Raw genomic sequence first — 440,209 nt, 5'->3', positions numbered from 1 at the left:
GCGGGATGGTGAGTGGTGGCGTGGGGGGCATGTCCATCGGTGGCGCTATCGCTTACCGACGGCTACCATCTGACATCCCTACCGGGATGAATACTTGCGCAAACACATGGCCGCCACAAACCCAAACATTTCGCAGCCCAGCGTTCGCCACGGTTTTCACGCACAACCGGGGCTAACGCCCAAACGGTTCACAGGGTGAAAACCAATCGTTCCTGCCTGATCAGTCTTTATCGGTGCGGAGCACGGAGATGAAGGCTTTTTGCGGGATGTTGACGCTGCCAAACTGTTTCATCTTGGCTTTGCCTTTCTTCTGCTTTTCCAGCAGTTTCTTCTTCCGACTCACGTCACCACCGTAAAGCTTCGCGGTCACGTCTTTGCGGTACGGGGCAATTGTGGTTCGCGCGATCACGGTGCCGCCAATCGCACCTTGGATCGGAATCTTGAACTGGTGACGTGGAATCGCTTCGGCCAGTTGCTCACAGTAGTGCATCGCACGCGCCCGTGATTTGTCGCGGTGCACGAGGTAGGCCAACGCGTCGACAGGTTCTTTGTTGACCAAGATGTCAACTTTGACGATGTCCGTTTTGCGGTACTCGATCGGCACATAGTCGAACGATCCGTAGCCACGCGTGATCATCTTCAGCTTGCCATAGAAGTCGAACAAGACTTCTCCGAGAGGCATTTCGCTGGTGACTTCCAATCGTCCGGCCGACAAGTAGTTCATCGTTTGGCTCTCGCTGCGATGCTCGCGGCAAAGTTCCATGACCGGGCCGACGTACTCTTCCGGAATCAAAATCTGAGCTTTGATGTAGGGCTCGCTGACCGAGTCAATGGTTGAGGGATCGGGCCAGTAAGTCGGGTTGTCGACGTCCTGCGTCGAGCCATCTTTGAGTTTGATTTTGTACTGCACCGAAGGAGCCGAGATGACCAGTCCGATGTCGAACTCGCGTTGCAAGCGTTCTTGCACGACATCGAGGTGCAGCAGTCCGAGGAAGCCACAGCGGTAGCCAAATCCCAAGGCCGCTGAGCTGTCTTTTTCAAACGTCAGTGCGGCGTCGTTGATCGAGAGTTTTTCAAGTGCCTTGGTGAGGTCTTGGTATTCGTCGGTGCTCATCGGATAAACCGACGAGAACACGACTTGGCGAGCGGGTTGATAGCCTGGGATCGGTTCGTCGGCGGGTTGGTTGGCCAGTGTGATGGTGTCGCCGATTTCGATGTCTTGCACCGATTTGACACCGGCCACGATGTAGCCCACTTCCCCGGCGGTCAGTTCCTTTTTGGGAACCAGTTTGAATTGGTTGTAGCCGAGTTCGTCGACGGTGAAGTCGCGATCGGCGTGCATGAAGTGGATCTCGTCTTTGGGTTTCAGAGTTCCGTCCATGACGCGGCATTGCAGGATCACACCGCGATACTTGTCGAAGAAAGCGTCAAACACCAAAGCCTTCAGCGGCGCTTTCGGGTCGCCTTGTGGAGCGGGCAGATTCTTGACGATTCCTTCGAGCACGTCTTCGATGCCCTGGCCGGTTTTGGCAGAGACCGGAATCGCGACGAAGGGATCGAGTCCCAGGTCCTCGTCGATTTCTCCGCGAACGCGGTCCACATCGGCGGCGGGCAAGTCGATTTTGTTGATGACCGGCAGCAGTTCCAGGTCGTATTCAAGCGCCAGGTACAGGTTGGCGACGGTTTGGGCTTCGACCCCCTGGGAGGCATCGACGACCATCAGAGCGCCTTCGCAGGCCATCAGCGACCGGCGGACTTCGTGCGAGAAATCGACGTGGCCGGGTGTGTCGATCAGATTCAATTGGTACGCCTCCCCGTCGTTCGCGGTGTAATTCAGCGTGACCGTGTTGCTTTTGATCGTGATGCCGCGTTCTCGCTCGATGTCCATCGAGTCGAGCATTTGGTCGTGAAACTCACGTTGAGTCACACCGCCACAGGATTGGATCAGTCGGTCCGCCAAGGTGGACTTGCCGTGATCGATGTGGGCGATGATGCAAAAATTGCGAATGTGTTTCATGGTTTCGTTTCGTGCGACGCGGCGGGGACGTCCCATCGTAGTGAATCAGGTGTCGATTCAACAGGGATTTGCAGTTGCGGCCGATTGCAATGATTTGGAAAGAAATCAGGGTTCGACTGGATTTTCCGGTTGGGGAATGCCGATACGGCTTGATGAATTGATCTTCCGCCGAAACTCGATCTTCGAGATGATCGAACGTTCGGAGGACCGTTTCGTCTTTTCTGTTTTTCAAGGATGTGTCATGCGAACAATACTATTTCTCGGCTTGGCCATCGGTGGAGCTTTCATGGCGGGATGGTTCACCATCGAGCGTGATGGCGACAAAACTCGCATTGAAATCAACAAAACGGAGATCCGCAGCGACACGCGGTCCGCAATTGATCGAGGGCGAGACATTCTGGACGAGCGGCAACGCGAGCAAGCGGCTCAACAGCAGGGTGCTCAACAACCCGGCGGTTACCCTGATCAAGGTGGCTACTATCCGGGCGGTGCGTCTGCCAATCCAAATGCGTGGCCGCCACAAGGAGGCCAGCCTGTGCAGGGGGCGGGATACAGCGCCCCGAATTACGGTGCGCCCAACTACAACGTGCCCAATTCCAATCAAGTGCCCGGGTACAACAACTACCCCACCGGTCAGCCCAATGCGGGTTACGGTGAGCAAGGGGCGTACAATCCCAACGCGTATCCGCAGCAAAACTACAACGGGCAACCCCAAACAGGTGCCCAGAATGGCTGGGACGCGGCTTCGGCACCTTGGGCGACTCAGAACCGCTGAGCCAGGATGACGTGCATTTGCCGTGACTCCCGTTGCTCGGCACGGCTTTGGGATTTCAAGATCCTCGCTCACGCGTCGCGTTTCCTGGTCCCTCGCTCACGCGTCGGGTTGTGTAATCGAATCAATCAACAAGCCGTTCGGCTTCGGGTTTCCAGTTTGCTGGGTGCCCGGCTTTTCGATTTTGCTGTTGGTTGGCCGCTCTTGGCCGACATCCGCAACTTGGACGGGCAAGAGTGCCATCCTACATGCGTTCAAACCTCGTTGACGTCTCAATCAATCGGCTGTTACACGTCGGGCTGTCCGTAGCAAGCGAACTCGAGACGCTGGCGTTGGGTGACCGCTAGGCGGCCCGTTGAAGGCGGGCGTTTTTGCTCGGGACCAACATCTCCAGCGTCTTTTGATACGCACCCCGGTGTTGGTTGACCAACTCGCGAGCGGCTTGGCCGAGCGAATCGGCGGCGGGGATGTCGGTCAAGCAGCGCGAAACGAACTGTTCGAGTTCGGCTTCATCCGCCACGCGAATCGCGGCCTCGGCGGCGATCAACTGCTTGGCGATCGTGTCGAAGTTTTTCGTGTTGGGGCCGAAGGACACGGCACAGCCATAACCGGCAGGTTCCAGCATGTTTTGGCCGCCTCGATCGCCAAAGCTGCCGCCGACGGTGGCGATCTGACCGACGCCCCACCAGTGACGAAGTTCGCCAATGGTGTCAATCAAGATGACTTCGTCGGAGTCCCATTGATCCGCGTATTGGCTGTCATTGCGACTGCGACGAATCGGCGACAAACCGTGGGATTGAATCAGTTCGGCGACCTCTTCGAAGCGTTCGACGTGACGCGGCACCAAGATCAGGCGGAGTTCGGGGTGCTGGGATCGAAGGCGATCGTAGACCCGCAGAGCCATCGCTTCTTCGCCAGTTTGGGTGCTGCCAAAGCACCACGCTCGGTGCCAAGGGTCGATCCCAGACCAATTGATTCGTGCGTTGACTTCGGTGGTGTCCCGCGTGCGAGGTGCGTTGTCGAACTTCAGGGAACCCGTGACGGTGACATTCGCGGGGGAGACTCCACAAGCCATGAAACGTTCCGCTGCCGATGTGTCTTGGCAGCCAACGGCATCCAAACGCGCGAACGTAGGACGCAAGATTTTGGCAAACTGTTGATAGCGTCCCGCACTGGTTTCGCTGAGTCGGCCATTGATGACATGGACCGAACAGTTCGCTTCTTGGGCACAGCGAATCAGGTTGGGCCACAGTTCCAGTTCCGCCAGCACCAACTGCTCGCAGCGAAGATTCTTCAGCGTGCGACGAACGGCCCAGGTGAAATCCAGTGGGCAGAAGAAAACGCGATCGTCACCGAAGTGCTTGCACGCGAGGTCGTAACCGGTGTCCGTCGAGGAACTGATCGCCAGTGCGATTTCGGGATGCTGTTTCTCGAATCGGCGAACCAACTCGGGAAGCAAATTGACTTCGCCAACACTGACGGCGTGCAACCAAATGGTTCGTTCGGCATCACCACGGATTTCCGCGGCTCGTTCGGACGACAGCCCCAGCAATTTTTGACCCACACCGCGGCGATAACGACCGTGGCGAATCATCCGGTGCAGCACCAACGGCGAGACCGCGGTCAAGGCAGCAGCGTAGGCGAGGTTGAGCCACATGGTTGCCTTCCTTGGCAGGAGTGGAACGTTGTTGTCGGGGAACGAACTCTTTGTTTGAGCGAAACCATGCGGGGCGCCCCGAGTTTGCGTGGTTCACATCAAAAGAGCATGGGAATCATAACCCGACGCGTGAGCGAGGGACCACATCGAATTCCTTTCTACTCTTTTTCACAGGCTAAGCAGGTCGGCAGGAGTGATCAAGCACAACCATGTGAGCCGTTTGGGCGTTCGCCCCGGTTGTGCGTGAAAACCGTGGCTAACGCCAGCGGCTCACATACCCGATGACACCTGCGTACCTGCTTAGACGCCTATGCCACTTGTTTGATCATCCGTCGCGACGCATGCAGCAACTTTTGTACTTCTTGCCGCTGCCACAGGGGCAAGGCGAGTTGCGACCGATGCGAGGCTCTTCGACTCGAACGGTGTCGACGCTGCCCTCGGCTCGGCCTTCGCTTCCCGCGGCGGCTCGTTGAGCGGCGGTGTTGGACTCCATTTGGGCGGCTTGTTGAGCCGAACGGCCAGCTTCGTGAGCGTCGTCGTGACGTGTTCTCGCGTCGACCCAGGTGCTGCGAATGAAGTCATCATTGAAAGACTCCATGCGGAAGATCAGGTCCGTCACACGTTCGCCAATCGAATCCCACATGGATTCGAACAGACGCATGCCCTCGCGTTTGTATTCGACCTTGGGGTCCATTTGGGCGTAGCCCTTCAGGCCAACGCTGCTTCGCAAGTGGTCCATCGTCAGCAAGTGGTTTTTCCACGAGTCGTCGACGATGTTCAGCAAAATCTGACGTTCCATCCGACGCATTTCGGGGTGGAACTTGTCGTCGACAGCACCGTTGACGGCCAAAGTCAGCTCCGCACGATTCATCCGCGAGAGGTCTTCGGGGGTGTTGCGATTGCCAAGTTCTTCTTGCAACCAAGTTGCCAAGGATTCCAACTTGCCGGACTGGCCGCTGGCGAGTGTCGCGGTCACGTCATCATCGGCTTTGCCGAACAAATCTTGGACTTTGGCAGCCGCTTGTTCGAGCATTGCACCCGAGGCACTGGCGGTTTGTTTGCTGTACTGAATCAGCTGAACCTTCAGGTCGTCACGATTGAGTTTGACCTCATCGACGCTGAGTTCGTGGTTGAAACGACCGTGAACCCAGTCGACCAGACCTTCGCGGTCGAGCGAGACTTGGGCGCCCTGTTTGTCGGTGAATCGCGAGATGCCGGTCAGGACCGGGTACTCGGCTTCCTTCTCGGTGTAGGCGGCTTCGGCGCGACGGTTGAGTTCTTCGGTGACCTGGCGACGATCTTCGACATCGCGGAATTCTTCCGGAGTGGTTTCGATGCCAAATTTGTGTCGCATCCAAGCGCACAGCACACGGAGGCCGTAGTCGGCTTCCAGCAAGGGTTCACCTTCGGACAGATCCGTCTCTTCGATTTGTTTGTGCGAGTGAGCGATCAATTCGTCGATCATCTCTTCGCGGTCTTTGTTCTTCAGCTGATGGTCTTGGTAGTTCGTGTTCAGGCGCGTGTTGGCCCAGGTGGCCATCGCCTTCCAGTTCCACTCGTCTTCCATCGTTTCGGGAAGGTTCTCTTCCACCGCTTCCCCGACCGTGACTTCGGAAGCACGTTCGGCTTGATCCTTTGCGTAGGTGTCCGCCATCTCGAAATCCATGTTCTGGAAATCGCGTGCGTCCAGTTGGCAACCCAACTTTCCGCCGGCGAACGAGGCAAAGGTGTCCACGCCGTAATTGGGATCCAGGAACGTGTCGACGTGCGATTGAATCTCGTTGTGAATCAACGTCAACAACATTTCGCGAGAGCTGTGTCCGTCGAGCAGGTTTTGGCGATAGCGATAGACGCGTTTGCGTTGTTCGTCCATCACTTCGTCGTACTCAAGCAAGCTCTTTCGAATTTCGAAGTTGCGTTCTTCGACCTTCTTTTGAGGCGCAGCGATCCGGCGGGTGACCAGCGATGATTCGATCGCTTCGCCCTCTTTCATGCCCATGCGTTCCATCATGCTTTTGACGAAGTCGCCAGCAAAGATCCGCATCAGGTCGTCTTCGAGAGACAAGAAGAATCGGCTGCCACCGGGGTCGCCTTGACGACCACAACGACCGCGAAGCTGCAAGTCAATTCGGCGTGATTCGTGACGTTCGGTGCCGAGCACGTACAAGCCACCGATTTCGCGAACGATCTTGCCCTCGGCACTCATGTTTTCGCGTTCGTCAATTTCGTCCACCAGCGCTTTCCACTCGGCGTCTGGCACTTCCAGTCGAGTCGCGTACTGGTGTTGCAATTGCGACCAGGCGAGAGTTTCTGGATTACCACCGAGAATAATGTCGGTACCGCGACCGGCCATGTTCGTGGCGATGGTGACGGCGCCGATGCGACCGGCTTGCGAGACAATGTCCGCTTCCCGGCCGTGTTGCTTGGCGTTCAACACGTCGTGTTTGATGCCGCGGCGCTCGAGCAGTGCTGACAGGCGTTCGCTCTTTTCGATGCTGACGGTACCGACCAGGACGGGCCGACCAGCCCGCTCGATCGCAACCACTTTTTCGCGTGGGAACGACTCGGTTTGCTTCTCGCCTTTGGGGAGCAATTCGACAGCCGAATCCGTCTCAGATTTGATGTGTCCCCAAATTTCCGTGCCGTCTTTCAGAACCAGAACGTCCCACTTGTGGGTGCGTTCGACGTCGTCAGCGATGGCATTGAACTTGTCCTTTTCGGTCAAGTAAATCAGGTCAGGGTGTTCGATCCGTTGCATTCCGCGGTGCGTGGGAATCGCGACCACATCGAGTTTGTAGATTTTCCAGAACTCGTCCGCTTCCGTCATCGCCGTCCCGGTCATCCCGGACAGCTTCTTGTACATCTTGAAGATGTTCTGAAGGGAAGCGGTGGCGAAGGTTTGCGTTTCCTGTTTGATCGGCACGCCTTCTTTGGCTTCGACGGCTTGGTGCAAGCCATCGCTCCATTGGCGACCGTCCATCAAACGACCGGTGAATTCATCGACGATGACAACCTGTTTGTCTTTGACGACGTAATTGACGTCCAATTTGTACAGGAAGTGTGCTTTCAGAGCGTTGTCGATCAGGTGCGGCCATTCCATGTTGCCCGCGGTGTAGAAACTCTCGACACCGGCCAATTCTTCGGCCGCGCGAACGCCTTCGTCGGTCAGGGTGACGTTGTGTTGTTTTTCGTCGACGGTGAAGTGCTCTTCTTTTTTCAGTTGCCGAGCGACCCGGTCGGCTTCGCCATAACGTCCCAGATCCAAGTCGGCGGGACCGCTGATGATCAGTGGTGTCCGAGCTTCATCGATCAGAATATTGTCCACTTCGTCGATGATGGCGTAGTTCAGCGGGCCTTGGCATTGTTGCACTTCGCTGGGGAAGCGGTCATCGCCCTTGGCGGCTGGACGCATGTTGTCACGCAGGTAATCGAAACCAAATTCGTTGTTGGTTCCGTACGTGATGTCGCACTGGTAAGCGGCTTGTTTTTCGCTGGTCGACATTCCGGATTGGATGGCGTCGACGGTCAGGCCGAGATTCATGTACAGCGGCGCCATCCACTCCATGTCACGGCGGGCCAAGTAATCGTTGACCGTGATGACGTGAACGCCCTTGGCTTCGAGCGCGTTGAGGTAAGCGGGCAAGGTGGCGACCAGGGTTTTGCCTTCCCCGGTGACCATTTCACCGATCGCGCCGGAGTGCAGCACCATGCCGCCGATCAACTGGACGTCGTAGTGACGCATGCCCAGGAATCGTTTGCCGCCTTCGCGACAGACGGCGAAGGCTTCTTCCATGATGTCGTCGAGGGTTTCGCCTTCGCGGAGGCGTTTGCGAAACAATTTGGTTTGTTCACGAAGCTCGTCGTCCGACAGCGCCGCGTACTTGGATTCCATCGCCGTGATTCGGTCGGCGGATTCTTGTAGTTTCGCGACTTGCCGGGCATTGGCGGACCCAAACACACTGGTGGCCAGGCTGCCGACACGCTCAAACGTGCTACCGAAGACGAGGCCAAGGAGGTCCCAAAGACGTTCCAGGATGGACATAAAAGATCAAATCAGTGCGATTGGGGGGTGAAAGCGTGCGGCTTACGTAAACCATGCCAACTTCCAACGTTACGGGTTCAGGGAAATTGGGTCAACTGCGATCGGATCTTGTTCGCGTTGGCTACTACGGACCCAATTGCCCGTGGGATCCGGAGTCGACGGGTCTTGATTGCCGGCAAAGGTTTCGTGCAGCGGCTGGATCTCTCGCAGAAGCTGTTCGGCCAGCGTTTCCATGGCGAAGCGTTCGCTGGCGTGATGACCGACCAAAGCCATCGTTAATCCCGTGTTTTTCGCCTCCAAACACGTGTGCAGCGTGGCTTCCCCGGTGAGCAGAACATCGCATCCGCGTCGCCGAGCGGCACCGACGAACGAACCTCCGCTGCCGCAGCCGATCGCAACTCGTCGGAGAGGACGTTCAAAATCACCCACCAAACGAGGCCGGGTGGAGCCACATGATTTTGCGGCAAAGGCCAAAAACTCTCTCGCCGTCATCGGCTCAGGGAGCTCGCCGTAGCGGCCCGTACCGACCGTGTGGTCTTCGATGGACGGCGTCAGGGGGGTGATCGAGGTCAGCCCGAGGCGGTTTGCCCACTGCTCATTGATGCCTTTGTGCGCTGAATCGTAGGCGGTGTGAGCACTGTAGACCGCGATTCCGGCTCGACACAGATTCCAGACCATCGCTGACGCGGCGGAATCGGTTGTGATCCGGCTCATCGGTTTGAACGGCAGCGGATGGTGGGCGACGATCAAGTTCGCCGCCAATTCGGTTGCTTCTTCGACCACCGCGGGAGTGATCGTCAAACAGGTCAGGATCCGGTGGGCTTCCGCGGAGCGGTCTCCCAGCAGCAGACCCACGTTGTCCCATTCCTCCGCCAGCTTCAACGGAGCGATGGAGGACAGGGATTGGCAAATTGATTCGATGGTGGGAGACACAGGATTCGCGACCGTTGGGAGGAAAGGTGCTCGAAGGAACACACTTTAAGGTCACCGAATCGCTGTGGGAACAACGAATCTGGGGGAGGAAAGGCTCACGTTCCAGACGCGAACGCTTTCAAAATCAAAATCCGCTGAACGGATCGTCCCCACCACCAGCGGGAGCAAACGGGTCGTCGTTTCCGGCGGGGGCGAATGGATCGTCAGGAGCTGCCCCACCTTCAAACGGGCTGGCACCACCATCGGCGGGAGCAGCGGGGGCGTCGGCGGGAGCCGCTTCAGTAGCCAATGGGTTGTCCATCGCGCCTTCGAGGGCGTCGTTGGATTCCACCACGGGAGCTTCGCCTGCCAGATCGTCGGCGAAGGGATTGTCATCGGAGGCGGGGGCCGGTGGTGGCGTGGCACCACGTTGCATCGCAGGGGCTCCGGAAGCAGCTGCGGGCTGACCGCCCTGGGCTGACAATTCATTGGCACGGATGGTCGAACGAGCGGCTCCGGTCGCGAGTGCTTGCAAACGAGCTTTTTCGCGAATGTCTTCGAGTTTCAGACGCTGAGAGCCTTGAATGCGAGACAGGGCGCGGCCGATCGAGCGAGCGTCGCCGCCGCGTGCTTCCAGTTCCGCACCCATTTGCCAATCGCCTTCGGCGTAGCCCATTCCGTTGGCGCTGGCGGCCAGTCCGCGGAAGTAATACGCCCGCGGGTCACGGATGTTGTTGTCGATCGCCATCGAAAGCAGTTCGTAGGCTTTGCTGTAGTTTCCAGCGTTGTAGGCATGAACACCTCGGCCATAAATTTCCGCCAGCACAGCAGATTGGGCGGAAGCGGTGCTGGTCTGGGTGGTGCTCAAAAAGCCAATCGCCAAGGCGAAAAGGAAAAGTGGCGAGGCAAGGCGAATCTTCATCGCGACGGGGACCCTGTGACAGAAGAGCGGATGGTTCAACAACAGACCGTTTCAGCTTAGTTGTCTGCACCGGGGGAATCAAACAAAACGTTGACGCCTTGGATTCGAAGTCGGGCGTTCGCTGGGGAAAGTCACCGGTGAGAATCACGTGTGGTCGTCCCAGGTTGCTACAATTCGGAGTGCAATTTTTTTGGACCGGTTCTCTCGTTCATACGAAGTCCTAACGATGCGAATCCAAAATCTCTTCTCCCAGCCCGCGAAAAAGGCGTTTGGCTGCTTGGTTCTGAGCGTTCTTCTTGGCCCGTTGGCTGGGATATCGCTCCCGGGCGGGGGGGCGTTGATGAGCCCTGCTGCGATGGCGGACAGCGAATGGCTTCGCACCCTGCCGGTCGTCGACGATGACGAAATTGCAGCGTTGATCGAAGGGCTGGGATCACAGAGTTACGCCACGCGAGTTCGCTGTCGTCAACGTTTGTCACGAATTGGTTTGGCCGCGTTCGACGCGTTGCGAGAAGCCCGCAAGCATCCCGACAGCGAAATTGCGATTGTGGCTCGCAAACTGACCAGCGGTGTCGAGGTGCCTTGGTCGGTCAACACGGACTCGCCAGTCGTGCAGGAGATCTTGCATGAGTACGGGTCGCGTTCCGTGATGTCTCGTCGGCAACGCATTGGCGAACTGGCTTCGCTGCCCACGATGGAATCGTTCCCGGCGCTCGTTCGTTTGACGCGTTACGAAGCGGAGCCCACGCTCAGCCGTTTCGCCGCAATGGCGTTGCTCGCACAACCGGTCCGGGCCACGTTGGAGTTGCGTTCCGAATGGGCCCCTGAAAACGCCATCGAAGATGCCGCTTCGGATGCCCCCAATTCAGAAGACGTACCGAACTCGGAAAACGAGAATTGGTTGGGGCTGAGTTCTCACGATCGATCGCTGATGGTGACGCATCTGCAGCAGGTGTTTGCCAAGGACACTCAGTTCAGCGGATTGTGGATGAGGCAATACGCCAATGAGTTGGAATCGGGACGCTTTGAAGCCGATGGCTGGAACAAGCTGATTGAGGAGATGGAATCCAGCTGGGACATCGATGACGGTGCGTCGCCGCAGGACGTGGCTCGGGGGAGGATTGCTCCCGGAGCGATGATCAGCGGCAACGAAATGTTTCGGCTGACATGGTTGAACGCGGAACGAGCTCGGGTGCTGGGCCAAGTCGACGATGCGTCACGATTTCTCTCGCGACACATCGATGTCATTCCGCCACGCACACGGGAGTTGACCGACGCGGCGTTGTGGGCAATCGATCACAAATTGTTTGACGTCATCACCGCGGCTCACGCCAAGCACCAATCCTTGTTCGAAAAGTCGCCTTCTTTGATGTATGCCTCAGCGGAGGCTTTGTTGGAATCGGGGCAACCGGCGTTGGCGGCTGAGCGAGCCCAACAGGCGTTGGAGCTGAATCCGGTTGCGAACTCGGAAGGATCCGGGCAGCCTCCGCTGCACCCCGTTTTGTTGGAGAGCCATGCGGAAGCTCATCTTCGCATCGCAGCGGACCTGATCGATCGCGGGTTGTCCGATTGGGCGGAAGATGAGTATCGCAAACTGATCGATGAGTTGCCGCTGCACGATGTGTCTTCCGCGACGGCGCGGTGGGAGCTCGCGGAACACTTGGCCGAGCTGCAGCAGCCGGGCGAAGTGGTCGCTTTGTTGCAGCCGCTGGTAGAACGAATGGAGAAGGACGACGACTTTCGGCACAAGCTGATGGCTCATGACTTTGATTACTCCTCGCTCCGCAGCCACCTGGATTTTCAAGCCGGTTTGGACCTCGCCAACCGCGAGGACCATGCGGCAGCGAGCGAACGAATGCAGTCCGCCTTCTCAATGAATCCCGAGAACATCGACATTCTGATCGCGATGTATCGGATGGACTGGAACGAGGCGTGGAAGGACGACGTGATCAGCCAGATCGAATCTGTGTTGACGGAAATCGACGACGACATCGAAGAAACGCGGCAGACGTTTCGCGAGACCGGCAACGGTCGTCCCGGGCGGCAAACCGCGATTCGCGATTTGTTGCTGGCAAATTTTTACAACCAATACGCTTGGTTGGTCAGCAACACCGAAGGCGACTACGACAAAGCTCTCCAGCGCAGCATCGAGTCGCTGGAGATGAGTCCTGGCAGTGAGGCTTTGTTGGACACGTGCGGCCGTTGTTACTACGCGGTGGGCGATCTGCCCTCCGCGATTGTGACGCAGCGGAAAGCGGTCGAGTTGACACCCAATTCACCGCCACTGCGCCGACAGTTGAAGTTGTTCGAGAACGCTTGGTTGGATGCCAATCCCGGCAAAACGTTGGGAGAACTGCCCCAGGTGGTTCTTCCGATCACCAAAGCGTCGCCCTCTGAACTGACCGATCGGCAACGCCGGTTGGGCGTGGTGCCGCCCGATGGGCCCCTGAGTTTTCTCGACAATTGAGTCTCCTCGATCATTGGGTTTCCTCCGTCGTTGGAGGTCGTGCAGTTTTCTGGTGCTGGGTTTTGGCGGGTTTCTGCAGCAACTACCAATCACAACCCGACGCGTGAGCGAGGGACGCCCCCAACTCCCACGACGGCCCCATCCGGGGCGACCGTTTGTTTTTCGGCATCGGTCTCTCGGGGCTTCCGCCCCGAGCTAAGCACGACGGCCCCATCCGGGGCGAAACCCAGACGCCAGCCACCATTTATTTTTCGAACGTCCCCCGGAGTCCTGCACGCAGTTTCGCCCCGGAGGGGCCGACATCGGTAGCTCGGGGCGGAAGCCCCGAGACCGCGGGAGGGCATCCAACGGTCGCCCCGGAGGGGCCGTCGTGGAGGATGCGGCGCGAAGAGACAGGCACATCCCAAGCGTGTGTTTCCACGCCCAGGCGTTGCCTGTGCCTTCAGGCAGAGGCCATCTGGTGCGAGAGCACGGGCAGTTGGTCGTCCTGGCCGCTTTGTCGTGCCGCCAATCCAGCGATCGCACAAGCTTGTTTCAAGGACTTTTCGTACGCCGACATCGAGTTGACCGAAGAAGCGATCTGCAGGATACCGATCGACAACTTTTCTCCGTTCGTCGACTTTTCAGCCGCGGCCAGAGACATGCCGATGGAACCTGCGGCACCGCAGATTTGTTGAGCTCGATCCATTGCATCCTCGGCATCCAATTGAGGCATGCAGATCACCAACGTGGATTGATCCAAGCAACCAATGTGATCTTGGTTTCGGGTTGCGGCACGGACCAGTTGCAGCAGCGATCGCATGGTCGCTCCGCTCGGGGTGCCCGAGAGCCGAACGCTCATCAATTGATTGGGAGCCTTGGAGCGGTGGGGTGACGTTTGCATTTCTTCCACGTAGTCGACCATCGTCGCTAAATCGGGAAGGTAGCTGAGTGCCTTGGGACGCTCGCCAAACGGTTGGTCGTCCACCAGCGAGACGTCCTCCAGCGGATTGGAGGGAGCCTGGTTGATTAGGGTTTCTTTCGCCGCACGGGGTGCAGGAGTCGGTTCCGCTTGGACGGTCGACCGGGTTTCTCGTGCCAACGCTTCCACTTCCGTTGCCAGGTCTTCTTCCTGAGCGCGAGGGCTGACGGCGGGAGCCTGGAGCAAGTCCGAGCTGGAAGAGATCGGTTGGCCAGCGACGTTGGCTGCGGTGGACGAGTCCTTCGCGATGGTTTCGGTGGGAACTTCACCTGCTCGAATGAAACGCTCTTGATCGATGTAGTGGGCGCAGTTGCGACCCATTTCTTTGGACCGATAGAGCGCTTCGTCGGTGCGTTGCAACCATTCCTCAGCAGATTGTTGGGGCTCGAGCGCTCCGATGCCAACGCTGGCGTTGACTTTCAAGCACTTGCCCTCGAAGCGAACTTCGCGGGTCCCGATGGCAATCCGAGTTTGCTCGATCAGGTCCACGGCTTCGGCCAAGCTCTTGTCATGCAGCAGCATCACGAACTCTTCACCACCAAATCGAGCGACCATCCCGTGCGGCTGCAAACGTGCATCGAGCAATTGCGAGACCACTCGCAACACTTCGTCCCCGGCCCGGTGACCATGCGTGTCGTTGAACTTTTTGAAATGGTCGACGTCGAGGACTGCCAACACGCCAGCTCGGGACGGACCGAGTGCATGACGTCGCAACAAGTGCTCGTCGAACGCCCCTCGGTTGTAGATTTGAGTCAGGGCATCGGTCTGAGCTCTTTGCTCGGCCGATTGCAGTTGTTGGGATTGTTCGCGGATTCGTGCTTGGGCGTCAGCCAATTGATTTCGCATGATCTCATTGGCTCCCAACATCTGTTCCACCGCATCCACAATCGCGGGAGGTGAATTGCTCAGGTCGCTTTCATGCAGCGTCATGCTCAAGTTTTCGACGCGACTTTGGTGGGCGTCCACGTCCGCAGCAATCGAATGAGTGAATTGGCGAACGCGATCTGCGACGGCCATCACCTTTTCGCTGTCGGGAACGTCTTCAGTGGCCGCTGGAATCGAGGTGTCGGCGTCGGTCGAGAGTGCCTTTTCGGCGGCTGACGATGCCTTCGATGTGGCTGGTGTCTGGGGCGATGGCTGGGGGCCATCCGATGCCAAGCCTTGATTGTAAAGGGCGTGCATCACCCAACCGCATGTCATTCCGGCGCCACCGCTACTGGCTGCAATGATGATATCAAGAAGCACGTTTTTGTTCCCGCAGAGGATCTCTAAGTTCGTTCAGTGGAAGAGTGGGCAGCAAGGAGACATGCCATTCGAAATTCCAATCGATGGGGCCTCATCCCGTCCGGTCTTCTCGCTCGCTTCGCGGTGGACATGTGTTGGACCGACCCACCCGAATGAAGCTTGCGAGATACAAACCTACGTCACCGTTTGTGCCGAATGGAAAAATGTTCACGTTCGAACCGCTGCTTTTCCAGTTGACTGAACTACTTCCTCTGGGGAATAGCAACGCTGTTGGGCCACGCCGCGGTCTCACCAAGCGAAATCAACTTGAGGAAAAAGGAGAGTCTGCGATCGATTTCGTTAGGAAAACGGCCCAATGCCCCGGGCTTTCCTGGTTTGACACGCTCCCGGCGGCTGATCGTCACAAAATATCCAAATTGACGTGGCCTGAATCGCAAACATCGGCAAAATTAGAGGGACAGCGTTTCCGCGGTGCAAATTTTGCGCATTGCAAAGCTGTCCGGGCCACTCATGACCACCTAAAAGGAATTGGGACTTTTATGCATTCGACCACGCAGACCACCCACGTTGCTCCGTCACTCTCAGCCGCATCGACCGGTTTTGCCGATTCCGCGAGCAATCGCGTTTCGGGAATCCAAGTCACCGCCGCCATCAAAGCCTTGGCTGACAGCAGTGTCGCTGAGTTGCGATTTTTGCGGGTGGACGAAAGTGAAAACGAGATCTGCCTGACTGGCCGAGTTCGCAGCTTCTATCACAAGCAATTGGCTCAAGAAACGATTCGCCCTGTCGCTGCGGGACGCCAAGTCGTCAACCGCGTCGATGTCTGCATGGGCTCCTGATCAGCCTTCGTGCTGGTTTTCCACCGCGCAGTTTCTCTGCGCTGGGCTCGGTCTGAACACTGGGCTTGGTCTGAACACTGGGCTTGGTCTGAACACTGGGCTTGGTCTGAACACTGGGCTTGGTCTGAACACTGGGCTTGGTCTGAACACTGGGCTTCCAAACCAAGCCCTGCATCACGCAATCAGTGCGTCCGTTGGGCTTCCAAGCCCGGCGAATCAAATCTCTGCCATCGAGCCGATCTTCTCGCTCGACGTCATTCAGCGGAAAGTCGTTCCGCCAGCTTGCCGGTTGAGAAGGCATCGCTGAAGTACTGGCGGTATTCGAGTTCTTCCATCGGGAACAACGCCTCGAACGTTGCTTTGCCTCCCGCACCATGTTGGAAACGTCGCTTGGGATTGATCGGCATCGGGATCCCCGTGACCGCCTGCACCCCCGCGCCCACGATCTGACCCTTCAAGGCGTACAGCTTTTCGTGGTCCCAGTCGGTCATCTCGATGAACGGTGTGCCTTCGGCAACCTCAATCACTTCGGGCAATGCCATCGGGCTGAATCCGTGAAAGCCCAGTCGCCGCGCCGGCGCGCTTGTTCGGACGTGACCGCGGCTTTGCCCACCGCTGTAGACCAGGGAATGCTTCACCGCGTCGACGCCCCATCCTTCCTGGTACAGCATCTGATTGTTCAGAACACTTCGGATGGTCAGCTCTGGGTTCTCTTCAATCGGATAGTCCTTGAAGTTCTCGTCGCCGCCGTCGCCATCGGCCAAGTGCTTCCAGTCGGGATAGCGATCGCGAATGCCCTGGCAAAGAGCCAATCCCATCGTGGCGCTTTGGATGTCCAGGGGTTTGTAGTCTTCGGTGACTTCGATCGCGGAACGCCAGTCGATGCGAGAGGTCTCGACCGTGATGACTTCCAGCAGCATCGGCATCCCGATCGCTTCCAGGAATGCGCTGGCCTGTGCAAAGTCCGTTTCGTTGGAACCGGTGTTGTCTTGCACTGAAAGCACAAACGCTTTCAAACGTTGAGGCGTCTGACCACGTTGCTTCAGGGCATGAATCATCGCGATCAAAATGGCGCCGCTGTCGATGCCGCCGCTGAACATCACCCCGACCGGCGCGTCGTTCTCGATCGTGTCCAGCCAGTCCGAGCACGCCTTCACGATTCGTTCGATGTACCGAGTCCCGATCGCTTCGATGCTGGCCGGAAGCGTGTTGGATCGCGGGTCAAAGAAACGATGCAACGTTGGATTGGGGTCGGGGCAACCGGTCAGTTGCAACTTCATCACATGGTGTGCCGGAACCATTCGCGTGTACGAAGGATGGAATTGATCCTCCAAGCCTTCGGCACGCAGTTGTTGATAGATTTCGTCGATCCGCTCCGCGACAATCAAGCAGGGGCCAGCGGCCCGCTTGGCCAAGAAGTATCGCATCGGCCTTCCGATCGAACGAGCCATGTGAACGGTCTTGCCTTCCGCTTGCAGAATCGCGAATTGACCGCGGATTTTTCCAACCGCTTCGGCGTCCCCACTCCGCACGGCTGCTTCGGCCGCCTCGCGAGTGGTGCCCAACAGGATGTCGCCGCTGGGATCCAACAGGTTCACGATGCGTTCAATGACAGGAGGCGCGTTCATGGCAGTGTTCCCGACGAAAAATGTTGGAAGGAAGAAAGCGATTCTGAAAGGATCGAAGCGACGATGTGGGATCGAAACGCCGCGATCAAGCGAACGCTTGGCCGGTCAATCGCTCGTAGCCCTCACGGTAACGATCCGCGGTCTGGCGGGCGATGGATTCCGGCAGCGGTGGCGGAGGGCTGTTGCGGTCCCAGTCCGACGCCTGCAGGTATTCGCGAACGAACTGTTTGTCGAACGAACGTTGCGAGTGGCCCGGTTCGTATTCGTCCGCGGCCCAGAACCGTGAACTGTCCGGCGTCAAAACTTCGTCGATCAAGATCAGTTGGTCATCGACGATGCCGAACTCGAACTTGGTGTCCGCGATCAACAAACCTCGTTCGGCCGCGATCTTCAAGGCATCCTGGTAGATCGCCAAACTCATCCGCCGCAGTTGGCTGGATTGTTCCTCGCCCAGCGATTCGCACATGACCTCAAACGAGACGTTTTCGTCGTGCCCTTCTTCCGCTTTGGTCGCCGGGGTGAAGATCGGTTCGCTGAGTTGGTCGCACTGCTTCAGTCCGGCCGGCAAAGCCACACCGCAGACTTCGCCCGTGGACTGGTACTCTTTCCAACCGCTGCCTTCGAGGTAGCCTCGGACGACACATTCAAAGGGCACAACCGACGCTTTCCGAGTCACCATGATGCGACCTTCCAGCGGCTTCGGATCGACTTGGTCGGCGACCTCTTCCGGGACATCGGTGCTGATCAAGTGATGTGAAATCGATTGCTCGGCGTTTGGTCCGCCGGCATTTTGCCCGATGCGGCCGGCATCCATTTGCTCGAACCAAAACCGGCTCATCGCGGTCAGCAAGCGGCCTTTGTCGGGGATGCCTGTGGGCAAAATGTAGTCGAATGCGCTGATCCGATCGCTGCTGACGATCAGCAACCGATCGCCCAGGTCGTACACGTCCCGAACCTTGCCTTGTCGGCGAGGGAATGGCAGTTCGGTGCTGAGCAAGGCACCTGCGGCATCGAATTGATAGTGGTCGTTCATGCCGCAGATGTTCGCACACCGACCGGACGTCGACAAGCATCAGCCGCTGCCAGTTTCGCTCTCGCGTTCCATCCGGAACGGAAGTCGCCAAGCTGTAGCGGAAGTCGCCAAGGCTTTCGGCAAGTCCAAACGTGTTTCCCGGGACTGCGCCAGCACCATCCAACGCCGATCAGAATCGGCGTGGCGAGAGGAGGGAAGAACCAGACCCGCGTCCGAAATTACTTCGGAGCGATCATGCAGATCATTCGACGACCGTGCTGTTGGGGCTTGGTTTCGACCTTGCCCACTTCGCTCAGGATCTCGATGACCTGTTCCATGACTTTGCGGCCTTCTTCGATGTGGGCCATTTCACGACCGCGGAACAGCACGCTGACTTGGACCTTGTCCTTGTGTTCCAAGAACTTCTCGGCTTGGCGAACCTTGGTGCGAATGTCTTCGTCACCGGTTTTGGGTCGCAAGCGGATTTCTTTGGTCTTGGTGTGAGACGAGCCGCTGTTCTTTTTCTTGTTTTTGTCGTACTTGAATTTGCCGTAATCCATGATTCGACAAACCGGTGGGCGCTCTCCGGGGGCCACTTCAACCAAATCCAGCCCCGCGTCGCGAGCGCGTTCGAGCGCTTGTTCGGTGGGAATGATTCCAAGCTGTTCCCCCTCTTCGCTGACGACTCGCACTGGAGTGATGCGGATTTGGGAGTTGATGCGAGTTGAATCGCGATTTTCCGGTTGTACGTTTCTGCGTGCCAATGCCACTAAAGCAATCTTCTCCGGCCGGGAGGCGTTCCGGCGCAAGTGGAAATCAAGTCGATGAGAACGAATGTGTGCTCACCGCAGCGGGCGGACGTGCCGTCCGATCAAAGCCGCTGCCCAAACATAGGTTAGTCAGCCTGACCAGTGGGGGAGGGATTCCTGAAAATCGCTCCAACCGCGTCAACCCCAATTTCCCCAAAGTATCCAGGGGTGGGTCGGCAGCCGTCAACAGCGAAATGGCGAAATCTTTGTGTTTTCGCCAATCCGTTGCGGTCTGGAAGGCATTTCGGCTCCGAGGGTGGGTCGAAATCAGTCCGAGTGCGGGCAAACGGCCAGGGATCGGATTTTGCGTGATGGGGGAGGCTTGACGAACCGTCAGGGTCGACGCAAACTGTGCGACCGCTTGGGGAACACCGGGACTGGATTTTGTCCGCCAGACAGCCGATTTCCTAGCAAAGTGCCCGCGAGACAGGCGGGACCCCCTCGGGTCAAACGTCCGGAGATCATCCGAACCAGACCCCGACGGGCGATTAGCTCAGTTGGTTAGAGCGCCACGTTGACATCGTGGAGGTCACAGATTCGAGTTCTGTATCGCCCATCATCAAAAACCCCGCAAAGCCCCGTGTTTTGCGGGGTTTTTTCGTGTTCTGACTGCTCCGTTCGGCCGTCACCCGTTTGGTCAGGAAGGGACAGAAACGGCATGTTTTGACCCTCTTGGACTGCATCAGGTGCAACCAGTGGTGCAACCGTTCGCGGAGGTGTTTCCGCTTTCGTTTCCCCTGTTTTGCCGGATCGGTCGGCACCGGAAGCGTTCACGCTTTTCGGTTCTTCGGCCGTATCGGTGTCGTCATCGGCGATCGGCAGTGATGGCAACGCTTCAACTGCAGTCGCGGTGTCGAGCAATTTGGCGTCGGTGTAGGTGCCCATCGTCAGGCTAATATTGCTGTGTCGCATCGCAGCTTGGGCAACGCGGGGTGCCACGCCCGCAAGCGACAGGTGGGTCCCAAAACTGTGTCGCAACGCATGAACGTGGACGACGCGATCGTCCACCGTCTTTTCGATGCCTGCGGCTTCCAAGTCGCGATTGAGAATCTTCAGGATTCCATCGGGCACCGTGAACACCCGTTCGGATCGGTCGCGGCCTTGGGTCCATTTTCGCAGGTCGGCGGCCAAATCCAAACGCAGCGCGATTTCGGATCCTGCCCGGTTCTTTTCGTTGTCGTGCTTCAACTTGATGCTGGGCACTTCATTGAACAGCAAGTCGCCAACCGTCAGCGTCCGGAGTTCGTTGGCTCGCAACCCAGTCAGGACCAGTGTCTTGTAGATCAACGCTCGTTCTCGCCCGAGGCGTTTCAATTCTCGCCGGCGTCCATCGGAAACCTTGGCGAGCAACTTGCCTTTGTTCTTGCCTCGGTAGATTGTCTGAGCGTGAATGAGCGGGCGTGTCCGTGCAGCTTCCAGCAATTTAACCAACTCGGCTTCGGTCAGCGCTCGAGCTTCCCGGCGGCGATCAGCCCTGTCGTTGAGCTTGGTCATGCCTTCGAACGGGTTTGCGATCAAACGCTTGTCACCGTTGAAGTGGGTTTGCTTTCGGTTTTGACGCTTGCCGATGCACCAGTTTCCGAACGCCAACCACGCTTCGCGATAGCTGTTGTAGAGAGATGCCGACATATCGCGATCACCATTGCATTGTTCCGACAACCAACGTTCGAGTCGATCGACCGACAATTCCGGGAGCGTTCGGAAGTTGCAGTCGCCGGCCGTTTCATAGAGTTTGGTTTTGTAGCCCTTCACCCGATCAGGGTGGGTCCCCTTTTGTCGCTGGTATTCCAAGAACGCTTCGATGTGTTCGCCAATCGGTGTGCCAGCGTGATCGGCGATCCGGTCTTGGTCCGGCGACAGAATCTTCGACTTGACGTGTTCAGCCCGCGTCGTCAGTTCGTTGAGCACCGCCATTGCGGCTTGCTTGTCGCTGCATCCGGTCGTGATCTCTTGGACGCATCCCTCACCGTCGCGGTACTTGGCAATCCACTTGCCCGCTTCGGTCTTGATTCGTGGCTTGCCATCCTTGCCGTTTGTCACTTCCGCCGACCGCTTCTTGCCACGTCGGTCGGTCCATTGGGCAACCGGTTTACCCTTGCGGGTGACCAGCGTTGCGCCCGCCGGCATCGGACGCGTAACGACCTTTTTAAATAGAAATCCCATTGTGTTTCACCTTTTCACATTCACCATTGAATTAAAGAGCGACGGCAGATCGGTGGTGATGCCAACTTTTCGGGAGCTACCCTAGCCGTCGCAATATGCATCATACCGTTTCTATTTGTTTGGACGCGACCGATGCTATCGGCCTGCGATTGGGCGGTATCCGATGAAGCAACCGCAAACGCGGCATGTCGATCGAATCCAGCCCGGCCGGCCTTGTGCCGGCGTGTCGATGTAGTTGTCGGGATTGTTGTGCGGCCGACAGTTGGGACGCAGGTGTTCGAGCAATTCGGGCTTGTGATTGCTGGCAATCGCCTTTGCTTCGTCCGGCACTTCGCCGGAGTCCACGATCAAACGAAGCTTGCCTGGACCCGAATAAGCCACCCTAACGCCTATCGAGGATAATTCCGCGATGACAGTGGCGGCGGTCAAAATTCCCACTCCGATTCGGTTCCGGAGGAAGTCTCTTGCTCAAAAAGGCCGCCCGTCGACGATGTAGAATCATTGTCGGGTGGGTCTGGTGGGTTAGAGGGGTTTGTTTCGGGTTGGTTGCGGTTTATTTGTTGGTTGTCGCAAGGAAGATCAGCGGCACCGCTGTGCGACAACTCGGATTCCAATTCCGAGCGAGTCGAGTTAGACCCACCAAACCCACCGAACCCACTTTCGGCACTGCGAACTCGCCAACGCTTCACGCCACCGCCGGCCGAATCGTCGTCGATGAACTTTCCGTTGTGAACACGACCCTTCATGCCGCGAATCCGGCGACCAAGTTTGTGGGCGTTGAAGTGTTCGCCGCAAATCTCGAACACCGCCTCAGCCAACACTTCGTGTTGTTGGTAGTCTGCTTGGCTTCCGAACGTCTTGACTTGAATCTCCTTCACCGTCAAACCAATTCCCGAAGGCTCGGCAGTTTCAATGCCGGCGATCAATTTGCCGAGCAACGCAGCCGTATCATCTGAGGCAAGAGCAGTCGCCCGAGTCGGCAAAGGATCCGCCCCACCGGCCCAAACAATTGCCCCGCGAATCGTTGCTGACCAGTTTTCGAACGAACCCCAGTCCCCGTTGGGTTGCATAGGACAACCGGCGACGAAATAGGCCCGCAGGATCGTCAACGCAGCGACCGCCAATCGCGGGCGATCGGCTTCAATCCACGAAAGCAGATCAGGGTGCGCGAACCCGGTTCGGTCCTCCGGTGTTTCCAACGGCGATTGCAACCGGATAGGAAGAACCCGTCGGCCAACATCCGATCCGAAAGCCATGTTGTTACCGGTCGCGGCCCAAACCGTCCGCATTGGCAGGTCACCCGTCATGCGAGATTGCCCCAGCACGCGATCCGACCACGTTGACGACGTGATCGCGGCATCGAGCGACGCACCACCCAACTGAATATCCAGGTTGTCGAACAGCACCGACGGCACAGCACCAATAGCAACCGCCGTGATCGTCTTCCGCATTTCATCGTCATCGCGGGTGAAGGCCTTACGAGCCGCACGGTGGCCATAGGCAATCAGCGTTGCAGCGTCGACCAGCAGTGACTTGCCCGCACCGCGAGTGTTGGCAGTCACAGCGAACAACGGAACATAACCAGCGACGCAGGCACGACCGATCATCGACAGCACCATCGAAACCCAAGCCGAGCGGTCGGCATCCTCGAACATCGGGAAGTCTGCCAGCACGTCCAGCAGAGCCGTCATCGCCTTCGCTGCATCAGCCTTCGTTGGATTCTCCGGCACCGCAGGGAAGTTAGCTGACGGGTGAAAGAGCAAGCCGGTTTGCTGATCGTAACCCGGTGTTTGCAGGATCGAGCCGTCGACGCGAATCGTGGGCGATTCGATGATGCCCGACAACGGACGCACCGCACCGCCAAAGCTTCCGCGTCGCACGATCGCGTCGACCAACCAGCCAGGCGGGCGTGTCGGTTTGAGTTCTGCTTCGTCTCCGATCTCTTTCTCCGTCACCAATTGAACCGCCTGCGTGATTCGTTCACGAACCAAGCACGGCGGCAGATCACGGATAGTCAAACACCCTTGCAGATTCACGTCGTCGGATTTGACGAGTTGAACCAACATGCCCCCACGAACGAAAACCGAAATCGCTTGAGAGTCTTTTGGTTCGATCCAAGGTGTTTCCAAGCCGAGCTTTCCGAGACGGCAAATCACTTCATCGGTGACTTCGGCTTCATTCATTGTGACGATGACTTTCGGCCGTTGATCATCGGCTTCGTCGGCATCGCTGGGGCTCCACGGCTTTGCCGCTTCAATCGCTTCACGAACTTGCTTTTCACCATCTGGTTTCTGAAGGACGTCACGAACATCCTCCCCGGCTTTGTCCTTCACTGTGCCCGGCAAGCGAGCGACAGCGACAGATGTCGCAATGCCCAGTAGATTGCCGGCTGTGAGATCGGCTCCTGTGATACCGGCGGTGTCCAAATCGGGAACGACAATCACATCCACACCCTCGAACAATCGAGCGTATTTCGGGTCCATGCGATTGCCGACGTAACCGAAGGCATTGAAACCCATGCTAACCAACGCAGCGGCATCTTTCACGCCTTCGACTGCCAACCATTTTTCACCGGGTTTGGGCAAGCGACCGGGAAAGAACAAACCGCTTGAGCCCTTGCCCTTCTTGACCCAGCCTTTTTCGCCCGGGCGCAGGTCAAAATACGAATGAACTTGGCCGGTTTCGTCGTACACGTCGATCCGGCAAACTTCGATGCAACCGCGGCCCCGTTTGGCTTTCTTCACGCCGAATTGCTTGAACGCTTCGACTGGCATCCGTTTGTCACGAGCCGTCGCGGTGATGATGTCAACTTGTTGGATCGGTCCTTCAATGGTCATCCCAAGCTGAGTTGCCACCCATTTCTTCGCGTCCAGATACTCGATTCCTTGCAACCACGCGACGGTTGCAATTCCGTTGCCTGGGCGGATCGGTTTGGTTGACTTGTCCTTGAAACAATGGCGACAGAACACGGCGCCCGTGACGTTCACGTCTTTGGAAGCATTGAATCGATCTTCACCGCCGCACTTTGGGCAGGGTTGTTGACGACCATTGAGGCATTCAGCAGGCATCCCCGCTTTTTGAAGCAAGGAGACCCATTGGCCACTACCGGCGGACACGATGTCTCGGGACAACGGCAAGCGAGACTTCGGTTTGTTGACAGCCTGCTTCCGGCGAGGCTTCGAACCGTTTGGTGGAATGATCATTAGCGAGCACTCCATTTTTTGCGACGGACATCGGGACATCCATCTTCGATCCACTTTTCGATCACTGAGCGTTGAAAGCGACTAAGTGCCCCAAGCTTGATTGGGCGGGGCATGCGGCCTGAATCAACGAGGCGACGGATGTGTCGCGGAGAGCAATTCAAGTAGTTTTCGGCGACATCTGTAACGGACAGCAGCGAACGCCCATGTCCATCTTCGATTGATTCGCCCAGGCTGGTTTTTTCGACCATCTGATGAATTCCTGGTTGTTGGTCAGGCGAACACTATCGCGGACTGCGATTGCCAATGTTCGCCTCTACAACCCAGGAACCGGACAGCGAAATTCTCCGGTCTACGTCGGTGAATGCCTGGGAAAGACGCCTAAACAGCTACAGGATAAATTTTTCATTTCTCCGGTTCTCTCCGGTTCGAACATCAGCTTATTTACGAGAGCGAGAGGTGTACTTTTGCTCGTGTAGTGCTTTCCGAGCAACTCTCAGTTGCCTCGACCAAGTTTCAAAGTCGTCCGGAATTTCGTAGCCATCGAGAGGGCCAGTGAAGTCTTCCGACCAGTCGTTTTCCCTCAGTGCTTCCCAAGCATCGCGGTCTTCTAATGGGCGGCCTTTCTTGGCTATAGCCAGCCTGTAGGAGAGATAGGCTTTTTGTTCTGAGGGGTAGCACGCGTCGAACGCAACCTTGCGATCCGCATCTACACCGTTTTCCGAAGTGCCACACTGGTGTTGCGTCTGGGTGTTTGATAGAGATCCGCTTTCGGCTCCAGGGTCTATATCAACAGCGGAATAGGTTGGATCCGCCTTCCAACGTTCCATCCAGTCTTTCAAGGCTTCTTGCTTGGCCTCATCCATGCTCTGGCCGGAATCAGTTGGGATTTCGAGATACTGTTCGGCATAGATTCGCAAAACGCTCGCTGAAATGGCGACCTCATCGAGTGGATCTCCTTGAACAAGTTTGTTCGCACCACCTTCCTGGGGACCTAGCTTGCCGGCGACATAATCGGGTCGGTGTGCTTGCCAGAAGGCCACCGTCCAAGCCGCCGCACGCTCCTCCGTCGTGATCGCCGCGTCGGCCAATGCGTTTTCAATTGAAATGGGAACCAATTTGGATGAGGCATCCTCCGCACCTTCAAGCCCTTCTTTTGCACTCTCAGGTAGAGCAGGCTCAATCGGTCGGTAGATGAGCGGTGTACGGTGTGCCTTCTCGGCAAGCTCCAGGATGTGTGCCCTCAGCGGTTCGTTCTTGAACAACTGGTACAGGTCATTTGCCAACGAAGCCATGGGCGAGTCAGGGCGGGTCATGGGGGGCTTTCCAACCGATTGGTCTGCAGCGTTGATAGAAGCGAAATCAATTATCAAGCCAGGCTCCGCTACCCCGTTGCGAGAGCGAACCGTCTACCAACACTGCGAGATGAAACACTCGAATTTAAGATTGCGAATCGATCTCACCAGGCAGGGTTGAGAGTAAATGACCCATCTCTCGCTCGGATTTCGAGAATTAACTAGCGCTCAGCTACGATAGGTGAACGTTTGTCACGTTCTTTCCGGCATCACTTAGCCATAAAACGCAGTGCTTCAAGCAGTTTCGGATTCCAACAACACGGTCACGGAGGTGTTTGTTGCTTCACTCGTTGTGGACATGTGTTTAGTAGTTGTGTCCCCGTCCCTTTTTTTTGGTGTCGGATCCCTTCATATTGCGGGGGGCCGAAGTTTGATAGGCTCTCGCCCCTTCGCCGCGTTTTGGGTACCTCTGCGTCCAGGTTGGGGGGATCCGCTACGGTGCGGGACCGTCGAAGAGACAACAACCAGTTCCGCATGGAGAAGCGAATTGATCACGGGTGAAATCAAGAGCAAGGTCGACAGGCTCTGGGACGCGTTTTGGACGGGTGGAATCTCGAATCCACTGGAGGTGATGGAGCAGATCACGTATCTGCTGTTCATCAAACGACTGGACGATCTGCACACGCTGGAAGAGAACAAAGCGAACCGCACCAAGAAGCCGATGGCGAATCGGATCTTCCCCGAGGGCAAGGACGAAAAGAAACGCTCGTACGACGATCTGCGTTGGTCGCGGTTCAAGCATTTCGAGCCCAAGGAAATGTTTGACGTCGTCAACGAACACGTCTTTCCGTTTCTTCGGAACCTCGGCGGTGACGGATCGACGTACACCAAGCACATGAAAGACGCTCGGTTCACGATTCCGACACCCGCGCTACTGGCCCGAGTCGTGGACATGATCGACCAAGTGCCGATGGAGGATCGGGACACCAAGGGCGATCTGTACGAATACATGCTCGGCAAGATCGCTTCAGCGGGACAGAACGGGCAATTCCGAACGCCGCGTCACATCATCGAATTGATGGTGGAACTGACCGTGCCGACGCCGAAGGACGTGATCTGCGATCCGGCTTGCGGAACGGCTGGGTTCTTGGTCGTGGCGGGTGAGTACCTGCGGGAAAAACATCCCGAAGTCCTCCGCGATGCCAAGCTGAAAAAGCACTTCCATGGCGACATGTTCCACGGCTTCGACTTCGACAGCACGATGCTGCGGATCGGCAGCATGAACATGCTGCTGCACGGCGTGGAGAATCCCGACATCGTCTACCGCGACTCGTTGGCTCAGGAACACGGAGCGGAGGAAGAACGCTACTCGCTGGTGCTGGCCAATCCTCCGTTCGCTGGCTCGCTGGATTACGAGAGCTGTGCCAAGGACTTGTTGCAAATCGTCAAGACGAAGAAGACCGAGTTGCTGTTTCTGACGCTGTTCCTGCGGTTGCTCAAGCCCGGTGGCCGCGCGGCGATCATCGTCCCCGACGGCGTGTTGTTCGGTTCGTCGAAGGCCCACAAGACGCTGCGGAAGATGTTGGTCGAGGATCAGAAGCTGGACGGGATCATCTCGATGCCCGGCGGCGTGTTCAAGCCGTACGCGGGCGTCTCGACGGCGATCGTGTTGTTCACCAAAACCAACTCGGGCGGCACCGAGCACGTTTGGTTCTACGACATGCAGGCTGATGGCAAGTCGCTGGACGACAAGCGTACCGAGTTGTTACCACCGGAGAAGCAAGGCCCAGCGCCGACGGCGAAGCTGACCGGGGACGAGCACGCCAAGAACAACTTGCCCGATATTTTGCAGCGATGGAGCAAGCGGGACAAATCCGAGAGAAAGAACGAGCGGACGGCGCAGAGCTTTTGCGTGCCGAAGTCGGACATTGTCGAGCAAGGTTACGACTTGTCGATCAACCGTTACAAGGAAGTCGTCCACGAAGAAGTCGACCATCGCCCACCGCAAGTGATTCTGGATGAGTTGGAAAGCATCGAGAAAGAGATCACCCAAGGCATGAAGCAACTGCGGGGGATGCTGAAGTGACGATCACTAAAGTCCCACTCGATGACATTGTCACGATTAGCGGTGGCGGTACCCCAAGCAAAGCGAAACCGGAATACTTCACAGGAAAGATTCCGTGGGTTTCTCCGAAGGACATGAAATTTTGGGACATTGTTGATTCCCAAGATCACATTACCGAGGAAGCAATCAAAAACAGCACCGCGAAACTTATTGCACCGGGAGCTATTCTCGTCGTAATTCGTTCTGGGGTTTTGAAGCATTCATTCCCAATTGGAATCAACAAGGTTCCTGTTGCAATCAATCAGGATTTGAAAGCCCTGACTTGCAGTGACCAAGTAGATGCAACGTATCTTGCTCGGTTTCTTCAATCGAACGCCCGGAACTTGCTTACAAACGTTCGCGGAACAACGGCGGACAACATTCCAACTGAATCGCTTCGTCAGATTCAAGTTCCCCTTCCGCCGCTTTCGGAGCAGAAGCGGATCGCGGAGATCTTGGATCGGGCGGAGGCGTTGCGAGCCAAGCGTCGCGCCGCCCTCGCCCTCCTCGACGAACTCACCCAATCCATCTTCCTCGACATGTTCGGCGATCCGATTCACAACGAAAAGGGTTGGCAGTGCGCAACATTGGCTGAGATTGCGCAGTTCGAGAACGGCGATCGTTCCAGCAATTACCCCAGCGGCGATGACATCAAGACGGAAGGAGTGCTTTTTCTAAGCACCAAAAACATTGTTGATAGGCAACTCGAATTGCGTGATGCAGTGTTCATAACTCATGAGAAATTCAAGTCACTTTCGCGTGGGAAGCTGAAGCCGATGGACTTGATAATAACGTTGCGAGGAACGCTGGGAAGTTGTTGCCTTTTTGATTCCGACTACGACACTGGCTTTATCAACGCGCAAATGATGATTATCCGCCCTCGTGAATCTGCGCTCCCAAGGTTTCTCCATGCGATGTTGACCACAAAGCAAGCCAAAGATCAGTTCAAGCGAATTGGGCATGGCGGAGCAGTGCCGCAGCTAACTGCAACACAGCTTTCTAAGCTGGTGTTCGCGTTGCCACCTGTTGATTTGCAAAAGGCATTCTGCGAGCGACTGCATTCATCGGAAGAGCTAATTGCGAAGCACGAGACTTCACTTGGTGAGCTCGACCAACTCTTCGCTTCCCTCCAACACCGGGCGTTTCGAGGGGAACTGTCATGACGGAAAACGAGGGCACGCGATGAGCAACTTTGACTTCCTCACCTCCGAATGGAAGGACATCCACGAAGCGGCCAGCAAAGCCGAGTCGGCGGCGATCCCCGATCCACGCACCTCCTGCTTCTACGCTCGCCGTACGTTGGAGCTTGCCGCACGGTGGGCTTACAAGTTCGACCGCGCTTTGAAACTGCCGTACCAAGACAACTTGTCGGCACTGATCCACGAACCCACGTTCAAGCACACCGCTGGCGATGCGGTCTTCAACAAAGCGAAGCTGATCAACAAGCGGGGCAATGATGCGGTTCACAGTCACCGAGACGTTTCCCAAGCGGACGCGGTTTCGACGGTCCAGGAACTGTTCCACTTTTGCTACTGGTTCGCCCGACTTTACGCCCGACGCAATCGGCCTGACCCCTCGCTGACGTTCGATCCGGCACTCTTGCCGACGACCGCGATCCCCAAGCAAACGCTCAACCAACTGAAATTGCTTGAGTCCCAACTGAAGGAAAAGGACGAGAAACTCTCCGTCTTGTTGGCCGATAAGGACAAGCTGGATGCCGAGATCAAGCTGCTTCGCACGGAAGTGGCCAAGGCGAAAAAGGCTGCCGAGAAGATTCAGGACGATCACGATTACAACGAAGACGAAACCAGAGATCGCTGGATCGACGAACTGCTGAAAGAATCCGGCTGGCCGCTGGATCAAAAGCGTGATCGCGAGTTCCCCGTGACGGGGATGCCCAACACCAAGGGCGAAGGCAAAGTCGACTACGTGCTGTGGGGCGACGATGGCAAGCCGCTGGCGGTGGTCGAGGCCAAACGGACACGACGCGACCCACGAGTCGGGGAACAGCAGGCAAAGCTGTATGCCGATTGTCTGGAAGCGATCTATGGACAGCGACCGATCATTTTCTACTCCAACGGGTACGAACATTGGATCTGGGATGATGCAATGTACGCTCCGCGCCGAGTTCAGGGCTTCTACAAGAAAGCGGAGTTGGAACTGCTGATCCTCAGGCGGAGTAGTCGCCGGGATTTGGCTTCGGCGACGATCGACGAGGAGATCGCCGGTCGCTACTACCAGACCCGAGCGATCCGCCGAATCGGCGAGTCGTTTGAAAAGGACAACGAACGGAAGTCGCTGCTGGTGATGGCGACGGGCAGCGGAAAGACCCGAACGGTAATCGCTCTGTGCGATTTGCTGATCCGTTGCAATTGGGCGAAGCGTGTCCTGTTTCTGGCCGACCGCGTGGCGCTGGTCAATCAAGCGACCAATGCGTTCAAGGCGTTCTTGCCGGATTCGTCACCGGTGAATCTGGTGACGGAAAAGGATTCCGAGGGACGGGTCTACCTTTCGACTTACCCGACCATGATGGGCTTGATCGACACAGCGAAACAGGATGGGGGCAAGGACGGTCAAAAGCGGTTCGGCGTCGGGCACTTTGATTTGGTCGTGATCGACGAAGCCCACCGAAGCGTGTACCAGAAGTACGGGGCGATCTTCGATTACTTCGATTCGCTGCTGGTTGGACTGACCGCTACCCCGAAAGACGAGATCGACAAGAACACGTACGGGTTGTTCGATCTGGAAACCGGCGTGCCCACCGATGCCTACGATCTGGACGAAGCGGTCGACGATAAGTTTCTGGTGCCTCCGAAAGCGGTTTCGGTGCCGCTGAAGTTTGAGCGCGAGGGAATCAAGTACGACGACTTGTCGGAAGAAGACAAGGACGAGTGGGATGCGAAGGAGTGGGACGAAGAAGGAAACATCCCCGACAAGGTCGAAGCGGCAGCGGTCAACAAGTGGCTGTTCAACATCGACACGGTCGACAAGGTGCTGGAACACCTGATGACACGCGGCCAGTACGTGGCTGGCGGAGATTTGCTGGGCAAGACGATCATCTTCGCCAAAAATCAGGATCACGCCGATTTCATCAAAGAACGCTTCGACATCAACTACCCACACTACAAGGGCGAGTTCGCGCGGATCATCACGTTCAAGACCGAGTACGCCCAAAACGTAATCAACAGTTTCTCGAACAAGGACAAGCTGCCGCAAATTGCGATCTCGGTGGACATGCTGGACACGGGCATCGACGTTCCCGAGGTTGTGAATCTGGTGTTCTTCAAGCTGGTCCGGTCCAAGACCAAGTTCTGGCAGATGGTCGGTCGGGGAACGCGGTTGTGTCCCGATCTGTTCGGACCGGGGCAGCACAAAGAGTTCTTCTACATCTTCGACTACTGCCAAAACCTCGAATACTTCAGCCAGAATCCGGCCGGCTCGGCTGGCTCAACCGCGGAATCGCTGTCGACGCGGTTGTTCAAGCGGCGATTGGAGTTGATCCGTTTTCTGGACGGAAAAGAGTTACCTGTAACTACCGAAGCGATCAGCGAAGCGGATGCCGGATACGAAGTCGATCCGACTTCAGAGACTCAGGTGCGGGCATTGGCGGCACGATTCCTGCATAGGCAGGTCGCATCGATGAACCTCGAAAACTTCCTCGTTCGCGCTCATCGCCGTTCGGTTGAGAAGTTTGCCCAGAAGGAAGCATGGGAACAGCTCAAGGAAGCCGAAATCCAGGAACTTGCCGACGAGGTCGCCCCGCTTCCAACACAGATGGAGCGAGAATCGGAAGAGGCGAAGCGTTTTGATCTGTTGTTGCTGAATTTGCAGCTGTCGCTTCTCAACAAAGAGCCTGCCTACGAACGGCTTCGTCAGCAAGTCGTCGCCATCGCCGGACTGCTGGAAGAGAAGCACACCATACCCATGGTGAATCAGCAAATGATCCACATCGAGGCAGTCCAAACGGAGGAGTGGTGGGCAGATGTCACCCTTCCAATGCTGGAGGTCATTCGTCGTCGATTGCGTGATTTGGTGCAGTTCATCGAGAAGGCAAAACGCAAGCCGGTGTACACCAACTTTGACGACATGCTTGGGGACGAGGTCGAGGTCGGCCTGGATGAGTTTGTTGGCGCCGACACGTTTGAGCGTTTCCGAAGCAAGGCTCAAGCGTTCCTGCGCGAGCATCTGGGCATCGACGCGGTTCGCAAACTACGCACGAACGAAACGCTGACAAAAGCCGATCTCGACGATCTGGAGCGAATCCTCCTCGACAACGAAATTGGCAATCACGAATACATTGAACAGGCAAAGCAAGAAAGCGAAGGCTTCGGAGTCTTCGTGCGCTCGCTGGTTGGAATCGATCGCGAGGTAGCCAAGCGGTTGTTCGGCGAGTTTTTGCAGGGCAGCGTCTACAACGCGAACCAAATCGAATTCATCAACTTGATTGTGAATCAATTGGTGGATCACGGGATCGTCGATGCGTCGCTCTTGTACGAATCACCTTTCACCGACATCTCGCCCCAGGGACCGGATGCAATCTTCACCAGCGAAGAGGTCGACAAGATCATGCAACTGCTAGACGACATTCGCGCAACTGCGATCGCTGCCTAACACGCATGGGAACTGTGCTAGCGTCGGCTAGTTCCTGAAACAATCAGCCAGTGACACCAAACCGATTGTATTCGCCTACCAAAGGACAATCGGGGCATCCGCCGTCGGCCACCGGAGTGCAATGGCGGCAGACCGAAACCCACTTGCGCTCGGGAACGCGAAAGATCGGGCATACCCCAGAAGAACAACGAACGTCTTGACGTTTTCGTGGGACAAGTAAACGATTTCCTATCTGAATCGACACCGACCCTAAATGTACGCTCGCCGCCCGGTTGTACTGTTTGGCTGGTCACTACGGTCTACTGTTCGCACCCGCACCAAGAGTTGAACCGGTGGTGAGCGTTGCACGAGTTACAGCGATTGGCCGGTCGTGCTAGTTGTGTGCGTTGCAGTGATCGAGACGACGGCACCGGTGGTGCGGGCGGAAGGGGATGTGACGATCGCGGAGATTACAACGGTCGTCTCGGTCATACGGGCGGCCCCTCTCACTGACAGAATCGGGCTCAGCCATTCTCAACCATTAGGACAACCGTCGTCAAAATTTCCTCGTACGAGACTCCGAGTTGCTCGCCTGTTTCGTAGGTTCGGCAAGACTCATCCATGAACCGTAGCAGGCTGATCGAATCCCCGGCTTTCTTAACTAGGTCGTGGTGACCGTAGGTTGTCTCGGCGATTCTCTTATCAGAGAGTCCTGATTTCTTCGCGATACGATCCAACAGCCCCCGAAACCGACGTACCGTCGGATCGTTGGGCGACACGTATTCACCCTTGTTCAGCAACGCCAGTTTGTATTCCCACGTATCCTCAGCCGTCGAATGTGAGGTACGGGTGACGCCGCTTGGGCGATACGAGCTACTTCCATTTGGCGAACAACCGACCGACAGCACAACCAAAGAAACCGATACAACCGACTTAATGTTCATTGCAATTCCTGGGGAACGAAGTGAAAACGTTTCCCAAACTAGTAGCTTGCGATTTGATGCGTGCGAGTGACATAGGGTTTGGAGACCAACTCCCCGCACCGAGGTACTCCATGAAATACTTTTTGACCCTGATCTTGTTGTCTGTTGTTCTCACCTCATCGGCATCCGGGCAATCTGCAATTCAGGATCTCATCGCGTCGGACAAGGAAGCAAAGGCACCGCCACCGGTTCCCGCTGACGTTCTCGCCAAGATTAAGAAGCAAGCCAAGACCGATCACCCCGACAATTTCTCAACGCAGTTGTACGTCATCAGGAATCAGTCTAAGGCGTGGCAGTCGCTTCAAATCCACGAAAGACCAAATGACATTCCACAGAAGATTCACAATGGCATCCGAAAAGATGCCAAGGAAGATCACCGCGACGACTACTCAACTCAGCTTTACGTGATCGGCAACCAGATCAAAGCGTACAGAGAACTCGATTCGTTCGATTGGCCAACGGATGTTCCCAATTCGGCGTTACGGGCTATCGCTGGCAAAGCGTATCAGGACCACCGAACGGAATACAGCACGCAGCTTTACGTCATCAAGAATGAGATCAAGTCGTACCGTCGGCTACACTCACAGTAAAGCCCATGATCGAAACGCTTTTCTAAATTCTGTTTGTCATGACGTTGGTGCTTCACCTCTGCTTCCTTCTAGACAACGTGCCGCCGGTGTGGGACTTTGAGAAGATCAGGCAGCAGAGGAGCTCGTTTACGTGTGACCAGCCGCGCTTTCGGATTGGCGTCGCAGACGCTTGGCATTTTGAGAGAGGTGGGCGTAGTTGGATAGATGCCGTATTTCGCGGATGTCTCGCCACGGAGGCTGGACGTAAACTCTGCGACAAGATCATGAAGCTGTTGGACCACACCAGCGCTTCGGAATTTTCTGCCTAACATCAATGGGAACGATGCCATCATTGACGGCGAATGGATGAAGTGGAGGCTGATGTAACGAGTTCCTGGTTCCGCAACCAATGTTGCAATTGGCGGCAAATCTGCACATGCGAGACAACTAGGTACCTGGAGGAGGGATGACCGGGGTCCGGGGCAAGAATTTTTGAGACCGGAATCCCCTTTGTCGCGGTGGTCACGGCAAGGAGTGGCCGTCACTGGTATTGGTGACTGTTCAGCGTTGAGTCCACCTGCCTGAAGGAGGTGCACCCGCAATCTGTCCGCGACACCGGCAAGGCGAACGCCGCCAATCATCCGATCGCAAGCGTGCCGCTGCCATCGTCTCAACAAAAACGGTCAATCCACCGGCCCGGATGGTTTCAATGGATGGTTGCCGCTCGCAGGTCGGGTTGTCGCCAGCGAGCAATCTGGGCAGCACGTCTGGGCGCGTGGGGCACTCCATCGCCAGACAAGTCCCGCGGTTTCGAACCGCCGACCCAAGTACTCATTCGTTCAAGGCGTTTGTTCAGGTGCGATGCCGTGCTCCTGGTTATCAGCAAGACGAGTTCGTGCAGCCTCGTTCCGGCCGGCTACTAAGTCCGTTGCTGTTTCGAGACGGATGCCGTCGAAATCGCATTGATCAAGTCATCGACAGCTGCGTTTCCGAGAGTCCTCGCCAGCAACTTGAGCAAGGTCGCGACCACCGTCGATTCATCCAATTCTTGAATCTGGTGCAACCAGTGGTGCAACCGTTCGGCATCGACCTGTTTCGCCCCGTAATTTGCGGTGTTTTTATCAGGTGCCAGGACGTTGACATCGTGGAGGTCACAGATTCGAGTTCTGTATCGCCCACTCCCAAGAACCCCGCAAAACCCAGTGTTTTGCGGGGTTTTTTCGTGTCCGCACCGTTTTCAGCGTCGTCGTCGGTTGGGTCAGAAAGGGACTCAGAAGGACTCAATTTGCTGTCCTGGACTGAATTTGGTGCAAGCATTGGTGCAACCGAAGAGTCGCGGAACATCGAAAGCGTCTCGGTGCTGCGGTTGTGTTGAGCGGGCTCGCGTCGGTCGACGCCCATCTTCAGTCGAGTGCTGCCGTGTCGCATCGCTGCTTGGGCGACTCTGAAGAGTCAAGGTTTGGTGGGTGGCACCATCTGGCTCGGGCCCCAGATCAAAGCCGCCGTCGCAATCAATTGCGCGATGCTGGAGCTTTATTGGTTCTTGGGCGAGCAGATCATCGAGAGGCAGGAAACGGCCAAGTGGGGCGACGGTTTTTTGAAACAGATGAGCAAGGATTTAATCAGCCAATTTCCGGAAATAAAGGGTTTTTCACACCGTAATTTGAAGTCGATTCGTCAGTGGTATCGATTCTGGGCGTCCGAGCAAGCAATTGGGAAACAAGCTGTTGCCCCATTTGCCCCAATTGGGAAACAAGTTGTTTCCCAAACGGAACTGCCAAATACGCCACAACTTGTGTCGCAAATTCCTTGGGGGCATAACATCTTGCTGATGCAGAGGTTAGACGACCCCGCCGACGCCCTGTTTTACGTCCAAAAGACGATCGAAAATAACTGGTCGCGAGCCGTGCTGACCCATCAGATCGAATCCGGCCTGCACCTGCGAGAAGGCAAGGCAATCGACAACTTCGAAGCCACGTTGCCGCAGCCCGAAAGCGACCTCGCCCAGCAATTGCTCCGCGACCCGTACAACTTCGACTTCCTGACGCTCACCGAGCGGCACAACGAACGGGAACTCGAAGACGGCTTGCTAGAACATCTGACCAAGTTCCTGCTCGAACTCGGCGCGGGTTTCGCTTTCGTGAGTCGGCAGTACAAGATCAACGTTGACGGCGATGACTACAGCATCGATTTGCTGTTTTATCACCTGCAGTTGCATTGCTATGTCGTGATCGACTTGAAGGTCGTCAAGTTCCAGCCCGAGTTCGCGGGCAAAATGAATTTCTACATCTCGGCCGTCGACAGCCAGATCCGCACCGAAGCCGACGGCCCCACACTTGGGATCCTGATCTGCAAAAGCAAGAGTGACATCAAAGTCGAATACTCACTCCGCGACCTCACGAAACCAATCGGCGTCAGCGAATACCAAATCACCGAACACCTACCGGCCGATCTACAGACATCGCTGCCAACGATCGAGCAAATCGAAGCAGAATTCGGCAACGCTAACGACTGACGCCGATTTAACCAGGTTTGCCCGAGTAGAACGTAGCACCAGGCAAGACCACGATCCTCAAGCGACCGGCCGGCACACTGGGGCACCAAAATCAAATATTGGAAGATCGCATGGTCGGAATCGCAGTGAGCGGCTTCTCCAAGAATGAACCCAGTGTGATAATGTATCTTACGGAAAATCAGGACGATTCTGCCTTCGTCCGGATCTAGCTGTGAGCGAAGAACCGAACTAAGTTTGCTCGTCGTGCTCCATCGCCTGGAGGAAAATGCCCCGGCGTCGGCCACCGGAGCAGTGTCGGTGGTCGGGACCGACGCGAATAAAGAGCTTCGGCGATCAGCTGCGGTTTGTCCAACCTCACTCAGTTCTGAGGGGCTGTAAGCCGCATCGGTGCCTTCGTTTGAACCACTAGCGGTTCGCTATGAATTCATTGCACTCGAATTGTCAGCCCCGGCGGATTCCGACGTGTTCCTTCGCTTGTTCGACTCGATGAGTCCGGCGTAGCGAGTAATCAGGAGCGTCCTCTGTGATCCTGCATGCTGCAACATCGTGAACCGGATCGCCGGTAGCGTCTATGCAACGCTGCTTTTCGCTAGATCACGGATCCAAGATCTTATCTGTCCAGACTCAACAGCACTCAATCGGTATTTCCTTGCATTGCAATATTTCTTTGCCCCCGCAGCAAGGCGACTTGTTGTAGCGATCAGACCTCGCGTGGCGTAGTCGTCATTCATGGTCGTCCAAAACGCTTTGACCGTATCTATATCGACTTCATAATCATGATTTAGACGCTTGCATTGCACGTAAACAAGATCGGGCCCCACGACCTTGCCGTCTTTCGTCGCAACCACGTCTTTGCCCCCATCGTTGCGACCTGGCCCTAGTTTAACCGTATACCCGTGACGCCGAAAATATTCGGCGCAAAGTCGCTCGAATTGACGCCAATGCATTTTCGAAATGTCACCCGACTGCGCATTCAAATAATCAATAAAACGTTGGTCCAAATACGATTCGCAGTTCTTCGGTGAATCCTCGCAGTTGAACAGGTCAGACAGCTGTACTAGTCCGTCCCACGCCCGACCCTCAGGAATGTTGTTGTCGAAAATATTTCTTCGCCGATACTGTTCGACTAGCTGGCCGAAACCTGGAAGCGAGTTCAGAGAGTCAGGTAGCTCAATCTTGTTCAAGCAGAAGTCACTCAACACCGTCCGTAAGAACATCATTCGTTGGAGCTGAGGCGGGAAATCAGAATCCAGTTGCATATTTGATTCTTCATCTTCATCTTCGATACCGTAGATATCTTTCCAAATTATGGGGACCTCAGTTTGCTTGCAGTAGTCACCTACAAGCTGCACGGTACAGCGTGGATCTGGAGTTGCTCCGATACAGAAGAGAAGCCAAGTGTGCGCAAACTCTAAGTCTTCAGCATGAAGTCTCAGCCCCTCGGATGAATCGCCACGCCACCAGCATTCAATTGATTCTGAGGTGCTAAGCAAATCGATGACCGCTGAATCAGCTATCGCCAGACCGCTCTTGATCCCGACAAGTTCAGTGGTTGTATCGATAAAATACTGGCGTGAATTGATGATCGCCATCTCTGACAAGTCTTTTGTTCAGAACGGAAAACGGAAACTGAGTTCTTTCTTTGAAAGCATTCGTTGAACGCATTCGGCTCGCTCGAGAGTCGCTTCGGCCAGGTTACCGTTGCGGCCTGTTGCCTGATTCGCTTCGGTTCTTGGGACCGACCATGATTGTAGCATTTCGTTAGAATCGGAGGCTTGTCCAACCTCGATCAGCAGGCCAGCTCTCCAGATCGCATCGGTCTACATAACGTGCGAGTGGCCAAAGGTACCTATCCCGCCAACTAATCATGACGACGGAGAGGGCGTAGATCTACTCCGGTGGCCGACGCCGGAAGCACTGAACGTCGATAGGACGGGAATGACTAGCGCCATGGAAACGTTTTCAGCTTATTGGTCTGAATTCGATAGGATTTTCCGATCAAGCTCACTCTCGATCAGCGTCCGAAGCAAGTCTGCGATCTGGATGTCCCGTTTCACGCAGTTCATTTTGAGTTTTTTGTGCAATGCTGGATCGATATCGATAGTTAGTCGCTTCGGTTTGACGGCTGGCTTTACCGCGTCGACCGGCTCTCGCGTCTCGACCCACTTGTCGAGTTCGGCTTTTGGTTTGGGGCGAGCTGTCATCGTGATTTTCTTGTTCATTGGATCCTTCTCAATTCATTGACAAATTTCGTGATTTCCTTCGCGGCTTTCGATCGTTTTTGATGCAGAACCGCTGTTCCGCTTGCGGCACTCTCGGCAAAGGCCACCCGTTGCCCGATGTCGCTTTTGAGAATTGGCACTTCAAATTCCTTTAACGCCTCCCGTACATCCCTTCCAATTGCCGTGTTGGCGGTCTTTCGATTCAAAGCCAAGCAACATTTGATCTCGGAATTGAACATCTGTGCTTCGCGAACCAGGTCAACCGTTTCAGCTGCAGCCCAAACATCCATCGGTGATGGTTGGAGCGGAATGATCACGATATCTGCAGCGAGAATGATCGATCTGACCAGCTCGGTGACTCGAGGTGGACCGTCGATGACAACGTCGTCGTAGTCTTGAGCCAGACTCTCGATCTCTTTGTGGATGGTTGCTTTGGCCATCCCGACGACAGTGAAGTCGGGCGTCTCGCGGTGGTGCGACCCTAGCGAGCTGCCCTGCGGACCTCACCAAACCCATCGGCGTCAGCGAGTATCAAGTCACCGAACACCTGCCTGACGACCTGCGATCGTCATTGCCAACGATCGAGCAAATTGAAGCGGAGTTGGGGGATGTGAATGATGAGTGAGTGGCAAACAGTAGTTTTGGGAGACATCGCGACGCTCCGAAATGGATACGCATTCAAAAGCAGTGATTTTGTTGAGCATGGTGTGCCAATTATCAAGATCAAGAATGTGAAGCCCAATCGGATTAATCTCGACAATTTGAGCTATGTTTCGGAGGAGGTTGCGGAATCCACTGCAAAGCACGAGATACAGAGCGATGAAATACTACTCACCATGTCAGGGAACCGTGCTGACGGCTCACCTGAGAGTTGGGTTGGCAAAGCCGCCAAGTTTCGAGTTCCAGGCAGATTCCTTCTCAATCAGCGAGTGAGTGCACTTAGAGCGAAAGAAGAAATCGTCGATGTCGATTTTCTCGCCTACCACCTGTCGTCCTGGGACACACAGCTTGCGTTGATTACTCAAGCTAACAGCTCCGGCGGGCAAGCAAACATATCGCCGGATACCGTATTCATGTTTGAACGCTTGTAGGACGGGCACTCTTGCCTTTTTATACCCCACAACTCGAAACACCAAAGATTAGTGTCCGATCAGAGTGGATTAGTGTTCCGCCAGAGCGGCCAAGGGAACACTAATCTCCGCTGATCGAACACGAAGCAGGTCGGCAGGAATGATCAAGCACAATCATGTGAGCCGTTTGGGCGTTAGCCCCGGTTGTGCGTGAAAACCGTGGCTAACGCCAACGGCTCACATACCCGATGACACCTGCGTGCCTGCTTCGTCGGTCGGGAGTTGGTCAGGATACGAAACAAGCCGCATGCGAAACGCATGCGGCTTGAGTCGTTTGTTTTCGAGCAACGTCAACGCTCACCATTTAATCGTGAGCAGGATGTTGGGCGAATGAATGTGCAGCTGGAACGCTGGTTCACTCACCACCGCGACCGCCACGTCCACCTCGGCCGCCACGCTCACCGCGTTCGCCGCCACCTTCTCCACCGCGGCCGCCACGAGCACCGCGTTCACCGCGTTCACCGCCAGCTCCACCGCGTCCGCCACCACGCAGGGCTTCCAGGTCGAATGGGTCGCCCTTCATTTCTTCGAACTTCGTTTTCTGTTCGGAGGTCAGGACAGCCATCACTTCTTTTTCCATGTCCTCACGCATGGATTCCATTGCGGTCTGCATTTTTTCGCGATCGCGGCTCTGCATGATCTCACGCATTTCTTCCCGCATTTTGGTTTCCATGCCCGAACGGATTTCGGTGAGCTTCTTCTTTTGGTCTTCCGTCATGGTCAATTCGGTTTGAACTTCAGGAGATGACAGTGCCATCAGGCCTTGAGCTTGGATACCGATTTCATCCAGGCGTTCCATTTGCTCCAGCGTCAGAACGGTCTCCAGTTGCATGCGGGTTTCTTTGGCCTGCTCTTCTCGTTGTGCTTGCATTTTTTCAAAGAACGTGCTGCGTTCTTCTTCCGACGCGTTGCGGAAGTCGAAGTCAGGACGAGCTTGCTCGCGGGCTTGTTCTTCCAGCTTCTTGAGAGCTTCTGCCTGTGGTTCGTCGATGGCAAGTTCTTCGCGAACTTTTTCGGCACGGAGCAAACCGAGGAGGGAGCCACCGCCTCCGCCGCGGCCACCCATCATGGCGCCACCGCCGCCAGCGCCACCGCCTCCTTGGAATCCACCCCGGCCACCACGACCTTGGGCGTTCGCGATGGAGATTGACTGAAGCGTCAGGCCAGCGACCATCGTCAGCATGGCAAACAAACGCAGACTTGGAGCGAATTGGGCTCGGGACAAACGGCTCATTTTTAGACAACCCTTTGAAATGGTCAGATGAGGGGAGGGGATTCAGTCAACGCAGCGGCGGAAATGCCGAGCCGTACAAACTGAAACCAAAGTTGTTTCATCCGTTCTAACCCTTCATTTCCTTGGAGGTTTCGCGGCAATTGCAATTTGGTTTCAAAGTTACTTTGGCTCCCCAGCGGCGGCGGCAGGAGGTTTTTTGGGAGGTTCCGCTTGTCTGGGTTGTACAGTCCAGCGATTCGCGAATCAGCCGATCGAGTGAGGCAGTCCGGTAGCGGCCGCTGCAGGACAGCCTCTTTCAAGCTCGAGTTCATCTCCACACGTTTCAGACCCACGGAATCAACGATGAAGAAAATCATTTTGGCTGCATTGGCACTGTTCGTTTTGCCCGCCACCGTCCAAGCGGATCACCACAACGAAGCCGCGAAAAAGAACATTGTCGAAACCGCGGTGGCGGCAAAGTTCAACACCTTGGTGGCCGCCGTCAAGGCCGGCGGTTTGGTGGAAACTCTCAGCGGTGAAGGCCCCTTCACGGTCTTCGCACCAACGGATGAGGCGTTCGAGAAGTTGCCCGAAGGCACCCTGCAAAGTCTTCTGAAGCCCGAGAACAAGGATCAATTGGTCGCGATTTTGAAGTACCACGTCGTTGCCGGGAAAGTGCCCGCCAAGACCGTTGTCACTTTGGACTCCGCGAAGACCTTGGGTGGCGAAGTCAGCATCGAAGTGCAGGACGGAACCGTGATGTTGAACGACAAGGTGAAGGTCGTGAAGACCGATGTGATGGCCAGCAACGGCATCATTCACGTGATCGATTCGGTTCTGCTGCCACCGAGCAAGTAAGCAAAAGACGATCCTCGCAGTCGTTGGCTGCAACCTGAACTACGAAATAGCTCGTCCGAAATGGCGGGCTATTTTAGTTTCTTGATCCCCGCGGAAGGCTTGATCGTTCGGATCGCACGCTTGACGGCTTCCTTCATCGGCACCCGTTTGAGTGCCTGGACCATGCGGGCTTCCGCTGCGAATGCCATCCGGTGCCAACGGGAGTCGGTGATGGTGCCGTGGACCACTTGTGTCGTCGTGCCCGTCTGCTTCTTTTTGTACGGTTGCTCGCCGTATCCCATGTCGACGCACTGGATTCCGTGTGACGTTGCCGCACGGATGATCTCAGTGAACAGGGCGGTCCCCGGCGAATAGCGTGAGTAAGCCGGGTCATAGGCAGGGAACCAGTAGTGCAAACGTCCTTGTTCAATCATGCCGATGTGGGTGGCGACTGGCTGGTCGCCAGCCCAGAGCACCGAGCAAATTCCACGCAGTGAGTCGTTTGAGAACCCCTCGTGTGCAAAGGGAAGATCGGCTTGCCGTCCAGGTTGCTCCAGGGAGTTGGCATGCAGTGTCTCGATCAGATCCCGGGTCCAGTCCGGAAGGAACAGGTCCAAGATGTGCGTGCGCTGGTACTGTGCCCGTTTCCACGCAATCGTTTGCTTCAGGATCTCAGGGCAGCGGCAGTCCATTTCCAGTCGAACCGGTCCAATTTCTCGCCCTAACTTTCGAGTCTTTTGCCCTTGTTTTCCGATCGTGCGATGTTCATGTTCGAGCCGGTCGAGGTAGTCCTCGGAATCATGGCCCAGGTCCGCACGAAACGCTTGGACGGATTGCAGGTGATACCTTGTGACCCAGGTGGGGTCACATCCGACGATGGCGTGCAGGTTGAATGCTCGAACCTTGGCTGCGCGAGCCAGTTCGGTCCAGTCGATGTTGAGTCCTGGAACAGCGATGACGTTTTGTGCGTCGTTGAGAAAACGCCCGGCCGGCACACCGACACCGCCCACGCGGTGAAAGGGAAAGAAACCCTGTGGCGTACCGTCTTTGGCTCGCAAGACTGCTGTGAGCACGTCTTTTCGGACGGCGTCAACGGCGGCCGCAAAACGAGCCGCGAAAAAGGGCGGCCTGAAATCATCCGTCAGTGCTCGAATCTGTTCCCAACGATCGAGGTCGTCGGCGGTCAGTTCGGAGAATGCAACGACGTCGATTCGGTGCACGTCAGGCCTGTTCGCCCTGGTGATGGCTGAATCTCCGTCCAGAATGCGACCCGCTGTTTGCACCGGCAATTGGCGTCGCCAAGCGGGGTCGGAATCACCATTTGATCGCTCACCCGAACCATTTGCCAGTGAATCACTGGGCGTTGAAGGCGGGGGAGTCATAGGAGATACAGGGGGTGACAATGCCGGTCTCATCGAAAGGGGACCCCAAGTCAGATCACCCTGTCTTCGACAAGACGGATTGATCTAACGCCGGGCTTTCTTGCTCTTTGCACCGCCCTGACGGACCTTGAATTTTGGATTGCTTTTGCAAATCACGTAAATACGGCCTCGGCGTTTGACCACCTGGCAATCTGGGTGGCGGTACTTCAACGCCCCAATGCTACTAACGACCTTCATCCGATGCTACTCGCGGGTTAAATGATGATGCCAAAAACCAACTTTGTTCGTCGGCAAACGGCAGAGAATAGCGTAAAATTAGCGCTCGACAACTCCAATCGTCACGCTCATGCCATTTTGGCAAAGGATTCTTGAAGGAATTCCAAGGGAAACAGGCAAAACGAAAGTTCGCGGCTGCAGAGAATCTTTTCCGTTGCCGCTTCCCGTTCCAGATGAGCAAGCTGTTGCTGAGTTTCACGCCGCTGGTCGGTGAGTTGCAGTGCGATCAGCGAGTTCAAGCGTGACACTTCATGGTGCCAACTGCGGCGGCTTCCCGAGGTGGGCATTTTGTCGAGCAGGTCCAGCTTTTGAGCTTGGAGATCTCGCTGGGTGGAGTTGCCATCGTCCAGCCATTTTTCGCCTTGGAATTGAAGTTCTCGTTCTTTTCGTTGGAGGTCGCGCCGACGTCCCTCGCGGGATTCATCGATTTCTTGGCCCGGTAAACGAATCGTTCCGGAGACGACTTGCAGCCCTGGCGGGGTGACCCCCAAAAATTGGGAGATGATTCGGTCGGCCAGTTGATCGTATTTGCCGCCACCGATTCCGTGCAGAAACAGGTCGCTGAGAACCAGTCTGGCGAACATGGTCGTCATCAAGGCTCGCGGCCGAAGTTTGAATTCGGGCGAGGCGGCTTCCATCAGTTGAGTGGCCGCCAAATCGCGGTCGTTTGCTGAGACGGTCAGGGAGATCGCCCCTCCTCCGCCGGACCCTGATTGGGAGGAACCGGATGGAGCGTCGCTGATCCGCCACTGGTCGCCTTCTCGCCTCACCCAGATGCCACGGCGCTGCGGGTGGCTGTTGCCATAGACCCACAGAGGCATTTCAAACCATCCATTTTGGAGCCCGAGATTGGGGACGGGATGAGCTGAGCTGCGGATCCCGTGCCAGGCTCGGTAGTGGTCGGCGGAGTCGTTGTAGACCGTTCGGAAGCGTTCAATTTGGTCGATGATCTCCATCACAAATCGAGCGAAGGGTCGGCCGCGAACGGCGACGCCGAGAGGGATTTCCAGGGTTTGCCAGTTCATCTCCGCTTCGAGCGCGTGGCGGGCTTGAGCCAATGCACAGCCTGCGATGCCGCAACGGGCGATTGCTTCCCGGGCGTGTTTCCATAGCTCTGTGACGCAGGGGTTTTTCACCAGTGGAGCGATCAAGCGACGAACGCCCGCGTCAAAGTGGTTGAAGAGTTCGGTGTCGCGGATTTGTGCTTGTTCGAACGGAAGGGTCTCACCACCTGCATCGTAGGGAATGGATTGCCAGGAGCCCTGCCGCTGCTCGTGCGAATCATCGCCGGCAAGGTTTGCGAGTGGTTGCAACTGTGGCACACGAATCGATCGCGTGGTGGCGACGTCGTTGTCGATCACCAGGTTGATTGGAAGCGCACAGCAGTCATTCGCGATTTTCTGCAGGGTGTGGTTCTTGAACCACACCCCCGGATGAAACAGGGTGGGTTGGTGCCCGGCCATCACGATGGGGCGGGAATTGTTCTCGCCTGTGTGGTTGGGTTGCTCGGCACAGAAGGACGCGACATCGCGGTAAGACGACGTGTAGCGACGAGCGTCGTTGACCAGTTGCTCCCTCGCCTCGTTTCGCAAGTCGGCCCAAAATGCTCCGGCAGGCATCTCAGCGTGAGCCGTCGCGAGGTTGTTTTTTAGCAGCAATTCCGCATCGCACAGTGGCGGGTCGATCAGGGTTCCCAGCGATTGCGTGGGAGCCCTCAGTTCGCGGTATTCACTCACGAGTGGTTCTCGGGCTTCTGTTGGTTCGGCTTCTGTCTTCCGTGAGTTCGCGGTCAACGAAGTGGCGGTTTGAACAGACGGGGCGAGGTTGGATTGGGAGGAGCTCAACGGTGTTCTTTCGTGGGTCGATGACTCGGAAGCGATTCCGGCAGTCGGCCCGGGAGAACTGGATGCTCAGGGCCACTGCGGATCGGTGATTTTTCGGTTCAGGGTCGCCAGTCGCGATTGGACGTCGAGCAGGCGTTGCCAGGCGGCTTGTTGCAGCAGAACCTGTTCCGATTCTTCCTGCGTGGTCGCCGATTCGATCAATCTTTCCAGTCGTGATTGTAGGTAATCCAAAATCTCACAGAGCTGGGCTTTCTGGCCAGGGGTCAAATCGTCCGGGATTGCCGGCAGATCTTCCACATGCAACGCATCGACCGGAAGCGGTGACTTTGGGTCCTGGCGAAGATCCACCGCCATGGATTCGTCGGACGACTTCACGTCGCGCTGGATCGCACCCTTGCTTCCTCCGCCGATCGCCTGCAGTCGCGCCGCGATCTGCTCCTCGGATCCCAGCAACAGCAGGCTGCGGCCGACCGCAACCAAATCGCCGTGCCGCAGAATCTTCAGCTGGCATTCCGCTCCGTTGACCTTGGTACCGTTGGTACTATCCAAATCGGTCAACACCAACCGTTCGTTGTCCCTTTGAATCTTGAGATGGCAGCGACTGACCCGCTCGTCATTGAGCTGGATGTCGTTGCCCTCCTCTCGTCCAATGGTCAGGGGAGGCTCGATCCCCTCGAAGACCTTTCCACGGTCGGCACCGTGCAGGACTTTGATCGTTACGCTGGACACCGCGGGCCTCGATCTGGAGTGATGCTTACGATTGATGGGCGTTGAAGAAAAACAAGCCAAACGCAGAGTAGAAAAGCTGACTTCCAAGCCGTCACAAGTACACGTCCGTTATAGTTCAAATGCGTGAACCGCGATCCTACCCCGCAGCAAAAAACCGCAACTTTCCTTCAGGAAAGATTGCGAATTCGCAATCGTATCACATCACCTGAACAATGATGCACTTTAGGTAATCACTCTCGGGGCACGAGACAGCGAAGACGTGGTCGGGGGAGGGGCCGCGACTTTCTAGCACCACGAGGTCACGACCACGCTTGCGTCCCACATCAACGAGCATGTTGAGAAAGTCGGCTCGAGACACACGTCCTGAGCAGCTGCAGGTCACCAAAATTCCGCCCGGGGGCAGCAGGTCAACCGCCGACGCATTCAGCCGCGTGTAAGCCCGCAACGCCGCATTGGTTTGATTGCGAGAACCAGCGAACCTCGGGGGGTCCAGGATGATCGCGTCAAACTTCTCACCCCGTTCGCGGCGTTCTTTCAAGTCGTCGAAGCAATCGCCTTGATCGAATTGAATGTTGCCGAGCTGGTTGCGTTCGGCATTCCGCTTGGCGATCTCAAGTGCCCGTTCGCTGCTGTCGAGCGCAACGACTTGTTGGGCGCCGGCACGGGCAGCCGCCAACGCAAAGCCGCCGGTGTAGGTGCAAACATCCAGCACGCGGCGGTTGGTCATGTAACTCGCCGCAGCGGCATGGTTGAGTTGTTGGTCAAGGTAGCCGCCGGTCTTCTGGCCGTCCTGCAAATCGATGGCCATCTCCAGGCCGTTGTGTTGGTACCAAACGGTCGGGTCGGCTTGACTGTCCAGCGTCGTGAGCGCTTGCAGGTCAGCCAACGTTTCGGCGGAGACGCCTTCGTGTTTGACGGTGGCGTCGTCCATGCGAACCAAGATTCTTTGGCACGGCGTCTGATGACGGGCCGCCGCCGCGGTGACTTCGCGGATCAGCATCGCGGCACGAGGGATCAGCACGCCGCCAGTGATTTGGACGCTCAAGCAATCCGCGTAACGATCGACGATCAGCCCGCTCATTCGGTCGGATTCACTGAAAATCAAACGCTCGCCGCCCTGTGGGTTGGGGGAGCCGGCCAATCGTCGCCGTGCAACCGCCTGTTCGATTCGCTCCGCCCACAATGCGTCGTCGATTTGTTCTTCGGATGAAAAGGCATACAGCCGAATCCGAAGCCGACTGCCTGGATTGATCAAGCCGCGAGCGACCCAGTTGCCGTCGTGATCGAGCAAATCGATCACGTCGCCGCAAGCCGGAAGCCGTCGTTGGTGGTCACCCGGCCCGGAATCCACCGATTCTTCCGAGGGGGCATCCGAGACGGAGTCGGGATCCGCAGGCACCGATTCATTGGGCAAAGAATCCACGGACGAAGAATCCACCGGCAGCGGGGCAATTTCATTGAAATTGCCCTCGGAGGGCACTTCCCGGAGCGTGTTGTGCGCCAGTGCATTGGCCATGACCCAAGGGTGCCGCGAGAGAAATGGGTAGTGGCGATTGGGGCGAGTGCGAATTTGCCAACGGGTGGAAGAAGCTTGCATCAGGTTGAAAGTGACCAAATTGTCGATGGAGGCGGGTTTGCCGGAGACGGCGGAAGTGGCAAAATAGGGGAACTGCGAGGATAGTCGATCAGAGCAGGTTTGTTTTGATCGAAGTTACGGCCTTGCTTGAACCGATATAGTGCGAGAACGATCTGGTTGGGTCGTTCCATTTCTCAATCAAACTGGAAGGTTAGACCATGCACGTCGTTGCTGAACCCTGCTCGGGATGCAAGTACACCGATTGCGTCGTCGTTTGCCCTGTGGAGTGTTTCTACGAAGGCGAACAGATGTTGTATATCCACCCGGAAGAGTGCATCGACTGCGAAGCCTGTGTGCCGGAATGTCCCGTGGAAGCGATTTTCCATGAAGACAATCTGCCGGAAGAATGGAACAGCTACATCGAATTGAACGCCGAAATGTCGGAAAAGACCGAAGTGATCACCGAGAAAAAAGAACCTCTCGCTGACAACTGATCGGCCGATGGCACAACGATCCGAGCTGACATTCTGTGGTTGACACCACCGAATCCGAAACGCGGGAGCCTGCTCCCGCGCGGCGGAAGGCTGGCTGGATGCGCTGGGCCAAACGAGTCATCGCTGTCTTGGTCGTGCTGGGTTTGGCCCTCGCGGCCAAGGATGCGGTCGAACGTTGGCGCGCCGAAGTCGCTGACGTTCAGGCTCGTGTCCAAGTCATTGACCAGGAACTCGAGGTCCTTGACGGGCAGATCCAGGCGTCTGCGGAGGGCACTGCCGGTGATCCGCAGGGCCACGTCTCGACCGGCGAACGACAATCGCTGATCGAAGAACGGACTCGATTGCTGGGGTCCCTGCCGACTTGGCAAAACGTTTCGCTCGGATCGATCCTGCTCGCGGCGATGTTTTACGCGGCCGGCCTGCTGCCGCCCGCTTGTGTGTTGCATGGAGCCCTGCGTGGATTCCATGTTCCGTGCTCATTGCCTCGAGCCACCGCGGCGCAGTTGCTTGGCCATGCAGGGAAATACATCCCTGGCAAAGCGATGGTGGTGGTGCTTCGTGTTTCTGCGGTGGTGTCCACGTCTCGGGCGGGCAGTTTGCCTGCCGTGATGCGAGACGTTCCTTCCCGGCAACCTTTGATCGGTCGAGCGACCACGTGCGTGTTCTTTGAAACGTTGTTGATGATGTCCGTTGGCGGTGCTCTGGCGGGGTGTCTGATGTGGTCGACGCCGCTTCCTCCATGGGTCAAATGGGCTGCATCATTGATGGCGGTGGTCGCTTGCCTTCCCACGCTGCCGCCCGTCATGCGGCGTGTGATCGAACTGGTCAGCAAACGACGGGCTCGGACGCAGCCGGATGATTCCGCCAATCAGTCCACCGCGGTGGCGGAGGTTTCATCCGCGATCACGTGGCCGCGATTGATCTCAGGTTGGGGATGGTCGCTGTTGTCTTGGTGTTTGATCGGGCTGTCATTTGCCTGCGTGATGAAAGCGATTCCGGCTTACAATGGTTTGCCTGCCGGCCACGAGTTGTTGACGGTTGCCACCGCCGCGATCAGCCTCGGCATGGTGTTGGGGTTCGCTTCGTTGCTGCCCGGTGGGGCGGGCGTTCGCGAGTGGGTGACGTTGGTCGTTTTGGGCACCGTGACTGATCCGACCCATGCGCTGCTGTGCGTGATCACCGCCCGGTTGTTGTTCATCGTGGTCGAAAGCCTCTTGGCACTGATCAGTCATCTTTATTTGCGAACCATTTCGGTGTGACGGGTGACTCGGTGTGATGGGTGTGCCGCCAGATCGCTCCGAGGTTCTGTTGCGGGAAGGTGGTCGCTCCTTCATCCCCTTTTTTGTTTTCATTCCTTGAATGGACGTTTTTCCATGGACCCCAATGGTGAGCATTCCCCGCTTGGTTTTTTGCCTTGCTACAAACCGCCGGGGGCCACCTCTCGAGACCTGGTCAACCGTGCTCAGCGTCGGCTGCGCGCCGAATTCGGTCTTCGCAAATTGAAAGTCGGGCACACGGGAACGCTGGATCCGTTGGCGGAAGGGTTGGTGCTGCTGGCGATTGGATCGGCCACACGTTTGACCCCTTGGGTACTTCAACACGGCAAGCGATACCTTGCTGATTTTCAGCTGGGGGTGTCCAGCGAGTCCGGTGACTTGGAATCGGAATTGGTCACGCAAGCAGATGCAACGTTGCCAAGTGCCGTTGAAATCGAGCGAGTGCTGGAAGATTTCCATGGTGTGGTGGAGCAGACCCCGCCGGCTCATTCGGCCATCAAGGTCGATGGGGAACGGGCGCACAAGCGAGTTCGTCGCGGGGAAAACTTTGAAATGCCTAAGCGTCGGATCCTGATCGATTCGGTGAAGCTGGTCTCGTACGAACCGCCGATGATGCGTTTGGATGTTCGTTGTGGCTCGGGAACTTACCTGCGGACACTTGGGATGGATGTCGCGGCGGCCTGCGGATGTGCCGCGGTGATGACGAAGTTGGTTCGCACCGAGGTCGGGCGTTTCAGCTTGAGCGACACACTCGATTGCGAGTTCATGTTCGACGACACAGACCGCGAAAAAGCATCTCCCCAGCCCATGCTGGAGTTCATGCGTCCCTCTGTGGAAGGCCTGACCCACCTCCCAGCCATCGATTTGGACGCCCAGCAAATCGGAATGCTGCACGCAGGGATTCGGATCGCAGGCACCCCGCAGGCACCGGCCGAACCGTTGCCGGAGGAATGGACTCGCTGCATCGACCAGGTCGACACCTTCGATCGAAACACCAGCGTTTCCGATTGCATCGGAGTCGATCGCTCGTCCGATTCGTCCGGCCCATGGGGGGAATTGGTCGCGATTCTTCGGCCGCATGGAAAATTGTGGCACCCGTTGAGAGTGTTTCCGTCGGCAGAATCAATTACCCTACGTGGCTGAAAGCCCGCCTTGCCGGATTCCCTCCTCTCCGAGCAACCATTGCTCGGCGATTCCCTCCCTCTGTCATCGACCCGCCATGAACAAGATTCGTTTTGCTTTGCTGTCCCTTACCGCCGTTGCTGCTTTGGGGCTGGCGGGTTGGAAATTGGCCGCCTCGCCCGCTGAACAAATGCAGACGTTCGCTGTCGCGTTCGTGGAAACGCTGACGCCGGATCAAAAAGCAAATGCTGTGATGGCGTTTGATTCGCCCAAGCGAGTTGGCTGGCACTTCATTCCGATGAAGGAACGCAAGGGGCTGATGCTCGAGCAGATGAACGATGCACAGCGAACCGCCGCGCTGCGTCTTCTCCGTTCGGCACTCAGTGAAGCTGGCTACAGCAAAGCCAACCGGATCATGTTGCTGGAAGAAGTCCTCAACGAAATGGAAGCCGGCAAAGGGGCTTGGGAACGCAACCCGCAACGTTACTACGTGACGTTGTTCGGTGACGTCACAGAAAAAGGCGAAGACGCGAGTTGGGGCTTGTCCTTTGAAGGGCACCACCTGTCGCTGAACTTCGTTTGTCGGGGCGGGAAGGTCGTTGATTCCACGCCTCAGTTCATGGCGACCAATCCAGCCGTGGTGAAGAACGAAACCAGTGTGACGTTGGGCAAGGGAACTGCCGTTCTGAACCAAGAGGAACAGCTCGCGTTCAAACTGGTCAAGTCACTGGATTCCAAGCAGCTCAAAGTCGCACTCATCGCAGAAGAAGCTCTCGCTGAGATTCGCTTTGCCGGTGAACCACAACCGACGGTGGGAGAACCGGAAGGGATCGCCTATTCCAGTTTGAATCCTGACCAACAAAAACAACTGCGTGACGTGGTGGATTTGTATGTCAGTGTCGCACCGGAAAAAGTCGCTGCTGAACGAACGCAGCAAATCGAAACGGACGGTTGGAACAACGTTCACTTCGCCTGGGCGGGTGCTCTCGAACCTGGCATCGGCCACTACTACCGAGTGCGCGGCAAGCGGTTCTTGATCGAATTCGTGAACACGCAAGCCGACCCGGCTGGCAACCCCGCCAACCACATCCACTGTGTTTACCGAGACTTGTCGGGCGACTTTGATCTGCCCATCGCTCCCTGAGCGAACTCAGGCACCCAGAGAGCTCGTTCCGTCAATGGGCTCGCTAGGATCCTGTCTGGGTCAGCGAATCAACTCAAGCCGTTCTGGCGTCAGCGCTCACCGCTCACGCCGGAGCGGCTTTTTTCGTAGAAGTTTGAGCCGGGCCCATCTCCGACTGAACGCTGCCAAACAGAGCGTCTCACAATCGGTTCCGCGACGTCGCAGAGAAGTACCCAGGGCGGGACTCGAACCCGCAAGGACTAAACGTCCGGGGGATTTTAAGTCCCCTGTGTCTGCCAATTCCACCACCTGGGCAGGTGCTGTTCTTCAGTGCCTTCGTGCTTGGGCCGGTTGTCACTGTGCTTTTCCCACTCAACGAGGCTGACGCGGGATGCATTGATCGCGTGACAGTGCCGGCCAATCTCGCGGCGATTGTAGCCGGAACATCTGGGATCTGACCAGGGAACAGGTGCAGGAAGTGCTAGTGGTCTCTCACAGCTAAAAGTGAGGGTTGATCGTAGTGGACGAGGCCACGAGTCCTTGGATTTGACGCCAGTTCAGGACTCGTGGCCTCGTCCACTACCCTAAAAACAAGTCCTGACAGACCACTAGCTGCCAAAGCTGGTTTCAGGCGCCTTGTGATGCTGGGACAGGCCACTCATTCGTTTGCGGTGGGCTCCGCGAATGCCCAGAGTGCTTTGTCGGTGCGGATGAGCACTTCGCGATCGGTGATGACCACGGAAGCGTTGCTGGGTTCGTCCAGTTCGTTTTCCGCTACCAGTTGCAAACGCTCGCGGTCAGGGCGGAAGACGGTGGTGGTGCCCGATTTGGTGAGCAAGTACATCAACCCGTCTTCCGTTTGAGTGATGCTGGACCAAGTCCCCCCGCTGCCAACGCGAGCTTTCCAAAGTTCTTCGCCGGTCGCACTGTCCAAGCAACTCAGCACGCCGCCTAGCCCACAGACGTAGATCAGCCCGTCGTGCGCAACGCCGGTGCCGAGCCACCCGCTGTCTTTGGGCTTGTGCCAGAGCCGATGCGTCGGGGTGACATCGCCTCGGCCGCCGGTCGTGACGGCGAGGGACGCGCCGCCGTATCCGCCCAATGCCACAATGGCTCCTTCGGAGAGCACAGGCGACGCGTAGGCAAGGGGGGCCGCATCACCGCAGGTCCACAGCAACTGGCCGGTCTCGGGATCATATCCACTGACACGTCTCGGCAGCACTGCGACCAGTTCCCAGTGGCCGTTTGCTTGCACCATGATGGGCGTGTTCCAGGAACCGCGGAGGCGTTCGCTGCGTGCTTTGTCGCTTTGGAAGTCGTTGGCATTGCCATCATTCTCTGGGCCGCTGAGTTGGCGTTCGGATTCATCGTCGAGCGAGTCACGCTGCCAGCGAGTTTCCCCCGTGCGCTTGTCAACGGCGACCAGGAATTCACGATTGCCGGGGCCGAAGTTCAGGATGCATAAGTCTTCATGCAGAATCGGAGAGGAACCGTATCCCCACATGTGCTCTTGTCGTCCCAGGTCACGATGCCATAGCTGATTGCCATCGAGGTCCCAGCAGACCAGCCCAGCGGAACCGAACCAAGCGATCACGCGCTCGCCATCGGTGACAGGAGAAGCGGAGCAATACGGATTGGTTTGATGGCTGGCTTCGCTCTCGGTGTAGGTGACGCCGCGTCGCCACTTTTCCTTTCCAGTCTCTCGATCGAAGCAAAGGATGGCGCGCTGATTCGATTCCGTGAGTGGTTGGGTGACGAACACCAGGTCTTCCCACAAGATCGGTGTTGAGTTGCCGGGCTCGGGCAATTCGGTTCGCCACTTCACGTTGGTGTCAGGGCCCCACTGCGCCACGCTTTGGGTGGCGGACGTTTTTCCGGACCCGTCCGGGCCTCGCCATTGCGGCCAATTGAGATCGCCACTGTTCCCCGTCGAGGCAATGGCAAGGCCGATCGTGATGGTCGTGAATATTCGCAGGATTTTCATGTCACTGGTGGTCAGGTGGTCACATGTGAATGGGGGCGGAGGCACTATAACTTACCCGGAGGGCGAGGCCATGCGTTCCCTTGCTCCGTTCACCGGGGGGCGAATTGGTTGCCTTCCTCTCTCACTGTCTTGCAGAATCACCTCATGATTTCTCCAACGATCTCAAACCGTTTGTTTTTCTCGGCAATTGTTTTCAATTGCTGCATCACTTCGTTCCTTTCGGCGGACACCAAGGGGGCCGAGCAACCGGTGCTGACGGCGGTTGTGATTGAGGTTGCGGATCCTTGGACCGGACAAGTTGGGCTGCAGGCTGGTTTGGAAGCGGCAGGGTTTGAAGTTGCGACGATCGACTTGCAACAGGACACCTTGCCGGTGGCTGATTTGATCGCCGTCGGGTCGTTCGCCAGCGAGGAAGCCGCGGTCCGAAAGTGGCTGGAAAACAACCGCAAGTTGTTGGGCGAACGTGTCGCGGCGGGAGCTGTCTTGTTGGAGCTAACGCAGGCTGACCAAACCGAATCATCGATCGCTTTCTTGCCAGATTCCCTTTCCGCTTCACGCACTGATCGGGATGGCAACCCTGTGATCGTGCATGCTCCGCAGCATCCGCTGCTGCAGCGATTGCCTCGCGATTCATCGGCGGAGGATCGTCTGTTGTTGCCGAACCATCATCGGGCTGGATCGTGGGAAACGCTTCGTAATCAGCAAGGTTTTGCGGTGTTGGCGGCGATTGGGAAATCCACTCGCGACCCCGTGCTGTTGGAAGCGTCTCATGGTGAGGGACGCATTGTTTTGACATCCCTGTTTTTCGATAAATGGCAATCGCCCGACGGAACGACCGTTGCACCAGCCCGTTTTGTGGATGCCTCGAAGAGCTTCTTCCGTGGACTGCAGGACTACGTTCGGATGGTTCAGGATCAACGTGCTCCCGCGGTGGACCCCAGCCCTTCGTACCAAGTGCCGGAACCGTTGCCGTTCGTGGAGGGGTCCGCAACCATTGTTGCTCTGCCCGACACCCAGATTTACAGCCAACACTATCCGCAGCACTTTCTGGCTCAAACCCGTTGGATTCGCCAGCACCTGAAAGACCGCAACATCGTCGCGGTTTTTCATGAGGGTGACATCACCAACCGCAACACGCCCGACCAATGGGAAAACGCACAGCAAGCGATGGACGAGTTGTTCGGCCATGTTCCGGTGATCGCAGCCCCTGGCAACCATGACATGGGTCCAGGCGGAAACGGAGCGACGCACGAATCCTTGATGAGTGATTACTTGGACGAGCCACGGTTTGCACTTCATCCTTCCTTCCAGGGCACCATGGACCCGGGGAAGACGGAGAACAACTACAGCTTGTTTGAAACGGACCATGCCAAGTGGATTGGGATTGCGTTGGAATGGGCACCTCGTGATCGCGCTGTGAAATGGGCCGATCAGTTGTTGAATGAACACCCTGATCGATTGGCCGTGATCGTGACGCATGCTTACATGTACTACGACGAAACCAAGTACGACTGGAAACGCACGCAGTCGCAAACCTGGAGTCCGTACAAGTACGGCGTTGCTGACAGTCCAGAAGGAATCAATGACGCAGGCGATCTTTGGACGAAGCTGATCAGCGACCATCCCAATGTCATGATGGTGCTTTCAGGTCATGTGCTCAACGACGGCGCGGGGTTGCTGAGTGAGAAGGCGCCACAGGGCAACCTCGTTCACCAGATGCTGGCGAATTATCAAATGCTGCACGAAGGTGGTGACGGTTGGATGCGACTGATCGAACTGCTTCCCGATGGCAAGTCCATCCAAGTCCGCACTTACTCGCCAGTGTTTGACCAGTACAACACCGACCCTGAGCACCAGTTCACGCTTCCCTTGGTCGTCGGTTCGCCAACCGTGGATTGAGTGCGATCGCATCGCTGGTCAATGAATCATCACAAGATATTTTGTTCCAGCGGATTGCTCTGCGAAAACAGTTCGTCGACCGCTCGCCAGTTTTCGTCGGAGACCGATTCTTCGACCGAAGAATCGGATGGAGTTGTTGTCGAGAGTCGTTGGCGAATGACAAGATCCGTGCTCAGCAGGTCGGCGGCAGCAAATCGCGGCTTCTGTTTCCATGCGTCGAACGCGAGCATCGGCTCCTCTGGAGGAATGGAAGCGAGGGGAAGTTGTTCGGCAGGTCCCATCGGGACTGCGAGTTGAGATCCCTGGCTGGCATTCTCAAGGGGCTCTCCACCGGCTGAGACCGCGTTGAGTTCGTTGATGACTCGCAGAGCATCGAGTGCGGATACAACGCCATCGCCGCTGGTGTCATAGTAAGAGACCATGCTTTCTGACAAGGAAGCCGGATCAATCAATCGTCCGTCGGAACTGGAGAAGTCCTGTGAGTTCAACTCGTTGATGATTCGCAATGCGTCGGACGCACGCACGACTCCGTCGTTTGTCACGTCGTTGAGGCGAATGAAATTCTGCCAAGGCCGCGCCGAACTGACAACGATGGATGCGTTTCCACTCTGGTTTGCTGCTGTCAGTTGGAAGACGCCACTCGTCATGACTGGATCGGTCATCCGCCACTCATCCGCGTCGGCGAACAGCACTCGATCCTCCACGCCAATCATGACTTGCATTGGCAATGAGTCCATGGACCACTTTCGTGCCAAGATCGCATCAATGGTCGCGGAACTGGGGTCGCCGTGGGTCAGGTCCAGCGTCACGCGGCCCTGGGCGGCCTGCGTGGCCACGTTGGTCAGGTCGATCGATCCACCAATACCGCTGACGTTCACACTGGAACCATCCGCGAAGACGCCAAACTGAATCTGATTGGCAGCCACTGTATGTTCCGCTGCCAACATCAAATTGATTGCTTCGGGCGTCACGAGTGGGCGGTAGTCGATCGTCCCCACTTGGTCGCTTGGAGCCTCGAACACGGTCAGTGCTCCGGAAACCAATCTGACAAGATCCGGATCCAGGAACAGCGAAGTGTCTGACGCACCGGGTTGCACCACGACTGTCGGAGAGGTCGCACCGCTGATCAACTCGACGGAATAGTCTTCGACTTCCCCATCCGCGGCGGCACCGGTGGGCAGTTCACTGCCGAGGGACGAGAGGCGGAACCGAGCATAGGAAGTCCCCGATGAAGCTCCGGCTGGAACCTGATAGCTGAGCAGCGTGTCACCCGAATCAACGGCAGCACCACTGATGATTCTCTCGCCAGGATCATTCCAGTCACCGTCGCGATTGAAATCCAACCAGGCATCCACGATCCCCCCCCCCGAGCTATGCACGCGAACACTGGAAACGCTTAGCCTGTCCATCGTTGCGACGGGATCGACCAAGAAATCGACGCCATCGTCGTCCGTGTCGCCTTCCGCATTCGGACTTGGGACGCCATCAGTTTCAACATCGACGGATGTCCCCAAGAACAGGCTGCCCACGGAATGGCTCGCTCCATCCTGAGCTTTGGTGACCGGGTAGTCCGACGCAAATCCAGACTGCGTTAGCGAAGGAGCATCACCGAAATCCATTGAACGGCCGAGCACGTTGACTGTTGCGGAGGCAGTGCTGGTGTTGCCCGCTTTGTCCGTTGCCGAGAACAGGATGGTCGTCATCCCGGTGGGCAGCACCGATGGTGCGTCGTTGGTGATGGTAGGAAGCTCGTCGACCAAGTCGGTGGCTTGCGGATTGATAATCGCCAAGGCGTCACTGAGTGTTTGGCCAGCAGCAAGTGTGACAGTGTCAGTGGTCAATGTGATCGTCGGTGTGTTGGTATCGACAGATAACAACGCGAAATCCTCGGCATCAAAGATGAACCCATTGGAGGACAGTCCGGTCAGCCGGATGTCCGTGATTCCGGTCGCGTCTCCGCCTTGAAACTCAATTGTGGCAAGCTTGGTGGATTGGGTTGCTTCCGCTGGCCAAGCACCCAGGAAATCGGTGAACGAAAAGATCAGCGTTCGATTCGTTCGCACATTGCCGTCGTCGACAGTTTCGAATTCGGGGCTTTCCGAATCGATGTCATTGACCAAGCCGTTGGCAAGCAGGAAAGGCAGGTCTGAAAACGCAATTTTTGTCGAATCATAGTGAACTTCCACCAAGATCGCTGGCGGGATCAATCCGCTTGCATCATCAATGTTGTACAGCACGTCAATCGTGAACCTCTCGCCCGCCATCAAGTTTGCATCGGAGGGAGGAACCAAGACGATCTGCCCAGGGACTTCCAATTCGTTGGTCAACTCGGCTGAAAGTGTCGACTGAGGGAAATCGAAATCGGGGCCTTCGGCCGGAGCCGTGGGAGGCAGGGTCGCTGACGGGGCAGACACCCAAAGCACCGCCGCCCCACTTTGGTAAACATCGAAGTTCAAACCCGAAGTGGGATCGAGTTGACGAGCAGGAAGTTTTATCCAAGCGGTGTCGCCCGCGCGGATCACGGTATCGTCGGCCTCCGCAATCACAATCAACGGATGCAATCCGGGATCATTGTTGAACAATGCATCGGCGGTCACGATCAACGTGTTTGGCCCTGATCCACGAAGATCGATGCGGCCGATGCCTTGGATTTCTGATTCACGAAGGTCAATCTGAACGCCCTCGCCTTGAATGACGATCTCGTCCGTCCAGCCGGTGGCGGGCGCAACTTCACCTGGCTCTGCGTGAAACCGGAATGGCTGATAGAGTGGCCCGGTCCGCGCATCCAAGATCAGAGTGTCTTCCGCGTCTGGCTTGCCCGTCACCACCACAGCTCGATCGGGCCCCAATTGGTCGGGTAGCGGCCCAGAGTTCCCTGCATCGAGCGAGGAATAGGTGACGAACTCGCGATCGCTATACCGAGTACTGAAATCGGTCACGGACGCCAACTTGAACGGATCAATCAGCCCGTCACGGACTTGAAGGTTGTCCACCCATCCGCTTCCGGCCTCCCATGAACCTGTTGACTGGTCATCTTGAAACAGACGAATCGTATTGTTTGGGCCGCTGAAAATAGCGATTCCTGAATCATCGATGAACTTGATTACTTCTTCGTTTGCTATTGAGACGGTGACTTGGGAAGTTTCAGCATCGCGTGTGATTTGAAGGCGATACCGTCCTCCCGTGGTGAGACCGTACGGGAGGTTGAACGTTGAATCGGCGATCGGATAGAACGCGAGTTGATGCCCATTGGTGTAGAGTCCGTTGTCACTGGTGAGGCCCTTGAAGTCGATGATCTTTTGGAATCCAAAATACTCATCAAATGCAAAGTCGAACTCGATTCTGTATTCACCTGGGTCGGAGAGCACCGATGAAAGATTGAGGCCTTCGTTTTCACCAAACCTGTATCCGAAATCGCTGAACGCCCCCCCCACCGCCACGAGTGAAGGGCCGCCTGAATCTTCATTGAGCGACTCGTCGTTAAACCGATATCGATAAACGGCGGGCAGCGTCACCGGAACAATTTTGTCTGAAATAGGATCCAGAACGGTCGTCCGACGGACACTTGAATCTCCGGTTGAAATCACGAATGTGTCGGTCCCCATCAACATGCCGGAAGCATTTTGGGCTGTCAGGAAGACCTTTGCGGATGCGTTTTCAGTGAACCCAATGCTTAAGTTGTCGCCGTCGATCGCCACGGTCACCAACGAGTTGTTTGACTCAACCGAAAGAATCAGATCCGGCGCATCAAAGACACTAGAAAGATCGATCATGTGTTGAGTCGTTCCCAGTGGCACAATCTGATCGGCGATGCCGTGAGTGGGAACCGAACCAAACGGTTGATCCGTCAGTGTCACGCTGTAGGTATCCGTCATCGGCTTGAAACCTGCAGCGGTCGCCGTGACCGAGACCGCTGAGCGGCCAGGAAACTCCTGTGCGTACGATGGAGCGAGAGCAAGGGGAATGCCGCTGGAGGGATTCTGAGTCACATCAACGTTTACGGTATCATCAATGCGTTGGACATAGATGTCTCGCCTGATTCGGTTCAAATCGATAGCACCGATGCTGAGTGCGTTTCCACCCACACGAATATCAAACAATTCCTGATAGACGAGTCCGTTGACAACCAAATCTTGGTTTGGAAACCGCCGTGGATCCACTTCGAATTTCTTGACAGTGGATAGCCCATCCTCACTCGTGGAAGCGGTGTATTCAATCCCTCCAAAATAGGTCCCCACATTGGGGTCGGCTGCCCAATTCGCCCAAACGCGATAGAGGCCTGACGGCAAGTCTTCGAGCGTACCTCTGCTAAACTTCACCAACATTCTTGGGTAGTCATTGGAAACATCGACATCAAGATCAATGCGTTGGCTCGACAGGCTCGACTGAACCTCATTCGTGCTAATTGCCACGTAGGCACCGTCACGCGCGATCCGGGTTTCGAAAGCGGCTGAATCCGATCCGACTCCAACTTGGATTTCATACAGGTTGATGAGCTCTTGTCGATCAGCGAGCACGTTGACCGTCAGTGCGGGTGAGGACGTTTGATTCCCCTCAAGAACCAAACCTACCGTCAAATCCAAGTTCACGTCGCCATCATCGTTCGGGTCTAGCAGTCGCGAAGTCACGATCGGTCTCGGATAGAGTTCGAAAGTGGAAACTCCCGCCGGCAAAGTAAACGGGGTGCTCATTGACACTTCTCGCCACTCCCCGGTCGACGCAATGAACAGGTCAAAGTCAATGTTTGTTCCCGAATTTGCTTCGGTGTGTTGCAAGAACAGGTTCCCACCAACATTCGGATCAAAATGAATTTCCTTCGCGGTCAGGCCCGCTGGCAAAGTGAATTCGTATCCCGATGCATCCGGGACCCGCACAAAGATCGGTTCCTCGAGACCCAGTATCTGTGTTCGAGCCGGGGTCGGTGTTTCAAACCGGCCGAGCAAAGTATCGATCTCAGGTGACAGCGGATCGCCGAGGTACTTTTGAAACTCTTCGGGAAGATCGATCGTGCGAGCTGGAGTGCCCTCGGCGCGGCTGCGTACGAGTGTGCGGGTACTCGGATCATTTGCATCGACCAAGTAGGTCTCGTCAAACGTCACGGTGCTGCCCAACGTGTCAAGTGTGAAAATGCCTGTGCCGCTAACAAACGGTGTTAGGACGGGGGCAAAAGGCGACGAACCCGTTACGGCGCTGCTGGAAACACGAAACCGAGGAATACCGGATCGGTCTGACAGCGACAGCACATCGTCGGCAAAGGTTTGATTTAGCGGAGGGCTTTCCCCTCCCTCCATGAACGCTCGAATGTCCGCGGGCAGTGTTCGCCGTCCACCCAGGGCATTCAAATCCAAACCATCGGTCAAGGCCTGCTGAGTCGTCGATGAGCCACCGATGGCCGACATGTACCGTAGGATCAGCACGCCATCGATCTTCGGATCCACCGTGTCATTGTCGTCCACATCCAAACGACCTTGCATCAACAGGTTTTGCAAAACCATTTCGATCTCCGCAGCATCCGTTCGGGTTGCTGCATCAGAAACAACGTCGTCCGATGTGATTCCGGCAATCAAGGTTGCCCCACGCTGCCCATCCATGAAGCGGGCAATCAACGTCCCGTCGGTGGTGGGGGACAGGCGACCATCACCATCGATGTCCAGCGCAAGATCCGAGTTGCGCACGAATAGGGTCGATGCCCGGTTGAGTGCTTCCTGCTTCTCCGCCGTTAACAATCGATCGGTATGGACACCGGGCAGCGACAGAGCAGATCCACCCTCGACCGTGACGGTGACCTCGCGAGTCGCATCGCCACTGAACTGGACGCCGAACAAAGCTTGGCTGCCGAGCAGGTTCTCAAAACCCTTTAAACGCCAGGTCTCGGGACCGTTGCCGCTGGTGAACGTTGTTCCTTTCACGTCCAGTTCAAAACTACTTCGAACTTGACCGGAACTATCGAGCAATTCCAGCGTCAAGCCGCCATACGGCGGCCGAATCAGCACCGTGTCTTGGCTTTGGGTTTCAAACAGCACGTCGTTGTGCAGCACATTGTCAGGTCCCAACAACGGCACTGATAAGTAGGTGGTCTGTCCATTGACCGGATCGATTTGAGTCGGCACACCGGATTGCAACAGGAATGCGGCGCCGGGACTTTTCCCATCACGAGCGGCGCCCTCTTCCGCCGAGTTGAGCGAGAAGGATTCGATTTGCGTTGTGGATGCGGGCAAGTTGAACGTGGAAGCAAAGATCGAGCCAAAATCGAGCGCATCGACGCCGATCGCATCGAGCAGCGAATGCGAGGTTTCATACAGCGGCCCAATGTCAAACAGCTGCTCTCCAAACGCGTTCAGTTTCAGCCTCAAGACTTCCAGCACGCCGAGAACATCAAACTCCAATCCGATGTCATTGGAGAATCGATTGCCAACCGTGATGGACGGATTGACCTGAATGTCGCTGTTACCATTTGCATCGATGCGAACTTCACTGCCCGGCATGAAGCTGATGCTGCCACCGGAAGAAAGTGCGACAGGCGAAGCGTCCCCAATGGAAACGTTGATCGTGCCACCACCAGTAAAAACAAAATCAAAACCGGCTTGATGTGACTCATCAAAAAACGGTTCGACGGAAACATCTTGAGAGATTGCCAGTCGCGGCGAGATCACGTAGGAGACGGTGGTGGCTTCAATATCAATCGGCCCCGCCGAAAGGTTGTAGACACCGAACGGCCCCAAGGCACCGACGTCGACCGATAGTGCAGCGATTTGTCGTTTGGCATCCACATTGGATCCGATCGCAAAATCGTCGGTTGTCGCGGATAGCTTGCCCTGCGGGGTGTCGAAGGTGGTGTCCGAAAGATCAATTTCGGGAACCGTCAAGGCAATTTTCCCAAGGTTCTTCGTTATCTCTGCACTCACTGGCCCCGCTTTGGCACTGGCACCCACACTCAAACCAACTTCGACACCAAGCAAGTCCTCCGCTTGCCCGAACGACAAAGTGAAGGCGGGGCTAGAAACCTCCACACTCCCCTTCTTTTTCTGCGTCGCACTTTTTTCGGCGGCAACCGCGTTGCGAATGATGGCGTCATGGTCGCCTGGTTTGCCGGCAGCCTTGTCAATCTCTGCTTGGCGTCGCTCCGTTCGGATGCTCCCCAGTTTGTCGGTTTGGCTGTCATCCCCATCGGACAAGTCGATGTCCAGCGCCGATTGCAAATCCAAACCGGCGACCACAATGTCACCATCAAAGGCAGGCGGGTTCGTGCCACCAGCGCTATCGGTCGTGAGACCGTTCGCGCCGAGAAAGAGTTTGTTGCCGTTGTCGTCTTCCTCTTGACGGTTGATGGAAAACAGCGGCACCTTGGTGTCAATACCGATCGGAACCGATCCGCTCACGCATGAAATCACACATGCGGTACCCGCAATGGAGGCGTTGAACTGAAGCACCAAGTCCGCGTACGCGCTGACCCGTGGTGACGTCGTGAACAGCTTGCCATCGGTCAGCGTCGAACTGGTGTTGATGACGAAGTCATCCGTGTTGGGCAGTTGGTCCACTCGGTAAGCGAATTGACCATCGTAAAACGTATCGACGCTGCCTGAGTTGATAAAATAACCGTATTCCAATCCCAACTTGCCTTGGACATTGGCGTTGGCATTGGCACCCCACTCGGAACCGAAGAGCGGATCCTCGTAGATGCCGGGGCCAACATTGAAAGTCTTGTTGAATTCGATCCCCAGGAAACCAGGATCCTTCGGGATGGTGCTGTTCGGTTTCCCGTCGTCAATTCCCAGTCCAAAACTGACGGCCTCAGCGGTTCCATATTGACTTGCGTTGCGTGTTTCGGATGTGAAGTCGACGATATGAACTTGGCTCGATTCATAGGCGCCGATGTCACCAACTTCACCATCATCATCCCGTAAATCAAAGAACGGATCCAATTGATCGGTGACCGGGTATCCGCGTTGATCGAGCAGTCCTTGGCGTTGTCCATTGTCGATTGCGACGCTGGTCGGTCCAATCGCGTTCGTTTCCGCTCGACCGCCGTTGTCGGCGAGCGACTGCAAGTTCGGGTCGACGGTGATCGTTGTTGCGCCTGAAAATCTACTTAGATCGTTGACGCCAGAGATTGTCGAGTTGTAGTTGGGAATGATATTTGGAAGTGGTGCATGGATGCTACCAGTCTCTCTGATAAAGACTTGAGGGCCGATACCATTGTCTTGGAAGTTGCCACTGACGATGCTGTTGGTGAGTGTGATTTGATCGTTCGTCCAAAGTCCAGAACCCAATGCATTGAGTCCCAAGGCGGAAATGACTTGGTTCCCGGAAATGGTGCTGTCATTGATCTGTTGAGACTGTGACGTCGGTTGATAAATGGTTGCGCTTTCTCTGGCGTTCTTCTGAATGGAAATGCCACCGCCGTAACCGGGGACAACTCCTTGAACACGATTTCCTGAAATCGTACTGCTGTTGATCGTGAAGATCCCCTGGCCAAAAAACGCGAGTCCACCCCCACTCACCGTTGCAACATTTCGCGAAACGGTGGTGCGTTCTAGTTCGAGGTATCCGACTGCTTCGATTCCCCCACCGTATGATGAGTTGTTTTGATCAACGATTGAGTCGACGACTCGAACGGATGCTTTGTCATTGACTGTGATTGCTCCGCCGTAATTGGCTGCCTGGTTGTTGCGGAATTCGGATCGTTGAACCAGGTCTTGCCCCGGCGAGTCGTACACGTAAAGACCCACCCCTCGGTACTCGATGCCAAAAGCGATGGCACCACCATCGCGACCTGCCGAGTTACCGGTGAATGTCGAATCGACAATGGAAATGGGTTGCCATGTCTGAATCGCACCGCCATCGGTGTCGGCATGATTGTTCTCAAATTGAACATTGGGGCCAATTGCAAGTGTGGGGCTGTTCGTCAACCCAATTTGAAGGTCAAACGCCCCGAAAGGTAGTGCGTGATTGGTAATTGCGCCCCCGTTGGACTCGGAGGAATTGTCACGAAAGACCGTGTCTTTGATCGTCATGACACCCGCGTTGGAGATCGCGCCGCCGCCATCGGCGGCTGCCGCCTCGAATCCAACTTTTTCTGTTGCCAGGCTCGTGTTTCTCGCAAACAGTGCATCCTCGATCGTCGTTTTTCCGGCGTTGAAGATCGCGCCACCCTGTGCTGTGATGGACGCCCCGTCAAATTGAGTTTGATCAAAGCGGGGGCTTTCGCCGAGACCATCGACAAACGCCAATCCAGAAATCGATGTTGTAGCGAGTGGTCCGATTTCAAGCATTCGTGTTCCATGACCGCCGCTGATCTGCAAGAGATCGCTGCCCGGTCCTGAAACCGTCACGTTGAACAGAATTTCAATCGGACTGGTCAGATAGATCGTCGAAATCTCGCCTGCGTCGGTTTCGATCAGCGAGGGAGCGAATCGGATTCCGTTGTCATCCGGAGAAAGATTTGCAATTGCAACCGCTTCGCGAAGCGAGAGCTCACCATATGAATAGTCGCCATCATTTTCGTCATCCAATGTCGAGACGACCAGTTCGCTACCCGTGAAGATCGGTCTGATTTGATTTTCGTAGGCTCCGATATCCACGGCCCCGGCGACGATTCCACCACCGCCTAGAAAACTGTCTCGGCGCAAGAACGGATAGCCACGCCCATCGGCGTGCAAGGCATCGGAATAGGGAGCGTCGACCGGGACGATTGGATCGCCATTGTCGTCAAAGCGAATCCCGTCCACAGCCGACGGCAGGAAAGGAGTCCCTGCATCCATGGCCGGGCTATCCAGTTTCAGCGAGTGCATCGCCGGACGTTGAATTTGTCTTCCGGTTCCAAATAGCGGCGGCAACGCTGGTCCGCCCAGATTGTCGGCTAAGTTTCGAAACAGAATCGCGTCGAGATTCAGAGGTTGTCCAAGCAGATCGCCAACGATGTTTCCGTTTCCCGTTGCTTCATTGCGATCATCGACAAGACCGCCCGCCGTGGCGGGATCACCAATCAGATTGAACCGACTCTGGGCCACTAAAATGGGTGCTGACGACACCAGATGGATATCGCTCGCAGTGGAATCTCCAGCCAGCGTGTTTCCAGCGACGATCGTATTGACCAGCTTGGAGGTCGGAAGCCCATCGGCTTCGTTGATCGCGAGACCGCCACCCGTTCCCGCCTGGTTCAGCGTGATCGTCGTGTTGATCAAAGTGAGTTTTGCATCGTCCGCAGATTCGGGTCGGGGGTCGTAAAAGATTCCGCCGCCAACGCCCGAGGATCGGTTCCCGGAGATCGTTGAATTACTGATAGTCGCTGTGGGATGATCGGACGCGAGTGGAGTGTCGGATTGCCGTGAAGCAATCGCGCCTCCGTTCTCGGAGGCTTCATTGTCGGTGAAACTGCTGCCAGTGATTTCAAGTACGCCACCGACGTTGTCAACTCCGCCACCGATCGGAGCCGAATTCAGAGTGACAGAGCTGTTGCTAAGCACCAATTTGGGAGACTCGCTAGCGTTGCTTCCAGCGAACACCGAAACACCTCCGCCTGATACGGTTGCCTGATTGCCGATGATGTTGCTGTCGCGAACACGGACGACAGACTCTTTGGAACTACCCCGCGTACTTCCGTCGCTCAAGTAGATTCCTCCGCCCTGCGACGCGGTGTTGGAACGAATTTCCGACTCGTAGATTGAGACATCGGCTTGCTTGCTGACGGGATCAAGGTAGATCCCTCCGCCACTGGATTGCTGGTCGGAATTGCCGATAGCGGAGTTCATCTCAATGGTGCTTCGAGAGACAACCACGCTCCCTTCGTCAACGCCAATGCCACCACCATTGAGAGCCTGGTTCCCTCGGATCACAGAATCTTCCACGATGAGCGACGAAACCTCTTGGTATCCCAAGGAGGTCACGAACAGGGCACCACCACTTTCGACCCTGGTCATCTCGTCCGCGAAGCCATTGTTCTCAATCACGCTATTTCGAATCGTGATCACGCCTCTTGACAACGCAGCGGCCCCGCCGGGGTTGCCACGAACGATCATGTCATTGATTTCAAGATCAATGGTAGCGGTCTCGACAGCGCTGGTAGCTGCGTTGGTGTAAGTTGCATTGGTGATGGCTCTGCCGGAGCTTCCAGTCAATTGCATCCCGCTCAGTTTGACCTGATCATCAATGACGAAGATACTTTGGCTACCATTTGCGTCGATCGACAGCAGGTCTGCACCAGGCCCAATGATGGTGATGGTTCCTTCCACGAACGCGGGGAAAACCGCCTGAGTATCCGCTGCCGTGTCGGCGAATACGTGCATCGCACCAGGCACAAAGTAGCTTGCTCGTGGGTAGGGTTTCGTCGTATACAACTCGGGCCGCATCGTCAGTGTCGCTGGCCCATCGAAGAAGAGGGAATCAGCAAAGCGGATGACGTCGCTGCTTTCACCCGCTGGCAAACCGTGACGGGCTTCATTGAAGGACGCCGCTTCGACTGCTTCACGCAGCGTCGTACCGCCCGAGCCATCGTCAGTGAGGCTGTCGACGATGTAAGTCGCGAGCAGGTTGCGTTTTTCGAGTTGTTCCAGCCGAAACGAGCGGCGCCTGCCTGGGTTGGGGCGGGCTGGTTTGCGGCGCAGAAATCGGTCGCGGAAGGTCCGTGTGGACATGGTGTGGTTCGCCTCGTTCCCTTGGTATTGCGACTGTTTCTGCCGTCTCAGATTTCGAAAACGATGTTTTGAAGCATCGATCACTCCCCGTCTGAAAAGTCTTTCGAAAAGGCGCCACAAGAAAATTTGCGAACCGACTTCGCTGGAGGGAACGCAAGTTCACTCCTGGAGCGTCGGTTCCGTATGGCGAGGTTCGATGAACTGGAGGTGATCCAGCTTGATTCGACACGCCGGAACAGCTTCCGCAAAATGTTGAATGGCTTCAGGGCTTAGGTTTGCGGCTCCTGAAACATTGAGCACCTTCAAACCCTTGTTCTGTTCCAATCCTTTCAGAGCCTCATCTGAAAGGCCGGTTCGGAAGGCGTTGAGGCTGGTGAATGTGGGATGCCCTGCAACCGCTGTTGCCCACGCATCCGTGCCTTCGTGGGGGAGATACAAATGCTCCAGGTGTAGTTTTCGGAGAATCTCTTGACCGCCCACCTCCGGCACAGCGTGAACGTTCAGCACCTGCAGGTGTTGTAGCCTTGCCAGCTCAAGGATACCCCGGTCGCTTCCTATGTACTTCGCTCCCTCACTATCCCGATAACCAAAGGAGAGAGATTCTAAGTGGCTGAAGCTTGCCACGCGGCGAAGATCGTTATCCGTTGCGACCGTCCGTTCTGAAAATTCGATCGCGACCACCATGCTGGGAAGTTTTGGGAGTGGTTGACCGAGGATGACGGTGGCGATTGTGCCGATCTCAGAACGCAGGGTAACCACCGCCTTGAGTTCATGGATTGCCCAATGAATGTCCTCGCCAGGGGTTGGGCTGAAGCCGCCCGTTTCACCTTCATCGTTTTGAACTGGCGTCGCTCCATCTGTCGAACCCTCTCGGGGCGCGAGACCGGCCCACATTCGTTCGCGAGCTTCCAGAGAGTCATAGTCCGGCAACTGAATCTGGCATCCCGGTAAGGCAGCAGCAAAATGGTTGACCGCAGCGCGAGTCAGTTTTGGATTGTATCGGAGATCGATATGCTTCAACGCCGAGTTCTGTTCTAAGTTCATGAGCGACGTGTCCGTGAGATGCGTCACGAAGGCGCTGAGACTGGTAATCGTGGGATGTCCCACTGCCGCAGCCGCCCATTCATTGACGCGATCGGAAGGGAGACGCAAACTGCTGATTTGCAAATTCTCCAGAAGCTCCTTGCCACCCAGTCCAGTCCAGGAATGTAGGTCAAGCGTTCGCAAATTTGGAAGGCGTCCCAGTTCGAGGATCCCTTGAGCGGTCCCCTGAATCGTGGGAGCTCCCGTCAGCGCTTTACCGGTTGAAAAGGACTCCAGATCGGTGAATGATCCGATCCGTTGCAGGTCGGAATCGGTCGCTGTGCGAAGTGGTGTTAGTTTGATACCAACCAGTGTCCCGGGATCCTCAGGGAGCGGTTCATCCGCAGTGATGGTGGACATGCTACCGGTATCACGACGCAGGGTAATGATTGCTTTTAAAACGTCATGAGCCCAACGAATGTCTTCCTCGGGGGTTGGGCTTTTGCCGCTGTCTTTGACTGCGGTTGGCAATGCAGGACTCATCCGCGGTTCTCCACCGATCGTTTCAGTCGACGACACGTTGCGATTCACGGCACCTGACTCTTTTTCACGCGGTTCGATGAATTCCGATTTCGACAATCTGATGCGGCATCCGGGGACGGAGTCCGCGAAATGTTGAATCGCTTCGGGGCTTAGACTTCCAGCTCCAGAGAGATCGAGCAACTTCAGTCCTTTATTCTCATCCAGACCCTTCAGTGCCGCATCGGAAAGTTGTGTCCCGTAGGCGCTGATCGTGGTAAGTGTTGGATGCCCTGCCGCTGCGGCCGCCCACTCGTTGACGTCGGCCCAAGGCAGGCTTAAAGAATCAAGACGCAGGTCCTTGAGTACTTCTTCTCCACCTACTCCCGGCAGATAGTGGACGGAAAGCGACCGCAACTTGGGAAGCCTCGCTAGCTCAAGGATTCCTTGATGGCTGCCTACAAAGTTGGGGCTGGAATTAGGCGAATGGGCAAAAACAAGTGTTTCCAAATCGGCGAAGCCTGCCACGCGTTGCAGATCCAAATCGGTTGCTGATTTTTGTCCCGCCAAGGTGATGCCTACCAGTGTCCCTGGATTTTCTGGCAGCGGCTGCTCCGGGGTGACTGTGGACTCCTTTCCTGTATCACTGCGGAGGGTGATGCCTGCTTTCAAGACTTCATGAGCCCAGCGAATGTCTTCCTCGGGGGTTGGGCTTTTGCCGCTGTCTGTGACTGCGGTTGGCAATGGAGGACTCATCCGCGGTTCTCCACCGATCGCTTGTTTCCATGACACATTTCGCCGCACGCTGCCAAACTGATTTCCGCGAGGGTCAATGACCTCAAAATTTGGTAGTCGGATGCTGCATCCCGGCACGGCAGCGGTGAAGTGCTCAATCGCTGCAGGGCTTGCGACTGGGGAGTCTCCAAGATCGAGCATCTTCAACCTCTGGCCCTGTTCCAGCCCCTTCAATGCCGCGTCGGAGATGTGCGCACGGTAACAGCTTAAGCGGGTGATGGTCGGGTGTCCCGCGGCCGCTGCTGCCCATTCATTGACGCCGGCGTAAGGAAGATGCAGATACTCAAGGGCCAAATTTGCAAGCACCTTCTCACCGCCCGCTCCCTCCCGCAAAACCCCCAGATCGAGAGACCGCAACTTCGAAAGTCGCCCCAGTTCAAGCATCCCCTGAGCGGTCCCAATGAACGTCGGGGAAGATTTCGTCGTGCTGCCAAAATGGAATGACTCCAGATCGGTGAGGGAGCCCACTCGTCGCATATCCAAATCGGTTGCTGGTCTCTGTTTCGTCAAAGTGAGCCCGATCAGCTTTCCTGGAGGTTCCGGAAGCGGCTGACCGGGACCGATCGTTGAATCATGGCCTGTCTCACTACGTAACGTGATGACTGCTCTCAACTCTTCATGCGCCCATCGAATGTCTTCATTGAGGGGGGAGGTGGTGGGCTGTTCAGTGCCGCTCGCTAACGCTGGCGATGTTGACTTCGGCAGTGGCTTGCGAGCTGGCGTAGGAACACGAGTTTGTTTTTGACCAAGCATCGATCCATCTGACGTTGTGGCTTGCAGCACGCCGTCCATCAGCTCGACTTTGACGGTCGTCGTCTCACCTCTTTTCAACGTGAATTGCTTCGTGTCAAAGCTGAGATCTCCCTGGGTGACCGTGAGTGTGTGCTCACCCGCTGCCATGGAAATCGGATCTTTGTCATCCCTGTGCAAGACAATGCGATCACCTTTGACGCGGACCTCGATGTCGGGATCGTTGATTTCAACTCGCAACATTCCCTGGGGCGTCAGGAGGAAAAAAACGCCGGCGGCAAACAGCATCATTGCGGCACCGCCGAGTCCAGCGACCAGCGGCCAGACACGGCGGCCACCGCTCATGGATGAACCGGTTTGCAAGACTGGCTTCGCGACAGTCTTGCTGGCGCTCGGTTCGTTGGTATTCGGTTGCCCCGCCAACGATACGAAACTCGTCGTCGCAGTTTCTGCATCGGCTGCGCCTGCGAAGAAACTCGGTGACGCAGCATCCGCAGATGGATCGACCAATAGGCTTTGCAAGTCATGGCCTGCGGTCAGCGGTGCCAATGCCGCAGCCAATTCGTCGGGGGTTTGGAAACGGTCGTCGGGACTTTTGGCCAGCATCTTGTCGACGATCGCAATCAGGCCGGCGGGCAAGCCCGCGCGTTGCTTTGCAAGCGGGGGCGGCGTGGTATCCACATGTGCCATCGCCTTGTAGATTGCATTTTGGTACTTGGCATCTTGAAATGGGGCATGACCGCAGAGCAACCGATACAGCGTGCATCCCAGCGAATAGATATCCGCTCGAATATCCACGGCGTGACTGTTGGTGACTTGCTCGGGAGCAATGTAGTCGAGCGTCCCCATGACTTGCCCCGCCGAAGTCAGGCCGTCGTCAGCATCCAGTGGTGTCTCCAGAAGAGCGAGTCCCATGTCCAGGAGTTTGACTTGCCCTGATTGGGTCAGCATCAGATTGGATGGCTTGATATCTCGATGAACCAATCCATTGTCGTTGGCATGGGACAGCCCCACCGCTGCTTGCCGAATGATTTCACAAGCGTCGGCCGTTGGGAGCGGGCCATGGCGACTTGCAATCACGGCGACGTCATCGCCGTCGACCAATTCCATGACGAGGTAGTGGATGCCCTCGAATTCACCCGCGTCGCTGGCGCGGACAATGTTGGGGTGATCCAGTTGCCCCACGGCGTGCATCTCTCGATCGAAGCGTGCAACCGCCGATGCATTCTTGAGCAAATTCGGCGGCAAAACTTTCAGAGCCACCATTCTCCGTAGCCGCGTGTGCTTCGCTCGATAGACAGCTCCCATGCCGCCCTGACCCAATTTCTCCAGCAAAACATATTGTGCCAATCGCCCCGTCATTTGGGCAGGGATCTCCGCATTGGGCTCTGACTGCACCGTCGCGGTGTCAGGCGGGAAAGTGGCGTCTTCGTCGCTGGGGCTCTCCAAACGAATCGCTTGAACGAGTTCGATCGCTCGTTCATGCCCGGCTTCCTTGGCGTACGAATCCTCGGGTTGCGGGAGCCGAATTTTGCCGATCAGTGTGTCCGCATTCGATTCCAAACTGATGAGTGTGTCTTCACACTCGGGGCAGGCCTCGACGTGGTTGGAGATGTCGAGCGACAAGTCTTCGCTGAGTGTCCCACTCGCGTAGTCGCTCAGTTTTTCTGCGGGTGGACAATCATCGGAGGCCATCACTTCACCTCAAGGGGCTGCACTGAATACTTGATACATCGATGACATTGATTTCCGACGACCAAGATGTCTCTGCTAAACATTCGTGAGGGCGCCACACAGAAATGGAAGGTTAACCGCTTTCGAGAGGGAACTCGTCACGCAGCTCTGTGCGGAGTTGTTTCAGCACTCGATACTTGGCCTGACGAACCGCCTTTTTGTTCATCCCCAACTCATCAGCAACTTCCTGGGCTGAGCGGTTGTCGACAGTCATCCTCCAAAAAGCTTGCCAAGTGCGCTCTTCAAAATCAGACTTCATCAAGCCCAGGGCTCGGTGAATGATCCAGGTGTCCGCATCAAACGAAGAATCAATGCTCGATTCATCGGAGCAAGAATCGAGAACCTGTTTCATTTTCTCGTGGGCACCCGATCCACCCTCGGCTCGGGGATTGGCTGTCAATCGACGAAAGTGATCCATCAACTTGTGGTGGGTGATTCCCCACAACCAGCGACGAAAACTCCCTGTCTCGATGCTCTCACGATAGGAATCAATGCTGGTCGAGACGCTACGGAATACTTCTTGAACCAAGTCGTCGGCGTCAACTTGCTGCAACTTCGATCGGCGTGCCCAACGGTAAACCAAAGGGCAATAGATCATCGAAAATCGAGACCAAGCATCCGATTCGCGGTTGCGAAGTCGAACGATCAAGCTGCGGGAAGTGTCTTCGTGAGTTGACATAGAATTCGACGCAGAAGCAAACTCCGCAACAGGGATATCGCGGCCGTAAAATGTGCGGGGGGTGCAGTCTGAGCCGTTGGGATGCCGTGTCAAGTCCCTGTGTGGTCACATGGAAGACGTTTGGGACCACCAGCCGAGCGTGATTGCCCCTGAAAGCCAGTGTTTTCAAAGGAGCAATTCATGGAGGCGAGGGAGGTTCAGATGGCACAGGAACCATTTCCGTCGCTGGAGAGTTTGGTTGCCACCTGATCGACGCCGGTCTGCCCGAATGAAATGATCTCGCGGCCCCAGAACACTGACACCGATTCATGGCGCGTTGTTGAATCGTTGAACGGAACGATTCACTTGATCGTCACCTGGTGCAGCATCCAGTGCAGACGTCCAACAGTCACCAGAATGGAGCTAAGTGGAGAGTGATGTTGGGCAACCGAGCCGCCGAGCTCGGTTAAACGGTTGAAGAGGATGCTTCTGTGTTCACTGGCAACAAGTCAGGCGTGCAATCGTGCGGTTTTCTGACGGCGTCAAAGCGTTGCAACGGCAGGTGTTCCGGACGAAGGCCCGCTTGGGCAACCAACCGCGTGAGTTGTGAGATCGATGAGACACCAAGCTTGTGACCAATCTCCGTTTTGTGCCGCTCGATCGTCCGGGGACTGCGGTACAGGAGTCGCGAGACTTCGGGAACGCTGTTGCCTTGTCCCAGCAACACGAGCACCTCCAATTCGCGAGGGCTGAGGACCGAGAGCGGTCCTAAGTCGATGAACTGACTTTGCGTTTCCTTGATGTTCCCTTCTGGGATCACGCCATCCAGCCGGGTCAGAATCACTGCAAAATGCTGATCGTCATCATGGTGAGGGTAGAACGACGAAACCAGCATCCGACCGCAGTAGATGTGTGTGGCTCGAAGTGGCTTGTTCGTGTCGATGACCTCTTGGACCCAGGACATTCGTTCACGGACGTATTCCTCCGAAAAGACATCGTGAAGGTTTTTGTCGAGCAAGTCCTCGTCGTCGACTCCGAACAAACGGAGGGCGGCGTGATTGTAATGAATGATCTGGCCATTCTCCCCGACGACCGTCAGGCCAACGTCCGGTTCTTGGTCAAACACTTTCAACCAATCGATCGATTTTAGTTCGGTGCGCATGGCTTCCTCGGATGGATTCACGTTGTTGGGAACGACAAACGCGAACGTTCGCGGTGCCGCCTCAAGGACACCAGAGGCAAGTGCTGTGCCAATTGAGCGAATTCGCTCATGGAGTGACGGCCACGTGACGTCGATATGACTTATGGGGCGAGGCCGCTCCTGGCGACCTGCGGTTTTTGAACCCAGGTCGCCGGAGCGGCCGAGTTTAAGACGACCAGTTCAATAAAATCATTCCGGGGCGGGCTTGGATTCCGTGCCAGTCGGTTGAGCGAGCTTGATCAGCGACGAATCGCTGCGAAGGAACAGCGAACCATCCGAGACCGCGGGGGTGGCAAGCATTGGACCGGTGAATTCCGCAATGCCGAGGACTTCTACTTTGGTGGTGCCGGAATCTCCCTCGTTCTCACTGGCGTCGACTTCGCCGACCACCGTGATGGTTCCGGATTGGTCGACCACATAAATCCCCGAGGCAGTGGCGATGGGGGTGGCCCAGACGGATTTGACATCTCGCATGCGAGTCTTCCAGGTCGATTCGCCGGTCGAAAAGTCCGCGGCAGCGAGGACTGATCCTTGGTTCACGATCACCTGCCCATGGTGGACGACGGGCGAAGCACTCCTGCAATTCAGACGAGTGTTTTCCCACGCGATTGGGAACGACGGTTCGCGAAGGTTGAAAGCGGTGATGCCGTTGCCTGGGACCAGCAACAGGGGAGGAGCCCAGGTGGGGGACGATGTGATGCTGCCGGAGATCGCGAGCGTTGCGATGAGTTCACCGGAGCGAGCTGCCACGATTTCGATGCCATCGGAATTCTGAAACACGAACGCGGGATCGGGCAATCGAACTGCGACGGGAGTGGCCCAGCCAGAACGCCGTGGTCGCGACCGCGTCCAAAGAGTTTCGCCGGTTTCAAGATCGACGCCGCTGGAAAAGGAGTCGCCTTGGTTCTCCAACTGAACAGCAACCACGTCGTCCAGGATCACAGGGGAACTGCTCATGGAGACATCGTTGCCAGTGCGTGGGTGATCCACCGCGAGGGCTCGATACCAAAGCGGCGTGCCGTCCGTTTTCAAGCAAACCAAATCGCACGAACTGAACAGAGCGACGATCTTTTCGCCATCGCTGGCTGGAGATGGCGAGGCATTGGCGCTGGTTGGATGGGTGTAGGGTCGTCCCAAAGCATGCAGAGTGCGGAGCCATCGGCGTGATCCGTCTTCGGCGTCAAACGCTTCGATGTACAGGTCCCGTTCGTCTTCTCCTCCGCTGCTGGTGACCACGACGGAATCACCAATCACGATGGGGCTGCTGATGCCCCGGGCTGCCGTGGGGACTTCCCAAGTCGCCGGGAGGGAATTGTCGACCGGAAGAGGTGTGATCTCACTGGACGAGGATGTGGTGTCCGACCCGCGAAATTGCAGCCAATCCAGGGCCGATGCATGGGGAGAAAACACTCCAAGTCCGGCAATGCTCGCTGCGAACAGTCCGAGGCGGATGGAGCGAGAGGAGAGAGGCATGACAGTCAGGTCCTGAGGAAGTCGTTGGTGAGAAAAGACTCAGCGAGCGGCGTTGACCACGGTCACGGGAATCCCGCGGCCAGTTGAATCCGTCAACCGAAACTGAAAGTGCCAATCCTGAGCCCAGGGGTCGGTTTGGTTGTTCTGGCAAATTTTCAACAGGACCGAATTCAGCCCAGGGTGAAGTCGGCAGTTCGAGACATACTGATCGATGCTCGAACCGGAGTGGTACACCTCGTTGCTCAGGACTGGTTCCCCGTTGACCCAAACCTTGTTGGCGTTGATGGAACCCAGGCGTGCTTGGGCGTCCGTCGTTTCGTCCTCGGGCAATTCGAAATAACACACCGCGTAGGCGATTGCCTCTTTGGCGTTGTTGTAGGTTGGATTCAAATCCACCATCCCGGCGTTGTCGTCCGTGGCAAGCGGTTGCCAATCGAGCATTTCGTCTGCTGGCGTGGGATCGTTTCCCGACGACGGCTTTGCGGCAAACGATTGATCCAGCAGTTCGACGTCGAGCGGTGAGTCGACGTACTGGGTTTCCACATCGGTGACCTGGTCGAAACCCTCGCTGTCTTGGTTGTCGAAGGGAGCGATCACGTGCCAACGCATGATCATCGCAAGCTGTTTGGCGAGCTGAACCGGGCGGTCGAGTTTTTTCAGGGAACCGGTGATGTCTCGGAGGTGGTCTGGATGTCGGGCCAAGGGGAGCAGTTCAAGATAGGCCTCGATGGCGTTCTCCCCTTCCAAATCGTCCGCCAGCTTCAGTTTTCGTTGAATTGCCAAGTACCGAAGCGGGATGAACGGGTCGTCAACGGCTTGCTCGAGCAACGTTTCGAGTCGTTCGGGATCGCGGTCGATGAGGTGGCGATAAACCAGGTACCGGGCATCGCCATCGTGCGTCCGATCATTGAAGAACGTCAGCAAGTCAGCGTCAAAGGACCGCTCTGTTGAACCCGTTTTCGCTTTGGAATCGGCCAGCTCGATTTGTTGCGAGGCCAGCAAACGTAGCCAGTTCTTGGCTCGCGGGTTGGCCTCCGCCATCGAATTCAGCGTCGCGAAAAGTTGCGGCGTTGTGACAGGAGTCGCCTGCAGGGACTCTGACATCAACTCCATCGCGGCCGCGTGACCGACTCCTTCTGCTTCGACGCCGTTGAGTGTTTTCACCAAGCGGTTGGCGATGGTCTCAGTGGCGCTCGGCGGGGCTGCGAAGACGATGCCGTGGGCCGACGCCATTGCGGTTAGCCACACGCTGGCTACCAACCAAGAGAGGCACGGACGTGCGGTCCGTGGCGGGAATCGATGCAGCGGCATGGGAGCACTCGGAAGGGAAGCGGGACGAATCCCGCTCAGAAGTGAGCGAAGTTGACTTGGCTCATCCTACCGCACTTCCGAGAGTGCGGTTGTCGGCGACCGGCTCCGAGGACCTGCTCTCAGGTGTCAATCAAGTCATCAGGGGACAGCAATGGGATCTCATTTTCTTCGGTGTCCTGTTTCTCACGCCAGGGTTCGTTGGCGCGATAGGATTCCAGCTCTTCTTGAAGTTGTTCAAGTTGAACTGATTCTTCATCGGCGCCGTCTGCGATTTCTTTCTTGGCAGCTTCCACCGCCTTTTCGCTCCATTTGATCGCGTTTTCGAAGTCACCCGCTTCGGCGTATCCCGCTGCCAACGTGCTGAGGATGTGCCCTTCGGCTTCCTCCGTCATTTCGACGGCTCGCAGTCCAAGTTCGAGTGAACGCGCACCGTTTCGAACTTCATCTTTCGGCGAAGTCGCAAGCACCCAAGCCAGGTTGTTGAGAACACTGGGCAGAATGATCGAGTCGGCTTCTTTCTCGGCATCGAGGTTGGTCAGCGCTTTTTCGTAGTCCGCGATGGCTTCGGCATGATCGCCAACCGCCAAGTAGGCGTCGCCACGAGAACGCAGGACCGAAGCGTTTTTCGGATCGCGATCGAGCACACCGCTGAGCATCTCGATGGCTTGCCGAGGCCGGTCGTCTTGCAAGTACAAGGTCGCCAATTGCAATTGGCGATAAACATCGTCTGGGCTGCGGTCAATCAAGATTTTCATGTCGTTGATCGCGTCCGCCATGCGACCCTCTTCCACCGCGATGAAGCAACGAACCACGATCGCTTGATCAAGTTGTTCGACTTGCGGTGCCAGGTCGATGGCGGCGTCCAGGTCACGTTTGGCGTCCTTCACATCGTTGCGTCGCAGAGAAATCTCAGCTCGTTGCAGCAGGGCGATTGGGTCCTTGGGCTGCATCGCGAGGGCCTTGTTCAAATCGGCCAATGCATCGCCTTCACGATCCATGTTGGTGTACAGCAACGCCCGCAGACGATACAGCCCTTCGCTGGGGCGAGCCTGAATGGTCTTGCTCAGCAGTTCCAACGCGTCGTCGGTTCGATCGAGTTCGACCAGTTGCTGAACCGTGGCAGCGGCGATTTGTTCGTTGGTGGGGTCGAGTTCCAGCACCTTTTGCAAATCTTCGACGGCTTCGTTGATCTTGCCCGCTTGCATTCGCAGACCAGCCCGCTGACGAACGGCATCCGCGTTGGAGGGGTCCAGTTCAATGGCTTTGGAAAGGTCGGCCAGTTGATCCTCGGTTTTGTCTTGGGTCATCGCACGGAGCAAGTAAGCCGTGCTGAGTTCCTTGGGATCGTCTTGGAGCAATTCGATGGCGGCGGAGGTGGCTTTGGCGATCCGTTCTTCGTCCCCGTCGGGAAGCAAGTTCAAACGCGCGATCAGCATGTGGGCTTCGGCCAATTCCGGATCGTTTTCGATCGCTTGGTCGAGAACCCGCAGGGCTTCGTCACGCATTTGCAACGCGCGGCGACCTCTCATGCGAGTCATTGCGCCGGCCATGCCTTGGCCTCGCTGAAGTTGGATGCTGCCGAGCATCTTTTTCGCAAAGGACTGATTTTCGTCATCGAGGCCTTTGGCCAAGGCTGATTCGATCAACGAGGCGACCGCTTCCAGGTCTTCATTGGATTCGGCATCAATGCGTTTCAGCACCGCTTCGTCCAAATCCGCTTGGCCGGGATCCGTCGACTGCTTCATTTGCGAGGGCAGCAACGGGGGGGCGCCGGGGGGCACGGGCGTGACCGGAGGCGCCGGAGCCTGTTCGGTGACGGATTCTTGGCCCTGGACCGAGTCAACGGGCAACGCAGAGAAACAAAGGACCGCGACGCCCGCCAAGACGCGAGGGTGGCCGAGTGTGTCGGCGAAGGGACGGTAGAGGTTCATGAGTGAACGCTGGCCGCTGCGTCGATGATTCATCCAGAAGTCTCGTCGAAGGGGAAAGGGTCAAATTGGAAGGGTGGGGTCAGGGTCCGTCTTCGGAACCGGACTTGCTGGGGCTGTTCGGCTTGCAAATCTGTTCGCATCGCAAGGCACGCGGGTTCAGGAAAGGATCACTGTTTCCATTCGCTGATCCGGTACCCAATTGATCTGGAACCCAGATGCCATTTTGAATCCAGACGCGATTTTGAACCCCGTGTCTCGCAGGCGGACTCCATCGTATCATTTTTAGGTCACGAGAAGCCCTGGTCGCGGGACTAGGATCCATTATGCCGGTTTCGAAGAAAGCCGCGAAGGGGAATTGAGAAGATGGAGAGCCACGAAGCAGTCAAACGGCCCCGTGTTTTGGTCACGCGGCAGACCCCTGGTGAGTCTTTGCAGCGTTTGCGGGAGGTTTGTGAGGTCGAGGTTTGGCCGGAAACGATGCCGCCCAGTCGCGAGGAACTGTGCCGGTTGGTGAAAGGCCGCCACGGATTGCTGACGATGCTCAGCGACCGGATCGACGGGGAGATGATGGAGATCGCCGGGGACCAGTTGGCGGTGATCAGCAACTACGCCGTCGGATTCAATAACATTGACGTCGATGCGGCCAAGACGCGAGGCATTGCGGTCGGGAACACGCCAGACGTGTTGACCGATGCCACCGCTGATTTGGCCGTCGCGTTGTTGTTTGCCGCTTCACGGCACGTCCTGCCGGCGGGCAATCAAGTTCGTGAGGGCGAGTGGAAAACCTGGGAGCCAACGGGCTGGCTGGGTGTCGAACCGGCCGGCAAAACGCTGGGGATCGTCGGCATGGGACGCATTGGTCGGGCAACCGCACGGCGATTGGTCGGCGGATGGGGCATGAACCTGCTGTACACCTCACGCAGTGACCAAGCCGAGGTGGAAAAAGAATTGGGTGGCCGCCGCGTCGAACTCGACACTTTGTTGGCCGAAAGCGACTTCGTTTCGGTGCACGTCGCTCTGACCGACGAGACTCGCAACCTGATCGACGCGGAGGCGATTTCGAAAATGAAGTCCACCTCGGTGTTGGTGAACACGGCACGCGGTGAGATTGTGGATCAAGACGCGCTGGTCGAGGCTTTGGAAAACCGGTCGATTTTCGGGGCGGGATTGGATGTCACGACGCCTGAGCCTCTGTCGGCCGAGCACCCGTTGGTGAAGTCCGCTCATTGTGTGATTTTGCCGCACATCGGCAGCGCGACTCACACCAGTCGAAATGCGATGGCTGAGATTGCGGTCGACAACTTGATCGCGGGCTTGTCCGGTCGACCGCTTCGATGCTCGGTGACGTGATGCATTGGTGAGTGCCTGCCAAACCGATTGGATCGCAGCGTGCCAACTCACAACGCTTTCCCATTGAGACCCTCGTTTCGATTTCTCCTCCCACCGACCACCCTTCCAAGGAAAACACCGTGCGTCACTGGTGGAACTATCTCGTCGAAACGATTGAGCGACCCAGGGATGAGCTGTCCCGACGCCAGCATCAACTGCGCACCGCCTGGGACCTTGTCATTCACTGTGGCGAACAATTGCACCGCCATCGAGCCGAAGGAATGGCGGCGGAGTTGACCTATCGAACGATCTTCTCGTTGATCCCCGTCGTGGTGTTGGGGCTGGTGATGTTTCGCGTCTTCGGTGGGCTCGACGACGTGCAACTGCGAGTGGAGAACCAGTTGTATTCGTTCTTTGGCGTGCCGCAGATTCCCGCCGAATACATCCCGGTTCCAGAACCGGATCCGGGGGCGTTGCCGATCGAGCTCGCGGTGGATGCGTCGGAAGTGAACACGCCGGACTTCGGTGATCCGGACGACGCCGTGATTGAAACCGTCGTGGAGGCTGAACGGGAAGACCCAGACAAGTTGGCAGATGCTGCGATGGAAGCCGGAGGACTGGGGGGCGGATCGGATGGCCAGTTGCAAGGCAACGTGACAGTCCCAGCGATCGACGGTTATCCACCCACGGCGGAAGACGCGGCCGGGGAAGTTGTCGATGCAGAAGAACTGGTGGGAAAAGCGGAGGCCGACGATCAGGCACGCGAAATCATTCGCCAGACGTTGCATGGTGCGACGTCCAAGATTGCTTCGCTGGATTTTGCTTCGATTGGAGTTTTTGGATTGCTGCTGTTCATCTACGCGGCCGTTGCGTTGGCGGATGCGACGGAATATCTGTTCAATCGAATCTTCGACGCACCGACGCAGCGTCCGATTCATTTGCGAGTGGCGGTTCACTGGTCGATCATCACGCTGGGCAGCGGGCTGCTTGCACTCAGTCTTTACATGTCAGCGCAGGTCATCGATTGGTTTGGGGATTTGGGAGCAGGGTCGGGGCCGGTTTGGATTTTGCAGCATGCGTTGTCGCTGCTGGCCGCTTGGGTGTTGTTGTTCCTGTTGTACGCGTTGATGCCCAACACCCATGTTTCCGTGCGCGCCGCTGTGATGGGATCGGCGGTGAGTGCGGTGCTGTGGGAATTCGCCAAGTACGGTTTTCAAATCTACGTGACCACGGCGGTGCCTTACTTGGAACTGTACGGGTCGATCGGTGTGATCCCGTTGTTCCTGCTCTGGATCTATTTGACTTGGTTGATCGTGTTGTTCGGTTTGATTCTGACTTACACCCTGCAAACCGTCCGTGGCAAAGAGTTCCGCCGACGCAGCGAACAACAAGAGGATCTGCCGGCGGGCGATCCGGACTGGATGCTGCCGATCATGACGGAAGTTGCCATCGCTTTTGCCGGCGGAGAGGCGGTGGGGCGTCAGGAATTGTCTGATCGCTTGGGGCTTTCCAGTCGAGTGGTGCACGAGATGGAAACGCGACTCATTGAAGGCAACTTTCTGCGGCGTGTTGTGACGGGGCCGGGGCAGGAGAATCAGCTCACACTCGCTCGCCCCGCCAAGACGATTCTGTTGGCCGAAGTGATGCGACTGGCTCATCGGTTCCGCCCGGCGAGCAACCACCCGGCTTGGAAGACTTTGGCGGAGCTGAAGGAAGCCGAGTGTGTGGCCGCGGGAACGCGTTCGCTGGCGGAGTGGATGGGCGGGGATCCACCAGCCTCAGCGGGCGATCCTTCCGCCGTCCCGGTTGTTTCCGAGGCCGGCGAGAATGGCAACGTGTCTGGCTGAGTGAAGTTGCCTGAACGGAGGTTGTGGCGGGGTCGCTGCGCTTGACACTGGATGACGGGGCCAGGACGATGAGAGCGGCCTTCGAAAGCCTTTCCGAAGGAAAAATCGCCTTCCTCGCATCCTTTCAGGGCCTCTTCCGATCTGGCAGCTTCGCCTGGATTGAAATGTGCCGCCCTCTTGAGACGCCCCATGATCGCATCGTTGTTGCTGGACACCCTGCCGTTGGCTCAGATGCCCAAGGTCACCTCTGCACTGTTGATTGGTGCACTGGTGATTTTCGCCGGGATTGTTGTGGTTCTGTTTATCTTCACCAGCTATTTCGGGTTGTGGATTCAGTCGGTGTTGACGGGATCCAAGATCTCGTTTGGCAATCTGATTGGAATGACATTCCGAAAGGTCAACACCCGGGCGATCGTGCGCAGCAAGATCATGGCCACGCAGGCCGGGCTGGATGACCCCGAGTTGACGGTGGGGGCACTCGAGGCGCATTACTTGGCAGGGGGCAATGTCCAGCAAGTCATTCGGGCATTGATTGCCGCGAAAAAGGCCAAGACGATTTCGCTGACCTTCCGGGAAGCGACCGCGATCGATTTGGCGGGGCGGGATGTGTTGGAGTCGGTGCAAACCAGCGTCTATCCCAAGGTCATCGATTGTCCCCCGCGGGGTTCCGCGAAGCCGTCACTGGATGCGGTCGCGAAAGATGGGATTCAGTTGAAGGTTCGAGCGCGTGTGACCGTGCGTGCCAACTTGCAACAGTTGATTGGTGGTGCGACTGAGGAAACCATCATCGCTCGTGTCGGCGAAGGCATTGTCAGTGCGATTGGTTCGGCAGTCAGCCACAAAGCGGTGCTCGAAAATCCGGATGTGATCAGCAAAGCCGTGTTGGTGAAGAAGTTGGATTCCCAAACCGCGTTTGAGATCGTTTCGATTGATATCGCTGACATCGATGTGGGCGCCAACATTGGTGCTCGGTTGCAAGCCGATCAAGCGGAAGCCGACACCGCCGTCGCTCGTGCCAACGCGGAGGGCAAGCGTGCCGCAGCGGTTGCGGAAGAACAGGAGATGCAGGCGATGATCGCCAAGAGCCAGGCGGAAGTGGTGGAAGCTCAATCCGATGTGCCACGCGCAATGGCGGAAGCTTTCCGCAACGGGAAACTGTTGGTGATGGATTACTACCGCTTGCAGAACGTGAATGCGGACACCGATATGCGGCGTGCCTTGGCCGGGCATTCGCAAGAATCCGACAGGCCCGAAGAGAACCACTGACATGCCTCGCGAAGAAAACCCGAGTGAGCTCGAGACATTCCTGCGGAAGTCGGCTGAGATTCGTCAACGCAACGCGATTGAATTCCGTGCGTTGCAAGAGGAACAACGGCAGCAACGCAGCGGTTCTCGTCCTCGACAATATTCAGACCGCAATCGCGAACGAGTGACTCGGCAACTCGCCGAAGCAATCGATGCCTCGTTGACGGATGACCACGATGACGAGGACATTGTGATCGGTGAGGTGGTCGAGGATCGCCCGTCGCACAATGCGAAGCTTTCTGATGATGGACGATCGAGCGAAAGTGAGTCAGGTTCCTTTGACTCCATTCCACGAGGCCGGATGTTGATGCCGGCTGAAAAGTTTCGACGATTGCTGTCTCGACCTGATGGGGCTCAACAAGCGTTTTTGATGAGCGAAATTCTTAAACGCCGCGAAATATAGCGATGCAAGTTTTAGTGATGGGTGAATTGCCGGCATGGGGCTGAACGACCGCGACTACAGTCGCTCGGAACGAACACCGTGGGATCGAATTGAAAATCCCATCTCGATGATCAAAATCTTGATCGGAATCAACGTCGCGATTTTCGTGATGGATTGGATTTCGAAGGGGCAACTCAGCGATTGGTTCGGGGTCAGCGGTCAAACGTTGACACAGCCATGGTTGTGGTTCCGTGCATTGACCTACGGTTTTTTGCACAACACCAATGATATCCTGCACCTGGTCTTCAACATGTTCTTGCTGTTTGTCTTCGGGCGACCGGTGGAGCAACGGTTGGGGGGGCATGAATTCCTGCGGTTCTATCTGATCTCGCTGGTTTTCGGCGGCATTGTCGCGATGCTTTTCCCGTGGGTGATGTCGCTCGCTTCCACAGGCCAGATCGACCCAGGTTTTCTAGTCGGGAACACCATCGGAGCCAGTGGTGCGGTCGTGGCTGTGATGATTTTGTTTGCCTGCTACTTCCCTCATCAGGAAGTGCTGTTCATGTTCGTTTTCCCCATGAAGGCCTGGGTTTTGGCCAGTTTGTTGGTGGTGGGCGACTTGGCATCGGCATTGGGGATCTTTGGCGGGGCGAGTTCCACCGCCTTTGAAGTTCACCTGGCGGGGGCGGTGTTTGGGTTCATGTACGCCCAATTGAGGTGGTCGTTTGAGTGGCTGGATTTCTCTCGATTTGCTGAGATTCCAAACCAAATGCGGCAGAAATCGCGTCGAGCCAAACTGAAATTGCATGATCCCGACAAAAAAATCCGCGCCGAAGCAGAGGAAGCGGACCGAATTCTGGCTAAAATCCATGACTCGGGGGAATCCAGCCTGACTTCCTCGGAACGAAAAACCCTGGAGCGATACAGCCGGCGTCAGCGACAGAAACGCGACCTGGACTGATCGTTCCAAGTGGACTGGCAATTCGTGGGGACGCCTGCCTCTGGTTGAGTCGCCCGTCAGTTTCGCATCCACCTTGGCACCTCTCCACTTCGGTCCCAATGAAGACTCCATTGATTCATCGCCGCACAGCACTGCAAATGACCGCCACGTCCGCGTTGGCGGCTTGGTTGGCTCAACCTTTGAACTTGTTAGCCCAAGAGGCGGACAAAGCAGCCGACCAAGGTGGGACGCCTTTGCCATACATGGACCGCATTGGGTTGCAGCTGTACACACTTCGCCACGAGATGAAGGCTGATCCAGAAGGCACACTGAAAGCGGTCGCCGAAGCCGGCTATCGGCAAGTCGAGTTGCTGAATATTGACGAAGAGGCCGTTCACTTGGCGGCCATCGCTCGTGACAACGGGTTGATCGTCCACAGTGCTTTCATGGATTTCAACGTCATCGCGGAACCGCAAAAAGAGGGCGTCGGTTCCGTCGAGCAAACCTTGGAATTGGCGGAACGAATTGGGCTGCGACATGTCGTGTTCGGCTACATCGCAAAACATCAACGCGACACGGCGGACAAGTGCCGCGCGATTGCGGATCGAGCCAACAAGGCGGCTGATCAGACTCGCAACGCTGGGATGCGGATGTGTTACCACAACCACTCCTTTGAATTCGCCACGTTCAACAACCCGGAAGCGGCGAACGCGGACAACAATTCGAATGAAAGCGGCGACGCGAAAAATGCGGACAAGCTGACCGCGTTTGACATCTTCGTCGAGCGTTTTGACCCGCACAAAATGGAGTTCGAATTGGATGTGTTCTGGGCCAAAATTGGCGGCCGAGATCCCATTGAAATGATGCGTCGTTTGGCGGGGAGGATCAGTCAGGTGCACCTGAAGGATCTGAAGAAGGACACGCCAGTGATCACCGACGAGGGACAGGTTCCCAACGACGCCTTCCAAGAACTCGGCAACGGCATCATCGACATTCCCGCGGTGATGAATTTGGCTCGCGAAATTGGTGTGGATCAATGCCATGTCGAGCAAGATCAGTCACCCGCACCATTGGATAGCGTTCGAGAAAGCGTCGCGTTTCTCAAGAGCTTCCCCGCCTGATCGGCATCCTGCCCCACTCTTGTCTTGCTTCTTTTGTTGATTGGCTGCTGTTGTGAACTGTGTTGGTTTTAGAAAATGGCTTGCCCAGCCGTTGTTGCTGTTCTGCGTGGCATTCGTCGCAATCCCATCGGTCACTCACTCGCAGGACAAGCCTTCGTTTGAACTCAGCGAAGACGTTCGGGAGGCTTTGACGCCTCTGTTTTCGAGGATCTTGAAAGCGGATGTCTCTCGCGCGACGGTGGACCTGTCGGTGGAAACTGTGATGGGAGGGGAGGTCGTTGAAACGGCGGAGTCGGTCTACGAAATCGCGTCGAAGTACCCCGATCAATACACGATTTATTACAAGTCCGCTGACGATCGAAAACGGTTGTATTCAGATGGTGAAAAAGGCGTGGTGGCGTTGACACCCGAAGCCTTCTTCCGCTTGTCAGAGGTGGCGTCGTCCCAAGAACTCGCGACTCGTTCCGAGCTGAACCTGGGGCCTTACCCCGAGGCGGTCTTGGCCCTGACTTTGGCAGGCGTTGATCCGGCGGTCACATTTCTCGGTGGGATGAAGTCGGTCGAAGTCGCGGGGAAAATGAAGTACCGAGGCAGCATCGACTCCATCCATCTTCGTGGGCAGCAAAAGGATGGCGTCACTTGGGATCTTTGGATCAGTGACGACAGCAAACCGCGGCCGTTGCGTCTGCTCGTTGATCTGACGCCGATGTTGATCGCAACCGGACAAGTTGCGGTGCCTCAAGGGTACGCGTATTCGTTGCGATACGACTTCAAATCTTGGCGGGTGATCGGTGAGGTCGATGAAAAACTCTTCCAATACACTCCGCCGCCGGGGGCCGTGGAGTATGAGTCCCTGGAAGATTTTCAGCAGCAGTCCTCCGAAGAACTTGCCGAGCATCCCCTCCTGGGCGAATCCATTCCCGACTTTGAGTTGACGCTTCTGGATGGTTCCATCATTCGAAAAGACGACCTGAAGGGAAAGGTCTTCGTGCTGGATTTCTGGGCGACTTGGTGCGGTCCTTGCTTGCAAGCGATGCCAGTGCTCGCTGAGACGACCAAGGCATTCGCTGACAAGGGCGTTCAGTTTTATGCCGTGAACGTTGGCGAGAGTTCGGCTTTGGTCAAAGGGTTCGTCAGCGAGCAAGATTGGGATGTGGCGGTCGCCTCGGATCCCAAGGGGGATCTGATTGAATTGTTCTCCGCCAAGTCCATTCCTTTGACGCTTTTGATTGCACCTTCAGGAGTGGTCGAAGCGGTCCACCAAGGTTATCCAGGTGCAGAAGCTTTGAAGCAGCAGTTCACCGATGAACTGGAGGTCTTGGTTCAGGGAGGGCGAATTGCTTCTTCTGTTCCGACGGATGCCAAGCCGGAAAAATAGTCGGCCTTCGTTCGCCTGAGCCAAGTGCTCGCGTTGCGGCGGTTACTCTTGCCGTGTGTAGACCGCGGGATAGACAAACTCAGGTTCTGCTGGTGGCAAGAGATAGCAGAACGTTTCTGAAACCGGATGGTCTTCGCTGACGAGTTTGAGCGTCAACTCGACGGGACGGTCACCAGGGTTGTCATCCGACAAGGTCACGTCGAAGCGTAAGATCCAGTCACCCTCTTCGGTTCGCGTCAATTCTGTCTCGGTGATTTCTCCTGCGATGGAGTTGGACTGGATCGCAGGCGGATGATCAGCGGGCAAGCTTCGAAGGACGGGGCCGGCAAAACGAATCTCCATTTCAATTGGTTGGGAATCGTCTTTGGGGCGTTGGACGGTCAGGTTGGTGGCTCGACCGAGAACGTTGTGTTCGGGCGGATCACCGGCGAAAAAGCGAACTTCGTAGGCGAGTTGAAGTGGTGTCAGGGTTGGTTCCGTGGAAGCACTTGGCTCCACCAAAGCACTGACTGTCGCAGCATCCGCTTCGGCGTCGACGGTTGGTTTCGATGCGTTGAGCGTCTCACCAGTGGCTTGGGAGGCATTCGGTTTTGAATTGGGATCGTGCGTCGGTTCCAACATGGATTCAGGCGGCAACCAGTATGCCGCCAAGTTGTCGATGCCTTCGTGTGCTCCGGGCAGTTCCAGCAATTCAATTCGACCGTCAGGCCACGGGGAGTCGGGTTGGATCCAGACGCTCGGGCGTTTGTCGTAGCGAGCGTTGTGATCGTCGTAGTGATAGAAGGCCCGGTTCCGCTGGATCAATCCAAAGCCGTGAAGCGATTCCACCTCGGTGGAAGTCACCGACGGATAGCTCTGACGTGCAAACGCCCGCCAACGCCATGACTCGGGACCGGTTTGGATCAGCAGCCCATCGCTGTCATGCACCGACGGTCGGCTGTCTTTGGGAGGGCCTTTCAGTCCGTCACCCCACATCCACATGCTGGTCAGGGGAGCCAACGCGATTTTTTGCGGGCGATCGCGGAAGAAGATCTGGGCTTGGACCTTCACTCTTGTGACCTCGTTGCCAGGCAGCAGCCGAAAGCGGTAGGCACCGGTGACACTGGGGCTGTCGAGAAAGGCGAGGATTGAGATTTGGTCTGAATCGGCTGCTGGCATTTGAATCCAGAACGCGCGGAAGTCCGGGAATTCTTCCTCTTGCATCATCGCGATGTTGATCGCCAAACCACGAGTGGAGGCACCGTAGATCGTGTCCCCGCTGCGTCCGCGAAAGTAGCTGGACCCGATGAAGCTCAACATCTCTTGAGCGTCGGGGCGATTGGGGAACGGTCCCACGACTCGGAACCCTGCGTGGCCCGCTGGTGGGATCTCGTCGGCTTGCAACGGCGTTTCATAGAGAAAGTCGTCGGTGTTGAAAGCGATGCGTTGGCTGATGGTATCGCCGGTGGGCGACGGGTTGAGAGTGAACAGTTCGACCACGTCGGTTTGCACAAAACCGCGGTGGAATGTTTCCAACCAAAATGGCAGTCCTTGATCGAACCAAGTGGCTCGTTCAGGACGGTACTTCACCTTGATGTAGTCGTCGTACTGCCAAGAAGCCAAGGGCTCCGGCAGTGGCGGGGGCGGACCGTATTCTTGCTGGGAACGCTCGGCCGCCAATTCGCAGAGCGATTCAAAGTCGCGGACATCGATCAGATCCACCGCCTTGGCGGAGGAAGTGGTGAACGACAGGGCGAGAACACCTGCGAGGCCGGTCAAAGACAAGAGCCTCGCAACACATCGGTCAAAAAACATTCACTTGGTCCCGTTGAATTCACGCAGCAAGGGAAATTTGCACCGCTTGGGCATCACCGAAGCAGTCTAGCCTCCGTGACGCACTCAGCGTGCCCAAGTGAAAAGATGAAGCGTGCGTCTCCGGCTCATAACCCTTCCTAGCCAACCAAGGGACGGAAACCAGCCAGTCGGAAGGCTCGCTGGGAAGCGGGGTGCTGCATGAAGGGGTGCCAGACGCCTTCCTCCAGTAAGTTTGAAGCGGAGAGAAGCGTGATCCCTGTATCAATACCGATCACGTCGGACCCAACCCAACCACGGTGTGGGTTGAACGCGTTGACGAAGCCATATCGCCCGTAGATCGATTCGCCATACGTGTCCTTTTGGTGCCGCAGCGTCCGCATGGTTTGTTCGGGTGCGATCGCCAGACCTCCGCCCGCGGCACTGGGGACCACGGTCCCATCGATCCCGCGATCAGGTTGCGCCTCGCCGTCTTGGTAGGGACCGCCCCAATCGCGGTAACCGCTCGCTGAATCGCTGCTGGTCAGGCCCCACAAGTCTTCGCCGTAGTGACCGAATCGTTTGGGCGACTGATCGGCGAGGGATTGTTGAAACTCGATCTGTGCCAGGTGAGCCAATTGCGAATTCCGCCAGTAGTTACGACCGTCCGGTGAGACGACGCCGCGGAAGTCGAAGAACGCTTGCGGGTATTGGTGCACGAACAAAGGCGGGTAGCTGATGAAGGATTCGCCTTGATGATGCAAAAGAGTGTCTCGTCGCCAAGCCGTCCAGCAACTTGGTGGGATCGCGGAGTGGGGGGCCCCGATCGCGAGCAGAACCAGAATCGTCAATTCGCTGAAGCGGTCCCATTGGTAGGGCAGCCGACCGGTTTCGGGACGCCATCCCATGTGCAGGCACCCGTTGTCGCCAAGCATCCATCGCCAATCGACTCGCTCGTACAACGTGTCGGCCAGTTCGACCAATTCGCGATCCTCAGGGAATACCTGAGAGGCATGCATCGCGCCCGCAATCAGCAGGGCGGTGTCGATCGTGGACGCTTCACAGTCGAGGGCACGTTGGCCGGTGAGACGGTCAATGAAGTGATAGACCAACCCGCGTTCGTGTTCCGCATCGTTGACCAGGAAGGACAGCATTTTGCGAGCACGCGAGGCACCTTCCTCCTGGGTGATCCAGCCGTTGTTGGCTGCCACTCCATGAGCGGCCAAGCCAAATCCGGAGGCAGCCGTGCTGGCGTAAGTGCTGAACGATGTTCCATCGGTGTGACCACGGTCGGCGATCAGTCCGGATTGCGGGTCGGCTGCTTCCTCAAAGTACCGGTAGCATCGCCGGCGCAGGTCGTCCAAGAACGGGGCGGTGACTTCGTCCATCATCGGTTCATCCATTGCCGCGTGAGAATCGGCGGAGACCAACGAGAAGTCTCCATCGCCACGAAGACGATGCGCCGCGAGCAAGGGCGCGGCAGCGAAGGCAGAAAGGAGCAAGCGTCGCTTCATGCTGACGAATCCGTTTGGCGGGGCGGTGGGCGGGCGCGACGGGGAGTGGGTGGGGGAACCACCGCTGCGTGTTGCAGAGGCGGCCCGAGAGCGAAATGGGTTCACCAGCGGGCAGGGGTGAACTTCATTACGGATGGCAGGAGGTCTTTGTTTGTCTCTGAGGGATGTTAGTTTTGCCTTGATGGGATCGCAAGCTCATTGCTCGATTTTCAACCGGTCTCCGCAATGGATGCTCAAATCCGCGTGGATGCCGCCATTGGAAGCTGCCTGCGCTATTTTTTGGCAGCAAATCGGTCAGCTGGTCCAATTCTGAGCTCGCCGTTGTCAGCGCCGACACACCCAACAAATTCACAATGATTTCTCATTCTGGTGTGGGCGTTCTCGGGACTCTTTGCACCGGTCGTGAGCCGCTCGTGGCTCCCTTAGCGAACTTAAAAATGAATTTGCCGATTAGTCGGGAAGTTCTGGCGCGGGATTTGATAAACCCTCATGGTGGCAAACGTCGATGCTTTGACCGTTTGGTTTAGCGTCACGTGAAGCCCACGCGCCACTCGTTCGACTGGCCCCTTATCTTTTCAGGCTCTTCCGATGAACACTCTCAACGACCAATCTCTGTCTGTCATTGCGGATTATTTGCATCGCTGCGGGAACCACCATCCTGACAGCGTGCGAGATCAATCACACTACTTCGTTGGGCTCGCAAAACAAAGATTGCGAGTGGACACCGATTCCAACGAAGCGGTGCACGATTCTGGTGAAAGCAATGACCCACGTCTGCCGCAGGTGACTTTGGAAGCGGCGATCGACGAGTTGTTTTTTCAACCTAGCAAGAATGCATCGGAAGGGGCGACGAGCCAACGCCGGCGGGTGATCCCGCAATCGGGAGCTCGGACGTTGCGTCCAAACGCGACACCGCCGTTGATTGGTCCATTGCGGTCGCAATGGTGGATGGAGATGGCATCCCGTCACATCCAGGAGCCAGTGATGGCGCTGATTGGTACGGTCAGTGGAAAAGGTCGCGAACCACGACCAGAGGCCATGACCGATGGTCAGTAAGGAAATCAAGCGGATCCGTTGGGGGATCGTAACGCTGGTTCTCTTGATCACGATCGCAGGCACGACCGTGTACGTCACATCGATGTCAGCAAATGGCCGTGGATGGTTGGAATGGCTGACCGTTCCTCTGTTCGCGTTGTTGTTTGGTTGGATCGGATTTTCGTTCGTGGTCGCCACGTTGGGGTGGATTCGTTTGCTACGGCGTCGAACACCGAAACGCGAACCTACAACGGTGTCGGGCGAGAAGCCTCCAACGGCGGTCCTGGTGCCGGTTTACAACGAGTCACCTGAAGATGTTTTTGCACGGGTGGAAGCGATGGTTCGAGGCTTGGGGCCGAATCACCGATTTGATTTCTTTATCCTGAGTGACACGAATGATTCCGAAGTCTGGCTCGCCGAAGAGTTGGCTTGGTCTCAATTGACCGACCGCTTGGAAGAAGAAGTCCGAACGTCCTGCCACGTCTATTACCGGCATCGCCGAGAAAATGTGGCTCGCAAAGCGGGGAACATCGCTGACTTTTGTCGCCGCTGGTCCGATCCATATTCGTTCATGATCGTGTTGGATGCAGACAGTCTGCTCGAGCCCGACACGATGGTGGAAATGGTTCGACGAATGGAAGCGGATGATCGGCTGGGCATTTTACAAGTTCCACCCACACCGATCGGTCGTCACTCTTGGTTTGCTCGTCTGCAGCAGTTTGCCGCGGCGGCCTATGGCCCGGTGTTCTGTGAAGGGTTCGACGCTTGGGCAGCGGAGCAAGGCAACTATTGGGGACACAACGCGATCATTCGTGTGGAAGCGTTCTGCGATTGCTGTGACTTGCCAGTGTTGCCAGGACAGGCTCCCTTGGGGGGCGAAATCTTGTCTCACGATTTCGTGGAGGCATCTCTGCTGGTTCGCAATGGTTGGAAGGTTCGACTCGCCAATGACATTGGTGGCAGCTACGAGGAGTGTCCCACAACGTTGACCGACTACGCTCAGCGCGATCAACGTTGGTGCCAAGGCAACCTGCAACACAGTCGGTTGCTGCTCAGTGAAGGTTTTCACCCGGTCAGCCGCCTGCACTTCTTCAGTGGCGTGCTGGCGTATGCCAGTTCACCGCTTTGGATCTTGTTCACGTGCCTGTGTGTTGCCAGTTGGGCGTTGGAAAATGGTGTTCCGTCGGACTTCGTTGGGTTCCAATCGGTGGCGCCTAGCACGATGCAGTTCGGGTTGTTCATCGCGGCGATGGCGATGTTGTTGGTGCCGAAGTTGTATGGCTATGCCAGCGTGGTCGCCCACGGGCAAGCCTGGCGATTCGGAGGTGCCATTTCAATGTTGCTGAGTGTGCTGATGGAGATCGTGTTGTCGGTGTTGCTGTCGCCGATCATGGCTGTCATGCACACCCGATTTGTGGTCTCCACGCTGAGGGGGCGCAAGGTGACCTGGTCGTCGCAGCAACGTGGCGAGCATGGCGTGTCGATGTTGCAAGCCGTGCGGGATTTCGGAGGTCTGACCATTCTGGGTGTCGCGATCACCGCGGCGGTGTTCACGTTCGCCCCATCATGGGCGGTGTGGTTCCTGCCAATCACCGCAGGTTTGATTTTGGCCATTCCGTTGGCGATGGTGATGGCGAGCCGGGATCTCGGCAAGTCATTGGGGAAGCTGCGGTTGCTGGTCATCCCCGAGGAAACCAATCCGCCGGAGGTGTACCAGTTGTACGAACAGGCCATGTTGGATTCCCGACAACAATGGGCGGTTCTGCCGAAGTCGTCGATGTTGGAACAACTGATTGACAGCCCGACTTTTTTTCACACCCACCACGAGGTATTGAGAGCCAGTCATGCGGAGCATGCGATGACGGAAGACGAACGGGATGCAGTTCGAGATACCAGTCGGCGATTGCAAGCTGGGAAGGATGGATCCAGCGGCGTCGACGTGTCGAAGATTCCGATGGAATGGAGGCGTGCTTTGCTCAGCGACATTGAGCTGCTGCGAGAACTTCATGTTCAAACACACGCGCGTCCCAAGCGATTGGCCAACGCGGCCGGCTGAACACCGCTCTTCAGGTCCGAGGGGGCGCAGGACGTCGCCAAGCATGGACGGTTTTCAACGCAAAACGACGAAGGCCAAGGCCGCGACCAAGAGTACCAACATCAGCACCAACGCAACGGTCGCGGCAATTCGCTTTCGCGATCGTTTGCGTTTGCTGGATTCAAGCGGCCCGCCTCGATTGAGAATGGCAACCTTGTCCCGATTTGCGGGAGCGTCAACCAACTTGCCGTCGACGAGGTGCGCGTTGCCGGGCGTCGCCAGAATGGCTTTTTGAGGAGGGTTGCTCTCGATGGCGGGACCTTTTTGTTTCAGCTGACGCAGGATTTCGCCAGCGGGCTTCCAATCTGGCCAGCCGTCACGCCACAGCATGGCTGAATCAGCAATGCGACCTTCTGTGATCCACTGCTTCATGGTTGGGCCATCTGCAGGGCCGTACTGGCCGCCACTTGGCGGACGGACGTACCAGACCGCGGTCGAGTCACCGAGGATTGCATCGGGGCTGGAAGGGGCCGGTTCCGCGGGAATGACGCTCTTCTCGGAGGTGGTTGCTTTGGTCTGGGGGCGTTCGATCGTGGTTGATCCGCCAGCAGCCGACGCGGAGAAGGAGCCGTGGGCGGGGGATGAATCGGACGCTTCGACACCGGGATCCTGATCGGACGATTCCAAAACATCAGCCATCTGGTCGGAGTCCGACGTGGCTGGGGGATGACTTCCCGAGGAGTCTTCATCGACCGCGATCGATTGGGGCTGATCTTGTGTGGGGATGCGAAAACGCACCGAGCACGCGGGGCAAACGCCCTGACGTCCGGCAAGTTCTGTCTTGATGTTCAGTCGCTTCCCACAGGCATGGCAAGCAAAACGAACGCCCATAAAACCGTGGTCCGAATCGAGAAGAAGAAGAGCGAAGCTGAGATCCGAGGAACTCAACTGCCCCACTATAATTGAAACCCGATTGCCCGTGCGAACGGTCGGATCAGGGATCGCCCGCGTGAGAGTGTCCCCGCCCTTTTTGTTCCCCCCTCCAGAGGTCGAGCGGGTGTTCAATGCGGTGTTCGTAACATCTTGCGGACCCCGCTCGTGAAAGAGGTCGTGCAGTTTTCAAGTGCCGTGCTTGTAATGCCTAAAGAACCCCGCCCGTGCAGCGGGAGGGGTCGGAAAACGAGCGTTCAGCGAGATTTCCGGGGGAGGGCAATCCGCGCCGCTTCCCATACCCGGCCCTCACCCTCGCGTACGCCTGAACGGCGTCGCTCGACCTAGTATATCGCTGTTGCTCTCCCCAAACTTCGTTTCAGGAGAGGTGCAGCAGACGAAAACCCGCGGAAAAGCAGCACCAGAAAACCGCCCGACCTTTAAGAAAGGGGGGGCGTGGGCAGTTCGGTCACGACGGCGTAGGTTTTCTTGCCGTTTCGGCCGATCCATAGTGCCAAGGGAGTCTCGCCGCACTCGCGAAGTTTCTTTCCTAGTTTGGCGGGGTCGATGTCGACGCCCCGAACCTTGATGACCTCTGGATACGCTTTCGCTTTTCGGAAGTACCGTCGCAGTGCTCGGTCGTCGCAAGACAGTCGGTCGCGAATGGGGGCGACCACGGCCAGATGCTGGCAAGTTGTCTGCGGGTTGGAGGACTCACCTTCCATCGCCGTCCAAGCTGCGGTCAAAAATCCTGACGGTCCACCCAGCGTTTGAGCTTGGTGGGATCGAGCGAAGTGGTCCGTCAAGCCTGCCGCTCGGATGGCCCCGTCCGGATCGATCATCCAACTTTCAGCCGACGAAACCACCGAGGCAGGGACGGTCCAGTCACCCAATGCGGCAGAGTAGCAGTGGACCGTGTCATGCTTCAGGACGACGGCCGTTCGTCCGCCTGTCTTCCAGGTGGCACCGTCCATTGAAGCTGCGGGTGGCGTTGGGAGGGTGCCCCAAATTGCAGTTTGTTCGCGAACGCTTCCGCCGGAAGAAATCCACATCAGATGACAGGCTTCGGCGATGGACGATTCAAGTGTGGTTGCCGGGGCCATCTTCACCAAACCGCCTTGGACTTGATTGAGTAGTTCCACGGTGCGTTCCCAGGTTGGCAACCAGGCATCGGGTTGGACGTGGCGTTGATTGTCGACGCGCCGGTCAGGGTCGATGTGAAGCCATTTCGATCCGTTCACGACATCGGCCGGTTCCGATTCCATGACGTCCAGGCAACGCAGTTCAGCCTTCACATTTGCGGTGAACAAGTTGGCTGCAGTGAAGGACAGGATGGATTCGCTGGCGTCGATGCCGGTGGTGGGGCCGCGACGAGCCAAGGCGATCAGGTCGCCTCCGATTCCACAGCAGATGTCCGTCACCGGTAGATCGCCGAACCAGCTCGCTTTGAATTTCGCGACCTGCGACGTGGTGGATTGCTGGATCGCTCGTCGATTCACCCACCAAGATTCCTCTTTGCGGATCGGGGGGCCGAGGGTCGCCGTGGCTCGGGTTTGCAGTCCAGCGATATCCTTGAGAACCGCCTTGGTTCCGCTGGGCAGCGTTTGCATCACCGGCGAATGCATGCGATCGGCGATGCAGTCTCGCATTGCTTCACGCAATTTTTCCGTGACTTCGAGCTCAATGGGCGATGTGGTCACTGGGCGACTCCTGTCAGCAATTGTTTCAACGTTGCATCCGCAGCCTCCAGCGAGTTAGCCCGGCAAAGTCGCCGTGCGAGATCTTGTTGTCGCTGGCAGATCGGCACGGGCGAATGACGAGGCGGAAGTGTCGACAACAGATGGCGGGCCAACGTTTCCATCAGCTTTGCGACTCCAGGGTTGTCGTCATCGCTCGCGATGGTTTGATGCTCGATCGGTGCGGTGGCTGATGTTTCGTTTCCCGTCAGCAGGTCCGCCTTGTTCAGCACTTCCAAGACGTGTGTTCGATCCGAGATTGGGAGCTCGCTTCGAAATCTGGCCCGTTGATCCAAGGTCGAAGGTTGGCACACGATCAACAGCAGGTCAGCGGTCTCGATCGCGAGCGACGCGCGGCGAATACCTTCTCGCTCGATCGATGCCCCCGACTCGGTCAAGTGCGCCGTTTCACGAATGCCCGCGGTGTCACTTAGCCGAACAGGAACCCCGGCGATCACCGTGTCGCACTGCAAAACGTCTCGCGTTGTGCCAGCGGCGTCGTGCGTGATGCTGCGTCGAAAGCCGACGATCTGATTCATCAAACTGCTTTTGCCGACGTTGGGTGGACCCGCAAGAACCAACCGACGCGGTTCGATCAAACGAACCCCCTTTTCGCCGTGGGAGCACACGGTCTGTGCCGCTTGGCAAAGTTGATCGAGCAAGGCCGTTTGTTGTGTCGGTGACTCGTTCGAGAAGTTTGCGGATTCCAGGCAGTTGATCCAATGCTCGCACCACTGCCTCAGCGCTCCTCGAGTTTGATCCAGTGCAATCGCGGCTTGCTGCCCGGTCACGCATCTCTGCAAGACGCGTTCAGCTTCGGCCACGATGATGGATTCGTTTTGACGCCAACGCGAGTCATCCACCGTGGCAACACCTCGGTCGTTCAGTGAAGCCAGGATTGCGCTGACCGCGGCTTCACCGCCGTGCCCATGGATTTCAAACCCGCCGTCAGACATCGGGGTCAAAACAATTGACTCCCCCGGGACGCCGTCGCTGCTTTTCCAGGTTCCGTAGCGAACCTGACCGGCCAGCATTTGGGGATGAGCATTGGATGCGGGGACAAAGCAGTCGTTCACGCACTGAGCCGCGAGCGGGCCTCGCAGACCGATCACCGCGACGGCGGACCGACCGACGCCCGTCAGTCGAGTGGCTAGGGTGTCGCAGTTGGATGTCATGAATGTGCGTGGAGGTTGTCTGTCATTGGGAAACGCGGAGAGACCAATCACGCACGATGGGTTGAATGGCGATCAGGTCCGTGAGTTCAGCAACGGTCAAGCGGACGCCGAATCGCTGGAGAACCGAACGTTCTGCATCGGACCATTGACCTGCCGCGATGTAAAGGCGATGCCCGGCGTGCGCCGCGGGCGAGCCGAGCCATCGGGTCAATTCCAGGATGCCCTCTGGGACACCGGCCCAGAGGACAACTTCGGCGATCGGAGTCGGTTGCGTACGAAGATTCCGTTTGCGGAGTGGCAGTTCACGGAGCGAGGCAAAACGTTCGGGATGGAAATCGGCGGCCCACATCACTCGCACCGCATCGAACCAACGTTCGGACTCGGGACCGGTGATCCAAAGTTTCGTTTCCACGGCGATCATCCGTCGAGTTTCCGTAGCAACCGAGCCCGGCTGATTCCGAGTCGGCGAGCCGCCTCGGCTTTGTTGCCTTGGGCCGCGTTGATCGCCCGGTCGATCAACTCGCGTTCGTATTTCTGAACGGCTTCGTCCAGCGAATGGATTCGAAAGTTGCTGTCGTTGTTGTCAGGGTCCGATTTCTTTTCGGAGGTCACGTTGGGACCGACGCGATAGGATCGAATGACCAAGGGCAAATGTTCGCGACCGATGCGTTCTCCTACGACACGACCAAGGGCCGATGTCATGGCTTCGGCAAGTTCGTCAAAATCGTTGGGCCACGGGTACAGCGTCAACGCATCCAATGCATCGCGTCCCAGGCGTGGCATCTCCGTCTTTGTGCTTTGCTTCCGCGACTGATTCGATCGATGAGCCTCGTGAAGCAATGCCAACGCCAGGGCCGGGATGTCCTCGCGGCGATCCTGCAAGCGAGGGATCGTGATTGGCATTGCGCACATCAGATTCAGAAGTGGTTTGGCGATGCCCGTGACCGCCTGGGGCACGTGAGTCAGTTCGGCAATCTGTGCGTCCAGAGGATCGACGGTGGGATTGGTTTGCTTTTGAGTCTCCATGACTCGAGCTGGATCCAGCAAACCGATCAGGCGGAGGTGATCACCAAACACTTCCACCCACTGACTCAGTTTCAACTGAGCGTCGTCGGGCATTTCGTCCAAGCGTTCGATCAGCAACGTTGCGTCGCCGCGACCTGACTCGCTGCGGTTGATCGAATGGATCGCGGGTGCTGCATAGGCTTCCAGCAGTTCCGCATCCATCAAGGCACCGTCGACGATGGTCAGTGATTCCTCGGGGGTCGATGCGTCATGGAGCCACAATGCAAGCTCGCGACTGCTGGCGTTGGTGATCGTGAACAAACCCAAGTGACAACGCATGGAGGTCGCCGCCGTCACGCGCCGGCGGAGCAGTTCGGCTGCGTCTGATTCGCCTGCCAACAAGATGTCCGCCGTGCGGGCGTTGGACGAGCGGTGCTTCGCGATCAATTCGCGAAGCTGAGACTCCTGACGCAGGCCGCCTTCGCCAAGCCAATCCGCGAGCGGCACGTCGCTGTCGCGGAGGAATTCGCCGAGGCAGCCCAGGGTGTAGCCGCTGGTGCCGAGCGAGACCCAGTGAGCGACCGCGGTGAGGGCTTCATCGGAATGAGAGCCAGAACCTTGCCCCCGATTCGGAGCGTGGTTCCCCGCTTGGGTCAGCGTGATCCGTCGCGTCTGGTGACAGCGAAAACGGATCGATGGGTCGGGGCGGAGTGCGTCGACCCAATGTTCCGGCAATGTCTCGACTGCTTGTGAGTCGTCGGTCTCGTTGGAATTCCCGAGCCATTTCGCCATGGTGGGCGAAAGGTGTATCAGCTCACCGGCAGCGTCGATGATCCACACGCGAGCGGTGGATGCATCGAGCTGTTTGATGAGCGATTTGGGGCGGGACGGTCGACTAGAACGTGTCAAGAATGAAGTGGTGTCCTTTGTGGAACCGGCGATTGCTCGGGTAGTAGTTGTGCCAGCTCTTATTGTAGACGGGAATTCTCATTTCCGTGGGGTAACGATGGTACAAGCTATCGCTGCTTTTGTAGTAGTCTTGGCCCCAGAAGTTTTGGGGGTAGTAGACGTAGGGATAGTGGTACATCCGGTTCCAATCGGTGTTGGCGGCGGATGATCCCCAGCTTTGACCATAGGCACGTTGGCCTTGATAGCCCATTTGTCCCATCCCGTTGGGAAGGGTTCCACCGGCTCCCATCGCCACGGGGGCCCCATAGCCCTGGGCTGCAGCTTGAGGCGAATCGCAGGCAAAGCCTACAAAGAAAACAGCCGCTGCTGCGGCCAAAATGGTAGCTCGTTGGTACATTCCGACATTCCCCCCCGGGTATGAATCGCGTTTGGCGATGGATCTTTTGATCACGTGGTTTTCCCGCGTGGAGTGGTCCACACCGGTTTCATCGGAGTTATCGGCACAACCCACCGATCGGGATGAGTCGTTTCGTTTCCGATTGTCGGTCCAGATGTTAGAATTTTGATCCGGGACGGTTCGAACACCGTCCAATCTGGAGCGTAGACTCTGATTCGTCGCTGACACGCAACGTCCTCCGTTTCCCGCCCGTCACCCACCCACCTTTTGTGAATTCATGACCACTCTGAAAACTCGTGTCCTCGTTGGCGTGATGGTGCTCGGAACGCTGTTGACCGGTCCGCTCGCGTCCGCTTGCCCGTTTTGCAGTGCCGTGTCGCAGACGCTCCGGCAGGAGATGGAGGTGATGGACGCGGTGGTCATCGCAACGGCGTTGCAGAGCGATCTGACACGCAATGCCGACACCGGAGAGGTCAAGATGCGAATCGAGACCGTGCTCAAAGGCGGCGAGCACGTGGAAGTCGGCCAAACCGTCACCGCGGTTTATTTCGGTGACGTGGCCAAGGGCCGCCGATTCATGCTCAGCGGTGTCGATCCTCGGGACATGCAGTGGTCTTGCCTGCCACTGACCCCCAAAAGCGAAAAGTACCTGGAAAGCATCACCCAGTTGGCCGACAAGGAACCGTCCCAGCGACTGCTGTTCTATTACGACTACCTGCAAGACGAAGACTCGATGTTGTCCCGGGATGCGTACGACGAATTCGCGACCACACCATATGAAGAAATCAGAAAGATCGAATCGGCTTTGGATCACGACGCTTTGGTCAGTTGGATCCAAGATCCCGAGATGTCCCCCGAACGCAAACGCATGTACTTGACGTTGTTGGGAATCTGCGGCGGTGAAGAGGACCTGCCGATGTTGGAATCGATGTTGAGAAGCACGCAAAAGAGCTCACGCTCGGGGCTTGATGCTTTGATTGCCTGCTACCTGACCTTGGGGGGCGAGAAGGGGCTGGCTGTCATCGACGAGTTGTTCCTGGAGAACCAGCAAGCCTCCTACGCGGACACCTATGCCGCCATCATGGCGCTGCGGTTTCACGGCAGTGAAGGTGGGGTGATCGCTCGCAGTGCCTTGGTTCCGTCGCTGCACCACATTCTCGAACGACCCGATTTGGCGGACTTGGTGATTCCCGATTTGGCTCGCTGGAACGACTGGAGCCAAATCGCTCGGATCAAGCAATTGTTCCTCGACGCTGACGCTGAAAACAACTGGGTTCGAGTTCCCGCCGTGAATTACTTGCGGGCGTGCCCGAAACCCGAGGCCGCTGAGGCCATCAAGGAACTCGAGAAAGTGGATCCCGATAGCGTGCGTCGCGCCAACACTTTCTTCGCGGTTCCCAAGCCATCCGCGAACGTGAAACCCGTCGCGCAGTGAGTCGTTGACCTGGGCTCAGGCCGCTCTGCGACGGTTCGACGCTGAGTGCTCAGTGACGGTGTTGGCGTTGGCGTTGGCGTTGGAATGGGGCAAAGGCTGGAACGGGATCGTCGGTCCAGCCGTTTCATGATCGACACGTTCGTGCAATTGCCCGCGTTCCAAGAATCGAAGCGTCATCTCAATCGCCAGAGGATGCTGAACCAATCGCTGGTGCGACGTGGGGACCACGGCATGGTCCATTTGCCCCTCCAGGTGAGTTGCAGTCTGAGAAACGATCCAGTCGTTCTGGGCCGCGATCACGCCCACATCGAATCGATGAAGGCGAGGCAACTGATTGACCAGGCTGTCTTCTTTCTCCGACAGTTCGACGAGTTGCGGGAATTGACTCGCAAAGGGACCCAGGGGGAACCGCGTCAGCCAGGATCCCTTGTTCGGGGGCGCCAGCATCAGCAACCGTCCGCACTGATTTTTTGCGAGCGTTTCCATCCGGGACTGCGCGATTGCAGCACGCACTATGATGCCGCCCATGCTGTGCGCGACAAAGTGAATTCGGCGGATGTCCGGTCGGGCCATCGCTTCCTGAATCAACCCGGTCAATCGGCTGGCGTGTGACAGGATCGAGCCTCGCAAACTGGGGTATTCCCACACCGAACATTCATAGCCAGCCATCGTCAAAAGATCTGCGATGGGGTCCAGGCTTTGACCGTTGGAAAGAAAGCCATGCGTCGCGATCACCATGTCATGGCGGACGTGATTCTCGCGGTTTGCAATTTTGAGGGTGTGGCGATCCATAAGCGTGTTATCGGTCACGCCCTCGCCAAATTTTGCTCAAAATTCAGGGTAAACGACCCTGGGAGGTTTGGGGTGAATCGGTAGTTTCGTTGGCACCTGGTGCGTCTGTCTTGCGATCCCGGGGCTGACCGTCCTCGTCAATCAGGATTCGGACAGCGGGTGATTCCAGGTCGTCGTACTGACCGCCCCGGATGCACATGATGCACGCAAGCATTCCACCGGCGCCGAGCAGCAGTGCCAGTGGCAGAGCAATGAAGAGGACACTCATGTTTTTTTCTCGCGAAAAATGGGCCACGCCAGCGTGAGGGCAAGCACTGTGACCGAACTGATCGGCATCAAGACCGCCGCGACGAGTGGACTGATTCGCCCTGTCATCGCGAGGGCAACCGCAATCACATTGTAGCTGAGTGAGGCGGTGAACGCCGTGTAAATCAAAGCCTGTGTCCGTCGAGACGCGCGAATCAAATCGTCGATTGCGATCATGCTGTCGGAGGCAATGTAAATCGGTGCGGCCTGAAGGCTGACCTCCGCACCTCCGCGAACCGCAATTCCAACATCCGCCGCGGCCAACGCCGCAGCATCGTTCGCGCCATCGCCAACCATCACCGTCGATCCCTGCGAATGATCTCGGACGTGTTTCAGTTTGGCTTCCGGTGATAAACCTCCCAGTGCATAAGAGGCGTCGACTCCCAGTTGTTGAGCGACGTGGGCCACAATCTTGGGGTGATCACCCGAAAGAATCCCGACCTGCCAGCCTCGGTCTCGTAGCGATTCGAGAAAGCCAGCGACGTTGGGTTTAAGCGGGTCACTGATGGCGAGCACGCAGGTCGCGATGCCATCGATCGCAATCACACTGGGGCTGGACGATTGATTGGTGCAATGTTCGCACGCGGCCAAGACTGAATCGCTGATCGCAACATGGTGTTTTTGCATGAACGAAAGACTGCCCACCAAAACGGGATGCCCATCACTCTCGCCCGAGACCCCTCCCACATGCACTTGGTCAAGTTGTGCGTTGGTCGGGATGTCCAGATCACGTCGCTTGGCTTCGCGTTGAATGGCAATCGCGATCGGGTGCTCGCAACTGCGTTCAATCGCCGCGGCGTGAGCGATCGCAGACGCATCGCCTTCCACAAATTCCGCTCGCGGCTTGCCTTCGGTCAAGGTGCCGGTTTTATCAAACCAAATCGTTCCAACAGACGCCAGCGTTTGCAGTGAAGAACCATCTCGAATCAATATCTTTCGTTTCGCAGCTCTGCCCAGTGCAACTGCGATGGCAAGTGGCGTCGCCAGAGCCAACGCACAGGGGCAGGCAACGATGAGCAGCGAAGTTGCATGGGATGCCGCGGGGCCAAATCCATCACCCAGCCACACGCAGAACGTGATGCCAGCTAACAACGTGACGATGACCACGAAGTAGCCACCAATGGAATCGGCCAGTTGAACGATGGGCGTCTTTTGCGAGGCGGCTTCTTCGACCGATTGCATGACCTGGCCGATCCGACTTTCGCGGCCGACGGACGTGACCTGGATGTCCAGCGGACTTTGCAAGTTGACCGTTCCCGCAGAAACCGATTCACCGACTTGGACCGACACGGGCAGACTCTCGCCGGTCAGCAGCGATTGGTCGATCGATGATTGCCCGGCCAGAACGGTCCCGTCCACGGGAACGCTCTGACCTGCCATCACGCGAACAGAATCTTCGGGACGCAGGTTGTCGACGAGGACGAGTTCCGTTTGATCGTTCTGCAGGATGCGATGGGCGTGGCGAGGTGTGATCCGCAACAACAAATCGACTGCCTTGGCGGCCCGGTGCTGCTGGTGAAATTGAATCCAGCGTCCGATCAACAGCAGGAACACCAGCACTGCCAACGAATCAAAGTAGGACTCGCCCTGTCCTGTGACCGCAGCGATCACTCCCGCCAGGGTGCCCACGGACAGTCCGAGTGCGACGGGCAGGTCCATGTGCGGCGTTCGGGTTTTGACCGATGCCCAGGCACCTTGGAAAAAGGTGCGTCCGGGCAACAACACCGCTGCCAGTCCCAAGCCCGTTCCGGTCCACCTGAGGAACGACCAGTGGGAGGCTTCCACATCGGACGCCTCACCGGCGTACAGCGCGATGGCAATCCACATCGCATTGGCGGCGCAGAAGCCTGCGAAAGCGATCTGAATCAGCAGCCGATGATTTTCCTGGCGAAAGTGGTCTTCGCGATGTTCAGGCAGGGGCGACAGCTCGTAGCCCAGGCGATCAAGTGGTTGAGCGATCCGGCTGAGCGAAATGAGCTTGGGGTCAAACACGACCCGCATCGTGTGTTCGCTCATCTTGACCCGCGCGTCCAGCCAACCCGGCGTTCGCGTGGCAACGTTTTCAATCAGCCAGGCACAGGCAGCGCAGTGCAGCCCATGCACGGCGAGTTCGCATCGCATCGTCCCATCGGACTGCTCGATGGGTTGGGACGCACCCAGGTAATCGGCTCGATCAAAGACGGTGTATCGTTCGTGCAGGGTTTCCTCGGAGGAGGGCTGCCCGACGCGATCGATCGGTTGACCGCCGCCTGCCAACTGGTCTCGCAAGCCGTAGTAATTCTCAAGGCCCCAGCCGTGGATCAACTCGTACGCGCCGCGGCATCCATGGCAGCAGAAAACGGTCTGCGGATCTGTGTCGCGATGCACATCCGTCGGCTCACCGCAGTGGATGCAAGGCAGTGTCACGTCGATCGACGACGACGCGGCGTCGTTTGACGCGTCCAATTTCGAAGCCATGACGTGCGATCACTCTTCAGGCGATTCGCAGGGAATGCCTTCGGCGCAGCAACAGGGCAGCGGAGTTGCGGTCAACTCTGAGAGTGTTTGTTGCGAGTTGGATCCGTCCAAATCCAAGTCGACGTTGGCGCGGATGTCCGTCAACGATTGCAAGTCTGCAAAGCCTCGGCCTGATGCGGTGTACCCACCCGTGATGATCAACGTCGCGGCGGCCGCGGCGGGGATGAACTTGGTGAATCGACGCGACAACGATTGGGTGCCGGCGATCAGTGCGGTGAGGGCTGGGACCGTGCCCAACCAGAACGCTGCCATCACCAAACCACCGTTGAGCGTTTGGCCTGTTCCGGCTGCGACAAGAGCAAACAGATACAACCATCCACAGGGAAGCAAGGTGGTCAACATTCCAATGGCGAGGGCGCGGCCAGCAACAGGCAATTGAAAAATGAGGGGGCGTAAACGAACCAGGACACCGCCAATGCGGGAGGGCGTGATCGGTTTGGCGGTGGATCGATTGACGGAAACAATCTGCCACAGTTTCCAAATTCCGAGAGCCATCATGATCGTGCCCACGACACGTGCGGCAGCCAGTTGAACGCCAAGTGTTTCGCCACCGATTTCGACCAGGCTGCCGATGGTGCCGGCGATCAGTCCTGCCAGCACGTAAGTCAGCAAACGCCCCAGGTGGTACAGCGTGGTGGACCAGACGACGGTCGCTTTGGGTTGTTTCTCACCAGCACCGCTGGCCCAAATCGCGAGCGGGCCGCACATGCCAACGCAGTGCATGCTGCCTAACAAACTCGCCGTGACGACGGCACTGGCTAACATCCACATTTCAGTTTTCCAGTTCGAGTGTGCGTGACAGGGTCATCGGTTCTCCCGCTCCACCAATGCTCACTTCCACTTGCCAAAGTCCCTGTTGTGGCATGGATGCCATGCCCAGGTAGCGTCCGCCGCCTGTGCTTGGCAAGTCGATTGCTTGGAAAGCGGCCGCATCCGCATGTCGATAGATCATTGCCTCGACGTTCAAGTCGTCCAAGGCTTCGCCCTGTTGATTGTGAAGTTCCACTGAAATGGCTCGCTGGCCTTTCGCGTCGGAAATGTTTGAGACGATCACATCGACGTCCCAGCCCAAGCGATCGGACGCCAGGGATGCACGATGAGACGTGTCCCAGTTCAAAGCAGCTTGGTGATAGTCGGGAACCACCGCCAAGGCCGGGTCACCGATCGCCAACTTGAGCGCGGTGCCGAGGATGGTGGACTGAATCGCGAAGAGCAGCAGCACCAAAGAAATGTAGAATCGCTTGGCACGACGCTCATCTTTTTGTTGCGTTTCCACGGATGGGGTGGGATCGGTTTTCGATGACATGATTAGCGGCGTGGCCCCAGGACCTTCATTGAGATAGTGCGTTCGTTGCCGCTTTGATCCTTGACCGTCAGTTCAATGGATTCATTTCCATCGCCCATGGTCATCGACGAAGGAAAGTTCAATCGAATCGGCAGCAGTTTGGATTCAGCGGGTTCAAGTCGTTGAGCGTCTGTGTCAATGATCTCAACTTGAATACTCGAGTGATCCGTCGACAGTTCATAGGTCTGAGCAATCTCGGTTCGATTGACCAACCGCAAGTTGAAGGCGTTGGAGACTTCTTTGGCACCCAACAGCGAATACGGCGCCCCGCGACCGCGAAGGATTCTCGCGTCAAACCCGCTCTTGCTGGAGATCGCCATGGCCAAACCAGAGAAAACGCCGACCAAAACGATCGGGTAAATGATCGTTCGTGCACGCAACAATTTCTTGGGTTTGCGAGCGATGGCGTCTTGTGAACTGTAGCGAATCAAACCCTTCGGCTTGCCCACTTTGTGCATCACATCATCGCATGCGTCGATGCACTGAGTGCAGTTGATGCACTCCATTTGCAGGCCATCGCGAATGTCGATTCCGGTTGGGCAGACGACCACACATTGGTGACAGTCCACGCAGTCACCCGCCTCCTTCCCGCGGACAAGATCGATTCCGCGGTCATCATCGTGGGTTCGTTTTCCCTTGATGCGAGGTTCGCCGCGAGCGGGATCGTATGCGACGATCTTGGATTGCTCGTCGAGCATGACGGATTGAAAGCGTCCGTAGGGACACGCGATCAAACACATTTGCTCTCGGAAAAACAGAAAGTCAAACAGCATCAATCCGGTCGTGCCCGCCATCACAAGGAAAGCGGATGGATGATCGATCGGCGAACTTCGAACCCACTGGGCGAGTTTCTCGGTGCCAACAAAGTAGGCCAAGAACGTGTGAGCCAGGAACATGCAGAGGACAAGATAGACGGCGAAGCGTGCGATCTGCCAAACCGGACTGATTCCGCTTGCGGGTTTTCCACCTTTGCCCAAGGTGCCATCAAAAAAACGATCGATGGGACGGAACAAGAATTCCATGTAGACCGTTTGCGGGCAGGCCCATCCGCACCATGCTCGTCCAGTGATCGCCGTGATCAGGACAATGCTCACGAAAACGCTGAGCATGAACAGGGCCAGGACCAGCGTGTCGGTGGGATAGAAGGTTTTGCCCAGCACCGTGAATTCACGGGCGGCAATGTCTAGCAAAATCAGAGGCTTGCCACCGATCCGCAAATGCGGGATCGCAACAAACACCACCATCAAAATGTAGGCGGTGACCCGTCGACGTTTCCACCACTCGCCCATGGAGAGTTTGGGCCGGAGCCAACGGCGACTGCCATCGGCTTCCAGCGTGCTCAGCACATGTTCCTCGGGCTTGAGCAGCGATTCACTGCCTTGCGAAGGACCACCTCCACCAGATGTCCCATCGCGATCCGCTGCGTAACACACCTTGCAAGGTGAAGGCGAAAACAGAGGCAACGAGGTTCGCGTGGACATTGTACTAAGGCTTATTCTTCGGGGGTTTCGGGGGCGGCTTCAACGGGTTCGGGCCAAGGCGGGATGGTCTTGCCTTCTGGGCCGCGACTGCTTTCGATGTTCTTGCCACGCAGGGTGGCGACGTAGGCGGATACCAGCACAACCTCATTGGGATGCAATCGGTCCGCCCACTTCGGCATCGCTCCGCCACCGGCACCGTTGTTGATGACCTTGGCGATGTCTTCGATCTGCTTGATGTTCTTGAAATAATCGTCCGTCAGGTTGGGGCCAACTTGGCCTTCGCCCTCGCGACCATGGCAAGAGATGCAGTTGGCTTTGAAGACCGACTGACCAACTCGAACCCAGTTGGGTTTTTCCATGTAAGCGACCAGGGTCGCCTCGTCGGGCGTCAGGTCACCGATTTCTTCAAACTGCAAACGCGTGTTCTCTGCCAGCGCGACCCCGTACAGGTCTTCCACCGACCGGCCGGAAACACCGTTGTGGTAGTACAAGAAGTAGAACGGGCTGAAGACAATGGACGAGATGAACAACCACTTCCACCAACCCGGCAACGGGTTGTCAAACTCTTCGATCCCGTCGTAGGCGTGATCGGTCTTCGGAGCGTTGTCGTATTCTGGCACTTGGCTCATGGTCGTGGGTCCTCCACATCGTCGCTCAGCGGAATCGAAGCGAATCGATCAGATGCATTTTTTGAAAGTCGGAGTGTTCCGTACGTCATCGTGGCAAAGGCGACGACGAACAAAGCGAGTGCCAATTCGGCAAACATGGAATAGTCGAGAGCACTGACAAGATCTCGGATCATGACGTTCTCACTGGAGGGTGTTGGGGGAGCGTTGGTAACGCATTTTGATCAATCCTTCGGGCTACTTCGCGGCAGCGACTTCGGAACTTGCTTGCGGGGGCGAGTCCCCATTCGCAACTTCTTCGATGGTTTCCGCCTCTTCGCCTTCGACCGCTTCTGGAGCAACTGGCTCCTCCGGCGTCGCAGGTTCTTCCGTCGCGAACAAATCCACACCCACCCGTTGCAGGTAGGCGATCAAAGCAACCGCTTGTTTTTCGTAGGCCTTGGCAGGTCCACCTTGAGCGACGATGTCAGCGGCGATGTATTCCGCTTGCTTGTAAGCGACCTCGGCCGTGTTGTTCAGGTCCTCTTCCGTGTATTCAGCACCCAAGTAGGCGGCGACCTTCACGTGAGGAGCAATGGCGTCGTAGTTCATGTCTTCGGTCAACAAATGCCCATAGGCTGGCATCACGCTGCCCGGTGAAACATTTTCTGGATTCTCGAAGTGAGTCCAGTGCCAAAAACTGCTTTGTTTTCCACCTTCGCGAGCCAAGTCAGGACCGATGCGGCGGCTGCCCCACTGGAATGGTCGGTCATAAATGAACTCGCCCGGTTTGCTGTATTCGCCATAACGCTTCGTTTCTGAAACGATGGGGCGGATCATTTGTGAGTGGCAGTTGTAGCAACCTTCGGAGACAAAGATGTGTCGTCCGGCCAGCTCCAGCGGTGTGTAGGGTTTGACCGTCGCGATGGTCGGCACGTTGGAGCGAATCAGGAACGTTGGAATCACCTCGAACAAGGTTGCCACAACGACGGCAATGGTTGTGAACACCGTGAAGCGAACGGGCAAGCGTTCCCACCGGCGGTGCCATCCCATCTGACTCCAAATGCTGACCTTTTTACCCAGTTCCAAAACTGGGGCGTCATCAATGGAGCTGGTCGGTGTGGGCGTGTGATCCACGTAGCTCTTGGAAAGACGCGGCGCGGTGTGCACCGGGTTTTCGTATTCGGAGGGACGTCCCATCCAGGTCATCATCGAGTTGAGGCCCAGCATCAGCATGCCGCTGACGTACAGCACGCCGCCGACCACTCGCAGCCACCACAAGGGGACGATCGATTGAGTCGTTTCGATGAAGTCGGGGTACATCAAGTGGCCGGTGTCATCCATGGCTCGCCACATCCAGCCTTGCATCAGGCCAGCGGCGTAGATGGGGATGATGTAGAGCAGAATCCCAATGGTTCCCGTCCAAAAGTGAAGGCTGACCAGCTTTTCGCTCCACATCTTGGTTTGGAACAACCGTGGCAGCATCCAGTACAGCATCCCGAACACCATGAACCCGTTCCAGCCGAGAGCTCCGGCGTGCACGTGAGCGATGGTCCAGTCGGTGTAGTGAGTGAAGGCATTGATCGATTTGATCGACAGCATGGGGCCTTCAAACGTGCTCATCCCGTAAAACGTGACGCCCACGACGAAGAACTTCAGCACTGGGTCGGCCGCGACTTTGTGCCAGGCTCCACGCAGTGTCAGCAACCCGTTGATCATGCCGCCCCAACTGGGCATCCAGAGCATCAGGCTGAACAACATCCCAATTGTGCTGGCCCATTCAGGCAGCGCGGTGTAGTGCAGGTGGTGAGGACCGGCCCAGATGTAAATGAATACCAGCGACCAGAAGTGAATGATGCTGAGTTTGTAGCTGAAAACGGGGCGTTCCGCAGCCTTGGGCAAGAAGTAGTACATCAAGCCCAAGAACGGTGTCGTCAAGAAGAAGGCAACCGCGTTGTGACCGTACCACCACTGCATGAACGCATCTTGGACACCGGCGTAAACGCTGTAGCCTTTGAACCAGCCAGCGGGGATGACCAGGTTGTTGAACACGTGCAACAACGCGACCGTCACGATCGTGGCGATGTAGAACCACAACGCCACGTACATGTGCCGTTCGCGTCGTTTGATCAACGTCATCAGGAAGTTGCCACCAAAGATGAACAACCACACCACGGCGATCAGGATATCGATCGGCCATTCCAGTTCCGCGTACTCGCGGCTCTGAGTGATTCCCAGTGGTAGCGTGATCGCCGCCGAAACGATGACGAGTTGCCAGCCCCAGAAGTGCATGCGGCTGAGCACGTCGCTCCACATGCGAGCTTTGCAAAGTCGCTGGGTGCTGTAGTAAACCGCGGCAAAGATTCCGTTGCCGGCGAAAGCAAAGATGGCGGCGTTGGTGTGCAGGGGGCGCAGGCGAGCAAACGAGAACCAAGGCAAACCGCCCGTGATTGACGGAAGCACCAACAGCACCGCGACGATCAAGCCGACCAGGGTGGCGACGATGCCCCACACGATCGTGGCAGTCGCAAACAATCGGACAATGCCGTCGTCATATTGAAACTGTTCCAGCCGAACTTCTTCTGTGCCTGAGTCCGATGACAAGGCTGCGTCACCAGGACCGTTCGTCGGCGTACCAGTCGCCATTTCTATCCTCTGATTTCCTTAGTTGAACAGCATCCCAAAACGGATGCGGCAACACCCATCAGCCAATCGCCTAGGGCACCGGTGATCAGTGAAGTCACCTGCTACCATTAAAAACTTACTCGTCGAAAAAACCCATACCGCCACCTGTAGAATATCGTTTCCGCGACATTACGCCACGGAATTCACCATCCACTGGGGACGACGGTTCACAGGGCAAGGGAATGGGGCATGCAGCAGCTTTGTATCACAAAATTCCAAATCGGGGGTGTGAGATCCATTTGTCCGTCAGGTGATTCAAGCAAAAAAGCCTTTGGCTATTCGTCTTTTGCAAGACGTTTCGCCAAAGGCTTTCAAGGATGCATTTCACCCGCTTTGTGAAGAGCGGGAAAGCTGGGTTAAGCAGCGGGTTTGAGATAAGACGACAGGCGTTCGGCACGCGAAGGGCTCTGCATCTTCGCAACTGCCTTGGCTTCGATCTGACGCACACGTTCCCGGGTCACTTTGAAGATCCGGCCGCACTCTTCGAGGGTGTAGCTGTATCCGTCGACCAGGCCGTAGCGCAAGCGAATGATTTCGCGTTCGCGGAAGGTGAGTGTCTTCAGCAGTTCGTCGATCTTGTTGCGAAGCATGCCGCTGGCGGCGATCCGAACCGGGTTGTCCGTTTCGCTGTCTTGGACAAACTCACCGAAGCTGCTGTCTTCGCCTTCTCCGACCGGGCGGTCGAGGCTGACGGGGTGACGTCCGATGTCCATCACGCGGCGGACTTCTTCCAATGGCACGTCGGTCGCTTCGGCGATGTCTTCGTAGGTGGGTTCGCGACGCAGGGTTTGCGTCAGACGCTTTTGTGCTTGGCGAAGTTTGCTGAGCACGTCGATCATGTGAACTGGGATTCGAATCGTGCGAGCTTGGTCAGCGATGGCCCGCGTGATGGCTTGGCGAATCCACCAAGTCGCGTAGGTGCTGAACTTGAAGCCGCGGCGGTACTCGTATTTGTCGACCGCTCGCATCAAGCCGGTGTTTCCTTCTTGGATCAGGTCCAGGAAGGACAGTCCGCGGTTGCGGTACTTTTTCGCGATCGAAACGACCAAGCGAAGGTTGCCGGCGCTGAGTTCACGCTTGGTGGTTTCGTATTGATCGAAGTGGCGACGAACCTTGGTCATTCGGTTGTGCAAGCTGGTCGGGCTTTCTTGCGTGACCAGCATCAATTCGCGAAGTTCTTGACGCAGGTCAGCTGCTTCGTCGCGGCTCATCGCGTCGTTGCCCAGTTCGACCAAGCGCTCGCGGATGAACGTCATGCGGCCGGAGACCTTTTCGAGTTGGTGCAGCAGCGGGGTGACCCGGCGGCTTCGCAGCGACAGTTCTTCGACCAGTTCCAAGCATTTGCGGCGGCGACGCAGGAACTGCTTGCGGACTTCGGCTTTCAGTCGAGGCGAGGCACTGCGGCGGACCAAAATTTCGAAGTCGGTTTTGTTCTTGGCGATCAGGTCGTTCAGCGTTCGCAAGTTGTGCGGCATCCGCTGGGAGATTTGTTCTTTGGTCAATCGCTCGGTGAGGGAGACTTTGATCGTGCGGTCGAAGGGGAGTTCGCCGGAGTGGACCTTTTGCAGCGTGTCGACGGTGGCTCGCAAGGCGTAGTCTGTTTCCAGCAGCGAGCGACGGTATTGCTTGCGAGTGATTTCAATTTTCTTCGCCAGTGCGATCTCTTCTTCGCGAGACAGCAAGGGAATCTCGGCCATTTGGCTGAGGTACATGCGAATCGGGTCTTCGCTGGCTTTGGGCAGGTCAGCCGATGAGAAGCTTTGCGAAGCGACTTCGTTCGCCAAGGCTTGTTCGGGCGACTCTTCGTCGGCACCCATTTCAGTCGGACGCAAGCCGCGGACATTGGGAGTGGGACGGCGTGCGGCGGCGTCGCGGGCCTTCTTTTCCGAGGCTTCGATCAGTTGGATGCCGCGATTTTCCAGGGCCAACAGGAGTGAGTTGAGCTTCTCTGGATTGACGTCTTCGTCGGGCAGGTATGCGTTGACTTCATCGTAGGTGAGGAAACCATCCTTGGTTCCGCGGGCGATGAGTTGCGAAAGATCTTGGTCCATCAATTGCATCGGAAAAACCTCCTGTTATGGGTCACGTTCCTTCATGGAACGGTCAGTCACGCTGATGTTTGCGGGAACCTGAATCACGTGATTCAGTTCAGCAATGACTGGAGTGTCGTGTTTGAAATCTTTTCAAATGCGATTCATCATGAATCGCGAAACGCTTCCGTTGGGTCGGGTGTCTTGGCTCCTTTTCGTGGCGGATTGGGTGGGCGTGTCTTAGCGTGGCGTTTGCCGGATTCGCTCGGCGGCAAAGAGTTGTTCCAGCATCGCGAGCTCTTCGTCTTCGGGCAAGGATGCGGATTGTAATTTTGCAATCTGACGGGACTTCTCAGCGTCAAATTCACGTTCGCGAAATCGAGTCAAGATCGCGGTGTATCGTAGGTGGGGCTCGTCTAAAACGTGTCCTGCTCGCTGTTCGATTCGCTCTTGCAAAGTGATGATTTGATTTTTCAAAAAATCATTTTCGAGCAGGACAAGCACGGAGTCGACATCCAGGTCGCGGCCTTGCAGATCCAAGTCTTGGTAAGCTGACAGGAGCATCTTGGCGGTGTTGGAGTACAGCCAAGACGGGTCGATTGATTCGACTGCCATCGCGGCGACTTCGGGTGACTCGATCAGGGTCTCGAACAGTTCGCGGTCAACGCCCGTGATCGGGGTGCCTTGTTCTGGTTCGTGAGGTCGCTGTGGGGCTGGGCGATGCTGGTTGGGTCGCTGTGGGCCAGGTTGGGCGTTGGGACGCTGGTGATTGGATGCGCCAAAGTCGCTCGGGGCCGAGGAGCCGTAGTCGTCGAAGCCTTCGTCGATTCCAAACGCGGCGGCGTCTTCCATCGCTGCTTCCGCGAACGGGTCGAAGTCGTCCATGGGAGCCGCAGCGGCGGGTGGTCGGGCAGCAGGTCTCTGTGGCGCCGGGGCCCCGCTCGGTGCTGATTTCGGAGGGCCGCTGTTCGTGTTGGCTTTGCGGTAACGAGCTTGCTTGCGTTCGCGTTCAGCGGATTCTTCGCGAACCGTTTCGAGACGCCGTTGCAAACGTTCGACGGGCAGTCCAAACGTTTGGCTCATGCGAACCAACAGCTGGTCGATCTTCAGTTCGGTTTTGTCACTCTTGGCCGGTGTCTTGGTCAGCACGCCCAGCATCGTTTCGATTGCGGTCGTGACCCGGTGCGTGTCGCGAGTGACGTCGACGCCTTCGGTCAAGCGGTTCAGTTTGTGGTCCATCGCATCGGGAGCTTTCCCTGCCATGTCCAGCAAATTTGCAGCGGATTGTTGAGCCAGGAAGTCGGCCGGGTCCAGTCCATCGGGGAGCGTCAGGATTCTCAGGTCCGCATCGGCGGTGACGAACAGTTCCAGGACTTCTTCCGCCCGACGTTTGCCGGCCTCATCGCCATCAAGAACCAGCACGACTCGATTGACAAAGCGTTTGAGCACGCGGATGTGCGAGGCTGTCAGGGCGGTGCCCAGGACGGCGACACTGTGGTCGATTCCCGCCATGCGAGTGGCGACAACGTCGGTGTAACCTTCCATCACGAGGACTTCGTCAGCGGCCCGCATTGCATCGCGAGCAAGGTGCAGCCCGTAGAGTTCGTTGGATTTGCGGAACAGCATGGTCTCGGGACCATTGATGTACTTTGCACCGCCGTTGGACCCGTCGCCCTTGGCTTCCGCGATGCGGTTGGCAATCGCGGGAATGATTCGGCCACCCAGCGAGATGGCTTGGCCTTGAGGGTTGTCGATCGGGAACATCAGCCGACCACGAAAGCGGTCGTAGCAACCTGATTTGCCATCGCGGCCAATGGCCACGCCAGCGGCTTGAGCCACCGCTTCGGAGAACTTGTTTCGTTTCAGGACGTTGATCGCGAAGTCCCAGGAGTCGGGGGCGAAGCCGATCTTGAACAGTTCGCGATTGCTGTCATCAATGCCACGGCTGGCGAGGTAGTCGCGGGCCATTTTGGCGTCGTCGGATTTTCCGCTGGCCAGTTCGTCGAAGTAGGATCGGCAGACCAGGTCCACCGCTTTCATCAAGGTGGCTTTGTCGTCGGGGCTGCCCGGTTGTGTTTTGGGGCCGCGATTGAATTCGGGGATTTCGATCCCGGCTCGTTCGGCCAGGCTTCGCAGGGCGGTCGGGAAGTCCACGCCTTCACGTTGCATGATGAAGCTGAAGACGTCCCCGCCGATGTCACAGACCCAGCATTTCCAAGATTGCCGTTCTTGGTTGATCGTCATCGACGGACGTGAGTCGTTGTGGAATGGGCAGCGGGCAACGAAGTGACGGCCCTGCGGACGCAATTCCAGATCATGCCCGATGACATCGACGATGTCAGTCGCGGCGCGAACTCGTTCTTTGACGTCGAAGTCCGTTGAAGAGGACAAACGAACGCTCCTGTCAAAAGGCCGGATCAAGATGTCGTTGGCGACAAATTCAAACAGCACGAACGCGGGGAGCATCCACCTCAGAAACGACATGCGGCGGGCAAGTCGAGCAAGATCTTCCTTGCTGGCTTGTCAACGGCTGCCGACCCAAGTTGGATGCGGTCAGTGGAACGGTCAACCCGGCTCCGCGGCTGCGGAGTGATCGCCACTCTTCCTGAGTGACCGGCGATTCGACGTTCCCTTTGGCAAACTGGGAAGGACGAGGTGCCGAGGCAAATTTCGATCCGGTTACATCCCTGTAGCGTAGTGTGTCAGCCGCGGTGGGGGGAATTCCCCAATTGGCAGGCTGCCCGCTTCGTTACAAGCATGCGAGAAGTTTGCTGGGGTTTCACGGACACGTCAATACCAATCTGTGGCGAAAGTGCAGGCGGCAAATTCTTTTCAACTTTCTCGCCTCGGGGTCCATTGAACGCCTGGATCGAGCGTTCTCAGGCAGAGGGGGCATCGGAAGAACCTCGCTTCTCGGCTACTTTGGTTCGGGACGGCAAACGGGGTGACCATCCTGTTTGCCGTGCGTGTCCTGGGTGCTTGGTCGCCCGTATGACTCACTCCCAAGCCTCTCTGCAATTCTTCATGGCGACCGCAACTTCGTCTTATCACGATCCCAATCCGGACTCGCATCACGTCGCCGCAACGACGTGGAGCGGTCGTGTGCGGGTGTGGAAAAAGATCTTCAGCACCGCTCTGTCGGAGCGATTGGTTTATCGCGGGGATTTCGCGCTCGGGACATTGATGCGGTTCCTGCCGATCGTCACCCAGATCTTTTTGTGGTGGGCGATTTACGATTCAATCGCCGCCAGCCAAGCGGCCGAGAAGATGGTCGAGTCAGCAGTGGGGGGGGCTCAGCTTGATGCTGCCACCGATGCGGTGCAGATCGGCGGGTTCGGTTTTCGAGACATGGTGGCGTACTACTTGATCACCATGTTGGCCCGCGCCTTCTCCAGCATGCCAGGGTTGGCATCCGGCATCGCCCTTCAGATTCGCGAGGGTGAGATCAAACGGTATCTCATCCAGCCCATCGATTTGCTCAGCTTCCTGCTGATCAACCGGATCGCTCACAAGGTCGCTTATTACGCGATCGCGTTTGCACCGTTCGGGTTGGTGTTCTTTCTCTGCCGCGATTACTTCGTCGGCGGATTCCCGCCACCGCACCTGTTCATCGCGTTCTTGGGATCGCTGGTGATGGGGTTCCTGATTGGCTTTTTCCTCGAAGCGGCCATCGGGATGATTGGATTCTGGTTCCTAGAAGTCTCGTCCTTGCTGTTTCTCTACATGCTGTTCAGTTTCTTCTTGTCAGGGCACATGTTTCCGATTTCGTTGTTGCCCGACGGCATCGAATGGTTCGTCAACTTGCTGCCTCTGAAGTACTTGGCATATTTCCCCGCCGCTGTGTTCCTGGGGAAGATTCCTGACGAAGACCTGCCGATGGAAATGGCGATCGAAGCGGCCTGGTTGACGTTCTTCATCGTTCTTTGTCGTTGGTCTTATTCCCGCGGTGTGGCTCGCTACAGCGGGTACGGAGGTTGATCCGATGCAGTCCAAATCAACAACGAACGAGGCGAAGCAAGGCAACCCTTCGATGGACGACCCGTGGATGAACGATTCGGAAACCCCGGAACGAGAAACCGGCTCTGAATGGATGCGATACGTTCGAGTGTTTGGGACGTTTGCTCGCAACAGCTTGGTTCGCGACATGACATTCCGCGCGAACTTCGTGATTGAGTGTGTGAGCAGCATCGGTTGGACACTGATGAACGTCGGCTTCTACCTGATCATCTTTCAGTTCACCGGATCAATCGGAGCGGACACCGGCTGGGATCGTGAGCGATTCTTCCTGTTCCTGGCCACGACCTGGTTCATCAATTCGATCGTGCAAGCGTTCTTCATGCCCAACGCCGAAGAATTCAGTGAGCTGATACGGACGGGCGGGCTGGACTTTGCCTTGCTGAAGCCGATTGACACGCAGTTTCTGATTTCGTTTCGAAGGGTCAGTTGGTCGTCATTGGCAAACTTCCTGGCGGGGTTGGTGATCGCGGGGGTGGCTTTGTCGAGGTTGGCCACGCGAGAGGTCGACCCGCACATACCGAGCGTGTTGTCGTTGGTGCTCTACGTGCTGTTCTGTATGTGCGGCGTCGTGATCATGTACAGCCTGATGATTTGTTTGTCGGCGACCAGCATTTGGTTGGGCCGGAACCAAACGCTCTACAACTTCTGGTTTTACATCACCAACTTCAGCCGTTACCCGATGGAAATCTACAACCGTGGTTGGGGCACGCCGATGTACGGCTTCTTCACCTTTGTGGTGCCGGTGTTGGTGGTCGTCAACGTTCCGGCTCGTTTGCTGGCCAAGCCGATCGATCCACGGACCAATGAAGAGTGGATGTTGGTCGGTTGGGCTTTGATCGCAACGGTGCTGAGCGTCACGTTCAGTCGCTGGGTGTTCCGACGAGCCCTGGGCAGCTACCGCAGCGCCAGTTCGTAGGTTCGTCATCGGGACGAACCGTCGTGCCCCGGTCGCACCCCAGGCCCCAGTGCACCCACGTACCAGTGCACCCACGTACCAGTGCAGTGACAGAGCAGAGGCGTCTCACACCCCGGTGAGCCGAAGGCCGTTCGGCCCGGTTATCACCCCGGCATCCCCGCCCTCGCCAACCTTCCCGCCAACCAAGACCTCGCCCCCGGTACTGAAACGCAACCGCGGCTAACGCCGTGCGGCTCACAAACCAGCGTCCTGTGAGCCGAAGGCCGTTAGGCCCGGTTATCAAGGCTCAGTGTCCCCGATGGCCTCAACCTTCCAGCCAACCAAGACCTCGCCCTCAGTGCTGAAACGCAACCGCGGCTAACGCCGTGCGGCTCACAAGACCAGCGTCCTGTGAGCCAAAGGCCGTTAGGCCCGGTTACCAACCCGGCATCCCCGCCCGCGCCAACCTTTCCGCCAACCAAGACCTCGCCCCCAGTACTCAAACGCAACCGCGGCTAACGCCGTGCGGCTCACAAACCAGCGTCCTGTGAGCCGAAGGCCGTTCGGCCCGGTTATCAAGGCTCAGTGTCCCCGATGTCCTCAACCTTCCCGCCAACCAGGACCTCGCCCCCGGTACTGAAACGCAACCGCGGCTAACGCCGAGCGGCTTACAAAGCCAGCGTCCTGTGAGCCGAAGGCCGTTCGGCCCGGTTACCAAGCCTCAGTGTCCTCTGTTGCGGAGGCTCACTTCTTGGTCACTTTCACGGTGCCCGGGGAGCTCGGCTTGGTGCTGCGCGTTCATCTGCCCTGAACACGGACTGATGCACTGCGACAGTGGGTAACGAATGAACCTCCATCAGTGCAGTTCACGACCGATTCAGCACAACCAGGATCTGAGCACGTGGCCCAGCATCGAAGAACTGCACTTGGAGCAAACCAACAACTGCGCCGGAGAGTACGAATCCGAAGCAAAGTTCAAGGGCGAATGGGGGAACGACTCGGTTCTCTTCACCGGGGATCTTGAACAGAGGACTTGAGCTTCGGCTAGGCGACGCGTTTTGATCCGCGACCAAGGATGTTTTCGGTGAGCGATTCGAGGCCGGCGTAGATGGAACCTTCGAGTCCAGTTCCTTCGGCGGCTGTTGCGAGCGTGTGACGGGCGTCGCGGAGTGTGAAGTAGGCAACGGGTGCAAACCCACCTGTCGCCGCTCCGCGGCTTGGAACCATTGCGGGTTCAACTGGGACCTCGGGTTAAAACCCGAGGCTGCCGTATGCCACCGCTCCGCGGTTTGGATGGAGAACATCTTGCCGGTTTGCAACGGGCGGAGTGAAGGCGTAGGCCAGGTCTCACCTGGCACCGAGCCGATGCTTGGGGACGAAGCGAGGCGTCCAGAAAACCTTCCATGGCGAGGGCGGTGTTCCCCGGCAATGAACCAGCGCCAGGTGGGACCTGGCCTACAAGCGGCAACGCGTCCGCCGTGAACCGGCGCGGTCGCGAGACCGTCGCCTGATTCGCCAAGAATTCGGACGCTCATCAACTCGCACCTCTGAATTCTGGCGAATCCAGCTACCGACTTGATAGACAATCGCCTGCTTTAGGTTCGCCCTGCGGTTGCCGCTGCTCGTTCGATCTCGGCCCGGCAGCGATGGATCATGTTCTGCAGGATCACAAAGGAATGGTCTGCGTCGAGTCGCTCCTCAATCAATTCCTGGCACGTGGTCGATTCGATTGCTTCCAGGTCTCGCAACGCGTCGCCAAAATTTGAAAATCCTTGGCTGCCCAGCGAATCAAGGATTTGTTGAACTCGACCGTAGTACACATCCACTCGGTTCTTGCGTTTCTGATCAATCCATTTCTTGAGCCCATGCAAGCCACTGGCAAGCAACAGCGCCACGGTGATCAACACCCCAATCGATTCAGCGTTCTCCGCCAAGTACCCGGGTTCGTTTCTGCGGAAGTAAGCCTCCGCACCGCGATGAAGTGGAAACTGCAGTTGAGTCTGACTGGACTGTTCATCGAGTCCGCTGAGGAGTGAAATCTTCCGTCCCAGGACCGCACGATGAGCGAAAAGGGTCTGCACCAAATCACTGGCAAGCTCTTCCTCCCAGCTCGCACGGCATGCCAGAACGGCGCCGATGCCGACCGAAGGCGTCGGGCTGGTCGGACTGCCTTCGTACGACATCAATGGAATTTCAGCAAACTCCGCGTGCGGGTAGTGCGTGCGGAACCCGTCAATGAATGCCCGCTCTGAAACGAAGGTTCCCTCGCTGTCCACGGCGCGGATTTGGATCGGCACCAGCTCAAATTCGGGGTTCGCAATCAAGTCTTGGATGATTTCCGATCCCAGCCCCACCAGAAAGAATGCCGCGTCGACGTCTCCCGAACGCAATGCCTCGGCGGAGTCGGAGAAACCCAAGTTCAGCTGCTGGCTGGTTGGAATTTGGACCCGAGAAAACCGCAGCAACGCTTCCACCAACGAATGGGTCCCGCCTGATTGCGAACCCAAGTTGGTGGGGTGTCCTGCCAAGTCGTTCAAGCATTGGATGCCGGCATCCTTTCGGCAAACCAAGTGCAACACTTCGGTGTACAGCATTGCCAAGCTGCGAACGCGTTCATCGGCGACGGCATCATTCTGCAAGATCGCAACGTCTGCCGTTCCGTTTTGCAGTCGGGTGACGTTCTCGTGGCTCCCCTCGCTGGAGACCACTTCACAGCGGACCGCCGGATGACGAGTGGCGTACGAGTCGCCAATTTCCTTTCCGACTTGAAAGTAGATGCCTTGCTCAGAGCCCGTCGAGATCACCACCGTCTGGTGCTGCGTGCCACCAGCCAAAGCAATCCAAGCCACCCAGCAAATGAGCCCTCCGAAAAGAGCCAGCAAGAAATTTGTCCAACTCATTCAGTCAACACCCAGCTCAGCCCTTCGCACGGATCATGTCCAGTGCAGTGTAGCAGTGCATTCTCGCAACGTGTTGCTCACTGACCTCGTACGGGAAAAGGTGGCAATCCTGACCCGTTTAAGACTGGGGCAAACGTTTGTCGCGGGAAAACAAACTGCTACTGGGGGGGTGGGTTCTGGTTGGGCTGGAAGACGTCTGGGGCAGGCGAGATGCCTAGCAATCCATCTGCCCATTGCATGGGCAGTTGGGCCAACGCGTCTGACAAGGTGGAGGACCACCACGCGGTTGTCGTTGCCAGGTCGCTTTCGGAGTAACGGGAGAACGTCGGCACCGTGGACTGATTTGGTAGGACCGCGATATCAAGGGGGTAATCCACATCGGTGACGCTGGTGCGAGTGGCATCGAAGGCGAGAAGTGCTAGTCCGACCGCAGATCGCAACGAGGTTTCGTAGGTCAACAAGCGGTCCAAGATTGGCTTGCCGTAGTACGTTCGTCCGATCACGAAATAGGGAGCATCCTCCGCCGCTTCGATCCAGTTGCCCTCTGGATAGACGTAGAACAACTGCGGGCTGAAATCCCCGGTCAGCCTCCCGCCAATGATCGCATGGGAGTTGAATTTGTGATTGGTCGATTGCAATGCCGCACCATCCTCGGCCTTCACACGACGGAGTTGCTCGCCAAATCGATTGACGAGTTGGTAGAGACGCTGAACATCAGCGGAGTCATTGCGAAGTGACTCATCCAAGTACGTGATCGCCTTGTCGCGGACGGACCGCAGCCCACTCGTCATCGTGAATAGGCTTTGCCCGTTGTGCTGGAACTCAGCCAATTTCTGTTTGTTGGACTGCTCGCTACCGCGAACGATTCGCGTGTCTGCCAGCGCGACGATCCCCTCTCGGACCTTGATCCCGATGCAAAATGTCATGCGCTGCTGACCGCCGTTTCAACATTGGATGGGTCGAGTAGTCCATCGTCAGGCAGTAGATTCACTGCCGAAACTTCCATCTCAACACTCTTCGCACTGCCGCGAATGGTGCTGAACGCCACGTCGGCGGCGTCACGGCCGGTGCTGATTCGAACGAAGCCACCGACGGGTGCGAGTCGTGTTGCGTCGAACAAAAACCAACGGCCGTCAAGGTAGGCCTCGAAGAACCCGTGGAAGTCCGGCGGGTTCAAGTTGACGGCATAGCCGGCGACGTAGCGTGCCGGGATTCCCATGGCTCGGCACAGGCTGATCGCAACGTGGGAGAAGTCACGGCAAACCCCCTGTTTCAGCTGCAGCACATCGCAAGCCGTTGACGTTGGACCGGTGCTGCCCGGGGTGTATGACAATTCGTTGTAAGTCCAATTGCAGATCGCCGTCACACGCGAATAGCCCGGCAGCAAATTGCCAAACTCTTGCATGGCAAAGTCCAGGAGTTCGTCCGATTCGCAATAGCGACTTGGATTGAGGTAGGTCAGCACGTCGGCTGGCAATTGCTCATAAGGGGTTTCACCGACGTCAGTCGCTTCGACTTGCTCCGCGTTCAGGTTGACCGTGGCGTTGTAACGAATCGTCAAGTCGCCAGGTGGGACCGACAGTCGAACGAGACGGTTTCCCAGCTGACTGACAGCACACTCATGGATTTCATGAAACGGTTCGACGATGAACGCTTCGTCGACAATCGGTTGGTGCTCGTTTTGGGCAACCGAAATGTTGAATAGAAAGGTGGTGGGTGACTTGACTTGATAGACGATTCGGCTTCCGACTTTGATTTGATTCATGATGCGCTCGTTTCTCCTAAGAGGGATGTGATTTGATCGAATAGTTTGTTGAAGTCGACTGGTTTCGGATGAAAAGCATCGCAGCCGGCTGCTTTCGCTCGTTCTTCATCGTCGGGCAACGCATAGGCTGTCAACGCGATCACAGGAATGCGTTGCTCAGGGTCTGCAGCACGGATCTGGATGGTCGCTTCGATGCCATCCAGTTCGGGCATGTTGATGTCCATCAAGATTAACGCGGGGGCCGTTTGGGCACAGGCGAGGACCGCTTCCAATCCATTGTTGGCGGTGGCCACTGCAAATCCCTGTCCACGAAGCTTTCGGCTGACGAGATCGCGAATGTCGTGGTTGTCTTCCACCAGAAGGATGGTCGTCATGAGGTCGTCTGGGGTTGAGGGAAGGAGGTGCTTGTTTGACGGGCGTGTCGCTGAGTGATGGAGACCAATTTGCTGTGCGTTTGTGAATACGAAGTTGTCATCGCTGTCGCCCCCGCCTTGCGGAACTTGACGAAGAGTTTGTCGAAGTTTTTGAACTTACCGAGGCAGGCGATCACGACCGCTCCCGAGTAGCCTTCGCTGCGAATGGCTTTGCAGAGGTAGCGGGCTTGAACAAAGCCACCTTTGGGAAGGACTGCGATGACCACGGCAAGCGGTTTGGCGTCGGCAATCATGCGAGCAATCTCTTGCGGCATCATGTCGTCCTCCACCCCGTCGAGTTGATAATACGCTCGGCCGCCGAGTCGGAGTAGTTTCAGGACGAGCGTTTCGCTGTGGTGGTGGGAGTTGGTGCCGATGATTCGACTTTGGGGCTCCACGCTGGGCGTTTCGGTTGGTTCCTCTGCATCCAGTTGCGAACGGAGCGCGAGGGAGACGCGGTCGTCTAACTCCGGGATCATCCCAGCAACCATCTCAAAAAGTCGGTCGGCGTCGGAATCGCTCAGGTTTTCCGCGTCGTGGTCGGTTCGAATTCGTTTGAGTGCAGGCAGGACAACGTCATCGCAGGCTTCCTCCAAACCCTCCGCTTCGAAATGATCGAACAGGATTTCGTGGGCTCGGTGCTCGTCGAACGCGAGGAGTCGCTGGTAGAAACGAATCGACGGCTTGATTTCAACGTCTTCCCCCAGGAGTGTCGCAATGATCTTGAAACGAGGCACGTAGCGTCCCAGAACAACCAAGCAGACAGTCAACGGGGTGGAAAGCAGCAGGCCCACGGGGCCCCACAGCCAACCCCAAAAGACGGCCGCGACAATCACCGCGACAGCGGAAATGCCGGTGCTGGTTCCATACAACCATGGTTCAATGACATTGTTGCTGACCAGTTCCAGGGTGGTGATGAGCGCCACAACCGCCAGAAAGACGCTGTAACCAGGGAAGACCGAAAGGGCGATCGCGGAGGGGAAAATTGCGGCAGCGGTGGGGCCGAGGTACGGCACGAACCGCAAGCACGTCGCCAACACGCCCCACAAAATGGCATTGGGAAACGCTCCGTCTTCGGTCATGGTCAACCCGATGATGGAAAGCCCGATCGCCAACACGAATCCATAGCTGGTGTTGATGATCGTTTGGGCGACCAAGTATCGACTGATGCGGCCGGCAGCCTCATCGAGGGCTTCTGTCGTCGTGACATAATTGCCATGACTGACCACCGCTATCATTCGGTCCCGTAAGTCTTCACGATGGATCAGCATGAACAACGCGAACACCGTCACCAGGCCAGCGGTCGCGAGTGGTCCCAGCAAGGTCCCAGCGGTCGAAGCCCAGGACGCCAGCGGCAAGGCTTCTTCGACGGATTGAACGTAGAGGGGGCTCTTGGCTGTTGTCCCATCGTTGGGGAGATCGCTGGGAGCCACTTTGGTTGGCAGGAGCTTGTCAGTCCACTGCTGAAAAATGGTTTGGTCTTCAGCGATCTGGTCTGTGGCTTCCTGGCGGGGGTCGGCATCCTTGACCATGGCCTGAGTGACCTCATCGGCCAGATTGTCCAGTTCGCCTCCCATGCCGGTCGTCATGCCCGCGATGCTGCGAGCCTTCGAAACGAGCTCGTCTTTGTGGGTTGGAAGGTCGCCGACCAGGTTGGTTAATTCGCGGCCAAGTAGCGTGAACGTGCCAGCGAGCAAAACGAATGCAAAGGCCGCCGTGATCACAACGGCTGGGATGTTAGGAATGCCCCATCGCTGCAAGCGATCGACGATCGGGGTGAGCAGAAACGACAGCAATAACCCGAGTGCGAGTGGAATGAACACGTCGCGAGCAAAGAACAAAGCGGCAACGGTCAACACAACTGCTAGCAACTGAGCGACCGCCGCAATGGTGGCAAGATCGGATTTAGTTTTTGCCATTCATGCGTTCAGGTTGAAAGGGCGATCGTTCGGGAAAACAGGACCCTTTTCAACTACGCAAAGCATGTACCCATTTCTTCAGACATTGAGAAATGTCACTCCCAGGGCAGCGCGAGACGAAGCTGGGTCAGGGTTTTTCGGTGAGATGAGTGACAAACCAATCCACCATCGCGTCGGTCGCCTGCTTTGCGTCTTCGCCTCCAAACCCGTGACCTGCGTTTTCGAACTCGATCAATTTCGTCTCGACGTTTGCTTTTTCGAACGCCACCAGGATCTTGCGACTGTGCGAGATCGGAACCAATTCATCTTTGGCTCCTGCGAGCAACAGTGTCGGTGCGTCGTCGGGCGTGACGTGAACGATCGGTGAGTCAGGTTCCGCCGTGTTTGCATCGATCTCCAATGCCGGAAAACGCTCATAAGCAGCCAGCCGGTCCGGCGCGTCCATGGCCATGATTCGCAGGTCAGTGGGAGCCACGTAAGCAACCACGGCTTGGACACGATCGCTGACTTGGTCGACGGGGTCTTTGGAGTCGGCGTTTCCTTCATCGGATGCCGTTCCGAGCATCAGTGACAAATGCCCTCCCGCACTCATGCCGAACACGCCGATTCGATCCGGATCGACTTGGTAGGCCTCTGCATTCAGCCGAATGAAACGCACGCTGCGACGAACATCCGCAACCGCTTCGGCGATGGAAAACCTGGGACTACTGCCGTGTCGCACGGCGAAGACAGTGAACCCTTGGTCGGTCAACGGTTTGAACCGGGGTTGGATTTGTTCCGGTGGTGACCAGCTGGAGTACCAGCCGCCGCTGACCATGAACAGCACCGCCGCTCCGTTGGCGTTCTGAGCTGGTGTGAACACGTCAAAAGTCGTTGCCAAGCCAAACTTGTGTCCGTAGACAACATCCGGCTTGATCATCACCTCCTCGGCACGGATGAGAGACGGGGCCAAGAGTGAGAGCACAGCCAGCACAGTGGAAAAGACAGTCAATCGCATTGGGAAACCAGAATGGAGGGAACGGATGCCAAGTTGTAAAACGCCGTCGGGACCGCCCTGGATTGATGCCGGAAGGCTTTCTTTTAAATCCGCAATGCGGGCTATGCAGGTCGGCAGGAGTCGTTCGGCCTTTAGAATGTGATGGCAAACGTGGTTGCTTCCACGTCCAACCGGGGCTAACGCCCAAACGGCTCACCTGGTGATTTCCGATCATTCCTGCCGACCTGCTTCGTTCCCAATTGTCAGGTCATTGCTGGAGTGCTGCTGAGACGACTTCGGCGACGTGTTCGCCGAGCAATTTTGATCCCGCCTGTGTGTAGTGCACGTTGGCTTTGCGTTGCATGGAGGCATGCTTCATCGCAACCTCATAAAAGGGATCGGTTTGAATGCCTCCAATGGATTCCATGACCTGGGCGGCGGCTTCGTTGTAGCGTGGGCCATCTTCCGCCAGTCGACCCTGGGATCCTTCGGGGACCGGAGTGGTCTCGCGCCAAATCACGGTTGCGCCAGTTGCTTTTAACTTTTTCGCGATGGTTTCGAGGTTGGCGGAGTACTCTTCGAGTGGGACTTGTCGTTTGCTGGTCGGCAGTTTGGGATCGGCCAAACTCTTGCCATTGGGGCCCATGAATTTGAGATCGTGCAAGCCAAAGTTGAAGTGGATGACATCCCACTTACGATCACCCAACCAGCGGTCGAGTTGTTCCAGCCCGCGGGTGGTGGGGCCGCAGTTCGTGTTGGGGCGGAAGACGTTTGCTGTGCCTTCGAGGGCTCGTCGGGCGTCCAACATGTAGCCAATCGAAATGGAATCGCCGATCAACAGAACGTTGGGGAGGGCCGGATCGATTTGGGGTGGCGCAAACGGGTCGTTCGCACGTGCTTGACGTGGCGAAGACTTTTGGGTCGGTTGATCGGCGTGTCCGACGGCGAGGAAACCGAACGGTAGGAAAGCAGCGATCGAAATAATGGCTGCGGTGGAAAACCGGAGGCGGGAGATGGACATGGCGGGGCGGTCAGTGGGAAGGGGCGAAGGTGGGATCCATGTGGAATAAACAGAGCGAGCAACGAGACGAATGACGAATGCCGAATCCAGAACCGTGTTGCGAATCTTGGATGCCAATGCAAATCGCGCTGGCGAAGGGCTTCGGACGCTCGAGGAGTCCGCTCGCTTCATCTTAGACGATCTTTGTCTGACGGATTGCCTGAAGACGCACCGCCATGATTTGGCGGTCGCGATGGGGCGGTGGAACCGGTTGCAACTGATCGATTCTCGTGACACGCCGGGGGACGTTGGCACACAAGTGACAACCGCAAGTGAGCAGTCGCGAGCGGACCTTTCTGCGGTGATTGCGGCCGCGACGACTCGGACTCAGCAAGCTCTGCGGTGCCTGGAAGAGTATGGGAAAACCAGCGACCCTGCGTTTGCTGCGAGGATCGAATCGATTCGTTACCAGTGTTACGCCACGTTCCGGGAATTGGAACTGAAGATGGCTGGTTCGAACACGCGTTCGCGAAAGTTACGCGACGCGAGGTTGTATGCCTTGATCGCGTGCGAGCCCAATGCGGATCGTTTGGAAGCCCGGATTGCTGAGTTGGCCGATGCCCAAGTCGATGTGATTCAGCTCCGTGATCCAAGCGTCGACGATCGGACTTTGTTTGAACAAGCAAGGATTGGGGCGGCCATCGCCAAGCAGCGGGAAGTGCTGTGGATCATCAACGACCGGGCCGACATCGCTGTGGCGGCGGACGCGGATGGAGTGCATGTCGGGCAAGAAGAGGTGCCGGTGGATGCGCTTCGCGGCGTGATGGGCAGGGAACGCTTGATCGGGCTGTCAACGCACGACATCGAACAAGTTCACGCGGCCGCTCGCACCACGGCCGATTACATCGGCTGCGGACCAACGTTCCCCGGCAAGACGAAGTCGTTCGATCACTTTCCCGGCTGTGTGTTCTTGAAGCAGGTCAGTGATGCGGAGCAAACCGGAGAACTTGCCTTGCCCGCCTTCGCGATTGGTGGCATTGGGCTGGACAATGTGGAGCAAGTGTCGCAGGCCGGGATCGGGCGCGTTGCGGTCACAGGAGCTTTGGCATCTCATGAAGGGCTGCGTCAAACGGCATCGACGATGCGAGAAATCCTGGAACGGGTTCCGTTCCGTTTGACTGCCGACTCAGAAGCGGTCGGTTCCGTTCTGGAACGCTAACCACAGGGGAACGTCGAGGATGAGTCATCCATGTCTGTTTTTGCTGAAGTTGTCTGCGTGCGTGTTGGTTGCGATCGCATTGTCAAGTTGCGTTCCTGCGGAGGAACCCTCGTTCGTTTCGGTCGAGTTGGTTGACAAGGAACTGAACGAGAGCAGCGGGTTGGTGTTTTCGTTGAAGGACCCAAGTTGCATCTGGTCCCACAACGATTCCGGAGATCGTGCCCGGTTGTTTGCGTTCGATGCCAAGACTGGGCAAGCGACGGGGCAATGGCAGTTCCCGGGTGTCGTGGCGGTTGATTGGGAAGACCTCGCCATGCTGCCGCCGAGCCAACCCGGCGGACCGGCGAGATTGGTGATCGCGGATTGCGGGGACAACCAAGCCAAACGTGGCCAGATCGAGCTGCTGGTGGTCGATGAGATGGATCCCCGGCAGTCTGGCGAGATCCAGCGTGAACAGGTTCGCTTGGTTCGCGTCACCTATCCCGATGGGGCTCATGATTGCGAGGCGATATGGTTCGACGAACCCTCGCAAGAGTTGATGTTGCTGTGCAAACGATTCGTGCCATGGGTGGGGCTGTATCGAGTGCCCTTGTTCAACGAGACGACCGGCCAACTGAACCAAAAAGTCACCGCGGAGTTGGTGACTCAAGTGCCGATTGCGTTGGCGACGGCAGCGGATCGAGATGCCAGAACAGGCGACGTGTGGGTTGCGACGTATTGGCAAGCGATGAAGTTTTCCAAGGCCGATCACGCCTCGTTGGAAGACCAAATGGCACAAACGCCCACCGCAATTGATCTGCCCAAATTGAAACAGGTGGAAGCGATTTCGGTCGATTCACAATCAGGGGTGTGGGTGACCAGCGAAGGTGCTCCGGCACCATTGGTTCAGCTGAATGTTCCCTGACTGGACAACGCCACTTTGAAACAGCGACACGAATCCAATTGCAAATTCTTACAAGTGAAGGAACAGGAATGTTTGAAGTCGAATTGAAATTTCGCGTCGGCAATGTCGACGAACTCCGAGAGCGACTGGCGGAGAACGATGCGGTTCTGGTGTCGGAAAATGAAAACCAAGACACCTATTACAATCATCCGTCGCGTGACTTCGCCGAATCGGGGGAAGCGTTGCGAGTCCGGCGAATCGATGGCACGCCATTGGTGACCTACAAAGGTTCCAAGCGACCGGGGGCGGTGAAGGCTCGCGAGGAACTGGAATGGCGCTTGGATCCAGGCGATCCGACGGGGGAGTCCATGGAGACGTTGTTCGATCGACTTGGTTTTCAGAAGGTTGCAACGGTGACCAAGCAACGAGAAACGTTTCACCTGGGATCAACCGATCCGATGACCGTCACGATTGATCGTGTGGATGGGCTGGGCGAGTTTGCCGAAATTGAACGTGTGTTGCATGAACGTTCGCCCAGCGACGAGGCGGTGGAAACAGCTCGGTCGGAAGTCGTGGGCTTGGCCACAGCCTTGGGACTGGATGCACCGGAGTCGAGAAGCTACTTGCGAATGCAACTGGAATTATCGGGTGGCTGATTTGATGGAGCTCAGTCCGCCATCGACTGCGATGTCCTGGCCAGTGATCCAGGCGTTTTCGGGAGCCAGCAGCCACGCAATCATCGAGGCGATGTCCTCGGGTTGGCCGAGTCGCCCCAGCGGGTGCATGGATCGGCTGGCTTCCGCCGAACGTTCATTCTGCCAGACCCGGGCGGTCAATTCGGTCTCGACCAAACCGGGGGCAACCGTGTTGATGCGGACGTTGCCGGCCGCATAAGTCGCGGCTGCTGCGCGGGCCATGGCGGCAACTCCCGCCTTGGCAGCGGCGATGGCTTCGTGGCTGGTTAACCCGATTGCTGCGCCGCCGCTGGACATCAACACGATCGAACCACCGCCCTGTTTTTTTAAACGTGGGGCGATCGTCCGGACCAACCCAAAGGCGGTGATCAGATTGGCTTCGAGCACAGATTGAAGATCCTCTTTGCTGGTCAAGTGAGCTGGCTTGAGTAGGATCGAACCGGCCAAATTCGCTGCACCATCGAGTCCGCCAAAGTGTTCGATTGCGTAGTCAGCGACGCCAGCCAATCCGTCCCAATCGGTTGCATCACAAACCTGGAAAGGCTGTTGGAGTTCGTTTGCGAGCGTTTGCAGGTTGGATTCATTTCTGCCGACCAGCATCACTCGGTGACCATCCGAAACGAGCTGTTTGCAAAGCGCAGTTCCGATGCCGCCGCTGGCACCAACGATCATGTAGTTGGACGATGTCATTTGGATGGATTGCGTCTGTGGTTGGAATTGGTAGGACTGATTCACAATAGGAGAACGGCAAATGACGATTGACCGCCAGTCCGATGCGCTGGTCTGCGACGAATGTTCGGACGAAAGGTCTTTCACCGGTCACGCCTGTCAAAGCGGCGGTTCCGTGTGATCGTTGGATGTTCGGGTTCGGAACGTCTGCGGTCGATAACAAATTCATGGCACCGATGAAATCAGCTTCGCGGCGGTGACCTCCCCTGAATCGCCGCCATCGGATTGATTTGCTTTCACCTCTCCAACGGAATGATTCCGCCATGACGAAAAAAGACACCTTTCGCGTCGTTGCTCGCGGTAGTGACGGTTCGCTTCAAATTCGCGACTACGTTTCTCTGGATCCTTTGACGGATTTCCATGAGCAAGTCGGCGTGGACGACTGCAGCACCGACTTGGCTCTGCGGGGCATGCCTATCTTTCGTGGCCTGATCGGCCCCATGCCGGAAGGCAAGAACATCGTTCGCTACGAGACGCCAGAGGTGTTTGAAATGCTGACGAAGGAGTGGGGCATTACAAAGCCGAAGAAACGTCGTCGGCGTGCGAGCGATAAAAAGCCAGTCGAAGCGTCGAGTGAGTCAGGCGAACTGGTTTCTTAGTGGAAGCCGCCTCCACTGACGGCACCGTGGCAGCGCCGCTCGAAACATCGAGCGGCCGCTGGCAGTCGCAATTCCTGTTGCAGCAGGTTCGCTGAACGACTGAGCCTGCTGCCAGTCTTTTCGTCCACCGAAGAGTGTCCCTCGGGATGCTTCTCCGACGCTGCTCTCCCGCGCCGAACTTGTCTCGCGGTCGAAGCAAACTGGTTCCGCCGATCCAGTTGCTGCAGCGACATCTTGCCTGAGTGATTCCAGTCAGGCACACCCGTGGGAACGTTGAGGGACGCCTCAACATGAAAGTCTGTGCACCGGTTCCAGGTGCATTCACTTTCGGTTCTCACCGTCTCAGTGCGATATTGCGCACGGTAATGCGGGAAAAGAAGCCGTTACCGAACCGGGGGGCTGTGCTAGCCTCAGATGGCTGGCCCGAATCACCGCTTTTTTGAGTGGGGGGATAGCTCGTCATTTGACGGTTTTTGTATGTGATATCCCATCTGAATGGGAAGGGGCTTGAACTTGATTGATTCCACGAATGAGCGTGCGGGTGTGTGTTTGCTGGCCCGGAAGTCGATGGGGGAGGCGACGTCGGTCGACCTGAGAGCGCTGATCGAGTCCGACTCCGATTGGGGCTTGGTGCAGTGTTCTTCCAGCGATCAGCTGCTGGAATGGATCGCTGGCGATCGACTCCAGCGGCCGGGATGTTTGGTCGTGGATGTCGAATTGATCGGCGACGGTTTCCAGCGTGTGCAAAAGGCATTGTCAGATTCGAATTGCAGTGTGCCGCTGATTTTAGTCGCAGGTGAACTGCCGATTGAAACGGTGATTCACGCCTTTGAGAAAGGTGCATGGAGTGTCGTTCTAAAATCGGCGGACGGCGTTCAAAAGTTCAGTGGCTCACTCCGGGATCATATCCACCAAGCGATTGACTGGGATGGTTTTCAGGTTGGGTTGGAAAAGGCCCATCGCAAACGCAACCGAATTTTGGAAGGTTTGACGGAGCGGCAACGCAAGGTGCTCAACTGTGTGATGGACGGGATGCCAACCAAAGCCATCGCAGCCAACTACAAGGTTTCCAAACGTCTGATTGAGTTCGAACGCAGCCACTTGTTGTCAGCGTTTGGTGTGGCCGGAACCGCAGAGCTGACGGCAGTGGTGGGCGAGCATCGAATCATTGAGCAGCTCTTGGGGCGCTATCGACGGGTCGACTATGCCACTCAAGGGCGTACATTCCAACGGCCAATGGTCCTGCGCGGCTCCGTATCAAGAACTCCAGTCCAGGCAGACGACTAGTATTTTATCCTTCCAAAACTCGATCAGGGTTAACCGGGGCAGATCGAAGGGCCTGAGCTTGTCTTATCGCTCGACGATCGGGAGACCTTGGTCGAGTCTTTGGTTGGATGGTCGGTCGCGTTTCTGATTCGCAGTCGCGTTTTTGATTCGCAACTGTCCAGCTGCTCTCGGTGCAGAAGAGTGGTTTTCGCATCCACTCGATTTGCTATGACGACAGTTTCTTGCGTCGCGCTATCGGTTGACGTTCCCACCATCGGCGGTGGTCGAACGCACCATGCCTGGGAACCAATCCTCCATGGTTTGCGTGATCCCGCTGAGTGATTTCCGGCGGATCGTCGGCGCTTCGATTGGGCCATCGACTTCGATCGTCCACAGTGTGTAACGGTTGTCACGCAGCGGATTGACGACCTTGCTGAACAGGTTCTGCGGGCTGACGCGAGTGTTGAAGGACATGTCCAGGTGTTCGCGGCGGCTGAGCGTTCCACCGCCCTCCAAGGCGACCAGATCGCCCCAGAGCACCAGGCGATTGAAGTTCAAGTCTTCGCCGAAGATGGAGAATTCCGTTTCGCCGTTGGTGAAAGCAACGTCTTCCGTGGCTTTGATGCGTAGCAAGTTCAGGACCTGAACGAGATAGGGCAACTGATACAGGTTGGCGCCGCTGACACTGCCTCGACCATTTCCTTTGAGCAGATCCAAATCGCCCAAGCGACCTTCCAAGTGAGAGTCGCCGTCAAAGCGTCCCGTGATCCCGGTGCGGTGCTGGCCAATTTCAGACAGGCAGGTTGCGATCTGTGCGTTCGCGAGCGAGGCGTCAATTTCAAAGTCGCCGCTTGAGAGGAGCACGCCTCCGCTGAGGCTGAGTTTGCCGCCGAACAAGGCACCCACGATCGGGACGCCGCTGCCGTTGGGCTCCGGATTGGGGGAAGGCAGTCGAGCGTTTTCACCCAGTCGAAGTTGCTCGTTGGTGATCGAGAACGGGCCACGCAATGAGGTGATTTGCAGTCCGTAGGCGTGCATGGAATCCAGGGCGATGTTTCCAACCGCTTGCAGCACTTCTGCATCACGAACGCCTTGAACTTGGATTTCACCACGAAGCGAATGAACCGGGCCGACATCCGCAATTCGGTTGCCTTCGAGTTGCAGCAGCAGATCCCAGTCGATCAACGGCGTCGAAGTGTCGTCATTGGCCATCAACAGATTGGTTTTCCCTCGAAGGCTGATGGGACCGCGTAAATCGAGGGCTCGGAGTGCTTTGCCCACTTGTTCGGGCATCGCCGCAATCAATTCTTCATCGGGTACCAAACGGCAGCCACTGTGCAGGTCCATCGCGAGCAACCAGCGTCCCGATGGGTGCTGTGTGCAGGTGCCATCGGCAACCATCCGGGATCCATCGTGGCGGCCTTGAAGGTTGCTGATTCGGACTTGGTTGTCTCTGTATTCGACGTGGCCACCGACGATGTCGATGCGATAGGGAACCGCCACCGGGCGAAGGCTCAGTGAATCCGGCGTCACTTGCCCAGACGCAATTTGGTTGGCGACCAAAGTCAGGTCCAGTGGTTCGATTCCGGATTGATGGATGTGGGCATCCAGTTGGTCCAGTGTTCCACCAGGTGACAGGGAGTCCCAAATGTGGCGAGTCGACTCGGGGAGTGACACCCGAAGCGATTGGTCCATCGAGAGGTCGGCGACTTGGAAACGCAGGTTCAGCTCCGAATCGGAAAGCGTCCCTGGTTCTTGGTTGGGAATGTGGTACAGCCCTTCGCATTCCACTTTGGCTGATCCCGCGTTGTTGGCGGTGAAGCCAATGATGCGAACCAAGTCATCCTCGATTTTGACGCGGCCTTTGACGTTGTACAGCGGGTAAGGGAACTTGTCGTAGCGAAGCGTTCCACCCGAGACACCGAAATCAAACTGACGGGATGAGTTGCCTTGGGGATCGGTTTCGAGGGTGGCGGTAGCCCATTCGATCGCCCCCCGTGGTCGCAAGGAGCGAACAAATTGCTCCACTTTTGAGAAGGATCGCGACGTGCTGGTTTCGGTCAGCGGACCCGGAACGGTGGCCATCATGGGGGCCTTGGGATCGCTCTGGCGAGACTCACGCGGGGTCAAGGAAGAGATCAGGGCGTCATCGATCAGAACCGCGCCTTCGGTTTGGATTTTGATCTGTTTGGTATGAACCCGGGGCGAATCAGGATCAATGTGGACGGGAACACGAAAATCACAAATCAATCGCTGGCCACCGGCGCGGCCGGTGAGTTGTTCGGCGGTCGCGAACCCGTCTTCGATCCGGATCGTGCCGACCAGTTGCTCGACAGGGTACGGGAATTTGTCGAATTGAACGTCGACGCCACGCACATCCACCTTCGATTGCAACTCCCAAGCTTTGGATCGCAGGGGCGCGGGGTTGGTCGCGTGTGCTGTCAGGTTCAAGCGGCCGCGAGCCTGGAACTTTTGCCACAGCGCGTGCAGTTTGCTCGGCATCACTTCCGCGAAGGAGCGATCCAGGGTCAGGCCTTCTCCGGTGAAATGCAGGTCGGTGGCACCCAGATCAAAACTGGTTTGGGATTGGCGAACCAAGGCAGCGGATCCACGGAGGGTGCAAAACGCTTCCCCAAATTGGGCTTGGGTCGGAAACAGCTTGATTTCTTGGGGAGTGATCTGAATCCGTCCGCGAGCCTGACGGATTTTGGATGGCAAGCGAGGGTCGTCCAGGTTGCCATCGTGCAAGTTCAGATCGAGATGGAATTGGTCTTGGTCGTTTTGCCGGGTGTACTCGGCGGTCAAGTCGCCATGCAGACTGACACGCGCCTTGGCGGGCAACCACTGGGCGATTCGTGAGCGGACCCTGGCGATCACTGCGTCGTCGATGTGGCAGTCCTTGATGGCCGTCTTGATTCGCAATTGTCGGTTGGTTCCGTCGATCACATTGTCGAACGCCAGTTCAATGGGGCCACTGAAATTGCTGTCTCCGCGAGCGAAAACCAGTTTGCGTTCGGAGGCTTTTCCCGAGATCAAGGTGGTTTCGACGTCGGATGTCTCGGTGGAGATCGCGATGTCGGACCATCGAAGCTGGAGCGGTTGCATGGCAGCCGACATCTGAGCCGGATTCGCGTCGCCTCGATCGGTGTCCCCGGAAGAACTCGCGTCGAAGGTCACGTTTGTCACGACCCCATACAGATCAATTTGTGGGCAGGCCGGTCCCATTTGTGGCAGCGGAAAAAGCGATGCCAACGAGAGCGTGTTGTCGTGGGCGACATGCAGATTCGCGTTGACGCCCTCGACCGCGATGCGGCGGGTGGAAAGTGGGCTGTCGCCAGCCATCCATTTTTGTGGGTCGAGGTCCGCGAAAACGGTCAGGCGGTCGACCTTGACCGCCGGTTGCTGCGACCACCACTTGGAAACCAGGTTGGGACGACTGGTTTTCGGAGAGATTTCGATCGACTCAAAGACCAGGCCGGTGCCGGGTTGGAAGGTGCCACGCTGGATGGTGACATCCCAATCTTGGTAGTGGGCGTCCAGCTTCTTTTCGAGGTAGCGTCGGGCCTGTTCCCCAACGGTTTGCGGCAACAAGGATCGGACCAGGAAGACGGTCAACACGCATGTGATGATCAGCACCACTGCCGTTTTGAAACGGCCGGCTTTGCGGCGAGGCGGGTGTTCCTGACCAAGTTCGGCCAAAAGGTTGTCTCCTCCTTGAGACAATGATGAGCTAGCGACCCGATCCTACCGGGTCATTTCATCACCCAGCCACCCCAAAAAACTCGCAAAACGATAGATCCACGGACTCTGCCAGGGGGATGACAGGCTGGTTGAAACCGAAAAGGCACTGGCGGCAAGCAGCACGAGCGTGAAACACCGGCCTTGAATCTTTTCGCTCAGCGAACTCAGTTCCGGAACCAGGCTGTAAAGCCACAGGGGGGCAAACCACAACATCCAGCGGAAACAAACGCTGACCCCCCCGTAGTTGCGGTCAATCTCAGGACGAGCAATGTAAAACACGAGGCAAACCACGCTTGCCAACGCGATGGCGGCGGAAAGCCGCCGCATGTAGCTGGGGCCATGCCGGCATCCCGCGACCATGCCAACCGGCACCAGGAACCAGAGTGGCGTGATTGAGAAAATCCCGTAGTAACCAAGCGTGGCGTGAAACAGATAAGCAATGCGGCTGGGTTCCCCCAAATCGACTCCGCGTCGTTTGTCCGTTCGCCAGTAACTTCCTGGGTAGTCGTACCAATCGTCCCAAACGAACAACGCCCAGTTGGCGCCGGTTTGGGCCAGTTTGTATTGAGTCTGTTTGAGGGGGGCGGACGTTTTCGATTGTTCGGCGATGACTTCGTAGCCACCTTCGGTGAGCTTGCGGAGACTGATTTTGTCGGCTGCCTGAAGTGTGTTGCTATGTGACAACGCCACTTCGATCTGGTCGGTCCCCGCATCAGTGGACAAGTCGACGGTCTCAATTTGTTCTCCGACGCTTCGGTGGGCGTACGGTGTCCGCAAGCTTCCATGAGCCCATTGATTGGTCCCGACAATCCCCAGCAAGACAACGCCCGCTCCCAGCGCAAAGCCGGGAATCGATCGGGGGTTCATCCAGCCGAACAGCACCGCCCACAGGGCCAGCATGGACAGGGCGGGCAGTTCACAGGCAACTGCGAAGGCCGCGGAGGCTCCCGCAATCACCCACGGAGCGAACTTGGGATGATAGGTGATGCCCGAAAATGAATCGGCCATCTTTTCTGCTGCACGGAGATACAACCAAAGCGTGAGCGACGTGGCGGCCGCAGCGAACAGATGGTTGTTCAGTGAGATCGCAAAGGGCACCATCATGGTGCCGAAGCAAGCAGCCGCGACGCCCATCCGACGGGCGTAATCGGAGGCACCGATCAGCTCCACGATCAATGCCATTGTCACCAAGAACACGGCCAGAACCGGCAGGTTGATCAACAGCAGCAACAGCCGCGGGACATAGATCGGTTGTTCCGTCATCGTCAGCCCGGTGGTGTGGTGCACGACGCCGTACACACCGGCCACCATGGTCACCAACAGCGTGGGTTTGCTGCTGTAGTAGTGCAGTTGGCCATCGGCACCAACATGACGGACTTTGTCGATGGTGTTCCAGGGTCGGCGTTTGCCGTCTTCGGACCGGATCGAAATGGGCCGGTCGATGGCAAAGGTTCCCTCTTCCACCAGCGAAGCGACGGTGCACCAGCGACTGCGGTCATTGGCACTGAGGAATGCCGTGTCGCCTTCCTGACTGGAAACGACGGCAATGCGTCCGGCAACAATCGCCAAGGTCGCGACGATCATGATCGCGTAAGTATTGCGACGATGTTGTCGCGGGATTTCGTGTTTACGCATCGTGAATCGGCCCTGTCAAATTCGTGTCCTGTGCCGAGTTCGCACGGTCGTCTGGCTCGCCCAAGCCGGCCCAATCGGAAAGGCTGTATCCAGACGCATTGGGAAGCAAACGAGAGCCGCCCGCGGTGTTGGAAGTGGAGGGCATGGACTCGCCATGCATGTGCATCGTCTCGTGACGGTCCCGTGCCGCGGCAACCGAGATCACCAATTCAGCCAGCAAACCAGCCAAGACGCATTGAGCGCCCAGCAAGACCGCGAAAATGCAGTAGTAAAAGACGGCGGTCGAATGCAGATGCAATGGTTCCGCGTAGCCGAGTTCTGACAAAATTCGTTTGATGCTGAGGTAAATCATCCCAACCGAGCCCACCGCGAAGCACAGCAAACCAGCGGTGCCGATCAAGTGCAGCGGCCGGCGACCATAGCCGGTCACCAGATGGATACTGAGTAAGTCCAGGAAGCCTTTGACCAATCGCGAGACGCCATACTTTGACACGCCATGTTGCCGGGCGTGGTGCTGGACCACAATTTCGCCCACTCGAAAACCGCGAGCGGATGCGAGCACGGGAATGAAGCGATGCCGTTCCCCGTAGAGGTCGACTTCTGCCAAGACTTCCCGGCGATACGCTTTGAAGCCGCAATTGTGGTCGTGCAATTGAACGCCGGTCAGCGAACTGACCAAAGCGTTGAAGACTCGACTGGGCAGCACCTTGTGCCACGGGTCATGGCGAGTTTGTTTCCAGCCACTGACCACATCGAGACCGCCTTGGATTTTCTCAAGGAAGCGTGGGATCTCGGTGGGATCGTCTTGCAGATCCGCATCCATGGTGAACACGATCGCGCCGCGAGCGACTGAGAAACCAGCGCTCAAGGCGGCCGCTTTGCCGAAGTTGCGACGCAAACGCAAGGCACAGGTCGAATGCGAGTGATCGGCTGCGGCGCCGCAAAGCTCGACCATCTTCTCCCAGGTTCGGTCCGTCGAGCCATCGTCGACAAAAACGATTTGAACGCGGACATTTTGCTCCGCGCAGACATCGGTGATCCGTTCGTGGAGTTCCGCCAGCGAGGCTTCTTCGTTCATCGCGGGAATCACCACCGAAATTTCTTCGAGGCGATCCGGGCCGGATGATGACTGGCTTGGCTGAGACTCAGGTGTCTGAAATCCAGCCGATAATCCTGACGTGATCGACGCTGGCGAGGCGAGCGACGATGGGATCGGGGAGGAGTTGGTGTTCATTCGCGTATCATACTCAGGATGAAGCCACTCGCCACATTTGGGGGGACTGATCTGCGTTTTTGGGAGCAGTCGGCGTGGCGGCGCCGGAACATCCGCTGGTTTCGTTGCTGATCTCCCATCCGTTGCCTATCGTGACGTGAGGCCGGATGGTCGGTCTTGTTGTAGACAATCCAAGTTTCTTTCTGTCATGCGGGATCACGACCGCACTGGAGTCGATTCCCATGTCTGAACCCGAAGTGTTGTTACGCGGTAGTCGTTTTGATGTCATTGCGATCGATCTTCCCGGTCGAGACGGGCAGTCACATCGACGCGAATTCATCCAGCATCCTGGGGCGGTGGTGCTGCTTCCGCTCGTTGACGATGACACTGTGGTGATGATCGAAAACGAGCGTCCAGCCGTGGGGGAAAAACTGCTGGAGTTGCCAGCGGGGACCCGCGATCCGGGAGAAGAAGTGCTGGTCACGGCAGCTCGCGAATTGACCGAAGAAACCGGGTACCGAGCGGCGGATTTGAGTGTCGTCTGTGAGTTCTACTCGGCACCGGGGTTGGGCAACGAGTTGATGCACTTGGTCGTCGCCAAGGACCTCACCGCGGGCGAGCAGCAACTCGAGACGACCGAGCGAATTGAGACCAAGTTGATGCACCGTGACGAGTTATTGAAGCTCGTGCAGTCGTGTCAAATTCGCGACGCCAAAACGCTGATTGGGCTGCAGGCGTTTTTGTTTCAAAAAATTTGAAACAGATCGAAGAAAAAGTTCCCGGTGGGAGTCTCTCAGCGGGCCATTCGCCAAGAAAGGGCTCGTGCACTTTTCAAGTGCTGTGTTGGGAATGCCTTGCGAACCCCGCCCGTTGAAGACCAGGCTGTTGATTGAATCAGCCGGAACGGGATAGCGCCACCGATGGACATGCCCCCCACGCCGCCACTCTCCCTCCCGCCGTGGCCAATGGCCACGGCGGGATGGAGAGTGGCGGTGTGGGAGATTTTGCCTGGCCACTCTCCCTCCCGCCGTGGCCAATGGCCACGGCGGGAGGGAGAGTTTGATGGGAGCTCGTTTTCCGGGGGTACGCTGCTTCGCAGCAACCCCCGGCTACCATCTGAAATCCCTACCGGGATGAAGAAAGACAGAAGCCGGAAGAAAAATTGCATTCACTATCGGAACGGCAACAGGCGCCGCTTCCCATGCTCGGCCCCCTCCCTCGCGTACGCCTGAACGGCGTCGCTCGAGCTCCCCCAAAACTTCGTTTCGGGAGAAATGCACCATGTGGAGCCCCGTCGAAAAGCGGGCCATAAAACGGCACGCCCTCAGAGTGGAGAAAGGTTTTCTGTTCCGATCGGCTCACCACGCCAAGAAACGGCGAATCAGTTCAATTCCCGGTTCGGTTAAAAAACTTTCCGGGTGGAACTGCCAGCCTTCCAATTTGTGTTGCTGGTGGCGGACACCCATGATCTGACGATTGCCGCCGGTGTCCGTCCAGGCCCCGACCACCAGGTCATCGGGAACGGTGTTGGGGTCGATGACCAGCGAGTGGTACCGGGTGGCGGTGAATGGATTGGTCAGACCTGCAAACAAGCCTCGGTCGTCGTGATGGATGCCATCCGTTTTCCCGTGCATCAATTCGGGGGCTCGGATGATCGTCGCACCGAAGGCTTCCCCGATCGATTGGTGTCCCAAGCAAACCCCGAGAATTGGAAACTTCCCAGCAAAACGCCGGACGCATTCGACACTGACACCCGCTTCGGTCGGAGTGCAGGGGCCCGGCGAAATCAGCATGCGTTCGGGCGACAGGGCTTCGATCTCGTCGGGGGAAAGGTCATCGTTGCGATGAACGCGGATGTCCGCCGAGGGATCGATCTCGCCCATTCGCTGAACCAGGTTGTAAGTGAACGAGTCGTAGTTATCGATGACCAAAATCATGGCGGCAAATCCGAGGGGCAGCAAAGGGAGGCTGCAGGATAAGTGGCGGAGCGAGTTCTGTCGAAGTGACGAATCGGGCGGAACACGGATGTCAAGATGAATTCGTGACATTCAAAAGGAAAGGATATTCTTGGCGAGTCAAGACGTAAACGCTCTTTAGAAGGTTCAGCCAGACAGCGTATAATGATTGACTGACCGCGACGCGAAGCCTTCTTCGCGGCGAGACAGATACGAACTCTTCATTGGACTCTTCATCGTGCTTTCGGTTCGCCCCAAAGTTGCTGAGCTTGCGTTTCACTTGTTCAGCCGATCGCTGCACCCAGAGCTCATTCTGGTGCACCAGACGCGCAAAATTGAACGCGATGGATACGATGCCAAAATCGAAGTGACCAATTGCGGCCACGTCGTCACATTCAATTCCGCTCCCACGGCGGACGCCGCTGCGACCACGCTTTGTGAGGTCGCCACCAGCGCTCACCAGCCGTTGCCTTCGCGTCGATGCTTGATTCGACAGTCGCTCAAAGGCAGCCGGACGGAAGAAGCCACCTGTCGATCCGGTTTGACGTACCGATCGCATTTCCAGCTTGAAACGGTCGATCCAAAAATGTTCTGGATGGTTGGCCAGCAATTGGGGACGGGCCCCACCGAAGGTTTGCTTCATCGATTTGATTCGAGCGGCCGGATGGCGCTGGGGGCGATCAGCTACCTCAACATTGAAACGCGTCGTCGTTCGATGTTGATCCAAGCGATTCATACATTCCCGGATGACTACGCGATCGTCAAAGTGGAATCGTTGTTCACCTTGCCGGAACCCGGCGCTGCTTCGGCTTGAACGACGACCCAAGCCTTCGCCTTCCAAGCTCGCTTCAGCAACGACTTCATCAACAGTGGAAGCCTAAGCTGAATCGGCTGATTGGCGTCATGGATCTGATGAATGGCGTTGCGGTTCATGGGATCGCGGGCCAGCGAAGTCGTTACCGACCTGTCGCAGAGCTTCCCGCCGGCGAAAACGCTCTCTTGAGGTGGTATCGATCGATTGGTGTCCGGCGGTTCTATGTCGCCGACCTGGACGGATTGATGAGCAACGGTCGCCAGGACGATGCTTTGTTGAACCTTGCCGCTGAGCTGCGCGATGGTGAAACGCTTTGGATCGACAGCGGTTGGCGTGGATCGGTTTCGCAAGCGGATCGCGATTGGATGTCGCAGATGAGGTCATCGATCACGGCAGGATCTGACATTCGTTGGATCATTGCCAGCGAATCAGCCGACTCGATCGATGTGTTGGATCGAATGTTGGAATCAATCCCCGCGTCCCAGCTCACACTCAGCCTGGATTTTCGCGACGGGCAATTTGTCGGTCCCGATTCGGCGACGCATTGGATGCAGTCGGCCAGCGATCGGAACATTCGCGAGGCCATTTTATTGGACGTCGCCGCAGTGGGCGGTCAATCGGGACCCCGTGATTGCGAAACTTTTTCGCGATTGGTGCGGCAATTTCGCGGTGTGAATTGGATCACCGGGGGCGGGATCCGTTGTCCTGAGGACGTTCGGAAGCTTCTGTCGCAGGGGTATTCTGAAGTTTTGATTGCCTCGGCCTTGCTGCCTTCATCCGCTGCGGATGCGGCGTCGAAGACTTCCTGAAATCCACTGGATTGGCGATCTGCTGCCGCTTCGCTAGGCCGCAGTCAAACTGTTATCATTGAGAGGCCCGCCGGTGTCGATTTTGGACGGAACGGCGGGTTTCTGATTTGACTCACCAAGTGAAAACAACATGGCAATGATCGATTCGATTCACGATTGGAACTTGCTGGCGCAAAACCCGGGTGGCGGACTGGACTCCAGTTCCTTGTTGCTTCTGGTCGGCGTTTTTCTGGCGTTGTTCTTTGTCGCCGTGTTGGGATTCTTCTTTTTGCGGTATGGAAAGCTGTGGTTTCAGGCGTTCATGTCGGATGCCGACGTGCAGCTGTTGAATTTGATCCGCATGCACTTCACCAAGGTCAATCCGAATGTGATCGTGCAGGCCAAGGTGATGGCGGCGCAGGCGGGGTTGGACATCGGTCGCCGCGACGGAATCAGCACCCATCGCTTGGAAGCCCACTACTTGGCGGGTGGCAACGTGATGAATGTCATTCACGCCATCATCGCAGCTCATCGTGCTCAAATTCCATTGGAGTTTGACCAGGCGGCCGCGATCGATTTGGCTGGTCGTGATGTCTTGGACGCGGTTCAAACCAGCGTGTATCCCAAGGTGATTGATTGTCCTGATCCCAAACGCAGTGGCAAAACAACTTTGAGTGCGATCACCAAAAACGGTGTGGAACTGCGGGTCAGAACTCGCGTGACGGTTCGCACCAACATTGAGCAATTGATTGGTGGTGCCACGGAGGACACCGTGATCGCGCGTGTGGGCGAAGCAATCATCAGTTCCATTGGATCCGCGGAAACGCATTTCAGGGTGTTGGAAAACCCTGACATGATCACGCGAGTGGTCCTGTCGCGTGGCCTCGATGCTCAGACCGCCTTTGAGATTGTTTCGATCGACATTGCCGACATTGATGTCGGAGAAAACATCGGGGCTCGTTTGCAAAGTGATCAAGCGGAAGCCGACACGCGTGTTGCTCGTGCCCAAGCTGAACGGCGTCGGGCCGAAGCCATCGCCGCGGAGCAGTTGATGAAAGCTCGCGTTTCTGAGAACCGTGCTCGCTTGGTTTTGGCGGAAGCGGACGTTCCACGAGCCATGGCAGAAGCCTTCAAAGCCGGTCGGATCGGGAACGTTTCCAACGGGGCACCCGCAGAAGGCTCGGCGTGAGTTCTGGTATTCGAGCCACCCTCGGCGAACCGATGGAAGGGCCTTTTGAACGACATTCCTACCGTGTTCGATTTCCCGGGGGCAATGGGTTTGAGTTGGCTGGGATCGTCGACCGTCCTCGCGATCGTCTGACGAAGGAGGCACTCACCGACGTGCCGGTCGCCGTCTTCAGTCACTGCTTCACGTGCAGCAAGGACTTGAAGGCGATCGCCAGGGTTTCGCGACGTTTGGCGGAGCTGGGTGTCGCTGTTTTGCGGTACGACCTGACTGGGCTCGGCGGCAGCGACGGCGATTTCTCTCGCACTCACTTCACTTCCAACCAAGCGGACGTGCAAGCGGCGATTCAGTTTGCGGGATCCGAGGTGGGGGCCGTGACCGGCTTGATCGGGCACAGCTTTGGTGGTGCCGCGTCGCTTGCGATTGCCTCGGATGAAGCGGCGCGTCCATCAACCTTGCAAGCGGTTGTTGCCATCGCGGCTCCCAGTGACACCGTTCACCTCGCGAATTTGCTCGATCGAATGGATCCGAAGATTCAGGAAGAGGGAATCGGTGAAGTTGAGATTGGCGGCCGGCGTTGGAGCATCCGGCGAGAGATGCTGGAGGATTTTCGCTCACACCAACTCGCGGATCAATTGCCCAAGGTGGAGGCCCAGGTCATGGTCTTTCATTCACCCACGGACGAAACCGTGGGTTACGACCATGCGCTGCGAATTGCCAGTTTGATTGGCGGTGAGAACGAGCGGTCCAGTTGCAGCGTGGTGACTCTTTCCGGGGCCGACCACTTGCTGATCCGACACCCCGGCGATGCCATTTGGGTTGCGGACACGGCGGCCGCTTTTCTGAGCCGCTATCGCTAAGCAGGTACGCAGGTGTCATCGGGTATGTGAGCCGYTGGCGTTAGCCACGGTTTTCACGCACAACCGGGGCGAACGCCCAAACGGCTCACATGATTGTGCTTGATCACTCCTGCCGACCTGCTTAGAACGTCCGACACCGATCACCAGTCGCGGAGCGACGGCAGCCGATAGCCTTGGGTTTTCAACCCAAGGATATCCGCCCATCACACAGAAGTCCCCAAGTCGCGGAGCGACGACAGTTGTCCGCCGCCTGGCGCCCAATGCTCCCTAGTTTGGTCGCCATCCTCGCCGCAAACTCCCGCATTTTTCAATTTACAATTGTCAATTTCACTTTTTCAATCAATCCCCCATCTCATCACTCGCCACCTGTCGCCGCTCCGCGGCTTGTCGAGCAAGGGGGGTGACGCCCAAGACCTCGGGTTGAAAACCCGAGGCTGACAACTGTCACCGCTCCGCGGTTATTAGAACGTCCGGCACCGATCCCCAGTCGCGGAGCGACGACAGCCGATAGCCTTGGGTTTTCAACCCAAGGTCCTCCGCCCATCACACAGAAGTCCCCAAGTCGCGGAGCGACGGCAGTTGTTCGCCGCCCGGTCACCGAAGGATCCTCCGGTTCGCGTCCCGTACGATGGGCTTCCAAGCCAGCTGAAATGGAAACGCTTTTCCATTCGCGGCCTCCTCTACAGGTGCAGCGGCAGAAACCGCTTGACCTCATCGGGCAACTTCTCCGCCGGCGGATCCAACCACGGCACGTCCTCTTCACGTCCCATGTGCTCGCTGATCCGAGCTCGCACATCGCGAACGATCGTCGCCAGCACATCGCGCTCGCTGCCGCCTTCCGTTTCGATCCCCTCCAAGTTCGCAACGCGACCCCGCGTGCGACCACTGGCCGTTCGCTGGACATACACCACGCAACCAAAGGCGGGTTGATCCTTCTTGCTGGTCGTTGGCAAATCAGTCATGCCAAATCCCTCAAATCCACGCGTCTTCCTTCTCGTAAACTCGTTCGAGCCCCTTTCAGGATCGCCGCCGCGTTGAAGGCGTCTTCCAGCCCGCTCAAGTTGCGAACCAAACTGGTCACGGCACGATGAAACTGGCCCAGCATCTTTTCGCCCACGGGGGACTCCCCTTCTAAGAACTCTTGATGCCGACCCGCGTCGTCAAACCAAACCAACGTGCCTGGCAAATCGATAAAAGCCACGCCGTTTTCACAGCACACCTGCATCGCGGCGGGCGGCCGGAAACCAATCGCTTCTCGCCACTGAGCCGGGATGTAACTCCCGCAACTGACTTGAGCGGTGACGCCACCACTTCCACTGGATCGTCGGGGACTCTCCGACACCGCGGAAGAATCCATGGAACTTCCGTTGGTGGATGTCGCCCCATTCTCGCTCGAGACGTGCGTTCCGGTTGAAAATCGATCGCGAGAAGTGCGAGCCGAACTGGAATCTTCAAACAGCATGCTCAAAGCTTGGTAGTCCGCCGCTTCGTCCTCGGAATGGTTGGCCGACATCACGCTGACCGGCCGCTCCCCCACCACGTAGCAACACCAATCGATCAACTGCATCATTTCGGTCCGAGTCATCCGGGCACGGATCTCTTCTGGATCGACTCGCGAATCGTCGCCGAGATTGCCCTCCATCCCTCGCCGGGTGATTTGGTCACGACGTTTCAAAGGGGCGTCTTCCAAACTCAACCGCTTGTGACAAAAGATCAACCGCGGCGATCCCAAATTCGTCGCGATCAATTCTTTCAAACGCAGGGTTGCGGGAGAAAAGCGACGGGGCAATCCCGCCATGAACGCCACGCCAGAATCCTGCACGCAGGACTTGAAATCTTGGTCGCGAACCGGATCGAAGTCCAAATCGCTGGCCCAATAGACCGCCTTCCCCGCGCGACATGCCGCCGTGGCAGGAAGAAAACGCAGCCAGGAATTCTCAAGCACCAACACCGCGTCGATGTCATCCCGCGTCACCAGTGCTTGGTACCCGTCGACAGGGTCCGCCTGAAACTCCGAGACCGCCGATTCGGCTAACTTTGACACGTTGCAATAGATCGCACGAACATCGAATCGATCCCCCAGCATCCGCAGCGCCGGCCGGTGCATGGATTGCCATTGATCGCCCAATCCGATCAATCCGATTCGCAATTTCACTCGAGTTCCCTTCGCAGTTCGCCTTGGTTGTTGCTCGAGGGACAATCTAGCAGATTCGAAAGCCATGCGCAGGCAACCTCCCGTTGCTCCCATCGAGGAATGAACGAAAGCGAAGCTCCAACCCAAACGATCGATTCAAACCTGAGTTGGGGGCAGACAACGTCAGCGTTCCCAACCAACGGTCGCAGTGGCAGATTCCCAACCACCTGCTTGCTGCACAGCGAGTCGCCAGTCTTCCTCAGACAGCAGAATTCGCGTGATCTCATTCCTTCGAACGCCCCCCTGTTCGGTTTTACCACATTCGTCTTGATGCTCTGTGTCAACGAAAAGCAGCAGCCTGCGTCTGTCGAGTAAACTGCTCTTGGCATCCACCGCTCCGCTCATTCGGCATTCGACCAGTTCGTCCCGCGTGACAATCTCCCTTCCATCCATCCACTGCAATGCCATCCTCCCCGCCCATGCGTTTGCCCACATTTTCGCGACATTTGGCTTCGGTCGTCGTTCTCTGGACGTTTCCAGTGGCATGTTTGCTGCATCCGATTGACTTGCTCGCCCAGGCTCCAGTCACCGAAGGGCGGTCGACGACTCAGCAAGAAGCCATCGATGCCTTGCCGGAGATTCCCAGTGGGCTCAACCAAGGTTTCTCGATTGTTCGAACGCCCGGCAAACGAGTCACGGCAACGATCACGTTCGAAGTCGACACGCCGTCCCTGCAAGCCAAAGCATGGGTCTTCGCGATGCCGGAGCCACCGGATTTACCCGGCCAAAAACGAATTCACTCCACCACTGCACCGGCCAGTGAGATGATTGCAGACAAATCGGTTTTTCAACGCCCCATCCGTCGATGCCGGATTGAGGTCACGGATGAGTCTCAACATCGCAACGCGAAATTCCGCTGCGATGATGAACTGCAACTGTTCGCCCGTTCGTTGACTTTCAATAAACGAGCCACCTCGGTGAAGCCCCCAGTCGAACCGCTGTCCGAAAACGACCGCCAAAACTTCTTGCGTCCGACACCGGAATACGACTACCGATCCGCAGCCTTCCAGGAATGGAAAGTCAAGAATCGGTTCCGACGACTCCGGACCGAAGGCGAAGTCCGGTTCGCTCAACGAGTGTTTCAAAAATTGGCCAACTCGTACCAATATTCGTACGTCCCGAGCGAGGACAGAACCGCATCCCTGTTGTGCCAGTCCAATGCAACGGACTGTGGCGGTCTCTCGACGCTTTTTGCCACGGTGATGCGAAGCGAAGGTGTGCCGGCACGAATTTTGTCAGGTCGCTGGGCGATTTCGGCGACCCAAGGGGAAACCATCAATGATCAACCGTATTACCAGTACCACGTGATCGCGGAGTTCTACGCACAAGGCGTCGGCTGGATCCCTCTGGACACGTCATCCGCCATCATTCACGACCGCACCAAAACCAAACTGCAATACTTCGGACAATCCGATGGGAACTTCATCAGCTACCACGTCGATCCCGGCGTCGAGTTCGACACCGATTTGCACGGCGACTACCGTGCGGCTTACTTTCAGATCCCCTTGATGTGGGTGACTGGCCAGGGCACGCTCGACGGGTTTCAACACCAGGAATCCTGGACCGTCACTCCCTAGCCTGGCCGCGAGAAGTTCACGGACACGTTGTCCCTTTCGATGGCCAACAGCCAGGTTCTTCTTCACCGACAAACGGTTCACCTACCCGAAGTCTCCTGCCCGTCTGCTTATTTCAACGAAAAGAGGGCGATGGTGAATCAATCACCATCGCCCTCTTTGCAATCACAGTTAAAACGCGTTGCGACTCAATCAAGCCATGTCACTGGATCGAACCACGACGTGGATCAATAACGGAAGATCATGTCGACGGTCACTCGGTCTTCCAAAACGTCTTTGAAAGCAGTCAGGGGGAACTCGTACGCGACCCCCGCTTCGATGTTTCCGCTGGGTTTGAACTTCATGCCGACATTGTGCGTGACCAAGTCATTGCCTTCGACATCGGTCGCACCCAAGTTGAGCAGGTCTTGTCCTGAGACGCCCAGTGCCAAACCGTTCTCGGCTTCGTCCACCCAGTGCCACCACGAGTTTTCGGTGAACAGGTAAACCCGGTCAGTCACCTTCACGTCAAAGTGATTGTTCCAATGAACCGTGGTGCTTTGAACCGATTGATCAACCGGCAATTGCCAGCCAAATGAGCTCAGAATGTGAGCGTTGCCACCCAGCAATCGCTGACCACCGGTGGCGAAGAAGTGGAATTCACCATCGCCGACAGCCTGAGACGATTGTTTGCTGCCGAGTGGGATTTCGTAGGTGAAACCGCCGGACAGCAACGTTCCCGATTGCGTGTCGCGAATGAAGTTGTACTTCAAACCCGCCGTGACATCCGCCCATCCGGAATCCAACAACAGCGTGTCCAACGTCCCTTCGCTATTGTCCAAGATGTATCCATCTTTGACCGCAATCAAGCTGAGTCGTTCGGTCAAAGCCACGCGGAACTGCAACGCAAACAGTTGTACCGAACCGCCCGCAGGAATGTTCCCAGGACCGAGCGTCGCGGGGAATTGATGCGTCACAAAGATTGGACGCAGTTCCGTCAAGTTGCGAGGGTCTTCAAAGTGAACAAAGTCGATCATCGGGCTGATGAAATCATCGAAGCAATGATCGCTTGGACGCAGGTGTTGCTTCAATGAAGCCAGACACCCAGCCGCTTTGCAACCGCGGCATGCCACGGAATCACAAAACGAGTCACATCCATCGCCGTCGCAACCAAACTCGTCGCAACTCACTGCATCGCACCCGACCAGCCCCAATGGATCACAACCACTGGATTGCCCGGCTGAAGCAAACGACGTCAAACAACACCCCATGACGACGGCCAGAGCCGAGGCCTTCCAAACGCAATTCACGATCCATCTCCTGTGACGATGACACAACGGCTGACCGGTTCACGATGCCGGCCAACTCAAACATGTCCTTGTTTCCTTAATGATGCGAATCGGCCAGCCCCGCGTCACGCCTGCGATTCCGCGTCCACGATCGACACAAATTGCCAAGCCCCACTCAAACGCAAATCTGGCATCACCCGACGCCAAACCCATGTTGCCTCCAGCACAAATCGTGCGTTCCTGTCACACACTGAACTCTCAACACACTCGCCACCGTGCGAATGCGACGCGACACGCTCAAAATCCCCCGGCAGAAGCTCCCTCGCCCCCATGCAACAAATCCCAAAACAGATCACCACTTCCCAAACAACCCCTCCAACCGCCCCATCCTCCCACAAAGGTGTCAGGTACCTTTTTGGAGGACTGGGTAACTTCCCTCTTCACTCGTCCTGAATTTGCGAGGACGGCCTCGGGGTCGCATGGTCATCTCCAAATCAAACCGGCGGGCCGTCGTTTCCACCCAGTTCTCTTCTCCAAAGGGAGTCCCCCGCTTCACAGAAAAGTCCAATTTTCTTTGTTCTTTGGCGGACAGTTTGGTCGCAACATGGTCGCACCAACGCGTGCAGCGAGCGATCGGCCAAGATGCCAGCAACGACTTCTCCTTGACCGACCCGTGTTTCCAACGAGCCAGACTTCCCCAGCGCCAGTCTTCAGGACGCTCGCAATATCCGGCGGTCATGGCGTTGCGTTCGACGTAGCGGCACACCGTCAAAAAGTGCTCGTCGTCCTGAATCGGGAAACTCTTGTACCGGCCCTGGTACAGATGCCCTTCCCCCACCGTTTCGTAGTGCGCGTTGTATCGCTGAGTGTGGGTGAGCGTGAGCCAATGCACAAACCGGCTCATTCCACCATCTTGTTTGGGCCGCAAAACCAGGTGCCAATGGTTCGGCATCAAGCAGTAGGAGAACAATTCCACGTCGTCTTTTGACAATGCGTCCGCCAGAATGGACTCAAACGCCGCGTAATCCTGCTGCTTCTTGAAGATCGTCGCTCGGCGATTGGCGCGGTTCAGGACGTGATAGAGATGCCCGGCGGCATCGGCTCGTGGAGCACGTGGCATGGGAATGACTCAATTCGTGAGGGGCGAACGGTCGCTGTCATTCCTCACGCTATCGCTCAACCTTCCCCAGTCAACCAAAAAGGTACCTGACACCTTTTTCGTGACACGATGGCAGGGAAGCCTCCTCTCATACTGTGTGAATGGATAGAATGCAGGCACACGGCCAAATCCGATTTGATGAGCACCACGAATGAGTACTGAAACGAACCGACAAATGATTGCTCAAATGAAGCAGGAGCAATTGCCGGTTCCGGTGCACCGTCTTCATCGCTGGCCACACTTTGTGGGCTTGTATGCGGGAGAGCATGTTGCCGCGACTGAATTTGTGATCGGGGCCACGTTTGTTGCGATGGGAGCCTCCACGCGTGACATTTTGATCGGGCTGTTGATTGGCAACATTTTGGCGATCCTCAGTTGGACCCTGATCACGACGCCGATCGCCGTGCAGACTCGACTGAGTCTTTACACGTACCTGGAAAAGATCGCCGGCGAGTCAATGACTCGGCTCTACAACTGGGCCAACGTCCTGATTTTCACCGTGATCTCCGCGGCAATGATCACGGTGTCTTGCACCGCCGTCCGGTTGCTGTTCAACATTCCACCGCAATTGCAGTGGTACCCGACCGATTCACTTTTCGTTGCCGTGGTGGTCGCGGTCGGCATGATCGTGGTGCTGGTCGCGATGTACGGCTTCAACGCCGTCGCCGAATTCTCAGGTTTGTGTGGTCCCTGGCTGGTCGTGATGTTTGTCAGCGGCGCGTTGGTGTTGTTTCCCGCGTTGGCAGAATCGGTTTTGGGCCGAACCACACTCAATGGTTTCAGCGACTTCTTGTTGATTGGGGACGATTCGATCTGGACGGGAACCAATGCCGCTGGCAAACCTGGCATCGGTTTGTGGGAAGTCGCTGGTTTCGCTTGGGCCGCCAACACGATCACGCACTTTGGTCTGATTGACATGGCGTTGTTGCGTTACGCCAAAAAATCAATTTATGGATTGTGCACCAGCGCCGGCATGCTGTTCGGACACTACATCGCTTGGATAGCCTCGGGCATCATGGGCGCCGGTGCCGCCGTGCTGTTGAAATCCACCATTGTTGAACTGGATCCCGGCGACGTTGCTTTTCGTGCACTGGGCATGTCGGGATACGTCATCGTGATTGTCGCTGGCTGGACCACCGCCAACGCGAATCTCTACCGGGCGGGTTTGGCGGCGCAGGCAATCTTCCACAAACGATCGCGCAAGATGGTCACGTTCACGGTGGGCTGTGTGACGGTCGCGGTTGCTTGCTTCCCGTTCGTTTTCCGGCAAATTCTGCCGCTGCTGACTTACGCTGGCCTGTTGGTCGTTCCCGTGGGCGGCATCGTTTTCGCAGAACATGTCGTGTTCCCTCGCATCGGCTTCACTCGGTACTGGGCCCAGTATCGCAACCTGCCCCACAGCGTCCCGGCCATCGCCTCCTGGACCGCCGGGCTGATCTTCGGCTTTGGTTTGAACGCCTTCGAAGTGATGTCGTTTTACTACCTGTTTCTGCCCACCTGGCTGTTCACCATCCTGCTCTATACTTTCCTAGCCAAGCTTTACGGGGCGGCGGAGAAGTATCCCGAAGAGGAAGAAAAAGAGCGAATCCTGAACGAAGACATTCGCGAATTCCAACGTGAGCAAGCTTTGGTGGAAGGGGACCCTGTCGAAGATCCATCCCGGCAATCCCTTGTCCTGCGCTGGATCTCCCGTGTTTGCTTGGCTCTCATTTTGCTGCTGGCGTTGAAGGTGATGTTTCAAAGTCCCGACATGCGGACCTACACCTCCAACCGCGACCTATTTTACACTTGGGCATTTGTGTTGACGATTTCGTATTTCGCGACCGCCTACTGGGTTTTGCATCGCTTCAAAGCCCTCAATCCACAGCACGACAACTAGTCAACTCGGTTGAAACAACATGACCCGTCAAACGTCACCCATTGGCGCGAACGCCTCGCTGACACCACTGAACGAAGCCAACCTAGCGCAGCTGAATTCACAGGTTTCGGCGCCACAATACGACCGCAGTCGACTGAAACCGAGAATTGTGCACGTCGGCGTCGGAGGATTCCATCGTTCGCACGAGGCGTTTTACACAGATGAACTGTTGCGCAACGACAGGTCATCCGATTGGGGCATCTGCGGGGTCGGCCTGCGTGAAGCGGACGAAAAAATTGCCTCCGTGCTGAAGCGACAAGACTACCTCTACACGTTGATCATTCGACATCCCAACGGAACCGTCGAAAGCCGCGTGATCGGTTCGATCGTGGACTTCTTGCTGGGATGCCATGATCCCGAGTCGGTGATCGAGCAAATGGCCAGTCCCGACACGCAAATCGTTTCTCTCACGATCACCGAAGGTGGCTACAACATCGACGCTGCAACGGGCGAGTTCAACTGGAATCATCCCGATGCCCAGCATGACCTCCAAAACCCGACCACGCCCAAATTGGTGTTTGGCTTTCTGACCGAAGCGCTCAAGCGTCGTCGCGCTCGCAACCTACCCGCGTTCACGATCCAGTCCTGCGACAACATCCAACACAACGGAGACTTGACTCGCAAAACGGTGCTTGGTTTCGCACGCAAGCAGGATCCCGAATTGGCAACTTGGATTGAATCGAACGTTTGCTTTCCCAACGCGATGGTCGACCGCATCACTCCAGTCACCACTCAAGACGACATGGACTACTTGGTCCAGGAACATCAACTTTGCGACGAGTGGCCGGTGACATGCGAACCATTTTGCCAGTGGGTCGTGGAAGATCACTTTTCAGCCGGGCGTCCCGCCTGGGAATCCGTCGGTGCCCAGTTTGTTCCCGACGTCGGCCCCTACGAGAAGATGAAGCTTCGGTTGCTCAACGCGGGCCACTCGGTGCTCGGGATCCTCGGATCAATTCATGGCCACCGCACGATCGACGGATGCGTCGGCGACCCTCTGTTTGCAACTTACCTTCGGCAGTTCATGGACGCCGAAGTGACACCGGTGCTGGATGAAGTCGAGGGGATTGATCTCGAAACCTACAAAGACACACTGCTGGAACGCTTTGGCAATCCAAATATCAAAGATGCGCTCTCGCGAATTTGCTTGGAAAGCTCGAGCAAGCTACCGGTCTTTTTGATTCCCACGATCCAGGACAACCTGGCTCGCGGAGGCCGCATTGAACTCGCGACGTTGGTCATCGCCGCTTGGTGTTTCTACAGTGACAAACAGGTCGATCAACACGGCAACCCGCTCGAGATCATCGACGAGTTGAAACAGCCACTTCATCAGGCAGCCGCGGCGACGCGTAAGGATCCCCTTTCGTTCCTCGAAGTCACCGAGGTGTTTGGGGATTTGATTCAAAACGAACGCTTCACCAAGCAGTATGTCTCAATGGTCGAAACGCTATATGAGACGACCGACATCGCCTCAATCATGGAAGACCTTCTTCAGTCTGGAAACGACCCGAACTGATTGGATCGCGTCGTCGAAGCAGGCAGCCGCCTCCCGAAACAAGAGCTGTTTCGGCGTTCAACAAAAGTCCGACACGCAACCGGTGCAAAAGTCCGACACGCAAGCGGTGCAAACGGCTGATCAGGAGATGTCCGGTTGCGTCTGCGTACCTCGCTCGTTTCACACATTGCGTTTCAACGCATCCGTTAGATCAAACGGTTCTCTGCGAAGATATGATCGACCGCAGCGAGTCGCTGGTCCTCCTCGGACCGACGATTCAGTTCATCTCGCGAGGATCCATCTTCGAGAGGCAACTGGGTCGTTTTTGCAATCGTCGATTCAGGATTCCCCAAAGCAGTGCGGCCAGAGTCATCACGATTTGGCTGATTCTCTCGGTCCAACGTGGCAAGCTGTTCAACCTCAACGCCCTTGCCTGTGGAATCATCATCCGGTGTCGCCACGGTGAATTCCGATGCGACCGAGGCGGCAATCATCTGACCAACTTCCTGCCCGACCAAATCGTCGAAATCAAAGTGGATTCCCAAGTAGACGCGACTGCGTCCATTTTCTGCCATGGCCTCACTGAATGAATCGAATGTTCGCTCAGCATCGTCGAGATCCAATCCGTAGGCCGCCTGCAACTCGGGATCATCCAACAGAATCTCAAGTTCTTCCGACGCGACCGTGAAGGAAATGTCATCCGTTCCATAGAATTCTTGCAGTGTCCCGAACAAGGCTCCGCCAAAAGTCGCGTGACCGGAGATATAGGTTGGGAACTGAGGTGTGAAGCCAACGATGTCATCGCCCCCGTCGGGAGCCCCCAATGCGGTCCATTCGGGATCGCCCTCTGTCAAAGCGTTTCCATCGGCATCGCCGTCTTGGATAGCCGTGACAGGACGCCAAAACTCCTCTTCGAATTTGGTAGTCCACGCAACGACCGCCGCATCGGCCATCGCGACAGAAGCCTGAGCGAAGAGGGCGGCGTTCTCTTCCAACGAGTTGCCTTCTTGCACCGCGACCGTTTCGAGGATGTCGTTGAACAATGACAAGGGAGTGCCCAAACCTTCTCGGTCATAGGCCCAAAAAATTCCCGCTTCAGTTTGGTCGGCTGTTCGAGTGACACTGTCGACCGCTCCCAGTTCCTTCACTTCGTTGTAGGAAGCCGCGTATTCTTCGCTGGTCAAAGCCGGAGGTGATTCCGGTGTGTAGGCGTCCGCATCCGAGATCGCGAATGGATCGACCTCGCCCCATCCCGGTCCCCAAACCGGCACGTCTGGATTCAGTGGGTCCGATTGAAATGCTCCCGCTTCGTCGGTGTAGGTGTACTCCACGATCGCGTCGGCTCCATCATCCACACGATTCTCGATCACGGTGCTTCCAACTTCCGCACCAAGCACCAGCCCAGCTTCTGTTTCCGAATCTTGGCTGTAGGTCGCCAGCACATCCGCGTAAAACGAATCAATCGATTCTTGTTGCTCCGGATACAGCGAACTCAGAACGGAGTGTGCGGCACTGGATGCGGCCGCTTGCGACGAAACATCGCTGGATGACTTCGTCAACGAAGAATCATATTCATAAAAAGCGAGATCGGAATCTCCGGATGCAATCGCAACGGAGTCGTAGATAGCCACATTCAACATCGCCATTGCTCGAGAAGCGTACCCCGGGTTTTGATTGTCCGCGCTGTTGGCGGTCAGCTCGTTGAACAAGTTGTTCCAATCAAGAACCGCGTCACCCGTCAACTCAATCTCTGAATCCGCTTGATCGTCCGTCGTCGATTCATCCGTCGCCGAATCACCGCCGGTGGTGTCCTCGGCATCCGTTTGGTCTTTGGTTTCCGCCCCAGTGTCCCGCGATCCTGAATCGCGATCCTCAAGCTGCTCGCGATTCAAACGGTTGACCACCATCAAAGCATCTAGGGCACTGTTGCGACCGTCGTTGTTGACATCCGTCATTTGCCCGCGGCCGACATCGCCTGCGACTTCACCGGATTGCTCGCGGTTCATCCGATTGATGATCGTCAGTGCATCGATCGCCGTGACCTGATCGTCTTCGTTGACGTCTTCCGGCATCGCTTCGTTGTGAAAAAGATTGGCGGCCAGAAGATTCCGAGTTTCCAGATTCTCCGACCGCAATCTGCGACAAGTCGATTGTCGCCGCCGTTTCCGAATACGAGCTGATTTCGATGTTCCGATCCAACGATTCCAACGGAATGGCATGATATTCCTCGCGCGGCACTTGAGAAGAAGAGAAGTGGCGGGCGAGCCGGAGCTTCGCAAATCGTAGCGAAACAGGACTCGCCTACGATTATCAGGACGAACCCCGCGACCAAACGTCACACTCCCATCCGATTTGGGTTGAAGATCAAGCCACCCATCCCGTCACGATTGGGGATGCCTGGTCACGAAATCCTGGGGGCGAGGACACCCAGCAGGGTTTCAAGCCGGCATAATCGGCGTCACAAAAGGGCTGGACTAGGAAGTTGAGGCGAATTGGTTGACAATCACGACGTAGAATTTGTTCTCTGTCTTTTTCCACCTGTGTTTCCTGCGAGTCTCCCGTGTTGCCACTTTCGTCCATGGGCCAGCAAATCGCCCAAACACTTTCCAATCGCCACGGATTCTCCGTGGATGCCGTCAGCCACATGTTGACCGCTGTTTACAACGGCAACGGAAGCATGGCCCAGTTCTCCCATCCCGAGTTTGGCGGATCGGGCCAATGGATGGCGGGGGGAATGATGATGATTGGTGACATGTTCAATCAGAATCTGAAGTACCGCGTTTCGGCCCTCTGTGAAGATTGCGCTCGTTCGATCGCCGAGAATCAAACTGGAACGAGCAGTGGCGTGTTCCAATCGCAAAGCCAAAGCGGTGGCTCGAACTACCAAGATCAGCAGGCCGGTGGAGGGTCGGCTTCGAACAGCCTCTTCGCACCGGACCCACGACGCAATTGGTGGCCCCAAGAGTTGGGATCGCCTTCCGCCAGCGGATCACAGAACCAAATGCGATACGCGTACTTTGCCGATGCTCATCGATTGGCCGTGGCAACGGGCGACGACGTGTGGCTGTACGACACGCTGCAACACAACATCGGTGGCTTCAGCCAACAACAATCGGGCGACGGGTCGATCACCTTCACGAGCCAATTTGGAGTCGTTCCGCTTTCGTCGCTTCCGATTGTCAGTCGAAACGGAATCGTTGAAGCGCCGCAAGCTCCCCCAAGCCCAGCGCCGGCCCCACCCGCTGCCAATGTCCAGCCCGAGCCGACCCCTGCACCAAACGAAGCGTCGGCCAATCCAAATGGCACCTCCGCATCCTCGTCCCCGGATTCTGGCAACGTGTTCGACACACTCGATCGCTTGGGCGGATTGCTCGACAAAGGCTACATCACCCAAGAAGAATTCAATCGCAAGAAGTCCGACTTGCTCGACCGGATTTAATCCGGCGAACGTCAAGCGAGATCGACCGACGTCGCCCCGGACGGGGCCGACGTGGAACGTGTGGATGTCGTCGAGCAGCATGACGCGAACCGTGGGGAGTGGACACGGTCGCAATGAAGCTTGGGCATTGAGCGTTGCCCGACGGAACAGTTGGGGACAACTGTTCTACTCTGTTGCTCGTTCAGTGAAGCCCGTAGCGGTTCATTTTGTAGTGCAACGTTCGCACACTGATCCCCAGCGCTTTCGCGGTTCGCTCGCGGTGAAAATCTTTCGCTGTTAGAGCGGACTCGATCCCGGTTCGTTCCGCCATTTCAGTGATCTCGTTCAACGTGCGAATCGCGTTGCACGGCGAAACACTCTGACGTTGATGCTCTTCAGGGAGATCGTTTCGTCCGATGGTTTCGCCCCCCACCGTGACCACGATTCGCTCGATATGGTTGCGGAGTTGGCGAACGTTGCCCGGCCAATCCGAAGCCATCAACGCTTCCATCGCCTCAGGCGTCAGTGACTTCATCGAACGTCGATGCCGAGTGCAAAACCGAGTTAGGAAGTGTTCGACCAACAACGGAATGTCTTCGCGACGGCTCCTTAGCGGCGGCACCTCGATGGGAACGATGTTCAATCGGTAGAACAGATCATCGCGAAACGATCCGTCTTGGACCAACGTCATCGCATCGCGATTGGTTGCGGAAATAATTCTCGCGTTCGATTGCAGCATCTGCTCGCCGCCGACGCGAGCGAATTGTCCCGTTTCCAACACCCGCAGCAGGTCCACTTGGCTCTTGGCAGGGATTTCTGTGATCTCGTCTAGAAACAACGTCCCATTGCCGGCTTGTTCAAAGCAGCCGGGCTTCTGTCGGGACGCTCCCGTGAACGCGCCCTTCTCGTGCCCGAACATTTCACTTTCCAACAGACTTTCGGGAAGAGCCCCCAAGTTGACCGCAACAAAGGGGTCTTTCGAGCGCGCACTCAGATCATGGATCGCCCGAGCGATCAATTCCTTGCCCGTCCCGCTTTCACCTTGAATCAGAACGGTCGCATCCGTTGACGCCACCTGCCGCACTTGTTTGAGTAGATTCTGGAACTCGTCGCAATTGCCAACGATGCCTGACAACTCACCGGCTTCGGCTAACTTCTCCTTCAACTGGTGATTTTCGTGTTGCAGCCGGTGGTGTTCCGCTGCTTTCGTAACCTGCTGGCGGATAAGGTTGAGATCCACCGGTTTGGTGATGAAATCAAACGCTCCCCATTTCATTGCATCGACTGCCGTTTCCACTGTTCCATTGGCAGTGATGATGATGGACATGACGCTCGGATCGCGATGCTTGATCCATCGGAGAAGGTCGAGTCCATCACGATCGCCTGGCATTTTCACATCGGCGATGACCAATTGAAAACTTCCCGCGACAAACTTATCCAAAGCTTCGTTGACGGAAGCGGCCGTTTCGATGTGATCGCAGATCTTTTCAAGCCCACGAGCCAAGCCAGAGCGGATGTTCGGCTCGTCGTCGACGATCAAAAGATGAAGTTCGTTTTCCATTTCCAAGTTGGCTTCGACTTTTCAGGAGGTTCAGGTGTTTGCAGATGGAAGGCGGCGTGTTCCCCACACGCTCGATCGTTCGGCTGAGTTCAAACCAGGCTCGAAGTGACCGCGTTCTCTCCTAGGCAAACGTCAGACCAAAGAGATGAAATCTTCTTCATCTATCTCATCCACGAACAAAGACAAACAACAAATCTCAACGTGAAACGCATCGCCGCACGGCAAAGCGTGAGTTTCTTTTTTCTTTGAGTTGGCGACCTGTTCAGCCCGTCACACAGATGAATGCCCCATTCCAAAGGGCTATCCCTCGTTCCGATGCAATCCACTGCATCTTTCATGCAAAACCTTGCATGTTTGTTGACCTGATCTCGCCTACCAAACGAGCCCCGGGAAATCACTTCGCACCGGGAATGGCTGGATGAGGGCACCGACCGCGACCAAGAAATGTTGCCGTCGGTCCGTCAATTGCATTTTGGTCGAGCCCTCACAATTTCGATCCTCCAATCGATCAGGCCCACCTCCGATGAGTGTCCGAGTCCCAGCCATTGAACGCCGTGCCGACGAAAGAGTTTTGAAGTGGATCCATGCGGAACACAACCAAGACGAAGCGTCCCAAGCAGACACCAGCAAACGGTTAGGCCCCTTCATCACGATTTCGCGAGAAGCCGGTGCAGGCGGCAGCGAACTGGCTGGCTTGGTCGCTGAGAAATTGCACTGGGACCTGCTGGACAACGAGATTGTCGACTTCATGGAACAACACTACGGGACTCCGCGGTGCTTGATTCAACGCGTCGATGAGAAGCACGAAAACTGGCTCAGCGAAATCTTGACCTCTCGCATTGGTGGGTTGGGATTTTCAGAGTCCACCTACACGCACCGCGTTTCCAAACTGGTTTTGCTGGCGGCATCCCACGGGAACGTCGTCATTGTTGGTCGAGGCGCGAAGTACCTCCTCCCGCCCGAACAAGGGTTGTCCGTCCGCGTCGTCGCCCCGCTAAATTCCCGGATTCAACGGGTGATGTCGCAACACGATCTTTCCGAGAAAGAAGCACGCCACTGGGTCGCGAACAAAGACCGGCAAAGGCAGAACTACATTCGCGGACATTTCCATCAAGACGAATCGGACCCGCATCTTTACGATTTGGTTTTGAATGTCGGAATCGTTTCCCTGGAAGAAGCAGCTGAGATCGTCGTCGATTCCGCTCGCCGCTTGATAGAAAAGTTCGCCAAGCAGGGTGGTTGCTGAGATGAAGTACAGACTCATTTCAATCGACGATTCCATCGTCGAGGCCGAACAATCCGTCGTGACGGTTTGGTGTGAACCGTCTTGGTTGGACTCTCTGATGGGTGTTCGGCCCGAGTACGTAGCCTTCACTGGCAGGGCTGGGCAGTGGCAGAACTTGGAACGAGAGTCAGCAACGCCGCACGAATGTCGTTTTCTGCACCAAATGTGGAGCCAACATCGGACTTCCTCTCTCACCACCAACGCCGGATAGTCGCCGGCATCCTGGTGGCATCTTCCTCAACGCTGAGCGAATGTTTTCGCGTCTCTCACCCTCTTCGTTGGGCGGGATGGAAACTTGGAGCTGCCACTTCTGAGGAAGGATTCAGACCGTGGCGTTCAACCTCCCGGTCCTGGCACCCTTCGGCTGACCTCGACAGTTCATTCGGGGCACACATAGGCACCACCCCATGGCACTCTCAATGCCTGCAGTTTCCTGCAGACGTCATGAACCTGATTGCAGACAAATTTCGGCATGCTGAAACTCGGCATTCCGCCGAGAATTGTTTTCGCCCGTGAATCACGGGGTTTTCTCAATCTCAACTCCGCCGGCGGAAGGTCCCTTCGCGCTTCGGCACACCCCGTGCTTTGTCCGACCTCGCAGGCAGATCATCGATCTCACCTGCAGCACCTCACCTTCGACGCTCAACCGAAACCAGTGTTTCGCAAGCCTGTCTCAACGCCCCCCATCCACGACGGTGCATCACGCGAACGCCTTCCAGACATGAACAAATCCAACCGATCCATGCACACCAAATTGTTCCACTTGCTCCTCTTCGCCTCCTTCTCATGCTTCCTGGCGGGTTGCGGAGAATGGGCCCAAACGTCTTCCGTCCCACTCGCCAATGTGGTGACGGCCCCGTCCTCCGATGAGGGCCATGCCCACGCAGAACATTCCGATGGACACCATGAGGAGCAGCCTCACGCATCCGGCGAGCATCACGCTCAACACAAAATTGTCGTGACCAGCCCCGTGGCCCGCGATGTCACGCTGACTCGGCAATACGTTTGCCAGATTCATTCGCGTCGACACATCGAAGTGTGTGCCCTGGAAGGTGGCTATCTGAAGGACATCCACGTCAACGAAGGCCAAGCGGTGACCAAGGGGCAGTCACTCTTCCATATCCTGCCCACGATCTACGAAGCCAAACTGGACGCTGACAGGGCCGAAGCACAGCTTGCTCAAGTCGAGTTCGACAACACTCAAAAGTTGGTCCAACAAAACATCGTCTCCACCCAAGAACTCAAGTTGGCAGAAGCCAAACTGGCGAAAGCCGTCGCGAATGTCAAACTGGCTCAGGCAGAGGTGAACTTTGCCAACATCAAAGCCCCATTCGATGGCATCGTCGATCGACTGCACGAACAAGAAGGCAGTTTGGTCGAGGAAGGTGCGATGCTGACCACGATGTCCGACAACAGCCTGATGTGGGTCTATTTCAATGTTCCTGAATCTCGCTACTTGGAATATCAAGAGGCGATGAACGCCGGCCAAAATCCAGACGCATTGAACGTGCAACTCCGATTGGCCAATCACAAACTCTTCGACCAGCCCGGCAGGATTGGAGCGATCGAAGCGGACTTTGACAACGAAACAGGCAACATCGCATTTCGTGCCGATTTCCCCAATCCAACTGGACTGCTTCGCCACGGTCAAACCGGCACGGTGCTGATCAATCAGATTGCGAAGAACGCCGTCGTGATTCCTCAACGAGCGACGTTTGAAATTCTGGCCAAGAAGTACGCCTTCGTGCTCGACGCGGACAACGTTGTGCATCAACGCGAAATCGTGATTCAAAACGAAAAGGATGACATCTTCTTGATCGCCGAAGGATTGCAACCCGACGAAAAGATCGTGCTCGAAGGCATCTTGCAAGTTCGCGATGGCGAAACGGTGGAATACGAATTCCAAGATCCAGACACCGTGCTCGACAACCTCAAGTATCACGCCGAATAGCGGGCATCGCCTGCCACTGAGTCGGCCCCGTCGATCCGGGCCACATCTCGGCCAACAAGAATCGCCGGCCGCCATTGCCGAGCCATTGGGTCTCAACCGTTGACGGCGTCGGCAACCGCTCCCACCAATCACACCCCGCGAGCACCATGACGGTGCTCGTCATGCCAGCACCTTGTTCGCAACATGTTTGAAAAATTTCTTCACCGGCCCGCCCTCGCCATCGTCATCTCGCTGCTGATCCTGTTCATGGGTGGACTGGCGATCAACGTCCTGCCGATTTCGCAGTTCCCCTCCGTCGCGCCGCCGAGCGTCCGGGTCTCGGTGTCGTACCCCGGTGCGAGTGCCAAGATCCTGATCGACTCGACGATGGTGATTTTGGAACAAGCCATCAACGGCGTTCCCAACATGCGGTACATGCTCAGCGACGCGACCAGTGCGGGGGAGGGCACAATTCAGGTGATCTTCGAACCCGGCACCGATCCCGACGTCGCCGTGATGAACGTGAACAATCGCGTTCAGATGGTCAAGAACAACCTGCCACCTATCGTGGAACGCGAAGGCATCATCGTGATGCAAAACATGAGCAGCATGCTGATGTACGTGAACGTGTTCAGCACCGACGAAAGCGTGGATCAGAACTACCTCTACAACTACTCCACCGTCAACATCCTGAACGAAATCAAACGCATTCCTGGGGTGGGTTTCGCATCCATTCTGGGGAACCGTTCGTATGCAATGCGTGTCGAACTGGATCTCGACCGCATGCGTGCTTACCACGTTGATGCCGAAGACGTGATGGAGGCTTTGGCCGATCAAAGCATGATCGGCACGCCTGGACGACTTGGCCAAGCAACCGGCACGACATCCCAAACGCTGGAATACGTGCTGACTTGGGTCGGCCGCTACACGACACCCGAGGAATACGAGCAGATCATCCTCCGAGCCAGTCCCGAGGGCGAAATCCTGCGTTTAACAGACGTTGCCACGATCTCACTCGGCTCCTCGTTTTATGACTTGTACTCCGACATTGATGGACTGCCCGCCGCGGCCATCGTGTTGAAACAAACACCGGGATCCAACGCAGCGGACGTGATCGAACAGGTCAAGGCGAAGGTCGAAGACATCAAAGCAAAACAATTTCCCCCTGGGATGGACTACGCCGTCACCTACGATGTCTCGAACTTCCTGGACGCCTCGATCGAAAAGGTGCTGCACACGCTTTTCGAGGCGTTCATTCTGGTGTCGTTGGTCGTGTATCTGTTCCTCGGTGACTTCCGCAGCACGTTGATCCCCACACTGGCGGTTCCCGTGTCCTTGATTGGCACGTTCTTCTTCATGCTGATGTTTGGCATGTCGATCAACCTGATCACGCTGTTTGCACTCGTGCTCGCCATTGGGGTCGTGGTGGATGACGCCATCGTCGTGGTCGAAGCGGTCCACGAAAAGATGCACGCAAAGCACCTTGGTCCCTATCAAGCGACCCAAGAGGTGGTCCAGGAAATCAGCGGGGCAATCATCGCGATCACCTTGGTCATGACCGCTGTCTTCATTCCCGTCACGTTCATGACTGGTCCGGTCGGCGTGTTCTATCGTCAGTTCGCATTGACGATGGCGATGGCAATCGTGATCTCGGGGGTCGTCGCATTGTCGTTGACGCCGGTGTTGTGTGCGATGATTTTGAAACCGCTGGATGACAACGTCCAACGCGGCATCCTCGGTCTCTTGAATCGCGGGATTCAAAAAGTCGCCGGTCGATACGCGTTTGTTCTGCGGGCGTTGGTCAGCCTCTTGCTGGGCATCGCCGTCGGAACGGGAGTCCACTTCCTATTGCACATTGAATTGGTTCACGAAGTCCTCTCAGAACAGATGGAGTTGACGGACACGCGGATCGACATCATCGCGGGCGTCGTTGCTTTGCTAGCTGTGTTTTCGTTCCGTGCCGCATTCTCGGGTTTCGATGGGGGTGCGAAGAAGCGCAGCCCGATCGGTCTGTTTCTGCATGGTTTTGATCGTGGCGTCGAATCCGTCACGGGTGGCTACGCTCGTGTGCTCCGTCACATCATCAGTCGCCGAGTGGTGACGATCGCGGTGATCGCGGTATTCGGATATGGCATTTTGGTCGTCAACCAAGTCTTGCCAACGGGGTTCATTCCGCTGGAAGACCAAGGAATGATCTACGGCATTGTGCAAACACCACCTGGTTCGACACTTGAATACACCAACTCAAAGTGCCATGAACTGCAATCGATTTGCAAACAAATGGATGAAGTCACCTCGGTTTCCTCGATCGCCGGTTACGAGGTCCTGACCGAGGGCCGCGGTTCGAACGCTGGTACCTGCATCATCAACCTGAAACCGTGGGCGGACCGGGAACTGACATCGCGAGAGATCATTGAAGAATTAGAGGAACGCGGGACGGACATTGCCAACGTCAAACTCGAATTTTTCGAACCGCCTGCCGTTCCTGGTTTTGGTGCCGCCGGTGGGTTCTCGGTCAACTTGCTCGATAAAACCAACAGCGGCGACTACGCCGCGTTGGGCCAAGTCACCGACGAGTTCATGGCAGCCCTGAGCAAGCGGCCTGAGCTCAAAGGATTGTTCACGTTCTTCGCCGCCAACTACCCGCAATATGAAGTCATCATCGACAACGATGTCGCGATGCAGAAGGGCGTGTCCATCAAAGACGCGATGGCCAATCTGTCCATTGTGATCGGCAGCACCTGGGAACAAGGCTTCGTGCGTTTCGGGCAGTTCTACAAGGTCTACGTCCAAGCCCAACCCAAATTCCGTCGCTACCCGGAAGACCTCGACAACATGTTCGTGAAAAACGAGGATGGCGAGATGGTGCCTTACTCCGCGTTCATGCGAATTGAGAAGAAGCAGGGCCTGAACGAAATCAGCCGCTACAACCTCTACCCAACCGCTCCCATCCAAGGCGCACCAGCATCCGGATACAGCAGTGGCGAAGCGATCGCGGCGATCAAACAAGTCGCCGAAGAAACCCTCCCCAACGGGTTCGACATTGACTGGCAAGGCTTGTCATACGACGAAGCCAAATCGGGCAACACAGCGGTCTACATTTTCCTGATTGTGGTGATCTTCGTGTACATGGTGTTGGTGGGCCAATACGAAAGCTTCCTCATTCCGTTGGCCGTGTTGACGTCACTGCCCGTGGGCATTTTCGGTTCATTTGCCTTCCTTCAATCCATGGGACTGGCCAACGACGTGTACTGTCAAATCGGATTGGTGATGTTGGTCGGTCTGCTCGGAAAGAACGCCATCCTGATCATTGAATTCGCGGTCCAGCGACGGCAGGAAGGCTTGAGCATCATGGAAGCGGGCATCGAAGGCGGCAAACTGCGCTTTCGCCCCATTCTGATGACTTCGTTCGCCTTCATCGCAGGTCTGATCCCACTGGTGCGAGCCACCGGGCCTGGAGCCATCGGAAACCGCACGATCGGAACGACGGCAGTCGGTGGCATGTTGCTGGGCACGCTGGTTGGCGTCTTGGTGATCCCAGGACTCTACTACCTCTTCGCAAAAATGGCCGACGGTCGAACTCTGATTCGCGACGAACACGACCAACCTCTCAGCGAAATCTTCGAACGGGAACACTGATCAATCCGCCAAAACGCTGCATTGGGAATGTCTGCCACATGCCTCTCAACCGGACTCGCCGGCAAAGCCGCCGGAGTCCGAAGGACTGATCTGCAAATGTTGGCACAATTCGCTCAGAGGGACGAAAGCGTCGATCGCTCTCCCGATCAACGACGAAACTCCACCTACCGATCAAATTGACCCTGCTGCGTCATCGCTTCCCAGTGATGTGACAACGCGTCAGTCAACGCGGACTCTAGAACACGTTTCGGCAGGATGCCGATCCCCGCCAGTTCATCAAGGACGAACATGAACCATCCAACGACGCACGCTTCACGCAACCACTCTTCCAAACGTGCCTCCATCGCTGCCTTGATCTGCGGCTCATTGCTGGCGTTTCCCGGATGCGGCATCCCTGGCCTACGAGGTTCCAAACCAGGACCTTCCATGCCCCAGCATTACAACTGGAACAACGGCATGGACTCCACCAGCAATCCAACCGTGGCGAACGATTCTGGTGTCCCCAGCGAAATCACACCGCTGGTTGAGACGGCCTCCTTCGTGGAGACGGCTGAGCCTGACGAATCCCAAGAGGCTCGCAAGCTTTCGCCTACCAACACCCAATTGGTGTCCGCGAAAACCGACGAAGAGCCGAAAACGTTCGCGAGCTACATCCAATCCACGAATTTCGCCCCCGAACCGTCTTCGCTTGTCCAGGAAGCGGTCGACGCTGCAGAACGGCAATCGAATCAGCCAGCCAAGATCGAACTGGCAAATGCTCCCACGCAAACCGTTTCTTCCTCGGTGATCGACGAGTCTGGCGACCACTTGATTTACGATGAAGCGGACTTGAACTTCGGCATTTCAACGCTCCAGAACTCAGCTCAATTGCCGCAAAGCGTGTTCTACACTGACCCGTATTTGCTGGACCTGATCACTCAGGCAATGGTTGGAAACCAAGAACTGAGAATCCTGTCAGAGGAAATTCAAATTGCCTGCAATGAAACCTATGCCCGCAGCGGCGAGTATCGACCTTTCGTGACCGCGGGGGTCGGTGCTGGGGTCGAAAAGTCGGGCCGGCACACGCGAGACGGCGCTGTAGAAGAACAACTCGAGGTCGCCCCCGGACGAGGCTTTCCTGATCCGCTCCCGGACTTCTTGGTCGCCGCCAATGTGTCGTGGGAAGTGGACATCTGGAAACGATTGCGGAATGCCCAAAACGCGGCTGCCATGCGGTACTTGGCGACCCAAGAGGGACGAAACTACATCATCACCCGCTTGGTCGCCGAAGTCGCCGACAACTACTACGAGCTGCTGGCACTCGACAACCGGATGTTGACACTCGAAAAGACGATCGAGATTCAACAACGGAGCCTGGATATTTCCAATGCGATGAAGGAAGCCGGTCGCGGCAATCAACTGGCCGTTCAACGTTTCCAAGCCGAGGTGCATAAGAACGAGAGCGAACGAGCCGTCATCGCTCAAGAGATCGTTGAAGCTGAGAACCGAATCAACTTCTTGGTCGGTCGCTATCCACAACACGTGGACCGAACCGAAGTGAACTTCATTGATCTGAACATGCAAACGCTGAGTTCAGGCGTCCCATCGGAACTGTTGCAAAACCGAGCCGACATTCGCGAGGCAGAACGCCAGGTCGTCGCCGCAGGTTTGGACATCAAAGTTGCTCGCGCTCGCTTCTATCCCTCACTCACGCTGACCGGTGGCCTTGGCTGGAACGCGTTCGCGACAGGGTATTTGTTCCGAACACCGGAATCGCTCATCTACAGCGTCGCGGGAGACATTGTGGGCCCACTGATCAACAAACGCGCGATCCAGGCTGACTACCGGACGGCAAACGCGGTTCAGTTGCAGAGCATCTACAACTACCAACAAACGGTGCTGGAAGCGCACGTGGAAGTGGTCAACCTGGTCTCCAAAGTCGACAACTATCGCAGCAGCATCGAGATCAAGAAGCAACAACTTCAGTCGTTGGAAGAATCCGTCGACAGTGCCGGCAAACTGTTCCAAAATGCTCGCGTGGAGTACGTCGAAGTGCTGCTTGCCCAGCGAGAGTTGATGGAAGCCAAGATGTTGCTGATCGATACCAAGCAAGAAGAACTCAGTGCGATCATCAACGCCTACCAAGCACTCGGTGGTGGCGGTTTCTGAAACGCAGTTCAAGGATGACCGAGCTTCCTCACGGTTCGGTCGACAAGCCACGGCGTGGAAAGCGGCTGGATTGGCACAAGTGCCAACGGAACGCCATGCCTGGAGGGCCGAGACCACCCCTGGTTGGGGTCCTCGAACCGACTATCCTTGGGAGCCTTGATGGTGATTGTCCCGCGAATTCCTGGTTTGCAAGCTGGAAGGCGAGAGAATCACGCGCTCGACTTCTAACATTCCAAGCGTCCAAAGCCAACGGACGCAAGTTTTAGTGGGGAACAGACCATGTTGAAATGGATCATTGTCGCCATCCTGGGCGCCGGTTTTTTGTTGTTGGTTCTCTGTGGCGTTGGCCTCTATTTCGCAAACAGTTCCAGCCAGGCCTATCAACGCCCGGTTTTTGAATCGATTGTGGCAGAAGACGCCGACGCGTTCCTCGATCTTTGTGAACCGTCGCTTCGGGAGAAAGTCGATGCACCGGTGATGCTGGCCTGGATGAAAGAGATCAACGCCGTGATGGGCGAGTGCAAATTCGAAACAGGATCCAACTTCAAAATCAACTTTGAAGGCAGTCCCGGCCAAACCCTGGTGACCACGTCTGGCGACATGGTGTTTGCAAACGGCGTCGCAAATTCTGAATTCGTTTTCCAAAACGACCAATTGATCACGTTTAAAATCGAACCCGACAAACTCAACGATGACTGGTTCACGGGTCCAGCGAGCGACGCATTGTACCGCGAACGAACAGAGAGCTTCTTCAACAAGTTGCTCGAACAAGATTTCGAAGCATTGAAGCCACTCATGCATGATTCCTTCATCGAGATCGCGACCGACGACTTGTGGAGTCAGGCGGTCGACCGAACGGACACTTGGCTCGGCAAAAACGCGACCGTGACCATCACCGATGTCGACAACCGAATCAGCGAAGACGAAGGACTGATTGTCAACGCTTTGCTCGCAGGAGATGCGGGCCAAGCCAATGCGTCGACAACGATCAAATTCGAAGGAATGAGAGGCAGCATCCTGAGCTTCGCAATCAACCGCGTCAAAGAACCGTCCGAAGAAGCAGCAGACGAGCCAGAATCAGAATCAAACGAGGACGCAGCAGTTCCCAGCGAAAGCTAAGCGAACGCGTGAGAAACAAATGACGCACTGACCGAGGTGACGAACTGTTGATAGCACGCCGTTTTTTACGCCGGAGGCGTTGCCGCAAGTAGCCGCCGGTCGAGCGGAGCGAACACCGCCGGAGACGCGGGTAACGTTGGAAACTGCCTGAACAGCCTTCGGCTTGGTCCGGCTTGATTTGGTCGGCAATAAACTCGTGCGAGGATCTTCCAATGACGTCGAACAAGGTGGCCGGCGAGATCGAGCCCAGGCCTGCGAGCTACCAGGCTTTCGTTCGGTTCTTGTTGGGCTTTGGAATCCTGACGGGACTTGCCGGTCTTCTCTGGTTGGTTGCTGGCGCGGGAATTTACGGGTCCCCCATTTCCGCAAACGCCTTTCAAGCTGATCACAATGGGTACACCGATCACTGGTCGTTCTGGATGATCGTTGTCGTGATGGCGGGCCCAAACGCTCTCTTTCCCGCCGCTTTGCTGGAACGTTTTCGTCCTGGGGACGGAGCCATCGCGTTGTTGGTTGCGAGCATTGTGGTTGCGGAAGCGGGAATCCAGTCGAGCAAGGCTTTCTGGGGATTCGCAGACGACAACGCTCAAATCGTGATTGGCTGCATCGCGCTGCCCATCCTGCTCTTCGCGGCAACGCTGATGAAATTACGCCGGGGGAAACTTGCTCCGAAACAGCAACGGATCGGATGGGTGGGGCTGTGTTTGCTCGCAGCACTGGTGACCGCCCGTTACCAAGTGGTCCGTCAGCACTGGACCACGGTCTGTCCGGCAGCGACACAAACGCACCTGCGACCAACTTCCAAGATCCCAATGTGACAACTCCTCCCTGAAGAGTTGCCCTCGTCTGTCGCGGGACTCGTCTATTGGCTGGGGGTGAATTCACCGCCTGGAAACCGACCCAATTTAGGAGCTCGCAGGTGCTGCGGTTGAATCATTGGCTCAGCCCATCGCAGCAAGCGAACCTGCTAGACTCCCACTACCCCAAAGGTCCTCCAGCCCCCGTTCAACATCGCTACGGTCGCCCTGGGACCCGCTCTCCACACCATTTTCCCCAAGGCGTGAGTCGATGACAGGTAACAAAGGTGTTGTTTATCTTGGTGACGGGAAGGTCGATGTCCAATCCATCGACGATCCCAAATTGGAACTCAGCTATCGAGGGAAGACTCGGCAGTGCCACCACGGGGTGATCTTGAAAGTGATCTCCACGAACATCTGCGGCTCCGATCAACACATGGTCCGCGGACGCACAACTGCCCCGGCCGGCATGGTTCTCGGGCACGAGATCACTGGCGAGGTCGTTGAGGCCGGGCGCGACGTGGAGTTCATCAAAAAGGGTGATATCTGTAGCGTGCCGTTCAACATCGCTTGTGGTCGCTGCCGTTGCTGCAAGGAAGGTGACACGGGCGTTTGCGAAAACGTTAACCCTGACCGCCCTGGCGCAGCGTATGGTTACGTCGACATGGGCGGATGGATCGGCGGCCAATCCCGCTACGTGATGGTTCCCTACGCTGACTGGAACTTGCTCGCGTTTCCCGATCGCGATCAGGCACTCGCCAAGATCCGCGACCTGACGATGCTGTCTGACATTTTTCCGACCGGGTATCACGGCGCCTACACCGCGGGGGTGACGACAGGCAGTACCGTCTACGTTGCCGGGGCAGGGCCCGTGGGACTTGCATGTGCTCACGCGGCCCAGTTGCTCGGCGCAGCGGTGGTGATTGTCGGCGACATGATCGAGGAAAGACTCGCTCAAGCCCGATCGTTCGGCTGCGAAACGGTTGACCTGAAAACCGACGCCTCCCTGCCCGACATGATCGAGCCGATCTTGGGTGAGCGAGAAGTGGATTGTGCCGTCGACTGCGTCGGCTTTGAAGCCCGCGGCCACGGCGGAGATTCGGGCGTCGAGAAACCCGCCACGGTTCTCAACCAAGTGATGGAGGTCACCCGTGTGGCAGGCGGCGTCGGAATTCCTGGCTTGTACGTGACCGATGATCCAGGCGGGGTCGACGAAGCGGCCCGAACCGGCAATCTTTCCCTCCGCATCGGATTGGGCTGGGCCAAGTCCTTGCACTTCACCACCGGCCAGTGCCCGGTCATGAAGTACAACCGAGGGCTGATGATGGCGATCTTGCACGATCGTTGTCAAATCGCGAACGCCGTCAACGCGACGGTGATCCCACTGGAAGAAGCCGTGCAAGGCTACGCTGCTTTTGACCAAGGCGCCGCCAAAAAATTCGTGCTCGACCCACACGGCGTGCTGGCAGCTTCCAACTAGGCATCGCGAGGTTCCGAGGGAAACGGAAGCTCGTTCAACCTTGTCCCCGGGCTCTGCCTGGAGACACACTGCCTTGGAGGCTCCTGCCTCACATCCGCGAATCGGCAGGCGGAGCCTGCGAGCCATTGCGTTCCCAGGCGGGAGCCTGGGAACGAGCTCGTTCAACCTTGTCCCCGGGCTCTGCCTGGGGACACACTGCCTTGGAGGCTCCTGCCTCACATCCACGAGTCAGCAGGCGGGAGCCTGCGAGCCATTGCGTTCCCAGGCGGGAGCCTGGGAACGAGCTCGTTCAACCTTGTCCCCAGGCTCTGCCTGGGGACACACTGCCTTGGAGGCTCCTGCCTCATATCCGCGAAACGGCAGGCGGAGCCTGCGAGGCATCGCGATCCCAGGCGGGAGCCTGGGAACGAGCTCGTTCAACCTTGTCCCCGGGCTCTGCCTGGAGACACACTGCCTTGGAGGCTCCTGCCTCATATCCGCGAATCGGCAGGCGGAGCCTGCGACGCATTGCGTTCCCAGGCGGGAGCCTGGGAACGAGCTCGTTCAACCTTGTCCCCGGGCTCTGCCTGGGGACACACTGCCTTGGAGGCTCCTGCCTCATATCCGCGAAACGGCAGGCGGAGCCTGCGACGCATTGCGTTCCCAGGCGGGAGCCTGGGAACGAGTTGGGATCAGTGGCGAATGAGGGCTTGTCGGGTCCAAAACTGGCATTCAATCTCGTCAATGTGCGGTTCAAAGGACGCCAAAACCCGGAGTTTTTCAGCAACCGCCTCCGACTCAACGATGCCACTCAAGATCGCCCGGTTGCCTTGATACGAGATTTGAATCGCAGAGCCAGCGACGTGACTCAATCTGGCCGCCAGCTTTTCGTCACGTTTAAGAATGACCGCTGAGACGTACGCTTCATCGGCCATCTCAGAAACGGAGATCGACAATTGCGGGTAGTACATGGCTCCGGCGGCAAGCGGCGGAACAGGCTGATTGATCTGGGCCGAGCGATCGGGTGGTTCGCGAAGCGATTCGACCGATGTACGGACGCGGCCGACACCGATGGCTTGGTCACTGCCAATGAATCCCTGTTGAGTACCACGACTGGGCCCCACAAATTCGTCCCGCGAACGATTGCCACGCAGGAAGCGTTCACTGCCTTCAACCGACCCCGCCGATTCCATCGCTGGCGGCGCACCCTGGCTGACCGAGGGCCGTCTCGTGAGCGGTTGCCCGAGTGTCCTGGCGCCGAACAATTGGGCTTGAGCGGTTTCTGTGATCGACAGGCTGGTCAACACGATGATCGCAGAAATGGCGACAAGACGTGACATGGAGGGGGCGGGGGTGATCATGGTTGTTCCACTTCCTGGAGTGTTTCGACGGATGCGGGTGCCGGATGCCCCAAGACATCGCCCAGCGATTGTCCAAGCGAAAGCCAGCAATCAAATTCGTTGACGCTCAAAGCAACGCGGTCTTCCTCAAATGACTTGACCTGCACGGTGTGCAGCGGCAGGTCCAGCGATTCGTCTTGTCCGATGATTTGTGTTCGAGGTGGTGACCCAACCGAAAACCACCCTTCCGATTGACCGCCGCGGTTTTGCGTGATTGCGTTCAGACGGACTTGCCCGAGTGACTTGGAGAATCCCTTCGCAAACAAGTTGCGGCTGACAAATTGGTTGTAGTCTTCACGCGGTGGGTAGGTTTGCTCGCTACGAACCAAGGTTGAAAGATCCCCTTCTCGCTCGGTCGACTCCAGCGACAACGTCTCGATCGCCAGATTCAGTTCCAATTGGTTGCCATTGACCAGGGGAGTCACAGAGAAGCTACGAATCTTGTGGAGCTGCGCCGAACGGTGAAAGCCATGCAAGAAATCGGTCAGGTGATCCAGTGTGGTCCGAGCGCGAAGTGAGAATCCAATCCGATGGCCGATGAGGTTGGACTTTCGCTTGGCGGTGCGTGACCGGACTTCGATCGGACGCGGTGTGTCGGCGTCAACGGAGGCCGATTCCATTTGATGTTGTTCGACGAGTTTCAAGAGCCAATCTTGGTAGCTGGATCGAGCCAGCGCTGGATCATACGGGAGCGCCCGCGATGCGAATCCATCCAATTGGTTGGCCAATCGCCGGCCGGTGATCTGGGACCGGTTGGCGTCTTGCAATTTCGACTCGACGGATTTCAGTTGACCTTCATAGCGTTGGCTTGGTTGCTCGATCAGAGACTGGTAACTGGTGTCGATCGCGAACATCAAAATCACCGCGATTCCTCCGGCCGCCAGAAACATTGTTCGACGGTTGGCGTTCATGAGGAAACCTCTGACAAATCAGTTTTCGGATCGTCCGCGGGCGTGGACTGCTCGGACGCATCGGTTTGTTCAGGCACCGCAGATTGTTCTGGCAATGGACTGGCAACGGGGGACGCGGATTCCGCGGAGGACTCGACTTCCTGCGGGGGAATGATTCCAGCGGGTTGCGTGAAGATCTCTTCTTCTCGCTCGTCGACGGGTGTGATGGGAAACGCGATCCTGGCTTCGAACTGCCAAGGGTACTCTTCGTTGTTGGTTTGCTCGCTGACTCGTTTGCTTGTGATTGAGAACTTGGCATCGCGGAGTGCATTTTCCAATTCGGCAACGCGGTTGGGATCGTTCACTTGCACCGAGATATCAATCACGCCCGTGCTGCCATCGGCCGCGGCGGACAAACGCCGCACATTGGCAAGCTGGCCTTCGGGGAAACGGCTGGATAAACGCTGCAACTGGGCAAGCCAATCGACTTGGTCGCCAAGCCATTGCTGGACCAACCGAGTCTCGTCGGCCTTCTCTTGCATTTTGGCCGCGACCCGATCCGCTTCGACCAATTCCTGTTTTTTGTCGTCCACCAGGGTCTTCAACGCCTGGACATCGCTGAGCAACGTGTAAGCCCCGATTCCCAAACTAACCACAGCCAAGGTCGCGATTGCCATCCACCGACGCATCGGATTGGGTGGCACGGGCGGAACCTTGGGGTGGACCAAGTCAACCGCCAAATGATGTTCTTGAAACACCGATGCGGCGGCCGCCAGCACGGGGTCCGGAGCGAGGGCATCGTCATCAGGCGTCTGCTCGCTGCTCGCATCGACTGGGATCCCCAGTGTCACCGGGCGTGCATTGAGTGAGTCGCAAAGCGTGAGCAATGGGTCGGTGTCGGAGTCGCTGCCAAGTCGCTGGCCGGTGCCCTCAGGCAGCGCGTCACGCGGACCTCGAACCAACACCAGCATCTCTGGCATTTCGCCTGGAGCGACAAAATCCATCAATGAAATGCTGCGTTGCACTTCCAATTGAATTTGATCGGTCAACGCTCCCGCATCATGACTGCTGGCCCGGAAGGTTCGCAACGAAGCCAAGCGACTGCCGCGAAGAAAGGACAATTCAACCTCGCCCTCATACACCACAATCAGCACAGACAAGGACGAACGGAAGACGCGTTGCTGCCGAAGTTGATACAGGGGCGCGGTTTGTCGGGAAGTGAACGCGGCGAGTTGCAGTCCCGTTTGAGCGACTGAATCAGTCCAGGCGTTCAGCTGACTTTGTTCCAGCGAGAAGGCAGCCGCCGTTTGCGAGCGTTTGGGTTCGCCCACTTGTTTTTCATCGGCTTCACTGGCGTCGGAGGCTGTTTCCGCGACTGCGACCATCGGCGACGTCGCGCCATCAAGCAGTCGATAGTCAACGACCAACTCGTGATCTCCATCGCCAATCAATTGTTCCACTTCGGCTCGGATCAACGCCGCAACTTCAGATGCGTCGGCCGGCGGGATCTCAACCGTCGTCATCTCCAGATCCGTCCGCGGTAGCAACAACACCAAACGGGAGGCTGTGATTTTGCTGGCAGTGAGCTGTTGCTGAAGAACGGCCAGAGCAGGCTGCTCCGCCTCCCGGGCGAGGGTCCCCCAAGCAACCGCAGCCAACCCGTCTTTGCGTTCCCTCACCACGAGGAAATACACGTTCACCTGGTCCCACGAAGCGACCACGATCGGACCGCGTTTGGAGGGTGCGGCGAACGAGTGAAGGAAGGGCAAGCGGCTAAGGAAGGTGGGAACCGGCATGATCCAAGGGTGGGTTTGGCGAAAGCTCACCACGCAATTCGTCGAAAGTGAAACCCTTTCCCCACGCATCCCACTGGCGAAGACTTCGCAGGGCGACATGAGGGGCCGACCCGTCCAGCGTCACAGTGCAACGGAACGTCGGCGTGAAAGGGTCTCGAAAGGCAACGATCTGAGCGTGGTAGCAATCGCCTCCAACGGTGATCCAGGGCTGGAGTTTGATAAAGGTGGGTAAGTCGACGACGTTTTCAATCAATAGCCAAGCAATTGTGTCCCGCGAGACGTTCGTATCGGTCGGTGAAACCGAACCCGTTTGAGACGCACGTCGCTCGATGATTTGATCGACGATTTCAGGGGTGATCGTCGGAATGCCTAGCAAGACGGGGCGGGGAGCCTCCATCACGTCGACTTGGCCAACGATCACGCGACTGGGATGAACCGTCACATCGTCAACCAGACTCCTAATGTAGTTACTGCGGTCGCCAAAGTCATCCGAGAACGGGCTGCGGATTGAGAATGGTTTCTCATTGGCCTGGGAAACCTCGACCGTCGCATTTGCCAACTCCAAAGGACTCGCAATTCGCACGGACGCGGGGATCGAAAAGTCCGGTGTCCACTCAGCGGCGGTTACCGACGAGGTACCAGTCCGAGAGGACGATTGCCCGCGGACGCCAAACTGCCGCACGGCGATCACAAAGTTCGCCCAATCGGCCGGCCAAATCGCCAGCAAGTCCTGGTGAAGCTTTTGCAGGTTCGCCCCGTTCAAGAAAACCCTTGGTTGACCGGTGAGGCTTTCGTTCCGTTGTCCACTGTCAAATGTCAGATGGTCTCGCCAGGCAACCGGCCTCGCATTGGCCGTCCCCTCGATTGAGCCCGTTGCTCCCAAAGATGTTTGCTCCTCCAACAGGTTTTGCTCAAGCGAATCCAGCTGGTAGTTCATGTCCCAGTCGCCGCCGGTCCAGCGATTTGCCCACTGGCGAATCCGCTCGTCAGCGTCATCTCCACCGGATGATGAAACGCCATCGGATCCCTGCTCATCGGAGAACGCACCAATACGATCGCTCAGACTCATGGCACTCGCCGGTGCCGTGTCAACGATCCCATAGGCATTCATCAAGGCTTGCGCCATCGCCAGGTCCATCCCCGGCAAATTCATCAGGGTCTTTTTCGCCTGCCCGGGGACCGCCGCTTCCCACTGGTTGAGTGCCAACAAGTTGATCTTGGAGGATTCATTGGTGAGTCCGAACCGCCATGCCTTGGCGAGCTCCATGGAAGTTCCCACCGCAGCAGGATCCGCGGGCGACAACACGGAAAACATCCATTCCGGCTCGACGTCTTCTGTCTGGCTGGCATTTTCTCGCAGCGATACCCCTGTGAACAACGCCGCCGGTTCCCGATGCCAGGACAAACGGCTGCCACGAGGTTGTTCCAACGTGGATTGCAGTGCTTCGATTGCACTCATGACCGTCAACCGAGCTTGAGCCCGTTCGATTTGCAGCTTGCTGGATCGGTAGGCGTCGGCCATCTGCTGGTTGAATCCATACGCAGCCAACGCCACCATGGTCACGATCACCATGACCACCAACAGAGCCGTTCCGTTTCGCGGCCTATTCATGCGGATCACCTAGAAGACTGCCTGGGAGCCGGCTGCCTGCGATGAACACTACGATTCGAACGTCGCGGATGAGTGCGTCATCCTCGCCGCTGGAGGAACTCTCATCGATCGTTGCGACTGGTTCGGACGACATCACCATGTCCGCAAAGTCCTCCGCGACGAATTCATCCGCTTCGTCTTCTTCTGGGACGACCGTTTCGTAAGAGGTTGATGCGGATGGCAAATCGAAGCTCAGTTCAATCGCGCGTGGCAACCCACCTTTCAATTGGCTGTCCCATTGGCCCAGCCATTGGGCGCCATCGCTGTAGCGAAAACGGGGAGCAACGAGATTACGAATGCTGGTCGCCAACGTCGCGCCATCGGCAGCGGATTCAATTGGCCGTTCCTCATCGGGAACCCGGTACAGGTCAGCCATCGTCAACTCCTTTTCAGATGACGAAGCGGAGGCTTTCGACCAGCGATCAACCGGAACCAGTTCCCGCTGCACGTCAAAGAGTTCCTCCGCGGAATCCGTGGGTCCCGCGCCGCTGATCACATCCCTGGGGACGATCGTGTAACGCAGGTGATGGATGGTGAGCGGATCCAGTGCAATTGAGGTGCTTGAATTTTCGCGACTGCGTGCTTGCGTTGTCGTGGACAGGGGGGCCTCCGCTTGGGTGACCGCTTCCAACCACGGCAACGGATCGAATGACGGAATCAAGTCAACCTCAAAGCCCAGTTCGTTCCCTTGGAAGGGCCGCAATTGCGTGGGGTGTGACGAAAACGACGGTGTGGGAGTCGACGACGGACTCATGGAAACACGAGGTTCCATCAAACTGGCCGCGTCCGAGTCCAGCCAATCCCGGGCGATGCGAATCACCTGCATTTGATAGGCTTGATTCCATCCACGTTGCTCCGCGTCGCGATACGACCCCAGGATCGACCAAGCGACCATCATCAGCGCAGCCAGCAAGATCAGCGAGAGCATCAGTTCCAGGATCGTGTAGCCGCCGCGGCGAACTTCTTCGTTGTTCATGGCGTGATCGAATCCGCCTGCATCAAACTTGTCGGCGACAGTGTGTCAGGTAGGAATGCATCTGGTGGCAGTCCGTCTGAGGATTCTGGTGAAACCGAATCATTCGGCGATTGGCGGGGCGGCTTGGTTGCGCTTGTCCAGCGGACCAGACTCACGACTGCCGTGTCCGATGCCGTCCCACCTCGTTCGTTGGTGCGATCAATCGAAACGACAATTCGCTTCAGCTTGGATTCACTTTGATCCGTTGCCTCCACGTCCGAGAGTTCGATGCGATAGCGCCAACGCGGATCCGACGGAAAACTGCCCTCCATCTCCAACTCCGAGTTCGATCCGGTCGCAAGGAACTCGTCCATCGTTGACTGGGCCATTTGCAGTGCCACTGTTCGCTCCTCGGCCCTCCGCGCCAACTGGGTCGCTTGTCCCACCAAGGTGAACAGTGCGACACCGCTGCTGGCCAGCAACGCGGTGGCCAGCACCATTTCCATCAACGAGAGACCGCTGTGTGGTTTGCGCCGAAGATTCAGTCGAGGGTTCAATTGGAAAGCTCCCCATCGCGGGGCGGTAGCGGGGCGTTCGACGACGCATCGCCAGGTGTCGCGGGTGACAAACGAGCCGTTCGCATCATCCCCGTGACCGCTTCAATTTCGAGGGCCACGCGACTGTGAGTGGCAGTGTCACGCAGCACGATGATGGCCGCTCTCGTTTGGCCGCTTGGCAAGAACGGCAGGTACCAAGTCGACGTCTCAAGATCGATCGCGTCCGATGGCATCGACGTTTCATCGGCGACGACGTAGGCGCGTTGATCGAGCTGAACTTCGTCGATCACGATGTCGATGGGAAGTTCCCAAGTTTTGAGCTCTCGCTCTGTATCAGTGGCAGTGTCACTTTGCGAACGATCGCCGATCAATTGTTCGGCGACCAGGTCGGCCCAGTGCCCCGATGCAACGAGGGGCTGGTTGGCGCTGAATCGCATCAAACGAGGTTCCCCTTCAATCGCTGCGGTTTGTCTGCAATCGGAGATTTCAGCCCGCAAGAGATTGGCAGCTTGCTGCACACTGCTGTCCGCCATCGGCCTTCGCAAGCTCGGCCACGCGACAGCACCGACCCCAACCATGATCGTCAAGACGATCATGAGTTCCAACAGCGAGAACCCGGTCTTGCAGGGACATTTCAAAACGAGCGAGGCCTCAAGCGTCGCTCGAGTCGGACAATTCCGACTCCTCTTCGCCTTCAGCGGGTTGGTTTCCAATGTCATCATCGGTCCCCGCTTGGGCATCGGGACCAATTGAGAAGATACGCGGGAAAGCAGGTTGCGAGCTATCGCTGCCACCTTCGACGGCATCGAATTCATATTCGAAGTCGTTGCCCCAAGGATCAAGCGGAAGCTTGCTGCCGTCGATGTAAGGGCCCGCCCACTTGCGAGCGAGACGCTCATCATCAGGTGCTTTCAAAAGCGCTTCCAAGCCGTCTTCGGTTGCCGGAAAGACCTTCATATCAACCACGTACATTTTCAGTGCCGAGGCCAAGTTGCCGATTTGGACCTCCGCCGTTCGGATGTCCGCCTTCTGTTGCGACCCGAGCAGTCGGGGTCCCACCATGGCGATCAATCCGACCAAGATGATCAACACGATCATCAATTCCAACAGCGTGAAACCGCTGCGTTTGCGAGTGCTTCGACGTTTCATAAGAATTTCCCTTTTTAGTTAACCGTTGAATTTAAATCGAAGACTGGCAGCAACACGCCCACGATTACAAACATGACCATGCCACCAATCAACACCAGCATCAATGGTTCGATCATTCGAACCATCACTTCCAGTTGACGTTCCACTTTGCCGTCGATGCGGTCGGCAATTTTGACCAACACATCGTCGAGCGTGTTGGACTCTTCTGCGATGCGAATCATTGCCATGACTTGAGGCGGAATCAATCCACTCGCCGCCAATGGTTTGGCCAAGGTATCACCGGTGGTGATGTTCTCAGCCGACTTCAGCATGGCCTGCTGCAGCAGGCGGTTGCCGGTTGACTCACTGCTGATCTTCAATGATTTCAGTAGTGGCACGCCATTGCGAAGCAACGTCCCCAGCACACGGCACGCGCGTGAAACGGCGGCGTCATGAAAGATGTCACCCAGCACGGGGATCTTTAACTTCCACGTGTCCCAGGTCGTGCGTCCGCTGTCGGAGGCCAAGTATTTCTTGAGCCCAAACACAATTGCAATGACCGGAATCGGCAACAGCAAACCGTAGTTGAGCAACGTGTGACTGACCGCCAGCAACAACACCGTGATCAGTGGCAGACCAGATCCTGTGGCTTCCAAACGATCAAAGAACGGTTGGAACTTGGGTACCAAAAAGACCATCATCAAGGATGTGATCAAGGTGCCAACGACGCCCAGAATGATCGGGTAGGCCAAAGCACTGACAATTTTGGAACGCATCTCATCTTGCTTGCACAAGAACACACTGGTTCGTTGGAGTGACTCTTCTAAGAACGCACCCTCTTGCCCCGCCCGGACCATGCTGAGCGTCAGTTCAGAGAAGATGGCGGGTTCGGCTGCCATCGCTTGATCGAGGGTTGCCCCTTCGGCGACGGCGTCGTGGATCCGTTTGGCAGCGTCTTGCAATCGCGGGTTGATCGTGACTTCGCCAAGAATCGACAGGGCCTCCAACATGGGGACGCCGTTGTTCAGCAGGTCCGCCAACTGGGTACAGAGGTCCGCGATCTGTTCCTTCTTGATGCGTTGGGGCAGCTGGAACTGGGTGACGTCTCCCATCGCAGGCTTCACATCGGAAACACTGACGGGGTACAGCGTTTGCTGACGCAATCGTTGCATCGCTGCCCGGCGTGTTTGGGCGGCGATGGTGCCTTCCCGCCGTTCTCCCGTCGCCGTTTTTGCGACATATGCGAAGTCTGGCATCCTGTCAGTCCGCCTTGGTGACGCGAAGCACTTCGTCCACGGTCGTCAATCCACTGCAGACTTTTTCCCAACCATCGCTACGCAGCGTTTGCATGCCGGCTTCGATGGCGGCCTTCTTGATCAAATTGGATGCTGCGCGTTGGGTCGCCAGGTCACGAATTTTTTCGTTCGTGACCAGCAGTTCATAGATTCCCATCCGGCCTTTGTAGCCCGTGCCACGGCATTGCTCACAACCCTGTGGCTGGTACAGGGGACCGTTCAATTTTTCCAAAGGGAAATCGTCTGGCAGTTCCGCCACGTTGGGCGTGTACTCTTGGCGACAACTGGAGCACAGACGCCGGACCAACCGTTGTGCCATGACGCCCTCGACCGTGCTGGCGACCAAGAATGGTTCCACGCCCATGTCGCACAAACGCATGAACGATCCAGCGGCATCGTTGGTGTGCAAGGTGCTGAACACCATGTGACCGGTCAGCGAGGCTTGCGTTGCGTTCTCAGCTGTTTCCAGGTCGCGAATTTCACCGATCAGCACGACGTCCGGGTCGTGACGCAGAATCGCTCGCAAGCAGGCAGCAAACGTCAACCCAACCTTTTGTTGGACTTGGATTTGATTGATGCCTTCGAGTTGATACTCGATCGGATCTTCCGTCGTGATGATCTTCGTGTCTTCGGATTTGATCTCATTGAGCGAACTGTACAGCGTGGTCGTTTTCCCGCTGCCCGTCGGGCCGGTGACCAACACGATCCCGTGCGGCATTCGAATCAGCTTTTGATATTTCTGATACGTGTCTTCGGGCATTCCGATGTCACGCAACGACAAACTGAGGTTCGATTTATCGAGCACCCGCATCACGACGCCTTCGCCGTGCAACATCGGAATGATCGAGACCCGCAAATCGACCTCGCGTCCGGCCACTCGCAATTTGATGCGGCCGTCTTGCGGCACTCGTTTTTCCGCGATGTTCATCTTGGACATGATCTTCAAGCGACTGACGATCGCCGCCTGAAATTGATTCATCTCTTGCGGCACACTTTGCCGTTGCAGCACACCGTCGATCCGGTATCGCAGTTTCAGTCGATTCTCTTGGGCCTCGATGTGAATGTCACTGGCTCGCGTCTCGACGGCTTCACTGAGGATTTCGTTGACCAGCCGGACGACCGACGCTTGCGCGGCCGCTTCTGCGTCCTCGGACCCGTCGAGTTGCAACTCTTCGAGCATTTGGACATCGCCGCTCTGCTGTCGCTGCATCGCGATCAGGCCGTCGATCGTTTCGGCACCCACGCCCAGGTTTTGCTTGATCAATTGGCGGACGGTTTCGGGCGTCGCGACCACCGGGCGGACTTCCAGCGACAGCGCGGTGGCGATCGTGTCGAACGCTCCAAACGAAAATGGGTTGCTGACCGCCAAGCGGATCCAATTCTCATTGCGTTCCAGCGGAAACACCTCGTAGCGGTGAATCATCTTCAGCGGGAACCCATCCAAGGCCGCCGGGTCGACTTCCACTTCTTCGGCGTCCAGCCATTCCAAGCCCATCACGCGTGCGGTTTCCGCCAACAACGCGACGTCACTTTCAAAGTCCCACTGGATGGCCAGTGTGCCCAGTTCACTGCGGTCCCGGAGAGAATCGGCGACTTGCCGAAGTTGGAGGGCGCTCAGGGCGGGTGCGATTCCGTCGATTTGCGTAATCATGGTCAGCACGCTTGGGTGGGGCCAAACACTCGCATCGCCCGCGGTGAACTCGGCCGAGACAATCCGGTCGACTTCAACGAGAGCACTGCTCACGAAAGTGGCGACGGGAAGTCAGCGAGACTCATTCGCAGAGACGCAATGGCGACGCCTGACAACCGATCGTGAAATCACGCAATGTGCTTTCACGGCCTGCTGATTCGACGACAGTCTTTGGCTCTTGGGGTGGGATCGGGCGCCGGACGACAACCGTGTCTGCGGGCGTCCCGATTGATTTGGGGTGGGTGTTAACACTCAATGGTAGTGAAGTAGGTCCATTGAGTCAAAGTGTTCCTCAGCGGCCTCTGCCGCCGCGTCCGGTTCGCAGGAATTGCTGTAGAACCTGCTCCAATTGCTGCACATTGGTCGTTTGCAGGGGAATGATTCGCATTTTGCCCGCCCGATTGCTGACGGACTGCTGGTCGATTTGCTCGACAAAACGACGGATTTCTTGGGACAGTTCGGGTGGGGCTCGCATCACGAGCGAATTGCTGATGTCATCGGTGCTCAACGTCAACAGCGGGCCCGAATTCTCGGCATTGATCAATTCCAACATCGAGGCGACTTCCGCGGACACCCCTTCCGGGATCGAGATTTGCGGGCGATTTTGTCCGCGAGAAAGCTGGCTGGCGTACACCGTGCGAAGCATGTCTTCCACGCGTTGAGCGCTGGTGTGCAGGATCGGAACGATCTGCGGCGTCACCAGTTGCAGCGAGTCAATGAATTCAGGCGAATCCAGAACCGCCAACAAATCTTCGATCACACCGCGTGTCGCCCGAGAGCTTTGAACGATCAAGGCGTTGATTCGTGTGTCAGCCACGATCCGCGTTTGGGACATGTCGGTGGTCAGCCGAGCGCGAGAGCTGGCACGACTTTCTTGAAACAGGTCTGTCAGCAAATCTTCCAAGTCCTCCGCATTGCCGTGTTTCAGCACGTAAACCGACAGGTTGCCACTTTCCTTGACGGCAGTCATCGGCGGACTCATCGCAACCTCCATCAATTTTGTCAGCAGATCGAGCGCCGCGATGTCTTCGGAGGCAATCACCCACTGGCCGTCACCCGGCAGAATCAGGACGGCCGGGTTGTCCACTTCGCCCGCTTCAGAGGCGTCCGTCATTTCTTCGACGCTTTGGTTGGCGACCAACTGCACCGCAGGGTCACCGCGATGGTTGGTGCTTTGCAGATCCACCGCCGCGGGGTTTGGTTGTGGCTTCTGCTGTTCCAGCCCCTCCTGTGTCGCCTCGACCTCGCCTGCCTGGATGACCCGCAGTGGGTTCTTGCGAAGTTTGGGCCAGACCTGTTCCAACTGCTTCAAAAGAGATTCGGAATCGCGTCCGACTGAAACCGTTCGCACTCGAGCACCGGAACGGGGCACTCCTGCGGAATTTTGATCGGTCCCTGGCACCGACAACACGGTTTCGCCGAGCCGGACGAGCAAGGTTCGAATCTCACCGAGTTGCTGCGTGGTCGCACGAATCAACAATTGCTGGCGATCCTGGTCGACCGTGATCGCCGGAACCTCATTGGTCGGCAAGTCCGCAAACAGGGAATTCACCGCCTCGCGAACGGAGTTCGGATCGTTTTCCTGAAGCGGGAAGATCTCGAGTTCGCGTTCTGGCGGATCAAACTGCACCAACGTTTCTTCAACCAACTTCAATTGTTCTTCGTTGCCGATGACCACCAGTTGTTCATTGTAAAAGTCGTAGCGCACATCAACAGACGGACGGGCATCAGCGAACAAGGTCTGCACGGCCTCCGCCACATCGTCGCCATCAATCCCGGCGAGTGAAAACGCTTTCAAACGACGATCGCGTGCCAAGGAATCGATGCGGTCCATTTGCTCGATCACCTGCTTGGCAATTTCCTGCTCGCGCGGCAAGCCGACAACAAACACGGTTCCACTTTCGTCATCGGCACTGACTCCCACCGTCGACCGTCGCCCGAACGCTTGCTCCAGGGCGTCGACCACGCTCTGTGGGTTTGCCTTGGCCAACGGGTAAGCTTGCATCTCCGTCGATCGTGCAGGAGCATCGTTGATTTGCTGCACCAGCTTGGCGATTTCTTGCTGCTCTTTCTCGGGGGCGGAAACGATCAGGGTGTCGTTGACCGAGTCGGCGCCAATCGTGGCTTGTGGGTAAGTCGCTTGCAAAGCCAAACGCAGTGTCGCTGCGTTGCCATTTTCAAGTGCATGACTTTGCGTGGTTTGTTGCCCGCCCGCATTCAACTGTTCGACAAACGCCTCGATCATCAGATGGTCTTCTTCACTGGCCGAGACGATCAAGCTGTTGCTGGTTGTGTCGGCCGAGACGGTGGTCTTCGGAAAACTGGACTGCAGCGCCAACCGGATGGCCGCGGCACTGCCGTTTTGCAACACATAGCTTTTGGTGACCTGCTTCCCATCCGCGTTCATGTCCTGGATCACTTCGGCGATTTTCGCGTGATCCTCTTCGCTGGCAGAAACGATCAGGTGGTTGCTGACCGAATCCGCGGAGATGGTCGTCAGCGGAAAACTGGCCAGCAACGCCAAACGCGTCGTCGTGGCACGACCAGTCTCCAACGCATAGGTCTTGGTGAGCTTGGTTTGCCCCGTGTTCAACTGTTTGACAAACGCCTCGATCATCAGGTGGTCGACTTCGTTTGCCGAGACGATCAAGCTGTTGTTGACCGTGTCCGTGGAGACCGTTGTGCTCGGAAAACTGGACTGCAATGCCAACCGGATGGCCGCCGCACTGCCGTTTTCCAAGGCGTAATTCTTGGTGGTTTGTTTCCCATCGGCGTTCATGCCCTCAATCACCTCGGCGATCTTTGCATGGTCCTCCTCGCTGGCGGAAACGATCAAGTGGTTGGTCGTTGAGTCCGCTGAGATGGTGGTCTTTGGAAAACTGGACAGCAATGCCAGTCGGGTGGTCGTCGCACGGCCGTTTTCGAGGACGTAGCTCTTGATCACCTTCGATTCGGCGGAGTTCAACGAATCGAATAGTTTTTCGATTTCGAGATGCTCGGCCTCGGTCGCTGAAATGATCAGACGGTTGTTGGTTGTGTCGGCGGCAATCTTGGCACGCGGGAACGAGCCCTGGAGCGCAGGGGTCAGCGAGTAGGTCGTGCCTTCGTCCAACCCGTAACTCTTCGTTGTGCGTTGCTTGGCGGGATCAGATTCCATGCTGTCGATCGCCACCGAAATGCGTTCCAGAATCTCCTTGGGCGCAGTCACGATCAATCGATTGCTGATTCGGTCCGGGGTGACGCGAGCCGTCGGTGCCATCTGGGTGACCGCCAGCGAAAGTGACGTGGCATCGGCATCGCCCAGTTCAAACACCTTCGTTTCCGCGTTGTCCATTTGGCGGTCGTCGTACTGTTGGATGAACGCTTGGATCGTTTCGTGGTCCTCCGCTGTGCCAGTCGCCGCAACCGATTTCCCAACCGCGTCTGCCGCGAAGACAACCTTCGGCAACAGCGTCGTCAGGACTCGGACCGCACCTGTTGGGTCACCGAATTCCAACGGGTAGACCACCGACGTGGTCGGTTCCGGTGCTGGGACCTGTTCCTGCAACCGTTTCAACCACGCCGCAAACTTGGTGTGTTCCGTGGGTGACGCAAGCAACAGGATCCGCTCCGGGTCAACGCTCGGCAGCAGCCTCGCTCGTGGGACTTCGGTGGAAACCCCGGTGACGGCTTGTTGTGTCAGATCCTTGCGAATTGGGTACACCTGCAATTCCCGTTGGCCCGCTTCGGCAAACACTCTTTCCAGCTCTTCGATGATTTGCGAGATCCCAGCGTGGGCCTGCTCGGTGGCTGCAATCACCAAGCGGTTGGTCCCCGCGCCGCTCAGAATCTTCGCAGCGGGTTGGCGTTCGGCGAGGAAAGTTTGAAACGCCGTGGGATCGGCACGGTCCAGTTCGTAAGCCCGCACATTGGTTTCGGGGGCTGGCCCCGTTTCGTCGGAGAGCTTTTTGAGTAATGCGGCGACTCGCTCGTGATCCTCTGGCGAGGCCAAAATCATCATTTGGTTCGGGTTCGTCAAACCGGTCACGATGACGGTCGCACGAGGCACCGTGGTGGTCATGACACTGGTGAAGGCCGTGCGAATCTCGGCGTTGGTGTCGTACAGTCGAGGTTCCAGCTTCGAGCCTTCCTTGTCGGCTTGAGTGGTCTTTGCCAAGACTTCAGCGATCTTTTGTTGCAAGTCCTTGGACGCCAGGACCGTCAATTGCCCATTCGCCGCGTCGGCTCCGATGCTGGCGGTTGGAAACAGCGTCATCAGGACCAATCGTGTTGCCGCTGCCTTTTCCGGGGCGACTTGATGGACCTCGATCTCACGGCGATCTTCCGCCGCCATGGTCAGTTGTTCGATTGCCGTTGCGACTCGCTTGTGCTGGTCGTCGCTGGCCCAGACCACCACCGCGCGGTTGGTCGTGTCGGTGCTGATGATCGCTTGCGGGGCGATTTGATTGAGCACGGTCGGCAACGTTTTCAAGTCGCCAATCGGAAGGCTGTACGTTTCCACACGCATCGATTCGCCAGTGGCCGACGTGTTGAGTCGCTCAATCGACAGGTGAAACGATTCATGGTCCTCCGCATTGCCTGAGGCAACGATTCGGTTGCTGGTGGCATCGACGGAAAGCTTCATTCGCGGCCACATCGCTTGCAGCGTCGGCAGCATGGTTGCGGCCTGCAATTCATTCAATTCATAAGCCCGGATTTCCTCGCTGGCGAACTTGGATGCGGGCCGGTCGACTTCTTGGATCAGCGTTTTGATCCGCCCATGCTGTGCCAGCGTTGCCGTGACAACCAGTTGCTGGCGGCGATCGTCGGCGATCACCGTCGCACCATCGATCGCTTGATCAATCAGCAGCTTCACATCCGTCGCTTGGGCTTCCGCCAGGCTGTAGGCCAGTAAAATGAGTTCCTGCTCAGCCGGCATCGGCTTGTCGAGCTCGTTGACGAATTCACCGATCTTTTGATGTGCGTCTTCGGTTGCCATGACCAGCAATCGTCGGCCGGCCGTGTCGACCGTGATCGGTCCAATCGGTTGGAATGTGCCACGGCTTCCCGCGGCCGTGACGGACGCAATCACGGGTGCAAGCAAGGCCTGCAGTTCGGTCGGTGTGCGGTCGGCGGAACGATAACTCTGGAGGACCAACTCAGGATTCGACGGCAGTTCGTCAGAGATCTGCGTTAGCAGTTCAGCCACTTTCGCGTGCGTTTCTTGCTCGGCCCACACGGTCAGTTGGCCCGATGCGGCATCCGCAGTGACTCGCGCGCCGGGGAACCGGATCGAGAGCAACTCACTGAACAGGGCAGGGTCACGCTGGTCCAGATCGTAAATCTTCGGCCACTGCAGCGCCGTCTGCGAGGTCGCCTGCTTGACTTGTGCGATCGCTTCGCCCAGGCGGACGTGGTCTTGGTCGGTGGCCCACACCAACAACTCCGACGAACCGTCATCCCCCGCCGGACGCACGATCGGCTGGATGCCCGGGATTTGTGCGGTGAGAACGGGTGCCAACTGTTGCCAACGGGTCAATTCCGTCGCCGACAGTGCATACGTCTTGAGCGTGCGTTCGGGGGGTGCAGGCAAAGCGGTCAGCAATTGAGGCAGCATCGTTTCCAGGCGAGTCTTCTCTTCGGCCGTACCGAGCAAGACCAGTTTTTTCGCGTCCGGGTCCAACCAAATCTGTGCTCTTGGAATGACCTTGGCGACCGTGGCAAGCCAATCGGCGGTTCCTGGGAGTGGCAGATCAAATGCATGCAGAGTGGTACCGCTGTCCAAGTCCGCCCCACGCCAACGCTCGATCACCTGTTCGGCCAAGACGATGTCATCGGCACTGCCGCGAACGACCACAGTTCCCAACGAAGAGTTGCCCACGACCTGGGCCGTCGGGATCATGGACTGCAGGGCGGTGGAAATGACTGTGGACTGAACAGGGTCAACCTGAAACGCTTTGACTTTCATCTCGGATTTCATTGCCGAGATGCCCATCGCAGAAAAGGCTTCGGCGATTCGATCCTGTTCATCAGGCGATGCAGTGATCAGCACCCGAGCCGCAACCGCGTCAACACTGACGGTGGCACGCGGTGCGATCGCCGTGACTTGTTCGCGAATTTGTTCCTCGCTGCCGCTGCGGAGTGGGTAGGCGACGGAAACACTTGCTGGCGCGGTCTCGATTTCCTCACGCATCTTTTCAACGGCGGTTTGAATCGCGGTCTGTTGCGTGGGGATCACAAAGGCGGTCAGCAGTCGGGTTTTTTCGTCGACCGCGATCCGCTCGCTACCGACCAGTTCCTTCATCGCACTCAGCACGACAACGGGGTCCAGGTCCCCGAGTGCGTAGGCAGCAAACACGGGTGCGGGCGGCTTCTCTGGCTTTTCTGGTTTGGGGGTCGCCCGTGGTTCTGGGACCGTGTTGATCAAAACATTGATCGTGTCCATCTTGCCCGCCGTTTCAACGACCAACAACTGCTTGCTTTGCGGCAACGGGATCGCACGGCCAAAGGTGCCCAAGTATGGCTGGACCTCGTTGATCACCGCATCGACCGGGCGGTTGCCGAGCGAGAACAGCACACTGACCAATTCGAACCTGCCGCGACTGGGCAGTTTTTCCAACGGAACACGCGGTATCAGTTCAATCGGGATCGAATTGGATAGCTGCAACACCGTCAGCATCTTTTCGCGGCGAACCAGCGTGTAACCACGCGTCAACAAAACACTGTTGAGCAAATCGATTGCCTCGGACGCGTTGTAGGATCGCGTGTCGGTGTAGGTGAACGTGCCCGGCGGGACCTGGTTCATCACCAGCGTCAACCCTTCTTGGCGTGCGAACCAATCCAACACGTCGCCCCAAGCCTGCTCGCGAAATTGAAAACGAAGTGCACTGGTTGGGCCAGTCGTGCTCCATTGCTTCAGCTGGTCAGCGTTGAGTGTGTCACGAATTTGCTGGTCGATCGCGATCAAACGTGCCTTCTTGTCGGCAGCGTCAGGCGACGCGCTGACTTCCAGTCGCTCCGCAAGAAACGATTGAATCTTGGCACGCTGTTGATCGTCCAAGCCCAGTTCGGCGGCAATTTCCGGGTGGACCAATCGACTGACTTGGTCGGCAGGAAATGGCGATCGCAACGGAGCGGGGGGAGTGGCTTCAGATTCCGCTGTTGGATCGGCGGTCGCTGGCGTGGTTTGATCTGGAGGCTGGGCTGCGACCGGCTGCAGCGATGCACAAACCAACAGCAATGGAACGACGCGAAACAGGTGTCGGGGGGGGAGCATGGAGTTGAATCCGGCGGGAGCTTCGCAAATCGGAAGCTTGGGGGGGAGGGTTCTGGGGACACTTCGAACCAGTTTGTCACTCTAACTGGTGCCGTCAGTGGGTCAAGCAATCACCGCAACTTGACTTGACAGGCGAGCAATCGATTGCCTAGTTCGAGACGCTGACGAATCTCGGCGACTGTGCGCGCCGATCTTTTTTTTCTACGAAAGCCGGAAGCTAGGATGCCTCACGATCGGCACCGAACCATTCACATTCTGTTGTTGCTGATCATCTCGCTCGGTGTGACCCCCAGCATTGCGCAAACCGTGGAACCGCCGGAAACAATATCGTACGCGATGCGGTTTCGAACGGCCGCGGAAATCGAGCGCGTCTTCACACCTTTGGTGGCCAGTTCGCCCGATGTGCGACTGCAAACCGACACGCAGCACGATCGAATTTCGGTCGCGGGTCCACCGTGGGTTCACGATCTGTTCAAACAAGTGCTTCAGCGCGTTGACATTCCAAGAGTGGAACCCGCGCAGGCTCCGCAGGAGACTCCCGCACGGTGGAACGCAGCATCCAATCCCGTTGGTTCACCCGACCGCTCTGCTCAATTGCTGCCGCCGACTCAGTCCGCCCCAGCCAACATCGAAACGACCAGGCGGTTGATGCCGCTGCCGACAGGCCAGTCCAAGCTCATCCGTGACGAATTGTTGCGATTGTTTGAACAGCGTCTGACAGCCACCGCTGAACCCGGTGGCCTCTCGTCGTCAGGTCAATGGTCACTCGCGACTCCCTCTGGAACGTTGCAAATCCGTTTTGATCTGGAGCGAGAAGATGTTCTCGTCGATGGTCCCGTTTCGGTGGTCAACCAATTTGGACGCTTGCTCTCGGCACTCGTGGACCGTTATCAGCGGCGACCATCGAGTCTGACGGGGCAACCTCAGCAACGTGTCTTGATGCTGCAGCAAGACGTGCAAGCGGACGTGCAACAGATGCTGCGATCGACGAACCCATCCGGCATCGTCCAACCGCACACCCACGGTGCGAGTGCCAACGATCCGCGGTCCCAGCTGCTGTATCGACTCACGGGACTTCGACAAGTCTCAACACAGGTGCCCGAAGAATTGCCTGCCCTGACGGGTGAGCCGGAAGAAACGAACGGCGCCCCCAATCGTGCCGCTCCGCCGAGAACCGCGAGCCCCTCACTGCCCCAGTTGGAAGGTGTTGAGGTGCAAACGTTGCCGGACTTGGACGCAATCATTTTGAGGGGCCGCGACCAAGACCTGGACCAACTGGCGGAAATCATTCGTGAATTGGAGCAACTCAGTCGCCAGACGCAACCAGCCATTGAGGTCCTCCATCTCGAACACACCGATTCGCAAAGCATCGCCGACCTGATCGAACAAACCCAAGAAAGTCTGCTCGGGACTCGCCAGGGTCGTGCCACCGTGACCCCTTTGGGCAAACCGAATGCAATCCTGCTGCTGGGGTGGGGCGATGCCGTTGCCGCACTCAAGGACCTGATCCGCAAACTGGATCAACCCGTTCCACCGGAAAGTCAATTCAATCTGTTTCGATTGAAATATGCATCCGCCGCATCCGTGCAAGAAACGGTCCGAACCTTCTTTGCCAATCGCCCAGGTGGTCTCGCAACGACGATCCAATCCACCATTGATTCACGCACGAATTCGCTGATCATTCACGCGGCCCCGCGAGACATGTTGGAGGTGGCTCGGTTGGTCGAGCGTCTCGATACGCTGGAGGGCGGGACGGTCCAGCGAACGCGGGTTTTTGAGATTCAAAACAGCTTGGCAGCCGATGTTGCGGAGACGCTCCGCGAAACCATCTCCACCGCCGGTTCCAGTGCTCGCCCCAGTGCAATGGAGCTGATGCTGGATGACAGGGGGCGTGGCGAGGCGATCATGTCAGGCCTCTTGGACAACGTCCAAATCACCGTGGATGCTCGCAAGAACAATCTGATCGTTTCGTCTCCGGCTGAAAACTTCGAAGTCATCGAAGCGTTGATCGAGAAACTTGATTCTCCTGGTATGGTCGCCAAAATCAAGATCTTCCCCATTCAAAATGGTGACGCCGCGAGCCTGATCCTCACGCTTCGCTCATTGTTGCCAAGTCAGGTGGGAGCCGACCCGGTCACGAGCGCCCAGTTGTCGAGCTCGCCAGGCGAATCCTCGCTCGCACCGCTGCGATTCACGGTCGACGTGCGGAGCAATAGCATCATCGCCACCGGTTCCGATGGTGACCTAAAAATTGTGGATGCACTGCTGCTGCGACTTGATGAAGCGGATGCGATGCAACGACAGAACATCGTTTACCAGTTGAAGAATTCGCCTGCCGTTGATGTTGCCTTGGCAATCAACGAGTTCCTCCGCAACACGCGGCAGGTTGAAAACGCATCGCCCGCCACCTTGAATCCGTTCGCGCAACTTGAAAAGGAAGTGGTGGTCGTGCCCGAGCCGGTGTCGAACAAGCTGATCGTGAGTGCGACGCCTCGCTACTTCACCGAAATCAGAACGATGATCGAGAAGCTTGACGAACAACCCCCGCAGGTGATGATCCAAGTTTTGATCGCGGAAGTCGCACTCAACAACACCGATGAGTTTGGTGTCGAGCTTGGGATCCAGGATTCGGTCCTGTTTGATCGCAGTCTCTTGGGCGATCTGTTGACGGTCACAAGCACCACGAACGTGACATCGCCAGGCGGAGCGGTGACATCCACGACACAAGACAGTGTGGTGTCCGCCACAAATGACCCAGGGTTCAACTTCAACAGTGTCGATCCACTGGGCAACAGCGGTTCCGCACAAGCGGTTTCCAGTGCTGCCAATGTGGCTGGCCAAGGTCTCTCGAACTTTTCACTCGGTCGATCCAATGCTGAGCTTGGCTTTGGTGGGTTGGTGTTGTCGGCGAGCAGTCAAAACGTCAGCGCCCTGTTGCGAGCACTGGAAGAATCTCGTCGTTTGGAAGTGCTCAGCCGACCACAGATTCTGACGCTCGACAATCAATCGGCGTTCATTCAAGTGGGTCAACGCGTCCCACGGATCACAGGTTCAACGATCACTCAAATTGGCCAACAAAACACCATCACGATGGAAAACGTTGGTTTGATTCTTGGCGTGACGCCCAGGATCAGCCCCGAAGGCAATGTGACCATGGAAATTGACGCCGAGAAATCCGAGGTCGGACCAGAATCGGAGGGCATTCCAGTTTCGGCCACCGCCGATGGCACGGTCGTGCGGAGCCCACGAGTCAACGTGGCGAGTGCTCAAGCAACGGTCAGTGCCGCCGACGGAGAGACGATTGTCCTGGGCGGATTGATTTCCACCAAGAAAAAGGAACATCATCGCAAGGTTCCTTACCTGGGTGACATCCCACTGGTGAAACACCTCTTCCGTTATGATTCCGTCACAAACACTCGGGCTGAACTGCTGATCATCCTGACCCCGCATATCGTGCGTTCAGAAGCCGACATGGAACGCTTGAAGCAAACTGAAATGGCTCGCATGAGCTGGTGTGCTTGTGACGTGTTCAATCTGCATGGTGAAATCATCGGCGAGCCGGTGATGGATTCCTTGTTCTCGAACTCTCACCAAGATGAGGGCATCGAGGTGATCTACCCGCATGAAGATCCTCGGGGACAACGTGTGCTGGAAGCACCGGTCCTCGAATCCGAGTTCCCTTCCGACCCTGAATTGCTGCCTGAGCCCGAATCATTGGGGACACCCGATGGTTTCTCGCCAGGTCTTCCGAGTGAGTCCACCGGCTCTGGTTTCAGGGGGAGTCTATGATGGTCAAGTTCACTGCCCCGTTTCAGACGATAGCCATCGCGGTCTTGTTGGTCGCATTGATTCCAGCTGCGGGCTGCCAGTTTGTGCCTGACCGGCCGTCCTGGACCAAGAAACTGTTTGAGAAGGAAGTCGAAGCAGTTGTCCCCACTCGCATGATGGTGATGTGGGCGGACACTGTTTTGCATCAACCACAAAAACCTGGCGTCCGAGGTTTCGGGGCCAGAATCTACTTTTACAACGAAGAAGATCCAGATCCTGTGAAGGTGGACGGAGGATTGGCCGTTTATGCATTTGACGCGGACGACCTGAACCCAAATTCGGCGAAACCCAAACGCAAGTTTGTGTTCACCGCCGACCAGTTCGCCGAACACATGAGCAACACGTCGATGGGGATCTCGTACAGCGTGTGGTGTCCCTGGGACGAAGTCGGAGGCTTCAACGAGCAACTCAGCCTGATCGTCCGATTCGAAGGACGGTCCGGTGGCGTCGTGATCTCAGACTCGACCGTCAAACTTTTGCCAGGACTGAATCGGCCCATTGCCAGTCCAAAGCTGGCCAGTGAACAGGCTGCCGGCGGAACACAGGCTGGAAGTTCAACAGATCTGAAATCGTTGACGCAACTGGCGACGTTCCGAAGGCAAGCGGCGGAAGCAGCGACGACGCAACCACCGCGTCGTCAGACGCAAACCATTGACTTGCCACCAAGCTTCTATCGCCACCTGACCGGCCCATCGGAGTCGGTTGATTCGATGGCGATCCCCGCCGAGCAGATCCCAGCCACTCCTGATTCACCATCGGCCGCCACGAACGAGTCGCAACTCGACGACACCACCTCAACTTCGACACGGAATTCGTACCCGTTTCGAACCCTTGGAGACGAGCAGTTGGACGCCGCCCCGCACGGCACACGCCAGCATTCCATCCCGGCGGGATGGATACCCTCTTTGCCGAAAACCCCTCGCTACGGGTATTCGCGAGCGGCACGTGAGTCAGCAAGCGAAAGCTTGACCCCCACCCGCCTGCCGGACGCCATGGAGAAGTGACACGCTCCCCCATGGGCTGACGCCCACTGGCTAAATCACGCCCCCACTCCGTGGCTGAACTCCCGGACCGAGTCCCGAAAGGGACGACAGGCTGTCGTCACGGGTGAAAACCCGTGGATGACATAGCAATCCAACCCACCAAGCCCTGAAGGGGCGACACAAGTCGGTTGCACCATCGTTCCTGACAGCCCTGCGGGGCTCATCGCACGGGGCCGCCTTGCTCTCCATCAGCTGACGCCCAATGGCTAGATCACACCCCCACTTCGTGGCCGAACTCCCGGCCCTAGTCCCGAAAGGGACGACAGGTTGTCGCCACGGGTGAAAACCCGTGGATGACATGGCAAACCAACCCACCAAGCCCTGAAGGAGACACAAGTCGGTTGCCTCATCGTTCCTGACAGCCCTGCGGGGCTCATCGCACGGGGCCGCCTTGCTCTCCATCAGCTGACGCTCAATGGCTAGATCACGCCGCCACTTCGTGGCCGAACTACCAGCCCGAGTCCCGAAAGGGACGACAGGTTGTCGCCACGGGTGAAAACCCGTGGATGACATGGCAAACCAACCCACCAAGCCCTGAAGGGGCGACACAAGTCGGTTGCACCATCGTTCCTGACAGCCCTAGCACGCCCTGCCTGGGTCGTGTTTTGAGTCCTGAGCGGCTCAATAGCCCGCCAGGGTTTCAATCAAAATCTCGTGCAACTGGGTGCGCATCGTTGCATCAAGATGCGAGTATTCGTCTGCCACGGTCTCACCAGTCAGGATGGTTCGCAGTTGAGTCAAAATCTCTGTTCGCAGCGTTGGTTGCAACGCATCAAAGGCTTCTGTGTAGACCAGAAAACTGCACGGGTACTTGAACAACCTGGTTTGCAGATCGAACTGCCGAAGCGACCGCCCCTTCGAATCAATCGGACCACGTGCCTCGAACTCACGCACAAAATCTCCCGCGCTCTCAATCGGTGATTCCAATGGCTCCTCGTCACTGAACAAGATCGCATTCAGCACTTCGGTTGCAGCCTGAGCGATGTGCAGAGCTTGCTCTGCCTCCTCCGATTCGCTGATACTCTGACCTTCCGCCTGACGCTGTGTGCGATCGTATTCCAACTGTCGGATGGTGAAATCCGCTTTCACGAAAACATTGTGCACACTGGCTTGATGTCCCAGCACCATCAACGCGGCGATGTCACTGGTCGGCAACAGGTACCCGGACGTGTCAAAGCGATCTCCTAAGTCGGTCACATTGCCGCTGCGACGCAGGTCCAACATCTCACCCCGCAAGAAGGCATTGCCCATGTGCTGGATGGAACCATGGCTGCCGGTCACGTACCAACCGCCCCAACGCTCGGCAAAGGGGCTGGAATCACTGGTCACGTGCGACGGGAATTGGGCGTTGATGCTTCCGTCATGAAAAGGCGAAACGCTGCGGAGCATGTGCCCCGGCAACCCACCCGTCATGGATGTCGCATGGCACCCCAAACAGTCATAATTCGCTCGCTCAATCTTTGCTCGCCAGGGTTTCATATCGACGGTGTAGAACGCCGCCCCCAACTTCGAATCCGCGGTTGAAATTTCAATCAACGAACTGCCACGTACCCAACCGACATAGGTGTCGTCGTTGAAATAGAGGGCTCTTGGATTGGAACGCGAAATGTGCTGCACTTGCATGCTGGTCTTAGAAAACACCAGCGTTTGCGAAGAAACGGGGATATCCAAGGCCCGCAGGATCGATTCCAGGTGCCCACGTGGCTTGCTGTAATCCAGACGCAATTCCTTGTCTTGGATCTTCGCAATCAATCGACTGACTCGATTGTCCTCGACCGTTTCGGAGTAAGAAAACGGCGGCTCCTCAATGTCCATCAGACCTTGCGCGGACACCGCAGAGAGGCCGGTAAAGGACAACAACCAGCCAGACGCCAGAGCCATTCTCAGAAGGCGTTTGATCGATGGAGGGTTCGTCATTTGCTCGCCAAAGTCACGTGTTCGAATTCGGGTCATGTCTCTTTCGAAACGCCAAGAATCTCCGCATGCATGGATTCGTGCGCACCCCGGTGCATCCTCTGTTCGCAAGGAACCATCGCAGGACAAGCGTTGTCTGGTCCGCTTCCACTTGATTCAAGGTGCGGGACGTCAGGCCACGCAAGCCATTGTGCGGAAACCAACTCTTGGCCAAACCTCTATGTGCATGTCATTGTATAGAATAGTTGCAAACACTTTAATTGGAACAGTGACCGTGCGGCAACCCCGTGGTGTTCCCGGGCCTAGAAAATGCGCTGAGGAGCCCATCTTGTTCCCTGGCTCTGCCTGGGAACACACTGCCTCGCAGGCTCCCGCCTGCACCCGATGTGAAAGAAAAGACAAAGCCTCCGAAGCTGTGTCTTGCGAAACAGGAAACTGGCAGCAAGTCCGCACCCGCAAACTTCTCCACGGAATGAGCTCACTGAGCCCCGTGCACCCATGACGCAATCACGATCGCCCCCGTGACCAACCCTGCGATCATTTGAAATGAACTGTTGGCGAGCCATGTTTCCGGCAATCGGCATCCAACCCAGCCGAACACCATCCCGGCAATGAAACCGGTGACGTGTGCCAGAACATCGGTTCGTTCGCCTTCCATCCCCATGAACGACAACAACAGGACGCCGCCGATCAAGGGACTCCAGCGAACCAATGCCTTCGCCGATGACTTGTACCGAGGATGCATTGCGTGTGCGACGAGAATCCCCAACGCAGCGAACACGGCGGTCGATGCGCCGATCGAAGTGTGCGCCCCGTCCCGAATCACGGCATTCATCAAGTTCCCCAGTGCACCGGCCAGGACGATTGCCAGCCAGGCCAATCCACCACCCAAAAGACGCCCCGCTAGCACGCCGAAGACACAGCCAAAAACCAAATTCGAAAGCAGGTGGCCGGCATCCGCATGCAAGGTCAGCGCCGTGATCGTTCGCCACCCCTCACCATTCATCACCTGGCCGGCGTTCATCTGGCCGACCGCTTTCCAGTCGATCCCATAGGCGGAGGTCTCTGCCAGAACCGCGACCGAAACGATGAAAACCGCATAGTAAATCACCCCCGCAATCGCGCCACCGAACACGAGTGACTTCTGTGGCAGCGACGGACTGGTTTCGGCAAGACGATCGTTGCGATACGACTGCAACTCTGCGAAGGCGGCGCCAACTTGATCATCGGGCACGACCAAGCACCAGTCCCCTGATCGCTGAAGCTTTTCGTTCGAGATCCCCACCGATTCCAGCACCAACCGAGCATCCATGCAATCGCGGTGGGAGGGCGAACGAAAGACGATTTCGGGTTCCGGGCGTCTTTCGTTCATGGCATGGCGGAAAAGGTTGCCAACCACCTCGTTTTTGCGGCACGTTGGCTTGGCGAAGGGAAATAGGACGGTGCCAAACTAGGCGACACTCCTAGCACAAGGCAAGCGGTTTGGACGAAGCGTCCACTCAAAGACGCGTTGCATCAACGGACTCGCTTCGGAACGGTTTCCTCGTGAGTCGACACGCTTTCGACCTGCCGATGAACTTCCTGAACGATGTCCTTCTCGATGCTCGGCCCCCACGAAGTCGGCAGCCCGTAGTAAACCATCGCCCCGCCGCCTTCATACCCACCTTCGCCAAGGACTCGACGGGAGGGAACGTACGCCATCACGTCGTTGGCGTAACCGGCCACCCATGTTTGCACCCCTGTCAATTCGCTCTTCAGCCGAAGCGCGTAGTCGACAACCACTTCCCCGCCAAGCGTTGTGAGCAGCGGACCATCGCCAATCGCCCAGGCGCTCACCGGATACGGGTAGGTCGGCAGCAGTGGAGCCCCGCCATCGATTTGCTCCAACAGCATTTTCGCCCTCGCCACCTCGTAGCGATTCTCGGACCTTGAATTCAATTCGATTTCCTCCCTCGTCGGCAGTTCATCAAACGGCAGATCAATCTCTGCATACGAGGTCCGCAACGAACCCTGGACCGGGTGCATTTGCGTCGTCAGCAAAACCGTGTCCACCGCATCGGCTAGACGCCGCCCATAGTGCTGCGCCAATTCCACCGTGCGTCGGGGCAACGGGTTCTGGTCGGCGCCGCAACCGGCAAAGAACAATGCCACGCAACCAGGATGCTGGTTTTCCAAATTCACTTGAGCGTACCCCGGATAGTCACCGGACCATTGATAGCCACTCAAGGTCGTCGCGTGGCAGGCATACCCGAAGAGGACAGCGGTCAAGCTGCCGTCCACGTCTCGAACGGCGAGCACCGGAACGTCATGGTCGCTGGGACCTTGCAGTTGGCCTTCGGATCGTCGCTGGGGCACCGCTGCCTCGGGGTTCTCACGACGATTGACGGCAAACGTTGCCGTGCCGCTACCCCACGTGACCTCGCTGGGGGCAAGCTTGCCAATCGCTTCTTCTACCAACGCAATCACCTGATCCTGGAAGGCATCGACCCAATCATCGATCGCTTTTCGCTGGGGATCGGTGAGCAACCCGTGATGAAGTGGCGCCAGATTGAGACCGACGACCGGTCCACTGTGAGTGTGCGACGTGCAGATCACAATCTGGTTGCGTTGCAGACCGCACAGCTCTTTCAATCTGTCACAGATGGATTGCGAAAGTGCACGATCAATGCCAACAAGATCCAGAGTCAGGATCACGCCGCGATTTCCCTGTGGGTCCTCCAGCACCAGCGCTTTCGCCCACAACTCGGTCAACTTTCCATCCGCCGGACGAGTTCGCGAGGCATAGCCAGCCATCCAGACCGGTTCGCTAGGCGTGATCGCGACTTTCGCGGCTCCCGCCTGCCAAGTGGATTCGGGAACCAAATCGTCATCCGATTCAGCTCCCCATCCAGCGCCCGAGAAGAGCAGAAGCGTAGCGACGGCAAAAAACGATTGAGCTTTCATTCCACCATTCCCAATGGTTGCGCGGATCTCCACAACGGATACACCTCGCGAGCATTGTAGAGCAACTGCCCATGCCTTGGCTGGCGGAACGAGTGACAAGGCAATGCCGAACAGCCAAGCGATGGCTCAGCAACATTTCCACCGCAGCCCATTCGCCCCCCAGCAGCCTTGCGGCAACCACGTCCGCGGGCCTCCCTTGGCTGAGTAACCGTCAAAACCGTCAGACTCCCCCGCGTTCACGAATCCGCAATGCACGGTTCGCTGAAAGCACGCTCGTCCTCAGCCTCCGGACGCTACGTTTTCAATGCGCACGCGATCGCGGTCCCTTAGCGGAACACGCCCCTTCACGGAACATAAGCGGTCGTGCGACGCCGCCACGAGACAGGCAACATTGACTCGACTCAGAATCCCATCCTTGCTGTATTGAGGAAGTCGCCATTGCCTGTCGATCCATTGAACTCGACCAACCAGCAAAGCAGGCCATGAACAAAGTAGGAACCACATCGACTGGCAGCGTCATGGTCGAGATGACCGCCCAACAATACGAAGCCCTCCGCCAGCTCACCAAACCGAGCCCGTCTCCGGCTCCTGCCGTCACGCCATCCGCGAAAGTCACGGATGCCAAACCGATTTCGCGTGCAGAAAAAATTGAGCACGTCAAACAACACCTGAAAAAGCTCTCGCCGAAGAAACGCGAGTCGGTCGTGAATTCCATCAGGGCAATGTTTCAGAATTCAGGTGGAATCTCCCAGTCGGAAGTGGACGCAATGATCAAGGCATTGCAAAAGAGCGGCTACTTCACGATCGCAACCAGCGGCAAGGTTGCCTACCGCGTCTAACGCCCCCGAAACTCAAGCACCATCCTGGCCAACAAGACCTTCATCCGGTTGTTGAGGTGTGCTGCGGCAGACTTGTCCAGTGTGGGTGACAACGCCCCCGCTGAAGGCCACAATCTGCTTGTGATCTTTGAACATGCATGGGTCGCATACAGATCGCAGGACATGCGATGCCCATGCTTGGCCCCCTTTGGAACACGATGTTTCATGACCACGAACTTCTCACAAACCGCAGCTTACATCTGGTCCCTGGCAGATCTGCTCAGAGGTGATTTCAAGCAATCCCAGTACGGACGCATCATCCTCCCGTTCACCATCCTACGCCGCTTGGAATGTGTGCTGGAGGCGAACAAACCGAAGGTGCTCGCCCAGGTCGAAAAACTGAAGGCGATGACGGCGTTCGAAGAGGAAGCCCGTGAAAAATTCCTACTCAAGGCCGCCAAGCAGTCTTTCTACAACACGTCCCCGATGGATCTGTCCAAGCTCGGTAGTGCGGACATCAAAACGAACCTGCTGACCTACATCGAATGCTTCTCCAAAGACGCCCGCGAGATCTTCGAGCACTTCAAATTCGCTGAATTCATCGCCCAGCTTCAGGATGCCACACTTCGTACGGGAACGGATGGTGGCTGCTGACGATGGCGACCGAGTTTGTGATCTTTACCGATGAGTCCGTCAAAGACGGGGCCTACTTCTCGAATTTCTACGGGGGCGTGTTGGTCCGGTCTCGGGATCTGTTGCGTGTGACCGCCCAGCTTTCAGAATGCAAGGCGGAACAGAACCTGCACGGTGAATTGAAGTGGACGAAGGTGACCGAGAACTACCTGGACAAGTACAAGACAGTGATGGACGCTTTCTTCGATCTGGTGGCCGCTGACTTGGCCAAGGTCAGAATCATGTTCACCAATAACACCTACGTTCCACAGGGCCTGACATCGGAACAGCGGCAGTCGGAATATCACCGACTGTACTACCAATTCATCAAGCACGGGTTTGGGCTCGTGTTCTCAAATGAGGAGCACGATGAGCCGAAGCGTGTGCGGTTGAATATGGATCAAATGCCCACCAGTCGGGAAGAAACCGCGAAGTTCAAATCCTTCATCGAGGCGCTTTCACGTAATCCTGAGATGCGCCGTGCGAATGTCGATTTTGATAAGCGACAGATCGCGGAGGTCGATTCCAAGGACCACGATCTGTTGCAATGCCTGGACGTTGTGCTGGGGGCAATGACGTTCCGTCTGAATAATCAGCACCAGGTAAAGCCCGCAGGGCAAAGCAGGCGAGGCAAACGCACGGTCGCCAAAGAGAAGCTTTACAAGCATATCTCTGCGCGGGTACGGGTGATCTACCCGCACTTCAACATCGGTGAGTCGACCGGAACCCAGGGGGATCTGGTGAACCGCTGGCGACACCCCTATCGACACTGGAAGCTGGTGCCGCGAAACCACGACCGTGACATGACACGCACCAAGCCATGAGCCGCGTCGGTACACGAAAAAACCCCGTGCTCACTATGTCTTGCGACGTGCCCCAAGTGGAACTTGAGCCTTCGAGAGCGACAGGGTCTTTACAAATGATCGGTTAGAACCAACGGAAAGTCAAGCGAGACCTGAGATTAAGGCTCCAAGAAGCCCGCCGCCGGAAGGGAATGGCAACAAATTACGCGAGAAACCAACATGAACTCTGACTCCAAGGAAGCCGCCTTCCAGCAAGACATTATCGACCAAATGGTTGCTGGCGGTTGGAAGCTCGGCGATCCGTCGAAGTACGACCGCAACCTACCCAGGAAAGAAAGAGACCTACGTCCTGGATTTCTTCAACGAACCTGAGGACGTACTGGCGGCGTTTCAGGAGTATTACGAAGCGGCCACGCTGCTCGATGTCTCCGACCCCAACAAAATCTGGGAACTGTTCGACAAGCTGCGTTCAGCCAGCATCTTCCTGTGGACGGAGGTGAACCAGTTCAGCGAGGTCTTCTACACGAAGAGCAAAAGCAACGCCGCACTCAGCAACGTTTGTCGACCGGCACGTGATCGCTGGCAAACAAGGTACAAGGAAGCCAGAGAGAAATTCGAGAGCAACCGAAAGCTGTATCAGCACGCCAAAAAGCTGGGCGACGCGACGTTCATCGCCAACTCGGAAGGCGATATGAATGAGGCCAAGAAGGAGATGGACGCACTCGGCGTTTTTAAATCCGACTTGATCTCGTTCAGCCGATACTACGAGTTCATGTCGCAGATCGTCGACTACGACAGCACGGACCTGGAGAAGCTGAACCTAAATGCCCTTCATCTTGCGCCGTTGCTTCGCGAGGAAGCTCCCAAGGAGGATCCGATTGACCTGTCATCCATTGATCTGACGCACTACCGCCTTTCGAAGATCAAACAGCAGGACCTGCTACTCGTCAAAGAAGGGGCCGAGGGCCTGAGCGTCGGCGCGGATATCGGGACCGGCAAACCCAAATCAAAGCAGGAGATATTCCTGTCCCAGTTGATCGCACGCTTGAACGAGCTGTTCATCACTGACGGACCAGGACCTGATCAACTACGCGTACACCATCCGCGACTAGGTCCGAGAGAACGAGCGGGTGATGAATCAGATCGAGAACAACTCGCCCGAACAAGCTCTGCTGGGTGACTTCGCCGAAGCCCTCGACGACGCCGTGATGAACAGCGGCGAGGTGCACCAAAACCAAATGACTCAGTACCTCAACAACCCCGAACTCGCCGCCAAGTTCCAGCGAGTGATTTTTGACTTGCTGCTGGCGAAGGGTGCTTGAGCAAGGTTTCGCCCATCCACGAGACCGGTGCAAAAGCGGTCGCCGAAACGGTACCTTGAAAACACCACAAAACTCATTTCCGACGGTGCGGGGCAGGGCGGCTAACTCGGGACACGAAAAAAGCCGACTGAAGAGAAACCCGTGTATCACTGGGTCCGTCTTCAATCGGCTCTTGCTGACTGATCGTCAAGCTACCCCGCTAGGAAACGAACAACCGTCTGAAACGCAGGGAAATCGAGGGTGTTCGCAATCGGCGGTGTCACGGGCGGTGTCATTGGTGCAGGACGCGGCCGAATTGCTGCAGTTGTTCCGTGATCTTGAACCTCGCCAGCAAGCGGAACTGCTGAGCATTGCCAAGGGCATGACAGCCAGCCGCCAAAGTGTCCACCAATGCTGAGACAACATCGGGCAACTTCACCGGGGTATCATCGCGGCCAACATGCCAGCGCATCGAAGGGGGTAGGCGACCCGGTGGCCCGTCCCCAACCCTCGGCGATCCCCCTTATTATGTCCATCCCAAAGTATTTCATCCCTCGCAGGGCCAATTGGCGCAACTGAATCGCCAAAACGTTCGCGAGCAGCCTCCTCCTTCGAGCCACCGCGTGATGTGTGAGTTGCCGGAATGCATCCCCATTTCAGAAGACGGATACTTCGGACCGCATCCAATCGCCCAACAGCTTCACCAACCGAGCTCAATCGATGCCGTTTACACTTCGGGCAATAGAGAACTCAAGATAGCTGCATCTCAGCCAACCTTTGCCGAAGCAATCATCCCTGCTGTTCGATGCTTGAAAGAGAACCCTGATGTCGCCGATGTTCAGTTCCAGGCATCCAACCCCGGCAATGAGCTTGGCGAGTACACGTTGATTCTTGGCGTCCTGGAGCGGTCAGAGGATGCAACACAGCACCCGTACAGCCTGTTCGTCGATCCATCGGCATTGTCCAACGTCACGCGATCGAAGCCAATCACCGAGCCAGCAAGCGAGCCACCATCGCCGTTCTGCAAGGCGTCTCAACCAACCTCCGAAAACGAGCCAAAGCCTGATGGATGCGGATGCTGGTGGTGGATCGTTGCGTTATTCATTCTATGGGTTCTCGCAATCGTCAACTGCGAAGGTGGCAACTCTGGCGTTCCCGACATCACTCCATTTGATTCGCTCCCGTTCTAATGTCTGGCCGTGTCGTTGCCTCCTGTCTGCCGAGACACAGCCAGTGTCAACGATCAACCCCGTCGAGTAAATTTGCTTCCGCTACAGGATGAGCCGCAGCCACTTTGACCGCAGCCATCGTCCATCCTTCCACTGATCGCAGAAAGAAAATTGGCACATTCTGAATACGAAGGCAAACGAGTCTGGATTCTCGGCGCCGGTTTTAGCCGTCATCTTGGTGCCCCGCTGTTCCACGAACTTTTCTCCGGTGAAATGGGGCTGATCGTAAAAACCGCGTTTTCAGAAGCTGACGGTTTTGATCGGTTGCACGATCTTTTCGCTCGGGTCGGAATAGTGTATCGGAGCGGTGCCGGGAAAGTGCAGTTGGAAGAAGAACCATCGCCAATCGCGTGGAGCAACCCGGAGCAGTTCCTCGAGGTCATCAGCGGATGGGCGACAAATCCTGGCTTGGTGTACGAAGGCTACCATCAAGGAGAATCGACCGATTATTGGGAGACTATTCTCGTAGCTGCCCTCCGTCGACTCGCAGCAGAGGTTTCTTGCTGCTATGCGGACCCGAGTGTCTTTATGGGGGAGCGAGCTCTCGCTTACAAGCAATGGGCGAGCGGATTGAAGGCTGGTCAGGATGTGATTATCACATTCAACTACGACACCATCGTAGAATCGTTGGGCATCGTCGGGTTGCAACAGGTCTTTAATGATCCGTCCGACACTGAGGTCCGAATGTTCAACGGCAGGGTGCCACTACTGAAAATGCACGGAAGCGTCGACTGGAAACGTACCGAAAGCGGCAACGTAAAGTGTTCGCTTGAGGATACGATGAAAGAGTGTCGGAAGATCACCGAGTTCGCCATGGCCATTCCGGGAACCGGAAAACTAAGCTTCAATCGAGAGAACCAGTGGCTGTGGAATTGCGCTGAGCAATTCGTCCAGGGTGCAGAGACAATTAATTTTGTTGGGTATCGAATCCCGGAGACGGACGGACTGGCCCTCAACTCAATTTGCAAGTCAATTCGCCGACGTTGCGCAGCTTCAAAACGTGACTCCTACCCACGGATCAACATCGTGCTTGGTCCGATGCCGACACCGGAGCGAGGCAGAGCAGAGGGCCTGATGCGTTTGCTTCTCGGAGAGCCAGCATCAGCCAATCCCAGATCAAGAAAGGTTCATGTTCACGACATGTGGGCTCAAGACTACTTCCAAAAAAGCGGAACGCTTAGTTAGCTCACCGACAGGAGCAGCAAACAGTATTGCCCCTCACCGACATCCAATCACACTCACCGTGACAGACAAACAGACCCCCACACGGACAAACCTAGAACCAAGCTGTAGGCAGCGAGGTGTTGGGCGCCTGCCTCACCGGCTTGGCCGGAGGCGTTGCCGCTATTCTCCAGGATCAAGAGTACCTGGGAGGGGGCGTGCTGCTCACTGGATCCGCTTAGAGCTTCGGCCTTCTGCTGAATGCACTTCTGAGAGCTTAGAAACCGGCTCCCCGATGAACGCGAACTGTCGAGTTCGAGACAAACTCGAACTACCCTGGTGAGACACTAGCCGTCAGTCCTTTCAGGAAATGCGCAAAACGAATGAAACCGTACAGGATCAAATTCAAGGGGGGAACATGCTTCAAAAGCGACTGGGCGGGTTTCGATAGATTCGACCCAATCAACGTCATTGTCGGAAGAAATAACGCTGGTAAATCGCGGCTCCTAGACTTTGTCAAAGAACTTTGCGGAAAAAAAAATGATTGCCAATCGTTTGACTATCAATTTTCCGCCATCCTGGATGAGGAGTTTTTGCGACTGGTGTTCCCCGACGACACTCGCGCCAGCGACTTAGGCCGTGCCGAGCTATGGGAGCCCCATGGAAAACCTTTTTTGTCTAAGCACATTCACTGGGTTGTCAAGAACTCGCTCGTGCAAATCACCCATTTGGATCCGGTCGATGACCATCTAGCTAAAAGATACGAAAGCCCGAGGCTTCTTCGCATCCAACGCAGATTGCCAATTGTCGAGAGTCCCTTTCAAGGATACATGTTCAGGCAATTGTATGCCGATCGAGACATCCAACCCGAAAAGGCTAGTACATCGACCGACCTCCAATCTAATGGCCATGGCGCAACCAACCTGGTCAACCGATACCTCAACAGCACGTCTTTGCCACGAGAACTTGTCCAGGACGACTTGCTAGATGCTCTCAATCTTATCTTTGGCGAAGACGGAGAGTTTACTGAAATTGAAACTCAACACGACGATGAGTCGGAAGCGGGTTTGTGGGAAATCTACTTGGCTGAAAAATCTAAGGGCCTGATTCCGTTAAGCCAGTCTGGCAGCGGACTCAAGACCATTATCTTGGTTTTGCTGAACATCCTAGTTATCCCACAACAAAGCAAGGAGCCTATCAGTAAGTACGTTTTCGCTTTTGAGGAACTCGAAAACAATCTCCATCCTGCTTTACAGAGGCGCTTGATGCGATACTTGGCAGAGTTCGCAAGAAGGACTGATGCCACGTTCTTTCTGACAACTCATTCAAACGTGACGCTCGATGTTTTCAGCCGTGATCCAAATTCGCAAATTGTGCACGTTTCACATGATGGAAATTCTGCCCGAACCCAAACTGTTGAGGCCCACTTCGATCGAGCAGGGATAGTTTCCGAACTAGGAGCCAAACCTTCGGACCTGCTGCAGGCCAATGGAGTTCTATGGCTTGAAGGGCCATCTGACCGGATCTACCTCAATCGATGGATCCAATTGTTCAGCAGTGGGGAACTTGTGGAGGGACTGGACTACCAGTGTGCGTTTTATGGGGGAAGTGTCCTTGCCCGAACGCAATTTGCGAGCCCAGAAGATTCAAACGAAGAGTTGGCAAACCTTCTCCGGATCAACCCAAACATCGCTGTTGTTTGTGATGGTGACCGAACGGCTGAGAAGAAGAAAGGGAGCAGGGTTAAACAACGCGTTCAACGCATCCGTTCCGAATTGGAGCAGATCCCCGGGTCAACACTTTGGATCACTGAAGGCAAAGAGATCGAGAGCTATCTAACGGTCGCTTCACTTGAAAACTTTTCTTCCATCGAAGCGAGTCGAGCACCGTTGAGGTATGAAAGAATCTTTCCCTCGACCAGCAAGACGGAAGCAGGCAAGTCTTACTTTGAGAAGGTGCTCAAACGCAGATCCGTCGACAAAATTGCGATTGCGATGCATGCTGCACCGCTAATGACCAAGGCCGATTTGTCCGAACGCTTCGAACTGGCAGTCCAGGTAGAAGCGATCGTGCGAGCCATCCGAGGATGGGGGCAGTAACTTTGCCAATCACTGCATTCCAAACACGGTAGCCGTGCTAAGCCCGTCGTAGGCACTAGCGGGCTTTTGCTTGGTCTCGCTCTTAGGAGCGGGTCCACCGGGCCAGAACATGTCGAACAATGCGGGCTTGCGTTTGCCGAGTTCGGGATGGTTGATCCCGGCAGCTTTGAGGAACGTCTCGAGATCGCGAATCTCCTGGTTCTGTTTCGCCTCTTGAACCTCGTCCGCCCAAAGCAGGCTGTTCGGGTGATAGTGGTCTTCCTGATACGCCTGCAGCGCCGTTCCAGGTGAAGCGCCGACAGAATCCAAGATCGACTGAGCCTGATCGGGATTCTCGCGAATCGAACGTCCGGTAGCGGCAATGGTTTGGTGCTGTCCTTCGGGAGCCTGGGCGGCGGTCTGCATCGAGCGTAAACCGCTTGTTGGCAAAACATTCGACAGGCTTTCCTGATCCCCGAGAGTCGCACCAAAGTGCAAGCGAGTTTCGTCCCAGCCCTGTCCCACTCTGTGGGCCATACTGTCTATACTCCCGCACGGGAAGCCACTCCAGTTGGCCGCTGGACAGCTTGAAACAGAAGACCGGGGCATCGTCGCACATCCTACCTGAGCGACATGCCCCGGCCTTTGCCCGCCAAATCAGGTAGGAATCATGGACTCAATCGACAAGAAGTCGCTGAGTGAACGCGACATTTGCACACAATTCATCACCCCCAGCATCACGGCTGCGGGTTGGGATCTGCACGCGCAAGTGCGTGAAGAGGTCACGTTCACCGATGGTCGCGTCATCGTGAAAGGGCGATCCACGGCGCGGGGACCGAAAAAACGTGCCGACTATGTCCTCTACTACAAACCGGGCATCCCGCTCGCCATCGTCGAAGCCAAGGACAACAAGCACACCGTCGGGGCTGGGATGCAGCAGGCACTGTCCTACTCCCACGAAGATTGCCTCGACGTTCCGTTCGCGATCAGCAGCAACGGGGACGGCTTCCTCATTCACGACCGAACGGGGACCTATCCGGAAACCGAATTCCAAATCCCTCTCGATCAGTTCCCAACGCCGGACGATCTTTGGCAACGCTACCTTCGATGGCGTGGCATCAGCGATCAAGCCGAGCAAATCGTCGATCAGGATTTCCACGACGATGGATCGGGCAAGTCCCCCAGGTACTACCAAGCCAAGGCAATCAACCGCAGCGTCGAAGCGATCGCGTCCGGAAAAGATCGTGTCTTGCTGGTCATGGCAACCGGTACCGGCAAAACCTACACCGCTTTCCAAATCATCTGGCGATTATGGAAGTCTGGGGCCAAGAAACGCATCCTGTTCCTCGCCGACCGGAACATTCTGGTCGACCAAACCAAAACAAACGATTTCAAGCCGTTCGGCGGCGCGATGACCAAAATCCGCAATCGGAAGGCGGACAAGTCATTCGAGATCTTCCTGTCGCTCTACCAGGCCATCACCGGTCCCGAGGAGAGCGACAAGGTTTACAAAGAATTCTCCCCTGACTTCTTTGATCTCATCGTGGTCGACGAATGCCATCGCGGCAGCGCCAAGGACGATTCCGCATGGCGGGAGGTGCTCGATTACTTCAGCAGCGCGACGCATCTGGGGATGACTGCCACGCCCAAGGAGACCCAGTACATCTCCAACATTCATTACTTCGGCGACCCCATCTACACCTACTCGCTGCGACAGGGGATCGATGACGGATTCCTCGCTCCCTACAAAGTCATCCGGGTCGACATCGACAAAGACCTCCAAGGCTGGCGCCCCACCAAAGGACAATTGGATAAGCACGGAAATCTCATCGAAGATCGAATCTACAATCAAAAGGACTTCGACAAATCTCTAGTTCTGGAGCCACGCACCCAGCTCGTCGCCCAGCGGATCACCGAGTTTCTTCAAGCGACCAACCCCTACGACAAAACCATCGTGTTCTGCGATGACATCGACCATGCCGAACGGATGCGTCAAGCCTTGGTCAACTGCAACCCGGAATTGGTCGGCGAAGACGACCGCTACGTCGTCCGAATTACAGGGGACAACAAAGAAGGCAAAGAGCAACTGGACTTCTTCATCGATCCCGAGTCCCGTTACCCCGTCATCGCGACGACATCGAAGCTGATGACAACGGGCGTGGATGCCAAGACCTGCAAACTCGTCGTTCTCGACCAACGGATTCAGTCGATGACCGAGTTCAAGCAGATCATCGGCCGGGGAACCCGGATCGACGAAGACTACGACAAACTCTTCTTTACGATCATGGACTTCAAAAAGGCCACCGAGCTGTTCGCCGATCCCGACTTCGATGGGGATCCGATCCCAGACGAAGACTACGATCCGCTGTCCGGTGGCAAGGGCACCGATGGCGATCCAGGCGAGGGCGACACCAATGGAGATGATCCGCCACCACCGCAGCCGGGAGTCAAGAAATACTATGTCCTGGATACCGAGGTGAGCGTTGTCGCCGAGCGAATCCAGTACTACGGCCCGGACGGCAAACTCATCACCGAATCCCTTCGCGACTACACCAAGAAAAAGGTCATGTCGCGATTCGCCTCCATGGACGAGTTCCTTCAGACCTGGAATGCTGCCGACAAGAAAGCCGCGATCATGTCCGAGTTCGAGGAACAGGGCGTCTTGTTTGAAGCACTCGCGGACGACATCGGCAAAGACCTCGACCCCTTCGACCTGTTGTGTCACGTCGTGTACGGACAACCGCCCCTGACACGGCGGGAGAGAGCCGAGAACGTCAAGAAGCGAGACTACTTCACCAAATACGGAACGCAGGCAAGGGCAGTGCTAGAAGCCTTGCTGGAAAAATACGCCAATCAGGGCATCCTCGCGATCGAGAGCATGGATGTGCTCAAGGTCGACCCGCTCGACGACATGGGAACGCCCGTCGAAATCATCAAGCTATTCGGCGGCAAAGATGCCTATCTCGCGGCGCTCAAAGATTTAGAAACCCAACTCTACGCAAGTGCTTCCTGAACAAGATGACCATTTATCGGTACACCCAAGATGACATTGTGGCTCTCCCGAAAACCAGCTTTGCCGAGGTCCAAATCTCCGAACGGGCTGACCTGCAGCGTCTGCTGCAAGATCGGATAGAAATTCTCAATCCGGACTCACTCGTAGCATCGCCGGACCTCCTAGTAATCTCAGAGGAGTTCAGCGAATGGGACGATAGTAAGCGACGAATCGACCTGCTTGCCATCGACCGAGAAGCGAACGTCGTTGTTGTAGAGCTTAAGCGATCCGAAGATGGCGGGCACATGGAACTGCAGTCGCTCCGCTACGCGGCCATGGTCAGTGTTATGACGTTCACGGATGCGGAAAAGACTTTTACGACCTACCTAGCGAAACGCGGAGATAATCGAGCGGCGAGAGACGTGATTCTCAATTTCCTCGGTTGGGATGAACCCTGCGAAGATGACTTCGGAAACAAAGTACGGATTGTTTTGGCGTCCGCCGAATTTTCAAAGGAGATAACGACGTCAGTCCTTTGGCTGCGATCGCAGGGACTCGACATTACCTGCGTACGGATCAAGCCTTACGGGACCAAGGATGAACTGTTCCTGGATGTTCAGACCATCATTCCACTTCCGGAAGCGGAAGCGTATCAGATCAAAATACGGCAAAAACAAGCAGCACAGGGCGTTAGCGCCGCCTCTGCTTGGAACGGGCAGGACTTCTATGTGTCGCTAGGCGAATACGACGACGCCAACTGGGATGATTGCCTGAAATACGGGTTTGTTACTGGCAGCGGAGGACGATGGTACACCCGGACTTTAGATCACCTATTCGTGGGCTCGCGGGTGTTCGTGCTGATTCCGAAGCGAGGGTACGTGGGCGTAGGCATCGTCACAGAAAAAAACCAAACCATCGATAACTTTATGGTGCAGGACGGAACTGAGACAAAGCGCCTACTCGACGCGCCGTTGTCCGCCAAGGACATGAGTCAAAACACTGGGGATCCTGACATGTGCTCCAACGTGGTTCGTGTTGAGTGGATCAAAACCGTGGCTCGGGAAGATGCGTTTTGGGAGCCAGGTTTGTTCGCCATCACGCACACGGCTTGCAAGCTAAAAGATCAAAATACGATCGACAGAGTGTGCCAAAACTTCGGCATCGACAGCACCACAGGGAAGTAGTCCAACATGTCCATTTCTACCACAATCAAATCCATCCAAGACATCATGCGCAAGGACGCGGGCACCTACGGGGACGCCCAGCGGATCGAGCAGATCGCGTGGATGTTCTTCCTGAAAATCCTCGATGATCGCGAGACCGAAGAGGAACTGCTTGAAGACGACTTCAAATCGCCGATCCCCAACAAGTATCGATGGCGGAACTGGGCAACCGACGATGAAGGCATGACGGGAGAAACATTGCTCGATTTCGTTGACAACGGGCTGCTTCCCGCACTGAAAGCCTTGACGGTCTCAGCAGCCAATCCACGGGCCGCTGTGATCCGATCCGCCTTCGACGACGCCAACCAATACATGAAGAACGGCACGTTGATGCGGCAGGTCATCAACAAGATCAACGAGATTGACTTCAACAACAGCAAAGACCGGCACCTATTTGGCGATGTCTACGAGCAAATCCTCAAAGACCTCCAGTCAGCAGGCAATGCGGGCGAATTCTACACCCCGCGAGCCGTTACCCAGTTCATGGTCCAGCAAACCGCCCCGCAGCTAGGCGAGCGAATTCTCGACCCCGCCTGCGGCACCGGCGGCTTCCTGACCGCCGTCATCGACTACATCCGTGAAGAAACCGGCCAAGTCAAAAAGCCCGCCCACGAAGAGACCCTGCAAGCCAGCATCCACGGCGTCGAGAAAAAGCACCTGCCGCACATCCTCTGCACCACCAACCTGCTCCTGCACGGCATCGACGTACCCTCGCAAATCCGCCATGACAACACGCTCAGCCGACCGCTACGAGACTACGGCCCGAAAGACCGCGTGGACGTGATCGTCACCAACCCACCGTTCGGCGGCATGGAAGAAGACGGCATCGAACTGAACTTCCCCAAAGCGTTTCAAACCCGCGAAACCGCCGACCTGTTCCTGGTGCTGATCACGCATCTGCTCAAAGACGGCGGACGCGGAGCCATCGTCCTACCCGACGGCACGCTGTTTGGCGAAGGCGTGAAAACGCGGATCAAGGAGCGGCTGCTCGACGAGTGCAATCTGCACACCATCGTCCGCCTGCCCAACGGAGTCTTCAATCCCTACACCGGCATCAAGACCAACCTGCTGTTCTTCACCAAAGGCACGCCCACCAAAGACATCTGGTTCTACGAGCATCCGTACCCGCCTGGCGCAAAGAGCTACAACAAAACCAAGCCCATCCGCATCGAAGAGTTTGACGCGGAGAAGAAGTGGTGGGGCAAGCCGGACACGCGGGGCGGATTCAAAGGCCGCAAAGCGAGCGAGCTAGCATGGAAAGTCTCCGCCGCCGACATTAAAGAGAACGGCTACAACCTCGACATCAAGAACCCGCACAGCGCCGACACCGGCCCCGGCGATCCCGACGAGCTGCTGGCCGAACTCGCTTCGATCCGCACCGCCAGCCGCCAGACGCTCGACCAGCTCAAGAGTGAACTCGCCACCGCGCTCAGTTCATCGGAAGTGAGATCGGTATGAGCGTCGCCACCGAGCCAGCCCCGGCCTGGGAGTCGCCGCAGTGGCAGGAAGCGGTCAGCCAGAATCCCGGCTTAGCGCCCTTCTTCGACAACCTTGAGTCGTTTGTGGAGTTACCGGAGGGAGTCGAAAAGCTGCGCGACTTGGTTTTGGATTTGGCGGTTCGCGGGAAAGTCGTTGCGCAAGATGAAAGTGATGAACCAGCATTCACACTATTTGACGCCATACAACGAACTCGTAAACAGCTCGAAGCTGACAAAGTCATTCGCAAAACCAAGCCCCTAGCTGAGATCACAGGTTCCGACATTCCATTCACCATTCCAGAATCTTGGCGATGGACTCACCTTCAAGAAGTCTTCTACTCGATCTCGCCGGGGAAGAAGAAACTAAAGACAAAGGACTACCTTGAGAAAGGCGAGTTTCCCATCGTCGATCAAGGCCAAAAATTCATCGCTGGATACACTGACCAAAAAGAGATGGTCACGACGATTCCGGGACCGGTCATCGTGTTCGGAGATCACACATGCGAGTTGAAGTTGATTGACTTCAACTTTGTCGCAGGTGCCGACGGAATCAAAATACTCAGGCCGATTGAGTTGTTTGAGCCGTACTTCTATTTGGTACTCGATAGTCTTGAGCTACGTGACCGAGGGTACGGACGACACTTCAAAATTCTCGTGGACAACTATTTTCCCCTTCCTCCCTTAGCCGAACAGCGTCGGATCGTGTCGAAGGTGGAGGGTCTGATGTCGTTGTGCGATACGTTGGAATCGCAGCGGCGGTCGCGAGAGAGTGTGCGAGAGCGAGCCAGCCGCAGCGTGCTGGGTCGCCTGACCTCGGCATCCGCGCCTTTGGCAGCGGGCACATCACGGGCAACATCGACAGGGGAAACGCTCAAAAGTAGCTGGCAGCGTCTGAGCGATCACTTCGAGGTCCTGCTCGACCAGCCCTCTGGCCCCGCCCACCTCCGCCAGTCCATCATTGACTTGTCGTCATTGGGGATGCTCACAGAGCAACGCGGTGATGAAGACTCTATGAACTCGGTCATGCGTGAGCGTAGAGTCAAACGGCAGGAACAATGGGAACGCGCCCAACTCTCAAAGTTTGAGGAAAAGGGTAAGAAGCCGAGAACCGATAGTTGGAAAAAAAAGTACGACACGCCCGAGCCGATTGACATAAGTGAACTGCCTGGACTTCCAACAAACTGGGCATACGAAAGACTTGGCTTGCTGGGGGCCGACCCCTTTAACACCGTGCAAACCGGTCCATTCGGAGCACAGCTTCACAAGACCGAATTCGTGAAGGAAGGTGTCCCAGTAATCGCCGTTGGGAACTTGACGGGACTTGGGTTTACCAGAAAGGGTCTGTATCACATCACGGAAGAAAAGGCAGTTCAACTAAGTCGGTATGACGTTCAATCAGGCGATCTATTGTTCGCAAGATCCGGCGCGACGCTCGGCAAGGTGTGTGTTGCGCCTGATTTCATTGACAACTGGCGAATGACAGGCCACATCCTACGTGCTCGCTTAGATACCAATGTCGTTCTTCCAGAACTGGTGGTCCTTTTTCTCTGGGGATCGGAGTTTGTGAAGGAACAGGTGACCGGCGGAATACGTGGAATGACTCGTCCCGGTTACAACACGAGCTTGCTTGAACGGATCGTATTGCCTCTTCCCCCGTTAGCCGAACAAAAGCGGATCGTGTCGAAGGTGTCGGTCCTTTTGTCGCAGCTCGACGAGTTGTCCGCGCGATTGCGTTCCCGCCAGTCCACCACCGACGCCCTCCTCACCGCCCTCATCCATCAAATCCTGTAGGGCAGCAAGTGACGACAAAGCGAAACAACCAAATCACAGGCAACGTCGGCATGTACTACGCCTGTTATCAACTTTCAAAACTCGGCCTCAATGTCCTGCCAACGTCAAGAAACGCTAAGGGAGCGGACATCATTGCCTATACCGACGATCATTCAACGTTCTCGACGATTCAAGTCAAAGCGATGACAAAGCTGACCAACATCTCACTTGGGAAATCGCTGGAGAACGTCGACTGCGACTGGTGGGTCGTTGTTGCGAACGTCTATCACGAACCGGACGCATACATACTCACACGAGCCCAAGTCATCGACACGGCAAAGCTCTACAACGAGACACACTGGGCACAGGGAAAGGCACTCGCCAAACCAGAAACACTCAACGCTTGGGACCGAATCCTCGGAAAGTAAATGCTCATGTCTCACGAGTACTACAAAACCAAATGCCTCGAGCATCTTGACCGAGTCATGGTCTCGCATGCATGCGCCTTTGCTTTGCCCAATGAGGATTTGTCAGCAAAGTTGCGGGGCACAAATGAGGAGAAGCGGCAGCAATTCGTCAACGACATCCATTTCGTTGCGCTCAAAACCAATTTCGAATTGTTCCTTGCGCGAAGCTTGCGACAGGTTTGGCTGGAACATTTCGATGACATCCGAATCAGTGACTCAGAGAAGGTTACTTTGGCTGAAGTCGCAAATCTGGCGTCAGTCGAGGATCTACGAAACTTCGTTGTGGATCAACTCGTCCCTCGACACGGATTACAGCGTCTCGGCAAAGCAATTCAAGAAGTTACCGGCGTGTCGCTGCCTTCGATCGCTGGCCGTCATTGGCCGCAAGTTGCAATCACATTTGGTATCCGGCATCTGATTGAGCACGGAAACGGAAGAACCGACTCGAGGTTCTTTGACCAACAGAGCGGCAACTGGAACGGCAGTAGTTTTTCACGACGCGAGATACCTTCGGTCGGGGAAAAGATCGAAATACTCTGCACCGACATCCAGGCGTCCGACAACGCCATGAGGGAGGTGGTCCCACAGCTTTCTGAAAGACTCTCCAATTGGACGCCCAGGTGACAGCGGCACCGAGAGACGTGTCGAAAGACAGCCTCTTTCCACAGGGGCGACAAGTTGTCCGAGCGATTGAACGCCTCGTGATTTCAGGGCTCGCATCGACGAACTGTTGACGCCCCGTAGCCGCCAGCAACAATACCCGACGCGGCTTGATCACCGCGTTTCCATCCGCCAATTGATCCCGGTGGATTTCGCCCGTCGTCGCGCCGGATCCATGCCCGGCACGGCGGCGGGCCTTCTTTTGCATGGGAAAACACAAATGAACGAAGCACGACTCATTGCCGCGCTCGATCGGTTGGAAAATCCGGCAGCATTCCAAGTCGTAGCTAAAGACCTCGACGAACTAATTGAGTTCTTCACTTCAATCACAAGCATCCTGCGAGCGGCAGCCTTCTTTGGCTCGGAGAATCAAAGGCGGTTCCCCTCACTGCCAAGGTTAAATCATCGGACTCGCGAGATTGTCCAAGCGATGGGCGGGCCAATTTCTACGGGCGTTCAGGAACTGTCGTACTTAGGCCCCTACGATCCGACCAAAGCTGACAGGATTCACATGCTTGCGAATGCAGCTCTAAAAGCAACTGAAAGCCTGGTTGAGCTATTTGACCGAGCACCACCAAGTAGCTTTATTGAGGCCGCTAGCAAGCCAACTAGTGAATCATCTGCGACGGTCGAAAGAGCTGGGGGTCCACCTGAGACAATCTCTCGCAATTCTGCCAGCGACGAGGCTCAAGGAATTTCTTCCTCAACTGCAGAGGAGGACTCAGCGATTGAACCAAATGACGAGTTCCCCAAGCCTGAAAGCCCTTTCGAAGAAACCGACCCCGATCAGAAGAAACTCAAAGCAAAGCGATTCTTGGAGTTTCATGCCTTCGAATTAAACAAAGTTCAAGGACTCAAGAGACCGGCGGTCGCCAAAGAACTGAGGCAAAAGCACATCGACGTAATGAAGATTTTGCATAGCGGTGAGTTCGTTGACGGAGCCTACCCATCTCCACCCACCATCACAAAATGGTGTGACGCCGAAAAATCGAGGCGTGAATCACAAAATCTTGCCGTCAATAAAAAGTGACGGTGGGAAAATCTTTGATACATGAACCCCCTGAATCAGATACTTTTTCGGTTGAACTAAGGAGGGTCGTGACCGTCACTTTTTTTTGAATACTGGATCGCGATTGACCAAGCGGTCTAGCGTTGTGTGAAAGTCAAACGAGCTCGTGCTCGTCCGTCAGCCACACACTCAACGTTCAAAATGGTCGATCCAGCAATACCACCAGCGGCGCTCAACGCTGACAATTCCGCCAGGTACATCGGTGTGCCTCGCAAAACCTTCGATCGTCTCGCCAAACTTGACAACACGATCAATGGAATACGCATTGGGGGACGTTTAGTTTTCCGAGTCGCGAGCCTTGACGCCTATCTCATGGATCGAGAACGGCAGATAGCCGCCACCGCCGGGCACTCGGAGGTGAGCCAGTGACTCGTTCGGAACTAGCAAGCCGATTGGAGATCGCGAGCACCACGCCCGACGAATTGGCCGATCGCGTCACCAATTCGGTAGTCGAGCAACTGCGGCATTTGATCCAGGAATCATCGAATCCAATTCTGGTCGATTCCGATGAGATGGCACGACTCGCCTCAATCTCACGCCCAACTCTAGACAGGCTCCGCTCGGCTCAGGTCGTCCCGTCAGTTTTGGTGGGTCGGCGCCGACTCTACCGGCCCGATGCGGTTGTCGCCGCTTTGGAAGCACAAGCTGCGGGAGGTGCTGACCATGTCTGATCAACGCTCAGAAGGCACCCGACGTCCTCGTCGCAAGCCAGACAACGCGCCGGAGGCACTACCCTTGTTCGATTTCGGTGCTAACGCTCAGGCCACCCGTGCTGAGGCACATGCTGCAGCATTGCCACGGCAAGCTGACCGCCTTGCCCGCGCGGCTGGAATCTTGCTCGACAGTGGCGCCATTGGATGCACGCGACACGAATTGGCGGATCGGATGGGGCTGCAGTTGCAGAGCGTCTGTAGCATTGCTTTAAAGCTACTGCGGGACGGAACGGCAACCGAGACAAAAACGCGGCGACGGACTCCATCTGGGGCAACTGCGGCCGTCATCGTGCACGTGGAGAACGTCTCGTGATTCACTGGCTTAGCTTCGACACGCCCCATGAATCAGCTATGTCATTCCATCGCATGGGGATCTTGGTGGTGCCCCTGTGCGTCGGCAAGAAAAGCCTGTCCCTCCGAAAAGGTGAACTGGCGAGACTGGAGCCACGCTCAATCGATCAAGGATGGATCGCCTCTCAGTGGCCAGGTAGGTCCAAGCGAAACGTTGGTGTTCGGCTGGGCCGCGTCTCTCACGGATTGATTGCGAGAGATTTTGACGAGTCGGGGGAGTATTTCGCATGGGCGGAGCGATTCCCCGATCTTGCTTCCCGACTGCCAACCGTTCGGACTCGACGCGGTTTTCATGTCTACCTGATTGACTCAGGCGGGTTCACTGGATCGGCGGACCTGCGGGCGCATGGATGCGATGGGGAAATCAAGGGCGATGGGACACATGTCGTCGCACCGGGATCGACTGTCGCGTTCAGCAGATCAGACGAGCCGATTCAGCCGTTTACCTACCGATGGACCAATGAACCGGATGGCGACGGATTTCCAGAAGCACCGCTTGTTGAATCGGGCCTCGTTCCGTCCTCGTTCAGAAGTGCAACACAGGATACCCAGGAGACTCAGGATACCAAGGACACTCAGGATACCAAGGACACTCAGGACACTCAGGACACTCAGGACACTCAAGGAAGTGGCGGGCAGGCCCATTTTAGATCGGCAATCGATTATCAGTCATTGATCGATCGCAACCGTATCAGTGGAAGAGGTCAGCGACGGAACGCGTTGAAGGCTTTGTGTATGTCAATCATCCGTCACTGCGGCGAACGCCCCGAAGGTGAGCTGAGAGACCAGATCTTCAAGGCTTGGTGGCAAGCAAATTCGGAGCATTGCGGTACCGGCGAAGAAACAAGCTGGCTCGAGTTTGACCAGATGCTTGATGAACTTCGGGGCGACGGGTTCCTGATGGTCGTCCATTCGATCCTCCCGAACATTGAAGTGCCGTTCTGGGCAGATCATCTGAGGCTTCGCCAGATAGGCCGGGAAGTCGCACGGATAGTCGTTGCGTGCGACTCAGTATCGAAGTGCCAACCATTCCATTTAAGCCCCAGAACCATCCAGAAGATGATTGGATGCGCAGACCATACAACGCCGTACCGAAACCTTCGGACTTTGGAACGCAAAGGGATTATCGAGGCAATCCAACGCGGTGAAGCAAAACCCGGAGGCAAAGCCACAACTTACCGACTGCTCGTCAATCTCGACGGCAGTATGAGACCACACAAACAACCCGCGTCACCAAACAATCCCGGTCCAACGAGAGGTGGATCGTAAAGCGGACACAGAGGCAATCCCGTCACACTTGTTTGTGACATCGCCGTGACGGACTACCCAAACCCCATTCAATCCCATGGACGGGCCAACCCTATCCGATGAGAAACCAAACCAATCATGAAAAGCCCAAACTTTGAAGATCTGTTCGAAGAACCAGAGCGCCCCCGCAACCGCGAACTCAAGGAAGCACGCAAGCAGTGCACACCCAAACCAGTAGCGGTCCTGTGTTCGTCCTGCAGCGAAACCGCAAAGGTTCCGCGCAGTACTCTGCTCAACAGAACTCGCATGCGTTGCCAGCTTTGCGGGGGTGCGATGAATCGAGACAACGAGGTGTAGATGCCGAACGCATGCAGCGGCATTGCTACAGCATGACAGTGGCAGATGCTTGGCATGTGCTTAGTAGCTGCTTAGCAGATCGCGAACCACCAACCAAAGCTGCTTAGCAGCTGCTGCTGATGGCCCTGCAGAACGTACTGCAGAAGCCACTGCAGTATGGGTGGCGGCGGGTGGTCTGGGACGTGCACTCGACCACCGCCAATCAGGTTGCGTCCTGAGCCATCAGGCGCCTTCCAGCCACGTATTTGTAGCGTGGGCTGAGTGTTACTGATTTGTGCTGATTGCTCGTGATCGAGCATCGGCGTTTGTTTGACCGGTTGTGAGTGACCGGTATTGTTCGTTTGCGATGCGGCTAGGTTCGCTACCGAAACCCCGTACCCATGCGGGTTGCCGTGTTGCCTTCATTGTTCATGGGGTTGACTGAAATGGGAGTCTGTTTGGATGGCGAGTTTGCGGAAAGAGTCTGACCGAGGACGTGTTGGTTGGAGGTTGCAGTTTCGCTGTGAGGGCAAGCGGCGCTCGCTGTGGTTGTCGGATCCATCGAAGCGTAGGGCGGAAACCGTGATGCGTCACGTAGATGAATTGGTCTTGGCGAAGTCATCCGGTGGAAAGGTTGAAGCCGCAACAAAGTTGTGGGTGGAAAGCCTGACTGGGAAGCTGTTCAAGTCGCTTGTTCGCTGTGGATTAGTTGAACCGAGATCTGACAGCGAGACGAATGAAGCTCAGAAAGAGTTGAGGGGGTATTGCGATGCATACATCAGGAGCCGAACCGACGTAGCGCAATCAACGCGGGACAACTACGGGCACGCGAGGCGTTTGCTTGTGGAACGGTTTGGCGAGAAGCATCCTATCGAAGCGATCACCGAAGGAGACGCGGAGCGTTGGCGGCGATGGTTGCTGTCACGGCCCGTTGCCTGGGATGAGGACAAGAAGCCAACCAAGACGATGGCAGTGGCCACTGTGAGCAAGCATGTGAAGCGTGCCAAGACGATGTTTGACGAAGCCGTGAAAGATCGTCTACTGGATTCAAACCCTTTCAAGAACTTGAAAACCGGCTCGGAAGCAAACCGCGACCGCGATCACTTCATCACCCGGGAAGCTGCAGCGGCGGTGCTGCGAGGATGCCCTGACGAGCAATGGCGGTTGATCTTTGCTTTGGCCCGGTTCGGAGGCTTGCGGCGGTGTGAGATCCTCGTGATGAACTGGGCGGACGTTCTTTTGGACGAAAACAAGTTGCGGATTGATTCGCCAAAGACAGGCGTTCGGCATTGCCCGATCTTCCCGGAATTGATGCCGATGCTTCGAGAGTCGTTCGAGGAGGCACCCGAGGGCACGGCACGGCTGGCCCACCGATACCGGCGAGCGGCCAACCTTGGAACGCAGATGAATCGAATCATCGAGCGGGCAGGCGTGCCGATTTGGGCAAAGACATTCCAGAACCTGCGTTCAACACGACGAACTGAATTGCAGGAGAAATTCCAGGATCACGTCATCAATTCCTGGATGGGCCACGGATCCGAGACAGCCGCCAAGCACTATTTGCAGGTGACCGCCGATCACTTCGCGGCAGGTTCAACCGACCTGACAGGTGACCCGATCGACACCGCGACATCTGGCGGTGTCACAGGCGGTGTCATCAGTGCCAATCTCCAGGCATCAGGAGCAATCAGGGCACAAAAAAACCCAGTGAAACAGGCTGTTGATTGCTCTGGATCACTGGGGATTGTGTCAGTAGCTACCCCGCTAGGACTCGAACCTAGAATGGCTGGACCAAAACCAGCTGTGTTGCCAATTACACCACGGGGTAGTGGGTGCGACTGAGCGGGAAGTTTAGCACGCGTTGCTTGGTTGCTAAAGAGGAGTCTGGCAGTTTCCAGCGGGTTCGTTCCAGAATTTTTTTCGGGTGCTCGAAGACACCGATTTTGCCGAATTTGCCCTGCGTTTCGCCCTCTGCTTTCCCGCCTCAGAAGGGGTGAACGACTCCAAAGGTGATCCCGTGTGCCAGCAAATCGTTGTAGGTTCCCTCTGGATCTGGACGACGACTGCCCTCGAAACCGCCAATCGAAAGGTCACTCAAATTCAACAACGGGTCGATCTGTTCCGCTGCTCGCATCACCCGACTGAGATACAGAAACTGGTATCCAATCGTGACATCCCAGTCATTCCAAAAGTGACGGGTCACGGAAAGCTGGATCTCGGGGGCGACCGCCAACTCGTCGAACTCACGGACCCCTGAATTGGTGGATCGAACCAGCAACCCGGTGTTGGATTGGCTGGTGATCACGCCGCCGCCCGCCTGCGGTTCGCTGCGGAGGGACGACCCTGAGGCGGCAACGCTGCTGTGCATCACCCCAATCCCCAATTGGACTTGTGTGTTGAACGACCAAACATCACCGGAAGTGGTCGACCGGATCCCCATCGTCGCGCCGTGAAAACGGTTTTCAACCGAGAGGTTATCCGTCTGTTCCAGCAGTGTCCCTGCGTCCACCCCGCCACCGTCGACCAAGTAGCGCCGTTCGTCATGAATCGCCAAGCGATCGTCCAGTTGCAGAAAGCGGTAGCCCACAAAGGATTCCATTTTCCGACCACGTTGGTTGATCAACAAGGCTCGCACCAACGCATCGGCGCCACCAAATTCAGTCGACGAATCGACTGAGATGTTGCCTCTGATTTCATTGTTGAAGTGGATGAGGTCTGCCGTTTCTCCGTTGTCCGTGCCGCCTGGCGTCACGTCGACATATGGCCGCGCCAAAATCGAATATTGAGAACCGTCCGCCGAGAAACGCTGGGTGATCTCTTCCGAGAAGAGCACTGATCCAGAGATCGCCAAGCCCGTGTCCCCCAGATAACGCCCGATCTCGATTCGACCGGCTGAACGTCCTTCGTCACCCAGCATGCCACCGTAAATCGTTTCGGTGCCAAGCTGGCCGATCTCGCCCGCCACATCGCGAGCGGTTCCGGCTCGGCCGGTCGTGACCAGGGACGGAGCATTTTGTCCATCGACCCAAAGGTGCATGTAGTCCGCGCGAATCCAAAGATCGTGCAGCGGATCCGACAACGCATGAGCCAACACGCGAACGCGCGCGTCAATCCGATCGTCGCATGCGCCCACACAGTTCCCACCGCATTCATCGCACGCTGGTGAGTGTCCGTGTGGCTGCCCCTGAAAAGCTCCCTCCATCAACACGCTCTCGTCGCCAAGGTAGGTTTCCCCCATCTCGCCGGCGTAGGTTTCGTCTTCCCCGATCCACTCCCCTTCGACCACGCTTCCATCGAGAAGTTGGCCATCGACCGTGCGTGGCACAAAGTCATTCATCCGGGCTTGCGCGGTTCGAGCGGGAATGGAAAGCGTTCCTGGCAATGGTTGCCCAACCCTGACCGGGGCAGGCTGGGCACCGTAGTAGTACTCGCCTTCTTCCAATTCGCTGGGAATCGGATTGCCGTCAGCATCGAGGATCTCAACACTGGTGATTTCCCCTGGCGTTTCAAATTGCGGCAGCCCATTCGTACCTGGAATCACCACTCGCCCGTCGGCGGGCAACTTCGCACGAGCCGATTGGCTGACACGAGACTGAACGTGCTGGACCTGTGACACCGGTTGGTTGGTGGCGTCCCCCTCAGAATCATTGAATGCAGCGTGATTGGGTTTGCCAATGTTGCGTTCGACAGGAATTCGCCGCGTGGAAGCCCCCGAAGAGGTCGTGCTTGGCTTGGTCGCAGCAACCGAAACCGGAGGCGTTTTGACACCGCCCTTGATTTCGGCTTCCGACTTCATCCCGAACCGGATGGGAAACGGAAAGAAGTTGGTCTTTGATTTCTCAGCGGTTGCCTGAGCCCAGCCGAAGGTCGGCAGGATCGCGAAATGGATTGCCAGGCATGCGCCCAGCAACGTGCGATTGAATCCAAAGCGGCATCGAGTCCTGGTGTCGTTCATGTGCTTTCCAGCCTTCCGAGGTTCCGTGGGGAACCGTGAATTGCGAGACGATTGCGTCGTGTCAGCGGCAATCGCCGGTGCGTCGGCTTTCGGGGTAGCAAACTTGAGCCGAAAAGATCAAGCCGGAAAGAATTTTGCCTGCCGGTGTTTCACGCAAGAAGGCACGTCGTGGCGCGACATGACAGGGAGCGGTGTCGACGGGTGAGGCCAACCAGCCCAACAGACGATTCAGCTGTGACTCAGTTCGAGGGGCGAAGGAGTTGGTCGCGAACTTCTTCGGGAGGCAACAGGTCGAGCACTTCTCGTTCGTCAGCGGAGGCTTCTTGATAAGCTTGTTGCAGCGTTTTCGATTCCGAATCCGGCCGACCGCGACGCCGCAAGGCTTCTTCGGCCCAGTCGCGGATGACCATCGAACGGAACCAAGCGTTCGTGGAAACCGTTCGCAGCAGCTCCAAGTCTTCTTGCGGCAGCATGATTTCGATTTGATGCAGTTCGCTCAGCGTCAACGGTGGTGATTCAGGGCCACGTTTCCCATCCTTGGGACCGTGACGACGGCCCGAGTTTCCCACAATCGAATGAGCGATGAAATGATACCAGATCGATTCATCGACACCCTGACCATCCCGTCCCCGGCCACCACTCTCACGCTCTCTCCAGCGGCGAAACCCTTCCATCATTCGCGTGGCGGCTGGCTCTTGATCCGCGATCCGTTGTTGAACGATTTGCCGCATCGTGAATGCGATCCGTTCGATCGTCTCGTCACTCAATCCTTTTGCTGTCACACGTCCGATGACGCTCATCGTTTCATGCACGCCTTCTTCGATCGCACGTTCACGCAGTTCACCGGTTTGGTTTTCGATGGCGGCCAACGTGTCACGACTGAGCTGTTCCTTCCAACGTGAATAAGCTCGGAGCGTGGTCAGCAACTGTTGCGAATCCTCTGCCTCGGCCACGCGTTTGGCTCGATCTCGTGTGATGGAGCGAGCTTGGGGAGAAAGGTTGTTGAACGTGTCCCAACGTCGATACGCCGTCGCGCGTTGCTCCTCATCCAGTTCCGCAACGGCCTCAAGCAATTCATCGGTGCCTCCGTATTGATCCACCAAGGACTCCAAGTCTTCGGTCGCGGATCGGCTGGCAAGCGCAAACCACAACGGTGATTCCGCGAGGTCTCGGACGAGCTCCAAGTCATCGGTGCTGAAATACGCCAGGTGATCGATCGCAATTGGCAAATCCGCGATTTGACTCTGATGCGAGACGGTCTGCCAGCGCCAACTGACGAGCGACGAAACGACCAAAGCCAGCACGCCAAACGCGAACAAACGACGTGTCCATTTCTTCAGCCGACGACGGGGCAGGGTGCCTGAACCGGAAACGCCATTGCCCGTGCCCGCCGCCTCGATCCCCATCGAGGCTCGCGTGAGATCACGAACGACCATTTCCAAGGTGGTTTGGACCGAGTGCTCATCCACCATCGGAGTCGGCAAGACATCCAGCATGTCCCAACCACGCTGCAAACCTTGCAAACGCAGACGCAGGGATTCCTCACTGATCAACCGATCCTCGAGTTCCGCACGCTCCTTTCCGGAAAGCTCGCCGTCCAGGTAAGCGACCAATTGCTCGTCGTCAAGATCCAGCGGAACATCGCGAAGCGTGAGCTGATCCGGATCATTGCCCCGTGCCGAACCGTTTCCCGACACCGAACCACCGGGCCCCAGTTTGGGAATTGCCATCGAGACGGTTCTGTCGCCGGCGGTTTGACCTGTTTCGTTGGCGGATGCCTTGCCGGACGCGCTGGCATCGACGTCAAGCTCCGCGTTGGTTGGGTTGTCGAGAGGACGTTTGGGATCATTCATGAAGGTTCCTCCTCGGCAAACTCACCGGCCCGCTGATCGGCGGCTGGCTCCATTTTCAACGACGGCAATGACATCGCCGGATCAACCGTTCCGCCCAACTGCCCCGATTCGATGTAGGGCGTGAGAGCTTCTTTCAAACTGACGCGAGCGCGGCTGAGCAACGACTTCACCGCCTTGGTGCTCAGGCTCATCGTTTCCGCGATTTCGACGTAACTCATGTTTTCAAACCGAGACAGGATCAACGCCATGCGCTGGCGTTCATTCAACGAAGCGACTGCCGCTCGAACGATCGTGGCTCGTTCGTCGCCTTCGACTTGGCGTGTCGGCATCAACCCGCTGCTGTCGACCGCCGTCACCGCCAAAAAAGGTGAGTCATCCGAATCGTCGGCGCCCCGCGGCGAATCCACTTCGCTGGTCTCATGCCGGCGTGCCGCGGTGCGTTTGGAATTGCGAGCGACATTGCCTGCGATTGTGAACAACCACGTCGAAAACTTGGCTCCCGGCGTGTAACTCTGGCGAGCCCGGTAGACCCGCATGAAGGTTTCCTGTGCCAAATCCTCCGCCAGGTCGCCTCGAGGTGCCAAGTGTTGCATCAACCGAACCAACCTTGCTTGGTAACGCCGAACCAGCTCTTCGAACGCGCCCGCATCATCCTCTTTCACGCGCAGCATCAACCGCACGTCAGGATCAGATTGCGTGTAACGCAGGACGGTGGACTGGGTCGGCGATGTCAGGGCACTGTGGGGAGAGGGGGGAAAAAGGGACGGAAAAAACGGGAACAGGAGAGAACACAGCAGAGCAGGGCGGCGTCAAAAGTTTCTGAGCGAGTCTCCAACGAACCAAACGCAACCGCAGAGCCAGCTTCGCCGGGACCTCCACCACCGAGGCCCCGCTTCGCCGCTCACCCACCGCCGGCCGCGGCGTGCTGCAAGATGCCATAAATTTCGATCACGTTGTCATCCGCATCAAACACCGGATTCCCACGTGTGAACAACTTTCGATACTTGCCTTGGTCATCACGATACCGGAACTTCAACTGGTACGAGGTCCCCTGAGTCAGACTACGTTCCACGGCAACCTGAAGTTTCTCTCGGTCGTCCGGGTGAATCGACGCGATGAAGTCGTTGTAATCCGGAGCCCCACGGCTGACATCTCGTCCGGTCACTCGGAACGCTTCTTCGGACCAACGAATCGCCTGGGACTGCAAAGCGAACGACCAACTACCTAACCCCGCCAAACGCTGAAGGTCTCGCAACCGCCGCCGAGAATACTCCAAATCACGTTCCGCGGTCTTGCGAGCCGAGATATCCCGCACGGTCGACAACAGCATTTCTTCGCCGCCCAGGTGAACCGTACGCGAACTGATCAAAACATCGATCACGCCTGGGATTTGCACCTGGCCGGTCTTGTCATCGCAATTGAGTTCTTCCAATTGAGTTTGCTTGTGCAGGAACTGCGTTTCGAAGTTGTCGATCTGCCCTTCCCGAGCGAGTTGCTCGATGAACGTTTCGCGTTTCTCTGGGCAAGCCCAGATTGTCAACGACGTCATCTTTTGGCCGACGACCTCTTCTTTGGCATAGCCCAGCAATTCCAAGCAGGCAGTGTTGGCTTCCAGCACCACGCCATCGGACCAGCGGATCAGCATCCCGGCGTCGGGCGAATGTGTGAACAAGGTCGAGTACTTCGCTTGGCTTTCACGCACTCGTTCACGACGATCGCGTTGCTTGCGAACTCGCGCTGCCGCTTCGCTGTCAGTTTGCCCGGCGGATTCATACAGGACCAACGCCAAATCCAAGTCGCCTTGGGCGGTGGCGGTTCGGGCGAATTCCAACTGGGTGCTACGCAGCGTGTCGATCGCGCGACGGTTGTCGGGCCAAATTTCGATGGCTTCGCGAAGCAGAGCGTCGACGGCCGCAAAACGCTCGTACCGATCCGCTCGCAAGCCTGACGGAACACTTTCCTGGCAAACTTCTTCGGGAGCTCCCAGTTCACCGATCTCGGCCAAACGCCGTTTTGCACGACGGACCAAACGATCGCTGGCCTCATGAGAGCGGTGACCTTCAATCGCCTCGATCAATTCTTCCACCGAAGTGAACCGGTCCAGAGGATCGGTCGCCATCGCCTTCAGCGCGATCTGAATCAATTCCAACTCGGTGTCACCGAGTTGTTCTGGAACGGGCTCGATTTGATTGTTTGCTGCAGCTCGAATGCAGGCCAACAGACTCTTGCCATGGTGCGGCGGGAAACCCGCCACCACTCGAAACAAGATCGCGCCCAACAAATAGATGTCCGTGGCATAGGTGATGCCAAACAGATCACCGGCTGCCAGTTCCGGAGCCATGTAGGCTGGCGTTCCCCCAATCGCGTGATGCGAATCCGTGCTGGGAACAGCCGCCGTCGGCGTCAACGAACTCTTGCTGAGGGCCAATCCCCAGTCCGCCACCAGGACTTCGCCGAAGCGTCCCAGCATCACATTCTCGGGTTTTAAATCGCGATGCACGAGGCCTCGCGAATGCGCGTAACGAATAGCATCGGCAACTCGCAGCAAAATATTGAGGTTTTTCTCCAAAGAAAGCGTGTCAATTTGCTGGTCCCAACTCGCACCATCCACCCGCTTCATCGAGTAGAAGAGCTGACCTTCGTCGTCAATGCAGAGATCATGCAGCGCGATCACGTTGGGATGGTCGAGCGCACCGATCACACGAGCCTCGGCCAAGAAGCGTCCACGTGAGGAAGCATCCGTTGCCAACTCACGCCGCAACACTTTGATTGCCACTTCGCGATCGATCGCTCGCTGGTGGGCTTGGTACACGATCCCCGTCCCACCGCTGCCCAGCGTTCCCACCAACCGATACTCGACATCCTTCATGGAGGCACAATCCGCCTTGGTCGGATCAGAACTCAACATGGCAACGCGACGCGGCGGCAAGAACCCTTCGCAGCTGGAGGTCGCGGCCGGAGGGTTGAGAGCGGATGGCGATGAGTCGCCCGCACCAATCAGCAGATTCCCGGTTCGCGATGGATCCGCATCGACGCCCTCACCATCGACCGAACCAGTGGCCTCGATCGTTCGAGCCAAGTCCGCTGCATCGACCTTGCCTTCGGTGGTGACACGAGGCGTCGCAATGTGCGGAACGTATGCCCAACTGGGATGCTGCAACACACCCGCGCTCGATCCTCCCTCGGCAATCGCGTCCAGCGACAATGTGAGCGTCTGCGAATCAGCAGGCATCTCGGCCAATCGCTTGGACAGAGCGGCATCGACTTCAATCGTTTCAATCAGGCTGGACATCAACACGTCCGAAGAGGGCGAACATCCGCGAATGAGTTGGCCACACATGCCGAAATTCGCGCACCTCATTTTAGACGGCGGGCCACTGGCAACGTAGGCCCAAGAGCAGTTTTCACCCCTGCATCGCCCAGAATTCCGGCCCGCTGGCCCGGACAAGTCTACCTGGCCGGATCGACCAACCGGGGGAGCAGAAACCCACGCCACGCCTGCCCACCCCCGTCTGTTGGTCCCCCCAAACCCAGCGAGGCCCAACCGTCGCCTGGGCTCTTCGCCCGACAAAGCTTCGTTTGTAGGTTGGGCTCTCAGCCCGACAACTGACTGCATCACACCGGAGCGGCAAGCGTCCGAAATGAAAAGAAGACTGCTTGTCGGGCTGAGATCCCAACCTACGGAATCGAGACGCCACCCCAAATCACAACACGACGGGCGCACAAAAAAACCGACGTGGCCGCGGATCGAATCCGCTGCACCACGCCGGCCAGGTGAATCTTGGGTTGCCGAGCAAGCTCGCTCAGCCGATTTGGATCAGCCCGCGACGCGAAGCTGAGGCCGATTGACGCCGCCCAGCAGACCGCGAATGCGTTCGAACTCTTCGGCGTCACTGAAATGAATCGTGATCTTGCCGCGACTGCGAGCCGAGGCTTTGATCTCAACCTTGGTGCCGAACACCATCCGCATCTCTTGCTGCATCGCTTCGATGTGCGGAGGAACAGGCTTGCGTTTTTGGCGTGAGACGTTGGTGACCTTGAGGCCCGTCTCGCAGTCCTCTTCTGCACGAAGCAGTTCCGCCACACCGGTCTCGGTTTTGCGAACGCTCCATCCTTCTTCCAAGATCTTCTTGGCCGTGACAACTTGCACTTCGACTTCACCGATCGGCAGCAATGCTCGAGCGTGCCCCGCGGTCAACTCGCCGCTGGTGACCATCTCAACAATGGGCTGAGGCAGTTCCAGCAAACGCATCAAGTTGGCAATCGTGCTCCGGTCAATGCTCAACCGGCGAGCCAAGTCGTCCTGCTTGCATTTGTGTTCGTCGATGTAGCGTTTGAACGACATCGCTTTTTCGATCGCGTTCAAGTCCTTGCGTTGCAAGTTCTCGATGATGGCCAACTCAGCGACCAAGCGGTCGTCGGCTTCACGAACTTCAGCGCGGATCGTTTTCAAACCCGCGTGAATGGTCGCACGCAAACGACGTTCGCCACTGATCAGCTGATAGCGACCGTCCACGATGCGAACCAGGATTGGCTGCAATTGCTGGTGGTTCTTGATCGATTCGGCCAGCGAAGCGATCTCGTCGGGATTGAATTCGCGACGCGGTTGGAACGGGTTGGCTTCGACGGAGTCGATCGGCAACTCGAGCGACTGGATGCCTGGTTGAGGAGCATCGTTGGTTTCGCCCGGTGGAACGATGTCGTCCATCGGTTCACCCAACAAAGCGGCCAAGCCTTTTCCGAGGCGGCGGTCTTTGCCAGCGGGTGCTTTGCCGGGGTTGGGTCGATTGGTTGTCGCGTTAGTCACGTTGCAGTACCTCCATGCACAGTTGGGTATAAGCGAACGCGCCGCGACTTCGCGGGGCGTACTGGAAAACGGTTTGGCCGTGGCTGGGGGCTTCGCACAGTGCGACATCCCGGGGCACGACACTTTCAAAAACAATGTCGCCAAAGAAGTCACGGACCTCTTCGTCGACTTCTCGAGTCAGTTCAAGTGATTCGTCGTACATCGTCAGCAGGATCCCGCCGAATGTCAGTCGACCATCGGTGGCGGTGATGACCTTCTTGATCGTTCCAATCAGTTGCGTGACGCCGACCATCGCGAAGTACTCGCACTGGATCGGAATCAACACTTCGGTGCTGGCGGTCAGCGCCGTTTCCGTCATGGCACCCGCACTGGGCGGGCAATCGATCAAGATGTATTCGTAGTCGCTCATCACGCTATCGAGATGCTTTCGAACCCGAGCGGTCGAACGATCGCCGGTTTCTGCAAGCACGTCCGCGTCATGGAAAGAGCGACTGCCGGGCAACAACCCCAAATGCAGCACATCGGTTTCGACGATCGAATCAGGAAGCGATTCGGTTCCCGTCAATCCGTGATGCGCGGCAGGCGAATGCCCCAAGGCAGACGTGGCGTTGCACTGCGGGTCGATGTCGACCAACAAGGTTTTCTTGCCAGACATGGCCAGGGCGGCGGACAGGTTGACCGAAGTGGTGGTCTTCCCGACGCCTCCTTTCTGGTTCACGATTGACAAGATCTTCGCCACGTTCACTGCGTCCGAATGAGATGAATCACATTGCCGGCAAGTCCGTTTGCCGACTGACCAAGGAACACCTTGGACAAGCGGGAAACTAGGTGAAACAAAGCTCGCGAAACAAGACTGGTTTCATAAGAAACCGGGCTTGACTTGCTCAGCGTGTTTCTGCCTGCACGAGTTTCGTGTGAAATTGGGCAGATGACAAAGCCCAAGGAAGCAGAAAGAAGACGTAACCGCATCTCGCTTCTTTGCCGGAAAGCCCAATCGCCCTTCGACCTCGCGCGGCGTTGCCCGGATGAAGCCTGCCTAGTAACCCGACGCGTGAGCGAGGGCCCCACAGGCTTGTTGCCATGACACGCGATCCCTCGCGATCACTCGCTAACGCTTCGGGTTAGGATTCAATCAACAAGCCGTGACGTGTCGGGTCACCAGGTAACGAAAGAAACCAGCTCAGTCGGGTTGCCGGATCCAATGGCGTTGGCGTTCCATCACACTGGGTGCTGCCGGCATCGCAGGCATCGCGACTTCCGGGATCTGGAACGAACGTGAACGAGTCGAGCCCTGCGACGGAAGCTGACGCTGCAGATCCACCGTCGGCGGCCTCAGGACTTGCTGCCGGGCATCGGGCCTCACCTGAGAACCCGGCACCGAGCTGGCCAATTGCGCCGGCGTCGACTCTTCGCGAACGTCGGGATTCGAAGCCAAATTCGCAGGAGCGGACGTGGGAGGACGCGCCGCGACCTGGCCAGAACCCAATGACACGGGGCCTGACGCGACCGAGCCCGATGACACGGAACCTTGCACCCGAACTTCCGCCTTGCCAATCGGAGGCAGGGGATTGGATGGCGATCCTGCCAGAGCGTTGTACCGCTGGTCAGGGAAGTGTGGGCTACTCAGCGGCACGGCCAAATCGTCATACGTCAGCGGCAAACGCGAGTCGCGACGGGAACGAGCGGCCTGCTCCGTGGGAATGACTCCGGGACCAGTCGAGGCAAAGTCGTCGGCTCGCGACGGAGCCGCATGACCCTGGCGGGGTGGATCAGGCGCCCGATGATTCGGCCAGCCCGTTGTCTGAGCCTGAGCCGAAAAGGTCGCTGCCTGCCCGGCCCCCGAGGTTCCCGAATCCCAAGGCGGAGTCAACGGATCAGATGTGGCGATCGCGAAGGGGGCCGACGTCGGTCCCGTTGCCAAGGCATTGGGGTCGGAAGATTCGGGATGCACCGCGTCGCGACGAAATGGAATCGCGGCGAGCAAGCCACCGACAACAATGATCGTGCCGAGCGTGAGATTTCGCATGAGAAGGACTCGAAGGCTGGGGGAAAAGAACAATCCAGCTTCGTCCATGAAGGGGCACCGTCGATCGCTTCATGCGGATGCCTATGGAGTTGATCGGCAGCGGAAGTCACCCTGCCCGCAAGAATTTCTTCGGCGACGAATGACCGCTGCAAACGAAAAGGTCACGAGCGAATAGATTCAACGATCGGAACAAACGGGCGTGGAAACCCTGTCGCCCGATGGTTGTGCGGTTTTCAGAGACCGCTTTTCGGTGGGCTTCCGCATGTTGCACCTCTCCTGAAACGAAGTTTGGGGAGAGCTCGCTCAGTGCTCGCTTTCCGCCCCCTTCCGCTGCGTGGGCGGGGTTCTCAAGACGCTGCTGGCACAGCACTTAAGAACGGCACGACCTCGGGAGGGCAATGCAAAGCCGCTCGACCTCCAAACGCTGCGGGGTGGAGTCACGCCGCTCGCTGAGTGGCCTCGGGGGTCACATCGCGGATCGCTCTCGCCAACGACCGCAACACCTCCCCGCGCCGGCGAACCGGGCGAGCTGCCCAGGCTCGGTTCAAAACAAGCTCCACGCCCAAATAGTGCACGTCGTGGAAATGCTTTCTCATCGCCTTGGTCAACGAATCATTCGTGCCGCGGCCCGGATGATTGCGGCGGACACGCAAATCGGGCATCGCGAAATACAGCTCGTCGGACAGGTCCAGGCACCAATCCAGCTCGTCGCGGCGGCTGGGATCGTACAGCAACCCGACATCACCCCGCTGCCACTGGCCGGATGCGGCTCGTGCGGCAAACGTGCGAACCGACAGATGCACGACGTAGGGAGACTGCAGCATCATCTCGCTGATTTGCCGCCGCACTGCCTCTCGATAAGGCGTGCGGATTTCCGCCAAAATCGCTTTGCGAACCTGAACGGACAACTTCCGGATCGACGGGCGAAAGAGATGACGGTGATGGACCGATCGCCCCACATCGACCAAGTCCGCCCGATACGGATTTGCTATCAAATCACACCCGGCGTGCTCGGCGATCATCCGCGAGGCAAAACCAGCGTCACGATCAATCAATGGAGGAGACAATCGGGACCGGTCCTCGTCACTGAGAACGGAAGCTGTGCCAGGAAATGCCGCCGGCCACCCCGAGTGAACCAGCAGCTCGCGCAGTGATTCTGGGATCCGGTCGCCACCGATGTCGCAGGTCACTAAGAGCGCCATCCTTGTTCTCCCGCAACTATTCCGCGGTCCAGTGGTGAGCCCGACCGATCAACTGCTCCAGATCCGCCCAGTAATTGGGATAGGTCTTCCCTGTGCAGGCAGGGTTCTCGATTTCGATGCCGCCCAACCGCAGTCCCGCCAACGAAAAGCTCATCGCCATTCGGTGATCATGGTAGGTGTCCAGCCGCACGGGGCTGGACTCACTGACCACAGGCTCGCTCAGCGGATGAATGGTCATCCCGTCCTCGTGTTCATGGATCGTCGCTCCCAACTTGCGAAGCTCGCAGGCCAAGTCGCCGATCCGATCCGTCTCTTTGAAACGATTGTGAGCCACACCGCGAACACGAGTTGGCGAGCTAGCAAACAGTGCGACCATCGCCAGCGTTTGCACGGTGTCGCTGATTGCGTTCATGTCCACGTCCACGCCGCAAAGCTTTCCGCCGGGCAATTCCGTCGCGATGACGCGGATGGAATCGTCACTTTCTTCGATCTGGCACCCCATCATTTCCAGGACATCCACGAAGGCCACGTCCCCTTGGGTCGCTGCTCGGCTGAGCCCCTTGACCGTGACGTCGCCGCCCGAAATCGCCGCGGCGGCCCAGAAATAGCTGGCTGCGGAAGCATCCGGTTCGATGTCCCAACCGATCGAGTCGTAGTCGCCACCGATCTGAACCAGCACATCTCCCTCGGCGGAAGCTGGCCACTGCAAGTCCACCTCCGCACCGAAAACCTGCATCGCGTCGGCAGTCATCTCCACGTAGGGACGGGAGACCAATTCGCCGACGACTCGGATCGTCACGGTTTGCCCAGACTGACGACTGGCCAGCGGAGCCGCCATCATCAAACCACTGAGATACTGGCTGCTGACACTGCCCCCCACCTTCAGCTCGTGACTCTCCCAACCAGCGGTCTGAATGTGAACCGGGGGGCATCCGCCTTCAGAGACCGCTTCGATGCGGCCGTCCACGACTGGCGAAAGCGCGTCGATCAAGTCACCGATGGGACGCTCATGCATCCGCGGGACGCCCGACAAGATGTAGTTGCCGCCGAGAGCCGAGAGGGCGGCAGTCAAGAATCGAATCGTGGTTCCGCTGTTGGCAATGAACAATTCATGCGGACCCTCGGACTCAGGAGACGCGGTGATGCCGTTGACCACGAGAGTTCGCCCCGCATCGAGCGATTCAATCTCCACACCGATTTTGCGAAGCGAGTCCGTCATCACGTGCGTGTCTTCGCTGACCAACGCACCGCTGAGCTGGCTGGTGCCATTGCCAAACGCGGCCATCAACAGGGCTCGGTTGGTCAGGCTCTTGCTACCGGGAGGTCGAATTGAACCGTGAACGGGGCCACCGGGAATGACTCGGACGGTGGCGATGGCGTTGGACGGCAATTCGGTGATCGAGTTCATGAACCGGCTAAAGAGGTTTGTTCAGGAGAGGACGAGGTCCGGGGTGGATGCTGCCCGGGAATCCAAAGGGATCCAACAATCATGACCGCCAAGGTGACCGTGTGGATCAACCAAGTCGGCTCGCTGGTGGTCACGGTGCGAGCAGTGACCACACTCATGATAACCAATAATGCCAAAAAGCGACGCTCCGCACGACGCGCGGCCGCGCCCACCGACAATTTACTGACCATCAACATGATCAAGGCAATCAACGGCAATCCGATGGCACTGGTGGCGGTCGCCAAAAAAATCAACTGAGGCATCACTGGCATCCTGCGTGAAGCGGAACAAAAAGAAGAGACCGGAAAAGAGCGTTCCTTGCTCGCCGGGAAAGCTCTTGTCACATTTTTGCCCCGGTTCGCGGAAGAGCGAACTTGAGCGGAACTTCCAATTTTCGGACGGAAAAATCCATCGAATCGAAATAATCGGCAAAACCTCCCTAAATTACCTCACCCGAACTCGGAGGAATTCCGATAGAGGATGGCGGAGGGCTTTGTGCCTGGACGTTTTCGCAAATCACTTGCCAATCGTCGAGTTCAAGCCCTGGGAAATGGGCCTGGAACACGATTGTTCCTGGCCGCCCGCCTTCCCACCTGTCACAATCTCCCCCCTTTCACTTCCCGATCCCACATGTCTGCTCGAAGAATCGCCTCCGCCGCTTTTTCGCTGATCTTGCTGGTCACCCTGGTGGTCCCATCGATCGGCTGCCGCCTGTGCGCCGATTGCGACTTGGACGCCTACCCAGCCTACGGCGGCGCCTGGGAGAGAACTCTCCGCGACACCGGTCGCGTCGGCAGCGTGCTCGATCCCGCCGGCGTCCGGGCCGCTGACCTGGAAGCCAGAACGGATCCCGAAGCAGCCGATCGCCACATTCGCGGCCGATCCCGGTACGACAACGAAAGCACGGCTGATTCGGGGGAAGATCGTCAAAAGAAGTCCGCCGACGAGCAACGCAAGCTTGACGACGAGACTCGTGACAACGACAAAACGCAGGAACAGCAGGATGCTGACCTTCAAGAACTGGAAAAACGTCTGGAGGGCCTGGATTTGCAAGACATCCGTTACGTCGAACCTCGCGAAAACCAATCGAGTTGGAACTAGCGACCCTCGACCGTCCCCCCCAAAGAGCCAACCGGCGTGAAATTCGACCCCCGCAAGCTTGTCGGCCCGTTGATGGCTCTGTTGCTGTTCGGCTTGGCCGTGCGGCTTCTGATCGGCGAAGCTCACAAAGTTTCCTGGGATGACTTTGTCGCTGGCCTGACCGGTGTCCCGACTGCCTACTTGGTGATTGCCACCTTTTTGGTGGCCCTGAATTACGGCCTGCTGATTTGCTACGACATCTTGGCACTTCGGTATGTCTGCCGAGCGCTGCCGTTGCGACGAGTCTCTCTGGTCGCATTTTTGGGGTATGCCCTGGGAAACAATCTCGGCACGCTGCTAGCGGCGGCCCCGATCCGGTACCGCTTCTATCACCGCTGGGGCCTCACCCATCGCCAAATCGTGGCCTTGATGAGCGTGCTGGCGCTGACATTCTGGTCGGGCGTCTGCGTGCTCGGCGGAGTCGTTCTGGTCCTGCACCCGATCGAACTGCCAGCCAGATTTGACCTGCCCTTTGGGGTCCGAACGCTCGGAGCCATCCTGCTTTCAATCGCTGTTTTCTACGCTGGAATCTGCCTGGTTTGGCGAAAACCTTGGCCGATTGGCAAACTTCACCTGCGACCGCCAAGCCTGGGACTGGCGACCGCTCAGGCCTCCGTTGCGATCGTCGACCTGACGATTTCCGCGACAGCCCTGTACCTGGTGATGCCCGGTGACGCGGTGGTGCCATTTCCCACGGTCCTGGCAGCGTACCTGGTGGGAATCACGGTCTCCCTGATCACCCAGGTTCCCGGCGGACTCGGCGTTTTGGAATTGATCCTGTGGACGCTGCTCAAAGACACGGTCGGAAAACCCGTGCTCGCCTCTGTTTTGATTTTCCGTGTGATCTACTACATTTTGCCACTTCTAGTCGGTATGGTCGTCTTGGTGGCTCACGAGATCTACAGTGGCGCCATGGAAGCTCGCCACGACGCGGAAACGTTCGATTCCAAGACCACCTGAACGACCACTTCCATGGATCAATCCATTTAACGGTTTGCTGCGTCGAACGTTGCGGTAAAATGGATGCGGATGGGGAGCTTGCCTGAGCATTCCCAATGCACGAGCGAGCCCTGTTCTTCGCACTACCCTGCTTTTGCCCACCTCAATCGCCCTCCCCTGCCCCCAACCACAAGGCCGAACGATGCCGCTGCTCTCAAAGCCTCTTTGGAAACACCTCTTTGGATTCGCGATCGCGGGCGGATTCCTTTTCGCCTTCGCCGGATGCGGTGAGCCAATGGCGTCGACTCATGCTGACGATTCACCGGCGGCGGAATCAACTGACACAAAATCAGTTGACACCCAAAAAACGTCCGCCACGGACACGTCGTCGACCAGCCAGAAAACCAGGCCTCTTCTCACCCACAACCGATATGAGCTGAAGATGGATTCGAGCCCGTTCAACAAGCTAAGCGAAGCCGAAGCCTACGTGATCTTGCACAAGGGCACCGAACCACCCGGGGATGGTGGCTACACACTGACCAAAGATCCCGGCACGTACATTTGCAAACGCTGCAACACGCCGCTGTACCACGCCAAAGACAAGTTCATCAGCCACTGTGGCTGGCCCAGCTTTGATGATGAAATTGAGGGTGCGGTCAAACGACATCGAGACGCCGATGGACGTCGGATCGAAATTGTCTGTGCCAATTGTGGCGGCCACCTGGGACACGTCTTCCACGGCGAACGCCTGACGGCCAAAAACGAACGTCACTGCGTGAACTCCATTTCGATGAAGTTCATTCCGGAAGGCAAGGAAATGCCCAAGCCGATCAAAGCGACCGACGTGAAGAAAGAAGACAAGGCGACCAAGCCCAAAGAGACGAAGCCGAAAGCGACCGACGCCAAGCCTTCCGCCGAGTGAGCATTGGCAGAGTGGAACATTTGCCCCAAATGTTTGCGTGCCCGGTTCATTGTCGTCGAGCAGCGTGACACGAACGATTGAAAGGGAACTCGGTCGCAAGAAGGCCTGGCGGATCAAGACTGCCCGGCGGAACAGATAACGACAACGGTTCGACTCTGACGACTGGTCTGTCAGGACTTGTTTTTAGGGTAGTGGACGAGGCCACGAGTCCTGAACTGGCGTCGAATCCAAGGACTCGTGGCCTCGTCCACTACGATCAACCCTCACTTTTAACTTTGACGGACCACTGGCAACTGTCACGGCTCCGCGGTTGTTCGAACGCCCGACACCCACAACCAGTCGCGGAGCGACGGAAGTTGTTTGCCCGCATCGCCGAACAATCCCCCGGTTCGTATCCCGTATCGATGAACTTCCAAGCCCGTCGAAATGGAAACCCGCCGGGTTAGCAAGGCTCACGCGGCATGCCCAACGCCGGCCCCGTCCGGGGCGTGCCAGATCATTTTCGCCATCTGTCTCGGGGCTTCCGCCCCGAGCTAAGCACGCCGGCCCCATCCGGGGCGAGAATCGTCTCCGAATGCTCCGGCAGTTCATGTCCCGGCATGGCCTCAGCCGCCCAGATTTTGAAATTTACAATTTACAATTTCACTTTTTCAATCCGCCCCTTCTCCTCGCCACCTGTCGCCGCTCCGCGGCTTGCCGCGCATGAGGCCGACGCCCAAAACCTCGGGATGAAATCCCGAGGCTAGTGGTCTGTCAGGACTTGTTTTTTGGGGTAGTGGACGAGGCCACGAGTCCTGAACTGGCGTCGAATCCAAGGACTCGTGGCCTCGTCCACTACGATCAACCCTCACTTTTAACTTTGACGGACCACTAGCAGGTCGTCGTTCGCTGGCGTTGCTTGGCAAATGCTGAGCAGCTCCGCCGAGATCGTGTTCGGGTGTTCTCAAACCACAAAGTCGCATTTGTGTCTTTAGTCGCAAGGGGCTGGTACAATTCATCTGCGGCACCAGCTTCCGTCCGATGAGCTGCGTGGAAGAAGAGGCGCGAGTCCAACACAGGCTGGAAGCCAATGCCACTTTGGGGAACATTCAAAATCAACTGAATGTTCCGACATTCTCCAATGCATGGTGAACTCTTCGATGAACGCATCCAATCAGAATGACGAAATGGAAACGCCGCCGGTTGTTGTGGTCGTGCTGGATCACAACGCTTGCCGTGTCGGCACCGCGGTTCCCTACGATGCGGCACTGACCCTCTGGGCAACCATGTCCGAGGACCCTGCGAATTGGAACGAAGTCGCAGAATATTGGGGAAGATATCGTAGTCCAACGGTTTGCGAATTCGTCGACGGACTCCCCATCCAAACATCGGATCCCCAGGAAGCGTTCGCCGCGATTGACGGTCACGAGAATTGGCTCGCGATCGACTTGATTCAGAAGCGAATCATAGTCGGCGACAGTGTGCAAAAGCTCGGGGCCCGCGCCACGCTAGCGCTCGAAACCGACCTGGAAGGGCAAAAGTGTTGCCCGCTTCCATTCGTTCTTCCGCCATGGTGGGAGTTGCATGAGTCCGCCTCGGCTTCGCTGGTTCTCGACCAACGCGAAAGTGAGATTTCGATCCCGCGAACCAATCGAAGCTTTCTATTTGGTACGCCGCTGATCGAGACCTTTGCCGAGCAAATCCTCAAGGCTGTATCCGCTGGCAGATATCCTCCGAAGAACCTCGAAGAGCAAGAAGCATGGAACGCGCGGCATGCATTGACAGTGGAGGTACACGCGAGTTGGTTGATGACACCTCGAGAAGAAGTGTCGGGGCGTTGTCCACGCTCCCTGATGCACGGCGCACACGATTGGAGCGATGCCGTGATTTGGGGACAACGCCAACGGTTCGAAAATGGCATGCCCATGATCGCGACTCCGGATGATGTGCTCGGTTACGACGACGCACCGATGGGGACGGAAGAGATGATCATGTACTTTGACCTTTGTCGCCATTTGCTCGACGCCGGTTGGGACTGGTGTGATCTTCAACACGAATTGTCTGGCGAGACGCAAACGGAGATGAAACAGAAAGACCAACTATCCGCGTTCTTGTCCGACGCTCGGGATTCATGGATGGATCAACCTTTTGAGGGCGGCTCTCCAACTCGCTTCATCATGGAATGCAGCCGCCGACGCGTCCCACGCGGGAGTGAAGTTCCCATCGTGGGAATGGACGACACAGAATGCGAACAACACATGCCCGATTGCGACTGTCCCATTTGCGACATGATGGCGTCGGGGTTGTTTGGTGTCGGCTTCACCTCGCTTGCGGGAGATAGCCTTGAGTCGGACAACGAGTTCGCCTTTTCCATGCACGAGACCATCGAAGATTGGCAACGGGAGCAGGACGAATTCCGCGAATTCAATGAAAAGATGGAACGAGAATTTGCGGAGCGAAAGGCGATGGCCGCGACAGGTGAAAATCAGGACGACGTGTTCGCTTCGGCTTGGTCCAGCCCCATGAGCGAGGAAGCTCTGCCCGGCGATGCGTCGGGGTTCTTGAAGTTGTCTTTCCGTCTTGCTGAGATCATCAGCGATCTTGAAAACGCTGATACAGCGAAGGAAATCATCCAGCAATTGAATCGTTCCTTTCGCGAGTACCGAGAATGCAAAGACGGAGAGCATGCAACAGCGAAACACACGCTGCGTGAAAGGCTGGACGAGGTCGCGGCGAGGCACCCTGAATTGGTTCCCAAGGTCGCCGATTTTCATGCCCAAATCGATGAGCAAGCACGAGCGAGAGCGTCGAACACAGACTGAAACGAGAGCACACGCCCCCCATTGCAGCCGTTCTTAAAAGGCCATTCCCCAGTCTGGTCGCCCCCTCTCGGATGGCGGCACACGTGCGGAGTCCTCGGGAATTCTGCTCGTCATCCAATTTATTGTGGCCCTCGACTCCTTCAAATTTCGCATCAGGTAAATAGAGCCACGGTTCGCACTTAAAACGCGAACCGTGACGCTTTCAAATCCCGAATGGTGAAACAACAAGGAATCCGGAATGAAGTCCGCAGTGCGATGGGGAACGTGGGGCAAACGATTGCTGGTGGTCCCGCCAATCGTTTTGGCCGTCGTTGCCTACGCTTGGCTGGTCAAGCACTCGCCTCCGCTCACCGTGCAACCGGAGGACGAGGTCTCCCGGATGCTGGAGACGATGGTTGTTCAGCGGATGGACGTTTGCCCAAAGGTCAGCGGGTATGGCACGGCCAAATACGCTCGTTCTTGGCGAGCGGTCACGCAGGTGGAGGGGCGAATCGACAAGATTCACCCCGAGCTGCGTCCTGGATCGATGATCCAGGAAGGCGAGGTGCTGTTGGAAATCGACGATTCCGACTACCGTTCGCAAGTTGAACAACTGGAGGCCACAATCGACCAGCAAAACGCTGAAATCGAGCAACTGGAACAGTCGATCGAGAACGAGGAAAAGAGCTTGGCTCTCGAGAAAGAGGTCCTGGCCGTTCTGCAGCGGGAGTTCGATCGCGAGGAAACGCTTTTGACTCGGCAAGCGGGATCGAGCGCTTCGATCGATTCGAAACGCCGTGAACTGCTCATGCAGCAGAAGGCCGTTCAGGATCTCGAGAACAGCATCGCTCTGATCGGACCTCAAATCAAAGCCTTGCAAGCTGCGCGACGTCAGTCAGAAGTCCAGAAAACGCAGGCTCAGCGGGACATTGAACGCGCCACCCTCACCGCACCATTTCAAATGCGTGTGGGTGAGGTTCAATTGGAAGTTGGGCAGTACGTCACCGTGGGGGAAAACCTGTTCGAGGGTTACAGCGGCGCTGAGATGGAAGTCGAAGCGCAGTTGCCGCTGAGTGAGATTCACCGATTGTTCGTGGCGGAGAGGGACGAAAGCGAGTTCGAAGAGCAGCTCACTCAGGAGGCGTTCCGGCGATTGTTTGCGTTTGAGGCTGTGGTCAATGTCGCGGGCAACGAGGTGACAGAATCGTACAAGGGCCGCTTCTTACGAGTCCGAGAGATCGTTGACACTCAGACCAAGATGGTGGGGTTTGTGGTCGGTGTTGAAAACGTTCCGCCATCCAGACAAGAGCGTCCTCAGCCGCCTCTGCTAGAAGGTGCGTTTTGCGACGTCGACGTGTTTGGCACGACGCTCTCTGAACAAGTCGTGATTCCACGTCGAGCGATCCGCAATGGCTCGGTGTACTTGCTGGACGACCAAAGTCGATTGACCTCGCAAGTAGTGCAGTTGGCGTTCACTCAAGACGACTATGCCGTGGTTGCCTCGGGATTGGAGGGGGGCGAACGACTGGTCATCGCGAATCCGTCGCCGGCGATCATGGGGATGTTGGTCGATCCCATTGAGGCGGAGGAGGCCACTCAGAAATTGATTGATTCCGTCGCCGCGGACGATACCGAGCGGCCTTCCGGTCACGCCCCTTCGCAGTTTTTACGCACTCCTTGAGACGCCCACTTCGCGGATTCGGAAACACTTTTGTGCTAGAGAAATTTGTCAATCACCGAACGTTGGCTAACGTGCTGATGATGTCCTTCATTGGGCTGGGGCTCTACGCGGTTCCTCGTCTTCAGAAGGAAACGTTTCCGAACTTCGACAGTTCCGAAGTGCAGATCGTGATGACCTATCGCGGAGCATCGGCGGAAGACGTCGAGCAGGGAATCTGCTTGCCGATCGAAGACGCGTTGGATGGCATCCAAAACATCGAAGAGGTCACCAGTTCTGCGCAAGAGGGGTTTGCATCGATCGTGGTGGAGATCGACGAGAGTGCTGATCTATCGACGGCGCTCAACGACATCGAAACGGAAGTCGAAGCGATCTCGGATCTTCCTGATGGTGCCGAGGATCTGTTCATCACCGAACTGAACCGGACGGATTCGGTGATGACCATTGCAGTCAGTGGTCCCATCGACCCGGACTCGTTGAAGGATTACTGCGAGGGGTTCAAGCAACAACTCAAACGATTGCCCGGTGTGTCTTTGGTTGAGATCCAGGGATTCTCCGATCGTCAGCTTCGCATTGAATTGGATGTCGAAGCGTTGCGTCGATTGGGTTTGTCAGCGGAGACGGTTGCCGCATCGGTCCGCAGCCAGAATCTGGATTTGCCAGTGGGCACGATCGAGTCAGAGCACGAAGACATCCTGCTGCGTTTGGTGGAACAAAAACAGACGCCGCAAGACATCGAAGAAATCGTCGTTCACGGCGTGACGGGGCGATCCGAAGTTCGGATTCGCGACATCGGACGTGTGGTCGACGGATTCGCCGACGCAGAACAAGAGGCTTGGATCAAAGGTCAACGGGCGGGCATCATCCAGGTCAACAAGACCCGGTCGCAAGACACCACTAAGATTGCCGCGGTGGTCCGTGAATTCGTTGAGAAGGAACAGCAACGTCAACCGCAGTTGGACATCACGATCACCAATGATGAGTCGGAACTGATCGTTCAGCGTTTGACATTGTTGGCCAAGAACGCTTGGCAGGGCATCGTGTTGGTGTTCTTAGTGATGTGGGTGTTCTTCAACCTGCGACTTTCGTTTTGGGTGGTGATGAGCCTGCCGGTCTCGTTCATGGGAGCGTTCTTTTTCCTGCCGCTGATCGGCCAAAGTCTGAACATGATGTCCTCGGTGGCAATCTTGATGGCGACCGGGATCTTGATGGACGACGGGATCGTGATCGCCGAGAACATCGCCCGGCATGTTTCTTTGGGCAAACATCCCATGCGGGCTGCGGTGGACGGTGTCCGAGAAGTTGCTGGCGGCGTGATCTCGTCCTTCTTGACGACTTGCTGCGTGCTCTGCCCGCTGTTTGTGCTGGAAGGGCACATCGGGAAAGTGCTCCGTGTGATTCCGATGGTTCTGTTGACGACGCTGGCGATCAGTTTGATCGAGGCGTTCTTGATTCTTCCCGCGCACCTGGGGCATTCCTTGAAGGCGAAGGATGCAAACGCTCCCCGTGGGCTGCGAGCGAAAATTGACGGTGGCGTCGATTGGGTCCGCGAGAATGTGTTTGGCAAGGTGATCGATTGGGCGATTCGTTGGCGGTACCTGTCGATTGGATTGTCGATTGCCACCTTCATCATGGCCTTTGCGATGGTTGCCGGAGGGCTGGTGAATTTCGTGCCCTTTCCCGATTTGGAAGGGGAAATGGTGGAAGCTCGCGTGTTGATGCCTCAGGGGACGCCGTTGAGCAGGACGGAAGAGATTGTCCGAAATATCAATGACGCGGTCGCACGAGCAAATGATCGGTTCCCAGGTCAGCCAACGGGCGACGAGTTGGTGCGGTCGGTGATGTCCAAATTCAATGAGAACAGCGACGCAGGTGAATCAGGGCCCCATGTTGCGACCGTGTCGATTCGGATGCTCGAACCCGATGTGCGAAGCACGTCCACGGCGGAATTCATTCGAGCGTTGCGCGAGGAGGTCGGCCAGGTTCCCAACGCGATTTCGGTCACGATTGCCGAAGCGGTCCGTGGACCGGCGGGGCGAGCAGTGGAGGTGCTGTTTAAAAGTGACGACTTGCAGGTGGCACAATCCGCCGCTCAAGAGACTCAACAATGGTTGTCCGAGTACACCGGGGTCTACAACTTCAACACCGACCTTCGACCTGGCAAGCAAGAAATTCGATTGCACCTGAAGCCCGATGCGGTCGCACTCGGTTTGAATGTGCAAGCAATGGCCAGTCAACTGAGCACTGCGTTTCAAGGAGCGAAGATCAGCGACATCCAGGCGGGGCTGGATCAATACGAAATCAATGTGCAGTTGGAACCCGAAAGCCGGAACACGCTGGAAGCCTTCCTGGATTTCCAATTCATCCTGGCAGGTGGAATCCAGGTGCCATTGCAATCAGTTGCCGATTTAGAAATGACGTATGGCTGGTCAAAGATTTCTCGCGTGGACGGTTGGCGAACCGTGACCTTGACGGCGGACACCGACACGGACCTGGTCAACACGACCAAGTTGATGAGTGGTTTTCAATCCGAGTTGATGCCCCAGTTGGTTGCCAAACACCAGGGGCTGAAGATTTCGCTGGGTGGCGAGGCGGAGCGGTCCAGTGAAACGGGATCGTCGATGGCGTCACTCTTTTTGTTGGGATTGTTTGGCGTCTACGCGATTTTGAGTTTCCAGTTTGAGAGTTGGCTTGAACCGCTGATTGTGATGGCGGCGATTCCCATGTCGCTGATCGGAATGGTGTTTGGGCACATGTGGATGGGGATGGATATCTCCATGCCCAGCTTGGTGGGATTCGTTTCGCTGGCCGGGATTGTGGTCAACGATTCCATTCTGCTGGTGCTGTTCTTGAAGAAGGAACGCTCCGAAGGCAAACCGAGTCATGACTCCGCTCGCAGTGCCAGTCGCCTTCGTTTCCGAGCGATCATGTTGACCAGCATCACCACGATGGTTGGGCTGTTGCCGCTGACGTTGGAAAAGAGCACGCAAGCCCAGGTGTTGATTCCGACAGCGGTTTCCATCGTGTTCGGATTGTTGAGTTCAACGATCCTGGTTCTGATTGTTATCCCCTGCATCTACGTTGTCGCTTGCGATTTGGGGTTGATCCGATCGGATGAGCACGAATCGAGTTCACCGGCCTAACAGCCTGTGGATTTAGTCAGCCGGAACGCGATAGTGTCCGGTTCGTCTCTGGAAACCGTGGCCTAGCACCCGTCGGCTTATCCTTCAATCTGGGAATCGTTTTATATCAACCGTCTGCTAATCGATCGCTCTCCATCCGATGACGTCCGCTAAGCTCGATGTTGTCCTTCTCATCCCCCACTCCTTCGTTTTAGAGAAATTCAACCATGCCATTCAACGCTTCACATAACACAGTGCCTCTGCTTTCGCTAATCAGCCTGGCAATGTTTTGCTTGGGATGCGGGCCGAGAGGGGAAACGATCCCTCAAGCGGTCGTTCAGGCAGTGGATCCCGACCACTTTCTCGAAGAAAGCTTGGTGGAGCCGATTCGGAAAGAGATGCGGACACTGAGTGATGGCAGTGAAGCAGAATGCTACGTCATCACGACCAAGGCCGTTCCGCCGGATCATCCGCTTGGCCCATGGGCACCCAAGCACGTGACCGACGGCGAAGACAAAGGGGGCATTTGGATCAAAGACGGCCATGTCTACAACGTTTCCGGTGAATTCGTCGCTCACTTGGATGAACTTTACGATGACCCGGAATGGAATTTGGTGCGGGAAGATGGAAGCATCAAAGTCACCGATACGGAAGAAGCATTCAATTTAGCCGCGCGACCGAACGTTGATCCTCGCTACGAGAATCACGCCGTCGAGTGTCCTCCGGATGTGGTTGAGTGGAAGAGTTACCACAACGTCTACGTGATTCCCGTGAACCCGGTTTATCGATCGGTTGCCACGGATTTCCACCGAGTTGGTGACGGGCATTCCCCGGTTGGAGTCGCGTTCAACGGTGTCAAGTACGATCCACCGGCACCGATTCACATGATCATCAAGGCTCACACCATCGCGCCGTTTGATCACTCCGGCGGGCATGTCAACCCACACGCCGGGTACCACTACCATGCTGCCACGGGGAAAACCAAAGAGATCGACCAAGCCGACGGGCATGCCGCGTTGATCGGATACGCACTGGATGGTTTCGGCATCTACGCTCACTTGGACACCGACGCCAAGCAGCCGGAAGGTTTGGACGAGTGCAGCGGGCACTACGATGACGTTCGCGGCTACCACTATCACGCCGGGGCAGCGGGTGACAACCAAATCATTGGTGCGTTTCGGGGGATCGCCGGTTCAGCCAAAGTTGTCAAACCAGAGTGAACGGCTGGGGCGATCAAGGATGCATGCTGATCCATGTTCAGTCGGCGACGCTTCTCGTCAAGCAAGAGGTCGTGCAGCTTTACTTCACGCTCCCTTTGGGAGCGTGATGATAGATGCGTGGCATTGCAACAACTTAGAAAAATGCACGACCTCGAAGTTGGGAGGGGGGTTCGGCATTGGATTTGACATACCACTAAGCAGGTACGCAGGTGTCATCGGGTATGTGAGCCGCTGGCGTTAGCCACGGTTTTCACGCACAACCGGGGCTAACGCCCAAACGGCTCACATGGTTGTACTTGATCACTCCTGCCGACCTGCTTAGCAGCTCAGATGGTTCTGCCTGATCAGTCCAGCCTCCCTGTTTAGAAGCTCGCTCCCATCCACGCACCCATCACGGTGCTGTTGGGAATGTTGCCGGTGCCGCCCGGGTGCACGATGTACTGGATCGCTGGTTGCAGGTAGAACGCTGGACAAACTTGGATGCGGTGCCCCAGTTCATAGACCCATTCGGCGTCAACGTCTTCGCCGATTGAATCGCCGTAGTCGTCACTGAGTTCGCCATAGGTGGCGAAGAAGACAGTGTGGTCCTCTTCACGGCCAGGAAGCAGTCCTTTCTGGTTGATCCCCGCACTGATTTGCAGGGGCGTCTTGGCGACTTGGTCCTCGTCGGAATGACTCGCAAACGCAAAGGCGACGCAGTCAGGCGTGATCTCCATTTCGCCATGAGCGTACAAACGCAGAAACTCATCGGTGGTGCCAACGCCATCGAAGTTGTCAAACTCAAAGAACGAGTGAACCGCTCCCAAAAACAGACGAGCGGGCCGCCCATTGATTTCTGGCGTCCAATCATACTGGGTGATCAACGAGACTCCGTCACTGCCACGAATGCTGAAGTCGAGCCCGTGCTGGGTGAAGTCCCACATGCCATCCCCGATTTGATACACACCGAACTGAATTTGGTGTTGGTCGTTGGGAGCGTACTTCACTCGCCCGCCCCAAACCGGATAGGGGAAGGACGTGATGATGTTCTCTAACAACATCGCTCGGATCGGACCGTTGATGGCGGTGCTGAGTGAATAGCGATACAAACCGTTGTTTGCAAAATCCGTGTCGGCGGACACTCGGCCGAATTTCAAAGCCACGTCGTCGCAGACGGTTTTCTCAATCCACAACTGGTACAGATAGCCGACTTGCCCACCATAGATACACATTGGGTCGTAGATCCCACCGACCGCGGAACTGACACTGTCGCCGTGACGCTCGACCATGGAGATCTTCATTGTGGTCCCGTCCCAACCCCACATCTGTTCCAGGTCGAGGTCGGCACCGGCATAGATCTGCCCGGTGTACGCTTGGTCGGTGCCGATGCCACCGTTGATGTTGGCCGCAAAGATGGAGTCGTAGTAAAGGAACGGCGTGATGCCCGTTTCTTCCAGTCGGGGACGTGTTCCGCACCAGTCACCGAGTAAGAATTGATCCCATTCGGGAGTCGCGTCCACCAGCAACGAGTCGCATGCGGTGTCGGAGTAGCAATGGAACTCAAGTTCTTGGCCGCTTGCTGCGGGAAGGCCAAAGGCGGCCACCGCTGCGATCAATGCCTTGATATTCATCGCCACAGAAGCTTTTTGAGAAAGATCGAGTGCCAGCGAAGGCGGTTCGGATTGCGAAATGACTCGGGTCTTAGGTCGAGATCGGTTGGGGCAAGTTGGACGGTGAAGGAATCTCGTTGGGGGCGAGACAAACTGGAGTCGAGAATGCTGGTTTGCTGCGAACTTCTACCTGACCCGCATCGCTTTCCAATGATTGCGTTCGCTTTGCGCCCCAACGCAGGACGCCACGTTTCATGGACGCGATGTTGCTTGAGTCAAAGTTGCATTGTCCGCCTGGTGGGACTCTGAGGACTCTTTCGCGGTTGGGCAAAGTCTGTCGATGATATTCGACCGTTCTTTCTCTCCGGGTTCTGTCAGACGTGTAAGAGTTCGGGATCGTTCGCTATCGGACAAAAATTGAAATCTCATCTGGGGCACAAGATGAAACGTTGTTTGACGAAGAAGACTGACCGCCGATCGAACGGTCAACCAGAGGGTGGCAATGGAATCCGTCCAACACGAACCAGCGTGATGCGAAAGCGTTTGATTCTTTCCGCGATCCTGGCGGGCTGTTCGATGCCTGGATCACTGTTGGCTCAAGCTCCCGTTGGAGGCAACATCGTTGCGGGGGCGGGCACCATCGACAACAGCGTCAGCAATCTGACCAACATCACCACCTCGACCGACCGAGCGGTGATCAACTGGGAGGACTTCTCCGTCGGCAGTGGACACACGGTCAATTTCGATCAACTCAGTTCCAATTCCGCGGTCTTGAACCGTGTGATCGGTTCGGCACCTCAGTCGTTGATCAATGGAGCCATCACGTCGAACGGCAACGTGTTTGTTTCCAACGCCAGCGGTGTTGTCATTGGCAGCACCGGTGTCATCAACACCAACGGGTTCACCGCCACAACGTTGGACATCACCAACGATCGATTCATGAGTGGCGATCTGTCATTCAGCGGCAATTCGGATGCGGCGATCGTCAACAACGGTTTGATCTCCACCGGCGATGGCGGTGCCAATTTGATTGCGTCGCAAGTTTTCAACAATGGCACCATTGAGTCGTCCGGCACGATCAATCTGGCCACCGGCGGACAACTGAAGATGCCGGGAGGCAGCTACATCCAAGCCGACTTGGAAACGATCAGCAACGGCATCTCCAATGGTTCTTCGCTGATTCAAAACAGCGGTACGATTCGTGCGATCGGTGGTTTGAATGTCGGCGGCGAAGTGTACTTGGTCAATCCAAACGGCAACATCGTCAACGAAGCCACGATCATTGCGGCACTTTCCAGTCCAGACGGAACGCAATCCGGTGGGACCGTGGAGATGGTCGCGTCGGCCGACGCGGCGCTGACCAACGCGTCGATCGATGTCAGCGGAAGTGTGGGCGGCCGCGTCGTTGTCACGGGCGATCGAGTCGAAGTGACCTCGTCCAACGTCAATGCTTCCGGTGAGTTGGGCGGTGGCGATGTTCGAATCGGAGGCGGTTGGAAAGGAACCGATGCCACGGTTGCCAATGCGTCGACAACCAAGATCTCGGCCGACAGTCAAATCAGTGTCGACGCCACGGTCAATGGTGACGCGGGTTCCGTCGTTGTCTGGGCTGACACGGCAACGGACTTCGCTGGGCAAATCAACGCCCGAGCACTGGGGGATGGCGACGGCGGCCAGGCAGAAGTTTCTGGCAAGCAAGAGTTGGTGTTCACCGGCAACGCAGACCTGCGAGCGAGCCATCTCGACAAAGAACATGGCACCCTGCTGCTTGATCCAGCCTCATTCACGGTGGATTCTAGTAACCAAGACGCGATTCGTGCTCAATGGGGATCGGGAAACTTAGTGATCGAAGCCGCAGACACGATCGACATCGAAGTGGACGTCTTCCCCACCTTGTCATCGGGTGGTGATGAAAGCGGTTACAACGATGGCTCAAAAACGCAATTGACGCTACGTGAAGAAAGCGGTGGAAACGGAGCAGTTGACATCACGATCGCGGCAAACATCCGTGACAGTCGGCAAAACTCAGCCGCCGTTGAAATCAACGCGGGCACGGGCAGCGTCACCGTAACCGAAGACGGCTCGCTCAGTTCAAATCTTGGTGGCTACGAAGATGTCACCGTATCCGCAAATTCGTTCGATGCGGCGGGCAGCGTTTCGATCGACACTCTGATCGCGACCGGAAACGAAAGCGTCGGGATCGGTGACGCCGCCACAGGAACACTGAACCTCAGCGACGAAACGATGACGAACATACGGTCCGTTGAAATCCAAGGCAGTGACTTCGATGTGGACATGGGCGGCCCTGCGAGTTCCTACTCGACGCTGAAGTTGGTCGGTGAGACGGTCAATATCGATCGCTTCGAGGGATACACATTGAACATTGAGTCCAATGATCTGACCATCACAGGGCCTGTGATCGGAGGCGGGAATTTCCAATTCATCGGCCAAGCCAACCAGTCGATTGGGCTGGGAAGCGGCAGCGGCGACTTGCAGTTCTCCAAGGCGATTCTGGCGGGGATCACTGGGTTCAACACGTTCGAGATGGGGCACAACACCGCTTCGGGAAGTGATATCTCCATCGTGGATGCCGGGCTGAATTTCAACAATGTGATCCTGCGAGGTTCGGCGATCGAAATTGACCGCCTGTCTATCGGAAACAATCTCAGTTTGTTCACGGACGCGTTGAACGTGCTCAATGCAGTCACCCAGGTGGCAGACACAGGAGCGTTGTCGATCCAGTCGATGACGAGCAGTCGTACCGTCGGACTTGGTGATTCGACCGTCGGTTTGTTGAACATCACAGCAGACGAGTTCGATCATCTTGGTCTCTACAGTTCGCTGGACGTCACCGTTGGCAGTGGTGATGTGATGGTGGACATGGATTTCACTGAGAACTACAGCAGCCGAATAAGAATTGATAACGGCAGCGGGTTGATTCATCTGGGCAATGTCAGCCTCGACAGCAACTTGTTTCAACTCATCAGCAACGACCTGCAGGTTTCGAACTCCGTCACAGGCGATGTCGACAAGACGGCTTTGGACTTGAACGCTGGCGTATCCCGGATGGCCGTCGGTTCCGCAGCGTCGGGTGATTGGACACTGGACAACACCGAATTTGGTCGACTGAGCAGCTTCAAACAACTGACCCTACACAACACTCAGGTCAACGGAATGCTTGATGTCGCAGGCGTTGAATTGGGCAACGAATTGGACTTCAGTTCCATCACACCTGGCTCAGTTAGCCTCTTGAGTGATTCGATGGTATTGAGCGACGTGTCGGTTCCGGATGCGTTGAATCTGTCCGTCTACAGTGGTCTCGCATTCGATGGTGGCGTGAAGACGGATGATCCGACGAGTTCCCTGACCATCACCGCGGGCCGAGCTTCCGATGGCACAAGCGGTTCCACCACAGTTGGGATCGGAGATGGCACAACGGGCGCGGTGCACTTGGACAACGACGAGATCAATCGAATCAATCAGTTTGAGACGGTTCATGTCGGTCACGTCTATGCAAGTTCACCCGGCACCACGCAAGTGAATGCGACGTTCGACAAGAACCTGACGCTCAGCGGCGGAGGCCAGACGACCATCGACTCACTGACCATGACCGACGGCAGTGATCTGGATGTCTCCACGCATTACAAGTGGGGTGGCACTGGCAATCCAGGCACGGACAAGATCGTTGTGGGGAATATCACCTCGGACGGCGACATCAAAATCGACAGCAGTCGCGTCGAGGTGAATGGGGACGCTCACACGGTCAGCGGCGACGTGTTGGTCGAGGCAACGTTGACAACCATCGGTGATGGTTCTCAAACGGGTCACGTCAGCATTGGCAGTGCCAACGGAACGACAACGGTAGAAACCGAGGACTTGGACATCAATGCCAGCGGCACCGCAGGCGCCCAGATCGGGTACGCGTTCACCGGCACGGAATTGGAGAACGCGACGGGTGACATTGTTGTCGAAACCACGGGCGACGTGAACTTAACCGGGCAAGGTTCGCACTTCGCATCGATTGGGCATGGAGACTCGCTCGGTGGCGATGACACAGGCAAGACCGTTTCGGGCAACGTGACGCTCCACGGTGGCAAGAATGTGAATATCCAAACAGGGCACATCGGTCACCTCGTCGATGCCACTGGAACCTACGGTTCGGGGAGCACGTCGGTGTTCGCCGGCATGCAAGACTTCAATGAGGACAACGAAAACCGTGCGGGCGGTGATTACTATCAACCCTACACGCTGGAAGTCGATAGTCAGTCTGTGCTGGTCAGTGATGCGTATGCCGACGGAGGCAAACTCAGCCTGTTTGCTCCCTCACTCTCGTCCTACGACATTGATCCCTCTGCGTTGCTAAATGGCGGTCATGCAAGCGGCGATCCGCCAACCAATTTCGCTGGTCCCAGTGATCCCGCCAACGACTTCTATGGCGAATACATCGGCGATGCCTCTCACAACTGGTCGCTGTTTTCATCGCCCATTGGTTTGGACCTTCAGATTATCGATGCCACGTCGGTTTACGGGGATGTGATCAATTCACCTGCCACGCTCGACCTGCTCACGGACGCATCGGTCTTGTTTGGTTCACCGACGGTGACCGACCTTGGCTTGCAGGTCGACTACGAAAGCATCGATCACGAAACCGACGCGGGATCGTATGTGCTTCAAATCGACAGCGAAAATCTGAAGGGCGGGTACTACATTCGCAAGCTGTATCGAAACGGAGAAACCTACGGAACCGGACCTGGCACACTGATCACGAACGATGGTCGGCACATCATCACGCCTGCTGATCTGTCCATCGTGATCAACAACCAATCCAAGACCTACGGTGACCTGTTCAGCTGGGAAGGCACGGAATTCGACGCGACCGGGTTGGTGAACGGTCAAACAATCGAAGCCTTGGTGCTGGCCTCGGGTGGGGCTGCCGAAACAGCAAGCGTGCTCGGCGGTCCCTACTCCATCACGGGCAGCACCCCAACCGGAACCGGGTTCAAGGCATCCAACTACGGCATCTCGTATACACTTGGCACGTTGACCGTGAACCCTGCTCCATTGGATGTGATCTTGCTTCCGGCGTCCAAGTTGTTTGGAACGGAGGGTGTCTCTGAAACCACTCAGTTCACGACCAGCGGCCTGAAGGGGTTGGACGCGATCGAACACATCGTGGTTGTCAGTGCCGGCATACCCTCGTCGGCGACGCCCGGGGCGTATGCGTTGAACCACGACGTTCCGTTTGGGGTTCACTTTGATGCGTCGAATTACACGATCAGCTTCACCGATGCGATTCTGACTGTGTTTTCCCCTGATGGCGAAAACAGCCATGACGTCTGGACCAGACACAATTTGGTTTCCTCCTCACTGCCAATGAGTCTCAATGGCAGTGGCGGCGGCATGACCAGCAGTCGCACCGGTCGGTCAGCGGTCGAGATCACCACACCAGGGCAAGAGGGTGACATCAGTGGCACGGGTGCGGGGCAACCGGATTTGGATGACACGGTGATGCCGCTCGAGCAACCAAGCGATCAAAACGCGACTGAATCGAGTGTGTCATCCGTGCGAAGCAGTGATTCGCCGGGGAACACGACCATTTGAGAGTGTCAAATGATAGGCTGCACCGATTGTCCGGCTTGTTCGGCCTGTGCCTGTTGCGGGCACGGATGTACACGACGTCACGGCGTTGGTAAATCTTGCCGAATTTGATCGCTAGGGCAATCAAAAGCGTTTGTGAAGTCTTCGTTGCGAAGCTTTGCCAACACTAAAAGCTAGTCTGTCGTGACGTACTTCCTGTCGGTTTGGTGCCACAGGAATTCTCCGGCAGCAGCTTGGGCATGGACGAACTTGGGGCAAGTCGGGATGGCGTTACGACGTTTTGGGGTATTGGCTGGCTGGACCTGCGCCGCGAGCCTGCTGTTTGGCAGTTCCGCATTTGGACAGAACTTTGAACGCTATCGTCCGAAGGTGTTCCAACCTTGGGAAGTCGGCAAGTTCGATCTCGACCTGCAGACCGAGACCGATGCGGAGACGCCCAGCAGCGACGTGGTGTTGGTCGACGCATTGGAAGCCGTCATCCTGCTGCCCAGCCGCGACGAGGTCGATCCTCACGAAGCGTTTGCGGAGTTCGATGGCGTGCATTCACACATCCATCACTCAGGCTCGCTGGCCAATTCATCTCGCGTTCAATCGATCATTGATCGCCATCTCGGGCTCCCGATCACGCTCCGCAATCTGAACCAGTTGTCGCGTGAGATCATCGAAGTCTACGAACGATGTGGGCAACCGATCGTCGATGTGCAGATCCCCGAACAAAAGATCACGGGCGGAACCGTCCAAATCGTGATCGTCGAATCACGAATCGGTGCGATCAAGATCCAAGGTGGATGCTGGGTCGATCCCTGCTTGCTTCGCCAAGGCATCACGCGTTCTCGCGTTGGTGGCCGAATCCACGAATCGTGTGTCGCCGAAGATCTTTACTGGCTCAACCGCAGCCCGTTCCGATCCGTTGGACTGGACGTCGCACCAGGTTCACTCGATGGCACATCGGACCTCACGTTTGAGGTCGAGGACGTGTTCCCCATGCGAGCCTACGTGGGATACGAAGACACCGGCGTGGAAGCATTGCGGCTGGAGCGGTTGTATACCGGCCTGTTGATCGGCAACCCGTTTGGCTACGACGGGTTGCTCGGTTACCAATACACCGCCGACTCAGAGTTCAATCGTTTGCATGCTCACGCCGTCAGCTACACCGTCGACCCCAGTCGCGAACGCGGCTATCAAGTCTTTGGCAGTTGGGCATCCGCCGAACCCGCCCTGCCAGCTCCAATGAACCAGGATGGTGAAGCTTGGCAGGTTGGTTCACGTGCATTTCATTACACCACCCGGACCGCACGCGCCGAGCGAGCTTGGTTCGTCGGGTCCGATTTTAAGTCATCGAACACGTCGGTTGAGTTCGGTGCCTTGAACACCTCCAACACGGCGGCTGATTTGTTGCAGCTCTGCCTCGGATTCAACGCTTTGGTCCGCGAGGAAAACGGCGACTACGCACGGTTGAACACGATCCTCAACTATGGACCGGACGGCGGTTTCACCTCACAGAACAACGCCGCTGCGTTCAACAGCCTCCGTCAAGACACGGCGCCTGGTTACGCCTACTGGCGAACGTCGCTGGACATGCGTCGGCAACTTGGTCGCGATTACGAGGGAACCTTCCGAGGCACGGGGCAAATCTCGAGTGACCGGCTGCTGTTCAGTGAAACGCTCGGCTTCGGCGGATACGATTCCATTCGCGGTTACGACCAACGTGTGGCCAGTGGCGACAATGGTTGGCTGACCAGTTTTGAATTGGGGCCAAATGCCTGGACGTTTGGCAGCGGTGATTGCGAAAGCAATGTGAAAGCGTACACGTTCGCCGACCTTGGCCAAGCCTTCATCCTGGATAGCATTCCTGGGGAAGCCAAGGACCAGTTCCTTTCAAGTGTCGGAGTCGGCTGCCGCGTCGCAGTTGGTCAGAAAGGATCGCTTCGATTGGACTACGGGCACGGCTTCAACGACGTGCTTGGTGCCGATGCCGGTGACCGTATCCACGTCGGCTTCGTTTCGTTCTTTGGCCCCACTCCAAACTGACGAATCCCAAAGGTTCGAGATCGAAGCAGGTCGGCAGGAATGATCGGGCATCATCATGTGAGCCGCTTGGGCGTTAGCCCCGGTTGACCATGTGAGCCGTTTTGGCGCTTGCCTGGACTGCCAAATGTTTGCTGTTGGCGTTCTGATTGCGAATGCAATTATCCTTGTGGCTTCTGTCTTTCTTCATCCCGGTAGGGATGTCAGATGGTAGCTGGGGGGCGCTGCGTAGCAGCACACCCCCGGAAACCGTGTCTCCCAAAATACTGTCCCTCCCGCCGTGGCCATCGGCCACGGCGGGAGGGACAGTGACGACGTGGTTTTATGTCCGTCGGTGGCGCAGTCGCTTACCGACGGCTACACTCTGAAATCCCTACCGGGACGAAAACGTGCGCAACCACAGTGCGTCGCAGCAGCAAAGATTTAGCATTCCAGCGTTCGCCTCGGTTGACCATGTGAGCCGATTTGGCGTTCGCCACGGTTGCACGCGGAAAGCGTGCCGTTTGCCGACACAGTTCGAATGCCGAAAGACTCCTGCCGACCTGCTTCACAACCAGGAAGCAATTTCCCGAGCCATCCCTGCCTGCTCGGCATTCAAGCTTTCATCCCGACCCACTCGAATGTTTTTCGGTCACCCGCTAGATTTTGGGGCAGCGCCCAACAAATCTATCTGCCCCGCCGCTGGGGCGACCAAGACCGAGTGAACAATGATATTCAAATTCTTGCCAGCTTCTCCGTTGTGCATCGGTCTGTTGTTGGTTTTTGCAGCGGGGTGTTCCAAGGCAAAGCCGGCGGAAGACGCCTCCGCCCGTCCCACTCAGAAGGTATCCGTTGCGGTTGCCGTGCAGAATGACGTCACCGACTATGTCGAATTGGTCGGACGTCTCGCAGCGGACGAAAAGGTGGTGATCCAGTCACGTGTGTCTGGATTCCTTTTGAAGACACATTTCACCGATGGACAACGAGTCAAGGCAGGGGATCTGCTGTTCACGATCGAGCCTGACGAATACCAAGCGATTTACGAACAGGCCCAAGCACAGATTTCGGTGGCCGAAACGCAGTTGGAATTGGCTCGAAAGAAGTTTGCTCGGTCTCAGAAGTTGCTGACCAACGATGCGATTTCTCGCGAAGAATTCGATGAGGACCAAGCGGCGGTGGCGGAAGCTGCCGCCAGTGTGATCGCCAAGCAAGCGGATTCAGCTCGCGTCAAGCTGGATGTGGATTACACCAAAATCATTTCGCCCATCTCCGGGCGAGTCGATCGGGCACTGTTGGACGACGGCAACTTCGTTACCGGTGGACTGGTGGGTGGCACGGTGTTGACGACCGTTTTGAAGGATCGGCCCATCAAGGCGATTGCGAACATCAATGAGGGTGTGCGGTTAACGTTCATGCGTCGGCGACGCGAACTGGGTGGAGAAGAGTTCCAAGAAGCCGACAAGCTTCAGGAACTGAACATCCCGTGCTTTCTGCAGCTCCAAGATGAAACCGATTTCCCGCATGAAGGCAAATTGGAATACGCGGAAAGCCAAGTCAATGAGCAAACGGGCACCTCGCAGATTCGTGCGGTGTTTGATAATGCCAGTGGTTTGCTGACGACAGGGATGTTCGTGAGGTTGAAGGTGCCTGTTTCCGACGCCCATCCTGCGGTCCTCGTGCCGGACACTGCGATCGGGACCGATCAGGCGACCAAATTTGTCTACGTCGTGGATGATCAGAACGAAGTGCAGCATCGCACCGTGGAAGTCGGTGACCGCAAGGGCAAGCTGCGAGTGATTCTGTCTGGTGTCAAACCCAGCGAATCGGTGGTGGTCGCGGGCATCCAGTTGATTCAGCCAGGCATGAAGGTGGATCCGGTTTCGCAAACTCCCTGACCGCGAAGCTGCCTTCCTCTTTATGTTGCCCCCCCGTGTCGCCTTGAATCGCATTTCTTCTTAGTGGGCTCCGGCCTGTCCAACCACCATGTCTCAATTCTTTATCAAACGACCGATCTTCGCCTGTGTGATTTCAGTGCTGATCGTGTTGGCGGGCGGCATTTTTGTCTGGACGCTGCCGATCGCTCAGTACCCTGAAATCGCACCACCCTCGGTGTTGGTCACCGCCAAGTACCCCGGTGCCAGCAGCGAAGTGGTCGCCGAGACCGTCGCCGCGCCGATCGAACAACAGGTCACTGGCGTGGAGAACATGTTGTACATGTCCAGCCAGTCGACCAATGATGGTGGGTACTCTCTGACGGTGACCTTTGCCGTCGGAACCGACTTGGACATGGCACAAGTCTTGGTGCAAAATCGAGTCAACCTGGCCACACCGGTGTTGCCGGCGGAGGTAAAGAGCACGGGCGTGTCGGTGGTCAAGGCATCCTCCAGTTCGTTGCTGGCGGTGAACTTCTTTTCGCCAGACCAATCGCGTGACCAGTTGTACCTGAGCAACTACGCGACGATTCGAGTGAAGGATGAACTGGCTCGTATCAATGGCGTGGGCGACATCACCATCATTGGTGAGCGTGATTACAGCATGCGGGTTTGGTTGGATCCCAATCGCATGGCGACGCTCCAGTTGACTGCTTCGGACGTGATTGGGGCACTGCAGGAACAGAACATTCAAGTTGCGGCCGGTGCGCTCGGTCGACCGCCCGTCCCAAGCGGCCAAGACTTTCAGTACACACTGAAGACGCTCGGCCGTTTGTCCACGGTGGATGAGTTTTCCGAGATTGTGGTCAAGACGGGAAGCAATGGGCAGATCGTGAAGTTGGCCGATATTGTGACCGATCGGCGGACAGACGAGAGCGGTGCCTCGTTTGGCGGCATCGAGTTTGGTGCCAGTTTTTCAGACACGAAATGCAAACTCGACGGTGTCGCTGCTTCGGGGTTGATGGTCTTTCAATTGCCTGGTTCGAACGCACTGGACACCGCCAATCGAGTTCGTGACAAGATGGAAGAACTCAGCCAGAATTTCCCTCAGGGCGTGGAATATTCGGTGAGTTACGACACGACCCCGTTCATCAGCGAATCCATCGGTGAGGTGTTCAAGTCGCTGCGGGACGCGATCATCTTGGTCGCAATCGTCGTGTTGGTCTTCTTGCAGTCCTGGCGGGCAGCCATCATCCCGTTGATCGCGGTTCCCGTTGCCATCATCGGTACCTTCGCGGTGATGGCCGGGATTGGATTCAGTCTGAACAATCTGTCCCTGTTCGGTTTGGTGCTTGCCATTGGGATTGTCGTCGACGATGCGATCGTTGTGGTCGAAGCCATTGAACACAAACTCGAAAGCGGCATGTCGCCGGTGGAAGCATCTGAGAAAGCGATGCAGGAAGTGACCACACCGATCATTGCCATTTCGCTGGTTTTGATGTGCGTCTTCATTCCTTGTTTGTTCATCTCGGGGCTGACCGGACAATTTTTCAAGCAGTTCGCCGCGACCATTGCGGTGTCGACGTTCTTCAGCGCGTTGAATTCGCTCACCCTCAGTCCCGCACTGAGTGCCCTGTTGTTGCGTCCGAAGTCCGAACAGCACGACTGGTTGTCGCGGATTTTGAACTTCCTGTTTGGTTGGTTCTTCAACCTCTTCAACCGTTTCTTCGGAGCTGTCTCAGGGATCTACGCCAGCATCGCTGGTTGGCTGATTCGGTTCGCGTTGATCGTCCTTTTGGTCTATTGCGGTTTGTTGTGGGGAACCTACGAGGCCATGACGACTGTGCCCACCGGTTTTGTGCCCGCACAAGACAAGGGGTATTTGTTAGTCGACATTCAGTTGCCCGACTCGGCGTCGTTGGAACGATCGGAGAAAGTGGTCGCGAAACTGAGTCAAGCGTTGTTGGGTAAACGCAGTGGCGACAGCAACTATTTGGCAGGGACGGTGGAGGCCGAACGGTCCTCGGACCCTGGATCGCAACACCATGGCGAACATGACCCGGACAACGGTTTGAAGGGTGTGGATCACACGCTCGAGATTGTGGGGCAGTCGTTCATTCAGAACGCGGTTGGATCTAACTTTGCGTCGGTGTTTGTGATTTTGGAGCCGTTCCATGACCGCGAAGAAGCGGACCTTTATTCGGAGCGAATCGCGACCAGGGTGCGACAGGCGGCGAGCAAGGAGATTCTGGATGCGAAAGTGTCGGTGTTTGGTCCTCCGCCCGTGGACGGTTTGGGCAGTGGCGGTGGTTTCAAGATCATCGTTCGCGACGTCGGTCAAATTGGCCTGGCTGAACTGGAAAAGACAGCCGGTCAGCTCAGCAAGGCCGGCACATCCAAGCCAGAGATCATGGGAATGCAAAGCGGCTTTCGAGCCAACACGCCGCAGTTGTTTGTCGATGTGGATCGTGAAAAGTGCAAGACAATGAACGTTTCGCTCAATGAGGTCTTCTCGACCCTGCAAACGTTCCTGGGTGGCTACTACGTCAACGACTTCAACGCATTCGGCCGAACCTGGCAGGTCAACCTGCAAGCGGATCCGATGTTTCGTCTGTCGCCGGATCAGGTCACCCAACTGTACGTTCGTAGCAACACGAACGAAATGATTCCTCTGGGAAGTGTGGCGGTTGTTCGAGACACGACCGGTCCCGCCGCAGTGCAACGCTACAACGGATTCACCGCCGCTTCGATCAACGGCTTGGCGATGCCGGGCGTCAGTTCCGGAGAAACGATTCGTGCGGTGGAGGACGCCGTGGCCGAGACATTGCCCTTTGGATTCGACACGGAATGGACGGAGTTGACCTACTTGCAAATCGCAGCGGGAAACACCGCCTTGATTGTCTTTGCATTGGCAGTTGTGTTGGTTTTCTTGGTGCTTGCGGCCCAGTACGAGAGTTTGAAACTCCCGCTCGCCGTGGTTTTGGTGGTCCCCATGTGCTTGTTGTGCTCCGTCATCGGGGTCGCGCTCGCCGGGATGGATATCAATATCTTTGTGCAAATTGGATTCGTCGTGTTGGTCGGACTGGCCAGTAAGAACGCGATCCTGATTGTTGAATTTGCCAAAGAGCAACAAGAACAGGGGCTCAGTAAATTTGACGCCACGATTCAGGCGTGTCGTCTTCGCCTGCGTCCCATCATCATGACTTCGCTGGCATTCATCCTGGGTGTGGTCCCCTTGGTGTTGGGAACTGGCGCCGGGGCCGAGATGCGATCCACGCTTGGGGTGGCTGTCTTTTCAGGCATGCTGGGCGTGACGTTTTTCGGCATCTTCTTGACACCTGTTTTCTACTACGTCCTCGCCAATCGGACGCCTCCGTCCTGATCGCAACCGTGCTTGGGTGAGCTACGTGATCGTACTGGCACGTTTTTTCGTTATCGCAGGAGCCAACGAGTGATCCATCGCGCAGCTATCAAGGTCCAATCGTTGTCGCGGTCGTACCTGGACTCGTTTTCGTTCACCGGATTGGTGTTCGCAACGCTATTTTTCTGCGGATCGATCACGCCGTCGTTGTTGCCTCGACCCTACGTTGTCCAGGGAATCCTGTCTGGGTTTTCGCTTGCCATCGGTTACGTCGTGGGTGTGCTTGCGACGTGGGGCTGGTCGTTCCTGGAATTGCCCCAGCCTGGAAGTACGCTGGCACGTCGTTCCAAACAGATCTGCGTGACGCTGGTGTCGATCGTCTTCGCACTTTCGATTTGGTATGCAACTGAATGGCAGAACTCGATTCGTATGTTGATGGAGATGCCGCCGCTCCAGTCAACGGCTCCGATTCACTTCTTTTTGATCGCGCTTTTGGTCGCATTCATTTTGGTTTCGATTGCTCGTTGGATGATTCGTTTCGGGGCCTCCCTTTCCAATCTGCTGCAGAAATATTTGCCTCGCCGAATTGCCATTTCAATCAGCACGGTGTGCGTGTTGTTGCTCGGACTGATGGTCGGCAATGGCGTGATTGCACGAGGGTTGCTGAACGCTGCGGATCGTTTCTTTTTGCAAGCCGATTTGTTGATTGATGACGGCATCGAACAACCCACATTGGACCTCGCCTGCGGTAGCGAGCAGTCGCTGGTCGATTGGGAAGCAATCGGCCGTCGAGGAAAGGACTTCATCGGGGGCGGCCCCAGGGCGGAAGAGATTGAAAGGCTGAGTGGGCGACCTTCGAAGCGTCCGATTCGGGTCTATGTCGGGATGCGAACGGACGAAGACGAGCAAGCCAGAGCAACGCTCGCTTTGGAAGAGCTGAAACGCGAGGGCGCGTTTGATCGCAAGATTCTGGTTGTCGCAACGCCCACCGGCACCGGTTGGCTCGATGAAAGTGCGGTCGACACAGTCGAGTATTTGCATCGTGGCGATACAGCGATTGTCAGCATGCAGTACTCGTATTTGCCCAGCTGGATCACCATTTTGGTGGACCCGTCTCGGTCCAAACGATCCGCCTCCGCGTTGTTCGATCAAGTCTACGCGTACTGGACCACTTTGCCGAAAGAAGAGCGGCCTCGGTTGTACTTGTTCGGATTGAGTTTGGGTTCCTATGGATGCGAAGATGCAGCGGACTTGATGGAGACCTTTCAGGATCCGATCCAAGGTGCAGTCTGGAGCGGGCCTCCGTTTCCCAGTCGGCAATGGGCGTCCATTGTCAGCTCTCGCAATGCGGGAACGCCCATTTGGTTGCCAACTTTTCGCGACGAATCGATGGTCCGGTTCACGTCGCAACAGAACTCGCTCGAAACACAGAAACGCTGGGGGCCGATTCGAAATGTGTACATCCAGCATGCGAGTGATCCGATGGTTTGGTTTTCACCCTCATTGGCCTGGCACCAACCGCAATGGCTTTCCGAACCACGTGGACCGGATGTCTCTCCTGGTTTGCGCTGGTATCCCATCGTGACGTTTCTGCAGATCGCTTTTGATTTGCCGATGGCGACCAGTGTTCCACTTGGCTACGGGCACAACTATTCGCCGTCGAGCTACATCGACGCTTGGGTTGCCGTGACCCAACCGGAGGGCTGGTCGAAGTCTGATTTGGACAAGCTTCGCGAACGCTTTGCCACACCAACTGAAGACGTCCAGCCGCCCATCCCAGACTTTGACCCGAGTTCGATTCCTTCCGAGTTGGATTCGGAACCCACCGAACCCATGTATCGACTTCAAATCACCGCCGAGGGGGAGCTTTACCGCAACGGCGAACTCATCTCGCGGTCGGCTGTGATAGACGATCTGCGTGGTTTTCCAGATGTTTCTGAAGTTCATGTCGTGGTCGACGGAGATCCGACCGTCACGGTGAAAACTGTTGTTGGGCTGCAGAAGAACTTGGGCAAAGAAGTCCCAAACCACGGTCCATTCACGTACTCCGTTACTCGTGATTCAGACGAACTGTCGTCTGGTGGTGATGCCTCGATCATACGGTCGGAAGAAAATCGAAAGGAATGATCGGGGACAACCACGCGAGCCGTTTTGGGTTGGCGGGTTGTGTGCGGTAACCGTGGCGAACGCCGTGCGGCTGACATGTGTTGGATGCATTTGGGGAGAAGGGACGCTGGCGACGAGAAGACGTTTGAGCTATCGCCCCGGACGGGGCCGACGTTCTTAGCTCGGGGCGGAAGCCCCGAGATTGATTGCGAGAAACGGCAGGTCGCCCCGGATGGGGCCGTCGTGGGGATGGGATGCGGTTTCCCGCTGACGATTTGGCGGTCCGATTTGGGGTGCTGGTTGTGTGCGGTAACCGTGGTGAACGCTGTGCGGTTTACATGTGCTGATCGCGTGTTGGGCGAAGAGGCGAAGACGACGGGAAGACGTTGAGGTATCGCCCCGGACGGGGCCGACGTCCTTAGCTCGGGGCGGAAGCCCCGAGATTGATTGCGAGAAACGGCAGGTCGCCCCGGATGGGGCCGTCGTGGGGATGGGATGTGGTTTCCCGCTGACGGGTTGGCGGTCCGATTTGGGGTGCTGGTTGTGTGCGGCAACCGTAGCGAACGCCATGCGGCTCACATGTGCTGGATGCATGTTGGGCGAAGGGGCGAAGACGACGAGAAGACGTTTGAGTTATCGCCCCGGACGGGGCCGACGTTCTTAGCTTGGGGCGGAAGCGTTGAGACTTCCAACGAAAACCGTTCAAATCCCGAAAGACTCCTGCCGACCTGCTACGGTTTCAACGTCGAGTCGCGATGCAAACAACAGATGCACCTAGGAAAGGAAAAATCAATTGGATCTCAAGCAGATCGTCGAGAAAACGGACACCAAGGCGGGACTCGTCTTTGACCTGACCATGCAGGCCTTGATCGTCGTCTCGTTGGTTGACTTCTCGATTGAAACCCTACCCGGACTTTCGGACACGACGCGTGAGATACTGTGGTTTGTCGAACTTGGAACGGTGATCGTTTTTACTGCCGAGTATCTCATTCGATTGTTCGTGGCCGATCGGAGGATCGAATTCGCGACAAGCATCTTCGGAGTCATCGATCTGCTTGCGATTCTTCCATTTTATCTGTCGCTTGGGTTCGACCTGCGTTCGATGCGAGCGTTTCGGTTGTTGCGTCTGTTTCGAATTCTGAAACTGGCGAGATACAACGCGGCTGTGCGAAGGTTTCACCGAGCCTTGTTGATCGCTTGGGAAGAATTGGTTCTCTTCGGCGTGGTTGCCGTGATCGTGCTCTACCTCGCGGCGGTTGGCATCTACCATTTCGAGAACGAAGCTCAACCCGATGCTTTTGCCTCGGTGTTTCATTCGCTTTGGTGGGCGGTGGCGACGCTGACAACGGTTGGATACGGCGACGTCTACCCGTTGACCGTGGGTGGCCGCATCTTCACGTTTGTCGTGTTGATCGTCGGATTGGGCGTTGTGTCGATTCCCGCCGGATTGATCGCGTCAGCGCTTTCCAAGGCAAGAGAATCAGAGTGAGAGTGCCTTGAATATCAACTCAGTCGGCAAGTGTTCTTGCTCGATCCGAAGGTTGGTTTCGCACACGTGGTGATAGCACCGCAGTTCGCTCTCACAAAGATTCTCGACTGCATGAGCCTCGCTCGCGTTGCCTTTGGTCGCTAGATCGGCAAATTGCTCCACGATGGATCGGTCCATCAAACGGCTTTCCACGTGCGGAAGAATCACTCGGAGTCGATCGAGAATGCGAAACCCGTCGGCATCCAGATCGCCCCAGTAAATGACTTTGCACTTCGAAAGCCAGGAGATCTCAGACAGTTGCGTCACCCCGTTTCCCAGTCCGCCCAACGCAAGCGTTCGACGCATCAAGGGCAGCGACAACAGACTCACTTTATTCTCGACAATGATGACTCGCTGGTCCCTTGCCGGCAGCTTGTCAATGGATTCAGCGGGCAATGAAAGTTCGTCAAATGGTAGCCCCAGATCGTGTTGCAACGCTTCGTCGAGGACTCGAAGCAAGTAGTGCGGACGGGCGTAGCGCAGCCCGTATCGAGGTTCAAATTGGTCGTGGCCAAACCGGAAATCAATCGCGTCGGGCGGCAACAGCAGATCCAGCCAGATTGCCAGCCGACGACGATGTTGCTCGATCAGCTTGGTGGAAACGGCAACCGGCAACTCACGAGCGAAACAATCTGGACGCGGATGCAAAAGCATGTGATCGAGAATGCTGAGCAAATCAGGAAGCACGTCGGACAACTCCAAAATCAACTTCCAATTCGTCCCCGCTCGCAACCAGTCTTCGAGCCTCGGTTGACGATCACGAAGCGTGGCAACGGCCAACTGAAGCGACTTCCAGTCACCCACCCGGTCACTCAGTTCAACCAGGTCATCCATCGTGTCCACGAAAACTGCATCGGGAAAGTCATTCTGCCCATGCGTGCGACTTCGACGGGATTTCCATTCGATTCGGTACCCTGATCCGATCGTTCGTTTGCTGTGCTCACGCAGGGACTCGACTTCCGCGATCGCTTTTGACAAATCCTGCGAGGGTGTCAGGTTGGCGGGGATTCGGTGTGGGAAGAACGCCTCCAGCTCATGGTTCAACCAAGCCTTGATTGCCTTCCCAAACAGTCGCTTTGCTTTGTCTCGAATCTGTTTGGCAGTGATCATGCTTCCTGATCCGCGGCTCGATACTGCTCGGTCGTCAGGCTGATCAATTGGCTGCGGTGCGTGTCGGGATCTTTGATGATGTGACCATACGTGCCAACATAGCTCTCCGTGATCCGTGCCTTGGCGTCCAGTGGCGCGACGATGGCCAACTGCAATCCAAAACGTTCAAACAAATCGAGTGCGTACTTGGCACGCGTGTCATCGCTGCGTGAAAACATCTCGTCCACCATGACAAATTGAAATCGTTCGCGGGATGGATCATCCGGTTGGAGATCATATTGATAGGCGATCGCAGCGACCAACACCAAGAACGCCAGTTTGCCTTTCTCGCCACCGGATTGCCCGGTGCCTCCGTCGTAATAGCTGCCTGGTTCACCCGATACCGTATCGTATTCGCGAGCCGCGAATTTGAACCAATTCCGAACATCGATCACCTTTTCTCGCCAACGAAGGTTCGCGTCGTCTCGAAGTCGGTCGACCAGCTGTTCGATCTTCTTGAACGTTGCTTCATTGGCGTCGTCGGTGCCACCTAGCGTTCCTTCCAGGCAACCCGCAAGCTCCCGTCGAAAATCACGGATCTCCGCGTCGGACGTGTCGCTTGGTTCCAGGCGCATGAACGAGCCTGGATTCCAATCGAGTTGACGCAGGGCTTCGTTGAGCGTTTCGACCTTGCTGCGAATTTCTTCTCGTTCGTCTTCGAGTGATCCATGTAGCAAGCCGATCTCTTGAAGCACTTTTTCCTTGAGTCGCTGTTTGAACCGCCGCTCGTGACGAGGCAGGTCGTCCTTGTTGATTCGCTCGGCAAGTTGTTTGAAGCTGGGCAATGCTTGAGGCGTGGGATCGAGTTCCGACTCGAAGACTGGGAATCGATTCAACAATTTGCTCATTGCCTTGGTCAGGTTGTCACGGACCGGAACGATTCGCTCTTCCAACTCGCTGACACGGACGTTCAGTTCATCCGCAATATCCCGCGGTAACATCCCAAGATTCTCCAATGTCAGTTTACGCTCGCCCAGTTGATGGACGACCCCGTCGAAGAACGCTTGGGTGGAAGCGAATCGATCGTTCGAGCGAGCCTCCTCGACTTTCGCATCAACTTGTTTCAAGATTCCTTCGCTTTTCCCGATCTCTGTCTGCAGATTGGAGCGTTCCCCCACAAATCGATCTCGTTCGGATTCCAGCCCCTGGATCTCCGCATTGAGAGCCGCCAGCTTTGCCTTGAGCTGTCGAACTTGATCGCTCGACTCCTCCAGCTTTTGCTTTTCGAGCCTCAATTGAGAGGCTTCAAAATCGTGCCGGTGATCGTCGATGGTGTCGAACTGCGTCACCGCCGATAACTCGTCCAACAGGCTCAGCCTTCGCGTCGCCTGGTCGCTCCTACGACGGAGTGACTCAGCCGATGAAACTCTGCGATCAAGCAACGCCTTTTGTTCTCCGATCGATCGTTCCAGTGCCTCTCGCTTGGTGCGATTGTCCCAGCCCAAAACGAAGTGCTTTCGGTCCCCAATCGCTGTGCGGTCATCTTTGGCGTGTTGCCGGCGGTTCTGTTTGACGTGTCGATGGACCGTCATCGCCCGACGACCCGCCATTTGAAAGTCTCGGATGGATTCGCACGCCAGGTGGTCGAACCGTGACAGAATCTCGCCGCGGACATACGGGACCAGTGGATGGTTGTCGCGGTAGAGCAACATGTCGGGCAGGCCCAGGTCGGTCGATGGTTGCGATGGAGTGGACTGGCGAGCCCCGACACGATCGTAGGTCAATCGCAGACCTCGACCGCGTGAATCCGTCAGACGCTGCAAATCGACAAATCCTGAAACCTTGGCATAGAGGTCGTCTGGGACCAACAATGTTCTCGCAAAGGAATGAAGCACCTGTTCAATCGACGCTTCCCAGCGGCCATGATCCGGGTTGACGGCGATCAACTCGGCCGCGAACGGAAGATCGGTTGGCGAGAGTCGAAAGGCAGCGCACAGTTCACTGCGAACTTCAATGAACGCGTCGGGCAGATTGCCCTTTCGTTGGCGAAGTGATTCCAGTTCGCTTTCGTCGGTGGCGAGTTCCTGACGCAGCACACCGATTTCATAGTTGAGTGATTCGAGCTGGTCGGTGGCGGTTTGTTTTTCGATCGCGATTCGTTGTTGCTGATCGCCAATTTGCCGGTGAACCTTTTCAAGTTGCTCGGGACTGGAAATGGTTTCGTCGATACCAACTTGCTTCAGTTTCGACTCATACAAAAGGCGTTTCTCTTTTTTGGACGCCGCATGCTGTTCTTCCTTTTCGATCAAAAAGGGGAGTTGCTGCAGTCTGGCCCCACCACTGTGGCGAATCTCGTGATCAACGGACGCGGCTTCACCACGTTTGGATTTCAACGAGTGATCCAGCAGACTGATCTGTTCATCAAGATGTTCCATTCGCAGTTTCCATTGCTGACACAGCGGACGCAAAAGTTCGCCGGTTTGGATGTCAAAGAACAACCCCGATGCAGCGAGTTCTTTGCGAGCCGATTGCAGCTTGGCGTTTGTCTCTTGGAACCGCTTGCCTGTTCTTAAGATCGGGACCAGCAACTCCGACTGCTGACGCACCTGCACGAGTGCACGATGAGCCTCACTCAACTGGGCAAAGTGTTCGAGCAGTTTGCTGACCTTATCGTTCCACGACTTCTTTTCCAGCATGTGATCGCGAATGAACTGATCCAGTCGCTGGACATCTTTCACCGCGACGGTCTGGTTGAAGATATCCATTGCCTTGGAACGAAATTTGACCAACCGTTTCATCCACCCGTGATACGTTTTGAAGTTCTCGGTGACTTCAAATCCCCGGTCGATCAACGTGCTCTTGATGTCACCGGTGGAGGTCAGATCGCCCAGGTCACCTGCGATGCTGCGAGGTTTCCGATCAAACGCGTAGAAGATTTTCCGATCGCCGCTCGACGTCAAATACATCACCTGGCAAACCGTGAACGACTTGCCCGAACGAGCGCTGGCGAACGTGGCCAACAGCGCCGTGTAGAATCCGGTCCCTTCCCGGAGGTACTGAATCCTGGGCTTCTCATCGCTGCCGGCGGTCCGGTCGTACGCACCGCGAATGTACGTTCGTTCGTCGCGTTCTTTCTTGGATGCCCCAGCGGCGACGTTGTAGTTTCGAACCCCGGGACGAACCAGCAACGTCAACATCGCATCGACCAGTGTTGACTTGCCCGCTCCGTTTTCACCGACCAGCAAACAGGAAGTCCCTTGAGGCGAGATCGAGTGGACTTGGCCGTCAAAAGTTCCCCAATTGAAGACTTCGAACGTCGCCAGACGGAACCCGGGCTTCAAACGTTCCGACACTTCATCGTCGTCAGCGAATAATTCGAGTGGTTGAGAGGGCTTCATATTGGTTGGCGATAAAATTCGAGAGACTGAGAAACGCATCACGCGACAGGATATCAGACGTCAAGGTTCCCCTCTGCGTCCCTGCGCCTCCCCGCCTCTGCGTCAACTTCCTACCAACCGTTTCCAACGCGATGGAAGCCGTTCTTCACTTTGTGTTCACCGAATTGGACCGCTCCACATGATCCAGCCTGATGGATTCGATGCAGAGGCGCGAGAGACGGGGAGGCGCAGAGGTACAGGACCAAGCATCAGATGTTTTCGCTGCCCTCTGCGTCCTTGCGTCTCCCCGTCTCTGCGTCAAGTTCTTCTTCCTGGACCGATCCCGCGTCTCTGCGTTCCAACTCCGCCTCCAAATCCGCTCGCAACCGTTCCAGTTTCTGCAGCGGCAATCTCGCTTTCAAGATCCGACGGACTTCCCAACTGGGTGGATCCTTTTCGAACTGGCGAACGAATTTCAGCTCTTCGAGTTTTCGAAGTTGACCGCCCAGATTCCGATTCGCTCGCACGTCGTCAGTCTCCGTTGGGGCGAGCGATTGCCAAACTTCGAGTAACGCCGCTTGAGTCACCACACAACGACCATCGCGATGAATTTCTTCTTCGAATTGACGCAGTTCTTCTCGCAGCAAGACGCATAACAACGACGCCTCGAACGTCAGTCGCACGCTGCGAAACAACTTTGGAATCGACGGGTACTCCGGCGGCAGGGACTCGGGATCGATCTGACGCAGGTAGGCCATCCCGTCTTCTTCGTTGACAATCAATTGCAACCCGATCCGAGCGAAGTAGTCCGTCAGCGGCGTGACGCCCGACAGAATCCGTTCCCACGTGTCGCCCGCGTCGTCATGGTAGACAATGCCTTGCAACAATCGAACTGCCGCGGGGGCCCAGGGAACCGGAGGCGGCATCGTGTCGGAGAACGTGTTGTCGGGCGTAGGATCCGTTTGCGAAGAAGGTTCTGTCATCGTGGTTTTCCCTTCCGGACGGGTTCGTTTTCGATTTGATGCGTCTTTGAGAAAGTGACCAGCGGAACACGAACGTGAACCGTGCTTGATTCGCCGCTCAAAGGATCCTCCGTCGTCACTGTCACCTGTTCGGTCGCTTCGGCATCGATGGCGTGACCGTCCTCGTGAGCAATCTGCATCCATCCGACCAACTCGATCACGCCGACCGTGGGTGGGCGATGTTCCAGCAACTGTGACAACGTGATGTTGGTTTGCAGATCCGTGACCCGGTGCACCAAGTCTCGCATGCGATCCCATTGCAAGCGTTTCAGCCCGGATAGCTTGCGAGCATGCCGTTTCGCTGTTTCCCAGTCAATCTCGTTGGTTTCCACGGCGATGTCGAAGACTTGCGGGGGAGTCCAAAACGGTCGGGTCAATGGCGAACTGATGCCCAACGTCGTGTCGACTCGCAATCCGATTTCGCTCGGCACGGGGATTCCGGTTTGACTCGTGGATTGTTTCATCTTCGCCGCCAACGTTCGAATCTCTTGCAAAACTTCGGCGGTTCGCTTGCGATGGCTGGTCGATTGACTGTCCAGCAAGCGTCTGAGTGTTTGCGACAATCGTCCTGTTTGACGAAGCACATTTTCGGCTTCTGCCAACAAGGAAGGAACCATTGCCCGAACGTGTTCAATGGCGCCGCGTTGATCGGTGATGGCTTCCAAACGTGTCACTTCGGCGATCGTCTCTCGTAGTTTGGCTTGAGCCTGCGGCGAAAAGAGGAAGGCGACAAAGGCATCGAAGCTGACACCTTCGTCTTGTTGTTTGACCAAGTCCTCCGCATCGAGTGCACCGGCCAAAATGTCACCGCGACCGCGCTCGGTATCCAGAGCCCCGCGGGTCACATCGCGAGCGATTTCTTCAAAGCGATCTTCGACCGCCCGGAAATCACCTTGCAGGGTCTTCAGCAGGTCAACAGCGGTGTGGAAACGTTCGCGAACCTGCGCGGGATGGTAGGTCTCGATCTCAGCGCCCCCGCGAATTGAATCGATCTGACGGTTCAAGTCGTCACGCTGTTCGATCAGGGTTTGCAATCGCTGTTCACGATCCGAGGAAGCGCCTTGGACCAAATCGGTCAGCGTGTCGATGACCAGCCGCAATCGAGATTCAGTGCCGACCATTCGCGTTTCGCGAGAGATCGACTGTTCAAGAAACCCAATCGCGTCTTCGGCATAGCGAGTCAGTTGGTAGTGCGGGCTGGACGATTCAGCTGGCAGAAAGCGTCTCAGCCACCCCGCATCCGACCATTCGCGAAGGTAGCGATCCGCGGAACCTGAGAAGGCGTCGTATCCGTCCTCCCGAAGTTGTTCTTGAAAGACGGTCAGTCGGTGTTGCAGTTCGTTGTGCGACAACGAGATCGCTGAATCTTGCCCGGTCAACTTCAACGAATGGCGGAGAAAGCAAACCACAAACGCCGCCTGATCGGCTCGCAGCAAACGAACCGTTGGCGAGGATTCCAAAAACGCGACCAATCTCTCAATTTCCATCGCGGCATTCTAATCTCACTGGCACACATTTGCTGCACGCCACGCCTTCCCGCCATCAGAATCCCGCGGTTCGCATCAATGTTGCACGGCCATCTTTGTCATGCCTCGACAGGCAAAAAACGCCCTGCAAAGCAGGTCGGCAGGAGTCTTTCGGCATTTGAAATGTCTTGGCAAGCGTGGTTGCTTCCATGTCCAACCGGGGCTAACGCCCAAACGGCTCACATGGTGATGCCCGATCATTCCTGCCGACCTGCTTAAGCGGAGCGCACCAGACGACGAAAACACGTTGCGTCCCAGGGCCGTTGTATCCAATCGGTCTGCTGACTTGCGAGATTCTGCCAGCACTTTCTCAAGCAAGTGTGACATCCAGAACTGGGCTCGAAGGGCAACGCAAAGATCGGCCCGGACCGTCACAACGAACGGCCCCGACCGATCCGGTTGATGCGATCAAGTGGGATCACCAGCTCCCGCCGGACGAGCCATAGCTGCGGACGCGATAGTATCCCCCACTGCTGCCGCCGGACGAACCGCCGGACGAACCGTAGCTGCGGGCGCGGTAGGCGCCACCAGAACTGCCGTGGCTTGCTCGCTGGACGGTGATTCGATGTCGAACTCGAGCGACGATGCGTCCCGAACTTCCACCGCTGCTGCCATAGCTTCGGGAAACGTAGCCTCCGCTACTTCCGCCTGAGCTTCCGTAGTTGACCGCATAGCCGCCACTGCTTCCGCCGGAGCTACCACCACTGCTCCCCCAACCCGCGTCGACGGAGTTACCACAGGCCGCCATTGCGATGGACAGCGTCATCGTCAGTGCAATCTTCATCATGTCAGTACTCTTCCATTCGTTGGATCATGAATCGCAAAATGCAAACACACAAACGATCAGCGAAACCATTTCGCCGATTGAGGCCGCTGTGCTGCAAAGCGTCGATGCGTCGGATCGCACATCGCGTACCACATTGGGGGCACCGTCCTGAATGAGGTCCTAGCAGGTACGCAGGAATGATTGGGTTTCACCTTGTGAGCCGTTTGGGCGTTAGCCCCGGTTTTGCGTGGGAACCGTGGCTAACGCCAAACGGCTCACATACCCGATGACACCTGCGTACCTGCTTTGCGTTCTTGGCATCGTGAGTGGATCACCATCAGCGGAACCATGCGGAATTCCCTGACGCTTCGGCCGGACCCCTGTTCGTGTGCAGCGACCGGAGGTTCGCCGAGCGAAGCGGGACGCTATGGATGCGAGAGACAACAGAGAAAATCATGAAAGCGATGATCCTCCGCCAAACCGCTCCGTTGAGTGTGCAACTACGCCCACTGTCGCTGGTCGAGATGGGCACGGCTGAGCCAGTCGCCAACGACCTGCTCATTCAAGTTTCCGCCCGCGGGGTCTGTCAGACGGAGCTCGACGAGCACTGCCTCAGCACCAATCGTTCGAGTCGAATTGGCGGAAAGGGCATCCACGTCGTGGTGCGGCCGCCAAGTTTCGATTGCATCCTGGTTCAGAATGAATAGGGACCGTACGGCGTGGGTTCGTATGGTTTCACCGAGTAGTGCGATTCCAAAAATGTGACCAGGTCGATCAGTTGCTGCACGGTCATCACCTCGTTGTAGTTTCGCATTTTGGATTCCCCTTCACTTGCGATGTCCGCTTGGTCAAATCCCTTGGCGAATCGGTGCGAAGGGTTGATGATCGACGTGACCAGGTCACCGTAGGTTTGAACGGCCATTTTCTCGCCGCCCAAGGCGACAACCTTTAGATCCGTGGAGTCTGAGTTCGACGACTGTTCCGTGTCATCGAAAGTCACGCCAGCCACGGTGTGGCACGCTTGGCAATTCAACTGCTCGAACGTGGATTTCCCTCGCGTGATGTCTCCTTCGGGCAGCGTGAATCCCTTTCCTGATTTCGGGTCGGGAGTGCATCCGATCAGCCCCAAAAGCAACACTCCAAAAAGAATATGAATCGTCTTCATCACGAAACTCCCATTTTGGTTGGCGCGAAATCAATGACGTGTTGCACTACACAACCCGTCCCCGTTGTCGTTTTGAGGCGGAAGGGATCGCCCACATTGACCAAGGCCACCGCGTATGATTTCCCTTCGATTCATGCGGGTGTGGCCGCTAGACGCACGAAGTCAACGGATGACACCATCCCCACCAACTGCTTCCCTTCCGTTGTGATCGGAATGTGATGCACTTGATGATCGAGCATCAAATTGGCGACTCGCTGCAATGGATCATCGGGCTTGGCGGTGACTGGCTTGGAGGACATTGCCGTGGTGACTTCGTTGTTACCCAACGTGTCGCGAATCAACTCGGTCAGCCAGAAACAATTTTCATAAACCGTCATCCGATCCTCCAGCGATTGCTCGGCGTCCTGCACCAATCGCAGCAAATCCGTGACAGTCAGGATGCCCACCAATTGGTCGTCATCGTTGACCACCGGCAATGCTGACACATGATTCTCGTTCAGTTGGTCGACGGCGTCTTGGATCGAGTCGGTTTCATGCAACTTCACGACGGGATGCTGCATCACGCTGCTGACCCGAAGAGCTGATGGGGTGGTCGATGCGGTGCCCATGTCTTTTCACTTGGTGAGAGGGGGAACTGGCAGTGCACGAGGTCGCAAGTCCTTCACCTCGAAGTGAGCAACCTCGTTCACGACGGCAGAGTCGTTGACGCTGAAGCAGGTCGCAGTGCGTTGGCGTCGGGCCTCGGGCTGGCTTGAGCCAAGCTTGTTTTCATCTCCGATGCACGGTCCGTGCCAATCGTTGCCGTATCCTTCGTCGCGGGGAACGTCCAAACAAGCATTGGTTCCTGCTTGGCTCGCCAGCCCAGGAATCTGGCGTCGCTTGGCACCATTGACCAATGCCCTCAATGAATGCTCGACGCCCAACGGCTCGGCATTGCAGTGGATCAGCACAATGATCATGCCGCCATCCATCCAGTTGTATCAGCGGCTAGGAAATGTGACCGCCCCTTCACTTTTACTTGAGCTCCGTTGTGTTGGACCGATTCCGCTTCCGCGAGTGAGCCACCCACGATCATGTAACGTGGGCGGGTTCGCACGCCTTGCGCGGATGCGGACAAGATGCCAAACGTCGTTGCACAACCGAAAACTAAGGCATGAGGGTATTTCTTCCTCGACTAGCCGGGACGAACGCCCAAACGGTTCACATCGTCGATGTCAGATCATTCCTGTCCACCTGCTCAGCCAGCTTGCACTTGTGTGTTCCGCGGGATGAAACCAGAAACGGAATGGTGTTTGCGGCGAGAGAATCACGGTGCAAGTTCGATCGAAACGAGTGCTCTGACTTGCCCATTGGACAGATTCGTCAAATCTGTTTCCTTCTCGCTGGCCAACAGCATGTTCCCCCTGCAAGACTTCATTCGCACGTGTCGGTCGCGCCTCTTTCGCCGCCAAGCTGCCGATTCGACCGGCTTGGATTTGTCAGGGGGACGCTTGCTAGCGGCCGCCTTGGTCACGCGTCGAGTGTTGATGCGATCGGGAATCGTCAACGACAAAGACGTCATGATTGGCGTGCTCTTGCCGCCTTCCGTTGCCGCCGTGTTGGCGAACGTTAGCATCGGCTTGGCTGGCAAGGTGGTGGTGAATTTGAATTACACATTCACCAACGAACGAATTCAAAAGTGTCTCGACGAGTGCGCAATCACACACGTCCTTACCAGCCGTCAATTTCTAAAACGGCGTCCCTATGAGGTGGAGCCCCAACTCGTTTGCATGGAAGACCTGATGCAACAGGCGACTTGGTGGGACAAGTCCCTCTCCGGCCTGATGGCCTATTGCTTGCCCAGCACTTTGCTCGATCGAGTACTTGGACTTCATTGCACGAGTGCCAACGATTTGATGGCGGTCTTGTTCACGTCCGGAACAACCGCTGATCCCAAGGGCGTGATGCTGTCACACGGCAACATGGCCGCCAGCATCGACGCGATTCGCCAAAGGTATCGCGTTCGGCCGGATGATGTCGTGCTAGGAATCCTGCCGATCTTCCACGCATTCGGGTTCTCCGCCACGCTGTGGTTGCCGTTCGGGTTGAACATGACGGCGGTCTATCACTTTGATCCGTTCGGAACAAAGGCCATTGCCAAACTGGCCAAGAAATATCTCGCCACGGTTTTGTTCGCGACGCCCACATTTTTAAAGGTGTACCAGCGACGATGTCCAGCAAATGCTTTCCCCGCCTTGGACTTGGCCATCGTCGGTGGTGAACGACTCGAGCCAAGCACTGCGAATTCGTTTGCTGAAAAATTCGGCGTCACCCCTGCTGAGGGCTACGGGACAACCGAACTGTCTCCATGGGCGTCGGTCAATGTGCCGGTGCATCGCTCATTCGCACCGTCGCAGTTGTTCGACCGGAAAGGAACCGTCGGCCGCCCGGTGGCTGGTGTGCAAATACGGATGGTTGATCCCGAAACGCGCGCTGAAGTGCCCGTTGGCGAACAGGGGCTGCTGCTGGTTCGCGGTGCCAACGTGATGCTTGGCTACTTGAACCTGCCCGATAAAACCGCCGAGGAAATGTTGGACGGATGGTACAACACCGGCGATTTCGCGAGCGTTGACGAGGATGGCTTTGTCACGATCCGAGGACGCCAGCATCGCTTCTCAAAAATCGGCGGCGAGATCGTGCCTCATGCAGCAGTCGAAGAAGCGATCGAAGAGCTGCTTCGAACAAACAACGCCAATGAGGAACGTCAGGTCGCCATCACGGCCATTCCCGATCTCAACAGGGGCGAACGTTTGGTCGTTGTTCACACCCCTTGGAGAAACACGTCGGCAGCCGACATCACTCGAAAACTTTCGGAAGCGAACGATCTTCCTGCTGTCTGGATTCCCAAGCCCGTTGACTTCATCGAAGTGGAGACGATCCCGCTGACCAGCCTGGGGAAACTCGACCTCGGCGAACTCAGACGAATCGCCGTGCAACGAGATGTTGACATGAACTCCATTCACATCCATGCACCGGAGAATTCTTGAGACGTGGTTCGGCAGGTCTGCGACTGAAATGCAGTTCGATCATCGAAGCAGAAGACATCCATCACCGAATCGCCGAGTTCATCCATGCGTTGACGCACCGGAAGCAAGCAGAAGACAAGATGCAATGGTTCTTTGGAACACGACTTGCTTTTCATTTCAACTGTCGTTGTTTAGGACTGGCGAAACAGAAAGGTCCAACTCGCTGTGAAGTTGACTTCTCATGGTCAGTCCGATCTTTGGAAATCAAACTCAAGGAACCCAAAAGATGTTGAAGTACTTGGTCCCCTGGAAACACCAAAGCGACTCCGAATTGATGGAAGCCGCACCGCAAAACGATTTGGCGCAGTTTCGTGCCAACTTTGACCGCATGCTCAACAAAATGTGGAGTGCTGATTTGGATGACACCTGGAACAACGGTTGGGGCTGCGAAGTCCAGGACACCGAAGACGAAATCGTCGTCCGTGCCGAAGCACCGGGATTTGAACCGGACGAAATCGACGTGAAGTTGTCTCCGGGACGCTTGGTCTTGCAAGCGGAGCACAAGACCGAGCAAGACGCTTCCCAAAATGGCAATGGGCACTTCAGCAGCTACGGCAAGTTCTACCGAGCAATGAGTGTGCCGTCAGGTATCGAAGCCGACAACATCGAGGCCATCTATAAGAATGGCATCGTGGAAGTCCACTTGCCCAAAGGCGAAGAAGCCAAGGCCAAACGCATTGCGGTGAAAGCCAAATAGCACCACCGGCAGTTCACATGATCGGTTGGATCTGTCCGCTCGGACGGATCCAACCGATCTTTTTTTGTGATGTCATGGCGACTTGAATAGATCCAAGAACCGATCCTCGTAGTCTTCGAAAACTTGCAATCGGTCCAACTCCGCTTTCAACTCAAACGCGCGGCTACGGTCAGCAGCGGCGATCTCAAACAGCGATTCAATGCGTTGTTCGTCTTCGTCGGCTAGTTGCGAAGCGACCTTCCAATCTTCGCCTGCCGGTTCCTCCGCTTCCTCGGGCTGAGGTTCCAGTTTCCGCCGCACCTGGGCCACAATCTGCCCCAATCGATGCTCCGTTTGTTCGGCGTGCTGTGCCAATTCGGCCAAGTCCATTTCAATCTGGGACATCTGCAAGAACACCCGCAGCACAGCCAGGGATGCCTTGGGATACAGCAACTGGACAAACAAGTGCGGCATCTCGCCCAGCAAGCAAACGCCCGGCATCCCCTTTTCGGCGGCCGCTGCCAACAACACGCCATTGAGCCCACCGATGTGCCCGTCATCGAGAATCTTCACGCCGAAGGGCTCGATCTCGTCGAGCAACGACTGCTCAGTCGCGGCCGCGAAAACGCGAGCGTCGGTGCCCGGTTGCATGTCGGTGGCCATTGCCGCGAATGTGAACAATCGCTCGACACCGTGGTCCCGAGCGAAGTCGATTAGTCGTTCGCAAAACGGCAACTTGCCCATTTGCGGTTGAAACTCGCCAATGAACACGATGACGTCACGTCCACCCGGCGGTGCCTTCCATGCAAACACTCGGCTGCGCGGTCGATGGGGGCGCTGCACCAAGCCATCCTGCACGATCGCGGAGTCCACATCAAACAGTTCGTCCGCTGACATCTCCGCGAATTGACTCATGCCCAACTTGGACATCAGGTAGTAACCGGCACTCAAGGCCACGTGCCCCATACCAGGCCAAACGGCAATCAACCAAGGGTGATCGAGTTTTCTTGTTTCAGTCATTGTTGAACCTCCGCGTCCCATCGCAGCAAGATCCGCGCCACCTCTTCGGCCCGTGAATTGCAATCTCGCAAGGTAGAAAAATGCGTTTCATGCACCTCAGGGAGCAATCAAACATGAGCCACACGATGATCTATCAAAACGTTCACGGCGTCGAAGCATTTGTCATCGAGATGGAAGCTCACGACGCCGGAAATCACGATCATTCACCCCGATTCGAAGCAGATCGGCAGGAGTCTTTCGACATTGGAACCGTTTTGAGTCGCCTTGTTGCTCCTCGTGGTCTGTCAGGACTTGTCGTTAGGGTAGTGGACGAGGTCACGAGTCCTGAACTGGCGTCGAATCCAAGGACTCGTGGCCTCGTCCACTACGATCAACCCTAACTTTTAACTTTGACGGACCACTAGGTACAACCAGGATGAACGCCCAAACGGGTCACATGGTTGTGCCAGATCACTTCTGCCGATCTGCTTCGCGGGCAAAACGATGCTGTCTTGGTCGAGTTCGTGGCAGATCACCGAACCCCTGTGCGAGTGAGCCCCAGACCGGCGGGGCTTCCGCACGAGAACAGGAAATTGGAATGGCAACGCTGATCTTGCTTTTCGTCGCGTTCATCATGTTGTCGGGGCTGATGGCCGCGGTGGACGCGGCGGTGCTGAGCGTGACCCAACCAGAAGTCGAAGAACTCATCCAGCTTCAACGTTACGGTTCCAAGCGACTGAGCCAAGTCAAGCGTCGAATACGTGATTCCGTTGTCGTGATTGTGATTGCGACCAATACGATCAACGTTCTCGGCCCCGTGCTTGTGAGCCATTGGGCATTCACGCTCTATGACTCGCAGGCGGCAGGGGAGGTGCAAGACAGTGAGTTTTCTCGCTATCCCATTTTCGGCGCAACGATCGACGAAGTCCAAGGCATTCTCTTGGCTCGCGATTTGTTTCGGGCGATCATCCGTGGTGACTCCCAAGAATCCGTGTTGTCGCTGGCGGTCGAACCGTTGGTGGTTGATCCCGAATATCGCAGTGACGATTTGTTGACCATGTTTCGCGATCAGCACGTGCATCTGGCCGTGGTGCAGTCCGCCGGCAGGACCTTGGGAATTGTCACATTGGAAGACGTGCTGGAACAACTCGTCGGTGCAATTGACGACGAAAAAGACGTTTCGGCCGGATGACCGCGACTTCGCTGCTTCACGGGACCGATCAGCACCGCTTCTCAATCTCGCCGCCCCGCCTGCACAGCGGCCCTCAGGTTCATATCGATTTCGCTATGACACGAACTGGGCGATTTGTTGTGCATTGAGCACTCCCGACTGTCTCGCCACTTCCACGCCATGTTTGAACAGAATCAACGTTGGGATTCCTGAGATGCCAAACTTCGATGCGGTTTGCGGGGCCTCTTCGGTATTGAGCTTCGCCAGAATGACTTGCGGGGAGAGCGTCGTCGCCGCCTCGGCGAAGGCAGGGGCCATCATGCGACATGGACCACACCACGACGCCCAGAAATCGACGAGGACTGGCACTTCGGTTCGGCCAACGAACTTGGCGAACGTCGCTTCGGAAAGCTCGACGGGGCGATTGGGCAGAAGCGGGGTTTTGCACTTCCCGCACACGGGTTTGTCGTGCCGTTTGGCTTCCGGCACTCGATTCAATGCCGCACACTGGGAGCAGACAATATTCAATGGAGGGGACCTTGTTCGGAAAGGGAGACGGATCTGGCAATCATGTTGGCAGGAGCCATCCGACAAAGCAACTTGAGTGCCGATTCGCCATCCGCCCCATCTCTTCGCTCGACACCTGTCGCCGCTCCGCGGCTTGTCGAGCGAGAGGGCGAGCCCAAGACCTCGGGTTGAAAACCCGAGGCTGACAACTGTCACCGCTCCGCGGTTGTTCGATCACCCCGACATCCACCACCAGTCGCCGAGCGACAGAAGCCGAAAGCCTTGGGTTTTCAACCCAAGGTCACACGCCCACGACACAAAGTCCCCCAAGTCGCGGAGCGACGACAGTTGTTTCCCCGCCCCGTCGCAGAACAATCCCCCACGTCGAATCCCCGTACAATGGGCGTGCAAGCCCGCCGAAATGGAAACCCGACGCGTCAGTTTTGAAGTTGCGTTTTTGCAGTCGGTTTTGTTGGCCAACGGCCATCCTCCTCGAAGCCAGGGGCATCGCCCCTGGAATCGAGAACGAAGGGAAATTGGTTGGCCAACGGCCAACATCAACCCACACGTTTTGGATTGAACTTGGCCGTTGGCCAAAATGGAAGTGTGTTTTCCTGGTCCACGGGCGTTGCCCGCTGGCTAATGGTCTGTCAGGACTTGTTTTTAGGGTAGTGGACGAGGCCACGAGTCCTTGGATTCGACGCCAGTTCAGGACTCGTGGCCTCGTCCACTACCCTAAAAACAAGTCCTGACAGACCACTAGCCTCGGGTTTTCAACCCGAGGTTTTGGGCGCCGGCATCATGCGCGGCAAGTCGCGGAGCGGCGACAGGTGGTGAGGAGAAGGGGCGGATTGAAAAAGTGAAATTGTAAATTGTAAATTGTAAATTTCAAAATCTGGGCGGCTGAGGCCATGCCGGGGCACGCCCAGGATGGAGCTGACTTCCTCGGCAAACCAACGAACGACATCCCGATGCGGTCGAGATCGTGTTTTCGTCGAGTCGTTTGTTCTCGGGAAGATAGCTCGGCCGAGTTTCGATCAGGTGTTTCACCGCGTTTTCGAGTGAGGCATCGGGCTTGAGACGCTGGCAGACGAGCATCCAAAGGACAACGCAGGCGGTGAAGACGGTGTGAGCTCGCTGGGCAAAAAGCTCGTTCGCATCTTCGAAGTTGACAAGCTGCTGCAGCATTTCGAAGGAACGGTCAAACTGCTGGTCGGCTTCCATGCTTCGCTCGGAATCGTTCCTGCCCATATTCTTAACGTCGAAGGCAGCACTTTTTGTACTTCTTGTTGCTGCCACACGGACACGGGTCGTTCCGCCCCACCTTGGGTTCCGCGCTTCTCAGGGTGCCGCTAAGTTGCGGTTCCGGAGTCAAGTCCGAGGATCTCAACGCGGTGAACCCCCGTGCCTGCGTTATCGGGTTGCGATGGAGCGCGGTGACAGCGAATTTGCCACCTTCCGAAATCACGTCGACCAGGGAGTACGGTGGCAACACGTCAGAACGCACCACTTTCGCAGCGTTCTCTGGTTGCTCGCGACACACCTTTGCCGATTCGGCACTCAACCGATGATGGGAGACTCCCTCGCGGGCGGCCTGTTGCATCAGCGGGTCGCTCTCGGGCAACGAAAGCAAACAGGCTGCATCAAAGATGGCCGTCTTGGACATCATCGCGCCTTCGTCACCATCCGTTTCCTGTTGACTCAGAGTTGTCCAAAGCTGACGCAGGGTTTCGATGCACTCACCACGGTTCAGGTACTGGAAATAGACTGAAACAATGAAGTACGAAACCAAAGCGGCTCGATCGAACTCCTTTCGATTGCAATCCTGGATCCGTTCCACAATCGGCTCTGTCTTCCCCACCAGAGCATGAGCCAATCCCTCGACCAATCCCGGTTCGATCGATGCGCCGAACCATTCTTCCCGTTGGTGTTTGGGAAGATCCAGGAGTTCCAACAACAGATCCGCATCGTCAATCAAGACTTCGCGTGATTGGGAATTGTGCGTGAGCAGGATCGTCGCGAGGTAGGGGCCATTGTTGGAACTTGGTTCGTCACGCCGGGCTGATTCGATGCCGCGTCGAACTCGGGAGGTGAGCGGTCGAAAGACTTGGCCAATGAACCGGTTCAGATTCTCGACCGCTTCGAACGGATAGTTCTTGAAATTCGATTGATCCAGCTCCGCCAACCACCCGTCGATCTGATTGGGCTCAGCTCGATCAGAACGAATTGAAAAGGCCTCAGGCAGTCTTTTGCAATGTGCCCGATGCCGATCCAAATCATCGGTTGTCCATGCGAATGCATGCCAATCGGCCAAATATTCGATCGGATTGGAAACGATCTGCTGGTCGATCTCCAATTGCTCTCGCGAGAACGTTGTTTGGCGTTCGCTGGCCATCCCTTGGAAAGATTCCAGCCCCACATAGTCATCGTCGATTTGACCTCGTTTGAAACATTCCTCCGCCAACGATTTGAAATCGCTGCCGCCAACATCGATCAACGATGTCATCGCCATTGATGAAAACAAGTCAAATTTGTGCGTTTGTCGCTGTTCCATCCAAGTCCGCACCCACTGAACCGCCGTGGCATCGTCCAGTGCGTTGTCAGCGACGAGATTGAACAACACTTCAACCACTTGCAGCTTGATGTAGTCGCTGACCTGATCATCCTGGACCAGCGAGTCCAGCCATTGGCAAAATGCCGTGATATCTTCGCGATCGGCGATCGCGGTCAAGATTGCACGGGTGAACCGGCCCGTGATCTCGCCGCAGACCCTTTCCATCCTGTCATCATCACAGCGAAACAGCCGATCAAACCATGCTTGTAAACTCGGCTGTGGGTCGATGCCCAGCAAGTGGTAACAAAAAAAGGCTTCCGGGTACTCGCTGCCGAGCCCCAGTTCCTTCGACTCAATCGCTCGATCCATCCTCGCGATCAACGCAGGCATCACTTCCGAGCCCCGTTGCATCAGTTCACGCATCACCCCGGCAGGCAACACCGAACTTCGAAACCGACCGAGTGACTCGATGAGGTCCTCGGTTTCAATCTTGGCTGCAGAAAACGTCATCGAATATCGTCCTTAATTCGGAACGGCTGGTGGATTGTCTGTTCAACAACTTTGCCTGATCAAGCGACTATGGAAAGGGCAGGACCCTCTGTTCTGCTAACTCAAAACGGGATATCGTCGCCCTGGTTTCCCTCACGGCCTCCATTTTTAATTGTCACCCGTTCTGGAACCTCCACGTGCGAGAGAAAATTTGCTACTTTTCGCAATGATGGGCGTCTCATCGCGTCACTACTTTCAAGGAGGCCTGCGATGATCTTTCGCATCCATGCAAACCGCAGGCTGGAAGCCGATTCCACCCTTGGATTGTGCTTGGCCCGTCTCACTCCGAACGCAGACGCAACTCGCTGATCACAGGTCGGTGATCCGAGACCACGGACTCGGGAACCACTCGTGTTTCCCCAACGGACCATCGATTCGGGGGAGAAGCAAAGATGAAGTCGATTTCAATCTCTGGGTGATCTGCGGGCCAGGTCAAATTGGCTGACTCAGGTTTGTCCGCTTCGACAAAGTCCTGAAACAATTCCAAGGTTCTGGAGCCCGGCTGATCGTTGAAATCACCGAGCAGGACGATCGGCAACTCGACCGTCTTCAAGTGCTTCTGAAGCGTGCTCGCTTGTGAAAAACGGACCTCGTCGTCATCGATCCAATCGAAATGGACATGGACCACCAACACACGCTGGTCATTGGGCAACAGCACCTCGGCCAACAAGGCGATCCGCGGCTCACCGCCGGGTGGAAGGTCCAGCGATGTCACTTCGACAATGGGATGCTCGGACAGGATTCCCATTCCATACGCACCACCGTCATGTTCCATGAATTTCCCGAAAGCCGCGTGCATGTCGAGCGCTCGCCCCAACTCAGCCGCCTGATTTCGATTGCCACTGCGACGACAATTCTGATCGACTTCAGCCAACCCCACCAAATCAGGTTTCAGGTCATGCAGTCGCTTCGCAACTCGCATCAATGCCAACTCGTTGTCGACACCGACCCCGTGCCGAATGTTGTAGGCAACCGCTTTGAGCTTGATGTTTTCGAGTGCGTCGGACCCTGCCATGTCGCCGCGTTCAAACTCCGTCAAAACCGCCGCGTGATCGGAAGGAAACCAGTCTTCGTGCTCGTTTACCACCGACGAACTTTTGGCACGCCAGCGCTGGGATCGATAGTAAAGGAAATCGATCCGATCTTGCTCCTGCTCAATGAAGCGAGGACTCCAAGTCGAGTCCTTCACTCGACTGACCACCGGATTCACTTCCCGGTAGGAATCACGAAAACCGGCATGCTTCATGACCATGCTGGTCGGCCATTTGACCTGGTGCCCATATTGGTCGCGACTGATTTCGCCGTAATCCAAATGCGACATGGAATTGAAATCGCCGGCAATCAGCACGGTCGTGTCTGCGTACTGATCGTCTTTCAAACGCTCATCGATGAGGCCCAAGATCTTCTGCAAGTCATCTCGTGACACATCGCACTGGGTCGCCAAATGAGCCTCGTCCAAGCCATCTCGACCGTGAGACGCCCAAATGTCGGCTTTGTAGGGAAGCCACACACTGTAGAACGCCACTCGATCCCCGTCCGGCAGTTCCACCAACGCCCCGACGCACTTGAATTCTTCGAAAACGGAAATGTCTTCGATCACCGGATAGCGACTGTGGATCGAAACATTTGTTCCACGAGGATGAAAGTGGAACTCCAAGGCGTTCGAGATACGCTCGCCGGAACCGTACGTTTCCTGCATGGCGACCAAGTCCGCCCCCGAGTCTCGGATTACCTCCGCCACCCGCTGAGGACCAACGGTTTCGCCATCTTCACGGCCACCATGCCAGATGTTCCACGTCATCGCCTTCAGCGACGGGACCTTCTCGATTGGTTCCTGGGCCCACACGTCGCTAACAACACTCGCCAGTGAGAACAGCGCACACAAGGACACGTGGATCACGGGCCTCCAACGAGCGGCTATGCAGGTGGGTGTCAGGCAATGGCAAATGTTCATCACTGGATCCGGGGTGGTACTCGTGCAGCTAGTTCTTCGCCCGAAACGATACCACGTGACACATTGATCCTCCAAGAACGGAAGGCTCGGTCCCCTCGCGATCGGCATTCCACTCCAAACACGGAACCACTCCAGTCATCCGACAATCCCATGCCGAGCGATCAACTCGACGCATCAACGCGTCAATCGGTCTTGAAATTCCAACAGGCTGTCTGTGAAACGCAACGCATATTCAAACTTCTTGACAGACTCAAGCTTCGAGATTCGCAAGTAAGCCGAATAGGCGTCAAAATCGGCGCACTTTGCAAGCGAGTCCAGATCCACCTGCCCGGTCTCGTTGTATCGATCAACATACTCGAGCAGTCGATCCCGATGAATCGATTCCCAGAACGCAACGAATTCGGGGTCCGAAGTTCCACCGCTTTGATTTGATACGAGATTGACCCGATGACCTTCCTGGCTTTCCCGGGCCTCCATGTACTCAGGCATCCAAATCGCCAGGCACGCCAAAATGGCAACGCCGCCAACAAATCCAATCGCTTGTTTCATCATCTTGCTCGCATCGGGTCAAGTTTGTTCTGATTCAAAGTCGGTCAGCAGGAATGATCGGGCACAAGCATGTGAGCCGATTGGGCATTTGCCGCGGTTGTTCCGAAGAGCAACAACGATCGCCAAAACAGTTTCAATGCCGAAAGACTCCTGCCTCCTGCCGACCGGCCTAAAACAATAGGTCGCGTTTTCGGACCTGGCCATCCAATGGGGGCATTTCGCTCCACCCACCCTTGCGCTCTTCCCAGACGTTGCGACCTCTTATCGATCTCAACGGACAATTTGACGGCAGAACGCGAGCCAAAGGTCTGCTCCTTTGATTCTCGCGATAGTGTCCATCGGATTCCTCGACGATGGATGGAGGACTCAGAGGAATTTCATCAACAGATAGCCCGCGATGGAACGGGGGCGACGATCCAGGCGGACTTGGCCGGTCAAGCCGCTGGCGAGTTGGATCGATGCCTGTGGATCGAGCTTGACCACAGCCTCAAATCGGGGGGCAATCAAGCGTGTCTCGGTGGCGATCCTGTGTTCGGTCAACGGACCACCAGCCGATGCAGTGAGGCGAGGATCGGTTTGATCAGTTGCGGTGGGCTCGACTCGTTCGAGCCTTGCCGAAGTGACTGGCAGGGCCGAGTGAGGCACGAACTCGACGATCTCGTTGACGCATTCGGCAAATGTATTTCGATCGGATTGTCCGATGCTGACGAGCAGTTCTTTCCTCGCGGGATCAACGACCCTGGCCAGTTCCGTTCCTTCCCGAGCATATCGTCCCAGCCAATCATCTAACGACGCGGTTTGCGGCGGCAGCATGACTCGTCCGGAGGAACCGGCGCGGATGGTGAGCAATTCCAAACGTTCGCGACGGTTGTTCAATCGACTCTGCAGCGAGTCCGCAACCGCGACTTCGGCATGATGCGAGGCAATCTTTCCATCCGCCCATTCTCGCCGTGCACGAATGCGTGCGGCATCGACTTGGCTTTGCAACGATTCGATCTCGGTGACGAGAGCTTGGTTCTTCAGTTTGGCGATGGGTTGATTCGCATGAACGAATTGGCCTGGTTGCACCAAAATTTGATCGACAAAGCCAGTTGTCTGAGCCCGCACGATTTCCGCTTGATGGAACCGGACCACCGCGGGCGAGGAAACTCGCCCCGGCCATGGCGTGAGACACATCAAGACCACGATCCCGAGCAATGAGGGAACCGTGCGGCGCACGAGCGTCCGCCGAGCACTGGCACCTTCCACGGTATCGGCCACCAACGATTTTAGAATCCCCATCGCTGGACGGCCAAACCATGCCACCAAACTCGCGATTGCCAGAATCAAACCAAAGCCGTTGAACAGTTTCGATGCGGCTACGGCGAGTCCCATGCAAACGATCCATCGCCAAATCATCGCGGCGACACCGTAAGACATCAGCACCGTCTGATGTTGCATCATGTCAGCGGGAAGTTTGCTCGTTGATCCCAACAACAGTTGTTTCAACCTAGCCTGAACACATTGCCGAGAAAGGGCAGCGAGATTGGGGATTCCTATGGCGTCGGAGAGCAAAAAATAGCCGTCAAAACGCATCAGGAAATTCGCGTTGAAGAGAACCGTCGTGAGCGTTCCCATCAACATCCAATTTGTCAGATGAAACCGCACGACAGGATCGTGACTCAATGACCAAGCAATCGCAGCCAAGGACGCCACCATCATTTCGACCATCATCCCCGCAGCCGAAACGAGCATCCGTTGTTGCTTGGACGGAAAGTCCCACGCGGACGTGACGTCCACATAGGGAATGGGGACGAACAGAATGAACACGACTCCGGTTTCGCGAACGGTGCCGCCAAGCCGACGACAGGCGATGGCGTGCCCCAGTTCGTGAACGATCTTCAACCCGACGAAGGTCACCGCCAACCAAATCCCGGATGTCGGGGAGATGACTCCTTGCAGGCTGACGGCAAGTTCATCTGCGTTCTGCCACAATCTCGCCATCGCAATCAGGCCCAAGGCAATTGCGAAGACAATGCAGGCGGGCGCAAACAGCCATTGCGTCCACGGAACGATCGCGTTCAGCAGGCGTGTTGGATTGCCCAGCGGAAACTTCAGGAACAGCGGATTGGCATTCTCTTGTTTGCGTTGTTGTGCGGCGCGTTCCGATTGCCGCTGCAAACGATTCGTGGCATTGAGTGGTTCACCATTCGCATCGACTGCAAAGATGAGTTGATGATCGAGCAGGTACCGAGCGGTCTGTTCGGCTTGGCTGGCCGTCAGTGCCAATTTGGGAAGTTCACTGGCGATCCGCCCCGTCACTTCTTCCAGGCTAGTCTTGCCATCCAGGGCGGAGAGAAACGCATACTGTGCGCTCCCCAATTGATGGAAATTCGAGGACACCCCATCGCTTACCAAGTAGGTCGCTTCCCCTCGCGATTCATGCAAGCGGACGCTCAGTCCATCGCGTCGCTGCAAGTGAGCGTTGGCCAGTTCAAAAGATTGGGAATCGTATCCGTTCATCGCAGCATCCCGTAAGTTTTCTCGATCGCGCTGTGAAACAGCACCCAACCACTGGCTCGATAGCCGGCGTCGACCTTGGTCCGGCTCTTCATCCCAGGACGCAAGCGACCGTCGTGGTTGTCGATCGTGACAGTCGCCAGGAACACGTTGCGACCTTCCCGAACTTCCGACGCTTGGCGGATGGTATCAATCGTCCCTTGGACCCGGTGCAGTGGATTGCCGTCGGGGACCAAACTGACGGTTTGCCCCAGCTTGATATGGGCGAGATCTGCAGGGGCGATTTCGAGCTCAGCTCGCAATGTTTCCAGCGGTGCAACTTGCATCAGGACATCGCCAGTTCGGACAGGCACACCGCGGGCTTCGTCCAACTCGCTCCGCAACACAATCCCATCGATGCTGCTGACGATCTGTCGATGAGCTGCACGATGCTCAAGCAATGCCAACTGGGCGGCCAATTCATCGGTTTCCAATTCAGCCAACTGGGTCGATGCGGCATCACCGCTGGCTCGATGAAGATCGCGTTTCTTTTCTGCTCGTTCCTTTTGAGCCGTCACGTCCGCGATCTGCAATCGAAGATCGGTTGCATCCATTTCAGCCAGCAGTTGCCCGGTGTGAACCTGCTCACCCGCTCGCACCATGGCTTGTTCGAGGATCCCGTCATGGGGAGCGACGGCGAACCGTTGTTCGACCGGCTGCAGTACGGAAACACAGCCAACCCGATGCGGGATCGGAATCGTCATGGCCAAAGCAATCGCCAAGGAACCACCAAGCACCATTTTCTTGCGGGTCCAAGCGGAAGACTCGCTCACCACACGTCGAAGTCGGGCCAGTGGGCCTTCGCAGGCCCGTCCGGCGACTGCCAATGATTCGCCCAGCGGTTGTTGGCAGGCGTTGGCAAAATATTTCCAGCGATCCAGCTCCGTTGGACGTTGCCGGAAAAGGGCTGTCCAGACCGCGACGGGGTCGCTTTGCGTGGCACTGAGTTCTCGATGCTCAGGGTCGGACGGAGTCTGCTGCGGACCAAGTTGGGAGAACAGGGGGCACGAGACGGCGCACTGCGTCCCCGTCACGCTTAGCAACCGTTCGTGAGCCAATTGCATCAAAGCCACGTGTTCGGAGTCTGGATCGACCACCGTCGTGCGTGCAAGTTGTTCTCGAAAACGCACGATACTTTCCGACATTGCTTGCTCGAACTGTTGCGAAACTTGCGAACTTTCGTCGATCGATGACACATCGGAAACGCTACGGACACGCACCAGCGAAGAGCCTGGATTCACAGTCCCGACTGCCACCACATCGGCTCCCAAGAACTCTCGCAATGCATTCGCAACAATCAAATGGGCCTCGTCCAGACGGCGTGCCGATGCGATCTTCGACATCAATTCAGCGATCGCGGCGGTGGCGTCAATCTGCCACTGCAGTTCAGCGAATTCGGAGGCGGATTCCGTGCTACGAACCTGCGCCGAATCAATGCGGTGCTGCGGTGTGCCGGAATCTTGTGCAGTGAGACTCTCAGGTGGAATTGCTTGAAAAGCAGTTCCACTGGATGGTGTGATGACAGGCATATTGATCGAGCGGGGCAGAACTGTTTCAGAAGGAGCGGTGGCTTGGTGAAGCACTATGGTTTCCCAGGCAAATCGATTTTCGCGATGCGAAGGATTCAGCAGGAAAGGGTCATTGGGGAGAGCGTCGATGCAGGACAGTTGCCTGCATCGGTTCGGCATGGGATGCATCCGGCAACTTCAACTGACACCGAACTCCCGATCGATGCCGTCTGTTGGCATTGTCGATCAACAGTTCCACGCGAACCGTTCCGCTGCTGGGATCGGTGGTCGGGGCGATGAAGTCAACCGTTCCAATCGCGTGCGTGCCGAAGTCAGGAAAGGTCAGCGTTTGTTGCGATCCAACCGACAATTGAGCCGCTTGAACGGTGGTGAGGTGATACCGCACACGGAGTTTGTTCAACACGACCAATTGGGCGACGGGAGAGTCAGAGGTGCCGACTCGTTCGCCAACCCGCGCTGGCAATTGCAAAATAATGCCATCGGTGGGAGCGATGATTTGGCGGCGGGCGATCTGTGCCTCGATCTGTTCCAACTCGGCTCGCAACGTCGCTCGTTCATCGTCGACCGTTTGCAACTGTGCTTCCGCGATCTGAACGTTGAATTGGGCGTCGGCAACTTCCTGATCGTTGGCATGGTTCTTCGCAAGCAACGCTTGAAGTTGATTCAAATGGTTTTGGTGATGGGAAAGCGTTGCTGCCGCTGCCTCGCGTTTGCCGGTCGCATTGATCTTGGTCAGCGTGGCATGACGAGTCGCCTTGAGCACATCGCAGCGAAGTTGGCAAATCAAATCCCCCGTCTTGACCGCGTCGCCTTCGCGAACGGCCAACGTATCCACAACACCAGGTTCTGCTGCGGCCAAGTCAATCGTTTCCAAGGGTTCAGAAAACGACTCGGGGGATCGACCGGAAGGAATCTCGGCCTGGACGCAATTTGCGAACACTGACATTGCCAGCAGCAACGTTGCCGGCATCAGGACAGCAAACACCGATGGATTGAGTCGCATTCTGGGGGACAACGGCATTGGACGGGCATGTTTGCTCTCAGGCGACCTGTTGGCGAAGTTCATCGAGCCATTCCTCTTGTTGGGCGGTCTGTTTTCGAATGCGAAAGTTTTCTCGTTCCGCGATGGTTTGCAATTGTTGGATTCGGCGATCCCAGGCCTCGTTTGGGATTGGTGACTTCAATCGGCTTAGGATCGATTGCAATCCAGGGTCGTGTCGTTGAACCAATTCGTCGTCGGCGGACACATAGAACCGACCGCTGCCGGGTTGTCCTTGGCGTGCGGCCCGTCCTAGCAATTGGCGATCGATTCGAGCGGACAGGTTTCGTTCCAGCCCGATGACGTGCAGCCCCCCAGCGGCCAGTGCTCTTTCGTCAACCGAAATGTCGGTGCCACGACCTGCCATGTTGGTTGCCACCGTGATCGCGGAAGACGTTCCCGCCGCGGCGATCAGAGCCGCTTCGGTTTCGTCTTGCACGCCGTTCAGAAGGTGATGGTTCAAACCGGCTTGCATAAGAGCTTTGGAGACTTGCTTGGTTTGCAAAATATTTCGAGTGCCGATCAGAATGGGTTGCCCGATCTGGTGATGTTCTGAGACCTCATCCGCAAGGCGGGCGAGTTTCTGTGTGTGGTCAGCAAAATAGAGCGTGGGCTCGACGCGTCGTTTGCAGGGAAGACGCGTCGGGATGGCATGCACTTTCAAGGCATACGATTGTTTCCATTCCCGTTCGTGTCCCGACGCGGTGCCCGTCATCCCGCACAAGGTTTCGTAGCGAGCGAAGTAGCGTTGCCGGGACATGCGCGCCTGCGTGCGCCGTGATTCGCTCAATGGGACGTGCTCTTTTGTTTCCACCGCTTGGTGCAATCCTGACCTCCATTGCCGGTCGGGCACGATCCGGCCGGTGGAGGAATCGACGATCTGCACTTTTCCATCCCGCACGACGTAGTCGATGTCGCGGGTCAGCAGACACTCCGCTCGCAATGCGGTTTGAATGTAGTTCGGCCATGGCATGGACAATTTGATCCGGCGCGTCTGCAACCATTCAAAGGCTCGTTGAATTCCCAGTTCCGTAAGTTGAACGGTTTGCTGCAGCGAATCGACCTGAAAATTGGTGCCTGGAACCAGCGTCTGCATGCAAGCTCGCGCCGCATCGAAGACACTGGTCTGGTGGGACGATTCATTGTCAGGGGAAGACACGAGCGAATTGTCGCGGACCTGCGGGCGTTGCTGCGACAAAACCAACGGTGTCATGGCCTCGTCGATCAGAACACTATCGATTTCATCCACGATCGCAACTTGATGTCGCGTTTGGCAACGCAACTGCTGCGGATCGGATTGCCCACGCAGTGATTCGCGAATGGATTGTCCAAGTTGCTTGCGCGGTTGAGCGGCGAGCGTGATTTGATCGCGTAGGTAGTCAAATCCAAACTGATATCCCGTCGCGAAAACAATGTCGCACTGATAAGCGGCCCGCTTTTCACGGGGGGACTGATCGGCTGATGAATGCCCCGAACTCAGCGCCAGCCGATCAAAAACGGGGGCGAGCAATTCCCAGTCACGGCGGGCAAGGTAGGCATTGGACGTTGCAACATGAACCTGCTGGTGACGCATCGCATGAATGATCGTCGCGACCGCGCCGGTGATCGTTTTTCCTTCGCCGGTTTGCATTTCAGCGATCTGGCCGCTGGACATCACCAGAGCGGCTTGGAGTTGAACGTCGTAGACCGTGTAACCAAGTTGCCGCTGAATCGCAGCAACCGCAAAGGCCATCGCATGAGTTGTGAGTTGCGAATCTTGATTCCCCGAACGCTCACTCAAACATGCGGAATGGGGACCCGTTTGTTGATCTCGCAACAAATTCGCATGCCAACGCAGTTCACTGTCACTGAGTGAACTGATTGCACAGGCGAGTGTCTTCGCCGATGGAAGGATCTCATCACACGAAGCCTGCTTTCGCCTTTCAGCGAAGCCAAGCCATTGCGAGAGTGCAGGCAACCGGGGTGGGATCATAGGAGTTCGGTGGGCGTGAGTTTTTGGTGTCCCTGGTAACACAGAACAGCAAGAGTCCGTGTTACCGGAGACCAAAGGTGAGAGACAGTTAACAAGCAGGCGAATCATTCACCCAAACCATCATCGGACGCAGCGTTGGCACCGCTGTCGAAACTTGGTCACTCGAGAATTGGCTTGTCAAGAATCTTCGTCGGGAGACCACCGGTCTCTGCGACGCCTTCGGTGACTTGCTCGGTTTCCAGCAGGGTGCCACTGGCTCGTTTGACGTTCATGAGCGACAAGTTGTAGGTCGTCAGCGCACGTGTGAATTCAGATTCCGCGTCTGTCAGTTGAGATTGAGCGGCGAGCAGATCTTCCAGGTACAAGCCGATTGAACCATTCTGTCCTGGGACGTGCGACCAACGCTGCTGGATGCTGTCCAGGCGTGTTTCCGCGGCAACCATGGCGGCGAACTTGGCTTGGTATTCTCGTTCTGCCGTGCGAACTTCCCGGACGGCGACTTTGGCTTCCATCAACAGGGTTTCGGCGGTGGCATTGAACTGGTTTTGCAATTGCCGCACTTCCAATCGCCGGCGCTGCAATCGGGCCTTGGCCGCTCGGTTGCCAATCGGCATTTGATAGGACAGACCGATCGCATAGCTGGGTTCTCCGGTGCTGAACTGATCCGTCCACGCCCGACCGATGTCACTGTGCCCGCGAAGACCAGCGACATATGTTTCGCCAATGAAGTCGAACTGGGGCAACAGTTCGTTCTTGGACATGTTCAGACGCACACAAGCCGCTTTGATTTGCTTGATCGCTTGGTCGATCTCAGGCCGTTTTTGCATCGCTGTTGACAACACGTCACCCACGGCCAGGTGGGTTGATTCCAAACGAGGCAGATCGACGGGAACCATCTCTAAGTTCGTGGTCATGGCAAACTCAGGATCATTCACCAGAGCTTGAACTCGATCTTGAGCGTTCCGGACGGCCATTTCGGCACGCACCAGTTCTGATCGCCGGTTGGTAACGGCGGCATCGACTCGTGCGAGTTGACTGCCGACCACGTCGACGCTGGCACGAGCCCGCAGACTGTCTTGAACCTGCTGCGCGAGTTCGAGCGACCGTCGCTTTTGCACCAACGTGGCGCGTTCCAGGTACAACGCCCAGTAGGCTCGCGTGACCTCCAGCAAATGAGATTGCAATTGCCGCGAAAATTCGTCTTCGGCAATCGAAGTGTCAATTGCAGCCAACACAACCAACGAGTTGTTGTAAACCTTGCCACGACCTTGCATCAGCGGTTGAATGTAGCTGAGACGCAGTTTCGCTGTGCCTTGGTTGTTGGGCTGGAAGTAAGTGCTGTTCGTATTCTGGTGACCAAAGTCCTGAGCGACCTCGAAACGCCCACCGTAGTGATTGCGTCGAGCCAGGCCGGCACTCCCTGTCCATTGGTGGTTGTGGTAGCGATCGGATCCGCCCGTCGTCAGGACGTTGCCAACGGGATCGGAATTGTCGTCCCACCGAGTGTTCATGAACGCATTCCAGTCAAAGGCAGCACAAGCTTCCGTGATCGCAGTCTGGCGAATCAATGGCAGGTCGCTGAACACCTTGACCTGGGAAGAATTCTGAAGCGTTCGCACAAGCAAGTCTTCCACACCAATCAGGACGGTGTTGGAATCGGCCTGCATCGGGGTAGTCAGCACATCCTGCCACCATGGTCGATAGCCATCCTGCACGGGCGCGAGTTGTTGCAGCGAACTCAACTCGCTGGCGTCGGAATCGGCAGCGACTTGGATCTGAGGTGAATATGAATTCTCATAAGCGGCCAGCGATCCGGTTTGCGCCGAAGTGACACTCGGCAAGAGCGAGGCAATTGTGGCGACGCATCCCAATGAACACACCAAGTGTCGTCGGCGAACAGGTCGTCGAGCATCCGACAGATTTGAAAGCTGAAGCATCCGTCAATCCGAGTGGAGGGTGTCTGTGATCCACGCAATGAATCATCGCGGTGAACTTAACACTCGTCGCGCCACCGACCTTTTGTACAGGTGCGATGCAACATGACGCTTCATAGGAGTTTGGCCGATTGCGCAAACGCGCAAATGGAATTTTCACCAACACCTTTCGGCTGAACTGGACCGTCAAACAGGCCCAAAAACAGCGTGTTCAACCACGCCTCGAACGGGGCGTGATTGAACGTCTGAAGATTGACGGCGCGTCTCAAGCAGGCTCGACGCTACTTTGATGACACGTTGGTGGATGCCGTGTTCAATTGATAACGATGCGCTTTGCAACCAAGCTGCAATGGATCGTTGTGTGCGATATGTATCACTTCGAGTGTTTCATATGCCGTCTCTCGCATCACGCCGCTAACAGTCAACCGCTCGGTCATCATCAGAGACGAGTGGTTGGCCGGATGGAAGTATCGACGCAGGTTGAACCCAGCATCCTGGTTCGCGTTCTCGATGGAAGCGACCTGTTCAATTTCCATGCGATGTGGGTGCTTCCAAATCACACTGCCTGGGAACGTTGCCAACCAGTTTCCACCGGTGTCTGCGACCACTTGGCGGTCTCCGATCAAGCGTCCGCTCTCGTCATAGATCCGAATGCTGAGCGTTGTACCTGGCTCGGCCAACCCACTGAAGATTGGATCGACCGGGACGGGGCGCAGTTGTCGTTCGGTCGGATCTCCCGGGGCGTGCCACCACCCCTGTGGCAGATCGTCACGTGGATTGTCGTTGGCCCAATTGCCTTCGTTGGTAAAGGAATCAAACGTAAAGACGATCAGCTCATCAAGAGTTGAATCGGTGTTGTTGGACACCGTGATTTCCGGACCGTTCAGCGTGTCATCAGTGACGGTAGCGGTCGTGATGATCTGATCGGCAAGTGGATCGAGAGGAATTTGACGCACCTGCACGGTGACCGTGAGCGTTTCGGTTTGGCCAACGTCAAGGTCCCCCACGTTCCAAGTCAAAGTGCCATTTGCGAAATCCCAAGTGGCGTCGCCCGGTTGATCATGGGCCATGCCGTTTGCGTCCAGGATGTCCATCGGGAACTGATCCACCACCACGACACCGGTGCCGTCACGCTCGCCGAGGTTCGTGACAGTGACTTCATAAGTGAAGGTGTCACCCCCCTGCGCCGCATCCGTTAGCGAAGAGATGTTTGTAACCGCATAGTCAACGATTCCAGGATATCCAAAATCGGCCGTGTCGTTGTCGTTGCCGGGTGTCAGCGTGACCAACGTTTGATCGTCGTGGACCGCATCCAGATCGTATGTGCTGGTCGTTGCGATGTTGTCACCGAGTGTTGACGAGTCCACTCGCACTCGATAATCACCGGCAATGAGTGTGTTGAACTGATATTGGCCGTCCGCGTCGGTCGCGGTGATCAGTGTGTGGTCAAACGTCCCGTCTCCGTCGTAGTCGATGTCGAGCGAAACCGTGGCACCTGCGATTCCCCGGTCACCATCGCTGCTGTCAAAACCGCCTCCGTCGGCGTTGTGGTCGATGTAGACGCGGTCACCAATGACGAGCGAACCGGCGAACCCAAAGTCAATGTCGGACCGGGTTTCACCATCCGCAAGCGTGACTTCCGCGACGCCCGCGATGGAATCCACTCCAGGACTGGCGACCAGATCAGCGGGCAGGTCCGCATCATTGGTGTCGATTTCGACGCGGTAATCACCCACCGGCAAGTGATCGAACGAATACACGCCATTTGCGTCGGTGGTGGTTTCGATCGTGAAGTCATCGTCGTTGCCAAAGATCCCATCCAAACCCGCAAATTGCAGGTCAACGGTGACATCGGCGAGCCCGCGTTCTTGACCTTGTCGAATGCCGTCTCCGTTGATGTCCAACCACACGGAATCTCCAATCGAACCGGTGCTCGCGTATCCAAAGTCAACGTCGTTGCGGTGCCCGTCCAGGACAGTGACGTGCGACGTGCCATCAACGAGGACATTCACGTCATCGATTTCCGCGGTCCCCGAAAGTCCACCGGGTAGCGACGCGTCGGCGATGCTGATCCGATAATCGCCGTTGAACTGGTCGGTGAAGGAATACGCTCCGTTGGCATCGGTGGTGGTGAATTGCGTGGTATCGTCCGCGGATCCAAACGTGTTGTCCGCTCCCGCGTACGTCAAGGTCACGCCAACGTTGCCGATGCCGGGTTCGCCGGCGTCTTGGATACCGTCGCCGTCTTGATCGAAGTAAACCGTGTCACCGATCTCCCACAGCTGTTCCCCGAAATCCACGCCTGACATTCCCGCCAATGGAACGTTGATGGTCCGTTCATTGGCAGACGAGCTCGTGTACTGTGACGGTTGAACTTGGCGAACGATGTAGGTGTCTGATTTCCGATCGGCAAACAGGTAGGTTCCATCCGCGGCGGTCGTCGTCGTATCCAACAGCGTGGTTCCGTCGGCCGCATAAAGTTCGATCGTGATGCCTACCAAGCGACCAGTTTCGCCTCCGTCGAGAATGCCGTCCCGGTTGGCGTCCAAAAACACGGTGCCCTCGATTCCGACGCCCCGTTCGGCAAAGTTGTAACCGGTGCCGTCCTGATCTTGATTCAGATTGACACTGCCAATCACATTGGTGACGGTGGTATCACCATTGGCCAAAGAGCCATCCGAATGAACACCATCGTTGAAGTTCGCTGGCTGGATTTCCGTCAGCGTGTACCCCGATGCGTCAGCGGGGCGTAGGTTGTCGAACCGGTAAGTTCCATCCGCCTGAGTTTGCGTGGTTCGATGGACCACGTTTCCGAGATCATCGACCCCTGTCAGCGTGATCGTCACCGATTCAATGGCTTCGTCGTCATTGTTCAACACGCCATCGTGGTCTTTGTCGTTGAAGACCATCCCAGCGAGGCTAGACGGTAGGATTTCACCAAAGTTGTTCTCCGTTCCCGCGGTATCGGACACGATGATGCTGGTGATGGCGTCGTTGTTCAGCGTCCCGCCTTGACTACCGACGGAGTCTTTGCCGTCGAGGTAACCAGCTGGCGTGCTTTGTGTGATCACATACCCTGTACCATCACTGGGACGCAGGCCAGTGAACTCGTAGTACCCCAGTGTCCCCGGCGCCGAAGAGGTTGTGGTCGTCAAGTTCACCGTGTTGCCCAGGTCATCGGTTCCGGTCAACGTGACCGTGACTCCGCCCAATCCGGTGTTGCCAGCCCGACTGCCGTCGTTTTCGGTGTCGTGATAGACGTAGCCCGAAACAGTCGACTCGACGACTTCGGCGAAATTGTAGTTTGTACCAGTGTTGCCAGCGACCAAGTCGATCGACGAAATGACTTCGTTGACCGATGTATCACCATTGCCGTGGTTGCCATCGGTCTCTTTGCCGTCCATGTACGGACGTCCCGACGGTGCGTTGCCTGCCACCGGCGTTTGCGTCAGCGTGTACGTGCCGGGACGCAGTCCGTCGAAGGCATAGGAACCGTCCGCGTTGGTAACAATCGTTTGCGAAGCGATCACGCCGTTGTCGTCTACGCCGTCCAGCGTGATGGTGACACCGCCGATGCCCACTTCGCCCGCATCTTGGACACCATCGTTGTCAGCATCGTGATAGACGAAACCGCTGAGTTCGACTTCTTCCAATTCGCCAAAGTTGAAATGGGTTCCATCGACTTCACTCGACAGAGGCAATACCAGATTCGTGAAGGTATCGTTCAACGAATCGTCACTGCCAACCAAGCTTGGTGCACCGAGCGTGTCCTTGCCGTCGAGGTATGCCTTGCCATTGTCAGCGAACAAGGGTTGTGTCTGCGTGATCGAGTAAGTTCCAGGACGAAGATCGCCAAAGAAGTATGAACCGTCGGCATCGGTTTGGATCGTGATGTCCACATCCTGACCAAGATGGTCTGTGCCTTGAATCCGAACCTCCACGTTTTCGATCCCAGTTTCCCCTGCGTCTTTGACACCGTCATTGTCAGCATCGAAGTAGACGAACCCGGAGAGGCTGTGTTCGCGAATATGAACCGAGTCGCTGTCGGCATCGGTGTCGTTTCGCTCACCAACAACATCACCCTGAAGCGTGGTGGCTTGCCTGACCTGAGCCGTGTTCATCAGCACGGCGTCCGGTTGGACTGTGTTGAGCAACGTCGCGGTCACCTCAAAGGTCACACGGTCACCAGCGAGGATGGTTCCGCCGGAGTACTCGATTTCCCCGGTCATCGAGTTGTAATTTGCGGTGAAGTCGGCTGGGTACTCATTGCCCGCCACTCCCACGGAAACACTGCTGAGGTCGTAGTGGCTGCCGTTGAGAATGTCATCGACCACCACATCATAGGCATCGCCGAGCCCTGTGTTGGACACGGCCAACTGGATCGTCATGGTGTCGCCGGCGTTGGCATCACTATCAACGATGTCCTTGACGATGTTGATATTGGGTTCGGCCACATCGACGATGGCCGCGTTGGAAGTCACGATGTTGGTCCCCACACCATCATCAAGAGCGTCAATCGTGGCGGTGTTGGACAATTGGGTTTGGTTGGCACCTGCGGCAGTGCCGACGTTGGTATCGACATCCACCACGACCGTTTCGACCAAGATCAAGAACGAGTTGTTGGTGCCATCGTTGTCAACAGTCGTGTTGATCGCGTCAAACGTGAACGTGACATCGTCACCTGCTCCGGCGCCCCCCGCGACCGTGGGTGAATTGAGTGTGCCGTCATAGTCCGCCACCATCAGTCCGCCCGAAGAGGCCGCGTCGGTGACCAACGTGTAGCCGACATATTTCAGCCCATCGGGCATCAAATCGGTGACGACGATGCCGGAAGAGTTCCCTTCTGGCAAAGAAACCAGCAAGGCGAACGTGGCCTGTTCCCCAATGGTGACGTCACTGCCTGACGTTTCTGTTTCATTGGTCGAGAACAGTGACTTGTTGAAAGCCGGAGCATTGATCGTGATGGTGGCAGCGTTGCTGGCGAGATAGTCGTGGGTGTTGCTGCCTGAGGGGGTGCCGTCACGCTCACCGGTGTCCACAGTCGATTCCGTCGAGCGATTGCCGACGTCTCCGTCCAGGCTGGTCCAGCTCACCTCAGGGCGATTGACGAGTGATTGATTCGGTGTGACGGTGTGAGCGATCGTGCCGGTTACACTCAAGGTGACTTTGCGTCCGGCCTGTGATTGCAACATGTCAAAATCGGTGCCTGGCTTCAGTTGCAACGTGTAACCGGTCGCGTCGTCTCCGATGAGTTCAAAGTCACTGGCGTCGAGCAGGCCAGCGGTGTCGTTGATCGTGAAGGCCGCACCCAGGATGGCAGATGAACCATCGGAAACCGTGGGCAGTTCACTCGCAAAGTTCAAGTCAAACGCGTCGACGGTGCTGGTGTTGGTCAGTTCCACGGTGTACTCCACCGGGTCCCCAGCATCACCAGTCGTCTGGCTCGCGATGCCTCCCACTTCAACTGAGTTGCTGATCGTCACGGCCGGTTCCACCACGTTCACATCCTGGGCAGGAGTGACAGACGTGAGTTGGCTATCCTCGCTGTTGAAACCGGCGGTGTTGTCAAGTCGCGTGCCATATTGGTTTCCGGAAGTGTTGGCGACCACCGCTTGATACGAAATCGTGATGGTGCCGTCGGCGTTGTCACTGATGTCCGTGTCGGTTAGATCCCCCAGGTCCCATGTGACGCGCCGACCATCCAGGCTGACGGTGGGCGTGATCGGGTTTTCGATCGTCAAGTTGTTCGTGGTGACGCCGGTTTGCCCAACGAATCGGAGACCGCTGTCGAGCGTGTCGACGATGGTCACGTTCTCGGTGGTGCCTTCGGGAATGGTGAAGGTGATTTCGTAGTTGACCAGCTCGCCAATGACTGCGGCATATTGACCGTTGGCGCCCGACACGATTTCGGTGCCAACGAGTGTCTTCGTGCCAATGACGGCGTCGGTCGTCACATCAGCGGTGACGGTGATGCCATCCGGAATGTGGTTCGCACCGGATTCCTGGCCCGCAAAATTGGTGACGCTCGCCGTGTTTGGCAACGTCTCGCCGGGGCTCACTGCGACGGTGGCTTGCAAGTCATAGATCAACACGATCACGTTCTTGCCATGGTTCGCGTCGTAGCCTTCGATCGCACCTTGGGTCGGACTTGGATCAGTCAGTTCAATGCCGGTGGTGAACAGGTCGAGATCGCTGCCCGTGTAGGCAACCGCTGCTCCGGTACCATCGACAACTTGCAAGCTGCCCGCCACGTAGTTCATCCCGGCTGGCAACACATCTCGAATGGCAACATCAAACGCTCCACTGTGACTGGAACCGGTGTTTTCAACCACGATGGCGTAGCGGACAACGTCGCCCGCGTCGACACCACCGGTGATGTCCGCTTGAATCCCTTGAGTGGCAAAATTGGCGGAGTTGATCGTGCCTGTGAATGGTGATCCACCCGCTGCCGTTCCCGCCGCTTCGAATGTGACGCCAGCAGGACCGACTGGCCCCGAGTACGTCTCGTTGGCCGAATCCGCGTCGATGACTCCCTTGGTGACATTCAACACCGGCTGCGTGACTTCGATTTGCACGATGCGATCAATGATCGTCGGCGTCTGCTGGGTGGTACCTTCTTCCACGCGAACAATGTTGGTGAGGTGCAAACCATCCGCCGTCGGCGTGTCTTGAGCCGTGACGGTCAGGTACAGTTCGATCGTCCTGGAGGAACTGCTAGGATCATCATAGTTGCCAATTTCGATTTCCAAGCCGTTGCTGGAATTGACTGTCAACGTCGGAGTGATTCCGGAATCATCAAAGAACGTGTCGTTGGCTCCGACTTCGATGGTTCCGGAAACCGCATCAAAGTCATTGTCGGCATCGAAGGTCCACACATCGCCGGTGGTGCCGTCGGCGTTGTGGTCTCCGGCAACGAAGATGGGCAGTGGCAAGAAGTCCGTCAGCACGAGGTCTTCGAAATCGCTTGACGGCAAGGTGTAGGTGATTCGGTAGGTCACCCGGTCGCCTGCCACCAATTGCGGCAGCCCATCGGGGCCGTTGACCAGGGTGGTGTCGCCATTGATCGCATAGACTTCTTTTGCCAAAGTTCCACGCTGAATGTCGATGCTGGCCGACGAGTTGTCTTGTTCTTCGTGCAGAACTTTGGTGATGTCACCGGTGCCACCGTTTTCCTCTACGTTTTCGCGAACCTCACCGGTGATCTCCAGCGTGCTGTTGGTGATCGCGTCGCCTTGATCGACGCTCCGGTCACCCGACTCAAACGTGTCGGCGTAATCCTCTTGGATCACCGTGCGAAACCGGATCACGCCGGTCGCTGCCGTGCGGATGTCGCTGTCGTCATCGTTGAACGAGAGACCGCCTTGCAAAATGCCGTCTTCGCTTCCATCGGCGTCTTGCATCATTCCCGAAACATCGAACACCAACGTGGTCGAACCATCGGTGCCATCAGGGGTGACTCCGTCTTCATCATCAGCCGTTCCCGGAACCGCGTCAGGCCCGTCGTCGTCCGTGCGATCGATCTGTGTCCGATCCACCACCAAACGTTCACCGCCATCGGGATCCGTGATTTCACGAACGGTGAAATTGCCCGTCACGTGGCCTTGGCTGTCGATGATGTCGAATGTTGCACCATACGTGAAATCGAATTCCTGCCCGTCTTGGAATGTGTCGGTGATGACGATGTTGCCGAACGTGAAGTAGCCGCTGATCTGGAACGTCAGGGTGTACTCCAGCGTGTCACCAGGGGTCGCTCCCGCTGCTCCCGTGTCGGTCGCAATGGCGACCGTTTTCTGAATCGCGATGGCCTTGTCATCCAGGATATGTTCGCTTCCTGACGCGTCGGCGACCGCATTGTTTGCCGAGGCAGCGTCGCGGGTGTCGATTGGAGTCCAGTCACCGATCGCTCGCGCATCGTTGATCGATCGACTGTCAGGGTTCGCAATGGTGTCGTCTTCCCCCGTCGGGCCAATCACTTCGTCCCCAACGGCGTCCATCTCAGCGACATAGAAACTGAACGTCACCTCCACATCGCTGGTGCTGGTCGTACCAACCACTCCGCCACCCAAGGTGTCGTAGTCGTCGCTAATCGTGACCACCAATTCCTCGTTCGCACCCGGTCCGGTCAGCGAAGCCAAATTGTCCGTGTAGTCGGCTCCCGTGAGCGTCTGGCCACCGACCACGACGGAGTCGATGCCCGTCACGACGATGTTGTCGGGCAGGGAATCGATGATGTCCAACGACGTGATGATTTGGCCGGCGGCAATGTCTGCGATGGCACGGTATTGGCGTTGGTGGTTGGGGCCGGTCGCTGTTTCATTCTCAGGACCCACGTACTCGGTCCGTAACGACATCAACGTCGGGGTGATCGCCAGCTGTTCTGACCAGCTGGTTCCCGCATTGTCTGGGTCAGTGACATCCGAATCCGTGTCACTGAGAATCGAAGCAACGCCTCCAACAGGGCTGTCACCGAACCGGAAACCGCTACGTGCTTGGATTTTCAGAGGCGTTCCCATGTCAGCCAGTTCACTGACCGACGCATTGATCTGGACCGTGACTTCTGGCTGGTCTTGAGTGACACTGCCGAACGGCAATTCAACGACGACCAGTTGATCGCCGGGTGTCCCCGTCACCAACAACGGATCCCCCGCGGCATCAACGGCGTACGGGTGTTCCACCACGCCGCTTGGCGGGAACGTGATCTTGGTCACCGTCAATTGTTGTCCCAGGTACGTTGCATTTGAGAATGCAATGCCATCGGGAGCCTCCGTTCCCGCCGCGCCATCCGCGCCGTTGGCAGGGAAGACCAGATCAATGAAAGGACCGTATCCGGCGGTCGTGCCCGTGTTGTCAAAAGTCACGTCAAAGGAAAATTCTTGACCGATCATCACCTCTTGATCGGCACCGACCGACACGACGGGACCAACCGCCAGAATGCCTCGGTAGGACTGTTGCAATGCATCGGAAACAGCCACGCTGGTTTCAACATTGCCGTGGTGGTATTCCAGTTCCCAATCAGCATCGTGGTCAGTGGACCCCGTGTCGTCGTTGCTCGCAGCGACGTCGCCGCCGGTCAGGGCCGCGATGGAATCGGCAAGTTGTTGCCCCTCAGCGGAGTCCGCCAAATCACATCCGTAAATTAGAATGTCACCTTGCGAGGTCAACGCGTTTCCCCAGGAAGCGATGTCGCCTGCGTAAGCGTCGAGGTTGTCAGCCGTCAGCCAAGTGTCGCCAACCTGCAGCGCGGCGTCTTCGCCATGCGTGATCAAGTGGATTGCATCGAGGTCCTGTCGCGTTGTCAGAATGTCGGTGATCTGTTGGACGCCATCGCCATCCGTGCTGAGCAACGCGATTTCAAAGGTGCGGGAACCGTTTTCGTTCGCCAACAGATCGTCAACAATCACGACGTAGTCCTGCACGCTGGTATCGACCAGGATCAACTCACGTGTGGATTCGTCCGACTCGTCGGCCGCTGCGTCCGCGTTCTGATTGGTGGACAAGTCGTTCGACACTGACGCAGCGTCCTCGACATAACTTGCATTGGTATCCACTGCAGCTTGGGCAGCCGATGGGTCGTACTGGTCGGGGGTGACTCCACCGTCAACGGCGGCGTCAAAAAGAATGCGGTCTTCCAGACGACGCAAAATGAACGAGGACGCGGGGCGGCGTTCCTTCGAACGAAAAAACTTCATGATTCTCTCGCAGCTTCGTGCTTAGGCTAAGTCCATTGGGGGCCCTCCAAAGCTTGCCATCGCCAGGGGAATCGATGGTGTACAGCCAAGGGCCATTCAAACGTTCACCATATCTTCCGGCTCGGCAAATTGAACCGCTCGGGGAAGCCGCAGCTTTTGGATCCGCCACTACCGGCTAGAGAAGTGGTATCGATCGAACCGGCTCGTTGATTTTGGACAAAGCGAATGCATCCATGCGAGTGGAAAGATCCCCTTGCTCACAACTAAAACATCACGTGGTCGCCAGTCGTTTGTCCATCGCGAGAGAAGGTCGATTTGTCAGCCAGCACGCATCTCAACCCAAGGCCCGCTTCTCAACCAAACTCCCTTTTCCTCCAGACAACACCGGAACGCCGGGAGCACAAACGTGGCAGTCACGCAGTCAGAACTGCGACACCGATCGGTCGTCTGCTTTTGTCATCACCGACCTGTCACGAGTGTTTTCGTCCTGCCGACTTCATCAAACTTTCATCCTAGCATCCCACGATTCACGTTTCCCGAGTTCTCACCAGCGGGTTGAATAGGCTTCTGCATCCAAGCTAGATTCAAGGCTTGCTGTCATGCTTCCCTCCCTTGGATTGAGATTGCTCTTCAATGAATCGACTTCCCATGTTCCGTTGTGTTTTGATGTGCCAACTGCTCGCCAGCCTGATGTTGGGTTGGAACTGTCACGCCGAGGACACGGATCAGTTGCCGTTGATCCTGGCCCATCGCGGCGGCGCCCATGAGTACGAAGAAAACACCATGGAGGGCTTCCAAGCTTGTTACGAACGAGGCATTCGCGGATTCGAAACGGACATCCGCATGACCAAGGATGGCGTGTTGGTTCTGTTGCACGACGACAGCCTCGACCGAACTCATGATGCCAGCGGCCCCGTTGAAGAAATGCTGGCGTCTGAACTGAACAGCGTGCGAACCAAGAAGGGGCAATCGTTTCTGTTGCTTGAGGATTTTCTGCAGTACTTCCAGGACAAACCAGGCGTGTACTTGGAACTGGAGATGAAGACCAAGAACAAGGCGTTGTACCCCGACGCACGGGTCTCGGAGTATTGCCAGAAGCTGCATGCTTTGGCCAAGCAGTACAAACCGGCAGGGTCAGACTATCTCTTCACCTCCTTTGACGAGCGTCCCTTGGTCACGATGCGGCAACTCGATGCCGATTGGCCGACTGCAATCATCGCCAGTCAACCGCTTTCCGACGAATTCATCGAGCGAGCCAAACGACTGCAAGCAACGCACATCGCCTGCCGGATCACCGGCACCTCACGTGACATGGTGAAGAAGGCTCAAGAACTGGGCTACAAAATCAATGGCTGGCCCGGTCACCGAGTCGAGGATTACTACCTCGCCATCGGCTTGGGACTCGACGTCGCCTGCACCGACATCCCAACTGTGATCCAGAAAACGAAAGAATCCCTGCCAACGGAAACGAACCCGTAGCCACCGCCACGAAACGCATCACGCACGGGGATCGCATCGCCACCTGCGATGCTCCTCTGTCGGCCTTCTGAGGTCGAGCAGCTTTTTAAATCCCTTGCTCGCAAAATCTCGCGACCCCCGCCCGTTGGCGAGGTCGTGCAATTTATAGGTGCCGCTTTTCAGCGAGTTTCCGCATGTTGCACGTCCCCCGAAACGAAGTTTGGGGGGACGTCGAGCGACGCCGTTCAGGCGTTCGCAAGGGAGAGGGCCGGGCATGGGAGGCGGCGCGTGATGCCTCCCCCGGAAATCTTGCTGAACGCTTGCTTTCCGCCCCCTCCCAACTTCGTCGGGCGGGGTTCTCAAGACGCTACTGACACAGCATCTAAAAACTGCACGGCCTCAACAACGAGCGAGGTCCTACAAGTCACTGCTGGATCGGCACTTAAAAACTGCACGACCTCGGCAGAGGAGGGAGTGCATCAAAGACCGGGGCCTGACGGCCCCGGCAAAGATGAATCCATCAAAGAGCAACAACCCCGAATGGGGCAAGACTGTCTGCAAGAAAGGGTTCGCACCCCTTTCTTCTTCTCGCTCGAAAATGGCTTGAATGCAAATTTCTACTTTTGGTCTGCGTAGTCAGATTCCATGTCTTGTTGAGCCTTTGCTTGTTCCGCCTCGTACTGCGCCATGGCATCGGCGTCAGCGTTGTCGGTCGCGAGTCCGCCGTCAGATCCTCCGCATCCAACCGTGGTCAAGCAAGTCGCCAAAAAAGCAATTGTCAGAAATCGAGTCATTGAGTTTCTCTCAGTAGGGTGAATGAAGTAACAGAATCGTTAGTCAGTAAGGCAAATGGATGGAACGAGCTTGGAGGGCATTCGATTCAACGTGCACGTTTGGATCCAGAAACACAGGGATCGGACCTTCTCGAAAGCCGTTGTTCTTTACGTCATGCTTGATGTAGACAGAACGCCTCGGGACGAGTTGTTCCCGAGGCGTTTCATTTAAAAATCGATTGCGAACGGCCGTCGACCTAGAAGTCTGCTTCGAACGTTTCTTTGCCTGCTCGAGTTCCCAATGCACCCCACAAACCGTACGGGCTTTTTGCACCGGGCTGGTTGAAGTTCGCTGCGTTTCCACCTTGGCGAACCATTGGGTTGTCTAAGTTCCCGGCCTCAATGGATTCGGTGATGAACTTGATTGCCCCATCAGCCATCAACACGTGGACCCCACCTTGGTGGCGACTCGATGGAGGAAGGGTAACCTGCTCGGCATAGTTTTGCGTTGTGCAAAGTTCGCGGTTTGGCGGCAAATTGGTCGTGATCGCACTGTAAACCGTGTACGAACTGGCCCATCGGTAGCCACGTCCATTGCCAGCGCTACCATCCATTGGTGCCGTTCCGTTCCAGTATTGTGGTCGATCAGCCGCAACGTATTGCATGCACTCTTGGGGCGCGTCTTCCGGTTGAAGCGATGTGCCAGTCAACGGTCGGGTTCGGATGTCTTGGTCCCCCATATCGCTGGCAATTTCGCCCATGCAAATCGTGTTGGACAGGCCATCGAGAATGTCCCGGAATTGCAACTGGTCGCCGTTCACAAACACGCCGCGGTGGGCAGCGCGAGACCGTTGAAAATCGCCTGAGCCAGGCTTGTTGGCATAGTTGTAGGGACGAACACCGAGCCAAATGGAGCCAGCGCCGGAGTCACCCAAGCAAGCTGCGTAATTGGTACGTCCCAGCGATGGCAACCCGCTTCCTGGGTCGCTTGGGCATCGAAGCGATGGGAGTTGAGTGGCCCAAGGAATGTATTGCAACTGGTTGGGCGTCGGTCCCATCGCTGGCCATGGACATGCGTTGGAACCGCCGGGGCATCCGGTCCCTTCATCGGTTCGACCTACCATCGGGTTGGTGATCTGCTCCCAAATCGCTTGTTGCTCGAGAAAGGGAGTCAAACCGACCAAGATACTCAATCGATAGTGGTTCGCACCATCGCCATTTCGCCAGAACTCGGGAGTGGCAGTATGGGTGTCGAAAGTGCCGGTGGCCTGCATCGGCATCTTGTTGTAGGCAGCGTGATAGTTGTGAATTGCCAAACCAAGTTGCTTGAAGTTGTTGCTGCAACTCATTCTGCGGGCTGCCTCGCGCGCAGCTTGAACAGCAGGCAACAACAATCCGACGAGCACACCAATGATGGCAATAACGACCAACAATTCGACGAGAGTGAATCCACGTCGAGACATTCTGACTTTCATAAAAAAACCATTGATCAAAAAAGGAGGGGACCAAGAACTGGGCAGGATGCGGTCGCAGTGAGTTCTCTGACCAAATTTGCAATCTGTGGGATTGAAATTTCGATGGTCAGGATCGCCAAAATTAGATTCGTCAGTGCATCACTGAAACGACAGACTCGTTCCGTGACCATGAGGAAATGATTTGAGCAAAGCTTTCAAGAGCGTTCACGTTCGATCGGGAAATCAGTTTTTCCGAACGAAGGGAACCAACAGCGACTCAGTATTTCGGGGCAGGACAACAGGCAGGGGGTGTGTAAACTGAAACAACGTTACAGCATTACAGTACTCTGCCTGAGCATTCTGAGCATGTCAAGGGGGTTTATTCACCCGTTTGCGACAAAGACGGCTCGATTCCGGTCAGCATGAATGTCCCGGAAATCCCCAAGGCACGATGCCGGTGAGGGGACATCTGCTGGGTGTCGACGCCCACTCGGCAAGGCGAGACTGAAGTCAGTCTGCCAAGCATTCAACATGCTAACGAGCCAGATATTGACACTTTCGATTCGGCTTGGTCTTGAGAATGAATGTGTACTCAACTCGTCGACCATTGGGTGGCGGATTGGAGATGGGGGACTACACGCCTAAGCGTGCTGCGCACCAATTCGGCAAACCCGTTTCAATGCCTTCGTTCCTGTTGGTTACACCTCCAACGAAATCAGCAGGCTGAGCTTCTTGCAAGGTCAACCTCAACAACCTAGGTTTTTACCGGAAACGTGATCGAGAGTTGCAATCACAAACGGGGTATCGCCAGGAGACGATGGCTCCCTGGTCCGCCCCAAACGCGAATTTCATGCATGCGAGTTTTATGTTGGTCATGCCTTTCGGTTCGGCGATCCCACGGTTTGGATTGTGGCTCGTACTGACCCTGGTCACGTTGCCATGCACAGGGTGCCGCCGTCCAAGTGATGCGGGGGGGGACGATCAGCATCTGGCGGTTGAGCCTCATTCGACCATGGTTGATTTGCGAACGGCCATAAAATCTGGCGATCTGCAAACAGCCTGGGGAATCGCTCAAGACGTGCTGATCACACACCAAGACGACCCGCAAGTCCTGGAAGAGATCGCGTCGCTTGCCTTTGCTCTGGACAAGAAGCAACTGGCCGTCGACTTGATGATTGACGCTACTCGCAAAAATGCTTTTGCTTCGCCGGTTCAGGTACAACGCACCGTTGTGGGACTGATCTCGGTTGGTCGAGTGATGGACGCGATTGACCTGCTCACCATGGCTGTCCAGCAAGTGCCGGCTCAGCACGAATCGCGACGTTTGCTGTTTGACCTTTGGACAGGGTTGGGGGATCGGCACTCGGCTTTGCCTCACGGCGAAGCATTGGTGCGTCAACGACAAATCGACCAAGACTTACTGTTGGCGATTGGTAATACGCGTGGCCGAACCTTGGAAATTGATTCGATGGTCAAAATGGTTGACCGCAATGAATCAGACATTCGTCCGTTGCTGGCTCAGGCAGAATGGCAGTTTGATCGGGGCAAGCTTGTTGAAGCAGTGCGCGTTCTTCAAACCATTCTCAAGCAAGATTCCCAATTTGCGCCTGCCCAAATTTTGCTGGGCCGATCGCTGGCTCGTCAAGCAAAATGGGACCAATTGGAGTCGTGGCATCGTGGTCTCGACGACAGTTGCAGCGATCGATGGGAGTACTGGTCTGTCCTGGGCAACTGGGCATCGGAAACCGGTCAAATCCAAGCGGCGGCGAGATACTATTGGGAGGGCACCCGACGCAATGCAAACGTGATGCAGCTTTGGCAAAACTTGGCGAGGACAATTCGCGAAACATCCGCCCTCCATTCCAAAACACTAGCCTCTTCGCCGTGGCCACAGGACATTCTCGATTCCATTCAAACACGGATCACTCTGCTGGAACGCTTGCACCAAGCCGAACAGCGGATCGCGACGCCGAGTGGAAAGAACGTCAAAACGCTCGTTGAACTCGTGGAAACCCATGCGGCACTGGGGCGATTGTGGGAAGCAGAAGCGTGGGCCGCGCTCGGGATTCGTCAATTGCATCCAACTCCGGCAGCACTCACCCAAGCACGCCAACAGATTCTTGGGCAACTCCGCCGGCAAACTCCTTGGCAGAGCACTGAACGGCATCCTGCATTGCAACTGGATCTTGGTGAGTTGCCGGCGGCCGAATTTTCACTGTTCCGAAAGGATGCTGATCGCGACCGGGACTGGACAGCGACGCAGTGGACGACACCTCTGCTTCGCAACGAAGCGACTCAACGCGGCTTGGACTTTTTTGGGCGAACGTCCGATACGTTGGATCAACCGGGCATTCTATTGTCGAACACGCTCGGTTGCGGCGGCGGTGCACTGGATCTCGATTTAGATGGATGGAGTGATCTTGTTTTCGCAGCGGCAGGCGGGAATCCTGGCCAACGTGATTCCTCGTCCAATGCCTGGTTCCGCAATCTTGAAGGGCAGTTTGTCCCGATCACCAGGCATGCAGGGACGACCGATCAAGCGTTTGGACAGGGCGTTACCATCGGCGATGTCAATGCAGACGGCTTCCCGGACGTTTTGTCACTGAATTACGGGGGCAATCAGCTTTGGATCAACCAAGGTGACGGAACGTTTCAAGAGTGCTCCAATCGTTTCGCATCCGCCGATCAAAATTGGTCGACCAGTGGGGCGATCGCTGATTTAGATGGCGACGGCATCTCTGACATGGTGATCGTGAATTATTGCGATGGATTTGCCCCCAGCACCAACGCTTGCACGGCGGAGGGTGGAACAATCACACGATCGTGCGCGCCAACGCATTTCCCTGCAGGGGCAGATGAGTTTTGGAAAGGAACACCTGACGGTCGCTTTGTCGATGCGACGTCCCAGTGGTCGGTCACCGCTGACATCTTGGGCAGGGGCTTGGGGCTCATCATCGGTTCGGTCGACTCGCAAGTTGGTTTGGACATTTTCGTCGCCAATGACATGACCCCCAACCACTACTACAGCAGCCACTCGACAGGCGATGCCCCATTCATTTTGCGTGAATCCGCGATGATCTCCGGATTGGCAACCGACGCCAACTCCAATGCGCAAGGTTCCATGGGGATTGCCTGCTGGGATTGTGACGGGGACGAGCGACAGGATCTCTTGGTGACAAATTTCGAGCGAGAATACAATACGCTGCATTGCCAGTATCGGGACGGTCTTTGGAAAGATGCGACGCCGTCGAGCGGTTTTGCATCTTCAACGTGGCCGATGGTTGGCTTCGGTTGCCAAGCCATCGATTTCGACAACAATTCACATGCTGAAATTGTCGTCACCAATGGGCATACAGATTTCCCGGTCGATGACGAGGAAGTTTGGTACGCACAACCGTTTCAAATGATCCGACAAACCGGGCGTCGCAAATTTGAGATCGTGCAGGACGACTTCGGTGACGAATACTTCGCTGCCCCCCACGTTGGACGTGCCCTTTGGTTCCTTGATGTGAACCGCGACGGCAAACAAGACTTTGTCATGACTCATCAGACGGAACCAGTTGCACTGATGATCAACCGAACAGAAACAAACCACTCTTGGATCCGTTTCGAACTGCGAGGCACTCACTCAGCCACGGACGCCATCGGCGCACGAGTGAAAGCTCGGTACGGCGATCGTTCCACGGTTGCGACAATCACTGCAGGCGATGGCTATCTATGCAGCAACCAGCGAACTCTTCATCTCGGTTTGGCAGACTATGAAGGCAAGGTCGAGGTGACCATTGATTGGCCCGATGGATCGACGCAGTCCCATCAAGGCCTATCGACGGGGACCGAATGGCTGTGTGTCCAAAGCCAATCACCGTTTGCAAGAGAATTCCAACAAGCCCCCGAACCGAAGCACAGGTGATCTCGGATGTGATCGTGTGGGACGGAGGTCAATTTCAGGCGAAAAGACCGAGAGTGTTGAGCAGGGACACCGGAAGTCTCCGTGAGCGAACAGCATTGACACTTCGATCTTTCTCAGGCAGGCGTCTGATCTCAGCCACCATCGGAGCGGTTTTGGCGGTCCAGTTCGTCTTCGTAGGCGAGGTCGATCATTGTGATGACCGATTTGACGTCGGCGGACTTGGTGGAGAACTTGAATCGACCGGTGAGTTTGAAGTCGGGGTCCAGTTCGCTTTTCTCGTGCAACTCCCACATTTCTTCCGCGTAATGCGTCTCGGCGAGCTCGGGCGCGTACTGGGCGTAGTACTGGGTGATGTTTCGGACATCTCGCTGCAACATAGTTTTGGCGTTGTTATTGCCAGATGCGTTGATGACTTGCGGGAAATCGATGATGACGGGGCCGCTTTCCTCTTGCAGCACGTTGAATTCAGAGAGATCTCCGTGCACCAAACCAGCACATAGCATCCGCAACACGTACGTCATCATGACGGCGTGCTCTCGGACCGCTTGTTCCGCTGACATCGTGATGTCGTTCAACCGCGGGGCCACGCCGCCCTCCCCGTCGCCGATCAATTCCATCAACAGCACGCCGTCAAAAAAGCCGTAAGACTGGGGTACTCGGACGCCCGCCTGGGAGAGTTTGATCAAGGCGTCGACTTCGGCCCGCTGCCAGACGTCTTCCTGTTGATCCCGACCGAATTTGGAACGCTTGTCAATGGCTCGCTGACGACGACTGTTTCGAATCTTTCGGCCTTCCTGGTACTGCACCGCGTTCTTGAAACTACGCTTGGCAACGTCCTTGTACACCTTCGCGCAGCGAACCTCGTCACCGCAACGGACCAGGAAAACCTGGGCCTCTTTGCCGCTCATCAGGGATCCCAAGACTTGGTCCACAAGCCCGTCTTCGATCAGAGGCTGGATGCGTTTGGGGACTTTCAAAGGACGACCGATTCAGGAACGAAGTCGCTTCCGCTGGGAAGCAGGAGACGAAAGGGGAGCAAAATGCGTCCCTGATCCTAACATCGCCACCCCAGAACAGCCTCCCTGGTCGGCACAAATTTCTCCTGATGAGCCTGCGAGGGCCGGATTCAGCTGTGCAACCGCTATCATGGGACAACAATTGAAGCCGGGGGGATGTTGTGAAGATGTTCGTATTTTTGATGAGAACGAAACTCTTGACGAGTTTCGCTACGCTTTGAAGGGAACCGATGGGACAACTCAATGATGTGGGTGAGGCCGATGGCTGGCGCTGCTGGCTGTGCGACGAACCCGTCGACCCGGACATGTCGCCAAATGACCCTCGCGGTGCCAGCGTGGACACTCGGATCACCAAGGCCAAGGCCAAGAAGAAAAAGCAGGGCAAGAACTCGGTCCCGCCAGAACGCTTGGCTCACAAGAGCTGCAACACCGGCAAGGGGGGGAACGATCCCGTCGTGCCTTGGCCGGAGCACTTGATTGTCGTGGACCCGGCCCCAATCATCGCCGCGACAGAGCGGCTGGAACGCAAAGGTGGCCGCGAAGCGATGGCTCGCTGTCCTTCCCAGGACGACGCGGACTCCGTCGCGGCTTGGTTGATCGATCGGCTGTCTCGCCTGTCCCCAGAACTGAAGTTGCGTGCAGAAATCGCTTCCACCGGCGGCCAGTACTTGGTCAGTCTGCACACCGCGTAAAGGACAGACGGAACGCGGGGATTCGCTTGCGCAAGTTTCCATCCTGTTAAACAGGTCGGCAGGAGTCTTTCGGCATTTGAAATGTCTTGGCAAGCGTGGTTGCTTCCACGTCCAACCGGGGCGAACGCCCAAACGGCTCCCATGGTGATGCCCGATCATTCCTGCCGACCTGCTTAGGGATGAAGAAAGACAGAAGCCGGAAGAAAAATGGCATCCGCTATCAGAACGCCATTAGCAAACATTCCGCAGTCCAGGACAATTCCTGGCTGACGCGGCGGGTGGGATGCGAGCGAGACGGTTCCCTTTGTGGCCATTGAACTGGTTGCGGCAGTGAGGGGACGGATCCTGAGCTTGGGAAACTGCGTTTGTTGCAGCAGTCACTCGTTGACCAGCCGCACCCAGCGACCGTTCGATCATTTGGTTTCAGCGGGCATCTCACCTTGCCAGATCGAGACCTCGTCGATCCACCCGTCGAAGTTTCGACCGGCACCGACGCGATGCCCGCCAATGATCAGTCCTCCGAATTCGGAAGCCGGACCGGGAACTGGCAGCGGATGCTTGGCGATCTGTTTGTCGTTCAGAGTCAGCGTGAGCGAACTGGAATCGAAAGCCAGGACGACATGATTCCAACGGCCCAAGAGAGCTTCGCGATCAACCAAGGCGTCGAAACCGCCTTGCGCCTTGGCGGCCGGAGCCGCCCCGATTTCGGTAGCGGGCTGCAACGTGTGTGTGAACAATTGCAGGTTCACCTTGCTGGCGTCCTCCGAAGACCGCATTCCTAGCGAGAGATGCCAGGCTGATTTTGCGGACTCGGTTCCCTCCGCCGTGCTTTCCAACAAAAAGTGTCGTTCCGAGGTGCCGTGTGCTGGAAGGCTGGTTGGTTTGAACCACAGCGACACGGTGTGATGGTTCGAGTTGTCATCCAAGAAACTTCGTGGCACACGAGCAAACTGTTCACGAGAACGATCCAGCTTCAACGCACCACCGGAGACGCCTCCGTCAGTGACCACCAGGGCGTCGTTCACGGCAACCGCATCAACGCGGTCGCCGAGAACGGATTGGTTTTTCAAGTCGCCATCGAATGACCAGTGGGCTCTCAACCCAGAATCCGGTTTGGATGAATCAACTGCAGTCAATGATGCAAGCGGGAGTTTGACTTGGCGGTTCACGACGCCATCCGGTTGGCGGAACTCAGCCGTCAACGTTGGTTCTGCTTGTGTCCCGTCCGCGGTCAAGGTGAGAAACTGCCAACCTTCGACCAGCGACCATTCCAACGACGGGTGAAAGACATCCAACTCGGTGATCGTGCGTTTGTGCCCCGGCGAGATGACAAAGTCATGCAGGTCATACCCAACTCGCTGTGGATGGATCAAATGCCGGGCCACGTGGATGTCGCCTCCTAGCAGCACGACACCGCCAATGTTTTCGTTCTTGACCACGTCCAGCAACGCATCCCGTTCGTACCAGTAGGTGAACATGTCATCGGTTTCGAAGTTCTTCTTGTCCTCCCAAATCGCACCGAAGGCCAGCACTTTGAAGGGAGCCTTGGACTCACGCAAACCTGTTAGCAACCATTCCCATTGCTCGGCACCGAAACACGTTGGCTGCGTTGGATCGACGGGAGAAGGCTCGGTTTGCGAGAAGTAGCGTGGATCGAGAAAGAACACCTCGATCATGCCCAGGTCGACACGATGGTAAACGCCTTCCTTGCCATTGCCGAACTGCGAATGAGCCCGATAGTTGACGAACCCCCGGCGTGTGTCGACTTTGCCCTCCATCAAATTGTGGCCATTGCCATTGTTGAGTCCAAAGTCGTGATCGTCCCAAGTGCCCACGACCGGTGTGTTGGCAGCCAACTCCGCCAAATCAGGCATCTGCAAAAATTCGCGGTGTCTTGTTCGCACCTTTTTCAGATCAGTGCTGTCGATGTAGGGCGTGTCGCCCATCAGGCACACGGTGTCGAGATCCAGTCCCTGCATTTCTTTCCAAATGCCATTGGGTTCAATATCGACGCAGGAAACAAAGCCCACGGAAACGCGATTTCCATGGCGAGCCGGATTGGCAGTTCGAAAGGCATGCTGCTCATCCGCCTCAATCAATGTCTCTCCCGTTTTCGTGTTCGTGATTTGGTAGTGGTACCGAGTGTCTGGTCTTAGGTTGGAGATTGAAAACTTGGCCACAAAGTCATCTTCCTGGCGACCGATCGAATCCACTGCTTGAACCACATCGCCATCCAACAAAACCGACAATCGCAACGGTTGCTCGGACTCACCCACGCGATACAGAAAATTCGCAGAAGTGCTTTCGACAGCTCCGACGAGCGGCCCAACCACATCGTTGGCTTTCGCCGTGTCGCAAGTCGCGAGCGAAGCCAGGCAAAACGAACCGAGTAATAAGAATGGATGAAGTTTTGTGAGGTTCATGATGGTCAGAGGCGGGGAGCGTTTTTGGGAGGGGAACATGCCGAGGAGAGGCATTCGGTCGCACACGGATTGTATTCCAGACGATTGGCATCATTTCACTTGGAATTGACAAGGCAATTCATCGATCGAAGTGTTGGCTGCGAACGTTTAGAAGGTGCCGGTTCGACAATGGAAATGTTGACACACAGGACGACACGCGTCTATTGGTTGGGATCAGCTCGTGCCGCAAGAAGGAATTGAGCCCTGCGTGCCATCTCGACCCGCGTGCAAGCAACGAGTTGCGTCAGGTGCTCATGGAAGGCCTGCGTCTGAGTTTTGATATTGCGATTTTTCCTCCAATGGCCAACGGCCTTGTTCAACATAGCCAGGGGCGTCGCCCCTGGAGCAGAAAAACACGCCCCCATTTTGGCCAACGGCCAAACTCAATTTAAAATGTGTGGGTTGATGTTGGCCGTTGGCCAACCAATTTCGCTTCCTTCTCGATCCCTGGGGCGATGCCCCAGGCTACGATGACGAAGACCGTTGGCCAACAAACCGGAATGCAAAAGCGCAACTTCAGATCGCACGGGGGCGCGAACCAGATGGCTGCAAACAACTGTCGTCGCTCCGCGACTTGGTGACACGTGTGTCATCGGCGTATGTCCTTGGGTTGAAAACCCAAGGCTATCGGCTTCCGTCGCTCCGCGACTGGTTATGCACATTGCAAATTGATTCTTGCTGATCTCACCTCCAACGCGAGGCCACAAAGCACTATGCGATTTGCATTGTACAATTTGCGCTTTGCAATCGTCTTTGGGCGGGTGCATTCATGGAAACTCGACGCGTCACGGGCCTGTTGATTGAATCCTAACCCGAAGCGTGAGCGAGGGACTGCATGCCATTGCAACGCGCCGGTGGGTCCCTCGTTCACGCGTCGGGTTATGAAATCGAATCAATCAACGAGCCGGTGAGCGAGGAACAAACGCACTCCACCCCTGTCTCGGCAACGCTTCGTGCTTCAAAATCTTTCAAGCAACCTTGCTTGTTACGCCGCGGCACTGACTTTCCTACTTCGCCCTTGCCTGGACTGATCCTCTTTTTATGTCGACGCATTCACTTCACATCGTCACGGGTGCGGCCGGCGTTGGCAAAAGCACGTTTGGAAAAGCGTTGGCAACTAAGTTGGCGGCCTGTTTGCTGGACAGCGACACGGTGACGGAGCCCGTTGTACGCGCGGGATTGAAAGCGGCGGGGATGGATCACACTGACCGGGACAGTCCTGAGTACAAGCGGTTGTTTCGTGACGCGGTGTACGAATGCCTGTTCGATACCGCAGCGGAAAACCTCTCGCACGTGAGCGTGGTGATTGTTGGTCCGTTCACGCGAGAGCTGAGGAATGTTGATTGGCCGGAACAGCTTCGCGATCGCTTGGATGTCGCGCCAACCATTTGGTACCTGACGTGTGATGATGAAGTGCGACGTCAAAGGATCCAGCTTCGAGGCAACCCGAGAGACCAAGCCAAATTGGTCGATTGGAATCAACACGTTCGCGATGCACCGCCCGCCGTGCCCGCATTTGAGGTCAAACGCGTCGATACAAGCCAGTCGGGTGAAGAGGATTGCATTCCGTCAAATGGATCGTGATTTTGATGAGGGCGGAGATGGAAGCTGGGGGGCTGCGAAGAAGATTGCACTGTGGTTTCGGCTAGCAGGTCGGCAGGAGTGATCAAGCACAACCATGTGAGCCGTTTGGGCGTTAGCCCCGGTTGTGCGTGAAAACCGTGGCTAACGCCAGCGGCTCACATACCCGATGACACCTGCGTACCTGCTTAGCAGTGGAATACCGACGCGTGAGCGAGGAAGCACCCCAATTGATTTGTGCCTCGCTGACGATTCAGTTTCTCGTGAGCCGGAGGACAGTCACTCCACAATCATTTCTCCGTTCATCACCATCCAGTGGCCTGGGAATGTGCAGAGGAAGGGATAGCGGCCCGGTTGCGAGGGGGCTCGGAAGTGGACGGTTTGGGACTCGCCTGGGCCAACCACGTCGGTGGCAACCAGAACGTCTTCCGTGTCGGGGATGTAGTGGCGAGCGAAGGCCTCGGGATCGGCGATCAATTGGTTGGCCAGCTCACCAACCTCTTGCAGCGCCCCTGGACGCACCAACGCCCAGTTGTGCGGCACGACATCTGGATTCACCAAGGTGAACGCCAACGGCTCGCCGGCTTTCACTCGAATGATTTTGGTTTGGTAGGTCAGGTTCGTTCCCGTCTTCAGTTCGATGGCTTTGGCATTCGGAATCGGTTTTCTCCACGGGTTGGGAACACGAATCGCATTCAACGCCAAATCGCTCAGGATAGGATGCGCGGCAATGGTCTTTTCCACCGATCGGTAGCCGGGAAAGTCTTGAAACGCAGCGTCCAGGGAATGAACGGTGACAAACAAGTCGTGGCCAAATTCAGTGGGCCCACTGACCACGTGCTGGTCGTCCTCGTTGACGTGCAAACGCAGATGCAATTGATTGACGGGTTGCAGGTCAGGGATTTCCAAGAACACGGTCCGGGAATCGGACAAGACGTGCGCTGACGTGATCGCCACCGGATCATGCCCGGCAACGCCGGGGTGCATGGGAGAGTACTCCGGCGATCCATACGCTCCGCTGTAACGGTAATTCCAAGACTGTGCGAAATGGCTTTGCACGTTGGCGGCAATGCTTGGGTCAACCGGTTCCGCGAATGTGATTCGCACGCCATTTTCGTGAACGTGAAAACCGGTTGGAACTTGAAAAGTCTGCCCGGTCCAGCGGACTCGTTGAAAACTGCCCTCCTCCGGCACATAGGCTCCCCATCCTTGCGATCCGGACACATACAGTTGTTGGTCGGCGGGTGAGAACCGACCGCGGTGAGCTCCCGAGAGAAAATCACCGGCCATGGGAACCACGGCACCTTGCACTTGGCCGTCCACTTCGTCCTGCAACACGGTGAACCAGGTCCCCGTTCCAAACGAAAGGTGCAACAACTGTTCTTGCAGAGGCCCCCACACGCCCGGTGGCACAACCGCTTGCCCACCGCTGGAGTTGTCCATGCCACGTGGCAGATACACGAGCGGCAACGACGGCGGTTCGTTTCCTTGCGGACCGCGGTACCCGTAATGCGGTGGTGTCTGCCCCGCCGACTCATCGAATGAACTGGGCACGGCACAGATCATCGATGCGGGGGTCCATCCACCTTCACTGCAGGGGACCGTGACGGTTCCATCTGAAAAAATGCCCAGCCCATCGGGATTGCGAAAGCCAGTGGCAATGACATCTGCTTGGTCGCCATCCGGCGAAATCCGCAGCAGCCCTTGGTTGCCGGAGGCCGTGTAGAAATTCCCCTGGTCATCGCGTTGCAACCCACAAATGAAATCGTGCCCGGCGGGAGAGGTTTGAAAGGCGTTGCTGAAACACTCATAGAAATCCGCTTCGCCGTCCCCATTGAGGTCCGTCAAACGTGTCAACTGGTCGCGACACTGCACATAGATCCCATCGTTGGCAACCACCAGCCCCAACGGTTGATGCAATCCGGATGCAAAACGTCGCCAAGTTGCCACGGCCGGTTGATCCCCCGGGGCTTGCAGTCCGCTGACTTTCCACACGTCACCCTGCATTGTGCAGACCAGCGCACTGCCGTCGGGCAAAAAATCATGACCGCTACAAAACAGCAACGCCTTCCACGGGTTGTCATGAGGCAACTCAATCGTGTCGAGCGCAAAGGGCTGGCCCGAGCCCGGAACGATCTGCGTCCCGATTGTTTGTGGCCACTGTGCTGGGCCGCCTGCCAACGCGTCGCGCAACGGATGTTCGCTGGCGGGCATTCGGTCGATAACCAACTGCCCATTTTTCATCCGCGGTGAGTCCAGGTATTCGGTCTCGCCAATGCGGTACAAGAACACCACACGATTGCCATGTCGATAGAACCCGTGGTACTCAAAAGGCTCTTTCGGCGTCTCTGTCGATGGAACCGGAATTGGTTTGCCTTGCATCTTCAGTCCGCTGACAAATCCATGGCGGACGGACGAGGTCGTCACGAAGCCACCTTCCCAGGCCGCTGCATAGCTCAACGTGTCAGGGTCGAAGCAAACCGAGTGTTCACCGGGGCTGTCCAACTGCACACAAACACCTCGCGGAACGGTCTTTCCATCGCCACGAAACACGCCCGCCAACACCGATCCTTGGACCGTCTGCTGCCACCCGTCGCTGGCCCAGGTTTCCTCCGTTTGGTTTCCCCAGTGACCGTGTTGCCCACCATCGAGCCCTGGATAAGGCGACAGCAACATCGGCAAGGAATCCTGTTTCCGAAAATGCTCCGCTTGCTTGGTGTAAAAGTCGTAGATGCGGTCACGGTTCACCTGGTGTTTTGCATGTTGCCAACGTTCTGGGCTGACTGGTTCGAGGGTATACGGGAATGACACCGGACCATGAGATTGCGATTGAGCCAAAACGTGCATCAGTTCGCTGGGCAGTGGTCGCTTGTCGTTGGTGACTTCCGCCAAAAAGCGAATCAGATCCCGTTGTTGTTCACGCGTCATTGCCGCCGCCAAGCCCGCGGGCATCGGTGTGCCGCTTGCGATCTCATCGACGATGTTATCTGCGTCGATCACCGTTTCCTTGCCCGAGGCTGGATCTCGTAGTGTCACGGACTCCTCGTCCGACTGCGTCCTGTACCCCGTGAGAACCTGCCCTTCTTCTGTCAAAACCTTCCAGTTCACGTACTCCGGAGCGATCTCGCGATCGGGCCACAACACGGATTCAACCAAGTGTGACAGTTCGCGTGGCTTCTCCATCGCGGACAGTCTGGGCCCGACCGTTCCGCCATGGGAACCGACCTCGTGACACGACAGACACGCGGTTTGCGCACTGGCAAACACACGTGCTCCCCGCACCGCATCGCCCTGCTGCATCGCTTCGCTGACCAACGCCTCCACAAGCTTGGGATCATAGGGAAGCACTGCCGTCGGAGGCGTGCTGGCCTCGGAATCCGCTTCGGCAGCAGGCTGGTCGGCACGCATTGATTTACCAACAAAGCGAATTTTGCCGCTCTCCCCGTCGACCTTCCAAACTCCGAGCGTGTCATCCTCCACCGAAACCTTCTCAACGTCAGACGAAGAGATCGGGCGAACGCCGCGGGAGACACGTACCCAATCGATCACGCCGTTGAACTGGAAGGATCGCTGGACCAAACGACCAATCCCGAGCCCGCCATCGATGCCTCGGCCGCGCGGGGGGGAAATGCGTTGATCCGCCACCTGTTTGCCATCGACAAACAGACGCACCCGAGCAGGCTCATAGATCATCGAAAACGTGTGAGGTTTGCCATCGGTGACCACCGCTTCACTGCGAACATGGTCCGGTTGCCGGCCCGGCAGGTAAGCCGTCAGCGTGCCGCTGTTTGCCATGCTGAACAGTTCCCAGTGATTGGCCGACCGCTTGGCATCACTGCTGACCAGGATGTTGTAGCCATCCGCGGACTTCAATGTCGCCCGACATTCCACCGTGATTGGCGGTTGGCGATAGTTTGGCGAGCCCGGAAACAAACCGCTGGTGCCCGGCGTGATAGGTTGAGCCGACTCAGCACGGACGGACGCGGGCGGTACCGGTGTCTTCGGCTTTGCACCGCCGCTGCCCGGTTGCTTCATTTCATCACGAATCCATCGCAGCCCCTCAATGTTCTCCAGCAGAGATTCCTTGGCATCCAGTTCCGGGCGATGATCGAGGATGCCGATTGGTCCCTGGTATCCGCTCTCCGCCACGACGCGAATCATGTCCTGTTCATGCTTGCCTTTGCTGATGCCCAGAATCTTTGGATTCGCGCCGTCATTCATCCCGTTCAAATTCAAGCAATGCAGGTACGGCCGCATCAACGCAAATGATTTCGACCAATCATCAATGTGTTCGTGGCCGTGGTGCCAGTTGTACGTGATGCCGACGTGCTCAAATCCCCGATCCCGCAGTGCACGACAGATGCCGACCAGATTCTCAGGCTCGCCGGGCCAGCCGCCGTGATTGTAGAGCGACAACTTGCATCCCAGACGCTGGGTTTCCTGAGCCGCCGACACCATTTGCTCGGCAGCTTGTTGGATCTTTTCCTCCTGCGTGCCTTCGCGTGGATTGGGCGGCATCATCCAGATCTGCGGATGCAGATCGTGCTTCTCAAACAACCGATAGGCTTCGGGATGCCCGCCCCAAAAGGCAAAGAATTCGATGCCGTGTTTGCGGTACTCCAGAATCTCCTGCTCGAAGCTCGCCACATGTTCCGCTCGCCAATCGTAGGCGCAGCGACGGATGCCCAGATCGACCAGCATCTGAGCGCGTTCCGCGGGACTTCGCTTCGCCGCGTCGAAGGGGACGATGCACCACGCCACCAAGTTGTCCTGTTTTAGAACGCCGGGCGATGCGTTTTCAGACGATATCGCCTCAGGCGAGGTTGCATCAGGCGACTGGGCGAACAAGGGAACCGCTAGCGCAACGAACAACGCTAGCATCGAACGACAAATCAAGGCGGGCATGGAGAGTGCTTCAGGAGGGAGTGCGTTCAACACGATTCAAACCAGAACGTGGAACTATCGAGGCAGGAAGGGCCTAGTATATCAGCCGCTTCGCCGCATGCGTGGGCGGCCAATGGCTGTCTCCCACGCCACTTCGCGGCGGGACGAAGTCAGCAAAAATGGCAAGCACAAGAACGCAACAACCATCGCGTCGGATTCCACACCGCCCGCAAAGGTCGCCTGACAGCCCCCCGCAAAGACCAACCAAAAACACCTGTGTGCGATGAGCGAAGACATGTGATCCTCGAGAGCGTTGTTCAGGGAACACTGCTCATCGCACACGGACCGTGACTGCGTTCTCAGTTCGAAAGTCGGTCTTCCATTTCTGCGATTCTGACCGTCGTTTTCAACACGGCGTCGGGGTTCAGCGAGATGCTGTCGATGCCTTGCTCGACCAGGAACTCGGCAAACTCGGGGTAGTCACTGGGACCTTGCCCGCAAATGCCAATTTTGCGTCCCATTCGCTTCGCGGTTTCAATCGCCGATTGAATGGTCGCCATCACGGCAGGGTCGCGTTCATTGAAGATGTGAGCCACGATTTCGGAATCGCGATCGACCCCCAGTGTCAATTGAGTCAGGTCATTCGATCCGATGGAAAAGCCATCAAAGATTTCTGCGAAGGCCTCGGCCTGAATCACGTTGCTTGGAATTTCACACATCACGTAGATCTCCAACCCGTTTTTGCCACGTTCAAGTCCCTGCTCAGCCATCACTTCCTGAACGCGTTTGCCTTCCTCCACGGTGCGGCAAAACGGAATCATCAGTTTGACGTTCGTCAGCCCCATTTCATCGCGGACCTTTGTCATCGCTCGGCACTCCAGGGTGAATGCGTCACGGTACCGTTCGTTGTAGTAACGCGATGCACCACGGAAACCAAGCATCGGGTTTTCTTCGATCGGTTCAAACTGTCGCCCACCAACGAGATTGGCGTACTCGTTGGTTTTGAAATCGCTCATTCGAACGATCACGTCTTTGGGATAGAATGCCGCGGCGATCATCCCCACACCTTCGGCGAGCCGATCGACAAAGAATTGAGGTTTGTCGACATAGGCAGCTGTCAGGCGTTCGATTTCGGTGCGAGCCGCGGTGTCATCGAGTTGGTCAAATTTCAGCAGTGCCAGCGGGTGCACCTTGATGTGATTGTTGATGATGAATTCCATCCGTGCCAAGCCAACTCCATCGTTTGGAATGAAGGAGAGAGAGAACGCCTCGTCGGGATTTGCCAAGATCATCATGACCTTGGTTTGGGGGCGTTTGCGTTGATCCAGCTGAGTCTCTTCCACATCGAACGGAACCAAGCCGTCGTAAACAACGCCTGTGTCTCCTTCCGCACACGACACCGTGACCTCCTGCCCATCGTGCAGCAATTCGGTGCCGCGAAGGGTCCCAACAATGGCGGGCAAGCCAAGTTCCCGACTGACGATCGCAGCATGGCAGGTCCGGCCACCACGATTGGTCACGATCCCCGCCGCCTTCTTCATGATCGGCTCCCAATCGGGGTCCGTCTTTTCGGTCACCAGCACCTCGCCGTCTTGAAACTCAGCCAGGCCACTGGCATCCGCAATCACTCGAACCTTGCCCTGGCCGATGCGTGATCCCACCGCACCGCCGCTGACGATGGCAGTTCCATTGCCTCGCAATCGGTAGGTTTCCAACGTCAACTTCGACCGTTGCGACTGGACGGTTTCCGGTCTCGCCTGGACGATGAACAATTGGCCTGTGTTTCCGTCCTTGGCCCATTCCATGTCCATTGGACACGGCTGTCCCTTCTTCTCGCTGTAGTGGTCTTCGATTTGGCAGGCCCAGCGTGCCAACGTCAGGATATCGTCGTCGCTGACGGCGAATCGCGTGCGATCTTCGAGGGAAACCGGGACGTTCTTGGTGAGCTTGCTGCCGCCGATGTCATAGACCATCTTGATTTCTTTGGAGCCAACCGCCTTCTTCAAAATGGGCCGACTTCCCGTTCGCAGCGTCGGTTTGAAAACGTAATATTCGTCTGGGTTGACAGCACCCTGCACCACGTTTTCCCCCAGCCCGTAGGCGGCATTGATCAGCACTGCGTCGCGAAAACCGCTCTCGGTATCAAGCGAAAACATCACGCCGGACGTTCCAATGTCTGAGCGAACCATGACCTGCACACCCACCGACAAAGCGATTTGGTGATGGTCGAAACCTTTGTCGACTCGATAAGAGATCGCACGATCAGTGAACAGCGACGCAAAGCATCGCCGACAAGCGTCCAGGAGCGCCGTTTCACCTCGGACATTCAAGTAGGTTTCTTGCTGTCCAGCGAAACTGGCGTCTGGCAAGTCTTCCGCCGTGGCACTGCTTCGAACCGCAACATCCAGCGGTACGCCCCGTTCAGCGCTGAGCTGACGATAGGCTTCGCAAATCGCAGTCTTGAAGTCGTTGGGGAACTCGGTGCTCAAGATCAGCTCGCGGACTTGATGCCCACGTTGCCGAAGGTTTCCAATGTCACCGGAATCCAAATCCGCCAGAACCTGGGAGATTTTCTCGTCCAAACCGGACACACGCAGAAAATTTCGATAAGCCGCCGCCGTGGTTGCAAACCCATTCGGAATCTGAACACCATGCGGCGTCAGTTCTCTAAACATCTCTCCCAGCGAAGCGTTCTTGCCACCCACGCTCGGAACATCCTCGATCCCGATTTGGTCAAACCAACGGACAAGATCAACGGCAGATGCGATAGCGGACATCGAAGTCTCCTGGTGACAGATTGATTCAAGCGTTGATCCATCCCTAGGCAAAGGATGTACCAACGCTGGAATCTGCACCAAGCGAGCGAAAACTGAGCGAAGTCGCACAGCATCCGAGTTTTGTCACGGTCATTGTGACCACTTCTGCGATCCGACGTTGACCTCACTCCTCGATCGGTTCCAGCAGATCCAGTCCAAATCGTTTGCCCTTGTCGACGGCGGGCACACCGACCGCCATCCATTCAGGTTCGGGGGCATCTTTGAGATAGTGGTCAAAGAACTGCTGCATCCGAATCGCGAAGTCACGACGGTTGTGTTCGCCCATCACCCAGTGTGGGTCGCCGTTGTAATTCAGCATCCAGGCTGGTTTTTCCAAACGTCGCAGTGCGACAAACAATTCGATTCCCTGGTACCACGGCACTGCACCGTCCTCGTCGTTGTGCAGAATCAACAACGGGGTGTTGATTTTGTCGGCAAAGAAGATCGGCGAGTTCGCGATGTACTTCTCACGTGCTGACCACAGGTCTTCGCCGATCCGGCTTTGAGTCCGCTCGTACTGGAACATCCGACTCATGCCGCTGCTCCAGCGAATTCCGCCGTAGGCACTGGTCATGTTGCTGACCGGAGCCCCCGACTCGGCACAGGCAAAACGATCGGTTTGGGTGACCAAGTACGCTGTTTGGTAGCCTCCCCAACTGTGTCCCTGCATTCCGATTCGGTCTTCGTCCACGAAGCCTTTCGCGACCACGTGATCGACACCCGGAAGAATCGAATTGACAGCACTCTGCCCGGGCTCGCCTGTCTTGTAGGGAATGTCCGGAATGAAGACGAGGTAGCCGCGACTGACATAGAAGCTGAAACAGATGATCGAGCGACTCGGTGCCGGTTGGGAATAGCTGTGCAGACTGTCTGATTTGCGTTCATAAAAGTAGACCAGCATCGGGTACTTCTTGGACGGATCGAAATCGTCGGGCTTCATCAGAATCCCGTCGAGCTGTTGACCATCCTGGGCTTTCCAGTGCGTCAGTTCAGCGGTGCCCCAGGAGTACTCGTCTTGCTGTGGGTTGGCGTCGCTGACGCGCTCGATCTTTTCAAAGCCGAGCGTGCTGGTCCAAAGATCGGGGAATCGCCTGAACGTGCTGCGGGTGAATACAACCTGATCACTGTCCTTGGCCTTCCTCAGCCCCGACAAATTCTCGTCCAACATGATCAATGGACGCAGAGCGTCTTCCTTTGCATCTTGATTCTTGCCAGGCAGATCCAGCCTGTAGAAGCCGCTTGCTTTGGTATCGAGACGAAAGGCACTGAGTAGCATCGTTTGGGACGGATCGATCGCACGTTGCTTGGGATCGAGTCGGAGAGAACGCAGCCGAAGATCGCTTTTCCGACCCTCGCCCGACGTGATGCAGACAGGTTTTGTTTTGCCGGTTGGATCCAGTTGCCAAATGTCGTGCGAGTCATAAATCAGGAACGCTTGATCGTTGTCCAACCATCCAGCGGTTCCGTACGACGACGGCAACGTGGGCCGATCGTCCAGTTCGTTGTAAAGAGGGTGTTTGATCCCCTTGCTGATTTCAATCGGTTTGGCGTCCTTCCCCTTGGTCGCTTTCGCGAACCACTTGCCATTTTCGGCGTCGAACCAAACGATGAATTTTCCTTGAGGTGAGATTGCGGCATCCCATCGGACCTTTTCCAAAATCCGATCACGACGTCCCGAGTTCAGATGGACCAGGTAGACGTCCTGAAAACCGGGGACCTCCCATGAAAGAGTCTTCTGATAGCGAACGTTGGTGTTTGCCACCGCGATGTTGGAAGGCGATCGCAGGTCAACTCGAACGGACGGGAGCTCACTGTCCTCCAGTTGAACGACACGGTCTGTCTTCAGCACGTACGCCGCGCGGTAGCGACGATTGCGTTCCCGCTCTGCCTCAAGTAGTTGTTGCGGTTGCAGTTTTGGATCCTGCCAGTGCCAGACATCCAGCTTGGCTTTCTCGTCGGAATCTTTCTCGACTTCTCGCCCCTCTGCTTTCGCGATGCGTTGCTTCTCAACCGCTTCGGGAATCGGAGTGGTCGAGAAATACAATCGCCGGTCGTCCTCCGAAAAACTCAGACTGGACTGCGACGCGACCCACCATCCAACAGGAAGCCCGGCGTCGCCTTCGGCAACCAAACGTTTGGCCTTCTTAGAATCCGCCGTCCATTGGTAAACAGCCCAAGACGGCGACTTGGCGTCATAGTCTTCTTGGTTGCTGAGGAAGGCGAGTCGTGAACCGTCTTCATTGAATGCCAGATTCTTGTATTCGCCGACATCGCTGGCGATCGTTCGCTGTTTCAACGATTCCAACTCGATCACATGCACACCATCGATGGGGCGGCCGTCGTTCTTGTGCCCCTTTGCCTTGTGTTCTTTCTCTTGGGTGTCATCTTCCTTTTTCGAATCAGACGACTTGCCCGACTCCGGCGTGTCGACTGATGTCACGAATGCCAAACGCTTGCCGTCTTTCGAGAACCGAAACGAACGCACCAACGGAAACGTCCGCAGGACTTCCGAGTCGAGGTGGATCAACTTCAAGTCCGTTCCGAGCGGTTTGTCCTTTTTGTCGTTGGTGTCTTTTTCCTCGTCCGGTTCCTCTTTGGATTGGGAGCTCTTTTCGTCCGGTTTCGATTCACTCGCTTTGATCACGGACTCAATGCGTCCTCGTTGGCGAGCCACTTCTTCCCGGCTCTTCAGTTTCAACTTCTTTGCTGGACGCTGCAGACCTTCCGGTGTGACTTCGTAGACTTCGCGTTCACCGCTCTTCTTCTTGAGCTCATCGGGTGTGGATGCCTTTTCCATCAAGCAAGCCAGCCAGTCGCTGTTCTCTTCCGGCAATCCAAACGAGCGGACGCCTGTCAGTGTTCGCAGTTCACCGGAGTTCAGTTCGAGGATTTGCAGGACTGGCTGCGGCATCTCTTCAGGTGGCTTCTTTTGCTTCCGCAGTTCCTTCACCTTCTTCTTCGCTGGCGTGATGCGGTAAATCACGAAGCGGTCGTCTCGAGTGAAGCGTGCTCCCGTGCCTCGCTCGACGACATACTCTTGGCCCGTCTTGGCATGTTGAATGTGCAACGTGCCTTCGCCGTCGATTTCACCGCTTTGCACGGTGTACACGATCCACTCTCCATCGTTGGAAATGCTCGTCCCTGAGAGGGTGTTCCAGACGTCGTAGTCACTGTGTTCGAGCCCCCGCCGCGTGATGTCTTGCGAATGGAGGCTGTCACCGCCAACGAGAACGGCGACAGTCAGCGCCAGCGTTTGAATGCCAACACGGCGTCCAAAATCAAAAACAGAAATCATGAAAGGGGTCCCAGGAAGCAAAGTGAACCGAGAGCCCAAGGATAGTCGCGTTCTGAAAAGATGGAAACTTCCGCCCGCCGCGAGGGGGTGCCTGTGGGAAAACACATTCGGCAGCACACTTTCGCGTAGAATGCGAGGCGACAAGTGCCCCCGCGATGGCTCGGTGCAACGGCCGCTCGGTTCCGGTGCTCCTCTGGCGGGCTGGACTGAGCGACGAACATCCCCAATCTGAATCTCTTTCGTCTCGTCGCCCAAAAGGACACCCCATGCAAAATCGTCGCTCAATCATCGGTCTGGTGCTGACTCTCGCGTTCGTCGCATTGTCTTCCACCGCCCAAGCTCAAGGTCGCCGGCAAGCCAAACCAGGAAAAGAGCCACCTCACCCACCCAAGGTTGGTGAAGTCGCCCCTGACTTTGAGTTGATGAATCAGGATGGCGAGGCCATTTCGCTGAAGTCGCTGACAGCCAAGTCACCCGTTGTGATGCTGGTTTTGCGTGGTTGGACCGGCAAGCAATGCCCGTTGTGCAATCGCCAAGTGGGCGAGTTCTTGAGCAAGCAGTCCGCTCTGTCGGGTGCTCAAGTGGTGCTGATCTATCCTGGACCTGCTGAAATGCTCGGTGAGCACGCGAAAGAATTCCAAGGCAACAAGTCGTTCCCGTCGAACTATCACTTTGTGCTGGACCCTGACTTCAAGTTCACCAACGCTTGGGGACTTCGCTGGGACGCTCCACGCGAAACCGCCTACCCATCGACGTTCGTGGTGGGCCAAGACCAAAAGATTGTCTTTGGAAAGACGGTTGTCTCGCACGGTGACCGGGCGGATGTCGCCACGGTTGTCGCGAATCTCCCCTGAGTTCGATATCAGACAACGTTGGCCAATCCAACGCTAGCGAAGCCGAAGGAGCCTTCCGGTGACCCACCGAAAGGCTCCGCTCGTTTCGCTCCATCAATTTCTGTTCGAACAGTTGTTTCGCGGTGCACGGTCGATCAGAGTGGTCCACACAACCTCCAAAATCTTTTTGGCGATGATGGAACGCAATGGACCACATGAATGACGCCGGACGACGTGCATGCTGGATGTTTGGCTTCGCGTGCATGCTGTTCCCCGCCCACTCGGCCCTGGCTCAGCAACGCGAGTTTGTGACCAGCGACCGGCTGACGCTGGGAACGGAGCGTCTTCGATCGGCTTCCGTTCGCGTCGGTGATCTCGATCAAGATGGCGACCTGGACATCGTCGTCGCCAACGGGCGTCATTGGCCTCAACAGAACCAATTGCTCGTCAATCAAGGGCGAGCCAAGTTCTCGATCCTTCGTCCACTCGGCGCGGATCAACGCACCACGTACGCATGCGAGTTCGCTGACTTCGACGGCGACGGTGACTTGGACATCGCGACCGGCAATGACATGGCCCCTGGCGAGATCTATCTGAACGACGGCGATGGCCGCTTCACCTTTCACTGTGAATATGGCGACGTCAGCAGCCTCCGCAGTCTGCTGGCGGTCGACTTGGATCTTGACGGTGACATCGACCTGATCGCAACCTGCCGCGGACGTCCCAATCGAATCTATCTCAATGACGGCCAGGCCAACTTTGCTTCTGGGCCCACGTTTGGGAAAAAGACCGACTCGACAATTGACGTCGCCGCGGGAGATGTCAACGGCGATGGGCATCTCGACTTGGTCCTGGCCAACCGCGATCAGCAACCGAACGAAGTGCTGCTGGGCGACGGCAAGTTGCAATTCACCCGGAGCGTGCCGTTCGGATCCGGCGACGATCACTCACGGTCCGTTGCAGTTGCGGATCTGAACGCGGACGGCAATTTGGACTGGGTGGTCGCCAACATTGGGCGAAAGAATCAAATCTTCTTGGGGGACGGTTTCGGTGGCATCCTCAGCACCATGGATTTCGGATCTCATGACAGCCAATCTTATGCGTTGGCAATCTCCGACATGAACCAAGACGATATCCTGGACATCGTCGTCGGCAATTTGAATCAACCCAACGCTGTGTTTCTTCGCAGCGACAAAGATTTGCACTTCCACGAAGTCCCATTCGGCGATGCGTCCGCAACGTATGGCCTGGATGTCGGTGACCTGGACGGCGACGGCGACGCAGACATTGTCGTTGCAAACTCCGATGACCTGAACCGCATTTTTCTCAACCGCGTGAACAGACCATGATTCCAGCCATGCCAAAACCATTGACGAGTCTGTTGACCTTGCTGCTCATCGCAATGGCTCCCGCGGAGAAGTTGCGATCCGAAACCACGACCGATTGGCCGTCCTTCCGAGGACCGGGGGCTCGCGGGGTTGCTGAAGGATCAACGATTCCAACCACCTGGAACGCGGATCCGGAAAGCGAAACCAATGACGGGATGCTCTGGGAAACCAAGGTTCCCGGGTTGGGACACTCCAGCCCTGTGGTTGTAGGTGATCGAATCTTCTTGCTCACCGCGGTTCCCGATGAAGGGGAAACGGAACTGAACATCGCGGCAGGAGGAAACATCGACGCGGCAAAAGACAGCGGCGCCTACAAGTGGATGGTGCTTTGCTACGACGCTGATACGGGCAAGGAACTTTGGCGGCAGACAGCTCATCATGGCGAGCCCAAAGCGACTCGGCACAGCAAGGCGACTCATGCAAACACCAGCGTTTGTGTCGATGGCGATCGAGTGGTGGCCTGCTTCGGTTCGGAAGGCCTGTACTGCTACGACCTGGACGGAAAGCTGATTTGGGAGCGTGACCTCGGCGTGATCGATGTCAGCAAGTACGACATCGGTTGGGGCTACGCGAGTTCACCTGCGATTCACGATGGCAAGGTCGCCGTGATTGGTGACGATCCCGACCATCCCTTCGTGACAGTGTTGCAGTTGACCGACGGCGAAGAAGTTTGGAGGTCAGATCGGTCAGAAGTTTGCGAACGCAGTTGGGGATCCCCATTGATCCACGAAGTCGACGGCGTCACTCAAATGATCGTCAACGGTTTTCCCTGGATCGTGTCCTATGACTTCGCGACCGGAGAAGAACTGTGGCGACTCGAAGGTGGAGGTGACAACCCGATTCCGACTCCGTTTGTGTCCCATGGTTGGATCTACATCACGAACGCACACGGTGGAAAGGCACCGATCTATGTGGTCCGTCCCGACGCACGCGGAACCATCAAGCTCGATTCAGAGGAGGATTCCGATTCGCTCGTGTGGAGTGTTGAACGGGGTGGGTCTTACATGTCGACCCCGGTCGTCTCGGGCGACTACTTGTACCTGGGTAACTCCAACGGTGTGGTGAGATGCTTTCACGCCAAGACCGGTGAAAAGGTTTTCCAGAAAAGACTGGGCAAAGACGCCGGAGTGATCGCATCCTTGTTGGCGGTGAACGGCAACGTGATTTGCGCTTCGGAAAATGGCACGGTCTACGTTTTGAAGACAGGACCGGAGTTCGAAGTGTTGGCAGAAAACCCAATGGGTGAACCCTGCTTCGCAACACCGGCCGTCGCGGATGGAGTGTTGTTCATTCGCACCACGAAACGTTTGGTTGCGATCAGCGAACCAGAATGAACAGCATCCGAGCCGGTTTCACTGGATGGTGGTCTGTCGCGACTTATTCTCAGGGTAGTGGACGAGGCGACGAATCCTGAACTGGCGTCAAATCCAAGGACTCGTCGCCTCGTCCACTACGATCAACCCGAACTTTTAGCTGTGACAGACCGCTAAGCAGGTCGGCAGGAGTCTTTCGGCATTTGAAATATCGTGGCAAGCGTGGTTGTTTCTACATACAACCGGGGCGAACGCCGAATGGCACTTACTTTACAACTTCCCCTTCCCCCCTGGGGAGGTCGTGCAGTTTGTCGAGGCCGCGTTTCAGCGGAGTTCTTTATGATGCACCTCTCCCGAAACGAAGTTTGGGGGGAGGTCGAGCGACGCCGTTCAGGCGTACGCGAGGGAGGGGGCCGAGCATGGAAAACGGCGCGGATTGCCCTCCCCCGGAAATCTCGCTGAACGCTCGCTTTCCGACCCCTCCCGCTGCACGGGCGGGGTTCTCAAGGCGTTACTGGCGATGCACGTAAAAATTCACAACCTCCTTGAGGGGGTGTAAAGTAAGTGCCATTCGGCTAACGCCCAAACGGCTCACATGGTTCTACCCGATCATTCCTGCCGACCTGCTTAGCGTCTCGTTGGATGACGACTGTTTCGGTTGGCTTTGACAGCGACTGAATCTTTTGAATTGTCCCGTCGTGGCTCTCCAAGACATAGACCGAACCGATCCGTGCGTTGAGCGTGATCTTCCCGCCGGGTTGGATGCGTTTGGCTTTGCCACGTCGTCCGGCGGGCAGGATGGGATGCACCCGGACCAGCGTGTCGGTTGCGTTCTCAAAAGTGAGCTTGCCTTTCGAACCGTCTGACGCCCACTGAGCATGAATCGCTGGTGTCATCACCAATCCCTTGCGAGGGTGAGTTTCCAGCAACAACGCGGTTAACTCGTCGACGAGAGCTGGATCGGCGGAATCGATGATGCTTTCCGTTTCAGAATCATCCGTGCGGTGATCGTAGAGTTCTTGGGCGGTGACTTCTCCGGTGCTGAAATCTCGCCACTCGACCAACCGATAATCACGTGTCCGAACCGAATACCCCATGTACTGCTTTCCTTCATGTCGGCGGTAGTACTGGTTCACTGCTCCGTCGTGAACCGTCGCCTCGACATCTTTTAGAATCGGCACCAAACTCGAGCCGTCCACGAACTCAGGCACCTCAATCCCTGCCATCTCGCACAGCGTCGGAAACACATCGAGCAACTCTGCCAATTGATTGGTTTGTTGACCGGCACATTCGACGCCTGGACCAGCGATCAACAAGGGCACGCGAGCGTCGATTTCATAGTTGGTCATTTTGCCCCAACCTCGGTGTTCGCCGAGTTTCCAACCATGGTCGCTCCATAGCACCACGATCGTGTTGTCGGCCAAGCCTTCTTCTTCGAGTGTGGATAACAAGCGTCCGATCTGCGCGTCGATGTAGCTGACACAGGCGTAGTAAGCGTGCATCAGATGCCGAGCGTTTTCTGGTTCAACGACGCGGTCATCCCAGGGCTTCGGCAGTTGCATCAAATCGACATAGTGCGTCAGTTCGCTGTTGTTGTGCATCGCATAAGCGGGCGAGTTCTTCGGCAATTCTTGGTCCGTGAGCACCGGCAACTTCGCCGGGTCGTGCATGTCCCAGTACTTTTTGGGGGCGATCCAAGCAAGGTGCGGACGGATGTAGCCCATCGCTAAAAAGAACGGCTCATCAGACTTGCCAAGTCGGCGTAGATCTTCGATTGCCAGGTTCGTTCGAGCCCCATCCAAAACTTGGTCGTCCGGCAAATCGGGAGACGCCGTGCTGGGGCCACGCAGATTGTTCTTCCGCCAATCGCGATCTGGCAACGCTTCCTGAGCCGTCTGAATCCTCGCTTGGGTGCCTTCGGGGTAGAAAGCCGGCAGCCGAGGAAGATCCCGAATCGGTTCGCTCCACGATTGTGGATCCGGAGTCGGGTTGTGGTAGATCTTTCCGTGACTGACCGCGGTGTAGCCGAACTTCCGAAACCACTGCGGCAGTGTCACCGCGTCCGGCATGGATTCTCGAAAGTGAATTGGCAGCGTCCACACGCCCAGGTTGTCTGGACGCAAGCCCGTCATCAAACTGGCCCGAGATGGATTGCAGACCGCGACTTGGCAGTACGCTCGGTTGAACTGCACCGCCTGAGTTGCCAAGCGATCCATGTGCGGAGTGATCGCGTGAGGATCACCGTAGCACCCGATTGAGGGACGCAAATCATCGACGGCGATGAACAGCACGTTCGGCCGCGGTTCTGCGAAACTCTGAACGGGAAAGAACGCCGGCGCGGCAATCGCGAAGATTGCCGAAATCAAATGTCGTTGCATAACCAAGCGTGCAAAACGTAGATGAAAGGGAGAATGTGGCAGTTCCGTTGCAAGTCCGCCGCTGCTGCCAATCAGTCCGCTCGTTTCAGGTAACCTTCAAGCGTCTGGCAACAGCACTCGACGCGTCACACAATACCAGCTTCGCATGGCCAATCGACTGTTTGTCCTGTCTGTGGTCGTTGGATTGCCTTCATCTCGACTTAACGGATGAGAACGAAGCAGGGCGGCAGGTGTCTTTCGGCATTAACACTGTTTTCGTAGGCGTAGTTGCTTCCACATACAACCGGGGCCAACGCGGGATACGGAGTGTTTGGGGGTGTGTTCATTTTCCGGTGGTGCGCTGCGTTGGGGCGACCACTGGCTACCGTCTGACATCCCACCGGGACGTCGATTTCATTACTGACGTTCTTCGAGGCGTCCATCGCCCAGGACCTGAACCGTCGTGGACGAGGCGACGAGTCAAGGACCTGAACCGTAGTGGACGAGGCGACGAGTCCTTCCCCACGCAAGGGACTCGTGGCCTCGTCCACTACCAAATGCTGCCCTTCAACAATCGAGATCCCACCGGGATGAAGAAAGATCGAGGCGGGAAGAATCATTGCATCCGCTATCGATGCGTCAACACGAACCATTTCGCCGTCCAGGCCAACTCCCAGACGGCTCCCATGGTTGTGCCCGGTCATTCCAGTCGACCTGCTTGGCGTTGCCTCAATAGAAGGTGGGATGGGCGTCCAACCTGTCTGGATTGCAATGACAACCTGCACACCAATCCGCTGCTACTCGGGGCGTCTCTGCAGTTTCAACAGGATCACGTCCCCCGCGAAACAGCCGCCTTCGTAGCAAAGTTCCTTGCCGCCTCCGCCGCCCCCGAAACGGGGCTGAGCGGCTTGCCGAAGCGGCCAACCTGGTCCGTTCGTTGAGCCAGTGAGATAGAGATTTCCGTGTTGATCGAGGTAACACGCACGTCCGTAGTCGTAGCTTGGGCCGCCAAAATAGCTGCTGAACTTCAGACGAGAGAAATCTGCTGACAACACGGTGAGGGTCGCATCGTGCTGACCGGATCGTTCGGATTGGATGGCCGTCTCGGTGAGAGGGTAATCATCGGAAGAAGTCTTTCCTGCAAACAAGACATCCCCGTTGGAATGAACTTCGATGCCATCGGGTTCCTCGTCCCCGCTGCCACCCACCAACGTGCAGGCCATGAGAGCTCCCGTTTCAGTGGAGAACTTTGCGATCGCGACGTCGTTGGCTCCGCCTGCCAATTCGGTTTGAAACGCTCCTTGGGTGACAGGCAGATCATCGCTGGTCGTCCAAGTCGCCAGGTACGCGTTGCCCTTTGAATCCAAAGTCATGTTGTGGGTGCTGTTGCCCTCTTCGATTCCGCTCCCGCCAAAGTATGTTCCAAACAACAGTTGAGAACCGTCGGGACTGAGCTTGGCGATGAACGCGTCGCCTTGCCCGCTGTAGGTCCGGTCGTGGGCTTGGTCCGTCGTTGGAACATCGTCAGAACGTGTGGTGAAGTTCAAGTACACGTTCTTTTCCGAATCGGTGCGAATCCCACAGTTCGGTACCTCGGCGCCGGAACCGCCCAACCAAGTCGCCCAGTGAACTCGACTCCCGTCGCTGGCGATCTTCACGGCGCCGATTTCAACGTCGCCCGCAGGGGTTGCCTGATAGGCGTTGGAAAACCAAGACGCGGGCGGCAGTGGTCCCTGCGCGGTGTAGTGCAGCGCGAGATAAACATTGCTCTCGGCATCCAAAGAAAGGTCGCGGCACAATTGGCCGACGCCCACATAGGCGGCCCAATCGATCTCCGAGCCGTCTGGTTTGAGTTTCGCGACGAAGCCGTTTTGCATCCCATAGATGCCGTTGTCAGTTCCTTGGAACTCAGCTTGAAAGGCATCTTCCGTCACAGGGAAACCGGGCCCCGCGCGTCCGCTGACATAGACGCAGCCTTTCGAGTCGACTTCCACCGCGTAGGCGCGGTCGTAGTTGGGTCCACCGAGCAACGTGGACCAAACGAGCCGTCCTTGTGGATCAAACTTGCTGACGAACGCGTCGCAATGACCACCGCTGCCGACTTGTTCCCCCGAACGATCGTGCTGACGTTGGAAGGCAAGTTTGGTTGTTGGGAAATCGGTGGACTGGGTCCCACCAACAACGAAAACGTTGCCAGATTCATCGACACAAACATCCCGAGCGTGTTCCCAATCGCCACCTCCGAGAAACGTCGAAAAGCCGATTTCATATTCGTCTGCGTTGGCAACCAAAACGCCCAGCGCAACCTGGCACCACAGCGAGATCAAAAAGGTGCCACGCCACCGAGGAAATCGATACATATTCGCCTTTTCGCTGCTTGCAGGAGCCGAAAACTCGCATTGGATGTCAATGGGCGTGATCGCATGTCCCTCCAACATTCATCCGGAACAGTTCCGCTTCCCCGGACTGTTTCTCAGTATTCGCCAATCACGTTGCGGTCGGCTTTGTCACAGAGGTTGACGAAAATTTCAGAGGCGACCGAGTCGGTCAACGTTCGAGTGGAACCATCCGCCAAAACAATTGTCACCAGCCCGGAGTGGAAGCTGTACGGGGAGGCTTCGTTGTCGACATTGATAAAATTGTCGCATGTGTCGCAGCCTTTCAAGAGTCCGTCCTGGGACCAATTGTAGATGCCGACCCCATTGTTGCCTGCCCAAGGCCCGTAACTGTAGAACTGCGCGTTGGACGGTGGCGGCTGTGGTTTGCCCATCTTCCAGTGGTCTGGTTTCCCGGACATTTCGAACAACAAGATCGTGTTGCTGGTCCCGTCCAAGATATCGGCGAACCGGCTTCCCCGTTCATTCAGGATGCCACAATCGGAGTCCCAAACATGGACCTTGTCCCCGGTGGGTGTCTCTTCCAAATGGTGCAGGCCTCGAACGCCCTGGTAGTCGGATGACGAGCCAGTGATATCAGGAAGCGCGTTGACGTCGGTGGTCCAACCAACGTTCCAACCGGCGTAGATCGGCATCGTCCGCTCACCCGGCGCGGACGCACAAGTGAAGGTCGGAACCAGTCGATTCACTGCGGGTTGGTTGGCGACGTCATCAAAACCGTAATGTTGATTGTAGGTGTCGTGAAGATTGGAGCCTTCCATGTACGGCAAGATCATCGCCAGAAATCCCGTCACGACCTTGGTCGGACTGCCGGTGGATCCCACCCCGTCATAGACCAACCTTCCGGGCGGCAGTCTCCTCAGGGCACTATGGTAATTGTGGCAGGCCAACCCAATTTGACGCACATTGTTGCTGCATTGCAGACGCCGCGCTGCTTCTCGAGCCGCCTGAACCGCCGGCAACAGCAGCCCAACCAAGACGCCAATGATGGCGATCACGACCAGCAGCTCCACCAACGTGAATGCGCGCCGATTGGATCGATTTGGTTTCGAAAACCCCATGAGGGTCCTTCCGCGAAAGAAAGAGATCAACAGTGTGTTGTCACATTCCTGGCTGGCGGAGGAGAAAGTCGGCGAGGCGACCCCCCAAGCTGGCTTGGCTACTGCAACTGAGAATTGGTCTCAACAGTAAACGAACCATTGGCGACAGGCAAGTCCCGCTGGCTTGTCGCAAGCAGAATTTGAGAGTTCATCAAAGTTTGGTCGTCGCGTAGAAGCTCATCATGCTGAAAAACATGACCGAAGCGGTGACGACACTGATCGCGATCACGATCCCGCCGATCCAGCGGGTGCGTTTGATTTGCCACCACATCAACAGTCCGGTCGCGCCCCAGGTGACCATCGCGATTGCCATCGCATCAATGAACAGCGACCAAAACCTACGTCCATTCCAGTGAGGAGGCTGGCCGTGGGAAGTGTGCAGTCGCACGAAGAACGCGCGGGGCGAATACCCGTCTTCCCCCGTGTACCGGGTCACATCCAAGTGCCCGTCGCGAAGCACATAGGTGACGCGAACTGGTTCGCCATCGACGTTCGCCAGGAAATTCAGCTTGCTCCATCCCAGTGGTTCCGACGTTTTGGTTGTCTCAATCCCCGCAGCACTCAAAACAGACGGGATTGTCTGCTCGGCAATTCCCATTGGGTTGGGATCAATTTCGACGCGTTGGATCTCCTGCAGAACAGGTTCCATGGGCTCTCGATTTTCCGGGAACGTGGCAACCCAAGCGGACTTGTCGACTGGGTTCAGGTGAACAGCATGCCGCGTCCCCGCGTCCTCGATCTGAAACGCGATTTCATTTGTGAATTCGGGTGGATGGTCGGGATTCAGCTCGATCGATGACTCGGGAGCAGCGACGCGCATCGCGTCAACAACCTGTTCGGCCAGCTCATTCTGATCCGGAAACTCCGCCCAGGCAGAATCCGCCAGCTCACTCGCGTCAACCTGCTGCATGGCCGCTTCCGGGAACAAACCCACATGATTGAGCAGGGCTCCCGTGGCGCCGTACAAAAACACCCAGGGCAAAAGAAACAGTCCGATGTAGAGATGGACTCGCCGCAGAAACATCAACACCTTGCTGCGAGCTTTTCGAGAACGGCGAATCGGTTTTGACGCTGGGGGATCGTTGGAATTCATTCAAATGTCACTGGGGAGTGCCACATCGTTTTCGTCGCGACCGACGCGGGCTGGGCAAGATTGCGGAACGCTGCTCGCCACTCCTCGAAGCGTCGAAAGATCGCTCTGACAAGGCGTCCCCCCAGAACGTTGCCCAGCGACTCCCAAAATGCAAGCCGGGACCCACCTCCCTGACCCGCGTTGGAACACATCTCGAGCAACTGGAATGAACCACCAGCGACCGCGATGACCATTCCGAATTGCATCTCAACGAACAAGATCCAGCAGGCTCATCCGGCCATTCGCGGCTCAGTAATCCATCACTTTGTCGGCTTCGATCAGCAATTTGCCAAGCATTGGAAGCGTTGCAATATCAGCGTTGCGTTTGAGCCCTGGATCGGTGATATGAGCTGACTTGGCACAGTGCGGGCACACGAGGACCTTGCCGCCGCCAGCAGCAAACTTCTCGTAGAGTTCTGCGAGCGATGGCGAGTCCGGTCCCCAATTGAATTTCAGCTCTTGCTTGCGTTCTGCAATGCGAACTCCTTCGAGATCCACAAACAGCGTCACGTCGGCGCCATATTCTTGCATCAAGTTGGCAACTTTCACCGCCATGAAGCAGCGGTGCAGATCGTCGGTGAAGTGAGACAGATGCACCACGACCTTTTGACCGCTCCCGTCCACGGTTGTGTTTTCCTCGGCGCTAGCTGACGGACCAGCCGTTGCGGCGATGACGGCGGCTGCGATGAGACCGAAACGGAACATTTGTTTTGCAATCGACATGCTTGAACTCCTGATGTGAATTGAGATGGGACCAAACGGTGCCAACCAGGTTTGGCAAACGTCATGCCACCAACAATGTTCCGTTGCCAGCCCGCGTCGCGACGATCCATGTGTGCGTCCATGGACGTTCTGTGCGCCGGGTGCACACACCGTCGTGATGATATGATGAGTTTTTGAATTGGTACTGAAGCTGCAATCCTGACTCTTGTTTCCCCAGGAGGAATGGCACTGAATGCCAGCCTCGCCTCAAACAAGACGCCACAGCATGAACTACTTTGAAAACAGCAAGATCCTGGTTCCCATCGACTTCTCCGATCAATCGAAGGAGGCAGTGGAAACAGGAGTTAAAATCGCAGGCAAGAATGAAAATGTTTTGGTGCTGCATGTGGTTGATCCAGCCCAGCTGTACGGATTGGATGACAACGGCGGGTATGAACTAGGCGGAGGCATGGCCGCCGGGACATTCAATTGGGAAGGTGCCGCGAAAATCGATGCGAATCACGAAGTGACGGCCATGAACCAAATGAAGGACATGTTTGGCGGCGATGAATTCCGAGACGTTCAATTCTTCACTGCCGTTGACAGTCCGACGGAAGGCATCACGCGGTTTGCTTCCGATCACAAAATCGATTTGATCGTGTTGCCATCACACGGCCGCAGCGGCGTGAAGCGATTGCTGCTGGGATCAGTTGCGGAACACGTTGTTCGAGCGGCACATTGTCCCGTCTTGATTCTGCGACGTTGAGAAGCTGCAATTCCGCCTTGGAACCGAAGATTCCATTCCAAGTTGGTGCGGCGGCAATGCCAGGGTCCGGCTCAGACCCTCGCGATCTTCTGGCGGATCGATTGCGTGTCGTAAACGATTGGACTGCCGGTTGGAATTTCCATGCCCACGATGTCCGCGTCTGAGATCTCGTCGAGATGCTTTCGAAGCGCCCGGATCGTGTTGCCGTGCGCGACGACCAACACGGTCTTTCCGATCGCCAATGCCGGGGAAATCGTCGCTTCCCAGTGAGGCAGGCAACGCGCTATCGTATCCTGCAAACTCTCCCCTCGTGGCAATTCAGATTCGGACAGCAACGCGTAACGACGGTCGAGCCCTGGGTAGCGTTCGTCGGTGGTCTCCAGAAGCGGTGGCCGAACGTCGAAACTGCGCCTCCATTTCAGAACCTGAGTTTCCCCCACACGCTTGGCTGTCTCGGCCTTGTTCAGACCTTGCAGAGCGCCGTAGTGCCGTTCATTCAGTCGCCACGAGCGTTCCACCGGCACCCACATTTGGTCCATCGTTTCAAGGACCAGCCACAAGGTCTTGATCGCTCGTTTTAAAACGGACGTGAACGCGATGTCAATTTTCACCCCATCATGAAGCAGTGTTCGACCCGCCTGGTGAGCTTCCTGGTGACCTTGTTCCGTCAATCCAACATCGGTCCATCCCGTGAAACGGTTTTGACGGTTCCAGACGCTTTGACCATGACGCAACAGAATGAGCTTTCCCATGACCGTCTTATCTCACCCTTGAAATTTGCCAGGTGAGTCGAAGCCCCATGAACAACGCCAACAGGCACCCCAGAAAACCGGGAACCGAAACCCCAAACAACTGAGGCGAAACACCACTGCTCCACAGTGAAGCAGAACCGACAAACAACGCCGCAGTGAGAATGCCCATCACCAATCGATTGACGACGGGTTCCAAGCGCCGATGCTGCAGATGGACGTCAAAGTTGCCCTGCTTCAGACTGTGAAGCACATCAGCGAGATCCTTGGGCAGAATGCTCAACAAGTGATCCCATTCATTCACTCGAGTTTTCATGCGTTCGAAAACACGCCGCGGAGACAACCGTCGACGCATCGCCTGCTGCCCGTAAGGCTGCAACAGTTCCGCAAGGCTGAAATCGGGGTTGAGTTGATGAGCGGTGCCTTCCAGCATCGCCAAGACTTTCAAAAGCATGGCGACCTTGGCGGGCAAGTAAATCCGATGTTCACGAATGATTCGAATGACATCTCGCAAGCAACCGGAGACGTCGAAGTCGCGAAGACTTTGATCGGCGTAGTCATCCAGCAACTCTTGAATCTCACACACCAAGGCGGGTTCATCAAAGTCCAGTGGCACTTCGCCAAGCCGCACCACAATCTCTGTGATACTGGCAGCGTCGCTTGTGACGGACGCGATCAAGGCAGCTTCCAAATCGTCGCGCAGACCACTGTCAATGCGACCGACCATTCCACAATCGAGGATCCCCACTCGAGGCGGAGTCGTTTCCTGATCCTGCTCGCGAACCCCGGGAAGAATCATCAGGTTGCCCGGGTGCGGATCGGCATGATAAAAGCCGTCCCGAAAAATCATGTCAAGAAACACCGTCGCGCCACAAAGCGCGATCGCGGTCAGGTCGGCTCCCGATGATTCCAGGGCTTCTTTGTCCGAAACGCTAACGCCATCAAGGCGTTCCATCGTCAGGACACGTCGCGAACTCAGCTTGGGGTAAGGGGTCGCGAAATGAACGTTTGGTTCGTCAGCGAAGTTCTTGCGGAACCGATTCATATTTTGCAGTTCGCGATGAAAATCCAATTCGCGAATCAGTGATCGTTGGAACTCACGAATGGTTTCCACGGGCCGATACTGCCGAAGCCGGTCGGATTGCTGCTCGGCAATTTCGGCCAGCTTTTGCATGATCTGCAGATCATTGACGATCCGCCGTTCGATGCCGGGATGCTGCACCTTCACGACGACGTGCAATCCTTCATGAGTGGTTGCACGATGGACCTGTCCGATGGATGCAGAGGCCATGGCGACCGGATCGAACCAAGAAAAAAGTTCGTCGACTCCCGCTCCCAGTTCGGATTCGATCATCGCAATGACCGCTTCCGGCGGGTCGCTGGGCGTATTGGCCCGCAATTGTGCCAACTCGCACGCCAGTTCGGTGCCGACAAGGTCTTCGCGAGTGCTGAGAACCTGTCCAAGCTTGATGAACGTGGTTCCCAAATCGGTCATCGCGACGCGAATGCGTTCTGCGGTGGTGAGTGATTCATCCTCACGTCCCACTCGCAGTCGCTCCCGCCAGACCGACGGAACTCCCGAAATCCAATCTGCCAACCCGTGCCGGGCGAGGATGGTGACGACCTCGCGAAAACGATCGGCGTTGCGGATCAGTTGCGGGACTTCAATCAGTTCCATAGGTCAAGTTCTTTCTTTCAGACGACACTCCAACGCGACGTCTCAAACTGCCGCGTCGAGAGTGGCCTTGAGCATCGCGATGTGGGCCATCACGGTGTGGTGATGCTTTTTCAAGCGTTCATGAGCGTCCCGCAGATGCTGATGACGCGTGGCTTCTTTCACGTGCTCCGCCGTGGAGTGCGCCGTGGGCTCCGTTTCATTGCGGAAGTCAGCGGCCACGACGTGTTCGTGCTGCAATGTCGTGGCTTCGTGCGAGTCGATCTGGTCCACGTGAGCCTCCAATGCCGAAGTGTGTTCGGTCAGCCGTTCCGCGATTCGATTGAGCTCTTTCAAAGCGTTTTGATGGCCTTGTTGCCAGATATCGATGTCATCCCGCCACATGGCGACATCGCTTTCCCATTGACGGTGGTCATGGTGCATGGCTTCATCTTTGTTGATTACGTCTGACTTGGACATGGGTGTGCTCCTTGAAGCAGGTTGAAGTGATACCCGTGAACTTTGCACGTGCTGTGCCGCTTGCACCGAGACCGTCCAAAATCTCATGCACGCTGTTACCAGAGAACGGACGAGAGCCCGGGCAGGTTCGCAGTCGCTTCATGCTGGAACCCATCCCGGTTTTTGGTGCTGCGTTTTGGTGGGTTTCGGCATTTGAGAACCTCTCCCGAAACGAAGTTTGGGGGGAGGGTGTGCGACCCTTGGGCTTCAGTCGCGGAGCGACGGCATTTGCATAGCCTTGGGTTTTAACCCAAGGTCTCTTCGACACCAAACGCGCGTCCAAGTCGCGGAGCGACGACAGTTGGCAGTGAATTCGGATCCACTTGTGGCCGTTCGGGACGTTTGAAAAGTGGATAGTAGCTGGCGTCCGGTTTTCGCCTCGGATGGGGGCGTTGTGGGATTTTGGGGGAGTCCCTTGCTGACGCGTCGGGTTGTGATGGGGGGGCCGAGTATGGGGAACGGCGCGTGTTGCCCTCCCCCGGAAAGCTCGCTGAACGCTCGCTTTCCGACCCCTCCCGCTGCGCGGGCGGGGTTCTCAAGACGCGTCTGGCACAGCACTTGAAAACTGCATGACTTGGTGGAAGGGGAAGGTGGCTGAGGCTACTTCAACGAGCGTCGCTCAACGAGTGTGCAACCGTGCGGAGTTTTCGATCACGAGGTACCGTTGATCGGCAGGGGCGTTTTCGAATGTCTGAACGTTCCCGCTGGGCCACTCGACCAGGATTTGTTCGGCGACATCACAGTCTGCCAAGCCGAACTCGAGCACGGCTTCGTCTGTGCAAAGATACCCGTCGCCCGCGGTGATCCAGTCAACTTGAACGCCGTGTTGGGCTTGGATCGTGACACGAGCGCCAATCGCATCTCGTTCACTTCGCACACCGACCAGCTCGAGTTGCAATGCGTGACCGAGCGACTCACTGCTTATCTCCAGGAGCGAAGCAGGATGATCAAGGTGAGTAGCGACCAAGTCCATTTGCCCGTCTTGATTCCAATCCAACTTTGCCAAACCGCGGCCCAGGTACGAGCCCGCCAAGTAACTCGAAGGGTCCGGCGCCATCACCGCTTCAAAACGATCCATCCGGTTGTGCATCAGCAGCGGCGGTTGGCGAAAGGGCTCGCCCAAGTGGCTCTGATCAAAGATGTGGCCGTTGGTGGTCATCAAATCCAACCAACCGTCCCGATCGACATCCAGGCTTTTGGATCCAAAACCGACGTTGGACAAACTGAGTGCCGGCAACTGATAGCTCGGTGCGGCATCGCGAAAGGTGCCGCTATCCGTTTGTAAAAACAGATTGTCGTATTCGCCGAAGAAGTTGCTGACATGCATGTCGAAACGCCCGTCCCGATTGAAGTCTCCGGTCGCGATGCCCATGCAGGCGGTCGAGAGACCAAACCTGCCGCTGGCGACGCCCTGAATGCTGGCGGTGTCTTTCCAAGGACGATTCTTGGTTGCTAAAAAGTGATTGGGACGCGCGTCATTGCCGACAAAAATCTCGTTCCCTTCCTGCCCATCCATGTCCGTGATCACAATTCCCAAACCAGTGCCGGTCTTCGCAACAGACGGTGGAATTTCACTGCCGAAGCAATGGCCTCGCCCGTCACAGCGGTACCAATGATCAGCTTTGGGCGGCTGACTGAGCGGCCCCTGAAGCAACTCTCGTCCGTGCGAATCGTACTCAGGTGGATCGAAGGCTTCTTCCAATTCAATGTAATTGACCTCGTACAAATCCGGCACTGCATCCCCACTGAGGTCAGCAATGGCCATCGAGGAGGTAAAACGATTGCCCTGCCCGTGCATCCGATCCGAGCCGTCTTGAAACGTCCCGTCGCCGTTGTTGAGAAACAGTTGATTCAGCCCAATGTTTCCGATGAGCAAATCAGGCCATCCGTCTTGATTGACGTCGCCCACGCTGATGCCCTGCGAGTAGCGATGGTCTTCACACTCACTTTGTTGCTGGACCGAAACAAAACGTTCGCCAAGGTTGCGAAAGAGTTGATTTGATCGAGTGCCATGCAGCTCCGGCGGGTCACCGGAACCCTGTGCAAAGTAAAGGTCGGGGCGTCCATCTGCGTCGAAATCGATCACGCCAACTCCCCCACCCAGCGATTCATACAGGGCGATGGATGACAAGTCAGCTTGTTCGGCCTGATACCACTGGAAGCTCAACCCTCGTTCCGCTGCGACGTCCTGAACCATCAGCTTCCCATTCGGGGTTGGAGCCGCCGACCAAGTGAAACGTTCGTCGCGAACGGGAGTGGCGGTTGCGATGGGTTGCAACTCGAATTGGGAAGGCGACAGGCTGACCATCGCGTCCTCCAACATCATCTGCCTCAACTCGGGAACACTCTGGAGTCTTCGACGTTGTTGGTTGATCTGTGCCAGCTGAACCGAAGCAGTCGCCGGCAAACTCAGTTCCGTCCACCGGAGCGATTCCAGTGGCCGCCCCACATCCAGCAGGTGATTGCCGATCTCGCTCAATCTTTGACTGTCAGGGGCCTCCGCATCCAACTGCTTCGCCAGTTCGCGAGCCTCATGGATGATGGCCGCTTTGGCTTCAAACGCGTCGCTCTGCTCATTTCGCTGGAGTGCTTTGAGCGATTGCTGAATCCGCTGATAAGTGACCAAGTCGGCAGAGTTTCGGCGAAGAGCTTCCAAGAGAGCATGGATCGCAGATTCATATTGCCCCTGATCGAAATGGTAACTCCCGATCGCGAACCAATAGTCATCGTAGGTTTCCCACGAGGAATCACGAGAGGCGTACCACTCCAAAAACGCAGCTTCGGCTTGGAGTTCGGCAAGCACCCGACCCAGCAGAGCACTTGCGGAGGCGATGTTGACCGGCCTCGTCGGAGAGCCCTCTGCCAACGCAGATTCCAATTCGGTTCGCGCCTGTTGGAATTCGCCAATGGAATAATAATGTCTCGCTCGCCCTTGCCCCGGTTTCAGGTGTTGTTCGATCAAGGGCTGATCCTTGTCGCCTGAAGCGTTTGCTAGACGGAACACCGATTGGCCGCGAAAGACCAGCGACTGAAGCTGTTGCAGGTTGGCTTGGCCTTGGAAGACCAACCGATCGGCAACGCGGGCAGCTTCGAACGTTCTCCCATGCCTCGTGTAGTGCCGCCACAATCGATGGAACGGCTCCACCTGATTCGGGTTGGCTTCCACCCATCGACGCAGCATCTTTTCGTATCGGCGGGGATCGTTCAGCTTCGATGCCGCATTCACACAAACGGCAATCGCGGGACTTCGCAGCTTTGAGTCGCCCTCGGCAATGCTCTCTGCCATCGCCAGCGATTTGGCCCATTTGCCCCGCTTCGCCTCGACCCTTGCTGCCAACAACAACAGCTCCTGGTCATCGGGATGCTCGATCATCAAAGGCGTCAGCAACTCAGCAGCTCGATCGCACTCCCCACACTCGAATGCCGTGGTGGCAACGCTCAATGGCCCCCTCGCGTCGCCCTCCTTCGCAATGGGCGGCACTTCACCCGATGAATCATTGCCGGACGCGTCTTCCACCGACGACTTTTTCGAAACCGACGGTGCACAGCCGGCGAACAAGAGCATCCCAAACAGAATGCAAAACCAACCCATTTGAGACCGTCGGATCCGGCAGACGGGAACTGGAAATCGGAGAGACTGGACCAACGGACCATCCATTCAAAAGCATCTGCTCTGAATCAGCTTCGACTTTCAACAGACGTGGGCTGGGCTGTTCCGTGGAGGAGGATCGGCTCAGCCTTCATCCGATGGATGTTCGAGCTGCTTGGCAGAGCAAGGAATGTGACTTCTCACTGCGACACCCCCGACAAGGAAGTCTGCCTGGTTGGGTGCTGGAACGATCCTAAAGAACTCTGGCTCCATCCGTTACGCGCGATTTTCCACCTCTCGACACCGGCTCAGAAACCGGCACTGAAAACTCTTCTGGGCTCACAACCGTCCCATTGCTGACCGCAAACGGAAACCTAGTCGCAGCAACCACCGCTTTCTTTCAGTTGTTTCGCTCTGCTTGCGTCCTCTTTCAACTCCGGAACGTCACTGAAACAACTGTTGAGACACTCGTACAATTTTTGTTGGAAGCACGAGTGAGCTGGAGCGAGCGAGTAATGCGACCACAGCCCGACCTTGCGAACATCGACCAGCGAAGCTTTGCGTAGATAGGCAAGGTGTCGAGAAACGGTCGGTTGAGGGAGCTGCAAGATCTTCACGAGGTCACCCACGCAGATCTCGTCGACCGCCAGCAAATGCAAGATTCGCAATCGAGTGCTGTCCGCAAACGCACGAAAGACCGTGTTGATCTCCTCGCCAATCTCAGCCAATGGAACGTTCGACAGGTCGCCTTGCAAAGCTGAGTCGGTCGTCGTGCTCATGTTCCGGGGCCTTATGAAGAATGATCGGGCGGTGAGGTTCCCCGATCACGAGGTTGCATTTTCTCTCAGCAGTGTAGCTGGGCGGATACGCACGCATCAAGCGACGTATTCGAATGGAGAGTCCCATCGATGAATCAGGGGGGAACGTGGTGGCCGAGGTCACGAGTCGTTTCGCTCAACGACGCGAAACGACCCGTTGCCTCAGCCAATCGTTGTCCTTGGCGGTGCCGAGTTCACTAGTGGTCTGTCAGGACTTGTTTTTAGGGTAGTGGACGAGGCCACGAGTCCTGAACTGGCGTCGAATCCAAGGACTCGTGGCCTCGTCCACTACGATCAACCCTCACTTTTAACTTTGACGGACCACTAGGCGGCTTCGGCGGAGTGCAAGGCCGCTCGGTCGTCGACGATCTTGCCGCTTCGCAGTTTCAAGACGCGTTTCGCTCGCTCGGCCGCCTCTGGGTTGTGCGTCACCATCACGATCGTGCGCCCTTCCCGATTGAACTCTTCGAAGTAGCCAATCACTTGGTCACTGGTCTCGGGATCCAAGTTTCCGGTGGGCTCGTCGGCCAAGATCACGGCCGGATCATTGGCCAGCATCCGTGCCAACGCGACTCGTTGCTGTTGACCAACGCTCAGTTCGTTGGGCTTGTGATCCAAGCGGTCCCCCAAGCCAACACGTTCCAACAACTCGGCTGCCCGATCGCGTTGATCCGATTCCGCAGTTCCAGACAAATACAACGGAATCTGCACATTCTCTTGCGCCGACAGGTACGGAATCAAATTGAATGTTTGAAATACGAAACCAATGTTCGCCTTTCGCATCCGAGCCCGCCCGTCGGCATCCAAGTCGTACATCGACTGGCCGTTGAGCAACACTTGTCCGGATGTTGGTGACAACATTCCGCCCAACATCACCAACAGCGAACTCTTGCCGCTGCCGCTGGGCCCGATCAACGACACAAAGTCGCCTTCGGGGATCTCCAAGGTTGCGTCATCGAGAGCCACAACCTGTTGGCGGTGCATTTCATAGACCTTCGTAACATTCTGCATGGACAACATGGTTCAAACCTCCTTGAATGACGTGACGGGATCGAGTCGGGCGGCATTGCGAGCGGGGAAGTAGCTGGCCAGCAGTGTTGTCCCAACCGAGATTCCAATCGCCCAAACCGCCAGCATCGGCATCGGCAACACAGGCACGTTGGCCAGGCGAGGTCCGAGCGTGACTGCCAGTGTGGTGCCGATCAGAAAGCCTCCGACTCCACCGGCGACTCCTAACAACAACGCTTTGAGCAAGAAGATTCGCAGGATCAATTTCGATTCTGCGCCGAGCGACATCAACGTGCCGATTTCACGGCGGCGTTCATAAACATTCGCGAACATGAAATTCGCAATGCCTGCTCCACCGATCACGACGATGATTGCAACGAAAATCATCGACAACTTTTCCATCATGCCGTTGACCTTTTGCTGCGTGGCGACAACCTGAGTGACGGTCACGACTTTGGCTTCGGGCAACAGGTTGTTGACGTTGTCGACCAAGCCGGCCGAGATCTCTTTGCAGCAACCGACAATCTCAATGCAACTGACCACCGCATCCTTGCCTGACATCTCTTGCACGGTGTGCAGGTGAGCGAAGATGCGTGAATCGTCAACCGTTCCTGTTTCTGGCAGCACGGCAACGACCGAAAACTGCTTGCCCATCAATTCCAATGTTTGGCCTTCTTCGATCCCCAAGGACGCGGCGGTGTCAGAACCAACCAGCGTTTCATTGGTCGCCAAGTCGTCGATGACACGGTTGCGAACCAGCATTTTCTTGTCTTCCGGTTCGGGAGTGCCGACGTCGATCGCTCCGCAGCCGATAGGGCGTGAGAAGATCCCGGCTCCGCCCCAAGCCGCCTTGGCCTGGAACTCACTCTTGGGCAGGATGCCGGTCAAGGTGAACGAGCGGCCCTCCAGTTCCACCGGCACACACAACTTGGGTGACAAGTTGTCGACGCCGGCGAGGTTGGACATCGTCAAACGCAAGGCATATTCCTCGGGGATGGTTGCGTTGTGGATGTCCGCCGAGTAGTAGTCTTGCAGCGTCACGGACTTGGGCAACACCAACACGTTGGCGCCCAGGCTGTCCATTTCTCTGGCCACCGCCATCTCGGAATAGTAGGTGATGTTCTTGATCGCGATGACCGTGGTGATCCCCAGCAGGATCCCCACGAAGATCGTGATCATCTGGCTCTTCCGTTCAAAGAGTTCTCGCCAGACAAGTTTGTTCAGGTTCATAACGTTGTCTCCTTCCAATGTTGTTGATCGTGGAGTCCAGGCTCACTTGGCGGCGGGAGCACAATTGCCGCCAGGGCAACATTGCTGGCCCGGTGCACATTGGCCGTCGGGGCAACATGCCGAACTCGCGGCAGTCAAACGCTCGACGATCTCATCCTTGGTGGCGTTCTCTGCGAACGTCGCGACCGGTTGACCAGGAGGCGTTAGAACGACCATCACTCCCTTGCCAGCCGACACATCGACCTTCAACGATTGCAGGAAGCTCTGCTCGGATGCGTCTGTGGGATCGACGTTGACGATCTGCGTCGAGGCCGCGAAACGTTCGTCTTGGGTCAACGCATGAGCACCTTGGAAAGCGACCGCGTTGGTATCACGCTTCACGCACAGCAGCACCAACTTGCGATCCTGCATCGCCTTCAAACAAGTCGCAGTCGCTGGGCTGACGATCGCGTCTCGCAACTGTTGTTCTTGGAACGTTACCGGCAGACCACCGGTCACGGCACCGTTGGGAGCGATTGCCAAAGCCAGCGGCATTGGCGCCCTGCTGACACCAAATTGTTTCACGACGCCGGCGTTGTTTGGATCGGTGATCTGCACGCTGATCGCGTCAGCCACATCCGACATCTTGGTCGTTGCTTGTTGAAACACGCCCTGCATCAATTGAGTCTGCTCGTCGTTCTGTTTCCAAAAGTAGACGAACAAGTACTTCCCTTCCTGGGACGCTTTTTGCATCGCCGCGCCGGCTGGCCCCGAAACAGAATGCGTGGGGAGGGGGCTTTCAGCTCGAGCCGTCACGGGAGCTAAACAGATTGCAGCCAATGCCAAAGCTGCGATACCACGGACGTGCAAGTTCATGCGTTTCATTGGAAATCCTTCGCGTGATCGAAACGGAATGCCCCGGTCAAAATGGGGGGCAGCAGCGGAACGGTGAGCCCATTTCGCTGAATTCGCCTTGGCGAATACGCTAGATACATTCGCCCAGGCAGATATTGAAGGTCCAGTCCAATTCGCAAAAACACGCGAGTGAATCGAGGATGGATCGAGCGGGCAACCAACGGCCGCTGAGTGGAAAGCCAAGGATTTGCGGGGGCAAACCAAACTGCTTTTGGTCCGTGCGGCAGCCAAGATATTTTTGAGGCGGATCTGGAGTCCTGAAGAAGACGTGCAGGGATCTCCCTCCCATGAGTGTGTGCTTCTTCCGCCGCGAGGCCGTGCAGCTTTTGGATGTTGTGCCAGCAGTGTCTTGAGAACCCCGCCCGCGCGGGAGGTCCTGCAGTTGAGCGAGGCCGCGTTTTAGCGGGTTTCAGCATTTGAGCACCTCTCCCGAAACGAAGTTTGGGGGGAGGTCGAGCGACGCCGTTCAGGCGTACGCGAGGGAGGGGGCCGTGCATGGGAAACGGCGCGTGTTGCCCTCCCCCGAAAATCTCGCTGAACGCTCGCTTTCCGACCCCTCCCGCTGCGCGGGCGGGGTTCGCAAGACGCAACGCGCACAGCATTTGACAACTGCACGACCTCCTGCGCGGGGGGGGGGTCTCAAGGAGGTACTGGCCCAGCACTTCAAAACTGCACAACCTCCTCCCAAGGGAAGGGTGATGATGACCGGCTGGCAATACAAGACTTAAGAACTGCACGGCCTGCAAAGTCGCGGGGCTGGGTCATGCACGCATGCATCGACGGCAGTTTGTTCTGAGTGTCGAGTGACAACCTCTTCTCGTTTTCGCAGGGACACGTTCCCGGATGCTGGCATGGAGCTGGGCGGCGGCTTCGCAACGCGTTCGTGATTGGTGGCCTGACGGATGAGGTTTGCGAGCCCTATCTGCAGAGCGCAAAATCGAATTCACGACTTCGAGCACACAACGACTCACACTCGCCCCGGACTCATCGTGCGTTGCTCACTCTTTGGCGTCGCCTTGATAGGCACCTGCGGAATAGGTCAGCTCATAACTGTGCGAATAGATTTCAATCAGATTCCCAAACGGATCTTCGCAGTACACCATGCGGTAAGGCTTCTTGCCAGGATAATATTCGCGGATCGGCATCCGCTGCTTGCCACCATTCTCGACAATCTTTTTGGCGAGCCCTTCGACATCGGGATCTTGCACGCAGAAATGGAACACGCCTGACTTCCAATACTCAAAGTTGTTCTCTCGCCGCTCGGCGTTGTCAAACTCGAACAGTTCCACTCCGACGCGGTCGCCGGTTGCCAGGTGAGCGATGCGAAAACGTCCCCAGCCTTCACCGAAGACGTCGTTGCACATCACTCCGATTGCCGAATCGTCGGCAACAATTTCGGTTGGAGGCATGATGACGTACCAACCAAGCGTCTGTGTGTAGAACTCCACGGCTTGGTCCAGGTCCGTGACTGAGATTCCAATGTGGGAGAACGTTCGTGGAAAAGTCATGTGCAACAGCCAATCGATGGACGGTGGAGAAGATAGACGGTGGAGAAAAGGGGCAACGACAGGATCAAACGAATCACCCTGCCATGAAAACAAGGATGATCCATCATCAAGGATGACCGACGGCCCAACAAGACACGCCAGAACGATGCGGTCACAACGATGCGGTCACTGAGCCCATTCGCTCGGAATTGTGCCCACCAGCACATCACAGTGAGCGACGGAAGTGCGTTGGGGGAACGAACGAGTCGACCAACCTTCGTCGGTCCGACATTTGCAACTGCTTTGGTGGTCGGTTAGACGGGCGTTTGGACATTCCAACGGTTCGGTTCCCTGCCGGACAATGAAAGAGGAGAGTGGATTTGAACGACGTGGCCGACGCGGTTTCATTGATGATTCTGGGCGGATTCCTGCTGGCTGGTTTTGCGGCCGATGTGCTCGGCCGTCGGATGCACGTCCCGAGAGTCACGTTGCTGCTGTTGCTGGGATTTTTGGCAGGACCGTCGGGGTGGCACTTGGTGCCCGATGAAATCACTCAGTGGTTTTCATTTGCGACGCTGCTCGCGCTCAGCATCATCGGCTTTCACCTGGGTGAAAGATTTCTCGGCAAGCGTTTGCGGACCACGGGCAAACCGGTCGCGTTTGTGTCGCTGGCCGAGGTCGCTGGGTCCGCAGCGGGCGTGTTTCTATTGCTTTGGGCTTTTGGCGTCCCCATTCCATTGGCGTTGTTGCTTGCCGCCGTGGCCCCAGCCACCGACCCGGCTGCGACGATGGATGTTGCCAGCGGAATAGGCTCGAAAGGCCCGCTCACAGACACGTTGCTAGGAGTCGTGGCAATCGACGATGCCTGGGGAGTGATGTTGTTCAGTCTGCTGACCGTGATTGCCAGTTCCATGGTCTCACCAGAGGCATCGGCAAACGTGGCGTCCTGGGTCGTCCTCGGACATGGGCTCTGGGAAATTGTCGGGGGATTGCTTCTGGGAATCGCCGTTGGGCTGCCCATGGCGATGCTGACTGGCCGCATCAAATCAGGTGAACTGACCATTGTTGAAACGCTCGGGTTCGTGCTGTTGTGCAGCGGATTGGCGATCTACTTTGAGCTTTCTTACGTGATGGCTTGCATGGCAATGGGCGCGACCGTGTCCAACGTCGCTCATCATCACCACCGTCCGTTCCACGCCATCGAAGAGGTCGAACAACCCTTCTTGATTGTGTTCTTTGTCCTCGCCGGGTTCCAATTCCAACTGCACCAATTGGTGAATGTGGGTTGGATCGGATTGGGATACATCGTCGCTCGCGTGATCGGCAAATTCATTGGCGCCTACCTGGGGGCAAAAGCAGCGGGTGCACCGCCCGTCGTCCGCCGTCACGTCGGATTCTGCCTGCTACCGCAAGCTGGCGTTGCGTTGGGATTGGCGTTGATGGTGTCGCAGCGGTACCCGGAGATGGGCGAGAAAGTTCTGACGACCATTGTCGGCACGACGTTCGTGTTTGAACTGGTCGGCCCCGTGGTGACACGCTGGCAATTGATGGTTTCGGGCGAAGCTCATGAAAGCACCTCCCGCACGGAAGTGCAGTCAACGTCCTGAGAAGAATGGATCTGCAATCTCTTGTCGTGTGAAATGGTGGTAAGCAGGTCGGCAGGAGTGATCAAGCACAACCATGTGAGCCGTTTGGGCGTTAGCCCCGGTTGTGCGTGAAAACCGTGGCGAACGCCAGCGGCTCACATACCCGATGACACCTGCGTACCTGCTTAGCTGGATTCGCCACGATTCAGATGTGGTCCCTCGCTGACCGGCTTGTCGATTTTGCTGTAGGTTGGCCACTCTTGGCCGACATCCACCACTCTGACGGGCAAGAGTGCCCATCCGACATGCCTTGATACGTCGTTGATGACTAAATCGACGAGTGGTGCGTCACAGCTAAAGGTTAGTGGTGATCGTAGTGGACGAAGCCACGAGACCTTGGATTTGACGCCAGTTCAGGACTCGTGGCCTCGTCCACTCCCCTAAAGATCAGTCGTGACCAAACACTAGCCGTGACGCGTTCGGGTTGTGAAGTGGTGCGGTCCGGATTCTGGCGAATCCGGCGACCGTCTGACATCGCTCCCGGGACAAAAACATTCGCAAAGGAATAGCCACCACGCCCCAAAGCATTTTGCCGCCCAGGCGAACGCCCAAACAACTGATGGGATTCACCCCCATCCTTCCTGCCGACCAGCTTACGAGCCTGACGTCAACGCCTCGAAGCCAACCACGACGTCCAGCAACTCCTCCGTGATCGCCGTTTGCCGTTGAGTCTTGAAAGCCGTGTTCAGTTCATCGAGCGTTTCCTCGATGTTCTTCTCAGCGGCTTGCATTGCTGCGATCCGGCTGGCATTTTCGCTGGCCAAAGATTCCGCACAAGCTTGGTACAACGAAACGTACAGGCTTTGCCGCACCAGCAGGGAAAACAATTCTTCACGCTCACCACCAAAGGTTGGCAAACAGGGCGATTCCCATGATTTGACGGAAAGCCTTTGCAGCCAGGCCAAGTCGATCGGCAACAGTTGGGTCGTGTTGGGCTGGTACGCCCCCGCGGAAGATCGCATGTTCGCGTAGATCCTCAGCGTCGTCAAATGACGTTGCTCCCGGACCGCTTCCACTGCAGTCAGCAAGTCACTGACACAGTCCGCAATTTCGGGCACGGAGGTTGGAATCCGAAACGCCTCGTCAATGGACCAACCACTGTCCGTCAACAAAAACGCGACGCGAGCCCCCACAATCCACAAAGCTTCGGGAGGCCGCTGGCAGTGCTTGGCATGATGTTCCAAGGCATGTGCCGCGATCTGTTCATTGAATTGACCGCACATGCCTTGGTCGCTGCCGATGACAATCACGCCATGGTGTGAATTCTCTTCGGACCCACCCACTTTTGGATTTTCACCGCCCCATTCGCTGGCCGGCAGATGACGGAGTCTCTGTTCCCGCAGGATCACTTGCAGTCCTAGTTCAATGGTTCGGTTGTAATCCATCAACGCGTCCGCTGCCCGTTGGTATTGGTGAATCCGTACGGCGGCCAACGTCTTCATCGTGGTCACAACCGACTGCAAGTCCGACGCGGTTTCGATCTTACGCCGCAAGAGTTCAAGCGTGGGCATGAACCGCTCCGGCAGCAATGTTGGCGATCTGTTCCACCTGTTCCTTGTCCAGTTTTTCCCCTGCCTGCATCTGGGCACACAACTCAGCCGCTTGCGACGTCACCGCATCCTGGATAGCACGCTCCAGCTTGGGAAGTTGTTCCACGGGGCGACCATCCAACACGCCATTGGTCACCGCAATCAACGATGCGATCTGTTGCGGCAGCGTGAGCGGTTGAAATTGAGTTTGCTTGAGAATTTCGCGAATCAATCGCCCACGATTGAGCGTTGCACGGGTGTCTTCATCGAGCTGACTGCTGAAGCGTGCGAAGCGTTCCAGCTCTTCAAATTGCGAATACGTCAATCGCAAATCCCCCGCGACGACACGGTAAGCGGGCAGTTGGGTTTTCCCACCGACTCTCGAAACGCTGCGGCCAACATCAATCGCCGGCAACACGCCCTTTCGAAACAAGGTGGGTGACAGGTAGATCTGACCGTCCGTGATCGAAATCAAATTCGTCGGAATGTACGCCGACACGTTCTGGGCTTCCGTTTCGATGATTGGCAGAGCCGTCAAGGAACCTCCGCCGGCACTTTGGATCAAGTGCGTGGAACGTTCCAGCAAACGCGAGTGAACATAGAAGATGTCCCCTGGAAACGCCTCTCGGCCTGGCGGTCGCCGCAACAACAATGACAGGTGCCGGTAAGCTCTCGCATGCGACGTCAAATCGTCGTAGACGATCAACACGTCGCGTCCCTCTCGCATGAAGTGCTCTCCCATCGTCGTTGCCGCGTAGGGTGCCAAGAACTGCAATCCCGGCGGGGCATCATCGGCACCGATCACCACAATGGTGTGATCCAAAGCATCGTGACGACGCAAGTTTTCAATCACGCGGGCCACGCCCGTGCTGCGTTGGCCAATGCTGCAATAGATGCAAATCACGTCGCGGCCGCGTTGATTGATGATCGTGTCAACCGCGATCGCTGTCTTGCCCGTTTGACGATCCCCGAGCAGCAACTGACGTTGACCACGACCGATCGGAATCATCGCGTCAACAACTTTCAGGCCGGATTGCAATGGCACAGTCACCGGAGCACGTTGCATGATCGGGGGTGCATCGCGCTCGCAAGGTTCACGCGGTAAATCATCGAGGGACCGCCCACCATCCAGAGGCCGGCCAACCGGGTCCACCACACGTCCAAGAAGCTGATCGCCGACGGGAGTGTCCAGCACCGTGTGCATTCGCTCCACCCGCGATCCGGCGGTGATCTGTTCACTGGAATCCAGCAACACGCAACCGACTTGCTCAGGATCCAAGTTGAAAGCGTATCCAAGGTGTCCGCCGGCAAACCGGAGCACTTCGTCGACTTGCACGTGGGGCAAACCGTGGACCCGAGCGATCCCGCGTTGAACCTCTTCGACCGTGCCAATTTCGGTGACCGACAATTGGGCGGGTTGGGCTTTCACTGCCTGATCAAACTGGTGTGCGGCAGCTTCCAGTGTTTCTGAGTAGGTGGTCATGGTCGATCGTGCTTTCACAGCGGCGAGTCCTGGAGAAAGCGAAAGGCACCTGTCAAAGAACCAATCACCTCGTCCAGCTTCCACGCCGTTGCTCACGCCACGTTGGCCTCCATCTTTTTGAGAGCACGTTCCGCATTCCATGGCAGGCTGTAACCACCCGCGTCCATTTCCATTCCCGCGATCAACGCCGAATCCGACTCAAAGCGAACTTCCGCGTCACCTTGGAACACCTGATGAATCGCGTCACGGATTTGAGTTTGGTCGTCGTCATCCAGGTCGTCCGCAGATCGAACCAAGACGGGGTTTCCCGAATCGGCTAATTGGGTGGCAATGGCGGCACGTTGTGTTTCGTCGAGCATCCGCAACTGCTTCACAAACGTTTGACAAACCCGCTTCTGCAGATCTTCGTCGGCCAGTTGTTGGATTGTTTCCCGCGCGGCCTGAAACCCCATGCGTTGAATGTCGCGACGGGTCTGATCAGCCAAGTCCTTTTGATCTCGTTCAAAGGTGGACGTCCAGTGTTCGCGCCGGGTATCCGCCTCTTTCCGCGCCTCTTGAATCAGTCTCTGCCGTTCGCTGTCTGCATCGGCTTTTGCCTTGGCAAGCATTTCTTCTCGCTGTTCTTCCAACAACTGCGTCTGCTTTTCCAACGCCGCACGTTGCTGGTTCGCTTCGGCCTTGGCGGTTTCCGCATCGCTTAAACGCTGCGTCACCTTCTGCTCACGTGTCTGCATCGCGCGGACGATGGGACCGTAAAGGAAATATCGCAACAACCCAACCAGAACCAGGAAGTTGATGACTTGGGCGGTGAAGGTGAACCAATCAATGCTCATCGTTTCGTATCCCTTGCTATTGCGTCAGGTGGTTCCAGAAGGGATTGGCAAACAGCAGAATCATCGACACAACAAAGCAGTAGATAGCCGTGGACTCGATCATGGCCAAACCCACAAACAGGGTGCGGGTGATCGTGTTGGACGAATCCGGTTGCTGTGCAATGGAACTGAGAGCCTGGGCCACGGCACGCCCTTCGGCAAACGCGGGCCCGATCGATCCGATGGCGGTGGTCAAACCCGCCATGATGATGCTGGCGACGGCGATCGTCGTGGTGCTATCCATGATGTATTCCTTGTTGGTTGGACGATGAACTCAATGTTCGGTGGACTCAGTGTGCAATGAACGAACAAGACAAAAGACGAACTGGGCTTTCCGACTCGGTCACTTGGCGACTTTGGTTGCCGACGCGATGTAGACCATCGCCAAGACGGCAAAGATGTAGGCTTGAATCATTCCGGTCAGCAGCCCCATCACTTGCATCACAATCGGAATGAAGAGCGGGACGAAGCTGATCAGAATCGCGGCGATCACTGCACCGCTCATCATGTTCCCGTACAAACGCACAGCCAGTGCCAAAGTCCGTGAAAGTTCGCCAATCAAGTTGAATGGAAGCATCAACGGTGTCGGTTGCAGGTAACGCTTCAAGTAGTTGCCAACCCCATGCGAAGCGATTCCAAACACGGGGACCGCCACAAACACGCAAGTCGCCAAGGCCGCTGTCGTCGACAGTGAACCGGTGGGCGGGACGTAGCCGGGCACGATGCTCAACAAGTTGGCCACTGCAATGAACAGGAACAACGTTCCCACAAACGGCAGGTACGGCCCCGGGTCGTGACGACTGACATCTCGAATTTGATCTCGAATGCCGGTGACCAGCACTTCCAAAAGGTTTTGCCAACGCGGGATCTCGGTGTCGCTGGTCAATCGCCGGGTGATCCACCACGAACCAACGACCAACAACGCCATCACCAACCAAGTGAACGTAAGCGTGGCGTTGATCTTCACGACCGGCCAAGCCTCCGATTGCCACAGGATCCATTCGTCCGATGTGATTTGCACGCCACTCATGGTTTGCTCCTGGGACGCAATTTTTCCGCTGGCAAAGTTTGTGCCGACGCAAGTTGAAAGCTGGAGTCACGCTGAGCGATAGTGCACACGCCAACTGTGCGAATGAGCGCGAACCCCATGGCCGCTGCCACCAGGATTCGCCAATCCCCGCTGCGTGCCAGCACTCCCAAAACCCCCAACACCACGGCCATCCGCAGCAACGCACTGCCGCCGAGCAACAGCCACGGTTGCCGAGACGCGGGCAAGCGAACCGTGGTCCACCACAATGAGGCGACAAAGAACGCAGCTGCTGCGGCACCCGCAAGGAATCCGCCCGTCAATCCAATCCATTCATTCATCTTCATTCTCCCGATTGACCCACCACCACGCATTCAAACACCCCATCCCCACACCACCAATCAACAGCATCAACGTCCAAGAGAACCGACTCGGCCAGCGTTCATCAATCCAAATTCCCACTGCGATCCCGAGCAGTGTTGGAATCGCAATCGACCACCCCACCAACCCGAACATTCCCAAACCAAACCACGCGGAATGCTCGCCCTGCTGACGTGCGTCGAGCTTGCGAGATTGCTTCGCATCGACGTTGTCTTGAAGCGTTTGACGCTTGTTCATCGCTTGTTTCGTCCCTTAAACCACATGGTCGTCGGCGAGTGCCATCGTTCGGCGGAGGAAATCCGCTTCCAGCTTCGCGACCGCGGTGTGAGCAGCACGCTGCTGTTCGTCCATCTGAGAAAACTCCTCGCGAACCAGGCGTTGCAGTTCTTCCAGTTCCGCTCCGTGCGAAGCCGCTTCGGCAGAGACGTAAACATCACTGGCTCGTTTGACCAGGATCCCGGTCCCGACGGCCGCGAACGATTCCTTTCCTGTCTCATCTTCCCAGCTCAGCAAACCAGGCACCAAAGCGGCCAGGAAGTCGACATGTCGCGGCAGCAAACAAAAACTCCCGTGGGTGCCCTCGGCAATCACCTTGTTGACAGTCAGATCCAGCACGATCTCGTTGGGGGTGTTCAATGTCAGGTTCATGATTTGGAACTCGGAAGTTTGCCCACCATGTACAAGTCTCGCTCGGGCCGATCTTGAAACTCGTCATTCAGAATCCGTTCGCAGCCATCCAAGGTGTCTTCAATGCTCACCATGTGTCCCTCGTGGCCGGTGAATTGCTGCGTCGTGAAGAACGGTTGCGTCAAGAATCGCTCCAAACGTCTGGCCCGATTCACCGTCAAACGATCCTGGCGAGAAAGTTCTTCCATGCCCAGCATTGCGATGATGTCCTTCAGTTCTTCATATCCGGCCAACGTTTGACGGACATTGCTGGCCGTTTTGTAGTGCCGCTCGCCAACCACCCCCGGCAACATCATTTCCGAGGTCGACTTCAATGGATCGATCGCAGGATACAATCCCTCGCTGGCTCGTTTGCGTGACAGCACCACGGTTGCCGACAGGTGAGCAAAGGTGTGCACGGCGGACGGATCCGTGAAGTCGTCGGCGGGAACATAAACAGCTTGCACCGATGTGATTGCTGCGTCCGACGTGGTGCAAATGCGCTCCTCGAGTTCCGCCAGGTCACTCGCAAGCGAAGGCTGATAGCCCACGCGGGATGGCAATTGCCCGAGCAAGCCGGAGACTTCCATCCCGGCCTGCACAAACCGAAAGATGTTGTCAATCAACAGCAACACATCTTGCTTGGCGTCGTCACGAAAGGATTCCGCCATCGTCAACGCCGCGTGGCCGACGCGAAATCGGGCTCCTGGCGGTTCGTTCATTTGCCCAAAGACCATCACCGTGTTGTCCCGAACACCGGCAGTTCCCATTTCACGGTACAGTTCCTCTGCTTCTCGACATCGTTCACCGATCCCGCAGAACAGGCTGATGCCATCGTGCCCGCCAACGATGTTGTGGATCAACTCGGTGATCAAAACGGTTTTGCCAACACCAGCACCACCAAACAGCCCTGCTTTGCCGCCTCGTTCGAGCGGCGACAGCAGATCGATGGCCTTGATGCCGGTCGTAAACACTTCCGACTGCGCGATGCGGCGGTTGATCGTGGGCGGCGTCTGATGAATGCTGCGGTGCTCAACCGAATCCAAACTTTCGCCATCGTCGAGCGTGTTCCCAAACACATCGAGCACCCTACCGAGCAGAGGCTTGCCGACCGGTACCTGCATGGGTCGCCCGAAACTTCGCACGGGAGCCCCCCGTGACAATCCGCGGGGCGATGTGATCGCGATGGCACGAACGGTATGCGGGTCGAGTTGGCTGGCGACTTCCGCCACGACTTCCCCGTGCTCGCCAATCCGCAATTCCCAATTCATTTCCGGAAGTTCATCGGGAAAGCAAACGTCGATCACACTGCCACGAACAGCGACGACATGCCCGCGATTGGAATCATTCAGCGAAGAGGTTTCGATTTCCATCTGTATCATTCCGGCATCGGATAAGACGCCCGGGGAAGTTGAGGAAGGTTTCGTTCAGTTGTTCATCTCAATGGTTGTGCCTTCACGACACACCGAGTGGCATGCATTCGCTGTGCCACGGGAGATTTCACGCCGCTTGGACGGGACCTGGCAGCAAGGCCTGAAACTCGGAGGCGTCGAGTGTTTCGTGTTCCAGCAATTCAGTGGCGACGCGGTTCAACGCCTCTCGATGTTCCGTCAGGATGGACTGCGCCTGGGCGTAGGCGATCGCCAACAAACTCTTGACCTCATCGTCGATGCTGCTGGCCGTGTGTTCACTGCAATCACGTTGCAGAACGCCAGAAGTGGCGGTGAATGCATTGGGCTGCTGCGCACAGTGGGTCAGCCCCACCGAATCGCTCATCCCGAACATGCAAACCATCTGGCGAGCGATCGTGGTGGCTTTCTGCAAATCGTTCTCGGCCCCAGAGCTGACTTCGCCAAACACAATCTGCTCGGCAGCACGCCCACCCAACAACCCGCTCAAACGGTCGTCCAACTCGCTGCGTGTCATCAGATACTGGTCCTCCGTCGGCAATTGCAACGTGTACCCCAACGCCGCCTGTCCTCGCGGGATGATGCTGATCTTCCGCACCGGTTCGGCGTGTTCGCTGAACGTTGCCACCAACGCATGTCCGACTTCATGAAAGGCAACCCGGCGGCGTTCTTCTTCGCCCAAGCGGCGGCTCTTTCGTTCCGGTCCGGCGACCACCTTTTCCACCGCTTCTTCCAAATCACATCTCGCGATCGACTTCGATTTACGTCGAGCCGCCAGCAATGCCGCTTCGTTCATCACATTTGCAAGATCAGCACCCGACAATCCCGGCGTCGAGCGTGCAATGTCACGCAGGTCAACGCTTTCATCCAGCGGTTTGTTGCGAGCATGAACACTGAGGATCCCCAACCGGCCTTCGAAGTCGGGCGCATCCACCAGCACTTGCCGATCGAATCGCCCGGGACGCAACAACGCGCGGTCCAGCACCTCGGGACGGTTGGTTGCCGAGAGGATGATCACCCCGGTGTTGGCAGCAAAGCCATCGAGCTCAACCAACAATTGATTCAGCGTTTGCTCCCGTTCATCGTTCACCGTGGCCACATGCACCCCGCGTTCACGACCAATCGCATCGAGTTCGTCAATGAAGATGATGCACGGCGCGTGTTTCTTGCCTTGTTCGAAAAGATCCCGAACACGTGCTGCTCCCACGCCCACAAACATTTCGACAAACTCACTGCCGCTGATCGAAAAGAACGGCACGCCAGCCTCCCCAGCAACGGCGCGGGCGAGCAAGGTCTTGCCCGTCCCGGGAGGGCCGACCAACAGCACTCCTTTGGGGATTTTGGCACCCAGGTCCACGTACCGTTCGGGGTTCTTCAGAAAATCAACGACTTCTTCCAATTCAAATTTGGCCTCAACGCAACCCGCCACGTCGGTGAACCGAACCCCTGTGTCCTCGTCCGCGACCAACTTCGCCTTGCTGCGTCCGAACCCCATCATGGCTTGCCCCGTGTTGCCAATTCGGTTGGCCAGAAACCGACTGAGGAAAAGGAAGGCAACCAACGGCAACACCCACCACAACAACAGATTTTGCATCACGCTAGGCGGCCGACTGCCAGTGAACTTCACATTGGCCGCGGTCAACTGATCCACCAATTCAGGATCTTCCACGCGGTTGGTGACGAACGTGATCGGTTGGGGATCCGATGCCGTTTCGTCGCTGGTTGGTTCAGCTTTGGATTCAGACTCCGGCGCGGGTGTCGCGTGAGGAACATACACGCCCTCGATCGTGTCCTCGGAAAGTTCGCACTCGGTGACTTCGCCCGCCACCACGTGGGCCTTGAATTCGCTGTAAGGAATTCGCTGCACTTCCGCGATTCGAGAGAAGTCCTGCCAAAGCCACAGGACCAACAGCAGCACCGAGAAATACCACAGCGCCGACTGCCACTGAGGGTACGAAGGTTCATTGGCTGACTTGTCAGTCGAATCACCCTTTTTCTGGTCGAGTTTGATTTCCATCGGACTTGTTCATCGTGAAGGGATTGCTTGGATGCCGAAATGGCGAGTCGCTGCCGTTCGGTTCAGTCCGTGAGATGACTTCGATCATTCCAAAGACGAATGACGGAATCCGTTTTGCCGTGGTGATACCCCACGATGCTCAACGCGGCCGTGCCGAGAAAGAATTGGTGCCCGGTTTCCGGTGGCAACCCAAGCCAGCAAGCCGCGAAGACCTGCAAGAAGTGTTTGTGGGCGAAGAGCAAGCGGTCACCCCTTTGCTGACGAATCCGGTCGATGACGCGCTGGACGCGTGATGTCACATCGGCCAGCGTCTCTCCGTTGGGACATCCATCGCGAAAGAGATTCCAACCGGGTTTTCTTGCCTCAATCTCCTCCCGCGTGAGCCCTTCGTAGTCACCGCAATTCCACTCCGTCAAATCTTCCACGACGGTGGCCTCCGAGCCAAAGCCCGCCAAATCACACGTTCGCTTCGCTCGTTGCAATGGGCTGGTCCAAACCTCTTCGAACGCCACCCCTGCCAACCGCCCGCGAAGCTGCGAGGCGTTTCGCTCGCCTTTGGGGGTCAGTGGCAAATCAGTCGATCCGGTGTGCTGAGCCGTGATCGTCCAGGGCGTCTCACCATGCCGAGCGAGATAGACCAGCGGGAGTCGCTCGTTCATCGCGTTGGACTCCATTGCCAGTTCCGCACTTCAGGCATGTCTTGACCGTTCTTGTTGATGTAACGTCGATGCTCGACCAATTTCTCTTGCATCCGAGCTTTCAGAGCTTGGCCTTGCCCTCCCGTTTCGGGCAAGCGATCAATCACGTCCATCACCAAATGGAATCGATCGAGATCGTTCAGCACCGTCATGTCAAACGGCGTCGTGATCGTGCCTTCTTCCTTGTACCCACGCACATGAATGTTGGCGTGATTGGTCCGACGATAGGTCAGCCGGTGAACCAACCAGGGGTAAGCGTGAAAGGCAAAGATCACATGTTTATCCTGGGTGAACAATTCATCAAAGTCGGGATCGCTGAGACCGTGTGGGTGTTCCGACTTGGGTTGCAACCGCATCAGATCGACCACGTTGACAACGCGAATTTTCAGTTCTGGCAAATGCTCATGCAGAATGGAAACCGCGGCCAACGTTTCCAAGGTGGGGACATCGCCACAACAAGCCATCACGACATCGGGGTCGTCCGAGGACTCATTGCCAGCCCAGTCCCAAACCCCAATTCCTTTGGCACAGTGTTCCACGGCTTCATCCATTGTCAGCCACTGTGGCGAGGGATGCTTGCCCGCCACGACGACATTGACGTAATGCCGACTTCGCAAGCAGTGATCCATCACCGAGAGCAAGCAGTTGGCGTCTGGCGGCAGATAAACGCGAACAATTTCCGCTTTCTTGTTGACCACCACATCAATGAAACCGGGGTCTTGGTGCGTGAACCCGTTGTGGTCCTGTCGCCACACGTGCGAGGCCAGCAAGTAATTCAGCGACGCGATCTTGTGACGCCACGGCAACTCCGACGTTACCTTCAACCACTTTGCATGTTGGTTGAACATCGAATCAACGATGTGGACAAATGCTTCGTAACAATTGAACAGTCCGTGCCGTCCGGTCAACAGGTACCCCTCCAACCAGCCTTCGCATTGATGTTCGCTGAGCATTTCCAGGACGCGGCCGGTGGGCGAGAGCAATTCGTCGGTGTCGACCGTCGCTGCGTTCCACTGCCGCTGAGTGACATCAAACACAGCTTCCAATCCATTGGAGAGCGTTTCGTCGGGACCAAAGACACGAAAATTCTTGTGGTCGTCGTTCAGTTGAATGACGTCGCGAATGAATTTGCCAGTGACGTGCGTGTCACCAATGCCTCGGCAGCCACGTTCCGTGATTTCAACGGCGTACTCCCGGAAGTCAGGCATCTTCAATTGCCGCAGCAAACGTCCACCGTTGGCGTGTGGATTCGCGCCCATCCGACGATCGCCCGTGGGCGCCAGATCCGAAATTTCTGATCGCAGGCGTCCGCCTTCATCAAAGAGTTCTTCTGGACGATAGCTGCGGAGCCATTCTTCGAGCTGTTGCAGGTGGTCGGGCCGGGTGGCGGGATCAGATAGCGGGACTTGGTGCGAGTGAAACGTGCCTTCGATTGGAACGCCGTCCACAAACTTCGGCCCCGTCCATCCCTTGGGCGACCTCAACACAATCATGGGCCAACGAGGACGAGTCGTGTCGCCACTTTCGCGAGCCTTCCGCTGGATCGATTGAATCTGTTCCACCGCGATATCCAGGGCTTCCGCCATCGCTGCATGCATTCGCATCGGGTCATCGCCCTCCACAAAGATGGGAGTCCAGCCATAGCCTCGCATCAATTGATCCAGTTCCTCGTGATCGATGCGAGCGAGGATGGTGGGGTTGGCGATCTTGTAACCGTTCAAATGCAAGATTGGGAGGACCGCACCATCGGTCGCCGGATTCAAGAACTTGTTCGAATGCCAAGCAGTTGCCAATGGTCCGGTTTCCGCTTCTCCATCGCCCACCACGCAAGCGACCATCAAATCGGGGTTGTCGAACACAGCACCGAACGAATGGCTCAGCGAATATCCCAGTTCGCCGCCTTCGTGGATCGAACCGGGGCATTCGGGCGACGCGTGGCTGGGAATTCCTCCGGGAAAAGAGAATTGAATGAACAGCTTTCGCATCCCCTCTTCGTCTTGGCTGATGTGCGGGTAGATTTCGCTGTAAGTGCCTTCCAGGTACGTGTTCCCGACGACGGCCGGACCGCCGTGACCTGGCCCCGACACGTAAATCATGTCGAGATCGTATTGCTTGATGATCCGGTTCAAATGGGCATAGATGAAGTTCTGGCCGGGCGTGGTTCCCCAGTGCCCCAATAACATGTGCTTGACGTCCTCAATCTTCAGCGGACGTTTGAGCAAGGGGTTGTCATAAAGGTAGATCTGCCCGACCGACAAATAGTTCGCAGCCCGCCAATAGGCGTCGATCTTTCGCAGGGTCTCCGGAGCAACTTGGGTTGATTCAAGTGTTTCAATCATCGCGTCGGCCTTCTCGGTTGGATGGAATGCGGATCGATTGATTGGCAATTGCTGTACCACAGCCCGGGAGAACACGTCTTGCCAATCGAACCATGCCATATCCCTCGTCAAAAATTTCCCGACTGCCCTTGTCCCTGTGACAGGATGTCATCCGACGCACAGTCGCTGTGCGGGATGGACCATCACCCGGGTTCCAAACATCGAGAGAACGTGTGGGCACAAGAATCGCTTGGGAATGGTTGCTATCCGACGGCCGTCACCTTTGACTTGGCCATTCACTCCCTCGGCAATTCCAATGAGCACTCCAACAACCACCCACCGACTGCCCGCAGAACCTGACGCCCACGCTCTTTCTCGCCATTTCCGAACGGGGGTTCGGATTCTCTTGGCGGCGAGTTTGATCGGAACATGTGTGTCCCTATTGTTCTTTTCCGAGGTCGCCTACTTGGCCGCGATTCCAATCCCGTTCCTGTATGCCGTTTTGGCGTTCGTGAACTACTTGGAAGTGCGATCCCGAGCAACTGAACTGCGGGAACGCGGGCCAAATCGCCTCACCAAGGAAGAAATTGATGCGGATGTCGAAACCGCTGGGGTGATTCTGATGTTGAAGGTGCTGGGTGTGCTCGCCGCCGCCGCATTCATCATCGCAGCAGCCTTCTTTGAATGGCAATACGTGGGCATCATCGCCTCCGGATTGTTCTTCCTGGCCGTGCTGATCAACACGCCGTACTTGCCACTGTTCTTTGCGGAAGCCAAGCAAGATGAGTTGGACCACCTGCGGTCCGACAAGCAGGCATCCGAGTGAATCCCGCCAAGGCTGTCTTTGGAATTGCCAGCGATCGAATCGAACGATCCCATTGCTGGCCACCTTGTTATCAGCCGCACCTTGTCATCAGCCGAATATGGTCAAGAAGCCTGGCATGGGGCGAACCTTGGTTCCGGCAACCACCCTTGCTCGATATACCAGCGAGCGGTTTGATCCAGTCGAGCTTGCAAGTCGCACCCAGGACGAAACCCCGTGTCCTGTTCAAAAGAGCGACCACTGCAAATCCAGGAACCTGCGGTCGCCTCGCGGGCCTTGTCCAGCCCCAGGATGTGAGCGCGTCGACGCACCTGGCTGGCAAACTCATTGATCGCGGCGATTGCCCACACCGCAGACTTGGGATTGTGCAGCACGCGCACATGATCGCGTCCCAAAGCTTGCCCGACCATTTGCCCCAATTCCGCGTACGTGGGCGATTCATCCGCCGCCACAAAGTACCGACCGACACTGGGATGTTCGGGGTCAAGGCGACGACCTTGTCTGGACGCCAAAATCAATGCGGCAGCCAGATCATCGCCATGGACAACCGAAAACCGCTCCTCTGAAAATCCGGGTACGAGGTGCAAGTTCCACCGTGCGATGCTGTCGAACATGGTCAAACCGTCGCGATCGGCTTCGCCCAAAACGATCGGCGGTCGAATGATGGTGATCGGAACATCGCCCGCAAACTCCGCCACCTCGACTTCGCCAGCCAATTTGCTGCGTCCATAGTTCGAAACCGGTTGCGGCTCGTCGGATTCAATGCGGGGGCAACTGCAGGTTGTCGGGCCAACCGCCGCCAACGAAGACACGTGCACCAACGTGGGCGGACTGCGCTGATGTGCGCAAGCGTGCGCGACCATTCGCACGCCTTCCACATTGATCCGGTGCAAATCGCGTTTTCGTAGACTCTTCGTCGCTCCCGCCAAGTGGTAAACCACATCGACATCGGCCAGATACCTTGAAAACGATTCGGGGGCCGTGATATCGCCCATCACATATCGCGGCTTCATCTCGTCGAGTTGACTGGTGTCCGATGTTGGACGAACCAAGCAAGTCACCTCGTCCCCTGCATCACGAAGTTGACGAACCAGGTGGCCGCCAATGAAACCGCTGGCCCCGGTCACAAAAGCATGTGTCATGTTGTTTCTCTCAAGTGAAGTGTACCCGGCAACACGCATCGATCCCTCGTCAACACGAGCGCAATGACAACGCGTGATGGCCGGGCAAAGCAAGCAACGTGCCAGATCGAGCGTCACGGCACGCCAACTGCGTCCCACCCAGTCTCAGATCGATCTCCACTCACCACCCGTCTCAAGTCGCTGGCTCATCATGAAACCTCCCCTGGACAATCTGCTTGCCGAGATCCGCGACCTGGAAAAACTGGTCTCCGAGAAACTCCAACAAACACAGTCCAAGCTGACGTTCGACTTCGATCGAGGCCGCGCTGTCTTTTCAGCTGAAGTCAAAAAGCGCCATCGCGCTCAGGCTCGCCGAGTCTGGCAAACGGTCTGGGAGTCCCCGTTCCTGATGATTCTAACCGCGCCTGTGATCTATTCCTTGATCATCCCGCTGGCGTTGCTGGATCTCTTCGTGAGCGTTTACCAGTGGATCTGTTTTCCGGTGTACCACATCCCCCGCGTTCGTCGTGCAGAATACGTGGTGATCGATCGACACCTGCTGAACTATTTGAATGTGATTGAAAAACTCAACTGCGTTTACTGCGGGTACGGAAACGGTGTTCTGGCTTACGCGAGCGAAATCTCCTCTCGCACCGAGCAGTACTGGTGCCCAATCAAACACGCCAAACTCGGCAAGGGTTGTCACAGTCGTCAGTGCCTGTTCTGTGACTTTGGCGACGCCGATGGCTTCCGACGTGAATACGCGACTTTGCGAGAACAATTCCATGACATCGAAGCAGAGGACTTGGCCTCTGCCACGGGAAATTCCGGTGAGGAGACGTCGCCTCTCAAACTGTGACCCCAACGGCGAATCGGGACACCATGATTCCGAGACTCTCAGCCGTTCAACTCAATGCACAGACAGTCCTGCGGTGAACGCGTCTGAGATCGTGTCGATCCGAATCTCATGCGTGCGTGGAAGTGAATGCCGGCGGGTCACTGGCGGGAAAACTTTCGTCGCTTGCCTCGTCAATCCAATGATCTTCATGATCGTGCGTCACATCCGATTGCCACTTCACGGCTAAGTGAGCCGCGTCCGCTACCTTGGCGAGCAATTCAGAGTATCGATGAGGTGGCTCGCCGGATGCGAAGGCGTGGGCTTGGGATTCGAAGATCTTCTCTTCGGATTTGTCATTGGCAAGCGTCCGAGCACACCCCTGAACACGTTCGCACAGGGACTGCCATTCCGATTGGACAAATGGATCGTTCATTGGATGCCTCGCGTGTGAAATTCAAACAACCGCTGAGCGTGCAAAGTGCGAGCCAATCCCTACCCTAAATGTCGACATCCTTCAGAGAGTCGTTTCGACATCGACTTGCCCACGTGACTGGACCAGGGCATGAGCAGATGCGGACAGGGCCTGCGCGATCGCACACAGGGTGTGACAAAGATGACAGCCTGGCCGATGGACATTCCGTTGCAAATGATCTGTCCGGGAATTTGGTCCCAGGTTTGCGTTTGCAACATTGCATTGCTTTCACCATCCACTGAACAGGAACCCAACCATGTCCATCGAACTCAGCGAAGTCGCCCAAGGCAAATTCTTGGAAGTCCACGTTTCCGGACAACTCGACCGGGAAACGTATCAACGCCTTGTCCCGGGTGCCGAGGAACAAATCGAGAAATACGGAAAGATTCGAGTGCTCTTTGCCATGCATGACTTTCACGGTTGGGACGCGGGCGCGTTGTGGGAAGACATCAAGTTTGACGCCAAGCATTTCCAGGACTTCGAACGCATCGCGATTGTTGGTGAACGCAAATGGGAACGTGCAATGGCAGTGTTCTGCAAACCATTCACCACCGCGTCGGTTCGCTACTATGACGAAAGCGAAATCGACGAAGCTCGTGAATGGTTGGTGGAAGACTGAACCAATTGGATTCCCCACACCGGCTCGGTGAACGCCGCCAAGGAACACGCCCCCTCGCTTCCCCCCTCGATGAACGACATCTCAATGAACGCCTGGGAACAAATTGAAGGTTCGCCTTTTCCTCTCGGCGCCACTTGGATCGCGAAAGAATCCTCGTTCAATTTCTCGCTCTATTCGCGACATGCCACCGCCGTGCATCTGTTGCTGTACCGACGAGACGATTTGGTTCATCCTGCGCGGGAGGTGGAGCTCAACTACTTGTGCAACAAGTCGGGCCCGGTTTGGCATTGCCGCGTCCACCGCGAACCCTCAGAGGATTGGTCGTACTACGCCTACCGCGTCGACGGGCCGGCGCCGCAAGGAGGCTACGACTTTCACGACTTCGACTTTGAAAAGATCCTGTTGGACCCGTTTGCAAAAGGCGTTTTCTTCCCCGAAACGTTTTCGCGCGACGCGGCCCGGCGTCCCGGATCGAACGCGGGCCAAGCCCCGCTGGGGATTCTGCCCCACCAAATTTGCGAATTCGATTGGCAAGGCGAACGATTGACTCGCCATGGCAGCGACCTCGTGATTTACGAGATGCATGTGCGTGGCTTCACCCGAAACCCAAACTCCGGTGTGCCCGAGGCGCACCGAGGAACGTTCCTGGGTGTTGTTGATAAAATCCCCTACCTGGTCGAGTTGGGCGTGACGGCAGTGCAATTGATGCCAGTCTTCCAATTTGATCCAGACGACGGCGACTACTGGGGCTACATGCCCCTGAACTTTTTCTCGCCGCATCACGCCTACGCCACCGATCCATCCGCGTGCAACCAAAGAGAGGAGTTCTGCACGATGGTGAAGGCCCTCCACGCCGAGGGAATCGAGGTTCTCTTGGACGTCGTCTACAACCACACTTGTGAAGGTGATCACCGCGGGCCCATCTATTCTTTCAAAGGCATCGACAGCAGCACCGCCTACATGATGACAGGCAACCCAGAGTCTCCGTATGCCAACCACAGCGGCACAGGAAACACGTTGCACACGGCCAATCGGGCAGTTCGTCGAATGATTGTCGACAGCCTGCGGTTCTGGGACACTCACATGCACGTGGACGGATTTCGTTTCGACCTTGCATCCGTCTTCACTCGAAACAGCGACGGTTCGATCAACCTGGACGATCCCCCGATCGTCAGTGAAATTGGCACCGACGCAGACCTCAGCGACGATCGGTTGATCGCTGAACCTTGGGATGCTGACGGGCAGTTTCAGCTCGGACAAAAATTCCCAGGGCAACGTTGGATGCAGTGGAACGCCCACTACCGCGACACGATGCAGGGTTTCGTTCGCGGCGACCGTGGCATGGTGCCGGATTTGATGACGCGACTGTATGGCAGCTGTGATTTGTTTCCGGATGACCTTGCCCACGCTTTGCAGCCTTTGCTGAGCGTCAACTACATGACATCTCATGACGGCAGCACGCTGTACGACTTGACGGCGTACAACGAAAAACGCAATTGGGCCAACGGAAACAACAACACCGACGGAGCCACGGAATACAGTTGGGATTGCGGCTGGGAAGGTGACGAGGGGGTGCCACCCGAGATTCTGCAGCTTCGCAAACAACAGGTCCGCAACTTCTTCTGTTTGTTGATGCTGTCCAATGGAACACCGATGTTTCGAATGGGTGACGAATTCCTTCAAACTCAGCGTGGGAACAACAACCCATACAACCAAGACAACGAAACAAGCTGGCTGGACTGGGATCGACGCGATGAGCATGCGGACATCTTCGACTTTGTCCGTGAATTGATCGCCTTTCGAAAGTCACATCCTTCGATCAGCCGCTCGCGGTTCTGGCGTGGCGACGTGCGCTGGTACGGGACCCGTCACGTGGTCGACATGTCCCCCGAATCGCGGCAACTCGCCTATGGCCTGCATGGCGAATCACAACAGGACACGGATCTCTATGTCATGATCAACGCTGGAACAGGAACGGTCGAATTTGGAATCCAAGAATGGGCGGTGGACAAGTGGCGTGTCGCCATCGACACCTCGCGCACCTCACTGGCGGAACTCGCGGAGACCCCATCCAGCCAATGCGTCGCGTCCCCCACCATGAATGTTCCCGCTTGGTCCATTTGCGTTCTTGTCGAACGATAGGTTGTTCCGTGCTTCCCTGCTTTTCACTTACGCTGTCGGTCGAAGCCGTGTTTCGGTTGGGCCGTGTCGTTGAAGAACGTCGATGAAGAATGCGGATCAGACGCTGGATTGAGCTGAATCGCTGGCCCCGAGGCTTGACCGAGTGACCTGCCCCTCGCCGCGGCGTCAAATTGAGCCCCCTTTGGGTTCGCCCCTCCGATCAGTCATCTTGGTCAGCGTGTGGCTGCGAGAATCGCTGCTTCGATCGCGAAAATTCCCCGGCGTTGGACGACGCACAACAACCGCAAGGCGGAAATCATGAACAATCGTTTGCAACTGGGAATCGCCGGGCTTGCCGTGGTCGCGATCGCGGTGCACTTGTGGATGCGTTTCGGGATGACGGTCGATGTCGACTTAGCTGGTATCGCGATGCATGACTGGCCGCTGGTGGTGGCACTCGTACTCGGGGGCATTCCGCTGGTCTGGAACCTGTTGGTCAAACTGTTTCGGGCCGAATTTGGATCGGACCTGTTGGCCGGCATCTCGATTGTGACCGGCGTGCTGCTGGGAGAATACTTGGCAGCCACCATTGTTGTTCTGATGCTTTCTGGTGGCGAAGCCCTGGAAGCCTACGCAGTTCGAAGTGCGTCCTCGGTGTTGCGTGCTTTAGCCAATCGCATGCCAGCGATCGCCCTTCGCCAAGTGGGAGATTCGACCGAAGAAATCCCACTGGACGAAATCGCCATTGGCGACACCATTTTGGTTCTGCCGCACAAGGTTTGCCCGGTGGATGCAACCGTGGTGACCGGGCACGGCACCATGGACGAGTCCTACTTGACCGGCGAACCGTACATGATGTCCAAAACACCTGGCTCGCAGGTGCTCTCGGGTGCAATCAATGGCGACTCCGCCCTGACGGTCCGGGCGGACAAGCGTGCTGTCGACTCACGCTACGCCAAGATCATGGAGGTGATGGAGTCGTCACAGCAGAACCGTCCCAAAATCCGCCGCCTTGGTGATCAACTCGGCTCTTTCTACACACCTCTCGCCGTCCTGATCGGTGTGGCGGCTTGGGTTGTCAGCGGTGATCCAGTTCGATTCTTGTCGGTGATGGTCGTGGCCACGCCCTGCCCTTTGTTGATCGCGATTCCAGTTGCGATTCTCGGTGCGATTTCGCTTTCAGCGCGACGTTCGATCATCATTCGCGATCCATCCGTTTTAGAACAAGTCGATCGCTGCAAGACGATGATCTTTGACAAAACCGGCACCTTGACCTACGGACGCCCCAAACTGGTCGAGCAATTGGTCGCTCCTGACCAGGATCCAGCGCGCGTGTTGACGTTGGTTGCCAGTCTGGAACGATACTCCAAGCACCCACTGGCGGAAGCAATCGTGTCCGCCGCCACCGAACGAAACACGACCTCATCGCAAAATGAGTTGTTCAGCGTTTCCGAAATCAGCGAGCCTCCCGGCGCGGGACTTCGGGGAATCGTCGATGGTCACGAAATGCAAATCACCAGCCGCAAAAAACTTCTTGCCAAGGGCGACGACTGGGCGGAACGATTGCCCGAACAAACTGGGGGCTTGGAATGCGTCATCTTGATCGATGGAGAATACGCCGCCACGTATCGACTGCGTGATTCACCCCGCAGTGAAGGCCATTCGTTCGTCGATCACCTGGATGCTCGTCATGGGGTCAAGCGAGTCATTTTGCTGTCCGGTGACCGAACCTCCGAAGTCGAATACCTCGGCAAACAAGTTGGGATCACCGAGTGTTTGGGCGATCAAAGTCCCGAAGACAAGCTGCGGTATGTGACCGCGGAAACCCAAACGTCGAAAACGGTATTCGTTGGCGATGGCATCAATGATGCCCCCGCGCTGATGGCGGCAACGGTTGGCATCGCGTTCGGTCAAAACAGCGACGTGACCACGGAAGCAGCGGGCGCCGTCATTCTGGATTCCTCCTTGGCCAGAGTGGATGAACTGATGCACATCAGTCGGCGGATGCGGCGAATCGCTCTCCAAAGTGCCGTCGGTGGCATGACACTCAGCGTGATTGGAATGTTGATCGCCTCAGTCGGCTATCTGCCGCCAGTCGCGGGCGCAATCGCCCAAGAAGCCATCGACGTGGTTGCGGTGCTCAATGCACTGCGAGTCGCCTGGGCTCCAAAATCACTGACCGATTTCTGACCCCTGCCACCCAGTCAGCACGCCCGTCCAAGACGGCCTCATCCCCGATTGGACTTTCAGCTCAGCCGCTTGGTGAGCAACTGGTTCGTCACCGAACACAATCATGCAATCTTTCACGAGCAGAACCTTCCACGATGGATGTCAACGTTCGTCCTCATGACTTGATTCACAAACACCTCGTCCACTTCCGCCAACTTCTCGCGAGCAACCAGTCCGCCTACGTGATGGACCAAGACGTGACTGGATTCACCTGAGGCATCACAAGCCTGCACCACCAAGCGATCCACCTCCGCCTTGCGTGTCATGTCGCCCTCAACCAGGATTGCGGTGCCACCTGCCTCTTCGATCTTGGCAACCGTTTCTTCGCCAGCCGCCCGGTTGCTGTGGTTGTTGACGACGACCTTTGCACGCGCTTCGGCCAACAGGATCGAACAGGAACGGCCAATGTCACGTGTGCCACCCGTTACGATGGCGACGCTTCCTTGGAAACGGTTCATCAATGGCCCTGTTTGAAGTTGAAAAGACGGGGTAGTTTCTTGGGGAAAATGGCGTTGCAATTCCACGTCAAGTCCATCCAGCAAATGCGTCCGATTGTCTCTCGCGGAATCAGCATCGACGCACCGGCGACGACTTTGTACCGCATCACTCCTTGGTCCATCGAATAAAACATCATGTCATTGCGACTGATCGAAATTGTCTTGCCCACCACGACGGTTCACCGAATGGACTCGGTCCTGAGCAGTGACACCGTGCTGGGGCGTTGGGACGACACCATCGACAACGACCATTCGTTGATCCGCATGTTGGTGCGTACGGAACAGTCCGAAGGGATGTTGGATCACTTGGCCAACCAGTTTTCCAGCTCAGAATCGTTTCGCGTGATGTTGCTTCCGGTGGAAGCCACTTTGCCGCGACCGCCTGAGCCCGTGGCAAAGGATGAAGCACAAACGAGTGAGTCATCGACTCAGCGGATCAGTCGAGACGAACTCTACGACGATGTTGTGGCCGGGGCGAAGTTGTCCAACGTATTTATCGCACAAACGTTGCTAGCAACCGTGGTTGCTGCGATTGGTTTGCTGAGAAATGACACGGCAATCATCATTGGTGCGATGGTGATTGCGCCGCTGCTGGGCCCCAATGTTTCCCTGTGTCTGGCAACGACTCTCGGCGACATGGATTTGGCCAAGCGATCCTTGCGCACCAATGGGGCTGGATTGCTGGTCACCTTGCTCGCTTCTTTGATCATTGGCTTTCTGTTCAAAGTCGATCCGACGTCCACCGCCATCGCCGCACGCACCAACGTGAACTTGAGCGACGTGATCCTGGCCACCGCGTCGGGTTGTGCAGGCGTGCTGGCATTCACGACCGGCGCTCCAGCGTCACTCATTGGTGTGATGGTCGCGGTCGCGTTGCTGCCTCCGTTCACCGTGTTTGGGTTGATGCTCGCCGGCGGCGAACTGCATGCCGCTGGAGGTGCCCTGATGTTGCTGGCCATGAACGTCATTTGCGTCAACTTGGCTGGCGTCTTCACCTTCGCTGTCCAAGGCGTGCGACCGCGGACCTGGTGGGAATCCGAGCGAGCGAAACGAGCCATCCGGATTTCCCTTGCAACCTGGGTCACGCTGCTGACAATCTTGATCTTGTTGATCTATTTCGTGGTTCAAAAGCCGTGATCCATCCAGCGAGACGTTTCGAAAGCCGTTCACCGAGGTGGCTCCGAAAACCACAGCGGCTTTCCCTCACTACAACGTCGAAAGGCACGTCGATGCCCGCTCTTTCGGTTGGAACGTCACGCATTCCGTTGCCGGAAGGTGAGTCGCGGCAATGGCTTGGCATAGCGATGTTTCCCAGCCAAGATCGGGCCCCCCTGAATCAGTTTCCTGGTTGCCCGAGGAGCGACCACTTTCGCCCTGGATCTCTTCGCACACAGACGACCAATCAACGGTGATTTCATGCACCGAAACGAGTTGGCGCGGGACATCCAACCATGCAAACGGCCACCATTGGCCACCACGTGGTAGAGGTTGGCGGTCCTTCTTTTGGAACGCGTCCGGTGAAGGGAATACTCTCGAACCGGTGTCCTCAATTCACTGAACCGTGGACGTTGCTCGGGGGGTCGCCTGCAAGCTCGGACCAGCGTCGCAAATCGATCAGCGAAATCATCGACGCGTTCCCAATCGGTGTAGTCGTAGTCCTGATCGAAATCGGTTTCCGCCCCCGCTCGCTGTGCAATTCGGTGCATGATTTGTCGCTTCAACCAGCCATACTTGGAATACTTGAGCGCTCCCGCGAAGCAGTCCATCACGGGCGGATTCCAAAGGGTGGATTGCAAGAACTCATTGGCTAACCTTTCAGCTTCCGCTCGCTCTTTCCGTTTCTTGCTAGCCGAGGCCAGGCTCACGGAGAAAAACGCCGTCGGGATTTCATTCAGGAAATCCAAGTTGTGCTCGATGAAAAACCGAATCCGGGGGTCATGGCGACCAAAATGCATGGGCGATCCGACCAACACGGCGTCGTACGCTTCGACTTGGATTTCAGTCGCAGAGTGTTGCACCACATCCAAGACATCACTGGGCATGCGATGGTGCAGCAACCGGCGATGGATCCTCTCGGCGATCTGTTCGGTTTGTCCCTCGTGAGACGCGAAGACAATGAGGTTGCGCATGATTGGGTGTCAGACTTTTTTTCAATGATGTGGTTGTGTGCGCTGCTAGATTCGGACTGCGTGCTGAATGGAGGCTTCCAAATCCCCGATGCTGATGGGTTTGACCAAATAGTCCACAATTCGGGGATTGTCGCTGACAGCTCCCTTCTCGTGCGAGGAGACGACAATGATCGGCACCGAAATGGCCTGTGAGATCTTCTCTGCCGCTGTCAAACCGTCCATCTTTGGCATCATGACATCGGTGATGACCAAATCAGGATGCTCCTGCTCGCACAAGGCGACCAGCTGCAGTCCGTCCTCGGCTGCCCCGACGACTTGATGCCCCAGACGGGGCAAGACGGCTTCGAAATAGTCACGGATGTCGGATTCGTCATCTGCCACCACGATCCGCAATGAACTTGATGGTGAATTCATATCTGTTTTCGAGGAATTGCAAGTTCGACACAGGCCCCACCTGTTGAGTTGTTACGGACTCCAATCGTTCCGAAGTGGGCCGTCATGATCCGTTTGGCAATCGCCATTCCCAACCCAGTTCCTTTCGGTTTGGTGGTAAAGAAAGCATCGAAGAGTTGTTTCTGTTGTTCTTTCGCGAGTCCCGGCCCATTGTCGCGAACCTGAATCAAGAGCGCTGGATCGCCCTCGATGTCACCCTCACGACAATGAACGGAAATCTCGATCGGATCCTCACAGGCAGCGAGCGCATTCTCAAACACATTGCGAAAGACCTGTTGCATCCGAAAGGGGTCAATGTCGCAGTTCACATCCACCGATGTTCCGCCATCCATCTGGGATGAATCCAGAAAAGTGACATCGCGTCCTTTCCATTCCGACTCCAGATTGGCCCAGGTTTGACGCCACACGCCGGCAACCGAGCAATCACAAAATTCCAGCTTCAATGGAGCAGCGTAACTTCGAAGCTCTTCAAACAACTGCTTCAAATCGTCCTTGGCTCGCGAGATGCGATCCAACTCCTTCACCATCTCGGAATTTTCGGGAACGTCAAAGCCTAGCATGTCGACTCCGATTTGAATTCGTTGCAGCGCGTTGCGACTCTCGTGTGCAATCGCAGACACCATCTCTCCCACGGCCGCCAACCGTGCTGATTGAATCAGCTTCTCTTGGACCGCTTTCAGCTCCGTGATGTCGTGTCCCACTGCCATGTGCCCCACTGCCTTCCCTTCCCCATCGATCAACTGAGTTGCATTCCAAAGGATACTACGACGCTCTCCTTCTCGGGTCACGCAAGACAGTTCGTAGCCTTTCAACGGATGTCCCTGGTTGACTCGTTTCGCCTCGGCGATCACGGCCTCCCTGGATGCCTCTTCCACAAACAGCTGATACGGATTCTGTCCCAACGCTTCGCTTCTCGAATAGCCAAGAACTCGCGTGGCCCCTGAATTCCACTCCGTGATCTTGTGGTCGAGGGAAACACAGACGATCAAGCTGTTCGCCGTTTCAATCACCGATCGGTAGCGTTGTTCGCGGTCCCGAAGTTCGATCGTCGCGGCTTCTCGATCCGTCACATCGGTCGCATAGCCTTCCAGAGCAATTGCAATTCCGCTCTCATCATAAATTGCCTGCCCGTGTTCCCAAATCCAGCGTAGGGAACCATCTCGGTGGATAATTCGAAACTTCAGTTGATACGGACGTCGCTCCGCGATCGCTTGAGCAATTTCACTTCTCAGCCGACCAATGTCACGGGGGTCCACGGTGGTGATCCAGCGGACTTTTTTCGATCGAAAATCATCCGCCGAATAGCCGGTGATCGCCTCGATTCCTTCACTGATCAATTCAATGCTGAAGTCTTCATCAATGTGACAACGAAACGCCGCCCCCAAGAGATTGCTCAACAACATCGAGTGTTGTCGACGAGTCTCACGGAGCTCTCGCTCCGATCGTTTGCTCGACGTCATGTCTTTTTGCACTTCCACGATCTGCACGATTTTGCCAGCTGCATCGTGAACCGGCGACATGGTCAACGCGACATCGATGAGCTGGCCATCTCGCGTGCAACGGACAGTGCTGAAGTGCTCGATTCGTTCCCCGTTGCGCAGTCTCTTTTGATATTCCCTTTGTTCCGCTCGGCGGTCCGCTGGAACCAACATCTCAATCGACCTGCCAATCGCTTCTCCTTGGGAGTATCCGTAAATCCGTTCGGCTGCTGGATTCCAACTTTGAATCACACCATTCAGATTTTTTGAGATCACCACGTCGTCGGTCGAGTTGACGATCGCAGCCAATTGACGGTCACGCTCTTCACCTCGGTGTCGCTCAATCGCCAACGCGGCGAGCTTCGCACACTCATTGACCAAGATTAAATCGTCGTGCTCAGGGCTTCGCGGTGTTTGATAGTACATCCCAAACGTCCCCAGGATCTCACCCTCTCCGGATAAAATCGGCTCGGACCAGCAGGCCCTCAATCCCGTCGCGCGGACCAATTCGCGATACGGTTTCCAATTGGGATGAGTGAAAAGATCTTCGATCACCACTCGCTCTCCCGTGCACGCCGCCATCCCACAGGATCCCACGCGTGGACCAATCTCCAGACCATCCATTGCTTTCACATAGCGATCGGGAAGCGAAACACTGGCGGCCAACTGCAACTGCTTCGCTTGGGAGTCGAGCAGCATCACTGACCCCAGCATGCCCTCCCGTGATTCTTCGGCCAGTTCCACCAACTTGGTCAGCGTGATCTCCAGCGATTCGCCTCGCAGCAGATCCTCCAAGATCCTTGAGTGCCGCTCCACTTTCAAACCTGGCAACTGAACCTCGTCTGACAACGGTGTTTGGTTGAGAGCCTCGATGGATGGACGGGTCATGCAACGAACAGTGGTGGAGGATCTGGACATAAGACGAATCAAGAACGGGCAGGACGACGTCACCGCAAACTTCGCGAGGAATCGTTCCCAAACACGACTGGGTGGCGTTTGAAACGCTCTTCGTGAGCGATTCGGTTCGCAGTTTGCGTACCCACCTCCGTGACAAAACTGGCCAACACGCATTTCCCAATCAATCGCCCGGCGGATCACGTCCAGCAGGCTCGTACGAAACAAACTGCATTTGCCGTTTTCGCGTTGGAGAAAGCTTTCTCTTGCCGAGGAGACCGCCCCCATTGGGCAAAACGCAATTCGTCCAATCATTTCCGCAGACGGACTCTGGCAGGCTGCGATCGAACGTCAAAGTGTGCACGGGAGATCACCCGGTGTGCTCATCCGGCCACATTTCATGAAAGCCACTCGATGAATGAAACACTCAGCATCCTGTTTGTTGACGACGAGGAAGACTTCGGCGAAGGCTGTGCACGCTGGTTCGAGCGGAAGGGGTATCGAGTGGCCCAATCGACCAGCGGCCAAGATGCCCTGGACCTGTGCGGCCACCACGACTTCGAGATCGCGATCCTGGATTGGAACATGCCAGGTCTGAGCGGATTGGAACTGGTGCAGCGAATGTGCGAATCCAATCCCGACACGGAGATCATCGTGTTGACGGGTGCAGGAACAATTCACAACGCCGTCGAGTCGATGCGTTTGGGCGTGTTCGACTTTCAGACCAAACCATTTCCGATGGACGAACTGGAACGTCGCTGCCGGGCCGCCTTCGAACGCCGGAAACTCCGAAAAGAAAACACTCAACTTCGCGAGGTCATCACGCGTTCGACGAAGAAGACAAGAGGGATGATCGGCCACTCGGCGCCCATGCAAAAACTGATGGCGTTGATCGACCGTGTCGCTCCCACCGAAAAATCCGTGTTGATTCAAGGGGAAAGCGGAACTGGCAAAGAACTCGTTGCCGCCGCGATTCACTCCGGCAGCCCGCGATCCGACAAACCCTTGGTGACGGTCAACTGCGCCGCCTTGCCTGAACAATTGGTCGAAAGCGAATTGTTTGGACATGAAAAAGGATCATTCACGGGCGCCACTGCGATGAAACCAGGCCTGTTCGAGGTCGCAGACGGCAGCACGTTGTTCATCGATGAAATCGGCGAGATGCCATTGGCGTTGCAACCAAAATTGCTACGTGTGTTGGAGGACGGATCACTGCGCCGAATCGGATCCGCCAAGGAGCGACACGTGGACGTCCGCATTGTCGCCGCCACCAACCGAAACATGGAAAACGAAGTGGCTGAGGGACGCTTCCGAGAAGATTTGTATTACCGAATCAACGTGATGTCCTTGGAACTCTCACCGCTGCGTCACCGTGGAGAGGACATCGAACTGTTGATCCAGCACTTTCTTGGAACCGAATTTGAGCTGGACGAGGAAGCCCAGGCGGCCTTGCTGTCCTATGAATGGCCGGGGAATGTCCGGCAACTGATCAATGTGATCGAACGCGCCAAAATCCTGGCGGACGATCAACTGCTCACCATGGAAGATCTCCCCAAGGAATTGCAGCGTCCCCCGATCGATCACGAGGCTCCCTTGGAACTGGCGGGATCGTTGCAGGTCCTGCAGCGGGATCACATCACCGAAGTGTTGCTGCGTGAAAACGGTAACAAATCCAAAACCGCTCGCGTCCTTGGGATCGAACGGCGGAAACTGTACCGGATGATGAAATCGCACGGGATCGGCTGAAGACTCCATTGAATTCGCGTCCCATCCGCACACCTGCAAGCGTGCACATTCACCGGAGTGCACACTCGTTGGTGTGCATCGTTGGCCCAGTGCGTGCAAACGATGAGCAATCTCCTCTGAAACAGTCGTGGCCTTGAATTTGCTTTGAATGAGGCATCGCACCTCCTTTCAAACAACAACTCCAATGTCCAAACGTCTTCTCCTGTCGTTCCTGATGGTCGCCGCCGGTGTTGGTGGTTGGGCTTGGTGGCGAACCGAACGCGCCGAACAAATCTCTCAGGCTTTGCCTGCGGAAATCGTGCAGGGCAATGGCCGCATCGAAGCGGTCCAGGTGGATGTTGCGGCCAAGTACGCTGGCCGCGTGTCTGAGATCACCGTTCACGAAGGTGACATGGTCAAGCCAGGTCAAACGCTTGTCAAGATCGACACGGCTGAACTGCGAGCCACGATGGCCAAAGCGAAAGCACAACGAGCCGAAGCCGTCGAATCACTCGCAGAAGCCGAAGCTGAAATCGTCCGCTACGAAAGCGAACTGCTGCTAGCTGACCGAAACTTGCAACGCACGGCCAAATTGATGGCTCAAAACGCAGCATCGCAAGAAGAGTACGACACACGAAAAAGCCAGCTTGATTCGGGCAAAGCCATTTTGAAGGTCGCGGAAGCACATCACCGCACGTCGCAACGAGCCATCGAGGCGGTCGATGCTGAAATCGAACGCATTCAAACCCAACTTGACGACTTCACCCTGCGTTCGACCGTCGATGGCCGTGTGCTCTACCGCCTTGCAGAGGAGGGCGAGGTTGTCTCGGCAGGCGGCAAGGTGCTGACTCTGCTCGACCTGAGCGACATCTACATGGAAATCTTCTTGCCGTCCGAGTACACGTCTCAACTCTCGATTCACGCCGACGCTCGCATCGCACTCGACTTTGCACCGCAGTACACCATCCCGGCGACCGTGAGCTTCGTTTCCCCTGAAGCCCAATTCACGCCCAAACAAGTCGAAACGATGAAGGAACGCGACAAATTGATGTTTCGCGTGAAGGTTCAAATCCCCCGTGAACTTGTGAAAAAGCACATTGAGAAGGTGAAGACCGGAGTCCGAGGCGTGGCCTATGTGAAGTTGGATCCCGATGTTCCTTGGCCAGAACGTTTGAATCAACGATTTCCGCAAGCCATCGAGTTCGACAGAGAATCGTTGGAAGATGCGAAGTCTGACGAAGCAACTGCGAACGCCTCATGAACTCAGAAGATGACACGGCCGCAAGGCGAACGAAGTGGTGCTGCCATGAATGACACCCAAATCACCGCCGTGTCGCATCGTTACAAAAAGACGGTCGCCCTCGATGATGTTTCTTTGGTGCTGCCCGCTGGAAAGATGGTGGGATTGATTGGTCCCGATGGTGTTGGCAAATCGACATTGATGGGATTGATCGCCGGTGCCAAACAGATTCAAACAGGCCAGGTCGACGTGCTCGGTGGCTCGATGCAAGATCGCCATCACCGGCGAGCCGTCTGCCCCCGGGTGGCCTACATGCCGCAGGGCTTGGGCAAGAATCTTTATGCGGAATTGTCGGTCGCGGAAAACCTCCACTTCTTTGGAAGACTGTTCGGACAGGGCCGACGCGAACGCAATCAACGCATCGCCCGTTTGTTGAAAGCGACCGGACTGGCTCCGTTCCACAATCGGCCTGCCGGAAAACTGTCGGGCGGGATGAAACAGAAACTCGGCCTGTGCTGCGCCCTCATTCACGATCCTGACTTGCTCATCCTGGATGAACCGACCACGGGAGTTGATCCGCTCTCACGGGAACAGTTCTGGCGTTTGATCGATGAGATCCGTGCGCAACGCAGTGGCATGAGCGTCTGCGTCTCCACCGCTTACATGGAAGAAGCCGAGCGGTTCGATTGGCTGGTCGCCATGAATGCTGGCAAAGTGTTGGCCGAAGGCACCCCGGAACAGCTCAAAGGCGACTCGGCAACCACCTTGGAAGAAGCCTTCATCCAACTGCTGCCCGAAAATGAACGGGGTGATCCCGAACCTTTGGTGATCCCGCCTCTGGAAGCCAAGAGCAGTTCACCAGCAATCGTCGCAAGCGGCTTGACGCGGCGATTCGGTGCGTTCACCGCAGTGGATCATGTCAGCTTCGAAATCTCGCGTGGCGAGATCTTTGGCTTCCTTGGATCCAACGGTTGCGGCAAAACCACCACGATGAAGATGTTGACCGGACTGCTGCCCACCACCGAAGGAACGGCCAAGCTGTTCGGCAAAGTGGTCGATGCACATAGCTTGGAGACGCGTCGTCGGGTGGGCTACATGTCCCAGGCGTTTTCGCTCTACGAGGAACTGACGGTCCGACAAAATCTCCTGTTGCATGCTCGCCTGTTCGCAATCGACGACAAGCTCCAACGTGTCGACGAACTGGCGAAACGTTTTGGATTGGTCGAAGAACTGGACCAATCGGCAGGTTCCTTGCCGCTCGGTGTTCGTCAACGACTCTCGTTGGCCGTTGCGATTTTGCACCGTCCGGAAATGTTGATCCTGGATGAACCAACGTCTGGAGTCGACCCAGTCGCTCGAGACAGCTTTTGGCGTCTGCTGGTCGATCTTTCCCGTCGCGATCACGTCACCATTTTCGTTTCCACCCATTTCATGAACGAAGCGATGCGATGCGATCGCATCTCGCTGATGCACGCCGGAAAAGTTCTTGCGTGCGACTCACCTCAACAACTGATCGACGCTCGTGGCGAACAAACGCTCGACCTCGCCTTTGTCGGGTACATCCAAGACGCCGCGAACGAATCTGATCCGACACAAACCGCCTCCCGTGATTCATCAACTTCGGACGCGATCCAGGTCGTCCCCTCGCCCAGCGAACCCCACGCTCCGCCGCGTCCACGCGGTTTCAGCCTTCGCCGGCTGCTCGCCTATTCCTATCGCGAGACATTGGAAGTCATGCGAGATCCGATTCGGCTCGGATTCGCGTTGATTGGATCGGTGCTGCTGATGCTCGTGCTTGGGTTTGGCATGACCACCGACGTCGAAGACCTCCGCTATGCCGTGCTGGACCTCGACCAAACGCCACAGAGTCGTGACTACATCCAAAGTTTCGCGGGATCGCGGTACTTCATTGAGCAACCGCCGATTCGAGACAACCAGGAACTCCAATCGCGTCTGGTTTCCGGTGATGTCTCATTGGCCATCGAGATCCCGCCTGACTACGGCAGGAAATTGCTTCGAGGCGATTCCCCCGAGATCTCGGCTTGGATCGATGGAGCGATGCCGTTTCGCGCTGAAACCATTGTGGGGTACACCCAAGGGGTTCACCTGAACTACCTCCAGGACTTGGCGAGAAAAGCGTATGGCAGCACCCCCTCTTTGACCTTTGCTGATCTCGAACTGCGATACCAATACAACCCGGGTTTCGAGAGTATCAATGCGATGGTCCCCAGTGTCCCAGCCATGCTGCTGGTCCTGATCCCCGCCATCTTGATGGCGGTCAGCGTCGCCAAAGAAAAAGAACTCGGGTCAATCACCAATTTCTATGTCACGCCAACCACTCGCATTGAGTTCCTGATTGGAAAGCAACTGCCCTACATTGCGATCGCAATGGTCAACTTCGCCCTGCTGACTTGGATGGGCATCCACGTCTTTGGCGTTCCCATGAAAGGCAGCCTGGCGACCTTGACGCTTGGTGCGGTGTTCTATGTGATGGCGACCACGGGGCTGGGGCTGGTCACGTCGTGCTTCACCAGCAGCCAAGTGGCTGCTGTCTTTGCGACCGCCATCATCGCGATGATGCCAACCGTTCAGTTCTCCGGCATGATGCAACCGGTGTCGACGCTCAGTGGCAGTGCACAAATGATTGGATCGCTGTGGCCCACCACGTACTTCATGCGAATGAGCGTTGGTGCGTTCACGAAAGGACTTGGTTGGCAAGACCTCTCCCCTGACCTCTGGACGCTCGTTGCATTCTCGCCCGTCTTCTTGCTGGTCAGTGCCGCTCTGCTCCGCAAACAAGAAGAATAGGTGGCACACGACCATGCGAACACTCCGAAACATCTTCTGGCTCACCTTCAAAGAGTTGCGCAGCCTGCGTCACGACAAGATGCTGATCGCACTGCTGCTCTTTGCATTGACATTCAGCGTCTACAGCCAAGCGACCGGCATTTCAACGGAGGTCCACCACGCATCGATTGGGATTGTCGACGAAGACCGAACGACGTTGTCGCACCGAATTGCCGCCGCGTTCTTCCCACCCTACTTCAATGAGCCTGTGATCATCTCGGCCGCTGAAGTGGAACCCATGATGAACAAAGACAAGTTGATGTTTGTCATCAACATCCCAGCCGGATTTGAATCGGATGCGATCGCAGGCCGAAACCCCGAGATCCAAGTCAACATCGACGCCACCGCTGTGATGCAAGCCAACATCGGTGCGACCTACATCCAGAACATCGTCAACAGTGAAATCAATCGCTTTGTCAGCGGCACCGATGAATCAACGCAGTTGCCCGCACGTCTGGTCGCACGGCGAGCATTCAATCCCAATGGTGATCCAACCTGGTTTTCGGGGATCACGGCGATCATCGACCAAGTCACCTTGCTGACCATTGTGCTGACCGGTGCCGCGCTGATTCGTGAACGAGAGCACGGCACGATTGAACACTTGCTGGTCATGCCGTTGACCTCGTTTGACATCGCGGTCTCCAAGGTCTGCGCCAATGGGTTGGTGATTTTGCTCGCCGTGATGCTGTCGCTTTGGTTGGTCGTCGAAACGTTGTTGGACGTGCCGATTGCTGGTTCCCGTCTGCTCTTGCTCAGCGGTATCGCCTTGTATTTGTTTTTCGCCACCGCAATGGGCATCTTCTTGGGAACGCTCTCGGGATCCATGGCCCAATTCGCGTTGCTGGTGCTCTTGACCGTTCTGCCGCTGCAAATGCTCTCGGGTGCGATCACGCCCATCGAAAGCCAACCGGACTGGTTGCAACCCATCACTTACTTCTTCCCCTCCCGGCACTTCGTTGGCTTCTCCCAGTCGATCGTGTTTCGAGGAGCGACGTTGCAAGACGTTTGGGAACAATTCGTCGCCACCGCTGCTCTGGGCCTGACCTGCTTCCTGGCCAGCCTCGCCCTCTTCCGCCGTTCGATTGCGACCAGCAAATGAGCGACGGATCCGAGGTGCACCATCGACCCTGAATCGCCCCCGACGAATCCATTCACACGGTCACCTCCAATCGTTCCGCGTCACGGCATCGCTCGCGAGAACTTTCATAGGCAGGTCGGCAGGAATGCTCGGCCAGGATCATGAGAGCCGTTTGGGCATTCGCCCCGGTTGTACGTGGGAGCAACAACGCTTGCCAAAACAGTTCAAATCCCCAACGACTCTGGCCGACCTGCTTGGTCCAATTCAAGGAAAACCGCTGCCATTCGAGTTCCCCCCACGCCCAGCGGTGGTGCAGTTGATCGACGCCGCCTAGCAGTGGGTTGCGCATGATGCACCTCTCCTGAAACGAAGTTTTTGGGGAGCGATCTACGTAGATCGAGCAACGCCGTTCAGGCGTACGCGAGGGAGGCGGCCCGGGCATGAGAAACGGCTCGCACTCCCCCTCCCCTGAGAATCTCGCAGAACGCTCGTTTCCCGCCCCCTCCCGCTGCGGCTTGTCGATTGAGTCGTCAACGAGGTTTGAACGCATGTAGGATGGCACTCTTGCCCGTCCGAGTTGCGGATGTCGGCCAAGAGTGGCCAACCGACAGCAAAATCGACTCGCCCGTTGCCAACGGGCGGGGTTCGCAAGAGCCTACAGGCACGGCACTTGGAATCTGCATGACCTCCCGACGACGCGGGGCAATGACAATGGACTCCCTCGCGATATGCTGAATGTCGCTAAAATCCAAGCCGGGGCGTTCGAGAAACGGTGACGTGACACCGGAGCAAACGGGTTGCATTGGATTCTGTTCATGGACTCGCTCACACTGGTTTCACTCCTGCTTGCTCCTAGTCTGCCTATTTGAGTCGCGAGATGCCTGCGCGAGAAACTCAGCCCCAACGTTCCGCCTCCCGCATCCAACACGAAATGAAATCGATCATGAGAACACTTCTTGCCCTGCTTGCCGCGTTCTGGTGCCACTCGACGGCGCAGGCCGACGCCCCTCCCAACGTGATCCTGATCTTTGCGGACGACCTCGGCCCTGGAATGCTCGGCTGCTACGGACAACAAGTGGTTTCGACACCCAACATTGATCGCTTGGCTCGCGAAGGCATGAAGTTCAACAACTACTACGGTGGCGTTTACTGTGCCCCCGCCAGGTGGACTCTGCTGACGGGCATGCACGACGGCCGCAATGGCGGCTGGGCGCAGAATCGTGCGGGACTACCGATTTGGCGAGACGGGGGCCAGATCACGGAAGACGAGTTTCAAACTCGATTGGCGAAACACAAAGCCAACTCCAATCCGATCGCTGAGGAAGAAGTCTTCCTTGCCCAGGTCGCACAGAACGCAGGCTACAAAACGGCGCAGTTTGGAAAACTCGACCGCGGCTTTTTGACGTGGCACGAACGTGTGAAGCGATTTGGCTGGGATTTCTATGAAGGCTATTATGACCACCAGCGCTGCCACGGTTTTTATCCGCCTTATCTCTGGCGAAACGGCGAGAAGTTCGAACTCCCGGGCAACACGCTGGCCGACTGTGGCAAAACCAGCGAGCACGGGGATGAGCCGGTTGGCTATGGCGGAGAAACCTATTCGCAAAACGTTTTCATCGCAGGAATCCTGAAGTACCTGCGAGCCAATCACGACCGACCGTTCTTTCTCTATCACCCGACTCAACTGCCGCACGGCCCCGTCGCGATCCCCGAACTGCATCCTGATTTCGCCGATCATCCCACGATGTCATTGGCAGAAAAGAAGTACGCTTCGATGGTCAAAATGCTGGACGATCACGTCGGTTTGATCCTGGATGAGCTGGTCACTTTGGGAATCGAAGACAACACCGTGGTTGTATTCACCTCCGACAATGGGCACGAACTCTACTACGGCCCCAAGCCCAGCTACAAAGCTCAGAAGCTTCCCAGCGGCGAGCCCGCCAATCTGACGGATAAGAAATGGCGCACCTCCGAGTGCGGTGATATTTTTGATGGTGCGGGTGGCCGGGCAGGACTCAAACGCAGCGCTTATCAAGGCGGGATGCAGTGCCCGATGATCGTCCGCTGGCCAGGGAAGATCGCGGCAGGAAGTGAAACAGATCTGATGAGTTCCCACTATGACTTTCTCGCGACCTTGGCCGACCTGACTGGCCAAGAAAAGCCTCACGGCAAAGACGGGATCTCGTACCTGCCCACGCTGTTGGGGCAACCGCAAACTCAGCAGCATGACTTCATCGTGGTCAACAACCGCTTCTCCGCAATGGGCAGCCGCGCGTTGATCACGCGGGAAGGACTCAAACTCGTTGAAGCAAACCGCAACAAGGGCATCTATCAACTCTATGACATTTCCAAGGACAACGAAGAACGGACTGATCTGGCGTCCGGTTTCCCTGAAAAGGTCGAGCAACTGAAGTTGGTCCTCCAACAAGAAGTGGATTCACCACGCCCCGATCTTCTTCCCAAAAACAATTGAGTCTCCCAATACAAAGTCGCGACAGCATCATGATTCAAACCGCACGAGCGTTCGCCTTCGCACTCTTGGCGTCCGTGGCCTGTCCCACCATTGCTGCCGATCCTCCCAACATCATCCTCTGCATGTCAGACGATCAGGGCTGGGGTGACACGGGCTACAACGGGCACCCTCACCTGAAGACGCCTCATCTGGATCAAATGGCAAAGGAGGGCGTGACGTTCACTCGGTTCTACGCCGCCGCCGCGATGTGCTCGCCGACTCGAGCGAGTTGTTACACCGGTCGCAACCCGTACCGATTCGGCGTCACCTTCGCGATGAAGGGCATGTTGGAACCCACCGAGATCCCCATCACCACGGTGCTGAAGAAGCACGGGTACACCACCGGGCATTTCGGCAAATGGCATCTGGGAACCCTTTCCAAAACCATTGGCGATCAAAAGCGATGGGGAACCTTTGCCGAGCAACCAGAGCGTTACCACTGCCCGCCTTGGGAGCGTGATGTCGACACTTGTTTTGTCACTGAATCGAAAGTCCCAACGTGGGATCCTTTGATCACCCCGGGTCCGAGCAATCCGGGTCCGAGCAATCCGAAGGAACCCCAGCAACCACCACGTCAGGACCAGCCTTACGGCAACGACTACTTCACCGGACCGAACCAAACCGTCACCGAAAACACTCGCGGCGACGATTCGCGAGTGTTGATGGACCGAGCGATTCCATTCATTCGCGATGCCGTCAGCAAGAAACAACCGTTCTTTGCGGCGGTGTGGTTTCACACACCGCATTCACCCGTCGTCGGCGGCCCGGAATACCGCCGAATGTACCGCGAACATCCCGAGCCCACACAACACTACTACGCCTGTTTGACAGCGATGGATGAACAAGTCGGACGTCTGCGATCCGAGCTCAATGACTTGGGAGTGGCCGACAACACGCTGCTCTGTTTCTGTTCGGACAACGGCCCCGCGCGTCAGGGTTCCCCTCGGCACGTCGGGTCGGCAAAAGATCTGAAGGGCTACAAGCTTTCGATCAACGAAGGCGGCATTCGCGTGCCCGGCTTGCTGGTCTGGCCCGACAAGGTGACATCCGCACGCACGATCAATGCCCCTTGCTTCACGTCCGACTACTTCCCAACCATCCTCGACGCGATTGGAATCGAGTTGCCTGCCGACCGAACTTATGACGGAACCAGTCTGCTGCGGTTCGTGACGGGAGATTCCATCCTCAGACAGAAACCATTGGGATTCCTCAATCGTGATGGCAAGGAAGCTGTCTGGATGGAACAACGGTACAAGTTCATCTCGACCGAAAAGGGTGACGCACTCTACGACATCGTCGATGATCCGGGCGAGACGACGGACTTGGCAAACCAAAAGCCAGCCATCGTGAAACGCATGAAAGCGGAACTGACACAGTGGAAAGCAAGCGTGATGTCTGAGCTGGAACGTGTGCCCTGAACAGAACCACTGCACACACATGCTGCCCCCCTGACACGATACAATGAGGCCCCCCTCCAACTTCGTCGCTGCTCCAAAGGTGACCAAGTTCCCGCCACACAAATTGATCGAACGACTTCCGATGGAGAGATTTGCCTCCCAATCGTACTTCCTTCGCCTCCTGATGCGCCAGCCCTGGACATGCTCGACCGTCGCGATCTTTGCCTGCCTCGCGTTCTGCTCCATGGGACGAGTCCTGGCGGACGATCCGGCCGATCGTTTTTTTGAAGCCGAGATTCGACCGATTTTGGTCGAGCACTGCATTGCTTGTCATGGAGAAAGCGAACAGAGCGGTGGCTTGCGTCTGGATTCGAAACCAGCGTTGATTCAGGGAGGTGACTCCGGGCCTCTACTCTCCGGACCGCTCCCTAGCGATGTGTCCGCCGACAGCCTGCTACTCGAAGCCGTCCGGCGAAGCGACAACATCGCAATGCCACCGGACCAACCGCTTGATCCACCGCAAGTCACCGCGATCGAAACGTGGGTCGCGATGGGCATGCCCTGGCCTGAAAGTTCGTCGCAACTGCAATCGGCCGCCATGGAAAATGCCAAGGACCACTGGGCGTTTCAAAGCGTCAAGAATCCTCTCGTGCCTCGGTTGTTTGCAAACCCAACCGCCTCCAAACTTCAACCTTCCTCTGGAAGGGCCGAGCGAAACGAGGGGCAGACCGATCGCGAAGTCGTCCCCCATCCAATCGACGCCTTCGTCCTCCGCAAACTCGGTGAGGCGGGACTGTCACCTTCCCCCGAGTCCGACCGGCGGACCTTGATTCGACGATTGTCATTCACTCTCACGGGTCTGCCACCAAGCCCCACCGATGTTGACCAGTTCATTGCGTCATCGTCCACGGACGCCTATTCAGACTTGGTCGATCGTTATCTTTCTTCCGCACAATACGGCGAACACTGGGCTCGTCATTGGTTGGACGTGGCTCGTTATTCCGACACCAAGGGGTACGTGTATGCGCGTGAAGAGCGTTTTTGGGTGCACGCGTGGCGTTACCGCGATTGGGTCGTCAATGCTCTGAACGAGGACATGGCTTACGACCGTTTCCTGCTGTTGCAATTGGCTGCCGACCAGGTCGAATCCAGGCGTCAGAAAGACTTGGCCGCCATGGGATTTTTGACCGTTGGTCGACGGTTCTTGGGGGTCAATCGTGACATCATGGATGACCGCATCGACGTGGTGACTCGCGGCACACTGGGGCTGACGGTCAGTTGCGCTCGTTGCCACGACCATAAATACGACCCGATCCCCACCGCCGACTACTACTCGTTGTACGGGGTCTTCAACAGCTGTGAGGAACAACTGGTTTCGCTGAATAGTCCCGCGGGCTCAGAAGCCAATGCTGATGAAGCGTTCAAAGCGGAGTTACAGAAACGCGAAACAGCATTCCAGCAAAAGCTGAAATCAAGTCGCGAAGAAGCATCCAAGCGAGCCCGCAGCCGGGTTCGAGATTACTTGTACGCTCAAACGGAACTGGACAAGTATCCGCCCAAGGGTTTCGATCAGATCTTCGAGGCCTCGGACCTGCTGCCGGCATTCGTGCGACGTTGGGAGGCATCCCTGAGAACAGCAGATCGCCAGCGTGATCCGGTGTTTCTGCCGTGGCATCTGTTTTCCAAATTGCCGCCGGATCAGTTCACCGAACAGGCATCATCGGTGTGCGACGCCATCGCTGTGGCGACACCTGTGGAGATCAATCCTCGCGTTGCCGCCATCTTTGAGACGCCGCCAACCAACTTCACCGAGGTCATCGATCGTTACGGACAGTTGTTGTCGGAGGTCGCTGCCGACGAGCCGAACCAGAACGCTCCTGCCGACCACCGTCTTTGGCAGGTGATGTTCGGTCTGGCGTCTCCCTGCCATGTTCCCGACGAAGGAATCGTTCATACCGAAATCTTCTTCGACAGCAGCACCACGACCGCGTTGTGGAAACTGCAAGGCGAGATCGACCGCTGGTTGATTCGCTCCTCGCAGCCTCCTGGTTATGCGTTGATCTTGAAAGACCGTCCAGTTCCATCGGAACCTCGGATTTTTCGACGCGGCAACATCCTCACACAAGGCGACGACGTTCCGCGGCAATTTCTCGCAGTGGTGTCTCCCTCAGACCGCCAGCCATTTCAGGTCGGTAGCGGGCGTCTTGAACTTGCCCAAAACATCATCGACGAGTCCAACCCGCTGACCGCACGCGTGATCGTCAATCGCGTCTGGGCACATCACTTCGGAACCGGTTTGGTCACCACACCCAGCGACTTTGGACTGCGAGCCGAACGTCCATCGCACCCGGAACTGCTGGACTGGCTGGCTCATTGGTTCATCCATGAAGGATGGAGTCTCAAGAAGCTGCACCGTCTCATCGTGACTTCCTCTACCTTCCGTCAATCGTCTCTCGGACCAACCGGTGGAGCTGACCTGCAGCGAGCCATGGAGAGTGATCCAGAGAACCGGTTGCTGTGGCGAATGAATTCGCGGCGTCTGACGTTCGAACAGTTTCGCGATTCAATGCTCACGGCGACCGGTGAAATCGACCTGCAGACCGGTGGTAAACCCGCGGATCTGTTCAAAGCCCCATCCAACGTACGACGCACGTTGTACGGGTTGGTGGATCGCCAGTTCCTGCCCGCGATTCTGCGAGTGTTCGACTTTGCCAACCCTGACTTGCATGTGCCCCGCCGCAGCCAAACCACGGTGCCGCAACAAGCGTTGTTCTTCATGAACCATCCGCTTGTTCTGAAACGATCTCAGGAGCTGGCCTCCGTTTGCGGCGAAGGCGCTGAGCCTCGTCAGGCAATCGAACAAATGTTTCAGCGAGTGCTGCAACGGGCTGCAACCGAAGCAGAGGTGACCGACGCTTTGCAAGTTGCTTCCCAAGCGGCGACGGAAAGCACTCCCGTTCGGCCAACGGTCGCGGACTGGTCGTATGGGCACGGGAAGTATGACGAGGAAGCCCAACGTGTCCAAGACTTCGCATCACTTCCCCACTTCACGGGCCAAACCTGGCAGGGCGGTCCCAGTTGGCCGGACGGCAAACTCGGTTGGGTGAAACTGTCCGCAGTCGGCGGGCACCCCGGCAACACACGCAACACCGCGTGTGTCCGCCGCTGGACGGCACCAGACAAGATGACGGTTCGAATCGAAACTGAACTCCGCCATCAAGTCGCGGCTGGCGATGGCGTGCGTGGCTTCATTGTTAGCTCTGAGCAAGGTCCGCTTGGTGCGGCCAAGGTTCACCAGTCCTCAGCAGCTTTGAATGCCGAGGCAATCAAAGTGCAGAAAGGTGAAACGATTGACTTCGTGGTCGACATCGACTCGGTTTTGAACAGCGATCAATTCCTTTGGAAAGTAACGATCACCGACATGACTGAAGCGGTGACGACCGAGCCCGGAACTGCTTCTGATAGCGAGGCCGCTCACTCGCCCAATCGCGAGACGAAAACCGGGGCCGGCGACGCAATCGTTTGGGATTCGGAAGCTGACTTTCCGACCGACGAAGCAAACCGCCTGACGCCACTGGAGCAGTTGGCTCAGATTCTGTTTTGTTCCAACGAATTTTTGTTTGTGGATTGAAGAGGCAACGACACGATGAACATGAAACACTCAAACGCGTTCCATCCGCTGCGGGGCCGATTCCAATCGCCACTCAGCCGACGTGACATGCTGCTCCGGTCCGGTATGGGGTTGGGAGCCCTGGGGCTCAATTCAGTCCTGGCCGACGACAACGGCACCGGAGACGCAGTGATCGGCCCGCACTTTGGTGGGAAAGCCAAGCGAGTGATTCAGTTCTTTTTGAACGGCGGCCCCTCGCATGTCGACACATTCGATCCCAAACCCGCCTTGCAGAAGTATGCCGGCCGGCGACTTGGCGAAACCCTGACGACCGAACGCAAGACCGGAGCGGCGTTTCCATCGCCTTTCAAGTTTCAACGCTATGGTGAGTCAGGAATCGAAGTCAGCGAACTGTTTTCAAAGACAGCCGAGCACATCGACGACATCGCCGTGATCCGGTCCATGTACGCACAAGTGCCCAACCATGAGCCATCGTTGATGCTGATGAATTGCGGCGACTCCGTCCAGACACGCCCCAGCGCAGGGGCTTGGGTGCTGTACGGCCTGGGTGCGGAAAACAAGAACCTGCCCGGCTTCATCGCGATGTGTCCAGGTGGTCTGCCGATCAAGGACGCGGAGAATTGGCAGTCGGCCTTTCTTCCCGGTTCGTTTCAAGGCACCCACATCGACACTCAGCACACCCAGTTGAGTCAGTTGATCGAGAACATCGAACACCCACAGATCAGCACACCCGACCAGAAACGTCAGTTGGAACTGTTGGCCAAGTGGAATCACCAGCATCAAACCCCGCGGGTCGATCAACGTTTGGAATCCAGGATTCAGTCCTACGAGCTCGCGTTTCGGATGCAGACGGAGGCCAGTGACGCGTTTGACATCGCCAGTGAAACAAAGCACACGCGGGAGCGATACGGCGACACTGTGCACGGACGACAGACGCTGATCGCGCGACGGCTCGCGGAACGCGGGGTCCGCTACATCCAGTTGTGGCACGGGGCCGGTCAGCCCTGGGACAATCACGACAACATTGCTGACAACCATCGCAAACTCGCTGGAGAAATTGATCAGCCGATTGCCGCACTGCTGGGCGATCTCAAATCACGCGGCATGCTGGAGGAGACTTTGGTCGTGTGGGGAGGCGAATTCGGACGCACGCCAACGGTGGAACTGACCGGTGCTGGTGCATCGAAACTGGGGCGTGACCACAACCACTACGGATTCACCGTGTGGATGGCAGGAGGCGGCATCAAGGGTGGAACCGTCTACGGGTCAACGGACGAATTTGGTTTCAAAGCCGAAGAGAATCCAACCAGTGTGCACGACCTGCACGCCACGATGTTGCACGCCCTCGGTCTCGATCACGAAAAACTGACCTACCGCTACTCCGGACGAGACTTCCGCCTCACCGACGTCCACGGAAACGTCCTCCACGACATCCTCGCCTAAGCAGGTACGCAGGTGTCATCGGGTATGTGAGCCGCTGGCGTTAGCCACGGTTTTCACGCACAACCGGGGCTAACGCCCAAACGGCTCACATGGTTGTGCTTGATCACTCCTGCCGACCTGCTTAGCACCTTCCGGATCACCCCGGATGGTGCCACCCACCCCCGGATGGTGCCACCCACCAAAATCGAGCGATTCGATACTCGATACAACCGCGATCGGCGAGCGTCCAAGCCGGTTTACCATTTGGAGATTGCAATGCACGCGAATAGCTTTTGGGTTGGTGCTCTTGCTTGGGCCAGTTTGTTCGCTGTTGCGACTGGCAATGCGAGTGCCGATGACCAATCGGCTGACCAAACGCAATTGCAACACTCGGACCTGTCCCAGTACCGAGCCGCCGACGGCAAACTCAAACCAATCCAGTCGGTTGCCGACTGGATGTTCCGTCGCCAGCAAATCATCGCCGGGGCAGAGTTGGCAATGGGGCCGTTGCCACAAACCGAAGCCTTGCCTGCGTTTGACACTCGAATCACCGAAGACGTGTGGATAGGAAAAGTGCGTCGAATGACAATGACGATGGCTGTGGACGACTCGGATCGTCTGCCATTCGATCTGTACCTTCCCAGCTCCGTTGCACAGTTCGTGAACGTGAACGCGCTAACAAACGTCATTTCTTCACCCAAATTGCCAGCCGTTGTCGCCCTGCATCCCACGGGGGCAGCAGGGAAACGGATCGTTGCCGGCCAGGGTGGTCGACCGGGTCGACAGTATGGAATCGAGCTTGCACAGCGTGGCTATGTGGTCATCGCACCCGACTACCCGTCCTTTGGCGAGTACGCCGACTATGACTTCAAACGCGACAATTATGCATCGGGCACGATGAAGGCCATCGCCAATCATCGGCGATGCGTCGACTACCTTGCCGAGCTGCCGATCGTTGATTCCGAACGCATCGGTGCGATTGGGCATTCACTTGGAGGTCACAACGCCATTTTCCTGGGAGTGTTTGACCAACGAGTGAAGGTGATGGTCTCCAGTTGTGGCTGGTGTCCATTTCATGACTACTATGGCGGGCAAATCGAGGGCTGGGCAAGTGAACGGTACATGCCCCGACTGAGAGACGAGTTTCAATTGGCCCCCGACAAGGTTCCGTTTGATTTCTATGAATTGGTCGCCGCGATGGCACCACGAACCTTTGTATCGGTCTCCCCCACTCACGACGCAAATTTTGACATTCGCGGCGTCCGCAAGGCGATTCCAGTGGCTGCCCAAATCTATTCGCTGTTTGACGCCCCCGAGGAGTTGATCCTGTTGACTCCAGACTGCGAGCACGATTTCACAAAGAACATGCGAATGGAATCCTATTCCATCATCGATCGTGTTCTCCAGCACACACCCATCGAGCCTGAACCTGCGACCAACTGATTCGCCGCCAGCTTCTTCGAGTTGGCACATCTGGGAGAGGTGAAAAGAAGCGGCTGTCCTTGAGGGGGCAGCCGCTTTCCATGGAAGCCGTTCGTTGACGGATGGCGGTTTCGCAACGCGATGGCCTCCGGCATCGACAACGGATCAGTTTGCGTTGCGGTTGAGCGGTTCCTCGACCACAAAGGCTTTGGGGAAGTCAGCGGCCGCGGATCCACCCTGTTCAACCCAACGCTTGTTGTTGGATCCTCCACGAGGTTGGTTCATGGGAATGTCCATGCCGCCTTCGTCGCCCAGCATCTCGTACAGCTGGTTTTCCATCTCCTTGGCAACCGATTGGTAGTCTGGGTCGTGGATCAAGTTGTTCAACTCATCAGGGTCGGTTTGCAGATCATAGAGTTCGTCGGTGTCCCACAATCCGTAGTAAGTGATGTACTTGAAACGATCTCCACGCAAGGCAAATTGAGTCGGCGTTTGGGGGAAGTTCTTTTCCCAGTAGTACACGTACAAGAAATACTTCCGCCAATCGGCGTCGCGATCGTTCGGCAGGTCAAGGAAGCTTTGCCCGTCCATGTAGTCCGGTGTTTGCAACCCAGCAGCATGCAACACGGTCGGTCCGACGTCGATGTTTCCAATCACGTTCTCAATTGGTTTGCCGCCCTCGAACAAGTTGGGGCACTGCATCAACATCGGGACGCGAATTGACGCCTCATAGGAAACCCGTTTGTCGATCAACCCGTGTTCGCCCCACATGAATCCGTTGTCGCCCATGTAGATGACCAGCGTGTCGTCGTGAATGCCCATGTCCTTGAGCTGCTGCAAGACTCGACCGACGCTGTCGTCCACCGCGAGCACGGACTCGCAATAGCGGCGATAGAGATAGTCGAGTCCTTTGTCGCTGTGATACGAAAAGTCGATTCCGTGCCAACTGTTCTTCTGGTCTCTCACCCAACGCGGTGTGTTTTTGTCAGCGGAAAGCTCTTTTCCCGTCGGCAGGAAACTGAGATCAGCATCAGCGTAACGTCCTTGATGGCGCTTGGCGGGGGTGAAGTTCGAGTGAACAGCTTTGTGGGACAAGTAGAGAAAAAACGGCTTGTCGTCGTCTCGCTCTTTCAACCAATCGACGGCGTAGTCCGTCAATTCATCGGTGATGTAACCCTTTTGCTTGACCCGTTCGCCGTTGACGTTCAGGGTGTACTTGGGACCTGGTGGCAAGTAGTTGCCCTGCCCTCGGAAGCTGACCCAATGATCAAATCCGGGACGCGGGTCATCGTGGTGCCCACCCATGTGCCATTTGCCCACGAAGGCCGTGTCGTATCCCGCCCGTTGCAAGTATTGAGGAAAGAACAATGTGCCGTCGGGAACCACTCGGTTGTTGTCGATCACACGGTGCTTGTGTGTGTACAAACCGGTCAAAATCGAGGCGCGGCTGGGCGAGCACAAACTGGTGGTGACAAACGCATTTTTGAGGTGCGTTCCGTTGGCCGCGATCGAATCGAGGTGCGGTGTTTCGAGAAACGGATGGCCGGCGCAACCCATGGCGTCGAAGCGATGGTCATCGGTCAGGATGAAAACCACGTTGCGAGGTTCGACCCCATCACGCTGGGGAGTGGGAGGAAGCTGGTCGGCGGCCTGGGCAATGGGGCCGCCCAAAGCCGCGCAGAGCAGCGCAGCTAGAAACGGGCGGGCTTGTGAAAGTGCGGTGCGCATGTTCAACAATTCTGAGGGGCGGGATGTGGGGAAGCCCGCCATTGTAATCGAATTGCGGGGATCGCTCCGTCGTCGAACGAAGATGGTCTCAAAGCCCCCGCCCCAACGCTCCGCGGCACCGCCGGACATTCGCTTTCAAGCTGCGTGGCCTGCCTGGTTGACTACTGGCTCTGGGCCGCGTCCCAGATCGCTTGGTCGGCTGCTTGGATGATTGGATCGAACTGTTCAATCTCGATGGCGTTGTTGCCTTGCTCGTGCTTTCGAAACAAGAACAAATAGGTTTCGTTTTGAGGGCGGTAGCGATGGAAGAAAAACTCGTTCTTTCGACCAATCGCTTCCAGCAACAACTGGCGTTCGGGAGCGTCCATCTTGGCGGATCGGGTGGAGTCACGCTGCTCGGTGGATTCGCCCAGCAGGGCTCCCCCCAGTTGCGTGGCTAATTCGCGATACCCCAGTTCGTTGGGCAACATGCGATCGTCCACCAATTGTTGATCGGTGGGTTTCCAGTTCAATTCCACCAATGCGAGTGATTGGGCTCGTGCAACATCACGCAGCATCTGCTCAAAGGCCTCCAGACCGGCTCGGTAGTGGGGACGTCGGTCCCCGGGCATTTCGACAGGAGTCAGCAGGATCACGCGGATTTGCCGCTTTTTCAGTTCGTCAACCAAGCTCAACAGGTCCGCTTGATATCGAGCTGCATTTTCCTCGAACTGCCCCGCTTCCGATTGTCCGTACCAAATCAGTGCGACCGTCGGGTTGGCTGCCTCAATGTCCGCCAAACGCCTGGCGCGGCCCGCTTCGATGTTGTCAAAACGCTTGCGAGCGATGGCAGACACGGTGTCGCCCGACCAACCGAGGTTGCGAAGGGAGAGCTTCCAGTCGGGCCGCTGCGTCTGCAGTTCGGCTTCCAGTTTGTCTCGCGGTTGCATGCGTTCGACGAACGTGCCCCCAATGATGGCGATGCGATCGTTGGGACGCAGCAGCGAATCAACGTCCTCCGCCACGGCGGCATTTCCACCGACACCCAAGAGCAACGCAAACAGAACAACGGCGGAAACCTTCTTCACCATGACACATTCCTCTCTGTCCGATTCGTCATCGCCTCGCACGAATCGGTACAACCAGCCACCCGCGATCGCACCCACGATGGGTGCGGTCAAATACAACCAGAGCAGATTGTAATGGTTGGACATCACAGCGGGACCCAGGCTACGAGCCGGGTTCATGGATGCTTTGGTGAGTGGTCCGGCAACGAAGGCTTCCATGGCAATGGTAGCGCCGACGGCCAAGCCCGCCGTGATCGATTTTTCTTTCGCACCGGTTGAAACACCGACCACAATCCACATCAAAATCATGGTCATCATGAATTCCACCGCCCAGGCGGATCCTGTGGGCAAAGACGCCATCGTGCTGCCGAGCTTCACGTCGTCGACCCCGAACACCATTGCCAAGGAACCGGCCGCGAGCAACGCGCCGGTGCATTGAGCGACGATGTAGGCGGCCGCATCGAGGAGGGGGAAGCGGCCCACGCTCGCGAATGCAATGGAGACAGCCGGGTTCATGTGAGCTCCCGATAAATCGCCGATCGAGTAGATCATCGTCATCACGATCAACCCCCAAACGGTGGCCACACCCACATGAGTCAGCATGCCGGTCTGATTGTCGACCACCATGGCCCCGCACCCAATCAGCACCAAGCAGTAGGTGCCGATGACTTCACAAACTGAACGTCGGAGTAAAGAAAGCTGCATCGCGGGCAATCAAGCTCGGGTGGTGGGAAGGGGAATGACGTCTTCGATGTGATGGGCATCGACACGCAGCATTAGCAATCGGTCGACTCCGAGCGCCACGCCGCTGCATGGTGGCAGGCCCCGACGCATGGCTTGCAGCAACGTCGTTTCGACGGTCAGGGCTTGGCGTCCGTGGGCGACACGAATTTGGTTGCTGAGTTCATAACGTTTCCGAAGTTCTTCTGCGTCCAGGAGTTCGTCGTAGCCGTTGGCCAACTCAACGCCGCGGTAGAACAGTTCAAAGCGGTCGGCGCACTGCGGGTCATCCTGGCAGGGTTTCGCGAGCGCGGCTTGTGTCACAGGGTACCGAGTCAGGATGGTCGGAGTGTCAGTGGCCAGGTGGGGTTCGATCTGTTCGCTCAACAAAACATCGAGCAAAGCGTCGCGATCCAGCCCAATGGAGTGAGCCAGCGTCGTGTCCATTTGGGCGACACGGGCCTGCAGGTCTTGGACTGCGATCTCAATTGGATCAAATCCGAGATGTTGTTGAAAAGCCTCGCGGTAAGTGATCGTTCGGTAGGGACGCGTGTTCAGTATTTCGACGGCCAAGCTACCCAGCATCTCGATCGCCGACGCCGCATCGCCGCCAACCTCATACCATTCCAACATGGAAAACTCGACGTTGTGACGCGATCCCGTCTCGCCTTTGCGAAACACGGGTGTGATCGCGTAAATCGACGGAGCACCTTCGGCCAACAAGCGTTTCATGGCGGATTCAGGTGACGTTTGCAAGTAAAAGGTCGCGGGCGAATCTGGCCCGCCAACCAATCCGACTTGCGCCCCGTCCACCTCAATGGGGTCCAAGAATGCGTCAACCACGCAGTCGCGACTCAAACACGGTGGCTGGACTTCGACCAAGCCTCGGTCGTCGAAGAATCGGCGAAGGTCGCGAAGGAGATCGGATCTCTGACGCAAGCGGTCCGCGAACGTGGGAATCAATGGCGGATCGGGCATCGGAGACAGCAGATGGGCGGGTTGGAGGGCGGTGCGGACGGGAAATAGCCGGCGGAGAGACGCTCAAAACGAGCATTTTTGCCCTCTCGATCAAGCTGTTTTCCTAAGAATAGGGGCATCGAAAGAACAATTACATAACCGTTACACGCTTTTACATCAGGGGTGACGTCGAAACGGCATTGCGTTGCTATTCTTCCGGCGGAAACGAGACGTCGGTCATTTTCAGGCTGCGTCTCACGACTTATTTAACGCACCACGAGACCAGGATCGTTCTCTGATGTCGACCGTTGTTGAACCAACCAAGAATCGCGCCCCTGCCAAGAGCAAGGGCAATGCTGACCAAACCACGTCCCACGCACCCGAATCCACCACACTGGAATCGCCGGAATCAGGCGGCAAGTTGCGTTTGGACCAGCCTCGAGCCGAAGACGCCGACGGTTTCTCGTCGCTCGTCGCTCAAAAGGCCGCCAAGAAGCGAGATTTGGCCAAGCCGACGAAAGCTGACCGAGTTCGTGCTTCCAACATCAGTTGGTGGGCCGTCGGTTGGTTGGCCATGGCACATATTGTTTGTTTGGCCGCACCTTTCACTTTCACTTGGACCGCTCTGATCACCGCGTTGGTGCTTCACTGGGTCGCTGGCAGCCTCGGCATTTGCCTTGGTTACCACCGGTTGCTGACGCACACCGGCATGAAAACCTACAACTGGGTGCGATACCTTTTCGCTGGGATCGGTTGTTTTGCAGGCGAAGGCTCGCCTTTGGATTGGGTTGCCGATCACCGCAAGCACCACGCTCACAGTGACCTCGAAGGCGACCCGCACTCGCCTCGCGATGGTGGCATCTGGAGCCACATTTTCTGGCTCGCATTTCACACGCACAACGGTGACCGCGACGCTTACCTGACTCGTTGGGTGCCGGACCTGTACAAAGACCCAGCCATGCGGGCGTTTGACCTGTTGTTCTTGCCCATTCACATCGTCGCTTCGTTTGCCCTGCTCGGTATCGGCTACGCGTTCGGTGGCTGGGAACTGGGAATCTCGATGTTGGTCTGGGGCATGTTTGTCCGCTTGGTCGCTGTGTTGCATGCGACTTGGATGGTCAACAGTGCTTCCCACATTTGGGGCTACAAGAACTACGAAACCACCGACGACAGCCGCAACAACTGGTTGGTCGCGATCGTGGCATACGGCGAAGGCTGGCACAACAACCACCACGCTTACCCACGGATGGCCAAACACGGTCACAAATGGTGGGAATTCGACATCACTTGGCAAGCCATCAAACTGCTCCGTGCAGTTGGCTTGGTCTGGGACGTGGTCGATTATCGCACCGTCGCTGAAAAGAAAGCTCGCGACGCGAAGAAGACTGCCGCAGCCTAACGCACCTGCGTTCTCAGAGCCTCGGAACGGTCTATTCGGGGCTTGACCAAACAACCAACAGCCGACCTCACACGAGGCCGGCTGTTTTCGTGCGCGGACGATGTCGTCGCCACAAAATGCGGGACGTCCGGAGTCGAATCCAGTGTCTCGGCGGACGACGTCGCCCCACGTCAACCCTTCCGGCTTGCGCGCTACATGATGTTGTTGAAGCGGGCAGCGCGACCCGGCTGATCCTGGTGTTGGCTTGGAGGGTTCATCATCCGTTGTTGGAACGGCTAAGCTGCCACCGTTTGGCAGATAAGCGGTTTTGGTATTCGCCACCGTCCCCAAAGGCAACCGGGTCTGACGCCCATGGGGATCGTGGGGCGCCCCCCAATCATTCCCGGCTGCCTGCTTCGCTGACCAAGGGGAACACCAGTCCCGTTCTGACCGCCCGCGACAGGAAACAGCGTCTCGGAAGACGACCTAGCAGACGAAGCTTGGTCGGAGGAGCCAATCCCAGGTTGTGAAATTGCCCCGACCCTCGTATTGTCCGGCAGTTTCTTTCCTTGGGGCTTCGGAGACCATGAACCCGATTCTCGTTCTCCTCTGTGTGATCGCTTTAGGCCTGCTGATTGGCCGTGTTTCGTTTCGCGGCATTTCGCTGGGCACGTCTGCGATTTTGTTTGTCGCGTTGCTCGCCGGGCATTTTGGCTGGAGCATCCCAACCGGCTTCGGCACCTTGGGACTGGCGCTGTTTGTGTATTGCGTCGGCATCTCGGCTGGACCGACGTTTTTTCGAGGGCTCGCGTCTCATGGCCGAGCCATGGCGATCACCGGATCTGTGATTGTGCTGACCGGAGTCGCAGTGACGTGGGTGTGCGCTCGGTTGTTGGATCTCCCCGCCGAGTTGGCTGGCGGTTTGATGGCTGGTGCAATGACCAGCACCCCTGCCCTGGGTGCGATCACCCAGTCATCCGATGATCCGGCTGCGGTCGCGGTGGGGTTTGGTGTGGCGTATCCGATTGGGATCATCGCCGTCGTTCTGTTTGTGCAGATCGCGATCAAACTGTTCGCCAAGACGAGTGACGACGAACTCGATTCCAGTTCGGATTCTTCAGAACCTTCCACTGCTGAAATCGCGGAGTCGAGCAGCATTGGGCGACGTGTGGTGCGAATCGCGAATCCAGTGGTGGCGGGGAAGCGCCCCAGCGATATCGCCGCGTTTGCGGATTCACCTTGCCAGATGTCGCGTGTTCAACGCGAAGGTCGCTGGCGTCCCACGCCTCCAAATTACAAATTTGAAATTGGCGATGAAGTCATGTTGGTTGGCGGTTCGTTGGAGATCCGCCGGGTGTCGGAAACATTAGGCGAGCTGCAAGACACGGCGGATCCGGTGGTCGATGCGGATCGAGAACGCCGTTATGTCGTTGTCACATCACCAGAGATTTATGGTCGCACGCTGAAAGAGTTGCGTCTGCGGTCGAAGTACGGTGTGACGATCGTTCGTGTCCAGCGTCACGACGTTGAGTTTGTTCCCTCTTCGCGCACTCGAATTGAGTTTGGCGATGGTTTGGTCGCCGTTGGAGAGCCGGATGCACTGGCAAAAATCGCGACGGCTGTTGGTCATCGACCTCGAACGGTGAACGAAACCGACCTCTTGTCTTTGGTCGCCGGCATTGTGCTGGGGATTTTTGTCGGCAATCTGTCATTGCGAATCGGCGAGTTTTCGATGTCGTTGGGAATCGCCGGCGGTCCCTTGATGGTGGGACTGATCCTAGGTCACTTCCGTCGACTCGGGCCGATCCGTGGTTCGTACCCGCCCGCCGCGATGTTGTTGATGACGGAGGGAGGGCTGGCGTTGTTCTTAGCCGATGCGGGATTGAACGCCGGAGCCAACGTGGTCGAAGTGCTGATGGAACGCGGCGTTATGCTGTGTGTGGCCGCAGCGGCCATCGCCATCATTCCGTTGCTGGTGGGCTTTGCCGGTTCCCGGTATTTCGGCGGACGAACGCTTTGGCAGTCGCTCGGTGCGACCTGTGGAGGGATGACATCCACGCCGGGATTGGCCGTTCTAACAGGGGCGACGGATTCCAGCCAACCGGCAACCAGCTACGTCGCGGCGTACCCAGTGGCCTTGGTTTTAATCACGGTTGCCGCACCTTGGTTGGTTGATCTGATCGGCTGAGGAGGTGATCGTCCAATCGGTCAGACCGCCTGACGGATCACTCCGTCTCAGCCATGTCACGTGCGTGGTAGCTGCTTCGCACGAACGGGCCGCTGGCGACCTTCTTGAATCCCATTGACTTCGCAATGTCAGCCAGTTCGTCGAATTCTTCTGGTGGCACGTAGCGAACCACGGGCAGATACTTGTCGCCAGGTTGCAGGTACTGGCCCAGGGTCAAGAAGTCGACGTCGTGTTCGCGAAGATCGGACAGTGCGTCCAGCAATTCGCCTCGTTCTTCGCCCAACCCCAACATCAAACCACTTTTGGTTTTGACTTCGGCGTCGTAGCGTTTGACTTCCCGCATCATTTGCAGCGTCCACGCGTAATCGCTCTTGGGGCCGCGAACTCGACGATACAGGCGTGGCACGGTTTCCATGTTGTGGTTGAACACGGTGGGCTTGGCTTCGATCACGCGAGCCAAGGATTCTTTGCAATGCACAAAGTCAGGCGTCAAGACTTCCGTGGTCGCTCCGGTGCGTTCGCGAACAGCGATGACGCAGTTGTGGAAATGATCGGCACCGCCGTCGGGCAGGTCGTCTCGGGTGACGCTGGTGATGACAACGTGTTTCAGTCCCAAACGCTCCGCCGCTTTCGCGATTCGTTCCGGTTCATCGACGGCGGGGGCCGCTGGTGGACGACCTCGGCTGACGGCACAGAATCCACAGGGCCGTGTGCAGACGTTGCCCAACACCATGAACGTCGCCGTCTGCTGGCTGTAACATTCCATCCGGTTGGGGCACTTGGCGTTGTCGCAAACGGTTTCCAACCCGTACTCCTCCATCAGCGAATCGGTCAGGTGATTCGAGTTGGATTTTGGGATGGGACGTTTGAGCCAGCGGGGCAACCGTCCCGTCGAGCTGACGTCGGTGCCCGCAGGCATTTCTGGTTCCGCGACAACTGGCAATCGAAAAGCCATCGGCGTCTATCCGGATGAAAGGCAAAAAATCAAAAATCAATGGTCAGCGGGGGACTGAACCGTTCCGCAGAAGCGTCCGTAACCCAAGCCAACCCTGAATCAGTGTGAAGGCCTCTCATTGTAGTGGGCCGGGTGGAAATCGAAAATGGTCGCCCCATCCTGCTTTTGCGCGATCCCGATACAATCACGGCCATGTCAAAGAACAAAAGTAAAAAGCAGCCCACCTTGACCGAGGCTGGCGCAAAAAAAGCGGCCGGTAAGAAGTCAGGGAAGGGAAAAAGCAAAAACGCGAAAAAGAACCAACCGAACATCACGCCGGTCGCTGAAAACCGCAAAGCGAAGTTCCGCTACGAGATTCTCGACAGCGTCGAGTGCGGCATGATGCTGATGGGCAGCGAAGTCAAATCCATGCGAGAAGGCAAACTTTCCCTCGATGAAGCGCACATTCGGGCCACCAACGGGGAACTGTGGTTGGTCGGTTCCGACATCGCTCACTACAACAACGCGGGAATGTGGAACCACGATCCACGCCGTCCTCGCAAGCTGCTGGTGCACGCCAAAGAATTCGAGAAGTTCGCAGGGCGGGCTTTTGAACGGGGACTGACCCTGATCCCGCTGCGGGTGTATTTCAACGAACGAGGGTTGGCGAAGTGTGTGATGGGGTTGGTCAAAGGGAAAAAAATTCACGACAAACGCGAAACCATCAAGAAACGTGAGACCGACCGTGGGCTGCAAAGAGCCATGCGGCGCAAGTAATCTGTGCCATGCGGCGCAAGTAATCTGAGCCATGCGGCGTAAGTGACCCAAGCCAAATTGAATCAGCCGAACGGCGTTCATCGCGGCTCTCTCTCCAAAATCGTGCGCGGCCTGTGGGTCACGAAGCACCTAACCCCCAATCATTCCAGCGACATGCTAGCGATTGAAAATCTGATCAAACGATTCGATCAACCTGGTGGAGGCGAACTGACGGTGCTGGATGTGCCCCAGTTCAACATCGCAGTCGGCGAACAAGTCGCCTTGATCGGTCAAAGCGGTGGCGGCAAAACCACATTGTTGCACCTCATTGCAGGGATGCTGTCAGCGACATCCGGTTCGATCCGCATCAACAACTTGGAACTCACCCGCCTCAGCGAACAGGGCCGCGATCGATTTCGGGCGGGAACGATTGGGTACGTCTTTCAAACGTTCAATCTTTTGCCTGCGTTTTCGGCACTGGAAAACGTCAAGCTGGGCATGTCGTTCGGAAGCGGCAGCGTCGATGCGGCCCGCGCGTCAGACTTGCTGGATCGAGTCGGCCTTTCGGATCGAGCGAACTATCGTCCGAATCAATTGTCGGTGGGGCAACAGCAGCGAGTCGCGATCGCGCGAGCTCTCGCCGGTCGTCCCAAACTGTTGTTGGCCGATGAGCCCACCGCGAATGTGGACCCGGCCAGTGCCGACACGGTGTTGAACTTGATCATCAATTCGTGTCGTGACGAGGAGATCTCCTTGTTGATGGTCACGCACAGCATGGATGTGGCCCAGCGTTTTCAGCGAGTTGACAAACTCGAAGACATCAACCGAGCCTTTTCACCCTTGGGGGCCGGATCATGAGCCTGTTGTTCATCGCTTGGCGAAACTTTCGTTACCGTGCTTTGTCAAGTTTCTTGACCACGTTGTCGCTGACATTGGGCGTCGGATTGGTGGTTCTGGTGATGTCGGTTTACGGCATCATCAGCGAAGCCTTCGTTCGCAACGCGTCAGTGGGATACAACCTGGTCGTGGGTCCCAAAGGCAGCACGCTGCAGTTGACGCTCAACGCAGTCTATTACCTCAGCCAACCAATCGAGAACCTTCCCTACACCGAGTACATGGAGTTTTACCCGAAAGAGAAGCGTGCCGAGATGGTTCGCACTTTCGGTGGTGATCCGGCACTTGGGGAACGGGATGGGGTCTACGCTGGATTCATGACCGATGGCTATGCGATCCCGCTCGCGTTGGGGGATTACTTCGGTGAATTTCGAGTCGTCGGCACCACGCCTGACTTCTTTGAATTGCTGAATCACGGCCCCGATGCCGACCAGCCCTTCACGTTTGAGGAGGGACGCAACTTTGAATTTCACAATGAAGAGAACAGCTACTTCGAATGCGTGCTGGGTTCCCGCGTTGCCGCTCAAATGGGAATGCGTGTCGGCGATGTGATGAACCCGACGCACGGCGATCCGGAAGGCAAAGGCCATGGGCAGGGGTTCCAGATTGTCGGGGTGTTGGATCCCACTGGAACGCCGAATGACCGCGCCGCGTTTGTCAACTTGGAAGGCTTTTACCTGCTGGAAGGGCATGCCAAACCGATTCCGGATGACGCCGTGATTGTGCTTCCCGAGTCCGCTGCAACGGCGGGGCCAGACGAACCGTTGTTGTTGACGATTCCTGAACGGGAAGTCACGTCGATCTTGGTTCGCAATGGGAACCTGATGATGGCACCGATGCTTCAAAACCGAATCAAGGAAAGCGTGCGAGCGGAAGCAGCGACACCGATCGGTGAAATCAACAAACTGATGACGATGATTGTTGGTCCGCTGATGCAAGCCTTGCTGGCCATCACGTTGATCACTTGCGTGGTTGCTGCGGTGGGAGTTTTGGTGGCGATCTACAATTCAATGAACGACCGCAAACGAGACATCGCGGTGATGCGTGCCCTGGGGGCTCGCCGAGGCAGCGTGACGTGGATCATTCTGTTTGAAAGTTTGATCATCGCCCTCGTCGGTGGCATCGCCGGTTGGGTGCTGGCTCACCTGGGGATTCTCGCGGCCAGTCCGTTGATCGAGGCCCGCACCGGTGTCCAGGTCGGGTTCTTCTCAATGAGCACGTATGAGCTTTACCTGTTGCCGTTGGTGATTGGATTGAGTTTGTTGGCCGGCATCGTTCCTGCCGCATCTGCCTACCGCACCGACGTGGGCACCAATCTATCGGCCTAACCCGTCGCCCATTGACTCCGTTCGATCGGGGCAGCCGTTGTCGTGAACATGGGGAGTGGTGACGGGCTCGATGCCGGTGTCGCCGGACTGCACCGTTGGGCGGATTCGGTCGGGCACAAACGACTGGTTCGCGAATGGTAAACTGGACGGTCCTACCTCCCACCATTGAGAATGGACCACCATGAATTGCCGTCCCGCCCGCCGTGTCACTTGCTCCCTGTTCCTCGCGTCGATCACGGCGTTTTCCGTTGGCACATTTGCGTTGTTGCCGTTCGCCCTTGCCGCTGAACCGGCAGGAGATGGCGTTGCCGACGACACCGCTGCGATTCAGCGATGGATTGACGCCGAACGCGACGTGCAACTTCCGGCGGGAACGTACCGAATCACGCGTCCACTTCGGATTGATCTGAAGAGCACTGGTGCGATTGGATTTCGAGGCGAGGGGCGTAGCCGGATCGTGATGACGGGCCCCGGGCCAGCGATCCAGGTCATCGGGACTCATGCGGGAACCGCAGATCCTTCGACCGTAACAGACGAGGTTTGGAATCAGCAGAACGCACTGATCATTTCCGACTTGGAGATTGTTGGTGAGCATCCCGAGGCTGACGGCGTCGAACTGTCGGGAACGATGCAGCCCACGCTTCACAACCTGACGATTCGAAGGTCGCGACATGCGATTCATTTGGTGGATCGCAATCGCAACGTGATCGTCAGTGATTGCCATCTCTACGAGAACTCCGGCGTTGGACTGTTTCTGGATGCGGTCAACCTGCATCAAATCAACGTCACGGGAAGTCACATCAGCTACAACGCCGGTGGAGGAATTGCTTCGCACGGTGGCAACGTTCGCAACTTGCACATCACCGGTTGCGACATCGAAGGCAACATGGGTTCCGCCGAGGCCGCTTCTTCCGCAAATGTTTGGTTGACCAGCGGGTCGGGATCAATCGGAGAAGTGGCGATCACCGGTTGCACGATCCAGCACACCCATCAAGGCAAAGACTCTGCCAACATTCGGATCGATTTGCACAGCCAGCAAGTCAACGGCACGGAGGAACGTCGGCATGGCAACATCACGATCAGCGGCAACATCCTCTCGGACACTCAAGTCAACGTTCACTTGCGGCACCTGCGAAGTGCGACGGTCACCGGCAATACCATTTGGAAGGGATTCCAAAGCAACGTGGTGCTGGAAAATTGCGAAGCGGTGACGTTGGCTTCCAACGCCATGGACCGGAACCCTCGCTACCACCTGGGGCGACACGCCGTTGCCAAACATGGTGTTCAACTGACCGATTGCCGTGACTGCGTTCTTTCCGCCAATGTGATCCGAGGCGTCAACGATCGTCCCGCGGTGTTGGAGCTCACTCGATGTCGCGGCATCCTCGTTCAAGGCGGATTGTTTTCAGACGACTCGCTGCCGGCGATTTTGGCGGTGGAATGCTCGGACTGCATGATCCGAAACAACATCGTCCGCGGCAGCGATTCCCCGATTCAATTGCGAGACTGTGAAGGGATGCAAACCGACTGATTCGTCGACGGACTTCTGGCAGGTTCTCAATCCCGGGCGTGTTTCCAGGACGAAATTCCCCGGAAACGAATTAATTCGCAACATTCCTCGGAATTTGCGGCAGGTTGTTCCCGTGACTCAAATAGGTAGTCATGTCCCCATCCCAAGACCCGCCGCAACCGTTGACCGAGAGCGACTTCATGCGTCTCTTCGTCAAGCATGAACTCGCTTTGCGAGCGTTTGCGAGATCGATGCTCCCTCATTGGAACGCGGTCGATGACGCGATCCAAGAAGCCAGTGTCACGATGTGGCAAAAGTTCTCTCAGTTAGATGGTGAGGACGGATTTCTTCCCTGGGCGAAGGTCATCTTGCGTTTCAAATGCCTCAGTGCTGTCACTGGATTGCGACGTGACGGACGGTTGCTCAGCGATGAAGTGTTGAAACAAATCGCGGACGAAGCAGAGGCCATCGAGACCGAGCGAGTGGCGGAGATCCGTTCGGCACTGCAAGAGTGCCTGACCAAGTTTCCTCCGCCACACCAAGAATTGTTGATGGCACCGTATCAAAGCGGCGGCGAAGTCACGCGGCTTGCGGAAAGCGGCGGCAAAACCGTCAACGCGTTTTACAAGCTGCTCGGGCGACTCCGTCAAAAGCTTGCCGATTGCGTTCAGCAACGTTTGCAAATGGAGGCGAACTGACATGGACCCTTCTCAGTTGATTCAGCAATACCTGTTGGGAACGCTTTCGGATTCACAAGTGGCTGATCTGGAACAGCAGCTCGCGAGCGACTTGAATTTGCGGAAAGAGTTTGCCATCGCCGCGGCCACGGATGCGGGGCTGCGTGATCTGGCCATTCAGCGTTCGATGGAACCGCCGGTCGTTCGAAGTTCAACCACCAATCGAAACATTTGGTTGGTGGGTTGGTGTGCGATGGCCGCCTCGTTGTTGCTCGCCTTTTTGTTCACGACCGGTTCGCAAACGCCCACTCCCATCGCAACGCTCAGCACCAGTGAAAACGCGGCATGGGAAAGTTCGTTGCCCACCACGGTCGGATCCAAGTTGGTCGCCGGCAACATGAAGTTGATGGCGGGCATTGCGACCGTTGAGTTTGAGTCGGGAGCCAAGATCACGTTCGAGGCCCCTGCCCACTTTGAATTGTTGGATGCCATGCGAGTTCGAATGGTTGACGGGGCGGCCGTGATTGATGTCCCTGAATCCGCACATGGATTCGTCGTGGAAACACCTGGCGGATTCGCGATCGATCACGGAACTCAGTTTGCCGTGTCGGTGCAAGAGTCGTCGCAGACATCGGACTTCGAAGTGCTGCAAGGCGAGATTTCGGTTCACCATCCCACCAGTGGGAAAGAGGTCCACTTGTTCGACAAGCAATTTGCTTCGCTCTCAGACAACGCGTTGTCGATGCAATCTGCGACCTCGCCCGAACAAGAATACGACCAATCCAACGCGGATCGCCCTCGTGTGATTCGGGTCGGAACGGAAGGGCGATCCGACTATGTCATTCGCAACAATCGCCGCGGCAAGTGGATTCATCCAGAGATGCTGATGGTCAAACGAGCGGACAGTCGCAAATGGGACATGCGAGCGATGTTTTCGATGAGCATCGATTCGGTTGACTTGAACTCCGTCTCAACCGCAAGGCTGCGTCTGAACCAAGTTCCCAGCGGCAAGGGGTTCGCTTCGCGATTGCCAAAACTCAACACCTTCGCGATCTATGGTGTGACCCATCGATCCAAAGAGACTTGGGACGACGACCCGAGTTGGGAAGACGCCCCCGACATCACCGATGGCATTTTGCTTGGCAAATTTGACATCCCTCGCAGTCAACAAACGGGAACGTTTGGCATCCAGTCCGATGCGTTGCTGCAGTTCCTGCGAAACGACAATGACGGACGGGTGACCTTTGTTCTGGTACGTGAATCGGGCTTGGTCGAAGGCACCGACCGTGGTTTGGTCCACGCGTTTGCGAACGATGCCCACCCCGAGGTCTCCGGCCCGCTTCTGGAGTTCACTTTGGACTGATCGATTGAGTCTGCCTCCCCGCGTCCCCACCATTCTCTGGTGTCCCCTCCACCTTCACCGCCTGAGATTCATCCTCATGGTCTTTCATCGTCTTTCACTCGCTCTGCTGTTTCCCGTTGTTTGCCAGGCAGCATTTGCGGAAGAACTTCCCAGCACCGAGATGCCAAGTCGTCACGCGGAGTTGCTTGAAAACCACTGCTTGGATTGTCACGACAGTGCGACCAAGGAAGCCAACATTGACCTCGAATCGCTTTCGATGAACGTGGCCGAGGACATGGCGACCGCGGAATTGTGGTCGAAGGTGCTGGGGGCTCTGAACTCGGGCGAGATGCCACCGGAAGATTCGGAGCCTCTTCGTGACGCGGACAAACTCGCGTTTTTAGAGGACTTGTCTGAGAAAATGGTGACCGCACGACTGCTACTGAGCGATTCGGGCGGCGACATCATGATGCGTCGTCTGAATCGCCGCGAATATGCGAACACGATGCAAGCATTGTTGGGCGTGCGTCCGGATGTGACCACGCTGCCGGACGACCAAGCCACGGCTGGGTTCGACACCGCAGGAGCCTCGCTGTTTTTGTCGAGCGACCAAATCGAACAGTATCACTCGACGGCGATTGCGAATTTGCAGTTGCTGCTTTCGCCTCGAAAGAGTCCGGAGTCCAAAACGGTTCGCATCCAACCCGAGGAGTACTACACGCCGCACTACACCGAGGCGGCCGAGCAAATGCGAGACATCGGCAAGCGTGCCAATGCATTCTTGTCCCAATCAGAGAAACCTGCGTCTGAGTTTGGGTTGTTGGATGCCTACCAAGCCAAGAAGCAGAAGGTCCAGGAGTGGTTGCCATTGATGGAAGACTACATGGCTCGACCGGAGACCCAAACGGGGATCACGTTGATCATGACGATCAAACAAGGCGGGTACACGAAAGTCAAACTGCCGACGCAGCATCCCGACGCGGATGGCAAGTACCACGTGCGAGTTCGTGCGGCGATGTACCCCGACGCCGATGAACGGCATCACTACTTGGAATTCAGCTCCGGCTTTGGAACCGGGCGCAAGTTGCTGGGGTGGCGGAAGGTCTCCGCTCCAATGGACGATCCACAAATCATTGACTTTGAGTTCACGCATGAACCGGGAGCCAAGCAACAAGTTTGGATTCACCAACGATCTCATCAAGATCGCGGCGACAAGAACCTCGCCACGCTGCACATGCGAGAAAACGGAATCGGAACCCCGCCTGGTATTTGGATTGATTGGGTCGAACTGAACGGTCCTTTGCCTTCGGATCAAACCAAGGCCATCCAGGCTGCTCGTGATTCGATCCTGTTTGAGCACCCGAGTGACATGGAGGAATCCGAATACGCTTCCGAGGTGATCCGGCGTTTCGCCAGCCGAGCGTTTCGTGGTTCACCACCTGCTGAAGAATACCTGCGGCGTTTGCGTCAGCACTATCAAACGGCCCGCGACCAGGGCCAATCAGTCACCGAGGCGTTGGTCTCACCACTGTCGATTGTGATGGCTTCCCCGAGTTTTCTTTATCAAGTCGAAGAATCGGCTTCCGGACAAGATCGTGACTTGTCGCCCAAGGAGTTGGCGGTGCGGTTGTCGTACTTCTTGTGGTCAGCTCCTCCGGATAAGGAACTGATGGCCCTGTCGGAATCGGGCGAACTGTCAGATCCTTCGATTTTGGCTGCTCAAACGGAACGAATGCTTCGAGATCCACGCAGCAAGGCTTTCATCGAGGGGTTCGTTCATCAGTGGCTGCAGATGGAACGATTGGACATGTTCCAGTTCAACGGAGCGGACTTCCCCAACTTTGACAACGCCGTTCGCGAGAACGCTCGGCAGGAGATTTTCGAAACGTTCGCTTACTTGCTGGAGAGTGAGCTGCCTCTCGAAAACTTACTGAAGGCTGACTTTGTTGTCATCAACGATTTGTTGGCGGGGTACTACGGAATCGAAGGCGTGGAGGGGCACGAGTTTCGCAAGGTCGCGGTTCCGGACGGATCGTTGCGAGGGGGCTTGTTGGGCACAGCAGCAGTGTTGGCGATGGGCTCCGATGGCCAGCGATCGTCGCCGGTCGAACGTGGTGCTTGGGTGCTGCGTCACTTGCTGAACGATCCACCGCCGCCGGCACCACCCAACGTTCCTCAACTGAGTCGATTGGCGGGGGAAACCTTGCCCGCACGCGAATTGGCACGAGCTCACCAGGAGCAACCTCAGTGCGCCAATTGTCATCACAAGATCGATCCGATCGGGTTTGGACTCGAGAATTTTGACGCGGCCGGTCAATGGCGAGATCAAGAGGTGATTGGACTTGGGAAACGTCGATACGGGCGTTGGCAGGAAGACGTCCGATTCGAGATTGATCCCGCTGGGAAGGTTCCGAACGGAAAACAGTTTTCAAACTTCTTGGAACTCCGTGACGCAGTCGCGGAATACGACGATGAATTCGCTCGCGGATTCACGGAGGCTTTGATCGCGTACGGTCTCGGTCGTCCTTTCGGATTCACCGATCAAGAGCTTGCCAGCCAGATCAGCTTGCAGGCAAAGCAACACCATCATTCGATTGTCCAATTCATTCACGCACTGATTCAGTCACCGGCGTTTCAAACTCGTTGAGCAGTGAAACTGGCTTCCAGCTCGTCCCTCGATCCTTCGCAACAATGACAGGCAGAATGTCTGTCGCATTTCTCGTCCCCATCAAGGCAACTCCCATGAGAACAATTCGTCCTTCCCGTCGTGGGTTTCTTCGCAGCAGCAGTGCCTTGGTTGCATTGCCCATGCTGGAGTCGTTTGGTTTCAAGCGATTCGCGAGCGCCGCAACGACGGCGATGGCTCCTTCCAAACGCATGGTGTTTTTGGGAATGGGGTTTGGTGTCACCGCGGACCGTTGGTACCCCGACATCAACACGGTGGGCGAGAACTATGAATTGCCCAAGATCCTTCGGCCGCTGGCCAAGCACCAGAACGACATCACGATCATTCAGAATCTGATGCACCAATATTCCGCTGACGGACACTCCGGCAGCACGTTCTGGTTGACCGGCGCGAACCGTTATGCGATTCCCGGGCAGAGTTTTCACAACACCGTTTCGGTCGATCAAGTTGCCGCCGAAGTCCTTGGGCAGCAAACTCGATTCACGTCGATCCAGCTTTCTGCGCAGGGTGCCGCCATCGATGGCCATGGTCCCGGCGGATCACTGGCTTGGAATCGTTCTGGCAAACCGATCGCAGGGTTGGACACGCCGGTGGCTGCTTTCCACCGTTTGTTCTCCGTCGACAGAACCCCACTTGAAGTTCAACAGCAACGATTGCAGGAACAACGAAGCGTGCTCGACACGGTGCTTTCGGACGCCAAGTCGATCAATCGGAAACTCAATGCTTCTGACAATGCGAAACTCGATGAATACTTCCAATCCATCCGAGAGATTGAGGTTCGATTGTCCAAAGAAGAGAAATGGTTGGGGGTCGAGAAGAAGCGGCCTCAACAAGCGGTTCCCGAACCGGGGGAATCACTCGAGGGCGTGGAAGAGATTCGGATGATGTACGACATCATGGTCGCAGCCATGCAAGTCGATGCCACTCGGGTCTTCACCTACCGGATGCCGGTCAATTCGATGATCGCCAGCCTCGGTGCGACGATGAGTGCGCACAGCATGAGCCACTATTCCGAGGGCGAACGTCGCACCGTTTCGCAGAATCGTGACACCGCCCACGCGCGGTTGTTGGCGGAGTTCATGGACAAACTGAAAGCCAGCACGGAACCAGATGGTTCGACCCTCTTTGACAACGTCGCCATCTCGATGGGAACGAACCTCAGTTCGGTGCACACGTTGAAAAATTGCCCCACCTTGATCGCCGGTGGTGGAGCTGGATTCCGCCATGGTCGTCACCTTGTGATGGACGACCCCAAAACGCCGTTGTGCAATCTTTGGCTCAGCACCTTGCGGGGCGCCGGCATTCAGTCGAATTCCTTCGGTGATTCGACGGGGATCATCGAGGATCTGTTTTGATGCTTGAATCGGAGTGAATTCGAAAAGAGTTTCTAATTCGCTGCACTGTTTCCACTTCCTGCGCTGAAAGTACCTGGTCCTGCCATGACATGTCCTACCCTGTTCTCCTTGCCGATTGTTATTCGCTTGTCGGCTGTCATGACGCTGGCGCTGATGCCGGGGGTGACCCGCGGGGAAGCGGCGGAGCGTCCCAACATTGTCTTGATGATGTGTGACGACATGGGTTGGGGCGACACGGGGTTCAACGGGAATGCGATCATTCAAACTCCCGAACTGGATGCTTTGGCCAGAGAGGGGACGGTGCTCGATCACTTCTACTCCGTCGGTCCCGTTTGCTCGCCAACCAGGGCCGCGTTCTTGACGGGACGGCACTACTTTCGAATGGGCGTTTGGTCGGCCAATCAAGGTCACCTCCCCGAGCAAGAATTCACCTTGGCAAGAATGTTGAAGTCAAACGGTTACATGACCGGGCACTTTGGCAAATGGCACCTGGGGACACTCAGTCGAACAATCTCTGCGAAAGGGAAGCGGCGGCGTCCGGATCTTCATTACGCACCGCCTTGGGAACGCGATTACGACGCTTCTTTTGTGACGGAGTCGGCGGTGTGCACCTGGGATCCCGGCATCGGCAGACGTGCACGCAACAACCCCTACTACGAAAACGGTGTTCCAACGGACGAGAACGTTTTGGGGTGCGATTCCCGGGTGCTGATGGATCGAGCGGTGCCGTTCATCGAACAGGCGGTGGCCCGCGAACAACCGTTTCTCAGTGTGATTTGGTTCCACGCCCCGCACGAAGACATCCAAGCTGGACCGGAGTACTTGGCCCGCTACGAAGGGCACGGCGAGGCGGCCCACTACTATGGATGCATCACCGCCGTGGACGACCAAATTGGGCGACTACGACGGAAACTCGATCAGCTTGGTGTCGCCGACAACACGCTGCTCTTCTTTTGCAGTGACAACGGACCGGAAGGTCAGACGCCCAAAGATCGATCCAAAACGCGACGTGCGGGCAGTGCAGGCGATTTCTCGGGACGCAAACGAAGCGTGCTCGATGGTGGCGTTCGAGTTCCCGCGTTGGTCCATTGGGCTGGCAAAGTCCCTGCTGGCGTCCGACTCGATGTCCCGCTGTCGGTCATGGATTTGCTTCCCACCGTGGCAGCAATCACGGGGACCGAGCCGCTCCCAAATCGTTGGCTCGATGGTGAAAACGTCCTTCCCATTTGGAAAGGCGAACAATCGAAGCGTCAAAAGGCCATCCCGTTTCGCTACGGGGAATTCGCATGCTTGGTCCGAGGAACACACAAGCTGATCATCGAGTCAGCCAGCGACACTTCACACGACCGATTGTTTGATCTCAGCAACGATGTCACCGAATCAAACAACCTCGCCGACCAGCATCCAGGTCTGGTCGGATCGATGCGGAAGGAGCTGCTTGAGTTCTTGGAGTCTGCGAAATCCAGCCATGCGGGCGAGGACTATGACGGTGATCACACCAAACCGGTGGAACGATGGCGTTCACTTTCGAAAGCCGAGTCGTCTTCTTTGCAATCTCACACGAACTTTGTGCGTTGAATCTGAACGCGTCCGATGTCGAAAAAGCGGCTCCCGGTCCTTCGAGGGCTAGTCGAATCGCGGACCAGGAACCTTGCCGGCATTGGAACGTCCTCCACCGACTGTTGCGATGAGACCACCATGGTGAATGCAATCACCCCGGTGGCTCAGCGTTTTTTTTGATTCAGTCGTGGTCGTGACCCTCTGCGTCGTGGTCGTGTCCCTCGTGATCATGATCGTGCGAGATCTTTCCGGTGTAAGACTTGCCGCTGATCTCCAACGTCACCGCACCTTCGGCACCCTGTTCCATCCACGCTGCCATCTCAGGGTTGGCGACGCTGAACGAGGACGACTTGCCCTCAGTGGTTTGTGCGGCCGGCAGCGAGAACGTTTTCACGATGTCATCGTGCTTCAAGCTGACGGTCAGTTCGGCCGCTTCGATGGCAACCGTTTCGGTCGCAGCACCGTTGAGCACGTTCAGCGTGACAGTTTGGTCGTCGTGAAGCATCTCCAAATGGAACGCTTCCTTGCCGAGTTCAATCAGTTCTCCACCGTGAGGGCCATGTTCGGGGTGACCATGTGCTTCAGGCGGCATTCCCTCCATCACCACCGTGTCGGTGCTGGAGTTTGTCGCCGCACCTGAGGGCGACTTGGGGCCACAGCCAACCAGGAAAACACACGCCACTGCCACCAAATTCCATGCAAACTTCATTTCAACTCCGAGATTTGAGGGGATAACAATCACTTCGAGGATTCTTTTCCATCGATTCAGGACGTCGTTGATCGATCGAAGGGTTCTTTCAATTCAATGGGTTTCGTTCAAGAAAGGGTCGCTGGTTTCGGCGCTCGAGGCGTCCACCATTTGCTTCCCAGCGCCACGTCCAATGGCCCAGAACAATGCCGGCCGCACGAAAAACTCGGCCAGGGTGCTGCTGAGCAATCCACCGACGATCACCGTCGCGATGGGGTACAGGATTTCTTTTCCCGGTTCTCCTGCGGCAAGTGCCAACGGCAGCAACCCAATGCCTGATGTCAGGGCCGTCATCAACACCGGTGCCATGCGTTCTTGTCCTGCACGGACCACCATCTGATGAGTCCATGATTCACCTTCGTGACGAACCAAGTGCAAGTAGTGGTTGAGCAACAGGATGCCATTTCGACTGGCGATACCGCACAGTGATATGAAGCCCACCATCGCGGCAACCGTCAGATTTTGGTCGGTCAGCACGAGTGCCGCCACGGCACCGACAAACGCGGTCGGAAGTGCGACCAGGACTTGCATGGCGAAATTGATGTTTCCAAACAACGTGTAGAGAACCAGGAACATTCCCAACAACGCCACACCGGACAGGAACATCAATCGACGCGTTGCCGATTGTTGGCTCTCGAATTGGCCGCCGTATTCCAAGTAGTACCCCGGTTCGAGTTCCAGGTCTTCCAGACGGGATTGGATGTCGTTGACCACGTCCACCACGCCTCGGTCGGACACGTTGGCTTGCAACACAATTCGGCGTCGAACCTTTTCTCGCTTGATCATGTTGGGACCATCGCTGCGATAGATGTCTGCCAACTCATCCAGTGGAAGTGTGCCGCCGTTGGGCAAGGGAACTGGCAGTCGCTTCAGTTTCTCGATGTTCTCTCGGTAGGGTTCGTCCATGCGAAGCATCAAGTCAAACGTCCGTTGACCGAGCACGACTTGGCTAACAACTTGCCCATTCATCGCCGTTTCAACCAGTTCCATCACATTGGCAGGGCGCAGCCCATTCTGCGTCAGAGCGGGTTGATTCACGTCGATCCGCAGTTGGGGAATGTTCGTCTGTTGCTCGATCATCACGTCCGCCAAACCCGGCACACCTGCGATGCGTTGCTTCATTTCTTCCGCCTTGTTTCGCAACACATCCAAGTCATCGCCGTACAGTTTGATGCCAATCTGCGCCTTCACCCCAGAGATCATGTGACTGATCAGGTGAGCGAGTGGCTGTTCGGTGCTCGAAACGACTCCAGGAAATTCTTCCATGGTTTCGCGAATGGTTTCGATGGTTTGTTCCCGATCCGCTCCGTCGGCGATCTCCAAGAACATTTCCGTGACGTTGACTCCTTCCGCGTGTTCGTCCAGTTCGGCACGTCCAGTGCGGCGAGCCACTGACTTCACGGAGTCGAGCTTCATCAATTGCTCTTGAATCGTTTCACCGATCTGGTTGCTGGTCGCCAACGACGTCCCTGGTGCCAACAGAGCGTTGACCTGCACCGCACCTTCGTTGAAAGGCGGCAGGAAATCACGCTCCAGTCGCGACAAGGCGATGCCGGCGAAGACGACCAGCACCGCGGTCGCGGCCAACACGGGGACTGCGAATTGCGTGCTGAAACGAATTGCCAATCCCGCGATTCCTTTCAGTCCTTCCAACAACCGTCCCTCTTCCGCGTCCTCGCCACCAAGCATCCATTCAGAGACCTGGATCAAGATCCAAAACACGGGCGTCAACAGAAGCGTCCAAGCAAGTTGGTTTCCAGGAAGTCGCCAATCTTCGACGAACCAATGTGAGAATCGCGGCAAGATCCAGGTGACGGTCAGCCCAGCGATTCCGAATGCCAACAAGGGAACCACCAATTGCCAGTTCCGTTTTCCCACCATCAGCAACGACGCCAACACAGGAGTCACGGTCAGCGAAACGCCGAGCGAAGCAATCAGAGAGACCACATACCCCATCGCGAGCGGCACAAACAGTTTGCCTTCCATTCCTTCAAGGGCGAACAAGGGGATGAAGACGAGCACCACAATCGCAGTGCCGTAAACAACACTGCTTCGCACCTCGACACTCGCGTCGTAGACGACTCGCAGATTAGGTCGAGGGGTATCGGAATGACGGTTCTCTTTCAGCCGCCGAAAGATGTTTTCGACATCCACGATCGCGTCGTCGACCAACTCGCCGATCGCGACTGCCAATCCACCCAACGTCATTGTGTTGATCGACAATCCAAACGCTGCGAACACGCAGGCGGTGGAAATGATGGACAAAGGGATTGCGGTGAGCGTGATGAATGTGGTGCGAAAGTTCAACAGGAACAGAAACAAAATCACCAGCACCAACACGCCACCATCTGCCAAGGCCTCGACCACATTGTCGATGGCTCGATCGATGAACGAGCGTTGGGAATAGACGTTGGCGATTCGGATGTCATCCGGAAGCGATCCCCGGAGTTCCTCCAGTGCTTCCACGATCGCTTGATCCACCTTGCGAGTGTCACTGCCGGGTTGCTTGTTGATGGTCAGCACGACGGCGGGACCACCTTCGACGTTGCCGTTTTCATCACGCACAAAGGCGGACGAATCACCTCGCTTGACTTGAGTTCCCTCGACCACACGAGCGACATCTGCCAAGGTCACCGGCCGTCCCGAACGCATTGTGATCGCGATCTGTTTCAGTTCCTCCAAGCTGGTGATGCGTCCCAGCCCTCGAACCAGCAACTCGTTGGCTCCTTGGTCATCCAAGTAACCTCCCGTCGCGTTCAAGTTGGACTCTTTGACCGCTGTGTGAACTTCTTCAATCGTCAGGCCAAACTGAATCAACTTGTCGGGGTCGATCAGCACTTGATACTGCATTCGACCGCCGCCCATGGTGAACACCTGCGACACACCCGGCACCGTCAATAACCGCTGGCGGACAACCCAATCGGCCAAAGTCCGCACTTCCATCGGTTCGGTTTCGCCACCTTCGCTCCACATCCCGTACATCAGGATTTGGCCCATGATCGATGAAATGGGGGCCAGGGTTGGCTTCACGCCATCAGGCAATTGTTCGGACGCCAGTTGCAAACGTTCGTTGACGATTTGCCGGTCATTGTAAATGTCGGTGTTCCAGTCGAACTCCACATAGATCACCGACAATCCAATGCCACTGCTGCTGCGGACCGCTTCCACCCCACTGGCTCCATTGAAGGCGGTCTCCAATGGAAAGGTGATCAAGGTTTCCACTTCCTCGGGTGCCATCCCATGGGCCTCGGTGATCACCACCACGCGAGGGCGATTCAAATTGGGAAAGACATCGATTGGAAGTTGGGTGGCTTGCCAAGTCCCAACGCCCAGCATGATCGCCGCGACCACCAGGATCAGCAGGCGGTTCCGCAACGAGAATTGAATGATCTTGTCTAACATCGTGGTCACAAGTTGAAATGAATGGGGTGGCTTGGTGGGCAGCAACCTGCGAGCGACATTCGCACTCTTTCTTGGCTGGCCCCCAAAAGAATCTCAGAACGATCGTCGACGGATCGAGATCAGTGGTTGTGGCCGGCGTGCGGGTCAATTGCACCACCACCACGATTCTTCATTTCCATTTGCAACTGGTGAGCACCACGCACCGCGATCTGTTGCCCAGGCCAGATCTGCCCATCGTTTCGGATCGCCACGTGGACGCTGTCGCGAGCCACAATCTCCACTGCGACGCGATCAAAGTGATCGCCGTTTTCGATGAACACAAACCGGTTCAACCCTTCTTCCGCAACCGCATCTTTGGGCACCACAATCGAGTTTTCGATTCGCGAGACAGGAAGGCGAAGCGTCAGTCTTTGCCCAGGTTTGAATCGCCAACTGACATAGCGCTTCTGATTTCGGACCTCGTCACGTTCAATTTCGTTTTCGAGACCGACATAGAACGCCAAGGACCGTGATTCCGTCTCGATCTTGTTCCCAATGTAAATCACATTCAGGCCACCAATCATTTCCACGTCGCCGTCCGGCCCGCTCATCGTGGCCTGGACTTCAGCGTGTGTGTCCGCTGCTTGTCGCAACAGTCGGGCATCACGTTGATAGGCCAGGCCTTCGATCAGCAGTTGGCTGAAGTCGGAAATTTGGGAGATCTGTTGGCCAGCGGTGACGGATTCACCCCGGCGCACGTCCAGTTCCGAAACAACAAATTCTGCATCAATGTGCGTGTGCCCGTGATCGTCCAGTGGCGGTGGTTGCATCGACGCCAGTCGGGCTTCGGGGTTGCCCGCCATCCGATTGGTCGCCTGGCTGAGTGCCTCGTGATGCAGCGAATTGTCTTCCTCGACCCATGGCGCCCGAACAATGACTTCGCGAATCAAGGTGCGGTCTCGTTCGATCGTGGCAATCTGTTGTTCCGTCAATCCGTGCAGCAGCATCGATTGCTTTGCCGCACGGAGGCCCGCGAGCAACTTCTCGCGTTCGTATTCGCGAGCCAAACGCGTCTTGCCTGAAACGGCCCCTGAACTGGTGATCGCCGACAGGCGTTGGATTTCACGATCCTCGACATCCAGTTGTCCCAACTGCAGCAAGAAGTCCTCTTGGGTCTCGACCAAGTCTTGGTGCGTCAAACGCAGCCGAAACATCGGGGAGCCGCTTGCGATCAACTCACCTCGCGACACATGAATCGCGTTGATGACCCCCGTTAACGGCGAGGTGATTGAAATGTGGGTTTTGCCGGGCCACGGTGTCACCATGCCAGGCACTTCCGCGTACTTGGTGTAGGGGCCAACGGTGACCGGTTCTGTTTGGAGCCGCAAGTTGGCTCGAGCCTGCGATGTCAGTTCCAGCGAGTTTGCCGCATCGTGGCCCACATGGTCGTGACCGGCATGGTCATCGTGCCCGTCATCCACACTGGATGGCGATTGCGTTTGGGCGGTTGATGGACCATCGAAATCGGTGAGGAGATACAACCCGATCACGACTGCGATTGCGATGGCCAGCAATGAAAGAATGGAGGTGCGCAGCGACGCGAGCCACGGAATGGATGAGGTCATGACAGTGCACGGGAGCAAGTTGGACGACCGGATCGTCCTCGCAGACAGCGGTTTACGCTGGGCGAAGCGACAAGTGTCTCAATGCAATGGAGAAGTTGCGGTCTCTGTCCTCCCTCGCCACTGGGCGACTGAGGAAATCGAGCCAACACCCACCGGTCGCAAACGAGAACTCGTTCCGATCAAAAGTGAAAATTGGGAATAAAAAGAAGGCAAAAGGTTGATTGCAAACGGGAGATATCCCAGTTCACAAACCACCAATCGCGAGTTCCCAACTTCAAATCACCCAGGTGCACAACCAAGCACAGTGAGACCTGGAATCCATCGCTGTCCAACCGACATCGACGACTGTGACACGGTTCCAAGCAGCCGAGGAACGGTGGTTTGGATCCTCCGCTGGCGTGTCCAGAGAAGCAACCCAAGGCAGTTCGACGACGAATTGCACATCGTTCGAGCCCACAAAGCTGCAACCGACGCCCCCGTGACAACCTGGGTGGTCGTGATCGCATGGGGCGGATTGGCAGAGGCATCCGTCAATGCAAGTTGTTTCACTCGCGTCGGATGTTTTCTGGCCTGCATCATGATGGTGCTGGCAACAATCCTGCGAGTTCCCCTCCCCGTGATCGTGTCCAGCGTGGACACTTAGCGAGTCAGCCTCCAAGTGGTCGTGTGAGCAACCTTCGTGATCGTGGCCACCACAGGCAACGACGTGATGCATCGCACACCCGAAAAACAGGTGCAGCAGCAATGCCACGGCGGTGATGAGACGACAAAAGGCGGACACGGTTTCTCTGTGGATGGAAGGATGCAGCTATTATCGGTTGTTCGGATCACAAAGACCAGATCGAAGACAGCTCAGGAAGAAAATTCAACCAGTCTTTCCGAGGTTCGTTGGACGGAATCTCGCTGATGCCTTTCGACGTTGCCCGCCGTCGCTTGAAGGCCGTTGGACACCAAGATCAATCGGGAATGCCAAACTCCGGGGCGGAGGCATTCCTTTTCAACGGTCCAAGGTCACCAACAACCCTTCGATCTCCGCGGCCGCTTGGCGTGCCTGGGCGGCCGCCTCCAAGACGCTCAAACGCGTGTTGAACAACGTCCGCTGGACGGTCAACAACTGCAGGTAGTCGGTTTCCCCGGCCTCAAATGCCCGTTGCGACAATTGGTAGGTTTCTTCGGAGATTGGCAACACGTTCGCGTTCAATCGGCGATAGCGTTGGAGCGCCACTTGGTATCGTCCAGCTGCGTTGGCCAATCGGCCTTCCAGGCTCCACTGAGTCCTCTCGATCGCGGCAGACGCTTCGGAAATGCTCGCCCGGGCACTGCGGATGTTGCCCTGATTGCGATTCCATAGTGGCAACGGAACGCTGACTCCGATCCGAGCGAAGGTATCATCCGACACGGCGTCGACCCCGACCCCGACGAGCCCGGTGATGTTGGGAGTAACTTGGGCGCAAGCCAGACGCAGCGACCATCGCGCTCGTTCCAACGCGGATCCAGCTGCCGAAATTTCGGGGCTGGTCGCGTTGATATCTGACAGCAGCGAGTCCCATGGTGTTTCGATGAGTCCCTCGGCGATGTCGCCAACCAACGCTCCCTCCGGCAAGGCCGACAAACCGGTTGCAGCGGCCAACGCTTTGCGGCTGGCTCGCAACTCTGTCGCAGCGTTCTCAGCGGTGATGCGTGCTTGTTCCGTCTCAACGCGAGCCTGCAGCCAGGCGACCCGTGAAACTTCTTGAGCGTCCAGCAGATCTTTGACGCTGTCCAGCGACTTCTCCGCCAGGTCGACGATCTGGGACGCGATTTCTGCGCGACGTTGAGCCACCAGGGCACTCGCAAACGCGGTGCGAACGTTGGTGAGGACTCGCAACTCCGCCATTCGCAGTTCCGAGCGTCGCTTTTCAGCCTCGTGAGCCTGAACCTGTTGAGCGATCTCAAGTTTGTTTGCGGTCACGAACTGCTGGGACAATTGCACCGAGTGCAATCCCGATGACGATTCGTTGCCGATCTCATCGGATTGATATTGCAAAACCGGGTTGAATGGCAGGCCCGCCTGGATGGCTTGGCCAGTCGAAAACGCCACCCTTGCTCGAGCTTCGGCAATTGCTGGGTGCGCCCCCAGCGCCATCGATTCAACGGACGAAAGAGTCAGCAGGCCGAGTGGATTGGTGCCCGCCAACTGGGATCCACCAACGATTGGAGACGGCATGCTCGCAGGCGAGATTGGCTGCCCTTCTTCGACCTCTTGCAGGGAGGCATCCAGTTCCATCGCATCACGCAACGTTTGCGGTTCGACGACCAACGTGGAACCTGCGTCGCCGGTCAGATTCAATTCTGGTGGCGCTTGCAAGGCGACCGGTTCTGGTGTGCTTTCACCCGCGAAATTGAGCTGGTCCCAACCGACCTGCTGAACGCGTTCTTTCGGCTCGACCTTCCCTGCCGTCTCTGGGGCGACGGACTCTTGGTACACAGGTTTTGCCCCTGCGAAAGAGCGACTGGGCGTCATTTCGCTGACGGTTTGGCAACCACTCGCGATTCCCAAACAGGCCAGCAACATCGCACTCTTTGCGTTTTGCATCCCGCTCCTGTGATTTGAATGCATTTGCATCGCGACACCTTTCCCATGATTCGACACTAGCCCATTGCGTTCATCGGTTTGACACGACTCGTGCATCACGCACGATCGCGATAACCCGAACGAATCCTCCCCTCCGAGGATCAGGCTGTAACGATTGTGCCAATCAAGAAAATTGGCATGCCACTCTCGCGTTGGACCAACACGAGCCCGTACCGGCGCGATCCAGCATGCATTCGCGGCAAGTCAGTGACTCATCACGACTGCCTACGAAAGTCAGAACCAAGCGAACGGCCCCGAATGCCTCGGCCCCCAATTGCTGGTCCTTGCGCATCGGACGATCACAAGGTGGAAATCAAAGCTGCCGACGGCTGAATGAGCGGAATTGCGGCGACACTTTCCTCTCGCTTTCAAAATGATTGTTTTCCGAAAGCGGCCTCAATTCCACGCGATACCGGCTGGGTCGAGTCCACCCAAAAAACGAGCCGGGAAGCAAAGATTCGCAACCCGGCTCGTTCGTGTCATTGCTGGTCTTGAGCGTGCGGTTACTGCTCGAGAGAGACAATCTCGCGACTGCCTCTGGTTCCTAAAGCTCCCCACAATCCGAACGAGCTCTCAGCTCCGGAATGAGCCGGTGTGATCGCCTGGTTTCCAGATTCAATGCTGTCGGTGATGAATCGAACGGCACCATCACCCATCAGGACGTGAGCACCACCTTGATGCCGACTGGAGGCCGACGAGATTCCTTGCGAAGCGTCCCCGCCACGAAAACAACTTAGACTGTTGGGCGGCTTAATCGTCTGGAACGCCGTGTACTGGATCCGTCCGTCGGCCCAACGTCCGCCACGAATCTGGTTGCCTCCGCCGACCGTGGCCGTCGTTAACCAAAATTGAGGCCGTTGCGGGTCAACAAACTGATCACAGGCGGCAGGGTCTGTCGTGACCGTGTCAGGGCCGTTGAGAATGAACTCGGAGATGATCTCACGACCACCGAGAATCGTAGCGATCTCCCCCATTGCGATCGTGTTCGACAAACCGTCGAGGCAGTCACGAAAGGCGGTTTTGTGCCGCACCCAAAACAACCCGCGGTTGCGACTTCGAGCCGCACTCGCGCGGTTGCTATCGTTCGAACCGTTGCCTGCTCGAATCGCGGCTTCGTCCGTGTCGATTCCGACGGATCCATCGTAGATCCCGCTTTCGTTTTTACCGCCGCTGTGAACCAATTCAATGACGTCGCCGACACACACGGCGTAGTTGCAGCGTCCCAGTGCCGGGAGTCCCCGCCCTGGATCGCTCGGACAACGCAGCATCGGTATCTCTGTCATCCAAGGCGGATAGTAGGTCTGCCACGGACCGGGCCCCATGGGCGGACTGTCCGGAGGATAGGCCAAAACACCGTCTCCGTTGCGATCAAACGGATTGCTAATCTGTTCCCACAACCCTTGTTGCTCGAAAAAGGGCGTCAGACCGACTTGCGCGCTGATGTATAGACGATTGCAAATTGTCGAATCATTGGTGTAGGTACGCGTGTTGCCCGTCATGTGTTGCGGCAACTGGTTGTACGCAGAATGATAGTTGTGCGTGGCGAGCCCAATCTGCTTGAAGTTGTTACTACAACTCATGCGACGAGCGGCTTCACGAGCAGCCTGCACGGCCGGCAATAACAAACCGACCAAGACGCCGATGATCGCGATGACCACCAGCAATTCGACCAGCGTGAATGCCGATCGTTGATGAAATCTCATGGAATCTATCTCCAAAATTTCCCGAAAAGAAAAGCGTCGCGATGAACTCGCGATGAGAGAACAGGAACCGTGTTTCCATTGGATCCGCCGACTCCTGTTGCGACTGGTCCGTCGTTACCGGACCACCATGGCGAGGCAGGAACACAGCGTTCGCCACCTAGATCCAAAACTCTTTCCGACGTTGATTTACCAGACCGCAGCGCAAGCAAGGCACGTAGTCACTCACTGACGCGTGGGGCTGGTAACGTTGGGCTGGCTTGCAATGCATCATTGCAGCAACAAGCCGTCATTCTGTTGGAGGGGGGCCGTCCATCTCTTCAACGTAGGCCTGCTGCGCCGCTTGTTGTTCCGGCGTCATGCCCGACTCATCAACGACAGAGACTTCCTCACTCGTGCAACCGAGCGCCCCAAAAGTCCCACAGCACAATAAAACAACCAACCAACTGACTTTCATCACGACTCCTTGAAAATGAAAACACAACTGACAGCGAACTCAACTCACAAACGGCAGCAAACGACGTCCACAGAAAAGCGTCACGCAAAAAACTGTGATTCAAAAAGCGTCCTCTCAGCCCCATTCGCGCTTCACAATGAGCGAGCCCCCATCGCTAACCTAGTGCTATCGGAAGCTGAAAGCAACTATTTGGGGGGATTTGCGACCAATTGATTTTGCCAGTGACACGCCGTTCTCGTTCGCTTGTTGCTGAGCAGAATGCCACCGCTTTGGAATACCGGTCCTTGCTCATCGGACGTCGACACGGCGGGCATCGAAGTTGATTGACGCTAAGCAGGACGGCAGGAATGATCGGGCATGACCATGGCCACGGCGGGATGAAGGAAGACAGGAGCCGGAAGAAAAATTGCATTCGCTATCCAAACACCAACATCAAACATTTCGCAGTCCAGCGTTCGCCCCGGTTGTGCGCGGGAACCGTGGCGAACGCCAAACGGCTCACATCCCCGAAGACACCTGCGTACCGGCTTAACATGCGAACTGGCGGACGTTGTTTTCTTGACCGCGACTACTCAAGCCCTCCTTCAGAAAGCCCTTGTTCCTGAAGCCACGTCGCAACTGCCGCTCGGCCTTCCTTGAGTGAGTCCAAAGGATTGGTGGAGGCATCGCGATTGCCAATTCGGTGCTGAAATCCGTTGCTGTAGTACAAGTGCTTGGAGTGGCCGAGCTTTGCCATGCGTGGTTCCGCGGTTGCATAGTGCAGTGCGTTCTTGCCGACCATGCCACCGAAGAAGTCTTGAAGGACATCGGCGACAAACGATCCTTGGACCGTTTCGTAAACCCGCCCACCATCCGCGTAGCGTTTCCCTGGCGTGACTTCCGTCGAGGCATTCCACCGAACTTCAAAGCGTTTGTACCTACCGCCTTTGGCGATTTCACTTTCGTCGCAACCCCGTGTTGAAACCGCGTGCAGATCAGCCCCCAAGTCCACCAAATGTTTCACCAACTCCAGGTCCCCCGAAGCCGCCGCAAAATGCAGTAGCGTCTTCCCTCCGCAGCGGTTGTTCACCGTCAGTTTTCCACTCTTGAGTGCCTCCAGGATCTCTGCTGAGTCCCCCAGAATCAATGACTCCACCTCGGTTGGGTACTGAATCGTTTGGCTGTTGTTTCGAAATTCGTAGTGAGGTTGAATCAACGCCAACTCTTGGACGCGAAGTCCAGAGGCCAACTGCCATTCAGTGAGGCCGTCGGTCTCGATTCGGCCCAGCACGTCCAGGCGATGCTCTCGGTCAATCAGCCGTGCCAGTTGCGGATGACCTGACGTCGCGATCAGGTGACCGACGGCGCAGTGCGTTCCCCACGGGTCGATGAAGACGGGGCGTCGACCGGCGACAAAGACGTTCTGTGGAAAGACGCCGGCCAGCGTGTACTCGCGAAGTCGCTCGATGTTTCGCGCGCGTTCTTCGCTCTGTGATTCAGTGAGATCATCGACGTTTGCCGCCATGAGTTGGTCCAACACAAGTCGGAAGTGCGTCTGGATCAAAGCGACTTCATCATCGACGGATCTCAACGAGGCAAGCGCAGATTGATCAGGCATCCTTTCAGACCAATTCGGATTCACCTCCAAGAGCTGCGTTTGCAGTTCGCGGGTTGGCTTCCGCGTCTCGAACGGTTCGGTGGCATGCAGGGACACAGCAGCCAACAGGGCGGGAAGGACGAACGGGATTGCAAGTTTCAGCCATGGTGTGATCGGGGTATTCATCGCAGTTTCATCAGAAAAGGGGGCGAACGGGTGAAGCATTCCTCACCTCAGTTGCCCCTGCGAAATTCGCCACGTTTGCCCCTCATCGAAACCGAGACTTTCTTGCATTTCCTGGAAACAATTCGAACGGTCATGCCACCGCGTCTTTGCTCATCCAGTTCCTCGGCGGAGGCGTCGTGGCAATGACTTGGTTGCGAGTCTATTGACTTACCGCGAATGGAAATTGGCGGCGGCGTGTTCAACTTGGGACCGATGAACGTCGCGTTCATTGGGAGGTTGGCAAAGTGGCAATCTCAAATCACTTGTTACGGGGGTCAAAGCCACACTGGCATTTTCTCCTGTCGATGAATTCTCGGATTGAACTTATTCTAGGACCAAGGCGGCCTGCCTTTTGTTTCGCCAGTGGACCACCGTTTCTGGACGCTGATTGCTGTGCTTGGTCGCGTCTTTGAGTCAAACGACATGGCGGATTTCGTTCGCTCTCATTCGATTCGACCACACCTTTGTTTCACCTCTTGCTGATTGCATCATGATTCTCCGTTGCCTGTTCGCTTTTCTGTTGTTGGCGTCATCCGTTTCCGCCGCGGATCCTTCCTTGGTTCCGCTGCCACTCAAAATGGAATCCCAACCAGGACCCCCATTGGTTCTTCCAAAGATCCTCACCGCAAAGATGCCTGAAGATGCTGGGTGGGCCAAGCATCTGACGATATTTGGGGAGCGTTTAAACTGGATGACGGCCGGGGATCATCAACTGCAATTTGCAGGCGGTGAACATGCTTTGTTGACATTCACCCATTCGGCGGACCTCTCGGAAGAAGCCTACTCGATCGCAGTCACGTCCAATCAGATTCAGGTGACAGCTTCGACCGTCAAGGGGCTGGCTCACGCGACCGCAACGTTGCTTCAGTTGGTCGGCAGCGACAATTTGAAGTCGATCCCGCAACTGCGGATCGAAGACTCGCCGCAACTCAGCTATCGAAATCTGATGATTGACATGGGGCGAAATCCCCACAGCGTCGAGCTCTTGAAAGAGACAATCGATTTGCTTTGGTTCTACAAAGTCGACTCGGTTCAATTGCACCTCACCGACGACCAGCGAATCGCGTTTCCTTCGACCGCGTTCCCAAAACTTTGGGACGGTGTGATTTCTTTGGAAGAGTTCCAGGACCTGGAACGCTACGCGGTGGAGCGTGGTGTCACAATCATTCCCGAGTTAGAAGTTCCTGGACACTCCGAACTGTTGCGCCGGGCCTATCCAGATGTTTTTGGAAAGACGGGAACGGATTTGACCCAGTCCGAAACGGCACTGGAAGGCATCAAGACGCTGCTGGATGAAATGATGGCTGTCTTTTCGTCCTCGCCGTACATTCACATCGGCGGGGATGAGGCATTTGGGGTGCCTGAGAATCTGCAACGCGACTTGATCAATGAACTGCACGCGTATTTGAAGTCCAAAGGGAAAGAGACTCTGGTGTGGGAAGGACCTCGTCCTGGAACCGGTGACAATCGAGTCCATCCGGAAGTCATCCATCTCAATTGGCGAACCATCAACTACCCGGCCGATGAAATGATCCGGGACGGACACCGCGTGATCAATGCGGCATGGGATCCCCTGTACCTGGTCGATCACTATCCACGCACCAACTTCACGATGACGTCGCCTCAGCACATTTATGAAACCATGTCGCTGACGACATTCAAACATGTGAATCCGGAAATTCGAACCTACGCCGATCCGGTCGAAGTCGCTCCCACGGACAAGCTGATTGGATTCTGCATGCCATGGTGGGAAGGCCGTGAAGAAAATTTCTCGCCGCAGACAATCCCACGTTTGATTCCATTTGCCGAAGTCGCGTGGAACCCGAGCCTTGAGCGAAATCACGACGACTTCGAGAGTCGGTCGTCGTTGACCGAGAAGGCAAGGACGGCAGCGTTCTACCCCGTTTCAATCGATGCCAAGAATTTGCTCGTCCCAGCGGACGGCGTCTTTGAACAATCGACAATGGTCTCGTTGGGGATGGCGGAAATGGAGAGTGGTTCGCCCTTGGATTTCGAGATTCATTACACGACGGATGGTACCGAACCGTCGCTGGACTCCGCCGTCTACGAGTCACCCTTGGAATTGACCAAGAGCGCCACGGTCCGCGCCACCGCCTTTTCGGGACGGGAGCGGGTTGGTCACGGGAGCCGACGCAACCTGATCAAAGTGAATGGTCAACCGAATCTCGCGTTGCACCAACCGGTCACCTCGAGTGCGACGTCTGGACCGCCCTTTTCCGTGGAGCGAATCACCGATGGAGGAACCGACAACCTTGGTTTCTACCTGGGTTACCCCGCGGATCCCGAACCAATCCAACTGACGATTGATTTGGGAGGTGTCCAAACGGTGAAACAGATCAACGTGTTTGCCTACAGCATTGCGGGATCGTTTGAGAAGTACAGCGTGGCGACGTCCACCGACGGAGTCGACTTCGAGGAGGTGGCGACGCGACTGGAGAAGCCCGAAGATCCAACGACTCCTGCCGAACATCGCTTCTCACCCCGCAAGGTTCGCTACGTTCAAATTCGATCGCATGGCAACAAAGGCTACGTGTTCAATTCGTTCTCGAAGATTATCGAAGTGCAAGTCTTCTGAGCTCATGGTTGCCAGGGACGACCTTCGAAGGGACCCGCGAGGAAATCGTCTCGGAGCAACTTCGATGTTCCCATGACAGTGGAAGGACGCGAACCCACTGGTGTGACGCCAGGCCGCTGGATCCATTCCGCGAAGACCAATTCTTTGACTGATCTCTCGACGCTTCCACCTCAACATCTAACTGTGCAGGGACATGGCACTTTCATCCATTGACTACGCGATCATTGTTGCGTTCTTTGTCATCACGACGTCCATTGGACTTTTCGCGAGTCGCCGGGCGGGCAAGAGCTTTTCGGAATACTTCTTGGCTGGCGGGCAGATGAGCTGGTGGATGCTGGGCATCTCAATGGTCGCCACCACGTTTGCTGCCGACACGCCGAACTTGGTCACTGGCATCGTCCGTCGAGATGGCGTCAGCGGAAACTGGGTTTGGTGGGCATTCCTGCTGACCGGACTGCTGACCGTGTTTGTCTACGCCAGACTTTGGAAACGCAGCGGCGTTTCGACGGACTTGGAGTTTTACGAACTTCGCTACAGTGGCAAAACCGCGGGGTTTCTGCGTGGATTCCGAGCGATCTATCTGGGGGTCGTTTTCAATTGTTTGGTCATGGCCAACGTGATTTTGGCGGGGATCAAGTTAGGCGGCGTCTTGGTCGGCGCGACACCCATTCAAGTGGTGCTTGTCACCGGAACCATCACCGTTGTCTACACCTTGCTGGGAGGACTGCGGGGCGTGATCCTGACGGATTGCTTTCAGTTTTTCGTGGCCATGTTCGGAGCGATCGCTGCGGCCTACGTCGTTTGCAACTTGCCGGAAGTCGGCGGTTTTACCAACCTGCTTCAGCACGAAGAAGTGCGATCCAAGACAGCGTTGCTGCCCGACTTCAGCGACATGGACGCATTGATTCCGCTAATCATCATGCCTTTTGCGGTGCAGTGGTGGAGCGGATGGTACCCAGGCTCCGAACCGGGTGGCGGTGGCTATGTGGCTCAGCGAATGTTAGGTGCACGGAGTGAGAGGGATGCGACCCTGGCCACGCTGTTGTTTCAAGCAGCCCACTACTCGCTGCGTCCTTGGCCATGGATCATTGTGGCACTCGCATCCATCGTCGTTTTCCCAAGTCTAGAAAGCATTCAAGTCGCCTTCCCTGGCGTTGATCCCCAATTGGTCCAAGATGACCTCGCCTACCCGGCGATGTTGACGTACTTGCCCAGCGGTCTGCTGGGCATTGTGATTGCGAGTTTGATTGCAGCTTTCATGTCCACCATCTCAACGCACTTGAATTGGGGGGCCTCCTACATTGCTCACGATTTCTACCGCAGATTTGTCAATCCAGAAGCCAGCGAACATCGCTTGGTCGCCACGGGACGCTGGGCCACCGTGGGGCTGATGATCGTCGCCGGTGCGGTCGCATTGATGCTGGAAAGTGCGATGGAAAGCTTCAGCATCATCCTGCAGATCGGTGCAGGCACTGGGCTGATTTACATCTTGCGATGGTTTTGGTGGCGGATCAATGCGTTCACGGAGATCACCGGGATGGCGGTTTCGTTGGCGGTCGCGATGTTCTTTCAATTTGGGTATGTGCACACAGGGTTGCCGGAACTCCGTTCCTGGCAACAACTGTTGTTTGGCGTTGTGATCACGACCCTAGCGTGGATGTTGGCCACGATCATCACTCCACCGACCGATCGTGAAACGCTACGAAAATTCTATCGGAAGATTCGTCCAGGAGGCGCGGGCTGGAAAACGATTCGCAACGAATTGGCAGCGGATGGCGTTCATGTTGAAACCGGTGATTCAATCACGACGGGGTTGAAAGCCATGATGGCCGCGACGTTTCTGATCTACTCGGTCTTATTCAGCACCGGGTACTTGCTGTACCAATCTTGGATTTGCTTGGGAGGCAGTTTGTGTGTGTGCGTTGTCTCTGCCGTTGCCTTGTGGCAAACGTGGCCGTCGCTGCGAATCGATGGGCCGCCCTCGGAAAAGCAATGAATCCAAGGCGTTGGTCGCGTTGCGATCGCTGGTCTATCAACGCATCATTTCTGTTTTGCTTCCGACAGGATGTCAGCCAATTCATTGAGATCCTTCACGATGAGATCGGGACGCTGAACATTGGGGTAAAGCGCCTTTCCAGGGCGTTTCACAAATGCGGTCTGCAACCCGACACTTTTCGCTCCGGCCAGATCCCAAGCATGGGCAGCGACCATCAAAACTTCATGAGGTTGGACCCCCAAGTCATCCAACACCATTTGATAGGGTGCCGGGTGAGGCTTGTACTTTTTAAGTTGATCCACGCTGTAACGTTTTTCGAAAAGATCAGTGAGTCCAGCGTTCTTCATCTGCGTTGCGACGCCCACGGACGAAGAGTTGGTCAAGCTCACAATGTGAAAGCCTTGTTCAGCCAGTCGTTGCAAGCCTTCTCGAACGTCTGCGTGGGCTGGCAAGGATCGCAAGGGAGTGACAATCGCAGCCCGGGCGGATTCACGGTCCAGTTCGATTCCTTCCCGCTCAGCGACCATCATCAAGGCGGCGGTACCGATTTCGCCAAAGTCGTGATACTCGCCCGCCAACGTTTCAACCAACGAGTAATGCAACATCGTTGAAAACCACAATGGCAGCAGGTCTTCGCGTCCGTTCAAGGCTTTGCCAACCGATGTTTTCAACGGGGCCAAGTCGAGCAACGTTTCGTTCACGTCGAACACAATCACTTTTGGAATGGTCGTATCGGAGTGGAGCATGGGGGGATCCGGTTGCAGTTGGTTGGCTTCTTCAGAAGGAGCCTCCTTTGGGACGCTTGCCGTTTCTTGGGCGGGCAAGCTCATCATCCAGACAAGCGTGAAGAGGATCGAGGCAACGAGACGAGTTGAAGAGAATGGCATGAGTTGCACAGTGAGAGGTTTTGTTGGAGAGGCAAACTGAAACTGCCATCGAAAACAGTTTCGGTGCAATTCAATGATGTGTTCCCCGCCCCGATGCCCGCCAAGCCCGAAGTTTGTCTTCATCTCGCAAACGATTGGAAAGTGCTTCCCGGCTGGCCCCATCCGATCGCAGCACCCCTCTCTGAACGAGCGAAGTAGGTACGCAGGAAAGATTGGGCTTCCCCATGTGAGCCGCTGGCGTTAGCCACGGTTTTCACGCACAACCGGGGCGAACGCCCAAACGGCTCACATAGCCATGCTTGTGTTCCCGTAGCTGGGGGTTCCGCGTTGGCCACCGTGGCCGACGGGACCACACAGTTACCTCTTACCTCTTACCTCTGTCTCGAAAACACAACCAGCGCTGTTCCGGAGTTATTCCAAGAACTTTTTCGTGTGCCGAAAAACGCGGGGAAACGTTGGCCCACGGTCTTATAGATATGCCCGCGACAAGGCCGCACAATGGCGACGTCGCGGGCGTGTTGGCTGGCTGGGTAGATAGACGGGTTGGTTTGCCAGCGCGGCCGACAGCCCAAGTGCTAGGCAAGCGGCAATGACCAAAAAGCCAATTTGGTTTTCGAATCTATCTCGCGAATTGTTCTAGGGCGTTCGTCTGGGTCACTGCCATAACGAATCAAGTTAAACAAATCGGAGAGTAGTGGTGCAGCCTCGGTAACGTAGTCGTGCCCCAACAACTCCGAGATAGCAAATCCTTCAGCAAGTACGGTATCGACGCCATCGAAACATTGAATTGGCGGAGCTAAGCCCAGACGCGGAAAGTCGTGAATACGTTCCGAAAGGTGAACGGCTAGATCCCCACGCGACGTATAGGCCGTTAGTCGTTTTGCTAGGGGTTCAATCGCAGGGAGCGACTGAGCGAAAAGATCAACGTCGATGTCTGCAGCCGCAAAAACAATTTGTCCCAACTGCCCGGGTAGATTCTCCATGAGAGCCAATTTCTCAAATACCCTAACTGCGAGTCGGTTTCCCATGCTGTGCGCTACGATGTGCAACGGTATGTCTGGGAACGTTTCTAGCAGTTCAAGGACGAATGACAGGCAGTAGGTCACGCTTGTTTCAATTGTTGCCTCGTCGGCGGGATAGCCCTTCAAAGAACCCTTGGCAGGCCAGCTGTAGAAGAACGTGGCACCTGGCAATTTAAGATCGAACCCGAGCTGCGCAGATCGGAGAGCAGCATCTTCAAACGAGTTCTTGAAACCATGCAAGAACAGTAGGTTGTGCTTATCTTGTTCAAACTTCTTGGTCAGCTGCCTAGCGAACAATCGCATTTCTTCATCCGTCAACGGTTGCGTTGCAACGATCCGTTTCTCGTCGCTGGCCGCCTTCTTGAAAAACGGAATCCAGCCACGTCCGACGGATCCGAATTTGTGTGTCGCAGGAATCTCGACTAAGCAGTGCCCACGGTGAAGTTCGTAGTCTCGTTCGTTCGTAAACCCTTTTGACAGATCACCAGCGTCTACAGGCTTGCGATTCGTACCAAAGAAGACCGTGTACTGCCTTGGATCACGCAGTGCCTGTTCATCTCTCGGCCGAAGCTTTTCAAGAATCGACTCCGGACGAACAGGTTTCCAATTGCGAGGCGGCGGCGGTGTTGCATTCGCAATGCCGAACCTGGACGCCCACCGCACATCCGCCTCAACAAAGTTGACGCCAAACAGTCTGGCAACAGCTGACGCACCATCTATTGCGTAGTCCTCGGTGTCGGCAAAACTAACAACTAAGCGAATCTCGTACTTTGTCAGATTGCTGAGACGCTGAACAAGCCGGCAGAGTTCTTTCGCATAACCCATGCCGCGTGCCTCAGGGCGTACAAAGAATTCATCAACGTCAAGAGAACCGTTTCTCGGAATACAAAATGCCCATGCCAAGTATTCATCGTTATCGACGTCGACGATCTCTACACAATGAACACCCTCTCCGTAACGATCCCCCAGCTTCCAACCTGGTGAAACAATGCCCGTTTCACCGTTAGCAGGAACAGACACTGCATGCGTCGTAATATTCCAAGCGGAAACGATGGATCGATCCCAATTCTCGATTGGAAATGATCCAAATCCTCCATCGCCCCATTCGTGTCCCCAAGAGTTTGGGAAGATAAACCGGCGACTTGCGGGATCGAAATGCAGCAATGGAAACGCATGAGAAGTTGAAAAGGCAGGGCTTGGACCAAGCACCGGAATCTCGCCTTTCGGCGGATCATACCAATCTTCGTTGATCTCGCACGCAAATCGCACTTCTCGCATCCGTTGCAATTGTTGGACCGCCTGCGCCGAGGAATCGATTCGATGGTACGAGAGGAGTCGAAACCATCTCGCCTCCTTCCAGATTGCTTCTTCGACCTCAGCATACAGCTTGCCGGTTGGATGCAGGTCTCGCGTAACATTGCCGAACATTCGTTCGCTACGCCAATGTGAAATCCCCCAAACTCCGCGAATCGAATCTGGGCTGCGCTGCTCCAGCAAATGAGCGTGCTGGTAAGGCAAATTGCTCAAATTGCTATCTGTGTCGTGTTGGTTAAACAACTCAGGTGCGATTGTCAAATCGACGTTCCGACGCACAGTACCGGGGTTCCCAAATACTGGACAACTCCAAAGATACTGAAGCGTATGTGATGCGACTCCCTTTTTCCGACGTCTCAATTTTCACCCTGCTGTGTGAACACTCGGTTAGGCAAAACTGTTCCCAACAGAGTATATCGCAGGACTGCAGACTTTGATAGACTTACTTCTGTGGGCATGAAACGAGTTTCAGATACGGGAGCGGTTCAATGCCGAAATTGAGTGAGTACGTTAAAACTGCTGAAGCGGCTGAGATTCTGGGCGTTGCTCAAAACACACTTCGCAAATGGGCGGAGCGTGGTGTCATTCCGATGCACCGCAATCCAGCGAATGGTTACCGGCTGTTCAAACGGAGAGACCTCGACGACTTTTTGAAAAAGACAGCCAAGCCGGTAAAGCCAAAAGCGTAAGCTATGTCACGAATGACGGGCCAAGTAATCAACAAGGAACAGCGATCGAATGACCATCGCCGCGTTGTCATTCTCGTCGGCTTCGGCAGGTAGCATTCGGTAGAACGCGTCGATGACGATCATCTTGAACCGGTCTTCAAAGACGTGGTCGAAGTACGCACCAAGCGAACGGATGTCTTTGAGGTTGCCACGAAGGTTTGAGACGAACAAATGGTCGGCAACATCGCCTGGCGTGATGCCG

At 56.6% G+C, this 440,209-nt stretch carries 296 protein-coding genes, 3 tRNA genes and 4 pseudogenes (1 of these 303 running past the window's edge); 127 read left to right on the top strand and 176 right to left on the bottom strand.

Features of this window, described 5'->3' with window-relative positions:
- Positions 1–220: 220 nt before the first annotated feature.
- Entirely contained in the window at positions 221–2,017 is a 1,797-nt protein-coding gene (gene lepA, locus RISK_RS10300; protein ID WP_047814220.1) for a translation elongation factor 4, read from the bottom strand.
- A 286-nt stretch (positions 2,018–2,303) separates the two neighbouring features.
- Between lepA and RISK_RS10295 the strand changes: the two genes are divergently transcribed.
- Complete coding sequence (locus RISK_RS10295; RefSeq protein WP_047814219.1) at positions 2,304–2,792, top strand: hypothetical protein; 489 nt, start codon at positions 2,304–2,306, stop codon at positions 2,790–2,792.
- 340 nt (positions 2,793–3,132) lie between these two features.
- Here RISK_RS10295 and RISK_RS10290 read toward each other — a convergent pair whose 3' ends face one another.
- The 4 genes from RISK_RS10290 to RISK_RS10275 form a co-directional block, all read right to left on the bottom strand.
- Complete coding sequence (locus RISK_RS10290) at positions 3,133–4,446, bottom strand: 3-deoxy-D-manno-octulosonic acid transferase (RefSeq protein ID WP_047814139.1); 1,314 nt, start codon at positions 4,444–4,446, stop codon at positions 3,133–3,135.
- Between the two features lie 325 nt (positions 4,447–4,771).
- On the bottom strand, positions 4,772–8,488 hold the full coding sequence (secA, locus tag RISK_RS33440) for a preprotein translocase subunit SecA (RefSeq protein WP_047814138.1): 3,717 nt from the start codon (positions 8,486–8,488) through the stop codon (positions 4,772–4,774).
- A gap of 69 nt (positions 8,489–8,557) precedes the next feature.
- Positions 8,558–9,421: a Nif3-like dinuclear metal center hexameric protein gene (locus tag RISK_RS10280; protein WP_047814137.1), complete on the bottom strand. Its 864-nt coding sequence runs from the start codon at positions 9,419–9,421 to the stop codon at positions 8,558–8,560.
- 124 nt (positions 9,422–9,545) lie between these two features.
- Positions 9,546–10,322 (bottom strand): hypothetical protein, encoded by a 777-nt coding sequence (locus RISK_RS10275; RefSeq protein ID WP_047814136.1) that lies wholly within the window; start codon positions 10,320–10,322, stop codon positions 9,546–9,548.
- Positions 10,323–10,548: 226 nt separating this feature from the next.
- Here RISK_RS10275 and RISK_RS10270 point away from each other — a divergent pair, with 226 nt between their 5' ends.
- Positions 10,549–12,789, top strand: coding sequence for a tetratricopeptide repeat protein (locus RISK_RS10270; protein WP_047814135.1), 2,241 nt, complete (start codon positions 10,549–10,551; stop codon positions 12,787–12,789).
- A gap of 442 nt (positions 12,790–13,231) precedes the next feature.
- Here the strand turns inward: RISK_RS10270 and RISK_RS10265 are convergent, their stop codons facing one another.
- Entirely contained in the window at positions 13,232–14,995 is a 1,764-nt protein-coding gene (locus RISK_RS10265; protein WP_047814134.1) for a GGDEF domain-containing protein, read from the bottom strand.
- Between the two features lie 539 nt (positions 14,996–15,534).
- Here RISK_RS10265 and RISK_RS10260 point away from each other — a divergent pair.
- Positions 15,535–15,834 (top strand): BON domain-containing protein, encoded by a 300-nt coding sequence (locus RISK_RS10260; protein ID WP_047814133.1) that lies wholly within the window; start codon positions 15,535–15,537, stop codon positions 15,832–15,834.
- A gap of 254 nt (positions 15,835–16,088) precedes the next feature.
- On the opposite strand, the gene RISK_RS10255 is transcribed toward RISK_RS10260, so the two are convergent.
- The 3 genes from RISK_RS10255 to infC form a co-directional block, all read right to left on the bottom strand.
- The gene (locus RISK_RS10255) at positions 16,089–17,462 is read right to left on the bottom strand and encodes an asparagine synthase-related protein (RefSeq protein ID WP_047814132.1); all 1,374 of its coding nucleotides are present in this window, start codon (positions 17,460–17,462) and stop codon (positions 16,089–16,091) included.
- Between the two features lie 85 nt (positions 17,463–17,547).
- Positions 17,548–18,495, bottom strand: coding sequence for a phosphoribosylaminoimidazolesuccinocarboxamide synthase (locus RISK_RS10250; RefSeq protein ID WP_047814131.1), 948 nt, complete (start codon positions 18,493–18,495; stop codon positions 17,548–17,550).
- A gap of 218 nt (positions 18,496–18,713) precedes the next feature.
- Positions 18,714–19,244 carry a translation initiation factor IF-3 gene (infC, locus tag RISK_RS10245; protein WP_047814130.1) on the bottom strand — a complete coding sequence of 177 codons (531 nt, stop codon included), beginning with the start codon at positions 19,242–19,244 and terminating at the stop codon, positions 18,714–18,716.
- A 521-nt stretch (positions 19,245–19,765) separates the two neighbouring features.
- On the opposite strand from infC, the gene RISK_RS10240 reads away from it, so the two are divergent.
- Positions 19,766–19,839, top strand: a tRNA-Val gene (locus RISK_RS10240).
- Positions 19,840–20,207: 368 nt separating this feature from the next.
- On the opposite strand, the pseudogene RISK_RS32985 reads toward RISK_RS10240, so the two are convergent.
- The 5 genes and pseudogenes from RISK_RS32985 to RISK_RS10215 form a co-directional block, all read right to left on the bottom strand.
- Positions 20,208–20,777: pseudogene (locus tag RISK_RS32985) on the bottom strand (tyrosine-type recombinase/integrase); the annotation flags it as partial.
- Positions 20,778–21,581: 804 nt separating this feature from the next.
- Entirely contained in the window at positions 21,582–21,827 is a 246-nt protein-coding gene (locus tag RISK_RS10230; protein WP_047814128.1) for a hypothetical protein, read from the bottom strand.
- A gap of 44 nt (positions 21,828–21,871) precedes the next feature.
- Positions 21,872–24,649 (bottom strand): primase-helicase zinc-binding domain-containing protein, encoded by a 2,778-nt coding sequence (locus RISK_RS10225; protein WP_047814127.1) that lies wholly within the window; start codon positions 24,647–24,649, stop codon positions 21,872–21,874.
- Positions 24,649–24,897: a helix-turn-helix transcriptional regulator gene (locus tag RISK_RS33555; protein WP_047814126.1), complete on the bottom strand. Its 249-nt coding sequence runs from the start codon at positions 24,895–24,897 to the stop codon at positions 24,649–24,651. Before RISK_RS33555 ends, RISK_RS10225 begins: the two co-directional genes overlap by 1 nt.
- Positions 24,898–25,086: 189 nt before the next feature.
- Positions 25,087–25,962, bottom strand: a complete 876-nt coding sequence (locus tag RISK_RS10215; protein ID WP_047814125.1) for a hypothetical protein — start codon at positions 25,960–25,962, stop codon at positions 25,087–25,089.
- Between the two features lie 526 nt (positions 25,963–26,488).
- On the opposite strand from RISK_RS10215, the gene RISK_RS10210 reads away from it, so the two are divergent.
- From RISK_RS10210 to RISK_RS10200, 3 genes are read left to right on the top strand one after another with little or no spacing between them, the layout of a single operon-like run.
- Positions 26,489–28,027: a type I restriction-modification system subunit M gene (locus RISK_RS10210; protein WP_047814124.1), complete on the top strand. Its 1,539-nt coding sequence runs from the start codon at positions 26,489–26,491 to the stop codon at positions 28,025–28,027.
- A complete protein-coding gene (locus tag RISK_RS10205; protein WP_047814123.1) occupies positions 28,024–29,208 on the top strand; it encodes a restriction endonuclease subunit S in 1,185 nt (394 codons plus the stop codon). The genes RISK_RS10210 and RISK_RS10205 overlap by 4 nt, the downstream gene beginning before the upstream one ends.
- A 19-nt stretch (positions 29,209–29,227) precedes the next feature.
- Positions 29,228–32,656, top strand: coding sequence for a DEAD/DEAH box helicase family protein (locus RISK_RS10200; protein ID WP_047814122.1), 3,429 nt, complete (start codon positions 29,228–29,230; stop codon positions 32,654–32,656).
- Between the two features lie 503 nt (positions 32,657–33,159).
- Here the strand turns inward: RISK_RS10200 and RISK_RS10195 are convergent.
- Positions 33,160–33,579: a hypothetical protein gene (locus RISK_RS10195; RefSeq protein ID WP_047814121.1), complete on the bottom strand. Its 420-nt coding sequence runs from the start codon at positions 33,577–33,579 to the stop codon at positions 33,160–33,162.
- A 110-nt stretch (positions 33,580–33,689) separates the two neighbouring features.
- Between RISK_RS10195 and RISK_RS10190 the strand changes: the two genes are divergently transcribed.
- Entirely contained in the window at positions 33,690–34,208 is a 519-nt protein-coding gene (locus RISK_RS10190) for a hypothetical protein (protein ID WP_047814120.1), read from the top strand.
- Between the two features lie 1,390 nt (positions 34,209–35,598).
- On the top strand, positions 35,599–36,702 hold the full coding sequence (locus RISK_RS10175) for a PDDEXK nuclease domain-containing protein (RefSeq protein ID WP_315852643.1): 1,104 nt from the start codon (positions 35,599–35,601) through the stop codon (positions 36,700–36,702).
- Between the two features lie 569 nt (positions 36,703–37,271).
- Here the strand turns inward: RISK_RS10175 and RISK_RS10170 are convergent.
- The 3 genes from RISK_RS10170 to RISK_RS10160 form a co-directional block, all read right to left on the bottom strand.
- On the bottom strand, positions 37,272–38,294 hold the full coding sequence (locus RISK_RS10170) for a restriction endonuclease (protein ID WP_047814117.1): 1,023 nt from the start codon (positions 38,292–38,294) through the stop codon (positions 37,272–37,274).
- A gap of 375 nt (positions 38,295–38,669) precedes the next feature.
- Positions 38,670–38,924: a plasmid partition protein ParG gene (locus tag RISK_RS10165; RefSeq protein ID WP_047814116.1), complete on the bottom strand. Its 255-nt coding sequence runs from the start codon at positions 38,922–38,924 to the stop codon at positions 38,670–38,672.
- Positions 38,921–39,364, bottom strand: a complete 444-nt coding sequence (locus RISK_RS10160) for an AAA family ATPase (RefSeq protein ID WP_053061126.1) — start codon at positions 39,362–39,364, stop codon at positions 38,921–38,923. The genes RISK_RS10165 and RISK_RS10160 overlap by 4 nt, the downstream gene beginning before the upstream one ends.
- A gap of 174 nt (positions 39,365–39,538) precedes the next feature.
- On the opposite strand from RISK_RS10160, the gene RISK_RS10155 reads away from it, so the two are divergent.
- Positions 39,539–40,015 (top strand): restriction endonuclease subunit S, encoded by a 477-nt coding sequence (locus RISK_RS10155; RefSeq protein ID WP_047814115.1) that lies wholly within the window; start codon positions 39,539–39,541, stop codon positions 40,013–40,015.
- A gap of 394 nt (positions 40,016–40,409) precedes the next feature.
- Here RISK_RS10155 and RISK_RS10150 read toward each other — a convergent pair whose 3' ends face one another.
- Complete coding sequence (locus tag RISK_RS10150) at positions 40,410–41,288, bottom strand: hypothetical protein (RefSeq protein WP_047814114.1); 879 nt, start codon at positions 41,286–41,288, stop codon at positions 40,410–40,412.
- A 342-nt stretch (positions 41,289–41,630) separates the two neighbouring features.
- On the opposite strand from RISK_RS10150, the gene RISK_RS10140 reads away from it, so the two are divergent.
- The gene (locus RISK_RS10140; protein WP_047814112.1) at positions 41,631–42,125 is read left to right on the top strand and encodes a fasciclin domain-containing protein; all 495 of its coding nucleotides are present in this window, start codon (positions 41,631–41,633) and stop codon (positions 42,123–42,125) included.
- A gap of 68 nt (positions 42,126–42,193) precedes the next feature.
- Here RISK_RS10140 and RISK_RS10135 read toward each other — a convergent pair whose 3' ends face one another.
- The 5 genes from RISK_RS10135 to RISK_RS10120 form a co-directional block, all read right to left on the bottom strand.
- A complete protein-coding gene (locus RISK_RS10135) occupies positions 42,194–43,486 on the bottom strand; it encodes a GNAT family N-acetyltransferase (RefSeq protein WP_047814111.1) in 1,293 nt (430 codons plus the stop codon).
- Between the two features lie 84 nt (positions 43,487–43,570).
- Complete coding sequence (gene ykgO / locus RISK_RS29385) at positions 43,571–43,723, bottom strand: type B 50S ribosomal protein L36 (RefSeq protein WP_007327677.1); 153 nt, start codon at positions 43,721–43,723, stop codon at positions 43,571–43,573.
- 107 nt (positions 43,724–43,830) lie between these two features.
- A complete protein-coding gene (locus tag RISK_RS10130) occupies positions 43,831–45,606 on the bottom strand; it encodes a hypothetical protein (protein WP_047814110.1) in 1,776 nt (591 codons plus the stop codon).
- Between the two features lie 66 nt (positions 45,607–45,672).
- Positions 45,673–46,335 carry an FHA domain-containing protein gene (locus tag RISK_RS10125; protein WP_047814109.1) on the bottom strand — a complete coding sequence of 221 codons (663 nt, stop codon included), beginning with the start codon at positions 46,333–46,335 and terminating at the stop codon, positions 45,673–45,675.
- 196 nt (positions 46,336–46,531) lie between these two features.
- Complete coding sequence (locus RISK_RS10120) at positions 46,532–47,950, bottom strand: class I SAM-dependent rRNA methyltransferase (RefSeq protein ID WP_047814108.1); 1,419 nt, start codon at positions 47,948–47,950, stop codon at positions 46,532–46,534.
- Between the two features lie 179 nt (positions 47,951–48,129).
- Here RISK_RS10120 and RISK_RS10115 point away from each other — a divergent pair, with 179 nt between their 5' ends.
- From RISK_RS10115 to RISK_RS10100, 4 genes are all read left to right on the top strand, one after another.
- On the top strand, positions 48,130–48,405 hold the full coding sequence (locus tag RISK_RS10115) for a ferredoxin family protein (RefSeq protein WP_047814107.1): 276 nt from the start codon (positions 48,130–48,132) through the stop codon (positions 48,403–48,405).
- Between the two features lie 98 nt (positions 48,406–48,503).
- Positions 48,504–49,664, top strand: a complete 1,161-nt coding sequence (locus tag RISK_RS10110) for a lysylphosphatidylglycerol synthase transmembrane domain-containing protein (RefSeq protein WP_047814216.1) — start codon at positions 48,504–48,506, stop codon at positions 49,662–49,664.
- 114 nt (positions 49,665–49,778) lie between these two features.
- A complete protein-coding gene (truB, locus tag RISK_RS10105; protein ID WP_047814106.1) occupies positions 49,779–50,825 on the top strand; it encodes a tRNA pseudouridine(55) synthase TruB in 1,047 nt (348 codons plus the stop codon).
- Positions 50,826–50,901: 76 nt separating this feature from the next.
- Positions 50,902–51,948 (top strand): DUF3500 domain-containing protein, encoded by a 1,047-nt coding sequence (locus tag RISK_RS10100; protein WP_047814105.1) that lies wholly within the window; start codon positions 50,902–50,904, stop codon positions 51,946–51,948.
- Between the two features lie 209 nt (positions 51,949–52,157).
- Here the strand turns inward: RISK_RS10100 and RISK_RS10095 are convergent.
- Together RISK_RS10095 and RISK_RS10090 are read right to left on the bottom strand one after the other, a co-directional pair.
- Positions 52,158–52,242 (bottom strand) — tRNA-Leu (locus RISK_RS10095).
- Positions 52,243–52,585: 343 nt separating this feature from the next.
- Positions 52,586–53,911 (bottom strand): outer membrane protein assembly factor BamB family protein, encoded by a 1,326-nt coding sequence (locus RISK_RS10090; protein WP_047814104.1) that lies wholly within the window; start codon positions 53,909–53,911, stop codon positions 52,586–52,588.
- Positions 53,912–54,055: 144 nt separating this feature from the next.
- Here RISK_RS10090 and RISK_RS29375 point away from each other — a divergent pair, with 144 nt between their 5' ends.
- A complete protein-coding gene (locus tag RISK_RS29375; RefSeq protein ID WP_053061125.1) occupies positions 54,056–55,810 on the top strand; it encodes a metallophosphoesterase in 1,755 nt (584 codons plus the stop codon).
- Between the two features lie 29 nt (positions 55,811–55,839).
- On the opposite strand, the gene RISK_RS10080 is transcribed toward RISK_RS29375, so the two are convergent.
- From RISK_RS10080 to RISK_RS10050, 7 genes are all read right to left on the bottom strand, one after another.
- Positions 55,840–67,443: a GEVED domain-containing protein gene (locus RISK_RS10080; RefSeq protein ID WP_150122545.1), complete on the bottom strand. Its 11,604-nt coding sequence runs from the start codon at positions 67,441–67,443 to the stop codon at positions 55,840–55,842.
- Positions 67,444–67,602: 159 nt separating this feature from the next.
- On the bottom strand, positions 67,603–72,225 hold the full coding sequence (locus RISK_RS28045; protein WP_053061124.1) for a protein kinase domain-containing protein: 4,623 nt from the start codon (positions 72,223–72,225) through the stop codon (positions 67,603–67,605).
- A 112-nt stretch (positions 72,226–72,337) separates the two neighbouring features.
- Positions 72,338–72,943: an RNA polymerase sigma factor gene (locus tag RISK_RS10070; RefSeq protein ID WP_047814102.1), complete on the bottom strand. Its 606-nt coding sequence runs from the start codon at positions 72,941–72,943 to the stop codon at positions 72,338–72,340.
- A gap of 445 nt (positions 72,944–73,388) precedes the next feature.
- Complete coding sequence (locus RISK_RS10065) at positions 73,389–74,084, bottom strand: PAS and helix-turn-helix domain-containing protein (RefSeq protein WP_236696186.1); 696 nt, start codon at positions 74,082–74,084, stop codon at positions 73,389–73,391.
- A gap of 228 nt (positions 74,085–74,312) precedes the next feature.
- The gene (locus RISK_RS10060; RefSeq protein WP_047814101.1) at positions 74,313–75,596 is read right to left on the bottom strand and encodes an outer membrane protein assembly factor BamB family protein; all 1,284 of its coding nucleotides are present in this window, start codon (positions 75,594–75,596) and stop codon (positions 74,313–74,315) included.
- Positions 75,597–75,635: 39 nt separating this feature from the next.
- Positions 75,636–76,844: a hypothetical protein gene (locus RISK_RS10055; protein WP_236696185.1), complete on the bottom strand. Its 1,209-nt coding sequence runs from the start codon at positions 76,842–76,844 to the stop codon at positions 75,636–75,638.
- Positions 76,845–77,026: 182 nt separating this feature from the next.
- The gene (locus RISK_RS10050; protein ID WP_047814099.1) at positions 77,027–78,871 is read right to left on the bottom strand and encodes a tetratricopeptide repeat protein; all 1,845 of its coding nucleotides are present in this window, start codon (positions 78,869–78,871) and stop codon (positions 77,027–77,029) included.
- Between the two features lie 330 nt (positions 78,872–79,201).
- On the opposite strand from RISK_RS10050, the gene RISK_RS10045 reads away from it, so the two are divergent.
- The 7 genes from RISK_RS10045 to RISK_RS10015 all read left to right on the top strand — a co-directional run bounded on the left by RISK_RS10045 (position 79,202) and on the right by RISK_RS10015 (position 87,140).
- On the top strand, positions 79,202–80,188 hold the full coding sequence (locus RISK_RS10045) for a 2-hydroxyacid dehydrogenase (protein WP_047814098.1): 987 nt from the start codon (positions 79,202–79,204) through the stop codon (positions 80,186–80,188).
- Positions 80,189–80,307: 119 nt separating this feature from the next.
- Positions 80,308–82,014, top strand: coding sequence for a YihY/virulence factor BrkB family protein (locus RISK_RS10040; RefSeq protein ID WP_236696191.1), 1,707 nt, complete (start codon positions 80,308–80,310; stop codon positions 82,012–82,014).
- Between the two features lie 189 nt (positions 82,015–82,203).
- A complete protein-coding gene (floA, locus tag RISK_RS10035; protein ID WP_047814097.1) occupies positions 82,204–83,280 on the top strand; it encodes a flotillin-like protein FloA in 1,077 nt (358 codons plus the stop codon).
- Between the two features lies 1 nt (position 83,281).
- On the top strand, positions 83,282–83,722 hold the full coding sequence (locus RISK_RS10030; protein ID WP_047814096.1) for a hypothetical protein: 441 nt from the start codon (positions 83,282–83,284) through the stop codon (positions 83,720–83,722).
- A 34-nt stretch (positions 83,723–83,756) separates the two neighbouring features.
- Positions 83,757–84,662 carry a rhomboid family intramembrane serine protease gene (locus tag RISK_RS10025; RefSeq protein WP_047814095.1) on the top strand — a complete coding sequence of 302 codons (906 nt, stop codon included), beginning with the start codon at positions 83,757–83,759 and terminating at the stop codon, positions 84,660–84,662.
- A gap of 98 nt (positions 84,663–84,760) precedes the next feature.
- Positions 84,761–85,762, top strand: coding sequence for a sugar phosphate isomerase/epimerase family protein (locus RISK_RS10020; protein ID WP_047814094.1), 1,002 nt, complete (start codon positions 84,761–84,763; stop codon positions 85,760–85,762).
- Between the two features lie 106 nt (positions 85,763–85,868).
- The gene (locus RISK_RS10015; RefSeq protein WP_236696184.1) at positions 85,869–87,140 is read left to right on the top strand and encodes a redoxin domain-containing protein; all 1,272 of its coding nucleotides are present in this window, start codon (positions 85,869–85,871) and stop codon (positions 87,138–87,140) included.
- Between the two features lie 42 nt (positions 87,141–87,182).
- On the opposite strand, the gene RISK_RS10010 is transcribed toward RISK_RS10015, so the two are convergent.
- Both RISK_RS10010 and RISK_RS10005 read right to left on the bottom strand, forming a co-directional pair.
- Complete coding sequence (locus tag RISK_RS10010; RefSeq protein WP_047814092.1) at positions 87,183–88,934, bottom strand: glucan biosynthesis protein; 1,752 nt, start codon at positions 88,932–88,934, stop codon at positions 87,183–87,185.
- Between the two features lie 137 nt (positions 88,935–89,071).
- Entirely contained in the window at positions 89,072–90,424 is a 1,353-nt protein-coding gene (locus RISK_RS10005) for a glucoamylase family protein (RefSeq protein ID WP_047814091.1), read from the bottom strand.
- A gap of 588 nt (positions 90,425–91,012) precedes the next feature.
- Here RISK_RS10005 and RISK_RS10000 point away from each other — a divergent pair.
- Together RISK_RS10000 and mdoH are read left to right on the top strand one after the other, a co-directional pair.
- Positions 91,013–91,480, top strand: coding sequence for a hypothetical protein (locus RISK_RS10000; RefSeq protein ID WP_047814090.1), 468 nt, complete (start codon positions 91,013–91,015; stop codon positions 91,478–91,480).
- Positions 91,470–93,515 (top strand): glucans biosynthesis glucosyltransferase MdoH, encoded by a 2,046-nt coding sequence (gene mdoH / locus RISK_RS09995; RefSeq protein WP_047814089.1) that lies wholly within the window; start codon positions 91,470–91,472, stop codon positions 93,513–93,515. Before RISK_RS10000 ends, mdoH begins: the two co-directional genes overlap by 11 nt.
- A 54-nt stretch (positions 93,516–93,569) precedes the next feature.
- On the opposite strand, the gene RISK_RS09990 is transcribed toward mdoH, so the two are convergent.
- From RISK_RS09990 to RISK_RS09965, 6 genes are all read right to left on the bottom strand, one after another.
- Positions 93,570–94,385 carry a DUF4339 domain-containing protein gene (locus RISK_RS09990; RefSeq protein WP_047814088.1) on the bottom strand — a complete coding sequence of 272 codons (816 nt, stop codon included), beginning with the start codon at positions 94,383–94,385 and terminating at the stop codon, positions 93,570–93,572.
- Positions 94,386–94,864: 479 nt separating this feature from the next.
- On the bottom strand, positions 94,865–96,124 hold the full coding sequence (locus tag RISK_RS09985; RefSeq protein ID WP_047814087.1) for a class I SAM-dependent methyltransferase: 1,260 nt from the start codon (positions 96,122–96,124) through the stop codon (positions 94,865–94,867).
- Complete coding sequence (locus RISK_RS09980) at positions 96,121–97,335, bottom strand: GTPase (RefSeq protein WP_047814086.1); 1,215 nt, start codon at positions 97,333–97,335, stop codon at positions 96,121–96,123. The genes RISK_RS09985 and RISK_RS09980 overlap by 4 nt, the downstream gene beginning before the upstream one ends.
- 22 nt (positions 97,336–97,357) lie before the next feature.
- Positions 97,358–97,756 (bottom strand): hypothetical protein, encoded by a 399-nt coding sequence (locus RISK_RS09975; protein ID WP_047814085.1) that lies wholly within the window; start codon positions 97,754–97,756, stop codon positions 97,358–97,360.
- Positions 97,753–99,249: a helix-turn-helix domain-containing protein gene (locus tag RISK_RS09970; protein WP_236696182.1), complete on the bottom strand. Its 1,497-nt coding sequence runs from the start codon at positions 99,247–99,249 to the stop codon at positions 97,753–97,755. The genes RISK_RS09975 and RISK_RS09970 overlap by 4 nt, the downstream gene beginning before the upstream one ends.
- Positions 99,236–99,646 (bottom strand): hypothetical protein, encoded by a 411-nt coding sequence (locus RISK_RS09965; RefSeq protein WP_047814211.1) that lies wholly within the window; start codon positions 99,644–99,646, stop codon positions 99,236–99,238. The genes RISK_RS09970 and RISK_RS09965 overlap by 14 nt, the downstream gene beginning before the upstream one ends.
- A 277-nt stretch (positions 99,647–99,923) precedes the next feature.
- On the opposite strand from RISK_RS09965, the gene RISK_RS09960 reads away from it, so the two are divergent.
- Positions 99,924–101,081 (top strand): hypothetical protein, encoded by a 1,158-nt coding sequence (locus RISK_RS09960; protein WP_047814084.1) that lies wholly within the window; start codon positions 99,924–99,926, stop codon positions 101,079–101,081.
- A gap of 15 nt (positions 101,082–101,096) precedes the next feature.
- Here the strand turns inward: RISK_RS09960 and RISK_RS09955 are convergent, their stop codons facing one another.
- From RISK_RS09955 to dnaG, 11 genes are all read right to left on the bottom strand, one after another.
- The gene (locus tag RISK_RS09955; RefSeq protein ID WP_047814083.1) at positions 101,097–101,873 is read right to left on the bottom strand and encodes an esterase/lipase family protein; all 777 of its coding nucleotides are present in this window, start codon (positions 101,871–101,873) and stop codon (positions 101,097–101,099) included.
- Between the two features lie 43 nt (positions 101,874–101,916).
- Positions 101,917–102,141, bottom strand: coding sequence for a cbb3-type cytochrome oxidase assembly protein CcoS (ccoS, locus tag RISK_RS09950; protein ID WP_047814082.1), 225 nt, complete (start codon positions 102,139–102,141; stop codon positions 101,917–101,919).
- Positions 102,138–104,636 carry a heavy metal translocating P-type ATPase metal-binding domain-containing protein gene (locus RISK_RS09945; protein WP_047814081.1) on the bottom strand — a complete coding sequence of 833 codons (2,499 nt, stop codon included), beginning with the start codon at positions 104,634–104,636 and terminating at the stop codon, positions 102,138–102,140. Before RISK_RS09945 ends, ccoS begins: the two co-directional genes overlap by 4 nt.
- Before the next feature lie 9 nt (positions 104,637–104,645).
- Positions 104,646–105,467, bottom strand: a complete 822-nt coding sequence (locus tag RISK_RS09940) for a sulfite exporter TauE/SafE family protein (protein ID WP_047814080.1) — start codon at positions 105,465–105,467, stop codon at positions 104,646–104,648.
- Between the two features lies 1 nt (position 105,468).
- Positions 105,469–106,002 carry a FixH family protein gene (locus RISK_RS09935; protein ID WP_047814079.1) on the bottom strand — a complete coding sequence of 178 codons (534 nt, stop codon included), beginning with the start codon at positions 106,000–106,002 and terminating at the stop codon, positions 105,469–105,471.
- Between the two features lie 2 nt (positions 106,003–106,004).
- Positions 106,005–107,522 carry a cytochrome c oxidase accessory protein CcoG gene (gene ccoG, locus RISK_RS09930; protein WP_047814078.1) on the bottom strand — a complete coding sequence of 506 codons (1,518 nt, stop codon included), beginning with the start codon at positions 107,520–107,522 and terminating at the stop codon, positions 106,005–106,007.
- Between the two features lie 11 nt (positions 107,523–107,533).
- Complete coding sequence (locus tag RISK_RS09925) at positions 107,534–108,151, bottom strand: cbb3-type cytochrome c oxidase N-terminal domain-containing protein (RefSeq protein ID WP_047814077.1); 618 nt, start codon at positions 108,149–108,151, stop codon at positions 107,534–107,536.
- On the bottom strand, positions 108,148–108,324 hold the full coding sequence (locus RISK_RS32570; protein ID WP_053061123.1) for a hypothetical protein: 177 nt from the start codon (positions 108,322–108,324) through the stop codon (positions 108,148–108,150). Before RISK_RS32570 ends, RISK_RS09925 begins: the two co-directional genes overlap by 4 nt.
- Positions 108,325–108,385: 61 nt before the next feature.
- On the bottom strand, positions 108,386–110,773 hold the full coding sequence (gene ccoN, locus RISK_RS09920; RefSeq protein ID WP_047814076.1) for a cytochrome-c oxidase, cbb3-type subunit I: 2,388 nt from the start codon (positions 110,771–110,773) through the stop codon (positions 108,386–108,388).
- A 395-nt stretch (positions 110,774–111,168) separates the two neighbouring features.
- A complete protein-coding gene (locus tag RISK_RS09915) occupies positions 111,169–112,872 on the bottom strand; it encodes a sigma-70 family RNA polymerase sigma factor (protein ID WP_047814075.1) in 1,704 nt (567 codons plus the stop codon).
- A 210-nt stretch (positions 112,873–113,082) separates the two neighbouring features.
- Complete coding sequence (gene dnaG, locus RISK_RS09910) at positions 113,083–115,326, bottom strand: DNA primase (RefSeq protein WP_047814074.1); 2,244 nt, start codon at positions 115,324–115,326, stop codon at positions 113,083–113,085.
- 540 nt (positions 115,327–115,866) lie between these two features.
- On the opposite strand from dnaG, the gene RISK_RS09905 reads away from it, so the two are divergent.
- Positions 115,867–116,820, top strand: coding sequence for an ABC transporter permease (locus RISK_RS09905; protein ID WP_047814210.1), 954 nt, complete (start codon positions 115,867–115,869; stop codon positions 116,818–116,820).
- Between the two features lie 4 nt (positions 116,821–116,824).
- Complete coding sequence (locus tag RISK_RS09900) at positions 116,825–117,775, top strand: ABC transporter permease (protein ID WP_173442642.1); 951 nt, start codon at positions 116,825–116,827, stop codon at positions 117,773–117,775.
- A gap of 1,023 nt (positions 117,776–118,798) precedes the next feature.
- On the opposite strand, the gene RISK_RS32180 is transcribed toward RISK_RS09900, so the two are convergent.
- From RISK_RS32180 to RISK_RS09855, 8 genes are all read right to left on the bottom strand, one after another.
- Positions 118,799–118,981, bottom strand: coding sequence for a hypothetical protein (locus tag RISK_RS32180; protein ID WP_047814072.1), 183 nt, complete (start codon positions 118,979–118,981; stop codon positions 118,799–118,801).
- 368 nt (positions 118,982–119,349) lie between these two features.
- Positions 119,350–120,654 carry a TAXI family TRAP transporter solute-binding subunit gene (locus RISK_RS09885; RefSeq protein WP_047814071.1) on the bottom strand — a complete coding sequence of 435 codons (1,305 nt, stop codon included), beginning with the start codon at positions 120,652–120,654 and terminating at the stop codon, positions 119,350–119,352.
- Positions 120,655–120,812: 158 nt separating this feature from the next.
- Positions 120,813–121,580, bottom strand: coding sequence for a proteasome-type protease (locus RISK_RS09880; RefSeq protein WP_047814070.1), 768 nt, complete (start codon positions 121,578–121,580; stop codon positions 120,813–120,815).
- Entirely contained in the window at positions 121,577–122,419 is an 843-nt protein-coding gene (locus RISK_RS09875; RefSeq protein ID WP_047814069.1) for a transglutaminase-like domain-containing protein, read from the bottom strand. Before RISK_RS09875 ends, RISK_RS09880 begins: the two co-directional genes overlap by 4 nt.
- Positions 122,416–122,793: a response regulator gene (locus tag RISK_RS09870; protein ID WP_047814068.1), complete on the bottom strand. Its 378-nt coding sequence runs from the start codon at positions 122,791–122,793 to the stop codon at positions 122,416–122,418. Before RISK_RS09870 ends, RISK_RS09875 begins: the two co-directional genes overlap by 4 nt.
- Positions 122,790–124,751 (bottom strand): AI-2E family transporter, encoded by a 1,962-nt coding sequence (locus RISK_RS09865; RefSeq protein WP_047814067.1) that lies wholly within the window; start codon positions 124,749–124,751, stop codon positions 122,790–122,792. Before RISK_RS09865 ends, RISK_RS09870 begins: the two co-directional genes overlap by 4 nt.
- A gap of 127 nt (positions 124,752–124,878) precedes the next feature.
- Complete coding sequence (locus RISK_RS09860) at positions 124,879–125,748, bottom strand: alpha/beta hydrolase family protein (RefSeq protein ID WP_047814066.1); 870 nt, start codon at positions 125,746–125,748, stop codon at positions 124,879–124,881.
- A gap of 247 nt (positions 125,749–125,995) precedes the next feature.
- Complete coding sequence (locus RISK_RS09855) at positions 125,996–126,748, bottom strand: SGNH/GDSL hydrolase family protein (RefSeq protein WP_047814065.1); 753 nt, start codon at positions 126,746–126,748, stop codon at positions 125,996–125,998.
- Between the two features lie 70 nt (positions 126,749–126,818).
- Between RISK_RS09855 and RISK_RS09850 the strand changes: the two genes are divergently transcribed.
- From RISK_RS09850 to cyaB, 3 genes are all read left to right on the top strand, one after another.
- Positions 126,819–127,946 carry a thiamine phosphate synthase gene (locus RISK_RS09850; protein ID WP_047814064.1) on the top strand — a complete coding sequence of 376 codons (1,128 nt, stop codon included), beginning with the start codon at positions 126,819–126,821 and terminating at the stop codon, positions 127,944–127,946.
- A gap of 19 nt (positions 127,947–127,965) precedes the next feature.
- Positions 127,966–128,850 carry a hypothetical protein gene (locus tag RISK_RS09845; protein ID WP_047814063.1) on the top strand — a complete coding sequence of 295 codons (885 nt, stop codon included), beginning with the start codon at positions 127,966–127,968 and terminating at the stop codon, positions 128,848–128,850.
- Between the two features lie 68 nt (positions 128,851–128,918).
- Positions 128,919–129,485, top strand: a complete 567-nt coding sequence (gene cyaB, locus RISK_RS09840) for a class IV adenylate cyclase (RefSeq protein ID WP_047814062.1) — start codon at positions 128,919–128,921, stop codon at positions 129,483–129,485.
- On the opposite strand, the gene RISK_RS09835 is transcribed toward cyaB, so the two are convergent.
- On the bottom strand, positions 129,471–130,214 hold the full coding sequence (locus tag RISK_RS09835; protein ID WP_047814208.1) for an SDR family NAD(P)-dependent oxidoreductase: 744 nt from the start codon (positions 130,212–130,214) through the stop codon (positions 129,471–129,473). The two genes, cyaB and RISK_RS09835, sit on opposite strands and share 15 nt — an antisense overlap.
- 302 nt (positions 130,215–130,516) lie before the next feature.
- On the opposite strand from RISK_RS09835, the gene RISK_RS09830 reads away from it, so the two are divergent.
- A complete protein-coding gene (locus tag RISK_RS09830; protein WP_047814061.1) occupies positions 130,517–130,852 on the top strand; it encodes a hypothetical protein in 336 nt (111 codons plus the stop codon).
- 513 nt (positions 130,853–131,365) lie between these two features.
- Entirely contained in the window at positions 131,366–132,139 is a 774-nt protein-coding gene (locus tag RISK_RS09820; RefSeq protein WP_047814207.1) for a response regulator transcription factor, read from the top strand.
- 231 nt (positions 132,140–132,370) lie between these two features.
- Here RISK_RS09820 and RISK_RS09810 read toward each other — a convergent pair whose 3' ends face one another.
- From RISK_RS09810 to RISK_RS09800, 3 genes are read right to left on the bottom strand one after another with little or no spacing between them, the layout of a single operon-like run.
- Complete coding sequence (locus tag RISK_RS09810) at positions 132,371–135,817, bottom strand: AsmA family protein (RefSeq protein WP_047814058.1); 3,447 nt, start codon at positions 135,815–135,817, stop codon at positions 132,371–132,373.
- 45 nt (positions 135,818–135,862) lie between these two features.
- Positions 135,863–137,494: a hypothetical protein gene (locus RISK_RS09805; RefSeq protein WP_236696179.1), complete on the bottom strand. Its 1,632-nt coding sequence runs from the start codon at positions 137,492–137,494 to the stop codon at positions 135,863–135,865.
- A complete protein-coding gene (locus RISK_RS09800) occupies positions 137,487–138,728 on the bottom strand; it encodes a glycosyltransferase family 2 protein (protein ID WP_047814057.1) in 1,242 nt (413 codons plus the stop codon). Before RISK_RS09800 ends, RISK_RS09805 begins: the two co-directional genes overlap by 8 nt.
- Positions 138,729–138,949: 221 nt before the next feature.
- On the opposite strand from RISK_RS09800, the gene RISK_RS09795 reads away from it, so the two are divergent.
- Entirely contained in the window at positions 138,950–139,465 is a 516-nt protein-coding gene (locus RISK_RS09795; RefSeq protein WP_047814205.1) for an NUDIX hydrolase, read from the top strand.
- A 600-nt stretch (positions 139,466–140,065) separates the two neighbouring features.
- On the opposite strand, the gene RISK_RS09790 is transcribed toward RISK_RS09795, so the two are convergent.
- Positions 140,066–140,644 (bottom strand): anthranilate synthase component II, encoded by a 579-nt coding sequence (locus tag RISK_RS09790; protein ID WP_047814204.1) that lies wholly within the window; start codon positions 140,642–140,644, stop codon positions 140,066–140,068.
- A 187-nt stretch (positions 140,645–140,831) separates the two neighbouring features.
- On the opposite strand from RISK_RS09790, the gene RISK_RS09785 reads away from it, so the two are divergent.
- The 4 genes from RISK_RS09785 (at position 140,832) to RISK_RS09770 (ending at position 144,310) form a co-directional block, all read left to right on the top strand.
- A complete protein-coding gene (locus RISK_RS09785; protein WP_047814056.1) occupies positions 140,832–141,476 on the top strand; it encodes a DUF2617 family protein in 645 nt (214 codons plus the stop codon).
- On the top strand, positions 141,473–142,285 hold the full coding sequence (locus RISK_RS09780) for a HisA/HisF-related TIM barrel protein (protein ID WP_047814055.1): 813 nt from the start codon (positions 141,473–141,475) through the stop codon (positions 142,283–142,285). Before RISK_RS09785 ends, RISK_RS09780 begins: the two co-directional genes overlap by 4 nt.
- A 130-nt stretch (positions 142,286–142,415) precedes the next feature.
- Entirely contained in the window at positions 142,416–143,453 is a 1,038-nt protein-coding gene (gene floA, locus RISK_RS09775) for a flotillin-like protein FloA (protein ID WP_047814054.1), read from the top strand.
- The gene (locus tag RISK_RS09770; RefSeq protein ID WP_047814053.1) at positions 143,450–144,310 is read left to right on the top strand and encodes an alpha/beta hydrolase family protein; all 861 of its coding nucleotides are present in this window, start codon (positions 143,450–143,452) and stop codon (positions 144,308–144,310) included. Before floA (RISK_RS09775) ends, RISK_RS09770 begins: the two co-directional genes overlap by 4 nt.
- Before the next feature lie 680 nt (positions 144,311–144,990).
- On the opposite strand, the gene RISK_RS09765 is transcribed toward RISK_RS09770, so the two are convergent.
- The 3 genes from RISK_RS09765 to RISK_RS31470 form a co-directional block, all read right to left on the bottom strand.
- Positions 144,991–145,272: a hypothetical protein gene (locus RISK_RS09765; protein ID WP_047814052.1), complete on the bottom strand. Its 282-nt coding sequence runs from the start codon at positions 145,270–145,272 to the stop codon at positions 144,991–144,993.
- A complete protein-coding gene (locus tag RISK_RS09760) occupies positions 145,269–146,465 on the bottom strand; it encodes a Gfo/Idh/MocA family protein (protein ID WP_236696178.1) in 1,197 nt (398 codons plus the stop codon). The genes RISK_RS09765 and RISK_RS09760 overlap by 4 nt, the downstream gene beginning before the upstream one ends.
- Before the next feature lie 162 nt (positions 146,466–146,627).
- A complete protein-coding gene (locus tag RISK_RS31470) occupies positions 146,628–146,912 on the bottom strand; it encodes a hypothetical protein (RefSeq protein WP_150122544.1) in 285 nt (94 codons plus the stop codon).
- Here RISK_RS31470 and RISK_RS09750 point away from each other — a divergent pair.
- A complete protein-coding gene (locus RISK_RS09750) occupies positions 146,906–148,081 on the top strand; it encodes a transglutaminase-like domain-containing protein (protein ID WP_083434880.1) in 1,176 nt (391 codons plus the stop codon). The genes RISK_RS31470 and RISK_RS09750 overlap by 7 nt on opposite strands.
- Positions 148,082–148,305: 224 nt before the next feature.
- Here the strand turns inward: RISK_RS09750 and RISK_RS09745 are convergent, their stop codons facing one another.
- Positions 148,306–149,367, bottom strand: a complete 1,062-nt coding sequence (locus RISK_RS09745; RefSeq protein ID WP_236696177.1) for a hypothetical protein — start codon at positions 149,365–149,367, stop codon at positions 148,306–148,308.
- A gap of 382 nt (positions 149,368–149,749) precedes the next feature.
- The gene (locus RISK_RS09740; protein WP_047814050.1) at positions 149,750–150,466 is read right to left on the bottom strand and encodes a transposase; all 717 of its coding nucleotides are present in this window, start codon (positions 150,464–150,466) and stop codon (positions 149,750–149,752) included.
- A gap of 190 nt (positions 150,467–150,656) precedes the next feature.
- Between RISK_RS09740 and RISK_RS09735 the strand changes: the two genes are divergently transcribed.
- Both RISK_RS09735 and RISK_RS09730 read left to right on the top strand, forming a co-directional pair.
- The gene (locus tag RISK_RS09735; RefSeq protein ID WP_047814049.1) at positions 150,657–152,384 is read left to right on the top strand and encodes a purine-cytosine permease family protein; all 1,728 of its coding nucleotides are present in this window, start codon (positions 150,657–150,659) and stop codon (positions 152,382–152,384) included.
- Positions 152,385–152,403: 19 nt separating this feature from the next.
- Positions 152,404–153,939, top strand: a complete 1,536-nt coding sequence (locus RISK_RS09730) for a mannitol dehydrogenase family protein (protein ID WP_047814048.1) — start codon at positions 152,404–152,406, stop codon at positions 153,937–153,939.
- A 185-nt stretch (positions 153,940–154,124) separates the two neighbouring features.
- Here RISK_RS09730 and RISK_RS09725 read toward each other — a convergent pair whose 3' ends face one another.
- Positions 154,125–156,137, bottom strand: coding sequence for a dockerin type I domain-containing protein (locus tag RISK_RS09725; protein ID WP_047814047.1), 2,013 nt, complete (start codon positions 156,135–156,137; stop codon positions 154,125–154,127).
- A 359-nt stretch (positions 156,138–156,496) separates the two neighbouring features.
- Here RISK_RS09725 and RISK_RS09715 point away from each other — a divergent pair, with 359 nt between their 5' ends.
- The gene (locus RISK_RS09715) at positions 156,497–157,357 is read left to right on the top strand and encodes an SHOCT domain-containing protein (RefSeq protein ID WP_047814045.1); all 861 of its coding nucleotides are present in this window, start codon (positions 156,497–156,499) and stop codon (positions 157,355–157,357) included.
- 181 nt (positions 157,358–157,538) lie between these two features.
- On the opposite strand, the gene RISK_RS09710 is transcribed toward RISK_RS09715, so the two are convergent.
- Positions 157,539–158,897 (bottom strand): sigma-54-dependent transcriptional regulator, encoded by a 1,359-nt coding sequence (locus tag RISK_RS09710; protein WP_047814044.1) that lies wholly within the window; start codon positions 158,895–158,897, stop codon positions 157,539–157,541.
- A 523-nt stretch (positions 158,898–159,420) separates the two neighbouring features.
- Here RISK_RS09710 and RISK_RS09705 point away from each other — a divergent pair.
- Positions 159,421–160,143 carry a cytidylate kinase-like family protein gene (locus RISK_RS09705; protein WP_047814043.1) on the top strand — a complete coding sequence of 241 codons (723 nt, stop codon included), beginning with the start codon at positions 159,421–159,423 and terminating at the stop codon, positions 160,141–160,143.
- Between the two features lie 781 nt (positions 160,144–160,924).
- Positions 160,925–162,133 carry an efflux RND transporter periplasmic adaptor subunit gene (locus RISK_RS09695; RefSeq protein ID WP_236696176.1) on the top strand — a complete coding sequence of 403 codons (1,209 nt, stop codon included), beginning with the start codon at positions 160,925–160,927 and terminating at the stop codon, positions 162,131–162,133.
- Here the strand turns inward: RISK_RS09695 and RISK_RS31465 are convergent.
- Positions 162,114–162,296, bottom strand: coding sequence for a hypothetical protein (locus tag RISK_RS31465; protein WP_150122542.1), 183 nt, complete (start codon positions 162,294–162,296; stop codon positions 162,114–162,116). The two genes, RISK_RS09695 and RISK_RS31465, sit on opposite strands and share 20 nt — an antisense overlap.
- 20 nt (positions 162,297–162,316) lie before the next feature.
- Here RISK_RS31465 and RISK_RS09690 point away from each other — a divergent pair, with 20 nt between their 5' ends.
- Positions 162,317–165,751 (top strand): efflux RND transporter permease subunit, encoded by a 3,435-nt coding sequence (locus tag RISK_RS09690; RefSeq protein WP_047814041.1) that lies wholly within the window; start codon positions 162,317–162,319, stop codon positions 165,749–165,751.
- Between the two features lie 164 nt (positions 165,752–165,915).
- Here RISK_RS09690 and RISK_RS33355 read toward each other — a convergent pair whose 3' ends face one another.
- Positions 165,916–166,041, bottom strand: a complete 126-nt coding sequence (locus RISK_RS33355; protein WP_261340215.1) for a hypothetical protein — start codon at positions 166,039–166,041, stop codon at positions 165,916–165,918.
- Between RISK_RS33355 and RISK_RS09685 the strand changes: the two genes are divergently transcribed.
- The 4 genes from RISK_RS09685 to fdhA all read left to right on the top strand — a co-directional run bounded on the left by RISK_RS09685 (position 166,040) and on the right by fdhA (position 171,295).
- Positions 166,040–167,899 (top strand): TolC family protein, encoded by a 1,860-nt coding sequence (locus RISK_RS09685; RefSeq protein WP_236696175.1) that lies wholly within the window; start codon positions 166,040–166,042, stop codon positions 167,897–167,899. The genes RISK_RS33355 and RISK_RS09685 overlap by 2 nt on opposite strands.
- A gap of 279 nt (positions 167,900–168,178) precedes the next feature.
- Entirely contained in the window at positions 168,179–169,018 is an 840-nt protein-coding gene (locus RISK_RS09680; RefSeq protein ID WP_047814040.1) for a hypothetical protein, read from the top strand.
- A gap of 212 nt (positions 169,019–169,230) precedes the next feature.
- Positions 169,231–169,836 carry a hypothetical protein gene (locus RISK_RS09675; protein WP_047814039.1) on the top strand — a complete coding sequence of 202 codons (606 nt, stop codon included), beginning with the start codon at positions 169,231–169,233 and terminating at the stop codon, positions 169,834–169,836.
- A gap of 250 nt (positions 169,837–170,086) precedes the next feature.
- Complete coding sequence (gene fdhA, locus RISK_RS09670) at positions 170,087–171,295, top strand: formaldehyde dehydrogenase, glutathione-independent (RefSeq protein ID WP_047814038.1); 1,209 nt, start codon at positions 170,087–170,089, stop codon at positions 171,293–171,295.
- A gap of 671 nt (positions 171,296–171,966) precedes the next feature.
- On the opposite strand, the gene RISK_RS09665 is transcribed toward fdhA, so the two are convergent.
- The 11 genes from RISK_RS09665 to RISK_RS09615 form a co-directional block, all read right to left on the bottom strand.
- Complete coding sequence (locus RISK_RS09665; RefSeq protein ID WP_047814037.1) at positions 171,967–172,635, bottom strand: hypothetical protein; 669 nt, start codon at positions 172,633–172,635, stop codon at positions 171,967–171,969.
- Positions 172,632–173,585, bottom strand: coding sequence for a hypothetical protein (locus tag RISK_RS09660; RefSeq protein ID WP_047814036.1), 954 nt, complete (start codon positions 173,583–173,585; stop codon positions 172,632–172,634). The genes RISK_RS09665 and RISK_RS09660 overlap by 4 nt, the downstream gene beginning before the upstream one ends.
- The gene (locus RISK_RS09655) at positions 173,582–175,390 is read right to left on the bottom strand and encodes a hypothetical protein (RefSeq protein ID WP_236696174.1); all 1,809 of its coding nucleotides are present in this window, start codon (positions 175,388–175,390) and stop codon (positions 173,582–173,584) included. The genes RISK_RS09660 and RISK_RS09655 overlap by 4 nt, the downstream gene beginning before the upstream one ends.
- Positions 175,338–176,972, bottom strand: coding sequence for a hypothetical protein (locus RISK_RS09650; protein WP_047814034.1), 1,635 nt, complete (start codon positions 176,970–176,972; stop codon positions 175,338–175,340). The genes RISK_RS09655 and RISK_RS09650 overlap by 53 nt, the downstream gene beginning before the upstream one ends.
- The gene (locus tag RISK_RS09645; protein ID WP_047814033.1) at positions 176,965–177,987 is read right to left on the bottom strand and encodes a hypothetical protein; all 1,023 of its coding nucleotides are present in this window, start codon (positions 177,985–177,987) and stop codon (positions 176,965–176,967) included. The genes RISK_RS09650 and RISK_RS09645 overlap by 8 nt, the downstream gene beginning before the upstream one ends.
- The gene (locus RISK_RS09640; RefSeq protein WP_047814032.1) at positions 177,984–178,523 is read right to left on the bottom strand and encodes a hypothetical protein; all 540 of its coding nucleotides are present in this window, start codon (positions 178,521–178,523) and stop codon (positions 177,984–177,986) included. Before RISK_RS09640 ends, RISK_RS09645 begins: the two co-directional genes overlap by 4 nt.
- Positions 178,520–179,242: a pilus assembly FimT family protein gene (locus RISK_RS09635; protein ID WP_261340216.1), complete on the bottom strand. Its 723-nt coding sequence runs from the start codon at positions 179,240–179,242 to the stop codon at positions 178,520–178,522. Before RISK_RS09635 ends, RISK_RS09640 begins: the two co-directional genes overlap by 4 nt.
- Positions 179,175–179,672 (bottom strand): type II secretion system major pseudopilin GspG, encoded by a 498-nt coding sequence (gene gspG / locus RISK_RS09630; protein ID WP_047814030.1) that lies wholly within the window; start codon positions 179,670–179,672, stop codon positions 179,175–179,177. The genes RISK_RS09635 and gspG overlap by 68 nt, the downstream gene beginning before the upstream one ends.
- A gap of 14 nt (positions 179,673–179,686) precedes the next feature.
- The gene (locus tag RISK_RS09625) at positions 179,687–180,907 is read right to left on the bottom strand and encodes a type II secretion system F family protein (RefSeq protein ID WP_047814029.1); all 1,221 of its coding nucleotides are present in this window, start codon (positions 180,905–180,907) and stop codon (positions 179,687–179,689) included.
- A gap of 4 nt (positions 180,908–180,911) precedes the next feature.
- Positions 180,912–182,690 (bottom strand): GspE/PulE family protein, encoded by a 1,779-nt coding sequence (locus tag RISK_RS09620; protein WP_053061122.1) that lies wholly within the window; start codon positions 182,688–182,690, stop codon positions 180,912–180,914.
- 238 nt (positions 182,691–182,928) lie between these two features.
- Entirely contained in the window at positions 182,929–189,891 is a 6,963-nt protein-coding gene (locus tag RISK_RS09615) for a secretin N-terminal domain-containing protein (protein ID WP_047814028.1), read from the bottom strand.
- A gap of 222 nt (positions 189,892–190,113) precedes the next feature.
- On the opposite strand from RISK_RS09615, the gene RISK_RS09610 reads away from it, so the two are divergent.
- Both RISK_RS09610 and RISK_RS28030 read left to right on the top strand, forming a co-directional pair.
- Positions 190,114–193,680 carry a secretin N-terminal domain-containing protein gene (locus tag RISK_RS09610; RefSeq protein WP_047814027.1) on the top strand — a complete coding sequence of 1,189 codons (3,567 nt, stop codon included), beginning with the start codon at positions 190,114–190,116 and terminating at the stop codon, positions 193,678–193,680.
- Positions 193,677–194,723, top strand: a complete 1,047-nt coding sequence (locus tag RISK_RS28030; RefSeq protein ID WP_053061121.1) for a hypothetical protein — start codon at positions 193,677–193,679, stop codon at positions 194,721–194,723. The genes RISK_RS09610 and RISK_RS28030 overlap by 4 nt, the downstream gene beginning before the upstream one ends.
- Before the next feature lie 660 nt (positions 194,724–195,383).
- Here RISK_RS28030 and RISK_RS09595 read toward each other — a convergent pair.
- The 3 genes from RISK_RS09595 to RISK_RS09585 all read right to left on the bottom strand — a co-directional run bounded on the left by RISK_RS09595 (position 195,384) and on the right by RISK_RS09585 (position 199,619).
- Positions 195,384–196,715, bottom strand: a complete 1,332-nt coding sequence (locus RISK_RS09595) for a hypothetical protein (RefSeq protein ID WP_047814025.1) — start codon at positions 196,713–196,715, stop codon at positions 195,384–195,386.
- A 439-nt stretch (positions 196,716–197,154) separates the two neighbouring features.
- Entirely contained in the window at positions 197,155–198,048 is an 894-nt protein-coding gene (locus RISK_RS09590) for a rhomboid family intramembrane serine protease (protein WP_047814024.1), read from the bottom strand.
- Between the two features lie 143 nt (positions 198,049–198,191).
- Complete coding sequence (locus RISK_RS09585) at positions 198,192–199,619, bottom strand: neutral/alkaline non-lysosomal ceramidase N-terminal domain-containing protein (RefSeq protein ID WP_053061120.1); 1,428 nt, start codon at positions 199,617–199,619, stop codon at positions 198,192–198,194.
- A gap of 482 nt (positions 199,620–200,101) precedes the next feature.
- On the opposite strand from RISK_RS09585, the gene RISK_RS28025 reads away from it, so the two are divergent.
- From RISK_RS28025 to RISK_RS32800, 5 genes are all read left to right on the top strand, one after another.
- The gene (locus RISK_RS28025) at positions 200,102–200,458 is read left to right on the top strand and encodes a hypothetical protein (protein WP_053061119.1); all 357 of its coding nucleotides are present in this window, start codon (positions 200,102–200,104) and stop codon (positions 200,456–200,458) included.
- 204 nt (positions 200,459–200,662) lie between these two features.
- The gene (locus RISK_RS09575; protein ID WP_047814023.1) at positions 200,663–201,091 is read left to right on the top strand and encodes a type I restriction-modification system subunit M N-terminal domain-containing protein; all 429 of its coding nucleotides are present in this window, start codon (positions 200,663–200,665) and stop codon (positions 201,089–201,091) included.
- 2 nt (positions 201,092–201,093) lie between these two features.
- On the top strand, positions 201,094–201,933 hold the full coding sequence (locus RISK_RS09570) for a DUF3800 domain-containing protein (protein WP_047814022.1): 840 nt from the start codon (positions 201,094–201,096) through the stop codon (positions 201,931–201,933).
- Positions 201,934–202,186: 253 nt separating this feature from the next.
- Positions 202,187–203,092: an HsdR family type I site-specific deoxyribonuclease gene (locus RISK_RS09565; RefSeq protein ID WP_047814021.1), complete on the top strand. Its 906-nt coding sequence runs from the start codon at positions 202,187–202,189 to the stop codon at positions 203,090–203,092.
- The gene (locus tag RISK_RS32800; protein WP_047814020.1) at positions 203,046–203,234 is read left to right on the top strand and encodes a hypothetical protein; all 189 of its coding nucleotides are present in this window, start codon (positions 203,046–203,048) and stop codon (positions 203,232–203,234) included. Before RISK_RS09565 ends, RISK_RS32800 begins: the two co-directional genes overlap by 47 nt.
- A gap of 271 nt (positions 203,235–203,505) precedes the next feature.
- Here the strand turns inward: RISK_RS32800 and RISK_RS32175 are convergent, their stop codons facing one another.
- Entirely contained in the window at positions 203,506–203,652 is a 147-nt protein-coding gene (locus RISK_RS32175; protein WP_160311425.1) for a hypothetical protein, read from the bottom strand.
- Between the two features lie 127 nt (positions 203,653–203,779).
- On the opposite strand from RISK_RS32175, the gene RISK_RS09555 reads away from it, so the two are divergent.
- From RISK_RS09555 to RISK_RS09545, 3 genes are all read left to right on the top strand, one after another.
- On the top strand, positions 203,780–204,403 hold the full coding sequence (locus RISK_RS09555) for a hypothetical protein (RefSeq protein ID WP_047814019.1): 624 nt from the start codon (positions 203,780–203,782) through the stop codon (positions 204,401–204,403).
- Between the two features lie 150 nt (positions 204,404–204,553).
- Positions 204,554–205,627, top strand: coding sequence for an SIR2 family protein (locus RISK_RS09550; RefSeq protein ID WP_150122540.1), 1,074 nt, complete (start codon positions 204,554–204,556; stop codon positions 205,625–205,627).
- Positions 205,628–205,986: 359 nt separating this feature from the next.
- Positions 205,987–207,702 (top strand): ATP-dependent nuclease, encoded by a 1,716-nt coding sequence (locus tag RISK_RS09545; RefSeq protein WP_047814017.1) that lies wholly within the window; start codon positions 205,987–205,989, stop codon positions 207,700–207,702.
- 9 nt (positions 207,703–207,711) lie between these two features.
- Here the strand turns inward: RISK_RS09545 and RISK_RS09540 are convergent, their stop codons facing one another.
- On the bottom strand, positions 207,712–208,218 hold the full coding sequence (locus RISK_RS09540; protein WP_150122539.1) for a hypothetical protein: 507 nt from the start codon (positions 208,216–208,218) through the stop codon (positions 207,712–207,714).
- Positions 208,219–208,351: 133 nt separating this feature from the next.
- On the opposite strand from RISK_RS09540, the gene hsdR reads away from it, so the two are divergent.
- The 10 genes and pseudogenes from hsdR to RISK_RS33540 all read left to right on the top strand — a co-directional run.
- Entirely contained in the window at positions 208,352–210,694 is a 2,343-nt protein-coding gene (gene hsdR / locus RISK_RS09535; RefSeq protein WP_047814015.1) for an EcoAI/FtnUII family type I restriction enzme subunit R, read from the top strand.
- A 5-nt stretch (positions 210,695–210,699) separates the two neighbouring features.
- Positions 210,700–211,857, top strand: coding sequence for a PDDEXK family nuclease (locus RISK_RS28020; RefSeq protein ID WP_053061118.1), 1,158 nt, complete (start codon positions 210,700–210,702; stop codon positions 211,855–211,857).
- A gap of 6 nt (positions 211,858–211,863) precedes the next feature.
- Positions 211,864–213,354: a type I restriction-modification system subunit M gene (locus RISK_RS09520; protein ID WP_047814013.1), complete on the top strand. Its 1,491-nt coding sequence runs from the start codon at positions 211,864–211,866 to the stop codon at positions 213,352–213,354.
- Positions 213,351–215,165 carry a restriction endonuclease subunit S gene (locus RISK_RS28015; protein WP_053061117.1) on the top strand — a complete coding sequence of 605 codons (1,815 nt, stop codon included), beginning with the start codon at positions 213,351–213,353 and terminating at the stop codon, positions 215,163–215,165. Before RISK_RS09520 ends, RISK_RS28015 begins: the two co-directional genes overlap by 4 nt.
- 8 nt (positions 215,166–215,173) lie before the next feature.
- Positions 215,174–215,572: a hypothetical protein gene (locus RISK_RS28010; protein WP_053061116.1), complete on the top strand. Its 399-nt coding sequence runs from the start codon at positions 215,174–215,176 to the stop codon at positions 215,570–215,572.
- Between the two features lie 6 nt (positions 215,573–215,578).
- Positions 215,579–216,235, top strand: coding sequence for a hypothetical protein (locus RISK_RS09505; RefSeq protein WP_150122538.1), 657 nt, complete (start codon positions 215,579–215,581; stop codon positions 216,233–216,235).
- Between the two features lie 106 nt (positions 216,236–216,341).
- Complete coding sequence (locus RISK_RS09500; RefSeq protein WP_150122537.1) at positions 216,342–217,301, top strand: hypothetical protein; 960 nt, start codon at positions 216,342–216,344, stop codon at positions 217,299–217,301.
- 1,103 nt (positions 217,302–218,404) lie between these two features.
- Positions 218,405–218,887: pseudogene (locus RISK_RS33545) on the top strand (bifunctional DNA primase/polymerase); the annotation flags it as partial.
- Positions 218,888–219,139: 252 nt separating this feature from the next.
- The gene (locus RISK_RS32980; RefSeq protein ID WP_236696173.1) at positions 219,140–219,673 is read left to right on the top strand and encodes a hypothetical protein; all 534 of its coding nucleotides are present in this window, start codon (positions 219,140–219,142) and stop codon (positions 219,671–219,673) included.
- A gap of 777 nt (positions 219,674–220,450) precedes the next feature.
- A pseudogene (locus RISK_RS33540) lies at positions 220,451–221,551 on the top strand (tyrosine-type recombinase/integrase); the annotation flags it as partial.
- Positions 221,552–221,744: 193 nt separating this feature from the next.
- Here RISK_RS33540 and RISK_RS09455 read toward each other — a convergent pair.
- From RISK_RS09455 to aroA, 10 genes are all read right to left on the bottom strand, one after another.
- A tRNA-Gln gene (locus RISK_RS09455) sits at positions 221,745–221,816 on the bottom strand.
- Positions 221,817–221,972: 156 nt separating this feature from the next.
- Positions 221,973–223,943, bottom strand: coding sequence for a BBP7 family outer membrane beta-barrel protein (locus RISK_RS09450; protein ID WP_047814003.1), 1,971 nt, complete (start codon positions 223,941–223,943; stop codon positions 221,973–221,975).
- 239 nt (positions 223,944–224,182) lie between these two features.
- Complete coding sequence (locus tag RISK_RS09440; protein ID WP_047814001.1) at positions 224,183–225,796, bottom strand: anti-sigma factor family protein; 1,614 nt, start codon at positions 225,794–225,796, stop codon at positions 224,183–224,185.
- The gene (locus tag RISK_RS09435; protein WP_047814000.1) at positions 225,793–226,503 is read right to left on the bottom strand and encodes an RNA polymerase sigma factor; all 711 of its coding nucleotides are present in this window, start codon (positions 226,501–226,503) and stop codon (positions 225,793–225,795) included. Before RISK_RS09435 ends, RISK_RS09440 begins: the two co-directional genes overlap by 4 nt.
- Positions 226,504–226,697: 194 nt before the next feature.
- Positions 226,698–229,088 (bottom strand): serine/threonine-protein kinase, encoded by a 2,391-nt coding sequence (locus tag RISK_RS09430; RefSeq protein ID WP_236696171.1) that lies wholly within the window; start codon positions 229,086–229,088, stop codon positions 226,698–226,700.
- 525 nt (positions 229,089–229,613) lie between these two features.
- Positions 229,614–230,603 (bottom strand): ParB/RepB/Spo0J family partition protein, encoded by a 990-nt coding sequence (locus RISK_RS09425; protein ID WP_047813998.1) that lies wholly within the window; start codon positions 230,601–230,603, stop codon positions 229,614–229,616.
- Entirely contained in the window at positions 230,596–231,321 is a 726-nt protein-coding gene (locus RISK_RS09420; RefSeq protein WP_047814191.1) for a ParA family protein, read from the bottom strand. Before RISK_RS09420 ends, RISK_RS09425 begins: the two co-directional genes overlap by 8 nt.
- Positions 231,322–231,783: 462 nt before the next feature.
- A complete protein-coding gene (locus RISK_RS09415; RefSeq protein ID WP_047814190.1) occupies positions 231,784–232,629 on the bottom strand; it encodes a hypothetical protein in 846 nt (281 codons plus the stop codon).
- Positions 232,630–233,066: 437 nt separating this feature from the next.
- Entirely contained in the window at positions 233,067–233,831 is a 765-nt protein-coding gene (locus tag RISK_RS09410) for an N-formylglutamate amidohydrolase (protein WP_236696170.1), read from the bottom strand.
- Between the two features lie 16 nt (positions 233,832–233,847).
- Positions 233,848–235,239, bottom strand: coding sequence for a 3-phosphoshikimate 1-carboxyvinyltransferase (gene aroA / locus RISK_RS09405; RefSeq protein WP_047813996.1), 1,392 nt, complete (start codon positions 235,237–235,239; stop codon positions 233,848–233,850).
- A gap of 81 nt (positions 235,240–235,320) precedes the next feature.
- On the opposite strand from aroA, the gene RISK_RS32565 reads away from it, so the two are divergent.
- The 8 genes from RISK_RS32565 (at position 235,321) to RISK_RS09365 (ending at position 247,079) form a co-directional block, all read left to right on the top strand.
- Positions 235,321–235,536, top strand: a complete 216-nt coding sequence (locus tag RISK_RS32565; RefSeq protein ID WP_173442641.1) for a hypothetical protein — start codon at positions 235,321–235,323, stop codon at positions 235,534–235,536.
- Positions 235,537–235,908: 372 nt separating this feature from the next.
- Positions 235,909–236,379 (top strand): hypothetical protein, encoded by a 471-nt coding sequence (locus RISK_RS09395; protein WP_047813995.1) that lies wholly within the window; start codon positions 235,909–235,911, stop codon positions 236,377–236,379.
- Positions 236,380–236,415: 36 nt separating this feature from the next.
- Complete coding sequence (locus tag RISK_RS09390; protein ID WP_047813994.1) at positions 236,416–237,378, top strand: putative bifunctional lysylphosphatidylglycerol flippase/synthetase; 963 nt, start codon at positions 236,416–236,418, stop codon at positions 237,376–237,378.
- 421 nt (positions 237,379–237,799) lie between these two features.
- The gene (locus RISK_RS09385) at positions 237,800–238,279 is read left to right on the top strand and encodes a methionine-R-sulfoxide reductase (RefSeq protein WP_236696169.1); all 480 of its coding nucleotides are present in this window, start codon (positions 237,800–237,802) and stop codon (positions 238,277–238,279) included.
- Positions 238,280–239,418: 1,139 nt separating this feature from the next.
- Complete coding sequence (locus RISK_RS09380) at positions 239,419–241,080, top strand: hypothetical protein (RefSeq protein WP_150122535.1); 1,662 nt, start codon at positions 239,419–239,421, stop codon at positions 241,078–241,080.
- A gap of 238 nt (positions 241,081–241,318) precedes the next feature.
- On the top strand, positions 241,319–242,740 hold the full coding sequence (locus RISK_RS09375; protein WP_047813991.1) for an efflux RND transporter periplasmic adaptor subunit: 1,422 nt from the start codon (positions 241,319–241,321) through the stop codon (positions 242,738–242,740).
- A 32-nt stretch (positions 242,741–242,772) separates the two neighbouring features.
- Positions 242,773–245,880, top strand: a complete 3,108-nt coding sequence (locus RISK_RS09370) for an efflux RND transporter permease subunit (protein ID WP_047813990.1) — start codon at positions 242,773–242,775, stop codon at positions 245,878–245,880.
- Positions 245,881–246,086: 206 nt separating this feature from the next.
- Positions 246,087–247,079, top strand: a complete 993-nt coding sequence (locus tag RISK_RS09365) for a YHYH protein (RefSeq protein ID WP_047813989.1) — start codon at positions 246,087–246,089, stop codon at positions 247,077–247,079.
- 362 nt (positions 247,080–247,441) lie between these two features.
- On the opposite strand, the gene RISK_RS09360 is transcribed toward RISK_RS09365, so the two are convergent.
- A complete protein-coding gene (locus tag RISK_RS09360) occupies positions 247,442–248,689 on the bottom strand; it encodes a carbohydrate porin (protein WP_047813988.1) in 1,248 nt (415 codons plus the stop codon).
- Between the two features lie 420 nt (positions 248,690–249,109).
- Between RISK_RS09360 and RISK_RS09355 the strand changes: the two genes are divergently transcribed.
- The 6 genes from RISK_RS09355 to RISK_RS09325 all read left to right on the top strand — a co-directional run bounded on the left by RISK_RS09355 (position 249,110) and on the right by RISK_RS09325 (position 265,100).
- A complete protein-coding gene (locus RISK_RS09355; RefSeq protein WP_047813987.1) occupies positions 249,110–254,269 on the top strand; it encodes a two-partner secretion domain-containing protein in 5,160 nt (1,719 codons plus the stop codon).
- A gap of 261 nt (positions 254,270–254,530) precedes the next feature.
- Positions 254,531–256,297, top strand: coding sequence for a ShlB/FhaC/HecB family hemolysin secretion/activation protein (locus RISK_RS09350; protein WP_083434876.1), 1,767 nt, complete (start codon positions 254,531–254,533; stop codon positions 256,295–256,297).
- A gap of 704 nt (positions 256,298–257,001) precedes the next feature.
- Complete coding sequence (locus RISK_RS09345) at positions 257,002–258,168, top strand: efflux RND transporter periplasmic adaptor subunit (RefSeq protein WP_083434875.1); 1,167 nt, start codon at positions 257,002–257,004, stop codon at positions 258,166–258,168.
- 88 nt (positions 258,169–258,256) lie between these two features.
- A complete protein-coding gene (locus RISK_RS09340; RefSeq protein ID WP_047813985.1) occupies positions 258,257–261,526 on the top strand; it encodes an efflux RND transporter permease subunit in 3,270 nt (1,089 codons plus the stop codon).
- 69 nt (positions 261,527–261,595) lie between these two features.
- The gene (locus RISK_RS09335; RefSeq protein ID WP_047813984.1) at positions 261,596–263,632 is read left to right on the top strand and encodes an alpha/beta hydrolase; all 2,037 of its coding nucleotides are present in this window, start codon (positions 261,596–261,598) and stop codon (positions 263,630–263,632) included.
- 772 nt (positions 263,633–264,404) lie between these two features.
- Positions 264,405–265,100, top strand: a complete 696-nt coding sequence (locus tag RISK_RS09325; RefSeq protein ID WP_047813982.1) for an ion transporter — start codon at positions 264,405–264,407, stop codon at positions 265,098–265,100.
- On the opposite strand, the gene RISK_RS09320 is transcribed toward RISK_RS09325, so the two are convergent.
- The 5 genes from RISK_RS09320 to RISK_RS28005 all read right to left on the bottom strand — a co-directional run bounded on the left by RISK_RS09320 (position 265,092) and on the right by RISK_RS28005 (position 272,940).
- On the bottom strand, positions 265,092–266,249 hold the full coding sequence (locus tag RISK_RS09320) for a Wadjet anti-phage system protein JetD domain-containing protein (RefSeq protein ID WP_053061114.1): 1,158 nt from the start codon (positions 266,247–266,249) through the stop codon (positions 265,092–265,094). The two genes, RISK_RS09325 and RISK_RS09320, sit on opposite strands and share 9 nt — an antisense overlap.
- Positions 266,246–269,626, bottom strand: coding sequence for an ATP-binding protein (locus tag RISK_RS09315; protein WP_047813981.1), 3,381 nt, complete (start codon positions 269,624–269,626; stop codon positions 266,246–266,248). The genes RISK_RS09320 and RISK_RS09315 overlap by 4 nt, the downstream gene beginning before the upstream one ends.
- A gap of 248 nt (positions 269,627–269,874) precedes the next feature.
- Positions 269,875–270,588 (bottom strand): DUF4194 domain-containing protein, encoded by a 714-nt coding sequence (locus tag RISK_RS09310; protein ID WP_047813980.1) that lies wholly within the window; start codon positions 270,586–270,588, stop codon positions 269,875–269,877.
- The gene (locus RISK_RS09305) at positions 270,585–272,114 is read right to left on the bottom strand and encodes a DUF3375 domain-containing protein (RefSeq protein WP_047813979.1); all 1,530 of its coding nucleotides are present in this window, start codon (positions 272,112–272,114) and stop codon (positions 270,585–270,587) included. The genes RISK_RS09310 and RISK_RS09305 overlap by 4 nt, the downstream gene beginning before the upstream one ends.
- A gap of 457 nt (positions 272,115–272,571) precedes the next feature.
- Positions 272,572–272,940, bottom strand: coding sequence for a hypothetical protein (locus RISK_RS28005; RefSeq protein ID WP_053061113.1), 369 nt, complete (start codon positions 272,938–272,940; stop codon positions 272,572–272,574).
- Here RISK_RS28005 and RISK_RS32165 point away from each other — a divergent pair.
- Together RISK_RS32165 and RISK_RS09295 are read left to right on the top strand one after the other, a co-directional pair.
- Positions 272,939–273,091, top strand: coding sequence for a hypothetical protein (locus RISK_RS32165; protein ID WP_160311423.1), 153 nt, complete (start codon positions 272,939–272,941; stop codon positions 273,089–273,091). The two genes, RISK_RS28005 and RISK_RS32165, sit on opposite strands and share 2 nt — an antisense overlap.
- A 283-nt stretch (positions 273,092–273,374) precedes the next feature.
- Positions 273,375–273,626, top strand: coding sequence for a hypothetical protein (locus tag RISK_RS09295; protein ID WP_236696167.1), 252 nt, complete (start codon positions 273,375–273,377; stop codon positions 273,624–273,626).
- Here the strand turns inward: RISK_RS09295 and RISK_RS09290 are convergent.
- The 3 genes from RISK_RS09290 to RISK_RS09280 all read right to left on the bottom strand — a co-directional run bounded on the left by RISK_RS09290 (position 273,614) and on the right by RISK_RS09280 (position 275,043).
- Complete coding sequence (locus tag RISK_RS09290; RefSeq protein WP_047813976.1) at positions 273,614–274,084, bottom strand: c-type cytochrome; 471 nt, start codon at positions 274,082–274,084, stop codon at positions 273,614–273,616. The genes RISK_RS09295 and RISK_RS09290 overlap by 13 nt on opposite strands.
- Positions 274,085–274,215: 131 nt before the next feature.
- Positions 274,216–274,692: a CBS domain-containing protein gene (locus tag RISK_RS09285; protein WP_053061112.1), complete on the bottom strand. Its 477-nt coding sequence runs from the start codon at positions 274,690–274,692 to the stop codon at positions 274,216–274,218.
- Between the two features lie 6 nt (positions 274,693–274,698).
- Positions 274,699–275,043: a hypothetical protein gene (locus RISK_RS09280; protein WP_150122532.1), complete on the bottom strand. Its 345-nt coding sequence runs from the start codon at positions 275,041–275,043 to the stop codon at positions 274,699–274,701.
- Positions 275,044–275,478: 435 nt separating this feature from the next.
- On the opposite strand from RISK_RS09280, the gene RISK_RS09275 reads away from it, so the two are divergent.
- Both RISK_RS09275 and RISK_RS09265 read left to right on the top strand, forming a co-directional pair.
- Positions 275,479–277,110: an AMP-binding protein gene (locus tag RISK_RS09275; protein WP_160311422.1), complete on the top strand. Its 1,632-nt coding sequence runs from the start codon at positions 275,479–275,481 to the stop codon at positions 277,108–277,110.
- 265 nt (positions 277,111–277,375) lie between these two features.
- The gene (locus RISK_RS09265) at positions 277,376–277,846 is read left to right on the top strand and encodes an Hsp20/alpha crystallin family protein (RefSeq protein WP_047814184.1); all 471 of its coding nucleotides are present in this window, start codon (positions 277,376–277,378) and stop codon (positions 277,844–277,846) included.
- Positions 277,847–277,918: 72 nt separating this feature from the next.
- Here the strand turns inward: RISK_RS09265 and RISK_RS09260 are convergent, their stop codons facing one another.
- On the bottom strand, positions 277,919–278,845 hold the full coding sequence (locus RISK_RS09260; protein WP_160311421.1) for a PAC2 family protein: 927 nt from the start codon (positions 278,843–278,845) through the stop codon (positions 277,919–277,921).
- A 577-nt stretch (positions 278,846–279,422) separates the two neighbouring features.
- Here RISK_RS09260 and RISK_RS27995 point away from each other — a divergent pair.
- Positions 279,423–280,016 carry a CNNM domain-containing protein gene (locus tag RISK_RS27995; protein ID WP_053061109.1) on the top strand — a complete coding sequence of 198 codons (594 nt, stop codon included), beginning with the start codon at positions 279,423–279,425 and terminating at the stop codon, positions 280,014–280,016.
- 93 nt (positions 280,017–280,109) lie between these two features.
- Here RISK_RS27995 and trxC read toward each other — a convergent pair whose 3' ends face one another.
- From trxC to RISK_RS09185, 11 genes and pseudogenes are all read right to left on the bottom strand, one after another.
- A complete protein-coding gene (gene trxC, locus RISK_RS09245) occupies positions 280,110–280,523 on the bottom strand; it encodes a thioredoxin TrxC (protein ID WP_047813971.1) in 414 nt (137 codons plus the stop codon).
- A gap of 911 nt (positions 280,524–281,434) precedes the next feature.
- A pseudogene (locus RISK_RS09235) lies at positions 281,435–281,726 on the bottom strand (IS4 family transposase); the annotation flags it as partial.
- 31 nt (positions 281,727–281,757) lie between these two features.
- Positions 281,758–283,566, bottom strand: coding sequence for a DUF1186 domain-containing protein (locus RISK_RS09230; RefSeq protein WP_047813968.1), 1,809 nt, complete (start codon positions 283,564–283,566; stop codon positions 281,758–281,760).
- Between the two features lie 319 nt (positions 283,567–283,885).
- Positions 283,886–285,505 (bottom strand): endonuclease/exonuclease/phosphatase family protein, encoded by a 1,620-nt coding sequence (locus tag RISK_RS29325; protein WP_160311420.1) that lies wholly within the window; start codon positions 285,503–285,505, stop codon positions 283,886–283,888.
- A 228-nt stretch (positions 285,506–285,733) separates the two neighbouring features.
- Entirely contained in the window at positions 285,734–286,111 is a 378-nt protein-coding gene (locus RISK_RS09215) for a hypothetical protein (RefSeq protein WP_047813966.1), read from the bottom strand.
- Positions 286,112–286,474: 363 nt separating this feature from the next.
- Complete coding sequence (locus RISK_RS09210) at positions 286,475–288,610, bottom strand: site-2 protease family protein (protein ID WP_047813965.1); 2,136 nt, start codon at positions 288,608–288,610, stop codon at positions 286,475–286,477.
- Positions 288,607–290,175, bottom strand: a complete 1,569-nt coding sequence (locus RISK_RS09205; RefSeq protein WP_160311419.1) for an efflux RND transporter periplasmic adaptor subunit — start codon at positions 290,173–290,175, stop codon at positions 288,607–288,609. The genes RISK_RS09210 and RISK_RS09205 overlap by 4 nt, the downstream gene beginning before the upstream one ends.
- A gap of 109 nt (positions 290,176–290,284) precedes the next feature.
- Positions 290,285–291,241, bottom strand: coding sequence for an efflux RND transporter periplasmic adaptor subunit (locus RISK_RS09200; RefSeq protein WP_083434868.1), 957 nt, complete (start codon positions 291,239–291,241; stop codon positions 290,285–290,287).
- Positions 291,216–293,186 (bottom strand): preprotein translocase subunit SecA, encoded by a 1,971-nt coding sequence (locus RISK_RS09195; protein WP_053061108.1) that lies wholly within the window; start codon positions 293,184–293,186, stop codon positions 291,216–291,218. Before RISK_RS09195 ends, RISK_RS09200 begins: the two co-directional genes overlap by 26 nt.
- A 158-nt stretch (positions 293,187–293,344) precedes the next feature.
- Positions 293,345–295,123, bottom strand: coding sequence for a TolC family protein (locus RISK_RS09190; RefSeq protein WP_053061107.1), 1,779 nt, complete (start codon positions 295,121–295,123; stop codon positions 293,345–293,347).
- 278 nt (positions 295,124–295,401) lie between these two features.
- The gene (locus tag RISK_RS09185) at positions 295,402–304,809 is read right to left on the bottom strand and encodes an SdrD B-like domain-containing protein (protein WP_047813962.1); all 9,408 of its coding nucleotides are present in this window, start codon (positions 304,807–304,809) and stop codon (positions 295,402–295,404) included.
- A 633-nt stretch (positions 304,810–305,442) separates the two neighbouring features.
- Between RISK_RS09185 and RISK_RS09180 the strand changes: the two genes are divergently transcribed.
- On the top strand, positions 305,443–306,288 hold the full coding sequence (locus RISK_RS09180; protein WP_053061106.1) for a glycerophosphodiester phosphodiesterase: 846 nt from the start codon (positions 305,443–305,445) through the stop codon (positions 306,286–306,288).
- A gap of 596 nt (positions 306,289–306,884) precedes the next feature.
- Here RISK_RS09180 and RISK_RS32560 read toward each other — a convergent pair.
- Together RISK_RS32560 and RISK_RS09175 are read right to left on the bottom strand one after the other, a co-directional pair.
- Positions 306,885–307,061 carry a hypothetical protein gene (locus RISK_RS32560; RefSeq protein ID WP_173442640.1) on the bottom strand — a complete coding sequence of 59 codons (177 nt, stop codon included), beginning with the start codon at positions 307,059–307,061 and terminating at the stop codon, positions 306,885–306,887.
- A 236-nt stretch (positions 307,062–307,297) separates the two neighbouring features.
- Positions 307,298–308,503: a DUF1559 domain-containing protein gene (locus tag RISK_RS09175; RefSeq protein WP_236696166.1), complete on the bottom strand. Its 1,206-nt coding sequence runs from the start codon at positions 308,501–308,503 to the stop codon at positions 307,298–307,300.
- Positions 308,504–309,506: 1,003 nt separating this feature from the next.
- On the opposite strand from RISK_RS09175, the gene RISK_RS09170 reads away from it, so the two are divergent.
- On the top strand, positions 309,507–312,404 hold the full coding sequence (locus tag RISK_RS09170) for an FG-GAP-like repeat-containing protein (RefSeq protein WP_160311418.1): 2,898 nt from the start codon (positions 309,507–309,509) through the stop codon (positions 312,402–312,404).
- 131 nt (positions 312,405–312,535) lie between these two features.
- On the opposite strand, the gene RISK_RS09165 is transcribed toward RISK_RS09170, so the two are convergent.
- The gene (locus RISK_RS09165) at positions 312,536–313,381 is read right to left on the bottom strand and encodes a PA4780 family RIO1-like protein kinase (RefSeq protein WP_047813960.1); all 846 of its coding nucleotides are present in this window, start codon (positions 313,379–313,381) and stop codon (positions 312,536–312,538) included.
- Between the two features lie 269 nt (positions 313,382–313,650).
- Here RISK_RS09165 and RISK_RS09160 point away from each other — a divergent pair, with 269 nt between their 5' ends.
- The gene (locus RISK_RS09160) at positions 313,651–314,112 is read left to right on the top strand and encodes a hypothetical protein (protein ID WP_047813959.1); all 462 of its coding nucleotides are present in this window, start codon (positions 313,651–313,653) and stop codon (positions 314,110–314,112) included.
- Between the two features lie 413 nt (positions 314,113–314,525).
- Here the strand turns inward: RISK_RS09160 and RISK_RS09155 are convergent, their stop codons facing one another.
- On the bottom strand, positions 314,526–316,535 hold the full coding sequence (locus RISK_RS09155; RefSeq protein WP_083434864.1) for an alkaline phosphatase D family protein: 2,010 nt from the start codon (positions 316,533–316,535) through the stop codon (positions 314,526–314,528).
- A 1,080-nt stretch (positions 316,536–317,615) separates the two neighbouring features.
- Between RISK_RS09155 and RISK_RS09145 the strand changes: the two genes are divergently transcribed.
- Positions 317,616–318,158, top strand: a complete 543-nt coding sequence (locus RISK_RS09145) for an AAA family ATPase (RefSeq protein WP_047813957.1) — start codon at positions 317,616–317,618, stop codon at positions 318,156–318,158.
- 276 nt (positions 318,159–318,434) lie between these two features.
- Here the strand turns inward: RISK_RS09145 and RISK_RS09140 are convergent, their stop codons facing one another.
- From RISK_RS09140 to RISK_RS09125, 4 genes are all read right to left on the bottom strand, one after another.
- Positions 318,435–323,060, bottom strand: a complete 4,626-nt coding sequence (locus RISK_RS09140) for a DUF6797 domain-containing protein (RefSeq protein ID WP_083434863.1) — start codon at positions 323,058–323,060, stop codon at positions 318,435–318,437.
- 81 nt (positions 323,061–323,141) lie between these two features.
- Entirely contained in the window at positions 323,142–323,336 is a 195-nt protein-coding gene (locus tag RISK_RS09135; protein ID WP_047813956.1) for a hypothetical protein, read from the bottom strand.
- Positions 323,337–323,398: 62 nt separating this feature from the next.
- Entirely contained in the window at positions 323,399–325,816 is a 2,418-nt protein-coding gene (ppsA, locus tag RISK_RS09130) for a phosphoenolpyruvate synthase (protein ID WP_047813955.1), read from the bottom strand.
- Positions 325,817–325,979: 163 nt separating this feature from the next.
- Entirely contained in the window at positions 325,980–329,150 is a 3,171-nt protein-coding gene (locus tag RISK_RS09125; protein WP_047813954.1) for a S9 family peptidase, read from the bottom strand.
- Between the two features lie 266 nt (positions 329,151–329,416).
- Here RISK_RS09125 and RISK_RS09120 point away from each other — a divergent pair, with 266 nt between their 5' ends.
- The 3 genes from RISK_RS09120 to RISK_RS09110 all read left to right on the top strand — a co-directional run bounded on the left by RISK_RS09120 (position 329,417) and on the right by RISK_RS09110 (position 332,705).
- Positions 329,417–330,004 carry a peroxiredoxin-like family protein gene (locus tag RISK_RS09120; protein ID WP_047813953.1) on the top strand — a complete coding sequence of 196 codons (588 nt, stop codon included), beginning with the start codon at positions 329,417–329,419 and terminating at the stop codon, positions 330,002–330,004.
- A 185-nt stretch (positions 330,005–330,189) separates the two neighbouring features.
- The gene (locus RISK_RS09115) at positions 330,190–331,332 is read left to right on the top strand and encodes an FG-GAP repeat domain-containing protein (protein ID WP_047813952.1); all 1,143 of its coding nucleotides are present in this window, start codon (positions 330,190–330,192) and stop codon (positions 331,330–331,332) included.
- An 8-nt stretch (positions 331,333–331,340) separates the two neighbouring features.
- Positions 331,341–332,705, top strand: coding sequence for an outer membrane protein assembly factor BamB family protein (locus RISK_RS09110; protein WP_236696165.1), 1,365 nt, complete (start codon positions 331,341–331,343; stop codon positions 332,703–332,705).
- Between the two features lie 554 nt (positions 332,706–333,259).
- Here RISK_RS09110 and RISK_RS09105 read toward each other — a convergent pair.
- The 5 genes from RISK_RS09105 to RISK_RS09075 all read right to left on the bottom strand — a co-directional run bounded on the left by RISK_RS09105 (position 333,260) and on the right by RISK_RS09075 (position 340,392).
- Entirely contained in the window at positions 333,260–335,062 is a 1,803-nt protein-coding gene (locus RISK_RS09105; protein WP_047813950.1) for a sulfatase, read from the bottom strand.
- Between the two features lie 776 nt (positions 335,063–335,838).
- On the bottom strand, positions 335,839–337,401 hold the full coding sequence (locus RISK_RS09095) for an SBBP repeat-containing protein (protein WP_047814175.1): 1,563 nt from the start codon (positions 337,399–337,401) through the stop codon (positions 335,839–335,841).
- 113 nt (positions 337,402–337,514) lie between these two features.
- Complete coding sequence (locus RISK_RS09090; RefSeq protein ID WP_047813948.1) at positions 337,515–338,498, bottom strand: DUF1559 domain-containing protein; 984 nt, start codon at positions 338,496–338,498, stop codon at positions 337,515–337,517.
- Between the two features lie 190 nt (positions 338,499–338,688).
- Positions 338,689–339,630: a PepSY domain-containing protein gene (locus RISK_RS09085; RefSeq protein ID WP_047813947.1), complete on the bottom strand. Its 942-nt coding sequence runs from the start codon at positions 339,628–339,630 to the stop codon at positions 338,689–338,691.
- A 288-nt stretch (positions 339,631–339,918) separates the two neighbouring features.
- Entirely contained in the window at positions 339,919–340,392 is a 474-nt protein-coding gene (locus tag RISK_RS09075; protein WP_047813945.1) for a DsrE family protein, read from the bottom strand.
- 265 nt (positions 340,393–340,657) lie between these two features.
- On the opposite strand from RISK_RS09075, the gene RISK_RS09070 reads away from it, so the two are divergent.
- Positions 340,658–341,137 (top strand): universal stress protein, encoded by a 480-nt coding sequence (locus tag RISK_RS09070; protein WP_047813944.1) that lies wholly within the window; start codon positions 340,658–340,660, stop codon positions 341,135–341,137.
- Positions 341,138–341,208: 71 nt separating this feature from the next.
- Here RISK_RS09070 and gpmA read toward each other — a convergent pair whose 3' ends face one another.
- The 9 genes from gpmA to RISK_RS09020 all read right to left on the bottom strand — a co-directional run bounded on the left by gpmA (position 341,209) and on the right by RISK_RS09020 (position 353,106).
- Positions 341,209–341,889 (bottom strand): 2,3-diphosphoglycerate-dependent phosphoglycerate mutase, encoded by a 681-nt coding sequence (gene gpmA, locus RISK_RS09065; protein ID WP_053061102.1) that lies wholly within the window; start codon positions 341,887–341,889, stop codon positions 341,209–341,211.
- A gap of 7 nt (positions 341,890–341,896) precedes the next feature.
- Positions 341,897–343,564: an ABC1 kinase family protein gene (locus RISK_RS09060; protein ID WP_047813943.1), complete on the bottom strand. Its 1,668-nt coding sequence runs from the start codon at positions 343,562–343,564 to the stop codon at positions 341,897–341,899.
- 42 nt (positions 343,565–343,606) lie between these two features.
- Positions 343,607–344,020: a hypothetical protein gene (locus RISK_RS09055; protein WP_047813942.1), complete on the bottom strand. Its 414-nt coding sequence runs from the start codon at positions 344,018–344,020 to the stop codon at positions 343,607–343,609.
- A 658-nt stretch (positions 344,021–344,678) separates the two neighbouring features.
- A complete protein-coding gene (locus RISK_RS09050) occupies positions 344,679–347,624 on the bottom strand; it encodes an FG-GAP-like repeat-containing protein (protein ID WP_236696164.1) in 2,946 nt (981 codons plus the stop codon).
- A 398-nt stretch (positions 347,625–348,022) separates the two neighbouring features.
- Complete coding sequence (locus RISK_RS09045; RefSeq protein ID WP_083434859.1) at positions 348,023–348,427, bottom strand: ArsR/SmtB family transcription factor; 405 nt, start codon at positions 348,425–348,427, stop codon at positions 348,023–348,025.
- Positions 348,428–348,790: 363 nt separating this feature from the next.
- Positions 348,791–349,486 carry an ABC transporter ATP-binding protein gene (locus RISK_RS09040; RefSeq protein WP_047813940.1) on the bottom strand — a complete coding sequence of 232 codons (696 nt, stop codon included), beginning with the start codon at positions 349,484–349,486 and terminating at the stop codon, positions 348,791–348,793.
- Between the two features lie 3 nt (positions 349,487–349,489).
- Positions 349,490–350,704 carry an ABC transporter permease gene (locus RISK_RS09035; protein WP_047813939.1) on the bottom strand — a complete coding sequence of 405 codons (1,215 nt, stop codon included), beginning with the start codon at positions 350,702–350,704 and terminating at the stop codon, positions 349,490–349,492.
- A gap of 42 nt (positions 350,705–350,746) precedes the next feature.
- Positions 350,747–351,559: a hypothetical protein gene (locus tag RISK_RS09030; RefSeq protein WP_160311417.1), complete on the bottom strand. Its 813-nt coding sequence runs from the start codon at positions 351,557–351,559 to the stop codon at positions 350,747–350,749.
- Between the two features lie 1,037 nt (positions 351,560–352,596).
- Positions 352,597–353,106, bottom strand: a complete 510-nt coding sequence (locus RISK_RS09020; protein ID WP_047813936.1) for a lactoylglutathione lyase family protein — start codon at positions 353,104–353,106, stop codon at positions 352,597–352,599.
- 353 nt (positions 353,107–353,459) lie between these two features.
- On the opposite strand from RISK_RS09020, the gene RISK_RS09010 reads away from it, so the two are divergent.
- On the top strand, positions 353,460–354,692 hold the full coding sequence (locus tag RISK_RS09010) for a cation:proton antiporter (protein WP_053061101.1): 1,233 nt from the start codon (positions 353,460–353,462) through the stop codon (positions 354,690–354,692).
- Positions 354,693–355,324: 632 nt separating this feature from the next.
- Here RISK_RS09010 and RISK_RS09005 read toward each other — a convergent pair.
- From RISK_RS09005 to RISK_RS08950, 12 genes are all read right to left on the bottom strand, one after another.
- Entirely contained in the window at positions 355,325–356,242 is a 918-nt protein-coding gene (locus tag RISK_RS09005) for a F0F1 ATP synthase subunit gamma (protein WP_047813934.1), read from the bottom strand.
- Complete coding sequence (locus RISK_RS09000; protein ID WP_047814171.1) at positions 356,229–357,743, bottom strand: alternate F1F0 ATPase, F1 subunit alpha; 1,515 nt, start codon at positions 357,741–357,743, stop codon at positions 356,229–356,231. Before RISK_RS09000 ends, RISK_RS09005 begins: the two co-directional genes overlap by 14 nt.
- A gap of 92 nt (positions 357,744–357,835) precedes the next feature.
- Positions 357,836–358,576, bottom strand: a complete 741-nt coding sequence (locus RISK_RS08995; protein WP_047813933.1) for a F0F1 ATP synthase subunit delta — start codon at positions 358,574–358,576, stop codon at positions 357,836–357,838.
- Positions 358,577–358,592: 16 nt separating this feature from the next.
- Positions 358,593–358,859 (bottom strand): F0F1 ATP synthase subunit C, encoded by a 267-nt coding sequence (locus tag RISK_RS08990; protein ID WP_047813932.1) that lies wholly within the window; start codon positions 358,857–358,859, stop codon positions 358,593–358,595.
- A gap of 99 nt (positions 358,860–358,958) precedes the next feature.
- A complete protein-coding gene (locus RISK_RS08985) occupies positions 358,959–359,645 on the bottom strand; it encodes a F0F1 ATP synthase subunit A (RefSeq protein WP_047813931.1) in 687 nt (228 codons plus the stop codon).
- A complete protein-coding gene (locus RISK_RS08980) occupies positions 359,642–359,983 on the bottom strand; it encodes an N-ATPase subunit AtpR (protein ID WP_047814170.1) in 342 nt (113 codons plus the stop codon). The genes RISK_RS08985 and RISK_RS08980 overlap by 4 nt, the downstream gene beginning before the upstream one ends.
- Positions 359,976–360,260, bottom strand: coding sequence for an AtpZ/AtpI family protein (locus tag RISK_RS08975; protein ID WP_047813930.1), 285 nt, complete (start codon positions 360,258–360,260; stop codon positions 359,976–359,978). The genes RISK_RS08980 and RISK_RS08975 overlap by 8 nt, the downstream gene beginning before the upstream one ends.
- Positions 360,261–360,275: 15 nt before the next feature.
- Positions 360,276–360,671 carry a F0F1 ATP synthase subunit epsilon gene (locus RISK_RS08970; RefSeq protein WP_047813929.1) on the bottom strand — a complete coding sequence of 132 codons (396 nt, stop codon included), beginning with the start codon at positions 360,669–360,671 and terminating at the stop codon, positions 360,276–360,278.
- Positions 360,668–362,071 carry a F0F1 ATP synthase subunit beta gene (gene atpD, locus RISK_RS08965; protein WP_047813928.1) on the bottom strand — a complete coding sequence of 468 codons (1,404 nt, stop codon included), beginning with the start codon at positions 362,069–362,071 and terminating at the stop codon, positions 360,668–360,670. The genes RISK_RS08970 and atpD overlap by 4 nt, the downstream gene beginning before the upstream one ends.
- Before the next feature lie 118 nt (positions 362,072–362,189).
- Positions 362,190–364,115 (bottom strand): ATP-dependent zinc metalloprotease FtsH, encoded by a 1,926-nt coding sequence (ftsH, locus tag RISK_RS08960; protein WP_083434858.1) that lies wholly within the window; start codon positions 364,113–364,115, stop codon positions 362,190–362,192.
- 62 nt (positions 364,116–364,177) lie between these two features.
- Positions 364,178–364,774 carry a histidine phosphatase family protein gene (locus tag RISK_RS08955; RefSeq protein WP_047814169.1) on the bottom strand — a complete coding sequence of 199 codons (597 nt, stop codon included), beginning with the start codon at positions 364,772–364,774 and terminating at the stop codon, positions 364,178–364,180.
- Entirely contained in the window at positions 364,771–367,152 is a 2,382-nt protein-coding gene (locus RISK_RS08950) for a phosphoketolase family protein (protein ID WP_047814168.1), read from the bottom strand. Before RISK_RS08950 ends, RISK_RS08955 begins: the two co-directional genes overlap by 4 nt.
- 295 nt (positions 367,153–367,447) lie before the next feature.
- Between RISK_RS08950 and RISK_RS08945 the strand changes: the two genes are divergently transcribed.
- Positions 367,448–367,957 carry a hypothetical protein gene (locus RISK_RS08945; RefSeq protein ID WP_236696163.1) on the top strand — a complete coding sequence of 170 codons (510 nt, stop codon included), beginning with the start codon at positions 367,448–367,450 and terminating at the stop codon, positions 367,955–367,957.
- A 101-nt stretch (positions 367,958–368,058) separates the two neighbouring features.
- On the opposite strand, the gene RISK_RS08940 is transcribed toward RISK_RS08945, so the two are convergent.
- A complete protein-coding gene (locus RISK_RS08940; RefSeq protein WP_047814166.1) occupies positions 368,059–369,096 on the bottom strand; it encodes an NAD-dependent epimerase/dehydratase family protein in 1,038 nt (345 codons plus the stop codon).
- Positions 369,097–369,286: 190 nt separating this feature from the next.
- On the opposite strand from RISK_RS08940, the gene RISK_RS08935 reads away from it, so the two are divergent.
- Positions 369,287–369,934: a hypothetical protein gene (locus tag RISK_RS08935; protein WP_047814165.1), complete on the top strand. Its 648-nt coding sequence runs from the start codon at positions 369,287–369,289 to the stop codon at positions 369,932–369,934.
- Positions 369,935–370,040: 106 nt separating this feature from the next.
- Here the strand turns inward: RISK_RS08935 and RISK_RS08930 are convergent, their stop codons facing one another.
- Complete coding sequence (locus RISK_RS08930) at positions 370,041–370,346, bottom strand: hypothetical protein (RefSeq protein WP_047813927.1); 306 nt, start codon at positions 370,344–370,346, stop codon at positions 370,041–370,043.
- 295 nt (positions 370,347–370,641) lie between these two features.
- On the opposite strand from RISK_RS08930, the gene RISK_RS08925 reads away from it, so the two are divergent.
- From RISK_RS08925 to RISK_RS08915, 3 genes are all read left to right on the top strand, one after another.
- Positions 370,642–371,004 (top strand): SpoIIAA family protein, encoded by a 363-nt coding sequence (locus tag RISK_RS08925; RefSeq protein WP_047813926.1) that lies wholly within the window; start codon positions 370,642–370,644, stop codon positions 371,002–371,004.
- Between the two features lie 69 nt (positions 371,005–371,073).
- A complete protein-coding gene (locus tag RISK_RS08920; protein ID WP_236696162.1) occupies positions 371,074–373,146 on the top strand; it encodes a glycogen debranching protein in 2,073 nt (690 codons plus the stop codon).
- Positions 373,147–373,443: 297 nt separating this feature from the next.
- A complete protein-coding gene (locus RISK_RS08915) occupies positions 373,444–375,315 on the top strand; it encodes a heavy metal translocating P-type ATPase (protein ID WP_047814164.1) in 1,872 nt (623 codons plus the stop codon).
- A 113-nt stretch (positions 375,316–375,428) separates the two neighbouring features.
- Here RISK_RS08915 and RISK_RS08910 read toward each other — a convergent pair whose 3' ends face one another.
- Positions 375,429–375,812: an SDR family NAD(P)-dependent oxidoreductase gene (locus RISK_RS08910; RefSeq protein ID WP_053061099.1), complete on the bottom strand. Its 384-nt coding sequence runs from the start codon at positions 375,810–375,812 to the stop codon at positions 375,429–375,431.
- Between the two features lie 174 nt (positions 375,813–375,986).
- Here RISK_RS08910 and RISK_RS08905 point away from each other — a divergent pair, with 174 nt between their 5' ends.
- On the top strand, positions 375,987–376,988 hold the full coding sequence (locus RISK_RS08905; protein ID WP_047813924.1) for a TIGR00341 family protein: 1,002 nt from the start codon (positions 375,987–375,989) through the stop codon (positions 376,986–376,988).
- Positions 376,989–377,104: 116 nt separating this feature from the next.
- Here the strand turns inward: RISK_RS08905 and hemG are convergent, their stop codons facing one another.
- From hemG to RISK_RS27975, 3 genes are read right to left on the bottom strand one after another with little or no spacing between them, the layout of a single operon-like run.
- On the bottom strand, positions 377,105–377,980 hold the full coding sequence (gene hemG, locus RISK_RS08900) for a menaquinone-dependent protoporphyrinogen IX dehydrogenase (RefSeq protein WP_047813923.1): 876 nt from the start codon (positions 377,978–377,980) through the stop codon (positions 377,105–377,107).
- A 45-nt stretch (positions 377,981–378,025) separates the two neighbouring features.
- The gene (locus RISK_RS08895; protein WP_047813922.1) at positions 378,026–378,394 is read right to left on the bottom strand and encodes a response regulator; all 369 of its coding nucleotides are present in this window, start codon (positions 378,392–378,394) and stop codon (positions 378,026–378,028) included.
- A complete protein-coding gene (locus tag RISK_RS27975) occupies positions 378,391–380,799 on the bottom strand; it encodes a PAS domain S-box protein (RefSeq protein WP_160311416.1) in 2,409 nt (802 codons plus the stop codon). Before RISK_RS27975 ends, RISK_RS08895 begins: the two co-directional genes overlap by 4 nt.
- A gap of 420 nt (positions 380,800–381,219) precedes the next feature.
- Here RISK_RS27975 and RISK_RS08880 point away from each other — a divergent pair, with 420 nt between their 5' ends.
- The 4 genes from RISK_RS08880 to RISK_RS08865 all read left to right on the top strand — a co-directional run bounded on the left by RISK_RS08880 (position 381,220) and on the right by RISK_RS08865 (position 387,716).
- On the top strand, positions 381,220–382,551 hold the full coding sequence (locus RISK_RS08880; protein ID WP_047813921.1) for a sigma-54-dependent transcriptional regulator: 1,332 nt from the start codon (positions 381,220–381,222) through the stop codon (positions 382,549–382,551).
- 184 nt (positions 382,552–382,735) lie between these two features.
- Positions 382,736–383,791, top strand: coding sequence for an HlyD family secretion protein (locus RISK_RS08875; RefSeq protein ID WP_047813920.1), 1,056 nt, complete (start codon positions 382,736–382,738; stop codon positions 383,789–383,791).
- A 45-nt stretch (positions 383,792–383,836) separates the two neighbouring features.
- Positions 383,837–386,578, top strand: coding sequence for a ribosome-associated ATPase/putative transporter RbbA (gene rbbA / locus RISK_RS08870; protein WP_047814160.1), 2,742 nt, complete (start codon positions 383,837–383,839; stop codon positions 386,576–386,578).
- Positions 386,579–386,591: 13 nt separating this feature from the next.
- Positions 386,592–387,716: an ABC transporter permease gene (locus RISK_RS08865; protein WP_047813919.1), complete on the top strand. Its 1,125-nt coding sequence runs from the start codon at positions 386,592–386,594 to the stop codon at positions 387,714–387,716.
- A gap of 52 nt (positions 387,717–387,768) precedes the next feature.
- On the opposite strand, the gene RISK_RS31440 is transcribed toward RISK_RS08865, so the two are convergent.
- Complete coding sequence (locus RISK_RS31440) at positions 387,769–388,044, bottom strand: hypothetical protein (RefSeq protein ID WP_047813918.1); 276 nt, start codon at positions 388,042–388,044, stop codon at positions 387,769–387,771.
- 582 nt (positions 388,045–388,626) lie between these two features.
- Between RISK_RS31440 and RISK_RS08855 the strand changes: the two genes are divergently transcribed.
- The 5 genes from RISK_RS08855 (at position 388,627) to RISK_RS08835 (ending at position 398,100) form a co-directional block, all read left to right on the top strand.
- Complete coding sequence (locus RISK_RS08855; protein WP_047814159.1) at positions 388,627–390,168, top strand: arylsulfatase; 1,542 nt, start codon at positions 388,627–388,629, stop codon at positions 390,166–390,168.
- A gap of 29 nt (positions 390,169–390,197) precedes the next feature.
- Complete coding sequence (locus tag RISK_RS08850; RefSeq protein ID WP_083434856.1) at positions 390,198–391,625, top strand: sulfatase family protein; 1,428 nt, start codon at positions 390,198–390,200, stop codon at positions 391,623–391,625.
- A gap of 121 nt (positions 391,626–391,746) precedes the next feature.
- Positions 391,747–395,235, top strand: a complete 3,489-nt coding sequence (locus RISK_RS08845) for a PSD1 and planctomycete cytochrome C domain-containing protein (protein ID WP_053061129.1) — start codon at positions 391,747–391,749, stop codon at positions 395,233–395,235.
- Between the two features lie 21 nt (positions 395,236–395,256).
- Positions 395,257–396,678 carry a DUF1501 domain-containing protein gene (locus RISK_RS08840; protein ID WP_047814156.1) on the top strand — a complete coding sequence of 474 codons (1,422 nt, stop codon included), beginning with the start codon at positions 395,257–395,259 and terminating at the stop codon, positions 396,676–396,678.
- Positions 396,679–396,777: 99 nt separating this feature from the next.
- Positions 396,778–398,100 (top strand): alpha/beta hydrolase, encoded by a 1,323-nt coding sequence (locus tag RISK_RS08835; RefSeq protein ID WP_150122526.1) that lies wholly within the window; start codon positions 396,778–396,780, stop codon positions 398,098–398,100.
- A 144-nt stretch (positions 398,101–398,244) separates the two neighbouring features.
- Here the strand turns inward: RISK_RS08835 and RISK_RS08830 are convergent, their stop codons facing one another.
- The 3 genes from RISK_RS08830 to epmA form a co-directional block, all read right to left on the bottom strand.
- The gene (locus tag RISK_RS08830) at positions 398,245–399,849 is read right to left on the bottom strand and encodes a sulfatase family protein (protein ID WP_047813917.1); all 1,605 of its coding nucleotides are present in this window, start codon (positions 399,847–399,849) and stop codon (positions 398,245–398,247) included.
- Between the two features lie 119 nt (positions 399,850–399,968).
- Positions 399,969–401,558 (bottom strand): aquaporin, encoded by a 1,590-nt coding sequence (locus tag RISK_RS08825; protein ID WP_047814154.1) that lies wholly within the window; start codon positions 401,556–401,558, stop codon positions 399,969–399,971.
- Positions 401,559–401,567: 9 nt separating this feature from the next.
- On the bottom strand, positions 401,568–402,551 hold the full coding sequence (gene epmA / locus RISK_RS08820) for an EF-P lysine aminoacylase EpmA (RefSeq protein WP_047813916.1): 984 nt from the start codon (positions 402,549–402,551) through the stop codon (positions 401,568–401,570).
- Positions 402,552–402,828: 277 nt separating this feature from the next.
- On the opposite strand from epmA, the gene RISK_RS08815 reads away from it, so the two are divergent.
- Together RISK_RS08815 and RISK_RS08805 are read left to right on the top strand one after the other, a co-directional pair.
- Positions 402,829–403,929, top strand: coding sequence for an acyl-CoA desaturase (locus tag RISK_RS08815; RefSeq protein WP_047813915.1), 1,101 nt, complete (start codon positions 402,829–402,831; stop codon positions 403,927–403,929).
- A 565-nt stretch (positions 403,930–404,494) separates the two neighbouring features.
- Positions 404,495–406,096 (top strand): aspartate:alanine exchanger family transporter, encoded by a 1,602-nt coding sequence (locus RISK_RS08805; protein WP_047813913.1) that lies wholly within the window; start codon positions 404,495–404,497, stop codon positions 406,094–406,096.
- 37 nt (positions 406,097–406,133) lie between these two features.
- Here the strand turns inward: RISK_RS08805 and lipA are convergent, their stop codons facing one another.
- On the bottom strand, positions 406,134–407,051 hold the full coding sequence (gene lipA / locus RISK_RS08800; protein WP_047813912.1) for a lipoyl synthase: 918 nt from the start codon (positions 407,049–407,051) through the stop codon (positions 406,134–406,136).
- Between the two features lie 123 nt (positions 407,052–407,174).
- Between lipA and smpB the strand changes: the two genes are divergently transcribed.
- From smpB to RISK_RS08755, 9 genes are all read left to right on the top strand, one after another.
- Positions 407,175–407,807 (top strand): SsrA-binding protein SmpB, encoded by a 633-nt coding sequence (smpB, locus tag RISK_RS08795; protein WP_047813911.1) that lies wholly within the window; start codon positions 407,175–407,177, stop codon positions 407,805–407,807.
- A gap of 153 nt (positions 407,808–407,960) precedes the next feature.
- Positions 407,961–408,644, top strand: coding sequence for an ABC transporter ATP-binding protein (locus RISK_RS08790; RefSeq protein WP_047813910.1), 684 nt, complete (start codon positions 407,961–407,963; stop codon positions 408,642–408,644).
- Complete coding sequence (locus RISK_RS08785; RefSeq protein WP_047813909.1) at positions 408,641–410,008, top strand: ABC transporter permease; 1,368 nt, start codon at positions 408,641–408,643, stop codon at positions 410,006–410,008. The genes RISK_RS08790 and RISK_RS08785 overlap by 4 nt, the downstream gene beginning before the upstream one ends.
- Positions 410,009–410,189: 181 nt before the next feature.
- A complete protein-coding gene (locus RISK_RS08780) occupies positions 410,190–411,539 on the top strand; it encodes a right-handed parallel beta-helix repeat-containing protein (protein ID WP_047813908.1) in 1,350 nt (449 codons plus the stop codon).
- A gap of 131 nt (positions 411,540–411,670) precedes the next feature.
- A complete protein-coding gene (locus RISK_RS08775; protein ID WP_047813907.1) occupies positions 411,671–412,216 on the top strand; it encodes a sigma-70 family RNA polymerase sigma factor in 546 nt (181 codons plus the stop codon).
- A 1-nt stretch (position 412,217) separates the two neighbouring features.
- Positions 412,218–413,558, top strand: a complete 1,341-nt coding sequence (locus RISK_RS08770; protein ID WP_047813906.1) for a FecR domain-containing protein — start codon at positions 412,218–412,220, stop codon at positions 413,556–413,558.
- A 76-nt stretch (positions 413,559–413,634) separates the two neighbouring features.
- Positions 413,635–416,184 (top strand): DUF1592 domain-containing protein, encoded by a 2,550-nt coding sequence (locus tag RISK_RS08765; protein ID WP_047813905.1) that lies wholly within the window; start codon positions 413,635–413,637, stop codon positions 416,182–416,184.
- A 95-nt stretch (positions 416,185–416,279) separates the two neighbouring features.
- Positions 416,280–417,578, top strand: a complete 1,299-nt coding sequence (locus tag RISK_RS08760) for a DUF1552 domain-containing protein (RefSeq protein WP_047814153.1) — start codon at positions 416,280–416,282, stop codon at positions 417,576–417,578.
- 84 nt (positions 417,579–417,662) lie between these two features.
- A complete protein-coding gene (locus RISK_RS08755) occupies positions 417,663–419,156 on the top strand; it encodes a sulfatase family protein (RefSeq protein ID WP_047813904.1) in 1,494 nt (497 codons plus the stop codon).
- Positions 419,157–419,319: 163 nt separating this feature from the next.
- On the opposite strand, the gene RISK_RS08750 is transcribed toward RISK_RS08755, so the two are convergent.
- From RISK_RS08750 to RISK_RS08740, 3 genes are all read right to left on the bottom strand, one after another.
- A complete protein-coding gene (locus RISK_RS08750) occupies positions 419,320–419,847 on the bottom strand; it encodes a hypothetical protein (RefSeq protein ID WP_047813903.1) in 528 nt (175 codons plus the stop codon).
- A gap of 93 nt (positions 419,848–419,940) precedes the next feature.
- Entirely contained in the window at positions 419,941–423,288 is a 3,348-nt protein-coding gene (locus tag RISK_RS08745; protein WP_047813902.1) for an efflux RND transporter permease subunit, read from the bottom strand.
- Positions 423,289–423,407: 119 nt separating this feature from the next.
- Entirely contained in the window at positions 423,408–424,892 is a 1,485-nt protein-coding gene (locus RISK_RS08740; protein ID WP_047813901.1) for an efflux RND transporter periplasmic adaptor subunit, read from the bottom strand.
- A 304-nt stretch (positions 424,893–425,196) separates the two neighbouring features.
- On the opposite strand from RISK_RS08740, the gene RISK_RS32155 reads away from it, so the two are divergent.
- Positions 425,197–425,535, top strand: coding sequence for a hypothetical protein (locus RISK_RS32155; protein WP_160311414.1), 339 nt, complete (start codon positions 425,197–425,199; stop codon positions 425,533–425,535).
- Positions 425,536–425,889: 354 nt separating this feature from the next.
- Here the strand turns inward: RISK_RS32155 and RISK_RS08725 are convergent, their stop codons facing one another.
- From RISK_RS08725 to RISK_RS08710, 4 genes are all read right to left on the bottom strand, one after another.
- Positions 425,890–427,467, bottom strand: coding sequence for a TolC family protein (locus tag RISK_RS08725; RefSeq protein WP_236696160.1), 1,578 nt, complete (start codon positions 427,465–427,467; stop codon positions 425,890–425,892).
- A gap of 542 nt (positions 427,468–428,009) precedes the next feature.
- Entirely contained in the window at positions 428,010–429,209 is a 1,200-nt protein-coding gene (locus RISK_RS08715) for a DUF1559 domain-containing protein (RefSeq protein ID WP_047813897.1), read from the bottom strand.
- A gap of 286 nt (positions 429,210–429,495) precedes the next feature.
- On the bottom strand, positions 429,496–429,663 hold the full coding sequence (locus RISK_RS32150; RefSeq protein WP_160311413.1) for a hypothetical protein: 168 nt from the start codon (positions 429,661–429,663) through the stop codon (positions 429,496–429,498).
- Between the two features lie 568 nt (positions 429,664–430,231).
- Positions 430,232–431,425 carry an ankyrin repeat domain-containing protein gene (locus RISK_RS08710; RefSeq protein WP_047814151.1) on the bottom strand — a complete coding sequence of 398 codons (1,194 nt, stop codon included), beginning with the start codon at positions 431,423–431,425 and terminating at the stop codon, positions 430,232–430,234.
- Positions 431,426–431,954: 529 nt separating this feature from the next.
- On the opposite strand from RISK_RS08710, the gene RISK_RS08700 reads away from it, so the two are divergent.
- Both RISK_RS08700 and RISK_RS08695 read left to right on the top strand, forming a co-directional pair.
- Positions 431,955–434,060: a family 20 glycosylhydrolase gene (locus RISK_RS08700; RefSeq protein WP_047814150.1), complete on the top strand. Its 2,106-nt coding sequence runs from the start codon at positions 431,955–431,957 to the stop codon at positions 434,058–434,060.
- A gap of 193 nt (positions 434,061–434,253) precedes the next feature.
- Complete coding sequence (locus RISK_RS08695; protein WP_047813895.1) at positions 434,254–436,056, top strand: sodium:solute symporter family protein; 1,803 nt, start codon at positions 434,254–434,256, stop codon at positions 436,054–436,056.
- Positions 436,057–436,100: 44 nt separating this feature from the next.
- On the opposite strand, the gene RISK_RS08690 is transcribed toward RISK_RS08695, so the two are convergent.
- Both RISK_RS08690 and RISK_RS08685 read right to left on the bottom strand, forming a co-directional pair.
- Positions 436,101–436,943, bottom strand: coding sequence for a haloacid dehalogenase type II (locus RISK_RS08690; RefSeq protein WP_047814149.1), 843 nt, complete (start codon positions 436,941–436,943; stop codon positions 436,101–436,103).
- Between the two features lie 575 nt (positions 436,944–437,518).
- Entirely contained in the window at positions 437,519–439,540 is a 2,022-nt protein-coding gene (locus tag RISK_RS08685) for an alpha/beta hydrolase (protein WP_150122525.1), read from the bottom strand.
- A 227-nt stretch (positions 439,541–439,767) separates the two neighbouring features.
- Here RISK_RS08685 and RISK_RS08680 point away from each other — a divergent pair, with 227 nt between their 5' ends.
- Positions 439,768–439,968: a helix-turn-helix domain-containing protein gene (locus RISK_RS08680; protein ID WP_047813893.1), complete on the top strand. Its 201-nt coding sequence runs from the start codon at positions 439,768–439,770 to the stop codon at positions 439,966–439,968.
- A 6-nt stretch (positions 439,969–439,974) separates the two neighbouring features.
- Here RISK_RS08680 and RISK_RS08675 read toward each other — a convergent pair whose 3' ends face one another.
- Positions 439,975–440,209: the 3' portion of an AAA family ATPase gene (locus RISK_RS08675; RefSeq protein WP_047813892.1), read on the bottom strand. The gene runs 809 nt beyond the window's last position; 235 of the gene's 1,044 nt are visible here — the last part of the coding sequence; the start codon falls outside the window, past its right edge; its stop codon occupies positions 439,975–439,977.

This window comes from Rhodopirellula islandica (assembly GCF_001027925.1).
In the GTDB taxonomy this organism is placed as follows: Bacteria; Planctomycetota; Planctomycetia; order Pirellulales; family Pirellulaceae; genus Rhodopirellula; species Rhodopirellula islandica.
Note: the sequence above shows the minus strand (reverse complement) of the source record. Positions and strands in the feature narration are given on the sequence as shown.

Excerpts from the sequence above, each read along its gene's own strand:
- RISK_RS09795 (WP_047814205.1), top strand. The coding sequence starts at position 138,950 with ATGTCTGAACCCGAAGTGTTGTTACGCGGTAGTCGTTTTGATGTCATT.
- RISK_RS08875 (WP_047813920.1), top strand. The coding sequence starts at position 382,736 with ATGTCCAAACGTCTTCTCCTGTCGTTCCTGATGGTCGCCGCCGGTGTT.
- RISK_RS08815 (WP_047813915.1), top strand. The coding sequence starts at position 402,829 with ATGTCGACCGTTGTTGAACCAACCAAGAATCGCGCCCCTGCCAAGAGC.
- RISK_RS10050 (WP_047814099.1), bottom strand. The coding sequence starts at position 78,871 with ATGAATCATCGACGCAGCGGCCAGCGTTCACTCATGAACCTCTACCGT.
- RISK_RS09020 (WP_047813936.1), bottom strand. The coding sequence starts at position 353,106 with ATGACTTTTCCACGAACGTTCTCCCACATTGGAATCTCAGTCACGGAC.
- RISK_RS09365 (WP_047813989.1), top strand. The coding sequence starts at position 246,087 with ATGCCATTCAACGCTTCACATAACACAGTGCCTCTGCTTTCGCTAATC.
- RISK_RS09155 (WP_083434864.1), bottom strand. The coding sequence starts at position 316,535 with ATGAACCTCACAAAACTTCATCCATTCTTATTACTCGGTTCGTTTTGC.
- gpmA (WP_053061102.1), bottom strand. The coding sequence starts at position 341,889 with ATGGGAAAGCTCATTCTGTTGCGTCATGGTCAAAGCGTCTGGAACCGT.
- RISK_RS09000 (WP_047814171.1), bottom strand. The coding sequence starts at position 357,743 with ATGACCACCTACTCAGAAACACTGGAAGCTGCCGCACACCAGTTTGAT.
- RISK_RS08905 (WP_047813924.1), top strand. The coding sequence starts at position 375,987 with ATGTCATTGCGACTGATCGAAATTGTCTTGCCCACCACGACGGTTCAC.
- RISK_RS32165 (WP_160311423.1), top strand. The coding sequence starts at position 272,939 with ATGTCAGTACTCTTCCATTCGTTGGATCATGAATCGCAAAATGCAAAC.
- RISK_RS09060 (WP_047813943.1), bottom strand. The coding sequence starts at position 343,564 with ATGGAACTGATTGAAGTCCCGCAACTGATCCGCAACGCCGATCGTTTT.
- RISK_RS09595 (WP_047814025.1), bottom strand. The coding sequence starts at position 196,715 with ATGACCCGAATTCGAACACGTGACTTTGGCGAGCAAATGACGAACCCT.
- RISK_RS09200 (WP_083434868.1), bottom strand. The coding sequence starts at position 291,241 with ATGAACTTCGCCAACAGGTCGCCTGAGAGCAAACATGCCCGTCCAATG.
- RISK_RS08940 (WP_047814166.1), bottom strand. The coding sequence starts at position 369,096 with ATGACACATGCTTTTGTGACCGGGGCCAGCGGTTTCATTGGCGGCCAC.
- RISK_RS10090 (WP_047814104.1), bottom strand. The coding sequence starts at position 53,911 with ATGAAAATCCTGCGAATATTCACGACCATCACGATCGGCCTTGCCATT.
- RISK_RS28005 (WP_053061113.1), bottom strand. The coding sequence starts at position 272,940 with ATGATGAAGATTGCACTGACGATGACGCTGTCCATCGCAATGGCGGCC.
- RISK_RS09750 (WP_083434880.1), top strand. The coding sequence starts at position 146,906 with ATGCCATCCTCCCCGCCCATGCGTTTGCCCACATTTTCGCGACATTTG.
- RISK_RS09190 (WP_053061107.1), bottom strand. The coding sequence starts at position 295,123 with ATGCTTCAGCTTTCAAATCTGTCGGATGCTCGACGACCTGTTCGCCGA.
- epmA (WP_047813916.1), bottom strand. The coding sequence starts at position 402,551 with ATGCCCGATCCGCCATTGATTCCCACGTTCGCGGACCGCTTGCGTCAG.
- lipA (WP_047813912.1), bottom strand. The coding sequence starts at position 407,051 with ATGGCTTTTCGATTGCCAGTTGTCGCGGAACCAGAAATGCCTGCGGGC.
- RISK_RS32570 (WP_053061123.1), bottom strand. The coding sequence starts at position 108,324 with ATGATCCGAGATCTTGTCAGTGCTCTCGACTATTCCATGTTTGCCGAA.
- RISK_RS08850 (WP_083434856.1), top strand. The coding sequence starts at position 390,198 with ATGATTCAAACCGCACGAGCGTTCGCCTTCGCACTCTTGGCGTCCGTG.
- RISK_RS09290 (WP_047813976.1), bottom strand. The coding sequence starts at position 274,084 with ATGAAGACGATTCATATTCTTTTTGGAGTGTTGCTTTTGGGGCTGATC.
- RISK_RS09730 (WP_047814048.1), top strand. The coding sequence starts at position 152,404 with ATGACCCGTCAAACGTCACCCATTGGCGCGAACGCCTCGCTGACACCA.
- RISK_RS09110 (WP_236696165.1), top strand. The coding sequence starts at position 331,341 with ATGCCAAAACCATTGACGAGTCTGTTGACCTTGCTGCTCATCGCAATG.
- RISK_RS09675 (WP_047814039.1), top strand. The coding sequence starts at position 169,231 with ATGACGTCGAACAAGGTGGCCGGCGAGATCGAGCCCAGGCCTGCGAGC.
- RISK_RS09115 (WP_047813952.1), top strand. The coding sequence starts at position 330,190 with ATGGACCACATGAATGACGCCGGACGACGTGCATGCTGGATGTTTGGC.
- RISK_RS09765 (WP_047814052.1), bottom strand. The coding sequence starts at position 145,272 with ATGACTGATTTGCCAACGACCAGCAAGAAGGATCAACCCGCCTTTGGT.
- RISK_RS08775 (WP_047813907.1), top strand. The coding sequence starts at position 411,671 with ATGTCCCCATCCCAAGACCCGCCGCAACCGTTGACCGAGAGCGACTTC.
- RISK_RS08930 (WP_047813927.1), bottom strand. The coding sequence starts at position 370,346 with ATGAACGATCCATTTGTCCAATCGGAATGGCAGTCCCTGTGCGAACGT.
- RISK_RS09180 (WP_053061106.1), top strand. The coding sequence starts at position 305,443 with ATGAATCGACTTCCCATGTTCCGTTGTGTTTTGATGTGCCAACTGCTC.
- RISK_RS09210 (WP_047813965.1), bottom strand. The coding sequence starts at position 288,610 with ATGAACGGATACGATTCCCAATCTTTTGAACTGGCCAACGCTCACTTG.
- RISK_RS10200 (WP_047814122.1), top strand. The coding sequence starts at position 29,228 with ATGAGCAACTTTGACTTCCTCACCTCCGAATGGAAGGACATCCACGAA.
- RISK_RS09170 (WP_160311418.1), top strand. The coding sequence starts at position 309,507 with ATGGTTGATTTGCGAACGGCCATAAAATCTGGCGATCTGCAAACAGCC.
- rbbA (WP_047814160.1), top strand. The coding sequence starts at position 383,837 with ATGAATGACACCCAAATCACCGCCGTGTCGCATCGTTACAAAAAGACG.
- RISK_RS09040 (WP_047813940.1), bottom strand. The coding sequence starts at position 349,486 with ATGTTGTCCATGCAGAATGTTACGAAGGTCTATGAAATGCACCGCCAA.
- dnaG (WP_047814074.1), bottom strand. The coding sequence starts at position 115,326 with ATGTCGTTTCTGAGGTGGATGCTCCCCGCGTTCGTGCTGTTTGAATTT.
- RISK_RS10030 (WP_047814096.1), top strand. The coding sequence starts at position 83,282 with ATGCCTCGCGAAGAAAACCCGAGTGAGCTCGAGACATTCCTGCGGAAG.
- RISK_RS09925 (WP_047814077.1), bottom strand. The coding sequence starts at position 108,151 with ATGAGCCAAGTGCCAGAATACGACAACGCTCCGAAGACCGATCACGCC.
- RISK_RS33355 (WP_261340215.1), bottom strand. The coding sequence starts at position 166,041 with ATGTTCGTCCTTGATGAACTGGCGGGGATCGGCATCCTGCCGAAACGT.
- RISK_RS09195 (WP_053061108.1), bottom strand. The coding sequence starts at position 293,186 with ATGATCCCACCCCGGTTGCCTGCACTCTCGCAATGGCTTGGCTTCGCT.
- RISK_RS09440 (WP_047814001.1), bottom strand. The coding sequence starts at position 225,796 with ATGAATGATCCCAAACGTCCTCTCGACAACCCAACCAACGCGGAGCTT.
- RISK_RS09310 (WP_047813980.1), bottom strand. The coding sequence starts at position 270,588 with ATGACAGAACCTTCTTCGCAAACGGATCCTACGCCCGACAACACGTTC.
- RISK_RS09980 (WP_047814086.1), bottom strand. The coding sequence starts at position 97,335 with ATGACATCCAACTGCGACACCCTAGCCACTCGACTGACGGGCGTCGGT.
- RISK_RS09345 (WP_083434875.1), top strand. The coding sequence starts at position 257,002 with ATGATATTCAAATTCTTGCCAGCTTCTCCGTTGTGCATCGGTCTGTTG.
- secA (WP_047814138.1), bottom strand. The coding sequence starts at position 8,488 with ATGTCCATCCTGGAACGTCTTTGGGACCTCCTTGGCCTCGTCTTCGGT.
- RISK_RS09175 (WP_236696166.1), bottom strand. The coding sequence starts at position 308,503 with ATGTCTCGACGTGGATTCACTCTCGTCGAATTGTTGGTCGTTATTGCC.
- ppsA (WP_047813955.1), bottom strand. The coding sequence starts at position 325,816 with ATGTCCGCTATCGCATCTGCCGTTGATCTTGTCCGTTGGTTTGACCAA.
- RISK_RS08855 (WP_047814159.1), top strand. The coding sequence starts at position 388,627 with ATGAAATCGATCATGAGAACACTTCTTGCCCTGCTTGCCGCGTTCTGG.
- RISK_RS09635 (WP_261340216.1), bottom strand. The coding sequence starts at position 179,242 with ATGACATTGGAAACCAACCCGCTGAAGGCGAAGAGGAGTCGGAATTGT.
- RISK_RS09690 (WP_047814041.1), top strand. The coding sequence starts at position 162,317 with ATGTTTGAAAAATTTCTTCACCGGCCCGCCCTCGCCATCGTCATCTCG.
- RISK_RS31465 (WP_150122542.1), bottom strand. The coding sequence starts at position 162,296 with ATGACGAGCACCGTCATGGTGCTCGCGGGGTGTGATTGGTGGGAGCGG.
- RISK_RS09360 (WP_047813988.1), bottom strand. The coding sequence starts at position 248,689 with ATGAATATCAAGGCATTGATCGCAGCGGTGGCCGCCTTTGGCCTTCCC.
- RISK_RS10255 (WP_047814132.1), bottom strand. The coding sequence starts at position 17,462 with ATGAACGCGCCTCCTGTCATTGAACGCATCGTGAACCTGTTGGATCCC.
- RISK_RS10060 (WP_047814101.1), bottom strand. The coding sequence starts at position 75,596 with ATGCCTCTCTCCTCTCGCTCCATCCGCCTCGGACTGTTCGCAGCGAGC.
- RISK_RS09945 (WP_047814081.1), bottom strand. The coding sequence starts at position 104,636 with ATGGCTTCGAAATTGGACGCGTCAAACGACGCCGCGTCGTCGTCGATC.
- RISK_RS09355 (WP_047813987.1), top strand. The coding sequence starts at position 249,110 with ATGAAACGTTGTTTGACGAAGAAGACTGACCGCCGATCGAACGGTCAA.
- RISK_RS09125 (WP_047813954.1), bottom strand. The coding sequence starts at position 329,150 with ATGATTTCTGTTTTTGATTTTGGACGCCGTGTTGGCATTCAAACGCTG.
- RISK_RS09705 (WP_047814043.1), top strand. The coding sequence starts at position 159,421 with ATGAGTGTCCGAGTCCCAGCCATTGAACGCCGTGCCGACGAAAGAGTT.
- RISK_RS08895 (WP_047813922.1), bottom strand. The coding sequence starts at position 378,394 with ATGAATTCACCATCAAGTTCATTGCGGATCGTGGTGGCAGATGACGAA.
- RISK_RS09590 (WP_047814024.1), bottom strand. The coding sequence starts at position 198,048 with ATGAACGAAAGACGCCCGGAACCCGAAATCGTCTTTCGTTCGCCCTCC.
- RISK_RS10270 (WP_047814135.1), top strand. The coding sequence starts at position 10,549 with ATGCGAATCCAAAATCTCTTCTCCCAGCCCGCGAAAAAGGCGTTTGGC.
- RISK_RS09740 (WP_047814050.1), bottom strand. The coding sequence starts at position 150,466 with ATGCCACGTGCTCCACGAGCCGATGCCGCCGGGCATCTCTATCACGTC.
- truB (WP_047814106.1), top strand. The coding sequence starts at position 49,779 with ATGGACCCCAATGGTGAGCATTCCCCGCTTGGTTTTTTGCCTTGCTAC.
- RISK_RS10150 (WP_047814114.1), bottom strand. The coding sequence starts at position 41,288 with ATGAGCCGTTTGTCCCGAGCCCAATTCGCTCCAAGTCTGCGTTTGTTT.
- RISK_RS09005 (WP_047813934.1), bottom strand. The coding sequence starts at position 356,242 with ATGCCCACGCTTGAACTCTTGCGGCGTAAGATCGAAACCGCGTCGGAC.
- RISK_RS08995 (WP_047813933.1), bottom strand. The coding sequence starts at position 358,576 with ATGAGCATTGATTGGTTCACCTTCACCGCCCAAGTCATCAACTTCCTG.
- RISK_RS10160 (WP_053061126.1), bottom strand. The coding sequence starts at position 39,364 with ATGGCCAAAGCAACCATCCACAAAGAGATCGAGAGTCTGGCTCAAGAC.
- RISK_RS08745 (WP_047813902.1), bottom strand. The coding sequence starts at position 423,288 with ATGTTAGACAAGATCATTCAATTCTCGTTGCGGAACCGCCTGCTGATC.
- RISK_RS09105 (WP_047813950.1), bottom strand. The coding sequence starts at position 335,062 with ATGCAACGACATTTGATTTCGGCAATCTTCGCGATTGCCGCGCCGGCG.
- RISK_RS08725 (WP_236696160.1), bottom strand. The coding sequence starts at position 427,467 with ATGCAAAACGCAAAGAGTGCGATGTTGCTGGCCTGTTTGGGAATCGCG.
- cyaB (WP_047814062.1), top strand. The coding sequence starts at position 128,919 with ATGTTTGAAGTCGAATTGAAATTTCGCGTCGGCAATGTCGACGAACTC.
- RISK_RS31470 (WP_150122544.1), bottom strand. The coding sequence starts at position 146,912 with ATGGCATTGCAGTGGATGGATGGAAGGGAGATTGTCACGCGGGACGAA.
- RISK_RS10195 (WP_047814121.1), bottom strand. The coding sequence starts at position 33,579 with ATGAACATTAAGTCGGTTGTATCGGTTTCTTTGGTTGTGCTGTCGGTC.
- RISK_RS09650 (WP_047814034.1), bottom strand. The coding sequence starts at position 176,972 with ATGAATAGGCCGCGAAACGGAACGGCTCTGTTGGTGGTCATGGTGATC.
- RISK_RS08780 (WP_047813908.1), top strand. The coding sequence starts at position 410,190 with ATGAATTGCCGTCCCGCCCGCCGTGTCACTTGCTCCCTGTTCCTCGCG.
- RISK_RS09320 (WP_053061114.1), bottom strand. The coding sequence starts at position 266,249 with ATGATCACTGCCAAACAGATTCGAGACAAAGCAAAGCGACTGTTTGGG.
- RISK_RS08910 (WP_053061099.1), bottom strand. The coding sequence starts at position 375,812 with ATGAACCGTTTCCAAGGAAGCGTCGCCATCGTAACGGGTGGCACACGT.
- ykgO (WP_007327677.1), bottom strand. The coding sequence starts at position 43,723 with ATGAAGGTCGTTAGTAGCATTGGGGCGTTGAAGTACCGCCACCCAGAT.
- RISK_RS09680 (WP_047814040.1), top strand. The coding sequence starts at position 168,179 with ATGTTGAAATGGATCATTGTCGCCATCCTGGGCGCCGGTTTTTTGTTG.
- RISK_RS09645 (WP_047814033.1), bottom strand. The coding sequence starts at position 177,987 with ATGAACAACGAAGAAGTTCGCCGCGGCGGCTACACGATCCTGGAACTG.
- RISK_RS32565 (WP_173442641.1), top strand. The coding sequence starts at position 235,321 with ATGACCGCCAAGGTGACCGTGTGGATCAACCAAGTCGGCTCGCTGGTG.
- RISK_RS09380 (WP_150122535.1), top strand. The coding sequence starts at position 239,419 with ATGAACGCATCCAATCAGAATGACGAAATGGAAACGCCGCCGGTTGTT.
- aroA (WP_047813996.1), bottom strand. The coding sequence starts at position 235,239 with ATGAACTCGATCACCGAATTGCCGTCCAACGCCATCGCCACCGTCCGA.
- RISK_RS09615 (WP_047814028.1), bottom strand. The coding sequence starts at position 189,891 with ATGCTCCCCCCCCGACACCTGTTTCGCGTCGTTCCATTGCTGTTGGTT.
- RISK_RS09800 (WP_047814057.1), bottom strand. The coding sequence starts at position 138,728 with ATGAACACCAACTCCTCCCCGATCCCATCGTCGCTCGCCTCGCCAGCG.
- RISK_RS09915 (WP_047814075.1), bottom strand. The coding sequence starts at position 112,872 with ATGCAATTGATGGACCAAGATCTTTCGCAACTCATCGCCCGCGGAACC.
- RISK_RS09990 (WP_047814088.1), bottom strand. The coding sequence starts at position 94,385 with ATGGGCGTTCGTTTTGCTTGCCATGCCTGTGGGAAGCGACTGAACATC.
- RISK_RS09140 (WP_083434863.1), bottom strand. The coding sequence starts at position 323,060 with ATGCCCGCCTTGATTTGTCGTTCGATGCTAGCGTTGTTCGTTGCGCTA.
- RISK_RS09880 (WP_047814070.1), bottom strand. The coding sequence starts at position 121,580 with ATGACATTTTGCATCGGGATCAAGGTCCGAGAGGGGATCGTCGCGCTG.
- RISK_RS32560 (WP_173442640.1), bottom strand. The coding sequence starts at position 307,061 with ATGACTCGATTTCTGACAATTGCTTTTTTGGCGACTTGCTTGACCACG.
- RISK_RS10020 (WP_047814094.1), top strand. The coding sequence starts at position 84,761 with ATGAAGACTCCATTGATTCATCGCCGCACAGCACTGCAAATGACCGCC.
- RISK_RS09265 (WP_047814184.1), top strand. The coding sequence starts at position 277,376 with ATGTTGAAGTACTTGGTCCCCTGGAAACACCAAAGCGACTCCGAATTG.
- RISK_RS09230 (WP_047813968.1), bottom strand. The coding sequence starts at position 283,566 with ATGACGTTTTCTGCAGCCAAGATTGAAACCGAGGACCTCATCGAGTCA.
- RISK_RS09340 (WP_047813985.1), top strand. The coding sequence starts at position 258,257 with ATGTCTCAATTCTTTATCAAACGACCGATCTTCGCCTGTGTGATTTCA.
- RISK_RS33555 (WP_047814126.1), bottom strand. The coding sequence starts at position 24,897 with ATGGTCGAAAAAACCAGCCTGGGCGAATCAATCGAAGATGGACATGGG.
- RISK_RS09540 (WP_150122539.1), bottom strand. The coding sequence starts at position 208,218 with ATGGCCCACAGAGTGGGACAGGGCTGGGACGAAACTCGCTTGCACTTT.
- RISK_RS10140 (WP_047814112.1), top strand. The coding sequence starts at position 41,631 with ATGAAGAAAATCATTTTGGCTGCATTGGCACTGTTCGTTTTGCCCGCC.
- RISK_RS09850 (WP_047814064.1), top strand. The coding sequence starts at position 126,819 with ATGACGAATGCCGAATCCAGAACCGTGTTGCGAATCTTGGATGCCAAT.
- RISK_RS09875 (WP_047814069.1), bottom strand. The coding sequence starts at position 122,419 with ATGAATCAAATCAAAGTCGGAAGCCGAATCGTCTATCAAGTCAAGTCA.
- RISK_RS08710 (WP_047814151.1), bottom strand. The coding sequence starts at position 431,425 with ATGAATACCCCGATCACACCATGGCTGAAACTTGCAATCCCGTTCGTC.
- RISK_RS09545 (WP_047814017.1), top strand. The coding sequence starts at position 205,987 with ATGAAACCGTACAGGATCAAATTCAAGGGGGGAACATGCTTCAAAAGC.
- RISK_RS09410 (WP_236696170.1), bottom strand. The coding sequence starts at position 233,831 with ATGGCGCTCTTAGTGACCTGCGACATCGGTGGCGACCGGATCCCAGAA.
- RISK_RS32980 (WP_236696173.1), top strand. The coding sequence starts at position 219,140 with ATGTCAATCATCCGTCACTGCGGCGAACGCCCCGAAGGTGAGCTGAGA.
- RISK_RS10275 (WP_047814136.1), bottom strand. The coding sequence starts at position 10,322 with ATGAAGATTCGCCTTGCCTCGCCACTTTTCCTTTTCGCCTTGGCGATT.
- RISK_RS09215 (WP_047813966.1), bottom strand. The coding sequence starts at position 286,111 with ATGATGAAACAAGCGATTGGATTTGTTGGCGGCGTTGCCATTTTGGCG.
- RISK_RS09415 (WP_047814190.1), bottom strand. The coding sequence starts at position 232,629 with ATGCGAAATCTCACGCTCGGCACGATCATTGTTGTCGGTGGCTTGCTC.
- RISK_RS08985 (WP_047813931.1), bottom strand. The coding sequence starts at position 359,645 with ATGAGTGGCGTGCAAATCACATCGGACGAATGGATCCTGTGGCAATCG.
- RISK_RS09295 (WP_236696167.1), top strand. The coding sequence starts at position 273,375 with ATGAAAGCGATGATCCTCCGCCAAACCGCTCCGTTGAGTGTGCAACTA.
- RISK_RS10005 (WP_047814091.1), bottom strand. The coding sequence starts at position 90,424 with ATGAAGCGACGCTTGCTCCTTTCTGCCTTCGCTGCCGCGCCCTTGCTC.
- RISK_RS09305 (WP_047813979.1), bottom strand. The coding sequence starts at position 272,114 with ATGGAAATTGAGAGATTGGTCGCGTTTTTGGAATCCTCGCCAACGGTT.
- RISK_RS09070 (WP_047813944.1), top strand. The coding sequence starts at position 340,658 with ATGAACTACTTTGAAAACAGCAAGATCCTGGTTCCCATCGACTTCTCC.
- RISK_RS08680 (WP_047813893.1), top strand. The coding sequence starts at position 439,768 with ATGCCGAAATTGAGTGAGTACGTTAAAACTGCTGAAGCGGCTGAGATT.
- RISK_RS09350 (WP_083434876.1), top strand. The coding sequence starts at position 254,531 with ATGGCGTTACGACGTTTTGGGGTATTGGCTGGCTGGACCTGCGCCGCG.
- RISK_RS08975 (WP_047813930.1), bottom strand. The coding sequence starts at position 360,260 with ATGAACAAGCGTCAAACGCTTCAAGACAACGTCGATGCGAAGCAATCT.
- RISK_RS09050 (WP_236696164.1), bottom strand. The coding sequence starts at position 347,624 with ATGCTCTTGTTCGCCGGCTGTGCACCGTCGGTTTCGAAAAAGTCGTCG.
- RISK_RS09285 (WP_053061112.1), bottom strand. The coding sequence starts at position 274,692 with ATGGGCACCGCATCGACCACCCCATCAGCTCTTCGGGTCAGCAGCGTG.
- RISK_RS08990 (WP_047813932.1), bottom strand. The coding sequence starts at position 358,859 with ATGGATAGCACCACGACGATCGCCGTCGCCAGCATCATCATGGCGGGT.
- RISK_RS08825 (WP_047814154.1), bottom strand. The coding sequence starts at position 401,558 with ATGCAGCTTTCTTTACTCCGACGTTCAGTTTGTGAAGTCATCGGCACC.
- RISK_RS09975 (WP_047814085.1), bottom strand. The coding sequence starts at position 97,756 with ATGATCGCCGTGGAAACGAAACTTTGGATCACCGGTCCCGAGTCCGAA.
- RISK_RS09260 (WP_160311421.1), bottom strand. The coding sequence starts at position 278,845 with ATGACTGAAACAAGAAAACTCGATCACCCTTGGTTGATTGCCGTTTGG.
- RISK_RS10225 (WP_047814127.1), bottom strand. The coding sequence starts at position 24,649 with ATGATCATTCCACCAAACGGTTCGAAGCCTCGCCGGAAGCAGGCTGTC.
- RISK_RS09835 (WP_047814208.1), bottom strand. The coding sequence starts at position 130,214 with ATGACATCGTCCAACTACATGATCGTTGGTGCCAGCGGCGGCATCGGA.
- RISK_RS10070 (WP_047814102.1), bottom strand. The coding sequence starts at position 72,943 with ATGTCAACTCACGAAGACACTTCCCGCAGCTTGATCGTTCGACTTCGC.
- RISK_RS32180 (WP_047814072.1), bottom strand. The coding sequence starts at position 118,981 with ATGGTTCCAAGCCGCGGAGCGGCGACAGGTGGGTTTGCACCCGTTGCC.
- RISK_RS09160 (WP_047813959.1), top strand. The coding sequence starts at position 313,651 with ATGGGACAACTCAATGATGTGGGTGAGGCCGATGGCTGGCGCTGCTGG.
- RISK_RS09585 (WP_053061120.1), bottom strand. The coding sequence starts at position 199,619 with ATGAAAGCTCAATCGTTTTTTGCCGTCGCTACGCTTCTGCTCTTCTCG.
- RISK_RS09520 (WP_047814013.1), top strand. The coding sequence starts at position 211,864 with ATGTCCATTTCTACCACAATCAAATCCATCCAAGACATCATGCGCAAG.
- RISK_RS08760 (WP_047814153.1), top strand. The coding sequence starts at position 416,280 with ATGAGAACAATTCGTCCTTCCCGTCGTGGGTTTCTTCGCAGCAGCAGT.
- RISK_RS09940 (WP_047814080.1), bottom strand. The coding sequence starts at position 105,467 with ATGTGGATGTTAGCCAGTGCCGTCGTCACGGCGAGTTTGTTAGGCAGC.
- RISK_RS08830 (WP_047813917.1), bottom strand. The coding sequence starts at position 399,849 with ATGGCGGGCTTCCCCACATCCCGCCCCTCAGAATTGTTGAACATGCGC.
- RISK_RS10025 (WP_047814095.1), top strand. The coding sequence starts at position 83,757 with ATGGGGCTGAACGACCGCGACTACAGTCGCTCGGAACGAACACCGTGG.
- RISK_RS09900 (WP_173442642.1), top strand. The coding sequence starts at position 116,825 with ATGCAGTCCAAATCAACAACGAACGAGGCGAAGCAAGGCAACCCTTCG.
- RISK_RS08785 (WP_047813909.1), top strand. The coding sequence starts at position 408,641 with ATGAGCCTGTTGTTCATCGCTTGGCGAAACTTTCGTTACCGTGCTTTG.
- RISK_RS09035 (WP_047813939.1), bottom strand. The coding sequence starts at position 350,704 with ATGAACCTGAACAAACTTGTCTGGCGAGAACTCTTTGAACGGAAGAGC.
- RISK_RS08925 (WP_047813926.1), top strand. The coding sequence starts at position 370,642 with ATGTCCATCGAACTCAGCGAAGTCGCCCAAGGCAAATTCTTGGAAGTC.
- ccoG (WP_047814078.1), bottom strand. The coding sequence starts at position 107,522 with ATGTCCACGCGAACCTCGTTGCCTCTGTTTTCGCCTTCACCTTGCAAG.
- RISK_RS09145 (WP_047813957.1), top strand. The coding sequence starts at position 317,616 with ATGTCGACGCATTCACTTCACATCGTCACGGGTGCGGCCGGCGTTGGC.
- RISK_RS09830 (WP_047814061.1), top strand. The coding sequence starts at position 130,517 with ATGACGAAAAAAGACACCTTTCGCGTCGTTGCTCGCGGTAGTGACGGT.
- RISK_RS09665 (WP_047814037.1), bottom strand. The coding sequence starts at position 172,635 with ATGATCACCCCCGCCCCCTCCATGTCACGTCTTGTCGCCATTTCTGCG.
- RISK_RS09610 (WP_047814027.1), top strand. The coding sequence starts at position 190,114 with ATGCCTCACGATCGGCACCGAACCATTCACATTCTGTTGTTGCTGATC.
- RISK_RS09385 (WP_236696169.1), top strand. The coding sequence starts at position 237,800 with ATGGATTCGAGCCCGTTCAACAAGCTAAGCGAAGCCGAAGCCTACGTG.
- RISK_RS09395 (WP_047813995.1), top strand. The coding sequence starts at position 235,909 with ATGTCTGCTCGAAGAATCGCCTCCGCCGCTTTTTCGCTGATCTTGCTG.
- RISK_RS27995 (WP_053061109.1), top strand. The coding sequence starts at position 279,423 with ATGGCAACGCTGATCTTGCTTTTCGTCGCGTTCATCATGTTGTCGGGG.
- RISK_RS10065 (WP_236696186.1), bottom strand. The coding sequence starts at position 74,084 with ATGCGCACCGAACTAAAATCGATCGATTGGTTGAAAGTGTTTGACCAA.
- RISK_RS28020 (WP_053061118.1), top strand. The coding sequence starts at position 210,700 with ATGACCATTTATCGGTACACCCAAGATGACATTGTGGCTCTCCCGAAA.
- RISK_RS09450 (WP_047814003.1), bottom strand. The coding sequence starts at position 223,943 with ATGAACGACACCAGGACTCGATGCCGCTTTGGATTCAATCGCACGTTG.
- RISK_RS09965 (WP_047814211.1), bottom strand. The coding sequence starts at position 99,646 with ATGTACCAACGAGCTACCATTTTGGCCGCAGCAGCGGCTGTTTTCTTT.
- RISK_RS09695 (WP_236696176.1), top strand. The coding sequence starts at position 160,925 with ATGCACACCAAATTGTTCCACTTGCTCCTCTTCGCCTCCTTCTCATGC.
- RISK_RS09275 (WP_160311422.1), top strand. The coding sequence starts at position 275,479 with ATGTTCCCCCTGCAAGACTTCATTCGCACGTGTCGGTCGCGCCTCTTT.
- RISK_RS08770 (WP_047813906.1), top strand. The coding sequence starts at position 412,218 with ATGGACCCTTCTCAGTTGATTCAGCAATACCTGTTGGGAACGCTTTCG.
- RISK_RS10155 (WP_047814115.1), top strand. The coding sequence starts at position 39,539 with ATGATGAGTGAGTGGCAAACAGTAGTTTTGGGAGACATCGCGACGCTC.
- RISK_RS28025 (WP_053061119.1), top strand. The coding sequence starts at position 200,102 with ATGAACAAAGTAGGAACCACATCGACTGGCAGCGTCATGGTCGAGATG.
- lepA (WP_047814220.1), bottom strand. The coding sequence starts at position 2,017 with ATGAAACACATTCGCAATTTTTGCATCATCGCCCACATCGATCACGGC.
- gspG (WP_047814030.1), bottom strand. The coding sequence starts at position 179,672 with ATGAAACGTCGAAGCACTCGCAAACGCAGCGGTTTCACGCTGTTGGAA.
- RISK_RS08970 (WP_047813929.1), bottom strand. The coding sequence starts at position 360,671 with ATGAACCTGACATTGAACACCCCCAACGAGATCGTGCTGGATCTGACT.
- floA (WP_047814097.1), top strand. The coding sequence starts at position 82,204 with ATGATCGCATCGTTGTTGCTGGACACCCTGCCGTTGGCTCAGATGCCC.
- RISK_RS08950 (WP_047814168.1), bottom strand. The coding sequence starts at position 367,152 with ATGATTGAAACACTTGAATCAACCCAAGTTGCTCCGGAGACCCTGCGA.
- RISK_RS09505 (WP_150122538.1), top strand. The coding sequence starts at position 215,579 with ATGTCTCACGAGTACTACAAAACCAAATGCCTCGAGCATCTTGACCGA.
- RISK_RS09570 (WP_047814022.1), top strand. The coding sequence starts at position 201,094 with ATGGCGACCGAGTTTGTGATCTTTACCGATGAGTCCGTCAAAGACGGG.
- RISK_RS09860 (WP_047814066.1), bottom strand. The coding sequence starts at position 125,748 with ATGCGATTGACTGTCTTTTCCACTGTGCTGGCTGTGCTCTCACTCTTG.
- RISK_RS09085 (WP_047813947.1), bottom strand. The coding sequence starts at position 339,630 with ATGAATTCCAACGATCCCCCAGCGTCAAAACCGATTCGCCGTTCTCGA.
- RISK_RS09045 (WP_083434859.1), bottom strand. The coding sequence starts at position 348,427 with ATGAGCACGACGACCGACTCAGCTTTGCAAGGCGACCTGTCGAACGTT.
- RISK_RS08955 (WP_047814169.1), bottom strand. The coding sequence starts at position 364,774 with ATGAACGAGCGACTCCCGCTGGTCTATCTCGCTCGGCATGGTGAGACG.
- RISK_RS08790 (WP_047813910.1), top strand. The coding sequence starts at position 407,961 with ATGCTAGCGATTGAAAATCTGATCAAACGATTCGATCAACCTGGTGGA.
- RISK_RS10190 (WP_047814120.1), top strand. The coding sequence starts at position 33,690 with ATGAAATACTTTTTGACCCTGATCTTGTTGTCTGTTGTTCTCACCTCA.
- RISK_RS10170 (WP_047814117.1), bottom strand. The coding sequence starts at position 38,294 with ATGGCGATCATCAATTCACGCCAGTATTTTATCGATACAACCACTGAA.
- RISK_RS09935 (WP_047814079.1), bottom strand. The coding sequence starts at position 106,002 with ATGTCATCGAAAACCGATCCCACCCCATCCGTGGAAACGCAACAAAAA.
- RISK_RS28030 (WP_053061121.1), top strand. The coding sequence starts at position 193,677 with ATGATGGTCAAGTTCACTGCCCCGTTTCAGACGATAGCCATCGCGGTC.
- RISK_RS10250 (WP_047814131.1), bottom strand. The coding sequence starts at position 18,495 with ATGAACGACCACTATCAATTCGATGCCGCAGGTGCCTTGCTCAGCACC.
- RISK_RS10110 (WP_047814216.1), top strand. The coding sequence starts at position 48,504 with ATGCGCTGGGCCAAACGAGTCATCGCTGTCTTGGTCGTGCTGGGTTTG.
- RISK_RS09575 (WP_047814023.1), top strand. The coding sequence starts at position 200,663 with ATGACCACGAACTTCTCACAAACCGCAGCTTACATCTGGTCCCTGGCA.
- RISK_RS09090 (WP_047813948.1), bottom strand. The coding sequence starts at position 338,498 with ATGGGGTTTTCGAAACCAAATCGATCCAATCGGCGCGCATTCACGTTG.
- RISK_RS10080 (WP_150122545.1), bottom strand. The coding sequence starts at position 67,443 with ATGTCCACACGGACCTTCCGCGACCGATTTCTGCGCCGCAAACCAGCC.
- RISK_RS09660 (WP_047814036.1), bottom strand. The coding sequence starts at position 173,585 with ATGAACGCCAACCGTCGAACAATGTTTCTGGCGGCCGGAGGAATCGCG.
- RISK_RS08700 (WP_047814150.1), top strand. The coding sequence starts at position 431,955 with ATGATTCTCCGTTGCCTGTTCGCTTTTCTGTTGTTGGCGTCATCCGTT.
- RISK_RS08980 (WP_047814170.1), bottom strand. The coding sequence starts at position 359,983 with ATGAATGAATGGATTGGATTGACGGGCGGATTCCTTGCGGGTGCCGCA.
- RISK_RS08915 (WP_047814164.1), top strand. The coding sequence starts at position 373,444 with ATGAACAATCGTTTGCAACTGGGAATCGCCGGGCTTGCCGTGGTCGCG.
- RISK_RS10215 (WP_047814125.1), bottom strand. The coding sequence starts at position 25,962 with ATGACCCGCCCTGACTCGCCCATGGCTTCGTTGGCAAATGACCTGTAC.
- RISK_RS09205 (WP_160311419.1), bottom strand. The coding sequence starts at position 290,175 with ATGCCTGTCATCACACCATCCAGTGGAACTGCTTTTCAAGCAATTCCA.
- RISK_RS09625 (WP_047814029.1), bottom strand. The coding sequence starts at position 180,907 with ATGCCAGACTTCGCATATGTCGCAAAAACGGCGACGGGAGAACGGCGG.
- RISK_RS08945 (WP_236696163.1), top strand. The coding sequence starts at position 367,448 with ATGAGCACTCCAACAACCACCCACCGACTGCCCGCAGAACCTGACGCC.
- RISK_RS09870 (WP_047814068.1), bottom strand. The coding sequence starts at position 122,793 with ATGACGACCATCCTTCTGGTGGAAGACAACCACGACATTCGCGATCTC.
- ccoS (WP_047814082.1), bottom strand. The coding sequence starts at position 102,141 with ATGAGTGTCCTCTTCATTGCTCTGCCACTGGCACTGCTGCTCGGCGCC.
- RISK_RS09855 (WP_047814065.1), bottom strand. The coding sequence starts at position 126,748 with ATGTCCATCTCCCGCCTCCGGTTTTCCACCGCAGCCATTATTTCGATC.
- RISK_RS08715 (WP_047813897.1), bottom strand. The coding sequence starts at position 429,209 with ATGAGATTTCATCAACGATCGGCATTCACGCTGGTCGAATTGCTGGTG.
- RISK_RS09845 (WP_047814063.1), top strand. The coding sequence starts at position 127,966 with ATGAGTCATCCATGTCTGTTTTTGCTGAAGTTGTCTGCGTGCGTGTTG.
- ccoN (WP_047814076.1), bottom strand. The coding sequence starts at position 110,773 with ATGGCGACTGGTACGCCGACGAACGGTCCTGGTGACGCAGCCTTGTCA.
- RISK_RS08695 (WP_047813895.1), top strand. The coding sequence starts at position 434,254 with ATGGCACTTTCATCCATTGACTACGCGATCATTGTTGCGTTCTTTGTC.
- RISK_RS08805 (WP_047813913.1), top strand. The coding sequence starts at position 404,495 with ATGAACCCGATTCTCGTTCTCCTCTGTGTGATCGCTTTAGGCCTGCTG.
- RISK_RS09095 (WP_047814175.1), bottom strand. The coding sequence starts at position 337,401 with ATGTATCGATTTCCTCGGTGGCGTGGCACCTTTTTGATCTCGCTGTGG.
- RISK_RS29375 (WP_053061125.1), top strand. The coding sequence starts at position 54,056 with ATGATTTCTCCAACGATCTCAAACCGTTTGTTTTTCTCGGCAATTGTT.
- RISK_RS08865 (WP_047813919.1), top strand. The coding sequence starts at position 386,592 with ATGCGAACACTCCGAAACATCTTCTGGCTCACCTTCAAAGAGTTGCGC.
- RISK_RS08880 (WP_047813921.1), top strand. The coding sequence starts at position 381,220 with ATGAATGAAACACTCAGCATCCTGTTTGTTGACGACGAGGAAGACTTC.
- RISK_RS09120 (WP_047813953.1), top strand. The coding sequence starts at position 329,417 with ATGCAAAATCGTCGCTCAATCATCGGTCTGGTGCTGACTCTCGCGTTC.
- RISK_RS09135 (WP_047813956.1), bottom strand. The coding sequence starts at position 323,336 with ATGTCTTCGCTCATCGCACACAGGTGTTTTTGGTTGGTCTTTGCGGGG.
- RISK_RS08755 (WP_047813904.1), top strand. The coding sequence starts at position 417,663 with ATGACATGTCCTACCCTGTTCTCCTTGCCGATTGTTATTCGCTTGTCG.
- RISK_RS09315 (WP_047813981.1), bottom strand. The coding sequence starts at position 269,626 with ATGAAGCCCTCTCAACCACTCGAATTATTCGCTGACGACGATGAAGTG.
- RISK_RS09185 (WP_047813962.1), bottom strand. The coding sequence starts at position 304,809 with ATGAAGTTTTTTCGTTCGAAGGAACGCCGCCCCGCGTCCTCGTTCATT.
- RISK_RS09865 (WP_047814067.1), bottom strand. The coding sequence starts at position 124,751 with ATGGCAAAAACTAAATCCGATCTTGCCACCATTGCGGCGGTCGCTCAG.
- RISK_RS08840 (WP_047814156.1), top strand. The coding sequence starts at position 395,257 with ATGAAACACTCAAACGCGTTCCATCCGCTGCGGGGCCGATTCCAATCG.
- RISK_RS08935 (WP_047814165.1), top strand. The coding sequence starts at position 369,287 with ATGAAACCTCCCCTGGACAATCTGCTTGCCGAGATCCGCGACCTGGAA.
- RISK_RS09805 (WP_236696179.1), bottom strand. The coding sequence starts at position 137,494 with ATGCGTAAACACGAAATCCCGCGACAACATCGTCGCAATACTTACGCG.
- RISK_RS10295 (WP_047814219.1), top strand. The coding sequence starts at position 2,304 with ATGGCGGGATGGTTCACCATCGAGCGTGATGGCGACAAAACTCGCATT.
- fdhA (WP_047814038.1), top strand. The coding sequence starts at position 170,087 with ATGACAGGTAACAAAGGTGTTGTTTATCTTGGTGACGGGAAGGTCGAT.
- RISK_RS10100 (WP_047814105.1), top strand. The coding sequence starts at position 50,902 with ATGAACAAGATTCGTTTTGCTTTGCTGTCCCTTACCGCCGTTGCTGCT.
- RISK_RS28045 (WP_053061124.1), bottom strand. The coding sequence starts at position 72,225 with ATGGCCTCCGATGATTGTCCACCCGCAGAAAAACTGAGCGACTACGCG.
- RISK_RS08920 (WP_236696162.1), top strand. The coding sequence starts at position 371,074 with ATGAACGACATCTCAATGAACGCCTGGGAACAAATTGAAGGTTCGCCT.
- RISK_RS09685 (WP_236696175.1), top strand. The coding sequence starts at position 166,040 with ATGAACCATCCAACGACGCACGCTTCACGCAACCACTCTTCCAAACGT.
- RISK_RS08690 (WP_047814149.1), bottom strand. The coding sequence starts at position 436,943 with ATGCCATTCTCTTCAACTCGTCTCGTTGCCTCGATCCTCTTCACGCTT.
- RISK_RS09885 (WP_047814071.1), bottom strand. The coding sequence starts at position 120,654 with ATGAGTTGGACAAATTTCTTGCTGGCTCTTTTCGGAGGGCTCATTTGC.
- RISK_RS10045 (WP_047814098.1), top strand. The coding sequence starts at position 79,202 with ATGGAGAGCCACGAAGCAGTCAAACGGCCCCGTGTTTTGGTCACGCGG.
- RISK_RS09430 (WP_236696171.1), bottom strand. The coding sequence starts at position 229,088 with ATGTCCAGCCTGATTGAAACGATTGAAGTCGATGCCGCTCTGTCCAAG.
- RISK_RS09790 (WP_047814204.1), bottom strand. The coding sequence starts at position 140,644 with ATGATTTTGGTCATCGATAACTACGACTCGTTCACTTACAACCTGGTT.
- RISK_RS08750 (WP_047813903.1), bottom strand. The coding sequence starts at position 419,847 with ATGAAGTTTGCATGGAATTTGGTGGCAGTGGCGTGTGTTTTCCTGGTT.
- RISK_RS09905 (WP_047814210.1), top strand. The coding sequence starts at position 115,867 with ATGGCGACCGCAACTTCGTCTTATCACGATCCCAATCCGGACTCGCAT.
- RISK_RS09075 (WP_047813945.1), bottom strand. The coding sequence starts at position 340,392 with ATGTCGATTGCAAAACAAATGTTCCGTTTCGGTCTCATCGCAGCCGCC.
- RISK_RS31440 (WP_047813918.1), bottom strand. The coding sequence starts at position 388,044 with ATGCGCAACCCACTGCTAGGCGGCGTCGATCAACTGCACCACCGCTGG.
- RISK_RS09725 (WP_047814047.1), bottom strand. The coding sequence starts at position 156,137 with ATGCCATTCCGTTGGAATCGTTGGATCGGAACATCGAAATCAGCTCGT.
- RISK_RS10135 (WP_047814111.1), bottom strand. The coding sequence starts at position 43,486 with ATGACTCCCCCGCCTTCAACGCCCAGTGATTCACTGGCAAATGGTTCG.
- RISK_RS32150 (WP_160311413.1), bottom strand. The coding sequence starts at position 429,663 with ATGAAAGTCAGTTGGTTGGTTGTTTTATTGTGCTGTGGGACTTTTGGG.
- RISK_RS28015 (WP_053061117.1), top strand. The coding sequence starts at position 213,351 with ATGAGCGTCGCCACCGAGCCAGCCCCGGCCTGGGAGTCGCCGCAGTGG.
- hsdR (WP_047814015.1), top strand. The coding sequence starts at position 208,352 with ATGGACTCAATCGACAAGAAGTCGCTGAGTGAACGCGACATTTGCACA.
- RISK_RS10290 (WP_047814139.1), bottom strand. The coding sequence starts at position 4,446 with ATGTGGCTCAACCTCGCCTACGCTGCTGCCTTGACCGCGGTCTCGCCG.
- atpD (WP_047813928.1), bottom strand. The coding sequence starts at position 362,071 with ATGATACAGATGGAAATCGAAACCTCTTCGCTGAATGATTCCAATCGC.
- RISK_RS09715 (WP_047814045.1), top strand. The coding sequence starts at position 156,497 with ATGGGCCAGCAAATCGCCCAAACACTTTCCAATCGCCACGGATTCTCC.
- RISK_RS32800 (WP_047814020.1), top strand. The coding sequence starts at position 203,046 with ATGAATCAGATCGAGAACAACTCGCCCGAACAAGCTCTGCTGGGTGAC.
- RISK_RS10260 (WP_047814133.1), top strand. The coding sequence starts at position 15,535 with ATGCATTCGACCACGCAGACCACCCACGTTGCTCCGTCACTCTCAGCC.
- RISK_RS09735 (WP_047814049.1), top strand. The coding sequence starts at position 150,657 with ATGAGTACTGAAACGAACCGACAAATGATTGCTCAAATGAAGCAGGAG.
- RISK_RS09710 (WP_047814044.1), bottom strand. The coding sequence starts at position 158,897 with ATGGAAAACGAACTTCATCTTTTGATCGTCGACGACGAGCCGAACATC.
- RISK_RS10010 (WP_047814092.1), bottom strand. The coding sequence starts at position 88,934 with ATGTTTTTTGACCGATGTGTTGCGAGGCTCTTGTCTTTGACCGGCCTC.
- RISK_RS09375 (WP_047813991.1), top strand. The coding sequence starts at position 241,319 with ATGAAGTCCGCAGTGCGATGGGGAACGTGGGGCAAACGATTGCTGGTG.
- RISK_RS09055 (WP_047813942.1), bottom strand. The coding sequence starts at position 344,020 with ATGTCCAAGTCAGACGTAATCAACAAAGATGAAGCCATGCACCATGAC.
- floA (WP_047814054.1), top strand. The coding sequence starts at position 142,416 with ATGGCAATGATCGATTCGATTCACGATTGGAACTTGCTGGCGCAAAAC.
- mdoH (WP_047814089.1), top strand. The coding sequence starts at position 91,470 with ATGGTCAGTAAGGAAATCAAGCGGATCCGTTGGGGGATCGTAACGCTG.
- RISK_RS10165 (WP_047814116.1), bottom strand. The coding sequence starts at position 38,924 with ATGAACAAGAAAATCACGATGACAGCTCGCCCCAAACCAAAAGCCGAA.
- RISK_RS09280 (WP_150122532.1), bottom strand. The coding sequence starts at position 275,043 with ATGATCATTGTGCTGATCCACTGCAATGCCGAGCCGTTGGGCGTCGAG.
- RISK_RS08845 (WP_053061129.1), top strand. The coding sequence starts at position 391,747 with ATGGAGAGATTTGCCTCCCAATCGTACTTCCTTCGCCTCCTGATGCGC.
- hemG (WP_047813923.1), bottom strand. The coding sequence starts at position 377,980 with ATGCGCAACCTCATTGTCTTCGCGTCTCACGAGGGACAAACCGAACAG.
- RISK_RS09955 (WP_047814083.1), bottom strand. The coding sequence starts at position 101,873 with ATGGATCGCCACACCCTCAAAATTGCAAACCGCGAGAATCACGTCCGC.
- RISK_RS09960 (WP_047814084.1), top strand. The coding sequence starts at position 99,924 with ATGACCACTCTGAAAACTCGTGTCCTCGTTGGCGTGATGGTGCTCGGA.
- RISK_RS08765 (WP_047813905.1), top strand. The coding sequence starts at position 413,635 with ATGGTCTTTCATCGTCTTTCACTCGCTCTGCTGTTTCCCGTTGTTTGC.
- RISK_RS10115 (WP_047814107.1), top strand. The coding sequence starts at position 48,130 with ATGCACGTCGTTGCTGAACCCTGCTCGGGATGCAAGTACACCGATTGC.
- RISK_RS10000 (WP_047814090.1), top strand. The coding sequence starts at position 91,013 with ATGAACACTCTCAACGACCAATCTCTGTCTGTCATTGCGGATTATTTG.
- RISK_RS27975 (WP_160311416.1), bottom strand. The coding sequence starts at position 380,799 with ATGACCCGTCCATCCATCGAGGCTCTCAACCAAACACCGTTGTCAGAC.
- RISK_RS09030 (WP_160311417.1), bottom strand. The coding sequence starts at position 351,559 with ATGAACTTGCACGTCCGTGGTATCGCAGCTTTGGCATTGGCTGCAATC.
- RISK_RS08740 (WP_047813901.1), bottom strand. The coding sequence starts at position 424,892 with ATGACCTCATCCATTCCGTGGCTCGCGTCGCTGCGCACCTCCATTCTT.
- ftsH (WP_083434858.1), bottom strand. The coding sequence starts at position 364,115 with ATGGAAATCAAACTCGACCAGAAAAAGGGTGATTCGACTGACAAGTCA.